The organism is Actinoplanes oblitus, from assembly GCF_030252345.1.
GTDB lineage: Bacteria > Actinomycetota > Actinomycetes > Mycobacteriales > Micromonosporaceae > Actinoplanes > Actinoplanes oblitus.
In genome coordinates, this window is sequence record NZ_CP126980.1 from 2,342,530 (window position 1) to 2,803,902 (window position 461,373).

Below are 461,373 nucleotides of genomic sequence, written 5' to 3' on the forward strand. Positions count from 1 at the left end.
GTCGTCGGCGACCACGCCGAGCGCGGTGAACGCCTGCAGCGGAGCCCCGTCGCGCAGGCTGGTCCGCGGGGAGTAATAGGCCAGCCAGTCGCCGGGCGCCAGCCGGGCGAGCCCGTCCCGCTTGCCGTGCCCGAGCTGGGCGATGCCGAGGCGGGTGCCGCGCTGAACGTGGTCGCGGCACACCACGCCGAGCCAGTGCCTCATGCCGTGACTCCCGCCGTGCGCGCGGCCGCCGCCAGCCGGCTGAGGTCGCCGTCGAGACCGCGCGCGATCCCCTTGCCGAGAACGGCGCTCCAGAAGAACGCGAGCGGCCCCTCGATGCTGACCCGCACGGCGACGGTGGTCCGGCCGCCGTCCTCGGTCACCAGGTGCTGGAACGTCAGCCGCGCGCCGAGCAGCAGGGAGACGTCGGTGAACTCGCGTCCGGGAACGAGCGACGTGACGACGAAACGGGTGACCGGGCCGCCCTTGGGCTTCAGCTGGCCGGTCGCGCCGGTGCGGAAGGGGCCGTCGAGGCGGACCCACTCGGTGTCGGTGTTCCACTCCGGCCAGGTGGCCATGTCGGCCCAGCGCTCGAAGAAGGCCTGGGCAGGGATGTCGGTGCTGATCTGAGCGGTGGCGATGGTCTTCATGGGAAATAGTATGCGCGCTTAGTATCTGGCCGTCAAGCGGCGGGTTCGCTTCGGCCTGCGGTCCACCCTCTTTCGGTACGCCTGCAGCGCTCCTCCTCTTGCCGCCTTCCTCGCGCCTTGGTGTGCCTGTCTTCTTGCGGTGGTCTTGGGGCCTGCCGTGTCTCTCTTCTTGTGGTGGTCTCGGGGCCTGCCGTGCCTCTCTTCTTGTGGCGGTCTCGGGCCTTGCCGGGCTGCGTCCCATGTCCTGCTTGTGTCGTTTGCCGCTCCTTGCCCCGTGTTTCGCTGTGTCTCGGGCCCTCCCTCAATCGCCTGAATCAACGCCCCCTTCTCTTGCGACGCGGACAACTGGCTCGTGCAATTGTGGAAAGTTGCTGTTGAGATTCCTTGGATTGGCATGATCGGGCACTGACGAGGGAGATTTGGGGGCGGAATAATGGACGCATGAGGCAGTTGTCGTTGTTCGGCAGGGTGGAACTCGCGACGATGCGGGACCGGACTGCGGCGCGCAATTATTCACCCGCGAAAGAGGAGTTTCGGCGCGAGCACGAGCGGCAGCGCGCATGGGGGCTGCGTCGTCGCCATGCCGAGAAACTGCGACGGCTCGGTTACGCCGATGCCGAAGGGCTAGCTGCCGCCATCCATGGGCCGGGGCCGACCGGGGTGCGGTCGGTCGGGCCGCAGGTTGCTGGGGTGCGGTTGGCTCGGCTACGGGCCACCGAGTCGCGGTCGGTCGGGCCGCAGGCCGCTGGGGTGCGGTTGGCTCGGCTACAGGCCACCGAGTCGCGGTCGGTCGGGCCGCAGGCCGCTGGGGTGCGGTTGGCTCGGCTACAGGCCACCGAGTCGCGGTCGGTCGGGCCGCAGGCCGCTGGGGTGCGGTTGGCTCGGCCGCAGAGCATTGCGCCACGGTGCGGTGCCGCCACGCGCGTTGCGCGGCACTGTGACGCGGACGTGGCTGGTGAGGGCACATGCGGTGGCATCACTCGGTCGATGCCACGGTTACCCATGTCCGCGCCGGCCGCGCCGCCCGTGCCCGTGCCGCTCGTGCCGCCCGTGTCTGCGCCGCCCGCGCCGCCCGTGCCCGTGCCGCCCGTGCCGCCCGTGCCGCCTGCGCCGCCCGCGCCGCCCGTGCCCGTGCCGCCCGTGCCGCCCGTGCCGCCTGCGCCGCCCGCGCCGCCCGCGCCGCCCGTGTCTGCGCCGCCCGCGCCGCTCGTGCCTGCGCCGCCCGCGCTGGTCGCGCCGCTCCCGTCCCGGCCGCTCGTGCCGCTCGTGCCGCTTGCGTCCGTGCCGCTCTTGCCGGCTGCGTCCGGGCGGTCGGTGGGTGGATGCGATTGCTGTTGGTCACGGATGGCTGCGGGCTCGGGTGGTTATGTGATGAATGAGGGTGGTCGCTGTGGGCGGGTGGGAAAGGTGACACGAAATGTATTCGGTGACTGCCGGGTTCGCGGTTCTCCCTGTCGTGTGGTCAGGGATGGAAAAATTGGTTCTTTGGCTTGGTTGGATAGGCTGTTTTGCGGCTATCCGGATGTTGATGCGCATTATGTAGGGTCGGTATGTAACCGTGCCCTGGAGGGGGCGCTTCGGGGAATCGGGTCGGTGCCGTCGGTGGTGATGGCTCCCGCCGCCCACGGGACTGGGTGGGCGGCGGGAGCTGTGTCGGTGGGGGAGAGGGCGGGGGTGTCAGGGGCGCATCTCGTAGGCGGCTACCAGGGAGAGGACCTGGTTCCAGACGGTGGTGGTCCGGGCTTCGCTGGGGACCGGGCGGCGGATGGTGGACAGGGCCCAGGTGGCCTGCTCCTCGGTGGTGGCGGATTTGCCGTGCAGGTCGGTGGCGTGGGCGGAGAAGTCACGGACCAGGACGGCGAAGATCTCGTCCAGCAGGTGAGTGTCGACGTTGGTGAGTTCGGCCTGCTCCAGGATCAGGTGGCCGTAGACGACCAGGGCGAACAGCTGACCCACCGAGAGCAAGAAGTCCAGGTCGGCGTGCTGCTCCTTGGCGACGTTCAGCCGGCACAGGGCGTCGGCCTGCTCGCGGAAGGCGGCCACGTTCGGCAGGTGGGCGAAGCGGTCGTAGGCGATCCGCCAGTCGTGGAAGCGGATGGCGCCGAGGCCGCGGGCCGGGCCCTGGCGGAACAGGAACTCGTCGTCGGCCGGGTCGACGCGGGTCGGCACCGGCTCGTAGGCGACCGGGTCGTGCAGGTAATTCGGCATGAACTTGAGGATCAGCGCCAGGTTGACGTGCACCGTGCCCTCGAGTTTCGGCAGGCCGCGGATGTCCATGGCGGCCTTGTCGAAATAGGTGTCCGCTTCGAAGCCCTTCGCCGCGATGACGTCCCACATCAGGTCGATGACCCGCTCGCCCTCGGTGGTGACCTTCATCTTGGTCATCGGGTTGAAGAGCAGATAGCGCCGGTCGTCCGGGCCGGCCGAGCGGAAGTAGTCGACGGCCCGGTCGCTGAACAGCTTCATGGCGACCAGCCGGACGTACGCGTCGGCCAGCTCGCGCCGCACGTGCGGGAAGTCGGTGACCGGCTTGCCGTACAGGATCCGCTGGTGGGCGTGGGTGACCGCCTCGTACATGGCGTGCTCGCAGATGCCGATGGCGGCGGTGCACAGGTTGAACTTGCCGACGTTCACCGTGTTCAGCGCGGCGTCGAAGGCGTCCTGCCCGGTGTGCAGGATGTCCTCCTCGCGCACCGGGTAATCGCGCAGCTCGAACGTGCTGACGTACATCTGCTTGTTCACGACGTTCTTGATCAGGTGGTAGTTCGGGTGGCGGCTGTCGGCCGTGAAGAAGACGTAGCCGTCCGGGGTCTTCCCGAACACCGACACCAGCCCGGCGACATTGCCGTTGCCGATGTAGTACTTCGTGCCATTGGCGACATATCCGGAATCGGTCGGCGTGAGGACCATGTCGGTGGAGTAGATGTCGGCGCCATGGGCCCGCTCGGACAGCCCGAAAGCCATCACGTGCCCCTGGTCGAGCAACTCGGCGGCGCGGGCGCGGGCCGCGGCGTTGGCGCTCTGCCAGACCGGGCCGAGACCCAGCACGGTGACCTGCCAGACATACCAGTAGTCCAGGCCGTAGAACCCGAGGATCTCGCTGAGCGCGGCGTTGCGGGCGGTGTCCCACCGCTTGTCACCGGAGCCGGAGCCGGAGGCGGAACTGGAACTGGAGGCGAGGCCGGAGCCGGAGCCGGCCGGCGTCATGAACGTGGCGAACAGCTTCTCCTTCGCGGCGAAGGCCAGGAAGTCGTCGTACCAGGACCGGTTGATGTACCTGTCGATCAGCGCCTTCTTGCCGCGCTCCTCGAAGAAGTCGACGGTGGCCCGCAGCAGTCGGCGGGTCTCCGCGTCGAACTGATCGAAGTCGGTCGTGTTCGGGTTGAACAGCACTGTTCAGGATTCCTTCCGCAGTTCGGTCAGGACTTCGTCCAGCCAGTCGAGCAGCATCCGCTCATAGGCGATGCCGCCGCGCAGCACGACGTGCTGAAGCCGCTGACCGGTGGTCAGTGATGAGATGTCGGGGAAGTCGCGCTTCTCCCCGGCGAGATAGCGGGCCAGCAGATCCTCGTGCTCGGTCCGGTAGCGCGTCACCTCGTCGATCAGCGCCGCCCGGCCGGCCGCGTCGTCGAAGGCGGCCCCGCGCACCTTCACGGCCAGGTCGTGCCGCACCGCCTCGGGCTGCACCGGCTCGTGCAGCCAGGCGGTGAGCACGTCCCGGCCGGTCGCCGAGACGGTGAAGTCGCGTTTGTCCGGCTTGCCCTCCTGGCCGATCTCGACGGCGGTGACCCAGCCGTCCGCCTCCATCCGCTTCAGCACCCGATAGATCTGCTGGTGGGTGGCGGTCCAGAAGCGGCCGATGGACCGCTCGAACCGGCGGGCCAGCTCATATCCGGATCCGGGCTGCTCCAGCAGGGAGACCAGGATCGCGTGCTCCAGCGCCATGTCTGGCATCCTGCTATGCAATTCGTTGCATAGCAAGGCGCGGGTCGCGGCGGGACGCGAGCGATCAGAACGTCGAGCCCTCCGCCGCCTTCGTGAGCAGCAGCGGAGGCGGGGTGAACCGATCGCCGTAACGCGCGGCCAGTTCCCGGGTCGGCGCACGGGAAGCAGAGGCCGGCGGACAGGATGCCGCGGTCGTTGGACGGGAAGCGGAGGCCGGCGGACAGGATGCCGCGGTCGTTGGACGGGAAACGGAGGTCGGCGGACGGGACGCCGCGGTCGTTGCACGGGAAGCGGAGGTCGGCGGACGGGATGCCGCGGGCATTGGACGGGACGCCGAGGTCGGCGGGCGGGGCGCCGGCACCCGTTCGGGAGAAGGCGGACGGGCCGGGCCAGAGTCCGGTGCGCTTGCCGTCGGCGTACTCGTAAAAACCCGCACCGGTCGAGCGGCCCCCGCGCCCGAACTCGTCGATCATCCGGTCCAGGGCCGGATCCGCGGGATGCGGCCGCTAGGCGTTGCCCAGCGCCGCGGCCGTCTCGTCGAGCCCGGCCCGCGCGCACACCTCGGCGATGCCGGCAGCCATCATCCCGGCGCCGGCGTCGTACACGTACGCCTTGGTGGATCCGGGCTTCCATCGATGTTGGCGTGTGATTTTCGATTAACTTGTTCATCGGTTTCCGGCTGCTGTCAAGGCTCTTCACACGGCGCGATCCGCGGAATACTGTGCCGACATGGAGGACGGTCTCTTTCCCGGCGACGCGGTGATCCGCCGGGTGGCGGGTGAGAGTCTGCTCCTGGCCGGCGGCGGCCGGGCGACGCTGCTGCAGGTCGCGCACCCCGCCGTCGCCCAGGGGGTGTACGAGCACAGCGACTTCGCCGAGCGCCCGCTGGACCGGTTGCGGATCACGCTGAGCTACGTCTACGGCGTCCTCTTCGGAACCCGGGACGAGGCCCGGGCGATCAGCCGGGCGGTCAGCGCCAGGCACCGCCGGGTCACCGGACCCGGATACGACGCCGCCGACCCCGATCTGCAGGTGTGGGTGAACGCCACGCTGTTCGACACCGCGACACTGCTCCACCAGCGTGTCTTCGGTCCGCTGTCACCGGCCGAGCTGGACGTCTGCTATCGGCAGTACAGCGTTCTGGCCACCTCGATCGGCTGTCCCGAGGACGCCTGGCCGGCCTGCCGGGCCGCATTCCGGCGCTACTGGGACCACATGATCGACACCATTGCGGTCGGTGAGCCGGCCCGGGAGATCGCCGCCGCGGTGCTCCGTCCGGCGCATCTGCCGGTCGCGCTGCGTCCCGGCATCCCGGTCAACCGGTTCGTCACCGTGGGCCTGCTGCCCGGGCCGATCCGGGACGGGTACGGCTTCACCTGGACGGCGCGGCAGCAGCGCCGGCTCGACCGCGTCCTGTCCGTCACGTCGGCCGTCTACCCACGTGTGCCGCGGCGCCTGCGACAGGTGCTCAAGGATCACTACCTCAGAGATCTTCGCCAACGACTGGCTCGTAGGAGGCAACCGAGATGGACTCCTCGCTCGCCCAGCGGTGCGCCGATACCGCCCGGGGCCTGACCGTTCCCGCTCTGCTGCACCGCAACGCCACCGAGTTCGGCGGCCTGCCGGCGCTCAGCACGCTGGGCGTACCGGGCACCCTGAGCTGGCGCGAGCTGCGTGACCGGGTCGCCGCGACCGCCGGTGGCCTGGCCGAGCTCGGTCTGCGCGCCGGCGACCGCATGCTGATCATGATGGCCGGCCGGGTCGAGCACTGGGTGGTCGACCTGGCCGCCGTGCACCTGGGAGCCATCCCGTCCACCGTCTACGCCACCCTCGCGCCGGCTCAGCTGCGCTACCTCGCCCAGCACAGCGGCGCCCGGATCCTGATCCTCGAGAACGAGGCCGACCTGGCCAGGTGGACCCCGCTGCCGCCGCACGTGGAACACGTCCTGGTGCTCGACCGGGACCTGCCGGGGCTCGCCGCGCGGCCGGCCGACCCGGAGACGTTCGTGAAGACCTGGCGTGCCGTCCGGTCCGACCAGCCGGTCACCCTGCTCTACACCTCGGGCACCACCGGCGATCCGAAGGGCGTGGTGCTCACCCACCACAACGTGATCTACCAGTCGGTGGTCCTGGAGGCGACGGTGCCGACGCCCGACCACGCGCGGTCGCTGGCGTACCTGCCGCTCGCGCACATCGCGGAACGGATGCTCGGCATCTACAACGCGATCTACCGCGCCGGGCACGTCACCATCTGCCCCGACCCGGCGCAGCTGCTCGCCGGGCTGGTCAGCGTCCGGCCGGTCGCGTTCTTCGGGGTGCCGCGGATCTGGGAGAAGTTCGTGGCCGGCATCCAGGCCCAGCTCGCCGCGGCCGAACCGGCCGTCCGCAACGCCGTGGAGACCGCCCGCGAGGTGGCGTTGCAGGCCTACAAGCTGCGCGAGGCCGGCCAGCCGTTGCCGCCGGAGCTGTCCACCCGGCTGAACCTGGTGGACACCCGGGTGCTGCGGCCGCTGCGGGCCCGGCTCGGCCTGGACAACGTGCTGTGGCCGGGCAGCGGCGCCGCGCCGATCCCGGTCGACGTGCTGCTCTATCTGGCCGGCATCGGCATCGACGTGCTCGAGGTGTGGGGGATGACCGAGACCACCGGGACCGCCACCCTCAACACCCCGGACGGCTTCCGCACCGGCACTGTCGGCCGGGTCAACCCGGGGATGGAGCTCAGGCTGGCCGAGGACGGCGAGATCCTGGTCCGCGGGCCGCTGGTCTGCGCCGGCTACCTGCGCCCGGACGGCGGCGTCGAACCGGTCACCGACGCGGACGGGTGGCTCGCCACCGGCGACGTCGGCACGATCGACGCCGACGGGTTCCTCACCATCACCGACCGCAAGAAGGAACTGATCATCAACTCGGCCGGCAAGAACATCGCCCCGGCTCAGATCGAGAACCTGCTGCGGGCCCACCCGCTGATCGCCCAGGCGGTGGCGATCGGCGACCGGCGTCCCTACGTGACGGCGCTGATCGTGCTCGACGAGGAGACCGTACCCGCGTGGGCCGCCCGGCAGGGCCTGACCGAGACGTCGCTCGCCGCGCTGGCGACGCATCCCGCCCTGCTCGCCGAGATCACCGCGGCGGTGGCCGCCGCCAACCACCGCCTGGCCCGGCCGGAGCAGGTGAAGCGCTTCCACGTGCTGCCCAACGGCTGGACGCCGGAGACCGGCGAACTGACCCCGACCCTCAAGCTGCGCCGCCGTGTCGTCCAGGATCGCTACGCGGACGCGATCGACGCGCTCTACGCGGCCTGAATCCGTCGCCGCGGTCCCGGCGTGCCGCAGCCCTGCCCAGCGCGAGCCAAACCCACGGCTGGCGCCCATGGTGGTGTCGCGGGCCCGGATACCACCGTCACGGCCAGCCGTGGGTTGTGGCTGGCGTCCATGGTGGTGTCGCGGGCCTGGATGCCACCGTCACGGCCAGCTGCGGGTTGGGCTGGACGGGCGGGGCGGTTGGCCGGGCGCGGGGTCAGGGGTGGCGCAGGTGCTCGGCCGGGAAGTCGGCGGCGGGCGGTGGGGCGCCGAGGTCGGCGGGCCGGTAACCGGTGGGGTAGCCCGGGTAGGTGCGGTTGCGCGGGGAGACGCCGAGCACCGAGGCCCGGCGGGGTGGGAAGAAGCGCAGGGCCAGGGCCCGGGCCCGCAGGCCGAGGTGGCCGAGGGCGCCGACCCAGCGCGGGGCGGGCTGGAAACCGAAGGCGCGCAGCATCGGCTCGTCGAGCATGCCGCGTACGGCCAGGCGGACCGCGGGGCGCAGGACGGCGGGGAACCACGCGGCGAACAGGCCGACCGTGTACTCGCCGACCTGACGGTTCGTCTCGGTGAAGACGAACCGCTCGCGCTCGTACCGCTGCTTGAACGCCCGGAACTCGGCGAAGCCGGCCGGGATGTCGCGGATGCCCATCCGGCGGCCCACCTCGCGGTAGTAGTGGAACGCGGCGAGCCGTTCGTGGTCGTGCGGCGGGCGCCAGCCGTACTTGTCGAGCCAGTCGAGCGGGTCGTAGATGAACGTGGACAGCACGTAGCGCATGTCGTCGTCGCTGATCGCGAACCGGCCGTGCGCGCGGTTGACGACCTTGAGGGCCTCCCGGCCGCGCGGCGAGTCGTACCCGTGCGCGGCGATCTCGGCCATCAGCAGGGACGTGTCGTCGTACCGCCGCTGTGGCCGGTCGCGGAACTCGCCGGTGGCCGCGAGCAGCGCCGAGATGCTCGGCACGCAGTACGTCCGGAACAGCGCGAACTCCAGCGCCCGGGTGTAGTCCCAGGGGAACTCCCGGCCCGCGGACAGCTGATAGATCTCCAGGTGGTCACGTTCCGGGTCCAGCCGGGCGATCCGGTCCCGCAACTCCCAGCGTCGGCGCGGCATCAGTCGATCATCTCCTTGACCCGGTACGGCGGGCGCGGCGGTCCTCGCGGACCGGCGTCAGTAGTTTGATATTCGACAATGTGACCGGATGCGGCCGCAACTGTCCGACGAGGTGGCCGCCGCGCTGCGCGGCCGGATCATGTCCGGTGAGCTGCGGCCCGGCGCCCGGGTGCGGCTCGAGGAGGTGGCCGCCCAGCTCGGCGTCAGCATCACCCCGGTCCGGGAGGCGCTGCTCCGGCTCGCCGCCGATCGCAGGACCAGCGAGATCGAACAGCTGGAGTACGCCTTCCCTCGCACCGTCAACCGGATGGCGCAGGCCCGGAAACTGAGCTGGTTCCCGCACGTGGCGACGCGGTACACGCCGGCTCGCTGCTATGCCGCCGACCCGGGGTGGCCGCGCTGGTGTCGGCGATCTACGGCGGGACCAGCGAGATCCAGCGGGACATCAGCGGCAAGACGTTCGGTCTCTGAGGGCCTCGCCGGCGCTCAGTTGCCGTACTCCTCGACGATCTGGGCCGCCGGGCCGGCGTTCCAGTACACCGTGATGACCGAGGCGTGCGACGGGCCGGTGAGCCGCGCGACGACGAGCGTGTTGCTGCGCCGGGTCACCGTCAGCACGTGATCCGGCAACGGGTCGGCGCCGACCACGTCGATCCGGGACGCGGAGTAGGCGACGATCACGTCACCGCCCTCCGCCTCCACCCGGTAGCGCGGGCGCTCGTCGGGCGCCGACGGCGACGGGCTCGCCGAGGGGCTGGCCGGCGCCGTGCGGGACGGCGACGGCCGTGGGGTCGCCGGTCGGGTGGTCGCCGGGCTGGACGGCTTGCGGTGCGGGCGGGCCGACGAGTGGCTGGGTCGCGGGGCGGCCGGCGAGGCCGACGGCAGGGCGTCGGCGACCCCGAACCGGACCTCGGTGTACCGGCGGTTGACGTCGATCGCCACGGGTGCCTCGTCGGTGAGCGCGGGCGCGACGCCGAGCTGGACACCGAGCCACGAGACGGTGACGGCGGCGGCCGCGGCGGACAGCCACGCGATGACGAATCGCCAGCTACGGCCCACGATGATGTCCCTTCTTGCCGGTCGATAGATTGAGCTCATGGCGTACGTGCTGGTGATCGAGGATGATCAGGACATCCGGGAGGCGATCGACCGGCTCCTGTCCATGGCGGGGCACGTCGTGCGGCTGTGCGGGACCGCGCTCGACGGGCTCCGCGAGCTGACCCGCCAGCGTCCCGACGTGGTGGTCCTGGACCTGAACCTGCCCGACCTCGACGGCGCTGCGGTGCTGCGCGGCATCCGGTCGACGTCCTCGGTGCCGGTGGTGGTCGCCACCGCCCGGGGCGCGGAGAGCGAGATGATCCGGCTGTTGCGCGCCGGCGCCGACGACTACGTGGTGAAGCCGTACTCCGCCGAGCAGCTGGAGGCGCGGATCGCCGCGGTGCTGCGGCGCGGTGGCGGGCCGGCCGGCACCACGCTGACGGTGGGCGGGCTGGAGCTCGACCCGGAGGGGCGTACCGCCTCGCTCGACGGCGCGCCGCTGCAGCTCTCCCGGCTGGAGTTCGACCTGCTGGCGTACCTGATGCGGCGGGCCGGCAAGGTGGTCACCCGGCGTCAGGTGCTCGACGACGTCTGGGGTCCGGAGGGCCGCTCGCCGGAGACCGTCGACGTCCACGTGACCTGGCTGCGCCGCAAGCTCGGCGAGCGGGCGGCCGCGCCACGGTACCTGCACACCGTGCGCGGGGTGGGCATCCGCCTGTCCGCACCGGAGGCCACCGCCTGAACTAGGCCGTGTTTCGGAGTCCGGCCACAGCCCCGGTCGGATTCCGAAACACCTAGCGGGCATGCGCGCCGCCGAGCCGTCGCCACAGTCCGGTGCGGGGTTCCTCGGCGGGCGCGTCGTCGCCGGCCACCCCCAGCGTCAGCACGACCCGGGCGCCGCCCAGCTCGCCGCGGCCGACGGTGAGCTCACCACCGGTGTCGGCGGCGAGCCGCCGGGCGATGTCCAGACCCAGCCCGGTGGAGTCGGCGCCGCTGGCGCCGCGGGACATGGCGGCCTCGGCGTCCCGGAAACCCGGGCCGGCGTCCTCGACGACGACCGACACCCGGTCCGGTCCGGGCTCCACCGACACCCGGCAGGCGGCGGTCTCCGGGGTGTGGTGGAAGACGTTGCCCAGCAGGACGTCGAGCGCCTCGGCGACCATCGAGAAGGCGGCCGGCACGGTGATCCCGGACGGTGGCGGCTGCGTCTGCCACGGCCGGCCCTGATCCTCGGCGAGCGCACCCCAGAACGCCGTCCGGTCGGTCACCACGGCGCCCAGGTCGCAGCGCAGCCGGGGCCGGGCCGCCAGCGGACGGGCGGCCTCGACGATCACGGCGTTGATCTCCTGTTCCAGCCGGTCGACCATCCGCGCCTGGCGATCGCGATCGGGTCCGGCGGGCAGCGTCTCGGTGTTCAGCCGCAGCGCTGTCAACGGCACCCGGAGCCGGTGGGACAGGTTGGCGGCGAGGGCTCGCTCGGTGGCCAGCAACTCGGTGAACCGGTCGGCGAGGACGTTCAGCGCGCCGCCGACGTCCTCGATCTCCCGGGGGCCGCTCGGCCGTACCCGGGCGTGCAGGCTGCCCGCCCCGAGCGCGGTGGCCGTCCGGGCCAGATCCCGGCTGGCCCGGACCACCCGGGCGGCGAGCCGGTCGGCCAGCAACGTCGAGACCCCGACCAGGACTAGCGCTTCGCCGATCAGCACCAGCCAGGCCAGGCCGACGCCGGCGCGCAGCGAGGCGGCCGGCACGTAGACCTCGATCACCGCGATCTGTCCCTCGGGCAGCGCCACCGGCCGCAGGTACACCCGGCCTCCGGTGACCTCCACGGTGGCGGTGAGCTGCTGCTGGCGTACGCGTACGACGACGGTCTGCGGCACGCGCGAGGTGCCCACCGTGCCGAGCGTGGGCAGGTGCGCCGCCAGCTGCCCGTGCTTGCCGGCCTCGGTACTCATGATCGAGTTGAGCACCAGGCCCCGGTCGGTGGCGACCACCAGTACCGCCGACAGCCCGAGGGCCTGCCGCTCCGCCTCCCGCATGGCGCGGTCCCGGACCGCGGTGCGCACCAGCATGGCGAGCGGGATGACGAACGCCAGCGCCACCAGTGTCGTCACCGCGAGGGCTACCCAAACGTAACTGCGTCTCATTCACCGACCACCGCTAATGGAAAGATCAGGTGCTGACCATAGCGGCCCGCGGCGATCACCGCGCGATTGTCACCGGCGGTACCTTAAGGGCACCGGAAGAACGGCTATCGGTGCGATCACGGACCGGCCCGCAGGTCTGCCCTGGTGACCGGTGACGACACCGGCACTTGTCGTCGATGTCCGGCCTCGGCTCGATAAAGCTTGGCGAAAGCCCTCCGTAAGACGCTGAACCCCAGCCTTATCGATGATTAAGCATTTCTTAAGCGAGTTGACGCGGCCATTCCGGTGGCCGAAAACTGGCTGCGCTCGGCAGACGAGCGCACTCCCCTCACTTCGCGACGGCGGGACGACCGGGCAACCCGGGCATCGGCGCCGCGATCACTCGCGCAAGGAGCACCGTTGAAGCACAAAGTCGCGCTGGCGACCGGGATAGCGGCGGTCACCGTCGCCGGATCCCTGGCCCTCACCATGCCGGACGGGAACGCCGCCACCTCGCCGGCGACCAAGGCCGCGGCCACCCCCGCCGACCCGGTCCCGACGGCTGTTGCCACCTCCCGGGCGACGTCCTCGGCGGCCGCGCTGGTGGCGAAGAAGCCGAAGCTGTTCTTCAAGAGCGGCCACGACGAACTGAAGCGGCGCCAGGTGGTCAGCCAGGCCGGCCTGCAGTACGTCTCCTACACCCGCTCCTACCAGGGCCTACCGGTCGAGGGCGGCGACGCGGTGGTGGTCACCGACGCCAGCGGCGCGGTGCTCGGCAACTACGTGGCCCAGGACCAGGCGCTGTCGGTCGGCACCAAGGCGAAGATCTCGGCCAAGGCGGCGACGCGTGCCGCCCGCAAGCAGCTCGCCAAGGTCGACTCGGTGGACGGCAACACGCTCAAGGTGATCGCCCGGGAGGCGGGTGTCCTGGCGTACGAGGTGGTCCTCTCCGGACGCAAGCGGGTCGAGGGCGAGCTGGTGCCCAGCCACCTGCATGTGTTCGTCGACGCGAGCACCGGCAAGGTCCTCGGCGACCTGACCCGCGACGACGTGGTGGACGCCACCGGGCACGGCGCGTACTACGGCAACGTGACGATCAGCACCACCGGCTCCGGCGGGCAGTTCACCATGAGTGACCCGACCCGTCCCGGGCTGGCGTGCGGCGGGCAGAACGGCACCCCGTTCACCAGCACCACCGACACCTGGGGCACCGGCAACGCCACCGACCAGGTCACCGGCTGCGTCGACGCGATGTACACCGTGTCGCAGGAATGGAACATGCTGCGGGACTGGCTGGGTCGCGACGGTATCGACGGCAACGGCCGCGCCTTCCCGATCCGGATGGGCCTGCAGGACGTCAACGCGTTCTGGAACGGCTCCCGGGTGGAGATCGGGCACTCCAGCGACAACCGGCGGCTGCTCACCGTCATGGACGTGCTGGGCCACGAGTTCGGGCACGCCATCAACCAGTTCACCCCGGGCGGCTCGAGCAGCGGCAACGAGGCCGGCGGCCTGAACGAGTCCACCGGCGACATCTTCGGCGCGCTGACCGAGTTCTTCGCCAACGACTCGCACGACTCCCCGGACTACACGGTGGGCGAGCTGGCCAACCTGACCGGCAACGGGCCGATCCGCAACATGGCCGACCCGTCGAAGCTGGGCGACCCGAACTGCTTCTCCAGCGCCATCCCGAGCACCGAGGTGCACGCCGCGGCGGGCCCGCAGAACCACTGGTTCTACCTGCTCGCCGAGGGCAGCCGGCCCACCGACGGGCAGCCGGCCAGCCCGACGTGCAACAACAGCACGGTGACCGGCCTCGGCATCCAGAAGGCCGGCAAGATCTACATGGCCACGCTGATGCGCAAGACCAGCGGCTGGACGCACGCGAAGGCCCGGGCCGCCTCGGTGGCCGCGGCGGCGCAGCTGTTCGGCAACGGCACCGAGTGCGCGACCGTCAAGGCGGCGTGGAACGCGGTGAGCGTTCCGGCAGCGGCGGGCGAGCCGACCTGTGCCGGTGGTCCCACCACCAGCCCCACTGCCACGCCGACCGCCACCAGCTCGCCGACCGGCGCCCCGACCGGTTCGCCGACCGCCGCGCCGTCCGGTGACTGCCAGACCGGCTTCTCCTCGCACGACAACGGCGCCATCGCGGCCGGTGCGACGGCGGTGACCGACACGTTCACCGCGGGCGGCGGGCGGCACACCGCCTGCCTGGCCGGTCCGTCCGGGACCGACTTCGACCTCTACCTGGACAAGAACGTCAGTGGACGGTGGACGAACGTGGCCCGTGCCACCGGTGAGACGGCGCGGGAGAATCTCACGTACACCGGCACCGCCGGCACCTATCGCTACCGGGTGGTTTCCTATGCCGGGGCCGGCAACGCCGTGCTCGGCTGGAACGCGCCCGCCTGACGCCGATCAACCAGGTCTGACCGGGGTGGCTTTCGCGCCACCCCGGTCAGGCCTGGCCGCACGATGAGGATGGAGGATGCCGAGGTGCGACAGACGCGCCTTTCCGTGGTCGTGGTGGCGCTGCTTCTCGGTGGCGTTGCCGGATGCGCGGACCGAGATCAGAGTTCCGCTTCGGCGTCGGCGCCTTCCGCGGCGGCCGCTTCCGCGCCGGTCTCCGCTGAGCCGGTCGTTTCGGCGCCGGCGTCCGCTGAGCCGGTCGCTTCGGCGCCGGCGTCGTCCGGGGGGACGGCGGCGGTGAAGGGGTTCCCGCTCACCGTGACGCGCCGGGGCGGCTTCGCCGGCGTCGACGACAGCGTCCGGATCGCTGCCGACGGTTCGGCGGTCGTGACACATCGGGGGCGGCCGCCGGTGCGGACCGCCGTGTCCGCGGCCACCATGGCGGAGCTGCGCCAACTGCTGGCCGGGCCGGCGTCCACCGGCCGGGGGACGTCGTCGGTGTCCCCCGCGGTGTGCGCCGACGGCTACGAGTACGAGATCGTCACCGGGTCGGCGACCACCGCGGTGCACGGCTGCGACACCGCACACGCGATCGCCCAGAACCCGGTGCTGACCCTGGTCGCGGGCCTGTTCGAAGGCTGAGGTCCGGGCAACGCCGTCGGCGGGCCACCGGTGCGCAACCGGTGGCCCGCCGACGTCCGTCAGCGTCCCCGGATCGCCTCGATGATCCGCGGCCGCAGCTCGGCCGCCTTGATCACCGCGTCCACCGAGCCGACCTCGACGGCCCGCTGGATGCTGTGCACCCTGTCGAACTCGGCAGCCACCTCACCGAGTTTCTCGGCCCGCACCGCCGAGCGCAGCTCGTCCAGCTCGGCCGCGAGCGCGCTCCGATCAGCGCCGGTGGCCGCCGAGACGCGGGCCTGCAGCGCGGTCACCCGCGGGTCGGCGGCGGTCCGGGCGTTCACGTCGCCGGTGAAGACGACAGCGGCGGCCGGGGCGCCACCCAGCACCGAGGCGAACGAGCCCTCCAGGGCCAGCACCGTCATGTTCGGGTTCAGCGCCTTGGAGAAGACGACGAACGCGCCACCGTGGTACCGGGAGATCACGGTGAACACGATCGGGCCCTGGAAGTTGACGATCGCCCGGCCGATCTCCGCGCCGTACTCCAGCTGGAGCTTGCGCATCGACTCGGGGGAGCCGTCGAAGCCGGACAGGTTGGCGAGCACCACCAGGGGCCGGTTGCCGCTGGCCGTGTTGATCGCCCGGGCCGCCTTCTTCGACGAGCGGGGGAACAGGGTGCCGGCCGTGTAGGTGTCCGGGCCGTCGGTGGGCGGGAAGCCGCGCCGGGGCACCGAGCGGGACTCGATGCCGAGCAGGCAGACCGGCATGCCGCCCAGGTGCGCGTCCTGCACCACGGCGGTCTCCGCGTCGGCCATCCCGGCCCAGCGCTCCAGCACCGGGTGGTCCTGGTCGGCGAGGGCGCGCATCACCGTCCGGATGTCGAACGGCTTCTTGCGGTCCGGGTTGGCGGTCGCCGAGAAGATCTCCCCGACCGTGGTGAAGTCGCTGCCGTCGATCACGTGCGGGAAGTCCGAGATGTCCCGGTCGATCGGGTCGGACGTGGGCACCGGCCGCGGCCCGGCCTCGCCCGGCACCACGTAGGTGTGGTCGTAGTGCGACATCAGCACGTCCCGGGCGGCCAGCAGGTTCGACGCCCAGTACTGCGCCTGCCCGTTCGGGCCCATCACCCGGTCGTAGCCGCCGATGCCGAAGTTGTCCTCGGCCGACACGCCGCCGGAGAAGTCCAGCGACTGCTTGCCGGTCAGCACCATCGCCGACTCCGGCGTCATGACCAGGATGCCCTTGGTGTGCATCAGCATCGTGGCCTCGGCGTTCCAGTACGGCTGGGCGCCCACGTTGATCCCCGCGACCACGATGTTGATCTCGCCGCCGGCCTGGGTGAACTCGACGATCCGCTTGAGCGCGGCGGCCACCCAGTCCATGTTCTCGGTGCCGGAGGTCATCGAGATCCGGGCGCCCGAGGAGAGCGCGTACCACTCCAGCGGCACCCGCAGCGACGTGGCGAGGTCGAGGGCGGCGATCACCCGGCGGCACTCCGGCTCGGAGAGCGCGCCGAGCGACTTGGTCGGGTCGCCCAGCAGCACCACCCGGGTGATGCCCTCCGGGTGCCGGGACGTGACGGTCCGGACCACGCCGGCGACCAGCGCTGACGTGTTCTTGCCCTTGGGCCGCTCGACCGGGACGAGCTGGTGCCGCTCGTCCAGGTCGTGCTCGGTGAACGAGCCGAGGAACTCGACCAGCTCGTACGGATAGACGGTGTTCCGGCTGCTGGCCCGCAGCACCTTCTGCCGGTAGCCGTCGAGCGGCTCGACCGGGTCGTTGCTCGGCTTGCCGAGGATCAGGTCGGTCCCGCCGGTGGCGCTGAACGTGATCCGCACGTTCACCTTGACCAGCTCGCCGGTGGCCTCGTCGCGGCGCCGGGCGATGAACAGGATCTCCTCCAGGCCGGCGCCGGCGGTGGTCGGCGACACCCGCCGGGCGATCATCTCCATCTCGGCGTGGGTGAGGCCCAGTTCCGGCCACACGTAGATGACGATCCGGTTGGTGTTGAACCGCTTGTCCGAGGGCCGCCGGGACTGCGCCCGCCGGATGCCGTCCAGGCAGGTGCTGATGGTGTCCTCGGTGGTCGGCAGGGCGACCAGCCGGCCGTCCTGCTCGCGCAGCTCGGTCAGGTCCCGGATCTGGGCGAACGCGACGAGCCGGTCGTCGGCCGGGTTCTCCCGGGCGACGCACTGGAAGAGGTAGATCTCCTCGTCGGCCGAGGGCAGCCGGGTCAGGTCGAACTTGCGCAGGCGTTCCAGCTGCATGCGCTGCGCGATGTACGGGTGCAGCCCCCGGATCAGCCGCTCCTCCTCCATCCCGGTGGTGGACGGCCGGAACGTGAAGTGATGGTGCATGACCGCGCCGCTGCGCCCGGCGACCGTGGCGGTCAGCCGGCGCACCTGGCCGGGCAGCGGATGCGCGCTGATCACCTCGTGCAGCGCGACGGCCATCTCCTCCGGGTCGGCCGGCTGGCCCTCCCAGGAGAGGTAGATGTCCGCGTCGACGGCACCGTCACCGGCGGCCAGCAGCGCCAGCCCGTCCAGGGCGCCGCCCAGTTTCTCGAAGCTCTCCGCCGCCGAGACCAGGCGGGAGTCCGCCCGCTCCGCGACGACGAAGGAGACGTTCCCCGACGTGACGGAACGGACCCCGCTGAGTCCCTTGTTGCCGTAGTAGCGCCGGGTGAGGACCTCCAGCAGGACGGAATTGTCCAGGTTGTGGCGGACCAGACGCTGGCCGAGGAGCCGGACCAGGGGCTCCGTGCTGCGCACCATCGACGCGATCCGGTCGGCGCGATCCGGCGACTGCGGGAACTCGTCCAGGTGCCGCAGGTGCTTGCGGATCTCCGCGTACACCCGGGCCCGGTTGCGGCGCAGCAGCGGCTGGCCGAACCACTTGAACACCACGCCCCGGGCCAGGTCGGCGACCGCCGGGAAACGCACCTGCGTCGCGGCGACCAGCCGCTCCAGGGCGAGACCGGCCGGCTCGTGCAGGGTGGCGTCCGGCGGCGGCTCCTGCAGCCAGGAACGCAGCAGCGCGGCGACCGCGGCGGCGTCGACGGTGGCGCGCTGCTGGGCCAGGAAGATCCGGAAGACCGCGGCCTCCAGGTCCGGGGTGCGCGAAAGGTCCGTGACGCCGTAGTGGCCGAGGGCCTTGGCCAGCTTGGTCTGGAACGACTGCGGCAGGCCGGCCCGCTCCACGTCCAGGCTCTGCAGGTAGGTGTGGAAGAACTCCCGGGCGCTGTGCACGTGGGTGTCGCCCGGCTCCTCGCCGGCCGGCCGGTTGCGGCTCAGCTCGGCCAGGTCGGCGAAGACCTCGATCAGTTCGATCTCGCGGTCCAGCGGCCGCGGGCCCGTCTCGATCGCGGCGGCGCGGGCGGTCAGGTAGTCGTCGAGGACCCGGCGCTCGTCGTGCGGGTCGACGTCGAAGCCGAGCAGCAGGCTGCGCAGGTCCTCCTGGCCGCGGGCGGCGCGCTGCCCGGCGGGCAGCCCGTCCGGCGCCACGGGCAGGTCGATCGGGGCGACGGTGGTGGCCGCCGCCTCCTGCGCGTCGTCGCCGCCGACCGGCTCCAGGCGCAGCAGCGCGGCCCCGGCGTCCACCTTGCTGCCGACCGCGACCAGCACCTCCTTGACCCGGGCCCGGAACGGCGCGCGCAGCACCGCCTCCATCTTCATGGCCTCCAGGACGAGCACCGGCGCACCGGCCTCGACCTCGGCGCCGGGCTCCAGGGGAGTGGCCACCACCAGGGCCGGCATCGGGGAGCGCAGCACGCCGCCCTCGTCCCGGCTGATCCGGTGGGTGACGCCGTCCACCTCGACCAGGGTGATCGCGCCGTGCGTGCCGGTGAGCAACCGGTGCCGCACGCCGTTGACCACGATCCGGCCGCTGTGCTCGTCGAAGCGCTCCAGGGTGACGTCGGCCAGGCGTACGTCCTCGCCGGCCTCGACGCCGACCCGGAACCGGTGCGCGCCGACCCGGGCCACCCGCACCCGGTACGTCGACCCGCGCAGCTTCAGGTCGAGCGGCGCCCCGCTCTCGTGCCGCACCTGCGGCCGCCCGCCGAACGCGGTGGAGAGCAGGCGCTGCTGCTCGACGTGCTCCTCGTCCTCGTACGCCTCGATCGCGGCCGCCGCGAGCGCGACGCCCGAGTGCCTGTCGGAGACCAGCCGGCCCTCGCCGCGCACCCGGTCGATCCAGCCGGTGTCGGCGCTGCCGTCGATCACCTCGGGCTGGTCGAGCAGGTCGAGCACGAAGCTCTTGTTGGTGGCGCCGCCCTGGATCACGACGGTGGTCTCGGACATGGCGCGGCGCAGCCGGCCGAGCGCCTCGTCCCGGTCCTTCCCGTACGCGATCACCTTGGCGATCATCGAGTCGAAGTCGCCGGGGATGCTGTCGCCCTCGCTCACCCCGGTGTCCACCCGGATGCCCGGGCCGGCCGGGAACTCCAGCCGGACGATCTTGCCGGGGGAGGGTGCGAAGTCGCGGTCCGGGTCCTCGGCGTTGAGCCGGGCCTCGATGGCGTGCCCGCGCTCGACCGGTCGCTCACCCTCCAGGCGGTTGCCCGCGGCGACGTGCAGCTGCAGCTTGACCAGGTCGGTCCCGGTCACGTACTCGGTGATCGGGTGCTCGACCTGCAGGCGGGTGTTCACCTCGAGGAAGGCCAGCAGGTCCTCGCCCGGGTGGTAGAGGAACTCGACGGTGGCGGCGCCGCGGTAGCCGACGGCGACGGCGAGCCGCTCGGCGGACGCCTTCAGCTCGGCCGCCCGCTCCGCCGGCATCACCGGGGACGCGGACTCCTCGATGACCTTCTGGTTGCGCCGCTGCACCGAGCAGTCGCGCACGCCGATCGCCCACGCGGTGCCCTGACCGTCCGCGATGACCTGCACCTCGACGTGCCGGGCGCCGGTGACCAGGCGCTCCAGGAACACGATGCCGCTGCCGAACGCCCGGGCCGCCTCCTGGCTGGTCCGCTCGTAGGCGTCGGCGAGCTCCTCGGCGGAGGCGACCTTGCGGATGCCGCGCCCGCCACCACCGGCGGTCGCCTTGAGCATCAGCGGGTAGCCGATCCGCTCGGCCGCCTCGAGCGCGGCCTCCAGGGTCTCCACCGGTCCGCGGCTCCACGCCGCGACCGGGACCCCGACCTCCTCGGCGATCAGCTTCGAGCCGATCTTGTCGCCGAGCTTGCGCATGGCGTCCGCGCCGGGACCGATGAACGTGATCCCGATCCGGTCGCACAGCTCGGCGAACGCCGGGTCCTCGGCGACGAAGCCCCAGCCGACCCAGGCGGCGTCCGCGCCGGTGGCGACCAGCGCGTGCTCCAGACCCTTCAGGTCCAGGTACGGCCGGGACGCGGCGGGACCCAGGTCGTACGCGATGTCTGCCTCGCGGACGAAGGTGGCGGTCCGGTCGACGTCGGTGTACAGCGCGACGGTCTCGATCCGCGCGCCGGTCTCCGCGGCGAGTTCCCGGACGGCGTGAATGAGCCGCATCGCGGCCTCACCACGGTTGACGATGGCGATTCGTTTGAACACCCGATCGAGCCCTTACCTCGGCAAAAACCTTCGCCAGGAGACTACAGGTGGTAAAGCCGGATGACGGGTAACCGCCCTGCTCCGAATGCGTCCCGGGGTTACTCGCGGGTATTACTGAACAGTAATTCGGCCTGGCCCGCCGGGTGCGGCGGACCAGGCCGGGAGATCAACGTGAGTAGATCTCCAACTCATATAGTGAGATGCCGTAATCGGTGGCCCGGGTCTGCCCGGTGAGCCGCACGTAGCGGGCGTCGGCCGGCGTCAGCACGGTGTTGTCCACGCCGCCGTTTCCTCCGGTCACGGCCGCTGCCTGGGTCCAGGTGGTGCCGTCGGCCGAGGTCTCGATCCGGTACGCCGACGGGTAGGCCGATTCCCACGAAGTGACCACCCGGGCAACCCGCGTGACGGCGCCCAGGTCCACCCGGATCCACTGGTTGTCCGACCACGAACTGGCCCACCGGCTGCCCGGTTTGCCGTCGATCGCGTTGCTCGCCGGAAATCCGAGTTGTGTGCTCGACGCGCTCGCACTCTTCCCGCTCGCCAGATTGCTCACCGGGTCGCCCCGCTTCGCGGGAAAGGACACCACTTGCTGGTACGTCGGCCGGTTCTGCCATCCGATCAGGTCGTGGGTGATCCCGCCGAGCGGCGATTGCAGGATCGCGTCGGCGCACCACTGATCGCCCGCCGAGCAGTGCTCGTCACCGGGGTAGGTGGTGGCCGCCGGCTCGGCCAGGGCCGCGCCGAGGCTGCTCAGCAGCGCGCTCCGGCAGGCGCCGACCGCCCCGCCGCCGCAGTACTTGGTGGACCAGTTCGGCACCGTGTCGCCGAGCACCGCGCGCAGGTCCTTGTCCACCCAGCTCCACCAGCCGTACTGGAAGGCCGATCCCTTGTGCGCCTGTGACTCGTTGGCCGACGTGGGCAGGCCGGAGACCGGGCCGGTCTGGCCACCGGACGGCGACTCGTTGATCTGCAGCGCGTCGACCAGGGCGTCGAACAGCCCACTGCCCAGCCCGGCGGAGAACTGCGCCTGCACCAGCTTCGGCCACCAGGCGTCGAAGATCCGGATGGCGTCCGCGTCGGCGTACGTCTTGCTGCCGGCCGCCGTCTCCTTGCGCAGCGCGCCGCCGGTGAGCCAGGCGCGCAGCTTGGCCACCGCGGCGGCCTGGGTCGCGTCGGTGACCGGTGCGGTGTCGATCACCCGGAGCAGCACCGGCAGCACCTGCTTGCCGCGCAGGTCGGTCAGCCCGGCCTGCTCGACCAGCTTGAGCAGCGACGCCCTGTCGTACTTGGTGCCGGCCGCTATCCCGGCCGCCAGTGGCGCGTCCAGCAGGTCGCCGCGGTGCACGGAGCCGAAGCTGAAGTTGCCGTCCGCCGCCGAGAAGTCCTTGGCCTGCTTGTTGTTCCAGCTGATGAAGTAGTCCTGGTTCACCGCCTGCGGATGGACCGGGTTGCCGTTCCAGCTGAGCCACTCGTTGGCCGCGTCACCCCAGGCCGGCAGGTTCGGGTCCACGGTGGCCGGCCGGGCCGGCTGGGCACCGGAGGTGTACATCGCGTTCTGCGTGGAGTTGACGTAGAACCAGTTGAACGCGAACGGGATGTGCGAGGCGGCGTCGGTGAACGCCGCCGCGGTGCCCATCTGCTCCGGCTCGTTGAACATCTGGAAGCCGATCGCCGAGTCGGCCTCGTGCCGGTACGTCGACCGCAGCCCGGTGAACGCCACCGGCACCCCGCCCACCGTGCCCCGCCAGGTCACCAGCCCGTACCTGGTGCGCTGCACGGTGAGCCGGTAGGAGCCGGCCGCCGTGGAGTCGGCGACGGTCGGCTTCCAGGCGTTGGTCCGGGTCAGGTTCTCCATCGCCGTGCACGTCCCGTGGTACAGGTACGACGTGGACGCCGTGGTCGGCGCGCTGCCGTCGGCGTTGCAGAGCCGCACCGCGTACGTGTCGGTGATGTCCTGGATGGAGGACGTGGCGCTCCACGCGTAGTCCGGCCCGCGGCCCAGCAGCGTGTAGAGGTTCAAGCCGCTGAACGCGACACCCCGGCTGCTGATCCCCGGGCCCTGCAGCTCCTGGAGCATCAGCAGCTGCGGGGCGAAGTAACCGGTCTGCGGGCCGAAGACGGCGACCGGGTGCCCGGTGGCCGAGTTCGCCGCCGACACCACGGCGGCGTTCGACATGCCCCGGCTGGCGCTGTCGATGGTCAGCGTGCCGAGCGACTTCGCGATCGCGCTGGTGCCGGACACGCCGGTGGAGGCGGAGCCGGTCCGGTCGAAGACGATCTCCTGCGGGACGGCGCTGCCGGCGTCCGGCATGGCGACGCCGGCCGCGTCCGGGTTCCCCGCGCCGTACGGGAAACTCTGCCCGTTGTGCAGGGTCAGCACCGTCTCCGGGTCGTTCTGCGACCGGAACTGCTGCCACACCCGGTCGCCGGCGGCGGTGCCGTACTTCGCCCGGGCCGCGACCCGGACCAGCGCGGACTGCATCTCGTTGCCGCCGCCCCCGCCGAACAGGCCACCGATCACGCCGGCCGTCGCGATCAGGTCGGTGGGCACGAAGTGCTCCGGGCCGCCGGCGTTGGTGATCGCGTCCAGGTGCCCGGTCAGCACGTACTCGCCGGGGCAGTCCCGGGCGCCCATGCAGTCGTCGATGTACTTGTTGATGCCGGCCAGGTACTGCAGGACGTCGTCGTAGAGCTGCGCGCCCCGGGTGCCGGCGCCGCGCAGCGCGTCGAGCTGCGCCTGCAGGTCGGCCTCGGTGTACGGCGAGTTGCGCCAGACGCTCTGCTCCAGCTCCCGGTTGCCCGCGGCGCCACCGGCGAACGAGGTGAGCGAGCCCCGCGCCACGTGCCGCATCAGGTCCATCAGGAACAGCCGGTCCTGCGCCCCGGCGTAACCGGCGCCGAACATCGTCCCGGCCCGGGTGGTGCCGGTGACGTGCGGAATGCCGAGCGACCTGTCCCGCACGATCGTCACGTCCGCGCGCGGCGAGACCGTGCTGGCCACGTTGTTCGAGGCCACCCCGTAGGAGGAGTCGTTGAAGAAGGAGTTGATCTGCGCGGGGGTCAGCCCGGTGTAGTTGTACGCCAGGTTCGCGTACGGGCGGAGCTGGTCGTCGGCGTGCGGCGGCATGGTGCCGAGCACCTGGTGCGCCAGGATCTGCGCGAGATCGGCGTCCCCGTTCTGCCCGGGCGGCAGGATGTCGGAGCACTCGCCGAGGCAGTAGTCGTTGGTCGCGAACGCCGCGGTTGCCGGCTGTTCGCTCACCTGGACCAGGACTGCCGTGGTCAGCAGGGAGACGGAGAGGGCAGCGGTGAGCTGCGAAAAGCGTCGGCGCATGGACGGTCCCTTCGGGGTCACGCTCGAACGCGAAAATCGTTCATAGATGTTAAAACGTCGATGGATGGCGGCGCCAGAGCGAACGGCACGAAGCAGTCCCCCAATCGGGGGCGTTACCCGCACGGGGTGTTGACCGGGCGTTGACGAACGCCAATCCTGGGCGGCGGTCACGGAACGGCTTCGAACCACCACCAGGGGGTACCGGCGATGCGGCGCACCACCCGGCGCGACCACACCATCCGCGGGCGCGTCGTACGCATGCTGGCCCTGCCGCTGGCGGCCATGCTCACGCTGCTCGCCGTCATCTACGGCAACGAGATCTCCCGCTACCGCGACGCGTCCGCCGCCGAACGCCGGATCACCCAGATCCTGGCGCTGCAGGGCCTGATCCAGGAGCTGCAGAGCGAGCGCGGCCTGACCGTGGCGGTACTCGGCGGGAACACCGCCTTCCGGGACCGGATCGCCCCGGCGCGGCAGCGGGTGGACGCCAAGCGCACCGAGCTGACCTCCGCGCTCGGCGGAGCCAGCGACCAGCTGGCCGGCCTCGCCCGGATCCGGGCCGCCGCCGACACCGGCGACGGCGAGCGGGACGACACCTTCGACTTCTACACCGGGGTGATCGAGCACCTGATGGACGACACCCGGCACCTGGAGATCGTCGACGACCTGGACCTGCGCCGCGGCGCCGAGTCGCTGGAGATGCTCACCGAGGTCAAGGAGTCGACAGCCCAGGAGTGGGTGTTCCTGGACGGCGTGATCACCGCCGGCGGCTTCCAGAGCGGCGAGTTCTCCGAGCTGCTCAACATCGTCGCGGCCCGGGATCTCTCGCTCGGCGAGTTCGACGAGTTCGCCGACCCGGCCGCGGCGGCCGCCAAGACCACGCTGATGAGCAGCGACGCGGCCACCCGGGCGCACGCCGTGGAACGGGCCGCGCTGCGCGCCGGCGACCGGCAGAGCCTGCTCGCCGACTCCGGCGCCTGGTGGACCGCGGTGGCCACGATGCTCGACGACATGACCGGGCTGGCCCAGCAGATCGGTACCCGCACCCTGGCCCGGGCACAGGACCTGCGCGACCGGGCCACCCTGCGGCTGGCGCTGCTCTCCGCGATCGTGCTGCTCTGCCTGGCCGGCTCCGCCTACCTGGCGATCGGCGCCACCCGCTCGCTCGCCGAGCCGCTCGCCGCGCTGGCCGGCGAGGCCGACCGGCTGGCCGGCACCCGGCTGCCGGAGGCGGTGCGCCGGGCCGCGGCCGGGGAGGAGACCGGGCCACCCGGCGAGGTGCCGGTGGCCCGCGGCGCGAGCGCCGAGGTGCGCCAGGTCGCCGCCGCCTTCGACCGGGTGCAGACCACCGCGTACGCCCTCGCCACCGAACAGGCGCGGCTGCGGCGCACCACCGCCGAGTCGCTGGCCGACCTGGGCCGCCGCAACCAGAACCTGCTGCGCCGCCAGCTCGGCTTCATCACCCGCCTGGAACGTGAGGAGTCCACCCCGGGCGGCCTGGCCAACCTGTTCGAGCTGGACCACCTGGCCACCCGGATGCGGCGCAACGCGGAGAGCCTGCTGGTCCTGGTCGGCGCGGCCAGTCCCCGGCAGTGGCCGGAGCCGCTGCCGCTGGCCGATGTGATCCGGGCCGCGGTGTCCGAGGTGGAGGAGTACCGGCGGGTGGTGCTGCGCCGGCTCGACGACGCCATGGTGCAGGGCGCCGTCGCCAGCGGCCTGGCCCACATGCTCGCCGAACTGATCGAGAACGGACTCACCTTCTCCCCGCCGGACCTGGAGGTGGAGATCCACGGGCGGCGGATCGGGGACGGCTACCTGATCGCCGTCTGCGACCAGGGCGTCGGGATGAGCGACGACGACCTGAACCGGGCCAACGAGCGACTGCGCGGCGAGGGCGACTTCATGGTCGGGCCGGCCCGGTTCCTCGGGCACTACGTGGTCGGCCGGCTGGCCGCCGAGATGCGGGCCGGGGTGCGGCTCACCCCGTCCCCGGTGACCGGGGTGACCGCCCGGATCAGCCTGCCCGCCGAGCTGCTGGCCGAACCGGCCGAGATGGCGACGGACCCGGACCCGGCCCTGGAGCCGGCGCCGCTGGAGCAGCCGCGCACGGCGGATCCGGTGCGGATCCGGCCGCGGGCGCTGGAGGTCGACTACGTGGTGGTCACCGAACGCCCGGCGATCACGGCGCTGGACGTCGACCGTACCGCGAATGGTCTGCGAAAACGCATCCCCCGGGCGCGCCGGGCGGACCGTGGGCCGGTGCCCGCCGCGCGTGCCTCGCACGCCTCCAACGGCTCGCATGCCCCCAACGGCTCGCACGGTTCCAACGGCTCGCACGGTTCCAACGGCTCGCACGGTTCGCAGGGCGCGCACGCCTCGCGCGCTTCGCAGGATGAGCCCGCTGTCGCGGTGAGCGACGCCCCCGGCGCGGTCCGGGACCGGCTCACCGCCCTGCGCGCCGGCATCGAGCGGGGCTCCCGCCCCGCCGCCGCCACCTCGTTCGGCGATCCCGCCCCGACCGCTCCCTCCTTCGGCGATCCCGCCCTGACCGCCCCCTCCGAGGAGACCAGATGACCGTGGAAGCACCCGCCGACCGGCACCAGTTCAACTGGATGCTCGGCAACTTCGTCCATCAGACCGACGGGGTGCGCGACGCCGTCGCCGTCTCCTCGGACGGGTTGCTGATCGCCGGCTCGGACGGGCTGAGCCGCGCCGAGGCGGACCAGCTGGCCGCGATCGTCTCCAGCATGGCCAGCCTGGCCCGCACCGCGTCGCGCCGCTACGACTTCGACGGCCTGAAGCTCGTCATGATCGAGATGCGGCGCGGCTTCCTGGTGATCTCGGTGATCCCGGGCGGCAGCTGCCTCGGCGTGGTGGCCGGCGGGGACAGCGACCTGGGCCTGGTCGGCTACGAGATCTCCCGGCTCGCCGAGCGGTTCGGTGACCTGCTCACGCCCGCGTTGATCGCCCAATCCCGGCAGACCCTGCCGCGATGAGCGAGCTCGCGAGCGGATCGGCCGACTCGGTCGTCGGTTCGGGGCGGCACCGGAGCGCGGCGGAGGTGGTGACATGAACCCCGAGGACGGCCCGATGGTCCGGCCCTTCATGGTCACCGGCGGCCGCACCGAGCCGATGCACGACGGCCTGCGGATCGAGACACAGCTCTACGCCACCCCGGCCGCGCTCTCCGCGCCGCTGCGCTTCGAGGCCCGGCGGATCGTCGAGAGGTGTCAGTCGCCGCGATCGACAGCGGACCTCGCGTCAGTGCTCGGCCTGCCGCTGGGTGTCGTCCGGGTGATCGTCGCCGACCTGATCACCGATGGCTTGGTGCTCGTGGACCAGACGCCGGGCGAGCTGTCCACCACACTGATCGAGAGGATCCGGGATCGTGTTCGGGCGCTCTGAAACGGTCGCCGCCGCGCCGCCGGTGGCCGTCAAAATCGTCATCAGCGGCGGCTTCGGTGTCGGCAAGACCACCTTCGTCGGCGCGGTCTCCGAGATCGAGCCGCTGGTCACCGAGGCCGAGCTGACCGAGAAGTCGATAGGCGTCGACGACACGTCGGCGGTGGCCCAGAAGACCACCACCACCGTCGCCCTCGACTTCGGCCGGATCACCCTCGACGAGGCGCTGCTGCTCTACCTGTTCGGCACCCCCGGCCAGGACCGCTTCGCCTTCCTCTGGGACGACCTGGTGGACGGCGCGCTCGGCGCCATCGTGCTGGTCGACACCCGGCGGATCGAGGACTGCTTCCCGGCCATCGACTACTTCGAGGACCACGACATCCCGTTCATCATCGGCGTCAACACCTTCGACGGCGCCCGCCGCTTCGACCACGCCGAGATCCGCGAGGCGCTGGGCCTGACCGCCGAGCTGCCGATGGTCGAATGCGACGCCCGCCGCCGGGAGTCCGTCAAGACGGTCCTGGTCACCCTGACCGAGCGGGTTCTGGCCCGCCGCCTGGAACGGGCCACCTCCGTCTGACGGCAGGCAGCGTCCGCCGTCGTCACGGCCCCGTTCCCGGACGGCAGCGGCTCCGCGCGGATGCGCTCAGGCGGTAATCTCGCACCCGATGCTGCCGCCGACCGTGCTCGCCGTGCTGGCCGAGCTGGCGCCGGCAGCGGCCGAGCGGACCCTGGACGTGACGCGCGGGTCGCAACCGCTGGTCTGGCTGGAGACCGCGGAGAAGGCGCCGCGGCAGGCCGCTGTCGACCGGCTCGCCGCGCTCGACGCGTTGCATCGGGACGAGCGGATCCTGCACCGCGGCTGGGGTTTCCTGGCCGGTCGGGCCGAGGTCGACGGCAAGCCCCGCAAGATCCGGGTGCCGCTGCTCAGCCAGCCGGTGCGGCTGGAGCGCTCGCTGCTGGCCTACCGGGTCGTCCCGGCCGGCGACGTCGAGGTGACCCCGCTGGTCGCGGACCGCGAGCTGGCCGCCGCGCTGGAGGACGCGCCGGGCCTGGCCGCACCCGGCTGGCTGGAGGCGCTCGGCAGCCGGGCCTGGTTGCGATCGGTCACCGATGCCACCGGTTTCACCGTCGACGCGGTGCTCGGCCCGTCCGCTCCGGGACCCCGGATCCCCGGCGACGGCCTGGTCCTGGTCGCCGCCGCGGCGCTGTTCGTGGTTCGCGACGTCTTCGGCGTCGGCCTCGCCGACAGCCTGCGCAGCTGGGCCGCCCGCGACCTGTCCGGCACCGCGTTGGCAGCGGTCTACGGCGGCACCGGGACCGGTCCGGCGACCGGCGATGCCGAGGCACCCGCGGGGTCCGGGGTGGACGACACCGAAACGGACACCGGCGCCGGCGACGACCCGGTCCTCTCGCCCCTGCCGCTGACCGCACCGCAGCGCCGGGTCGTCCGGCGCGCCCGCACCGCCCCGATCACCGTCGTCTCCGGCCCGCCCGGCAGCGGCAAGAGCCACACCGTCGTGGCCGCCGCCCTGGAGGTGGTCGACAGGGGCGGATCGGTGCTGGTGGCGACCCAGTCGCCGCACGCCGCCGAGGTGCTGGCCGGTCTGCTGGCCCGCTATCCGGGCCCGCCTCCGGTGCTGTTCGGCGACCCGGCGGGCCGCGCCGGCCTGGAGGCCGAGCTGACCGCCGGCGCCGATCGGGGTGTCCCGGCATCGCTGATCCGTTCCGGTCGCGCTCGCGTTCAGGCGGCAGCGCTTTCGGTACGCGCGCAGCGCACCGCCCTGACCCGGGCGCTGGACCTGGAGCAGCGTGCCGCCGCCCTCCCCGGCTACCAGCCCCTGCTGCCCGGGCTCGCCACCGCCGTCCCGGGCGCCTTCGACGACGGCGTGGACCTCGACGAGGTGCGCGCGCTGCTGGCTGCCGAGCCGGGTGACGGCTGGTGGGCCCGGCGCCGGGCGCGAGCCGCTCGGCGCCGGGCGTTCCGCCTGCTGCGAGCGGCTCCCGGCGTACCGGAAGCGCCTGATCCCGCAGTCGAGCGGACCGTGCGGGAAGCGCTCGCCGCGGCCACCGCGCAGTGGGCCGCCGCCCACCTCGCCGCGACCGGCGGCACCGACCTGGCCGCCGCCTGGTCCGCCCTGCACGACGCCGAGCGGGAGTTGCGCGAGGCGGTCGGCCGGGCGATGCACGACGCGGCGCGGGGCGCGGACCGCTGGGACCGGGATGCCCGGCGGGCGGCCGGCGCCCTGGCCGCCGCCCTGCGCGCCGGGCGCAACCGCCGCCGCGAGCTGCTCGCCCGGATGGCCGCCGCCCCGCTGGTCCGCGCGCTGCCGCTGTGGATCGGCACGGTCGCCGACGTCGAGGACCTGCTGCCGCCCGAGCCCGGCCTGTTCGACCTGGTGGTGATCGACGAGGCGTCGCATGTGGACCAGATCCGGGCGGCGCCGGTGCTGGCCCGCGCCCGCCGCGCGCTGATCGTCGGCGACCCGCGGCAGCTGCGGTTCGTGTCGTTCGTCAGCGACGTCGACGTCACCCAGGTGCTGGACCGGCACGGCGCCGACGAACGGCTCGACGTGCGCCGGATGAGCTGCTACGACCTGGCCGCCGGTGCCGCCCCGGTCACCTGGCTGGCCGAGCATCACCGCAGCGTGCCGCACCTGATCGACTTCCCGGCGCGGCGGTTCTACGGGGGCCGGGTGTCGGTGCTGACCCGCACCCCGCAGGCCGACGCGACAGACGCCGTCGACGTGCGGCACGTGGCGGCGGCCGCGCTGGTCAAGGGCGTCAACGAGGCCGAGGTGGCGGCCGCGCTGGCGGTGGTCGAGGAGCTGGCCGCGGCCGGGCACCGGGGGATCGGGGTGATCAGCCCGTTCCGCGCGCAGGCCGAGGCGCTGGAGGCCGCGCTGGTCACAGCGTTCCCGGCGGAACGGATCGAGGAGCTGCGGCTGCGCGTCGGCACGGTGCACGCCTTCCAGGGCAGCGAGGCCGACGCGGTGGTGGTCTCGCTGGGCCTGGTCGACGGCGACTCGCCGAGCCGGCGGCGGTTCGTCACCGATCCGCGCCTGTTCAACGTGATGGTCACCCGGGCCCGCCGGCGCCTGGTGGTGCTCACCTCGCTGACCGCACCGGGTGGCCTGATCGGCGACTACCTGGCCCACGCCGAGGGGCCGCGCGCCGCCGAACCGGGTCCCGAGCCGGCCGGCTGGGCCGCGGAGGTCGCCGCCGAGCTGGACCGGCTCGAGGTGCCGGTGCGGCCGGGCTACCGGGTCGGGCCGTGGACCATCGACCTGTGCGCCGGCCCGGTCGGCGTGTTCTGCGCGGTGCACCCGGACGGGCCGGCCGCGCACCTGGAGCGGCAGGGCGCGTTGCACCGCGCCGGCTGGCGGCTGATCGACGCTTTTCCGAGCCGCTGGCAGGGCGATCCGCGCCGGGCCGCCCTGGAGATCGCCGGTGTGGTGGCCGGTCGGATCTGGGACATCGGGTTCAGCGAGGCGGCGGGCGGCGGCACGATGTCGGGGAAGGCGCCGCGAGCCGATCGCGCCCGGCGCACACCAGGTACCTGACGCCCGTTCGGGCACACCCTTCATCGCGCTCATCGGCGCTCCGCTCGCGCGCTCATCGGCGCTTTGCACATCTGTCCGGGGAGGACCAGATGGCGAACATCTTCACGCAGAACACCAGTTCGTTGTCCAGCTTCATCCGTAGCGAGGTCGAGTTCGGCGGCCCGGTCGCGAACGGCGCCCGCGGCACCGCGGTGCGCCGCGTCCAGGAATGGCTCACGCTGCACGACCACGGCGTGGTGGTGGACGGGATCTTCGGCCCGGCGACCGGCCGGGCGGTCGCCGCGTTCCAGTCCGACCAGGGCCTGGCCGCCACCAGCACCGTCGACCAGCAGACCTTCGACAAGCTGGTGGCACCCATGGTCGGCGTGCTCAAGCAGCGGGTCACCCGGTCCGTACCGCTCGCCGAGGCCGTCGTCGAGTACGCCAGGGCCCACCTCGAACCGCACCCGCGCGAGGTCGGCGGCCCGAACAGCGGCCCGTGGGTGCGTCTCTACATGAGCGGCCGGGAGGGCGAGGCGTTCGCCTGGTGCGCCGGGTTCGTCACCTTCCTGCTCGACCAGGCCGCGCAGTCGCTGGGTGCCGGCAAGCCGATCACCGGCTCGGTGTCCTGCGACACCCTCGCGGCGCAGGCCTCCCAGGCCGGGGTGTTCCTGGCCGGCGGCGAGGCGGCCGGCAAGCTCACCCCGGGCAGCATCTTCCTGGTCCGCCGGGTGCCGGGCGACTGGACGCACACCGGCGTCGTCACCGAGGTGCACGACAACACCATCGACACGATCGAGGGCAACACCAACGACGCCGGTCAGCGGGAGGGCTACGAGGTCTGCGCCCGGACCCGGTCGTACGACGACAAAGACTTCATTCTGATCTGAGGGAGGCACACCATGCCGGACGTCTTCAAGATTCTGCGAGACCTGGAGATGAAGGCGGTCGGGGTCGACCCGCAGACGCAGGCGATGCAGGAGGGCTACTTCGTGGCGTTCCGCAACGTCGGTCTGCCGATCCGGACCGAGGACTACGAGAAGCCGTTCAGCCCGGTCGGCGTGAACCTGAACAAGCCGGTCGCGGAGAAGCCGCCGGCCAGCCCGGAGAACGCCGACACGACCGCCAGCGAGCAGGCCGACACCGACGCCGAGTTGCAGGGCATCAGCCGGGCGCAGCGCAACTACATCAACACCTTCCTGCTCACCGACAAGAAGCTGCGGATGAGCAACACCTACCAGGTGATGCCGGGTTCCAGCCGGCTCTCCGACACCTGGTGGGCGATCATGACGGGCGCCAACGGGATCCCTCCGAAGACCGACATCAAGCCGGAGCTCAAGGCCGCGTACGACAAGGCCCGCGCGTTCCTGATGGACGCCGACGACAACCCGACGGCGAAGTACCAGAAGTACATGGACTACCGGGACAAGTACCGGACCGCGGTGAAGGCGTACAACCGGGCGTACAGCGCCGCGCTGACCGACCCGAAGAAGCTGGCCCGGTTCCCGAACGAGGGCAAGATCTTCCAGGACGACGTGGACTCGGCCTTCGACGAGTGGCAGGGCTTCGGGGCCAAGAGCGAGGTCGAACGGGCCCTCGCCACGCTGGCCGCGCAGGGCACCGACCCGGCGATCGCGCTGATCGCCCGGTGCAAGCGCCGGTGGGAGAACAGCCTGCTCAACTTCCCGAACATCGGCAACATCCCGTGGACGATCATGAGCCCGGAGTCCTGGTACGACGCCACCGACGACTCCGGCTGGTACGACTACAGCAGCACCGACTTCCACACCGAGAGCCACTTCAAGTCGTCGAGCACCTCGATCAAGGCGTCCGGTGGCCTGAACCTGGGCCTGTGGAGCGTGGGTGGCCACTTCGGCAGCGACAAGAGCCAGAGCTCGCTCAACGTGCAGACCGACAACCTGGACATCCGGTTCAAGTACTCGGTGGTCGACGTGAACCGGGTCGGCATCGACACGTCGCTGCTGTTCCTGAAGAACTGGTTCCTGTTCGGCGACTACCCGAAGAACGCCATCTCCAAGGGCACCATGGCCCAGGAGCTGCCCCAGGCCGGGCAGGAGGTGTTCCTGCCGTCGATAGTGACCAGCCTGATCGTGGTCAAGGACTTCGAGATCGGCTGGAAGAACTGGAAGCAGGACTGGGCCAACCAGTCGTCGGCCATCTCGGCGGGCGCGTCGGTCGGCTACGCCTGCTTCGCCGTCGGCGGCTCGTACGAGCACCGCAGCCAGCAGCACGACTTCGAGGCCGACGACACCGGCGAGCGGCTGAAGAGCCCCGGCATCCAGGTCGTTGGGTACGTCTCGGAGATCCTGCCGGCCGCGCCGGCGCACGACTCCTCGGAGTTCATGCAGTAATCGACTACCGGGCCGCGGGACGACCTGCCCCGCGGTCCGGTCCCGGCCGGATAGGACATCGTCGTGGGCTTGCTAACCCAATCACTGCTCAAACCGGTGCAGGACTGGATCAGAACCGAGTTCGGTACGCCACCGGGAGCGTCGGTGGTGTTCCGCTTCGACAGGTTCGGGGTCACCCTGACCGACGAGGACTTCATGCTGCCCGGCCGTCCGGAGCTGGGGTTCTCCCCGGAGATGGCGATCGAGCGCTTCTCCGACCTGGTCAACCGGGTCCCGGTCGGGGTGGACGACGGGGACGAGGACGTCACGTTCTCCGAGATCGACGTGGACACCTCGTACTTCTTCCGGCTGGTCTCGCCGTCCGAGCCGTGCCTGCCGGCCGGCCTGCCCGGGCCGGCCAAGGAACGCCGGATCGGCGCCTTCAGCACGCTCAAGGCGGAGGCGCTGAAGCTCTGGGAGACGCAGGGTCTGGCGTCGGTGACCGGGCAGATCCGCGAGTTCCGGCCGTGCACCCCGGCGCCGATCAACTGGTACGACTCGCACAGCAGCACCGGCTGGCAGCCGCGCACGTTCACCGTCGCCGGTTCCGATCAGGCCCCGGCGGCGCAGACCCTCCAGTGGCGGATGACCCCGGACGACGCGCAGATCGGCAAGGCGGTCCAGCTGCCCGCCGACGAGGTGCGCAAGATGCCGGCGTCCGACGTGTTGCGCCGGGCGGCCCGCCTGCAACGCGGTGAGCCGGCCGTCGCGCCGCAGATCGCCGCCGCACCGAACGTGCTGATGAAACCGATCCTGAAGCCGCTGCCCAGCGACCTGATCAAGGTGCCGGTCGGCGATCGGATCCTGGCCAAACGCCGGCTGCTGGAGACCGCGCCGGTCCGGGCGGCCACCACCAGCTCGCAGACCACCGTCTCGTTCGACGCCTGCCTGGTCCGGATCGACCGGCCCTGGCTGTTCTGGCCGCTCCTGATGGATGCCACCTGGGACGTCCCGGGCATCGGCAAGGGCGGTGTCACCCAGCCCGGCGGGCTCGGCGCGCTGACCTGGTTGCCGATCGGGATGCTGGCGATCCGCAACCTGCGGATCGCCGCGAACTGGTCGCCGCAGGACATCGAGGCGTCGGCCACCGCCACCAACTTCGGGCCGTTCGCCATCTCCGAGAAGATCACCGACGGCGTGCTGACCGCGTCCGGCCTGCAGATCAGCGGCTGGCAGTTCCAGCAGCTGCCGGTCCTGCCGCCGAACGACGAGCCGCCGGCCACCCCGGCGCCCACCCCGAAGAAGCAGTACACCGTGGTCAAGGGCGACACCCTGTGGGGCATCGCCCGGATGATGTACGGCGACGGCAAGAAGTGGAAGAAGATCGCCGACGCCAACCACATCGCCGACGCCAACAAGATCAAGGTCGGGCAGCGGCTGATCATCCCGTGAGGGGGCGCACGTGTACGACCTCGACGACCTGATCGACCTGGACCGCCGCCTGACCGGCCTGCTGGGCCGGCCGGACGGCTGGGACGAGCGCCTGCGGGCGGCGGTCGGCTCCGGGTTCCTGCGCCGCTCGTGGGATGCGGGCACCGCACCGCAGAGCGTCGACGAACTGGTCGACGAGCTGGCCGCGGCGCCCGGCCACCCGGTCGAGATCACCGCGACGCACGGGTGGCTGCGCAACTCGCTCGGGGTGGTCACCACCACCTGCACCTGGGAGGCCCTCGGCGAGGACGAGGTGCAGGTGGTCCGGGTGTACCAGAACCGGTCCGGCTCCTGGCTCTGCGAGTACTGGCAGGAGACCCGCGCTCACCGCCCGGCCGAGTGAAGCCGCCGGTAGATCGGGGCCAGCCGCCGGTGCAGGCGCGTGTAGACGTCGTAGATCTCGTGGTACGCGGCCTGATCCGGGCCGGGCGTGAAGACGTCGCCGTCGCGCGCCAGGTCGGAGATGTCCGCGAAGGAGATCATCCCGGCGCCGACCGCCCCGATCCACCCGGCGCCCCGTGCGTTCACCGCGACCGGGTTGGCGTCCCGCCGGATCTCGATCCCCAGCACGTCGGCGAAGATCTGGCACCACGAGCTGGACCGGGCCGCCCCGCCGGTGATCACCATCGACGTCATCGGCGCGCCGAGGAACCGGTCCACCGCCTTCGCCATCCACCGGGTGTTCAGCGCGACACCCTCGAACACCGCCCGCAGCAGGTCCGACCGGGTCGTCTCCAGGGAGATGTTGAGGAAGCCGGCCCGCAGGTGCGGATCGTCGACGGGCGCCCGCTCGCCGTAGAGCCACGGCATGTAGAGCACCCCGTCCGCCCCGGCCGGCACGCTGGGAATGATCTTGTCGAAGGCGTCGAAGATGGTGCCCTCGTCCCGGCTGATGTGCCCGGCCGAGAGCAGCGGGTCGTCGTACTCCACGATCTTGTCGCGTAGCCAGGTCAGGTTCGCGCCGGCGGTGGCCTGCAGCGCGGTCATCAGGTAGCGGTCCGGCAGCGCGCACGGGATCGACGCGATCCCGCTGCCCACGTCGGTCTTCTTGGCCGGCACGTGCGCCGCGATCCACGACGACGTGCCCAGGTAGAGATGCGGCTCGTTGTCCCGCACCGTGCCGGCCCCGATCGCGGCGGCGGTGTTGTCGATCGCCCCGGCCACCACCTGGACCGAACGGGGGAGGCCGAGGTGATCGGCGGCGCTGGGGGCGAGCGTGCCGATCACCTCGGTGCATCTGACGATCGGCGGGAACTTGTCCCGGTCGATCCCGCTGGCGGCGACCAGCGACGGCGCGTACCTGATGTCCCCGGCCCGGCGGTTGTCGGTGACCCAGGAGGTGAGGATCGAGTCGACGGTGGCCACGGTGCGGCCGGTGAGCTTCAGGTTGATCCAGTCCAGCACGTTCAGGAACGTCTTGGTCCGCGCGTACACGGCCGGCATCTCGTCGCGCACCAGCAGCATGTGCGCTGCCGGATCCTTGCCGGTCACCGACGGCATCCCGCCGGTCAGCCGCAGCCACCGGGCGATCTTCAGGATCGAGATGCCACCGTACGACGGGAAGCCGCCGAACTGGCGACGCAGGTGGGCGGCGCCGCGCATGTCCAGCCAGCTGATGCACGGGGTGAGCGGCTCCCCGGCGGCGTCCACCGCGATCGTCCCCTCACCCTGGGTCGACGAGCAGATGGTGGTGACCGCGCGCAGGTGCTCCGGGAACTCCCGGCCCAGGTCGGCGACCACCTCGGCCAGGGCGGTCCACCAGGCGAGCGGGTCCTGCTCGGCGCCGCCGCCGGGGAGCACCCGCAGCGGCACCGGGCGTTCCGCCCAGCCGGTCACCGTGCCGTCCGCGGCGACCAGTGCCGCCTTCATCCCGGAGGTGCCCAGGTCGATCGCCAGCACCTGCCGCGCGATCGCCATCTAGACCCCCTCGACCAGCGCGAAGACCTGATCGAACCGGGCCAGCGCGTCGTCGATGACCTCGTCGGTGTCGGCCAGCGAGGTGTACATCCGGGAGCCGGCCAGGGTGATGATGCCGTGCGCCGCGTACGCCGCGCCCATCTGCTCCATCAGCGTCTTGCGTGCCTTGTTCTCCTTGAGCAGCTTGATCGGGCTGCGCATGTCGAGCAGCATCACGCCGCTGCACTCCAGGTGCACGATCGAGCCCTGGTTGTACGCCACGTACGGCAGCCCGTACTTGTCGATCAACCGCTGCAGCCCGCGGGTGAGCCGGTCACCGGCCCGCCCGGCCAGCACCGGCGCGTTGGTCCGGGCCATCTCCTGGATCGCGAAGTACCCGGCCGCGCAGGACAGCGGGTTCGCCGACAGGGTGCCGCCGACCTGGATGTGCGCGCCGCTCTTGCCGTCCAGGCCGGAGCCGAACACGCTCATGATGTCGGCCCGGCCGCCCACCCCGCCGGCCATCGGGTAACCGCCGGAGACGGCCTTGCCGAAGACGGTCAGGTCCGGGGTGACCCCGAAGTAGCCGGCCGCGCCGCCCATCCCGGTGCGGAACCCGGTGACCACCTCGTCGAAGATCAGCATCGCGCCGAACTCGGTGCACAGCTCGCGTACCGCGGCGTTGTAGTCGTGCGGGACCGGGCGGGTGCCGGACTCCGGCCCGAACGGCTCGACGATGACGGCGGCGGTGCCGCCGCGCAGCCGGTTCTCGATCAGCTTGCGCTTGAGGGCGCCCAGGTCGTGCGGGAACGCCTCGCGGGTGCGGCCGGTGGCGCCCCATGGGATGCCCTTGGCGTTCATCCGGAAGCTGCCCGGCACCCGCAGGCCGTAGACCACGGTGTCGGACCAGCCGTGGTACGCCCCGCCGACTTTGATCACCATCTTCTTGCCGGTCTTGGCCCGGGCCGCGCGGACCGCCGCCATCACGGCCTCGGTGCCGGAGCCCAGTGACCGATACATCTCGATGTGCGGCATGTACCGGTTGATGATCTCGGCGAGCTTCAGCTCGTACTCGTGGAACAGGCCGGTGACCGGCCCACTCTCCTTGATCACCGCGGCCACCCGCTCGTTCACCGGGCGGTAGTTGCTGCCCAGGATGGTCGGGCCGCCGGCCTGCAAGAAGTCGATGTAGACGTTGCCGTCCCGGTCGGTCAGGTGAGCGCCCTCCGCCTTGTCGACGGCGAGCGGGAACGGATAGTTGAACGCCAGGTTGTGCTGGACGCCGCCGGGGATCCGCCGCTTGGCCCGCTCGGTGATCTCCTTGCTGGCCGTGCACTTGGTCTCGAAGTAGTTCAGCACGTCCAGCAGCGCGTCGTGCCGGAGCCCGCGCACCGGCTGCGCCACCAGCGCCTTGAGCCGCCGCATGGTGTCCGGCACGTCGAGGTACTCGCTGATCATGTAGCCGTGCTGTTCTCCCGGCGCGACGTCCGGGACGTCGGACACGCTGGGCAGCTCCTCCTCCTCGGGAACCCGCACCGGCTCGACGGCGTCGACGATCTGCGAGGCGATCCGCTTCTCGTCCTTTCTGAGCTTGCTGAACGCGATCTCCCGGATCGTCGCCGGAATCGTGTAGACCTTGCCCGCCTCCGACGCCAGCGCCATCAGGTAGGCGATCGACACCTTCTCCAACAGCGCCATGTTGAACACGGCCCGGGACGGGTCGGTGCCCACCGCCACGACGCCGTGGTTGGCGATGATGAACGCGTTGTCGCCGCTCGCCACCTTCTTCTGCACGTTCTTGGCCAGGAACCCGGTGCCGGACGGCGCGTAGTCGATGATCGCGACCTCCTTGCCGAGGAAGCGCACCTGCTCGTCGGTGAGCGCCGGGATCGGCTTGCGCAGGAAGGCCAGGGCCGACGCGTACGGCTGGTGGGTGTGCACTATCGCGTTGACGTCCGGCCGCTCGCGGTAGATGTTCGCGTGCATCCCGCACTCGATCGACGGCACCAGACCGCCGGCGCCGCCCTCGTCCGGGACGTGCTTGCCCCGGAAGTCGACGATGCAGACGTCCTCGACGCGCATCTTGTCGTAGTCGTAGTTGCTCGGCGTGACGGCGTAGAGCTCGTGGCCCGGGACCCGGACCGAGACGTTGCCCTCGGTCGCCTTGAGGTATCCACGGTCGAGCATCGTCCGGCACATGTCGACGACGTGCTGGCGGGACAGTCGGTGTTTCACTGCGGGGTCCGATCCTGGTGCGTCGGGTGTGACCGGCACCATCGTCGCGCCGCGCCGATGATGAGGCACCGTGCCACGGCCAGCAATCTGCGCCCCCGTTGTTATCACCGGGTGACAAGATGCGGCGATGACGACACCGTGGCGGCGCGTGCCGACCGACCTGGCGACCGCCATGCGCCCCCGCCTGCCGGACGCCGTCCCCGCGATCGCCGACGCGGTCACTGCCGCCAACCCGGCCCTGGCCGACACCTCGAAGGCGAAGTTCGACAGCGATCTGCGTACCGCGGTGCAGGTCGCCATCGAGCGTTTCCTCGACCTGGCCGGCACCGACGAACCGGCCCTGCCACCCCGCATCCGCGAGGTGTTCGTTGCCCTGGGCGCCGCCGAGGCCCGCGAGAACCGGGGCCCGGAGCTGCTGCTCGGCGCCCTGCGGACGGCCGCCCGGCTGCTGCTGCGGACCGCCTCCCAGGCGCTCGCCGAGTCCCGCCCGGTCACCGTCGACGAGATCATCGACCTGTCCGACGCCACCAGCGCTTTCGTCGACGAACTCGCCTCGGCCTGCACCGACGGCCTGGCCCGGCAGCTGCGCGAGCAGGCCGGGGAGGGCGACCGGCGCCGCCGCCGGGCCGCCGACCTGTTGCTGCGCGGGGGAGCGCCGGCCGACGTGGCCCGCGAGGCGGTCATCGCGATCGGATGGCCGGTCCTGGACCGGGTGGTTCCGGTGCTGCTGCCACCCGAGCAGGCGCGCGACGCCCGGTTCCGGTTCGCCGCCGACGGCGTGGTCGCCGAGCGGGCCCGGGACGCCGTGCTGCTGCTGCGGTCCGGCCCGCGCGCCGAACGGCCCGCGCTGGCCGAGGCCCTGGACGGCCGGGGCGCCGTGATCGGCCCGGCACTGTCCTGGACCGAGGTCCCGGAGGCGGTCCGGCTCGCCGAACGCGCCGCCGAGCTGATCGGCACCGGTCCGGCGCCGGTCTTCGTCGAGGACCACTTCGCCGCCCTCGCGCTGCGCGGTGAACCCGGCGCGCTCGCCGCGCTCGCCGCCCGGCGGCTCGCCCCGCTCGACGGCCTGCGCCCCGCCCAGCGCGAGCAGCTGCTGACCACACTGGAGTCGTGGCTGCGGCACTGGGGTTCGCGGACCGCCGTCGCGGCCGAGCTCTACGTCCACCCGCAGACCGTCAGTTACCGCGTCAACCGGCTCCGCGACCTGCTCGGCCCGGCCCTGGACGACCCGGCCGCCCGGTTCGAGCTGCTGCTGGTGCTGAGCCAGCACTCATCCGCGACCGGGGCGCGGTAGCTCACCGGTCGTATGCCACCAGGGCGCTGTAGAGCAGCGCGGACACCGCGGCCAGCCCGAGCCCGGCGATCCACGGCCCGGCGGCCAGCAGGCGGGCCGGCTCGGTCCGCCCGAGCGCGTAACAGATCCAGGCCGCGATGATCGACACCGTGCTGAGCACCGGCAGCAGCGGCACCAGCCAGGCCACGTAGAGCCGCCACGGCGCCGGCGAGGGCACCTGGTCGCTGAGGAACATCCAGGCCACCAGCCCGGTACCGACCACCAGCACGGCGAGCCCGGCGAGACTGCTCAGCACCAACCAGCCGGCGCCGCCCGGCGGGCCGTCCAGCACCCCGCTCAGGCTGGGCAGGTCCACCCCGGCCCAGCGCAGGATCAGCCAGACCAGCGCGAGCGGCGCCGCGGTCAGCACCAGGATGACGACCCCGCACCCCAGGCCGGTCACGCCGCCGAGCACCTGCCGCCGCACGCTCAAGCGTGGCTCCCCTCCGGGCCGCCGGGCTCCGGCCCGCACGACGCCGACGCTACCAAGCTGCCGGCCGCCGCGGTGGTGGCGACAGCCGGGCAGGATGTCGGAATGATGGATACGGCCCGCCGCCACGAATTCCGCGTTCTCGCCGCCGCGCATCCGCGACTACCGGTGCTGCTGACCGCCGGGCGGCTGGCGCGCCGGCTGCGCCGGCTGCCGCGGATCGGGTGGGTGACCTCGGATCCGCTGATCGCGCGGCGGATTCTCAACGACGCCGAGCACTTCACGCTGCTCGGCGAGGGTGGCGTCGGGCATCTGTGGGCGCAGGTGCTCGGCGACTGGGTCTACGAGATCTTCGACGGACCGGGGCACCATCAGCTGCGGGCCCGGACGCGGGACCTGTTCACCGACGAGAGCGCCCGCCGGCTCACCGACCGGGTGATCGGGCCGCGGCTGGCCCGGGCCGGCGCGGAACTGCGGGCTGGCCGCAGCGTGGACGTCGCCGACCTGGCCCGGGTGCTGGTCGGCCGGATCGTCGCGGACCTGCTGGTGTTGCCCGTGGCGGATCGGGACGAGGCGTACCGGGAGATCTTCGCCACCGGCGAGGAACTCGCCGCCCTGGCCCTCGGCACCACCGCCTCCACCCACCTCCCGGCCGCGACGATCGGCCGGGCCAGGGAGATCGTCGGGCGGCTGACCGCCAACGTGGCCGGCTCGTGGCGCACGGCGCCGGCGGAGACGGTCCTCGGGCGCTGCCGGGACCTGGGGCTGGCGCAGCGGCAGGCGGAGGGGCTGGCCACCCTGCTGATGGTGGCCGGCACCGAGACCGCGGCCAGCGCGATGGCCCGGACCGTGGCGATCCTGCACGACACCGGCGCCCAGCACCGGCTGCGCGCCGAGCCGGAGCTGCTGGCCGACGCGGTCCGCGAGGGACTGCGGGTGACCACTCCGGCCCCGCTGATCGGCCGGGCGGTCGCCGCCGACGTCACCGTCGACGGCCGCCGGCTGCGCGCCGGCGAGCGGGTGCTGATGCTGACCTGGACCGCCAACAACGCCGCCGGCGGCTTCGACCTGGACCGCGGTTACCTGCCGGACCAGCGTCAGCTCTGGTTCGGCGCGGGCCGGCACCTGTGCCTGGGCGCCCCGGTCGCGCGCGCCGAGATCTCCGGCCTGCTGAGCACCCTGCTCGACACCGGCCGGCCGTGGCGGATCCGCAACCGCCGCTACCGCCGTGGCGTGCTGATCCCCTCGTACGCGTCGCTGCCGGTCAGCTGCGGGTAGCGGCGAGCGGGCGTCGCTCTCGGCGGCGGGGACCCGGGCAGCACAGCGGAAGGCCCGCCCCGCACCTCGCGGCGGGGCGGGCCTTCCGTCCGTGGTCAGCCGGCGGTGCAGGTCACCACCGGTGTGCTGGCCGTGCCGCTGCTGATCAGGCCGAACTCGGCCGTCGCGCCGGCGCCCAGGGCGCCGTTCCAGGAGACGTTGCGCACCGAAGCCGCGGATCCGCTCGTGGTCAGCGTCCCGTTCCACACCTGGCTGACGGCCTGCCCGCTGCCGAGCGTCCAGGACACCGTCCAGCCGCTGATCGCCCGGCCGGCGGTCACCGTGACGTTCGCCTGGAACCCGCCTGTCCACGTGCTGGTCACCTTGAACGCCGCGGTGCACCCGGCCCCGGACGGGATGGAGGACGACGCCGACGGCGAGGGTGACGAGGCGGACGGCGAGGGGGAGGCCGACGAGGACGACGGCGAGGCGGTCGGCGAGCTGGTCACCGGCGGGTTCGGTGCGCCGTTGGCCAGGCTGTAGGCGAGATCCGGCTGGAACGAGCCGGCCGCGTACTTGCAGCCGTCCGCCTCACCCGGCGGCTTCACCCAGAGGAACGCGTCGACGTTGCCGTCGTTGGTGGCGGTGGTCGGGTAGTTGCCGATCCGCCGGTCGGTGTTGTCGTCCCCGCACCAGTCGCCGGACGCCCCGCCGTTGCGGCTGGTGTCCACCACCTGGTGCTTGCCGGTGATGCCACGCCCGTTCAGCGCGCTGATCACCGACCTGCCGAACGCGGTCTCGGCCGAGGTCGAGTTGAAGTTCGACACGTTGCTGTAGAACCCGTCGGCGTTCGCCACCCCGGCCGCGGCCAGCCGTCCGGCCTGCTCGGACGCGCTGTTCCAGGCGGAGTGCCCGGCGTCCAGGTAGACCTTGGCGTTCGGGTTGGCCGCCTTGAGCGTCCGGGTGGCGGTGGCCAGCGCGGCGTCCCGGGCGTTGACCTCACTGGCGCTCAGGCAGGTCTGCAGCGCGAGCGAGTCCGGTTCCAGGAGCACGATCACGGTGCGGTTGCCCAGCGAGCCGGCGATCGCGGAGATCCAGTTCTGGTACTGGTTGAGGTCGGGCGCGCCACCGGCGCTGGCGCCGCCGCAGTCCCGGTTGGGGATGCCGTAAACGGTCAGCGCCGGGATCTGACCCGCCGCGTTGGCCGCGCCGACGTAACCGGCGACCTCGGAGCCGATGGTGCTGAGGTTGAAGTTGCTGAGCCAGTGCGACGCCGGCTGGCTGGCGATCTTGTCGCGGATCGCCGCGGTCCGGTAATCGTTGGGGTTGGCGGCCACCCACCGGGCGACGGCAGTGGTGTCCGCCTCCCGGTAGAGCGTGCCGCTTATCGTGCCGGCCTCGGCGGTACCGGCCGAGAACAGCACGGCGCCGGCGGCGACGGTGGCGCCGGCGGCTGCGGCCGCCAGCCATCTGTGGTGCGGGGAAACGGGGGACATGGCTTCCTTCCGAAGGGGAGAAGGCCTACTGGGAGCGCTCCCAACGTAACGGTACAGACATCGGTTAGCAATCTGTACGACTCGATGTCCGGAGCGCCGGTGTCGGGTGGCCGGGGCGCGGTAGCCGCTCGTGTGGCGGTCGTGACTAGGTCGGCAATTGCGTGACCAGCACTTTTAGGGCACCCTAAGCTAGGTAAGCCTAACCATCAGAGGTCGCCGCATGTACGTCTGCATCTGTTTCCACGTCCGTGAGCGTGAAGTCCGTTCCGCGATCCACTGCGGGGCCCGGACGGAGGAGTCGGTCGGTGACGCCTGCGGGGCCGGCACCGGTTGTGGCAGTTGCCTGGACCGGATCCGGGACCTGATCGAGGGGGAGGCGGGCGCCGACACGCTGCTACCGTCCGCTGCCTAGCCGTAACGGGCAGTACGCTTACCCCCGAATCGCCATATTACGGGGGTATTTGGCATGCAAGGTGACGCCCGTGTCATCGAGTTCCTCAACGAGCAGCTCACCGCGGAACTGACCGCGATCAACCAGTACTTCCTGCACGCGAAGATGCAGGACAACTGGGGTTACACCAAGCTGGCGAAGCACACCCGGGCCGAGTCGATCGACGAGATGCGGCACGCCGAGGTGCTCACCGACCGGATCCTGTTCCTCGACGGCCTGCCGAACTACCAGAAGCTGTTCGCGCTGCGGATCGGCGAGTCGGTGAAGGAACAGTTCGAGTGCGACATGAAGATCGAGGTGGAGGCGGTCGACCGGCTGCGTCGCGGCCTGGAGTACATGCGCTCGGTCGGTGACATCACGTCCGCCCGGGTCTTCGAGGACATCCTGGCCGACGAGGAGCACCACGTCGACTACCTGGAGACCCAGCTCAGCCTGATCGAGAAGCTGGGCGAGCCGTTGTACCTGCAGAACGTCACGGAGCACCCGGAAGCCGGCTGACCGCGGGTGGTGGGCCGCGGGGAGGCGGCCCACCGGAGCGCGCACCCGTCCGGCGCGTCGTTCGCGGGGATCTCGCCGGGCAGCTTTACGACCGTCCAGCGCGTCGTTCGCGGGGATCTCGCCGGGCAGCTTGACGACCATCCGGTCCGTCGTTCGCGGGGACCTCACCGGCCCGCCGCTGCTCCCGGGGCCTCACCGGACAGCTTCAGGGTCGGCCGGCCGGAACACGCGTCAGCGGAACCCCGTGGCGCTCAGCAGCGCGAACCCGGCGGCGGTCAGCGGCAGCGCGAAGATCAGGACCAGACCGGTGCGGCGCCAGGTGGGCGCGAGCCATCGGGTGATCCCCAGGCCGAGAATCACCAGTACGGCGACGGCGGCTCCCTGCCCACCGGCGGAGTAGTCCGGGTCGCCGATCCGGGCGGCCTGCAACCCGGCCTCGGCGAACAGCACCGCACCGGGCAGCGCCAGCGCCGCGTCCCGGAACGACTCGGGGATCCGGCCCCGGCCCCGCGCGCACGCGCCACCGGCCCCGAAGACCAGCCCGGCGACCACTCCGAAGGCCGCCCACATCAGGGCGTTGGCGTCGAACAGGTTCGCCCAGTCGTCGTGCTGGATCAGCGCGGCGGCCAGGTAGTAGCTCGGGACGGCGGTGACCAGCAGGACGACAGCGGCGAGCACGCTGACCGGCAGGGTCCAGCGGGCGCGGAAGCTGAGCAGGAAGGCGGCCACCGCCCAGACTGCCATCGAGTTGCCCAGGCCGCCGAGTGGCCCCGGCACGAACTTGATCCAGACGAAGTCCAGCGTGCCCAGCAGCACCCCGGCCAGCAGGGCCAGCAGGGAGGCGAAGCCGGCCCGGCGGCCCGGCGTGTCTCGTCGGGGGGCCGTGCGCTGGTCGATCGTCATGCCATCGAGCCTAGGGGCCGGGGTGGTCCGGCACATCGCACCACGGGCTGAGCCGAGGCGCCGGCACCTCTGCCGAACGGCCGATGGTCCACCCGGTCGTGGTCGGCTCGACCGGCCGATGGCCCGTCCGGTCGTGGTCGGCTCGACTGGCCGGTGGTTGGTCCGGTCGTGGTCGGCTTGACAGGCCGGTGGTCCTCCCCGGTCGTGGTCGGCTCGACTGGCGGGTGATTCGTCCGGTCGTGGTCGGCTCGACCGGGCGGTGCCGGATGCGGGCGCCGGTCAACCGGTGACGGTGAGTTCCACGCGGCGGTTCCGCGCCCGGTGGGCCGGGGTGTCGTCGGCCACCTCGGGGCGGGTCTCGCCGAAGCCGGCGACGGTCAGCCGGTCGGCGGCCACGCCTTCTGCCCGCAGCCCGGCGCGCACCGACTCGGCCCGCTGCCGGCTGAGCCGCAGGTTGGCGGCGCGCGAGCCGCGGGAGTCGGTGTGCCCGTCGAGCCGGATGGTGGCGCGCGGGTGGGCTTGCAGCAGCACGGCGATCCGGTGCAGCACTTCGCGGGACTCGGCGGTGAGCCCGGCGTCGTCGGAGCGGAAGGTGAGCGGCGGGAGTCCAGCCAATTGCGACCGCAGATCGGTCGACGGACCTCGGGTCGGGCCGGGTGGCGGAGTACGTGCCGGATCGGGTGGCGGAGTGCGTGCCGGGCCGGGTGGCGGAGTGCGTGCCGGGCCGGGTGGCGGAGTGCGTGCCGGGCCGGGTGGCGGAGTGCGTGCCGGGCCGGGTGGCGGAGTGCGTGCCGGGCCGGGTGGCGGAGTGCGTGCCGGGCCGGGTGGCGAACTCGGAAGGCCGCGGGACCGGTCGGTCGAGGGAGCCCGGGTAGGTGCTGTTGGCGGGGCTCGGGTCGGGTCGGTCGGCGGGGTGGGTGCGGGCCCGGTCGGCACGACCTCGGTGCGGACCGTGCGGACGCCGGTGACGCCGGCGACTATCTCGCGCGCGCGGTCGGCGTCGGCCGGGGAGCCGGCCACCACCACCCCGTCGCGGCCGGTGAAGGAGACCTCGGCGGGCGGCTGACCGGCGGCGATCAGGGCCTGCTCCGAACGACGGGTGAGGTCGTTCTCGATCCGGTGCCGGTTGGGGCCGAGTTGGACGGTGAGCAGCGCGGCCAGGCCGGCGAGGGGAAGCAGGACGGCGAGCTGCCGGCGGGTCCGCCCGGAGAGCCGCGGCCGGCGGCCGGTCCCCGGGGGGATCACCGCGATCATCGGCTCTCCGTGCTCATCGGATGGATTCCGCGTCGGTGCCGGTGGGAGCGTCGGTGGCGGCTTCGCCGCCGGTGGGAGTTCCGGTAGCCGTGGCGTCGGTGCCGGTGGGAGTTCCGGTAGCCGTGGCGGCGTCGGTGCCAGTGGGAGCGTCGGTGGCGGCGTCGGTGCCGGCGGGAGCCGGGCCCGCGAGGGACCGGCCGGGGGCCGGGCGCGGCGAGGGCCGGCGGCGTGGACCGGTTCCGGGTGGTGCGACTTGTCGTGTCCCATTGCTTTCCGGGACCGCGATTCGGACCGGCACCGGCGATTCCGCGGTTCTTTCGAAAATGTGGCGCGGAGGTTTCTCGGCACGCCGCGCGGAGAGCCTGCCGGTGACCAGTCCGAGAAGGAAGGCGAGTGCGATGAGCACCAGCGACTGGCCGACGAACCAGGTCACCACGACCTCCTGAAACGGCCCTGTGATGATCATGGTATCGACTCGTTTTGCGGTTCGCAAAAGGCGCGGTGAGTGCGGATTCGGCTACCCGGAGGGCAGGTATTGTCTCCGCATTTCCGCGGTTACACGCTGCGCAGGACCGAGACGACCTTCCCGAGGATGACCGCCTGGTCGCCGTCGATGTCGGCATAGGCCGGGTTCCGCGGCTCCAGGATCACGTGACCGCCGCGGCGGCGGAACACCTTGACGGTGGCCTCGTCGTCGATCATCGCGGCCACGATGTCGCCGTTGTACGCCTCCGGCTGCTGCTTCACCACGACCAGGTCGCCGTCGCAGATCGCCGCGTCGATCATCGAGTCGCCGCGGACCCGGAGCGCGAACAGCGTGCCCCGGCCGACCAGGTCGCGGGGCAGCGACAGCACCTCGTCGGCGGTCTCCTGCGCCGGGATCGGGGTACCGGCGGCGATCTCGCCGAGCACCGGGACGCCGATCGTGGCGGGTCGCTCGACGGCCCGTTCCCGGGGCAGGAACATCCGGATGTCCACCGGGCGGGTGGCCCGGCCCCGGCGCAGCAGCCCGAGGTCCTCGAGGACGCGCAGGTGGCGGGCCACGGCCGAGGTGGAGGCGAGGCCGACGGCGTCGGCGATCTCCCGGGTCGACGGGGAGTAGCCGTGCCGCTGGGCGTGCTCCCGGATGACGGTGAGGATCCGGCGCTGCCGGTCGGTCAGGATCGAGGTGTCGAAGTCGTCATCCGCAAGCACCCGACGATCTTCCCTGATCGCCCCGGCCGTCCGCGAACTGGCACGCCGTGGCGACGGGGGCCGGCTGGCTGGCGCGCCGTCCCTTCGCGCACGGGCACGCCGTCGCGGCGGTGACCGGCCGGTGAGTGCCGCGGCGGTCGGGCAGCTCCGGGCGTACCCCAGTAAGGGTTTGATCGGAAGCGGTCAGGCGGCGGCAGGATGGGGCTGGGCGAGCAGGGCGTCGATGGCCGCCGGCGGCAGCGGCCGGGCGAACAGGAAGCCCTGCGCCTGGCGGTAACCGAGCTCGAACAGGCGGCGCGCCTGCGCGGCGGTCTCCACCCCCTCGGCCACCGTGCGCAGGCCCATGGTCTCGGCGATCCCGGTCAGCGCGGTGGCGATCGCCTCCTGCTGCGGGGTGCCGCCGAGGCCGTCCACGAACGACTTGTCGACCTTGATGGCGTTCACCGGGCAGGTGCGCAGCAGGCCGAGCGAGGAGTGCCCGGTGCCGAAATCGTCCAGTGCGATGCTGACGCCGAGCTGTGCGAGAGCGGTCACGGTGGCGAGCGCCCGGCCGCCGCCGAAGACCGCCGTCTCGGTGATCTCGACGGTCAGGCGGTGGGCCGGGACCCGGTGCCGGGCGAGTGCCGCCGCGACGATCTCCGGTAGCGCCGGGTCGACGAGCTGGCGGGCGGAGACGTTGACGGCGATCGAGGTGAGCGCGTCCGGGCCGTGCTGCCGCTGCCAGGCGGCGGCCTGGGCGCAGACACTGTCGATGATCCAGGCGCCGAGCTCGACGATCAGGCCGGTGTCCTCGGCGACCGGGATGAAGTCGGCCGGCGAGACGATCTCGCCGTCCGGCCGGGTCCACCGGATCAGCGACTCGACGCCTGTCATCCGGCCGGACGGGAGTTCCACGATCGGCTGGTAGAGCAGGTGGAACTCGCCGGCGAGCAGGGCGCGGCGCAGATCGGCGGCGACGGTGGCGCGCTGGGTGAGCCGGCGCTCCAGCGAGGCGTCGTAGCGGATCACGCGGTGGCCGCCGCTGGCCGCCTCGCGCAGGGCGATCTCGGCCTGGCGGTACAGGTCGGCCTCGCCCTCGGCGACGCCGATCGACAGGTCGACCAGGACGTCGTGGCCGGCCGCGTGCAGCGGCTCGGCGTTCGCGGTGAGCAGCGGACCGGCCTGGCCGGTGCCGGGCAGCAGGACGCCGAACTCGTCACCGCCGAGCCGGGCCACCACCGCGTCGTCGGCGGCGAGCGCGGTGAGTCGCTTGCCGAACGCGATGAGCAGGGCATCCCCGGCGACCGGGCCGAGACTGTCGTTGATCTCGCGGAACTCCTTGAGGTCCAGCAGGACGACGGTGCGCGGGCCCTCGGCGGCGGCGACCGCGGCGGTGAACCAGCGGCGGCTGTACAGGCCGGTGAGCTCGTCGTGCATGGCCTGGCGGGCGACGGTGCGCAGCAGGGTGCCGTTCTCGGCGAGCGCGACCGCCTGCCGGGCGACCACCAGCAGGAGCAGCAGGGCGGTGCCGGTCACCTGGACGGTGCTGAGGTGACCGGTGCTCAGCCGCACCACGGTGAGCAGGGCGCTGGTCAGCACCGTGGCGACCAGCGGGATCGCGGTGCCCCGGCAGTGGGCCGACAGGTCGACGACCTGGTGCGGGCGGGCGCCGGCCACGTGCCGGTGCTGTGCGCGGGCGGCGAGCACCCCGCAGAGACCGACGAACGGCAGCACCGCGGCGCTGCCGTTGAGGTGCGGCCACGGCTTGAACAGCGTCATCAGCACGGTGGAGAGCGGGCCGGCGAGGCCGATCGGGGCCAGCCACCACAGGGCGCCCCGGGATACCGGGCTCTGCCGGGCCGACATGATCTTCACGACGACCACCACGCCGGCCACCGCGATGGCCATCATGGCGATGTTCAGCCACCAGGCCTGAGCGCTGACGCCGAACCGTTCGACGAACCAGTCGACGTACTGGGAGCCGGCGATGCCACCGGTCACCGCCACTACCGCCACGTCGAGGAGTGTGGTGGTCAGCCGTCGCCAGCTGCGGGCGCCGCCGGGCAACCGGAGCAGGGCGGTGACGGCGAGCGTGGCGCCGGCCACGTAGAGCAGCAGGGTGCGGGCACCGAGCGGCGGCAGACCGGTGCTCGGCATGGTCAGCACGTCGACGGTCTGGCTGATCGCCGCGACGAGGACCGCGCCCATGGCGACGGCCAGGCGGCGCCAGAAGGCGCGCAGCGCGCCCTCGGCGCCGGCCGCCGCGGCGCGGAACCCGGCGACTGTCGCGACCAGCCCGACGAGGGCCGGCACCCAGACCAGCCACACCGGTACCCGCACCACGGTGCCGAACAGAATCAGCAGCACCTCCGCCACCGCCATGCACAGGGCGATCGGGGTGTACCAGGCTCGCCAACGGGCCGCCGTCACACTCGCCTCCCTCGTCAGTGCATGCCACCGCACGTCGTGAGATCGGCGCGGGCACTGGCGAGTTGAGGTTCTGGCGCCGGTTTCGCATCACACCCGGCGGCTCGCCGGGCGGCCGGCACTCCGGTGGCGGCCCCCGGCACGGCGTGGGAGCGTTCCCCTGAGCGGCGAACCGGGCGACCGGATCATCCGATCGACTGCCGTCGATCGGCCCATTGACGCCGACTCATCGGCCTGCCTACGGTCCGACAAGCACTCGTGTAGGGACCGGTTCCGCGTCGGGCCGGTCGGCCCGGCCCCCGCTTTCCGGACGGCCGCCGGGCCCAGCAACCCGGGATCCGTCCGCCATGCGCATGGCGACGTGGCGGCTTGCCGAGGGGGAACGAGGCAAACCCATGACGAAAACCTTTTTCGTACGCTGGAGCACCATCCTGTCAGCGCTGCTCGTCGTCGGGCTGGTCGCCGCACCGGCGTCCCGGGCCGGCGGGAAGCCGACAGTCACCAAGGAGGCGTTCGGCAGCGTCGACGGCCGGGCCGTGGAGCGTTACACGCTGACCAACGGCCGGCTGCGCGTCAAGATCCTGACCTACGGCGGCATCCTGCAGAGCGTCGAGACCCCCGACCGCCACGGCCACGTCACCAACGTGACGCTCGGCTTCAAGGACCTCGCGGGGTACGTCGACAGCAAGAACGCCCCGTACTTCGGCGCCCTGATCGGCAGGTACGGCAACCGGATCGCCAACGGCCGGTTCACCCTGGACGGCGTCACCCATCAGCTGGCCGTCAACAACGCGCCCAACCACCTGCACGGCGGCAACGTCGGCTTCGACAAGCGGGTCTGGAGCGCCACCCCGGTCACCGGGCCGGACAGCGCCGGCCTGCGACTGACCTACGTCAGCCCGGACGGCGAGGAGAACTACCCCGGGACGCTGCGCACCACCGTCACCTACACGGTCACCGCCGAGCAGGGCATCCGGATCGACTATCGGGCCACCACCGACAAGCCGACCATCGTGAACCTGACCAACCACGCGTACTGGAACCTGGGCGGCGAGGGGACCGGCACGATCGAGGACCACCGGCTGCGGATCAACGCCGGCCGGTACACGCCGGTGGACAGCACGCTGATCCCGACCGGCGCGATCGACCGGGTGGCCGGCACGCCGATGGACTTCACCCGGGACACCGCTGTCGGGGCGCGCAACCGGGACGGGTTCCAGCAGCTGGTGTTCGGCCGGGGCTACGACCACAACTGGGTGCTCGACCGGCGCGACGACACGTACCGCAGGCTGGAGTTCGCTGCCCGGGCCACCGATCCGGCGAGCGGGCGGCGGATCAGCGTCTACACCACCGAGCCGGGGCTGCAGTTCTACGCCGGGAACTTCCTGGACGGCACGCTGTACGGCACGAGCGGCCACGCGTACCGGCAGGGCGACGGCTTCGCCCTGGAGACCCAGCACTTCCCGGACTCGCCGAACCACCCGAACTTCCCGTCCACGGTGCTGCGGCCGGGTCAGGTCTACCAGTCCACCACGATCTACCGATTCGGCGTGGAGGCCTAGATGTCCAGAATTCCACCCCGGGTCGAGGAGGCGGTCGCCACCCTCGACCTGAGCCCGGTCACCCGGCGCCGCCTGCTCTCCGGGACCGGCCTGGCCAGCGCGTCGCTGGCGGCCGGCGCCCTGCTGAGCGCCTGCGGCGGCGACGACAAGAAGTCCTCGGCCGCCGGGACGGCGGGCAACTTCCCGTCCACCCCGAAATGGAAGTTCACCTTCGTCAACCACGTGACGACCAACCCGTTCTTCACACCGACCCAGTACGGCATGGCGGACGCCGCCACCCTGCTCGGCATCGAGAAGCCGCAGTGGACCGGCTCGCAGAACTCGATAGTCGCCGAGATGGTGAACGCGACGAACACCGCGATCAGCGCCAAGGTGGACGGGATCGCCGTCGCGGTGGTCGACAAGAACGCCTTCCGGGCCCCGGTCGCGCAGGCGCTCGACGCCGGCATCCCGGTGGTCTCCTACAACGCGGACGGCGCCCGCGGCGACACCGGCACCGCCCGGCTCGCCTACGTCGGGCAGGGGCTGTACGAGTCCGGTTACGCGCTCGGCCAGCGCGCGCTGCGGCAGGTCGAGTCCGGTGAGGTGGCCGGCTTCATCGCCACCCCCGGCGCGCTCAACATCCAGCCGCGCATCGACGGGGCGCAGCAGGCGTTCAAGGACTCCGGCAAGCCGATCTCCTTCACCGCGGTGGCCACGAACGCCGACGTGACCAAGGGGTTGTCGATCATCGACGCGTACGCCCAGGGGCACCAGAACCTGGCCGGCATGCTCGCCGTGGACGCCGGCTCGACCTCCTCGGTCGGGCAGGTCGTCAAGAAGTACGACATGCGCTCCAAGGCGCTCAAGGTGGCCGGCGGCTTCGACCTGATCCCGGAGACGCTCACCGGCATCCAGGCGGGCAGCCTCGACTACACCATCGACCAGCAGCCGTACCTGCAGGGTTTCCTGCCGGTGCTGTACCTGTACCTCTACAAGATCGCCGGCGGGTTGCTGTATCCGAGTGACACGAACACCGGGCTGCTCTTCGTCACCAAGGACAACGTCGGCCCGTACCAGAGCACCAAGACCCGGTACCAGGGCTCCACCTCGGACCAGGCTCTCGTGCCGCGCAGCGGGCCGATCCCGCATGGGTGAGCCGACCACCGTGCCGCTCGACGCCGGCGAGGCACCACCCCGCCGGCGTCCGAGCCCCGGCCGCCGGGCCGTCGACGGGTTCCTGCGGCGCCGGGAGGCGAGTGTGCTGCTCGTCGCGATCGGCCTGATGGCCTATTTCCGGGCGGCCAGCGACGTCTTCCTCACCCGCGACAACCTGGTGAACATCGCCCAGGCCACCGCGCCGGTCGCCATCGTCGCCGTCGGTATCGTGCTGCTGCTGGTCAGCGGCGAGATCGATCTGTCGGTCGGGATCGTGGCGGCGCTCGCCCCGTTCCTGTTCCACTTCGCCATCGACTTTTACGGCCAGCCGGTAGTGGTCGGGCTGCTCGTGGCGCTGCTCATCGCGGCCGGCGTCGGGCTGGTCAACGGGCTGATCGTCACCCAGCTGAAGGTGCCGTCGTTCGTCACCACGCTGGGCACGTTCTTCGCCGTCCAGGGCATCCTGCTGATCACCTCGCACGCCTATCCGGTGGCCATCCCGGAGGCGGCGCGGGGCAGGTTCCAGAGCTGGCTCGGCGCCGGGCCGTGGGCCAGCATCACCTGGGCGCTGGTCCTCGTCGCGATCTTCCACGTGGTCCTCACCCGCACCCGGTGGGGCCTGCACACCATCTCGGTCGGCGGCAATCCGGTGGGCGCGACCGAGGCCGGCATCCGGGCCTCCCGGATCAAGATCGGAAACTTCATGATCACCAGTACGCTCGGCGGCCTGGCCGGCATCCTGGAGGCCTTCCGGATCAACACCATCGACCCGAACATCGGCGGCGGCACCACGCTGACCTTCTACGCCATCTCGGCGGCGGTGATCGGCGGCACCGCCCTGGCCGGCGGCTCCGGCACCGTCGTCGGCGCGTTCTTCGGCGCCCTGGTCCTGGCCGAGCTGCAGAACGGCTTCAACCTGATCGGATACAGCGCCAACACCATCTTCCTCATCCTGGGGCTGGCCATCCTCGCCTCGATGATCGCCAACCAGTACCTGTCCCGGCTGCGCCGAGCGGGCCGGACATGACGACGACATCGGACGCGCTGCAGGTGGTCGGCGTGGCCAAGCGGTTCGGCGCGCTCACCGCGCTGCGGGACGTCAACCTGCGGGTCGGCAAGGGCGAGGTGCTCGGGCTGATCGGCGACAACGGCGCCGGCAAGTCCACCCTCATGAAGATCATCTGCGGTTATCACCGGCCGGACGCCGGGCGCATCGTGGTCGACGGCACGGAGGTCGCGCTGCGCAGCGTCGACCACGCCCGCTCGCTCGGCATCGACACCGTCTACCAGGATCTCGCCCTGATCAACGAGCTGTCGGTCTACCACAACATGTTCCTCAACCGGGAGCTGGTGCGCTGGCCGCTGCTGAACAACCGGGCGATGCGCCGGCGCGCCGAGGAGCACCTGCGCGACATGGGGGTGGACCTGCCGGACGTCACCGTCGAGGTGGCCAAGCTCTCCGGGGGCCAGCGGCAGGCCATCGCGGTGGCCCGCTCGGTCTACTCGGACGCCCGGATCCTGCTGCTGGACGAGCCGCTGGCGGCGATGGGCGCGAAGGAGGGTGCCCTGATCCTCGACCTGATCCGCGACCTCAAGCAGCGCGGCGACGTCTCGGTGATCATCATCGCGCACAACTACGCGCAGGTGCTGGACGTGTGCGACCGGGTGAACCTGCTGCAGCACGGGCGGATCACCTTCGACAAGCGCGCCGCGGACACCTCGCTGGCGGAGCTGACCGAGCTGGTGGTCGCCGCATACCGCTCGTCGCGGCGGCGTCCTACTTGAGGGCGACCCCGCCGTACATGTAGACGTCGGCGTCGTCGACGGTGCGGTCCTCGGCGACCGGCCGCCAGTGGTGCACCGGAACCACGCCGGGCTCGATCAGCTCGAAACCGGCGAACAACGCCTCCACCATGGCCCGGGTCCGGGCCACCACCGGCACGCCGTTCTGGTTGTAGGTGCGCACCGTGCCGACGCCGGCCGGATCGTTCTCCACCGTCACCGCGGAGATCGCGAGGGCGCTGCCGGCCGGCAGCGGCGCCATCAGGCGGGTGATGATGTCCCGGGCCAGCTCGTCGTCGATCACGTGCTGCAGCACCGCGATCAGGCTGACCGCGACCGGCCTGCTCAGGTCGAAGCCCTCGGTGACGGCGTCCGCCCGCAGGATCGAGTCCGGCTCCCGCAGGTCGGCGTCGAGGTAGGCGACAGTCCCGGTGCCGACCGGCGTGAGCAGCGCCCGGGCGTGCGCGAGCACCAGCGGGTCGTTGTCCACGTAGACCACAGCGGCCTCCGGCGCGACACCCTGCACCACCTCGTGCAGGTTCGGCCGGGTCGGCAGGCCGGTGCCCACGTCGAGGAACTGCCGGATGCCGCGCTCGGCGAGGTGCCGCACCGCCTTGACCATGAACCGCCGGTTCGCGTTCATCGAGACCGCCAGTCTCGGGGTGTGCTGCAGCATCTCCTCGGCGGCCCGCCGGTCCGCCTCGAAGTTGTCCTTACCGCCCAGCAGGTAGTCGTAGATCCGGGCCGAGTGCGGGCGGTCCGTCTGCAGGTCACGCGGTGGCATGCGAGCTCCTAGAAACGTTCGGCGGGGCTTCAACGTGACACATCGGGCATCGGTTTGACCACCCCGCCGGCCGAATCGGTGCCGAGACGTACGCCCTGCGGGCCGGCCGGGACGCCGCCGGATCCGGTCGCAGTGCGGCGTGAGCGCCGTCCCGGCCTGCCTTTCCTCGATCGAAGCGGACTGGATCCGGCGAGGGGCAGTAGCCGGCGAGTGACCAGTCCGACTGACAACCGCCGGTTCCGGCCGAGCATTGTGTGCTAAGTTGGCCGAGTTGCAGTTTTGATTTCCGTAGACGTTTTTGGGCGCCTGGTGGGGTTATCTGAAACCCCGCAGGCGCTTTTCGTTTTTCGTGTCGTTTCGACGCGGGTGATCAACGCGGCGGCGTAAGGGTCCGCACCGTGCGGTCTCCACAAGCCTGCGAAGGAGCAGACATGACTACAGGTACCGTGAAGTGGTTCAACGCCGACAAGGGCTTCGGCTTCATCAGCCCGGACGACGGCGGCGCGGACGTCTTCGCTCACTTCTCGGCCATCTCGGCGAGCGGCTTCCGCAGCCTCGACGAGAACCAGAAGGTGGAGTTCGACATCACCCAGGGCCAGAAGGGCCCGCAGGCGGAGAACATCCGCCCGCTCTGATCCACAGCTTCGCACCGAACGGCGGCCCGACTGGTTCAGCGGGCCGCCGTTCGGCGTTTCCGGTGCCCGCCACGGCCGCGATGCGTACCCCCGGGCGCCGCGGATTCAGCTGCCCAGGTGCCGAGTGATCACAGCGGTAGCGGCGGCCAGCAGGGAGATGCCCTTGTCGGCGGCGTCGAGCCGAAGGTCGAGGTAGGCGTTGCTCGTGCCGCGGCCGGCCCGGGTGGCGACCAACTCGACAGCCAGCTGGATGGTGGCCCGTACCGACAGGGCCTCCGCGAACCCGGTCACCAGTTCGTGGCCGCCGTCATCGAGCGGCGCCAGATCGTCGATCTCGCTGGGCAACGGCAGATCCGGATCGTAGGCGGCGCAGATCCCCGCGGTCAGCGGCGCCATGGCAGCCGGATCGCGTCCGCACAGATCCAACGTGGCTCGCATGGTGCCGCTGCCGGTGAACAACGGCACCGACACGATCCCCATACCCATACCGGTCGCGGTTTCCCGGAAGCGTGGCCAGGCCAGCAGAACGGCCCTGTCCGGATCGCCCTGGCCGATCGCCACGTGACCCGGCGGTGAGACTCCGCCGCCGAGGGCCGCGACCGAGGCGTCCCCGACGGCTGCCGCGAAGTCTCGGCGGACGGCGACGGTGCTGGGCTCGTCCTCGGACCGCGAAGACACCGCCGCGTAGTCGATCGTGGTGATCCGGGTGGCCGCCAACTGGGCGACCATGCGCAGATCTTCGGTGATGCCGGGCACGTCGTCGGGGGTCTGCGCGAGCACGACGAGCGCGTCGGCCAGCGTCGGCCGTGTGCTGGTAGGAGCCTGCGTTGATGGCGGTGTCATCTCCCGCTCCTTCCAGGTGGGGTGCGTAGCGACAGTGCACTACCGGTACCCGAAGAGCCGCCTTTCAACCGATTCAGGTGATTGCCGACCTTGTTCATCCTCAGTACGGACGGATGCACGCACGCGGCGGCGGTATCCGCCAGCGGGCGGATCGGCCGGAGGACCGTGGTCGTCGCCGCGGCGCGGGACGCGCGTGGCGGACCCCGACCACGAGATCGGAGTCCGCGTCGTGCACGCACGGGGCGTGGCTGGTGCGTCTGGGGACCGGGCAGTTTCGTACCGGGAAAGGGTTTTCGGGGTCAGGCCTTGGCGAACTTCTGGGCGGCGGAGCCGTTGCAGTCCCAGATCTGCAGGCGGGCGCCGTTGGCGGTGCTGCCCGAGGGTGAGTCGACGCAGCGCCCGGACTGCGGGTTGCTGATCGTGCCGTTGGCGTTGACCACCCAGGTCTGCGCGGCGTTGCCGGTGCAGTCGTGCAGCTGGAGCAGGGTGCCGTTGGCGGTGCCGCCGCCCGCGATGTCCAGGCACCTGCCCAGCGTGGTCAGCGACTGGCCGGTCCACGCCCAGTGCTGGTCCCGGGCGGTGAGCTGGCAGTCCCAGAGCTGCACGGCGGCGCCGTCGCCACCGGTGTCGTCCCCGGCGACGTCGACGCACTTGCCGCCGGGGCCGGTGAGGTTGGTGGCGCCGTTGTTGTAGGCGAACTTCTGCGCGGCGGAGCCGTTGCAGTCCCAGATCTGCAGCCGGGTGCCGTTGGCGGTGGCCCCGGACGGCGCGTCGACGCACCGGCCGGACTGCGGGTTGCGCAGCGAGCCGTCGGCCTGGGTGACGAACTGCTGGCCGCCGACGCCGTTGCAGTCCCAGAGTTCCAGCTTGGCGCCGTTGGCGGTGCCGTTGCCGGTGACGTCCAGGCAGCGGCCCAGCGTCTGCAGGGTGCCGTTCCGCAGCGTCCAGTGCTGGTCCTTGGCGCCCGACTGGCAGTCCCACAGCTGGACCGCGGCGCCGTTGCCACCGGTGTCGTCGCCGGCGACGTCGACGCACTTGCCGCCCGGTCCGGCGACGGTGTAGCCGGTGGTCGAACCGCCGCCACCGCCGCCGCCGCCCACGAACGGCGACAGGGTGACCCCGGCGGAGCTGGGGTTGTTCGAGTAGACCAGGGACTCCTGGTTCTGCACGTCGTCGAAGGCGAACGCGTACGCCTTCCCGTCGGCCATGTTCGCGTGGATGATCCGCGCGTACTGGTTGGTGGGGTTGCTCTTGTAGAAGTCGGCCGCCGACCCGCCCGGCTGGGTGTCGATGGTGCCCAGGGTGCCCCGGTTCAGCGCCGCGCACAGGGTACGCGCGATCGGGCCGACGACCAGGTCGTTCGGCGCGGCCAGGTGGCCGTCGCAGCCCCAGACGTCGGCGCTCGGCGGCTTGGCGAACGACGCGACCTGGGCACCGGAGCTGTTGGTGAACGTCATGGTGGTGCCGGACGTCCGGCCGAAGTACTTGGTGTTGGGCTGGTCGCCGAACGGCACCACGGTGAGCGTCCTGCTCGTGTAGGCGTTCCACGCCGCGGTGATGTACGAGTCGAGGTACGTGCTGCTGAACAGCCCCGCGCCGGCGGCCTTGCCCGGCGACAGCACCCGCAGCACGGTGCCGTCCGAGCGGGTGACCACGGTGTTCGCCCAGCCGGACTGCGCCCGGATCTGGTCGATGACGTTCTGCCGGCCGTTGGCCACCACCGCGCCGGTGCTCTTGGTGCCGTCGCTGCCGGCGACCGTCACCACGTGCGGGATGGCGAACATGTCCACCTGCGAGCTGTTCAGCCACAGGCCGGAGTCGTTGTAGGTGAACTCGCTCCAGTCGAACAGGATGTCGTGGTTGGGGTCGCCCGACGCCCACGGCGCCGGCTGGACCAGGCCGTCCGGGGTGAGGAAGAACTTCAGCTTCTGGCCGAGGGACATGTAGAGCCGGCCGGAGAAGTTGCGCGGCAGCTGCACGGTGGTGCTGCCGCCGTTGCCTGGGCCGCCGATCGCTACGTCCGGGGCGGGTGACGGTGGCAGCGAGCCGGCCGGCCAGGCGGTGAAGGCGCCGCCGGCGGTGACGTAGCCGAGCCGGCCGGTGGTGAGGTTGACACCGATGACGTACAGGTAGGACGCGTCGCCGCGCCCGGTGCTGTTGGTGACGGTGAACGGCAACAGGGTGGGTCCGACCGCCTGAGCGGCCGGCGCGGCGGCGGCCACGCCGATGGGTATCGCCGTCACGAGAGCGGTCAGGGCGCTCAACAGCCTGGTTCGTGTGGACATGGGGACTCCCAGGTGGACTGGTGGGGGATGCGCCTCGACCGTCGGGTAGCGGCCTGAGAGAGCGCTCTCAGATAATGTCCTTTACAATTGTTAACTGTCAATGGCCGTTCACCCGTCGCGGATGACGGTCCGGTCCGGCCGGCGGATTAGCGTGACCACCATGGATGCCGCCGCGGTGGCCTCGGTCGCGCTGATCGTGTTCGGCTGGGGACTGTGTTCCGCGCGGCTCGGCCGGGCGGACCTCAGCGCGCCGATCGTCTTCGTCGCGGCCGGTCTGCTGCTCGCCGAGGGCCTGCACGTCGTCGAGGTCGACGTGCCGCCGGAGGCGGTCAAGCTGCTGGCCGAGATCACCCTGGTCTGGGTGCTCTTCGCGGACGCCTCCCGGGTCGGGCTCCGCGAGCTCCGGGCCGACCTGGGGCTGTATGCCCGCCTGCTCGGGGTCGGTCTGCCGCTCACCATGGTGGCCGGGACGCTGCTGGCGGTCTGGCTCTTCGACGGCCTCGGGTTCTGGCCGGCGCTGCTGGTCGGCGCCGCGCTGGCACCCACCGACGCGGCGCTGGGCGCCTCGGTGATGACCGACCCCCGGGTGCCGGACCGGGTCCGCCGGCTGCTGAACGTGGAGAGCGGGCTCAACGACGGCATCGCGACGCCGGTGGTGATGGTCGCGATCGCCGCCGAGGGCATCCAGCACCACGGCGTGAGCGCCGCGCTCGCCGCCCTGGGCATCGGCCTGGTGGCCGGGATCGTCGCCGGCGCCGTGGGCGGGAGCGCGCTGCGGATCGCCCGGCGCCGCGGCTGGGCGTCCGAGGACTTCGCCGGGCCGGCGGTGCTCGCGCTGACCCTGGTCGCCTATGCGGGGACGCTCTGGCTGTCCGGGAACGGGTTCGTCGCCGCGTTCGTGGCCGGGCTGGCGTACGGGCACGTCGCCCGGCGCGGCGGGGAGCGGGAGATCTACTACGTCGAGCAGACCGCCGGGCTGATGTCGCTGCTGACCTGGCTGGTCTTCGGCGCGGTAGCGGTACCGACAGTGCTGGCCGGCGCCGACTGGCGCTGCCTGGTCTACGCGGTGCTGAGCCTCACCGTCGTCCGGATGGTGCCGGTGGCGCTCGCCCTGATCGGCACCCGGCTGCCCGCGCTCACCGTGGCGTTCCTCGGCTGGTTCGGGCCGCGCGGGCTGGCCTCGGTGATCTTCGCGGTGATCGCGCTGGAGGAACTACCCGGCGAGCCCGGCCGGGCGGTCACTGTCATCGGGGTGACCGTGCTGCTCAGCGTCCTGGCGCACGGCCTCAGCGCGAAGCCGCTGGCCGGCCGGTATGCGGCGCGGGTGGACGGCGTCGCCCACCCGGGCCCGGCCCGGCCGTGGGCCGCACACCTGCCGGTGCGCGGCCTGCTGCCGCACCGCGCCGACCGGAACCCGGTCTAGAGAGCGACGAACTGGAGTCCGCGTGCCTTGAGGGCCGGGAGGACGACCCGGAGAGCCTGGTAGGTCTGCGACCGGTCGCCGCCGCCGTCGTGGCAGAGCAGGATCTGACCCGGGTGGGCGGCCAGCATGCGGTTCTCGATCTTGGGGACGCCCGGCCGGCTCCAGTCGCGCGGGTCGTTGCTCCAGTCCAGGGGCAGCAGCCCGGCCTGCGCGATGGTGTGCAGCAACTTCGGGGACCAGTCGCCGCCCGGTGAGCGGAACAGCTTGGGGACGTACCCCGTCGTTTTGTTGATCTTCGCTTGGGCCCGGTGGATCTCTTTCTGTACGAGCGCCGCCGGCTTGGTGCCGAGCTTGGTGGGATGGCTCCACGTGTGGTTGGCGAGCTGATGCCCGGCCCCGGTGACCTGCTGGGCGACCGTCTCGTGGCCGAGCACCTGATTGCCGATCATGCAGAACAGCGCGGGAACCTGGTACTTGTCCAGCAGTTGCAGGATCTTCGGCGTCCAGACCGGGTGCGGGCCGTCGTCGATGGTCAGCGCGATCGCGTCGCTGGGGAAGGCGGGGAGGCCGGCGGCCTTGGCGTACTCGGCCAGCGTGGAGATCGGCTTGTGCAGGGTGGCCACCGGGGGAGTGGTGACGGCGGTGCTCTCCGGTTCCCGGGACCTGACCACCGTGGACCGGCTCGGGATCGGTGTGGCGGCGCCCTTTCCGGCGTCGTTCGCCGACCGGGAGTGGGTGGCGACGGCGGCTACCGCGAGGGCCGTGCCGGCCGCTCCGGAGAGGCCGAGAAGCAGTCGCCGCCGGGTCAGGAAGCCGCCGGCGGGCGCCTCGGTCCGAGGTGGTGGTGCGTACTGCTGAGGTACCACCACCATGGTGGCCTCGGCCGGCGTCCTCTGGGCGGGCAGCGCCACTGTCATCTCGTCGGCGGCCGGCGCGGCGGCCGGCTTTTCGGCGGCCAGTGCGACGGTCAGGTCGGCGGCGGTCAGCGTGATGGTCTGCTCGTCATCCGGCGCCTTCGCGGCCGTCATCGCCACCGTCGCTTCTTCGGCGTCGGTGGCGGCCATCGTGACGGTTGCCTCTTCGGCGTCGGTGGTGGGCATGGCCACTGTCGCCTCTTCGGCGTCGGCCGCGGGCATCGTGACGGTCGCTTCTCCGGCGTCGGTGGCGGCCATCGTGACGGTTGCCTCTTCGGCGTCGGTGGCGGGCATGGCCACTGTCGCCTCTTCGGCGTCGGCCGCCGGCATCGCGACCGTCGCCTCTTCTGCCTCGTCCGGCGCGGTGTCGCCCGGTGGTGTCACCCTGGGCTCGTCGGACATCAGGTACCTCCGCATTGCCCGTCGTGGAATTGATCAGCTTTCCAGCGCGCGACGCTAGCATCCCCCGTCAATTTAGGCCGACTTGGTTGACATCGGTCGATTAATCCACCGAGCCGGGCGGTCGGGGTGCCGGAATGCCCTCTCCGCGCGAACTCCTGCCGCGATCGGCACCGGCCGCCTCGGGGGTCTCCTCCCGCGCCGTCGCCGACCGGCCCGGCGTCGCCTGAGACACGGGGCTCCACAGAGGACCGGCAACCGCTAGCGTCTAGGCATGCAGAGACACTGCTCTATGCCTTGGGAGGTCAGATGACCATACGCAGGCGGACAACAGCCGCTGCCGGCGCGCTGATCACGATAGCGGCTCTCGCGGTGGGCGCACCGGCGGCCGCCGCCACCGCGGCGCCGGGGGGCGTCACCCATGAGGAGAACCCTCGCGTACCGGAGGGTGCGGTGTGGACGGAGGCCTACTTCCCGTCCGCCGACCACAGCGGCGTCCAGCTCCACGCCGACGTCCTGCGGCCGGCGAACCTGCCGGCCGGTGCCCGGACGCCGGTGATCCTCTCGGTCGGGCCGTACTTCGCGCACGCGGGTCAGACCGGTCCCGAGGGGTACACCCGGACCGGCCCGTCCAGCCGGTTCGCGGACTTCACCAGTGGCACCGACCTGTTCGACCGCGGCTACACCTACGTGATGGTCGACCTGCGCGGCTTCGGCGGCAGCACCGGCTGCCTCGACTGGGTCGGCCCGGGCGAGCAGGCCGACGTCAAGGCCGCCGTCCAGTGGGCGGCCGGCCAGCCCTGGTCGACCGGCCGGGTCGGCATGTACGGCAAGTCGTACGACGCGGTGACCGGCCTGGTCGGCAACAACCTGCGCCTGCGGCAGCTGAAGGCGGTGGTGGCCCAGGAACCGGTCTGGGACATGTACAACTACCTGTTCAGCAACGGGGTGCCGCGGCCCAACGTGACCGCCACCCCGAACGCGTACAACAGCATCGCCACGATGGCGCCGCTGCCCGACGACACCGACCGCTACCGGGCCAACGCGGCCTACGAGGCGGCCCACCCCGAGTGCCTGTCGGACAACCTCACGAACAACGACAACCCCGACGCCGGCTCGCCGTACTGGCGGGCCCGCGACCTCGCGGCCAGGGCGAAGGGCAGCAGCACCCCGCTGTTCGTGACGCAGGGCTTCATCGAGAACAACACCAAGCCGGAGGACATGGACGAGTACCTCGCCAACCACCACGGCTTCGAACGCGGCTGGCTGGGGCAGTGGGAGCACGTGCGCGGCAACGACCGGAACAGCGCGGGACAGCTGCTCCAGGGCCGCGCCGGCTTCTTCGACGAGGTCATGCGCCTCTACGACTACTACCTCAAGGGCATCAAGCCGACGGTCCGCGATCCCCGCTTCGCCATCGAGGACAGCACCGGTGTGTGGCGTGCCCAGGCGACCTGGCCGACGCCGTCGTCGTTCACCACGGCCCGGCTGACCGACGGGCGGTACCTGGACGCCGACGTCGCCGCGCTGGCCGCACCGGCCGACGCCGGCCGGCAGTGGGACATGGAGCACGCCACCGATCCCGCTCCGCCCGCCGGTCTGCGGCTCGCCCCGGAGGCCGCCGACGCGTACAGCTACTTCAGCTGGTCCACGCCGACCACCTCCCGGCTGCGGATCACCGCCACCCCGCGGATCTCGCTGAACGCGAGCGCGGCGGGCAACGTCATGGTGCGGCTGTGGGACGTCGCCCCGGACGGGACCGGAGTGAGATTCGACGAGAACGTGGCGCTCATCGAACGGGCCGGCCGGGTCACGTTCGACCTCAAGTCCACCGACTGGACCTTCGAGGTGGGCCACCAGCTCGGTGTCCAGATCGGGACGATCAGCAGCGGCTGGCTGGACACGCCGAGCGGCAACACCATCGACGTGACCCGGGCCCGGCTGAGCCTGGCGTTGCAGGACCCGCGGTTCGACGTGCCGACCCAGGGTGACCGGTCGCCGTTCCTGGACACCTATCTGAGGCAGTACACCCGGCCGCTCGGCGACGTCGGGGCGGGGACGTTCCCGCTGGCGCTGCGCGGGCGGGGCTGACGGCGTACGAAAGCTGTCGTCCGCCTCCGGTCCCGAAGCGGACCGGGGGCGGACGACGGTCCTGCCGCGGTCTCTAGGCTGGGGGGATGAAGGTGCTGTCCATCCAGTCGGCGGTCGCGCACGGTCATGTCGGCAACTCCGCCGCCGTGTTCCCGCTGCAGCGCATCGGTGTCGACGTCGTGCCGGTGTACACGGTGAACTTCTCCAACCACACGGGCTACGGCGCTTGGCGCGGACCGCTCATCCCGCCGGCGGACGTCGCCGAGATCCTCCTCGGTGTGCAGGAGCGCGGCGTGTTCCCGCAGATCGACGCCGTGCTGTCCGGGTATCAGGGCGGGGTGGGCATCGGTGACGTCATCATCGACGCGGTGCGCCGGGTGAAGGAGGCGAACCCGGCGGCGCTCTACGCGTGCGACCCGGTGATGGGCAACGCCAAGTCGGGGTGTTTCGTCGCGCCGGAGATTCCGGAGCTGCTGCGGGACAGGGTCGTGCCGGTGGCCGACATCATCACGCCGAACCAGTTCGAGCTGGGCTTCCTGACCGGGACCGAACCGGCGAGCATCGAGTCGACCCTGGCCTCGGTCGACCTCGCCCGCGCGATGGGCCCCTCGGTGGTGCTGGTCACCAGCGTGGAGCGGCCGGACCGGGACGCTGGCGTGATCGAGATGCTGGCCGTGGACGACGCCGGGGCCTGGCTGGTCAGCACGCCGCATCTGCCGTTCAAGGCGAACGGGTCGGGGGACGTGACGGCGGCACTGTTCACCGCGCACTACGTCGAGACCCGGGACGCGGCGGTGGCGCTGGAGCGGACCGCGTCCAGCGTGTTCGATCTGATCGAGATGACCTATCGGTCGGGGGAGCGGGAGTTGCGGCTGGTGGCGGCGCAGGAGTTCTACGCCGCGCCGCGGATGCAATTCAGTGCCGAGCGGGTGCGCTGAGCCACTACCTCTGCGGCCGGCTTCGCGGGCTCGTCGCTGATCGGCCGGCCAGGGCGCCGATCAGCAGCGCCAGCCCGATGAGGCCGGTCCAGAGCGGCACGCCGGAGATCCGCGCGGCGTCGTACTGCGGATCGGTCCGCGCGAGGCTGGAGGCCTGGTCGCCGATGGCATAACCGTCGAGGGTGACCGGCCCGGTCGCGCCGGCGATGTCGTCGCCGTCGACCGAGATCTTGCCGGTCCGCTGCTTTCCGCCCACCGCCCAGGTGGCGCCGGCGCAGGTGGCCCTGCTGCCGCCGACACCCCGGCGGCCCTTGGTGAACTCACACTTGCCGGGCTCCGCGACGGTGGCGGTGACCTTGTCCCCGTAGAAGCCGCGGTAGTTGTCGCCGTCGAACAGCCGGGTCAGCAGACCGCCGAGAGCCAGCACCAGGACGATGCCGCCGAGCGCGGCCAGCAGCCGCCAGCCCGGCTTGCCGCCGGTCATCGCGGCGTAGACGAAAGCGCCGACACCCAGCGACACCAGGATGGGCGCGAGGATGCTGATCCGGTACGGGCAGCAGAGGAAGATGACGCCCAGCGGCACCGCGGCGACGGCCACCCAGAAGGTGACAGGTGTCGGGCCGTTGCCCAGTCCGGCCTCGGTCGTACCGTCCTGCGCCATGACGTCCCTCCCGGCAGCGATCGCGTACGCATCGAAGATCGTAATCGACGCTCGCCATCGGTCGGGGCGGTGCTCCGGGCGGCCGGTCGCCCCGGGGTCAGGCCACCGGCACCTTCACCGCGCCGCTGAGGATGCGGTAACGGGCCTTCTCCATGCCGGCCTGGTACGGGCCCAGCTGCTTGTTCGAGGTGGCATAGCCGACGCCGTCCACCTTCAGGTCGTAACGCTTCCGGCCGCCGGCCCGGTCGCCCTTGACGAATGCCTGGATCTCCTGGAAGACGCCGTTGTCGACGCGTTTGAGCATCGAGGTGAGGATGCGGGACCGCACCGACTCGTCAGCTGTGGCGTACTGGTCGGAGTCGACACCGATGGCCCAGGCCTTCCGGCCGGCCGCTACCGCCTCGAAGACGCCGGTGCCGGAACCGCCGGCCGCCGCGTAGACGACGTCGGCGCCGCCGGAGATCAGGCGGGCCGCGGCGGACTTGCCCTTGGCCGGCGCGCTGAACCCACCGAAGTCGGGTGGCTTGGTCAGGTAGCGCACGTCCACCCGGATGCCCCGGTCGACGCTGTGCACCCCGGCGGTGTATCCGGCCGCGAACTTGTGGATCAGGGGGACGTCGACGCCGCCGACGAAGCCCACCCGGTCGGTGCGGGTGGCCAGCGCGGCCGCCACCCCGACCAGGTAGGAGCCCTGCTCCTCGGAGAAGAGCAGCGACACCACGTTGTCGGCGGTCACCGAGTCGTCGTCGATGATCGCGAAGAGGGTGTCCGGGAACTCCTTGGCGACGGTACCGATCGCGGTGGCGTACAGGAAGCCGACGGCGATGACCGGGTTGCTGCCGCCGGCGGCGAGCCCGCGAAGCGCCTCGGCCCGGGCCTCGTCGGTCTCCGCCTGCGTCTTCGACTCCGACGCCTCGACCAGCAGCTCCTGCTTGGCCCGGTCGATGCCGGCGGCGGCCGCGTCGTTGAAGCTCTTGTCGCCGCGACCCGCGCTGTCGTAGGCGATGCCGACGTGCACCGTCTCGCGGCCCAGACCGGAGGAGTCGGTCGGCGAGACCGGCACCATCGCGGCCGAACACGCGGTCAGCAGTACCGTGAGGGCCGCGGCGAGCGCGCCGGCGCCGAAGCGTTTGATCATCGTCTCGTCCTCAGTACCGGAATTGCGCGACCGCGTCGCGCAACTGGGTCGACATGCGGCTCAGTTCGGCGGCCGCCTGCCGGGAGCGCGCCACCTCGGCCGAGGTGGCGGCGGACGCGGCGGCGACCGCCCGGATGTTCTCCGCGATGCTCGCCGTGCCACCGGCCGCCGCGGTGGCACCCCGGTTCATCTCGCCGGTGGTGGCGGTCTGCTCCTCCACCGCGCCGGCGATGCTGGTCTGGTAATCGCTGATCCGGCTCACCACCTCGCCGATCATCTCGATGGCGGTGACCGCCGCCGAGGTGTCCGACTGGATGGCCTGCACCAGCGAGTCGATCTCGTCGGCCGCGCGGGCGCTCTCCTGCGCCAGGTCCTTGACCTCGCCGGCGACGACAGCGAAGCCCTTGCCCATGTCACCGGCCCGCGCCGCCTCGATGGTGGCGTTGAGCGCCAGCAGGTTGGTCTGCGCGGCGATGCTGGTGATCAGCTTCACCGCGTCGCCGATCGCCGCCGACGAGGTGCCCAGGTTGCCGACCGTCTGGTTGGCCGAGTTCGCCGCGGCCACCGCCTCGGCGGCCACCGCGGCGGCCTCGGCGGCGTTGCGCGAGATCTCCTCGATCGAGGCGCCCATCTGCTGTGACCCGGCCGCCATCGTGTCGACGTTGCGGTTGACGTCCTCGGCGGCCCCGGCGACCAGGCCGGCCTGCTCACTGGTGTCCCCGACCGACTTCGCGAAGGCGCCGGACACCGCGTCGAGCTCCGCCGAGGTACGGGTGAGGATCTCCGCCTGCTGTGCCACGTCGGAGACGATCGTGCGTACGGCGATCACCGCCTGCCCGAGCGCTGCCGACATCTCGGCCACCTCGTCGCGGCCGTCGTCGGCCGGTGGCTCGACGGTCAGGTCGCGGTCCGCCATCCGCCGCAGCGCGTCGCGTGCCGAACCGACCGGGCGCACGATGCTGCGGGTCACCATGAACGCGGAGGCCGCGCCGAGCGCCAGGGCGAGCCCGGTGGCCACCATGATGATCAGCTCGGCCCGGGTGGCGTCGTCCGCGGACGAGCGCACCGCCGCCACGCTGCGGGCGTCGACCGAGGCGGCGAGCTTCTGCGCGGACACCATGATCCGGTAGTAGCTGTTCCAGCTGTCGTACAGGGCGATCTGATCGGCTTTCCAGAGCGCCTGCGCGGTGCCGGGACGGTAGGCCGCCACCACCTTGTCGTTCATCTCGACGTACGTCGAGAGCTCGCTGTTCAGGGTGCCGAAGACGGTGCGTTCGGCGTCCGTCATGCTGCCGGTGTCGACCTGCTTGAGGTAGGTCTGGAACGCGTCCCGCTCCTGCTGCCACGCCTTGTAGGCGACCGAGTCCCCGCCCAGCGCGCGAGCGGCCCCGAGCCGGTAGATGTCGTTGATGAAGCCGGCCTGCCAGCCGTTGAGCGTCGTCGCATGGGTCTTGATCTCGTCGGCCTGCCGGGTCAGCAGTTCCAGACGGCGTACGTCGGTGGCCGCGTCCCGCTGCGACACGATGGTCGCGTAGGCCACCACGGCGATGGCGAACAACAGGGCGAGTACGCCGGCAAACGCCCCGGACAGCCGGGTGCCGATACTGAAACGCCGCACCGCGTACCTCCGTCGACGGGTCCCCTGTTCCTCTTCGGCGGCCGGTGTCCCTTACTTAGCGGGAATGGGCAGGGAATGCGGCGGCTCCGCTTTTGGCCGCCGGCGCTCAGAGCAGCCGGCTCGTGCTCGCCCGAATCCGGCCACCGACAGGCCGCCGCTCCCGTTGTCACCGGCCGGCTGCGGCGCGCGAGACCCGGTCAGCCGCTCGGGGCCGTAGCCGCGTCGGGCCAACCGGTGCGCGCTATGGTGGGCGCCGTGATCGGCACAACGGCGGCAGCGATCGGGCGTCTCGCCCGCACGGTGCTGCTGCTGTGCACGGTGTTCGGCCTGGCGACCATGCACACTCTCGGCCACGCCGGTGTGCGTGGCGAGCACCCCGGCGCCCCGGCGATGAGCGCCGTTCAGGCGGCCGTCCCCTCGATCACGACCGGGTCCATGAGTTCCGCGTCGGCCGAGGCGTGCCCCGACGATCACTGCACCGGTCATCACCACCAGATGACCGTGTGGAGCGTGTGCCTGGCCGTCCTCGGCGGACTCGCGGTCGTCCTGCTGCTGGCGATGGCGCTGGTGGCCGCCGCCCGCCCGTATCCCGGACCGCGAGGCCACGAGCGGACCCGGCGGCGACCGACCCGGGCACCTCCCGGCACCCGGACCGGACTGACCCTCGCCTCGACAGCGGTGCTGCGCATATAGGAGCTCCCGTCCCCGGGCCGCGACGACTCGCCGGCCGGGGAGAGTTCGCGCACACATCCGTTCTGTCGAAAGGTCATGTCCACAAATGTTGCGTACCTCCATGCTGTCGTCGACCACCTGGCGCCGTGGCCTGCTGGCCGGCGCCGCCGTGACCGCCACGCTGGTGCTCTCGGCCTGCGGCGACGACACCTCGTCGGATCCCGGCATGAGCCACGGCGGCATGACGGCGACGGCTGCCGCCTCCGCGCCGGCGTCGACGACGTTCAACGACGCTGACGTCATGTTCGCCGGCATGATGATCCCGCACCACCGGCAGGCCGTGGAGATGGCGGCGCTGGCCGACGGCAGCGCCGCCAGCAGCGAGGTGAAGGACCTCGCTGCCAAGATCAAGGCCGCGCAGCAGCCCGAGATCGACACCATGAGCCAGTGGCTGGCAGCCTGGGGCCACCCGATGCCTGCCATGGGCGCCTCCGCCATGCCCGGCATGGGCGCTTCGGCGATGCCGGGCATGGACCACAGCGCGATGCCGGGTGTCATGTCGCAGGCCGACATGGACAAGCTGGCCAAGGCCAAGGGCGCCGCGTTCGACAAGCAGTTCCTGACCATGATGATCAGCCACCACGAAGGTGCCGTCACCATGGCCCAGCAGGAAGTCACGCAGGGTGGCAACCCGGACGCCAAGGAACTCGCCCAGAAGATCATCACCGATCAGCAGGCGGAGATCACCACGATGAAGGGCCTGCTCGCCAAGCGCTGATCCGCTCGTCCACGCCGAGGGACCGCACGCACCGGTCGGCCTGGCGGGTGCGTGCGGCCCTCGTCCTCGGTCCGCCCTCGGGGACCATCTCAGCTTCCGACCGCTTGAAAGGTTCGTTCGCGACACATGACGACTACCTCCGTTCGCCGGCGCCGTGGCCTGCTGGCCGGCGCCGCCGCCTGCGCCGTTCTGCTGGTCTCCGCCTGCGGCGACACCACGACGGCCGATCCCGCCGCCACGCTCACCGCCAGCCCGGCCGCGGCCGGTACCTCGGCGAGCACGGCGCACAACGACGCCGACGTCGCCTTCGCGCAGCAGATGATCCCGCATCACCAGTCGGCCATCGCCATGGCCAAGATGGCCACCGGCCACGTCGGCGATCCCCGGGTGGCCGAGCTCGCCGACAAGATCGAAGCGGCGCAGCAGCCCGAGATCAGCACCATGACCCGGTGGCTGACCGCCTGGAACACGCCCATGCCGAGCGCCGGCGGCGAGGCGATGGAGGGCATGGAGCACGGCGACATGGCCGGCATCGACGAACTCGACATGACGGCACTCATGAACGCCAAGGGCACCCCGTGGGACAAGGAGTTCCTCGCGGTGATGGTCAAGCACCACCAGGGTGCCGTCACGATGGCCCAACAGGAACTGGCCAACGGCACCAACAGCGAGGCCAAGAGCCTCGCCCAGAAGATCATCACCGATCAGCAGGCGCAGATCGCCGAGATGAAGCAGATCCGCGCCAGCCTGTGACGCACTCGGCAACTACTGGGTACCCTAGGGGGGTATAGGTACAGTGGTGCGGGTGGGCGATGTCCCGCCCGCACCAGCCCCTCTCGACCCGCGACCAGGAGGACACCGATGACGGTGAGGGTGGCCCCGAACCAGATCGAGTTGTCGATCGGTGGGATGACGTGTGCGTCGTGTGCGGCGCGGATCGAGAAGAAGCTCAACCGGCTGGACGGCGTCACCGCGACGGTCAATTACGCCACGGAGAAGGCGTCGGTCAGCTTCCCGGACGATGTCACGGCCGGTGATCTGATCGCGGTGGTGGAGAAGACCGGTTACACCGCCAGTGAGGTGCGGCCGGAGCCGGAGGAGGCGGCGCCGGTCGATGAGTTCCATGACGCTCGTACCCGGTTGTGGGTGTCGGTGGCGTTGAGCGTGCCGGTGGTGGTGTTGGCGATGGTGCCGGCGTGGCAGTTCACCTATTGGCAGTGGTTGTCGTTGACGTTGGCCGCGCCGGTGGTGGTGTATGGCGGTTGGCCGTTTCATCGGGCTGCTTGGACGAATCTGCGGCATGGTGCCGCGACGATGGACACGCTCGTGTCGCTCGGGACGGTGGCGGCGTTCGGCTGGTCGGTGTGGGCGTTGTTTTTCGGTACGGCCGGAACTCCCGGCATGACGCATCCGTTCGAGCTGGTGATCGGCCGTGGCGACGGTACCGGGGCGATCTATCTGGAGGCGGCCGCCGGGGTGACCACGTTCATCCTGGCCGGGCGTTACTTCGAGGCTCGCTCCAAGCGTCGTGCCGGCGCGGCCCTGCGCGTCCTGCTGGAGCTGGGCGCCAAGGATGTCACCGTGCTGCGCGGCGGTGTGGAGCAGCGCGTCCCGGTCGCGGCGCTGGTGGTGGGGGACCGGTTCGTGGTCCGGCCGGGGGAGAAGATCGCCACCGACGGTGTGGTGGAGGACGGGACGTCGGCGGTGGACGCCAGCATGCTCACCGGTGAGTCGGTGCCGGTCGAGGTGGCACCCGGCGACACCGTAGCCGGTGCGACAGTCAACGCCGGCGGCCGGCTGATCGTGCGGGCCAGCCGGGTCGGCGCGGATACCCAGCTCGCCCAGATGGCCCGGCTGGTGGAGCGGGCCCAGACCGGTAAGGCGCCGGTGCAGCGGCTCGCCGACCGGATCTCCGGGATCTTCGTGCCGGTCGTCATCGCCCTGGCGGCGGCGACGCTGGGCTGGTGGGTGGGTGCCGGTGCGGGGTGGACGGCGGCGTTCACCGCGGCGGTGGCTGTGTTGATCATCGCGTGTCCGTGTGCGCTGGGTTTGGCCACGCCGACGGCGTTGCTGGTCGGGACGGGCCGGGGTGCGCAGCTGGGGATTCTGATCAAGGGTCCGCAGGTGCTGGAGTCGACCCGGGCGGTGGACACGGTGGTGCTGGACAAGACCGGCACGGTGACGACCGGCCGGATGAGTCTGCTGGAGGTGAGCGCGGCGGCGGGTGAGGATCGTGACGAGGTGCTGCGGATGGCCGGGGCGGTGGAGGCGGCCTCGGAACACCCGATCGCCCAGGCTGTCGCGCGGGCCGCGGCCGAGCGGGGCGGGTTGCCGCCGGTGACCGGGTTCGCCGGCCTGCAGGGTGTGGGGGTGAGCGGCACGGTGGAGGGTCGTGCGGTGTTGGTCGGCCGGTTGGGGCTGCTGCGCGAGCGCGGCTATCTGGTGCCGGCCGGGGTGGAGCAGGCGTTGGGCGCGGCCCGCAAGGCCGGTCGTACGGCGGTGGTGGTCGGCTGGGATGCCCGGGTGCGGGGGGTGCTGGCGGTGGCTGATGTGGTGAGGCCGAGCAGTCGGGACGCGGTCGCGGCGTTGCGGCGGCTGGGGTTGCGGCCGGTGTTGCTGACCGGTGACAACGATGTGGTGGCGCGGGCGGTCGCCGCTGAGGTCGGTGTCGATGAGGTGTTCGCGGAGGTGTTGCCGGCCGGGAAGGTGGAGGTGGTCAAGGGTTTGCAGGAGCGGGGCCGGGTGGTGGCGATGGTCGGTGACGGGGTCAACGACGCGGCCGCGCTGGCGCAGGCCGATCTGGGTCTGGCGATGGGTACCGGGACCGACGCCGCGATCGAGGCCGCTGATCTGACCCTGGTCCGTGGTGATCTGAGTGTCGCGGCTGATGCGATCCGGTTGTCCCGGCGCACCCTGCGGGTCATCAAGAGCAATCTGTTCTGGGCTTTCGCCTACAACGTCGCCGCGCTGCCACTGGCCGCGGCCGGCCTGCTCAACCCGATGATCGCCGGCGCCGCGATGGCGTTCTCCTCGGTCTTCGTCGTCGCCAACAGCCTGCGACTACGCCGCTTCCACTGAACCGGCCACCGGTGTCCGCGTCAGGACTTCACGAGCCGCGCGACCGCCGCACTGGCTTCCTTGATCTTCGGTTCCACGTCGCCCTCGGTGGCGGCGTGCACCACGCAATGGCGCAGATGATCCTCCAGCAGACCGACCGCCACCGCGTGCAGCGCGCTCTTCGCCGCCGAGATCTGGGTCAGGATGTCGATGCAGTACGTGTCCTCGTCGACCATCCGCTGCAGCCCGCGGATCTGCCCCTCGACCCGCTTCAGCCGGGACATCAGCGCCTGCTTGTCCGCGGAATAGCCGTGCGGCCCGGCCGGTCTCGCCTCACTCATGCCCTGCAAGATACCCGGCACCGGTATGGGCGGGTGCTCGTCGGGCGCCGCCCGCGCAGTTATTACCGACTCCTTACCTGACCCGGGTGCGGCGATCCGGGACGTGTCCGGCTCGCGTATCGAGGGGCGACGTCGCCTGCCGCGGCGGTTGGTTCCACGATGAGGAGAAGCACGTGACAGCTCGCTACCGACGGCCTTCGCCGAAGAACCCGGTCCTGGTACGGGTCCTCGCGGCCGGCACCGCACTCGCCGCTGCCGGGGTCCTGACCGTCACCTTCGTCAGCGGTGGAGGCGACGGCAAGGCCGACGCCTCGACCAGCCTGAATCAGTACGTACCGATCGAGCGGGTCGCGGCCAACGTGGTGAACCCGCGGCCCGGCCGGGACGCGTCGCGCGGCCGCTTCACCGTGGACTGCGGCACGAACGGCAACGGCAAGTTCAGCCCGGACAACCCGGTGGCGCAGCCGGGCATCCGCAACGGCGCCGAGCACGTGCACGACTTCGTCGGCAACAAGGCGATCACCGCGTTCTCCTCCGACGCCGACCTGGACGCCTCCGGCACGACGTGCCGCAACGGCGACAAGTCGTCCTACTTCTGGCCGGTCGTGCGGATCGACAGGTCGGTTCGCCCGGACGGTGCGACGGTCCGGGAGGCGCTTTCCGGTACGTCCGGAGCGGTGGTGTGCCCAGCCGTACGTGATCGCCTCCCGGCCGTGCCGGACCGCGCCACCGCCTCGGTCGAGCGGCTGCTGTCCGATCTGGATCGGATGGAGGCCGCCGCGGACCGGCGGATCCTCGCCGTCAAGGGAGTGAACGCGGACCTCAACAACGAGGTTCTGCGAAAGCTGGGTGCCGACCGGACGGCCGCGCTGACCCGCATCGGTGACGCGATCCGCCGGGCCGGTGGCCGATGGCCGACCGGCATGGTGTCGATGGCCGACTGCGACATCAGCTACGACGGTGTCCACGCGGCCCTGCACACCGTGCACACCAAGGCCGGCCCGGTGGCGAACCCGCAGGTCCGGTGCCCGGGCGTACGCGACAAGCTCCCCGGCGTGCCGCAGCAGGCACTGGCCGAGGTCGACCGGAGCCTCGCCGAACTCGACCGGCAGATCTCGGAGGCCAACGAGCGACTGGTCGCCACCCGCGGGCAGGGCGGTGCCGCCTTCGTCGACAACGCGATCCTCGGCCCGCTGAAGGCCAAGCGGACCGCGGTCCTGGACCGCATCGCCATCGCCATCGGGCGTAACGCCGCCCGCCCCGAAGGCCTGGAGAAGCTGGCCGCCTGCACCCTCGACGGCCAGCAGAGCAGCGGGGGACAGGGCAACGGCCAGCCGTCGGCGTCCCCGTCCGCCGCCGCGCTGCCGGATCCGCAGGGCCCGAACCTGGAACTGCCGAACAACACCGGTGGCATCGTGCGCCCCGCCTCGGTGCTGATCGAGTACCGCGGCAATGCGGTGAGCAAGGTCGTCCCGATGCCGAAGTTCCTGCGCGCACTGACCGGTGACGCGAAGCCGACCAGCCGCGGCCCGGCGAACGCCCGAGCCACCTGGACCTGCTCCGGTTTCGGCGACCGGCTGTCCGACAAGTACCCGGTGTGCCCGGAGGGCAGCCAGGTCCAGCGGGTGCAGGACTTCCCGGGCTGCTGGGACGGCAAGAACACCGACAGCGCCAACCACCGCAACCACGTCGCCTTCGCCGATCGGAAGACCGGCGCCTGCCCCGCCGGGTTCGTGGCCATCCCGCAGCTGCGGATCACCCTGTCCTACAAGATCTCGCGGGACGTCCAGCTGAAGGGCCAGTACGCCCTGGACTCCTTCCCGGAGGAGAACCACAACCCGTTCTCCGACCACAACGACTTCGTCAACGTGAACTCGGCCCAGACCATGCAGCGCATCGCCACCTGTATCAACAAGGGCAAGAACTGTCGCTGACCGGCGGCGCCCGAACCGGCGAACCCGCCCCGGCGCCCGACCCGGCCGATGCCGACTCGGCCGGGTCCGCCTGGCAGCCGACCTGCTGGTTGAGCCCAGCCCGGGCACGGTTCGGCGGCTCGTGCGGCGATCAGGGCTGGCGACCACGGCCGGCGGCGTAGACTTGGCCCGCGTTTCGGTTGATCCGCGGCCGGTGCGGCCCGTGCGACGGTGACCTCGGCGGCGGAGGTGCGCTGATGGCGGCGGCAGAGGTTGCCCGGCTCGTCAGTGCAGACCGGGGCGGACCGCTGTGCCGATCTTTCCGGCCCGTGGTGCGTACCGAAAAGTTTTGGGCTTCTCCGGTTGCCAGCGGGCTCCGTGGCGCATAGGGAAGGTATGAACACGCAGGATCAGGCCACGAGCACGATGATTGAGCAGCCGGACAGTACTTCCCAGCCGATGACCGCGGCTGAGGCGTTGGAGTTCCTGACGCCTGACCTACAGGAGTTCCTGGTCGACCTGCACGGGTCACCGGAATCGATCGCGCAGGCGGCGGTGCAGCTGCTGCCGTTCGGATCACGCGCGGCGTTGCAGGCGACCGGCCTGGTGACGGCCGATGGCGCCAGATGTGGAACCGACACGGACACCAGCCTGCGGCTGACCGAGCTCGCCTTCGAGGCGATGGCTGTCGCGGCGGACCGGGCCGAGACCGAAGAACTCGATGAGTTGACCGCCAGGGCCGCGGCGATCATGGCCGAGCGGCACCCGAGGTGACCGCCACGGCTCCGGGAGGCCGTCGCAGGCTAGGGTGCCTGCTGCTGGTAGGCGGCGATGTAGGCACGGAGCCGGCGTAGCGCCTTGCCGACCCCCTCGTGACTGAGACCCAAGGCCTCGGCCGCGGTGCGGCTGCTCGCGCTGGCGCCGGTGCGCTGGATGTGATCCAGCAGATAGGTGGCGACCCGGACCGCTGTGGCGTCTCCGCGGTGATAGGCGTCTGCCATCGCCGCCTGGACGAGGTCCGCGGTGGCCGAGGCTTCCAGTCGCGCGGCGGTCTGGTCGTCGGTCAGACCCAGCAGGGCGGGATGGGTGTCGCCGACGGGGACGTTCCGGTGGATGCGCCGGATGGCCGTGCGCGCCTGGTTCGACGCGATGGCGAGCAGATAGCCGGCGGGACTGGCGGCCGGCGAGACCATTCCCCGGTGCACGCTTTCCACCAGCTGAGCGACCGCGTCGCCGGCGATTTCGTCGATGTCCGCGCCGCTCAACGCCTGACCGAACCGGCGGTACAGGTAGCCGCGCAATGCGGCGATGCCCCGTTGCAGCACCTCTCCCTTCAGTTGTCCGGGTTCGGTGGTCAGGGCACTCACCAGGTGCCGGATGGGGTCGGCGGTGGTCACCGGGTCGGGGCCGGACATGGCGGGCCTCCCTGCCCCTGCAGCAGGTGGTGAAAGCTGAGCAGTGCCTCATGCACGTCGTGCGGGGTCAGCGTCCGGCCACGTTCTCGCAAGCGGTGCAGGACCTGCTGGGCTGATGGGGCGCTACCGTTCGTCTCCGCCAGATCCAGATACTGGATCAGGATGAGGGTCTCGGTGACGCGCCGCTGACGCACCCAGGTGTCTATCCCGGCGCGGATCGCGGCCGCGTCGAAGCCACCGCCCAGGACGGTTTCCGCCAGCAGATCGTCGTACTCCTGTCCGCTGGCCCTGATCTCGCCGTGGTCCCTGAGCCAGGCCAGTGCGGCCCGGTGCGCATCGGCACGGAGACCGGCGACCACCAGGCCCTGCTCGTCACGCAGCGCGTACCGCCACCGGTTCACCACCTTGTTCACCACGGTGTGGATGATCAGAAAGTGCAGCCGGCCCGGGAGTCGCTGGCGCACATGCTGGCACAACTCCTCGATCACGAGTAAGACGTCAGCGCGGTCGTCATCAGCCGGCGGTATGCCGTGAGGCTCCTCATGACTCACTGATATCTCACGTTCGACGCCCGAGGCTTTAAGTGAATAAAACTCAATTAAAGTAGTTATGCGGCTTATGCTACGGGGGTCCCGCCTGCTGTCAGCCCCACATCCGGACCTCTGCGAGGAATCTCGTGAGCCTTGCCGTCGCGATCGGGGTGGCGGCGGTGTTCGCCGTCTTCGGGTTCCCGTTCACCTTCTACCAGTGCTGGTTCAGCTGGACCCGGGCCGGCGCACTCGGTGGCTTCCTGCTCTATCTGACGCTGGCCGGCGGCGGAGGTGGACTGCTCGGCTGGACCGCCGCATATCTGGCCGACGTGCCGCCCTTCTCCAACCCCGCTCTTGGCGGGTTGTTCTACGGCATCGCCGGCGCCTTCGCCGTCCGCGCGGACTTTCGCACCAGCACCACCACCAGCACCGGCCTCAGCAGCGCCGGCCGCGGCTCGCACGAACTCCGGACGGCCGCCTCGCTGCTGGGCAAGGGCATCGAATGGTCCACCGGGCTGCTCAACGCGGTGACTCGCCGCCAGGTCAAGAGCTGGCTGGCCGCCCTCACCGATGACCAGCTGCTGGGGTTCACCTATGACCTGGTCCACGAACTCCAGGAGAGTCCTGCCATCCCCGCCAACGGCCGGACCGCCATCGGCAAGAAGGCCGTGGACGCGATGGGGGCCCTCACCACTGCGGCAACACACGCCGAAGGGCGCTCTCAGCTCACCCACTTCTGCCTGCGCCAGGTGGTCGACCAGCACATCCCTAAACCCGGCAACCTGTAGCGCCGGGCTCCGGGACGTCAGCGGTTGTAGAACACTTCGCGCAACGTGCCGATGTCCGCGTCGGCCAGCTTGGTGAACTCGCCGGGCGGCGGCACCAGCAGCTGTGCCCGGTGCAGATCCACTGCCTGCCGCAGGGCGCCGAGCGCCTGAGCGAGCAGCTGTTCCTGCTGGTCGACCTGCTCGTTGAGCTTACGGATGCTGTCGATCATCGACTCGATCACCGCCTGGACGGTCGCGCCGGTGATCGAGAGGGTCTCCTCCTTCTTGTCCGGGACCGTGCCGAGGATGGCGCCCAGTGACTGGATGGTCTCCGCGGCGACGGCGGAGCCCGCGGGGAGAGTCTCAGGCGCGACGGCGACGACAACCACCGCGGCGATCGCGCCGACGACGGTCAGTGCGGTCTGCGTGCCTTTCTTGCGGTTCAGGCACCACTGGTCGAGCGAGTCGAGCACCTTGATGGTGGTCTCGCCGATGTTCCAGACATCGGTGAGCTGGCGGCGCCGCAGCTCCAGGTGGGCGTCCATCACTTCGGCGAGACTGGTCGCGAACTGGTGTTGCAGGTCGGCGGCGTCGGTCAGCGCGGCGCAGTACCCGGTGAACTTGTTGGCCGCGTCGCCGGTCCAGTACTTCATGTGCACGTTCGTGATGTGACCGACGAGCTGACTGACGGATTCGGCCTGCGCGTCACCGGCCAGGCTGTCGGCCGACAGTTGCCCGCCGGCTTTGCGGGTCAGTTTCAGGCTCGGGATCAGCGTGCCGGCAGTGCGGTAGAGCGGGCTGGTCAGCGACTCGTTGATGCTGTCCGGGTCGGGCACGGAGAACGCGGTGAAGTAGGTGGGAACGTCCGCGAGGGCCTGCCGCACGTACTCCTGCACGTTGCCGTTGTCCTCGGGGTTGCCCGAGCTCGGCGCGGAATAGTGCGGATTGCTGGTGGTCATGCCTGGCGTCTGCGACTTGGTGTAGTCGTCGATCGATCCCTGCTGGGCCTGGCTGTACGACTCGTCCTGCCACAGGACGACCTCGGCAGCTTTGTCGATCACCCGCTGGCCCAGGGCGTGCAGGTCGGCGAAGCTGCGGTACACGTATCCGTCGGCCATGGCCGTCTCCTCTCCTACCGCGTGAACCGGATCGCGGGCGGCTGCTCGACCGGAACATGTTCTCGGCCGGTGGTGCCGGGCGGTGTTCCGTCGACCCAGGACGCCTTGAGGATGGCCTTCCCGGACTCGGTGTCGGTCTGCTCGTACGCCTCCGCGATGTGGATCACCGTCTGCCCGGCGCTGAACAGGTTCTCGGCGCTGTGACCGAGTAGGTCCTGCAGGTCGTCGCGCAGGTTCTGCCACAGCGTGGTGATCTGACTCGGTGGCCCGCCCGCGGTGACTTCGAAGGCTGCCCGGTCGCTGTCGGCAGTCGCCGCGACCGCGTTGTTGACCCGGCCGTAGGTGATGCCGAGCGTCGGCAGGTCCATCCTGCCGATGATGTACAGGTCGTTGATGTCTGCGGTGAACTGGTCGGGCATGCTGATCTCCCCGTGTCGTGCGCGGTGGCAGCTCAGGCGGTGCAGGCGGCGGTCGCTACCGGATGGAGGGTGAGCGCCGGCCGGCCCTGCGCGATCGCCACCGTGATCTTGCCGCGGTCGGTGTTCTCGGGTACGGCGAGTTCGAAGGTGACCTGATCGTCGCGGATCTGCCCGGTCATCCCGTAGATGAGGGCTCCGCTCCTGTCGCGCAGGATCAGGCTGGCCGCGGGTGAGCACAGCGTGGCACCCGGCGGGTCGGTGACGATGCGCCCGGTCACGACGGAACGGCCATGACTGTCGGCAGCTCCCACTGTCACGTCAGTGACGCGAACCTCGCGGGGCCAGCCGTTGAACGCCTCTGCCGGTGCCGGAGTCGCGGCGACGAAGGTGGCCTCGACCTCGCTCACCTTGCTGCCCGCCTTGTCCAGGAAGAAGCTGCCGGCTCCGGCGAGTTCCTGGCCGGGCAGCAGAACCACCACGTCCGGAAGCTGTTCGTCACGGCCGGCGACGGGATCGCCCGACGGGTCGAGGACGCGCACCTTCACCGCGGCGTTGATGACAGCGTCCGGACAGTCGTTGCGGGTCATGACGGCGTACTGCACGGTCTGCCGGACGACGGAGAAGCCGGTTTCGGAGACAGTGGGCAGACACGCCGGCGCGCTGTGTGCCGGCCGCGCCGACGAACTCGCAGCGGGCGTCGGACCGTCTGCGGACGGCTCCTCGCCGGCGCTGTTCGTCACCGCGAACAGCACGCCGGCAGCGACCAGGACGACCGCGGCGGCCGCGATCCACCACCAACGACGACTGGGTGGGACGGTAGGCGAGGTCATCGGCGCTCCACAGGTCGGTTGTCGGCGCGACGCCAGGCGGGCAGGCCGGCCGACAGGTCGTAGTACTGATCGAGCAGCCGGGCCCGCGCGGACCGGTAGGCGCTGATGGTGGCCGTCGCCGCGGCCAGCGCCGCACCGATGAACTGCTGCTGGCTCAGTTGCCGCTGGGCGCCGGACCTGACGGTGACAGTCCACGACGCCAGCGCGCGGCTGTCGATCGAGATCCAGCCGTCCGGTGCGGCTCCGGTCACGGTCAGCTCGTCGGCCTCCTGTTCGAACCGTCGATCCGCCGGGTCGCGGTCGGGCTCGTGGCCGCCCAGATAGGCCGCTTCGACCTCGGTGTACTCCCGGTGATACCGGACCCAGGCGAGCGTCGCCAGACGACCCAGTTGGTGTCCCAGCGCGGATTCGTCGTAGCTGCCGTACGAACGTTGCCGGAACTCCAGGGACAGCTGAAGCCGTCCGCGCACTCCAGCGTGGAGGCGCCCGTCGGGTGAGGCGACGTCGACAGTGATCCGCTCGAGTCGCTCGGCTAGCTCTCCCACATGGATCGACCCCCGTAGATCGATGACTATCGTCCGGCAAGCTCGCCGGATAGTACACCGATCGTGACGTGTCGGGTTCAATGCGTGATCAACATGGGTGGCCGTGGGCGTTGCTCCGGCGCGGAATCGGCGTTACCCCGATCCGGTGACCCTGGCGGGATGTGCTCCGGGGGTGACACCGCGCTGATCGGGCGGGGTTCCGGGCGACGGACGACGCGCGGCGCGGCCCTCGAAGGAGAGCCGCGCCGGCGTCATGTGGCTATCTGATCGGCACGCCTACGGTGTAGATGTCCTGGTCGTTGGCGACCGAGGCGTTGGTCGCGCCGACACGGCACACGGCCGGGGGCGTGGTGGTGGTTCCGGTGCCGGGGCAGAGGAACAGATCGACCGGACGGGTGTCCGACCAGACCGGGTACGCGGTGTGGTTGGTGACCGCGACGGCCGCGTAGTCGCCGTAGAACGTACCGTTGAACTGCGTCGGCGGCGGCATGCTGGAGGTCGTGGCGCGGTCGTGCCGGAAGCCGGACGCGTTCCGGGACTGCGACACGGTGATGTCGGAGAAGCCGGTGTTGTTGTCCGAGCCGTACTGGCGGTCGTAGTAGCTGACCGCCAGCGCGCCGTTGGGCGTGTAGGCGGCGCCCTGGAAGAACTGGTCGCTGCGCGCCTGACCGCTGGCCGTGGTCACCACCGGCGCGGTGCGGGGCTCGGTGTTCGCGAAGCTCGCTCCGCCGTTGGTCGAGACCGACAGCACGATGTCGTTGTTGCAGGTCGTCTTGACGCCGGTGAACAGGTTGGTCCCGGCCGCCGAGAAGCCGGCCGGGGTGCACCCGGTCGTCTCGTTGGAATTGCGGTTGATGTACGAACCGTAGGTCACCACGACCCGGCTCGGGTGGGTGGGATCCACCGCGCCGATCGGGTAGTTGGTCGCCCGGAAGATCGAGTTGGCCGACGGGCCCTTCTCCGGGACGCAGGCGCGGCCGGGGTCGGCGCCGTTCTGGTAGGTCGCGCAATCGGGCAGGTCGTTGTAGTAGCCGACCCGCACCGGCGGCGAGAAGCTGGCCCCGCCGTCGGTGGACTTGGACAGCAGCATCTGGTTGCGGTTCTCCGGCGCGACGACCGCGTTGTTGAAGTTCGCGTACGTCACGTAGAGGGTGCCGTCCGGTGCGGTGAACGGCTGGGAGAACTGGTTCTCGTTACAGGTGCCCTGCGGCGTCGGCAGCCCGTACGTGTTGTCGCAGAGCGCGCTCGTGGAGCTGACCAGGACCGGCGCGCTGAAGCTCTCGCCGTAGTCGGCCGAGTGGGCCTCGTAGATGTAGCCGGTGCCGTCGGCGGCGAACGTCGTCCAGGTCACGTAGACACGGTCACGGAACCGGCTGGTCCGGCTGTTGTCGACGGTCAGCAGCTGCTTGTCCAGCAAGAAGTCGCCGGCGCCCACGACGTCGTTGTGCTCGGCCACCGGACGACCCGGGAAGTTGAAGGACGCGCCGTTGGTGCCCGTGGACCGGTAGACGTAGAACGCACTGGACTGGTCGGGGTTGGCCGAGGCGACGAGCCCGCGCATGAACACCTGGCAGGAGAGATACGCGTTGCCGCGGCTGTCCCAGGCGACCGACGTGTCGCCGCCGGACTGCCAGTACTGCCGGGCGCCGCCGAATGCGGTGCCGCGGGTGAAGCCGTTGGGCGTGGTGGAGTCGGCCCAGGTCTTGCCGGCATTCTGGGAGTACGACACCCCGCAGGTACCGTCGCCGCGCCGGTAGTCGTTGTAGCTGGCGATCACGTGGTTGGCGTTGTTCGGGTCGACCGCCGCCCAGGTCTCGTTCTGCGCCTGCGCCCGGCCCTGCAGATCGGGGTCGGTGATGTTCAGACAGTTCTGGTTGACCTTGACGTCGGCGCCGAAATGATCGGTGCAGGTCGCGGTGGCCGGCCTGAACGTCCCGGCCGGCGCCGCCTGCCGTGCCGCCGCCTGCGCTCCGCCCAGTTCGGAGGTGAGCAGCCCCGAGACGAGCCGCTTCTGGATGCTGTTGAGCTGCGCGTAGCCGAACGGCGCCGCGGCCGCGGTGGAGCCGGTCGCCACGTTCAGCGAGAGACCGACCAGCGACCCGGCCGCCAGGAAAGCGATGGTACGTCGCAATCGCGTCATGAGATTACGCCCCTTGCTCGAAGATGGCGATTCCTATCGACTCAGCGAGGCTAGGCCGCAAAACTCATTGATCAGCATCAACCTTTTGGTCGAGGATCGACAGAGGCGTTCCTCGGTCGGCTCTTTGTGCTCAAATCTTTGAGCCGGATCGGGGCCGAGCGGAACCCCGGCACCGTCACGGCGTCAAATGGGTATGAGCGAACGGTGGTATGCACGATCACGGGCCCGGCCCGCGGCGTACTTGATGATCGTTGTGCTGTGGGGAGCGCAGGCGTGCGCGACCGCCGGGCGGACGACCGGGCCGCCCCGCGCCGTCTCCAGTGAGGAGGCCACGGTCATGCCGCACCTTCGATCGGTCGGACCCGAGAGCCGGAACCGCGAGGTCGTGCTCCGCTTCGGCGACCGCCTCCACGTGACGCCACCGGACTTGCCGGGCGGCTGGCGGGTGACCGAGTACCCCGGTGACATCGTCCGGCTCGACGGCGTCGCCGCGGCGGCGCCCAGCCACGTCTTCGAGACCGTCGCGACCGGTGAAGGGAGGATCTCGCTGGCGCCGGCGGGGCCGTCCCACTCGGCGGCCGACGGCTACACCCTGCGGATCCGGGTGATGCGCGACAACGTGCAGCCACCGCGACCATAGGCGCGCCCGGCGATCCGGTCTGCGGTTACTAGTGACGGCGCAGATCGGGGACAATTGTTCCGGGCCGTTTACCGCCCTTCCCGTTCAGATGACGATTCCGCTGGTGTTTTCGTCAGGTGCGGCCAATTTCTCGATTTGTCACGTAGCAGCCCGGGCGGCTCGAACTCGCGCATCAACCGCTCGACCGCGCTCTCGCGGGCCCCGTAGGCGCCGTGGGTGCCGGCCCGGGCGTAAGCGGCTACGCCGCGACGACCCAGTTGCCCTTGCCGCGGTTCTTCGCCGCGTACATCGCCTCGTCGGCGGCGAGCAGCGCGGTGCGCCGGGAGTCGGGTGACGTGTGGGCATGCGCGGCGATGCCGATACTGACACCGACGGTGAGGTGCCGCCCGCCGAACTCGACCGGGCGCGCCACCTCCGCGACGATCCGCTGCGCCAGGTGTTCCCCGTACGCGATGTCCGCCCCGGTGCAGGCGATGACGAACTCGTCGCCGCCGAGCCGAGCCACCAGGTCGCTGCTGCGAACCGCCGCGCCGAGCCGCTGGCCGACCGCCTGGAGAACGGCGTCCCCGGCCTCGTGCCCGTCGCGGTCGTTGATCCCTTTGAACCCGTCGAGGTCGAGGTAGAGCAGCACTCCGGCGGTGTCCTGCTCGAGGTGCTCGGTGAAGGCGGCACGGTTCGCCAGGCCGGTCAGCGGGTCGTGCCGGGCCTGGTAGGCCAGCTGGGCCTGGGTGCGTTCGAGTCCGCGGACGGCTTGCAGGAAGCGGATCAGCACGCAGGCGATGCAGGCGAGGGTGGCGGTCATCAGGATGGTGCGGCCGCCGGGGCCGAGCCCGGTATGCGTGAGGGCGACGGTGGGCGCGGTGGCCAGGGCCGCCCCGAGGAAGACCACCCGGGCCGGGTGCAGCACCTCGACGGCTCGGCCCGGCTCGGTGAGCTCGCCGCCGCGGTGGTGCAGCCCCGCGCAGGCGAGCAGGCAGTTGCCGAGCAGGACGGCGGCGTCCAGGTCCCACGAGATGTCGCTGTGCACCACGTACAGGAGCACGTTGTTTGCCGAATCGGTGAGCAGATACAGCGTCGTGGAGACGAGCATCAGGTAGGTGGGTCCGCCGCGTCGCCCGGGGGAGAGGAACAGCATGAGTACGCCGGCGAGCAGGATGACGTCGCCCAGCGGGTACAGGGCCGGTGTCACGCTCTCCAGGGTGGTGAAGCCCTCCGCGATGATCGGCAGGCAGAAGTAGACGTAGGCGGCGATCGCGGCGGCGAACGTCAGCGTCAGCCCGTCGAGCACGACACCGCGGACGCGGCCGGCCGCCCGGTAGCGGGCCATCATCAGCAGGGCGGCCGCCATGGCGGGGTAGCCGGAAAGCCAGAGCACGTCCGAGAGTCCGACCGGCGGCACGTAGCCGGAGTAGTACTGCAGGGTCTGCACGGCGTCGCCGCTGAGCCACAGGACCAGTGCCAGGGCGATCAGGCACCACGGCACCCGGTCACGCTTCGCCGGCCGGCGCGCCGCGGTGATACAGACGGCGACGACCAGGGGCGCCGCCCATGCGAAGTAGATGATGTCCGAGGTCGGCGTTCCGCTCCGCCACCACATCGCGGCCGCCGCCAGCACCGTCGCGCCGAGCAGCGCCCAGACCACCTTGTTCTTCACGCCGCGCCATGTCGTCGCAGCACACCCGCCCTTGAGGTGATGTGGCGTACGGCACACCGCCGTAGCGGGTCCGACCAGCCTGGTGTCTCGAGCTCATGGGGTCCTGGTTCCGGCGCTGAACGGCCGGAACGCCCTGCTTTGCAGCGACCTGTATCGTGTCGTCCGGCCGTGCAGTGACGACGATGAATCAGAGGTGCTGATGGACGCCGCTGTGCTGGCAGTGCAGCAATGGGTCAACGCCACGTACGCCGGGGTCTCCGGATATGTCGCGATCGCCGAGGACGGCAGCGCCGGCCGCCAGACGATGGCCGCGCTGACCCGGGGACTGCAGCATGAGCTGGGGCTCACGGCGCTCTCGGACAACTTCGGCCCGGCGACGCTGGCGGCGCTGACCGCGCACGGCCCGATCGGTCCCGCCGAGACGAACCGGAACCTGGTCAAGATCGTTCAGGGCGGCCTGGTCTGCAAGGGCTACGCCGCCTTCGGCCTCGACGGCATCTACGGTACGGCCGTGGCCGCCGCCGTCGCGGCCCTGATGACCGACGCCGGGCTCGCCGCGCGGATCGACGGCACGGTCGTCCCGAAGGTGTGCAAGGCGCTGCTGTTCACCGACGGCTACCTGCTGGCGTCCGGCGCCTCCGCGCGACTGCGCGCCGCCCAGCAGTGGATGAACGACCGCTATCTGAACCGGTCGGCGTTCTTCGTGCTGGCCTGCGACGGCCGCCGGTCCCGCGAGTTCCTGACCGCGCTGATCTTCGCCGTGCAGTACGAGGGCGGCCTGACCGACGCGCAGGCCAACGGCAACTTCGGCCCGCTGACTCAGGCCGGGGTCAAGCGGAACGGCCTGATCAGGGCCGGTTCCTCCGGCCCGTGGGTGCGGTTGTTCTCGGCCGCGCTCACGCACTACCCGGCGGCGCAGGTCTTCACCGGCGACTTCGACGAGTCGCTGGCCGCCGCGGCCCGCGCGGTCCAGGAGTTCTGCGGGCTCACCGTGAACGGCGAGGGTGACTTCGCGACCTGGGCGTCGTTGCTGATCAGCACCGGGGATCCGGCCCGCCCGGGCACGGCGGCGGACACCGTCGACGAGGTGACCGCGGCCCGTGCCCAGGCCCTGGTGGCAGCCGGGTACCGCGTGATCGGCCGCTACCTGACGAACGTCGAGGGCAGCGGCTTCGACAAGAAGATCAAGCCCGGCGAGCTGGCCACCCTGGCCGCCAACGGCCTGCGCCTGTTCCCGATCTTCCAGACGTACGCGGACTCGGCCTCCTACTTCGGCTGGGCGCGGGGCTACGCGGACGCGCTGGCCGCGCACGACGCGGCGGCCGGGCACGGCATCGACGCCGGGGCGGTCGTCTACTTCGCCGTCGACTACGACGCGACCGACACCGAGGTGACGCAGCGGGTGATCCCGTACTTCCTCGGGGTCGACGCCGGGCTGCGGCAGCGTGGTGGCCGGTACTCGCACGGCGTCTATGGCGCTCGCAACGTGTGCAGCCGGCTCGCGGCCGAGGCGTTCCCGCGGTGGAGTTTCGTCAGCGGGATCACCTCGGGCTGGACCGGGAACGTGGCGTACCCGTTGCCCGCCAACTGGGCATTCGACCAGATCTCCACGATCGGCGTCGGCACCCTGGAGATCGACAAGTGCGTGCGGCGGGCGGGCACCGACGCGGGGGAGGGCGCCTTCGGCTCCGCCGCGACAGGACTGGCCGCCTATCTCGACTGGATCGACCGGCTGCACGAGCTCGCGGTCGCCTACGGCAACGGCGATCCGGGCGAGCGGGTGCTGGAATACCTGCGCGCGGGCCGCTACGACAACTGGCAGACCCGCGAGCTGGCCGGCGGCACGGACGCGGAATTCGTCAGCTACGTCGACCGCACCGGGCTGGCACGCGTCCGCACCTACCGCGACCCGGTCGCCGGGGTGGACGTGGACGTCAGCCGGTGGGGTGCGGCGGCGCTCGCCGAGCTGCGCGGACGCGGCGACGCCGGCGGCTGGGGCGGTGACCTGATGGCGTTCTACGGCGGATGGCGGTTCACGGCGCCGGCCACCGCGGCCCGTGACTACTGCGCGGCGTACCTGGCCACCAGCGAGAACCCGGGGGCGCTCGACCTCGCCGGGCTGGTCGCGGACGTGGACGCGTACCTGGCCGCGACGGCTCTGCGTGCGGGCGCCACGCTCGGCGCCCACCTGCGCGGAGCCGATCGCGGTCTCCGGTTCAGCCTGTTCTACCGTGGCCGGTTCGGCGGTGACCCGGCCGCGGCGGCGGCCGCGGCACAGAGCCTGCTCACCGGCACCGGCGACGACGTGGTGACGGCGTACCGCACGCTGCTGCTGCGCGGCCTGGCCACGACCCCGGTGACGGTGGACGACCAGCTGCGGCAGTTCTGCCGGGGCTTCGCGGACCGGCTGGTCGCGCTGACCGAGAACGAGCAGATCCAGATCCGTCGAGGAAAGGTGTCCTGATGCGGCGACGTACCCTGCTGGCGTCGGCGGGAGCAGGCGCGGGAGCGATGCTGGCCGGTCCCGGGCTGTCCGCTGCGCCGGCCGAGGCCGCTGGCACACCCACCTTGCGGACGTACGCCGTGCAGGGCACCGACATCGCGGTGGCGTTGCTGCCCGGTCCGGCGGCGACGGTCCTGCTCTACGCGGCCCGCCGCTTCCACTACGAGATCGACGCGCTGCGGCCGGGTGATCTCGTCACCGATGCCTCGGGCACCGTTCTCGACATCCGGCCGGGGTGGTATCCGGCGGGGGCGCGGGACGGATTCCTGCCGTACCAAAAAATCGTGGTCCATGACATCGTCGCGCAGTGCGACGGGCTGCTCGGCTGGGGCGGTGACGCGCGCACGCCGCGCGAGGGACGCTTCGAGATCGCGGTGGCGCCGGCCGACCACCGTCTGCGGGCATTGGCGCGGCGCCTGGACACCGATGCCGCATGGCCGAGCCGCCGGGTGGGCGCGGGCATCGCTCTGCCGTTCACCGCGGACCGGGTACGGCGGGCGCAGTCGATCCGTCGCGGCATGGCGCGGTAACGCTCGAACGGGCCGCGCTCCGAAGTCGCCGGCCGGCCGGCGCTGGAAACGCCGCCGGCCGGGAACTGACACGCGATGTCGCATTAAACCGATTGGACGGCTTGCTGGTATTTTGCCGACGTCGCGGACTTAACAATCGTTAATTAAATACAAATAGTTATTCCATAACTGTGACGTCATGCACATCGGTCCTGTTTGGAATGGTGATATGGTCTCGGCGCTCGGGAGGAAGAAATCCTCCGCTCCACCTGCGATGCCACGGGAAGATCCCCGGGTTATTTGCAAAGGAAATTAAAATGCGCAGAATCCATGCCACCGTTCTCGCCGCGACCGCGACCGCGGCCGCCCTGCTCGCCCCCGCCGCGGCCCAGGCCGCGCCCACCAGCACCACCGAGCTGCTGGGCACCTACGGGTTCGGGCGCGCCGCCGTCATCGGCGACGCCGGGGTGGCCGCCGGCGTGTGGCGCTCGCCGGCCGTGCACAGCCGTTTCGCGGGCGACGACCTGACCGTCACTTTCTCGCCGCGGACCAAGCCGCGGGCCAGTGAGCAGCTTGTCTACACGGCCGCGTTCAACGAGGTCGCCGACGCGCAGGCCGAGTGCCGCAAGGTCGGTGCGGACGGCGTGGCCCACCATGTCTGGATGTCCTTCCGATGCCAGACCGGCTTTGTGCCGAGCTACACCCTTTACGTGCGCTGACCTTTCTGCGATCCGGCTCGTATCGTGCCGTGCGCCATTCTCCGGCCACTCGCATGGCCATTTTCCAAGAAAACGACGAACAATGTGGAGCGCCGGTGCGAAAAGCCGCCCCCGGCGCCCTCGGCATGGTCCTCGGGCTGACCTCGCCGGCCGCCGCGGCGGACAACACCTTCGACCTTTGCCGCCGGCCATGCCACGGCCCGCGGCACCTGTGATCGGACGCTGAGCATCCCGCCGGCCCCGCGCTCGTGTGCCGGCACCACCGTCCGGCGCGCCGAGCAGAGGTGCCGCCGCGACGTCCGCACGCCTGCGGCGAACAGCTGATCGCGTCACCACCGAGGCCCGGCGGCCCGTTGCCGGCCTCGCCCCGCGTCCCGCTCCCGGGACGGCGGTCCACCCCATCGGAAGAGGTACGTACACCATGTCCACCCTGAGTCGTCGGGACGTCATCCGCTACGCGGCCGCGGCCACCGCTGTCGCCGGCGGCGTCGCCGGCGCGCAGGCCCTGTCCACCTCCGGCTCCTCCGCGCAGGTGCCGGCCGGCGCCGCGGCGCCGGCCGATCCGCGGGACTTCGAGCTGGAGTACCGCGGCAAGAAGATCAAGGGAGTGCACGGCGGTGGCGCCCACGGCGCTCAGCTGAGCGCGCGGGGCACCTCGCGGAGCCGGCAGCCGCACCAGGTCCACATCGACGGGCGCAAGCTGGCGGTCATGCAGATCGAGCTGCCGTCCCCCAGCGGCACCGGGGTGGTGCTCGGCTTCATCAGCGCCCTCAACCACTACGAGCCGGTCCTGATCGACGAGGACAAGAACCGGGACGGTTTGCTGAAGCTGGCCCGGCGAGCTGTCGACGTGCTGGGCAACAGCGAGCTCACCGCCCTGGCGGGCGCGGACCACAACCACGGGAACTGACCGCACCCTCCCCGTTCCGATTCATCGAAAGGCTCTTCCGTCATGGGCGTACGCAAGAACGCGCGCAACCTCACCAGCACCGAGAAGGCGGCGTTCGTCTCCGCCGTCAAGCGCCTCAAGGCGCAGACCACCGGTCGTAACTACGACTGGTACGTCACCACTCACCTGAACTACTTCGCCGCCGTCGGCGGCATCCGCTACGCCCACCAGTCGCCGTCCTTCCTGCCGTGGCACCGTCAGTACCTGATCGAGTTCGAGCGGGCGCTGCAGGTCTACGAGCCGTCGGTGACCCTGCCGTACTGGGACTGGACCGTGGACCGCACCACCACCGGTGCGCCGTTCACCGCCGACTTCATGGGCGGCAACGGATCCGGCGGCAACGGCCCGGTCACCACGGGCCCGTTCGCCGGGGCGACCAACTGGCGGATCAACGTCAGCAGCACCACCTCGACATCACTGCGGCGCGCCATGGGCAGCAACACGTTGCCCAGCGCCACCCAGGTCAGCTCGGTGCTCGGGGTCTCCACTTACGACGCGGCGCCGTGGAACAGCTCGGCCACCAGCGGCATGCGCAACCGGATGGAGGGCTGGACGACCCCCAACCTGCACAACGCGGTGCACGTGTGGGTGGGGGGTCACATGGGACAGCAGGACTCGCCGAACGACCCGGTGTTCTGGCTGCACCACTGCAACATCGACCGGCTGTGGTCGCAGTGGCAGACACGGTGGGGCTTCGACGCCGGGCACTACCTGCCGGCCGCCGGCACCAGCGGTGTCGTGGACCTCGACGAGACCCTGCAGCCGTGGCCGGGCGTGACCCCGGCCTCGGTGCTCGACCACAGCAGCGTCTACACCTACGCCTGATCCGGATCGTTCAGCGCGGGCAGTAGGCGGTCGGCTCGGCCGGTCGCAGCTCGGCGCCGGCCAGGCTGCGCACCGCGGCGCGGGTGGTCGCGCGAACCCCGACGGTGATCTCGTAGGCGTTGACGGTGCTGCTGTAGCGGTTGTCACCGTGGTCGACGAGCCCCAGGGACACGCCGTCGATGTAGGCGCACGGATGGGCGCCACCCCAGCCGTGGATCAGCCGGTCGCGGTAGTACTCGACGAAGACGCCGACGGGTGGGACGGAGTCCGACGTGGCCGGCCCGGCGGGCGCCTGTGCGCCCGCCGGCGCCGGGGCGGTGACGGTCAGCACGGCCGGCACCAGGGCCGCGGCCAGCACCACGTTGGCCACCTGTCGCTTCAGCATCGTTCCCCCAAAGGCAATCGACATCGATGTACGTCGATAACATAGCCGATCGTCACCGTTTTCTCCGGAGAACGCGGCCGGTGCGAACCTACTCGGCGATGCCTTCAACTCGAGCGCGGTCGTCGAGGTTATGCGCCACGCCGGCCGGTCTCGGGGCCCGCGGGTGCACCCCTATGTAGAGTTCGGATATAGTGCCGCGATGCGGATCACTGTAGCGACTGCCCGGCTGCTGGCCGCGCTGCTCGCCGAGCCGGCAGCCGACCGGTACGGCCTGGACCTGATGAGGGCGACCGGCCTGGCCAGCGGCAGCCTTTACCCGATCCTCCACCGGCTGCAGGACGCGGGCTGGCTGACCACGCGGTGGGAGGACATCGACCCGGCCGAGGCCGGACGACCGGCCCGCCGGTTCTATCGTCTGACGCCCGACGGGGTCAGTCAGGCCCGGTCGGCCCTCGCCGGGCTGCGGGCACAGACCGCGGTGCCCGGGATCGTGGGTCTCGCGACGCGGAGCCTGGCATGGTGAGCCGGCGGATCGCCGAGGCCCTGCTGGGGCTGGCCGCCCGGCGCTGGCCGGCCCGGCTGCGCGGCGAGATGCACCAGGAGTGGCTCGCCGAACTGCACGTGCTGGCCGCCGAGCGCCGTACCGCGGCAATGCTGCGGTACGCGGCGAGCCTCGCGGCCGCCCGGCCGGTGCGGGAACCGGTCGCCGGCGCGGAGCGAGCGGCAGCACTGTGGCGGGCCGTACGACTGTGCGTTGTGGCGCCGTTGGCCGCCGTCGTCGTGTTCGCTACCTGCCTGGCAGCCGCTCTGGCCGTCGTGGATCCACTGCTCGCCGCGTTGCCGTTCGGCGAACAGCCGCGGCAGTGGGTGGCGGCGCTGGCCACGGCCGCCGCTGCCGTCGTGCTCGCCCGGTCCGGCCGGTGGTGGACGGCCGAGGGCGCCGGGATGGCCGCGCTGCTGCTCGCGATCACGGTCCCCGGCTTCGTCCTCGCCAGCCTGGCCTACCTGCTGCCGGCCGGGATGTCCGGCGGATACGCCCTGCACTGGCCCGCATACGCGGTGTTCTTCGCCTGCCTCGCCGCGCTGCTCCACGCCGTCGACCGGCTGGCCGCCACCGGCCGGCGCGTCCTGGCCTGGTGGACCGGCGTGGCCGGCGCGCTGACGCTCACCGACCTCGCGGTCACCCTTCCGGTCCTGCTGTCCAGCGGCGACGATCCTCCCGTCGCGTCGGCACCGCTGTGGCTGTTCGCCGCGCTCAACGGCGGCGGCCTCGACGGGATCAGACTGCCCGGCATGACCGCCGACCAGATCTGGACCGTCGGCGACACCACCGACTTCGACGCCTACATCTTCCTGCTCTACGCCGGCCTGGCCCTCGGCGTGATCATGACCAGAGCATCGAGGGCTGCCACGACCTCGGTGCCCAGCACGCGGCCCGAGCTCACCTGAGCGGGCAACGGGTCCGGCGGACACCCGACAGAGCAGACCCGCGCCGCCTGTCCGCCTGGCCGACCACGGACACGACCGTGACCGGTGGCATGCTCGGGTAATGAGCGGAACTGACGCCACGGTGAGCACCCTGCGGCGCCCCGCCCCCGGGTGGGTCGCACCGCTGTTCGCGGTTCTGGGCGCGGCCACCATCCCGTGGACCGTCTACCTCTCGCTCACCCTGCCGCAGCGGACCCACACCGGCAACTACCGGGTGGCCTGGGTCGGTTTCGACGTGCTGCTGGTGGCCGGCCTGCTGGCCACCGCCTACCTGGCCTGGCGCGGCCGGCCGCGGGTCGGGCTGCTGGCCGGCGCCACCGCCACCCTGCTGGTGGTCGACGCCTGGTTCGACGTGACGCTGTCGACTCGATCCGAGCTGACCTCGGCGATCCTGTCCGCGGTGCTGATCGAGACTCCGCTGGCGGTGCTGTGCGGGTGGATCGCGCTGCACGTCGACCGGCTCGTCGAACACCGCCTGCACCGGCTGGCTCGGCAGACCATCCGGCTGCGCGCCCGGACCGCGGCCCTGACGCTGAACAGCCGGTCGCGTCTGCGCGGCGAGGCCCGGCTCCAGCAGATCCTGCGTGAGCAGGCGCGGCTGGGGCGGATCGGGGCGGCCGGCGGCGGTGGGGCGGAGGCCGCCAAGCGCGACCTCCGTTGACCGGGGCCGGTCCGGGCGGAGCTGGTGCTGGCGCGCCACCGGGGTCCCACGCCGGTCGCGCCGGGCCAGCCGCAGTCGTCGGTGTCGTCGCCACCGGTTCCCGGCCGATCGACACCACGGTCGAGCACCGCCGCTTATGACCGACACCCGCTTTCCGGTACGCCCACAGCGCTCACCCCGCCGCCGGTCGTGCTGGTGGCGTGAGCGCGCGGTGGCGCTCTGCAATGGACGTGGCGTCGGCTGCAGGCGGCACCTCGAACTCACGGCCCCCCGGGTCCGGCCGGCTCCGCGCTGCCGACCCTTTGGGTTCGATGGGGTGCTCTTTAAATGTTCCTTAGCGATGCGAGCGGCGGCTCGCCGGTCGAGCACAGTCGATCACGCCATCCGTCGCCGAACGTTGAGGAACACCGTGTCCACGCGCCACCGCAAGCCCACCCGGACCCGCAAACTCGTGCTCGCCACCGTCGCCGTGGGGGTGCTCGGAGCCGGCGCCGCGGGGATCGCCTCGGCGCAGACGACGCATACTCGGCCGCAGGCCACCGGAGGCAGCACGGTCCGCCTGGGTGACGCCACCCGGGTGACCGGAACCGCCGCCACCCGCCGGCCGCACCGGCCCCGGCCGAGCGCGACCCGGACCTCCGCGGCACCGGCCACCACCGCCCCGAGCACTACCGCTCCGAGCGCCACCGCCCCGAGCACCACCGACCCCACCAGCGCCGCCCCGACCACGGCGCCCACCAGCGCCGCCCCGACCGCGGCGCCGACGACGACGGCGCCCACGACCGCGCCGACCACCGCCCCGGCGCCGACCACGGCTCCGCCCGCCGACTCGGTGATCGACGCGGTGCTCACGCACATCAACGCGGCGCGCACGGCGAACGGCGTGGCCGCGCTGACCCTCAGCCCGCAGCTGTCCACCGCGTCCGAGGCGCACAACGCCCTGATGGCCGGCGGTTGCGGCCTGTCCCACCAGTGCGCCGGCGAGGCCGGCCTCGGCGAGCGGTTCACCGCGGCCGGCGTCTCCTGGACCGCGGCCGGCGAAAACATCGGCCAGGGCAACGCTGACAACACCGCGGCCTCGATCACACAGGCCGCGAACGGGCTGACCGACCTGATGCTCGCCGAGGTGGCGCCGAACGACGGCCACCGCAGGAACCTGCTCAACCCGGCCTTCAAGCGGATCGGCCTGGCGGTGACCCGGGGTAGCGACGGCCGGGTCTGGTTCACCCAGGATTTCGTCAACTGACCTCTTGGAGTAGCCGCCGACGCTCACCCCGCTCCGGCCGCACGCGCGCGGCGGCGGCCACGGAAAGACGTTGCTCGCCGACATCCGCAGGCACGGCTACGAGCGTTTCGAGTGGTGGGTGCTGGCCTGGAACGAGCCGGCGATCGGCTTCTACCGTGCGCTCGGCGCCGAGCTTCTGGACGACTGGACCGGTGTGCCGGCTCAGCGGTGGCGCCCTCAAGGATCTTGCCCGCCTGGGGTCCGCCGCCGCCGGACCGGGTCCCGGCACGACGGACGGCCGAGGAGACGGCGCGGTGCGAACGTCCTACCGCAGGCGCTCATCCGAGCGGCGTCGAAGTCGATGAAGAGCGTATGGGGCCTTGGGCGTGCCGTGGGTATGTAGCGGCCGGGCTGGTGCTCGCGCTGGGTTTCCTGCTCACCGGCCCGGTGTCGCAGAGCGTGCTGTACGGGGTAGCCGGCGCCGGCGCCTCGGCGGCGCTGCTGACCGGGCTGCGCCGGCAACGGCCCCGGCCGGCGCGGGCGTGGTGGCTGGTCTGGGCCTCGGTGCAGATCAACATGACCGGTGACGCCGTGCTGGGCCTGCGTGTATGGGTCTTCCCGGGCTCCGCTCCCCTGGTCTTGCTCGAGAGCGTCATCTACCTGGTGTCGTACCTGGCGCTGGCCGCCGGCCTGACCGTGATCGTGCAGAGCCGCTCAGCCGGCCGGGACCGGGGTGCGACCATCGACTCGGCCATCGTGGCGTGCTCCCTGGCGCTGCCCCTATGGTTGGTGGCCGTCACGCCGGTGCTCGACGAGCCGGCTCAGCCGGTGGCCATCCTGGTGTTCCGGCTCGCCTTCCCGATCGGCGACGCGGTGCTGCTCACCCTGCTGGCCCGCCTGTTGGTCAGCCGCAGCGGCCGCAGCATGTCGCTGTACCTGCTGCTGGCGGCGGTCTGCTGCTGGCTGGCCGGGGACGTGGCCAACGCGATGCTGGCCGAGCGCGGCACGCTGGCGAGCTACTGGGGCGGGGTACTGTACTGTCTCAGCTACACCGCCTTCGGCGCGGCGGCCCTGCACCCCTCGATGCCGGCCCTCGCGACGGCTGGCTCGGCGCCCGCGCCGCGGTTGACCACCGGCCGCCTGACGGTGTTGGCCGCGCTGTCGCTGCTCGCGCCGGCCCTGCTGCTCGGCCAGGCGTTCACCGGCCGGCAGGTGCAGGCCGTGCCGATCGGGGTGGCGTGCGTCGTGCTGTTCCTGCTCGTGGTCGCCCGCATGGTGGGCCTGACCCGCCAGGTCGAGCGGCAGGCACGGGAACTGTCGGACCTGGCGAGCCGGGACGCGCTGACCGGCGTCGGCAACCGCCGCTCCTGGGACGCGCGGCTGCACGACGCGGTCACCGCCGCGCACGGCGCCGGGGGAGCGCTGGTGATCGCCTTGCTCGATCTGGACCACTTCAAGCGCTACAACGACACTCATGGTCACCAGGCCGGCGACCGGCTGCTCAAGGGCGCCGCCGCGGCCTGGCTGGACGTGCTGCGCCGCGATGACGTGCTGTACCGCTACGGCGGCGAGGAGTTCGGCCTGATCCTGCCGGGCGCGTCGGCCGGTGACGCGGTGAAGCTGACCGAGCGGCTGCGGGAGGTGGTCCCGGACGGTCAGAGCTTCTCCGCCGGTGTCGCCGCGCTGCACGGCACGGAGACCGTTGAGGAGCTGGTCGCCCGGGCCGACACCGCGCTGTACGAGGCGAAGGCGCACGGACGCGGCCGGGCCCGGGTGGCGGCTGTCCCGCCGAGGGCCGCTTGACCGAGGCCTCCCGGGCGGCGAGCCGGTTGCGACGGCGGCCGTACGAAAGGATGGACGCCCCGCGGTAGCCCCGTCCCGGCCGACGCAGTCGATGCGGCCGGTCGGCATACCAGCGTGCCGCGACGCGGACCAGCACCGTCAGGGCTCGCGCCTGACCCGAGCCGTCCGCGCCCCGCATCGAGTCACCCAGGCCTCAGCGGAAGATCAATCCTGCCGATCTACCAGTTGGGCGGCCGGTTACCGCGCCGCGAGCCGGGAGGACGACAGCTGTGCACGGCATCCGAACGCGTCTGGTCGCGAGTGTGCTGGTCATCATCGCCGTGGCGCTGGGTGCCCTGGTGGCGATCACCACGGTCCGGACCACGAGGCTGAGCCTGGACCAGGCCGGCGATTACATCGAGGAGCTGGCACGCCGGGACGCCGGTGAGGTCGGTGCCCGGATCGACGACGCGATGTACGCGGCCCGGGAGCTCGCCGGGACGATGGCGACCCTCAAGATCGTCGGCTTCACCGACCGGACCACGGTCAGCCACCTGGTACGGAACACGCTCGCCCGCCACCCGGAGTTCGTCGGGATGTCCACCGGCTGGGAGCCGAACGCGTTCGACGGCCGGGACCGGGCATTCCGCGGGAAGGCTCCGAGCGACGCCACGGGACGGTTCATCCCGTACTGGTACCGCGACGGTGACGCGCTGAAGTCCGACCCGCTCGTCGACTACGAGACGCCGGGCGCCGGCGACTGGTACCTGGTGCCCCGCAAGACCGGCAAGGACATGGTGGTCGACCCGTACGTCTACCCGATCAACGGCAAGGACGTGGTGATGACCACCGCGACCGCGCCCATCATGGTGCGCGGCACGTTCGTCGGTGTGGTCACCGTGGACCTGGCCCTCGCCGAGCTGAGCGCCGAACTCAGCGCCAACCGGCCCTACGGAGCCGGCTATCTCTCCCTGGTGACGGCCGGTGGCGTGGTCGTGGCCCACCCCAAGGCCGACTTGATCGGCAAACCGCTGCCCGGCAAGGCCGCCAGTGCGGTGCCCATCGCCGTACGCGACGGGGTGGCGCACTGGACCGGCCCCGACGGGTACCTCGACGAGGACGCCACCGCGGTGGCGGCGCGCGTGGCGCTGGCCTCCGGTGACTCATGGGCATTGCTGGTCGTGGCGCCGGACGCCTCGATCACCGCGCCGGCCGTCGCCCTCCGCTCGACCCTGCTGATCGCGGCCGCGCTGGCCTTCCTCGTCGCCGGCGTCGTGGTGTGGGTGCTGGGCACCCGGCTGACCAAGCCCCTGCTGTCGCTGCGCGACCGGCTCGCCGAGATCGCCGACGGTGACAGCGACCTGAGCCAGCGGGTCGACGAGGCACGGCGTGACGAGATCGGTCAGCTGGGCGCCGCGTTCAACCGCTTCACCAGCAAGATCGCGGACGTCGTGCGGCGCATCGACGAGCAGGCCGAGCAGGTCTCCACGTCAGCGCAGTCGCTCAGCACGATCAGCGCCGAGCTGCGGTCCACCGCCGCACACACCGCCGAGCGCGCGGAGGTCGTGGCCCGGGCCGCCGAGCGGGTCTCCGGCAACATCCGCACCGTGACGGTGGGCGCGGGGGAGATGGACGCCTCGATCCGGGAGATCTCAGCCAGTGCCGTAGAGGCGGCTCAGGTAGGCGGCCGGGCCGGCGAGGCGGCCGTGGCGACCACCCGGACGGTGGCGAAGTTGGGGGAGTCGTCCGTGCGGATCGGCGAGGTGGTCCGGGCGATCACCGCCATCGCCGAACAGACGAACCTGCTGGCGCTCAACGCCACCATCGAGGCGGCCCGGGCGGGCGAGATGGGCAAGGGCTTCGCCGTGGTCGCCGGTGAGGTGAAGGATCTGGCTCAGGGCACCGCGCGGGCCACCGAGGACATCATCAACCGGGTCCAGGTGATCCAGGCGGACACCGAGTCGGCGGTCACGGCCATCGATGAGATCGTCCAGGTGGTGGGCCGGATCAACGAGCTGCAGACGACCATCGCCGGTGCCGTCGAGGAGCAGACCGCCACCACGCAGGAGATGAGCCGCAACGTCGACGAGGCGGCGTCGGGCGCCACGGACATCGCCGCGACGATCGAATCGGTGGCCAAGGCGGTGCAGTCCACCACCGCGGGCAGCGCCGACACCGGGCGCGCCGCCGAGGAGCTGGCCGGCCTGGCCGCCCAGCTCAAGACGCTGGTCGGCCAGTTCCGGGTGTGAGGCTCCGGCTACCGGCAAAGGACGTCCCCGGGTGCGCGGGAAATATAGTTGGGCAACGGCGCTCTGTGGGCGAACCGGAATGCTTTGCAACTCGACGCGCAGCTGTTCGCCTGAATGGTGCCGGCTGCTCACCAGGAGACAGCCGGCACCATTGCTCGTCAGGCGGTTTGTCCGTAGACCGCCAGCTCGGTGGAGTCCATGAACTTGCAGCCGTTCGCGGAGGCCGGCTGGTTGGCCGGGCAGAGCCCGGCATCCTGCGCCTGCGTGGTCAGCATCGTGTACCGGATGTACTCGATGGCGTCGCCGGTGCCCGCGGCCAGCGCGACCGGGGTGGGCGTGACGGTGCCGGCCGGGAACGTGCCGCTCGCGGCGACGGCCCACGTCTTGCCGTCCTTGGACGTCTCGATCCGGTAGCCGCCGGTGGAGGCCGTCGCGTCGTCACCACAGGTGGCCGACGGGTTGACGACCAGCTGTGCGACGTTGACGACGCCGGACAGGCGGATCACGGCGTTCTGGCCTTCGGCCGCGATGTCAGAACCCCAGCCGGCGATCTGCGACTGGTCGAGCAGCTGACCCGGGCCACAGCCGTACGCCGTGTAGTCCGGACCGGTGGCACTGACTATGCCCGCACCGCCGGAGGAAGCCGCCCAGTCGTGGCGGACCGCCCAGTTCTCCGCCTTGGTGCCCGAGTTGATCGACACCGTCTTGACGATCGGGTCGTAGCCCGCGCCCCGCGCGTACACCTTGGCGTACGTGCCCGGGATGATGCCGGAGATCTTGTAGGTGCCATCCGCGGCGGTGGTGGCGCGGTAGTCACCGGCGAAGCCGGAGGCGTGTCCGCCGAAGGCGATGGTGAGGCCGGACACCGGGGCCTTGGTGTCCTGGTCGGTCACCTTGCCGGTGAGCGTGCCGCGCGGGGTGCTCGCGGCCGGCGGCGTCGAGAAGTCCTCGACCGGCTGGGTGTCGTCGCCGTCGATGGCGGCGGCGAAGTAACCCATGCCCCGCTTGGCGAAGACCTTCCAGATGGTCTTGGCGTTCTTGCCCTTGCTGACCACCAGGTCGGCGGCGAGGATCGAGTTCCGCATGTCCAGGAACGACGGGTTGTCCGGAGACAGCTCCATGCCGCGGGTGATGATCGACTCGGCCTTCTTGCTGCCGATGGCGCGGCGCAGGTCCCACAGCGTCTGGGCCCAGATCTCACCGTCCGCGTGCACCTCAGGGCCGCTCGACGAGACCTTGCCGAAGTCACCGTACGTGTAACCGCCGGGGCCGGCTGCCGGGGTGCCGGGGCATGTCGGCGCGACGATGCCGACGGTGCAGTCGAGACCCTCGCTGCGGATCGTGCCGCCGGCCGACCAGTATTTGCCGATCAACACGTCACCGGGCTTCGCGGTGTCCTTCTCGAGCCCCGTGGCATGCAGGTAGTCCTCGGCGTACCAGTCGCTCCAAGCCTCGCCCATCGCGCCGCCCTGGATGTTGCTCAGGGTGGAGTTGCCCGCGGCGTCGATGACGAGCCGGTTCGACAGGCCGTGCGTGTACTCGTGGAACACGACGTCGGACTCGTCACCGGTGTTCGCGGCGACCGCCTCCGGGCCCGGGTTCAGCAGGTACATCTGCATGACCGGCGAGATGCCGTCCGGCGGGGTGTTCATGTTGGCGTTGTCGGTGTGGGCAGCGTCGGGCAGACCGTTCGCGGTGTTGGCGCCGTCCATGGCCTGGCCCTGCACCGCGTCGCCGTCCCGCGCCTCGAAGTTGCCCGCCGCCCGGGTGAAGCCGATCGGCGAGGACTTGAGGTGGTCATGGAAGGTGCCGAGGAAGGTGAAGAGCTGTACCGCGTTCTGCTTGCGGTTGGCCTGCCACGAATTCGCCGTCTTCGGGTCCCACGAGCAGGGGTACGCGTCCGAGCAGAGGCCGCCCACCGCGTTGTTGAAGTTGACGAACGGGTAGTTCCACCGGTGCACGCCGGCCGAGCTGACCTCCTCGGTCGGGTCGGCCTGGTTGTTGTCGTTGACGTCCGAGTAGACGTGCGCGACGTTGCCGGACAGTTGGCGCGCGTTGTCCGGCAGCCAGCCCTTGGCGGTCAGGTCGACCTTCTGCTGGACGCCGCCCTTGGGCGCGCCCGGATAGTTCTTCCACACCTCGGCGCTGTCGTTGGCGATCGTGCTGTGGCGGTAGAGCACCTCGCCGCTGGCCGCGTCGATGACGTGCACGTAGCCCTCGTCGACGACGATCGTCTGCCAGGCCAGGCGCGGGCCCGAGACGGTCTGGAACCAGACCTTCTTGGCCGTGCCGTTGTCGCTGAAGGTGGTCGTGCCGGCCGCCGTCTTGGTGACCTTGGCGGTGGACGTACCGAAGACGTCCTTGACCGCCGCGGCCCGGGCTCCCGTGGCGGTCACCTTGGCGGCGCCCGCCGTGGCGGGCAACGACTTGAGCGGCGAACCGTCCACCTGCACGAGGCGGCCGTCCTTGGTGACGTGCGCCTTCAGGCCGTTGCCGAACACCGGCACTCCGTCGGCGACCTGCACCCAGCTGAGGTGGTGGGTGCCCGCGACGTCGACATAGTCCCGGCGCAGCTCGAGCGTGGCGAGGTCGGCCGCGCTCAGACCGAAGACCTCGGGGTGGGCCTTGATGTAATCGAGCGCGATGGTGGTCGGCTTCTTGTGGCTCGGGCCGGTCAGGAAGCCGTCCAGCTTGGTGACCCGGCGCGGGGTGCCGGTAGCCCGATCGATGTCGACGATGCCCTGCACACCGAGCTTGTTGCGCATGGTCTGTACCGCCGAGGCCGACGGCGCGGCGGCGAAGGCGCGGCTCCGTGCGGAGTTCTTCGGTGCGGCCGCCGGCGCTTGTGCCTCGGCCGCGGCGGCCAGGTTCTCACGGGAGTCGTAATCGGCTCGCCGTTGGGAATTGCTGTCAGTGTCCGCGGTCACGGCGCCTGATAGCGGTGCGGCCTGTGCGTGCTGCGGCAGCAACGCCGCAAGCAGAACGACACCGGCAGCTGCCGCCCCGACCCGCCGGGTCGCGGACGGTACGGAAAACGGTCTCAATTCAGCCCCTCTCGACCGGGCTAAGATGCGAGCCCGGCCCCGGTGTGAACCTGGCGCCGGCCGCACCTCACTTGTGTGGCCCGTCGATGGGAGATGTTCTTGCTCATTGGCGTACATAACTAGAGCTGTATTTGGATCTTTACCGAGTCGAGATCACATCACGGCGTGAGTTGGCGACTCCATCGCACTTAGCGAGTCAGCATTATCTATGTCTCCACTGCCGGCACGCCCTTCACGAGTCCGATGTGGACAGAGGATGCGCATCGCCGGAAATCGATTGAAAAAAGGGGGGGTGCGGCCGTGTCCGCGCGCACGCTGGATCGGCCCTTCGCCCTGCTCTACCAGCTCCGACGACTCGCCGTGCGCGGGAGACGGCGACTCGACGTCCATGACGGCCTGGTCAGGCCCGCCCGCGTCCTGGTTGCCGGCGCCGAATGATCAACTGGATCGACCGGAGATTGTGATAGGAATCTTAACTGCCGATGATGACCATTCTGCATAGCGCGGTGCGCGAACTGTTGCGCGACGACGACGGCAGGCTGGTCCCGGCAGTCGCCCCGGGATCACCCGGCGTGTGGTTGCGGCACTCGGTGCTGGCTCGCCGCCTGGCTCGCCCGGGCGCACGCGGCCGGCACCTCGTCGGCCGGAACCGGTCGGCTCAGCGCAAAACCTTGGGCGAGATCGCAGCCCATCTCGCGGAGCACGGCCAGCGCCTCGAGTTCCTCGACGCCCTCGGCAACAACCGACAGGCCCAGGTTGTGACCCAGGTCGATGGCGCTGCGGACCAGCACCACGCCGTCGACGTCTCGGGCGAGGCCCTGCACGAACGACCGGTCGATCTTGAGTTCGTCCGCCGGTAGCTGGCGAAGCTGGGACAGCGAGCTGAAGCCGGTCCCGAAGTCGTCGACGGAGATCAGGATGCCCTCCTCACGGACCTGGCGCAGGACGGTCCGGGCACGTTCCGGTTCGAGCATTACGCTGCTTTCGGTCAGCTCCAGTTGCAGGGTGCCGTGGGGCAGGTCGACGTCGGTGACCGCGTCGCGGATCCGGGGCAGGAAATCGTCGTGCAGCAGGCACCGCGGCGAGATATTGACCGACACCGCCAGAGGGTTGCCAGCGGCCGCCCACCGGGCTGCCTGCGCGACCGCGACCTTCAGCAGGTGGTATGTCAGCGAGATCTCCAGACCGCGGGAGGCGGCCATGTCGAGGAACGCCGCGGGCAGCAGCAGTCCCCGGGTCGGATGGCGCCAGCGCACCAGCGCTTCGACGCCGGCCACCGATCCGTCGGCGATCCGGATCTGTGGCTGGAAGTACAACACCAGCTGGTTCTCCGGGTCGCCGGTGTCCAGCAGCGTGCGAAGCTCCCCGAACAGGCTCATCTCCTCGGGTGCCACGGCGTCCAGGAGCTGGTCGTAGACCGCGACGCCCCCGCCGGCTGCCTTCGCCCGGTACATCGCCGCGTCGGCCTGGCGCAGAAGCTCGTCGTCGGCGACACCGATCGTGCCGACGGCGAGACCGATGCTGGCACTGACCGAGGCCGCGCCGACGTCGAGCAGGAAGTCGTGCCGGATCTTGTCGGAGAGCCGTTCGGCTACCTCGACGGCGGTCGCCAGGTCGGCGACGCCCGACAGGAGCACCGCGAACTCGTCACCGCCCAGCCGAGCGGCCAGGTCGCCGTCGCGAATGCCGGCCCGCAGCCGGTGTCCGGCCTCCTGCAGAAGTTGATCGCCGGCCTGGTGACCGAGCGTGTCGTTGACGGCCTTGAAGCCGTCCAGGTCGATGATCATGACGGCCACTTGGTCATCTCGTCGGTCGGCCGACACCCGGATCGAATCGGTCAGGCGCTCGTGGAACATCCGCCGGTTCGGTAGCCCGGTCAGCGGATCGTGCAGGGACCGGTGCTCGCTGGCGTCGGCGTCCTGGACCAGGCGGCGCTGATAGCTCAGCACCATCCGCCAGATCACACCGACCAGGGTGAGCCCCACCCCGAAGCCGACCGAGGTGCCGATCAGCATGCGCACCTCGGCGCGTCGCATCGCGTCGGCCTGCCGTTGCGCGCTGGCGTGGTACGCCCGGCTGACGGTGTCCACATCCTGCTGCAAGGTGTAGTAGGACGGTGTGACGCTGAGACTGTCCAGGCTGAGGCTGTCCGGATCGCGGTCCGCCACCAGCGCGATGAGCTGCTCGGCGTTCGTCCGGTATTCCCGTTGCCGGTCCAGCAACCGGGTCGCCTCGCGGTCGGCGTCGGGCAGCCCGTGCTGGACCGCGAGGTGCAGCGCTACGTCCACCGAGTCGGCGGCCTGGCGGAAGCGGCTCAGCACCGCCGAGGACGGCTCCACCTGGTAGTGGCGCAGATTGACCTCTTCGAGCGTGATCGCCCCGCGGGCCTCGCTGAAGTCCGCGTCCACGTGCAGGGCCCGGCTGTGGTCGTGCACCGCCTGAGCGGTCAGCGCTGTCCCGATGATGGTGTAAGCGCCAAGTGCCATCAGCACGCTCGCCAGCGCGGCCGTGGTGTTCAGGCTGCGCCGCCGCCGTGCTCGGGAGCCGTCGCGAACGTACGACCGGCGTCCCACGAGTCCGTCGGGCATCCGCCACCGTTTCACGATGTCTCCCTTCGGACGTAACCGGTGAGGCCTCGCCGCTAACCATCGGCCGACCGATGCGGAACCTGAACCAAGCGCTCAGCAACTACCACTCGGACGCCGATGAGAGAAGGCGGCGAGCAGGTTCTGCGGGGAGGCACTGTCATGCGCATCGGCCCACGGTTCGGCACTTTGCTCACTGTCGTGGTCCTGGCCGGGGCCGCCGCGCTCGGGGGTTGTGGCGGCGGCGACGCGGGCACCTCCACTGCTGAAGTGCCGGCCGCCATCCGGCTGGGCGCCCTGGTGCCGCTGTCCGGCACGAATGCGCAGTCGGGCCGGGAGATGCGCGATGCGGCCCAGATGGCGGTCGACGAGGTCAACGCGGCCGGGGGAGTGCTCGGCCGGAAGGTGGAGTTGCTGGTCCTGGACGACGCCTGCGACCCGGGCACCGCCGTGGTGAAGGCCAACGATCTGGTGGCACAGGACATCACGGTCTCGGTCGGCGGCTATTGCAGCAGCGCCACGGTGCCCACCCTGAAGGTCTTCCGAGACGCTGGTGTGCCGATGGTGATCGCCCTGGCCACGTCCACCGACCTGCTGGTGCCGAAGTACGACAGCATCTTCCTGATCAGTGGCACGGTCACTGACGAAGGGGCCTTCGCGGTCGCCGCCATGCGCCGGATGGGCAGCAAGCGGCTGATCATCGTCAACGACGGCACCAGCTTTCCGGTCACCCTCGGCCGGACGACCGCCGAAGCGGCCGCCGAGCCCGGTACGGGTATCGAGACAGTCGCCACCCACGAACTCAGTCAGGGTGCGCCGTCGTACGCCCGGCTGGCCAAGCAGATCGTCGGCGAGAAAGTCGACACGGTGTACTTCACCGGCTATTACGGAGAGGCCAACCAGCTCATCAAGGATCTGCGGACCGCCGGGTTCGACGGCCGGATCATCGTCGGAGACGGCGCGACGGACGGCCCGCTGCTCACGGGTCTGACCGCCGCGCAGACCAAGAACGTGTTCGGGACCGCGCTGACGGTGCCGGCGCTCATGCCGTCGCTGGCCGCGTGGTCGAAGCGATTCGCGAAGGTCACCGGGCGGCAGCCCGGCGCGGGCGGACCGGAGTCCTACGACGCGGTCACGGTGGCCGTCGATGCGATCAAGCGAGCCGGTTCGACCGATCACGCCGCCGTGCGTGCCGCCATCGCCGCCACGCCGGACTTGCCGCTGCTGTCCGGGACGGCCAAGTTCAACGCCGACGGCACCCGGGCGAATCCGGTCTTCCTGCTGTTGGAGGTCCGGGACGGAAAGCTGGCGGAGGTTCCGGCGGGCTGACGAGGACATCCACGATGGACCGGGGCCGGCGGGGGACACCATCGTTCTTGGTCGTCAGACGCCGAGCCGCAACATGTATCGCTATAGAGCCTGCTCGACTCTGGTGATGGCAATGGTCGTTTCATGTACTCCTGGGGGCAATTTGCTTCGCGGGATCCCGGTGGCGTTGTTCACCACGACGGTGGCCCTAAGCGAAGGGCCTGGAGCCACGCGGTGAACGCGGCGGCCCGATCCAGCCGATGGCGCAGCCCGACGAGGCGGGTCAGGGCCGCGTTGCGGGCCCTTGGAACGGACTGGTGCAACAGGTCGGTGGAGACCGCGGGCACGGTGAGACGCGCGTTGGCGATCCCGTGCAGGACATCACTCCAGATCGTGGACCAGATTTCGGTGGTATCGGCGGCCACGTTCACCTCGATCACGGTTCGGTCATCGGCGGCCCGCACCTGCGTGGGCGGTTCGCCCTGCGGGGCCCAGGCCGGGAGCAGTTCCACCCGCAGTAAGCGGCCATCCGCGTCAAACAGCACGGTGTCCTGCTCCTCGAGGACCGCCCGGCGGATACCGAGCCGCCGCCACAGGGTCTTCCGGGGGTCGTCGGGCAGGACCGCGTCCGGGTTGACCAGGTGCTCCCGGATGGGGCTGAGCACGCTGTCTCGGGCGTGGCCCCACTCCGCGGACGCGGTGGCGTGCCGCTCGGCGACCAGATCGCCGGTGGTCGGGTCCTGCGCGAGCTGGGCGGCTATCTCCCCGAGTTGGTCGAAGAGGGCGTCCGCCGCCGCCCATGCCCAGGCCTCGGCGAGGCGCTCGGCGAGGACTGTGGCCGGTTGCGGCGGGACAGCTTGGTTCTGCTCGGCCGAAAGGAACGCCAGCCACTCGTGGAGCACGACGTCGGCGACGCTGGGACCGGGAACGGTGAGTACGGTCGCCGTCGACGTGTCCACGAGTGCGGGCTGCGACGATGCCACCGGGCGTAGGCCGGAGGGGGTCAGCTCCCAGGCTGGGCGGGGCCGGTGGTAGTCGTCGCGGGTGACGAACGGCTGCCGGTTCCCCCTCGTCGGGAATCGGGTATCCGCGCCGGCTCTGCTCCCCCCGGGGACGGCCGCCTGCAACTGCCGTACCACCGTGGCGATTGACTCCGCCGGCACCCGGCGCGACAGCGCTATTACCGTCTCGTTCGGGCGCACCAGGAGCACCTGCGCCGCGGCCGGGCCCGGAAGGGTCCCGGCCACGAACCAGACGCCAGTGGCGGGGGCACGACGCCTGCCGAACCGCCCCCGGCCGCTGCCGACCGGCAGCCACACGAACGGCTGCGGCGGGTCGGGCAGCGTGACGGGGCCGGGTTCCCAGATCCGCAGCGCGTCGGCGAGTACCTCGGCGGCTGGTCGCTCGGCCGGCTCCCGGCGGTCGCCGGACCACGACGCCGTCAGCAGTCCCTGCAAGCCGGCTACAAATCGCCCCAGCGCCCGCGCCAGTTCCACAGCGGAATCCGTCACCCGAGCCATCCTATCGACCAATATCCATAGTTGCGGCCGTGCGCCCGTCGGCTACCGAAGGTCGCGGGCCTCGGCAGGCAGTCGCGCCGGGCGGCGCCGGGACCTTCCAGCCGCCTCCCAACACGTTGCGCGACGTGCTCTCGGTAGCCACCGTCTTCAGCCTCGTCTTCATCGTCGGCTTCAGTGGGGGCATGGCTCCACACTTGCCTCAGGCCAGTTTCGGCGCCCGCTCGTACACGATCTGGGTCAGAGCGGTGGCGGCGGTGCGCGCCTCGTCCGCGGAGAACCCGTTGATCTTCGGCTCCATGTTGACGAACACCATAAGTTTGCCGCGTCGGCTCACCAGCGAGTAATAGCCCTGCTGAAGGGTCGAGGTACCGAAGGAGGCTTCGTCGGCACCGGGCACGCTGATCGCCTCAGCAGTCGTGTTCGCCAGGTTGCTCAGATCCTTCATCCCGGCCTTGGCCACGGCGACGTCCGGGAACACGCCGATGCTGACGTTGTCGAAGACGGCGAACTCGCACGTCACCCCGCGCGCTTTCGGATGCATACGGAAGGTCTGGACCTTCGTCTCGATGGTGGTCATCTGAAGCTTCTCGAAGTCTTCTTTGGTAAAAATGCCGCAGATGTCCTTGTCGGGCATGTCCTTGTCGAACACCGGGGCCTTGACGACTGCACTGCCCGTCGTGGGGTTTCCGACGCTGTTCGGGCTGCTTGTGCCGTCGTCATCGCTGCTGCAGCCGACCGCGACGAGCAGCAGGCCGACGGTGAGCGCGGTGAGCACATGGTGACGGTGACGGTTTCGCATCCGGCAGTGCCTCCTGGACGGCATTGATCTAATCCCCAATGTTGGTCGATGTCTGACTATTTCACAATGCCGCCCTCGTCTGCCGGGCGCCGCTCGGCGACAGCGCGGCGATACGCCTCACGCATCGCGCGTACTGCGGCCGCAGCGCAGTGGTGCAACGTCCCGTGGTACGTCGCCGCAGCGCTCTGCTACCGCCACCTGTTGACCACCGAGCAGTTCGCCGGGCGCACCGGGGCCTGGATGCGGCGTGATGGGACCACTACGCGCCGACGCCCGGCACTACTCGGCGCGCTGCCGAAAGCGGGAGTGGCGCGCCCGGCGGGCCGCTGCCACCAGCCGTGACCATGACGTGCAGCCGTCCCCGCGGAACGTCTGACGTCATGGTCAACAGGCTCGTGCTCAGCCCCAGAGCGAGTTGACGGCGAGTATCGCCGCCGTTGCCCCACGGCGGCGGCGACACGGACTGCAGTCGTGCTGCGCATAGGTGCTCCTCAGCTCGGGAGTGCGCGGGCGATGACGGCAGGCACCGAGCTGCGCCCGCCGTAGAGTTGGGCGGAAGCTGCGGCACGGACCGGACCCGCTGCGGTGAAGCGGTGCCCGACCAGGATGGGCAGTTGTCGCTTACCGCCCGCTTACCTCGCCCTGGCATCGGGAGCGAAGCCGGGCGTGGGTGGATCCGTCCCCGAGGTCGCCCGCCACCTCGACATGCACCCCGCCGACCTGGTCACCGGGCTCGACACCGTCCTGCACCGCCCCTGCCTGCGCGCCCGCCCCGAACCGGCCGACACCAACGACGCGGAGGACGTCGACGCGCTGACCGTGCCCACCGCGCTGGCCACCGCCACCGCACGGCTGACCATCGACCAGCTCGCCGACGTCCTGGACTGGACACTCGAGCGGCGTCGCCGCCGCTCTCGGTCGGGCGACCACCGTCCCGCAGCTGGCCGGTCCGGTCGCGCTGCGCCACGTCGCCGCGAACACCTACACCGTCACGCCCCGGCTCGACCTGCTCTCCAGCGACGAACGCGGCCGCATACACGAGGTCGCCCGCTGGAACCAGCCTCTCGCGGCAGTCCCGGCTGGGAAGGCGGTCCGGGCAACACGAGCAGTCAGCTCCGGAGCCTCACGCAGGTCCATCGGACGCAGCGACACCCCAACCTCCACCACGAACGCCCCGAACATGATCGGGAGAGATCGTGCCGGGGCGAGCGTCTAGTTCGGAATTCGCCAACAGAGTCCCTGAACGGGGGCCGGGCTGCTTTTGATCGGTCTCAGGTCACCACTTGGTCAGGCCCACCCGCCCGCATCACGTCCTGATCGGGACTGCTGGTCGCCGTGTTCGTCTGGGGGCCGACCAGAATGCGCCGGAAATCGGCAATGACCTGGGACCGCAGTTCCGGCTGTGATCATTCGGCTGATCCAATGACAAGCCGGGCTGCGGATACTTCCCTCATGGCCACCGTTGACCTCATCCCCGCACCCGCCGGCGACGCGGTGACATTCCGTCTGCACCGGTCGCGGCTGTGGCTGAGGATGGCACTGATCTTCATTCCCGTGTTTCTGCTGGTCCGCGGGACCGCGATCGGCCTCTTGCTGGACAGGTGGGACTTCACCGAAACGGTGATCTGGGTGCTGCTGACGGCGATCGGGGGAGCAACCGGGACCGTCCTCGGCGCCGGCCGCAATCTCGGCTGGATACGCGCCTCGGCCGCCGGCCTGGAGTTCGCGGCCACCCGCCGCAAACCGGTGTTCCTGCCGTGGTCGGCGGTTCAGTCGGTCCGGCTGCGCTTCACCGGCCATTTGACTGAACTGCTGATAACGCCCACCAGCCTGAACGCCGCTACCGTCGCCGCCGTTTCGGCGTGGGCGCCACGGGTACGTCGACGCTCGGGCGCCGCCGCCTTCGTCGTTGACGTCGGACTGATGACGCCCGGACCGTCGGCACTGCTCGCCGAGATGAATCGACGGCTTGTCGCCCATCGTTGAGGCAAGCCACCCTGGCGTGACCACTTCCGTGTTATCGGAGGTTCCAGACGCAGATCAACGTAAAGGGGCAGCTGGGTCATCTCAAGCTGGACCGGGTGGCAGGGTCCACGCCGACCAAAACACAAAGCCGCTGACCAATAATATGCCGGTCAGCGGCTATCTGGTATCGATCGCACATCGATGATATTGCGTGTCCGGAGGGGGACTCACACCCCCATACAACGCATCCGGCACGCAAACCCGCTCCCCGTAACAAAACACCGCATCGCCACGCGTCCACCGCACCGGTGCGTCGCCGGCTGCCGGCAGGTGATGGCCGATGGTGAGGACCGTCCCGCTGCCACCCTTGGTGCCGCGGCTGACGCTGCCGGACCGGGAAGGCCAGCGCCGAGAGCCTGGTCGTGGGCCGGTGCAGCGGCGGCCGCTGCCCCTGCCGAAAGTGCCGCAGTTCCCGACGCGTGACGTCGTCTTCGGGCTCGCCGCGCTCGATCGGGCCGGCCGGATCACCGACAAAGTCATCATGGGGTGCCTCGGCTGGAAGCCGGGCCTAAGACTGGAGTTCACGATCCGCGAAGGGCTGATCGTGGTCGCCGCCGACGAGACCGGCTGCCGAACCTTGGATGAGCGGTGGCAGGTCCGGCTACCGATGCGGGTGCGCCGGGCCTGCCGCATGGAAGGCCACCAGCGGGTGGTTCTGGCTGCCCTGCCGGACAAGCAGCGGCTGATCGTGCACCCGCCCGCACAACTGGGTCAGCTCACCCTGGCCGCGCACACCGCCGCGATCGGTGGTGGGCGGTGAGCGGCGGGGCGAAGCCGGAGGTGCTGCAGGCGGCGCGCACCCTGTTACAGCAGATGGGTATCACCCCGGCGGATCTACTCAACACCGCGGTGCCGGGCAGGTCGGCGCCGACGTTCGCCGAGTATCTGCCGATCGTGGCGGCGGCGGTCGCGCCGGGGTCGCAGCGCATGTATGGCACCTACTGGGCCAAGGCCCTCGAACGCTGGGCCGAGCGCCGTATCGATTCGGTCATCCCGTCGGAGATCGAAGTCGCGATGCGCGAGATCCAGGCGACCGCGTTGCGGCGCCGCAATAATCGCGGCGGCCGCAGCGCCGCGGAGCATTTCATCTCCGCGATGCGCTGCTTCTACAAGCGGGCGGTCGCTGACGGCTATATCGGCGAGGGCGACAATCCGGCCCGCAAGGTTCCGAAACCGGCCCGGCTGGCCTCCACCCGCTCGGCGTTGGCCGATGACCGGCTGGCCGAACTCACCGAAACGGCGGGCACCTCCGGCAACGACCCCGAGCTGGACACGTTGATCCTGCGCTTCCACATCGAGACCGCCTGTCGCCGCGGCGGCCTGCTCGCCCTGCGGCCGATGGACCTCGACGTCGAACAGTGCCTGGTCCTGCTACGCGAGAAAGGGGACACGTTCCGGTGGCAGCCGGTCTCGCCGACTCTGATGGCGTTCCTGCAACAACACGCCCAGGAACGCGGCTCACCGCAGCGCGGGTCACTGCTGCGCTACCGCAACGGTAAACCGGTCGGACGGCGCCGCTACGACTACCTATTCACCCGCGTCGGCGACCTCCTGCCCTGGGTCCGGGTGCAGATGATCTCCGCGCACTGGCTCCGCCATACGACGCTTACGTGGGTTGAGCGGGTCTACGGATATGCCGTCGCGCTCGCCTACGCTGGCCACGCCGAAACCCCGAACGACGCGGGCACCACTGCGCGGTATGTGAAAGCGACCTTGCAGGAGGTTGCGACGGCGTTGTCTGGACTGACTGGCGAGCCCCATCCCCTCGCGCTACCAGGCAATCTGCCGGTGCTCAACCTCGCGGGCGATGCTCTCGTCGGTGAATACGACTAAAGACCGAGGAGGGCTGGCGGCGCGACCTGGTCACGCCGCCAGCCCGGGCTGCTGAGGGTTGCGGCGCTTGTGCGAACTCGGCGATCGGTCTTTGCTGTCCGATGAGGCGGCCGCCAAGAGCGAAGGCGGACCGCCAGCCGCCGCGCCCGTCGCAGACGGATCCGGTGTTATGCCGGAGGGATCACTCGGGTCTGATCGAGGCGGCGGTGCACGAACGACAGCATGGAGAACAGATCGAGTGCGTCTGCTTCGGTCAGATTCCAGAGTCCGGTCGCGCGAGTGGTGTGTGCGGGCGGGTTGCGGAATGTACCGAAGATGCCTTTGATGAGGTTGGCAAAGCCGTTTTGTTCGCTGGTGTCGGAGACACTCTGATATCCGTTGATATGCATGAGTGTCGTTCCGTTCCTGGGCAGGAGACAGGCTTCGACAAGGGTGTTGCCGTCGGTGTTGAGGCCGCTCATCTGGCGCAATCGCTGGGCTACTCCTTTGGTGGCCTCGAACACGGCGTGGAACAGCGATTGGCGGATGAGTTCTTCGTCGCAGTAGCGGATGACTTCGGGATGGACGCCTCGGTGGTTCAGTTCGTAGCGGAGGCGGCCGGCGATGCGGGCGACGTCGTCGAGAGTGGTGGCGGTTTCGGTTGCTGGTCCGAGGCGCCCTTGGGCGGTGATCTCGAGGCCGACCAATGAGAGTGGCTCTGCCAAAGCTTTGCGTAGTTGTTCGAATCGGTCGCGGGCGCGGAGGTAGCGGGCTGGGGTCATCGCCGCGATTAGGAAGCGGCTGATGGCGGTGTTGGTGCCGTCGCGTTGCTGCTGTTGGAGCAGGGCGGTGGCCACGCGGGTGCGTTTGTTCGGCGCGTCGAGGACGTCGGGGATGCCGGCCGCGGCCAGCAGTTGCTCGATTTCCCTGTTGGCCAGCCCTGGAGATTCGGTGCTGCCCATTATCTCGGAGATCTCCTGGACGACGGCGGTCGGCCAGGGGCTGGTGTCGGGGGTTTCGTCGGTGGCGGTCATGGCTCCTGGTCGTCGAGTCCTTGTTCGTCGGCGGATAGGGTTGCGGCTTCCCAGACGGGAGCGGCGCGGTCGATGTGCGGGAGGGTTCGCGGGTCGATGCCTCGGCGGCGTAGCGCAGCCCAGAGCGGGCGCAGGGCGGCTTCGGGGTCGGTGAGGTAGTCACTGTGTTTGATCCGGACGAATTGCCAGCCTGCGCGTTGGAGTTCGCGGTCTCGCTGCAGCCTCTCGTGGATGTGTTCGGGGGTGGTGGGCCGGTCAGGAGTTTCGCATTCCACGGCGAGGCGACCGCTGTCACCGATGATGACGAGGTCGACGGTGGAGCCGCTGATCGGGTATTGGGCTCTGACGGCGTAGTTGCGTTCGCGCAGGTCGAGGAAGACGTGTTGCTGGAGCAGGGTTGCGAAGCCGCGGTGCAGTTCGTCGCGGCCGGCCTGATCGAGTTGCGGATCGGTGGTCATCAGGGTCGGTGGGTGTTGCATCCAGGTCAGCAGCGAGTGGCGCATGTCATCTGGTTTGAGCTGGGCGGCGTCGATGGAGGTAAATAACCAGAGTTGGTCGCGGGCGCGGGAGGCGGCGACGTTGAAACGGCGTTCGTTGACTCGTCCGACCTGTGGCCTGCGAGGCCGGGCGATCGTCATGGACAGCAGGATGACGTCGCGTTCGTCACCTTGGAAGTCGGGTGGCTGCCCGACCCTGATGTCATGACGCTGGATCTCGGCCGGGTCGATCGTGCTGCGGATCATTCCGTCGATGAGGGTCGCTTGCGCGCCGCTCTGCAGGACGACAACACCGATGGATTTGGTGAGGTAGTTGGAGTCGATCAACAGTTTCTGGATCTGGTCGACGACCGCTTCGGCTTCGGCCGGGTTCTTCGGGTTCGTGGAGGTGCCTTCTTCGACGGCGTTGGCGACGCGGACGACCTCTATGGGGTTGAGCCGGTCGGCGCCGAACTGCCGGAGCGGTATAAGGCTGTCGCGGTAGAACTGGCGGGATGACCATCCGATGATCTCGGGCATGCAGCGGAAGTGTTCTTTGAGCCGGATGACGCCGGGGAACCGTGCGGACAGAAGTTCGTAGAGGTTCGAGACGGGGTTGAAGCTTTCGCGGACGTGCTCGCGCAGGGCGTTCAGGTGATGGTCGATGGATTCGTGGACGGTGGCCAGCTCGGTACGCAGTCCGGGAGCGCATTGCCGGTCGTCGCCGACGATGATCACTCGTGGGGCGAGGCAGAGCAGGAACAGGGCGTCGATGCCGGCCTGGCTGGCCTCGTCGACGATGACTACGTCGAAGCTGTTGGGCTCGATGTCGATAGTTTCGATGACGTTGCTCAGCGGCATGATCCATGCCGGGACGGCGGCCTGGGCGTCGTGCATCGCGCTGCGTGCGGAGTTCAGGCGGCGTTCCGCGTGTTCGCTCTTTCCTCGGCCGTAGGAGCTCATGGCAGATCGATAGTCCTGCAGGGCTGCTCGCTGTTCCTCGGTGACGTTTGCTAGGCAGTGCAGCAGCGCCCGGCCGCCGGCGAGTTGCGCGGTGACGTCGGCCAGTTGGGTGTCGAGGTCGCGTAGGCGGCGTTCGGTGTCGTCACTATCGGCGGAGGCGATCAGCCGCTGGTAGCGGACGGCGGTGGCCCAGGACCAGGCGGCGCTGAGCCGGGCGAGTTGGGAGTCCCAGGCCGGATGATGCGGGTCTTGGGTCAGCCGGGCCGCGAGCGCGGGGTGCCGGGTGCGCAGTCGGCCGGTGAGTTCGGTGCAGTGGTGCTCGCGGGTGTGGTCGAGGGCGGCTTTGCCGACTTTGGCGCGCAGGGACGCGTAGCTGGTGATGTCGCGGTCGCGCAGTGCGGTTATTAGTTGCAGGACTTCGGGCGCGGCGTCCGGGTCGTAGCTGACCGTGGTGAGCCTGCCCTGGATGGCGTCGAGTTCGTCTTGTGCGGTGCGGGCGCGGGCGATCAGCGGTGCTGCCTGGATCGCGCGGGCGGTCCGGTCCCACTGTTGTGGTGTGCGGATCGGGAAGCGGACCCCGTGGCGGCGCAGGTGGTGTTCGATGTGGTCGCGGATGCCGGAGAGGGCGTCAATCGTGGCAGCGCTGCGTTCGATGTCGCGCAGCTGGGCCAGGCGGCCGCTGAGTCGTGGCGCGGGCGCTGCGTTCCCGGTTGGCCATGCCCGTAGGGCGGTGTCGACGGTTGTCGTGGCGTGCAGGTAGGTGATGGCTATCTCGAGCGCGTCGACGGTGTTCGGCGGCGCCTGGTCGACGGTGCATGCGGTCAGGAGTTCGGCCGCGTCGAGTTCGACGGGGTGGGCAGGCAGGTAACGGCGGATCCAGTGGCGTTGTTTCAGGTAGGCGCGCAGTCGCAGGGCCTGGCCGAGCAGCCGGACCGGGTCGGCGGCCGGATCCACGCTGACCCTGGTGTCGGCTGCCGCGGCGCGTACCGTGGAGTCGGTGGTGACGGCTCGCAGTTCAGCGCGCAGGGTGGCCCAGTATTCGGGGTTCTGCCGGGCGAGCCTGTCTCGGGCGGCGTGCAGCCGCCAATCGTCGCTGCCCCAGTGCGCGGTCAGTTCGGAGAGTCCGACTTCGGCGAGGCTGTCCGCGGCTTGTTGGATCAGCTGAACGACGTCGGTTAGCGGCTGCCGGTCGAGGTTCAGCAACGGCGCTACCTCGGTGCGGTCGGGGCCGAGGAGCTCGTCGACGCGGTTGAGGTGGGCGAAGGCGGTGTTGATCTCCAGCGGTTCTGGCAACGAATCGATGTCGGGCAGGCGTTGCCGGCCGCGGACCGCTCGTTCCGGGGTCGTGGTGCGCAGCAGGTCGAGCAACGCAACCGCCTCGCCGTCAGTCAAGGCCGGGGTGTCGGTGCCGGTCGGCGCGAGTTCGCCGATCCACTCGTACGCGGGCCGGTCGGCCTCGATCGCGCTGACGATGTCCACGAGGGTTCCGCTGTATCGACCGGCGCCAGGTCGGTGGATCGAGTACTGGTCCTCGCGGACGATCTGCAGATCCAGCAGAGCGGCCTTACGTCGCTGCAATAAGTCGTGCCGCCGGTCGGCGAGCCGGTCTACAGTCCGTGCCAGCTGTGCCGTGTCGGTGCCGGCCTGCAACTCGGACAGGGCGGTGATGCTGCGGTCGAGGGCGTCGTCGGCGCCGCGCCGCAGCCCGGTCGCGAGTACGCACAGGTCGCGTACGTCCGCCGGGATTTTGTCCTTCAAGACCCGTAACGCCTGGCCTTTCTCGCTGGTGACCAGCACCCGCTGCCCGTCGGCAAGCAGGGCGCAGATGAGGTTCGCGATTGTGTGGGTCTTGCCCGTGCCTGGCGGTCCCTGAATCACCGCGGCCGTGTCGGAGCGCAGCACCTCGAGGATGCGTCGCTGTTCGGCGTTGCTCGACAGGGGGAGTAGGGGATCCGCGTCGTCCAGCAGACTCGCCCGTATGGTCTGGGCAAGGTATTGCTGCTTCTGTTCACGCTCGAACGGGACGACGAGTTGAGCCAGGCCGAGCGGCGCCGCGGCACCGGATTGCTGCAGGTCGGCAGTGAGCTGGCCGTAGAACTCGATGAGCCGGCTGCGGGTGCGCGGCCGCAGCAGCAAAGCGGGCGAGAGGGTGAGCGCCGACTCGCCGGGTTCCTCGAGGGGTGTCCAGGTGTGTGGGTTGACCAGCAGCGGCTCGGGCCAGCAGCGCCGCTTCCATTCCACGAGCCAGCCGGCCACCTGCGGAGACAACGGCGTGAGATCGGCGGCCTGATCGGCCAGCATGGCGCTGATTTCTCGATCCGCTGTGAAACCGTCCTCGGCCCTCAGGAAATCGCGATCCTCCAGCCGGAAACCGGCTGTGAGCGATGGCAGCAGGCGCGCCGTTTCGGCAATGACGTCCACGGGCAACTCGACCGGGCAGGTCAGCAGGTGTCGCCGTACAGAGCGTTTGCCTGCCGGGATTGTCAGCAGCCCGATACCGAACAGCAGTTCGTGAGAGTCGCTCAGGTCGACGGCTCGACGGCCGAGGGCCTCGAGCCGGCGGTAACGGTCAACGACCGGCCCGGCATGCTGGGTAGACGGCGGGCAATGGATCTCCAACAGCTCGCCCGAGCCCTCGTCGGCGAAGTGCTCCTGGTAGTCGTCGAGCCAGATCGTGCCGTCCTTCGCAGTGTCTCGTACCTGCTCGGATGACTGCTCGACCAGCTCCTTGAGGTACGCGACCAGCCCGCTCGTGCGCTGCACCACGTACTCGTCGATCAACGAGAGCGAAGACAACACGCTTCACAGTTTGCATCCGTCGGGTTACGTTCAGCAACAGCGCTGCTGATGAATGAATGCCATTCTGCGACAGTCCGCCGGACGCCTGGGAGTTCCTACAGGTCTCTTCAAACAGCGAGAGTGAGCTTTTCTGCCGGTTTGCGATGGTGCGGGTGCGGGTGCGGGTGCATGACGTGCAGGACGTCAACGCGGTGGCGGGCAAGGCAGATGAGGGCGGCGTTGTGCCGCTTGCCTTCGGCCTGGATGCCCCCAGCGGCAAGGCTCAACGCGTGTTCTTATCGCTCTGCGGCAGGGCAATAGCCAGCTCCGGAGCCGCTGCAGCTGCGCGATCAGCGGTAGAAGAGTTCGCCGCTCTACCTCCCAAAATTTAATTGCTCAGCTGCAGCCCGCAGCTCTCGCGCTCGCTGAGCGAGGTTCAAGTTACCGAAGATTTCGGCAGCCTCCGACAGCCCTTTTGCCGTCGAGCCGAGGTTCATCGCCGAGTAGATCTCGGCAGCCTCACTTAGCGTTCGAGCTGATTCAGCCAGCCGGTATGAATCGGTCTCCTTTAGCATCGTGACGACCAAGCGCAATTCTTGAACGGTATCGCCGTTGATCTGCCCCGTTCTAGCCGCCTCTTTGGCAATGTCGTCCAGCCGTCCCACGAGGGTGGCCAGGCGCTCACTCGGATCTTCAAAGAACCGCGCCAGTAGTAACTCCAGCTGATCGAGAGTCACGGGCGGCATGCCAACGCCAAGTGCGGCTTCTCGGGCCGCCTTCCACTGCAGCAGCATTTCAGCGGGATAGTTATCTGCGCCTGTTTTCGGATCGTCGATGGCCCGATGATGCGCCTCACAGAGCAAGAGAAGGTGGCGCCAGTCGTCGCGCTCTTCGTCAGTGAGATCAGCGCGGAAGCGCGGAGCATTCGGCTTTACTCCGTAGATATGGGCAACCTCGACGTTGAGCCGCACGCCACCTAGCCCGGTATCGATGCAGGCCGGCTGCGCACATTCTGGCGCATAGCAGGTTCCGTTACTCATTGCGTATAGGGCACGTTTCACGGACTCTGAAATCGGGGCACGTTGACCGGTCCCGCGCGGCTTCTCGTTGTCAACGGCAGTCATAAAAGCCACTATCGCCAGATGTTAGCCGTCCTCATCCTGCATGTCGGATTACGGTCGAAGGCTTGCATGCGAAGGCTTGCATGTCGTATCCGTACCGTGCTCGCTGACCGGCGCTCGGCACGGTGGCGCAGCCCGGACATGGTCGGATCGCGGCAGATCCGTGCACTTGATCATGGGAACCGCAGAGGAAACCCGTTGCGGTCGGACACCCTCATGGCGGACGATCCGCTTGCGGCCAGCAAGCGGACGAGCCGAATCCTCTAAGCAAGATCGTGGTCGGCTACACACAACGAACAGGTGGAGTCACGCTATGCCGGATCTGAACCCGCAGACAACGCTAATCGCGTCCGGGACGATCGACGGCCTCCTGGAGCTCACCGACCCAATTCGGATGGCACCGCTGTACCTGGTCCCCGAAGCAGACCACGTCCGGTTCGACATAGAACTAGACGTGACCGACAAATCTCCCGCTGACTGTCGACAACTTTTGGACCGGATCCCTCTCGCTGTCCAGGCCGCCGTCGCTGCTGCCACCGGCACAGCCGTCCAGGCACATCTGACCGAATGGTCTTACCCGAACGGTGGGCTCCGTCAAATCGGAAATCAGATCCGCTCCGAATGGTCGATCCGCACCGGGTGGCCGGCGGAACCGGACAGAGCCGCGGCTGCTTGGGACGCGTTCGCCGCCGTTGCCGTCGGCGCCGATCGTCAGGTAGCCGACCTATACGAGGTATTCCTGCTCGGGGTTCAGGCGATGCAGACGATCGCTCCACTGGTGGGACTATGGGCGTTCTCCACCATCGTCGAGACAGCAGCACCTTTGCCGCCGCCAAGAACCAACATGGCGCATGTGCTTGAACTCGACGGCTATCTGCGGTCGGAGGGCTACGACTTGCCGCCGTCACCGACGCGCTCGCCGTCGCGTATCCGGGCCGCCGCCTTGCACCCGACAGACGAGTCGCCGCCCACCCCGGAGGAGGTGACGTGGTTCCGGCAGCTCGCCCGCGCCTACCTGCTGCACAGAACCGCTACAGGATTTACCACCATGCCAATTGTCGCCACTGATCGCGCGGCTCAACGAGGCCGTGGCCGCCGTCGAGATCGCCGCGATGAGGGCCTGACAGGCTTGGACGTCGCGGAGGTCTACGGCCGAGGACCGTAGGATCGAGATGCATCTTCGCTGTCTCGATCAGCCCTGACCGCAGCGAACAACACATCGCTGGCCTTCTCGTCTACTGCGGCGGCAGTCAGCTGACCAACGCGCGCGTTGTCTGTGTGAGATGCGGTCACACGATCTGGCGTTGTGATGCCGTCGAAAATCAGGGCTGGCGGCCGGGTAGAGTCATATTTCGGCAACCTAATATTAGTCGAGTCCCGAAAAGTCCAAGTCAACAATGATGTCCATCACCGAGGCGCCCTCTGCGTTGCAATAGTCTCTGATCACTTCCCAGATCGGTGTGGCGAATTCCCTATTCTCACGGAGCGATACCCTCGGTACATTATCTTCAGGCTCTTCTATGTCTAGGTCAACGAAGCCTTCTTCCTCAAGGAACTTGAGATGCGGGTACAGGCCACCGTAGCTAACCCCGGCTCGAGCCTCCAGGTTGTGAATTTGCATTCTGATTTCGGATCGACTCCATGATGGGCTTTTACCCTTCTCAAGAATAATGGCGAGAATTCCTCGATGCTCTCGGGGCAGATCCGCCAGATGGGCACCAAATGTTTGCATCTCCGCCACCAGAGCGGGGAGTTCGACCGAGCGATCCGGCAGATCGAGGAAGTCGGCGAGACGATGCAAAACAAAAGACCCATGGGCCTGCTGTTGCTTAGTTAAATCTTGAACCGCATCTGACAGCCGAGTAATGGCAGCTTCGCCGAATCTGGCCTCGTGATCATTCTTCAACTTCTGCATTCGTGCGACAGTGTATTCGGATCCGTCTGTAATTTTGTGATGCATGTAACAGAGGAAGAGAAGATTGTCCGCAGACCGCCTCTCTTCGTCGGTCTGCGATTCCCTGTAGCGTGGGCCGCCTCGTTCCGCCGCCTCAATATGGGCAAGCTGTGCTATATAGGTACCTGCGTCGTTGATTATTCGCGCAGAGCAGTCAGGGTAGGCGCATTCGTTACCCGAGTGGAGATAGAGAATTCGGAGCGTCTCTTGGGTCGGTTGTAGGCGTGCCATGCACGAATTATCTACTAGAGGAGTTCGCTGCGGTGTCGCCTGCCGCAACTGATCTTGCGTCATCCGGGTCTGCGCACTCATCTCGGCTACTTGTTTCATTGCCCTAGGACCGCGGCCCGGCCAGGCTTCGGTCTAGACGTCCGGGCTGTCGCTCTCATTTCGGCTGCCCACCTCGGTGTGGCTCTCATTTGGCCTGCGCAGTCCCGGGCGTCGCTTCAGGGCAGGGAGAGGCTCAAGAGAGGTTTGCACAGCTCAAAGTAGCGATGCCCTCCCAGCTCGACGAACCGTCGGATCGAGCACCGGAGGGATACATGAACCGGTCGCAGCGTGTGGTCATCGGCATGGACCCGCACAAGCGCTCTGCCACCATCGAGGTAATGACCAGCGACGAGACCATCCTGGGCACCGGCCGGTTCGGCACCGATCGAGACGGCTACAAGGACATGGTCACGTACGCCAAACAGTGGCCAGACCGGGTCTGGGCCATCGAGGGCTGCCAAGGAATCGGCCGGCACATCGCCAACCGGCTCCTGGCCGACGGCGAGCAGGTCGTCGACGTCCCACCGAAACTGTCCGCCCGCGCCCGGGTGTTCGCCACCGGTCAGGGCCGTAAGACAGACGCTACCGACGCGCACTCCATCGCGCTGGTCGGCACCCGGATGGCCGGGCTGCGTCCGCTGGTCAACGATGAACAACTGGCCGTGCTACGGATCCTGGCCGACCGGCGCCGCTCCCTCGGCGAGGACCACACCAGGATGGTGTCGCAGCTGCACCAACTGCTGCTGGAGCTGATCCCCGGTGGGGCGAAGAAGAGCCTGTCCGCCGCTCAGGCCAAAGTACTGCTGGCCACCGTCCGACCGCGGGACGCCGCCGGCAAAGCCCGCCGGCGGGTGGCTGCGGAGCTGATCGCTGACCTTGAGCGGATCTACCAGCGGTCCAAGCAGGCCGACAAGGAGCTCAAGGATCTGGTCGCCGCCACCGGCACCACGCTGATGGACCTGCACGGCATCGGCCCGTCCGGCGCAGCCCGGCTGCTGATCGAAGTCGGTGCGGTCATCCGTTTCCCGGACCGCGGGCACTTCGCCTCCTGGAACGGCACCGCACCCATCGACGCGTCCTCCGGCGACCAGGTCCGCCATCGGCTCTCCCGGGCGGGCAATCGGCAGATCAACCGAGTCCTGCACATCATGGCCACCGTCCAGCTACGCCGTCCGACCGAAGGCCGCGCCTACTTCGACCGCAAGAAAGCAGCGGGGAAGACGTCGATGGAAGCCATGCGGGCACTGAAACGGCGCCTGTCCGACATCGTCTACCGACAGATGATCAACGACGCCACCGCGGCGATGGCGACGGGTCCGGGAGGACACCGGGGAACGTCAGCGAACTCCAGCGTGACCGGCTCTCATCCCTACACCGGCTCTTCGGAGAAGTCACTTCCCGAACCCGCCGACAGCAATCTTAGAACCTCAATCCAGACCACGTCTTGACACAGAGAGGAGCCAGTTGAGTTAGATCGCCGGGTGTTTCCAAGGCGTGTTGAGGAGTAGGGGCTGCACCGGGCGGAAGCCCTCTGATGGTGGTTTGTTCCGGCCTGTGACGCGAGGCCGGCTACGCGGCCGAGGCTTCTGGATTGGGTGGCGGTGACGAGATGTGGTGGGGTGCAGAGAACAGCGAGTCCGGTGTGGTGTGGATGTCGTCGTCTGGTTGCATCAGGGTGGCGTAGATGTTGGTGCCTTCGACGCATTTGAACCGGGCGACGACGTCGACGCCTGAGCCTATGGCGGCGCGGAGTTCGTCGGTGTTGGTGAGGGTCACCTGGGTAGCGCGGATGGCAGCCCTGCCGATGTTGATCTGGTGCGACGCGCAGGTGATGTTGTAGTCGGCGTTCAGCATCGTCAGGTCACCGGGAACGCTGGCGAGGACGGCCTGAAGGAAGTCTTCGATGCAGTCGGCGTAGATCGTGAGTGTGACGGTGCTGCTGGGGACTCTGGCCGCTTTTCCGTCGAGCAGTCTGGCGGCGGCTAGTAGGTCCGCGCACTCATCGGCGGGTAGTTCTTCGGGGATGGTGAATGGCTCACCGGCGTGCGCCTGGACTCGTTCGAGCGCCGCAATGATCTCGGCGTCTTTTCGCAGGTGCTGCAGAGCGCCAGCCCGTTCGGCGGGGTCGCCGTCCAGGAGGTCACCGATGCATTGGTTGTTCAGTCGTAGTTCCAGCCGGTCGGTGGCCTCGGCCTGTAGGAACAGGTCCACCGAGGATCGGACTGCGTAGGGATAGTGGCCTGCGAAGTCGTTGGCGTTGACGTTGACGTGTATGACCTCGCCGGACTCGTTTCGAGCGGTTTGGAGGTGGGCGGTGAAGATGCCTGCTCCGTCGTGAAGGAGTATCCGGCCTCCGTGGTGGCCGCGGAACACGACTGCCGGATGCAGTTGGAGACGTTGTTTGACGGTTCCCGATGCGGAGACCACAGCCAGCTGGTAGTTGGTCCCGGGTGAGAGCTGTGTCTGGCCGACCGTAACCAGGACTTGATCGTCGGGCCCGTCGAGCCCGATCACGCCGGCCCATGAGGGTCCTATCCCGTCGGCTGGTTGGGCGAGATAGTGGCCGGCGACGGCGATCTCGCCACCGAAGTTGGCGAGGTCGGCGAGCCGTTGTTCGGCGTGTACTGCTTGAGGATCGGATTCGGGAAAGTCGAAGATGGGTGGCAGTGGCTCATTCGGCGGGGATTCCTGGGCGTCAGCTGGGGTGAATCGCACTGTGATGCCGCCGGGCATGGTCTGAAAGTCGTGGCGCCAGTTGCTGGACGTGGTTGCTTGACGGTCGGAGAGTTCCCGGATACGGGCTGCGATTTCGACCGGATTGGTGATCTGGCTGTCGGCTATGGCGGCGTCGGCTGATCGTTTCGTGTCTGCGCTGAATCGCAGGACCCGCCGGATGACGTTCGCCTTCTTGTCGGCGGCCTTGCTGAGTATGACTCCTACCAGCATGCTTCCGGGCTGCCGGTCAGACTTGGCGAGGTTGCACGGCCGGCAGATCGGAGCCAGATTGGCAGGGTTGTGGACGTCGAAGTCCGTCGCGAGGTCGTACATGGCGATGTACTCCTGGAGGCGATCGGATGTGACTGTTCGGGGAATGACGTGGTCAATCTCGATGTCGCGCAGTGCTTTCGGCGTGTCGCAGCAGTAGCAGCGGTTCTGCCATTCCGCGAGTAAAAGTCCCTAACACGATCTCTTAGTGGGTCCAGTTGATCAGGCGGCGCCAGCAGATCAGGACGCAGGCGAGGCTGACGAAGCCGTCGTGGATGTCGAGTCGGCGTTCCCAGCGCACGGCGAGCCGGCGGAACTGGTGGAGCAGGGCGAAGGTCTGCTCGACGACGTAGCGCAGTCTGCCCAGACCTTTGATCCCGGGGGTTTTGGGCCTCGGGATGATCGGCTCGGTGCCGCGTTCGCGGCAGGCCTGACGGAATGCCGCGCTGCTGTAGGCCTTGTCGGCCAGCAGGGTCGCGAAGCGCCGCCGAGGGCGGCCCGGGCGTCCGGCGATCGGCGGGTAGCAGTCGAGCAGGTCGAGGGCGCGTTTGATGTCGGGAACGTTCGCGCCGCTGGTCAGCACGTAGATCGGGGTGCCGTTGCCGTCACAGATCAGGTGGTGTTTCGAGCCGGGTTTGCCGCGGTTGACCGGCGACGGGCCTGTCCCGGCACCCCCTTTTTCGCGTCGATGTGACTGGCGTCCATCGCCGCTCTCGACCAGTCGATCCGGTTCGCTGCGTTCAGCTTGGCGAGCAGTATGCGGTGGACCTGGTCGAACACCCCGGCCTCAGTCCAGCGTTGCAGCCGTCGCCAGCAGGTCATTCCGGAGCCGAAGCCGAGTTCCTGCGGCAGGTCCTCCCAGCCGATCCCGGTGTGCAGCACGAACAGGATGCCTTGCAGGCACAGCCGGTCCGGGACCGGCCGCGGACCCGGCGACTTCGCCGGCCACGGCGGTAGTACCGGCTCGATCAGCTTCCACAACTCGTCACCGATGACCCACGCCTTGCTCACGACGACCGAACGAGAATGATCTTTACCTCGCAACGCTGATCAACATCGATTCAGCAGATCGTGTTAGGAGCTTTAAGGCCAGCTTGAGCAGGGCGTTGTCGCCAGAGCGGTACCTGACGTCCTGAGGTTTGCTGAAAGTGGTCACGATCCTTGCCGGACCTGTTCTGTGCGTCGGAAGGAGAAAGGGAGGCCGCACCGGGCCGGGCCGGTGCGGGTCGTGGGAGGCTTACTCTCTTTTCCAGCGAGTCGTGGTCAGTAGATTGGTTTTGTCGATGGGCGGAAGGCCGTCGTCGAGGCCGCGGAGGCGCTGGTAGACGTCTCGCATCTTGGCTTTGTCCGGCAGGTGCGGCGTCCCGGCGGCTTTCTCCAGGACGGTCAGGGTGCTTGCCAGCCTGATCGAGCCGATCGTGCTGTCGACGTTGCGCATGCGAGTAAGTCGTCGGATTTCGCTGGTGGCGGTTCGCGCTCCGGGGCCGTCGTCGATCAGGACAATGACGTCGGCACCGGCTTCTGCGGCGACCACGGCGTGGGCGATGACCATCGTTTCGCCCAGGTCCTTGGAGCGCTTGAGGCGCTCGGCCATCGGTTGCTGGGTGAGGCGGTGGACGACTCGTGCCAGCTCAGGGGTGTGGTCGTCGGGAAGGATCCGGATCCAATCCGGTGTCAGCTTTTTCCAGACGGTTCCTGCCGGCCGGAACCGCTGGTCTTGATCCGCTTTGCGGAGCACCTCGGTTTCCACTGCGGCCGGGGCGCTGAGCCGACCCAGTGTGGCGATGAGAAGCCGTTGCTGGTGAATCGACAGGAAGTTCAGGGCTGGCCCGGCGTCGATGATGGGTCGCTGCGTCATCCCGCATTCGGCTCCGTTGCCGTCTCGAGGGGGTCGTCTGTGCCGTTGAGTGCATCGTCCAGGGCGGTCAGATCAAGTTGCACGTCCGGAAGCTCGCCGGGGTCGGTCCAGGAGACCGGATGCTGAGCGGGGAAGATGCCGGCCTTGCCTAGCTCTTCCACGGCGTTGTCCGGGGGAATGCCTCGCAAGGTGGCGATCGTCTGTACGGAGACCACACCCTCGGCATAGCCCTGGATGGCCCGGGCCAGCAGCCGTTGCGGCGCGCGTCGCTGGGCCGAGTCCGTTTGCAGCGCCTCGTACTGGTCGCTCCACCCGAACCGAACAGCGAGCTGGGGTGCCATCACACTCATCCAGTCGCGTTTGGTGTCGGTGTCGATGCATCCCGCTTGTTCGAGGGCGATGGCGGCAATCTGTGGTGAGACCAGGAATCGCTGCACGACGGCCGAGAGCGTTGCCAGGTTGACCTCGGGGATGTCGGCGAGGAAAGCCTTCAGCCCTTCGAGGGGCAGCAGGAGATGCCGGGCGAAGGTGTTGGCGCGGCTTTCGACCGGGGTGGAGGCGCTCCAGTCGCAGGTGGTGTTGTCCGCCCAGTCGCCGAAGATGACGTGGGCGAGTTCGTGGGCAAGGGTGCTGCGTTGCCGCATCGGATGGCGGGTCCGCGCGACGCCGATGAACACGGTGTCGCGGTGCGGATCCCGCATCGTCAACCCGTGTTCATCGGGTCCTGCGTCGAGGACGGCCACGTCGATGCCGGCTGACTGCTCGATCAAGGCGACCAGGTCGCCCAGCGGCTGTAGCCCCAGCCGGTGTTCGTCGCGGAACCGCTCGGCGGCGGCACGCCCCTCAACCTCGGCGTTCACGGTTGTCACCGCCGTCACATCGTGGCCGGAATGGCCTGCTCGTCCAGGTAGTCGTCAAGTTCGAGGAAGTGCAGCAGCGCGTCGCGCATGGCCTGCATGTCGGAGCCGTTGGTGGCCCGGGCTGCGCACTGGACCCGGTCGGCGACGGTGCTGGTCCCGGTGAGCTGCGCGACAGTGAAGCCTGTTGCCCACGAGATCGCCACGATTTCCGGCAACTTCGCCACGCGGTCGCCGGAGATGATCCGCGACAGGGTGGGCTGGGAGATGCCGGTAGCGTCGGCGAGCGCGCGCTGGCTTAGTCCCGCGGTTGCCCGAGCCTTCTCTATCAGTGAGCCGATGTTGATGCTGGTCATGATTGCTGCCCCGGATCTGAATCATGATCGGATGTTGTGATTCAGTCTACGCGATTGTCCGCGCTGGCGCCATTTCCCGTATCGGCAGCTAAGGGCGCAAGGGTGTTGCCCGGCGTTCTAGCGCCACCACGGACGAGCCGGCGAAGCGACCAACTACGATCAACATGGGTCGGGTGCTGCGCTGAGCCCGGCGCTGGCCGGCAATCCGACGCTGCTGGGCTTCACGGCCGTCGCCGTGCTGCTCGCGATCATCGGCAACCTGTTGATGGGTGATATCGCGAGGATCAAGGAGGCGATCATAAAGGTGTGCGCTGGTTCTGCCTTCCAGGTTCTCTCCGGGTTGGCGACGAACCTCGCAGCAGCGGCGGGCTGAGCGCAGCGCCGACCCGTAGCGACTTGGTCCACTGATTCGTCCCGGGCCGGTAGGTGCCGTTCCCGCTGAGCTGCCCTGAGGGTCAACGGCACCCGAGTCGGTGATCCAGCGTCCTCGTATGAGTGAGATCCGTTCGCCTTTGCTGGTGAACTGTTGTCCGGGTGCTGGGCGTTGGTCGGTGTCGGCGGGTTCGGTGGAGTGAGGCGGGGGCCTGACTCGGAGTCGATGCTATGAAGAACATCAACCCAGGTGGATCATTGCGGCCGTGGCGCGAAGCCGACGTCTCTCCACGAGCCCGCGGCCGCCGTACCGTGAAGCCGGCCGGTCAGCTGAGGTTCGCGTTCTACGGGCGGTTCTCGACGAAGGAGCACCAGGACCCGGAGACCTCGCGCCGCTGGCAACTGGAGTGCGCCAACCAGGTGATCGCCGGGCTCGGCAACATTGTTGTCGAGTACGTCGATGTGGGTGTGTCCCGGCGCCGGTCGTGGAGGCGCAGGCCGCAGGCGGCTCTGCTGCTGGACGCGGTGAGCCGCGGGAAACCGGGTTTCGACGCGGTGGTGGTCGGCGAGTACGAGCGGGCATTTTGCGGCCGGCAGGCTTTCGAGATCGCCGAACTGTTCCAGCAGCACGATGTCGGGCTGTGGCTGCCGGAAACCCTCGGCGCGGTGGACCTGGCGGACCCGGCGCACCGGGCGGTGCTGATCGAGGTCGGTGCCCGGTCGCTGCGCGAGGTCCAGCGGGACCGGCACCGGGCGATTGAGGCGATGAGCGCTCAGGCTCAGTATCAGGGCCGCTATCTGGGTGGCCGGCCGCCGTACGGATACTGCCTGGTCGATGCCGGGCCGCACCCGAACGCCAGCCACGCCCGGTGGGGGCGGCAGCAACAGCGCTTGGCCCCGGACCTGGCGACGGCCCGCCATGTGCGGTGGATCTTCGCGCGCCGGCTGGCCGGTGGCTCGATGACCGGCATAGCGCGGGACCTCAACGACCGTGGTGTCCCGTGCCCGTCGGCGTATGACCGCGGCCGGAACCAGCATCGCAGCGGCGCGGGCTGGGCGGTCACGACGGTCGCGGCGATCCTGGCCAACCCTCGCTACACCGGCCGTCAGGTGTGGAACCGCCAAGCAGTCCAGCACCACGACACGGACGGCGTCTCCGGTGCAGACCAGCAGCGGACCCGAACGGCCCGGCGTGACTGGGTGATCTCCGACCGGGTCGTCCACGAGCCGCTGGTCAGCGAAGCCGACTTCATCGCCACACAAGCCGTCAACGCCCTCGACCGTCCCGCGGACGGCAGCACCCGTACCTATCAACTAGTCGGCGTGCTGCGGTGCGCGGCCTGTGACCGGCGTTTGGAATCGCACTGGTCGTATGACCGGGCTTGGTACCGCTGCCGGCACGGCTACAGCAGCGCATCAACCACCGGCGGCCGCGCCTGGACCGGGTCCGTCTATTGGCGAGAAGACCGCCTGCTCGAACAGATCCCGGCCCTGCTGCCGGCCGGGTGGCGGCAGCTGTCGCCGGAGATGGAGACGGTCGCCGGGTACCTGCGCAGCCACGGGCTTCTCGTCGTCTGCAGTCGGGACGCGGTGGCCCTTCAGCCGGATGCGGCGCTGTCGGCTCGCTGAGGCCAGCCTGCCGTCAGCCTGGGCCGAATCGGATGAATGAGTGGCTGGCATTTGCTGGCAACTCGGCGCAAATAGGCGTGGCTCGATGGTGCTGTCAGCTCGCAGTCCGCGAACTTGTCGTACTCCGCTCGTAGCATGACGTGGCGAGTCGGCAGCCCAACGTGAGGACGCGATGGAGATCGACGAGATTGACACGCTGCGCCGCAACAGCGCGGCCTGGCGACTGCTGCGAGCCGACAACGCCGCGCTGATCCTGTACTTCCTCGGCAAGGCATTCACCGAGCAGAACCTCCGCTCGATCGCAGCACCCGACCTGGCCAGTCAACTCGACGGCGAACTCGCTGCCATCAACGAGCGGGCCGGTGAAGTCCTGTATCCCCGGCCGGCGAAGGCCTATCTCGAGGACTGGGCCCGCCCGGACGCCGGATGGCTGCGCAAGTTCTACCCGCCCGGCTCGGACGAACCGCACTTCGATGCCACACCGGCGGTCGAGAAGGCCCTGACCTGGGTGCGGTCGCTGCCGAGCCGCAGTTTCGTGGGCACGGAGTCGCGGCTCAACATCGTGTTCGACCTGCTGCGCCAGCTCGCCTTTGGCACCGAGACCGACCCCGAGGCACGTCTTGAGGAGCTCTACCGGCGGCGTGCCGAGATCGACGCCGAGATCAGCCGAGTACTGGCCGGCGACATCCCGATCATGGATTCGGCCGCGCAACGCGACCGGTACCAGCAGCTGACGATCACCGCTCGCGGTCTGCTCGCCGACTTCCGCGAGGTGGAGGCGAACTTCCGAGCCCTTGACCGTGATCTGAGGGAGAAAGTGGCGCTCTGGCAGGGCTCCAAAGGCGCGCTGCTCGACGACGTGCTCGGCAGCCGCAGCGCCATCACCGACTCTGATCAGGGCCGCAGCTTTCACGCCTTCTACGACTTCCTGCTGTCCGCGCAACGGCAGAGCGAACTGGCCGAACTGCTGCAGCGGGTGCACCAGCTGGAGACCATTGACGACCCGGACCCGCGGCTGCGCCGCATCCACCATCACTGGCTGGACGCCGGCGAGCGCACCCAGGCCACCGTCCGGCTGCTCAGCGAACAACTGCGCAAGTTCCTCGACGACCAAGTGTGGCTGGAGAACCGCCGGGTCATGGACGTGCTGCACAGCATCGAAGCCCGGGCGCTGGCCCTGCGGGATTTGCCGGCCGACACGTTCGTCATGGAGATCGACGCGGCGGCACCGGTCATCAACCTGCCCATGGAACGGCCGCTGTACCGGCCCGGTAACCGGGCCGTCCTCGACAGCTCCGTACCGGAGGGCCCGGACGACGAGCAGGTCGACGTGTCTGCCCTCTTCGAACAGGTCTATGTCGATCCTGGCCGCCTGCGAGCGGCGGTTGTCCGGGCGTTGCGGCACGAGACCCATGTCGAACTGCCCGACGTCATCGCCGAGCAGCCGTTGGAGCAAGGACTCGCCGAACTGGTCACCTATCTGACCTTGACCGACCCCAGCTTCGACACCGTCTTCGATGAAGGCCACCAGCAGCACATCACCTGGCTCGACAACGACGGCCGCAGCCGGCGAGTTCACCTACCCCGAGTGATCTTCACCCGGGCCGCCGCCGGGCAGGTGAACGTCGCATGAGCACCCGCCCCGCTGACGAAGCACCCAACCTGTCCATCGCCGTCACCCACCTGCTCAAAGGCGTCGTCTACCGCGACACCCAGGAGGTCGCCTGGCGGCACCTGCTGCAGCTGCAATCCCAGGTCCGTGACCACTTCACAGTGATCGGCCTGGTCGCGGAGATCGACGAGACCGAGGGATATGCCTACCTGCGTTCCCGCCTCGACGACCCCGCCGAGGACTCACCGATCCCGCGGCTGATCGCTCGCCGGCAACTGTCCCTGCACGTCAGCGTTCTACTCGCCCTGCTCCGCAAGAGGCTGGCCGAGTTCGACGCCGCCGGGGCAGAAACCCGGCTGATCCTGACCCGTCAGCAGATCATCGACATGCTCACCCTCTTTCTTCCCCGCACCAGCACCGACGCCCGGCTCATCGACCAGATCGACACCCACATCACCAAAATCATCGACATGGGGTTCCTGCGCCGGGTCAACGACACCGAGACCAGCTTCGAGGTACGCCGCATCGTGAAAGCCTTCGTCGACGGGCAATGGCTCAGCGACCTCGACGCTCGGCTCGCCGACTACGCCGCCCAGTTCGCTGGGCCCGTCGCGGAGGACACCCTGTGACCGAGCAGCTGCCGGCAGGTCCCGGCTTCCGGCTCCAGCGCCTCGAAGTCCGCAACTGGGGTACCTTCCACGACCGGATCTGGACCTTCGACCTCGGCGGAGCCAACGCCCTGCTCACCGGCGACATCGGCTCCGGCAAGTCCACCCTGGTCGATGCCCTCACCACGCTGCTCATGCCGGCAAACAAGATCGCCTACAACCGCGCCGCCGGAGCCGAAGCCCGCGAACGGACGCTGCGCTCATACGTCCTGGGCTACCACAAGTCCGAACGCAACGAGGACACCGGCAGCTCACGCCCGGTCGCCCTACGCCGCGGCAGCTGCTACTCCGTCATCCTGGCCGTATTCACCAACACGGCCACCGGCGCCACCGTTAGTCTGGCCCAGGTGTTCTGGCTTCACGACGGCAACTCCGGGCCGCCGGAACGCTTCCACCTCGTCGCGGACCAGGCACTGTCGATCAGCGCTGACTTCTCCGACTTCGGCACGGAGATCAAAACCCTCAAACAGCGGCTTCGGGCAGCTGGTGCCAAGCCGCATGATCACTTCACCGACTACGGGAAAGACTTCCGCCGTCGCCTCGGCATCGCCTCTGAGCAGGCCATGGATCTGTTCCACCAGACCGTGTCGATGAAAGCCGTCGACAACCTCAACGACTTCGTCCGCAGTCACATGCTCGAACCATTCGACACCACCGAACTCATCCGCGGCCTCGTCACCCACTTCGACGACCTCACCAGCGCCCACGAGGCCGTCCTCACCGCCCGCGCACAGATCGAAGCACTCACCCCGCTACTCGCGCACTGCACCACTGCCGAGGAACAGCGGCGCACGATCAAACACCTTGGCAAGCTGCGAACAGCCCTGCCCTACTTCTGCGCCCATGGGAAGGCAACCGCGCTGCAACAGCGCATCACCGTCAACCAAGGACAACACCGGAAACTGAGCGACCAGCACAATCGGCTCGGCAACGAACTCTCCGATGCCCGCGAGCGCAAGTCGGCCCTGGAACTCGAACGAGCCGGGCACGGCGGCGATCGCATCACCGCGATCGAACGCGAGATCAACCAAACCCGCGAACAGCAGAACGAACGACGCCGTCGCGCCGACCAGTTCGCCGACCTTCTTACCCGAGCCGAGTTCGCGTCAGTGGGCGACCTGATGCAGTTCCAGACTCGACGCGCCGAGATCACGGCCAAGGCCGAGGACAGCGAACAGAAACGTGCCCGTTTGCAGGAAGAATTGGGCATCGCCCAATCAGCGGTGAGCGACCTCGGAACGAAGATCAAGGAACTCAACGACGACCTGCTCAGTCTCAAGGACCGGCGCAGCAACATCCCGAGGCCCAGCCTGCTGCTGCGTCAGCGCATGTGCGCCGAGCTGGACCTGGCCGAGGAAGATCTGCCGTTCGCCGGCGAACTCATCCAGGTACGCCAGGACGCCGCCGAATGGGAAGGCGCCGCCGAACGAGTACTGCATGGCTTCGCTGTATCCGTCCTCGTACCCCAGGACCACTATCAGGCAGTCTCCGACTGGATCAACGCCAACCATCTTGGCGGCCGGATCGTCTACTACCGGGTGCCACCACGCGACCTGGCACCTCCAGTCGTACGCCCGCAGACGCTGTTCGCCCGCTTGGAGGTCCGCGAAGGCCCTCTGCAAGCGTGGGTCGAAAACCAGCTCAGCCATCGCGCCGACCACGTATGCGTTGACACCATGGCCGACTTCCGGCGCCAGGAACGCGCCATCACCCGGGCCGGGCAGATCAAGGGCGGAGGCGGACGACACGAAAAAGACGACCGGCGTCGCATCGACGACCGGACTTCGTACGTCCTCGGGTGGAGCAACGAACTGAAGGTCCAGGCGATCATGACGCAGGCAGTCGCGTTGACGAAGACCTACACCGAGGCGCAAGGCAGCCGCAACCGGATCGCGCAGGACGCGAAGAAGAATTCCGACCTGGCACTCATCCTGTCTCAGCTGACTGTGTTCACCGACTACACCGACCTCGACTGGCAGCGCTGCGCGTCACGCATCGTCGACCTGACCAACGAACGCCGCAACCTGGAGAACTCCTCCGGCCAGCTGCAACGCATCGCCGCCGACCTCGAGTTGGTGGCGAAACTGATCAAAGGTCACGAAGAGCTCCAAGAGCAGCTGTCGCGAAAGATCGGAGGCTTCAACAACCAGATCGACACCGACAAGGGCCTACTGGCATCGGCGCAGGGCACGACGGCGGAACCACAATTCGCCGAGGCGCAGCAATACTTCACCGACATCAGCGAGTTGGTGGCTGGCGCGCCGGCCACCACACCAGAACAGTACGACCGGCTCGCGAGCAACACCGAGCGCCGCCTGAATGAGAAGCGCGAACAAGCCGACGATGCGCTCGGCAAGGCCCGGGAGCTAGCCGTACGCGCGATGACCAACTTTCGGCGCAGCTATCCCCAGCTCACCAAAGAGATGGACGACTCCCTCGAAGCCACATCCGAGTACCGCGCGTTACACCAGCGGCTGGCCGACGACGACCTTCCCCGCTTCGAGAACGAGTTCAAGCAGTACCTGAACACCAACACGATCCGCGAGATCGCCTCGTTCAACTCCCAGCTCAACCGGCAGAGCGAACTGATCCGCGACCGCATCGACACGATCAACCAATCTCTGGTCGACATCGACTACAACGACGGCCGCTACATCCGCCTCGAAGTGCATCCGACAGTGAGCACCGACATCCGTGACTTCCGGACCGAACTACGTGCCTGCACCGACGACTCGCTCAACCCTGACGACACCGACCAGTATTCGGAGCGCAAGTTCCTTCAGGTCAAGCAGCTCATCGAACGGTTCCGCGGCCGGGAAGGGCACACCGACGCCGACAAGAACTGGACCCGGCGCGTCACCGACGTCCGCAGCTGGTTCACGTTCTCGGCATCCGAACGATGGCGCGAGGACGACACCGAACACGAGACCTATACCGACTCCGGCGGCAAGTCAGGCGGGCAGAAGGAGAAACTCGCCTACACCATCCTGGCCGCCTCGCTGGCCTACCAATTCCGCCTCGACGACCCGGCCGGCGCCGACCACACCTTCCGCTTCGTCGTCATCGACGAAGCGTTCGGTCGCGGCTCCGCCGAATCCGCCGACTACGCTCTCAAACTGTTCCAGCGCCTGGGCCTGCAACTGCTCATCGTGACACCGTTGCAGAAGATCCACGTCATCGAACCATTCGTCAACGCCGTCGGCTACGTCGACAACCCGCGCGGCGACAACTCCCGCCTGCACTGCATGACCATCGAGGAATACCGGGTGCGGCAACTGGCCCACCTCCAGGGCAAACTCTCAGCCTTCGAGACTGAGCACGTCGCGTGAGCGCGACGAGATCGTGGTCGGAACCCGCCGACATCATCGGCCAGTTGCGGCGCCGCTGGGAACGCGGCGACTTCCTCACCAACCTCGCCACCGGCATCGCCTGGGCGCCGGTCGACGTCGCGATCCGCACGCCTACGGCCGGCGACGTCGCCCACCGATTCACCGACGTCCAGGAATGGGTCACCAGGTGGCGAGCAGCTGAGAACGGCAACCTGCGGCTCGACTTCAAAACGATCGGCGGCCGGATCGCCGGGAGCAACCGCCTGCCCTGCCGAGCCTGGATCGACACACCACAACAACTCTGGGCGCTGCTCGCCGTCACCGGCAAAGTACGACGGTTCATGGACCTGGTGGCCTACACCCAGGATGCCGCGCCGGCACTGTTAGAGCTGATCGCCACGCAGCCGATCAGAGTGCTGTCCTACGAGACGGACTGGATGCGGCTGGTCACCACAGCCCTCTGGATCGAAGCGCACGCGAACGCGGATACCTACCTGCGACAGGTGGACGTTCGCGGCGTCGACACCAAATACATCGAGCAGAACCGGGCCATACTCGCTGCCATCCTCGACCGGCTCCTGCCTGAGCAACGGATCGACCCGACGCAGCCGCCGGCCAACTTCGCTGCGCGCTACCGGATGCGCACCAAACCCGCCTACGTCAGGACGCGACTGCTCGACCCGCCCCCAGGGACCGCGTTCACCGAGCTGACCGTACGAGCCGACGAACTGGCCCTTCATCCACCAACCGCCAGAACAATCATCGTCGTCGAGAACGAAATTACGTTCCTCGCACTCCCATACGTGCCGAACACCGCGGCCATCCTCGGCGGCGGATACGCCGTACCCGTACTGAGGGCACTCCCGTGGCTGTTCGAGCGCAAACTGATCTATTGGGGGGACCTCGACACACACGGCTTCGCCATCCTCGATCGGCTTCGCCGTTCATTTCCGCATGTCCGGTCAATGCTGATGGACCGAGAAACGCTACTGGCCCACGAGGAGCACTGGGGCATCGAACCGACTCCAGCCGCTGCGAGCCTGCCCGACCTGGATGCCGACGAAGCGGCCCTCTACCGTGACCTCGTTCACCAAGTACTCGGCGAACGCGTGCGGCTGGAGCAGGAACGTATCGGATTCTCAGCCGTCACCCGGGCGCTCGCCTCGCTTGACGACATCGCCTGACGACGTAGCGTTGCCGAGGCTTGTTGGAGCTTGGACTCGCTGAGGAGGAGAGCACGCCCAGGCGCGACCTTTCGTCAAGCCCAACTCCCCTCCGCGCTCTGTCACCGATGTGTGATCGGCAGCTTCCTGTCGTCGGGGCACGGTAGCTCCCGATGTCCTGGCACCACGTTGCCGGCCCACCGTCTCCGGGCGGGTGTGATCTTCCGGATCCGTTGCCGACCTCATTCAGTGGTCGATCCCCAGGCGGAGCCCCACGGCGGACCGGCGCAATAGAGCAGATGACCGCTCAGCCAGTCCAGCACCTCCAGCGGCAGACCAGCGGGCCGATTCAGCAGGGCTGCAGCCAGGTCGCCCACCGATCCCACCACGGCGGGCATCGTCCGCAACGCCTCGTGGCCGTAGCCGTCGTGCCAGGCCGGATGAGCAGGATCGCTGAGTAGCACCTCGATTCGGCCCACGATCACCGGCCACCGCGGCATGCCCTTGTGGCTGTCCCCGTACGTCACCGCGGACGGGATCAAATACAGCTGAAGCGGATCAGGAACACAGGTATGCCGGTGGAGGCTGATGAGAACGTTGATCTTTTGCTTGACGTGCCGTCGGTACTGCCCCAGAAACCCATATCCGAGATCGCTGAGAGTCCGGCCGCCCGTTCCCGCCCACGGCCGTGACCGGTCGAGTAGATGATCCTCGAAGCCGAGCAGGCCAGCGCAACGATCGTCGCTGGCCAGTGCCGCCACCGCAGCCGAATGCAATTCGGTGGACTCGGCGAACATCGCAGCATCGCTCGGCCCACGTCGACCGGCGTGCATATCTTCAACCGGGCCGTTACGCCAGACATCGATGACCAGACCGACCGCCGCCGCGCTCAGCGTGGCCTCATCGCCGACGATGCCACCACGCTCACAGCACTCTGCGTGCATCTCGTCCAGCCGCGACAACCGTCCACAATTCTCGGCCAACCCACTGCACGTCGAACCGCTCGTCGCGCCACGAGCCATGTCCTGGTCCTGAACCGCCGCCATGCGCGAACGTTACCCGGCAGATGGTGTGCTGGAAGGTCCGGCAAGGAGCGTGGCCGCCGCAGCCTGTCAGATCAGCACCCGGCATCCAGCCAAGATCAATTGATGGTTAGAGTTCCGTCGCAACACGACGGACGGAAGGCGACAACCCCAACGTGGCCGCGGCACGGCTGAACAGCGAACTCGACCCCTGGCTGCACCAACGGCCCAGCGCCCGGTTGCGGGGTCCACGAAATAACCCGCCGAGACCGGCCGAACTCCGATTCGCGTTCTACGGGAGAGTCTCCACCGAAGACCGGCAAGAACCCGCCGCCTCCCGGCAATGGCAACGCGAAGTCGCCACCCAAACCATCGCCACCGCCGGCACCGTCGTCGCCGACTACTTCGACATCGGCTGCTCCCGCAGCATCCCCTGGCACAACCGGCCGCAAGCCGCAGCTCTGCTCGACGCGCTCGCCGACCCGAACCGGGGCTTCGACGCGATCATCGTCGGTGAGTCCGACCGTGCGTTCAGCGGCACCCAACTCCAGCAGATCCTGCCGATCCTGCACCGCCACGGCGTCGCCGTGTGGCTGCCGGAACTCGACGGACCGTTGGACCCGCACAACCCGGTCCATCAGGTTCTCGTGCTGATGCTCGGCCACGACGCCCGACAGGAAGTCCTGCGCGCCCGGCACCGCACCCTGACCGCCATGCGGGTGCTGGCCCGCGACGAAGGCCGCTACCTCGGCGGCCGCGCACCCTACGGCTACCGCCTCGTCGACGCCGGCCGACACCCCAACCCGCTGCACGCCCGCTGGGGCCGACGCCTGCGACGCCTGCACCCGGACCCGGCCACCGCCCGCCACGTCCGCTGGATCTTCAAACAGCGGCTGGCCGGCCACAGCCGCCCCGCGATCGCCGCCATGCTCACGGCGCGCGGCATCCCCTGCCCATCAGCGACCGATCCCGCCCGCAACCCGCACCGCACCGGCATCGAGTGGAGCCCGCGCGCGGTCGACACGATCCTGGCCAACCCGCGCTACACCGGCCGCCAGGTCTGGGACCGACAGAGCATCGTGCACCACGAGACCAGCCCCGGCGCCCGGCACACCGGCAAACCCCCGACCCGGCGGACCAACACCCGCGACCAGTGGGTAGTCTCCGGCGCCCGGGCGCACCCGGCACTGATCAGCGACGCGACGTTCGTGGCCGCGCAGCGGGTGTCGGCGATCGCGACGCCCGAAGACGGTCAGGAACACTGCTATCTGCTGGTGGGCCTGGTGTTCTGCGGGCTGTGCGGGCGCCGGGCGGAGCCGCAGTGGGCCAGCGGCCGGGCCGCGTACCGGTGCCGGCACGGGCGCCGCGGGAAACGCGCCGTGGACTCGCCGCTGCCGTTCTACGCCCGCGAGGACGCGCTTCTTGCGGCGGCGGCCGTCGAGCTCGACGCGTGGACCGGCGAGGGCCAGCAGCTGGGGGATCCCGACGCGGTCGCCGACTATCTCCGCGCCCAGGACCTCGCCCTGCGCTGCACCCGCGACGCTGTGGTGGTGGAGGGGGAGTTGCCCGACCAGCTGACGATCCCAGGCCTCTTCAGCGTCGATCCCGCGGATTGCATCGGCACTTTTGAGGACCGCGTTCCGCAACGATCACGGCCGCTGCAAAGATCGACTTCTGAGGTGTGCCTTGAACAAGAAGAAATCCCGCCACAAAATGACGGGATTGACTCCTGCTAAGACCCCAAGAAAACCTTAGGGGTTTACGTGTCCGGAGGGGGACTTGAACCCCCATGCCCTTGCGGGCACTAGCACCTCAAGCTAGCGCGTCTGCCATTCCGCCACCCGGACTTGCTCGCCTAAGCCTAGCGGCATCCCCGACCCGGGTTCCACCTGGGTCTTGGCTGCCTCGTCGGCCTGACAGGTGAGAACAGTACACGGTCCCCGGAGGACCTTGTGGGAGGGGGTGGGTGAGGGGACATTGCGGGGCATATTGGCGGTAACAGGGATCTGGCCTGGTGTCTCAGGGGAGGAGCGGGCAGCATGGCGGGGTGTCCCACCCCTCCCCGTTGACTCCGGCCCTGGAAAGGGCGCACTCGCTGGTCGCCGCTGGTGATCTCGCGGGGGCGTCCGAGCTGCTGGAACGTGCTATTGAAATCGGTCAGGCGACGCTTAGTCAGGACGATCCTGACGTGTTGGCGACGCAGCGGGAACTGGCGGCGGTGCACCATCAGCGGGGGGATGCGGCGGCGGCTCGCCAGGTGCTGGAGACGGCATATCAGGCGGGGCGGTTCAGCCTGGGTGACGACGATCCGCTGATGCTGCAGATCTCCTATGACCTCGGGGTGGTCGCGGAAGAACTGGGGCGGCGAGACGAGGCGCGGGAGGCGTTCGGCCGGGTGGCCGATCACGGGCCGATGATGCTCGGAGTGGGGCACTGGGCGGTGACTCGTGCACAGGCCTATCTCGGACAGGACCCGACCACGCCGTTCCGGGTGGAGCCGGCTCACCGGATGCCGCAGGGCGGCCTGTCCATCCCGACCGTGCCCGCGCAGCAGCCGCTGGTCACCCCACCCGACGCGCAGCCGACAGTCACCTGGCCGGCGCCGCCCGCCCCGGGCCACCCGTGGTCTTCACCACAGCCCGTGACGGACCAGCCTCCAACACCGGCTCCGGCCCACCCCCAGCAAATCCCGGCTCAGCCGACCCCGGCTCAGCCGATCCCAAGTCAGCCGATCCCGGAACGGCCTCAATCAGTCCCGGGCCAGCCGCGGCAAGAAACCGCCTGGGAACAGCAGCCGAGCCACGCTGACCAGCACCCTCGGACGCTTCCCGCGCCTGCTGAACTGCCGGCCTGGCTCCAGAAACCCGAGCAGCCGCACACCGTGACGCGATCGCCCGCGGACACCCAGCCGCCGGCCGCGCCCCAGCCACACCAAGCGATTCCGGCGCAGCGGCAGCCGGAAGCGGACCTGCGCAAACCGCCTACGCAGCCGAGCGACTCCGTGCTACCCCCGCCGCCCGCCACGCTTTTTCCCCCGGCGAATGCCAAACCGGAACACCCGGACACCACGGCACCTAACCAGCCGGAGGAGCAGTCACAAACCGGTCCGAACCGCCCGGAACCGTCGGTCACCCCGGCCCAGCCGGTGCACGACGCGCACATAACACCGAGCCAGTCGGAAGCAGCACAGAAGCCCGAAACCGCCTCGACCGATCGGGAGACGTTCCGGCCGGAGTCGCCGTGGGGCCCGGCGCCGCGAGTGGGCAAGGAGCCGACGGAGACGCCGTTCCAGCAGGTCAAGCCGGGGGTCTTCGGCATGCCTCAGGGCGCGGAGGCTGAGGCACCACCTGCGCTCTACCACCGTGGGTCCAACGACGCGGTGGTCGTCCAGCGCCCCGATCCGGTGATCATGCCGCTCCGCCCGGAGCCCGGGCCCCAGGCCCGACCCGATGCGGTAACCGGAGGCGATCCGGTTTCGGGTCAGAGCATTTTTCCCGTACGCCCTGAGCACCCTCCCGTGGCACGACCAGAATCGGTCACCCCGGGCGTGTCGGCCCCGAGCCACCCGGTCGCCCCGGTCACCCCGGAACCCATCAGCCCGACCGTCCCCGATCGAGTGATGGAGCCCGCGCCGACCGACTCCACAGCAGTCAGGCCCGCGCACCCAGATCCCACGGATGCCGAACCCGTGCACCCGGAGCCGGTCGAGCCTTTGCACCCGGAGCCCGCCCCGGGCCCATGGAGTGGTGAGCCCCACACCAGGCACCCGCAGCCGCCTCTGGACGCACCCACGGCGAAGCAGCACATCATCGAGCAGCCGCCTGCCGAGGAAGAGCCGGCCGCCGACAGGCCGGTTGCGGCGCAGCAGCCAGGCGTCTACGGAACCGGCGGAGGCTCGGACCGCCCGGTCAGCGGAACGAACGGCGACGCCCAGCACCCGATCAGCGGTGTGCCGGGCGTTTACCAGGGTGGCGACGTCCAGCACCCGATCAGCGGCGTGCCCGGCGTCTACCAGACCGACGCCCCGCAGCCCCCGATCAGCAGCCCGCCGGGTGTCTACCGCACCGGCGACATCCCGCACCAGACGAGCGCCCCCACCCACCCCGCTCCCTACCAACCAACCCAACCGGGCGTCTACCAGCAAGACCCCTCGCCGGCACCCCAGTACGGGCCGGCCGCCACCCACCCAGCGCACGGCGGCTACCAGCAGACCGACTCACCCGGCATCTACCAGCAGCAACCCCAGCAGGGCGCGCACCAGCCAGGCGTCTACCACCAGAGCTACGGCGGCGCCTGGCAGCACGGTCCCGCCGCCAGCCACACGCCCGCCGTGCCCACCGCGTACGAAAAGAGTGAGGAACCGGCGGCGACCCGGAAGCGGGGGATGGCTCTGTTCGCGGTGATCGCCGCGACCATCGCGGCGGTCGTCGCGGTGGTGGCGATGGTCTACACGCTGGCGCAGAACACCCGGACGGGTGAGGAAGGCGACACCGGCGGGGGCGCGCCGACGCTGGCCGGCGACCCGCCGACGGCAGTCAAGCTGGCCGACAACGGCACCACCATCGACGTCTCCTGGCACGATCCGGCGAACGCGACGGCGAGCTTCATGGTGACCATGGCGCACCCGGGTGAGCAGTTGAAACCGGTCAGCACGGTGGGGCCGGGGCAGACCTCGCGGCGGATCGAGGGGCTCAGCCCGAAGCTCGAGTACTGCTTCGCCGTGGTGGCCGTTTATGCGACAGACAAATTCGCCACTTCGCCGCAGGTTTGCACCGATCGCGGCAAAAAGTGATCTAGCTGGTTGTCCACAGGCGGGAACGGTGGGTATCGACGCCCGCCGCGATCCCCCTATGATGGCCTGCGTCCTGGACGCCGAAGCTTCGCCGAACGGGGGGACAACCTCAGTGAGCAGCGCAGACGCCGCGCCGATCGAGGCTCGCAAGCGCCGGTTACCCAGTCGTGGCTATCTCGTCACGATCGGTACCGTGCTGGCGCTCACCGCGGGCCTCGGCCTGACGGTGCTCGGGCTGGGCGCCGCCGACGAGGCGGTGGCCAGCTTCGACGCGGCCTCCTGGGTGTGGAGCCGGGGCAAGGGTGAGGTGTCCCGGGTCAACGGCGTGACCGCCAAGATCGACACCCGGGTGGACATCGGGCAGGCCCGCGGGCACAGCCTCGAGGTCAGCCAGAGCGACCGGTTCGTGATCCTGCGGGACGTCAACACCGGCGCGGTCGCCTCGATGGACCTGACCCAGCTGCAGGCGTTCTGGAACCAGCAGACCGCCCCGGGCGTCGGCGTGAGCGTGGCGCTGCACGACGACTCGGCGTTCGTCGTCGACTCGGTGCAGGGCAAGGTGCAGCAGGTCGACCCGGCCAGCCTGCAGGCGATCGGACAGCCGATCAGCTTCCCGCCGGGCATCACCGGCGGCGCCTTCGACGGCAAGGGCCGGCTCTGGATCGTGGTGCCCAGCGAGGGCACCGCGACCGCGATCACCCCCGCGCCGAAACCGTCCGAGGGCAACGGCGGGCAGGGCGGCAGCGCCACCGGCGAGCCGCGGCGGGTGCGCACCGAGTCGGTCGGCGGTGCCAGCCACGACTTCAAGATGACCACGCTGGACGACGGCATCGCGGTCCTCGACCGCACCACCAACGAGCTGTCCCGGGTCACCGACGCGCCCACCACGCGCACCACCCTGCCACTGACCGGGCCGGGCACGCTGCCGGCGCACACCGACGGCACCACCGTCACGGTCACCGTGCCGGACTCGCGCCAGGTCCTCGGTGTGGACCCGCAGGGCGCGCTGAAGGCGACCTTCACCGTGCCCGCCGGCCCGACCCGGTCCGACCTGCAGCCCGCGGTCTCCTGGGAGGGCTTCTACTACGTCGCCGACAACGACGGCGGCACGGTGCACGTCTTCGACCAGGCCGGTCAGGAGCAGAAACCGATCACCTTCGACCACCCGGGCGGCTCGCTGGAGCTCGAGGTCCGGGAGAACTATCTGTTCATCAACGCGCCCGGCTCGCCGGTCGCCCAGGTGGTGGACAACCAGCACGGCGTCCGGCCGGTCGACAAGTATGCCGACGACGTGCTGGGCGGTGACCCGCCGCCGGTCAAGACGCCGCCGGCCAAGACCGAGCCCAAGCACAAGCGAAAGCCGCAGAAACCGCAGGTCAGCAGGCCCGGCCCGCCGCGCAACGTGAAGGCCGCGGCCGGCAACGCCGAGGCCCGGGTGACCTGGCAGGCGGCCGCCGACAACGGCGCGCCGATCACGAAGTACGTGGTGGCCGGCGCCGGCAAGACGTTCCAGGTCGGCGCGGACCAGCGGTCGCTGGTGGTGACCGGGCTGACCAACGGCGAGACGTACCAGTTCGAGGTGCACGCGGTGAACGCCAAGGGCGACGGGCCGACCCGGTCCAGCAACCCGGTCAAACCGACGGCCGAGGTGCCGGATCCGCCGGGCACCCCGGTCGCCGAGGCCAAGCCGGACGGCTCGGTGACGGTGACCTGGCCGGCGGCGAACGGGCAGGGCCTGGCGATCGAGCGCTACACGGTGACAGCGGTCACCGAGGGCGGCACCGCGCCGATCGGCGACACGAAGGAGCCGTCGCTGACGATCCCGGCCGGCCAGCTGGAGTACGGCAAGCAGTACGCGTTCACCGTCGTCGCCGTCAACGAGCGTGGCGCCGGGTCGAAGGCGTCGGCGGTGAGCAACAGCGTCGTGCCGTTCACCAAGCCCGGCAAGCCGGAGAACGTCGAGGCGGCCACGGTCAGCGACAAGGCCGGCACCATCAAGGTCACCTGGGCGGCACCGGCCGACAACGGCCGCGCGATCAGCAAGTACGTGGTGAAGGCCGGTGACAAGAGCACCGACGTCACCGACGGGACCGCGGTGACCCTGGACGGCTTCGGGGCGGGCGAGAGCGTGACAGTCGACGTGGTCGCGGTGAACGAGGGTGGTGAGAGCGAGGCGGGGTCGGCGACGGCCAGCACGGTGGCCAAGCCGACGATCACCGTCACCGGGGTGGACACCACGTTCAACACGGCGACCGTCGGGCTCGCGGTGGACGCCGGTGGCGGCCAGGTCACCTGTGCGCTGACCGTGTCCGGCGGGACCGGCTCGGACGGCAGCTGCAACAGCCTCAAGGCCACCGGGCTCGCGCCGAGCACCAAGTACACGTTCACGGTGAAGGCGTCCAACGCGGCGGGCGAGGTGAGCAAGGCCGCGACCGGCACCACCGCGGATCTCTACGGCACCGCGACCTGCATCAACGGGTCCACCGGCGACCAGCGGACGTACTGCGACAAGGACGTCGACGGCCGCAACGGCAACGAGATCTTCGAGATCACCCAGCAGAAGAACGCCAGGCAGGCGGGCTGGGTGGAGAACGGGACGCGCCTGCTGGCCTACTGCAAGGCCAAGGGCGACGACGTGGATTCGTACGTCTACAACAACCACAAGCAGAGCACCTGGTGGGTGCAGGTGGCGTACAAGGGGAAGAACTACATCCCCTGGGCGTGGCTGAACCTGGACGGCGGCGACGACATCAACGTGCTGCCGACGTGCTAGTGAGGAACAACTGGTGACCCCCGAACCGCTGCCACCGTCGTACGTCTCCGGCTTCGCCCAGGTCGCCGGCCAGCTCGCCGATCGGATCGGCGCTGTCGTGCTGGGCAAGCCGGAGGTCGTCCGGCTGGCTCTGACGGCGCTCTTCGCGCAGGGCCACGTGCTGCTCGAGGACGTCCCCGGGGTCGGCAAGACGACGCTGGCACGCGCCCTGGCGGCGTCCATCCGCGGGCAGTGGCGACGCATCCAGTTCACCCCGGACCTGCTGCCCTCGGACGTCTCCGGCGTCACCATCTTCAACCAGAACAGCCGGGCGTTCGAGTTCCACCCCGGCCCGGTGTTCGCCAACATCGTCATCGCCGACGAGATCAACCGGGCCTCGCCGAAAACCCAGTCGGCGCTGCTCGAGGTGATGGAGGAGCGCCGGGTCACCGTCGACGGCGTGCCGCATCCGGTGCCGCAGCCGTTCCTCGTGGTCGCCACCCAGAACCCGGTCGAGATGGACGGCACCTACCGCCTGCCCGAGGCGCAGCTGGACCGCTTCCTGGTCAAGCTGTCGGTCGGCTACCCCGACGAGCAGGTGGAGATCGAGGTGCTGCGCGGCGCCGCGACCCGCTCGCCGGACACCCTGGAGCCGGTCACCGACACCAACACCATCGGCGAGATGGTCAAGATGGCGCTTCAGGTCCATGTCGCCGACCCGCTTTACGCGTACGCCGTCCGCCTGGCCGCCGCGACCCGCAACCACCCGCAGGTCCGCGTCGGCGTCAGTCCCCGCGGCGTGATCGCGCTGACCCGCGCGGCGTGCGCCTACGCGCTGATCAACGGCCGCGGTTACGTGCTGCCCGAGGACCTGAAAGCGCTGGTCGAGCCGGTCTTCGCGCACCGCGTGCTGCTGTCGCCGGACGCCCAGCTGCGTGGGGTCACCGCCACCGAGGTGCTCGCCGACGCGATCGGCGCGGTGCCGGTCCCGCTGCCGGCCGGCACGTGACCGCTCGCGGCATCGGCCTGCTGGTCGCCGCGGTCGCGCTGCTCGCCGCCGGCTTCACCTTCGGCTATCCCGATCTCGCCCTGCTCGGCGCGGCCGCCGTGGTGGCGGCCGGGTGCGCGGTGGCGTTCGCGTTCTGGCGGCCGCGGCTGGGCGTGCGGCGGGTCGCCGAGCCGGACCGGGTGGCCCGCGGCGAACCGGCCCGGATGCGGCTCACCGTGAGCAACACCAGCAGGCTGCGGGCGGCCAGCATGATCGCCACCGACCGCTGTGGCGGCACCGCCGTCCCGGTCCCGCTGCTGCGGCTGCGGCCCGGCAAGGACACCACAGTCGAGTACCCGGTGCCGACCAGCCGCCGTGGCATCGTCCCGATCGGCCCGCTGCGGGTGACCCGTGGCGACCCGCTCGGCCTGGTCACCCTCGCGCGCACCTACGGCGACGTGGCGACGGTCTGGGTGCACCCGCGGATCCACCTGCTGCGGGCCACACCGGCCGGGATGGCGCGCAGCCTGGACGGCCGGATCGACAAGGTGCCGCACGGCACCATCACGTTCGACGCGCTGCGCGAATACGTGGTCGGCGACGAGCTGCGCCGGGTGCACTGGCGCAGCTCGGCCAAGGTGGGCGAGCTGATGGTCCGGGAACAACTGGACACCTCGGAGCCGACGATCGTGGTGCTGCTCGACGACCGGGACACCGCCTATCCGGATCCGGAGGCGTTCGAGTCGGCGTGCGAGGCGGCCGCGTCGATCGTCGCGGCGGCGGTGCGCGAGGACCTGCCGGTCGGGCTGCACCTGGTCACGTCGGTGGCCACCGGCCCCTACCTGGACGTGCTCACCGAGGTCTCACTGGCCGGCGGCGACCTGGAGGCGACGTTGCGGCGGCTGCGGGCGCAGCGGCTCGGCGACACCCTGGTCTTCCTCACCGGGCCGGGCGGGCGTGCCGACCTGGGCACTGTCAGCTCGCTGCGCGGCACCTACCCGGTGGTGCTGGCCGGGCTGTTCGGTGACCGGGACGCCGCGCCGGTGGCCGGCGACCGGATGATCGTCATCGAGGCCGCTGACGGGTCCGAGTTCGCCGCCGCCTGGGACGGGGTGCGCGGATGGTGAGAGTTCTGCGCGCGGCGGTGGTCCCGGTCGCGCTGATCGGCATGCTGGCCCTGTCCGGGGTCGTGCTCGGCCGGATCTACGCCGACGACCTGCTGTTCCGGCTGGTCGCGGGTGCGGCGCTCGGCTCGATCGGCGCCGGGCTGGCGACCCGGCGGCTGCCGTCGTGGAGCGCGGCGCCGGTGTCGGCGGTGCTGCTCGCCGGGTACACGGCAATCGCCTTGACGATCGCGGCCGGGCACGCCGGGGTGACCACGCCGTTTCCGGCGATGGTGCGCGAGGCGCTGGAGAACGGCATCCCGCGGCTGCTGACCGCGATGATCCCGGTGGAGTCCACACCGGACACCGTGGTGGTCCCGGTGGTGGCCACCTGGCTGGCCGGCCTGGCGGCGGCCGAGGTCGGGGTGCGGGCCCGGCGGGTGTTGCTGGGTTCGCTCACGCCGGTGCTGCTCTACGGCGCCGCGCTCTACGTGGTGGGGCCGAACGCGGGCGCGGCTGTCGGGCCGACCCTCGGGTTCGCGGCGCTGGTGGTGATCGCGCTGGCCGTGTCGACGAAGCAGCCGGACCAGGCGTACCCGGAAATGTCTGGGAAAATGCGGGCCCGGTCACTGGTCGGCGCGGCAGGCGGGCTGGTCGCGGTGCTCGGCCTGGGAGCGGTCGTCGGGCCGTGGATCAGCGGCCAGGTCGGCGCCGATCCGGTCGACCCGCGCAAGTACGTCGAGCCGCCGCGGGTGGACAGCCTCGACGAGAGCCCGCTGAACCGGATCTCCGGCTGGATGCTCGCCCCGAAACAGCAGCTCTTCGCCTACCAGCCGGAGACCGCGCCGACCGGCAAGTCACCGACCGTGAAGGTGCGGCTCGCGGTGCTCTCCGACTACGACGGCGTGACCTGGAAGGTGGGCGCGGTCTACCGCAACGCCGGCCGGGTGCTGCCCGAGCAGGACGCGCCCACCGGCGCGGAGACAGCCGAGGTACGCCAGCGGATCACCGTGTCCGGGCTGACCGGGCGGCTGCTGCCCGCCGTGGCCACCCCGGCCGAGGTGTCCGGGGCGCGGGTCGCCTACGACGCCGGGACCGGGACGCTGATCCGGCCGGAGGGACTCACCAGCGGCCTGACCTACACGGTCACCTCCCGGGTGCCGACGCCCGACCTGAACATGCTGCCCACCGCGCAGTCCCCGTCGGGCGACGCGGTGGTCCGCTACCTGGCGCTCGGCACCGGCGTGCCGGAGTCCATCGAGCGGCTGGCCGAGCACCTCGCCGACGGCAACGGCGGCTCCTACGACCGTGCCGTCGCGATCGAGCAGTTCCTCGCCGAGCACTACCGGGAGACGCCCGACGCGCCCAGCGGGCACGCCTACCCGAACCTGCAGTACTTCCTGTTCGGGCCGCGCGGCCAGGGTGGCCAGGAAGGTACCTCCGAGCAGTTCGCGGCGTCGTTCGCGCTGCTCGCCCGGCTGACCGGCCTGCCCAGCCGGGTCGTCGTCGGGTTCGAGGCGCCGGCCCGGGGCGGCGAGGTGACCGGCGGCAACGCGGTCGCCTGGCCGGAGGTGCTCTTCGACGGGCTGGGCTGGGTGCCGTTCGACCCGATGCCGACCACCGACGACCCGACGCCTGTCGAGCAGGACTTCACCCCGAAACCGACAACGCCGCCGACCACCCCGCCGCAGACCAGGACGCCGTCGGCAGCGGCGTCCGCGTCGGCACCGGCGGCGATCGCGGTGACCACGAAGGACGGTGGCGTGCCGGCCGGCGTGGTGGCCGGCGGCGCCTCCGGGTCGGTGCTGGCGCTCCTCGGGATCGGGGCGCTGACGGTGATCCAGTTGCGGCGGGCGCAGCGCCGGCGGCGGCTCTACGACGGCAGCCCGGACGATCGGATCGCCGGGGCGTGGCTGGAGTTCACCGACGCGTTGCGGCTGGCCGGGCGGCCGGTGCCGGACCACCTGTCGGCGACCGAGATGGCCGGCTACGCGGCGGATCCGCCGGCACCCCGACGCGGCGGTCTGCTGCGACGGGCGGCTCCGGCGGTGCCATCGGAGGTCGCCGGTTCGGTGGCGACGGTGGAGAGGACCGCCCTGCCGCCGCTCGACGAGCTGGTCAGCGGGTTGAACACGGTCGGGTTCGCGCCGGGTGCCGCCGACTCCGGGCAGGCGGATCGTGCGGGGGCGCAGGCCTTGGCGTACGCGGCAGCCCTCCGCGAACAGCGCCCGTGGTGGCGCAAAGCGTGGTGGAGCGTGCATCCCGGCCCGTTGCGGTGGCATCGCTGACATTTGCCGGGAAATCGGTGTGGCCGAAATCAATGTCCGGCTTGTCCGCTCTGTCGGGTGACAGGGCGACAGTACGGTTCATGTTTCAGTAAGCTGCCCGTTGCCAATCGAACGCACGGGGAGCGTAGAAGGTGCCAGGCACTGACACCGGGGACATCACCAAGCAGGTCGGCATTCCCGCTCAGCGGACCCCCGAGACTGCCGCCGAAAGCAGCGTGCCGGTCGGAGAACCGGTCAGCGCCGCGGTGCCGTCGCGTCCCCGTTCGGGTGCCGGGATCCGGGCGGCCTGGCCCGCCCTCGTCCTCTACGCGACGCTACGGGCCACCGGCCTGATCACGTTCTGGCTGGTCGCCACCGACAAGCACCGCGACATCTGGGCGCAGCTCAGCCGCTGGGACGCCAGGTGGTACCTCGGTGTCGTCGCGCACGGCTACGACACCGCCTTCAAGTTCCGGCCGGACGGCACCCCGTTGCCGAGCAACCTGGCGTTCTTCCCGCTCTATCCCGGTCTCATCTGGGTGACCGACCACGTCCTGCCGGGCGACGCCGTGGTGGCCGGCCTCGTGGTGTCCTGGCTGGCCGCGATCGCGGCCGCCTGGGGACTCTTCGCCATCGGCACGGAGCTGCGTGACCGCCGGACCGGCGTGCTGCTCGCCGCTCTCTGGGCGGTCATCCCGCACGCCCTGATCGAGTCGATGGGCTACACCGAGACGCTGTTCACCGCCCTGTGCGCGTGGTCCCTCTTCGCGGTGCTGCGCCGCCGCTGGCTGCTCGCCGGTCTGCTGTGCTCGTTCGCCGGGCTGACCCGGCCGACCGGCGCCGCCCTGGTGGCCGCCGTCGGGCTGGCCGCGCTGGTCGCGGTGATCATGCGACGGGACGGCTGGCGTCCGTGGATCGGTGGCCTGCTGGCCCCGGCCGGTTTCCTGAGCTACGTCTTCTGGGTCGGCGACCGGCTCGGCGGTGGCATCAACGGTTACTTCCGCGTCCAGAGCGAGACTTGGAACATGGCGTACGACAACGGCGCCTACACGCTCTCCACCGCGGGCAAGCTGCTGACCGGCAAGAACGATCTCGCCATGGTGATGTGCACGATCGTCCTGCTGATCGCGATCATGCTGTTCGTGCCGCTCACCGCGGAGCGACGGGCCTGGCCGCTGGCGGTCTTCGCGCTGATCATCATCGCGATGGCGTTCTTCGGCGACGCCTACTACCACTCCAAGGGGCGCTTGCTGATCCCGGCGTTCCCGCTGCTGCTGCCGGCCGCGGCGGCCTTGGCGAAAGCGCATCTCCGCACCGTGATCGGCGTCCTGGTCGGACTCGGCACGATCTCCGCGGTCTATGGCGTCTACCTGCTGCTCTTCTGGGTCCACTCGCCGTAAGCGGAGCGGGCTTCGTCGGCACCGGCCGGTCGGTGATCTCGGGTGACGGCCGGTAAACGACTGGGGCTGCGTGGCATTCCGGCTGGTCACCCGGCGGGTGCGAAGGACTCCCCGAGCGGGTGTGTCGAAGATCCAACGCCGGCACTGTCGGGGCTGGACGGTGGATAGTGAACCCGCCCGGATGCTGATCATGGCGTCCACGGAGGGGGAGTGGACCACGCATGCGGAACACCGACTTGAACTCGCGCCGGATCGGGGCCGTGCTGAGCGCGGCGCTGCTGATGACCGTCGGCGGCTGCACCGGTGACGACGAGAAACCGTTCGCCGGTGAGCTGCAGCCGCCCGGCGCCAGCTGGGATCCGCTGACGCCCACCCAGCCGGACATCGCCGACGGGGGCGGCGCCGAGGCGCCGGACGCCACCGATCAGAACCAGCAGGACGCGGCGAGCGGCGGCGGGAACGAGCAGGCCGCTGACGGGTCGGGAGCCGCCGGCATCGGTACGGCGACAGCCGGCGCCCCGTCGACCACCGGCACCGGCGTCGGCGGGTACCAGTCCCGTGCCCTGGGCCCGGGCGGGACCGTGATCGCCACTCCCGGTACCGACCGCAAGGGCCTCGGCGTCGGTGGCACCGTGGTCGACAACCCGCGCGCGATCGTGCCGGGCGCCCCGGTCGTCGGGGGCGCCGGGCTGGGTGGTTCCGGGCTCGGCGCCGTACCGGGTGGATCCGGGATTCATGGCGGTGCGCAGGCCCCCGGCGGTCTGGCGGGGGCCGGTCCCGCAGCGGCCGGTGCCACGGCGGCCGGTTCGACGGCGGCCGGTGCGACAGGGACTGGTTCCACGGGGGCCGGTTCAGCAGGGGCCGGGTCCACAGCGGCCGGTGCCTCGGCGGCCGGTGCCTCGGCGGCCGGTGCCTCGGCGGCCGGCTCCACGGGGGCCGGCTCCGCGGCGGCCGGGTCCACAGTGACCGGGCCCGGGGCGGCCGGTTCGGTGGCGACCGATCCGGGAACGACCGCCCCCGCCTCCGGCCAGGAGCCCGCCCAGCCACCCACGATCGCCGAACCGATCGTCGCCCACAACCCGCCGGTCGTGGTCCCGCCGGCCGTCGTCACCCGCCCCGACCCGGCGGACCGCCCGTTCGGCGGCGAGCGCCCGGCCCGGCCCGCTCGTCCGGCCCGGCCCGCTCGTCCGGTCCGGAAGCCCGTCACGATCAAGCACCCGGCCACCGTCGACCGACCCACCCGGCAGCGCCCCGTCTGGGTCCGCGACCTGGACGGACCGATCTCCGCCGACCGGAACTGCGACACCTTCCACGGTGGGATCACCGACATCACGCTCACCAACGGCTGGCTGGACAGCTCCCAGCTGTGCTTCGACACCGACCGAGGTGACCTCGACTCGCAGGTCTACCTGCTCACCCACGCCGGCATGCCGATCGCGCTGCCCCGCTCCGATCGCTACGCCCGCTGGCGCCGCGCCGGCCACCTGCTGGCCCGGATCAACCGAGGCTCGTTCCCGTTCGCCGACGAGGACGGTTGGAGCGACGTGGCCGGTTGGAGCGGCGGGGCCGGTTGGAGCGACGGGGCCGGTTGGAGCGACGGGGCTGGCTGGAGCGACGGAGCCGGCTGGAGCGACGTGGCCGGTTGGAGCGATCGGGACAGTTGGAGCGGCACGGACAGCTGGAGCAACCGGCGCGGTGGGCGCAACCAGCGCGGCGGGGCCGACCGGCACGGCTGGAGCGGTGGTGACGGCGACTGGAGCGACGCGAGCGACCTCAACGGCGCGACCGACTGGAACGGCGCGAGCGACTGGAACGGCGACGAAGGTGACTGGACCGGCGGAGACCGCTGGAACGACGCCTTCGACAACCGGGATGCCGGTTTCGGACGCAAAGCCAGCCAAAAAGCCGATAAATCCGGCAAGGAGGCTAGCGCGACGAACGCCGCCACCACTGCGACGAACGCCACCACTGCGACGAACGCCGACACTGCGATGAACGCCGCCACTGCGACGAACGCCGCCGTCGAGAAGAGCGCCGCCGCCAGGAAAGAGCCGGACGCCGAAGTCGCGAAACAGGCGTACGCCGACCTCATGAACGAAGCCGACGTCAAGAACAACGCCGAGGACCCGGCCCTCGAACAGCAGCGATCCGAACCCGCATATCCCGAAGACTAGGCCAGCTTCGCGAGAACCAGGTCCATCGCCCGGTTCACCGCCCCTCGCGACTCCTCCGAGTCGTCGACGACGTCGAACGCGTGGTGCCCCTCCGGCACGTCGACGATCTCCAACTCGGCCTTGCCCGCCTCCGCCACGAACGCCTCCACCGTCCCGGCGACTCCGACGTCCTCCCGGCCGGCCCGGGTCAGCACGATGGGCAACGCCACAGCCCGCGCCGCCGCCCCGATCGGGTCGAACCGCCCCTCCACCCTCCAACCCGGCATCGGCGCCAGCAACGGATAGCTCAACGCCAGCACCCGCAGCCAGGAGGGCGGCTCGCGCAACCAGTCCGCGGCGAGCAGGCTGCCACCGGAGAAGAACCACAACGCCAGCCGGCCCTCGTCCACCCGCTCGTCGCTGCGCAGGCTCTCCAGCGCCGCCTCCACCCGAGCGGCGCCCACGGCGTACGCCAGCGGGGTGTGCAGTTGATGGTCGACCACCGCGCCCACCGCCCCGCGGCTCGCCGCCAGCGCGCCGTATCCCCGGTACACCGGCCAGTCGCGCTGCTCCGGACGGACCTGGGCGGGGGTGGGGCCGCCCGGCACGAAGAGGATGGCCGGGCGCGGGCCGGCGATGTCGTCGGGCGGGTAGATGTCGAGCGTCTCGTGGCGTTCGGGGGTGCGGGCTTCGACCGGAAGGACAAACGGCTTCAGGAAGTCCATCGACCGACTTTAACGCCCTCAGCTACCGGGCGGGACGGACGAACAGGAGAGGGTGGAATCGGAGCGGCTTGCCGCGCTGCACGAGTACCGCCTGCGGGACATGCCGCCGGACGCGGAACTTCAGGCAGTGCTGCGGATCGCCGCCCAGGTCGCCGGCGTGCCCTCGGCCAGCCTGAACCTGATCGACGAACACCGCCAGGTCCAGCTCACCACGCTCGACTCGCCGCCGACCGACTGCGACCGGGACGACTCGATGTGCGCCGTCTGTTTCCAGTCCGGCGCCGTCACGCACGTCCCGGACGCCCGGCTGGACTCCCGTTATCGGCACAACCCGTGGGTGACCGGGCGGCTGGGCCTGATCCGCTTCTACAGTGCGGCGCCGCTGATCACCCCGGCCGGGCACGCCCTCGGCACGCTCTGCGTCTTCGACACCGTGCCGCGCGAGCTGACCGAGACCCAGCTGGCGCAGCTCGGCGACCTGGCCCGGATCGTCGTGGCGTTCTTCGAACGGCGCCGGCAGGCCCGGCTCACCGCCGAGCTGGCCGCTGCCGCGCAGGCCAAGCGGCAGTGGATGGACACGCTGCTGGACACCGTCGACGCCGCGGTGATCGCCTGCGACGAGAACTACCGGGTGACCCTGTGGAACCGCGCGGCCCGGGAGATGCACGGGCAGGTGGGTGAGGGCAACCTGGCGCCCGTCGACGTGGCCGCGCGGTTCGGGCTGTTCGAGCCGGACGGGGAGACGGTGATCCCGGACGCCCGGCTGCCGCTGCGGGCCGCGGTACGCGACGGCGTCGCGGTCACCGGCCGGGAGCTGATGATCCGCCGTCCGGTCGGTGACCCGGTGATCGTGCGGGTCAACGCTCGCCCGCTGCGCGGCCCGGACGGGCAGGCGATCGGCGCCGTGATGGCCCAGGTCGACATCACCGCGGAGCGCACCCGCCGCGCCCTGATCGAACAGGCGCGGGAACGGCTCGCCGCCGCGAACGCCGAGCTGGAACGCTCGAACGCGGACCTGACCAACTTCGCCGCCGCTGTCGGTCACGACCTGATCGCCCCGCTCGCCGCGGTCGGCGGCTTCCTGGAGCTGCTGGCCCTCGAGGGGTACGAGCCGGCCGCCGCCGGATCGGCCCAGGTGGTCCGGATGCGTGACCTGATCGACGGCCTGCTGGCGGACGCGCTGGCGGCCCGTTCAGGAGTCGCCGCCGAGCGCCGATAGGAGAGAGGTGGTAAGTCTCGTCACGGGTCTGGCGGAGCGCGAGCGGGAGCGGCTGCGGCTGGCCGCGCTGCACGAGTACTGCCTGCTCGACTCGCCGGCCGGTGACGAGCTGGAGGCGGTCGTCCGGGTCGCCGCGACGGTGGCCGGGGTGCCCACCGCCACCCTGAACCTGATCGACGAGAACCGGCAGTGCCAGCTCACCACTGTCGGCTTCACGGGCGGTGTCTCGGCCCGGTCCGACTCGATGTGCGCGATCCGGTTCGAGACCGGCGAGTTCACCTACCTCCCGGATGCCAGCCTGGACCCGACCTACCGCCTCAACCCGTGGGTGACCGGGACGTACGCGAACGTCCGCTTCTACGCCTCCGCGCCGCTGATCACCCCGGACGGTTTCGCGCTCGGGTCGCTCTGCGTCTTCCACGACCGGCCCGGGACGCTCACCGACGAGCAGATCGCCCGGCTCAAGGACCTCGCCCAGGTGATCGTGGCGCTCTTCGAACGCCGCCGCCAGGCCCGCATCAACGGAGAACTCGCCGCTATCGCCGAGGCCCGGCAGCGCTGGACGGACACCCTGCTGGACACCATCGACGTGGCGGTGGTGGCCTGCGACAGGTCCGGCCGGGTCACCCTGTTCAACCGGGCCGCCCGGGACTGGCACGGCCTGGACGCCGACCCGGGCGTCGACCCGAGCCGCCTCGCCGACCGGTACGCGCTCTTCGACACCGACGGCGTGACCCCGCTGTCGCCGGACCGGGTGCCGCTGCTCCGCGCGCTGCGCGAGGGCACCGTCAACCACGTCGAAATGATCATCCGGCGGCGGGACGGCGACCCGATCCAGGTCAGTGTCAACGGCCGCGCGCTGATCACGCCGGACGGCACCCCGCTCGGCGCTGTCGTCGCGATGAACGACGTGACCCTCGACCGCGCCCAGCAGCGGGTGATCGAGCAGGCCCGCGCCGAGCTGGCCGCGGCCAACGAGGAGCTGCGCCGGTCGAACACCGATCTGACCAACTTCGCCGGCGCGGTCAGCCACGACCTGGTCGCCCCGCTCGGCGCCGTCGGCGGCTACCTGGAACTGCTCGAGGACGAGGTGGAGGGCGAGCCGCGCGCCTGGGTCGACGCCGCCTCCCGGGCGGTGACCCGGATGCGCGACCTGATCAGCTCGCTGCTCGGCTACGCCCGGGCCGGCAGCGCCCCGGTGCGCCGCGTGCCCGCCGACCTGGGCGAGGTCTTCGGCAGCGTGGTCGCCGATCTGGGCGCCGAGATCCGCGCCGCCGACGCCGAGGTGACGGCGCCGGACCCGTTGCCGTCCGTCTCCTGCGATCCGGTGCTGGCCCGCCAGCTGCTCCAGAACCTGATCGCCAACGCGATCAAATACCGACATCCGGACCGCCCGCCCCGCGTCCGGGTGACCGCCGGCCGCGACGGTCCCCGCTGGGCCATCACCGTCGCCGACAACGGCCGGGGCATCCCGCCGGAGCAGCGCAGCCGCGTCTTCGACATGTTCACCCGCCTGGACGGCACCAAGGTCGCCGGCCACGGCATCGGCCTCTCCAGCTGCCTGCGCATCGTCGACCGCCACGGCGGCACCATCCGCGTCGCCGACAACCCCGGCGGCGGCACCCAGGTGATCTTCACACTCCCGGATTGACCCTTTTCCGGTACGCCCGACGCCGGCTCCCGCCAAGCCACGCCAGGCCCAGCCCACCCCGGGCCGCGACGCCGCATCCGGGCTGAATCCCGGCTCCGGGCAGGGCGCCCACAGTACCGCTGCGAGGTCACCGGTCGGAAACCGGCGAACCGGCCGCGGCTGGTGGCCGGAACTCGCCTCCTGGAACGCGGTCATGGGCTGGTAAAGCCCTGGCGAGGCGCTGTTGTCGGCGCGTCAGCCCGGTAGGATGCCGGTGTGGGCGAGGTTTCCGAGAACGTCAATGCCGAGCGGCGCGAGCCGGCATCCCGGCCGCCCGCTGACTACCTTCCGTATGGTGATCGGAAGCCGTATGTCGTTGCCGAAACGCTCTCCGCGTTGCACGGACCAACTCGCGGTGTCATCGCGCTGCCACGTCACCTCGACTGGTCCGGCCACCCCGAGTATGACCTGAGCCGGCCCGCTCGCCTGGCCACCATGTACAAGGTGGTGCTCACCGAGGCGGGCTCAGTGGCGGATTTGAACGCGTGGCTCTCCGGCGAACTGCTCGTTCGGCTCTGGTCCTCCCTATGGCTGCCCCCACAGCTCCGTAAGCGCTGGGAGGAGCGCTTTCCCGAACTCGCCGTGACCCGTACCAGCGCCGCGTAGCAGGTGGATCCCTTTCACGAGCGGCTCGCTCGCACCGGGCTCTCGGCCGCTGGGCGATACGGATTCGCCCTTGCCGGCGGGTATGCGGTTCAGGCGGCTGGCCTTCTCGAACGGCCCAGCGAGGACGTCGACTTGTTCACCGCCTGGAATCGCCGAGACGAGTTCGGTGCGGCGGTTGCCGCTGTGGTCGAGGCGTACCGCGACGACGGCTTCACCGTGAATGTCGATCGACGGTATGACACGTTCGCCCGGTTAGCGGTGACCGATGGGAGTCAGGCATCGAAGGTGGAGTTGGGCGTGGATTGGCGGGCCAATGAGCCGATTTTGATGGCCGTGGGACCGGTGTTGCATCCCGATGACGCGGTCGCGAACAAGATGGGTGCGCTTTACGGGCGAGCGCTTGCCCGTGATTTCATTGACATCGATGCCACGCTGCAGTCCGGCAGATATACCCGCGAAGCAGTTCTCGGCCTCGTCGAAAGAGCCGATTCCGGCTTCGACCGTCGCATGTTCGCTGACGCGCTCGGCCAGGCCGATGTGCTGGACCCGGACGACTTCGCGCAGTACGGCCTCACTGGTGAGGCGCTTGACGACCTGAGGAAACGGTTTGCGTCATGGCGTCGTGAACTGCGTGGCGAGTCCCCGCCTGGCTAGGCAGATGTTGGGCCCCAACAGAACTTCCGTCGCGCCGGGTCGAGGCGTCCGCTCGCCGAGAAAGGACGAACCCGCCGGGCGGATCGGTGAGGCGCGGTCCCGGGAGGGCCGGGCCGTGGCGTGGAAAATGCGGCGAGGTGGGTGGCGGGTCGTGTCAGGATTCCGGGCGTGACCGGGCGGGCGTTGGGTTTCGGGGCGGTGGCGGGGGCCTACGAGCGGTTCCGGCCGGGGTATCCGGTGGAGCTGTTCGAGCTGGTGGCGGCGTATGCCGGGCGGCCGCTCCGGACGGCGCTGGAGATCGGGGCCGGTACCGGTAAGGCGACGCGGCTCTTCGCGGCGCACGGGGTGGCCGTGACCGCGACGGATCCGGACGCCGCGATGCTCGCCGAGCTGGGCCGGCACGTGGCGGTCCGGACGGTGCGGGCCGCGTTCGAGGAGCTGCCCGCCGGCGAGCGGTACGACCTGGTGTACGCGGCCGCCGCGCTGCACTGGACGGATCCGGCGGGCCGCTGGCAGCGGGTGGCCCGGCTGCTGCACCCGGGCGGTGTGTTCGCCTCGTTCGGCGGTCCGTTCCAGCTGGCCGACCCGGACGTCGACCGGGCGGTCACCGCGGCCCGCGCCCGGTTCCTGGAGCGCGACGACATCCCGTCGCCGGACGGTACCCCGCCGGACCACGCGATGCAGTGGCCGGGCACCGAACTGCTGGCCGGCGACCTGTTCACCGACGTCCAGCAGCACCACCTCGGGCGCCGCCTCACCCTGAGCGCCGCCGACTACCTGGGCCACCTCTCCACCGTCTCGGCCTACCTGGAGCTGCCGCCCGGCGTCCGGGACCGAGCCTTCGACGCCATCCTGCGTGTCCTGCCGGCGACCGTCGAGATCACCGCCGACCTCACCGTTCACCTCGCCCGCTCGCGCTGACCGGGCGGGCTCCAGGGCCGCTGTCAGGTTCGCTGGGCGCGTCGGAGACTGCGGATACCGCAAGATCAAGCTAGTTCGATGGGCCGACGAAAGGTCCGCCGCCCCGGTGATCATGTCGCTTTCCGTTCACTCAGCCGACATGAGGCGTTGGTTCGCCGGAGGGATGGTGTCCGGGAGGCTGAACGCGGTTGCCGGGTTCGGCCTCGGATGACGTCCGGGTCCGCCCGGGCGCGCTCAACGGCGAGTGGAACATCCGGCTCCGAAAGTGAGCGGAAAGCTGAACGCAACGGTAATGAAGGGCGACCCGATGCGTAGCTCGGTGCTGGAGGTCCGTACCGGCCCGGACGGCAGTGTGGTGATCCATCCGCACGGCTCGGTCGGTGCCGACAAGGCGGTGGAGTTGCGCCAGTTGCTGGTGCACACGGTCCGCCGGGTCCGGCCGTTGCGGCTGATCGTCGACCTGGCCGACGCTCCCGACCTCGACTCGATCAACCTCGGCTCGGTGGTGGCCGCCTGCGACCTGGGCGACGACCACCAGGTGGCGGTCTTCATCGACAACGCCACGGTGTCGCTGGCCGACAAGCTCACCGCCGCGGGCCTGCCCCGACAGCGCGTCCGCGGCGTCTGCTGACCCTCTCCGCACCTCCCGAAAGCCTTGTCGCGATGCTCGCCCCGGTTGCCGCTGGGGCGAGCGTGGTAGCCGCTGGGGCGAGCGCGGCAGCCGCTGGGGCGAGCGTGGTAGCTGCCGGGGCGAGCGTGGTAGCCGCTGGAGCGAGCGCGGCAGCCGCCGAGGCGAGCGCCATGTCGCCACGACGCGGACGGGGTCGGCCGTTCGTGCCGTTGTCGGCTCGCCGGCCTGCGGATTCAGGGCGTGCTCATGCTGAGTTCGGCTGTTGTTCACCATCCGGTGCCTACCATCCGCCCATGACGGCTCCCCGCCTGTTCCGCACCCCGCACCAGCCGTTCCGGCCGCGGGTGCCGCTCGCGCCCCGGTCCGTGGCCCTCGCTGTCGTCCCGCCGGTCGCGCCGGCCGGTCCGTTGACGGTCGCGGCGCGGGCGGTCGCCGAGTCGCTGATCGGTGACCTGGGCAACCGCTGGCTGCACACCAGGGGTGTCGCCGAGCGCGCCGCCGAGCTGGCCGGTCCGCTGGGGGTGGACGCCGACCTGCTCACCGCCGCCGCCTGGCTGCACGACATCGGCTACGCCGAGCCGACCGTGGTCACCGGCTTCCACCCGCTCGACGGCGCCGACCACCTGACCCGCAACGGCTGGCCGGTCCGTGTCGCCGGGCTGGTCGCCTACCACTCCGGCGCCCGCTTCGTGGCCGCCGCCCGCGGCCTCAGCGACCTCCTCGCCGCCTACCCCGACGAGCGGACCGTGCTCGCCGACGCCCTCACCTACGCCGACCAGACGATCGGTCCCTCGGGCCTGCGCGTCGATCCGGCCGCTCGCTACGCCGAGGTCCTGCTCCGGCATGGGCCCTGCTCGTGGAACGCCAGGGTGGATCCGGACCGCGGCCCCTACCTGCGCGCCATCGCCCACCGCATCGAGCACCTCCTGGCGCTTCCGGTCGCCGCCTGACCGCTGTCGCGCCGTGCCCACCGGATCAGCCCGGCGGACGCGTCGCGGTCCGGTGTGGAGGCCGCCTCGCGGTCACCGGCGGGACGGGATTGGTGCGGTTGGTGGGGGTGCGCTGGGCGTACGGAAAAGGAAGGTCTCCAGGGCGTCGTGGTAAGGGCGCAGCGAGCTGATCTCCAGGTATTCCCACGGGCCGTGCTGGCCGTCGCCGGTGGGACCGAAAATGACCGCGTCGATGCCGAGTGGGAAATAGAAGCGGCTGTCGGCCGCGCCGTGTTTGCGCAGCAGCTCGCCGGGATGGCCGACGGCCTGGACCGCCTCGCGCAGGGCGCGCACCCCGGCGCTTTCCGGATCGGCTCGGTGCGGGGCGCCGACCGCCTCCACCAGGACTTCCACGGTGGAGTCGGTGAGCCGGCGCAGGAACGCCTCGATCTCGGCGGGTGCCCGGCCGGTGAGGTCCGGATCCTCCGGTGGATAGCGGATGTCGAGCCAGGCGGTGGCATCGGCGGGCACCTGGTTGAACGCCTCGTTGGTGGTCTCGACGCGGGCCAGGTTGACCGTTGTGGCCCAGGCCTCCGAGGTGGGCGGGGGATAGCGGCGGAGCAGTTTCTCGACAGCGGCGATGAGCGTGAGAATGGCGTTGGAGCCCAGCCACGGATAGGCGGCGTGGGCCGCCTGACCGGGAGCGATCAGGCGGGCGCGGACCAGGCCCTTCGACTCGGTGACCACCCGCAGCCCGCTCTGCTCGCCGATGATGACGAAGTCGCCGCGGACGCCGGCCCGCACCTGGTGGCCGGTGCCGTCGAAACCGCCGATCTCCTCGTCGGTGACCAGTTGCAACGCGATCGGGTAGGTGAGCTCGCCGGCCAGCTCGCGAAAGATCGTGACCAGGACCAGGGCGGCCGCCTTCATGTCGTGCGTGCCGCGGCCGTAGAGCCGGTCGCCGTCGCGGTGCGGCCGGAACTGATCGGGCGTGCCGGGGACCACGTCGAGGTGGGCGTTGAGGATCACCCGGGGGCGGCCGGGGCGGTCCGGGTGGGTGACCAGGGCGCTCGGCTTGCCGCCGGACTCGAAGCGGCGGATGTCGAAACCGGGGCCGAGCAGGTCGAGCACCAGGCCGAGGGCCCGGTGCAGCTCACCGGGCCGGTCCGCGGTGGAATGGATGCCGATCAGCGCCTCGAGGGGCGCGAGCAGTTCCTCCATCCATGAAAACTAGCCGCTCAGCGGGGTAGTTGTTCGCCTGCTTCGACGGCGATGGGTAGCCGGTTCTCGGCCGGCGGCAGCGGGCAGGTGGCGAACTCGGTGTACGCGCACGGCAGGTTCGTCGCCCGGTTGAAGTCCACGACGACCGAGCCGTCCGGCGCCGGCGCGGCGATGCTCAGGCTGCGGTTCGCCGGATATGTGGTGATTCCCGAGGTGGCGTCGGTGAACAGCACGAACAGCGATCCGGGCGTGCCGCCGTTGAACGCGGTGAGCGACAGGTCCTCGCCGCCGACGGTGAACTCGATCCGGCCGGGCGACTCGTAGACGTCCTCCAGGCCCTCGACGACCGACCCGACGGTCACCGGGCGCGGTGCGTCGAAGGGGACGAAGCGGCCCGGCACGGCCCACTTCTCGTCCGGGGTATAGGCCGGCGTGCCGAGGTAACGCACCCGGGTCGCGTGGTGCGGGTCGCGGGGACGCAGCACGCCGTGACCGCCCCGCCAGGCCACCTCGAGTCGCAGGTCACCGTGCTCGACCATGGTGTCCTGCCCGGCCGGGAACCGTCGCTCACCGGACTCCAGGACGGCCACTACCGCGTCCGGTTCGGCGCGCCACTCGCCAGGCGCGTCCGGGAAGCGCTGCGGTGTCTCGGTCAGCCAGTGCAAGCCGGTGATCGCCAGGAAACCGTGCGGCGCGGCCCGCCGCCGCTCGTGCTCGTCGTGCCACGTCGCCCACTGCTGCGCAAAGCTGACCATGGGTGGCAACTCTAACCCCATGTGCTAGCTTCACTGCCAGGTCATGAGTGTCAGCGACAAGCCCCGGCTCGCTGACCGGCAACCCTTGCGTTCGCGATGGGGTGCCCCGGGTGAGGACCGGGCCGGCGTCGACCGACGACGGCAAGCGCGGGCCCGGTGGGGTCCCTGACCTCGGCGGAGGCATGCCATGTCGGCTCTCGACATCGTCGGCGACGACCTGAAGACCGAACTTCCCGGCGGCGAGACCGTCCGGTTCGCGCACCTCGACTACGCGGCGTCGGCGCCCTGCGTGGCAGCGGCCGCCGACGCGGTGGCCGAGCTGCTGCCCCGGTACGGCAGCGTGCACCGCGGGACCGGGGTCCGGTCGCAGACCTCGACGGTGGCGTACGAGGTGGCCCGCGACGTGGTGGCCGAGTTCGTCGGCGCCCGCCCCGGCGACCAGGTGATCTTCACGCGGAACACCACCGACGCGCTGAACCTGCTGGCCCGGGCGCTGCCGGCCGGGACCACCACGATCCTGTTCGACGGCGAGCACCACGCGAACCTGCTGCCCTGGCCCAACCCGCTGCGCCTGCCGACCCCGGCCTCGCCCTACTTCGCGGTGCACGCGCTGAAGGCCGCCCTGCGTGAGCTGCGGACCCCGGCGGTCCTGGCGATCACCGGAGCCAGCAACGTCACCGGCGAGATCTGGCCGGTCCGGGAGCTCGCCGACGTGGCGCACACCTACGGCGCCCGGGTGATCGTCGACGCCGCCCAGCTCGCCCCGCACGCCCCGGTCGACCTGGACGAGCTCGGCGCCGACTACCTCGCCTTCTCCGGCCACAAGCTGTACGCGCCGTTCGGGGCGGGTGTCCTGGCCGGCCGCTCGGACTGGCTGGACGCCGCCGACCCGTACCTGCGCGGTGGTGGCGCCAGCGCCACTGTCGGCTCCCTGCCGGGCGAGCTGACCTGGGCCGACGGGCCGGCCCGGCACGAGGGCGGCACCCCCAACCTGCTCGGGGCGGTGGCGCTGGCAGCGGTCTGCGGTGCCCTGCTGGTGGCGGATCGGGACGCCCTGCACCGGCACGAGCAGGAACTGCTGGGCCGCCTGCGGGACGGGCTGCGGGGCGTGCCGGGCGCCCGGGAGGTGAGCGTCTTCGGCCCGGATCATCAGCGGGTCGGTATCGTCTCGCTCGCGTTGCCCGGGCACGACCCGGCGGAGGTCGCGCATCGGCTGGGACGCGAGCACGGGATCGGGGTGCGGGCCGGTCAGTTCTGCGCGCATCCGCTGGTGCGGCGCCTGACCGGCACCGAGAAACCGGACAGCTGCGCGGCCGCCGGCACGGGCCTGCTGCGGGCCAGTTTCGGCCTGGGCAGCACGACCGAGGACGTGGACCGCTTCGTCGCCGCGCTGGATCTCGTCCTGCGCACCTGAGTAGCTACCGCGATCGTCCTGCACGCCGCGCGGAACCGGCCGATAAAGCGGGAGTGACCTGGCTGAGATGGCTGCCCGCCGGCGGCAAGCTACGCGACGAGGACTGGTCGGCACGCCACCGCCTGCTGACCATCATCCTCGCCGTGGCCGTGGTCGCGGTGACCGTCTTCGGTACCCTCCGCCCGGGCGGCGCCCTCACCCTGCTCTGGACCGATCTGCTGGTGCTGCCGTGCGTGGTCGCCGCCAGCCGGCTCCCGCACCGCCGCCTGCGCTCGGTCAGCGTCGCGATCGGTTTCACCGTCGCCTGCGCCGGTTTCGTCTCGCTCAGCAACGGCCTGACCGAGGCGCACTTCGCGTTCTTCGTCGCGGTCGCCGCGCTCGCCCTCTACCGCGACTGGGCGCCGTTCGGGGCGTTCCTGGTGGCCACCACGCTGCACCACGGTCTGTTCGGGGCGCTGGCCGGCACGCACACCTACGACCACAGCTCGGCCAAGGCGCACCCGCTGGTCTGGGCCGCGCTGCACGGTTTGGCGGTGCTGCTCGCGGCCGGCTTCCAGGTGGTCGCCTGGGGCCTGACCGAGACCGAGGAACGGCGCGCGCAGAACAACCTGGAGGAGAGCCAGGCCCAGCTCAGCGTCGCCTTCGACGAGACGCCGGTGCCGATGGCGATGTTCGCCCCGGACGGCGTGCTGCTGCGCAGCAACGCCGCGTACCGGGAGTGGTTGCGGCTGCCCGACGACCTGCCGGCCGGATTCACGGTACGCGACCTGCCGCTGATCCCGATCAACGAGGACTCCCGGGCGTTCGACAACGCTGTCGCGTCCCCGGACCCGCTCACCATGGTGCGGCAGTACCGGCGTACCGACGACGGCACGCTGATCTGGGTGCAGGTGCACAGCACCCCGCTCTACGACAAGAAGGGCCGGCTGCGGTTCGTCTTCGCGCACTGCATGGACATCACCAGCGCGCGCAACCACGAGGCCGAGCTGCGCCACCAGGTCCGGCACGACTCGCTCACCGGGCTGCTGTCCCGCAAGGCGTTCGAGCACGACCTGGCCGAGCTGCTCGCCGGCCGGCCCCCGGTCAGCGTCGTCTACCTGGACGTGGACCGGTTCAAGTCGGTGAACGACGGCTCCGGCCACGCGGCCGGCGACGACGTGCTGCGCTCGCTGGCCGCACGGCTGTCGTCGGTGGTGCCGGCCGGCGCGCTGCTGGCCCGGCTCGGCGGCGACGAGTTCGTCGCCGCGGTGGCCGGCCCGCCCGCCGCCGGGCTGCGCCTGGGCCAGGAGATCCTCGCCGCGATGAGCGAGCCGCTCGAGGTGACCGGCAGCCTGTTGCCGGTCTCGGTGAGCGTCGGCGTCGCCTGCGAGCACGGCAGCGAGCACGCCGACGACGTGGTGCTGGCCGCCGACACCGCGATGTACGCGGCCAAGCGGGCCGGCGGCAACCGGCTGGAGGTGTTCACCGAGGACATGCGGGTGTCGGTGCACGAGCGGCTGGCCGCCGAGGCCCGGCTGCGCCAGGCGCTCGCCGGTCACCTGCCGTGGACGCTGCCGCTCTGGTTCCAGCCGGTGGTCTCCACCGTCACCGGGCAGATCATCGGCGCCGAGGCGCTGGTCCGGATGCGCACGCCGGACGGGAAGATCCTCAGCCCGTACCACTTCATCGGCGCCGCCGAGGAGACCGGCATGATCGTGCCGCTCGGCCAGCATGTGCTGCGCTCCGCGATCGAGCATCTGATCTACTGGTCCGGCCACCTGGGCTACGTGTCGGTGAACGTCAGCCCGCGCCAGCTCGCCGAGCCGGACTTCGTGCCGGTGCTGGCCGAGCTGCTCGCCCAGCACCCGGAGCTGGACCCGGCCCGGCTGGTCCTGGAGATCACCGAGACCGCGTTGCTGGCCTCGACGGTCGACGTCACCGAGCGGCTGGCGACCGTCAAACGGCTCGGCGTACGCATCGCGCTGGACGACTTCGGCACCGGCTACAGCTCGCTGACCTGGCTCGAGTCGGTCCCGGCCGACGTGGTCAAACTGGACCGCTCGTTCGTCGCCGGCCTCGCCGAGGACCAGCGCAAGTCGTCGATCATCTCGGCGGTGCTGTGGCTGGCCCGGTCGCTGGGCATGTCGACGATCGCCGAGGGGGTCGAGGAGCCCGCCGACTGGACCGCGTTGCGGGCCGCCGGCTGCCCCGCCGTGCAGGGCTATTTCTTCAGCCCGCCGCGCCCGCCGGAGGAGTTCCAGGAGATGTTGATCAGCGGGGCGTGCGTCACCCCACTGGCGCAGTTCACCTGATCGAAACCACCGGACGGCTCGCGCCGGTTAGAGTCCCGCCATCCTGGACAACGTTGATCCCTTCATCGGCACCGCGGCGACCGACCTGCCCCGCGCACTCGGTCTGGCCGCCACCTGGTGGTGGCCCAAGCCGCAGGTGGGTAACACCCACCCGGGCGCGACCTCGCCGCTGGGCATGGTCTCGGCCTGCGCCTACTCGGGCGCCTACCCCACCGGTTACGGCCGGTACGCGAAGAACACCGAGGGCGTGCCCGAGGAGATGTTCGAGCGCACCCAGGCCTCCGGGTTCACCCACTTCCAGCAATCCGGAACCGGGGCAATCCGGAAATATTACAACTATGTCCGGGTCACCCCGATGGTCCAGCCGCTCGACGACCTCGGGCAGTCCTGGGCGCTGCACGACGAACGCGCCGAGCCCGGCTACTACGCCGCCAACCTGGACACCGGGGTGCGCAGCGAGATCACCGTGGGCGAGAAGGTCGCCGTGCACCGGTACACCTTCCCCGACCACCACAGCGCCCGGGTGGTCATCGACCTGAGCTGCGGCGGGCTGGCCATCGACCTGGGACGCACGGTGCCGCTGCGCGCCCAGGTGGAGAGCATGGGCCACGGCCGCGCGCAGGGCACCGTGGTGATGGAGGGCGTGCCGCTCTCGGTCTACCTGGAGGCGGACGCCCCCGGCTGGCGGCAGATGCTCTGGTACGACCGCCGCCTCATCCCGGGCGGCACCCGGCTCGACTTCGACAGCATCCGGCACACCACGCTGCGCCCGTTCGGCCTGCTGTTCATGGGCCCGGCCCGCGCCGGGCAGACCGTCGAGGTGCGGATGGGTTTCTCGCTGCGCGGCTGCGAGCAGGCCCGGGAGAACCTGCGCCGGGAGTGCGGCGCCACCGCGCCGGCCTTCGAGCAGGTGCGCGCCCGGACCCGGCACCGCTGGCGCGACCACCTCGACCGGGTGCGGGTCGACGGCGGCAGCCCGGCCCGGCGCACGGTGATGGCGACGGCGCTCTACCACTCGCTGATCAAGCCGTGCTTCGCCGACGACGAGAGCCCGTTCTGGCCCAGCTCCGGACCGTACGCGTTCGACATCTGCACCATGTGGGACATCTACAAGACGCAGCTCCCGCTGCTCCAGGCGATCGCCCCGGAGCGGGCCATGGAACTGCTCGAATCGCTGATCCGGGTGTGCGAGGAGGAGGGCAACTTCCCGATCGGCTATCGGATGGCCCGTGGCGCCGACCGGTTCTTCCGGCAGGCGTCGGCGCTGGCGCACACCGCCATCGCCGACGCGCACGCGCTCGGCCGCGGTGGTGTCGACTGGGGCTGGGCGCTCGTGCACATGGTCGACGACCTGCGCCGGATGTACGGCGAGGACTTCTTCGAGCACGGCGTCGTGCACCCGATCACGCACACGCTCGACCTCGCGTACGCCCACCACTGCACCGCCAAGCTGGCCCGCGCCCTCAACGACCACCGCCTCGCCGAGGACCTGGAACGCCGCGGCCGCCAGTGGGTGAACGCGTTCGACCCGGCCGGCGGACTGCTGCGCGACTCGGAGTTCTACGAGGGCGGCAAGTGGAACTACTCGTTCCGGCTGCTGCACGACATGGCCGCCCGGATCGAGCTGGCCGGCGGCGACAGCGGCTTCCTCAGCAAACTGGACAAATTCTTCGGGTACGGCGCCGAGCCGGTCACCCAGCCCGGCGTCCGCCCGCAGCCGGCCGAGATGGCCCTCGGTTACGCCCTCAACCGGTTCGAGGGGCTGAACAACGAGCCGGACATGGAGGCGCCGTGGGCGTACCACTACGCCGGTCGCCCGGACCGCACCGCCGAGGTGGTGCAGTCCGCGCTGACCTGGCAGTTCGGCACCGGCCCCGGTGGGCTGCCGGGCAACGACGACTCGGGCGGCCTGAGCTCCTGGTACGTCTGGGCGTCGCTGGGCCTGTTCCCGGTGGCCGGTCAGAGCCTGTTCCTGGTGAACGCGCCGGCGTTCGCCAGGGCCGCGCTGCGCGCCGGTGACGAGGAGTTCGTCATCGAGACCAGCGGGCACCGCGACATCCCGATCGGCGTGGACGGCGTCGGCGCCGACCCGCCCACCCAGTACGTCCAGTCCGCCACCCTGAACGGCAAACCGCTGCACGCGGCACATCTGTCCGCTGCCGACGTCCATCGCGGCGGCCGGCTGCACCTGCGGCTCGGCCCCGAACCATCGACGTGGGGACACGGGATCCGCCCGCCGTCCCACTCCCACCCCTGAGAGGGAATGACCATGAGCCGTCCTACCCGGAGACTCGTGATCGCGGTCCGCGCCGACCCCGTTGTCTGCGGACACTCGGGCGAGGCACGCAACCTCGCCGAAGTGGCCCTGACCCGGGGTTTCGACGACGTCCGCCTGCTCACCTGGCCGATCCCCGCGCTGCAGGCGGCCGGCCTGCCGCTGAAGCCGCTCGACCGGCTGTTGCCGTACAGCGCGGGCATCACCGTCGAACGGCCCGAGGCGGTCGGCGACTACCGGGTGCCGGACGGCCGTCACCTGGCCGGGCTCACCGGCCGGCTGGTCGAGCTGCTCAGCGACGGCGTGCCGACCGTGTGCCTGTCGATGTACCTGGTCCCGCACACCCAGGTGATCAACGACGCGGTCACCGCGGCCCGCGCCGCCGGTTTCCGGACCGACGTGCGCACCATCGCCAAGGCGGTCGGCTCGGACGTCACCAACGTGATCCGCTCCTGCCTGCGCGAGGGCCGCTTCGGTGCCGCGACGGTGCTGCTCACCACGTTCCTGGCCAGCGACCAGGTGGTGGCGGTCTCGGAGTACACCCGGGACGAGATCATCGCCGCGGCCGAGGAGGTGGACGCGCACTGCGGTACCGGCTTCGCCCAGCGGTGCCGGGAGCGGGTCACCGTCAGTTACCCGCCGATCGACTCGTCGGCGTTCCTCGGGCTCGGCGACGAGGCGATCGAGGAGGCCCTGGCGCGACGCGGCCTCAAGCGCGGCAAGTACCTGCTCTTCCTGTCCCGGGTGGCCCGGGCCAAGGGCATCTACGACCTGGTCATGGCGTACCGCCGGATGCGGGCCCGGACGGAGGTGCCGCTGGTCGTGGCCGGCACCGGGCCGGCCCTCGACCACGTCCGCGCGATGGCGAAGGAGGACGACCGGGTCGTCTTCCTCACCGACGTGGACGACGACGAGAAGCCGCTGCTGATGGCCGGCTGCGCCGCCTACGCGCTGCCCACCAAGCCCGAGCCGGACTTCGTCGAGACCTTCGGCATCGCGCTGGCCGAGAAGATGCTGGCCGGCGGCGGCCCGATCGTCACCACCCGGACCGGTGGCACCGGCGAGGCCGTCGGCGACACCGCCATCATCGTCGAGGCCGGCGACGTCGACGCCCTGGCCGACGCCCTCGACCACGCCATCCTCGACATGCCCGAGGCGGAGAGGCAGGCGATGGAGTCCCGGGCCCGGGCCCACGCCCTGTCCTTCGACCGCACCGCCGTCTTCGACGCCCTCTTCCTGCCCGGCTGACGCGCGCGCGGGGGCGACCGGCGCGGCCGCCCCCGCCCGGTGTCAGCGGCGCACCCGGTAGCCCAGGTGCAGCACCCGGTCGCCCTGGATCACCACGTGCGGATCCTCCAGCAGGTGCTGGGCGTCGACCGCGCCGAAGAAGCGCCTGCCCGACCCGAACACCACCGGCACCACGTCGATCGCCACCTCGTCGGCGAGGCCGGCGGCCAGGACCTGGCCGCCCACGTCGCCGGCGTTCACCGCCACGGTCCGCTCGCCGGCCAGCTCCTGGGCCTTGGCGATGGCCGCCGGCACGCCGGCGACGAAGTGGTACGACGCCTCCGGGTGCCAGCCCTCGGGCTTGGGCCGGTGGGACACCACGACCACGTGATCGCCGGCCGGCGGCCTGCCCTCCCAGCCGTTCGTCAGGTCGAACAGGCGACGCCCGATCACCGTCGCGCCGATCGACGCCCACATCGGCCGGACGTACGCCGCCGACGCGCGGGAGACCCGGAAGCGGCTGTCCCACCCGGAATCGCCGGTCACGATCGGGGTGTCCCCGTTGCGGTACCAGTCGTGCAGCGGCCCGACGCCGTCCTTCTCGTCGGCCAGGAAACCGTCCACCGACATCGCGCTGTGCAGGATCACGGTGCCCACGGTGGCTCCTTCCGGGTCAGAGGGCGCCCTTGGCGGCCAGGGCGTCGAGTTTGGCGTATCCCTCGTTCACGCCGGTCTCCATGCCGCTCCGGAGCCAGGCGTCGCGGCTCTCGAAGCTGTCCACCAGGGACTGCGCGTGCAGCCGGGTGCGGCCGTCGCCCAGGTCCTCGAAGGTCATCGTCTGCAGGGCGACACCGTCCGGGTCGCCCTCGAAGGTGAACGTCTGGACGATCCGGTCCGGGCGCACCTCGTGGAAGCAGCCGCGGAACCCGTACTCCTCGTCGCCGCGCACCGCCACGTAACGCCAGGCGCCGCCGGAGACGGCGTCCCAGCGCTCGACGCGGGTGGTCGTCGAGTCCGGTCCGCACCACTGGGCGAACAACTCCGGGTCGGTGTGCGCGCGGAACAGCTGCTCCGGCGTCGCCGTGAAGTCCCGGGTGATCCGGATGATCGGCAGGTCCTTGTCGGCTTCGATCCGTGCCTCGTGCATGGTCCTCATCCCTCCTGCTCGTTCATGGTCCGCAACACCGCGTCCAGGCGCTGGTAGCGCGCCTCGGCCCGGCGCCGGTACTGCTCGATCCAGCCACCGACCTCGTCGAAGACGTCCCGCTCCAGTCGCACCGACCGCGGTTGCGGCCCGGCCGGGCGGCTGACCAGGCCGGCCTCCTCCAGCACCTTGAGGTGCTTGTAGACCGCCTGCAGCGACATCCGGTACGGCTCGGCGAGCTGGTTGACAGTCGCGTCGCCGGTGGCCAGGCGCGCCACCATGTCGCGGCGCGTCGGGTCGGCCAGCGCGGCGAACACCCGCGACAGCTCGTCCGCCGGCATCGCCCACCTCGTTTCAACTAATCGGTTTAAAGACAAGCTAGCCGCCCGCCGGAAGGATGTCAACCAATGAGTTGAAAGGCCAGCTCATATCGCACGGGGAGATTGCTCAGTCGGTCGGGCGGTCCGGTGTGGAGGGCCGGTTGTTAGGGTGGCGGCCAGGTCATGAGCGCCAGCGCGAAGCCCCGGCTCGCTGGCCGGCAACCCTCCAACCGTGGGTGGGGTGCCCCGGGTGATGACCGGGTCCGGTGCGCGGTGTGCCGGACAAGCCGCGAAGGGAGCCCTGCCGTGCTGCTCAAGAACCTCGACGCCCCGGTCCTGGAGGGCCGCCTGGTCCGCCTCGAACCCCTGGACCGGCGGCACGCCGCGGACCTGGCGGTGGCGGCCGAGGAGGACCGTTCGTCGTACCGGTACACCTGGGTGCCGGCCGCGGCGGAGGTCGGCGACTACCTCGACGCCCAACTGGCGCGGGCCGCGGAGGGCGTGCTCAAGCCGTACGCTCAGGTGCTGACATCGACCGGCCGTGCCGTCGGAGCGACCGGTCTGTGGGATCCCCGCCCCTGGCCGGACCGGGCGGAACTCTGCGCCGTCGAGATCGGCTTCACCTGGCTGGGCGCTTCGGCGCAGCGTGCCGGGATCAACACGGAGGCGAAGTTCCTGCTGCTCCGGCATGCTTTCGAGCAGTGGAACGCGGTCCGGGTGGACCTCAAGACCGACGCCCGCAACGCCCGTTCGCGGGCCGCCATCGAACGGATCGGCGCCACCTTCGAGGGGGTGCTCCGGTGCTGGTCGAAATCGTGGGCGCCGGGGGAGGAGGGCCGCCTGCGCGACTCCGCGATGTACTCGATCATCGCCTCGGAGTGGCCGCACTGCCGGGCGCGCCTGCAGGCCCGGCTGGCGGGCCGCGCGGCGGTCCGATGAGGAGCTGCCGAGGGTGACGGACGGCGGGCGGCGGCGCCTGACATTTGTCATCGGCGATACCTGATATTCGACCGGGGTGACCGGGAGCCGGAAGCGGTGTAGTCGAGTCATGAGAAAGCGCATCGCTCCCGCAGTCGGGCTGTTCTTCCTGTCGCCGCTGGTCGCCGAGTTCCTGCTGGGTAATCTGCCGATCACCTTCCTGCCCGCGGTGCTCGCGCTGGCGCCGCTCTACGGCGGCGGGGCGCTGCTGATCCGCGAGCTCGTCCGGCGCCGCGGGCTGGGTTGGCCGAACATCCTGATCCTGGCGGTCGCCTACGGCGTGCTGGAGGAGGGGCTGACCACCCAGTCGCTGTTCAACCCGAACTACGCCGACCAGCACCTGCTGGTGGACGGCTTCGTTCCGGCTTTCGGGATCGCCGTCCCGTGGACCATGTACGTGATCGGCATCCACGTCTTCTGGAGCATCTGCGCGCCGATCATGATGATGGAGGTGATCTCCGGGGAGCGGCGGACCACGCCGTGGCTGGGCCGCGCCGGCCTGATCGTGACGGGGGTGCTGTTCCTGATCGGCATCGCGATCACCACGGCGATCAACATGTCGCAGTGGCCCTACACCGCGACGGCCGGCCAGTTCACCGCCACCGGGATCGTCCTGGCCCTGCTGATCGCGGCCGGGCTGCTGGTGCGGATCACCTTCCGGCCGCGCCCGGGCACCGCGCCGAGCGCCCTGGTCGTCCTGATCACCACGCTGGTCGCCGGTGCGGTCTTCCAGGGGCTGACCCTCGACGTGGTGCACGTGCCGACCTGGGTGGGCGTGGCGGTGTGGGCGGTGGACGTGGCCGTCTACCTCACCCTGCTGGCCCGCTGGTCGGCCCGGGCGGGCTGGACCGACCTGCACCGCCTGGCGATCGCCGCCGGCGCCCTGATCACCTACGCCTGGCACTCGTTCGCCGAGACCCCGGTCGGTGCCGCGGCGGTCGCCGTCGACCTGATCGGCAACGCCGTCTTCACGGCCGGCGCCGTGGCCCTCATCTGGTACGCCTACCGCAAGGTCACCGCCCGCGCCGCCCTGGTCGAGGCGTGACCGGGTGGACGGTCCAGCGCCCGGGAGCCCGGGTGATACCCAATCGGAACCGTCGCGCCCTCGGTAAAGATCGTTTTCTGGGTTAGCGTCCCGGCGTGAACGAGGAGATCCCCGGGCAGCCGCACCCGGCGCCCGGTCCGGCGCCGGTGCCCCCGCCGGCCGACCCGCTTGCCTTCGGTGCGCCCGCCGGTGACCCGCTGGCCGCGCCGCCCACCGCCCCGATGTACAGCGCCCCGCCGCAGCCCAGCTACGCGGCGACGCCCCCGCAGCAGTCGCCGCAGCCCTACGGCGGCTACCCGGGCCAGCCCTACCCGGGCCAGCCGGCCCCGAGCCAGCCCTATCCCGGCCAGCCCTATCCAGGTCAGCAGGCTCCGGGTCAGCCTTACCCCGGTCAGCCCTACCCACCGGCGGGCTTCCCGCCGCCCGGTTTCCCGCCGGCGCACCTGAACTACGGCCCGCCCAAGACCAATGGTGCCGCCATCGCCTCGCTGATCTTCGGCCTTCTCGGCGGCGTTCTGATCAGTGTCATCTGCGGTGTCATCGCCCTGTCCCAGATCAAGAAGCGCGGCGACCGCGGCAAGGGCATGGCGGTGGCCGGGCTGAGCCTGTCCGCCTTCTGGATCCTCGGCATCGTCACGATGGTCGCGGTCGGCTCCCTGACCGAGAGCGACAGGCCCGCCGGCGCCGGTCCCACGAACGGCGCCCGGCCGGCCGCGACGGCGACCACCGTCGGCACCGGACCGGCCGACGTCCGGACCGACGAGCTGCACCCCGGTGACTGCATCGCCACGATCTCCGACGACGAGACCGTCTACGACATGCCGGTGGTGTCCTGCTCGGTGCCGCACCAGGGCGAGGTGTACAGCGTCACCACCATGCCGGCCGGTGCCTTCCCCGGCGACAAGAAGGTGGAGGCCGAGGCGGAGAACCGCTGCGGTGACAAACTGGACGCCTACGCGATCGGCAAGTTCAAGGACGCCGAGTTCTACTACATCTTCCCGTCCCGCCGGTCCTGGACCGTGGACCGCAGCATCACCTGCATCGCGGTGGCCCCGGACAACAAGAAGTACACCGGCTCCATGGTCAAGTGACCGTGTGACCTGAGTCACGCCAGCTCACGACCGGCTCGTCCTGCCCCGTCTCGCGATAAACACCCGAGAGCGAAGGGGCAGGACGATGTCCACCAAAATCGTGGTGATCGGCGCCGGATACACGGGCATGCTCACGGCGGTCAGCCTGGCCGGCCGCACCCGCCGTCGCGGCGACGTCGAGATCACCGTGGTCAACGCCACCGAGCGTTTCACCGAGCGGCTCCGCCTGCACCAGACCGCTACCGGGCAGGACCTGCGGGACCTGAGCATCCGGGACCTGCTGGCCGGTAGCAACGCGCGCCTGGAGACCGGCTGGGTGACCGGGATCGACACCGCCGCCCGGACCGTCCGGATCGACGACGAGCGGGAGATCGGGTACGACACGCTGATCTACGCGCTGGGCGGCGCGGCCGACACCTCGGCGGTGCCGGGTGCGGCGGACCACGCGTACACCTTGGACTCGGCGAGCGAGGCGGACCTGTTCGCGCGCCGCCTGACCGAGCTGAGCGAAGCTCGCGTAAAGGATGCGGCGGAGCCGGGCCAGGGCCGGGCGCGGGATGCGGGCGGTCGTGAAGACGGGCCGGGCGAGGGCCGGGCGCGGGATGCGGGCGGTCGTGAAGACGGGCCGGGCGAGGGCCGGGCGCGGGATGCGGGCGGTCGTGAAGACGGGCCGGGCGAGGGCCGCGTCGTGGTCTGCGGCAGCGGGCTGACCGGGGTGGAGGCGGCCGCGGAGATCGCCGAGCGGTTTCCGCGCCTCACCGTCACCCTGCTGGGCCGGGCCGAGCCCGGCCAGAACCTCGGGCCCAGGGCCCGCGACCACCTGAGGACCGCGCTGGTCCGGCTGGGCGTCCAGGTCCGGACCGGCGAGATCATCAAGGTACGCCCGGACGGCGTCGACCTGGCCGGCGGCGAGACGGTGCCGGCCGGCGCGATCCTGTGGACCAGCGGCGTGCGTGTCTCGCCGCTCCCGGCCGCCGCCGGGCTGACCGTCGACGATCACGGCCGGATCGTTGTCGACGAGGCGTTGCGCTCGGTCTCGCACCCCCGGGTGTGGGCGATCGGTGACGCCGCCGCGATCACCCAGCGGTACGGCGTCATGCACGGCACCTGCCAGGGCGGGATGCCGACCGCCGCGCACACCGCCGCGCAGGTGGTTCGCGAGCTGGACGGCAAGCCGGTCAAGCCGTTCCGGTTCGGTTACTACCACGCCCCGATCAGCCTGGGCCGCCGCGACGCGGTGGTCCAGTTCACCCACGCCGACGACTCCCCGGCGCGGATGGCGCTCACCGGCCGGGCGGCGGTCTGGTACAAGGAGACCGTGACAGCCTCGCCGTGGCCCACCTTCCAGCGTGCCCGCAAGCACCCGGCCTCGGTGATGGTGTGGCGCCGGTGACCGTCTTCGATCAGTATCGGAGCCTGCTCTTCTCGGTGGCCTACCGGATCCTCGGCAGCGCCGCGGACGCCGAGGACGCGGTGCAGGACTCCTGGCTGAAGTGGTCGGCGGCCGACCGGTCCAAGGTCGCCGACCCGAAGGCCTACCTGGTGCGGATCGTGTCGAACACGGCGCTGGACCGGCTGCGGTCGGCCGGCGCCCGCCGCGAGACCTACGTCGGGCCGTGGCTGCCCGAGCCGATCCTGACCAGCGGCGAGGCCCCGGACGTGGCGCCCGCGCTGCTGCTGGTCCTGGAGAACCTGACCCCGCTGGAGCGGGCGGTGTTCGTGCTGAAGGAGGCGTTCGCCTTCAGCTACGAGGAGATCGCCGAGGTGGTCGAACGGAGCCCGGAGAGCGTGCGGCAGACGGCGCGTCGGGCGCGCGAGCACGTACGGGCGCATCGGCCCCGGTTCCCGGCGGACCCTGACCGGCAGCGCGCGGTGACCGAGCGCTTCTTCGCGGCCGCCTCCGGCGGCGACATCAACACCCTGATGGAGCTGCTCGCCCCGGACGTCACGCTGTGGACCGACGGCGGCGGCAAGGTACGCCAGGCGATGCGCCCGGTGCACGGCGCCGAGCGGGTCGCGGCGTGGCTGGCCGGCGTGGGCACCCGGCCCTACGAGGGCGTGCGCCCGGACCAGATGTCGGCCCGGCTGGTCGAGCTGAACGGCGGCGCCGGGGTGGTGATCACCGGGGCCGGCCGGGTGCTCGGCACGCTCACCCTCGACCTGGACGCCGACGGCCGGGTGGCGGCGATCCTCAACACCGCCAACCCCGACAAGCTGGCCGCGGTGCAGGGCGGCGTGGTGCACCGGGTGTGAGCCGTGAGCCCGGGGTCCCGGCCGGGACCCCGGAGCCATCCGGCCGGGCTCAGGCGGCTACCCGGGCCCGGGCCTTGCGGCGCTCGCCGATCTCCCAGGCGATGACGTACTGCCGGATCATCTGGGCGAGCGGGTCCATCGTCTTGAAGATCAGGACCACGTGGTGACCGGGCTCGTCGCCGGCCGGGCGGACCGCGTACACCTTGCCCTTGATCTCGGCCTCACCGTTGCCGAGCCAGACCAGGGCGCGCATGTAGTCGCCCTCGGAGAACATCTTCGCGTCCGGCACCCAGAACCGCAGGCCACCCTCGCTGATGTCGAGCATCTGGCCCTGCAGCCACTGGTCGCCCCACTCGCCGAAGAGGCGGATCGGGGCGCCGGCGCCGCCGCGGGCGTACTCCCGCCGGTTGCTGATCTCCGGCTCCGCCGTCGGGAACAGCGTCCAGCGGAACGGCGAGCTGTCGGTGACGCCCTTGAGCAGGACCGGCATCTTGATCCGGGTGCGCGGCGGCACCCAGAACACCTCGAACTCGTAGCCCGGCAGGAAGCCGTCCGGGCCGTTGGTCTCCAGCGGCGCCGCCACGCTGAACGTGCCGTCGTCCACCGATTCGAGGCGGGAACGGATGTTCACTCCGTCGCCGAGGGCCAGGAAAATCGGGGAGCCGATCTCAGGCAGGTCCATCAGAGCTGGCCTTTCGCGTCGCCGAGCCCGCACCGCGCGGGTCGCCTTGCATGTCGGCGCGGGGCTCGGCGACGTGAGGACTCGCGCGAGCGCTAACCCCTTAGCAACCCCGGAGCCCGGGCGCTAACCCATCGGCAACCGCGGAGCCCGGGCGCTAACCCCTCAGCAACCCGAGGACGGTGTCCATCGCCTTGAGCTTCTCGGCGCCGGAGCCGAGGAAGCCGTCCGGCACGATCAGCTCGTCCAGCCCGGCGGCGCGGTACTCGGCGATCGCGTCGGCCAGTTTCGCCGGGCTGCCGCCGATGGCCGGCACCGGCAGGCCCTCCGGCAGCGGGCCGTTCACCACGGTCAGCGCCTGGGCGGTGCGGGCGATGGACTTGGGGTCCCGGCCGCGCTCGGCGCAGAACCGGTCGAGGACCGCGGACTTGTGCGCGATCAGGTCCGGCAGGCCCCAGGTGTTCCACATGTCGGCGTACTCGGCGACCACGCCCAGCATGCGCTTCTCGCCCTTGGCGCCGATCATGATGGGCAGCGGGTCCTGCACCGGTTTCGGCTCGCAGACCGCGTCGGTGAGCTGGTAATACTCCCCGGTCAGGGTGGTCGTCGGCTGGCGCAGCAGGCCGTGGATGACCTGCAGCGCCTCGACGAAGCGGTCCAGCAGCTGCTTGGTCGGGGGCAGCTCGATGCCGTACTGCTCGTGCTCGTTGACCTGCCAGCCGGCGCCGACGCCGAGGGTGAACCGGCCACCGGTGACGTGGTCGACGGTGGCCGCCATGTTGGCCACCACCGCCGGGTGCCGGTAGGTGTTGCCGTAGACCAGGGTGCCGATCCGGACTCGCGGGATCGCCGCGCCGAGCGCGGCGACCAGCGAACCGGCCTCCAGGGTGGGGTGCCGGGTGTCCCGGCCGGGTCCGGCGTTCGGCATGAAGTGGTCGGCGACCCAGACGCCGTCCCAGCCGGTCTCTTCCGCGTGACGGGCGGTTTCCAGAATGTCGGACCAGGGCTGACCTGCACCCGGCCAGATCGAAATGCGCATACCGTAAGCCTATCGGCATGATCGACCTTGCCCGGTCCCATCAACAGGTGTCTATTAATCCAATGAGCACAGTCAGCAGACGTGAGCTTCTCGCCGGTGTCGCCGGCGCCACCGTCCTGGGCCCGGCGCTGGCCGGCGCCGCCTCTGCCGCGACCCGGCGCACCGGGCTGCGGCAGGGCACCGACCTGGCCGTCCGGCAGTCACCGGACGGCCGGCGGATCGCCATGGACCTGGCCGGCGTGCTGTGGGTGCTGCCCGCGCCGGGCGGGCCGGCCCGGCGGCTGACCGGTGATCTCTTCGACGTCGCCCAGCCGGACTGGGCCCCGGACGGCGAGAGCATCGCCGTGCAGTCGTACCGGACCGGGTCGTTCGACCTGTGGCTGATCCGCCCGGACGGCTCCGGGCTGCGCCGGCTCACCACCGGACCGTTCGACCACCGCGAGCCGCGGTTCGCGCCGGACGGCCGCCGGTTGGCGTTCTCCAGCGACCGGGACGGCAGTTACGGCATCCACCTGCTCGAGCTGGCCTCCGGCGCGATCACCGCGGTGCCCGGCGGCACCCCGGCCGAGGAGTACGAACCGGCCTGGTCCCCGGACGGCGCCCGGATCGCCTTCGTGGTCGCCGGCACCCGGATCGACGTGGTCGAGGTGGCGACCGGCGCCCGGACCACCCGGGTGACGGTACCCACCGGCCAGGTCCTGCACGGACCGGAGTGGACGCCGGACGGCTCCGGCCTCGTCTACCAGGTCACCCTGGACGGCCGCAGCGAGCTGTGGCGCGACGGAAGACCGGAGATCACCGGCGAGGAGGTCTTTCCCTTCCGGGTCTCCTTCGGTCCGGAGGGCGATTTCGTGTACGCCGCCGACGGCGCCCTGCGTCGCCGGGCGCTCGGCGCGGCCACCCGCTCGGAGATCGGCTTCTCCGCGCCGGTCACGCTGCGCACGCCGGAGTACCGCAAGCGGACCCGCGACTTCGAGTCGGTGCGGCCGCGTCCGGTGCTCGGCATCGGCAGCCCGGTGCTCTCCCCGGACGGCCGGTCGGTGGCCTTCCGGGCGCTCAACGACATCTGGACGATGCGGATCGGGCAGCCGCCCCGGCCGCTCACCCGGGACTCCTGGTGGAAGTCGGATCCGGCCTGGTCGCCGGACGGCCGGTTGCTGTCGTACTCCACCGACCGGGGCGGCAAGCTCGACATCTGGCTGCGGGACCTGGCGACCGGCGCGGACCGGCAGCTGACCGCGCTACCGAACGCGGCGGCGGTGTCCGGCAGTTGGTCGGCGGACGGCGCCCGGCTGGCGTTCCTGGACCAGACCGGTGCGCTCTACACGGTGGAGGTGGCCACCGGCACGATCCGCAAGCTGTTCACCGCGACGTTCGAGCCGGGCCGGCCGAGCTGGTCGGCCGACGGGCGCACCATCGCGCTGGCCGCGATCGTGCCGTACTCGGCTCGCTACCGGGAGGGGCTCAGCAAGATCCTGCTGGTGGACACCGCGACCGGCGCCGGCCGCTACGTCGACCCGCTGCCGCGGCGCTCGCTGCAGACCCGCGGCGACGACGGCCCGGTCTGGTCACCCGACGGCACCCGGCTCGCCTTCGTGGTGGCCAGCGTGCTCTGGGTCGTCGACGTGCACCCGGACGGCACCTACGCCGGGACGCCCCGGCAGCTCACCCACGAGGTCACCGACGCGCCGAGCTGGAGCGGCGACTCGACCCGGCTGCTCTACCTGAACAACGGGCGGCTGCGACTGATCGACGCGGCGGGCGGGCGGCCGCGTACCGTCGATCTGGCTCTGTCGTGGGCGAACACCGCGCCTCGCGGGCGGACCGTGATCCGGGCGGGCCGGTACTGGGACGGCGTCAGCCGGACTCTCAGCCGGGACGCCGACCTGGTGGTCGAGGGTCACCGGATCGTCGAGGTGGGACCGCACCGTGACGACCGGGACGGGCGGCTGATCGACGCGCGCGACGCGGTGGTCACGCCCGGCCTGATCGACATGCACCACCACCGCGAGATGCAGGGGTACTCCTACGGCGCGCGGCAGGGCCGGCTGTGGCTGTCCCTCGGCATCACCACCACCCGTTCGCCGGGCAGCCCCGCCTACCAGATGGTGGAGGAACGCGAGTCGGTGCAGTCCGGCGCCCGGATCGGGCCGCGATACTTCGCCACCGGTGAGGCGGTCGACGGGTCGCGGATCTTCTACAACTTCATGCGGCCCACCTTCGACGCGGCGCAGATGGCCCTGGAACTGGAGCGGGCCGGTGCTCTCGACTACGACCTGATGAAGTCCTACGTGCGGCTCGCCCCGGAACGGCAGCGGCAGGTGATCGCCTGGGCGCACCGGCACGGCGTGCACGCCACCTCGCACTATCACTACCCGGCGTTCGCGTTCGGCGGCGACGGGCAGGAGCACGTCGGCGCCACCAGCCGGTTCGGTTACTCGCGGACGGTCACCGCGCTCGGCTCGGCCTACTCGGACGTGGCGGACATCTTCATCGACAGCCGGGCCACCCTGACGCCGACGCTGTTCGGCGCGGTGACCCTGCTCGCCGACGACACCGGGCTGGTCGACGACGTGCGGGTGCGTACCCTCTACCCCAGCTGGGAGTACGCCACGCTGCGCGGCATCGCGGAGACCGCGCGGACCACCGACCAGACGGTGAACCGGCGGAACCTGGCCCGGCAGGTGGCGCACGTGGCCCGGGTGCTGCGCGGTGGCGGCCGGGTGATCACCGGCACCGACTCGCCGATCTCGCCGAACGCGGTCAGCACCCACCTCAATCTGCGGGCCATGGTCGCCTACGGGATGACGCCGTGGGAGGCGCTGAGCACCGCGACCCGGATCCCCGCCGACTTCCTCGCCGAGCCGCTGGGCCGGATCGCGCCCGGCCGCTACGCCGACCTGGCGATCCTGGGTGGCGACCCGCTGGCCGACATCGATCAGGCCGCGAACGTCCGTCAGGTGATCGCCGCCGGCGTCCCGCACACCGTCGACTCGCTGCTGGCGCCGTTCGCCGTCGCGACCCCCCTGCGGGAGAGCACCGTGCTCCCCGCCGTGGAGCATCCGGACAACGCGGCGTTCTGGTGGCATGATCCCGAGTACGTCGAGCACAGCCGGCACGCGTGCTGTTCGGAGGTCATGTGACGGTCGGAGCGTTCTACCTGCCGGTGGGCGAGCACGAGTTCGAGTCCACGCCCGCGACGGCCAGCCCGTGGGACTTCTCGCTCCAGCACGGCGGCCCGCCGGCCGCCCTGCTCGCCCGGGCCATGCAGCGCTGCGGCGCGGACCGCGCCACCCCGCTCGCCCGGGTCACCGTCGACTTCCTCGGCGGCATCCCGCAGGGACGGCTGCGCACCGAGGCCCGGGTGCTGCGGCCCGGCCGGCGGGTCGAACTGCTGGAGGCGGAGATGTGGGCCGACGGCAAGCTCGCCGTGCAGGCGAGCGCCTGGCGGATCCGGCAGCGGGACGGCGCCACCGCCGGGGTGGCCACCCCGGCGGTGCTCCCGCCGCCGGTCCCGCCGCCGTCGGCCGGCTGGTCGTTCGGCGGGATCAGCCCGGACTGGGGTTACGGCAACGCGATCGAGTGGCGGTTCGTCGCCGGCGGCTTCGCCGATCCGGGACCGGCGTCGGTCTGGACCCGGGTCCGGATCCCGCTGGTCGCCGGCGAGCAGACCACCCCGGAGCAGCGCGCGATGATCGTCGCCGACTCGGCCAACGGACTCTCCGGTGAGCTGCCGATGGCCGACTGGCTGTTCATCCCGCCCACGCTCACCGTCACCTTCCAGCGCGTGCCCGCGTCGGAGTGGATGTTCCTGGACGCGGCCAGCACCATCGGCCCGAACGGCACCGGCATCGCCCAGGGGACGATCTCCGACGAGCGCGGCCTGGTCTGCCGGATCAGCCAGCCGCTGCTGGTCGCGCCCCGCTGAGACCCGCCGCGACAGGTGCGACATCCGGGATGGGCCCCGCGTTCGCCGGCCCCGGATGCCGTGGCCTCGGCTGTGTCACCCACGGGGTCCAGCAGACCGTCAAGGCCGCGGACAAGACGGGTGTCGACATCAACCAGAGCGTGATCCACGCGGTGACGCCACACGACGACTCGCCCAAGAGCGACGAGCCCGATCGCGGCGACGAACCCGTGACTGTGGACACCACATCGCATTGGCGACACCCGGGCTCCGTCGATGACGGCAATGGTGATGCCGACGGTTTCCGATCCCGCGGCTCGGGCGTGTCGGTGCTGAGGTGGGGCACGGATGTCCCGGGCTGCCTCAGACCAGGCCGGCGGCGCGGTCGAGGAGGTCGTCGGCGGGGCAGCGGCCCCGGGTCACGTAGCGGTCGGTGAAGTCGGCCAGGGCGTCGCGCAGTTCCCGGGTGGCGCCGTGGCGGGCGAGGCTGGCGTAGGCGGCCAGGAAGCAGGCCCGGGCGGCGTCGGCCAGGACCGGGTCGGTGAGGGCGTCGCGGGCGGCCCGTTCCCACAGGCGCGGCTCGTCGACCAGGTGGATGGTGGCGGCGTACGCCTCCTCGGCGGCGCGCGGGTCGTCGAGCAGGGCGGTGATCACGGCGGCCGGGAGGCGCCAGCCGTTGCCGGGTTGCCGGTCGACGGCGTCGATCTCCAGGTGTCCCCGGGCGGCCACCGGTGGGCGCAGCGCGGCGAGGTGGCGGCCCAGGTCGTCGACGGCGATGCGGGCGCCTGATCGGAAGCGGTCGCGGAGGCTGCGGCCGGTGACGGTCGGCGCGTCCAGGACGGTGGCGGCCCAGGCCGTCCGGACATCGGCGGTGAACCGGGACCCACCGGCCTCCCGCGGGTTGTCGGGAATCCGCTGTCCCGGCACCGCCGGGCTGCCGGGCAGCACCGGCAGGTCCCGGCGGAGCGCCTGGCGCACGCTGCGCCAGCCGGTCGGGCGGCCGTGCCGCAGCGGCGCGTTGGCGAACGCGGCGGCGAGCACCGGGGTGAGCGTGTGCGCGAGGACCCAGCGGCGGCGCAGCCCGAGCGGCCCGGCGTCGTCGAGACCCGCCTCCAGGCCGATCCGGATCCCGGCGGTCGCGGTGCCGTACGCGTGCGGCGGCCCGTCCGGGTGCACGGTGCCGGTGGCGAACGGCAGCACGGTCAGCCCGTGCCGGTCCATCAGCCGGGTCGCGGCGGCCAGGTCGTCGGACATCCGGCGCAGCGCGGTCTCCAGGCCCGGCGACGGCGGGCCGCTGACCACCACCACCCGCGGCGACCGCGCGTCCAGGAAGCCGTGCCGTAGCGGCCGCCGCCCGGTGGGCGTGCGGGCCGGGTCGAGCAGCAGGTCGACCGTCACCCCGACGAACCCGGGCAACCCGGGGGCGAACGCCCGGGCGGCGAGGTGCTCAGCGGCGGCCTGCTCGGTCAGGGTGGTCACGCGATGCCTCCGCCGGCGTTCCGAAGTGTCGATGTCCGGGGGCCGAGGCCGGAGCGGTCGCGGCGCTCGTGGCGTCCCCGCTGCTCCCGGCGTCGGTCCCCGGTGCCGGCGAGCATAGCATTCCTATCTGCTCGATAGGAAAATTCCCAGGGTCATCCCTAGGGGTCGTCCGAGGGCCGGAATCAGGGCGGCCTCGGGGAATCCGCCGGTCCTGCGTGGGGCATCGACGGCCATAGCGTTCGTCGCATGGAATCGAACTCGGTCGTCCTCCGCCGGACCGCGCTGCTCGCGCCGGTGCTGCTGCTCACCTACGGCGTCCTGCGCTTCTTCGACGGCCTCGACGGCGACCGTGGCAACGGCCCGCTCTGGACCGTCGGCCACCTCGCGTTCTTCGCCGGCATGGCGCTGTTCGCCGTGCTCGCCGTCGCGGTGCGGAACACCTTCCCGGCCGGCCGGCGACGGGTCGCGACGATCGCCACCGGTGCGAGCCTGGCCGGCGTCGCCGCCTTCCTGTGGGTGATCGCCGGCGACCTCTCGGACGGCTTCCGGGAGGCGGCGCCGCTGCCCGACGCGCTGGAGAAGGCCGGCCCGATGCTCTTCCCGCTCGGCGTGCTGGTGCTGTTCGGCCTGATGGTGGCGGCCCGCCTGTTGCCGGTCTGGACGCCGCTGCTGTTCGGGCTGGGCATCGCCGGGATCACGGTGAACCTGAACCTGTTGCCGTTCGCCGCCCTGACCATCCTGGTCGCGCTGATGCCGCTGCGCCGCGGCACCGGACCGCGCCACCTGCGCCCCGGCCGCGCCACCCTGGTCCACTGACTCCGCGGCCGACCCGCCCCGCTCTAGAAGTTGATCTTTACGCCGGCGGTCTCACAGGCGCTCGTCAGGTTCTCGCTGAGCTCGCCGAACCCGGCGCCGGACGCGGCGCCGATCGGGTCCGCGGCCTGGGCGGCCTTGGCGATCTCGTCGGTGACCGCCCGCGCCGCGGTGCTCACCTCGGTGCTCCCGGCGAGCGCGAGCGCCTCGGCCGCCGCCTTGTGGAACCGGGTGAACGCCTCCCTGGCGTCCTTGGCGGCCACGCTGCCGTCCGGTTTCTGCGCGTCCGAGATGCCGCCCTTCATGGCGCTGGCCGCCTTGTTCAGCGTGGTGCACAGCTCCTTGTCGCCGACCGCGGCGCCAGCGGCCGGCGCCGGCGATCCGGCGGCCGGCGCGGCGCCGGTCGCCGGATCCGCGTCACCGTCGCAGCCGGCGAGGCCGGTCAGCAGGGCGAGGACCAGGGCGGCGGGAAGGATCCGGGAGCGCGTCACGGCCACGGACGGTAGCCGATTTTTCTGAGTGATCACCGGCCGGGTGCGACTCTCTATCCTGAGCGGATGACCGAGGGGGAGTTGCTGGCCGCCGAGCGGCGGTTGCAGGACGCGCAGCGTGCCGGCGACGTGGCCGAGCTGGACCGGCTGCTGGACGACCGGCTGGTCGCGATCGGCCCGGACGGCGGGCGCTATCGCAAGGACGACGACCTGGCGGCGTACCGGACGGGCAGCTCGGTGATCGAGTCGCTGACCGAGGTGAGCCTGGAGTCGCTGGTGGTGGCGGGCACCGGCGTCACGTTCGTGGTGTGTGACGTGGCGGGCTCGTTCGGCGGGGCGCCGTTCCGGGCCCGGCTGCGCTACACGCGGACCTGGGCGTACGCGGAAGGGGCCGGCTGGCGGGTGGTGGCGGCGCACATCGCCGTGGCCTGAGCCGGCCCGCCGCCGCTTGGTTGAAATGTTTCACTCGTGATGCGATGCTGACGTCCGTGGGTGGCGGCGCGGTACCTACAATGCGTTTCAATCCATCGTTCAAGCCAGGGGGCAACGGGTGGCTCAGCAGCCGCGCAACGGGCGCGCGCCGTCGGTCAAGGACGTCGCGGCGGCCGCCGGCGTCTCCCTCGGCACGGTGTCGAATGTGCTGAACCGGCCGGCGGTGGTCAGCTCCGCCACCCGGGAGCGGGTCGAGCGGGCGATGGCCGAGCTCGGCTTCATTCGCAACGAGTCGGCCCGCCAGCTGCGCGCCGGCACCAGCCGGGCGCTGGCGTACGTGATGCTCGACGGCGGCAACCCGTTCTTCCAGGACGTCGCCGAGGGCATCGAGCAGGCGGCCGACGCCGCCGACCTCTCGCTGTTCGTCTGCAACAGCGGCGGCCGGGCCGAGCGCGAGTCCAAGCACCTCGACCGGCTGATCCAGCAGCGCGTCCAGGGCATCCTGATCACCCCGGTCGACCCGGACGCCCCGCACCTGGCGGACATCGCCCGGCGCGGGATCCCGTTCGTGATGGTGGACCGGCTGAGCAGCGCCGGTGGGCACTGCTCGGTGGCCGTCGACGACGTCCTGGGCGGCCGGATCGCCGTCGAGCATCTGATCGATCGCGGCCATGAGCGGGTGGCGTTCGTCGGCGGGCCGTCGAGCATCGGCCAGGTCCGGGAGCGCTGTCAGGGCGCCCGGGAGGTGTGGGAGGAGTTCGGCCGGCCGGCCGACGACCTGATCCACCTGCCGACCGAGGCACTCACGGTGAGCGAGGGGCGGTCCGCGGGGGAGCGGCTGGCCGGGCTGCCGTCCCGGCGCCGGCCGACCGCCGCCTTCTGCGCCAACGACCTGCTCGCGCTGGGCCTGCTGCAGCACGCGGTGACGGCCGGGCTGCGCGTGCCCGACGATCTGGCCATCGTCGGGTTCGACGACATCGACTTCGCGGCGGCCGCGGCGGTGCCGCTGACCTCGGTACGCCAGCCGCGGCAGGAGCTGGGGCGGACGGCGGCCCGGCTGGTGCTGGACGAGGCCACCAACCCGGACCACCGGCACGAGCAGGCCACCTTCGTGCCGGCGCTGGTGGCCCGCGCGTCGACGGGTGCGCCCCGGCGCTGACCGGCCGGTGACGTCGATGCCGCCTCGGGTCGTGGTGGCGCGAGGGTGGCCCGCGCGCTGACCGGCCGGTGACGCCGGTGCGGGCCCGCAGCGGGCCGGGCCGTGGCGCGAGGGGCGGCCCGAGCCGAGGCGGACCCGCGCGAGGGGTGCGGACGGGGGCCGCGGTCGTACGAAAAAATGCGGTGGACCCGGATGGAGCCGGGGTTTCGCCTGCTGGCAAGCTGTCCGGCTGTGGAAGCTCTCCGGTTGATCCTGCTGTTCGTGCACCTCGTCGGCTTCGCCCTGCTGCTGGGCGGGTCGATCGCGCAGTTCCTGTCCGGGTCGTTCCGGATCACCCCGGCGATCCTCTGGGGGGCGATCATCCAGCTGGTCAGCGGGCTCGGGCTGGCCGCGCCGCTGCGGGGCGGCGGCGACCACGAGCCGGACCCGATCAAGCTCGGGGTCAAGCTGGTGATCGCCGTGATGATCTTCATCATGGTGTTCATCCCGCGCAAGCGGACGGCGGTCAACAAGGGACACTTCATCGGGATCATCACGTTGACGCTGGTCAACGCGGCGGTCGCGGTCTTCTGGCGCTGAGCGCGGCCCCCGGCGGGGTCAGCGCACCGAGCCGAGCTGCTTGACGTGCTTGAGCACCGGTGCCGACTCGATCCGCTCCACCCCGTCGAGGGTGCCCATCCGCTCGGTCAGATAGCGGTAGAACGCCGGCATGTCCGGGCAGATGGCGGTCGCCTGCAGGTTCGTCGGCCCGGTGGTGGCCGCCGCGAAGACGATCTCCTCGTGCTCGCGCAGCGCGGAGCCGACCTGCGCGACCCGCGACGGGGTGACCGACAGCCAGAGCATCACCGCGGCCCGGAAACCGAAGAGCTCCGGCTCGACCTCCACGTCGGTGTAGAGCGAGCCGGAGTCGAAAAGCTCCTGGACCCGGCGGCGCACCGTCGACTCCGGCCAGCCGGTCTGCGCGGCCAGCTCGGTGTAACTGAGCCGGCCGTCCCAGGCCAGCGCGTCGATCAGCGGCGCGTCCGCGGCGGTGAGGTGCGCCGGTGACTCCGGCGAGCGGGCCGGCGACAGGGCCGCGATCTGCTCGGCGGTGAGCGCGTCGTCGCGCAGGTCCGGGCCGACCGCCCCGCCGACGTAGTGGTGGATCACGCAGTGCGCGCTGACGGTGGCCAGCCGGGGCGTCCGGGGCAGCTGCTGGAGCAGCAGCTCCTTGCGGTCGGCCGAGGCCGGCACGTGCACGCTGCAGGAGATCTCGGTGCCGCCGGAGGTGACCGAGACCCAGGTGGTGTCCGAGCGGCGGGCCAGCGCGGACGCGATCGGCAGGGCGGCGTCCGGGGCGGCGCGCAGGCGGAGGGCCCACGTCTCGTACCCGAGTTCGATGGGGTTGGGCCGGCCGACCACCCGCAGGCCCGCCTCCTGCCGCAACCGGCGGTAGCGCCGGGCGACGGTCTGGTCGGAGACGCCGAGGACCGCGCCGATCTCCCGGTACCCGGCCCGGCCGTTGATCCGCAACGCGTGCGTCACCCGCCGGTCCAGTGTGTCGATTTCCACCATCGCAGCGTAACGCGTGTCGAGATCCGCAGCGACTGCCGATTTGGCTAACGAATCTCGTGCGAGCACGGGCATCCTGCTGTGCATGCGTAAATGGTCACCTCTGATCGCCGTCTGCCTCGGCACCTTCCTGCTGCTGGTGGACGTCACCATCGTCGTCGTCGCGTTGCCGTCGATCGCCGACAAGTTCGGCGCCGGCTACGCCGACCTGCAGTGGGTGCTCGACGGCTACGCGCTGGCCCTGGCCGCCCTGCTGCTCGGCGCCGGCTCGCTCGCCGACCGGTACGGCCGCCGCCGCACCTACCTGACCGGCATCGGCATCTTCGCGATCTCCTCCCTCCTCTGCGCCCTGGCCCCGAACGAGCAGGCACTGATCGCCGCCCGGGTGCTGCAGGGCGCCGGCGGCGCGGCCATGTTCGCCTGCACCGCGGCCCTGCTCAACGTCACCTACCAGGGCCGGGACCGGGGTGTCGCGTTCGGCGTCTGGGGCGCTGTGAACGGCGCCGCCGCCGCTGCCGGCCCGCTCGCCGGCGGCCTGCTCACCGAGCACCTCGGCTGGCGCTGGGTGTTCCTGGTCAACCTGCCGATCTGCCTGATCGCGGTCTGGTTCACGGTGCGCGGCGTGACCGAGTCGAAGGCGCCCTGGGGCGGCCGGTTCGACCTGCCCGGCACCCTCACCTTCACCGTGACGGCGGGCGCCGTCACGTACGGCCTGATCCGCGCCGGTGACGCCGGCTGGACCGACGGCGTGGCGCTGGCCGCGTTCGCGACCGGCGCCGTCGCCCTGGTCGCGTTCATCGTCGCCGAGCTGCGCTCCGACCACCCGATGCTGGATCTGGGCCTGTTCAAGCGGGTGCCGTTCGCCACGCTGATCGTCGCCGCGTTCCTCACCCAGGCCGCCGCCTTCGGCTACCTGCCGTTCAGCACCGTCTGGCTGCAGCAGGTGCTGCACAACGGCCCGGTCGACGCCGGCCTGCGGGGTGCCCTGCCGATGGCGGCCGCCTCGCTGGTCGTCGGCGCGGTCGCCGGGCGCTTCCTGCAGCGGGTGGCGCCGCGCTGGACGGTCGGCCTCGGCCTGCTGCTGATCGCGGCCGGCGACCTGCTGCAGGCCCGGCTCGGCGCGGACAGCACCGGCAGCGCGCTGATCCCCGGCCTGATCGTGGTCGGCGTCGGGGTCGGCTGCGTCCTGCCGTCGCTCGCCTCGGCGATCCTCGGCGAGGTACCGCGCGAGCGCAGCGGGATGGCCGGCGGGGCGCTGAACACGTTCCGGCAGCTCGGCTTCGCGCTCGGGGTGGCGGTGTTCGGCACGATCTTCGCGAACCACATCAGCGACGGGCACGGGCAGCCGGTGGCGTTCGCCGAGGGTCTCAACGCGACACTGCTGGTGGCGGGCGGGACCGCGGCCGCCGCCGCGGTGCTGGTGCTGCTGTTCGTCAGGCATCCCGCTCCGGCCCGGGACCTTCGGCCCGCCGAACCGGGTGATCTGACCCGGGTGTGAACTCCCGCGCGGGAGGAGTGTCAGGGGCAGAGAGAACGACTGAGGAGGAAGCGATGACCACCATCGCAGCGCACCGCCTCGAGCACGTCGAGGCACCGGGTTCGATGCTCACCACGTCTGCCGCCAAGGCACTCGCCGTCCTGCGGGCGGCGACCGGATTCGTCTTCCTCTGGGCCTTCCTGGACAAGACCTTCGGCTTCGGCTACGCGACCCCGTCCGCCAAGGCCTGGATCAACGGCGGCTCGCCGACCAAGGGCTTCCTGTCCAGCGTCGAAGCCGGCCCGCTCAAGGGCTTCTTCCACGACATCGCCGGCACCACGTTCGCCGACTGGGGCTTCATGATCGGCCTGCTCGGCATCGGGCTCGCCCTGGTCCTCGGCATCGGCCTGCGGGTCGCCGCGGTTGCGGGCACCCTGATGATGGCCCTGATGTGGCTGGCCGAATGGCCGGTGGCCAGCGGCTCCAGCAACCCGGTCGTCGACTACCACGTGATCTACGCGCTGGTCGGTATCGTGCTGGCGCTCACCTTCGCCGGACACACCTGGGGGCTGGGCCGCCGGTGGGCGCGTCTCCCGCTGGTCCAGAAGAACCACTGGCTGATCTGAAAGACCTCCGCCATCCGCCCGGGCCGCTGCCGGTCCGGGCGGATCTTTCGGTACGGCCGGGGAGCGCGCCGCACGTCCGCACGGCTACCGCGCGGAGCGGCTCACGACCGATTCCTCTTTGAACGTGGCCACCCGAATCGGTCCTGGCCATTTCCCCTTTGCCGGCGGCATCGGGAAGTGCCACCGAAGACGCGCTGCGCCTGCTGGCCTCGCCCGGTAGCGACGAGAAACCCACCAGGAACGGGCAGCGCGTTCCGGATTTGTCATGAGCCGTCTGCTCATCTGCCGCGAGTTTCGCGTGGCATGTCGACACAAGAAGTTTCGGATCGGCCGTCTGTCCGAGTTGAGGGCTGTCAAGCTGAACCCGTGACGGGGGCGGAGCGTTCACGAGACGCCGAACGGGGACTGGACAGACATCCCCTGTTGGTCATGACCGCCTGGTATGCGGTCATCCCGCTCGCCTACGTGATCTTTGCCCTGCTCCAACCGGTTCGGGATCCCCATAGCGGATGCGAGGGTATCGGCTGGGGCTGCACGCCATCTCCCCGCGGGATGGCCTGGTTGGTCGGAGCCGCCGTCGGGCTTCCGGGTGCGGCGATCGGCTATACGCTCTCATTCGCGATATATACAGTCCTCAAGGCCTCCGATCGCGTAAGGCGTCCTGCGGTGAGGGCGACCGTCGCCGCTCTCACCGGTCTGGTTGCTGGGATGCTTATCGCAATAGGTGGGGTTTACGCAGTGATTCTCCTTGTGAGCGCCGCATAGCGCTCTGTTCAGCTTTCGTATGCAGCGCGAATCGATGGCGGCGATCTTGCCCAGGTTCGATCACATCAGCTCGGTGATCCACTGGGACGGGGCGCGTACCTCTTCTTGCACTCCTCCACGTCCAGGCAGGTGAAGACGGGCCTGTCCACGCCGGGCAGCTTGCCGACCGCGCCCTCATCGCGGATCTTGCGGACCGCGGCGATGTCGGTCATCTTCACCTCGAAGCTCTCCGGCAGCGCATCCTTGCTCACTTCGGCCACGAATGTCGGATTCGCTGAGAACAGCTCGGTCATCCGCTGGTAGGCCGCGTCCTGGTTCTCGAAGCTGACCTCGGTGACCCCGGGCAGCGCCCGCAGCGCCGCCTCGACGTCCTTGCGCTGCGCCTCGGTGGCGTCATCGCGCAGGAACACGGTGAACTGAGCGTTCTCGTCGAGGATCTTCTGAATCTGCTCATCCTGCGTGGGGGCGCCGTCGCCGAAGAGGCTGCAACCGGCCAACCCGGCCACCGCCAGCAGCACGGCAACGACGATCTGCACAGTACGCACGAGCCGCGAGATTACCGTGCGCCAACTCGTCAACTCGCACGGGTCACGACCGACACTTTCCTGCCTTTCGGAGAGCGACCCATGTCGGACCGTTGTCAGGCGGAGGTGACCGTCGCTGCATCTACTGATGGAGCCTGATCTTGGGCAACAATTGAAATCTTGAATAACAGAATATTTAGATATTTGCGTCGGCGTACTAGAACGGGCCGCATGCGAAAAATCTTGGTCGCCGCGATCGCGGCGAGCACCCTGCTGCTGGGCGTGCCGATGCCCGCCTCGGCGGATCCGCCGAGCAGCACGGCCGACGCGCTGCCTCCCGGCTGGTCCCTGGAGCACCGGACGCTGACCTGGACGAGCGACCGGGCGATCCGCACCGGTGACGCCGCGGTCGAGTTCTGGGCCGCGGACCGGCTGCTCGGACGCGCCCGGGGCACCCGTGACCCGCACACCTTCACCCTGCCGGAAACCCTGCCCGGAACGCTGCCCGGCAAGCTGGACGACCTTCAGGTCCGGGTCAGCGGCAAACGGGTGGACAGGGCCGCGCCAGCCTCGCTGCAGCGGCGGGCGACGAGCCCGCCGGTCATCCCGCCGGCCCTGCCGGCGAACCCGGTCGACCCGGGCGTGCCCGGGCCCTACCGGACCACGACCGGTGAATACACGCTGCCGGGAGTGCACCTGTCGACCTATCGTGCCCCGGTCGAGATGCGGGCCGTCGTGGTGGCGCCGAAAGGCGCGCCCGGCAAGCGGCCGCTCGCGCTGTTCCTGCACGGCCGGCACTGGACCTGCTTCGCCGGCGCCGACGAGAACGCGATCAGCGCCGACTGGCCCTGTGCCGCAGGATCCGCGCCGGTGCCCAGCTACCGGGGCTACCTGCAGGCGCAGCAGCTGCTCGCCTCGCAGGGCTACGTCACCGTGTCGATCTCGGCTAACGGGATCAACGCGCAGGACGACGCGGACGACGACGGCGGCGCGCAGGCCCGTTCGGCGCTGATCCGGATGCACCTCGCGCACTGGGCGGACTGGGCCGGCAGCGGCCGTCGCGGTGCGCCCGCTGTCGTCCGGGCGGCGCCGCGAGCCGACCTGTCCCAGGTCCTGCTGATGGGACATTCCCGGGGTGGTGAGGGAGTCAGCCGGGCCGCGCTGGACAGCCTCAACCCGACGCCGGGCGCGCACGACGATTACCACGGCGCCGTGCGCTGGACGATCCGCGGCCTGCTGCTGATCGGGCCGACCGCGTTCGGGCAGAACCCGCAGCCCGACGTGCCGTCGGCGACGATCCTGCCCGGCTGCGACGGCGACGTCTCAGACCTGGAAGGTCAGATGTACGTGGACGCCACCCGGGGGCTCAGCTCCGGGCGGGCACTGCACAGCGCGCTCCACGTGACCGGCGCCAACCACAACTACTTCAACACCGAGTGGACGCCGGGGCAAGCGGCCGGACCGGCCTCCGATGACTTCTTCAGCGATGGTCCGGACCCGCTGTGCACGCCCGGCACCGCGGCGGCGCGGCTCACCCCGCGGCAGGAGCAAACCGTCGGTGCCACGTACATCGCCGCCGCGGCGCGGCTGTTCGTCGGTGGCGACGATCGGGTCCGCCCGCTGCTCGACGGTTCCGGGGTGCGGGCCCGGTCGGCCGATCCGGCCCGGGTGCTGAGCCACGCGATCGGCGCGAACCGCCGCCCGGTGATCGTCCCGGACTCGGCGCTCACCGTCCGTGGCGCCCGGCTCTGTGACGAGGTCGCCAGCGAACCCACGAAGGGCTGCCTGGACACCGACACAGCCGGCGGCGCCTCGCCGCACTTCGTGCCGTTCACCGTCCCGGAACCCGGCCGCTTCGCGGTCGCGCTCACCGGCGCCGGGACCGCCACGCTGCAGCCGGCCAAGCCGATGCCGGTGGCCGGCTCGCAGGCCCTGGCGCTGCGGCTCGTCGTGCCGCCGAACTCGCCGGCCACCTCGTTCGGCGTCGCGGTCACCGACGACCACGGACGGCGGACCGACCTCGGTACGGCCACGGTCGCCGGCGTGCCCGGCACCGCCGCGACAACGTCGTACTGGGCTCAGGAGATGCGGCTGCGGCTGCCGCGGACGGTGCGGACGGTGGCCCGGCTCGACATCACCTCGCGGGGCGACCGGCCGGCGTGGCTGATCGACGCCTGGGGCTGGCAGCCCGGCACTCCCGCGCCGCGACCGGCCGCGCTGGACCGGATCGACGTCGGTAACCTGACCGTCGGCGAGGGCAATTCCGGCACCCGGACCCACAGCGTGCCGGTGCGGGTGCACGGCCACCAGACGGCCGACGTCCGGCTGTTCCTGACCAGACCGGGCACGTCGGCGACGAAGTCCTGGGTGGCCCGGGTCAAGCCCGGCGCCACGCGGATCTCGGTGCCGATCCGGGTCACCGGCGACACGGTGTACGGCGGGGACCAGTGGTACACGCTGACCGCCAAGGCGGTCCGGAACACCGTGGTCGGCGGTTATGCCGGCGGGGTGCACGTGCGGGAGGACGACCCGATGCCCAAGGTCACGGTCACCCCGGCCTCGGCCAGCGCGGCCGAGGGCACGCCGCTGACCTGGACGGTGCACCTGTCGAAGCCGGCCGCCAGCGAGCTGTACATGGAGCTCGTGGCACAGGCGCCGCCGTCCGGGCCGGAGCTGTCCTCCACCGACGTCGACGCCCAGTGGTTCACCGACCAGACCGGTGAGGACCCGAAGCCGTCGAGGCCGCTGTCCGGCGTCGGCTTGCAGGCTTACCTGACGATCGCACCGGGGACCACGTCGGTCCAGGTGAAGGTGCCGACCGTCGCCGACGGGGTAGCCGAGGGCGCCGAGCACGTCCGGTTCCAGGCGCAGGTCTATCCGGCCGGCGCCGGCGACCCGATCACGGTCGGGGTGGTCGACGGCACGGTCACCGACTGATCCGTGGATGCCCGGGCGGACCGCCCGGGCATCCCGGCCGCCGGAATCCGCCGCGGTTCGGCGGGCCTCAGGGGCGGGGCTTCAGCAGGGTGATGCGATTGGCGCCCAGCTCGGTGACGTAGAGGTTGCCGTTGGCGAGGTCCTCGGTGACGTCCAGGGGCTGGCTGAAACCGGTCAGCCCGGTGATGCCGGTGACCCGGTTGCTGAGCGCACCGGAGGCGGCCACGTCGAAGGTCTCGATGTCCTGGCCGTCGGAATAGCGGACCACCAGCAGCTTGCCGTCGAGCGCGCCGCCCCGGTACTCGATCGCGCCGTCGGCCGAGGCGTGCAGGCCGGCGTCGTACATCCCGGCCAGGTCCAGGTTCGGGTCGGGTGCGACGCCCACCGGGTAGGCGGGCACCTGGAACGGGTCGGTGCCGCCGGTCGGGTTGCCGCCGGCCAGCACCCACTCGCAGCGGACCGGATCGGGGTGGCCGTAGTAGCGGCCCGGCCGCACGTCGAAGACGTAGTCGGTCTCCGCAGTCGGTACGTTGGTGAGCGCGGGCACCGCCGGGCCGGTGTAGCCGCGCCGGGCGCACGAGGCGGGCAGCGTGGCCGGGGTGGCCGGGGTGTTGCCGCCGGCGGCCGAGCCGTTGGTCGGCGTGTAGAGGTGGCCGTTGCGATGCCAGACCAGGTCGAACGCGTTGCGTACGCCGGTGGCGTAGAGGGTCAGCGGGGCGTTCGCCGCGTACGGGTCGTAGCTCCCGCCCTCCTCGGTCTTCGCGTTCAGCGGCAGGGTGGCCGGCAGCCGGGCCGGGTCGAGGCGCAGCACCGCCGCGCTGAGCAGGCGTTCCGGACGGTTGCCCCAGGTGGAGTCGGCGGCGCCCATGGCGTTGTTGGCGCCCTGGGTCAGATAGAGCTTGCCGTCCGGGCCGAAGGCGAGCGAGTTGGTCTCGTGGTCCTTGACCGAGCGCGGCAGCCCGGTCACCACCGAGGTGTAGGTGCCCAGGTCGGGGCCGGTCAGCCTGCCGATCCGGCCGGACCAGTCGGGGACGTCGAGGGGGCCGACGTACTCGTAGTTGTCGGTGATCCAGAGGATCGGCGCGGTGGCCGTGGACGCCGGGTCGAAGGCCATCCCGATGATGGTGCGGGCCGGCGCGCCGGGCAGCCCGAGCGCTGACGCGTTGGCCCGGACCGTTCCGATGATCGTCGCGGTGCCGAGCGTGCCGTCCGGGTTGATCGGGAAGCGGTGGATGTTCCCGTCCAGCGTGCCGGCGTAGAGCCGCCCGTCGGGACCCTTGACCACGGTGGTGAACGAGGCGCCGGTGGCCACGCCGACGGTCTTGTCGAAGGCGGCCGGTCCGCCCGGGCCGTCGCCGGCACCGGTGGTGAAGACGATCGAGTACGGCGCGAACGGCTTGCCCGTCACGTCGGTGACCCCGCTGGTCACGGTGAACCGGTACGCCGTGTTCGCCGCCAGGGGCCCGGTCGGCGACAGGTTGATCACGTCCCCGCCGCCGCTGGTGATCGTGGTGGCGGGCACCGCGGCGCCGTCGCTGAGCTGGGTCAGGGTGACGGTGGAGGCGGTCAGCGAGGCCGCCGCCACGCCGCCGTTGGGCAGCACCAGGTCCTCGACCACGCTGGTGGTGAGCGAGACGCCGGTCGCGCCGTTGGCCGGCGTGCTGGTCCGCACCATCGGCGTGGTGCCGGCCCCCGGGACGCTCACGATGTCGATGTAGTCGACCTTGGTGTTGGTGCCGCCGGCCGGGCTGAGGGTCAGCTTGCCGTCGGTGACCCGCACGGTCCGGGTGGCGGTGGCGAACTTGACGGCCGCGGTCGGCCGGAAGCCGGCTATCGCGTTCTGGCCCTCGACGTTCGCCCAGTGCACGCTGTCGACGGCGGTGCCCGCGTCACCGACCGCGACGGTCACCGCGTAGACGCCGTCCGGCACAGCCGCCTCCCAGGCGCCGGGGGTGGCCACGCCCGCCGACCCGGCCGGGAGCTGCGCGTGCATGAAGGTGGCCAGCCGGGGATCGCTCTGCCCGGCGGCCGGGTTCCGGTTGCGGCCGTTGCCGGTGAGGTCGACCGGGGTGCCCTCGCCCAGGTCGATCCAGCCGTAGCCGCGGGCCGCCGTGTACGCCCCGCCGGAGTCCCGCACGTACCCGTCGGCCGGCGCGGTCGCCGCGTCCGAGAAGTCGACCTTCAGGGAGAACGGCGGCGGGTCGGCCACCACCCGGCCGATCTCGACGTAGTTCAGCTTGGTGTTGGTGCCGCCGGTCGCGTCCACGGTCAGCCGGCCGTCGCTGACCGGCACGGTGACGGTGGCCTGGCGGTACTCGGCCGCCGCCGTGGAGACGAACCCGCTGATCGCGGTGACGCCCTCGACCCGGACGGTGTGGCTGCTGTCGTAGGCCGGCTGGTCACCCGCGGAGACGGTGACCTGGTAGGTGCCGGCGGGCACGGCGTACTCCCACGCGCCGGCGGTGGGCACGCCGTTGGTGCCGGTCACGTCGCCGTACTGGAGATGGATGAGCGTGTTGAGCCGCGGGTCGACGCCGGAGCGGGCCCGGTCGCGGGTGTTGCGGGTCAGGTCGAGCGGCACGTGCGTGGCGCCGAGGCTGTCCTGGCGCACCCAGCCCCGGGCGCCGTCGTAGGCGGCGCCGCTGTCGGCGGTGTAGCCGTCCGGCACCGCGGACGCGGCCGGCTGGAAGTTGACTTTCGCGATCGAGGTGACCGCGGCAGCCGCGGTCCGGGCGGCGATCGGGGTCACCGCGGCCCGGGCGGGCGCGGGAAGCGCGGCCACGAGGGCGACGCCGGCGACGGCGGCAATCCAGCGACGAGGATGCATGGCGCTGAACGTCGCACATCTCCGGGCGCTGCCGGCTGTCGGAAATCCGCCGTCGTGGATATCTCCGCCAGGGCGGGAATTGGGGAAGCGCGGACGATCATGTACGGATCCCGCGTATCCGGCGGCCTTGACCCGGGGGTCGGTGGGTGCGTAGCCTGTCGATAGTTCTGAAACGTTTCACAGCTGACGCCGAGGATCGCCATGACGAATGCCGCAGTCGCCGCGCTCATCGCTCGCTCGAACCGCCTCGGTGCGGATCCGCGCATCACCAACTACGCCGGGGGCAACACCTCCGCCAAGGGCGGCGGCACCGACCCGGTCACCGGGGAGCCGGTCGAGCTGCTCTGGGTCAAGGGCTCCGGCGGCGACCTCGGCACGCTCACCGAGGACGGGCTGGCGGTGCTGCGGCTGGACCGGCTGCGCGCCCTGACCGGCGTCTACCCGGGTGTCGAGCGCGAGGACGAGATGGTCGCCGCGTTCGACTACTGCCTGCACGGGCGGGGCGGGGCCGCGCCCAGCATCGACACCGCCATGCACGGCCTGGTCGACCTGCCGCACGTCGACCACCTGCACCCGGACGCCGGCATCGCGATCGCCACCGCCGCCGACGGGCCCGCGCTGACCAAGGAGATCTTCGGCGATCGGGTGCTCTGGGTGGACTGGCGCCGGCCCGGCTTCCAGCTCGGCCTGGACATCGCCGCCGTGCAGCGGGCCAACCCGCAGGCCATCGGCGTCATCCTGGGCGGGCACGGGATCACCGCGTGGGGCGCGACCAGCGACGAGTGCGAGGCCCACTCGCAGGAGATCATCGGCACCGCCGCGCGGTACCTCGCGGAGCACGGCCGGGACGCGCCGTTCGGTGCGGTGCGACACCCGGCGCTCGACGCCACGCGGCGAAGGCGCCGAGCCGCCGAGCTCTTCCCGGTCATCCGCGGGCTGGCCGCCACCGACCGCCCCCAGGTCGGCCACTTCACCGACACCGACGTCGTCCTCGACTTCGTCGGCAGCGAACGGCTCGCCGAGCTGGCCGCGCTGGGCACCAGCTGCCCGGACCACTTCCTGCGCACCAAGGTCAAGCCACTGGTGCTGGACACCGCCCCGGACGCGCCCCTCGACGAGGTCACGAGCCGGCTCACCGAGCTGCACGAGGCGTACCGGGCCGACTACCGCGCCTACTACGAGCGGCACGCCACTGCCGGCAGCCCGGCGATCCGCGGCGCGGACCCGGCCATCGTGCTGGTCCCCGGCGTCGGCATGTTCTCGTTCGGCGCCACCAAGCAGACCGCCCGGGTGGCCGGCGAGTTCTATGTCAACGCGATAAACGTGATGCGCGGCGCCGAGTCGATCTCCCGGTACGCCCCGATCAGCGAGGCGGAGAAGTTCCGGATCGAGTACTGGTCCCTGGAGGAGGCCAAACTCCAGCGGATGCCCCCGCCGAAACCCCTCGCCACCCGGGTCGCGTTCGTGACCGGCGGCGGCTCCGGCATCGGCCGGGCCATCGCGCTGCGCCTGGCCGCCGAGGGCGCGTGCGTGGTGGTCGCCGACCGGGACGCGACGACAGCGGAGGCCGTCGCCCGGGAGATCGGCGGCACCGACGCGGCCATCGCCGTCACCGCCGACGTGACCGACGCCGCCGCCGTCGAGGCCGCCCTGGACGCCGCGGTGCTCGCCTTCGGCGGCGTCGACCTGGTCGTCAACAACGCCGGCCTGTCGATCTCCAAGCCGCTGCTGGAGACCACCGAGCAGGACTGGGACGTGCAGCACGACGTGATGGCCAAGGGCTCGTTCCTGGTCGCCAGGGCCGCCGCGCGGATCCTGATCGCGCAGCGGATGGGCGGCGACGTCGTCTACATCTCCAGCAAGAACTCGCTGTTCGCCGGCCCGAACAACATCGCCTACGGCGCCGCCAAGGCCGACCAGGCGCACCAGGTCCGGTTGCTGGCCGCCGAGCTCGGCGCCCATGGCGTACGCGTGAACGGCGTCAACCCGGACGGCGTGGTCCGCGGCTCGGGCATCTTCGCCGGCGGCTGGGGCGCCCAGCGCGCCGCCGTCTACGGCGTGCCGGAGGAGGAGCTGGGCGAGTTCTACGCGCAACGCACCCTGCTCAAGCGCGAGGTGCTGCCGGAGCACGTGGCCGGTGCGGTCTTCGTGCTCACCGCCGGCGACCTGTCGCACACCACCGGCCTGCACGTTCCGGTCGACGCCGGCGTCGCGGCGGCGTTCCTGCGATGAGCCACCGTTTCGCGGCCGTCGACCTCGGCGCGTCCGGCGGGCGCGTCGTGGTCGGCACCTTCCGGGACGGCGGGCTGGACCTCGACGTCGTGCACCGCTTCCCGAACGAGCCGGTGCGGGTGGGCGGCACCCTGCACTGGGACATCCTCGGGCTGTACCGGGAGATGCTCGCCGGGCTGCGCGCGGCCGGTCCGGTGGACAGCATCGGGATCGACTCCTGGGCCGTCGACTACGGTCTGCTCGACGCGGACGGGGCGCTGCTCGGCAACCCGGTGCACTACCGGGACTCGCGGACCGACGGGATCGCCGCCGGGGTGCCCGACCTCTACCCGGTCAACGGGCTGCAGAAGCTGCCGTTCAACACGGTCTACCAGCTGCTCGCGGCGGCCGGCACCCGGCAGTACCAGGCCGCCGCGACACTGCTGCTGATCCCGGACCTGCTCGCCTACTGGCTGACCGGTGAGGTGGGCGCGGAGTACACCAACGCGTCGACCACGGGACTGCTCGACGTGCGTACCGGGAACTGGTCCTGGTCGTCGATGGCGGACCTGGGGTTGCGGGCGGACCTCTTCCCGGCGATCCGCCGCCCGGGCGACGTCATCGGACACTTCGCCGGCACGCCGGTGGTCGCGGTGGGCTCGCACGACACGGCTTCGGCGGTGGTGGCGGTCCCCGCGGATCACCACCGTTTCGGGTACGTCTCCAGCGGCACCTGGTCACTGGTGGGGCTGGAGCTGGCGCACCCGGTACTCGGTGACGCCTCGCGCGCGGCGAACTTCACCAACGAGGGCGGGGTGGACGGGACGATCCGCTACCTGCGCAACGTGATGGGGCTGTGGCCGCTCCAGGAGTGCCTGCGCGAGTGGGGCTCGCCGGACATCGCCGAGGTGCTCGGCGAGGCGGCGCGGGAGCCCGCGCTGCGCCACGTCGTCGACCTGGACGATCCGGTCTTCCTGCCGCCCGGCGACATGACCGGGCGCCTGCGGACGGCGGCGGGTCTCCCGGCCGGCGCCGCGCGGCCGGTCCTCACCCGCTGCGTCCTGGACAGCCTGGCACTCGCCCACCGGCGTGCGGTGCACCAGGCCCGCGAGCTGGCCGGCACCTCGCCGGAGGTGCTGCACCTGGTCGGCGGCGGCGCCCGCAACGCGTTGCTCTGCCAGCTGACAGCGGACGCCACCGGCCTGCCGGTGCTGGCCGGGCCGGTGGAGGCCACCGCGCTCGGCAACCTGCTGGTGCAGGCGCGCGCCGCGGGGGTGGTCGCGGGCTCGCTCGATGCGATGCGCGCGCTGGTGCGGCAGACTCAACAGATCGTGCGCTACGAGCCGCGCGGCGACGACGGCCCCTGGCGGGCCGCCGCCGAGCGGGTGAGGGGGTGACAGTGCGGATCGCGCTCTTCGCGACCTGCCTCGCCGACACCCTGTTCCCGGAGGCGGCCAAGGCCACCGTCCGGCTGCTGGAGCGACTCGGGCACGAGGTGGTCTTCCCCCTCGAACAGACCTGCTGCGGCCAGATGCACGTCAACACCGGCTACCAGCGGGACGCGCTGCCGCTGGTCAAGCGGTACGTGTCGGCCTTCTCGCGGTACGACGTCATCGTCGCGCCCTCCGGCTCGTGCGTCGGGTCGATCCGGCACCAGCACGCCATGGTCGCCGCCGGCCAGGGCGAGCGGGGACTCGCGGCCCGGGCCCACGACCTCGGGTCGCGCACCTACGAGCTGTCCGAGCTGCTCATCGACGTGCTGCGGGTGGAGGACGTCGGGGCGTACTACCCGCACCGGGTCACCTACCACCCGACCTGCCACAGCCTGCGGATGATCCGGGTCGGCGACAAGCCGCTGCGGCTGCTGCGCCGGGTGCGCGGGCTGGAGCTCGTCGAGCTGCCGGCCGCCGAGCAGTGCTGCGGGTTCGGCGGCACCTTCGCGATCAAGAACGCGGCGACGTCGGCGGCCATGCTCGCCGACAAGATGACCGCCATCGCGTCCACCGGCGCCGAGGTGTGCACGGCCGGTGACGCGTCCTGCCTGATGCACATCGGCGGTGGCCTGCGCCGGGCGTCCTCCGGCGTCCGCACGGTGCACCTGGCCGAGATCCTGGCCTCGGAGGCGTGATGACGACTTTCCTCGGGATGCCGGCGACCGCACCGCGCGGCGTCGGGCACCTGCGCGGTGACACGACGTTCCCGCGCGCGGCGCGGCAGGCGCTCGGCAACGAGCAGCTGCGGCGCAACCTGCGGCACGCCACCAGCACGATCCGCGGCAAGTCCAGCCGGGTGATCGCGGAACTGCCGGACTGGCAGGAGTTGCGCACCGCCGGGTCGGCGATCAAGGCCGACGTGATGTCCCGGCTGCCCGAGCTGCTGGAGCAACTGGAGGCACGGGTCACCGAGCGCGGCGGCGTGGTGCACTGGGCGGCGGACGCCAACGAGGCCAACCAGATCGTCACCGGACTGGTCCGGGCCACCGGGAGCGATCGGGTCATCAAGGTCAAGTCGATGGCCACCCAGGAGATCGGGCTCAACGAGGCGCTCGAAGCGGCCGGCATCCAGCCGGTGGAGACCGACCTGGCCGAGCTGATCGTGCAGCTCGGCAACGACCGGCCCAGCCACATCCTGGTGCCGGCCATCCACCGGAACCGCACCGAGATCCGGGACATCTTCCTCGCGGCGATGCCCGGCGTGGACCCGTCGCTGACCGACGACCCGCCGGTGCTGGCCGCGGCCGCCCGTAAGTACCTGCGCGAGACGTTCCTGTCCACCAGGGTGGCGGTCAGCGGGGCGAACTTCGGGATCGCCGAGACCGGCACCCTCGCCGTCGTCGAGTCGGAGGGCAACGGGCGGATGTGCCTGACCCTGCCGGACACCCTGATCACCGTGATGGGCATCGAGAAGGTCGTACCCACCTGGCGGGACCTCGAGGTGTTCCTGCAGTTGCTGCCGCGGGCGTCGACCGGGGAGCGGATGAACCCGTACACCACGATGTGGACCGGGGTGACACCCGGCGACGGGCCGCGGGAGTTCCACCTGGTGCTGCTCGACAACGGGCGTAGTGCGGTGCTGGCCGACGAGGTGGGGCGGCAGGCGCTGCACTGCATCAGGTGCTCGGCCTGCCTCAACGTGTGCCCGGTCTATGAGCGCACGGGCGGGCACGCGTACGGCTCGGTCTATCCCGGTCCCATCGGGGCGGTGCTGTCGCCCCAGCTCACCGGCGTCGAGGACAACGCCTCGCTGCCGTACGCGTCGTCGCTGTGCGGTGCGTGCTTCGACGCCTGCCCGGTGAAGATCGACATTCCGTCGATACTGGTGCACCTGCGCAACCGGGTGCCGCACCCACCGGCCGAACGTGCGGCGATGCGGGCCGCGGCGTACACGATGGACCGGCCGAGGCTGTACGCCCACGCGCAGCGGGCCGCGAAACTGGCGCGCATCGCCGGGCGGCGGGGGCGGGGCCTGCCGCCACCGCTGTCCTCCTGGACCGTCTCGCGGGATCTGCCGGCGCCGCCCGACCAGACCTTCCGGGACTGGTGGGCGTCGCGATGAGCTCGAAAGACGTGATCCTCGGGCGGGTACGCGCGGCGTTGCGGGACGCGCCGGCGCCGGGCGAGGTGCCCCGGGAGTACCGGCGGACGTTCCCCGGCGCCGACCTGGACCTGCTGGTGGACCGGCTGGTGGACTACCGGGCCTCGGTGCGCCGGGTCGCCGAGGACACGGTCGCGCCGACCGCCGCGGAGATCGCGGGCGGGACCATCGTCGTACCGCAGGGGTTGCCGCCGGCCTGGCGCCCGGCGGACGTCCTGGTCGACGACGGCCTGGCACCGGATCGCATCGCGGCGGCCGCCGCGGTCCTGACCGCCGCGGCGGTGGCGGTCGCGGAGACCGGGACCATCGTGCTGGACGCGTCGCCGGACCAGGGCCGGCGGATCATCACGCTGCTGCCGGACGTGCACATCGTCGTGCTGCGGCCCGGCCAGGTGGTGGCGTCGGTGCCGGAGGCGCTCGCCCGCCTCGACCCCGCCCGGCCGCTGACCTGGATCAGCGGACCGTCGGCGACCAGCGACATCGAGCTGAACCGGGTCGAGGGCGTGCACGGTCCCCGCCACCTGCACGTCCTGCTGCTCGACGGCTGACCGGCTCGCCGGCGCCGTGCCGCTGGCGCTCGGCTGCGATCATCTGGTCGTGGAACCCATCGACTTCGGTGCCTGTCCGCACTGTGGAAGCCTCGAGATCATCTGTGTGCCGAGCAGCAACGCGGACGGCTACCACCGCAGCGGCATGGCAGCCGGCACGTTCCGGATGATTCCGTTCTCCCGCGTGGTCTGCCTGCAGTGCGGTCTGGTCCGCGAGTGGATAACCAACCGCGCCCACCTGGACCACCTCCGCGAGAAGTACAAACCCCGGCGGTGAGCCGGCCGCCCGCGCGGTCGTGGTCGGGCGGGCGGCTTCCGGTGTACTCGGCGGGTCCTGTCACTCAGCCGGCCACGAGGCGGACGGGGTGAGCACGTCGCCCGGCGCGCCCGAGGGGGCCGGCTCGCGCAGGTCGGTGCCGTGCGGGGTGAAGTTGCTCGGGTCGGCGTCCGGGTAGAGCTCGGTGCCGCCACCGGACCCGGCCTGCGGCGCGCCGCAGTCGCCACCCGGTCCGCCGGAGGGCACGGCCATGCCGGACGGCTCGGCCATGCCGGACGGCGCGGTCATGCCGGAGGGGGCGGCCATGCCGGACGGCACGGCCATGCCGGACGGCACGGCCATGCCGGACGGGAGCCCCGCGCCGGCGCCACCGGGAGGCGGGCAGGCCGACGGTGACGGCGAGGTGCCGGTGCTCTCCCCGGGGGAGGACGAGGTGGCGGAGTCGCCGCACGCCGCCATCAGCAGGCCTGCGGCCAGGGCGGTCATGGCGACGGCGGCGCGGCGGGCGGGCGTGGTCTTCAGCAAGGGTGCTCCTGGGATTCGGGTCCGGCCGGGTACGTGAACAGCCACAATCTAGGATCATGAGCAGCCTGACGGGGCAAAACCGGTCTAAACGCCGCATTCGGTGGATAGGTGCTGCAATCGTCGCGGTCGGCGTGGTCGCCGGCGTGACCGTCGCGGTGCTCCACCGCCGGCCCGATGCTCAGGGACCCGCCCCGGTGGTCGCGGTCGCCGCGGCCAAGGGAGAGGTCACCCTCGACGTGGCCACGATCGGCACCGTCGAGCCGGCCACCACCCGGGAACTCGCCTTCGCGGTGACCGGCACCGTCGAGGCGATCGAGGTGCGGGCCGGCACCAAGGTCGCGGCCGGGCAGACCCTGGCCGCCGTCGACGACACCGGCGCGGCCGACGACGTGGACAGCGCCGAGGAGATCCTCAGCGACGCCAAGGGCCGGCTGACCGAGGCGGAGAACGCGGCCGCCTCGGTCACCGCGGCGGCGACCACGTGCGCCACACCCACCCTGGGGCATCTGACCGCCGTCAGCGCGGCGGCGACGGCCGCCCCCTCGGTGCCGGCGATCGCCGCCGCCTGCCCGACCCACGGGTACCCGGACGCCGGCAACGACCCGATCCTCAACGCGCGGCAGACGGTCAACCGGGCCGGCCGGGCGGTCGCCGAGGCTAGGGCGGCACTCGACGGCGCGGTGCTCAAGGCGCCGATCGCCGGGACCGTCGTCTCCGTCGCGGGCCGCGTCGGCGACACCGTGAGCAGCGGCCGGACGTTCATCACGCTGGCCGGTACGTCTGCCATGCAGGTGCGCGCGGACTTCCCGGAGGCGGACGCCGGCTCGCTGAAGGTGGGGCAGCGCGGCACTGTCACCCTGGCCGACCACGACGACACCCTGGACGTCACGGTGGTGCGGGTGGACCCGGTCGGCACCTCGGACGGCACCCTGGTCCGGTACGGCGCGGTGCTCGCCTTCGCCGCCCCGCCCACCGACCTGCTGGTCGGGCAGTCGGCTCAGGTGACGGTACGCGTCGGCGAGGCCACCGACGTGCTGCGCGTGCCGTCCACCGCGGTGCACGACATCTCCGGCGGCTCCGGCACCGTGCTGGTCCGCTCCGGCACCGGTGACGCCCAGCGCACGGTCACCGTGGGCCTGCGCGGCGACCAGTACACCGAGGTGACCGACGGGCTCACCGCGGGTGAGCCGGTCGTGCGTTCCTGGTGATCGGAATACCGGCGAACACGCCACCCCGAACCGGCCGTAGCGGACATGATGACATCGTGAAAGCCCTTCGCAGGCCCAGCACGGCGGTCAACGCCCTGCTGGCACTACTGATCGTCGGCGCCGCGATCTGGGGCGTCAACCTGATCCGCAGCACCTCGTCCGGGAACTCGGCGAACGCCACCGACGTCCGTACCGTCACCGTCTCGCAGGGCACGGTCACCAAGACGGTCAGCGCCGACGGCACGGTGCAGAGCGCCTCGACCGCCGCCGCCACGTTCACCACCGCCGGCACCGTCACCAGCATCAAGGTCCAGGTCGGCGACAAGGTCAGCAAGGGGCAGCAGCTGGCCGCCGTCGACGCCGCCGGCGCCGCGCGCGACCTGGCGCTGGCCAGGGCCAACCTGGACGCCGCGAACGACGCCCTGGACCGGGCGGCGACCGCCGGCACCGACACCACCGCCGCGGAGAACGAGGTCACCACGGCGAAGCTCGCGGTCGCCGACGCCGAGGCCGCGGTCGCCGGCACCACGCTGACCGCCCCGATGGCCGGCACTGTCACCGCGATCAACGGCTCGCTGGGCGGCTCGTCCTCGCCGACCGGATCCGCCTCGTCCGCCGGCACGGGCGGCACCGGCGGGTCGGCCGCGAGCACGTCCGCCGGCGGCTTCATCGACCTCGCCGACCTGAGCCGGCTGCAGATCACCGCGAACTTCGCCGAGGCCGACGCCACCTCGCTCGAGGCCGGCCAGTCCGCCACCGTCACCTGGAACGCCCTGGAGAACGCCGAGACCACCGGCAAGGTGCTGGCCGTGGACCCGACCGCCACCACCACCGGCAGCGTGGTCACCTACGGCGTGACGATCAGCCTGCCGGACCCGCCGGACGGCGCGAAGCCCGGCCAGACGGTGCGCGTCTCGGTGGTCACCGACAGCGTGGAGAACGCCACGATGGTCAACGCGGCGGCGGTCACGGTGAGTGGACGGCGGTCCACCGCCACCGTGCTCACCGGCGCCGGCCGGCAGGAGGTCCGGCAGCTGCGGGTGGGCCTGGAAGGCGACGACGCGTACCAGATCACCTCCGGCCTGACCGCCGGTGAGAAGGTGGTCGTCCCGACCGGCACGTCGAGCGGCAACAGCGGCTCCGGAACCCGCACCGGCGGCGGCCTCGGCACCGGCGGCGGCTTCAGCGGTGGCGGCGCCCCGCCCGGTGGTCGCTGAGCCATGGCCACGACCCGGCCGGTCCTGGACGTCCGCGACCTGACCAAGGTGTACGGCGAGGGCGAGACCGCGGTACGCGCCCTGGACGGCGTGTCACTGCGGGTGGCCCGCGGCGACTACCTGGCGATCATGGGCTCGTCCGGGTCCGGCAAGTCCACCCTGATGAACATCCTGGGCTGCCTGGACGTCCCGACCAGCGGGCGGTACCTGCTCGACGGGGTGGACGTCAGCCGGCTCTCCGACGGCCAGCTCGCCCTGGTACGGAACCGGCTGATCGGGTTCGTCTTCCAGGCGTTCAACCTGATCCCGCGTACGTCGGCGGTCGCCAACGTCGAGCTGCCGCTGGCGTACTCGGGGATGCGCGCGGCCGAGCGCCGGCGGCGGGCCATGTTCGCGCTCGACGTGGTCGGCCTGGCCGACCGGGCCGAGCACGAGCCGAACCAGCTCTCCGGCGGCCAGCAGCAGCGGGTCGCGGTGGCCCGCGCGCTGGTCACCGAGCCGGCCCTGCTGCTGGCCGACGAGCCCACCGGCAACCTGGACAGTCACGCCACCGAAGAGGTGCTGCAGGTGTTCGACGACCTCAACGCGGCCGGTCGCACGATCGTGCTGATCACCCACGAGGACGAGGTGGGCGCCCGCGCCGACCGGCTGATCAAGCTGTTCGACGGGCGGATCACCTCGGACGTCCGGCAGGACCACACCGCCAGGCACGCGGCATGAGCGCCGCCGAGACCGTGCGGTTCGCGCTGCGCGGGCTGTCCGCCGACAAGCTGCGCTCGGTGCTCACCATGCTGGGCATCCTGATCGGCGTGGCGGCGGTGATCCTGCTGGTAGCGGTCGGCAACGGCTCCGCCCGGGCGATCGCCGACCGGATCTCCGCGCTCGGCGCCGACACGCTCACCGTGCTGAGCACCAGCCGGGGGACCAGCACCGGCGGCGGCCTCACCGACAAGGTCGCCGACGCGCTCGACGACCCGGTGCTCGTCCCGCACGTGGCATCGGTGTCGCCGGTGGTCAGCACGTCCGCCACGATCACCTACGAGGGCGGCGACCACGATGTCAGCTCGTTCGTCGGCACCACGCCGGACTGGTTCGGCGCCTCGAACTCCTCGGTCGCGACCGGCGCGCCGTTCACCGCCGACGACGAGGCGCAGGCCCGCCGGGTGGTGGTGATCGGGCAGACCGTCGCCGAGGAGCTGTTCCCCGGCGTCGACCCGGTCGGCCGGCGGGTCACCGTGGGCGGGGCGCTGTTCACCGTCGCCGGGGTGCTGGACGAGAAGAGCTCCAGCGGCTTCGCCGACGCCAACGACACCGCTGTCGCGCCGATCTCCGCGGTCCGTCAGGTGCTCGCCGGGTACGGCACGCTCAGCTCGATCCTGGTCGAGGCCCGCGACGCCGATCAGGTGGACACCGCGGAGAGCGAGATCGCCGCCATCCTGGACCGGAAGATGCCGGCGAGCAGCGACGGGACCACCGCGTACCGGATCCAGAACGCCGCCCAGCTGCTGGCGACGCAGACCGAGACCGCCGGCACGTTCACCACCCTGCTCGGCGCGGTGGCCGCGATCAGCCTGCTGGTCGGCGGCATCGGCATCACCAACATCATGCTGGTCACGGTCACCGAGCGGACCCGGGAGATCGGCATCCGCAAGGCGCTCGGCGCACCCCGCCGGGTGGTGCTCGGCCAGTTCCTGACCGAGGCGACCCTGCTCAGCGTGCTCGGTGGCGGCCTCGGCGTGGCCGCCGCGCTGATCGGCAGCAGGTTCTCGATCGCCGGCGTGCGGCCGGTGATCGTACCCAGCTCGGTGGCGCTCGCCCTGGGCGTCTCCGTACTGATCGGACTCTTCTTCGGCGGCCTGCCGGCGGCCCGGGCGGCTCGGCTGCGGCCGATCGACGCGTTGCGCTACGAGTGAGGGCGCCCCGCCGGCGGGCGTCCCCGACAACCGAAGGAAGCTGATGAACGACGACACCGACGTCCTGCCGCGTACCCCGTCCGAGGCCGAGCACGAGGACCTGAACAGCGCCATCGCGCACGCCGCCCCGAAACGCTGGTGGAACCGGACGACGCTGGTGCTGGCCGGCCTGGTGTTGCTGGCCGTCGGCTTCCTCGGCGGCGTACGGGTGCACCAGCGGTGGGGCTCCTCGCCGGCGACGGCCACGCCGGCCGCACCCACCCCCGGCGCCGCCCTGCCCGGCGCGGCGGGCACTCCCAGCGGGGCCCTCGATCCGGGCCGGCCGGGCGGCGGCACCTCGGGGACGCTCACCAAGGTGGACGACGGCATCCTCTACGTGCGGACCGCGGCGGGGGAGACGATCACGGTACGCACGTCCGACGCCACCACGGTCAGCAAGATCATCGCTGCCACCGTGGCCGAGCTGACCACCGGTCTCCAGGTGACCGTCCAGGGCACCGCGGACAGCGAGGGCATCATCTCCGCCACCGCGATCACCACGAGCTAGCCGGCCAGCGCACGCCACGGCTCGGTCGCACCGGCGTCAGCTGTTGCGGCGGCGGATCAGCACGACAGCGACGGCGGCGGCGAACAGGTCCAGGACGATCAGCACACCCGCCCAGCCGAACAGCAGCATGACCAGCGGAACGAGGATGAACAGCAGCGCGCACAGCACCGGCACGGCCGGGAACGGGGGTGGGGCCGGGACGTCGGCCAGGCCGGCCATCCGGGCGGCGAAGTCGGAGTCACCCTTGAGGCTGCGTTCCAACTCGGCCAGGGCGCGGCGTTCGTGATCGTTCAGCATCGATTCACCCCCGGAGGTCCATCGGCCTCCCTGCGGTTACCCGTTCGCGGTCACCGCCAAACCGCCTGCGAAAACGTGCTAAAAGGACACACGCGCCGCTCAGGTGGACCGGTGCAGGCCGGTGATCAGGGCGGTGAGCAGTGCCGTCCGCTCCGCGACGCCGGCCGCCGACACCCACTCGGTGCGGGCGTGCGCGCCACCGCCGCGCGGTGCCAGCCCGTCCACCGTCGGCCGCCCGAGTGCTCCCGTCGTGTTGGTGTCCGCCGCCCCGTCCGCCGGCCGACCGGCGAGCGTCTGCCCGATGCCGGCCGCGACCGAGCCGATCCGGGCCAGCAGTTCGTCCCCGCCGGCGCCGGGCTGCCAGGTCGGCCGGTGCGAGAGCAGCCGCAGGGTCACCGTGGCCGATGACCGGACCGGCCGCAGCGCCGCCAGCTCCCCGAGCACCGCCCGCTCGTCCGCCGGATCCGCGAACCGTAGCCCCAGATCGGCGTGCGCCCGCCCGGCCACCACGTTGGTTCGTCCCCCGCCGGCGATGGTCCCGGTGTTGACCAGCACCGGCCGCCCGGCGCCGATCTCCCGGACCCGCAACAGCTGATCGACCAGCTCGTCGATGGCGTTCGCCCCGGCGTCCGGGTCGAGCGCGGCGTGCGCCTCCACCCCGGTCACCTCGATCCGGGCCCGGGTGCTGCCGCGCCGCCCGGTCTTCAGGTCGCCGCCCGGGTGCGGTGGCTCCATCCCGAGCACCGCCGACGCCCGCCGGCCCTCGGCCGTCACCAGGCCGGTCGCTGTCGGCGACCCGATCTCCTCGTCGGCGACCACTATCACCCGGATCTCCGGGTGCGGCGCTTCCGCCGCCGCGACCGCCGCGAGCAGCGCCGCGATGCCGGCCTTGGTGTCGTAGACGCCCGGCCCGCGGATCACGTCCCCGTCGACGGTCCACGGCATCCCGGCCAGCGTGCCCACCGGCCACACCGTGTCGTAGTGGGTGAGAAAGAGCAGGGGCGCACCCGGGACGCCGCGAGCGGGCAGAGTCCAGACCAGGTGATCGCCAGTGGGGTGCGGCTCGCGGGCGGTGCCGAAACCGGCCGCGGCGGCGTCCGACTCCAGCATCTCGGCCAGGGCGGCGAGCGCCCGCGGGTCACCGGTGGGCGACTCGGCAAGCGTGTAGCGGTGCAGCGCCGCAATGGCTGGTGACGGCATATGCGAACGCTAAGTCGCGTGGTACCCGTTGTCAACGAGCATGGATATCGTCAGGATGGCACTTATACGTTCGCTATCTTCGGCTTGCCGGTGACGCCGGGGGAGGGGCCCGATGGACGTGGTGGTGCGTGAGCTGGACGGGATCGCCGAGTGGACGGCGGCCGGCGCCCTCTACCGCGAGGTGTTCGGCTACACCGCGCCCGAGTGGGGGCTCAACCCCCGGCTGCTGGCCGCCCTGCGGGAGAACGGCGGGACGGTCATCGGGGCGCTGGCCGGCGACGACCTGGTCGGTTTCTGCTACGGCTTCCCCGGCGTCGAGGGCGGCGAGTTCTACCACTACTCGCAGGCCGCTGTGGTCGCGGCGGGCCTGCGGGGCACCGGCGTCGGCCGGCTGCTGAAGTACGCGCAGGCGGCCGCCGCCCGGCTGACCGGCGCCGGGACCATGCGGTGGGTCTTCGATCCGTACGCCCTGCGCAACGCGCACTTCAACTTCGCGGTGCTCGGGGCGACCGGGATCCGCTTCCTGCCGGACTTCTACGCCGAGCCGGGCACCGACCGGGTCCTGGTGAGCTGGGACCTGACCCGGGCCGTTCCGGACCGGGCCGATGCCGATCCGCTGCCCGGGGCGCCGGCCGGGCGTACCGGAAAGGGCTCGCGATCCGCCGTCGTGGTCGCGGCCGGTGACCGGTGGGCGGCGCCCGGCCCGGAGGATCGGGCCTGGTTGCGGCAGGAGTTACTGGCGCGGTTCGCGGACCGGGAAAGGCTTGTCGACGTGGTGCGGCCGGAGGGCGATCCGGGACGGGTGGCCTACCTGTTCGAGACCGGTGAGGAGGGGGCGTGACCTCCCGGGGAACTCCCGCCGAGCGCTTCGACCGCAACGTGCAGCGCCGCTCGGCGCAGGTGCTCAAGCAGCGGGTGCTCGAGCAGCAGCGGGCCGAGTTCGATCAGGCGCTGGAGCGGGCCGCGGAGCAGGACGCGATCGAGCGGGCCGCGGCGCTGATCGTCTCGGCGCGGCGCCGGTTCCTGATCGGTTACGGCAAGTCGCTGAGTTACGCGTCGCTGCTCGCCGCCGACCTGAGCGCCGGGCTCTCCGGGGTGCACCTGGTCGACGGCGCGCCGCCACGGGCGCTCGACGTGCTCAGCGACATCAGGCAGGGCGATCTGCTGGTCGCTGTCTCGCTGGAACGCTATCGGCGGGAGACGGTCGAGGTCGCCTCGGCTTACGTACGCCACGGGGGCGAGCTCGTCCTGATCACCGACGCCGAGGACGCTCCGCTGACCGCTGTCGCCACCACGCGCATCGTGGTCGGGACCGGCAGCGCGTCGTACGCCAACTCGCCCACCTCGATCGCGCTGGTCCTGCACCTGCTGGCGACCTTGACCATCGCCAGTTCCAAAGGCGCCGGCCGGCGCCTGCGCGAGCGTGACGCGCTCGCCGCGGAACTGCACCTCTACGTGGACGAAGCATGATCCGGATCCGGCACGTCGAACTGCGGCGGGTGCGCCTGCCCCTGGTGCACCGCTTCCAGACCAGCTCGCACGCCAAGCGGGAGCTGGAGCACATCCTTGTCAAGATCATCGATGGGTCGGGGGCGGTGGGCTGGGGTGAGATCGCCTCGCCGAGCGGGCCGTTCTACTCGGCGGAGACCGTGGAGAGTTGCTGGGCGGTGGCCCGGGACCACCTGAAGCCGCTGGTGCTGGGCGCGGCCTGGGAGCATCCGGCGGAGCTGGCGGCGGTGCTGGCGAAGGTGCGCGGGAACCACTTCGCTCGGGCCGGGTTCGACATGGCGGCCTGGGCGTTGTGGTCGGCTCGGCGGGGCGTCGCGCTGGCGGCGGCGCTCGGCGGCAGCCGGGAGCGGGTCGAGGCGGGGGTGTCGCTGGGCATCGAGCCGTCCGTCGACGAGCTGCTGGCGCAGGTGGAGTCGCGGGTCGCGGAGGGGTATCGCCGGGTCAAGCTCAAGATCGCGCCGGGGTGGGACGTCGGCCCGGTGCGTGCGGTGCGGTCGGCGTTCCCGGGCGTCCCTCTGCACGTCGACGCCAACGGCGCGTACCCTCCGGACGCCGCCGACGTCTTCCGCGAGCTGGACACCCTCGGGTTACGGATGATCGAGCAGCCCTTCGCTCCCCGCGCCTTCGTCGCCCACGCCGCCCTGCAGGAGATCCTGGACACCCCGGTCTGCCTGGACGAGTCGATCGAGGACGTCGAGGACCTGGTCACCGCGCTGCGGCTGAAGGCGGGCCGGATCCTCAACGTCAAGGTCTCCCGGATGGGCGGCCTCACCGCCGCGGTCCGCGCCCACGACCTGGCGTGGGACGCGGGGATGCCGGTCTGGTGCGGCGGGATGCACGAGTTCGGCATCGGCCGCGCCGCGAACGTGGCGCTCAGCTCGCTGCCCGGCTTCACGCTGCCGTCCGACGTCTCCGGCTCGGACAAGTACTACGCCCGGGACATCACCACGGCGCCGGTGGTGTGCGAGTCCGGTTTCGTCACGGTCCCGTCCGTCCCGGGGCTGGGCCGGGAGCCGGACCTCGACTTCCTCACGGAGCGTACGATCGCCCAGGTCTGAGGACCAGTGCCGGCTGATGTGATCCTCTTCGATACATTCGACCGGCGCCAGACAGGGGAGGAACACACGTGACGGGCACGGGGGCTCAATCCGGCGGCGAGACGACGCCGGAGCCGACTTCACCACCATCGAGCACGCCGTCGGCGGATCCGTTGTCAGCGGCGCCCGTCGCCGATCCGACAGCGCCACCCGCCCCCTCGCCGGGGTTGCCGCCGCCCTATCAGCCGCCGGCGTCGCCGGTCTCCGAGTGGGCCCGCCCGTCCGACGGTGACCCGACGCCGGCCGCGCCCAGTGCCTGGCCGGCTCCGCAGCCGTGGATCTCGCCGGCCAGTCAGCCGCCGTCGGACCCGTGGGCCGTGCCGACCGTGCCGGACAACACGACGGCGCAGCCTCCCGCGGGTCAGTCTCCGGCGGCCCAGCCTCCGGCGGGTCAGCCTCCAGCGGGTCAGCCGCCCGTGTCGGGGCAGCCCGGCGCGCCGGCTCCGTCGTTCCCGCAGCCGCCCCCGCCCTTCTCCGGGCAGCCCGCGACCGGTTATCCCGCGCCGCCGCCCGGGGCCTACCCGCCCGGTCCCTACCCGGCGCCGGGCACCTACCCGGCACCCGGCGGGTACCCCGCGCCCGGCGGGTACCCGGCGCCCGGCGGCTACGCCCCGCCGGGCTGGCCGCCGCCCCCGGCCTCGCCGGCCAGCCGCCGCCGGGGTGGCGCCGTCGCCGCCGGGATCATCGGCGGAGTGGTCGTCGTCGTCCTGCTCTGTCTCGGCGGGCTCGCCTTCATCGGCAACCGGATCGCCGACTCGGCCCGCGACAGCCAGCGCGACTTCCCGTACACCCTGCCCTCGGACTTCCCGACCTTCGACCCGTACACCCCGGGGCCGGGCGGCACCGAGCCGGGCGCGGGGGAGCCGACCACCGAGTCGACCGGCCCGGTGGCCAGCGAGGTCCCGGCCAAGGACATCTACGACCTGAACCAGGTCTGCGACGACAACACCTACTTCCCGGCCGCGCCGAAACGCTCCGGCAAGGCCCCGCACCCGGTGGTCCTGCTGACCAAGGACGGCCCGACCTCGGTGCGCTTCAAGAACCCCGTCTACTACTTCCGGGACGAGGGCACCTCGGACGCCGACAGGCGGACCTGGGCCAGCGACACCCCGAAGAACGTCCAGATGGTGGCCTGCCTGGACCGGGTCAGCACCGGCGCGAAGATCCGCAACTGCAAGTACGACGACCCGAAACCGGACACCGCCTTCCTCTACCACGCGAACTGGCGCCTGCGCGTCTACGAGGTGGCCACCCACCGCCAGCTGCTGGACAGGAAGCTCACCGGCAACGAGACCGCCTGCCCGTTCTCGGTACTGGTCGGCAAAGACAAGAAGATCTACGCCACCACCAGCGACCACTCGGTCGTTTCCGCGTTGCGGAAACTCGTCAAGCAGTAGCCGGGCCCGGCCCCGGTCCGTTGGTTCCACCGTGACGGGCGGCATACGGTGGCGAAGGTGGGCCGGGGCGGCCGGCGCGATACTCGGCCGGGCGCGCAAGCGCTCTTCCGAGCCGCCCGCTCCGGAGTCGTCCGCGCCCGCTCCGGAGCCGTCGGGCCCTTCCGAGTCGCCGTTAGCTGCCGGGTCGGCCTCCGCGCCGGCCTCCGCTCCCGCTTCCGGGTCGGGGGCCGCCGGCCGCCCTCGGTCCGCTTTTGAGGCGTCCGCTTCTGGGCCGTCCGCTTTCGAGGCGTCCGCTTTCGGGGCGTCCGCTTTCGGGGCGTCCGCTTTTGAGGCGTCCGCTTTTGAGGCGTCCGCTTTCCGGGCGGCGCCCGCGCCCCGGTCCGCCGCCGAGCCGGCCGGCGTACTCGTCGAGCGCACCAACCTGCAAGACCACCTTCGGGACCTGCTGCTCGGTGGCAACGACTTCATCGGCGTGCACGGTAGCGGCGGGTTCGGCAAGACCACGCTGGTCGGGCAGGTCGGCCGGCTCCCCGAGATCCGCGCCCGCTTCCCCGGAGGCCTGCTGTGGGCATCCGTCGGCCAGCGCCGCACCGGCCCGAGCCTCGCCGCGCTGATCGGTGACCTGGTCGTGCGACTCGGCGGCGAGCGACCCGCGGTGGTCGCGCCGATGCAGGCAGGCCGGAGCCTCGCGACCGTATTGGATCAGTACCCGCCGGTGCTGCTGGTGCTCGACGACGTGTGGACCGACGATCAGCTGGCCCCGTTCCTGGCCGGCCGCGCGGCGAACCCGCTGCTCGTCACGACCCGGGTGACCAGCCTGCTCGTGGCGGGGGTGCCGCGCGTCGAGGTAGGCCCGATGACGCGCGACGAAGCGACCGCCCTGCTCCTGCACGACCTCCCCGGCCTGCCCCTGCCGGATCTCACCGCCCTGCTCGCCCTGACCGGCCGCTGGCCGCTCCTGCTCGCCCTCGCCAACGGCATCCTCAGCGCCCGAGCCGTCCCACCGGCACGCACCTCTCCACCCCGACCGTCCCCTTCCTCCCTTTCATCCTCGCCGTCGCTTTCTTCCCCGCCCTCGCCCGCGCCCTCCTCCTCGCCCTCGCCCCCGCCCTCCTCGCCCTCGCCCTCGCCCGCGCCCTCCTCCTCGCCCTCGCCCCCTCCCTCCGCTTCGCCCTCGCCGTCGTTCCCGCTCTTCCCTTCGGCAGGTGATGCGGGCGGTTCGGGTAGGCCGGTGGACCTGCGCGGTGCGGCTCGCCTGCTGGTGGACCAGCTCAGCGCCGACGGAACGGCGCTGCTCGACCCCGCCGTGCCCAGCGAGCGACAGCGCGCCCTCGACCGGACCGTGCAAGCCGCCCTGGACCTGCTGCCCGAGCCGGACCAGCGGCGCTTTCTCGAACTGGCGATCTTCCCGGAGGGCGCGACGATCCCCGACCAGATCCTGGATCTGCTGTGGTCCGGGACGGGCGGTTTGTCACCCGCCGCTTCATCCGATTTGCGTACGGCACTCGCCCGCCTCAACCTCGTCGAGCACGCGAACGGGGTGATGCGGTTGCGTGAGGTGCTCCGGGCGTACGTCCGCCATCGCCTCCCGGACGCCGAACTGCCGCAAGTGCACCGCCGCCTGGTGGAAATGGCGCGGCCGCGCAGCGGCGGCCCGTGGTGGGCGCTGCCGGAAGCGGACCGCTACCTGTGGCGGCACCTTGCTCATCACCTGCGGGAGGCGCACTGGTGGGACGAGTTGTTCGCGGTGACCACCGATCTCCGGCGGCTCGCGATCGGGATTCCGATGCTCGGCGTGGCGGCCGCGGTCGCCGATCTGGATCGGTTGCCGGATGCGCGGGCCGGGGCGTTGCGGGCGCGGCTGTCGCAGGCGGCGCCGTTGCTGCGGCCGATCCGTCCGGCGGGCGCGTTCGCTGATGTGCTGCTGTCCCGGCTGGGCGGGTCGCCCGAGTTGGCGGCCGAGGTGGCCGCGTTCGCGGGGGAGCAGCGGTCGCGCGCCGGGCTGGTGGCCCGGTGGCCGCTGCCGGACGTCGGGCCGGACAGCCTGTGCCGGGTGATCGGGTCGGCGGTGGGCTGGCTCGACTGCGGGGCGGTATCGGCGGATGGATCTTGGTTCGCGGCCGCTGGGGTGAGTGGTGCGGTGACCCTCGTCGAACCCCGGTCCGGCGCGGTGCTGGGCCGGCTGACCGCGCCTGCCGGTGGGGTGAAGGCGCTGGTGGCGGCGGGGAACCGGCTGGTCACCGGTGGCGCCGACGGCACGGTGCGGGTGTGGGACGTGCGCCGCCGGGTCGTGGAGCGGACGCTGTGGACGGCCGGCGGAGAGATCCTCGGCGTCGCCGTGGCGCCGTCCGGTGAGCGGATCGCTGCGGTCGGCGGGCGCGGCGAGCTGGCGGTCTTCGACAGCGGTGGACGAGTCTTCGGCTGGTCCGGTGAGGAGCGGCTGGCCAGTTGCGTGTTCCTGAGTGCGGACCGGGTCCTGACGGCCAGCACGGCCGGCGCGGTCACCGAACACGACCTGCGAACCGGTCTCAGCGAGTTGTTGGTCGCTTCCGGCGCTGGGCTTCCGTCGGCTGCTTCGGGCTCTGGGCTTCCGTCGGCTGCTTCCGGCTCGGGCCTTTCGTCGTCCGCTTCCGGCGCTGGCCTTTCGTCGTCCGCTTCTGGCTCTCGGCTCCCGTCGGCTGCTTCCGGCTCGGGGCTTTCGTCGGCCGATTTCGGCGGGTCCGGCGTTTCGGCGGCTCCGGAGCCGCATCGCTCCTCTCGGGACGACGTGCTGGTCACCGCGATGGCGGTCGACCCGGCAGGTGAGTGGGTGGCACTGGGTCAGGCGGACGGGGAGATCCGGGTGCACGAGCTGCGCGGTGACAGCGAGCCGGTGGTGCTGCGCGGACATCAGGGTTGGGTGAGCGCGCTGGTCGTCTCCGGCGACCGGATCATCTCGGGTGGTGAGGACGGCACAGTCCGGGTCTGGGACCGCTACGGGCCGGAGATCGCCATGGTGCGCGCCCACGCCAGCTGGGTGACCTCGTCCGTGCTCGCCCCGGACCGGCGTACCCTGATCACCACCGGCAGCGACGCGACGATCCGGGTCTGGGATCTTCCCCGGCTGGTGCAGGAAACCGTGGCCGGACCGATCGACTGGGTGAACACCTGCGCACTGGACCCGTCCGGCACCGGCCTGGCCACCGGCGGCCGCGACGGCGTGGTCCGCCTGTGGCACCCCACCGACGCCACCAGCATTCCGCTGTGGTCCGCCAACGAGCCGGTGATCCGCTGCGCCTTCACCCCCGACGGCAACTGGATCGTCGCGGTCTGCGCCAGCCAGACGGCGATCCTCCGCGGCCCGGCCCCCGCACCCTCCCGCCGGCCCGCATCCTCCGCGGCGGCTCCTCTGTCCGACCGCCCTGCTGCCGCTTCCCAACCCGAAACCGGCGCGCCCGTCCCTCCGCCCAGAACCCGACCCGATACTTCGGCGCCTGTCCCTTCTTCCGGGTTCCGAGCTGATACTTCGGCGGCTGTCCCTCCTACTGGGTTCCGAGCTGACACCTCCGCGTCTGTCCCTTCGCCCGGGTTTCGAGCTGACACCTCCGCGGCCGTCTCTTCGCCCGGGTTCCGAGCTGACACCTCCGCGGCTGTCCCTCCTTCCGGATCCCGAGCCGATACCTCCGCGGCCGCTTCCGCGTTCGGATCTTCCGCGGCCGCCCCTCGGTCCGGTGGCGAAGTGTGGCAGGGAGCCACTGGCTGTGCCGTCGCGCCCGACCAGGACCTCGTCGCGCTGTGGGACGCGGGCGGAGGCTTGGAGATCCGGTCGGTCGCCGGTACCGCGTTCTTCCGCCGCGAGCACGGCCGCGCGATCCAGTCCGCCGCCTTCCTGCCCCGGCACCGCCTCATCGTCGCCGACGAGTCCGGAACCCTCACGGTCTGGCACTACCGCAGCGACCGAACCCGGTCCGTCCCGCTCCATCCCTCTCCCTCCGTCAGCACAGCCGACCCCCGAGTCCGCGCCATCCAGCTGATCGCGAACCGGATCGTGGTCGTCCACGCCCTCGGCGTCGCCGCCTTCGAAGCCCGAAGCCTCCACCCGATCACCGCGGCCGAGTTCGCCGGCGACCCGGTGACCCATGGCGCGATCTCACCGGACGGCCGCTGGCTGGCCACCACCTCGGACGCCGGCGAACTGCTGATCTGGCCCTCACCCGCATCCCCGGCCGCCCCCGAGCCGATCGCCGCGATGCGAGTGGACGGCGCCCTGTTCGAGTGCGCGTGGGCCCCGGACAGCCGGGACCTTTACGCCGTCGGCCAACGCGGCGTCTACGCCTTCACCTTCCGCCCGCCCCGAACAACCCCGCAGCCGTCCACTCCGCCTCGGAAGCGCCGGGGTCGCCGGTAAGGCCGGAAGGCGACCCGAGCACCGGACTCGGATCGCCGCCTGCCGAGGCCGACGCTGGCGGGGCGTACCGGAAAGCCGTGGCGTACCGGAAAGCCGTGGCGTACCGGAAAGCCGTGGCGTACCGGAAATCCGAGACGACCCGGACCGGCCTCGGTCCGGACCGGTGCCGCATCGCCGGGGATGCCGGGGTCAGGGGCGGGTCAGCTCGGTGAGGGCGGCGTCGAAGATCTCGTGGTGGCGGGCGACGTCGTCCAGCGTGGTCTCCGGGCACATCAGCGCCATGTTGTGGAACGGGGTCAGCAGCACCCCGCGATTGGCCAGGTAGACGTGCAGGAAGTCCTCCAGTTCAGCGTCGGCGCCGGCGGCTGACTCGGTGCCGTTGCGGGGCGCGGGGTCGGCGAACCGGTACTCCACCCGGGCGCCGAGACGACTCACGGACCAGGGCAGATCGTGTGCGGTCAGAATCTTCTGAAGGCCGTCGGCGAACGCCGTCGCAGTCGAGATCATCGTGGCGAACGCGCCCTCGGTGAGCACCTCCTCCAGCGTCGCGCGGGTCGCGGCCATCGACACCGGGTTGCCGGCGAGCGTGCCGCCCACCCCGCCCATGTCGACCAGATCGAGATCGCCGCGCCCGGTCAGCGCGTCGGCCAGCTCAGCGGACAGGCCGTAGGCACCCACCGGGACCCCGCCGCCGATGGCCTTGCCGATGGTCAGCACGTCCGGCCGCAGATCCCAGAACCGCGTGGCGCCACCCGGGCCGGCCGAGAACGTGTGCGTCTCATCGTTGATCAGATAGGTGCCGTATTTCCTGGTCAGCTCGCGGACACCGGCCAGATAGCCCGGCTCGGGCAGGACGATGCCGATGTTGGTCAGCGCGGGCTCCATCAGCACCGCCGCCACGTCGCCGTGCGCCAGCTCGCGCTCCAGCCCGGCCAGATCGTTGAACTCGGCGACCCTGCTGGTAGCGGTCACGTCAACGGGTGCGCCGACGTTTCCCTCCCGGCTGCGACCGTGCCCGTCCGGCCCGACCACGATCAGCGACTCGTCCACCGAGCCGTGGTAGCAGTAGCTGTTGACCAGGATCTTCGGCCGGCCGGTGACGGCACGCAGCAGGCGGATCGCCCACCGGTTCGCGTCGGTGGCGGTCAGCGCGAAACTCCAGAACGGCAATCCGAATCGGGCAGCCAGCTCGGCGCCGACCACCGCGGCGTCCTCGGTCGGCAACATCGTGGCGGCTCCGCCCAGCTCACCGAGTCGTCTGGTAACCGCAGCGACCACCGGCGCCGGTGAATGGCCGGCCATGGCGCCGGTGTCACCGAGGCAGAAATCGACGAACTCGTTGCCGTCGATATCGGTCAGCCGGTTGCCGCGGGCGGTCTTCAGATAGACCGGGAAGCCGGCCGCGGTCTTGTTCATCCACGTCATCGGAACGCGCCCGAAGAGATGGTCGGCGCGGCGGTAGGCGGCGGCGGACCGTGGATGCCGCTCCGCGAAAGCGGCGCGCTCGCGGTCCGTCAACTGCTGGAGAATGATGCGGTCAACCCCGGAATCCGTTGCCATGGGGCGAAGCTATCAGGGAATCCTTGGCGGTCCATCAGTCCACGGGCTGAATCCGAATTCATCCCGTGGTCTGATGTCGGCCGCCACGCCGTAGTGGTCGGATAGATACACGCGCCGCCCGCCGGGCAGGGTCACTTCGTCACACAGGACCAGATCGGCGTGCGCCGTGATGCCACCGCGGACCAGGAGGTGATCGAATGCGGGCGGATGAGGCCACTGCGGAGTGGGGCGATAGGTCGGCCGCCGGTCGCCGGCCATCGCGTCGGCGAGCCCGGCAGCGGTCCGGAAATCCGCGAGGGCTGACGCGTCCCGGGGCAGGTTCAGGTCACCGGTCACCACGAGCGGCCGATCCTTGTCGATGCCGGCCAGCAGCCGTGCCAGCACGTCGAGTTCAGCCCGCTCCACGAGGGCGTAACGGTTGTCCGGCGACCAGTCGTCGTCCCGGTTCGCCGACAGGTGCGTGTTGACGATGACCAGCTCATCGATCTCCGCGACCAGCGCGCCCTTGCGCATCAGGAACTCCGGCCGCACCGGCCCGGTCATCGGGAACCTGACGAACCGCCAGCGCTTGATCGGCCGGCGAGAGAGAAGGACCAACCCCCCTTTGAGTACGACGGAGCCCGCGCACGCCGAGTGGGCGAATCCTCGTCGCAGCAGGTTCGCATGCGAGCGGTACATGACTTCCTGCAGGCACACGACGTCGAAATCGGACTCCCGCAGGATCTCGGCGAGCGCCCGCAGCCGAGCCCGCACGTCACCCCTGATCAGCGCGTTGAAGGTCAGCAAGCGCACGTCGTCCTCCGATCGTCGCCGCGGGCGGCCTTCGGTGATCCCGGTCCGGCAGACTACCGCGACCGTCGCTACCCGGGTCGCCGCATCCGCCGGCCGGAGGTCGTCAGTCCTCGGCCGCCTTCAGCACGGTGACCGCGCCGTCGCGGCCGGCCGTGACGTAAAGCTTGCGGCCGTCCGGGGAGAGTGCGATCACCCGGGGGCTGTCGCCGACCTTGATCGTGGCGCTGACCTGCTTGTCCTCCAGGTTCAGCACCGAGACGGTGTCCGAGCCCTCGTTCACCACGTAGGCGTGCACGCCGTCCCCCGACACCAGCACGGCCTGCGGCAGCTTTCCGACCGTGTACCGCTTGATCAGTCTCAGCGTCGTGGTGTCGTAGGACTCCACCGTGTTCACGTCGTAGTTGGTGACCAGCACCGTCTTGCCGTCCGGGGTGACCGCCACGCTGTGCGGCGACCGGCCGACAGTGACGTTGTTCAGCACCCGCCCGGTCCTGGCGTCGATCACCGACATGCGGCTGGACTCGTGGTCCGAGGTGAAGGCCCGCGTGCCGTCCGGCAGGAAGTCCACCCAGTGCGGGTTCGGCGGCACGCTGATCTGCTGCACCCTGTCCAGCGTGGTGCCGTCGTAGATCTCCACCCGTGCGCCGTTGTGGATCGGCAGCCAGACCCGGCCGTCCGCCCCGACCGCCGGTTCGAACGGCCGCGGCCCGGTCTTCACCGACTTGATCAGGCTTCGCTTGGCGGTGTCGATGACGGCCAGCGCGTTCGCGCTGAAGTCGTTCTCGAACATCGACACGTAAAGCTTCGAGCCGTCCCTGGACAGCGCCAGGAACCGTGGCGTGTTCGGCACCGCGACCGAGGCGACCTTCTTGTCGCCCGCCCCGACGAAGAACACCTCCTTCGCACCCTGGTCGGCGACATAGACGAGGCGGTTGTCCGGCGAGACGACCACGCCTTCCGGCTCCCGCCCGGTCCCGTTGATGGTGTCGACGACGACCGGGACGGCCAGGCTCACCGGCGCCTTCTCGGTAGGCTCGGCGGGCTGGGTGGCCGCCGCGGACTGGCCGCCGCCGGGCTGCTGTTGCTGCTGGGTCGCGGTGGGCTGGGCGGTCGGTTCGCTCTTACGACCGGACACGTAGCGGATGCCGAGGTACGCGCCCGCCGCCAGCAGCAGCGAGAGGAGCAGCACGCCTACGACTCGCAGGTGCCGCCGGGACGATGGGGCACCTCCGGCGGGAGGTGCGCCGACGCCGTTCGGGGGTATCGGCCCGTCGCCGGGCTGCTGCCAGCTGGGCGAGTTCGGCCAGCCGGCGGGGGAGGTGGGCCAGGCGGGGTTCGTTCCCTGCTGCCAGCCGTTCCCGTCGGGCGTCCCGCCACCCCAGCCACCGGCAGCCGTGCCCTGCTGCCCGGCGGCGTTCACGCCCGGTTGTTGCCCCTGCCAGCCGGCCGGGCCGCCGGGAGCGCCCGGCGCACCGGCCAGCCCGCCGCTACGCGTCCAGTCGTCCGGGCCGTCCCAGCTCACCCGGCCGGACGGCGATCCGGCGATGCTGCCACCGGCTCCAGCTCCCGCGCCGCCTGGTCCGGTCGCGCCGCCGAACTGGCCGCCTGCTGCCGTCGCGCCGCCGAACTGGGCGCCTGGTGCGGTTGTGCCGTCGAAGCGGCCGCCTGGTGCCATGGTGCCGCCGAACTGGGCGCCTGGTGCCGCAGTGCCACCGGGTGCCGGCGTACCGGCCGGGCCGTGTTGTTCGGTGGGATCGTTTGCTCCCGGCCACCCGCTGCTCGCCGCCATCCCGGCGACTGTTGTCTCATCGGCCGCCGACTGCGGGCCGGCTCCGGCTGGTCCGGTCTCGCTCGGTCCGTGGGCGTCGGGGCGTGGCCAGCCGCCGGCCGCAGCCGCTGCGGAGCCCGCTTCCCACGGGAGTCGGGGCTGTCCTCCGCTCCGGTTCTGGCCGGCGGGCCAGCGGTCTCCGGGATCCGCGGCATTGATGTTGCCCGCAGCGCCCGAGTCGCTGGCGGCGGCAGGCATCGGCCATCCGGCGCCGGGCTGAGTCTGCTCGGTGGGGCTGTCGTCAGCGCGATCGCCGGGCCACGGACCGGCCGGAGTGCCCATGCCAGCCGGGGTCCCGGTGTCCGGCGGAGTTCCCGTGACCGGCGGTGCACCCGCGGGACTGCTGGGCGGCCAGCTTCCGGTCGGGCCGGGCGTGACCGGCTCCGTTTGCTGCCCCCACGATGGTTGCAGTATTTCGGGTTGCCGCTGCGGAGCCTCGGGCTGGCCCGGCACCGTCTCCGGCTCGAAGCGGGCCGCCCTCGGCTCCGCAGCGTTAGGAGTGACGCGGTCGTCCTCACTGCCGTGCCTATCGGGCGACGCTTGCGCGGCGAGCCAACTGCCCACGAACCCACCAGCTGCGGCATTTCCCACGGGGCTGGACTCTGCGGCGTTTCCCGGATGGTCGGGTGTTGCGGCGCCTCCCGGGCGGTCGGGTGTTGCGGCGTCGCCCGCGCGGGCGGGTTCTGCGGCGATTCCGGCCTGGGTGGGTTCTGCGCTGTTCCCGGCGTTGGCGGGCTCTGTGGCGCGGTTCTCTTCCGGCCTGTTGTTGTCCGTGCGCGAGTCGTCGCTGGGCGACCTGCTGTCGCTGGTGTGGGCGGCGTCGCCTTCGGGTTCATGAATCGGGGAGATGCCGGCGAGGCTGCCAGCGGCAGGCGGGTCACCAGGGCGGGTGCGCTGGTCGTCCGCATCTTCGGCGGGACTGGCCTGCCATGCCACGGTGTCGCCGCCGGAGTCCATCGGCACCGAGTCCCACCGCTCGGGTGCCGTCGTTTCGTCCGGATAGGCGACGACAGAGGGGGAGTCCGGCAGTGCTCCGGAAGCCTGCGAACCCTCGGCAGCACTCACCTGCCAGGCTTGCGTCGAGTTGCCGGTGCCCGCTGGCAACGCGTCGGCTTCCTTGTCACCGACCGGTCGTGGCTGCTCTCGCTCATCGCCGGCCGGTTGCCGTTCGTCGTGCCCGGCTCCGGGGTGTTGCCATTCAGCTTGGTCGGCCTCGGCCGGTCGCTGCGGGTCCGGTTCGGCGGCGGTCGTTGGCATCGCAGGGGCGCTGGGCCACGGCTCGGAGCTTTCCACGCTGATGGTGGGTTCGGCCGGCGACCCGGGCCAGATGTCCGCCGGCGAAGTCACTGCGGCCGACTCCGCTGGACTGACCGACGGCTCGGTACTCGTGGTGTCCGCCCCCGGCTCGCTCGCCGGCGAGGCTCCTGTTTCGCTCGGCAGATGTGGGACCGGCTCGCCGGGAACCGCTTGGTCGGACTCCTCCACGGCCACCGGGATGGGTGGGGTCGGTGGAGATTCGTCCAGTTCGTTTCGGCTGGTTTCGTCCGGCGCCTGGGTATCGGCGCTGGTGGCGCCATCCCAGGCGGGCACCGCCGGCTCGCGGTCGGCCTCGGGTTCGGCCTGAGGCGATTCGTCGGGCCACAGACCGCTCGGCTGGGTGGGCGGCAGCGCGGTGCCACCGGCGGAGGGGTTCGCCTGCCGAGGGATCGGGTTGATCGGCTCGGTCTGCTGGTGGTCGGCCGGTTCGGCAGGGATGCCGGAGACCGGCTGGGTGCGGTCCAAGTCAACAGTGGCGTCGCCCGAGTCGACGTCGCGCTGAGTGGGAGGCTCGCCGGATGGCCATGCCGGAGTGGGTGTCGGGTTCCGTCCGGAGCGTTGATCGGCTTCGGGGGGCTGGGCCCACCAGGTGCCGCTCGGCCGGGCGGTTTCCTCGGTGGCCCTGGCGGACCAACTGTTCGAAGCCGCGGCGGGGCGCTGGGGACGGCCCGACCACGGACCGCGAGAGGTCGACCTCGGATCCGCCTCGGCGTCCCGCTGGGGTGCGTCGCCCTGCACCGGCGCGACCGGTCGTGCGTCGCCCTGTACCGGGACGGCCGGTCGTGCGTCGGGTTGCGCCGGGGCAGCGGGTCGTGCGTCGGGTTGCGCCGGGGCAGCGGGTCGTGTGTCGGGTTGCGCCGGGGCAGCGGGTCGTGTGTCGGGCTGGGCCGGGGCAGCGGGTCGTGTGTCGGGCTGGGCCGGGGCAGCGGGTCGTGTGTCGGGCTGGGCCGGGGCAGCGGGTCGTGTGTCCTGATCGGCCGGGGTGGCCTGGACCGGCGGGATGAAGAGCTGGCCGGGCGGCGACGAGACCTGGTAAGGCGCGGGGGAGACCTGGTAAGGCGTGGGCGAGGCCGGATAGGGCAGAGGTGCCTGACCAGGCACGTTAGCGGGATGACCGGCGGACCGGCCGCTCGCATCCCAGGGTGCCGGTGGGTGCTGACCGGCAGCAGCCGCCCACGGATCCACCGGCTGGCCCGAAGTGGCCTGATGGAAGGAGGACGGAGCACCGGAGGAGGGAGCGCTCGAGGTCGGTGCGTCCGGCCACGGATCGACGGGAGTGCTCAGCGCCGGATGCCGGGGCGCTCCGGAAGTGGGCTGGTCCGGCGGCCCGGAGACCGGGCGCTGGATGCCGTTGTACCACTGCGGAGGCGGAGGTGGGAGAACGCGATGCGTGGACTGCTGAGGGGGCTGAGTCGCCGCCGAATCGCCCTGTGGCGGGCCAGCCGGAAAGCCATGCGCCGAAGCACCCGGGGAATCGCTGCCCGGCAAGGACGCCGCGGAAACGCCTGGCACGCCTTGCGCCGGCACGCCTGGCACGCCCTGCGCCGGCACGCCTGGCACGCCCTGCGCCGGCACGCCTGGCACGCCCTGCGCCGGCACGCCTGGCACGCCCTGCGCCGGCACGCCTGGCGCACCGTTCGCCAAACCACCCGGCACACCCTGCGGCGATGCCGACGGGCCAGACGCGCCGGACTCCTCACCCTCGGAGACCTCGCCGCGGACCGCGACCTGCGCCGACCCCGCCGGTCCGTCGATGGTCACCACCGCGTCGAGCTGGCCGACCGTCGGGAACCACGAGACCCGCAGCTGATCGCCCTCCAGCCGCGCGTGCAGCCCATCGGCCGAAACGGTCACCGTGGACGCCGCCACCAACGGCGGGCCGCTGACCGCCACGCGTACCGTCAATTGGCGCGTGCCCGGGGCGACGCGGCCGAAAGTGATCTCTCCCTCCGCGACCCGCAGCGAAGTGCGCCGCAACGCCGCGGAAGCGGCGGCCGCGACCCGGTCGTTACCGGTGGACATCCGGGTCAGCGTGGCCCGGGACTGCGCTGCCTGGTGCAGGTCGGGTCCGGCGGCCGCCGCGGCCAGCTCGGCGATCAGGGCCATCTGGTCGCTGCCCGGTTTGCGAACTCTGCCGACCCACGGCTGGCGGCCGGAACCGTAGACCCAGTGGCGCACGGTGGGGTCGCGTTCGCGCAGGTGGTCGAAGATCTCGTCGACGCCGATGTAACCGTCGCGGTCGCGGTCGGCGGCGCCGCCGCGGATGGCGTCGGCGAGCAGGCCGGCGAAGGTGGGTGGTTCGGGGCGGGCCGCCGCGGTGATCACCACGCGGCTGCGGGCCTCGGCGGCGCGGGCGGCCGGGAAGTAGGCGCCGGCGTCGACCGGGCCACCGGTGCGGCCGTCCAGCAGGATCATGATCTGGCCGGCCAGGCTGCGGTGCATCAGCGCGTCGATCCGGGTCACGTCGACGGCGGTGTCGGCCGGGCGCTGCATGACGGTGTCCGGGGTGGCCAGGTAGAGACCGCCGGCCGGGCCGGAGAGCAGGATGCCGCGGAAGTAGACCAGCAGGCAGTCGTCGCCGCTCCGGCCGTCGCAGAGCGCCTGCAACCGCTGATAGGTGTCCCAGGTCTCCGGGTCCTGGAGGAACTCGACGTCGAACCCGCCCAGACCGGGATCGCCCAGCACGGCGGCGAGGGATCGCACGTCCGCCGACGGCACCGCGTATCTGCGCAGGACCGGATCGTCGTGGTGTTCGACAGTCACCACAACCGCCAGTCGTCGCCCGCTCATCGCATCACCCTTGGTCCATGGTGCGACGTTCGGCGCCGAGCCGGAACCCCTGGAAGATTACGAAGTGTTCGTACCTGATGACCTTCTGTTGTTGATCTTTGTCGGGTTACGGGCGTTGTGCGACGATCTAGCAGGTCCGACGCGCTTCCGCGGGCATCGTCCGGGGAATCCGTCCCGGTGTGCCGATTTCACCGGATCGGTGTCGGAGATCCGTCACGGCCCGCTCCGGAGAGGACCGCGATCCGGAAGATCACCTCTAGACTCACGGTCCGAGGTGAGAGATCGAGATGCTTCACGTACGCGTCATCGCCCCGGCCCCGATGTCCGAGGAGGTCCAGCGCCTGCTCGCCGCCGACGAGGCCGTCACGCACCTGGTGGTGCTGCCCGGCGTCGCCGTGGCACCCCGCGGTGACCTGCTGGAGTTCGACGTGGTCCGGGAGGGTGCCAGCTCCCTGCTCGACCGGTTGCGTGACCTGGGCCTGGACCGGGACGGCTCGATAGTGGTGGAGCGGGTCGACGCCGCCCTGAGCGCGGCCGCCGACCGGGCCGCCCGGCGCACCCCCGGGCTCGGCGTCGACGCGGTGGTCTGGCACGAGCTGGAGCAGCAGACCGGCGAGGAGACCGAGCTGTCCGCCTCGTTCCTGGCCTTCATGATCATCGCGACCGTGATCGCCGCCCTGGGCGTGCTGCTCGACCAGCCCATCCTGATCGTCGGATCGATGGTGGTCGGACCCGAGTTCGGGCCGCTGGCGGCGCTCTGCGTCGGCCTGGTGCAGCGGGAGTACCGGTTGGTCCGGCGGTCGTTGCTGGCGCTGGGGGTGGGTTTCCCGGTCGGCATGGTGGTCACCATGATCGCGGTGTGGCTGCTGACCGCGGCCGGCCTGGTGGACCGGTCGATGCTGCTGGCGGACCGGCCGCTGACCGACTTCATCTGGCGGCCGGACGCGCTGTCCTGGGTGGTCGGCTTCCTCGGCGGTATCGCCGGGATGCTGTCGCTGACCTCGGCGAAAGCGGGCACCCTGGTCGGCGTGCTGATCTCGGTGACCACGGTGCCCGCGGCGGCGAACACGGCCGTGGCGCTGGCCTACGTGATCGGCAGCCGGGAGCCCGGCCGCCTGCTGTCCGAGGCGGGTGGCTCGGCCCTGCAGCTGGTCATCAACCTGAGCGCGATAGTGGTCGCCGGCGTGCTCACCCTGCTGGTGCAGCGGCACGCCTGGCGACGCCGCTGACCGCGGTCGGACCAGCTGCCGGGCCGGGTCCCCGGCAAGCCACCGATCGGCGGCCGACCGACCGCCGGTCAGACGGTGATGTCCAGCACGCGGCCGGCCGGCAGCTTGCGGGGCTGGTCGAGCGTCGCGGCCAGGCCCGCCTTGGTCGCCTCGACCCGCGCCACCTCGGCCGAGGCGGACGCGATGGTGGACCTGTCGACGGCGATCGTCTGCGGGCTCGCGTCCACCGCGTTGAGGTCCACGGCGATCTGCCGCCGGGCGCGCTGCAGGCGGCTCCAGGCGACGTGGCTGCTCCAGGTCGAGGTGGTGACAGCGGGGACGGTCATGGGGTGCTCCTCGGGGGGACGGCAACCGGACGGCTACCTTCATCGGCCGGAGCACTCCCGAGCTGCTACTTTTCCGAGTGGCCTGGGTAACAACCGCAGGTTTCGACGACAGCGGCCCGGCATCCGTGGATACCGGGCCGCAACGCGCGGGCTGGTCAGCCGACCAGGGCCTTGGCCTTCTCCGGCCAGGTGTTCAGGCTCGCCGAGCCACGCATCCCGGCGGCGGTGATCGCCCGCTTCAGCTCGGCCGGGTCGCTGGCGGCCAGCTTGGCGTAGGTGGTGATGCCGGCGGCGGCGAGGGCCATGGCGACCTTCGGGCCGATGCCGGCGATCTTGGTGAGGTCGTCCGGCTCGGTGACGGCGGCCGGCTCGATGATCGGCGACGCCTCCTCGGCAGCCTCGGAAACCGGCTCCTCGACGACGGCGACCGGCGCGGCGTCGGCGGCCGGCTCAGCGACCGCGACCGGCTCAGCGACAGTGGCGGGCGCGGCGTCAGCGATCGGCTCAGCGACAGTGGCCGGCGCGGCGTCAGCGATCGGCTCAGCGAAAGCGTCGGCGGCCGGCTCAGCGACAGCGATCGGCTCAGCGACAGTGGCGGCGGCCGGCTCAGCGACAGCGACGGCGATCGGCTCAGCGTCCGCGACAGCGACGGCTGCGGGGACAGCGGCAGGGGCGGAAGCGGGCTCGGAGTCGGCAACCGCGACGGTGATGGGCTCGGCCTCGACCGGCTCAGCGGCAGCGACCGGCTCCGGTGCGGCGACCGGCTCCGGAGCCGCCACCGGCTCCGCGGCGGCAACCGGCTCCGCGGCCTCGACCGGCTCAGCCACCCCGCCCGGCTCGGGCAGAGCGACGGTCTCAGCGGCCGGCCCAGCCTCCGCGGAAGCCTCGGGGAGAGCCACCGTCTCCTCCTCGACGACCGCGACCGGCTCGACCACAACGGTCTCCACCTCGGTCACCGGCGCGATCACCGCGGTCTCGGCGACAGCGTCGTCCTTGCCCTCCTCAACGGCCGCGACCTCAGCGGACTCAGCGACCACGAGAACCGCGGTCTCCTCGGAAGCGGCGGCAGCGGCACCATCGGCGACGGGACCGTCGGCGGCGGGACCGTCAGCGGCGGGACCATCGGCGGCGGAAGCGGCGGAAGCATCGGCAGCGGCAGGAGCGGCGGCGGGAACGGCAGCCGCCGGAGCGGCAACGGAAGCGGACTCGGTGGCCGAAGCCGGCGCGGCCGTCGCGGAAGCCGCCTGAGCAGCCCCGTCACGACGACCCCGAATGAACCAGCCGGCTATCAGGCCGATCACGAGCCCGGCCACAAGGGAGAGAAACGATGACATATCGGGCCTCCGGGGAGGAGATGAGGGTGCATGTGGTAGCGCGCAGCTTCCCACATCACCTTCCGTAGCCACGATCAGGGTGGTCACTCGACCAGATGGTGTGGCCGCTCAGGCCGGACGAGCCGGTCCACCATGCGGCAGCGCCGGGAGAAGAAACGCGGTGGTCACTCCCACGTGCGAGAGTGACCACCGCGTGTGATCAAAAGCAGAACCGCTTTACGGTACGGCCGGGTAGTCGTTCACGTAGACCGGCACACCGATCTTCGTGGTGTCGGCCGCCTCGCCCACGCCGTTGACCACGTGGTCGATCGTGCCGGCGCTCAGGTTGACGGTCATGATGTGGTGCAGCTTCACGCCCGGCGTCTGCGGCGCCTCGAAGCCGTTCTCGGTGTGGATCGACGGGTTGTTCTGGTTGAACACGTACACCCCGGCGCCGTACAGGTGGTGGGTCTTGACCTTGGCCCCGATCTTGTAACCGGCGTAGCCCTCGACCGAGCCGTTCATCCAGTCCGCCTGCGTCGGCGGGTCGTACGGCAGCTCGTTCTGGTACAGGATCGTGGTGCCGCCGTTGCCGTTCCAGACGGTGTTGTACTTCTGGAAGTGCTCGACGAACAGGCCGGTGGCGGTCACGTCGTCACCGTTGATCACCGCGCCGTACGTACCGATGTTGGTGTTCCACCGCTCGGTGTCGCCGCCGGTGAAGCCCTCGACGCCGTGGTCGGCGCGCCACACCCAGGTGTGGTCGATCAGCACGTGGTCACTGTTGACCTCGAGCGCCACGTCGGCCTTGCCGATGTGCGGGCCGCCCACCCGGAAGTAGACGTCCTGCAGCGAGGTGGGGTTCTTCGGGGTAGTGAGAAGGCCGAGGCTGCCCTTGCGGCCGACGCGCAGCAGCGCGGACGACTTCTGCGAGCCGGCGTCGATCGAGATACCCGCGACGGCCACGCCGGGGACGTCCTCGACCTGCAGCGGGGTGGCCCCCTTGACCGCGGTCAGCGTGGCGTGGCCGAGACCGAGCACCACGGTGTTCGGCCGGAGCACGTCGATGGTGCGGTCGATGTTGTAGATACCCGGCGTGAACAGCAGGTTCTTGCCCAGCGCCAGGGCCAGGTTGATCTTCGCGACCGAGTCGCCCGGCTTCGCCACGTAGAAGTCGCTCAGCGGGATGGTGCGGCCGGGGGAGTCCCAGGTGACGCCGGCGGTGTCGCGCTCCACGGCCGGCACCCGGACCTGGTACCTGCCGCCGGCGTCGACGAAGAGGTACGGCTTCTCCCGGCTGACCGGGGTCTGCGCCAGCGTGGTGTACGGCGGGTTCGGGAACGCCGCGTCGTCCGGGGCGCCGGTGACGCCGGCGAAGACCTGGTTCCACACGCCGTTCGACCAGCTGCCCACCTCGCTGTTGCGGGTCAGCCACTGCTGCTGCGACCCGTTCACGATGGTCTCCGCCTTGGCGTCGGCGATGTAGCCGCCGCTGCCGTACTGCGGGCCGGCGGTGCAGTAGTCCATCAGCGACAGGGTGCCCCCGGTGAACTGCACCCGGCGCAGCGAGACGGCCTGCGAGACGGCCCAGAAGTTCGCCGTCGACCGGCAGCCGTCCTGGCCCTTGGCGTTGATGTTGACGGTCAGGTTGGAGACGGTCCGCCAGAAGTTGACCAGCGCGAGGCAGTTGCTCGTGCCGCCGTTCTCCAGGCAGCGGTTGTACACCTCCACCTTGCCGTTGATCACCACGTCGCCCGGGTTGGCGCCCAGCCCGGAGATCTCGGTGTAGTAGCCGACCTTGACCTGCAGCGGCTGGTCGGCGGTGCCGTACGTGCCCGGCTTGAAGAGGAAGGCGTACCGGTCGGTGCCCATCTCGTTGTCGACCTGCTTGGCGTTCGCGGCGTCCAGGGTGGCCTGGATCTCGCTGACCGGCATGCTCGGGTCGAAGACGGTGACGTGGGCGCCCAGGTCCGGCGCGGAGGAGGGGTGCGCGGCGGCCGGCGCGGATTGCGCCGTGATCGCCGTGACGGCCAGGCCGAGCGCGAACGCACCCGCGCCGAGCCGGCGGATTCTCGTCATGCGGAGGAGCCCCTTCCGAAACAACATCGCAATGAACCTGGTCACGGAAGCAATCGGCGTAGCTCCATGTCAAGTGCCGGGAAAAGGCATACGGGCTGCAATCCGGGCAAGCCACCTAGGTTCCGGAACCTGAAGACTTCTCAGAGGTCGGAACCGGTCCCGGGAGCGCTCTCTTATGGGTCTTCACGGGAGTAACGACGCGAAAACCACAATGTTGGAGCGATAGCTGCGGCGGTCCCTGTCGAAGGACCCGCCGCAGGTGATCAGTCGCAGGCTTGGTCCGGGCGTGGTGCCGTAGACCTCGTCGCTCGGGAACGCCTTCTTGGGGTAACTGGCCACCTTGGTGACCGTGAAGCGCGCCACGGAGCGGTCGGTCCGGCGTACCGAAAGGCTGTCGCCCGCCTTGAGCTCCCGCAACCGGAAGAAGACGGCGGCCCCGTCCCGCGCGGTGTCCACATGGCCCACGATGATCGCCGGACCGGGCTCGCCCGGCGTCGGCGAACCGCGATACCAGCCGGCCGGCGCGTCCGAGCGCAGCGGCGGCACGTCGAGAGTGCCGTCGGCGCGCAGCCCGATCGCGCTGACCGGGGTGTGCACGCCGATCGCCGGGATGTCCAGGCGGTCCGGCGGCGAGGGCCGCAGCTGCTTCTGCTTCTGCTTCTGCCCCGGTTTCCTGCTCGTCGCGGAGGTCGGCAGCGGGCGAGGGGCGGGCACGCTCTCCCAGGCCAGCACCGGGGGCGGGAGGGCGTCGTCGGTCCGCAGACCGATCGCGGTGATCGTGGCGCCGAGCATCGCGAGCAGCAGCGAGAAGGCCGCGGCCCGGCGGTCCCGGATCTCCAGACGCGGTGCCGGCATCAGTCGCGCGCCGCGCGGCCGACCGCGAACCGTGCCGTGACCAGCGCCGCCATCAGCAGGAACACCCCGGCGACGAGCAGCGACGCGCGCCGCCCGTCGAGGCCGCTGCCGCCACCCGCGTCCACCCCGCCGCTCGGGGTCCGCTTGGTCGTCGCCGACGCCCTGGGCTTCTTCGACGGCGTGGCGACCGGCACCTCGGCCGGGTCGTCCCCGGTCGGCGTGGCGTTGCCCAGGGTGCCGCCGGTCTCCCTGGGCGAGAGCGTGCCGGGCGGCGCCGAGGCGGTCACCGGCGGCAGCGTCTCGGTGCTGGCCGACGCGGCCGGACCCGCCGAGTTCGACGTGGTGGCGTTGTCGCAGTTGGCCAGCGTCAGCGCCACCAGGATCAGCAGCAGGGCCGCGATGCCCAGGGCGACCAGCCAGTTCCGGCGTGCCGGGGAGTCGGCCATGATCGTGACCTCCGGGGGTCCGGCGGCCGGGCCGAGCGTGCGGATGAATCAGCGGTCGTCCCGGCCGCTTGCTTCGATGACAAGTCAACTACCCAGCCGGCATGGTTTTCCATGCCTGAACGGGTGGCATCGCGTGTTGTCCGGTCCCCGACACCCGTTGGTGCACCGCCTCCGGCTCAGCGGCACCGCTTCAGCGCACCGGTACCGGGCCCGCCCAGCGCAGCAGCGCGACGGCCACGAGCCCGGCCACCAGGACGGCCATCAGAGCGCCCAGCAGCAACGGGTGGGTGAGCAGCCCGGTCGCGTGCTGGGCGGCGGGCCGTGTGGCCGGATCACCGTCCGGCACCGGCGGCATCACCGGTCCGGCCGGCGCGAACAGGGCCGGTCCGTCGACCGGCGGCATGACGTAGGCGATCTGCTCGGCCGGCGGGGCCGGCAGTGCTCCGCCGGTCGGCGTGCCACCCGGCCGGGCCGCCGGGAAGGCCGCGCCGACCGCCCCGCTCGACTGGGTCGCGAAGATCTCCGCGCCCTCCGGATCGGCCGGCACCACCGTGTGCGCGCCCGGGACCAGCGGCCCGCTCGGCGCCGTGCCCGGGTAGTAGCCGCCCAGCCCGGCGGTCGGCGGCAGCACGGCCGGGCCCGGCTGCAGGTGTTCGGTCCACTGCTGCCCGTCCCACCAGCGGGTGGCGGGCAGGCCGCTCGGGTCGGCGTACCATCCGGCGGGCTGCGCGGGGATCGTCATCGGTGCGGCTCCTCGTTTCCGTTCCGGGGAACCCGCACCATCGGATGGTGTTGGGCCGCCTTGAGGTTCCGGCGGCCCGGCGCTACGCGCGATAGATCACACCGATTTCTGGTACGCCCGGAACGTGCGCGTGGAGAGCACCAGCATGATCACCGCGAGCCCGAGCAGCCAGGCGCCCCGGCTCAGCACGACGTCCCAGTCCGGCGCGTCCCGCATGGCCGCCCGGGCCGCGTCCAGCGACCAGTTCACCGGGTTGAACTTCGCGATCGTCCGCATCCACGAGGGCATCAGCGTGCCGGCCATGAACGCTGACGACAGGAACGTCAGCGGAGCAGCAGCAGGGTGTTGATCCCGATGATCGTCTCCCGTTGCCGGACCAGCATCCCGACGGTGTTCGACAGCGCGCTGAAGATCGTGCCGAGCAGCAGCGCCGAGACCACCAGCACGAGCAGCCCGGCCACCCCGCCCGGGTAGGACGCGCCGGCGAGCAGGCCGAGCAGGATGATCGCCACCACCTGCACGGCTGTCGACAGCGCCTGCTCCACGGTCAGCGCGTTCATGATCGCGCCACGCGACACCGGGGTGGTGAGCAGCCGGTTCATCGTGCCGCGCTAGATCTCCTCGAGGACGCCCATGCCGGACCACATGTTCGAGGAGACCGCCGTCATGGCGACCACCCCGGGCACGATGTAGTCGAGGTAGGAGCCGGCGCCGAAGCCGGGCAGCTCGACGATCCGGCGGAACAGGTTGCCGAACAGGAACAGCCAGATCGCCGGCTGCACGAGCAGGATGACCACGAAGGCCGGCTGCTTGATCAGCACCTTCAGCCGCCGGTTCGTCATCCAGTAGGTGTGCGTCACCAGCGTGGTCATGCGGTGCCTCCCTGGGCAGGCCCTCCCGGCCCTCGCCGGCGCGGCCGCCGCGCCGTCGTCGGCGCGGGCGCTCAGGGTGCGCCCGTCCAGGGCGACGTCACGCAGGCCGGCGACCCGCGAGATGGCCTGCCGCGCCTGCGGCTCGTCCGGTGGCTGCCGCAGTTCCAGGTGTACGGCGTCGACCGGTGACATCAGTGGTTCGTTAATCGTTCAGGAGCTTGCACCAGATTTTCGAGGCCAACGACGGGCTGGGAAAGACGCTGCGCGTCAGCGGCTGGATCCCGCCGCACACGCCGGTGCGGAGGCCGCGGGCGACCGGACGGCCTCGCCGACGCGACCGCGGCGGTCCCGATGCTGGTCAGTGTCGGGCGGCTCGAGCCTCGACCGCGTCCAGAGGCAGACCGAGCGTGGTCTCGGACCGGTCGTCCTCGTCGGCCGCGTCGAGCAGCGACCCGTTGTTGGTGACCGCCGGCTCGAACCTGGCGATCGCCGGATCCGGCGCGGCGTAGTCCTCGGTGAACCCGGGGCGCCGGTCCACATCACGCCGCGCCGCATTCCCGTACCTGCCTCGTGGTCACGCGCCATGATCGTAGACCGGTGTGACACCGATGGTCCGTGGCGCGTGACCCGAGGTGGGGCGGTCAGGCCTTGGTGATCTTCACGTTGTCCACGGCGGCTTCGACGAGCGAGGCCGTTCCCGCGTCGGCGGCTTCCACCCGCACGCGGATGGCCTGGCCGGCGTACGCCGAAAGGTTTGCCGAAGCGGTCGTCCAGGCCGCGGCCTTGTTGGTGGCGGCGGCGCTCAGCGTGAGCAGGGTGGTGGTGCCCGTGCCGGTGACCACCGAGACGCGCAGGTAGTCGGCGCTCGTCGCGTTGTTGAGGTAGGCGAGGTACCAGGACAGGTTCAGGGTCAGCGTGCCGGTGGGCAGGGTGATCTGCGGGGAGGTCAGGCTGGTGACGCCGCCGTCCACGTCGTTGGCGCCCGCGCTGGCACCCGCCGCCGCGCCGGTGACCAGGGCGTAGGTGCCGCCGGCCGCGGTGCCGAGCTGGGTGGTGACGCCGGAGCTGCTGGTCGACTCCGGATCGCCGCGCTCGAATCTGCCCAGGGTGGCGGTGTCGGCGGTGCCGGCGGTCCAGCCGGTCGCGGTCTCGAAGTCGTCGGACCACACGGTGGTGCCCGGCGGGGTGCTGCCGCCGTTGGCGAGTGTCCAGACCGCGTAGGCGATCGCGTCGGAGTTGCGGTCCAGCGCGGTGTCGTTGATGTTCGCCGAGGTGTCGCAGGAGGAGTGGTAGCAGGGGTCGAACGTGGTGGCGGTGCCACCCCAGAGCGCCACCTGCGCGGACGTCTTGCGGCCCTCGGCGCCGGTGAAGATGCCGCCCGCCGGGATGCCGGCCGCGATGAACGGGCCGTAGTCGCTGCGCCCGTCGAAGTCGGTGCCGCGGGTCGGCACGCCGATCGAGGTGAAGTAGTCGGCCAGGGTCTGCTCGATCTGCGCGGAGCCGGCCGGGCCCGGGCCGGAGCCGGTGTTGTCCGAGTTGTCGCCGTCGTAGAGGAAGTAGCCGGGGTTCGGCGAGGCGACCATGTCGAAGTTCAGGTAGCCGGTGATCGCGGCTTTCTGCGCGCTGGAGAGCGAGTTGACGTACGCGGTGGAGCCGCGCAGGCCCAGCTCCTCCGCGCCCCACCAGCCGAATCGCAGGTGCCGGGTGGGCTGGAAACCGGAGCGGGCCACCTGCAACGCGACCTCGAGGTTGGCCGCCGAGCCGGAACCGTTGTCGTTGATCCCCGGGCCGGCCGTGACGCTGTCCAGGTGCGCGCCGACCATCAGGGTGTCGTTGGTGTTGCCGCCCGGCCAGTCGGCGATGAGGTTGTACCCGGTCGCGCCGTTGTAGGTGAAGCTCTGCTGGGTGGTGGTGAACCCGGCCTGGTCGAGCAGGTTCTTCACGTAGGTGACCGAGGCGAGGTAGCCGGGGCGGCCGTGCGCCCGGTTGCCGCCGTTGGCGGTCGCGATGCTCTGCAGTTGGGCGAGGTGGGCCTTGACGTTGGCCACCGGGATGTCCGGTGTGGCGGCCGCGGCCTGGGCCGGGGCGGCGGCGAGGCCGGCGGTCAGCACGGCGGCGCCGATCAGGGGAAGTGCTCGCACGGGGGTGTCCCTTCCGGTCAAGTATCGACGAGCATGACAGTCACCCTCGGTCGGTGCCTCATATCAATAAGTACCTATCTTGGCTTCGGCCATCGCTTGATCCGGCCGGAAATTAGCCGGAACGGATGTGTCACATCTCCATGCCTCAATGACTAGTCTGCGAAAGATCGCCCGCGCCCACCACGTGCGGCGGGCGTCTCGACAACGGAAGGCAAGGGATGCGGAAAATCCTGGCGGCCACCGTCGCCGCCTCGGTCGGCCTGCTCATCGGCGCCGGAACGATCCCGGCCGCCGCGGCGGCCAAGGGTAGCCACGACGGCGGCTATACCCCACCACCCATCGACTGGGGCACCTGCGCCTCCGCCGGCCTGCAGGCCCGCGGCGCGCAGTGCGGTTTCCTGGTCGTGCCGCTGGACTACGCCAAGCCGGGCGGGACCAAGATCAAGGTCGCGGTCTCCCGGATCAAGCACAAGTCCAGCGACGCCCAGTACCAGGGCGTCATGATCACCAACCCGGGCGGCCCGGGCGGGTCCGGCCTGACCCTGTCGGTGCTCGGCGAGTACGTGCCCAACGGCGCCGGTGACTACTTCGACTGGATCGGCTTCGACCCGCGCGGCGTCGGCTCCAGCGTGCCGGCGCTCAGCTGCGATCCGAACTACTTCGGCTACAACCGGCCGTACTACGTGCCGGTCAACCGCCAGTTGGAGAAGACCTGGCTGGCCAAGGCCAAGGGGTACGCCAAGGCGTGCGACCGGGCCGGCGGCGCGCTGCTCGACCACGTGAAGACCACCGACACCGTGGCCGACGTGGACAGCCTGCGCAAGGCGCTCGGACAGAAGCAGATCAACTACTACGGCTTCTCGTACGGCACCTACCTCGGCCAGGTCTACGCCACGCTGCACCCGGACAAGGTGCGCAAGGCGGTCTTCGACGGCGTGGTCAACCCGGACCGTGTCTGGTACGACGCCAACCTGGACCAGGACATCCAGTTCGACAAGAACATGGACGTCTACTTCGCCTGGGTCGCCAAGTACGACTCGGTCTACCACCTGGGCACCACCACCAAGTCGGTGAAGGCCAAGTACTACGCGACGCTGCAGCAGCTGCGCCGGACCCCGGCGGCCGGCAAGATCGGCCCGGACGAGTGGAACGACATCTTCGTCTCGGCCGGCTACTACGTGTTCGGCTGGGAGGAGATCGCCAAGGCGTTCGCCGCCTGGGTGAACGACAAGAACGCCGACCCCCTGCTGGCGCTCTACGCGGAGCCGGGCGCGGCCGGTTCGGACAACAACTACGCCATGTACCTGGCCACCCAGTGCTCGGACGTGAAGTGGCCGCAGAACTGGTCCAAGTGGAAGCGGGACAACTGGAAGATCTACGCCAAGTACCCGTTCATCACCTGGAACAACGCCTGGTACAACGCGCCCTGCCTGAACTGGGGCGCCAAGCCGGGCAAGCCGGTGCACATCAACGGCAAGAAGGCGCCGTCGATCCTGCTGATCAGCGAGACCAAGGACGCCGCCACGCCGTTCGACGGCGCTCTGCGGGTGCGTCAGCTGTTCCCGAAGTCGGTCCTGATCGAGGGCGTCGGCGGCACCACGCACGCCGGTTCGCTCAACGGCGTCGCCTGCACCGACAACATCATCGCCGATTACCTGGCCAGCGGCTCGCTGCCGGCCCGAGTGCACGGCAACCGCTCGGACGTCAAGTGTGACCCGGTCCCGCAGCCGGACCCGACCGCACCGGCGGCCAAGGCCGTCGCCTCGGCCAGCGACGGCAGCTCGCGCGCCGCAGTGCGCCCGTCGGGTGCCCTCACCCTGCGCTAAGAGCAAGTAGGAGAAGTCCCCAAAGCGGCCCGGCCCACCAGGCGCCGGGCCGCTTTCGGCTGCCCCCACCCATCCCGTGGAAAATGCAGCACCAGGGGTAAGCGCCCACCCGACCCTGAGAGAATGCGGCAAGATAGGTAAACCCGAAAGACGCGAAACTGCCCCACACAAGAAGCTATGCGCTTCCATCAGGGCGCACAAAAATTCCGCTGCTCCCGCTTTTGCTACCCCAGCCACAGCCCGGTGACCCAGACGAGCCCGATCTTTCCAACGAACCCTGAGTGTCACCGTTACCAACAGCGCACAGAAACCACCCTCATTCAATAACAGCCCACCGCGTGCAGGCAGGATCCGCAGCCGTGCCGGGGTGATAGCGGAGTGGGCTCTCGGGTTGCGCGCCGCCTGCTGTGCAGCCGGTGCCGGTGAGGCTTGCGACGCCGGGACGGCGGCCGCCCGCAGCGCTGCCGTTGGCGCTGTCTGCGATGCCGGTGAGGCTTGCGACACCGGAACGACGGCGGCCCGCGAGGTGGCCGTTGGCGCTGTCTGCGGTGCGGATAGGGCTTGTGGTGCTGGGATGGCGGCCGCCCGCGGCGCGGCCGTTGGCGCTGCCCGCGGTACCGGTGGCGCGAGAGGCCTGGGCGCGGGCGCTGCCACCGGTGCCGCACCCCGTGACTCCGCCCGGGCCAGACGCAAGCGCATCAGCTTCCGCCCGTGGCGCTGCCGCAGACCCCAATCCCGGTGCACTTCATGCCGGCGCCGAAACTCGTCACGCTCGGCTGAATAATTACGTGATGCGGTCCGATCCCGCAGGCGGGCGACTTCCGCTCTCCCGAACAACGACATCTGACCCATACGTCAATTGTCTCGCCCCCACAACGCCAACTGTAAGAAGTCGATCGTGCCATCCTCCCGACTCCATTATTGTCAACACCAGCGTCGACGGAATGTCCGAGGAATGGACGCCGCGCCGACGAAGACACGAAATCGGCGGTTCACTGCGAACGGGACGCTGCCGCACCGGCGAGGAAACGGCGCGCTCCCCGCCGTACGAAAAGAAGAACAGTGTGGGAAAGCGGCCTCCCACCCGCCGCATGGTTTCCCAGCGCTGTTACCGCGCCGCCTTCTTGGCCAGCTGGATCTGCTCGTAGACCCGGGTCCGCAGCTCGATGAACCGCGGATCCGCCCGGGTGTGCAGTTGGTCCCGCTCGGCCGGCAGGTCGACCACCAGCTCGTCCTGCACCACTGTCGGCGACGAGGACAGCATCACCACCCGCCGGCCCAGATAGACCGCCTCGTCGATGTCGTGCGTCACGAACAGCACCGTCACCTCGAGCCGCTGCCACAGCGCCCGGACCAGGTCCTCCAGATCGGCCCGGGTCTGCGCGTCGACCGCCGCGAACGGCTCGTCCATCAGCAGCGTCTCCGGCTCGTAGGCGACCGCCCGGGCGATCGCCACCCGCTGCTGCATGCCACCGGAGAGCTGCCACGGGTACGCCCCGGCGGTGCCGCCCAGCCCCACCGCGTCGAGCGCCCCCTCGACCAGCTCCCGCCGGCGGGCCCGGTCCACGCCCTTCTGCTTGAGCGGCAGCTCCACGTTGTCCCGCACGCTCATCCAGGGGAACAGGCTGCGGCCGTACTCCTGGAAGACCACCGCCATGCCCGGCGGTGGCCCGGTGACCGGTTTGCCGCCCACCCGGACGTCGCCGGAGGTCGGCGCCAGCAGGCCGGAGACGCACCGCAGCAGCGTGGTCTTGCCGCAGCCGGACGGCCCGACCAGGCAGACCAGGTCGCCGCCCTCGACGGTGAACGTCAGGTCGCGAAGCGCTTCGACCTCGCGGCCGCCGCCACGGTAGACCTTCCGCAGGCCCTTCACTTCGAGCATCGTGGCCCTCCTAACCGGCCCGGCGCCGCGCCGCGCGCAGCCCCTCGTACCACCGCAGCGCCCGCCGTTCGGCGAGCCGGAACAGCAGCGACAGCGCGAAGCCGAGCAGGCCGAGCAGGATGATCCCGCTCCACATCTCCGGGATCGCGAAGCTGCGCTGGAACTGCACGATGGTGAAGCCGAGGCCGTTGCTGGCCGCGAACATCTCGCTGATCACCATCAGGATGATCGCGATGGAGAGCGCCTGGCGCAGTCCGGTCGCGATCTGTGGGGAGGCCGACGGCAGGATCACCCGGGTGATCCGGGCCGGCCCGGTCACGCCGTAGGCGCGGGCGGTGTCCAGCACCACGCCGTCCACCGCGCGGACGCCCTCCACCGTGTTGAGCAGGATCGGCCAGACACAGCCGAACACGATGACGATCACCTTCATGCCGTCGCCGATGCCGGCGAACAGCATGATCACCGGCACCAGCACCGGCGGCGGGATGGCGCGGAAGAATTCCAGGATCGGCTCCAGCACCGCGCGCAGCCGCCGGTTGAGGCCGATCGCCACGCCCAGGCCGATCCCGATCAGGGCGGCCAGCAGGTACCCGGCGAACAACCGCAGCAGGCTGGGCGCCACGTCGGCACGCAGCCGCTCCGGCTGCCAGGTGTCCTTGAAGGCCGTGAAGATGGTGCGCAGCGGCGGTGCGTAGAAGCTCTCGCTGTCGTCACTGAGCCAGAACCACCCGGCGAAGAGCACGATCGGCAAAACCACCGCAAACAAGATCTTTTTGAGTACGCCCATCAGATCGCCACCTCGCCCCGGACGGACTGGTGCCAGGCGAGCAGCCGGCGCTCCCCGGTACGGGTCAGCAGGTTGATCAGCACGCCGAGCGCGCCGGTCACCACGATCAGCGCGTACATGGTCGGCACCGCGTCGGAGTTCTGCGCCGTCGCGATCTCCTTGCCCAGCCCGGGCGCGCCGATCACCAACTCGGCGGTGATCGCCAGGACCAGGGCCACCGAGGCGGCCAGCCGGACACCGGTGAAGACGTAGGGGAGCGCGGTCGGCCAGAGCACGTACCGCACCCGGCCCCAGGTGGAGAAGCGGTAGCTGCGGGCGGTCTCCTCGGCGACCGGGTCGACGTCCGCCACGCCGTACAGCACCTGGACCAGCACCTGCCAGAACGCGGCGTAGCAGACCAGCAGCAGGGTGGAGCCCAGCCGGGTGCCGTAGAGGAGCACGGCGAGCGGGATCAGCGCCACCGAGGGGATCGGCCGCAGGAACTCCACCGTGGACGCGGTCAGCGCCCGCAGCACCGGCACCGAACCGATCACCAGGCCGGCGAGGACCCCGGCGGCCACCGCGATGAGCAGGCCGATCGCCCAGGCGTACAGGGTGTCGCCGAGCGCCCGCCAGAACGCGGCGGTGCCCGCCTCGTCGGCGAGCGCCGCCACGATCCGGCTGGCCGGCGGCAGGTACCGGTCCTTGACCAGGCCGAGCCGTGGCAACAGCTCCAGAATGACGAGCAACCCGGCCAGCCCGGCGAAGCCGAGCAGGACCGGGTTGCCACGGCGTGCTGAGGTCACGGCAGCAGCTTGTTCAGATCCGGAGCGCTGGCGAAGATCCCGTCCTTGGTGCCGAGCTCGGCGAGCGTCTGCGCGGACGTCTTGTTGATCTCGACGGGCCACTTCGGCAGGACCACCGCGGCGCGGGTCTTCTCGTCGATCTTGGTGTAGGTGCTCAGGACCTGGCGCACCTCGTCCGGGTGGCCGTCCGCGTAGGTCAGCGACTCGTTGACCGCCTCGGTGAAGCGCTTGGCCAGGTCGGCGTTCTCGCTGAGCAGCTTCTGCGAGGTGAAGTAGGCCGCGATGGTCAGGTTCGGCGCGGCGTCCACGAAGGTCGAGGCCACCTCGCGACCGCCGGCCGCCTTGATCGTGGAGAGCTGCGGCTCGACCACCCAGGCCGCGTCGATGTCGCCCTTCTCCAGGGCCGCCTGCATGTTCGGGAACGGCATCTCGACGAACTGGATGTTGCTCGGGTCGCCGCCGGCCTTGCGCACCGACTCGCGGGTCACGGTGTCACCGATGTTCTTCAGCGTGTTCACCGAGACCTTCTTGCCGGCCAGGTCCTTGGCGGTCTTGATCGGGCTGCCGGCCTTGACCACCACCGCGCCGAAGTCCTTGCCCTGCGCGTTCGTCGACGCGACACCGGCCGCGACCGCCTTGATCGGTACGTTCTTGGTCTGCGCGATCATCAGCGAGGTCAGGTTGGAGAAGCCGAACTGGAACTCGCCGCTGACCACACCGGGCACGATGGCCGCGCCGCCCTGGCCGGCCTCCATGGTGAGCTCGATGTTGCGGTTCTTGAAGAAGCCCTTCGACTGGCCCAGGTAGAGGGGGGCGACGTCGATGATCGGGATGACGCCGACCTTCACCTTGTCCACACCGCCGGACGAGCCGCCGGAGCCGCTCGAGTCCTTGTCGGACCCGCAGGCCGCCACCGTGCTGGCCACCACGGCCAGGGCCAGGCCTGCGATCAAACGCCGCCGCATATCTATTCCTCCGTAGAATCTGTGCGCAGAACGAACGGAAGTTCTCCAAGAGAACGCTAGGATGTGGCTCGTGTCACGTCAACGATTTGTGTCGATCATCCGATGACGCGGGAACCGTACTACGTTCAATCTTTGGAGCGTGGGCTGGCGGTGATCCGTGCATTTGACGCGGAACACCGCGAACTGACGCTCAGTGACGTCGCCCGCCAGTGTGGACTGACCCGGGCCGCGGCCCGCCGGTTCCTGCTGACCCTCGCCGACCTCGGCTACGTCCGCACCGACGGCCGGCTGTTCTCGCTGACCCCGCGCGTGCTGGAGCTGGGTTACGCGTTCCTCGGCGGACTGACCCTGCCCGAGGTCGCCGAGCCGCACATGGAGCGCCTGGTCGGTGAGGTGCGTGAGTCGTCGTCGCTGTCCGTGCTGGACGGTGACGACATCGTCTACGTCAGCCGGGTGCCGACCTCCCGGATCATGCGCGTGGCGATCAACGTCGGGACCCGCTTCCCGGCGTACGCCACCTCGATGGGCCGGGTGCTGCTGGCCGCGCTGCCCGGGGCGGAGCTGGACGGGTACCTGGCGCGGGTCGAGCTGGAGCCGCTCACCGACCGTACGATCAGCTCTCCCGAGGCGCTCCGGGCCGAGCTGGACCGGGTCCGGGAGAGCGGCCATGCCGTCGTCGACCAGGAACTCGAGGAGGGGCTGCGGGCGATCGCCGCGCCGATCCGGGACCGCGCCGGCAACGCCGCCGGTGCGCTCAACATCTCCGTGCACGCGGCCCGGGCCACCGTCGAGACGATCCGGGAGCGGCTGCTTCCGCCGCTGTTGGCGGCCACCGCGGCGATCGAGGCGGACCTCAGGATCGCGACGCCGCACCGGTAGATATTCACAGGTGTGGTTTTCGCCACCCTCGTCCGCACGGTGGGCTCCCGGCGACGTTTGACGCCGGGATTGTTGCGTTGTGGATCGAATGTGTTCGATGATGGGCGCCGGAGGGGAGGCGCCCGTCATGTCCCTGTTCGCCGTGCTCGACCACAAACACACTGTGGCGCCCGAGGGCTGGAACCGGTGGCTGATCCCGCCGGCCGCGCTCGCGGTGCACCTGTGCATCGGCCAGGTCTACGCCACCAGCGTCTACAAGAACTCGTTCATCGCGCACTTCGGCACCGGCCAGACCGCCATCGGCGTCATCTTCAGCATCGCGATCGTGATGCTCGGCCTCTCCGCCGCGCTCGGCGGCACCTGGGTCGAGGCGAACGGACCGCGCAAGGCGATGTTCGTCTCCGCCTGCTTCTGGTCCACCGGCTTCCTGGTCAGTGCGCTCGGCATCGGCACCCGCCAGCTCTGGCTGGTCTATCTCGGGTACGGCGTGCTCGGCGGCATCGGGCTGGGCATCGGCTACATCTCGCCGGTCTCCACCCTGATCAAATGGTTCCCGGACCGGCCCGGCCTGGCCACCGGCCTGGCCATCATGGGCTTCGGTGGCGGCGCGCTGATCGCCAGCCCCGCCTCCCGGCAGTTGCTCGCCCGCTACGACCCGGACTACGACCCCGGCGTGTCCGGCTCGGTCGCCGACGGCCGCGCGCTGGTCCTGCTCTTCCTGACCCTGGGCATCGGCTACTTCCTGATCATGATGTTCGGGGTGGCGAACATCCGGGTGCCCGCCCCCGGCTGGCGCCCGGCCGGCTGGGATCCGGCCACCGTCGCGGCCAAGCCGCTGGTCACCACCGCGCACGTGTCCGCCGCCAACGCGCTCAAGACCCGTTCGTTCTGGTTGCTCTGGATCGTGCTGTTCTGCAATGTGACAGCCGGCATCGGCATTCTGGAACAGGCCAGTCCGATGATTCAGGACTTCTTCCGTACGGGTGGGGTCTCCGCGGTCAGTGTGGCGGCGGCCGGCGGTTTCGTCGGTGTCCTGTCCCTGTTCAACATGGCGGGCCGGTTCGCCTGGTCGTTGGTCGGCGTCCTGGCCGTCGGGTTCGTGGCCAACCTCCTGATCCGCCCGGTCCCGTCCCGCCATCACGAATCGGCCGCCCCGGCGACCGCCGTCGCGGCCGCGCCCACCACCGTCGACAAGGAGGCCGCCGCATGACCGGCTCCGGTTCCGCCCTCCGCCTGGTGCTCTCCTGGGCGCTGGTGGCCGTTCTGCTCGGTTACGGCATAGTCCAGACCGTCCTGACCGCCGCCAAGCTATTCGCATGAAAATCGCAAAGTAACGAGCTGCCGACACACCGCGACCATTCGGTGACGAATTCCCTGCGGAATAGCGGCTGATTTGTACGAAACATCCGGCGACGGCTGGTGGATCGGCGCGACAACGCTCGGCGCGTCCGCCGATCATTGACACCGGACCATAGGTTGTGCCGCGTGAACATCAGGTTTCTATTGCACAACGCGTATGGGATCGGCGGCACCATCCGCACGGTCTTCAATCAGGCGAACGCGCTGTGCGCCACCCACGACGTCGAGATCGCCAGCGTGTACCGGCGCACCGAGCAGCCGGGGTTCCCGCTGGACCCGCGGGTGCGGCTGGTCTCGCTGACCGACCTGCGCGAGGACGGCTCGCGGTGGACCGACAAGCCGGGCACCAACTCCCGGTGGTGGCGCAAGACCCGCGCGGCGCGCAATCCGCTGCCGCACGGCCGGGACTTCCGGTACAACCGGTGGGACCCGCTGGTGGACCTCAAGCTGATCCGGTACATGCGCGCCCAGCGGGACGGCGTACTGATCACCACCCGTCCCGCGCTGAACCTGCTGTCCGCCTGGTTCGCGCCGCGCCGGCTGATCCGGATCGGCCAGGACCACATGAACTTCCGCAGCTACCGGCCCCGGCTGCAGTCCGCGATCCGGCACGCCTACCCCCGGCTGGACGCGGTGTCCGTGCTGACCCGCGCCGACCACGCCGCCTACCGCGAGGCGCTGGGTGACGCGGTGCGCCTGGAGCGCATCCCGAACGGCATCCCGCCCCGACCGGCGGCGCCCGTGCGGGGACGTACCCCGATCCTGGTCGCGGCCGGCCGGCTCACCCGGCAGAAGGGCTTCGACCTGCTCGTCCAGGCGTTCGAGCAGGTCCACGAGCGGCACCCGGACTGGCAGCTGCACATCTTCGGCGAGGGTCGGCAGCGCCGGCAGCTGACCGACCTGATCGCGGAGCGCGGTCTCGGCGACGCCGTCCGGCTCCGTGGCCTCAGCCGCACCCTGGACGCCGAACTCGCCAAGGCGTCCATCTTCGTGCTCAGCTCCCGCAAGGAGGGCCTGCCGATGGTCCTGCTGGAGGCGATGAGCACCGGCCTGCCGGTGGTCGCCTTCGACTGCCCGACCGGCCCGGCGGACGTTGTCGACGACGGCGCCAACGGCCTGCTGATCCCGGCCGAGGACGTCCCCGGCCTGGCCGCCGGCATGATCCGCCTGATCGAGAGTCCGGCCGAACGGGAGACCCTGGGCGCGGCCGCCCGGGCCACCGCCGCGCAGTACGAGTCGCCGGTCATCCTCGCCCGGTGGGAGGAGCTCTTCGCCGACCTGGCACGGCACCGGACCCACCCGGCCGCCGGCCCGGTCCTGGACGGCACCCCGGCCGCCTGACCGGATGCCCCGGCGTCGCCGGGTACCGCATCGCGATACCCGGCGACGCCGCCGCGATTTTGCGACGAATCTCATCGCCTTTGCTTGCAACATCACGAAACCGCTGGTCAGCATGCCGGTATTCGCAGTGATCACGTGGTGACGCAAAATTACAGTCAACATTTACCTGACTGAATTCCGTCTAGGCGGATGTGCAGGAAGAATCGACCGATCCCGAACCGGCCGCCAAGCGTCCCGCTCGCTGGCGCCGGGCCGTCACCACCGTCGCCGCAGTGCTGATGTTCTGGAGTGCCGCCGGTGCCGGCGCCGCCGAGGCGTACATCGAATCCGTGCCGGTGCCCGGCGCCGCGCCGCAGCCGCAGGCGTCGGTCCTGTACTACCGGGACGGGAAGACCATCCTGGCCCGGGTCGGCGCGACGGACCACAACGACGTGCCGCTGTCGGCGATCTCGCCGGCCCTGCGTCAGGCGGTGCTGCTCGCCGAGGACCGCGACTTCTACGACCACGCCGGGGTGTCGCTGCGCGGGGTGGCCCGCGCGATGGTGGCCGACGTGAGCGGCAAGCGCCAGGGCGCCTCGACGATCACCCAGCAGTACGCCCGGAACGCCTTCCTGAGCCAGCGCGTCACCGTGGACCGCAAGATGCAGGAGCTGGCGCTCGCGGTGAACCTGGAGCGGCAGTACGGCAAGGACGAGATCCTCGCCCGCTACCTCAACACGATCTATTACGGTCGCGGCGCGTACGGGATCGCCGCCGCCGCGAACGCCTACTTCGGGGTGACCCCGGACCGGCTCGACTTCGCCCAGAGCGCGGTGCTGGCCGCGGTCATCAAGGACCCCTGGACGTACGACCCGGACCACGACGCGACGGCCGCCCGGCGACGCTGGAACTGGATCTTCGCGACGGCCCGGGACGCCGGCCTGATCGACCCGGCGACGGTGACGTACCCGGACATCCGGCCGGCCGGATCGGCGATCGGCGGCCCGCTCGGCCTGGTCGTCGACCAGGTGGAGCGGGAGCTGGCCGGGCACGGCATCTCCTCCCGGCAGCTGCACACCCAGGGCCTGCGGGTGGTCACCACCCTCGAGCAGGCGGCCGAGCGGGCCGCTGTGGACTCGGTGCGGGCACACCTGCACGGGCAGCCGGCCGGGCTGCGGGCCGCCCTGGTCGCGCTCGACCCGGCGACCGGCGGGGTGCGTGCCTACTACGGCGGCGAGCACGGCAGTGGGTATTTCGACAACGCGTCGGCCCCGCACCCGGCCGCCTCGACGTTCAAGGCGATCGTGCTGGCGGCCGCGCTGGGCCGGGGCATCGCCTACCAGTCGCGCTGGGACGGCAGCTCGCCACGGCTGTTCCCGGACCGCGGCGTGCCGCTGCGCAACCACGACAACCTGCAGTGCGCCGAGTGCACGCTGCAGCACGCCATGGTCGACTCGCTGAACACCCCGTTCTACGCGGTGACCGCGCAGATCGGGCCGAACCGGGTGCGGGACATGGCCGTACGCCTGGGCATCCCGGAGAAATACGACGGCCGGAAATCGATGGTCGACGTGAAGGGCGACCCGGCGCCGGGGAAGACCCGCGGGGACATCGCGCTGGGCCGCTACCCGGTCGTCCCCGGTGACCTGGCGACCGTCTACGCCACCCTGGCCGGCAACGGGGTCCGTCACCAGCGCCACTTCGTGGAGTCGGTGACCGGCGCCGACGGCTCCGGATACACCACACCGGACACCCCGGCCACCGTGCTCGACCCGAAGATCGCCGCGGACGTCACCACCGTACTGACCTCGGTGGTGAAGGAGCACGGCATCACCCCGGGCCGCCCGGCGGCCGGCAAGACCGGCACCCAGCAGTACCGGGACACCCTGGACAACCAGGACGCCTGGATGGCCGGGTACACGCCCGAGCTGGCCAGTGTGGTCTGGATCGGCAAGGCGAAACCCGGGCCGCTGCGCGACGCGAGGAACAAGCGCATCGAGGGCGACACCATGCCGTCCTACCTGTGGCGCGACTTCACCCGGTCGGCGCTGCGGGGCACCCCGGTCAGCGCGCTGCCGCGGCCCGCGCACGTCGGGCGGACCGACGCCGGCGACTTCGGCAAGACCGGCCACGACGAGAAGAATCCGGACTCGGTCACCACGCTGCACGCCGCCGCGGCCGGTTACCAGCCGGTGGTGCGCACCGAACACGCCGGCAAGCGGCTCGCGCTCACCTTCGACGACGGCCCGGCCGAGGACACCCCGGCGGTCCTGGATCTGCTCGCGCAGTACCACGTCAAGGCCACGTTCTGCGTGGTCGGCGAGAACGCGACGTGGTACCCGCAGCTGGTGCGCCGGATCGTCGCCGACGGGCACCGGCTCTGCAACCACTCGATGCACCACGACGACCTGGGCATTCTCTCCGAGGCGAAGAGCCGCGCGGACATCGCCGAGGCGGACGCCGCGATCGCTGAGGCCGTGCCCGGTGCGACGGTGACCTACTACCGCGCGCCGTACGGCGACTTCGGTCCGTCGGCGAAGGCCGGCGGGAAGGCGGGGCACACGCCGCTCGGCTGGGTCGTCGACCCGGACGACTGGCTGCTGCCCGGCGCCGACGTGATCGCCGCGCGGATCAAGCAGCAGCTCACGCCGCGGGCGGTGGTGCTGGTGCACGACGGCGGTGGTGATCGGAAGCAGACGGTCGCGGCGTTGCGCAAGCTGATCCCGCAGTTGCTCGCGGACGGGTGGACGTTCGATCAGCCGGAGACGACGGTCGTCAGCAAGCCGCTGCCGGGACCGCGGGCCAGCGCCAGCAGTCCGGCACCGTCGGTGTCGCCGTCGGTCTCGTCGTCGCCCTCGCTCTCGCCGTCGGTGTCCGATTCCGCCTCGCCGTCGGTGTCGCCGTCGTCCTCGCCGTCCGATCCGGTCTCGTCCGGGCCGGCGCCGTCGGTCTCGGTGCCCACGCCGAGCGATTCGGCGAGCAGGGGCCGGCCGTCGCGGAACCGCTGACGCCGGCTCACTCTGCGTCGTCGCGGCGGTACGGTGTCGTCCCAACGTAGATTTCCGGGCTCGCAGCCCCTAGAGTGTGCGAACCCGATCGATGAGGAGGGCCCGTGACCGAGCTGCCACCGGAGCAACGACATCCGGCCGACCCGGCGCCACCCGCGGCATCGCAGCCAGTGCCGCAACTGCTGGTCATGCCACCGACCGATGCGATCCCGTCGATGGTCTGGCCGGGATCGGCGGGGGAGCCCGCCTGGGCGATCCCGGTGCGGATCCCGTCCGGCACGCGTGGTTACGCGCTGTTCGTGCCCATGGTGCCGGTGCAGGACGCCGGCTCGGCGCCGGCCACCGCCGCCGCGCCTGCCGCGCCGGTGCCGACCGCTGCCGCGACGCCGTCTGCCGCTGCGTCCGGTGCCGCTGACGCTGACGTCTCGCCGGCCACCGCTGCCGCGATGCCGTCTGCCGCTGCGTCCGGTGCCGCTGACACTGACGTCTCGCCGGCCACCGCTGCGCCGGCTAGCGCGGGGTCGGCTCCCGACTCGTCAGCCACGGCTGAATCCGACAAATCTGATAAGTCGGTAAAGGATGTAGCTGCTGATGAGGCGGCTCCCGGTTCGGCCGACGCGGGAGCGGCCGAGCGATCCGAGTCGTTCGCCCAGGCCCGCACCCCCGCTTCCGGGGTGCCCGCCGGTCCCGGGCCGCGCATCACTGCGGCTTCCGGAGCACCCGCCGGACCGGGGTCGGCCAACACGCCGCCTTCCGAGACTCCCGCCGGACCGGGGACGCGCAACACGCCGCCTTCCGAGACTCCCGCCGGACCGGGGTCGGGCAACACCTCGACCACCGGAGCGACGGCGCGCAGGACCCCGGCCACGGCGGTGCCCGCCGGGCAGGGAGCCCGCACCACCCCGGCAGCCCGGCCCGGGCCGCCGGCGGAGTGGCCGGCGCCCGCCTTCCCGCACGCCCCGCAAGCCCAGCGACCGCCCCAGCGGCCGGAGCCGCTCCGGCGGGTCGGTGCCTACCAGCCGCAGCAGACCCCGTGGCAGAAGTTCCGGGAGAAGCACTGGCCCGGCCCGGACGCCCGCCGTGGACGCGCCGTCCCGGCCGGGGTGCTGGCCGGCGCGCTCGGCATCGCCTGCTTCGTACCGCTGGACCGCACCGGCATCGGCTGGTTCCTCGGCTGGCTGATCCTGACCATCGGCGTGGTGGGCGCGGTCCGCCGGTCCGCGGACCTGTCGCACGCCGAGCGGTGGATCCGCTCCGGCTGGGCGGTGGCGGCGCTCGCCCTGCTCGCCATCCCGGCGTTCCGGAACGCGTGGTGGCTGGTGACCTTCAGCGTGCTCGGCGCGCTCGGCTGCGCGACACTGGCCATCGTCGGCGGCCGGCAGATCCGGTCCATCCTGTTCGGGCTGATCGCCGTACCGTACGCCGCCTTCCGCGGCCTGCCCTGGGTGCGCAGTCACCTGCAAGCGAGCCGCAACCCGGGGATGGCCCGGCGGATCGGCTTCTCGGTAGCGCTCACCGCGGTGGTCCTGCTCGTCTTCGGCGCCCTGCTCTCCTCGGCCGACGTCGTCTTCTCCGAGTCGCTCGGCAAGCTGGTGCCGGACCTCAACGTCGGCTCGGCGTTCCGCTGGATCTTCCTGGCCGTGGCCGGCGGCCTGCTCGCGGTGGCCGGCATCTACACGCTGTCCGCCCCGCCCGTCACGTCCGGCCTGGACACTCCCGGCCGGGGCCGGTTCGGCCTGGTCGAGTGGGCGCCCGCCGCGTCCGCGCTGGTGCTGCTCTTCGGTGGTTTCGTCTGGGTGCAGTTCAAGGTGCTCTTCGGCGGCGGCCGGCACGTGGTGGAGACCGCCGGGCTCAGCTACTCGCAGTACGCCCGCAGCGGGTTCTGGCAGCTCGTCGCCGTCACCCTGCTCTCGCTGGCCGTGCTCGCGGCCCTGGGCCGCTGGGCCCGGCGGGATCAGCTGATCGAGGTGGTCCTGCTGCGCGTCCTGCTCGGCCTGATCTGCGCGCTGAGCGTCGTCATCGTGGCGTCCGCGCTGTCGCGCATGTGGGAGTACCAGCGGGTCTACAGCTTCACCGGCGAGCGCATCTTCGTGATGTCCCTGGAGATCCTGCTCGGCACCGTCTTCGTGCTGATCGCGCTGGCCGGCATCCGCTGGCGTGGCCGGTGGATCCCGCGGGCCACCGTGGGTCTCGCCGTGCTCATGCTGCTCGGCCTCGGCGTGCTCGACCCGGAGGGCTACGCCGCCAGCCGCAACGCGCTGCGCTACGAGCACAGCGGCAAGATCGACGCCTGGTACCTGCGAGCCCTGTCCGCCGACGCCACCCCGGCGCTGACCCGGCTGCCCGATCCGGTCCGCCGCTGCACGCTGAGCTGGATCGCCGAGGACCTCAAGGAGCCCGATCCCTGGTACGCGTGGAACCTCGGCCGGCAGCGCGCCCGCGAGGCGCTCGACCGGCTGCCCCCGGGCGCGGTCGGCAACCACGCCGACTGCCGCCGCGCCGACCAGTTCGACCTGCCCAAGAAACGTCGCTGACGGACCCGTCGGCGCCCGTCACGAGCCCGGTACCGCTTCGGCGGGGCCGGGCTCGCGGCGTTATCGGATCGAGGACGGTTGCCTGGAAACGGGCCGGTCGCGGGGCGCTCAATCGAGGTGACCAGGGGAGGCACCGATGAGACTCGACGGCGTCGAGGTGAAGGTCAGTCTGGACAGCGACCAGACCGCCAAGGCGGTGCAGGCCCTGGAGCTGCCCGATCTGCCGCCCTGGCAGGTCTATTTCGTCGAGGACGTCACGGCCGGGCTCTGCTCGGCCACCCCGCTGCTGGACCAGCACCTGATCCTGCGGGCCCGCCGGCGGACCAGCGGCAAGGACGACGTGACCGTCAAGTACCGGCCCGGCCGCCGGTCCCAGCTGACCGACTCCTGGCTGGCCGTGACGAAGACCAAGGTGGACGGGCTGAAGTCCGAGTTCAAGATCGAGGAGGACTGGGCGGCCGACCGTCGTACGCTGGCTGTCTCGCTGACCGCGGAACTGCCGGCCGGAGTGGTGGCCGCGGTGGCGGGCGGTGAACGTACGATAAACGCGCTTTTGTCGGCGGACCAGAAGCGGCTGATCGAGGAGTGCGCGGGCTTCGCGGTCAACCTAGGCACCCTGACGATGCTGCCTGCCGTGTCCGCCGTGCGCTGGCCCGAGTTCGCCGTGCCGCGACCGGACGGTCCCGGCCTCGACGTCCGCGCCGAACGCTGGACCGTCGGCGACCTGGACTTCCTCGAACTCTCCATCGTCGACACGGTCCAGGGCGCACCGGCGGCGCAGGCGGCGCTGCTCGCCTTCGTCGAGGGCCGGGGACTGGTCCCGAGCAGTGCCGAGGCCAAGACCACCCAGGTGATGCGGGCCCTGGTCGCCCGGTCCGCCTGCGGATCGGGCGGGTGACCCGGCTCCGGGAAGTCCACGCGACGGTACCGGCCCGCCCGGTCCGCCACAGCTTCCGCAGCCGGATCATGGTGCGGGTCCGGCCGGTGGCCGTTCTCCGCACGGTGTGCCAAGCCGCCGTCGGATCATGCCAAAAAGGCAATCGGGCATCAAAAGCACCTCATATGGGAATACCATGGAATGTCGCACCCTTGATGGCCGAGTCACGTCGCCGAATGGGAGGGACTACGGCATGACCGCGGGACCTCGATGGGGATCAGACAGCGCCGTCACCGGTCCGGTGGACCAGCGCCTGCTTCTGGACGTCGGATGCGATGCGTCGGTCGATGGTGGTGAGCCGGGCCAGGACGGCACGCGATGAGGGCCGGAGCCGCCCGCGGCTATGCGGGCCACTTCCACGAGGCCGGCTTCTACGGCTGTGACGCCGAGTTCCTGCGGTTGACAGTGCCCTTCGTCGAGGAGGGGCTGGCCGCCGGCGAAGCGGTGATCATCGGGTACGACGACCGGAAATCCGACCTGCTCCGATCACGACTGGCCGACCCCTCCGCCGTGGAGTTCATCACCGACCGGGGGCTGTACGCGACACCCGCGCGCGCGATCGCCACCTACCGGCAGCTGTTCGAGTTCTACATCGCCATGGGCGTCGAGCAGATCCGGATCGCCGGCGACGTGCCGCACCCCGGCAACGGGCGACAGTTCGAGGGCTGGGACCGCTACGAGAGCGCGGTCAACTGCGTCTGGCAGGACTTCCCGGTGTGGGGCCGCTGCCTGTACGACGTGACAACGGTTTCCCCGGCGGTGCTCGATGTCGTCGAGCGCACGCATCCGCATCTGCTCACGTCGCCCGAGTGCCGCTGCACCAGCGAGCGCTTCGAGGAACCGGCGGAGTTCGCGCCGTTGCCGCCCCCGCCCGACCCACTCGAAGCCGGCGCGCCACTGGTCGAGCTGGTCGACCGCAGCCCCGCTGAGGCACGTCGCGCCCTCATCGAGATCGGCCGCGGGCGGGTCGGCGACAAGACGCTCAACGAGTTGGTCCACGGTGTCTCGGAGGCGGCCGGCAACGCCGTGTACCACGGCGAACCGCCGGTGACCGTCCGGATCTGGGCCACCTCGAACCGGATCGTGGCCAGCGTCCACGACTGTGGTCCCGGTCCCGCCGACCCGCTGGCCGGTCTCGTCCCGGCGACCCGGGACGCGCTGCTCCCCGGCTGGGGGCTCTGGTTCATCCACCAGCTCGACATCGACACGACTCTGATCCGCTCCGGCGACGGTTTCACCGTCCGCATGCGGGCCGAGGCACCCGCCACCGAGTCGTCGGTGATGCGCGGCTGACAGCTGGTGCGCTCGTCCGGTGTCGCCGGCGGGCTGGTGCGGTGGGCGCCTTGGTCGCGGCCGGCAGAATCTGTGCTACCGCAAGGCGGTGACGTACGGCTTCCACGCGCTGCTCGGCGAGCCCGGGATCGCCACCCGGCTCGAGTTCCGGGTCGGGCGAGCGCCGAGGAGACCGTCCGGCACATCGGGGAGGCCGCTGACACCCGAAAGCGCATCAGTACGGCATTCCGATCGTCCACCCCACCGCCTACCGAACGATGCTCGACGAGATGCTGCTGGCCACGACAGTGTGCGGATGAGCCGCACCCTAACGGTTCGAGCGGGTCAGACGCCGCCAGATCCAGCTCGACGGCACCCGATGGCCGTACCGGACGTATCGGCTCACCGCGTCGATGGTCAGCGTGTTCAGCAGCGCCCGCTGTTCCCACGGCTGCCCGGCGAGCAGAATCTGGTCGCCGGCCCGCAGCACGTCGTCGTCGGCGGGCCCGAGCGTCGCCCGCCCGTCCCGCAGGATCAGCAGCGGGACGATGCCGAGGCGCCGTTCCCGGTCGTCGGGATGGCGCAGGAGGTCGCCGAGTGTCGCCTGCCCGTCGCACAGCCAGCGGTGCAGCGCCGGGGTCTCGCTCGCGTCCAGCGTCGTGCGCCACAGCCCGGGTAGTCGGCGCCCGCAATGCTGCTGCAGGCGCTCGACCATGGCCCGGGCCCATTCGTCCCCGAGGGCCGGCATCTCCCGCAGGAAGCGCCACAGCAGTGGGGTGCTCAGCTGCGCGTAGATCTCGTGTGCGACCACCTCGGCCGGCACCAGCAGGGAGTCGATCCGCATGGCGGCGAACAGCGGCGCCGTCTCCGGCCGGTTCTGCCGGGACACCACGAACAGCTCGGGGTTGATGTGGCGGGCGGCGGCGACCAGCGACAGGTTGGTGGTGTCGTTGTCCGTGCCGGCTACGAAGCCGACCGCATGCGCCAGGTCGGCAGCGGCCATGACGTGCGGTTCGGACCCGTCGCCGACGATGACCCAGGGCTCGGTCCCGGCTTCCGCCCGGATGTCGACAGCGGTGACGGTGAGGCCCTCGGCCTGCAGGTCCTCGGTGAGCTCCCGGCCGAACCGGCCGTAGCCGCACAGCACCCAGCGGCCGGCCCGCGGCGGCTGGGACCGCTCCGGCAGTTCGGCGCCCGGCCCGCTTTCCAGCCACGCCATCAACTGGTACGACGCCGGGGCGCGCAGGGCGAGCCGTAGATGGTCCCCGTACCTGTCGAACGGGTTTATCACCGTGGGGGAACCGAACGCGGCCATCCGGTGCTCGACGGCCGGCGACACCGTGCGGGCGATCACCGGCAGCTCCGGGCGCACCAGAGCGGCCGTCATGGTGACCGCCAGATTCACCTCGTCGTCGTCGGTCAGGGCCAGCACCCCTTCGCAGTACGGGTGGCCGAGCCCGGCGTGCTCCAGCGTCCGCGGGTTGCGGGCGTCACCCGCCAGCCCCGGCACGTCGCAGCGGTAGGCGTCGATGTCGAGCGCGTCCACCCGCTCCGCGTCGGTGTCGATCACCACGAGCCGGCGACCGAGCGCGTCGAGCTCGCGGCCCAGCAGCCGGCCGGTCTGCCCGTACCCGGTGATCAACAGGAACGGCTCGCGAAGCCGGGCAACCGTACGCGTGAAGCGCTGCAGCGCGAGCGCCTGCCGGAACGCGCGGTCCTGCAGCAGCGTCAGCAACGAGCCGACCGCATAGGCCCAGCCGATGACGGTGAGGTAGATGGTCGCCGTCACCCAGAGCCGCTGGGCGCCGGTGAACGCGTGCGGGATCTCGCCGTACCCGATGGTCGTGGCCGTGTAGCTCATGAAGTAGAACGCGTCGAAGAAACCCATCCGGGCCGGCTGCCCGGCGTCGTCACGACCCGGGATCAGCGTCAGACCCAGCACGCTGACCGCGAAGATCGTGATCAGGACGATCAGAGGTGCCCGCATCCGGCGCAGGATCAGGAAGACCGTGGGCGGACCCTGTACGGCCACGGCGATCCGCGTCCAGCGGCGCGCCTCGCGGGGTCGCTGCTCGTCGCGGCCGGGTAGCCACCACCGTTTCGATCCGGGCACGGCTGCCGCTCAGCGCCGCTGGAAGGACACGGTCTCGATGACCAGCAGGACAACGGAGACGATGTTGGCCAGCAGGGCGCCGCCGGACAGCGACACCACGGCGGCCATCGACTCGCCGTTCAGGCCGTCCGCCGAGACCTGTGTCGCCCAGGTCCAGGCCAGGGTGGCCGCGATCAACTGCAGGTCGGCCACCAGGCTGGTGGCCAGGTGCACCGCGCCGATCTGCGTGCGGTCGCCGAACTTCAGCACGGTGGCGATCAGATTCACCACGACGGCGGCGAACAGTTCGTACTCGTTGTGCAGCCTCGGATCGGCGAGGTCACCGATGAAGAATCCGAAGTTCAGCGTCGCCGCGAGCAGCACGAAGAACCCGAATACCACCTTTTCCAGACTCATCAGCACCCCCGGCCGGCCGTCAGTGCCGCATTACCCCGATGGGCACCCGTCAAGCCTTGAACCGGGCGCTGGCGATCCTGACGTCCCGGGGCGCTGCCGGACATCCAAGAGTGGAGAGACCGGCACGAGCCGCTTGCGAACGCGACGCGGCGCCCGTCGCCGGGCGCCGCGCGCTCATCGCCGATCGGTTCCTATCGGGTGCCGCTGAGGGTCGACGGCAGTGGCGGACCGACCACCTGCGGCCGTTGCGCCGGCGCGGCCGGCGCCCGCAGCGCCGAGGCGCTCAGGGCCGAGTCGTCCGGCAGCGGCTCCAGGAACGGCTGGTACGCGCCCTGGCAAACCGTGCCCTTCGCGGGCAGGGTGCCCTTGAGCAGGTAGTTGTCGATCGCGGTGGTGGCGCAGTCGGACGTGCCGTACGACGTGTGCCCCCAGTTGGTGTTGGACAGCAGCCGGCTGTTGGGCAGTCGCCTGGACGCCGACACCGCGTCGTCGTAGTTGGTCGCCGGGTCCCACCGGGCGCCGACGATCAGCACCGGCGCGGCGGTCCGCCTCGTCCACGGGCCGGTGTACGCGTCCTCGTCCCGCACGGTCCACGTGTTGCGGGCGCACTGCACGGTGGCCCAGCCCCAGGCACGGCCGAAGTACGGCGCCCGCCGGTCGGCCTTCGCCATCAGCGCGGGCCACGAGTTCGCGTCCTTCGGGTGCAGCGCGTCGGTGCAGTCCACCCCCGAGAACGCCTCGAACCCGTTCTCGTACGGGAAGTCCCGGGCAGGCTTCCTGGCCCGCGCGTCCCTGATCCGCTTGGCCAGAGCCGTGCGCGCCGCCGCCTTGTCGGCGGCGCTGGACGAGGTGAGCAGCGTGTAGATGTACTGCGCGTCCTGGGTGACCCAGTCGCCGGCGGCGGTGTCGTACAGGTCACCGAGGATGCCGCCGACGAAGTCGGCGTACGTGACCGTGTAGCTTCCGAGCTCGTCGGTTATGACCAGCGGCTTCTTCCGCAGCTTCTGCGCGATCAGGTCGAAGTTGGCGACCGGGTCGCCGGCCGCGAACGCGCAGTACTTCTCGCCGGCGGCGTCGCATCGTCTGAGGATCTCCCGCAACGCCCGGTACGCTCCGTCCGCCGAGCGCAGCCGCTCGTCCTGCTCCTGGTTGGCGGTCGCCTTGGTACCGACCCAGCGCACCGGGTCGAGCACGCCGTCGACCACTATCGACCGGAACCGGTCCGGGAACATGTTCGCGTAGTACTGCCCGATCGCGGTGCCGTAGCTGAAGCCGAGATAGTTCAGCTTCTTGTCGCCGACGGCGCGCCGCAGGACGTCCATGTCGCGCACCACCTCGGCGGTCGACATCGAACCGGACAGCGGCTTCCCGGTGGTCGAGCACGCCTTGCCGAGTTGCTTGGCGGCCCCGACGTACGTCTTCTCCTCGGCCGCGCCCCACGGGAACGCCACATTCATCTTGTTGAGTACCGCGGCCTGGGCCTTGACGTTCTTGAAGCAGCGCACATTGTCGCTGCTCGCGATGCCGCGCGGGTCGAATCCGACGATGTCGAACCGGTCGAGCAGCGTCTTGCTCAGGAAGTACGGCGCGTTCAGTGCGATCGACGTACCCGATCCGCCCGGCCCGCCGGGGTTGAGGAACAAGCTGCCGATCTTGTGTTTCTGATCCTTGGCCTTGATCCGCAGGATCGCGATCTCGGTCTTCGGGCCCTTGGGCTTGTCGTAGTCGAGCGGGAGATGGGTCGTCGCGCACTGCGCGATCCGGTAGCAGTCGTACCAGCCGAGCTTCGGCGTGGGTACGCTGTCGACCCGCTTGCGCTCCTTCGCGGAGGTGTGGTCGGTGGTGGCACTGGTGGCGGCCGCGGCCGGCGCCGCGGCCCCGGAGACCAGCACTCCGGTGACCAGGGCGGCCACGATGACGGTTCTGCCGAGACGTGACATGCACGAATCCCTTCCGTCGGTCCGTGCGGCGTGATCGCCGCGGCAGGGATAGTAGGACGTCGATGCAACACATTCGGACGCGCCGATATGACGTCGTCGCTCGACGAGCGACCGGCCGGCAGCGGTGAGCGGGCGCTTGGAGCTGAGAACCTGGCGAACGGGGCGTGTCCGGCGCCATGGCAGCGCCGGACACGCCCGAGCGGTCAGCAGGTGGACTTGTTCCGGTCGCTACCGCTGCAGTGTGAGCACACCCGGCCGCCACGGCAGCAGGTTGTAGTCGCCTCCCGCGCCGGGGTCCTTGCCCTGGTACAGGAACTGGAGGTGGCACGGATCGATCGTCTTGGTCTGGTCGGGGTTGGTGCGGACCAGGTCACCGTGGCTGATGTCGTTGGTCCAGGTGGCGCCGCTGTTGGCTTTGCCGGCGAAGGGGTTGCTCTCGCTGGCGGCCTGCGGGGTCCACGAACCGCTGAGGCTGTTGGCGGTGAAGGAGCGGAAGTAGCGCCCCTGACTCCCGATCGCCTCGACGATCATCAGGTACTGGTTCTGACCCTGGACCTTGTAGACCTCGACCGCCTCGAACAGGTTGTTCGTCGCATCGCTCATGATCGTCGTGTAGTTCGAGCCGAAGCTGCCCGGGAAGTTCCCGAGCGGCATGCTCGACCGGTAGATCTTGCCGTTGTCCCCGGCGAAGAAGAGGTACATGTTCTGGTCGTCGCCGATGAGGGTCTGGTCGATCACGCCGTACGGGGCGTCGGGGAGACTGGCGGTGGAGAGCGTCTGTGCCGAGGACCAGCCGTTGGGGTTGGTCGGGTCGCTGGACGTCTTGTAGCTGAACGAGGTCGGTCCCCACTGGTACGCCAGCACCCAGATGTTCTTCGGGGCGAAGTACAGCAGCGTGGGCGCCACGGTGCCCTGGCTCATCCCGGTCTGGCCGGCCGAGGCCATGTCGGACCAGTTCGTGAACAGGCTGAAGTTCATCGAGCCGTACGAGCCGCTGCTGTTGACGTCGGACGCGTAGACCAGGTGCTTGCCGTTGTAGACCACGTTGGTGAAGTCCTTGAGCGAGACCCAACCGTTCTGCGGGTTCGCCAGCGCACCGGTCGACGACCAGCGGTAGGTCGACGGGAGCGCGCAGCCGTCCGGCGGCGGCGAGGTCGGGCCACTGCCGAAGTTCGTCCGCCACTGCTGGTTGGACTGCCCGTGGCAGTCGTAGAGCTGGATCTGCTGCCCGTTGGCCGTGCCCCACACGTCCAGGCACCGGCCGGACTGCACGCCGCTGATGGTGCCGTTGGAGTTGACGTTCCACTGCTGGTTCGGCTGGCCGTTGCAGTCCCAGATGATCACCGCGGTGCCGTTGGCGGTGGCCTGCCCGTTCGCGTCGAGGCACTTGCTGCCGTACACCTGCAGCTGCTTGCCGGCGGTGTAGGTCCACTGCTGGTTGGTCTGGCCGTGGCAGTCGTAGAGCTGTACTCGGGTGCCGTTGGTCTGCGACGCGTTCGGCACGTCGATGCACCGGCCGGACTGCACCCCGGCGATAGTGCCCGAGCCACCCGGGGTGCCCGGGTTCGGCGGTCCCGACGACGACGGGGTCGGGCCGGGGCCGTTGAGCGCGTTCAGTACCGCGGTGTACGCGGCCTTCTTGTTGCCGCCGCCGTCGAACAGCAGCGGGCTCTCGCTGGAGCGCCAGGAGTCGCTGTCGCGCACGCCCCACACCGTGATGCCGATGCAGCGAGCCACGTTGAGGCAGGCTTGGGTCAGCCCGGCGTACTGGGAGGTCGAAGCGTTGGTGACGTCGGCCTCGGTCAGGGCCACGTCGACGCCCAGGGCGGCGAAGCTCGACAGGGTGGTCTGGAAATTGCTGGGCAGCGAGCTGCCGCCGGTGAAGTGGGTCTGCAGGCCCACGCAGTCGATCGGCACGCCGCGGGACTTGAAGTCCTGGATCATGCGGTAGACGCCCTGCGTCTTGCCGTAGGACCAGTTCTCGATGTTGTAGTCGTTGTAGCACAGTTTGACCGAGGGATCCGCGTTGCGCGCGGTGCGGAACGCCACCTCGATCCAGTCGTTGCCGGTGCCCTGCAGGTTGGACTGCCGGCGGCTGCCGTCCTCGTTGAACGCCTCGTTGACGACGTCCCAAGCGGCGAGCTTGCCCTTGTAGTGGGTCATCACCCCGTTGATGTGATCGATCATCGCCTGGCGCAGGGTGCTGCCGGAGAGGCTCTGCATCCAGCCCGGCTGCTGTCCGTGCCATGCCAGGGTGTGCCCGCGCACCTTCATGCCACGCTGGGTCGCCCAGTCGTAGATGCGGTCGCCGGAGCTGAAGGTGAACTGACCTCGCTGCGGTTCCGTGGCGTCCGGCTTCATCTCGTTCTCGGCGGTCACCATCGTGAACTCGCGGCCGGCGATCGTGGTGTAGGTGGAGTCGCCGAGCCGGCCCGCGGCGATCGCGGTGCCGAAATACCGGCCGGACTGTGCCGCCGCGGCGCCCAGGGTGCTGGCCGCGGCGTTCGCTGCCGGCGCCACCGTCACGGCCGTGGCCACCGCCACGACGCCGACGGCAGCGACGGCCAGGGCTTTGCATTTTATCGATCTCATCCGTCTGATCTCGCCACGATGGACCGAGGGGCTCTCTGTCACCATGGCCTCCTTCCCTGGCCGGTGTCCGAGTCGTCCTGCCGGGCGACCGGACCGCACATGGAGACATTCGTAACTATCGATGCTGCCGGTGCCCCCGGCTGCTGGCAACAACTTCCGAGAAATTTCCGGTAGAAGGCTGGATAGGTTTGCACGGTATGGGCCAGCTTTGTCTGACCGGGCAGGATCCTGTGCCCCGGTATCGGGCTCCCGTCTTGCGGAAAAATCGGAAGTGTGTTCGGAAGTTTCGGTCTCCGTCATCAAGGGCTATAGTTCCGCTGATCAATCGATGTTGATCTATAGGCTTGGACAGGGGAGATCGTCACGTGGTGAAGACCAGTTCTGCGCCCCCGCGAGGGAAGGGGCACGGCAGGGGCTCCAGGAGTCCAGGGCGCGGGTTCTTGGCGTTCGGGCTGGCGTGGGCTGTGGCCGTGGGCTCGCTCGGCGGGTTCGTGCGGCCGACTTCGGCGTCCGCCGACGGAACGCCGGCGTACAAGAACACCTCGCTGCCGTTCAGTGTCCGTGCGGCGGACCTGGTCTCGCGTATGACGCTGGAGGAAAAGTACGATCAGCTCATCGCGATGCAACCGCATGCGACCTGGCGTCCGAAGCCGACGGCGATCGACCGGCTCGGCGTGAAGTCGTATGGCTACTGGGGAGAGGCGAATCACGGGATCTACTTCCCGACCGTCCCCGGCAACGACAACTACACGCAGTATCCGCAGAGCACCTCGATCGCATCGACGTGGGATCCAGCCATCACCCAGAAGATCGCCGGCGGTATCGCTGACGAGGCCCGCGTGACCTACAACACGTCCTGCCCGCCGGGTGTGGCGCATCCCGAACCCGTCGGTGGCGCCTGTCACGGCTTGACCTATTGGTCGCCGAACCAGAACCTCAACCGCGATCCCCGGTGGGGGCGAGCGGACGAGTCCTACACCGAGGATCCCTTCCTGGCAGGCCAGGTGGCCGGCGCCTTCGTGACAGGTTTGCAGGGCAACACCTCGTCGCGTCCCGACACGATTCCCACCGGGGCGCACGACTACGTTCAGGCGGTCGCCACGCCGAAGCACTACCTGGCGAACAACTCCGAGGCGAACCGGGACTTCGGTACGTCGAACTTCACCGAGCGTTCGATGCACGAGTACTTCCTGCCGCCCTTCGGGGCCTCGGCCGGCAAGGCGGGCGCGCGGTCGCTGATGGCCGCCTACAACGCCCTCTCCGTGGTGGAGGACTACACGAGGGACTACCCGTCCGCCTCGAGCTACCCGACCCTGTGGAGCCCGCGCGACAATGCCACCCCCGGCGGTACTCCCGGGACGCCGGCCGCCGCGAGCCGGTACTCCCTCGAGACCATGCTGCGCCGCTCGTACGGCTTCGACGGTTACGTCGTCTCCGACTGCGATGCGATCACCCGCGTGCATGGAACCGGAACGTCAGGGCACTCCTGGCACCCCGTCCAACTCGGCGGTCAGACACAGATCAGCAAGACCCTCGGCAACGCCTGGGCGCTCAAGGCCGGCACCGATCTTGACTGCTCGGGCGGTGACTACCCCACGGCGACCGGACTCCCGGCGGCTCAGAGCCAAGGCTTCATCAGCGAGGCCGACGTCGACATCGCGCTCGTCCGCGCCTTCACCGCGCGCTTCCAGCTGGGCGAGTTCGATCCCGTCGCCTCGGTCCCGTGGAACAGTGAGTCCTACTCGCTGTCGGCGGCCGGCGATCCTGACGTCAAGCTGGCTTCGCCGGCGCACCGCGCGGTGGCGCACGAATCTGCCCTCGAGGCGCCGGTGCTGCTGAAGAACGCCGGCCGGACGCTCCCGTTCGCGGGCGCGGCGACCGGCAAGACAGTCGCCCTGGGGCACGTGGACTCCCTCAACGGATTCCAGTCGGGCTCCTACTCCGGGCCCACGGCGGTCAACACCACCTTCGCCCAGGCGCTGGCCGAGCGGACGGGGTCATCCGCGTCGGCCGTGACCGCGGGCTCCACCACGCCGTTCCTCTCCAGCCACCTCGCGGTGTTCCCCGACGTCCTCGACGCCAAGGGCACCGCGATCACCACCTCCGTGTGCGCCAGCAGCCCCTGCGATCCCGTAGCGGACGCGGCGACCGCCGAATATCAGATCTCACAGGCTGACCATGTCGTGGTGGTCGTCGGTCACCGCAACGACGACGGCGGCGAGGGCACGGACCGCTCCACGGTCGTCATGCCACGTAAGCAGGCCGAGCTGATCCGGGACTCGATCGCCCCGCTCGCCCAGAGGTACGGCAAGAAGATCGTGGTGTGGATCCAGGCCAAGACCATGGTCGACGTCAGCGCGTTCAAGGACCTGCCAAGCGTAGGGGCGATCGTCTGGTCGTCCTTCAACGGCATGTACCAGGGCAAGGCGATGGCCGAGTTGCTGTTCGACGACGCGGTGACGCTCGAGGACGGGCGTGCCGCGGTGGCCAACTTCTCGGGCAAGCTGCCGCTGACCTGGTATTCCGACGTTGACGCACAACTCGGGCCGGCGGCCGCTCCGGACCGCGCGATCGAGGACTATCGGATGACCAAGGCGGAGGGCGCCAAGTGCGGCCGGACGTATCTCTACTACCAGGTCGGTCCCGGTTGCGTGGCTCCCCACTATGTGTTCGGTCAAGGTCTGTCGTACTCGCCGTTCGTCTACGGCACCCCGACGCTGTCCTCCTCGAAGATCACTCCCGACGACTCGGTGACGGTCTCGGTGCCCGTGTCGAATAGGTTCGCCAACCGCCCGGGCAAGGCTGTCGTCGAGGTCTACGCGAGAGCTCCGAAGGGGGCCGATGGGAACCAGCGTCCGCTCAAGCAGCTGAAGGGTTTCGTCAAGAGCGGCCTGATCGCCGGGACCTCGCAGCGGGTGAAGGTCACCATTGGCGCCGGTGACCTGTGGTTCTGGGACGACGTGAAGCACAGAAAGGTGTTCCCCACCGGAGAGTGGACCATCCTGGCTGGTCCGACTTCGGCCGACGCGGATCTGAAGCCGGTGAGCCTGCGGGTGACCGGACATCGCACGGCCGGCGTCGAGGTGGTCTCGGCCCAGCCGGACGCCACCGAGTTGAGCCTGGACACCCCCGACAACCGGATCAACGCCCAACTGTCGGTCACCAAGCACGACATGACGTTCTGGGATCTTTCCGATCGGGCGCTCAAGGTGAAGTACACCTCCTCCAACCCGGCGGTCGCGGCGGTCGACGCCAGCGGCTCCGTCAAGCCCGTGGCCACGGGCGCCGTCCTGATCACGGCCAAGGCCACCGCCAACCGGGAGAGCAAGTCGACTACTTTCCCGGTCGTGGTGACCTCCGGCGCACCGGACGCCACCGGCTCGGCGTTCCCGAACGCGCACACGTCACGGGTCGACTTCGGTGACCGAAGAGTGACGCTCGACCAGGCCTCCTCGGGGACGAAGCTGTCCGCGAGTGTGGTCCCGGCCGACCCGGCGACGACGTACCACTTCCAGATCGCCCCGATGGACACCAACACCGCCGGAGCGAGCGTGACCTCGGCGGGAGTCCTGACCGCGGCCAGGACCGGGCACGTACGGGTCACTGTCACAGCAACCGGTGCCGGCGTGGAAACGTCGGAGTCCGCCCTGGTCACGGTCACACCCAAGGTCCGGTTCGGCGGGGTGGGGTCACCGCCGGCCGGCGACGGCTCGCCCCGGGTGCCTACCAGTGGCAGATCGACTGGGGCAACGGCTCGGTTCACGCCATCGCCCTGACCCTCAGCTGATCCGGGTTCGCGGCCGGCCGCGAACCCGGATCAGCGCTGGACGCTTCGCGCCCGGTGGCAGATCTGCTCGATCGTCCGTATCTCCTTCACCTTCGGCGGCCCGGGCCCGCGCTCGGAAGCCCGGTCCATGGGCTGGCAAAATCGCCGCATGGACGCTCCCGACCTGGTCTTGGTGCTGCGCTACCGCAAGGCGGTGACGTACGGCTTCCACGCGCTGCTCGGTGCGCTCGGGGAACACGAGACCAGCACCAGCTTCGCGGTGCGGTTCGGTGACACCCCGGAGTCGACCGCCGATCACATCGGCGAAGCGGTCGGCGCCGGCTCGCGCGTACTCGTGTTGTGGTCGTTCTATTCGCCCGACGCGCAGGCGCTGGCCGCGGAGCTGGCCCACATTCGGACACTGGCCGACGCGCCCACGGTGACCCATGTCGCCGGTGGCGTGCACGCCACCGCGGAGCCGGTGCAGACGCTGGACGCGGGCTGGGACATGGCGGCGATCGGTGAGGGCGAGTCGACGCTGCTCAGCCTGGTCGACGCCAAGGGTGACCCGACCGGCATCACCGGCTTGGCCTACCGGGACGCGACCGGCAAGCTGATCAGGACCGGCAAGGCCAGGCAGCGGCCGCTCGACGACTTCCCGGGCTTCGCCCTCAAGTGGGACCGGTTCAACGCCCTGGAGATCACCCGCGGTTGCATCTACGCCTGCCGGTTCTGTCAGACGCCGTTCATGTTCTCCGCGAGGTTTCGGCATCGCAGCCTGGACAACGTCCGCTGGCACGTCGACCGGATGCGCGAGCGCGGCCTGCGCGACGTCCGGTTCATCACGCCGACGGCACTCAGTTACGGCACCCAGACCGACGAGCCGGACCTCGCGGCCGTGGAGGAACTGCTGGCGAGCTGCCGGGAGGGGATCGGGCCGAACGGGCGGGTCTTCTTCGGATCGTTCCCCAGCGAGATCCGGCCCGAGCACGTCAGCCGGGAGGCGCTGCGGCTGGTCAAGAAGTACTGCGACAACACCAACATCATCGTTGGCGCACAGTCCGGTTCGGACCGGGTGCTCGACGCGGCCAAGCGCGGGCACGGTGTCGAGGAGGTCAAGCGGGCGACCCGGCTCGGCATCGAGGAGGGGTTCCGGATCAACGTCGACATGATCTTCGGGATGCCGGGCGAGGACGCGGAGGACGTCGCCGACTCGTTGAAGCTGGCCCGGGAGCTGGCCGACCTGGGCGCGCGGATCCACGCGCACACCTTCATGCCGTTGCCGGGTACGCCGTGGCGGGACGCGCCGCCCGGCGACGTGGACCCGGAGACGATCCGGGAGGTGGACCGGCTCTCCCAGCGGGGGGCGCTCTACGGTCACTGGCAGAAGCAGCGGGATCACGCCGCGCGGCTGGCGGCGGCCGCCGAGCGGTATCCGCGGCCCGGCCGCAGCCGCACCCTGCTGCCCACCGTCGCGCCCCGCTCGGCCGCCGGGGACGACTGCGCCACCTGCTGAGCGCCGAGCGATCATGATCTGGGCCACGTTCGGCGCCGTGATGCAACCGTGATCACGCCGAGACCGTCTAGGAATCGTGGGGGAAACTCGATCACGACATCGACATCGCCGGGGACGGCGGCGCGCGCCGCGCGGCAGCCGGAGGTCCGGCTGGCCGATGCTGATCGCCGCCCTCCTGCTGGCCGGCTGCGGTACCGCGGTGCTCGCCCAGGTGCCACAGGAGCGGGCGACGCAGGCCGGGCTTCCGCGGGCACCCGCCCCGCGCCGGAGCGCCGAGTCCGGCGGGGCGGCGCGGGCGCCGGCGGGCAGGCCGAGGCCGCCGGCCCGGATCACCTATCCGGCCGCCGGCGACGGGAAGTTCGCGGTCGCCCCGGGGGAGACCGCGCCACCGGCCGGCCGCAAGGGCGAGCTGCTGCGCTACCAGGTCGCCGTCGAGCGGAGCATCCACGGCATCACCGCCGACGAGTTCGCCGGCACGGTGACCGCGACGCTGCGTGACCCGCGCAGCTGGACCGCCGGCGGCGAGTGGCGGCTCGAACGGGTCGGTCCCGGCGCGCGCGCCGACTTCGTGGTGCGCCTGGTGACGCCGAAGACCCGCGACGCGCTCTGCGCCGGTGCCCGGGACGGCTACACGTCGTGCCGCAACGAGGAGAAAGTGGTGGTGAACGTGGCCCGCTGGGTCAAAGGTGTGCCCGGCTACGGCGCGAGCCTGGACGCCTACCGTCAATATGTGATCAACCACGAGGTCGGTCACCGCCTGCACCAGGCCCACGAGCTGTGCCCGGCCGCGGGCGAGCCGGCCCCGGTCATGCAGCAGCAGACGCTCGGGATGCACGGTTGCACCGCCAACGCCTGGCCGTTCGTCAACCGGGAGCGCTACCGCGGCCGGATCGGCGCCTACGACGACAAGGTCCCACCCCGCGACAAGGGCAACCTCTGACCCCCATTTCCGGTACGCCCGGAGCACCCCGCCGCACCCGGCCGCCAGTCCGCACCCCTCCGCGACGCCCCGGCCCACCCGCGCTCCTGCCCCGGCTGGTCCTGACGGTGGTGTCCGGGGCCGTGAGACCACCGTGGACGCCAGCCGGTTGCTGTGAGCTGGTCGTGGTGGTGGTGTCCGGGGCCGTGAGGCGACCGTGGGTGCCAGCCGGTTGCTGTGAGCTGGTCGTGGTGGTGGTGTCCGGGGCTGTGAGGCGACCGTGGGTGCCAGCCGGTTGCTGTGGGCTGGTCGTGGTGGTGGTGTCCGGGGGCGGGAGGCCACCGTGGACGCCAGCCGACCACCGGTCAGGCGGCGGTGGCCGCCAGCTCGGGAGTGGGCTTGGCGGGGACGGCCGGGGCCGGGGTGGGGCGGGCGGACCAGATGGCGGCGTTCAGGGCTGCCCAGGCCGCGCCGAGCAGGATCGCCGCGATGGTTTCGCTGAGGCGGCCCCAGCCCAGGTAGACCCAGGAGCCGGCGGCGGTCACGATCAGCACGCAGCTCGCGGTCCAGACGGTGACCTGCCACTTCCACGGCAGGCCGCGGGAGACGAGCCAGGCCAGCAGGCCGAGGGCGGCGGCGGTCTGCACGGTGGCTCCGGCGGACATGCCGGCCAATGCTTTCGCGGCGGCGTCCAGCGGCACCGGCCCGTTGAACTCCAGACGGGACGGGAAGCTCAGATGGTCGGCGGCCCGCCAGCCGGGGTCCGGGACCAGGGCGAGCGCGGTCGCCAGCACCACGGCCGGCAGCACCGGCCCGAAAGCCTCCAGCAGGCCACCGCGTCGCGCGGCCAAGGAAGCACCGCTTCGCGCGGCCGAGAGGCCGCCGCTTCGGGCAGCCGGGAGGGCACCGCTTCGGGCGGACCGGAGGGCACCGCGACGCGTGGCCAGCAGGGCACTGTGGCGCGCGGCTCGGAGGGCGATAAAGAGGGTCGCCGGGCGGCGGGGCCACCACCAGCGGAGCAGGGTCACCGCTACGGCCAGGAACAGCGGGACCGTCGGGGACAGGGATGTGGCGGTGGACAGGGCGAACAGGTAACCGTCGGAGGTCCACTGGGAACGGGACCAGTCGGCGATCGCGTCGTCGGCGGCGGCCAGGCCGCTGAAGCGGACGACCGGCGGGATCACCTCGATCAGGACCAGGGCGACGAGGGTGAGCAGGGCCAGGCTGAGAGCCGCCGGGACGGCCGGGTGCCACCGGGACACGACGCTCCGGAGCGGGGCGGGGCGGTGCGGTGGGCGTACCGGGAAGGGGTGACCTCCGCACCAGCGGCCCGCGAGAATCAGACCGGCAATGATCAGCGTCAGCGCGGCCAGTGCGCCTGTCGCGCGTCCGGCGCGGGCCGCGAGGACCTGGTAGCTCGCTCCGGTGAGATAGCTGGCACCGACCATCCACAGAGCCCAGAGCGTCGCGGACGGGGTGTGCCAGGCGGCGAAGCGGCGGTACGGCACGCCGTTGCGGCCGGCCAACCGTGGCATCAGGGTGCGGGCGCCGACCACCCATTGTCCGAGGAAGATCGCGCGGCCGCCGTGCCTGAGGAAGAGCCGCTCGGCCCGCGCCCAGTGCTTCGCGAGCCGGCCGGAGGCGCGCGGGGCGGAGACCGTGGCGCGAGCGGCGCGATGGTAGGCGACGGTGCCGCCCAGCACCGCGGCGGCGACGGCCACCAGCAGGGCCGGCACCACGTCGACCACGCCGGCGTTGGCCAGCAGGCCCATCGCGATCAGACCGGTCGCCGACGGCAGCACCACGCCGGCGACGATCGCGGCCTCGCCGGCGACGAGGGCCGCGACCACCGCGTACACGAACACCGGCGGGAGGCCGCCGAGCCATCCGCCGAGCCAGCCCACCGATGTTCCCCCGTTCGTCGCGCTGTGCACCAGCGACGCTAGGGCTTGGGCGGGCAGCGGAAATCCGTGATGCTCCTTAGGGATCCACGGATTTCTACCGGAGGGGACCCGCATGCATCCGACGCTGCAACGCCTGGACGAGCTCGCCGCGCACCTGGCCACCCGGGACGACACCGTCGCGGTGCTCGGGCTGGGCTCGGCGGGCGCTCAGCGGGGGCGCCTCGACGAGCACTCCGACCTGGACTTCTTCCTGATCGTCGAGGAGGGGGCGACGAGCCGTTACGCGGCCGGGACGGACTGGCTGGCGGCGCCCTGCCCGGTGGTCTACAGCTTCGCGAACGACCGGCGGGGACGCAAGGCGCTCTACGCCGACGGCATCTTCGTGGAGTACGCCGTGTTCACCGTCGCCGAGCTGCGGCGGGTCCCGTTCCGCGGTGCCCGGGTGGTGTGGCGCCGGGCGGACGCCCCGCCCGGCCTGACCGAGTCGGACGTCCCGGAGCCGCGGCCGCCCTACGACACCGTCGAGTTCCACCTCAACGAGGCGCTCACCAACCTGTACGTCGGCCTGCACCGCGAGCTGCGCGGCGAGCATCTGAGCGCGGCCCGGTTCATCCAGGGGCACGCCGTCGACCGGGTGATCGCGCTGCTGCGCCTGAGTGAGGGCGAACCGCCGTACCGTGACGTCTTCGATCCGAGCCGGCGCGTCGAGCGGACCTATCCGCCGCAGCTCCTGCCGTTGGCGGAGATGGTCCCGGGCTATCGCGGCAACGCCGCGGCGGCCCGGGCCATCCTGGGCTGGCTCGGTGCCCGCTTCGCGATCCCGGGGCCGATCAACCGGGCGATCGAGGAGCTGCTCAGAAGTTGATCGGCAGGCCGGCGTAGTTCTCGGCGAGGCCGGTGGCGCCGGCCCGGCTGGACGCCACCCAGCGCAGCTGGGAGAGCTGGAGCTCGGCGTCGAACGGGTCACCGGAGGCGTGCAGCATCGTGGTCATCCACCAGGAGAAGTGGGTGCACCGCCAGACCCGGCGCTGGGCGGCGTCCGAGTACGCGTCGACCAGCGCCGAGTCGTGCTCGCGCACCGAGGCGATCAGCGCCTTGCCGAGCAGGGCCACGTCGGCGATCGCCAGGTTCAGGCCCTTGGCGCCGGTCGGCGGGACGATGTGCGCGGCGTCGCCGGCCAGGAACAGGTTGCCGTGCCGCATCGGGGTCTGCACGTAGCTGCGCATCGGCAGCACGCTCTTGTCGGTGATCGGGCCGGGGGTGAGTTTCCAGCCGTTCTGCCCGTGGCCGAGGCGGGTGGCCAGCGCGTCCCAGATCCGGTCGTCGGACCAGGAGGCCGGGTCGGTGCCGTTGGGAACCTGCAGGTAGAGGCGGCTGACCGTGGCCGAGCGCATTGAGTGCAGGGCGAAGCCGTCCGGGTGCCAGGCGTAGATCAGCTCGTCGGTGGACGGCGCGACGTCGGCGAGGATGCCGAGCCAGGAGTAGGGATAGATCTTTTCGTACGTCGTGGCGGCGGGGACGGCGGCGCGGGACGGGCCGAAGGAGCCGTCGCACCCGGCGATCGCGGCGGCGTCCAGTCGCTGAGTATTTCCGGACTTATCGGAATAGGTGACGTAAGGCCGGTCGGACGCGACGTCGTGCAGCGCCACGTCGCTGACCTCGTAGTGGATCTCCTGGCCGGCGGCGCGGCGCGCGGCGATCAAGTCCTTCTGCACCTCGGTCTGGCCGTAGACCCAGACCGACCGGCCGGTCAGGTTCACGAAGTCGAGGTGGTGCCGCTCGTGCGGCCACTGCAGGTGGATGCCCCGGTGCTCGTCCCCCTCGGCGCGCAGCCGGGTGCCCAGCCCGACCGACTCGAGCAGCTCCACGCTGGAGTGCTCCAGGATGCCGGCCCGGATCCGGGCCGCTACGTACTCCTCGGAGCGGGTCTCCAGGACCACGGAGTCGACGCCGCCCTGGGCGAGCAGATGGGAGAGAAGCAGGCCCGCCGGGCCCGCGCCGATGATGGCGACCTGGGTACGCATGCACCCACCTTCAGCGGCGGACGGCCCCCGGGCAAGGGCCTATTTCCACTGGACGGAAGCCAGCGTACGGCCGATCCCGCGCGCCGCCACCTGCAACGCGGACACCATCCGGGGCAACTGCCGGCGCAGGTCCGGGACCACCATGCCGAGCGCGGCCACCACGTCGTCCCCGTTGCGTACCGGCACCGCCACCGAGCAGGCGCCCAGGCTCATCTCCTCGCCGGTGGTGGCGTACCCCTCGGCCCGCACCCGGCGCAGCTGCTCCAGCAGGCGGGCCGGCTGGGTCACCGTGTACGCGGTCACCCGGGTCAGCCGCTGCAGCGCGGCACCCAGCACGTCGTCCGGCGCGTACGCCAGCAGCACCTTGCCCACGCCGGTCGCGTGCAGCGGCAACCGTGACCCGATCTTGCTGACCACCGGCACCGACACGTGGCCGCCCAGCCGGTCGACGTAGAGCACCTCCAGGCCGTCGCGGACCGCCAGGTGCACGGTGGCGAGCGTGGCGCCGTACAGGTCGTGCAGGAACGGGCTGGCCGCGGTGCGCAGCTCGCTCTGCACCGGGGCGAGCAGGCCGAGCTGCCAGATCCGGCGGCCGATCACGTACTCGCCGGTCGGCTCGCGGGACAGCGCACCCCACCGCTGCAGCTCGCCGACCAGCCGGTGCGCGGTGGCCAGCGGGGTGCCGGAGCGCCGGGCCAGATCGCTGAGCGTGAGGCTGCGATGATCCGCGTCGAACGCACCGAGCAGTTCCAGGGCGCGGGCGGTCACGCTCTTCGTCATCGGCCCTCCTTCCGCTCAGTGGAAGTCGAGTATCGCCGGGAGGGCCCGCGACCGCCTAGCGTCCGGGTGGTGAACACCCAGGCTGACATCGACCAGGAAATCGCGGCGGCGGCCCAGCAACCGGGCGGTCCGCAGCCGAGGATCGACTATCCGCCGTACCGCAGCAGCGTGCTGCGGCACCCCAAGCAGCCACTCCAGCTGATCGACCCGGAGTCGGTGGAGCTGTGGGCACCCGCCTTCGGGCACCGGGACGTGGCCGACGACGAGGCCGACCTGACCATCCAGCACGCCGGGACCCCGCTCGGCGAGCGCATCGTGGTGACCGGCCGGGTGCTCGACGGCGACGGCCGCCCGGTGGCGCACCAGCTCGTCGAGGTGTGGCAGGCCAACGCGGCGGGACGGTACCGCCACCAGCGGGACCAGCACCCGGCGCCGCACGACCCGAACTTCACCGGGGTCGGCCGGTGCCTCACCGACGCGGACGGGAACTACCGGTTCCAGACCATCAAGCCGGGCCCGTACCCGTGGCGCAACCACCTCAACGCGTGGCGCCCCGCGCACATCCACTTCTCGATCTTCGGGACCGATTTCACCCAGCGCCTGGTCACCCAGATGTACTTCCCGGGCGACCCCCTATTCAGGTACGACCCGATCTACCAGTCGATCACCGACCCGAAGTCCCGGGACCTGCTGATCGCCCAGTACGACCACGACCTCACCACCCCGGAGTGGAACACCGGATACCGTTGGGACATCGTGCTCACCGGCAGCCACCGCACTCCGCTCGACACCGAGGATGACAACGCATGAGCGCCGCGGTCCCCGGCCAGACGGTCGGCCCCTTCTTCCACCTCGGGCTCGAGTACCCGCAGATGAACGAGCTGGTCCCGCCCGCCCACCCGCGTGCCGTCCGGCTGCACGGCCGGGTCACCGACGGCGCCGGCGCACCGGTGCCGGACGCGGTGATCGAGATCTGGCAGGCCGACCGGCGCGGGCACGTGGTGCGCCAGCCGGGCTCGCTGCGCCGCGACGGCTGGACCTTCACCGGGTGGGGGCGGGCCGCCACCGACCCGGACGGGAACTACCAGTTCGCGACGGTGGAGCCGGGCGCCACCGAGCCGGGGCGGGCGCCGTTCTTCGCGGTGACCGTCTTCGCCCGCGGGCTGCTGGACCGGCTGTTCACCCGGGCGTACCTGCCGGACGACGCGGCGGCGCTGGCCGCCGACCCGCTGCTGTCGGCGGTCGGCGCGCAGCGGCGGGGGACGCTGATCACCCGGCGGGCCGATCGGGGACTGGTCTTCGACATCCGCCTGCAGGGCCCGGACGAGACGGTCTTCCTGACCTATCCCCGCCTGCGGGACGCCTGGGCGTGAGCGACCTGCTCTGGCCCGGCGACCACCGCGCCGGCGACCTGTTCACCGACGCGGCGGTGGTGGCGGCCATGGTCCGCGTCGAGTCGGCCTGGCTCGCCGCCCTGGTCGACCTGGGCATCGCCGACATCGAGCTGCCCGACCTGGCCCCGCTGGCCGGGCCGGCGGATCTCGAGCACCTGGCGGTGGCCGCGGAGTCCGGCGGCAACCCGCTGATCCCGTTGCTGAATCGGCTCAAGTGCCGCCTCCGGGGCCGCAACACGGCCGCCGCCGGCTGGCTGCACAAGGGTCTGACCAGCCAGGACGTCATCGACACGGCGATCGTGCTGTGCCTGCGCGACACGGTCGCCCGGGTGCGCGCCGACCTGCTCACCCAGATCGGCACGCTGACCCGGCTCGCCGACGAGCACCGGGAGACCCGGATGGCCGGCCGGACCCTGACCCAGCACGCCATCCCGATCACCTTCGGGCTGAAGGCGGCCGGCTGGCTGACCGGCGTGCTGGACGCCCGGGAGCACCTGGCCGCCGCCGGGAGCCTGCCGATCCAGGTCGGCGGGGCGGCCGGCAGCCTGGCCGCGCCGACCGCCGTCGCCGGGGATCCGGCCCGCGCCCGGGAGCTGGTGGCGGCTGCCGCCGAGCGGCTCGGGCTGCCGGTCCGGGAGCCGTGGCACACCAGCCGCGCCCCGCTCACCCGGGTCGCCGACGCGTTCGTGACCTGCACCGACGCCTGGGGCAAGATCGCCAACGACGTGCTTGTCGGCTCCCGTCCCGAGGTGCACGAGCTGATCGAGGGGGCGGCCGAGGGCAAGGGCGGCTCGTCGGCCATGCCGAACAAGCGGAATCCGGTGCACGCCGTGCTGATCAAACGGGCCGCGCTCGCCGGCCCGCCGCTCGCCGCCCTGGTGCACGCCGGCGCGGCGGCCGCCGTCGACGAGCGGCCGGACGGCGGGTGGCACGTCGAGTGGCCCACCCTGCGCACCCTGGCCCGGCGCACGGTGGTGGCCGGCGCGCAGACCGCGGAACTGCTCGCCGGGCTGCGGGTGGACACCGGCAAGATGCTGGCCACCCTGCACGAGGCGCGGCCCGGCATCGACGCCGAACAGCAGTCGGTCACGCCGGGGGCGGCGCCCGACCAGCCCTACCTGGGCGCGACCGACGAGATCATCGACGCGGTCCTGGCCCGGGCTCTGACGTCGAAAGGACTCTCGTGCTGACCGCGACCGTCTTCACCGACGCGCCGGACCGTCCGCTGCTGCTGCTCGGCTCGTCCGTCGGCACCTCGGCCGAGAGCCTGTGGGCGCGGTGCGCCGAGCGGCTCCACGGCCGCTACCACGTGGTCGGCTTCGACCTGCCCGGCCACGGCCGCAGCGCCCCGGCCGCCGGCCCGTTCACCGTCGCCGACCTGGCCCGCGCAGTCGTCGACCTGGCCGACGGCCTGCGGCCGGGGGAGAGTTTCCGGTACGCCGGCGACTCGATCGGCGGCGCCATCGGCCTGCAGCTGCTGCTCGACGCCCCGGAACGGGTCACCGCGGCGGCGGTCCTCTGCACCGGCGCCAAGATCGGCGAACCGGACATGTGGCACGAGCGGGCCGCGCTGGTCCGCGCCAAGGGCACCGAGGCCGTCGTCCCCGGCTCGATCGAGCGCTGGTTCGGCGCCGGCTTCCCGGCGGCCGGCCGGGAACCGCTGCTCGACGCGCTGCGCGCGACCGACGACGAGAGCTACGCCCGCTGCTGCGAGGCGCTCGCCGGGTTCGACGTCCGGGACCGGCTCGCCGAGATCGCCACGCCGCTGCTCGCGGTCGCCGGCGGCCAGGACCGGCCCACCCCGCCGGACGGGCTGCGCCTGATCGCCGAGACCGCGCTCAACGGCCGGCTGGTGGTCCTCGACGACGTCGCGCACCTGGCCCCGGCCGAGTCACCGGAGGTGGTGGCGTTCCTGCTGGACCAGCACTTCGAGGAGGTGCGCGCGGCCGGCATCCGGGTCCGCCGGGAGGTCCTCGGCGCCGCACACGTGGACCTGGCGACCGCCGGGACCACCCCGTTCACCCGGGACTTCCAGGACCTGATCACGCGCTACGCCTGGGGCGAGATCTGGACCCGGCCCGGCCTGGACCGCCGCAGCCGCTCGATGGTGACGCTGACCGCGCTGGTCGCCCTCGGCCACCACGAGGAGCTGGCCATGCACGTCCGCGCGGCGCGTACCAACGGCCTGACCCCCGACGAGATCAAGGAGGTGCTGTTGCAGACCGCGATCTACTGCGGGGTCCCGGCCGCGAACACCGCCTTCCGCATCGCCCAGCAGGTCCTCGCCGCCGAGCGGTGAGCGCTACGCGGCAGTGCCGGCCGGGTTCAGCACGGCGAAGCGCCAGCCTCCGTCGAGGGTCTGGCGCACCACGTTCGTCGTGGTGCCGGCGAGCTGTGCCCGGCCGTCCGGTGTGTCCACCTCCAGCGTCCAGTCGATCAGCATCAGGGCGACGTCGCCGCTGACCAGGGTGTGCCGTGGCGTGTTCACCAGGTGCGGGTTGCCGGCCAGCAGGCCGGCCAGGTCGGCCCGGATCCGGTCCGGGTCGGTGAGCACCTCGCCGCCCACCGTGCGGCTCACCGCGCCCGGCCCGAACAGGTCGAGCAGACCGTCCAGATCCCTACCGTTCACCAGCTCCTGGAACGCCGCCGACATGTCAAAAGCCGTCGTGACCGTCATGTTCCCACTCCTTGTCGATGCTCCGTTGTTGCCCCTCCGACGGTAGTTTTCAGACGTCCGTACGGCCTCGGCGAAAGGCGACAGCTACTTGTGACAATCGGACACGAGATCTGGCAGGTCCGGTACGTCGCCGGCGTTCCGGCCGCGGTCGAGGTGCTCAGCTTCGCCGCGCTGCGCCGGATGGACCGGACCGGTCGGCGCCGCGGCTGGCAACGCCCGGAGTTCCACGTCCTGGCCCTGGTCGAGTCCGGCGCCGGCCGGCACCGCGCCGACTTCGCCGACTTTCCGCTGGTCCCGGGCACTGTCGTCTGGATCCGGCCCGGCGTTGTCCACCGCTGGTCCGACGTGGACGCCGTCGACGGCCCGCTGATCCTCTGCACCCCGCAGGCGGTGACCGTCGAGCCGCCCGCCCCACTCACCTGGCTCGCCCCGGCGGCCTCCCGGCCCCTGCTGCGGGCCGCCGCCGCGCACCTGGCCGCCGAGCAGTCCGCCCAGCTGGCCGACCCCGCCCTGCACGCGCCCGAGGTGCTGGCCGCGCTGCTGGCCGCGCTGCTGCACCGCGCCGTCCGCACGGCCCCGGCACCGGCCGTGGCCGACGGTGCGGCGCACGAGATCTTCCGGAGCTTCCGGGCCGCCGTGGAGGCCGGGTTCACCACGCATCACCGGGTCGACTGGTACGCCCGGCAGCTCGGTTACGCCCCGCGCACGCTGACCCGGGCCACCCGGGCCGCCGCCGGGGTGCCCGCCAAACGGTTCCTGGACGAGCGGATCCTGCTCGAGGCCAAGCGGTTGCTCGCCCACACCGGCCTGCCGGTGACCGCGTGCGCCCGCCGGCTCGGCTTTCCCGACCCGCCCAGCTTCACCACGTTCTTCCGCCACCACACCGGCGTCGCGCCGACCCGGTGGCGGCAGGCCGCCGATCCGGCCGCGTGATCCCCGGGGAGTGCGCTCGGCCGGCGGCCGCCCGCCGGTGTCATGGCTCGTAGTCGTTCCATCCGGTGTGGTAGACCGGCTTGCTCTCCGGGTCGGCGTCGTGGCCGAGCCAGATCCGCACCCGCCAGTCCGCGCCGTCGGCGATCCAGTGGTCCTCCACCACCGCGTCACCCAGGGTGGCGGGGTCGCGGTCGTCGGTCACGTGCGGGGATCGGCTGACGACCTGCCAGTCGTAGTCGTAGTCCGACGATTCGATCTGGATGGTGTAATCGGGCGCCATCCATTCATGCTGCCCGATGCCCATCGGTCCGGCCAGGTCCTCGGTGGTGCGGGACCGCTCAGGCGGGCTGGACGACCGGGTGGCGCAGGCCTGGGTGGCCGGCCGGCAGGGTGCGCTGGATGACCCACCAGCTGGCCGCCAGGCAGGCGGCGACCAGTGGCCAGCTCAGCGCGATTCGCGCGGCGGCCAGCGCGCCCGGCTGCTCCGCGGCGTAGAGCGGCAGGAAGACCGCGACCCGGACGACGTACTGCAGCACCCACACCCAGCTCGCCCGGGAGTACGCCCGGAGCAGCTCCGGGTCGCGGCGCCACCGGGTGCGCTGGCCGAGGACGGCGCCGACCACCACGCCGAGCAGGGGCCACCGGATCACGATGCTGATCGCCCAGACCAGCACGCTGGCGCCGTTGCTCAGCAGCTGCAGCAGGAAGAAGTCCTCGGCCTTGCCGGTGCGCAGGGCGATCAGCGCGGCCACGCAGACGCCGAGCAGGCCGATCAGCACGGCGCGGGGCTTGTCGCCGCGACGCAGCCGCCAGCCGACCACGCCGAGGGCGGCGAGCAGGGCGCCGGCCGTGCCGGCCCCGATGGTGTGGAAGATCAGCCAGCCGCCCAGGAAGCCGACGGCCGGCCACGACGCGTCGATGGCGGCGCGCCGCCCGTTGAGCAATTCCGACAGCGATTCCGGCTGCGCCATCTCCACCCGCCTGTTAGAGGTTAGGGCAGCCTAACCCAGGCGGTGGGCAAAGGGTGGGACGGGGAGCGAGGTGGGGCTGCCTCGTTCCCCGTCCATGGTGTAGCAGCACTGCGTGAGATCACGCGGGGGATTGCTGCGCCTCCATTCGAATCCAAACGGCCCTGGGAGCGCTCCCAGTTCATCGCACTGTAGCAAGTGTCGCGCGCCCCGGGGAGGGGGTCAGACCGCCGAGCAGCTGACGGCTGGGGTGGCCGGGGTGCCGGTCGCGATGAAGCCGAACGTCGCCGAACCGCCGGCCGCCAGCGCGCCGTTGTAGGTGGCGTTCGACGCCTGAATCTGATTGCCGCTGGTCAGCACCGTCGCGTTCCACGACTGCTGCACGGTCTGCGCGGCGCCGTAGGTGAGCGTCACCGCCCAGCCCTTGACCGCCGCGTTGCCCGCGGTCACCGTCACGGTCGCCTGGTAGGCGCCCGACCACTGCGAGGCGACGGAGATCGCCGCGCGGCATCCGCCCGCCGGCACCGGCGTGGACGGTGAGGGCGAGCTGGGGGACGGCGAGCTCGGCGACGGCGAGGAGGGCGACGGCGAGGACGGCGACGGCGAGGACGGCGACGGCGAGGACGGCGAGGTCGTACCGCTGAAGTTCACGTCACTGCAGAAGTAGTACGACTGGTCCAGGTGGCTCGCCTGCCAGATGGTGTAGACCATGGCGCGCCCGGACCGCCCGGACAGGTCCACCGGGATGTCCATCTGCACGCCGTTGCTGAGCTGCTCGGTCCACTGCGCCGCCGGCGTGTTCGGCACCTCCTTCACCAGATCCAGGTCGGACCACTTCAGCGCGGTGGTGACCGGGTTGTAGGACGGTTTGGTGACATAGACCCGGATGTAGTCGGCGCCGTGCCGCGCCCCGTCGAAGAGCCGCACCGTGAACGAGTTGGCGATCGTCGTCGCCTTCCAGTCGCCGATCGCGTCCATCGCGGCGTACCGGCCGTTCTGCGTCCGGCCGGCGCTGCACAACTGCCCGTCCGGGATGGCCGCCTGATGGTTGCCGGCCACGCCCTCGCGGAACAGGCCGTTCCAGTTCCACATCGCCTGCGGATCGGCCTGCCAGGCCTGGTAGCACATCGGATCCTCGGTCGCCATCTCCGGCGCCTGGAACCTGTCGCCCCACCGTTCGTAGCAACCGTAGTTGCGCGAGGCGGGACCGATGACGTTGCCGTGCGCCGCGGCGGGCGAGGCCGGCGCGACCAGCACGGCGAGAGCGGCGGCCAGGGCCGCCACCAGGGCGGAGATCAAGAACTTCTTGGGTACGACGTGAGTCATGCGAACTCAGCACTCCTGAGCTCAGGGCCGCCGTGGGTAGCGACGGCCGGGCTGCGGGGGGGATGTCGGAAGCTGCCCGGGCTTCCGCGGTACCCGCGTGCGTCTCTCGTCGAGTGCTGTGCCGCCCAGCGTGCCCGCTTGATCGAGAGTTGTCAATCGGCCCGCGATGCTCCGGCGGGTTCCCGGCGACGATGCGGAAAATCGGGTGCCGGCCGGCCCCGGAGTTCCTAGGTTGTCGGGATGTCCGCCGAAGCCGCCCGTGCCGCCGAACTGCTCACCCAGCTGTCCAACCCCGCCCGCCTGCGCGCCTTCGCCGAGCTGGTCCGCCGGGGTGGCGAGGGATCGTCCCTCGCCGAGCTGGCGTTCCACCTGGACGTCGGCAAGCCGCAGGCGGGGGAGGCGCTGGGCCGGCTGGCCGCGCTCGGGCTGGCCACCGGCAGCGGCGACGGGTATTACCGGGCCCGGCCGGAGGCGCTGCGCGAGGCGGCGCAGGCGTTGTCGGCGAGCCTGCCGATCGCGCCGTTGCTCGGGGAGTATCCACAGCTCAGGAGCTTTTTCGCGTACGGCCGGCTGACCGCCCTGCCGCCGACGCTGAGCGAGCGGTACCAGCAGATCGCGGAGCTGCTGGCACGTTTCGTGGCGGTCCAGGACCTGCTCACCGAGGACGAGGTGAACGCCCGGATCGCGGTGGTGGCCGACGACGTGGCGGCGGTCCGCCGGATGCTCGTCGACACCGGCTGGCTGGAGCGCGACCGGGCCGGCACCGTCTACGGCGCCGGCCGGATCTACACCCCCGCGAATTGATGCCGGACGGCCCGATCGGCCGGCCGCGACGGCTGTCCGCAGGCTTCGGACCAGGGGAGTCGAGCGGTACCTTCCGGACCGCCCGCAGCGCCGCGATGTCCCGCCAGGGCACGCGCATCCTCCACTAGCGGTTCTGAGCCCGCCGGTCGCGCTCCCTGATCGCGGTCTCCACGAGGGCTCGGGCGGCCCACGTCATGGCCTCCCGCTCGGCTTCCGCGTCGAGGCCGCGGACGTCTCGCAGGGCTATCTGCGCCTCCCAGCCGACCACCATGGTCAGCGCGGAGATGAGGCGCTCGTAGGCCGGCTCGCCCAGGCTGTCACGCAACGGCTCGCAGGCCTTGTCCAGCCACTCGATCCGGCGCTGGCTGCGGCGTGGGCCGGTCGCCTCGGCGGCGCCGCCGGCGGCCGGGTCGACGGTCAGACGGATCATGCGGCGCCCCAGGGGTAGCGACTGCGGCGAGTAGTCCAGCAGCGTCCGGATGAGGGCGTCGACCCGCCCCGCCGGATCGTCGGCGAGCGCGGGATCCGCGAGCGCCGCCTCCACCGGCGGCTCGTTGAGCGCGCCGGCCGTCGCGTCGAGGAGCAGCTCGTCCAGCGCCGGGAAGTACATGTAGACGGTGCGTCGCGACACGTCGGCGGCGGCCGCGATCTCGTCGATGGACGGCGTTGATCCGAGCGTGCTCAGGCGTACCGCCGCATCGACGATCGCCTTCCGGGTGCGGCGCCGCTGCGCCTCCCGGCCACCGCTGCGCACCGGTTTCTCCATAGTCATCGGCGATGCCACCCACCTCGAAGCCTGTGATCACGACCGCCTTGACGGCCATCGGAGCCGAGTATACCGTCATGCATTAATTGCACTTGAGTGCAATGATTGCACAAGGCGGCAGAGTCTGCCCGCGCGGCCCGGCTCCGGCCTGCCATGCGCGGATGCCCGCAGGTGAGAACGGGAGAATCAGGAGGCGACCATGAGAGTGCTGGTAGCAGGCGCGACCGGAGCGATGGGCAAGCAGCTCGTGCCGCGCTTGGTGAGCGCCGGTCACGAGGTCTTCGCCATGACGCGCAACGAGTCGAGCAAGGCGGCCCTGTCGGAACTCGGCGCGGTGCCGACCGTCGCGGACGCGCTCAACCGCGCCCAGGTCGAGGCGGCGGTCCGCGAGGCCAAGCCCGACGTGATCATCCACCAGCTGACCGCCATCGGGCACATCGACACACGCCACTTCGAGCGCAGCTTCGCCGCCACCGACCGGCTGCGCATCGAGGGCACCGACAACCTTCTGGCCGCGGGGCGCGCGGCGGGAGTGCGGCGGTTCGTGGCGCAGAGCAACGGCGCGTTCACCTACGCCCGGACGGGTGGGCCGGTGAAGACCGAGCAGGACCCGCTCGACCCGTCGCCGGTCAGCCAGATGGCTCCGATGGTCGCCGCGATCCGGCACCTGGAAAGCGCCGTGCTGGGCGCCGAGGGGATCGACGGGATCGTGCTGCGCTACGGCGCGTTCTACGGACCCGGCACCTCGATGGCCCCGGGTTCCGCGCAGCTGGAGGCGATCCGCAAGGGCAAGTTCCCGATCGTCGGCGACGGCGGCGGCGTATGGTCGTTCGTCCACGTCGCCGATGCGGCGGAGGCGACGGCCGCGGCGGTCGACAAGGGCGCCCCCGGTGTCTACAACATCGTCGACGACGATCCCGCACCGGTCGCCGAGTGGTTGCCGGAACTGGCCCGCAAGCTGGGTGCCCGGAAGCCGATGCGGGTGCCACGGTTCGTCGGGCGGCTGGCCGCCGGGGAGCCCGGCGTCGTGCTGATGACCGAACTCCGCGGCGCTTCGAACGCCAAGGCCAAGCGCGAGCTGGGCTGGCGGCCGGCGCACCCGTCCTGGCGTCAAGGCCTCCAGGTGTCCTGACTGCCGCGGATCCAGCCCGCGCGGGGACAGGGTGGGGCCGCTGTGGCCGCCCGGCCGCTCAGCGAACTTCGCCGTCCGGGATGTGGCCGGTGCTCATCGGACCGTCGCCGCCCTGGCCACCGCGGGGGCCGTCACGGCTGCCGGCACCGCGTCGGGCAGGGTGGCGGTCCACAGCCGGTAGACGAGCACCGGGCCGATGACCCAGTAGCCGAGGGCGGTGTAGAAGCCGGGGAAGCTGAGGTCGCCGGCGATCAGGTCGTAGACGATGTGGCCGATGGCGTTGCCCATCGCGCCCATCACCGCGAAGAACCAGGCGATCAGCAGCGGGACCCGCCAGCCGCGGTAGATGGCGAGAGCGCCGATGGCGAAGGCGGCGTAGGAGATCATGTTGATCCAGACGAACTTGTTCAAGGTCATGGCCTGCGCGCCGAACACCTCGGTCGGCCAGCGGCGGTTGAATCCGTTGGTGAACTCCTCGGCGAAGTGCAGGAACTGCCACGCCATGCCGACCAGATAGATCGGCAACACCTTCGCCGGATCCGGCCGGCGCCGGTTGGTGGTCATCAGGTGTGCGGCGTACGCGATCACCATGGCCGGGATGAACGTCCACCACAGCGCTGAGCCCGGCGAGAGCCAGGCGAACAACGAGATCAGGGCGGCGGCTACGCCACCGGCCGCGAGCGCGGTCTTTCGGGTCTGGGACACAGGGGTCTCCTCGGAGAGCCGGACAGCTGCCGGGACGGCGCGGACAGCTTTGCCAACAGCTGTTTGTCAACGCCCGTTGGCGACTCAGCCTAGGTTGCCAACGGCCGTTGGCCAACAGTTGTTGCGCTATGCTCCAGTCGTGGCATTTACGGAGAGATCGGCCAAGGCTCGCACCGCGATCCTGGCGGCAGCGGCCCGCCGGTTCGCGGCGGACGGCTACGACCGCACCACCATCCGCGCCATCGCCCAGGACGCCGGGGTGGACCCGTCCATGGTCATCCGATACTTCACCAGCAAGGCGGACCTCTTTTACGCCGCCTCCTGGACCGCCTCGCCGACGAGCATCGACGCCGCCCCGGGCAGCGACTTCGCCGAGCGGTACGCCACGGTCTTCATCGACGTCTGGGAGCGCGACCAGTCGGCGCTGGCCGCGCTGCTTCGTGCCGCGCCGACGCATCCGGAGGCGGTCGAGCAGCTCCAGGGAGTGCTCGACCGCCAATTCCTGCCGGTGTTCAAGGAGGCGTTCCCGGAGCGCGCCGACGTCGAACAGCGGGCGGCGCTGATCGTCAGCCAGACGATCGGGCTGGCCTACTGCCGATACCTGCTACGGCTGGAGCCGCTGGCCTCGATGAGCAGAGACCGACTCCACCACGCCCTCGCCGGCACCATCCGCCGCTACCTCGACGAGCCGATCGGCCCGGCCCCACAAGACGGCTGAAGTCCCCGGCCCTCCCGTGCGCCGCGGGACTCGAGTGAGACGGCCCGCCCGGGACAGTGCGGTGTGCTCCCTGGTGAAGGCGTGCCTCAGTCGGTGGTGACGTTCAGCGCGGCCGCGTCGCGCGGGACGATCAGGGGCATCGCCGCGGCCAGGACCGCGGTCAGGGCGCCGAGGACACCGAGTGCCGGGCGCAGGCCGCCGACGGCCGCCGCCAGGCCGTTGATCAGTACCGGGGAGAGGAACTCGCCGACGAACAGGGTGCCGGTCCACAGGCCGGTGCCCCGGCCGCGTTCCTCGAAGCCGAGCCGGTTGGTGGCCCAGGTGAGCAGGGTGGGCAGCAGCAGGCCGGTGCCGGCACCGGTGAGCACCGCGCCGATGGTGATCACCGGCGCCGAGGCGGTGGCCGCGATGACCAGGAAGCCGAGGGCGGCCAGCCCGAAGGCGAACGGCAGCAGCCGGCGCGGGGTGCGCGCGGAGAGCTTGGCGAACGAGCCGGCCGCGACGGCCGTGGCGAGCGACATCAGGGCGCTGAGCGCGCCGATGGTGGCGGTCTCGGTGACGCCCACCTCGTCCAGCACGAAGGACAGCTCCACGATCAGGGCGTAGAAGACGACCCCGCCGGCCAGGGTGACCAGGCACGGGGTGCGCAGCCGGCGCCAGGGCAGCGGCGGGAGCCGGCGGGGCTCGGCGAGCGCGCCGGTGGGCCGGGGCGCCGCCGCGGGCTGCCAGATCAGCAGGACCATCGGGACGGCCAGGACCAGCGCGACGGTGTAGAGCCAGAACGGGGCTCGCCAGCCGGACCCCCCGACGGCACCGCCCAGGCCCAGGAAGACGGTGGCGGACACCGCGGCGAGCAACGTCTGCAGGCCCAGGTAACGGCTGCGCCGGGGACCGGACCAGTAGTCGGCGATCAGGGTGGTGCAGCAGGTCATGATGGCGGCTTCGCAGAGTCCGACCAGGACCCGGGAGCCGATGATGGCCGGCAGCGTGGTCAGGTAGAGCGGCGCGGTGCCGCAGATGGCGTAGCCGACCATCGCGGCGATCAGCAGCCGCTTGCGGTCCAGGGCGTCCACGACGAAACCGGCGAACGGCGCGGTCAGGCCGATCACCAGGGCGGGCACGGTGAGGACGACGGGTACCAGCACGTCGGCGCCGGCCACCCCGGCGAAGTGGTCGGTCATCTGCGGCAGGACCGGTGCGATCAGCACCGCGCCGAGGACCGACAGGCAGCTGCCGGCCAGCAGCAGCACCAGCTGGCCGGCGCCGGCGCGGCGCTGGGTGACGGCTTCGGGCATGGCGGGGCCTTCCGGAGGAGGAGAAGCCGGTGGTCCAGGTCACATCCGGCGGTGCTGACTATGGTCAGGCCGCGCCCCATCACGGAAGCCCGGTTCCGCTGATGCCCGGTATCGGTCCCGCTGATGGTGTGCCGGGACGGCGCTTGTCACTGAGCGGCCGGCCGGCGGCGAAGTGACGCGGCGGCGTTCACGATCAGGTCCCGGAACCAGGTGTGCGCGGGATCGGTGCGGTACATCGGGTTCCACCAGAACGCCTCGGCGACCGGGACCACCTCGAACGGGCAGTCGAACACGCGCACCCCGGCCACCGGGGCCAGCAGCCGGGCCAGCCGCTCCTGGATCAGGGCGACCCGCCGGGTCCCCGCCACCAGGAACGGCATCTGCACGAAACCGTCCACCGCGGCGTCCACCCGCGCCTCGATGCCCAGCATCCGCAGCTGGCGGGCGGCCGGGGCGAACGCCGTCGGCCGGTCCACATACATCACCCAGGGCAGGTCCGCGAGGTGCTCCAGCGTCAGGGCGTCGCCCACCTCGGGGTGGTCGTCGGACACGATGCACACCCAGCGGTCCTCGAAGAGGTCCAGATAGGGCAGATCGGTGACGAAGCCGTGCGGCACGATCAGGCCGTCGGCGGCGCGCAGGGTCGCCTCGGCGTGGTCCACGGCGTACGGCGTGGTCTGCTCCAGCCGCAACCGGACGCCGGGCGCGAGCCGGGCGATCTCCCGGGTCACCAGCGGTCCGAGGATCGTCGCCGCGTAGTCGGAGATCACCAGGGTGAACTCGCGGTCCAGCCGGGACGGGTCGAACTCGGCCGTCGCGTCGAAGACCCGTCGCACCCCGGCCAGCGCGGGACCGGTGAGCACCGCGACCCGCGCCGCGAGGGGGGTCAGCTCGTAACGGTTGCCGGCCCGGGTGAGCAGCGGGTCGCCGAAGTGCCGGCGCAGCCGGGCCAGGGCGCCGCTGACCGCCGGCTGGCTGACCCCCAGATGCTCGGCCGTGCGGGTCACGTTCCGCTCGCGCAGCAGGGCGTCGAGCGTCACCAGCAGATTGAGATCGAGATTGGCCAGCACCCGGTCGACAGCCATGGCGCAACTATAAGCCAGGGCGATGACCGACATCACCAAGTCGAGCTTCCGTAATAACCCCGGCTCACGCGACAGTGGTCCCAGTCACACGAAACGGGAGGGAAACCGCCGTGCCAGCAGTTCGTAACGTTCTGGTCGTCGGTGGCGGCGCGGCCGGCGCCGCCGCGGCGATCCTGCTAGCGGAGGGCGGTGTCGCCGTCGACCTGGTCGACCTCAAGCCCGACGTCTCCGCCCTCGGCTCCGGGATCACCCTGCAGGGCAACGCGCTGCGCGTCCTGCGCCGGCTGGGCGTCTGGGACCGGGTCCGGGCCGAGGGCTACGCGTTCGACACCCTCGGGCTGCGTGCCCCGGACCCGGCCGGCACGCTGATCGCCGAACTCACCGACATCCGCACCGGCGGACCCGACCTGCCGGCCACGCTCGGCATGTACCGGCCGGCCCTCGCGAAGATCCTGCTCGAGCGGGCCGGGGAGGCCGGGGCGCGGGTCCGGTTCGGTACCCGCCCGACCGCGCTGGACCAGGACGGCGACGCCGTCACGGTGACTTTCGATCACCACAGGACTGACCGGTACGACCTGGTCGTCGGCGCCGACGGCCTGCGTTCCTGGACCCGTCGCGCGGTCGGCATCGACGCCGAGCCGCAGCCGGTCGGGATGGGGATCTGGCGCACGTTCACCGCCCGCCCGGCGTCGGTCACCCGGACCGACCTGTTCTACGGCGGTCCCGCCTACATCGCCGGGTACTGCCCGACCGGACCGGACAGCATCTACGCCTACCTGGTCGAGGCCGTGCAGGACCGGTTCCGCCTGGGCCCCGGCGAGGCGCTCGCGACGATGCGGGAGCTGTCCCAGGCCTACCACGGCCCGTGGGACGAGATCCGCGCGACGCTGACCGACCCGAGCCGGGTCAACTACACGGCGTTCGAGAGCCACGTGCTGGAGGGGCCGTGGCACCGGGGCCGGGTGGTGGTGATCGGCGACGCCGCGCACAGCTGCCCGCCCACCCTGGCGCAGGGCGCCGCGCAGGCCCTCGAGGACGCGTCGGTGCTGGCCGAGCTGCTGCTCCGGCACTCGGCGCCGGCCGAGGACCTGTGGACCGAGTTCACCGCGCGGCGCCTGCCGCGCGCCAAGGAGGTCGTCGAGGCCTCCCTGCAACTGTGCCGCTGGCTGCTCGCCCACGAGCGCGGCGACGTCCCGGGCCTGATGGCCCGGATCTCGCACCTGGTAGCCGAGCCCGCCTGATTCCGGAGAAGGACATGACCGACGAACGACTGATCACCCACCTGCGGCACGTGGACCTGGCCGTGCCCGACTACGACAAGCAGCTCGAGTTCTACACCACCATGTGGGGACTGGACGCGGAGACCACCGACGAGGGGATCGCGTTCCTGGCCGCGGCCGGCTCGCCGGAGCAGTACTCGGTGCGGCTGCGCAAGGCCGCCGAGAAGCGGCTCGACCTGATCGCCTTCGGCGCGGCCGGCCGGGCCGACGTGAACGCGCTCGCCGAACGGCTCGGCCGGGCCGGGGTCACGCTGGTCACCGAGCCGGACACGCTGCGGACCCCGGGCGGCGGGTACGGCTTCCGCTTCTTCGACCTGGACGGTCGTACCGTCGAAGTGTCCTGTGATGTCGAGGTCCGCCGGCATCGCAAGCTCGAAGAGGGTGAATCGGTCCCGGTCAAGCTCTCGCACGTGGTGATCAACTCGCCGAACCCGGAGGCGACCGTCGCCTTCTACGACGAGCACCTCAACTTCGCGCTCTCGGACACCCTGACGCACCCGCGGATGGGCTCGATGATGTGGTTCCTGCGCACCAACAAGTGGCACCACAGCCTGGCCGTCGCCCGCGGCCCGCACGTCTCGCTGCACCACGCGTCGTTCGAGATGCGCGGCATCGACGAGTACATGCGCGGCACCGGCCGGCTGCTGCGCGGCGGCGTCGAGAAGGTGTGGGGGCCGGGCCGGCACATGGCCGGCAACAACACCTTCAGCTACTTCCTCGACCCGCACGGGAACACCGTCGAGTACACCACCGAGCTGGAGGAGCTCGACGAGGACACCTGGCACCCGCACCTGTACGACTTCTCCGACCCGGCGGTCAGCGACCAGTGGGGTACGGCGAACCCGATGACCGAGTTCGTCGCGAAGCAGTCGTTCAACGACGTGGACCGCGGCATCTTCGTCGCGCCGCCGGTCTGAGCATGCGGATCGTTACCTACCGCCACGCCGGCGTGGAGAGGTCGGGTGTCGTCCGGGACGGGACGGTGTTCCCGTTCCTCGACGGCCGCGACGTCGTGCAGGTGATCGAGAACGGCCGTCCGGAGGTCGCCGAGGCCGGTGTCCCGCTGGCCGACGTACGCCTGCTGGCCCCGCTGAAGCCCCGCTCGGTGCGCGACTTCGTCACGTTCGAGGAGCACGTCGAGGGGGTCCGGCGCAGCGTGGACGGCGCGGCCGGGGTGCCCGAGGCCTGGTACGACGCGCCGACGTTCTACTTCACCAACCCGCACACGATCTACGGGCCGGGCGACGAGATCCCGTTCCCGGCCGCGTCGGCGGCCCGCGACTTCGAACTGGAGGTCGCCGCCATCGCCGGGCCCGGCCAGACGATCTTCGGCTACACGATCCTCAACGACTTCTCGGCACGTGACCTGCAGAGCCGGGAGATGAGGATCGGCCTCGGACCGGCCAAGGGCAAGGACTTCGCGAGCAGCCTGGGTCCGTGGATCGTCACGGCGGACGAGCTGGCGCCGTACGAAAAAGACGGTTTTCTCGATCTCTGGTGTGTTGCCGCGGTCAACGGCGTCGAGATCGGGCGTGACCTGCTCAGCAACATGGGCTGGACGTTCCCGGCGATGGTCGCCTACGCCGGCCGGGACAGCGTCGTGCGGGCCGGTGACGTGCTCGGGTCGGGGACCGTGGGCAACGGCGGCTGCCTGGCCGAGCTGTGGGGCCGCAACGGGACCCAGGAACCGCCGCCGCTGCGGGACGGCGACGAGGTGACGTTGACCGTCGAGGGCATCGGCACCCTGACAAATCGGATTGTTTCCTCCTCCACCGGCGCGGCGCTGCCGCCGGTCCGCCGCCGTGACCAGGCGAGAGCGCGAAGCGAAAGGCAAGACTGATGTTCGAGTACTTCCCCGGCAACTACGTCTGGAACCTGGGCGTGGTCGCCACCCTGAACAGCGGGGGCCTGATCGACGAGGTCGACCGTGCCTGCCGCCCGATCCGCGAGCTGGGCGCACACGGCGCCGACGTCGGCACCAGGGAGTTCATGGCGTCCTGGGCCGCCGTCGCCGAGGACCTGGCCACCCAGGCGGCCGCCGACGAGGCGGCCGGGCACCGGCGCACCGCGGGGCAGAAGTACCTGCGCGCCACCAACTACCTGGCGCAGGCCGAGCGGATGCAGAGCGCCAAGAAGCCGGACCGCGACGTCTTCTACCGCCGCTGCCTGGAACTGCAGCAGAAGGCGTTCGACCTGATCGACCCGGCGACCACCCGGGTGGCGATCCCGTTCGAGGGGGCGATGCTGCCCGCGTACTTCACCAGGGCCTCGGCGAAAGCACCGGTGATCATCATGTTCAACGGGCTGGACTCGACCAAGGAGCACATGTACGCCTCCGGGTTCCCGCGGGAGATGGCCGCCCGCGGCATCTCCACACTGATGGTCGACACACCGGGCAGCGGCGAGGCGCTGCGGCTGCTCGGCCTGACCAGCCGGGTGGAGAGCGAGGACTGGGCCACCGCCTGCGTCGACTACCTGCTCACCCGGGACGACGTGGTGACCGGCAAGATCGGCCTGGTCGGCTGGTCGCTCGGCGGCTACTACGCGCCGCGCGCCGCGGCGTTCGAGAAGCGGCTCGCGCTCTGCGTGGCCTGGGGCGCCAACCACGACTGGGGTGCCGTGCAGAAGCGCCGGCTCGACCGGGAGGGCGAGAACCCGGTCCCGCACTACTGGGACCACGTGCTCTGGGTGTGGGGCGAGACCGACCTGGACACCTTCATGGCGAAGGCCGCCCGGGTGCACCTCGACGGCGTGGTGGAGAAGATCACCGTGCCGTTCCTGATCGTGCACGGCGAGAACGACAGGCAGATCCCTCTCGAGTACGCCCACCGCTCCTACCAGCAGGCGGTCAACGCGCCGCGGCGGGACCTGCGGATCTTCACGCGGGCGGAGGGCGGCGCCGAGCACATCGGGCTCGACCACTTCGCGCACGTGCAGACGTACATCGCCGACTGGATCGTGGACGTGCTCGGATGATCGACCGTACCGACCCCGAGGGTGCGATCGCCGCGGCCGCGCGCAGGTGCTCCAACTGGGGACGCTGGGGTGCCGGCGACGTACGGGGAACCATGAACTTCTTGACCGAGGCGCGCCGTGCGCACGCGGCGAGCCTGGTGCGCCGCGGTGTCTCCTTCTCGCTCGCGCAGTCCTTCGACGCGAACGGGCCGCAGAAGGGCTGGCGGCGGCGCACCAACCCGGTGCACACCATGCTGGACACCGGTACCGACGCGGTCGCCGGGGTGCAGGGCTTCCCGCACGGCATCGGCGGTGCCGACGACGTGATCGCCATGCCGCTGCAGTGCTCCACCCAGTGGGACGGGCTCGGCCACATCTTCGACCACGGCCGAGCCTGGAACGGCCGCCCGGCGGACAAGGTGGTGACCAGCCTCGGCGACGGCGTCACCGGCATCGAGACGGTCGCCTCGGTGATCGCCGGGCGCGGTGTGCTGCTCGACGTCGGGCGGGCGCTCGGCAGCGGCGGCGAACTGCCCGATGGCTTCGCCATCACCGAGGAACACCTGGTGGCGACGATCGCCGCGCAGGGCGCGACGTCGGCTGTCGGTCCGGGCGACATCGTGCTGGTACGCACCGGGCAGTTGTCCCGGGTACGCCGGGACGGGTGGGGCGACTACGCCGGCGGGGCGGCCCCGGGGCTGTCGTTCACCACCGCCGACTGGCTGCACCGCACGGAGATCGCCGCGATCGCCACCGACACCTGGGGCTTCGAGGTCCGGCCGAACGAGTTCGACGACGCGTTCCAGCCGCTGCACCAGGTGGCGATCCCGCACATCGGGCTGTTCCTGGGCGAGATGTGGGACCCGGACGCGCTCGCCGCGGACTGCGCCGCGGACGGCGTCTACGAGTTCTGGCTGACCGCCGCGCCGTTGCCGATCACCGGCGCGGTCGGCAGCCCGGTCAATCCGATAGCGGTGAAGTAGCCCGGGGAGGGGCCGCCCGGCCCCCTCCCCGGGCGCGCTCGGAGATCAACCTGTCGGGCGCGGTCGTCACCGGCCGGCGCGCCGGATCCCGAGGGCCGGGGTCAGGCGGGCACCGGCTCCCCGGCCGGGCGGCGCCTGGTCACCCAGCGCTCGAAGATCAGCGTGGTGAGCGGCGGGATCGAGGCGGCCAGGGCGAAGCCGGTGCGCCAGAGCGACCAGCGCTCGGCGCGGGCCGCCCACAGGGCGGTGGCCAGGTACGCCACGAACAGCGCGCCGTGGATCCGGCCGAACAGCCACACACCCGCGTCAGTGGTGTGTGACACGTGTTTGAGGTACATCCCGACCAGCAGCCCGGTCCAGGAGAACGCCTCGGCGACAGCTGTCACGCGGAACGCCCGGAACGCTCGCACCCGCCACCCCTTCCTCGAAGATCAAGATGTCGGACGCTATCCCGCCGAAGTTGAGTGTTTCCTGGCAGACGGGGTATCTCCGGCTCGCAGTAGCGACTATCGAGGAGGTCCCGTGCCGGACATCGTGGAGATCATCAAGGAGCAGCACCAGAAGGTGGACCAGCTGCTGGAGCAGGCCGCGTCGTCGGAGAACGACCAGCTGGCGCTGTTGCAGGAGGTGGCCCGGATGCTGCTTCCGCACTCCGAGGCGGAGGAGGACTTCGTCTACCCCGCCATCCGCGCCAAGGCCGCGGAGACCGGCGACGAGGTGCGCGACGGGGTCGAGGAGCACCACCAGATCGAGGAGATGCTGCAGAACCTGCTGAAGGGCAGCCCGGACGACCCCGGCTGGGACGGCACCCTCGCGGCGATCACCGGGGAGCTGCGCCACCACGTCGAGGAGGAGGAGCAGGACCTGCTGCCGGTCCTCGCCGACAAGCTCAGCGACGCCGAGCGCGAGGAGATGGGCCGCCGGTTCGTCGAGGCCACCACCGGCGCGCTCCCGCACGAGGCGCACGCCGCCCACGAGGAGACCCGCAAGGAGCTCTACGAGAAGGCCAAGGAGCAGGACATCGCCGGCCGCTCCAGGATGACCAAGGATGAACTCGCGAAGGCGGTCAGCGAGGGGTGACGGCCTGCGTGCCGCCGCCGGTCCACCGATACTGGTGGGGTGTCTGACCTGACTCCGGCGCGGATGCGGCCGTGCCGCCGCTGCGGTCACCCGACCCGGGTGGACCGGATGGTGCAGGGGTACGGCCGCAACTGCGCCGCCGCACTCGGCCTGATCGGTGGCACGGTGGACACCGGCCACCGCGGCCCGGACCTGTTCGACCTGATGGAGCTGGAGCCCGAGGACGAGTGCGACGGCGGGGACCGCCCGGCCGACAGCGACCTCAGTCCCGGGCGAGCCCGACGCCGGCCAGGGTGAGGAACCCGGCCGGGTCGTGGACCGCCGCGTCCGCCGGGTCCGGATGCCACTGCGGGCTGTAGACCACGCCCGGCTCCACCAGGTCCCAGCCGTCGAAGAGCGCCGCGACCTGGTCCCGGTCGCGCAGCACCAGCGGCGTCCCGGTGCGGTTGTAGAGGTCGGCGACCCGGTCCACGGCGGCCGGGTCGGCGCCGCTGCTGGTGGCGTGCGAGATCGCCAGCAGGCTGCCCGGCGCGACCGCCGCCCGGTACCCGCGCAGCGCGGCGGCCAGCCGGGGACTGTCCGGGGTGAAGTGCAGCACCGCGACCATCAGCACGGCGATCGGCCGGGACAGGTCCAGCAGGTCCCGGAGCGCGTGCCCGCCCAGCACCGACTCGGGTTCCTGCAGGTCAGCGCGGATCACCACGGCGTGCGGATTCGCCGCGAGCAGGTCCTGCGCGTAGAGCACCGCGGTCGGGTCGATGTCGACGTAGGCGATCCGGGCGGCCGGGTCGATCTCCTGGGCCACCTCGTGCACGTTGCCCTCGGTGGGGATGCCGGAGCCCAGGTCGAGGAACTGATCGACGCCGCGGGCCAGCGCGTAACGGACCGAGCGGCGCAGGAACGCCCGGTTGGCCCGCACGATCTCCGGCAGGCCGGGCACCAGTTCGACGGCCCGGCCGGCCACCACCCGGTCGGCGGCGAAGTTGTGCTTGCCGCCGAGGAAGGCGTCGTAGATACGCGCCGCGCTGGGCTTGTTCGGATCGATTCCCATAGTGCGCTTTTTACCCGCCGAAAACGGAAATATGTGACCATCGTAGTTTGGGGGTGGAGGTTCGTGGTCGAGTCACGCGACACGCTGCCCGGGCTCTTGATCGAAACCGCCCCGGACGCGGTCATCGTCAGTCACTCGGACGGCACCGTCACGATGGCCAACCGGCGGGCCCACGAGATGTTCGGTTATCCGCCCGGCGACCTGATCGGACGCGCCGTCGACGACCTGGTGCCCGCGGAGGTCCGCGACAGGCATCCCGGCCACCGCGCCCAGTACCTCTCCGGCGAGCACCCGCCGCTGCGCCGGTTGCCGCTGCGCGGGCTGCGCCGGGACGGGACGGTCTTCGCCGTGGAGATCTCGCTCTCCGCGGTGCAGGCGCAGGACGGGCAGACGTACGTCACCTCGGTCCTGCGCGACGACACCGCGCAGCGCGAGGCGGCCCGCACCCGGGCCCTCCTCGCGTCAGTGGTCCAGTCCTCGCACGACGCGATAGTCACCACCGACCTGAGCGGCCGGGTGCTGTCCTGGAACCACGGCGCCGAGCTGCTCTACGGCTTCAGCGCCGCCGACATGGTCGGCCAGTCGGTCGACAAGATCATCCCGGCCGACCGGCGGGCCGACGAGGAGCAGATCCGCACGCTGATCCGGCTCGGTGGCCGGGTGGACCGCTACCGGGCCGCCCGGCTCACCGCCGGCGGCCAGGTCATCGTGGTGAACACGCTGATCTCCCCGCTGGTCGACGAGCGCGGCATGCTGTTCGGCACCACCACCACGAGCCGGGACATCACCGAGCGGGAACGCAGCGAGGCCCGGGTGCAGGCGATCCTGGACGCCGCACCGGACGCGCTGCTCGGCGTCGACGAGGCCGGCTCGGTGGTGCTGGTCAACGCCGAGGCGGAGCGGCTTTTCGGGCATCCCCGGCACGACCTGATCCAGACCGCGGTGTCCCGGCTGCTGCCGGACGGGCTGCCGCCGGTCTCCGCGGTGCTGCGCACCGGCGGCGACTCCACACCCCTGGACACCGAGCGCGCCGACGTCGGCGAGCAGCGCTGGACCAAGCGGCGGGCGATCCGCAGCGACGGCGCCGAACTCCCCGTCGACATCGCGTGCAGCGCGCTGCACACCGAGACCGGCGTGGTCATCGTGGCAGCGGTCCGGGACATCGCCGACCGGCTGGCCGCCGAGGCCGAGCGGCGCCGGCTGCGCGAGGAGACCGACCGGCAGAAACTCGAGGCGCGGATGCAGCAGACCCAGCGCCTGGAGAGCCTGGGGCAGCTGGCCGGCGGCATCGCGCACGACTTCAACAACCTGCTCGCGGTGATCCTCAACTACGCGGCGTTCATCATCGAGGACGCGGCCGGCAGCGCGCCGGCCGCCGACGCCGAGCAGATCGCCCGGGCCGCCCGGCGCGGCAGCGACCTCACCCACCAGCTGCTTGCCTTCGCCCGGCGGGAGGTGATCCGGCCACGGCCGCTGGACGTCAACGTGGTGGTCACCGAGGTGCACCAGATGCTGGAACGCTCGCTCGGCGAGCACATCACCCTCACGGTACGCACCGCCGACCCGCTGCCCGCCGTGATGGCCGACCCGGGACAGCTGGAGCAGGTGCTGGTGAACCTGGCGGTCAACGCGCGGGACGCGATGCCGACCGGTGGCCAGCTCACCATCGACACCGCGGAGGTCCGGGTCGACGAGGAGCACTCGGCCGCCCGGGCCGGCCTGAGCCCCGGCCGCTACCTGCGGCTGCGGGTCTCCGACACCGGCACCGGGATGCCCAAGGAGGTGATCGACAAGGCGTTCGAACCGTTCTTCACCACCAAGCCGAGCGGCCAGGGCACCGGCCTCGGGCTGGCCACCGTCTACGGGATCATCACGCAGGCCGGCGGGACCGTGCAGATCTACTCCGAGCCGGGGCTCGGGACCACGTTCACCATCCTGCTGCCGGTCACCGACGTGCGGGCGCAGGAGATCACCGCGGAGGAGTCGGCGGCGGGGCTCACCGGGCACGGGGCGACGGTGCTGGTGGCCGAGGACGAGGACGCGCTGCGCGAGGTGACCTGCCGGATCCTGCGGCGCGGCGGGTACACCGTGCTGGCCGCCGGCGGGGGCGAGGAGGCGTTGCGGCTGGCCGCCGCGAACGACGTCGACGTGCTGCTCACCGACGTGATCATGCCGGGCATGCTGGGCAAGGACCTGGCGGACGCGATCACCTCCCGCTACCCGCGGACCAAGGTGCTGTTCATGTCCGGTTATGCCCAGCCGGTGCTGACCAACCACGGCACCCTGGCGGCCGACGTGCACCTGCTGGAGAAGCCGTTCACCAGCGCCGAGCTGATGCGCGCTTTGCACGATGAGCTGCAAGCGAAACCCTGACGGTTCATCGACGCTCATGAGGGTAAGGGCGGGCGCATGGCGTACCGGAAAATCGGCCACGGCCTGGTCGCGGCCCTCCTCGCGTTACCACAGCTCACCCCCGCCGCCGGAAGCGAAGCGCCCGGCGTGCCCGGGCAGTATCCGCCCGGCGACAAGACCGGCCTGGTCACCGCGGCCGGCACCGCCAGCAAGGTGTGGGCGACGGTGCAGCGCACCGGTGGCCTCGGCGAGATCTTCTATCCCGACCTCGGGTCGCCGAGCACACGGGCGCTGGACTTCGTGGTCACCGGCCCGGACGGCCGGGCGACCCGGGCCGCCTCCGCCACCACCTCGCTGACCGATCCGCGCAGCCTGCGCTTCGCGCAGCGGTTGTCCGGGCCGGCCGGCCGGTGGCAGGTCCTTCTCCGGTACGCGACCGACCCGCACCGGCCGACGGTCCTGGTCGACGTGGAGTTCCGCGCCCCGAAGGGCTACCGGCTCACGGCGGTCTACGACCCGGCGCTCGGCAACAGCCGGGGCGGTGACAGCGGCCGCACCGAGGGCGACGCGCTGCTGGCCGTCGACGGCGACGTGGCCAGCGCCTTCGTCGCCCAGCCCGGGTTCGTGAGCACGTCCAGCGACGACGGCTCCGACGATCTGGTGCAGACCGGGCAGCTCCGCGGCCGGCACAGCACGCTGGCGCTCGGCTTCGGCGCCTCCACCGGTGCCGCCCTGACCGGCGCGCGGGCCGGCCTGCGCACCGGCTTCGCGGCGACCGACAGGTCCTACGCGGCCGGCTGGCACCACTACCTGACCGGGCTGCGCCGGCCGCCCGCGGTCGCCGACCGCACGCTCTGGCAGGTGTCCGCGATGGTCCTGGCGGCCAGCGAGGACAAGACGCACCGGGGCGCCTACGTGGCGGCGCCGGCCGCGCCGTGGGCGTTCGGCCGGGACGACCCGTCCGGGCCGTACCACCTGGTCTGGGCGCGTGACCTCTACCAGATCGCGACCGGGCTGCTGGCGGCCGGCGACCGGGCCGGGGCGCAGCGGGCCCTGGACTACCTGTTCACCACGCAGCAGAAGCCGGACGGCTCGTTCCCGCAGAACTCGCGCCTCGACGGCACCCCGGTCTGGGGCGGTCTGCAGCTCGACGAGGTGGGGCTGCCCATCGTGCTCGCCTACCAGCTGGGCCGCACCGACGCGGCGACCTGGGCGCACGTGCGGCGGGCGGCGGACTTCCTGGTCGGGTTCGAGCAGGACGGCAACCGGGCGCCGTGGAGCCCGCAGGACCGGTGGGAGAACCAGTCCGGGTACTCCCCGGCCACCATCGCGGCGGAGATCGCCGGGCTGGTCTGCGCCGCGTCGATCGCCCGGGCCAACGGGGACGCCGCGGCGGCGGGCCGCTACCTCGCGGTGGCCGACCGGTGGCGGGCCGAGGTGAAGAACTGGACGGTGACCAGCACCGGGCCGTACTCGGCGAAGCCGTACTTCCTGCGGCTCACCAAGGACGGCAAGCCGGACGTGGGCACCACGTACGACATCGGGGACAGCGGGCCGTCCGGGGTCGACCAGCGCCGGGTGGTCGACCCCGGCTTCCTGGAGCTGGCCCGGCTCGGCGTGCTGCCGGCCGCGGACCCGGTCTTCGCGAACTCGCTGCGGGTGGTCGACGACCAGCTGGCCGCCGGGCCGTTCTGGCACCGGGCCTCGTTCGACGGGTACGGCGAGAAGGCCGACGGCAGCCAATGGGACTACCCGCTGCCGGCCGACTCGCTGATCACCCGGGGCCGGGCCTGGCCGCTGCTCAACGGTGAGCGCGGCGAGTACCTGCTGGCCGGCGGCTCATCGCGCGCGGCCCGCACCCAGCTGGCCGTGCTGGCGAGCGCGGCCGGGCCCAGCCGGATGCTGCCCGAGCAGGTGTGGGACCAGTATCCGCCGTACCGGCCGCTGGGCACGCCGAGCACCTCGGCGACGCCGCTGGCCTGGACCCACGCGCAGTACCTGCGGCTCGCCGCCGACCTGGCCGCCGGCCGGGTGGTGGAGCAGCCGGCGGTGGTGGCCGAGCGTTACTCGTCGTCCTAGGCGCGGTCCATCGCCATATCGGGCCGGCCCTCGGGATCGCGCCGAGGGCCGGCGACCGGGCAGCCGGCGGAGGTGGACCGCCGCCGTCGTGGGGTCGGCTCACCGGCGCGGGGTGCCGCCGGCGTTTCCGGTCGCCGGGCGGGGCTACCGGGCGTACCGGAAATCGGGTGCCGGCGGCCCGGAGTGGGCCGCAGCCGTGGGCCTGTCGTCCTGCGCGGCCGAGCTGAGCAGGCCGGCGCAGCCGCAGACGGCCAGCACCGCGGCGACGATCAGCAGCAGCACGGTCAGCACCAGGCCGGGATACTTCTGCGGCGGCGGGCCGAGCGCGCCGTGCAGGAAGGCCAGCAGGGGAGCGCGGTACTCCAGCTCGGCGGTCTTGCCGGGCAGCGCGAGCACCGTGGTCTCGGCGGCGCCCAGCCGGGACGGCAGCAGATAGGGGATGTGCACGTGCACGTGGTGCTCGCCGAGCGCGACGGGCGTGGTCACCCGCCCCCAGCCGGCCGGCACGTTACGCCCGTCGATCTCCAGGATCGGGGTGAAGAGTCCGAGCAGGAAGGCGAGCGGCGCGTATCGCAGGGTGACCGCGATGGTCGCGCCGCCGTCGCCGCGCGCCGGGTCGAGCGGCGGGAAGCCGGGGGAGAAGGGCCGATAGGGCGGCGCCAGAATGGCCACGCTGCACCTTTCCGTAGTCCGCCGAAGCAGGATATGCCCGCGAGGCCGAACCCGAAAACCATCGATGTCCACAGTGGAAGTGCCGGGTGGCTAGGATGGCCGGGTGAACAGTGATCAGGTGGATCCGCACACCGTGTCACCGGCCCGCCGCTGGAACTACTGGCTCGGCGGCAAGGACCACTTCCAGGTCGACCGGGACTCCGGCGACCTGGTCGCGAAGATCTACCCCGGGATCTGGACCGTGGCCCGGGAGGGCCGGGCGTTCCACAAGCGCGCGGTCCGGCACCTGGCCGCCGACGGCGGGATCCGGCAGTTCCTCGACATCGGCACCGGCCTGCCCGCTCCGGACAACACCCACGAGGTGGCCCAGGCGGTCGCGCCGGACGCCAAGGTGGTCTATGTCGACAACGATCCGATGGTCCTGACGCACGCCCGGGCGCTGATGATCGGCGGCGTCACCACGTACGTCGACGCCGACCTGCGGCGGCCGGAGACGATCCTGGAGGCCGCCGAGCTGCGGGCGACCATCGACCTGTCCCGGCCGGTCGGCATCCTGCTGATCAACGTGCTGCACTTCATCGCCGGCGACGAGCAGGCCCGTGCCGTGGTCCGGCGGCTGCTGGACGCCGTGGTGCCGGGCAGCTACCTGGTCGCCACCAACGCCACCACCGACTTCGTGCCGGCCGAGACCGCGGCGGGGTACGCGTCCAGCCGGGACGGCGGCGAGGCCGACGTCTGGCCACGGGACCGGGCCACCTTCACCTGTTTCTTCGACGGTCTGCGGCTGCTCGAGCCGGGTGTGGTCGCGGCGAGCGAGTGGCGGCCGGACCGGGTGGACCGGCCGGCACCGGCCGAGGTGTCCACCTACGCGGCGGTGGGCCGGAAGTAACGCGTGAGGTCACATCCATCGGCATCCGCGTCATCGTCGCGTAACGCGAGGGATAGAGTCCGGATCGGGTGCCGAAATGCCTCAACCTCGGGAGACAAAACTCATGACTAAGACACCGGTCACCGTCACCGTGACGGGCGCAGCCGGCCAGATCGGCTACGCGCTGCTGTTCCGCATCGCCTCCGGTCACCTGCTCGGCGCGGACGTACCGGTCCGCCTGCGCCTGCTGGAGATCCCGGCCGCCACCAAGGCCGCTCAGGGCACCGCGATGGAGCTCGACGACTGCGCGTTCCCGCTGCTCGCCGGCGTCGACGTGTTCGACGACCCGAAGGCGGCCTTCGACGGCGTCAACGTGGCGCTGCTGGTCGGCGCCCGCCCGCGGACCAAGGGCATGGAGCGTGGCGACCTGCTCGAGGCGAACGGTGGCATCTTCGGCCCGCAGGGCGCCGCGATCAACGCGGGTGCCGCCTCCGACGTGCGCGTCCTGGTCGTCGGCAACCCGGCGAACACCAACGCGCTGATCGCCCAGCAGCACGCGCCGGACGTCCCGGCCGACCGCTTCACCGCGATGACCCGCCTCGACCACAACCGCGCGCTCGCCCAGCTCGCGGCCAAGCTGCAGGTCCCGGTCGCCGAGCTGCGCAAGGTCACCATCTGGGGCAACCACTCCGCCACCCAGTACCCGGACGTCTTCCACGCCGAGGCCGCCGGCCGGCCGGTCAAGGACCTGGTCGACCAGGGCTGGCTCGCCGACGAGTTCATCCCGCGGGTCGCCAAGCGCGGCGCCGAGATCATCGAGGTCCGGGGCGCGTCCTCGGCCGCCTCGGCCGCCTCGGCCGCGATCGACCACGTGCACACCTGGGTGAACGGCACCGCCGAGGGCGACTGGACCTCCGCCGCCATCGTCTCCGACGGCTCCTACGGCGTGCCGGCCGGCCTGATCTCGTCGTTCCCGGTCGTCTCCAAGGGCGGCAAGTGGGAGATCGTCCAGGGTCTGGAGATCAGCGAGTTCTCCCGCGCCCGGATCGACGCCTCGGTCGCCGAGCTGCAGGAGGAGCGGACCGCGGTCCAGGGTCTCGGCCTGATCAAGTGAGGTAGTTCCGGCGGGCGGCCCTGCTCAGGAAGGGCCGCCCGTTATGTACAGCTTCCGCAGCGGCTCGGTCACGGTCCAGACGGTCTTCGTGCCCTCGGCCAGGCGTACCACGTCGCCCCGCTGGACGGTGACGCTGCTCGCGCCGGTCTCGATCGTCGCGCGCCCGGACAGGACGAGGAACGCCTCCTCCGCCTCCACGTCGCGGACCGCGCCGGTGCTCATCTCCCAGACACCGATCTCGACCCCCAGCCCGTCCAGGGTGGTGACGGTGACCGCCCCGGTGGTCGGCTCCCCGGCGACCACCTCGTCCGGGTGACTCGGCTCGTGATCGACGGTGACATCGGCGAGGCGGTAGACCGCTACTGGCTCCATGAGCTTGCACGATAGTCGTACGCTTCGCGGCAAGATCGGCTGGTGGGGGCGCTTTCCCAGGCTCCGTTCAGACGGCATTGTTAGGTTTCCCAGGAAACCGGCTGAGCACAGGAGAGATCGTGGTCTTCAAGAAGTTGCTGGGTGCCATGGGGGTGGGTGGCCCGAGCGTCGACACCGTGCTGGCCAACCCGAGCACCTATCCGGGAGCCCCACTGACCGGTCAGGTCAACCTGACCGGCGGCACGCAGGAAGCGGACATCGAGCACATCACGCTCGCCCTGGTCACCCGGATGGAGGTGGAGGGCGGCGGCGGTGACTACTCGACCACCGGCGACTTCTACCGGCTCACCGTGGCCGGCCCGACCCGGCTCTACCCGGGGCAGCAGCTGTCCATCCCGTTCCGCATCGACATGCCGTGGGAGACCCCGGTGACCACGGCGTACGGGCAGCAGCTGCGCGGCATGGTGATGGGCGTGCGCACCGAGGTGTCCATCGCCCGGGCCCTGGACAAGGGTGACCTCGACCCGGTCTACGTGCACCCGCTGCCGATCCAGCAGAAGATCCTCGACGCCTTCGGCCAGCTCGGCTTCCGCTTCAAGTCCGCCGACCTGGAGTACGGCCAGATCTACGGCGTCCACCAGACCCTCCCGTTCTACCAGGAGATCGAGTACTGGCCCGCCCCGCAGTACGCGCACGCGGTCAACGAGGTGGAGCTGACCTTCGTGACCAGCCCGCACCAGGTCGAGGTGGTGCTGGAGTTCGACAAGCGCGGTGGCCTGCTGCACAGCGGCCACGACACCTACGGGCGGTACACCGTCTCGCACCACGACGCGGAGACCACCGACTGGCGGTCGGTCGTCGACGGCTGGGTCCGCCAGGCGGTCGACCGGCACCGGTCCCGCCCGGGTTACGGCGCTCCCGGTCACGGCGCCTACGGCGCGCCCGGTTACCCGCCGCCCCCGCCGCCCGGTTACGGGCACGGCTACGGCCACGGTCCCTCGCACCACGGGCACTACCGGCACGGCCACCACGGCGGCGGCCTGGGCGGCGCCGCCCTGGGCGCGGTCGGTGGCCTGGCGGCCGGCTACTTCGTCGGCGAGGCGATCGAGGAGGTCTTCGAGGACTTCGGCGGAGACGACTGACCTGCGGTTTCTCTGAAGAGGGCGGGAGTGCGCGACGCGCTTCCGCCCTTTCTTCACCGTAAATCCCACTCACCCTATGGGAAATGTATGTGCTCTGGGTCACAAAGGTGCTGACGGGGCCTCACCCGCCGTTTACGTTCCTGGTGAGCGCGCCCCTCTTCTTCCGTGGTGCATCCATCGCTTCGTCCTGGAAAGGGTTCCTCCGTGAGCATCGAGATTCAGCGCATCGGCGGCCGGATCGGCGCCGCCGTCACCGGCGTCGACCTCAAGCATCCGATCGCCGCGGACGTGGCCGAGAAGATCCGTGACGCCCTGGTCGAGCACAAGGTGCTGGTCTTCCGCGGCCAGCACCTCGACGACGAGCAGCACCAGCGCTTCGCCTCGATCTTCGGCGAGCTGACCCTGGCGCACCCGACCGTCCCGTCCGTCGACGGCCAGGCCAACGTGCTCGAGGTGGCCGGTGGCGAGGGCGCCCGGGCGAACGCCTGGCACACCGACGTCACCTTCGTGGCCGCCCCGCCGAAGGCCACCACCCTGCGCAGCCTGGTCGTCCCGCCCTACGGCGGCGACACCCTGTTCGCCAACACCGCCGCCGCGTACGACGACCTGCCGGAGCACCTGCGCCTGCTGGCCGACCGGGCCTGGGCCGAACACTCCAACGAGTACGACTACGCCGAGCACCCGCAGTTCCGCTCGGCCGAGGTCGAGGAGTACCACAAGGTCTTCGTCTCCACCCGGTACCGGACCGCGCACCCGGTGGTCCGGGTCAACCCCGACTCCGGCCGGCCCAACCTGTTCATCGGCAACTTCGTCACCGGCATCCTCGGACTCTCCAAGACCGAGTCGCGGGACATCCTGCGCCTGCTCCAGCACTACGTCACCCGCCCGGAGAACACCCTGCGGCACAAGTGGCAGGTCGGCGACCTCGTCGTCTGGGACAACCGCAGCACCCAGCACTACGCCGCCGACGACTACGGCGACCTGCCCCGCAAGCTGCACCGCGTCACCGTCGCCGGCGATGTCCCGGTGAGCGTGGACGGCGTCAAGAGCTACGTCATCGAGGGCGAGTTCAGCGATGTCCGTTGAGCGAACGCTGCACCTGAACGCCTTCGTGATGAGCGTCGGGCACCACGAGGCAGCCTGGCGACTGCCGGAGAGCGACCCGTACGCCGACCTCGACGTCGAGCACTTCAAGAACATCGCCCGGATCGCCGAGCGGGGTAAACTCGACTCGCTCTTCCTGGCCGACGGCCCGGTGCTGTGGAACCAGGTCGCGCGGCGCCCCTCCGGCGTTCTCGAACCGACCGTCCTGCTCACCGCGCTGGCCGGCGCCACCTCGCGGATCGGCCTGATCGCCACCGCCTCGACCACCTACAACGAGCCGTACAACCTGGCCCGCCGGTTCGCCTCGCTGGACATCATCAGCGGCGGCCGGGCCGGCTGGAACATCGTCACCACCGCCGGGCTGGACGCGGCCCGCAACTTCAACCTCGACGAGCTGCCCGCCCACAAGGAGCGTTACGAGCGTGCCGCCGAGTTCGTCGACGTCTCGCTCAAGCTCTGGGACTCGTGGGCCGACGACGTGGTGCTCGCCGACAAGGAGAACGGCGTCTGGGGGGACGACGGCAAGATCTACCCGCCGGCGCACGAGGGGCGGTTCTACAAGGTCGCGGGCGCGCTGAACGTACCGCGGTCCGCGCAGGGGCACCCGGTCCTGGTGCAGGCCGGCTCCTCGGAGAACGGGCGCGACTTCGCGGCGCGCTACGCGGAAGCCGTGTTCACGGCACACCAGACCCTCGCCGACGCGCAGGAGTTCTACGACGACCTGAAACGGCGCGCGGTGGAACACGGCCGCGACCCGGAGCACATCAAGATCCTGCCGGGGATCGTGCCGATCATCGGCGCGTCGGAAGCCGAGGCGCGGGCGAAGGAGGCCGAGCTCAACGGGCTGATCCGCCCCGAGTTCGCGCTGCCCCAGCTGGCCGACCTTCTCGGTATCGACGCCGGGGAACTGCGCCTGGACGCGCCGCTTCCGGCGTCGCTGCCCGACGAGGACGCCATCGAGGGCGCCAAGAGCCGGCGCACGCTGGTGGTCAACCTCGGCCGCCGGGAGAACCTGACGGTCCGGGAGATCATCGCCAGGCTCGGCGGTGGCCGCGGGCACCTCACCTTCGCCGGGACGCCGGCGCAGGTCGCGGACGCGATCGAGCGGTGGTTCACGTCCGGCGCGGCCGACGGCTTCAACATCATGCCGCCGGTGCTGCCGTCCGGCCTGACCGCCTTCGTCGACCAGGTGGTGCCGATCCTCCAGGAGCGTGGTCTCTTCCGCACCGAGTACACCGGACGGACGCTGCGGGAGCACTACGGCCTGCCGCGCCCGGCCAACCGCAACGTCCTGGTCTAGCTCAGGGGGCCGTCGTCTGGTGACCCGGTTGCCGGACGGCGGCCTCGTCCGTGTGCTTGCGCGCCTCCCGCACGCCGTCCATCAGCTCGTCCCACCGGGGATCGTCGCGGAAGCGGGCCATCCGCACCTGTCCCGCCGAGCGTGCCGACGTGTACTCCCACCAGGCCGCCACCCGCACCGGCCAGAGCCCGACCCGGACGGCGCCGGCCAGGAAGCAGCGGTGCGCGGTCAGCGTGGCGGCGAGCATCGTCGGCGCCAGGTCGATCTTCGGGTCGTCGATCGCCTTGCCCAGCGCCCGGACATCCCGGTGCATCTCCGAATAACCGATCAGGCTGGGCATGGCCGGCACCAGCAGCTCGTCCGCCGGGTCGATCACGTCGTCCGCGTAGGCCGGGGTGAACACGACGTCGTCAACGGTGACGATCAGGGGCAGCGACTGGCGCTTGCGCTTCAGGTCGATCTGCACCGCCGGAGCGCCGGTCGGCACGTGCACCCAGTCGGCGTCCAGCACGTCCCGGAACGCGATCCGCACGGTGTCTCCGATCGCGGGGATGTGCACAGTGACCAGACCAGGGCCGGCGGTCACCTCGGTGCCCGGCACCTCCCGCAGCATGTCCGCCAGCTCCTGAGTGCGCATGCTGCTGGTTATACGCCGTGCGCGCACGTCTCGCGGTCCGCCAGTTGAGGATTTAGCCGGACATTGTGGTGTGACGGCCGTCTCAGCCGTGGGATTTGATGTCGCGGTGGCTGGGGAGTAATGTTTTCCGAGCCGCCAGGGAGACGGGCGAGCGAGCGAGACCCGCGAGGGGCTCGGAGCGGCCGTCCTGACGGAAACCCTACCAAGATCGCACGGTCTACGGTCGTGCGAATTCTCGGTGTCGGTTGAATTCGGGTTGCGAAACGCGGATTTGACGAACTGGGAATGGCGGGTAAAGTAGAGCGAGTGCCCCGGAGGGCGGGCCGCGAAAGCGGCGCGGACGATGGTGTGCGGTTGTTCTTTGAGAACTCAACAGGGTGCTTGAAAAGCCAGTGCCAATTATGGCAATACCCCGGCCTGTCTTCGGACAGGTGGGAGATTCCTTTGGCAACATTTTTGTTGCCAGGAGCGCTTTACAACAGATTTTGTTGGAGAGTTTGATCCTGGCTCAGGACGAACGCTGGCGGCGTGCTTAACACATGCAAGTCGAGCGGAAAGGCCCTTCGGGGTACTCGAGCGGCGAACGGGTGAGTAACACGTGAGTAACCTGCCCCAGACTTTGGGATAACCCTCGGAAACGGGGGCTAATACCGAATATGACCTAGCTTCGCATGGAGCGTGGTGGAAAGTTTTTCGGTTTGGGATGGACTCGCGGCCTATCAGCTTGTTGGTGGGGTAATGGCCTACCAAGGCGACGACGGGTAGCCGGCCTGAGAGGGCGACCGGCCACACTGGGACTGAGACACGGCCCAGACTCCTACGGGAGGCAGCAGTGGGGAATATTGCACAATGGGCGGAAGCCTGATGCAGCGACGCCGCGTGAGGGATGACGGCCTTCGGGTTGTAAACCTCTTTCAGCAGGGACGAAGCGCAAGTGACGGTACCTGCAGAAGAAGCGCCGGCCAACTACGTGCCAGCAGCCGCGGTAAGACGTAGGGCGCGAGCGTTGTCCGGATTTATTGGGCGTAAAGAGCTCGTAGGCGGCTTGTCGCGTCGAATGTGAAAACCCGAGGCTCAACTTCGGGCTTGCATTCGATACGGGCAGGCTAGAGTTCGGTAGGGGAGACTGGAATTCCTGGTGTAGCGGTGAAATGCGCAGATATCAGGAGGAACACCGGTGGCGAAGGCGGGTCTCTGGGCCGATACTGACGCTGAGGAGCGAAAGCGTGGGGAGCGAACAGGATTAGATACCCTGGTAGTCCACGCTGTAAACGTTGGGCGCTAGGTGTGGGGGACCTCTCCGGTTCTCTGCGCCGCAGCTAACGCATTAAGCGCCCCGCCTGGGGAGTACGGCCGCAAGGCTAAAACTCAAAGGAATTGACGGGGGCCCGCACAAGCGGCGGAGCATGCGGATTAATTCGATGCAACGCGAAGAACCTTACCTGGGTTTGACATGTACGGAAATCCTGCAGAGATGTAGGGTCCTTCGGGGCCGTTCACAGGTGGTGCATGGCTGTCGTCAGCTCGTGTCGTGAGATGTTGGGTTAAGTCCCGCAACGAGCGCAACCCTCGTCCCATGTTGCCAGCATTTAGTTGGGGACTCATGGGAGACTGCCGGGGTCAACTCGGAGGAAGGTGGGGATGACGTCAAGTCATCATGCCCCTTATGTCCAGGGCTTCACGCATGCTACAATGGCCGGTACAAAGGGCTGCGAAATCGTAAGGTGGAGCGAATCCCAAAAAGCCGGTCTCAGTTCGGATCGGGGTCTGCAACTCGACCCCGTGAAGTCGGAGTCGCTAGTAATCGCAGATCAGCAACGCTGCGGTGAATACGTTCCCGGGCCTTGTACACACCGCCCGTCACGTCACGAAAGTCGGCAACACCCGAAGCCGGTGGCCTAACCCCTTGTGGGAGGGAGCCGTCGAAGGTGGGGCTGGCGATTGGGACGAAGTCGTAACAAGGTAGCCGTACCGGAAGGTGCGGCTGGATCACCTCCTTTCTAAGGAGCATTCTTCCGTCGAAAGATGGACAGAAATCCTGCACCAGCCGAATGTGTTGGTGAGGAGCTCACAGGCGGAGACACTGGCTAGTTTTAACCGGCAACGGTTTTGTGGTTAGTACAGCTCTTCGGAGCGTGGAATCCCACGGAATGCGGCTGGTAAGAGCGATGAGCACCCTGTTGGGTATCTGAAAGAACAACCATGCCGGCTGAGGTCGGTGAGCCCCGCGAGTCGGGGTGGTTGTTTTTCAATGCCAGGCATGACCTGGCAGCCCATACCGGCCGCGGATTGCGGTGCTGGTGAGCTGCTGTTGGGGTTGTGGGTTGGTCGTTGGTTGAGAATTGCACAGTGGACGCGAGCATCTTGTTTTCTGTGGTTAAGTTGTCAAGGGCGAACGGTGGATGCCTTGGCACCAGGAGCCGATGAAGGACGTGGGAGGCCGCGATAGGCCTGGGGGAGCTGTCAACCTAGCTGTGATCCCAGGGTGTCCGAATGGGGAAACCTGGCACGAGTCATGTCGTGTCATCCATGCCTGAATTCATAGGGCATGTGAGGGGAACGCGGGGAAGTGAAACATCTCAGTACCCGTAGGAAGAGAAAACAACCGTGATTCCGTGAGTAGTGGCGAGCGAAAGCGGATCTAGCCTAAACCTTGCGTGTGTGATACCTGTCAGGGGTTGCACGTGGGGGGTCGTGGGACCTGCTTGAGGTTACTGACATGGCCTCGAAGAGTTACAAAGTTTGGTGTTAGTCGAATGGTGTGGGAAAGCCAGCCGTAGACGGTGAGAGCCCGGTAGACGAAAATTCCAAGCCTCTTTGCAGTGTTCCCGAGTAGCAGCGGACTCCTAGAATCTGCTGTGAATTTGCCAGGACCACCTGGTAAGGCTGAATACTTCCTGGTGACCGATAGCGGACAAGTACCGTGAGGGAATGGTGAAAAGTACCCCGGGAGGGGAGTGAAATAGTACCTGAAACCGTTCGCCTACAATCCGTCAGAGCCTTTCGGGGTGATGGCGTGCCTTTTGAAGAATGAGCCTGCGAGTTAGTGGCATGTGGCGAGGTTAACCCGTGTGGGGTAGCCGTAGCGAAAGCGAGTCTGAATAGGGCGTTTTTAGTCGCATGTTCTAGACCCGAAGCGGGGTGATCTAGCCATGGGCAGGTTGAAGCGTGGGTAAGACTGCGTGGAGGACCGAACCCACCAACGTTGAAAAGTTGGGGGATGACCTGTGGTTAGGGGTGAAAGGCCAATCAAACTCCGTGATAGCTGGTTCTCCCCGAAATGCATTTAGGTGCAGCGTCGTGTGTTTCTTGCCGGAGGTAGAGCACTGGATGGTCTAGGGGGCCCACAAGCTTACTGAAATCAGCCAAACTCCGAATGCCGGTAAGTGAGAGCGCGGCAGTGAGACTGCGGGGGATAAGCTTCGTAGTCGAGAGGGAAACAGCCCAGATCGCCAGCTAAGGCCCCTAAGCGTGTGCTAAGTGGAAAAGGATGTGGGATCGCATGGACAACCAGGAGGTTGGCTTAGAAGCAGCCACCCTTTAAAGAGTGCGTAATAGCTCACTGGTCAAGTGGTTCCGCGCCGACAATGTAGCGGGGCTCAAGCACACCGCCGAAGCTGTGGCATTCACGACTAGTTCGTGGATGGGTAGGGGAGCGTCGTGCAGCGGGTGAAGCGGCGGAGTGATCCAGCCGTGGACGCTGTACGAGTGAGAATGCAGGCATGAGTAGCGAATGAAGGGTGAGAACCCCTTCCGCCGGATGACCAAGGGTTCCAGGGCCAGGCTAATCCGCCCTGGGTGAGTCGGGGCCTAAGGCGAGGCCGAGAGGCGTAGTCGATGGATAACGGGTTGATATTCCCGTACCCGCAAAGAAACGCCCAAGACGAACCTCACTGTACTAACTACTTGAAGTGCCGGCGGTCTTCGGACCTAGGGCATGGAGACTAGGACCTTGGTGGGTAGTAGTTTAGTGATGGGGTGACGCAGGAAGGTAGATGATCCCGGCCGGTGGTTGTGCCGGGGTAAGCGTGTAGGCCGTACCGTAGGCAAATCCGCGGTGCATGTAGGCTGAGACGTGATGCCGAGCCGTTCTGGTGAAGTCATTGATCCTATGCTGCCGAGAAAAGCCTCTAGCGATGTTTCGAGCGGCCCGTACCCTAAACCGACACAGGTGGTCAGGTAGAGAATACCGAGGCGACGGGTGAACTGTGGTTAAGGAACTCGGCAAATTGCCCCCGTAACTTAGGGAGAAGGGGGGCCGGACGCGTGAAGCCCCTTGCGGGTGGAGCGTGGTATGGCCGCAGAGAGCAGGGGGAAGCGACTGTTTACTAAAAACACAGGTCCATGCCAAGTCGTAAGACGATGTATATGGACTGACGCCTGCCCGGTGCTGGAACGTTAAGGGGACCTGTTAGCTCTTTGGGGCGAAGCGGAGAACTTAAGCGCCAGTAAACGGCGGTGGTAACTATAACCATCCTAAGGTAGCGAAATTCCTTGTCGGGTAAGTTCCGACCTGCACGAATGGCGTAACGACTTCCCCACTGTCTCAACCACAGGCCCGGCGAAATTGCAGTACGAGTAAAGATGCTCGTTACGCGCGGCAGGACGGAAAGACCCCGGGACCTTTACTATAGCTTGACATTGGTATCTGAATTCGATTGTGTAGGATAGGTGGGAGCCGGTGAAGCTCGGACGCCAGTTCGGGTGGAGGCGTTGTTGAAATACCACTCTGTTGGGTTTGGGTATCTAACTTGCGGCCCTGATCGGGTCGAGGGACAGTGTCTGGTGGGTAGTTTAACTGGGGCGGTTGCCTCCTAAAGGGTAACGGAGGCGCCCAAAGGTTCCCTCAGCCTGGTTGGCAATCAGGTGTTGAGTGTAAGTGCACAAGGGAGCTTGACTGTGAGACTGACGGGTCGAGCAGGGACGAAAGTCGGGACTAGTGATCCGGCACTTGCGTGTGGAAGCGGTGTCGCTCAACGGATAAAAGGTACCCCGGGGATAACAGGCTGATCTTCCCCAAGAGTCCATATCGACGGGATGGTTTGGCACCTCGATGTCGGCTCGTCGCATCCTGGGGCTGTAGCAGGTCCCAAGGGTTGGGCTGTTCGCCCATTAAAGCGGTACGCGAGCTGGGTTTAGAACGTCGTGAGACAGTTCGGTCCCTATCCGCCGTGCGCGTTGGATACTTGAGAAGGGCTGTCCCTAGTACGAGAGGACCGGGACGGACGAACCTCTGGTGTGCCAGTTGTTCCGCCAGGAGCATGGCTGGTTGGCTACGTTCGGAAGGGATAACCGCTGAAAGCATCTAAGCGGGAAGCTCGCTTCGAGATGAGGTATCCCACCACCTTGAGTGGGTAAGGCCCCCAAGAGACTATTGGGTTGATAGGCCGGAGATGTAAGCACGGTAACGTGTTGAGTTGACCGGTACTAATAGGCCGAGGGCTTAACCACCCTAAATTTTCTGCTTGCGTCCACTGTGTGATTCACAGCAAACGAACAACCACCCCGTGAACATGGTTTACGGGTTGCTGGTTGGTTCTGCTGATGGCTGTTTCGGTGGTCATAGCGGAGGGGAAACGCCCGGTTACATTCCGAACCCGGTAGCTAAGCCCTCCAGCGCCGATGGTACTGCACTCGGGAGGGTGTGGGAGAGTAGGACGCCGCCGGACTCAACGTATGGAAACGCCCACCCTTCGGGGTGGGCGTTTCTTTTTTGCTGCCCAAAAACAATTGCGGGCGAATGGGCTCGTGCCTACCCACCGCGACTGCCGCGTTCCCAGGGAGGGGTGCGGGTGGGCGTGGCGGCTGTGTCCGTGACTGCCGCGTTCCCAGGGTGGGCGTGGCGGCTGGGACCGTGGCTGCCGCCGCTTCCAGGGAGGGTGCGTGCGGGCTTGGCGGCTGCGACGCGACTGCCGCGCTCCCATGGAGAGGTGCAGGCGGCCTGGCGCCTGCGCGTGATGCTCCAAGGCCTCGACGCGCTTTGACTCACTGGGCTGGTGGTCGCAGGGCGAGAGCAGCCTTGAGGCGGATGATGTCGGCGGCATCCTTTGGGCGGCGCTTCAGGGATGGGTTCCAGATGGGGAGCATGCGCTTCAGTTCGATCTGGGATTCGGGACTGATGATGTGGCAGGTGATGCCGGCCAGGGTGGCGGTGGAACCGTTGAGCATCGTTGTGGGCCAGGGTGAGCCGGCGAACGGGCCGGCTGGGACCACCGGGTGACCGGCTTCGTCGCGGGCCAGCAGGGTGAGGCTCTGCTCGACGTTCTCCTTCACCAGATCTATCTGGCGGTCGTGGGGTGGTTCGGGGAGTGGCGTCCAGCCGCGGGCGGTCAGTGCGCTGGATAGCCGGCCGGCATCTTCCTGCCACACGAACCAGTCGACATCCACATGCGGGCGGGTCACCTCACCGAGGAAGAAGTCCATCGCCCATCCGCCGCGCAACCAGACCGGGATCCCAAGCTCTCGCGCAACCCTGGCGACCTCCTCGATCGCTGCCAGCTGCGCCCTAGCCAGCGACGACTGTGTCCCCGAAACGCGAAGCCCCTCGGAGGCCGGCGGTGTCTCGGCTACCGGTCGCGCCTCGGAGGCCGGCGGTGTCTTGGCCACCGGTCGCGCCTCGGAGGCCGGTGGTGTCTCGGCCGTCGGTCGTGCCTCGGAGGCCGGCTGAGGCTCAGATCCTCGCTGGGTCGCTGCGATCGGCTGCGGGCCCGGGGTGGGCCGTGCCGCTGGACTCGAGTGAGTCTTTGCCGTTGATCGCGACGCGGCGGGTTGATGGCTCACGGACGGACGCTAGCGCGGCGGGGCTGGCGCGCCTACCGAATTCCGGTCGTCCCGCCGTATTCCAGGTTGTCCAGTCGGACTTGGGCTGGTCAGCGGGCCCGTGCTCGCTTGGCGGCCGGGTGTGTGCCTGGTCCTGGGGACGGGTTGCGGCCGGAGGTGGCGAGGAATGAGTGGGTTGTCTGTCGGGTCATGGACAACGCGAGGGTGACTCTCCGACTAACTTCAGTCACGGTGCGGGGTTGGAACGGCGGTGGCAAGGGGCATAAAGCACGGCATAGCACGCATCCCCCGTTGAGGAGAGGTTGAGCGATGACCACGAATGCACCGGAGCAGCTTCTTGGTACCAGCACTACGGCCGAGACTTCGCCGTCGCGGCTTCGTAAGGCGGTGACCACTGTTCGCGACTCTCGTCCCGCTCAGACGGTCGCCACTCACCGCAAACCCGTCGCCGCCGGCGTGATCGCGTTGGCCGGGGCAGTGACTGCCGCGCTGCTTGCTCTCCGCAAACGTAGGGCCAAGCCCGCGCGCAGCGCCTGGCGCCCCACCCTCCGCCGCCACTGACCGTACGCCCCGCCCCGGCACCGCCGCCCATCCGAGCGGCGGTGCCGTCATTGCGCCTGTGGTGGCGCTGCTCCCCGGTGGACGATGGTTGCCGGCGGGCGGTGCCTCGCGCGAATGGCTGTGCGCTGGTTCACCTGGTCGGGAATACACCGCGGCGGGCATACCCACGAGCGTGTGGCCGCGGGTCAAGCGCTGTGTCGGCCCTGCGATCCGCCGTCCTGGGTACTCCCTGACGCGAGGGCGGCAGAGTGACCGGAAGCGGCGGATCGCAGGGCAACGGGGTAGCGGTCTTGCTGGCACCTCGCGCGACGGGGCATCACCCCGGGCGGGGAGGCTGACGTCTGGGCCGGGTGCGGGGTGGCGCCATGTGGCCTGGCCGGGGGCGGGGGATCAGGTGCGGTCGCCGGTGATGTAGTCGGCCAGGGTGGAGCGTTCGGTTTCGAGCTCGTCGATGCGGTTCTTGACCACGTCGCCGATGCTGACGACGCCGGCCAGGTGGCCGTTGACGACCACCGGGACGTGGCGGAAGCGATGCTCGGTCATTAGTCGCTCCACGTCTTCCAGGAGGGCGTCCGGGGAGACGGTCCGGACCTGGGTGGTCTGGATGGTGCTCACCGGTTCCCTCAGCAGTGCCGAACCCCGCGTGGCCAGAGCTCGCACCACGTCTCGCTCACTGACGATGCCCTCGACTGTCGTGCCGTCCCGAGACACCACCGCGGCACCGATGCGGTGCTGGGCCAAGGCGTTGACCAGGCCCTCCACTGACATGTCCGGTGCCACGGTCACCACTTCGTTGCCTTTGACGCGAAGGATGTCGCTGATCCGCATTGATCCTCCTGTACCGGTCGGCCCCCGTGCCCCTTGCGATCCCTTCCTGCCTTCATGCCGAAAAGCAACCGGCAAGTCAAGAGCCTTCGGGATACGTCGAACCATCTCGCCGGGGAATGACCCCCGGAGCGGGCGGTCGCGGACGTGCTGCGCGCACCGCGGAGTGTCGGCCGGGGAATGACCCCCGGAGCGGGTGGTCGCGGACGTGCTGCGTGCACCGCGGAGTGTCGGCCGGCGGTTGATCAGGCCGCTGCCGGGCGGCTATCGGTGCGTTACCGGGAGCAGGTGCGGCAGGAGCCGGGGCGGCGGCGGGCGGAGAGGGCAGCTGGGGGCGGTCAGCGGACGACGGTGAGGTGCCCGCCGCCGCGGGAGCCGGGAGTGCGAGGCGACGCCGGCCTGCCGGGAGAGGCGGGGGAGCGGCGCATCGTTCGGGCGGCGAGGGTGAGCAGGAGGATGGCGGCGGCGTCGCGGAAGGTGGTGAGGAGGGTGGCGTACCGGAAAGTGTCCTGAATCAGCACCGCCTGCAACAGCCCTGAGGTGGCGGCGGTCAGTGCCGCCGCGGCGGCGAGCCGGGACAGGCGGTTGTGCAGTGAACGGAATCGGTTGCCGTGGCCCTGCCACCAACCGGGCGCCCAGCGCTCGGTCAGCACCGCGAAGAGGAGCGCCGGCAGCGTGCCGGTGGCGGCCAGGACGAGCGAGAGGAGCGGGCCGGCGCCGTTCAGGGTGGCGGCGACCGCTGCCGTCGTGGCGAGCGCGATGACGTCGAAGCGGCGGCGGCCGGACGGGGTCTGTGCCAGGAGCCAGAGGGCGGCGACCGGCAGGGCGGAGAGGAAGAGGAATCCGCCGGCCCAGAAGGTGAGCAGGTAGGCGGCCGCGAACGCGGCGGTCCGGGTGGCGTGGCGGGCGACCGTCATGAGCCGACCATCGGCGGCCGCCGACCGCGGTTGACAGTTCCGGCCGGCTGTCGTGCGACGCATCCTGGCGGGAGGCCGGTCAGGCGACGCCTACCTCGCGGAAGGCGGCGCGGATGGTTTGCGGGGCGTTGCGGCTCACCTTGCCGTCGCGGGCCAGGAGGCGGGCCTGTTCGGCGCAGAGGTAGGCGCAGTCGGTGAACAACGCGTGCGGCCAGAGGCTCTGCAGCGCGGCGTAGAAGATCTTGGCGGCCGGGTATGAACCGAGATCGATCGCGGACAGATAGAAGGCGCGGTTGATGATGCCGCTGTTGATGTGCGGGTCGCCGTCCGGTACGTACTGCGACATGTGCCCGGCCTGGGGGTCCTTGCCGAGCACCGGGTTGTCGTAGGCCGTCCCGGGGTGGGCCATCGAGCGGATCGCCTCGCCGTACATCGGCGCCGCCATCACCTCCTCGCCGATCAGCCAGTTGTGCTCGCCGGCGTCCACCTTCTGCACGAACTGGTCGACGCACGCCGCGAAGATGTCGGAGAAGGCCTCGTTCATCGCGCCGGGCTGGTCCGTGTAGATCAAACCGGCGGTGTGCTGGGTGATGCCGTGGGTGAGCTCGTGCGCGCAGACGTCGACGTCCCGGGTGAAATCCTGGAAGATCTGTTCGTCGCCGTTCCCGAAGACCATCCGGGTGCCGTCCCAGAAAGCGTTGTCGTACTTGTCGCCGTAGTTGACGTCGCCCAGCAGCGTCATCCCGGCATTGTCGATCGAGTCCCGCCCGAGTACCTCGCGAAAGAATTCCCGGGTGGCGCCCAGGCTGTCGTATGCCGCGTTCACGTTCGCCGGGGCCGCCGGGCCGTCGTCCTCGCCGCGGACCAGTTTGCCGCCGGTCTCGAATCGCTGCTGATCGTCGAAGATCTGCCTGTCGCCCTGGCCGGGCCGCGGTGTCGTCAGGGCGTCCATACTGGTCGTGGCCAGGGTCTGACGCTGTTGCCGGATGGCCGCCGAGGCCACCGCGGTGCGCTGGGCGGCGTCCGCGTCCAGTCCCGCCCGGCGGGCATTCCGTGCGATGTGATCGATGATGTGCGACGGCACGTAGAAGCAGATCGGCCCGGCCATGATGTCCCCCTCATCGTGGGCCGGCTGACGCGGCCCCGCGCCGACATTGGCACCGTCCCGACATGGTCTCTGTCGGCTCCCGAGCAGAGCGGCGTCAGTTCTTGAGCAGAGGTTACTGCCGGCCCCGAGCCGCGGGAATCACACGATCGCGGCAACGCGTCCCGGTCGGCAGCACTGTCGGAAATGGTGACCGGCGGTGCCACGCCGGGCAGGGGCGCGGATCGGGTCGTCGACGTAAGGGGCGGTGAGGGGAAGGGGCGAAGCGTGGTCGCGAGGCGTGCCGGCGGCTGCCGGGTGTCAGCACTCCGCCTTGCCGAGGCGCCAGTAACCCATGAACGCGACAGCGCGGCGGTCGACCCCGCAAGTGCCGACCAGGTGGCGGCGCAGGGTCTTGATGACCGCGGCCTCGCCGGCCAGCCAGGCGTAGAAGCCGTCGGTGGCGGCGGTGCCGTCCGGGACCTCCCAGAGCAGGCCCTCGTCGACATCCACGTCCTCGAGGTTGGCGCGGGTGGCGCCGGTGGCGTCGCCGAGCAGGTGGGCGGCGGCGGTCTGGACGGCCGGGACCAGCTTGGCACCGTGCGGGACGCCGTCGCGGGGGAGCCAGGTGACCCGGACGCCGGAGGGGGCGTCGACCAGCAGCTGGTCGCCGGACTCGGGGACCTCGAGCAGGACCTCGCCGCGCATGTCGGCGGGCAGGCCGGCGAGGATCGAGGCGATCGCCGGGACCGCTGTCTCGTCGCCGACGAGCAGGAGACGGTTGGTGCCGGCCGGCGGGTGGAAGTCGATGCCGCCGTGCGCGCCGGAGAAGTCCGCGTTGGGGCCGAGCAGGCAGGCGATCGAGCCGGGGCCGGCCGAGACCGCCCATCGGGACGCCGGACCACTGACGCCGTGCAGGACCATGTCGACGTCCACCTCGCGCAGATGCGGGCGGACCGCGCGGACCGTGTAGGTGCGGATCGGGTTCTGCCGGTCGGCGGGCAGGACGCGCCAGCGGGAGAACCAGTCGTCGCCCATCGGCAGGTGGTCGATGCCGCTGCCGGCCAGCGGCGGGATCAGCTTGCAGCGCTGGTCGAAGCCGTTGGCGGCGAACCGGTCCAGGTCGTCGCCGGTGAACGTGACGCGCAGGAAGCTCGGGCTCAGCCGGGTGACCCGGACCACCTCCACCGGGAAGAACCGGAACGGGACCGCCTCGGTCGACGGCACAACGGTCTGGGTCACGGAATCCTCCCCGCATTGGTTTAGGTAACCCTAACCTAAGCTACCGGGGGCGCCGCAACCCGACCGCAACGGCGGAATGTCTGGGAAGGGCCGGGCGCCGGACGATCTCAGGGGTCCCAACGCAGAAGGAGCCGGAGATGCCGCAAACCTCGACCACGTCCTTGACGTTCAGTGACGCCGGGGCGCTGGACGACTGGGCGGCCGCGCTGGAGCCGCCGACCGTGCTGATCGCCGACGACGACGAAGACGTGCGTGACCTGGTCGGCACGAAGTTGCGGGCGGCCGGGTACCGGACCCTGATGGCCGCGGACGGGCGGACCGCGATGGCGCTCGCCGTGGGGGAGCGGCCGCAGCTGGTGCTGCTCGACATGCGGATGCCCGGACTGGACGGGCTGGGTTTCTGCTACGAGCTGCACTCGTCGCCGCAGACCGCGGACATCCCGGTGATCTTCATCAGCGGGCGGGCCGAGCCGGCCGACATGGACCTCGGGCGGATGGTCGGCGCCGAGGACTACCTGGCCAAGCCGATCGACCCGGCGGAGCTGCTGCGCCGGGTCGAGCGCCTGCTGGGGCACTGACCCGCCGGGGCCGTCCCCGGCAGCGTTCCCGGTGCCGGCCCGGATCGCCCGCACCGGCCGGCCGGTCGTCTCCTCAGCGGTATTGCCCGAGACGTCCGGCGAGGGCCCGCCGACTGCGCCAGGCGGGCCGGACCACCCGGTAGGCCAGGACGCCGCCGACGCTCAGGAGGTAGAGACCCCACCAGTACGCGTGAGCCACCGCCGGCCCCAGATCGCTCCCGGCCCAGAGCTGGTGTGGCAGGGCCAGCGTGACGCCGAAACACGCGTACAGGTCAAGGGCGTGCCGGCGGACCGTGCGCAGGGCGGTCACCGAGACGGCGGCCAGCACCCCGGCGCCGCCCAGCGCGAAGAGCATCTCCGGACCGGCCGGCCAGCCGCGCTCGGCCAGCGCGAGGGCCACGTGCGCGGCGAGCAGCCCGAGCGACCGGGTCGCCGCCCAGCGCCGCCAGACCGGCACCTGGCCGGCGCCGAACGCCCGGACCACCACCGGGATCCGGGCCAGCAGCAGCGTCTGCACCAGCAGCAGGTCGGCCGACCAGAGACCGGCGAGCCGGCCGGCCGCGTGCACGGCGGTCCAGCCGCCCGCGGCGCTGTGGTGCACGCCGCCGTCGTGCACCCAGAACGCCGTCACCACCAGCAGGCTCAGCCCGACCAGGAAGCCACCGGCCTCGGTGAACCGGCGCGGCACCGGGGCGCGGGGGGACGTCATGGGCCGGATGATGGCCGATCGGGTTGAGTTCGCGGTTAGTCCCGGCTGTGAGTTGGCTGAGGCCGTGGCCGGGAGTGCTCATCGCGTACCGGAAAGCGGTGGTGGCGGCCGGAACCCGCGGCGGCGGTGACGTGCGGGCGGACCGCTCGCCGGTAGGCTGCGAAGATGGCCGACGAGGACGTGGTCCGGGAGTTGCTCGCCGCTGTTCCCGCCGGTTGCACCTGGCTGGTACCGATCAGTGGCGACGACGGCCGGACCGTCGATTTCCGGGTGGCCGCCACCAGCGATCAGGCCCGCGACCTCCACGATCGCGGCACGCGGCGGGTCGACAGCCGGCTCAGCGAGCTCTATCCGTCCATGGTGGACGGCCCGCTGTGGCGGCTCTACCTGGAGGTACTGGCCAGCGGCGAGCCGGCCAGCATGGACGAGTTCCGGTACGAGGAGTCCCGCCCCGGCGTGGTCGCCGAGTCCCGCTTCGAGATCAGCGTGCACCGGGTGCTGGGTGGCCTGCTGGTCTGGTGGACCCGGGTCGACGAGCACCGCCGCCGGCTGGAGAGCACCGAGCTGCTGGGCAGCCTCGGCTGGACCGAGTACGAGCTGGCCACCGGCCGCGCCGAGTGGTCCCCGGGGATGTACCGGATCTTCGAGCGCGACCCGGCCGACGGCCCGCTGCCGCGCACCGCGCAGGCCGCCGCGATGCTGCCCGAGGACCGGGGGATCGCCGAGGCCTCCTGGCAGACCATGGACCTGGGTGCCACCTCCGACGTGACCGTCCGGTTCCGGATCGGCGACGGGGTCAAGCACCTGCGGATCCTCTCCGACCTGGCCCGGGACGCCGACGGCCGGCCGGTGAAGATCTACGCGGTGGTGCAGGACGTGACCGCCCGGGTGGCCACCCGCACCGAGATCGAACGACTCAGCGACCAGATCCGGGATCGGGAACTGAGCGCGCTGGCCGAGCATCGGGTGGCCCGCCAGCTGCAGCAGATGATCCAGCCGGTGCCGGACGGGTCGTTCCAGCTGGACGGCCTGGAGGCGATGGTCAGCTACCTGCCGGCGGAGAGCGCGGTCCAGGTCGGCGGCGACTGGTACCACGCGCAGACCCTGCCGGACGGCCGGGTCGCGCTGGCCGTCGGCGACGTGGCCGGGCACGGCATGGAGGCCGCCAGCGGCATGGCCCACCTGCGGTTCGCCCTGGTCGCCTGGCTCTCGGTGGGCATCCGCGACCCCGGGTTGCTGCTGCGCCACCTGAACCGGCTCTGCGCCCAGCTGGGCATCACCGGCACCGCTGTGGTCGGCGTCTACGACCCGGACACCCGGCTGCTGCCCTGGGCGCGGGCCGGGCACATGGCGCCGCTGCTCGGCCGGGAGGGGCGCAGCGTCGACCTGGACCGGCCGCCCGGGCTGCTGCTCGGCGCCGAGAGCGAGGCCGACTTCCCGGTCGCCAGCACCCGGCTGGAGCCCGACGACCTGGTGCTGTTCTACACCGACGGGCTGGTCGAGCGCCGCGGCGACTCGTCCCGGCGGGTGGCCGAGGTGCGCGACCACCTGAGCGCCGTCTCGGCGGCGCCGGGGGCGGACCCGCTGCCCCGGATCCACCGGCTGCTGCACGCGCCCAGCCCGGACGACGACACCTGCACGCTGGCCGTGCGGGTCAGAGGTTGAGGCAGATCCGCACCAGGGTGCCGCCCGGCACATCGGTGGTGGAAACCGAGTCGCAGACCCGCTCGACGATCGCCAGGCCGCGCCCGCGGATCGCCTCGGCCGACGGCATGGTCCGGCCGAACGGGCGGGGACCGCCGCCGTCGACCACGTCGCAGATCAGCGTCCCGTTCTCCGCCCAGACCCGGATGTGCCCGCCGCCGCCGGTGTGCTGCAAGGTGTTGGTGGTCAGCTCGCTGACCGCCAGGGTGAGCAGGTCGACGCGAGCCGCGGCCAGGCCCAGCGCGCGGGCCCGCTCGGCGACGAAGACCCGGACGACGCGCAGGTCGTCCGGCTCGGTGTAGGACATGCCGTCGGTGTCTGTGGGCTCCTCAGGCATGACGGCCCTTCTCGGTGCTCTGCTCGGCGGGCGCTCGCAGCAGCGCGTCCAGCCCGGTGAGCTCCAGCACCGCGGCGACAGCGCCGGCGGCGCCCGTGACGTAGAGCCGGCCGCCTCGCCCCTGGGCCGCGTGATAGGCGGTGACCAGGGAGTGCACGCCGGTGGAGTCGAGAAAGCCGACCTGGGCGACGTCGGCGAAGACCACGTCGCAACGACTGACCGCGTCCAGGAGCACCGCGGTGAGCCGCTCGCGGGCGGTGAGATCGCAGTCGCCGGCCAGGAACACGGTGATGCGGTCTGGCTGCGTGGCCGTTCTCGCCTCGAAGCTTGCCATCGACCGCCGTACCTTTCCCTGCCGGGGAACAGCCTGCCCGGCCCATCATGACACCCGGCGGCTCGCGGCGCGTCCACCGGATCGGAGAAACAACGACGCGCGGGCGCCGCTTGGCCGGCGCCCGCGCGTGAGATCGTTTCCGGTCAGCCCTGGGCCAGAGCCTCGCAGCAGGTGTCGATCAGCAGGCGGGTGACCACGTACGGGTCGACGTTCGCGTTCGGGCGGCGGTCCTCGATGTAACCCTTGCCGTCCTTCTCCACCTGCCACGGGATGCGCACCGACGCGCCCCGGTCGGAGACGCCGTAGCTGTACTCGGTCCACGGGGCGGTCTCGTGCAGGCCGGTCAGGCGCTGCTCGATGCCGGCGCCGTAGCCGTCCACGTGCTCCTGGCGCTTCTTGCCGAGCGCCTCGGCCGCCGCGATGATCGCGTCGTAGTTGTCGCGCATCGCGTTGGTGGAGAAGTTGGTGTGCGCGCCGGCGCCGTTCCAGTCGCCCTTGACCGGCTTCGGGTCCAGGGTGGCGGAGATGCCGTAGTCCTCGGCGATGCGGTAGAGCAGCCAGCGGGCCACCCACAGCTCGTCGGCCACCTGCGGCGCGCCGACCGGGCCGATCTGGAACTCCCACTGACCCGGCATCACCTCGGCGTTGATGCCGGACAGGTGCAGGCCGGCGTCGAGGCAGGCGTCCATGTGCTTCTCGACGATCTCGCGGCCGAAGACCTCGTCCGCGCCGACGCCGCAGTAGTAGCCACCCTGCGGGGCCGGGTAGCCGCCACCGGCCGGGAAGCCGAGCGGGCGGCCGTCCTGGAAGAAGGTGTACTCCTGCTCGATGCCGAAGATCGACTCCTGGTCGGCGTACTTCTCGGCGGAGGTGCGGCAGGCGGCGCGGGTGTTGGTCGGGTGCGGGGTGCCGTCGATCAGCTCGACCTCGCACAGCACGATGATGTTGTCGCCGCCGCGGATCGGGTCCGGACAGGTGAAGACCGGCCGCAGCACGCAGTCCGACTTGTCGCCGGGCGCCTGGTTGGTGCTGGAGCCGTCGAAGCCCCACAGGGGCGGCTGCTCGCCGTTGGCCAGGATCTTGGTCTTCGAACGGAGCTTCGCGGTGGGCTGGGTTCCGTCGATCCACAGGTACTCGGCCTTGACAGCCATGAAATCTCCTCAAGTCAAAACGGCGCCATGCTGGCAGTGCCGGACAACCCTGGCGCGGCGCGAGGACCCTAACGGCCGAAGATCAAATCTATGTTTCCGATCCCGATCAGCGGACGAGTGATCCCGGTTACGTTCCGGTGACCAGCCTTCGCTCCCGGTCCGCTTCCGGTCGCCGTCGCGGATTTCCGGTACGCCATGAGCCGCGTCCCGCGATCCGTCCCGGCGGCACGGGCCCAACGTCCCTGTCCACAGAGAATCCCGAGGTCCATAATGTGACCGGGCCCACAGTCTTGCCGGGGGCGGGCCGACCAACCATGGTGGGAAGCAGCGCAGAGGAGGCGGCCGCGGTGCACACCCAGAGGATCGTCGTCGGCTACGACGGCTCGGCGGAGGCGCGCAAGGCGGCCCGCTGGGCGTTCGACGAGGCCGAGCGCGGCGACGTGCCGGTCGAGCTGGTCTACGCGTACGAGTGGCCCACCTATGTCCCGGCCGCCGCGATGATGCCGGCCGCCGCCGTCTACCCGGACGTCGACACCGATCTCGCGGTCGCCGACATGCTCGGCCGGGCGGTCGACGCCGCGATGAGCAGCCACCCCGGCGTACGCGTCACGGCCCGGGTCGAGCACTCCACCGCCGCCGTCGCGTTGATCCAGCGGGCCGGCGACGCGTCGCTGGTGGTGCTGGGCGGGCGCCGCCCGGGCGGGATGCGCGCCTGGCTCGGCTCGACCAGCGGCTCGGTCAGCGCGCACGCCCGCTGCCCGGTGGTGGTGGTCCGCGGCGAGCCGCGGGCCACCGACCCGGTGGTGGCCGGGGTGGACGAGTCGGAGGCGGCCGGGTTGGTGCTGGGCTTCGCGTTCGAGCAGGCGGCGGTGCGCGGGGTCGCGGTGCGGGCGGTGCACGGCTGGTCGCCGCCGGACGGGCGGGACCTGCTCTGCGAGACGAACCTGCGGGCGATCGGCGAGGAGCGCGGCAAGCTCGAGGCGATGGTCGGCTGCTGGCGGCGGCGATACCCGGGGATCCCGGTCAGCGCCGAGGTGCTGGTCGGGTCGCCGGGGGAGGTGCTGGCCCAGGCGGCGGCGGGTGCGCAGCTGGTGGTGGCCGGCGCCCGGACCCGTGGCACGCTGCGTGCCGTGCTGCGCCCGTCGGTGGGCCGGCACCTGTTGCACCGGGCCCGGTGCAGCGTCGCGCTGGTGACCCGGACCCGGGCGGCCATCCGGTTCTGAGGAGCGGCCTCGGTCTTTCCGGGTGGCGCTTCGTGCCGCGGCTCGGTCTCTCCGGGCGGCGCTTCGTGCCGCGGTCTCAGCCTTCCCGGGCGGCCAGGTACTCGGTGGCGTTGCGTTTCCACTGCTCGGCCTCCTCGGCGAAATCCGGCACGTCGGCCGGGTCGAAATCGCCGTCGAAGAACTCCTTGATCGCGGCGTTCGCGCCGGCCGCGATCGGGCCGGAGCGCTCCAGCATCCGCCGCTCGTAGCGGAGCACCGCCTCGTCCGGGGACGGACCGGCGGCGATCTCGCGGGCCAGCTCGGCGCCGTCGAGCAGCGCCAGGTTCACCCCCTCGCCGCCGAACGGTGACATCAGGTGCGCGGCGTCGCCGAGCAGCGTCGCCCCCGGCCGGTGCGGCCAGGTCAGCGGCGCGGGCAGCGCGAAGATCGGCCGGTGCAGCAGGTCGCCCTCGCTGTCCGTGATCACCCGGCGCAGCTCCGGGGCGAAGTGGGCGTACCGTTCCAGCAGCTCGGAGCGGGACCCCCGCCAGTCCGCGTCGACCTTCAGGCCGAGGTAGCCGCGCACGTGGCCGCCGCTGTTGCGCTGCAGGATGATGTTCTGCCCGTCGCCGTTGGCCCACATGTGCCCGGCACCGACCAGCGCGGCGATCGCCGGGTGCCGCTCGTCCACGTCGGTGAACCGCACCTCGACGAAGCTGATCCCGGTGTACTCCGGGGTGGCCGGCGTCAGCAGTGGCCGGACCCTGGACCAGGCGCCGTCCGCGCCGATCACCAGGCCGGCGGTGACCGACCCGCCGCCGGCGAACCGGATCTCGCCGCCGTCGCGTACCTCGGTGACCTTGTGACCCCAGCGGACGGTGCCCGGTCGCAGCGAGGCGGCCAGCATCTCGCGCAGCTGGCGGCGGTCGATCTCCGGGGCGGCGGTCTCGTCGTCGTCGGCCAGGTGCTCCATGACCAGGGCGCCGGACGGGTCGAGCATCCGCTTGGACTGTGACTCGGGCCGGGCCAGCGCGGCGAACTCGGCGGTCAGCCGCGCGTCGGCGAGGGCGATCTGTCCGGTGTCGGCGTGGATGTCCAGGGTGCCGCCCTGGTCGCGGGCGGTGACCGAGGCGTCGGCGTCGTAGACGGTGACGTCGATGCCGTGCAGCTGCAGGACGCGGGCGCAGGCAAGACCGCCGGGGCCGGCGCCGATGATGGCGATTGTCATGACGAGTCCTTTGTGTCGAGTTTGCCGAACGACCGTTCGTTAGGCAGTTCCGACGGTAGGCTGCCGAACGAACGTTCGTCAAGTAGGGTGGGGACCATGAGCACGACACGACGGGCCGGCAGCGAGACCCGGACGGAGATCCTCCGGGTGGCCCTGGAGCTGTTCACCGAGCGTGGCTTCGAGGGCACCTCGATCCGGGACCTCGCCGAGGCGCTGGGCATGACCAAGTCGTCGCTCTACTACCACTTCGCCGGCAAGGAGGCGATCATCCAGGCGCTGCTGGCGAGCCGGCGGGCCGAGGTCGAGGACCTGCTGGAGTGGCTCGGCACCCAGGAGCCCGGGCCGGACCTGCTGCGCCGCGCGGCCCTGCGCTGGATCGACTCGACCGGCCCGGAGCGCATCCTCGGCATGCGGTTCGCGCACGCCAACGGGCCGACGATGAGCCGCCTCGCCGCGCAGGGCGGCAACATCCGCGGCTGGTTCGACGAGGTGGTCGGGCGGATCCTCGGGCCGGACGCGCCGATGCCGTCCCGGCTGCGCGCCAGGATGGCCTTCGACACGGTCAGCGCCGCGCTGTTCGCCGCGCAGGGCCAGCCCGCCAGCGAGGCGGACATCCTGGCCGCGGCCCGCGCCGCGACCATCGCCCTGACCGCGTAGGCGGCCGGCCGCGGCGCCCCGAAGGTGGGATGGGGAGGGCCCTGTCCCAGGTCGGCGCGGATGTCCGGAACCGGACATCCTGGCCTCTTGAATATCTATGGACGACCAATATGGTCGATCGATGGACCGACCCGAGACGCCGCTGAGCATGCCGGCCTACACGCCGGCCGAGCTGTACAGCGACACCACTAGGGGACTGGCGAGCGCGGCCTACGTCGACATCGAGTACGCGAACGCCGTGATCGGCGAGGTTGTCGAGTCCGAGCGCAAGGCGGTGCCGCCGTCGTTCGGATTCGACCTCGACCCGGTGGTCCGGCACTGTCTTCGCGGCCGCCGGTTGCTGATCATCAGGTACGCCCTGGTCACCGCGATTCTCCTGGTCGGCATGTGTCTCGGCAGCTGGTGGACGTTCTGGTGGCTGGCGCTGTGCGCGGTGATCATGACGGTCCGGGCCGGGCGCGGGAGCCGGCTGCGTACCCTGCGGTTCGCCTTTTTCACGCTGGCCGGCCTCGGCTTCACCGGCCTGGTCCTGCTGACCATCCTTGTGCTCATTCTCGGTCAGCTGATGAGCGCCATGCCGGACTGGCTGGGTGATCGCCTGCTGGCGATCGCCGCGTCGCCGACCACGTTGGACATGATCGAGCAGCTGATCTCCGGCGTCGCCGGCGTCTCGCTGCTGGTGCCGATCGCGCTGATCGCCGCGATGGCCGGGACGCTCTTCGTCTCTCGCTGGTTCGCCTACAACATCATGTTCACCGAGCTGGCACCGCAGAACCGGGCGGTCGCTCCGCGTTCCGGCAACGACCGGGTGGAGCGGCGGATCGCCACCGTCGCGCGGATGCAGCGCGGCAACATCGCGGTGCACGACACCAACCCGTTCGCCGGCGCCGGCGACGTCGAGCACGGCTGGTCGTTCGCGATCACCCTGAAGAAGCGGGAGGACGAGAACGAGCGGGTGTCCTTGGACCAGCACGAGCTCAACCGCCGGGTGAACGCGGCGATCCTCGGGATGCGCGACACCAGGCTGCGCGACGGCGAGCGGATCCCGAACATCTACACGGTGGCGTACGTCGCGGCCGACGGCTCACGGCGCGGCGACGACCCGCTGATCGATCGGCAGACCCGCGTGCCGCTCACCCTGGCCTCGGCCGGGACGATCGCCGCGATCGAAGCCTGCCCGCAGGGCGGTCTGCGGCACTACCTGCGCGTCGTCGTTCCGGCCAACGGCAAGCGGATCACCGGCCCGGACGGCAGCCCGATCCTTCCCGCGCAGGACTCCGGCATCTCGGTGACCGCGTTCGTGCACCTCGCGGTCGAGGGTGGTCTGCTCTACGCCGAGTTCGTGGCGCACGTGCTGCTTCCGCTGCGCGACGAGTACCGGATCGCCGACAACCTGCGCGCCGACCGGATACTGTCCCGTTCCTGGTCGGACATGATGCGCTACTACGTCGAGGACAACCTGCGCGGCCCGTGGTATCTGCTCAGCGTCGGCTGGGACGCGTTGATGCTGTCGGCGCGGATGGCCCGGTCGAGCCGCAACGCCGACGAGTACCGCTTCTACGACTACGGCGCGCGGTTCAGCGTGCGGGACATCGCGGCGCAGACGAAGGTGCGCTTCCGCGAGGGCGACCGGTCCGTGCTGCGGATCCGCAAGTCGATGCAGCAGCTGGACGCCACGAAGTACATCAAGCTCGTCGACCGGACGGTCACCGAGGCGGTCATCAGTTACCTGCGGGAGCAGGGCGTCGACACCAGCGAGTTCGAGGCGAACGTGCAGAACTTCACCTTCGGCAGCCTGGTCCTCAACGGCGGTCAGGCCATCATCGGGACCGGCAACGTCGTGAACCAGACCAACCACACCAAAGGTGGCGCCTGATATGCCTGAGTCCCAGTTCAACTTCGGCGACATGAACTTCAACGGCGGACAACAGATCTTCGGCAACGAGAACACGGTCAGCCAGACCAACTACATCGAGCTGTCCCCGCGCGAGCAGGTCGAGAGCCGGCTGACCACGATCCGCAGCGAACACCCCGACCCGGCGCTGGCCGAGCGCCAGATCGCGGAGATCGAACAGGGCCTGAACGATCCGACACCGGAGAACCGCACCCGCCTGGAGCGCGCCCTGACCCGCCTGGCCGAGACCACCGGCGACGCGCGCACGGCGGCCGAGGCGATCGCCGCGATCAGCGTGATCGTCGCCGCGAACTGGCCGTTCTAAATGTCGAGGTTCGTGCGCGTCCGGTAGCCGTACGATTCGGCGACCGGGTTCCACGCGGCCAGGAACTGCTTCTTCGCGGCCTGCGCCAGCTTCGACGACGACTGGCCGCGTTCCCAGGCGGCGCCGCGGCTCGCCACGTCACCGCAGTCGCCGGCCGCCGCCGGCTGCGCCCAGCTGATGAAGTGCTGGTCGGCGTCGAGCGAGTGCCCGAGCGCGGTGCTGAGCGACGACCGCAGGGTCTCGCCGTTGCCGAGCGCCGACAGGTCCGCGGCGTTGATCTCGCTGATCTGTTCGGTGCGCTCGACCCCGACCTCCCGCATGTCGGCGAGCGCACCACTGACGCCGGTGCAGCGGCGGACCCTGTCGATCGCGCCGTTCAGCTTCTTCCGGCTCGCGACGCTGCGGGTCAGCAGGGCGTCGACGGCAGCCGCCTGCTCCCGCGCGGAGGTGGCCGGACTGGTGGCCCGCGTCGTGGCCGGGGCGGTGGCCGCGCTGGTCGTCGCGGTGGTCGTCGCGGTGGTCTCGGCCGGCGTCGTCGTGGCCGGCTCAGCCACCGTGCCGTCCCGATCCCGGTCGTGGCCGGCCAGCACGATCCCGGCCACGACCATCAGCAGCAGAACGACCGCACCGGCGGCGATCAGCGGCAGCGGCGAGACCCGGCGCTGCCCGGGCTGCGGGATCGGGTACGCCGGGCCGCCCACCGGCGGCGGCTCGAGGACGGGGGTCGGCTCCACCCGGGCCGGGGACCGGAGAACGCTGGTCGGCTCCTCGGCCGGCGGCTGCAGCAGGGGTGCCGTCTCGTCGGCGACCGGCACCGCCCACGGATCGCTGGGCTGAGCCAGGTGCGGCGCCGGATGGACCTCCGGCGCACGTTTCGCCAGTGTCGCGTTGCAGCGGGCGCAGAACTCGGCGGACGGGTCGTTGTCGAGGCCACACGACGCGCACAGCATCGGGCAAGAATATCGATGGACCATCGGGCCCGGGACCCTCCGGTCGTGTGACTGACGATCAAACAGCGGCACTGATCAGCATCGCCGTCGTTCCTGGGCGGTTGGTGGCGAGCGGTCGAAAATTGTTGGACTTGATCACGCACGCCCGGTGCCCCTGGACGCCACTACCTTGTGAGCGTGGTGCACGGGCCGGCGGCATCGAGCTCACCCGATCAAGATCGAGTGAAGGAGCTATACGATGTCGTCTTCGCCGTCATCCCCGAGTCCGTTGCCGTTGCGGTGGGCGTTGATCCTTTTAGCCGCTGGTGTAGTCGCGCTGCTGGTGGGTGTGCTTACCTTCGCCCAGATGGGCAGCTGGCCGGCGACGCTGTTGGCCGCCCTCGCCTCATCGGGAGCCGCGACCAGCGGACTACATCAGATCCTGGGTAAGTAGCCGGGGCCGGGCAGGGCTCACTTCAGCGGTAGGAGCAGGGTCATGGAAGACAACCGCAGCGACGCGGGCTCCGGTAACGCAGGCTCCGGCCACTCGGCTGGTGCCGGTGGCCCCCAAGCCAACCCTCATCTGCAAGCCGACGAGGTGCTGGTCGATCCCGCCATCGAGCAGGCCGCCATAGATGGGGAGTTCGAGCTGTTCTATCTGGCGGAGACGCCCAAATTGATCGGGTTTCTCATGGTCAGGGGATCGGAGGCGGGGCTGGCGGCGGACATCGCCCAGGAGACCATGCTTGAGGCCTATCGGCGGTGGAATGACATCGAGGCACCACGCGCGTGGATCCGTAGAGTGGCGCGCCGCCGGTGGGCGAAGCTCACCGAGAAACGGCATCGCGAAGAACCGGCCGAACAGGTGCCGGAGCCGAGTGGGCTGCTGTCACCCGACGAAGCGGACTTGCTCGGCCAGCGACACGACATCATCGCCGTGCTGGCCGCCCTTCCTGACGCACAGCGGGAGGTCATGGCCTTCAGCTATGACGGCTACCAGCCGAACGAGATCGCCGGTTTGCTGGGCAAGCCCGCGGCTACGGTCCGCTCCCTGCTTCGGCAGGCGCGCGCCACGCTGCGGGACAGTAAGGAGGGGACCGGATGACCGTCTCGCCGGAGCAGCCGCCTGAGCCTTCGGACGTCCAAGCGCACGCCGCATTGGTTGCCGACCTCGCCGTCACTCTCGACCTGCAGACGGGTCTGGAGCGGATCGTCGGGTCCCGCATCCGTCGCGGTGACGGTGTGTCCGCGCCGGACGACTCATCGCTGACCGGATTTTCCCCGGGACAGATTGATTACGACGCGCTCGTCGCCGATCTGACCACCACCCTGCGTCTACCGACCGGTGTGGCCGAGGTCGTGGACATCGCTGGCGCGCACGCGGGCCTACTGGGCGACCTGACCGCCACCGTGAACCTCATGGCCGGGTTGGCTCGTATCCGAGCGTCGGGGTCCACTCCCACCTCGGAGTCGGACAAGCCCGAGCCGGCCCCCACGACGCCGGCACCACCCGCCGTACCGGTGTCGCTGTCGGCCCTGCCACCGACGACCGCCGACCGGCTTGCCGTCCTGCGTGCGCTGCCCGACAGCCATCGGCTTGCGCTGCGGACCGGCGGCGTCGACCACGAACTCTCCCGAACGATCCAGGTCCTCGAACACCTCGACAGCTTCCTGGCCGCGCTGCCCCGCGGAGCCGACCGCCGCGCCGCGGAGCTGTACCAGAGGCTGCAACAGCAGCAGCACCACCTCGGTGCCACGATCGATGTACTGGCCACCGCTGCGGCCAACGCCATCGATCCTGAGCCGAGAGCGCTGTACCGAGGCTCCGACTTTCAATTCAACGGTCGCACCGGCGCGGTGCAGTCGGTGGCGATCGCGCCGGATGGGACCTGGCTGGCCACTGCCGGTGATGAGGGGGTGGTGCGGTTGTGGGATGCCGCGACCGGGCGGCTGCGCACCGAGCTGCCCGACCACCGCGGCGCGGTGCGGTCGGTGGCGATCGCGCCGGATGGGACCTGGCTGGCCACCGGCGGCGAGGGGGTGGTGCGGTTGTGGGATGCCGGGACCGGGCGGCTGCGCACCGAGCTGACCGGCCATACCGGCGCGGTGCGGTCGGTGGCGATCGCGCCGGATGGGACCTGGCTGGCCACCGGCGGCGACGGGGTGGTGCGGTTGTGGGATACCGCGACCGGACGGCTGCGCACCGAGCTGCCCGACCACCGCGGCGCGGTGCGGTCGGTGGCGATCGCGCCGGATGGGACCTGGCTGGCCACCGCCGGCGGCGGGGTGGTGCGGTTGTGGGATGCCGCGACCGGGCGGCTGCGCACCGAGCTGACCGGCCACCGTAGCGCGGTGCGGTCGGTGGCGATCGCGGCGGATGGGACGTGGCTGGCCACCGGCGATGAGGGGGTGGTGCGGTTGTGGGATGCCGCGACCGGGCGGCTGCGTACCGCGCTGACTGGCCATACCGGCGCGGTGTGGTCGGTGGCGATCGCGGCGGATGGGACGTGGCTGGCCACCGCCGGTGATGAGGGCGTGGTGCGGTTGTGGGATGCCGCGACCGGGCGGCTGCGCACCGAGCTGACTGGCCACCACGGTTCGGTGCTGTCGGTGGCGATCGCGGCGGAGGGGACGTGGCTGGCCACCGGCGGCGGCGACGCGGTGGTGCGGTTGTGGGACGCCGGGACCGGGCAGCAGCTCGTTGTTCAGCTGACCGGCCACACCGGCCCGGTGCGGTCGGTGGCGGTCGCGGCGGACGGGACGTGGCTGGCCACCGCCGGCGGCGACGGTGTGGTGCGGTTGTGGGACGCCGGGACCGGGCGGCTGCGCACCGAGCTGACCGGCCACCGTAGCGCGGTGCTGTCGGTGGCGATTGCGGCGGATGGGACGTGGTTGGCCACCGCCGGCCGCGACGCGGTGGTGCGGTTGTGGGACGCCGCGACCGGGCGGCTGCGCACCGAGCTGACCGGCCACACCGGCGCGGTGCGGTCGGTGGCGGTCGCGGCGGACGGGACGTGGCTGGCCACCGGCGGCGACGGGGTGGTGCGGTTGTGGGATACCGCGACCGGGCGGCTGCGCACCATGCTGACCGGCCATACCGGCGCGGTGCAGTCGGTGGCGATTGCGGCGGATGGGACGTGGCTGGCCACCGCCAGCGGCGACGGGGTGGTGCGGTTGTGGGATGCCGCGACCGGGCGGCTGCGCACCGAGCTGACCGGCCATACCGGCGCGGTGTGGTCGGTGGCGATCGCGGCGGACGGGACGTGGCTGGCCACCGCCGGTGATGAGGGCGTGGTGCGGTTGTGGGATGCCGCGACCGGGCGGCTGCGCACCGAGCTGACCGGCCATACCGGCGCGGTGTGGTCGGTGGCGATCGCGGCGGACGGGACGTGGCTGGCCACTGCCAGCGGCGACGTGGTGCGGTTGTGGGATGCCGCGACCGGGCGGCTGCGCACCGAGCTGACCGGCCACACCGGCGCGGTGTGGTCGGTGGCGATCGCGGCCGATGGGACGTGGCTGGCCACCGGCGATACCAATGGTGCTGTGCTGATGTGGCCTTGGGCTGCGTTGTCCGGTGCCGCCGCCGATGTTGCCCGTGTCATTCCGGCCGATCTGACCCTGCGTATTCGCCAACTCGCCGAGGGTCTGCGTCGATCGGCTGGCCACCTTCTGCTGAGCGAGGCAGCCGCCATCGATCCCGCCCTGCGGGCTAGTTGCCGTCAGCTCGTCGCCGGGATTTCGGACCAACTCGAGCACCTGTGGGAGACGCTGTCGCAATTTTCCGGGGCCGATCTACGTCCCGCCACGACTGCCCGCTTGGACGACCTCGACGGTGTGATGTGGTCCGACTCCACCGCAGTCACCGGTCCGACCCGCTGGCCGGATCACCTGGGTCACAGCGTGCTGGACCACTCGATCGAAACGGAGCCAGGTAGGTACGTCGTTCGACTCGGCATTGCTGTGGGAGCGGGCCTCACGGCGTACCCGGATTGACCGCGTCAGGCGGGGACCTGAACCGGTTGGGCTGCCGAGGTCTCGGCTGCCGACCTCGATCCGGGACGCAGCCGAACGGTCACGCCCGGCTACGGCAAGTCCGGCAACTGGGCCGTCACCTTCGGCGGCTCGGTAAGGACGGGCAGCGCCGGATGCGGGCGATGACCGCGGCGATCAGCGGCACCGGCGATCCCGGCCCGCCCCGGGAGCTGGAACAGGGTGATGCCGGGCCACCCGGCCGATGCCGGGAGATCGTCTAGATGGTGCCCGCGTCGAGTTCGTTGAGGATCCGGGCGAGGAATTTCGGGGTCATGGCCGGCGGCTCCGCCTCGATGAACAGCCGCCCGATCGCCGCCGCGTAATTGTCCACGTCGTCGCGCCGGTCGAGGTAGAGAGCGCTGGTCAGGTGCTCGATGTAGACCACGTCGGGCAGCTCCTCGTGCGGGAACCGCAGGATGCTGAACGCGCCGCCGGTCGCGGCGTGCCCGCCCGAGTCGAACGGCATGATCTGCAACCGCACGTTCGGCGACTCGCAGACGTCGATCAGCGTGGCGATCTGCTCGCGCAGCACGGCCCGGCCGCCGATCGGCCGGCGCAGCACCGCCTCGTCCAGCACCGCCCAGAGCCGCGGCGCGTCCGGGCGGTCCAGCACCTTCTTGCGCTCCATCCGCAGGCAGGCCCGCAGGTCGATCTCCTCGGGGCGGGCGTTGACGTGGCCGAGGCTGATCACGGCGCGGGCGTACGCGTCGGTCTGCAGCAGACCCGGCACGAACTGCACCTCGTACGTCCTGATCAGCTCGGCGGCCTGCTCCAGGTCCAGGTAGTTCTGGAACCAGGTGTCGAGCACGTCGCCGTACGCCTGCCACCAGCTCGGCGCGTTCGCCTCCCGGGCCAGCGCGACGAGCCGGTCGTGCTCGGACTGGTCCACCACGCCGTACAGCTTGAGCAGGTCGACGATGTCGCGCTCCTTGAAGCCGACCCGGCCCAGCTCCATCCTGCTGATCTTGGACTCGGACGCGCGGATCACGTATCCGGCCTGTTCGCGGCTCAGCCCGCAGGCCAGGCGCAGGGCGCGCAGGTGTGCGCCGACCTGGAGCCGGCGAACCGTCGAGCCGCCTGTGTCGTGCTCCTCCGCCAAGGAAACACCTCCTCGCCTACGGTTTGCGGCCCATCGCGCAGTACTGGCTGATCTCGGCGGCGCCCTCGGCCGCCGGGTCGGGCCGCCACCGCGTCACCGAAGTCACGCCGGGCTCGACCAGCTCCAGGCCGTCGAAGAGGGCGGCGATCCGCTCCGGGCTGCGCAGGTGGTATTTCGGCTCGGCGGACAGGTTCCAGATCCGGGCGGCCTCCCGGACCTCGGGGTCGGTGTCGCTGCCGTCGTACATCGCGAAGTAGCTGCCGGACGGGAAGGCGGCCATCAGCGTGTCGATGATCTGTTTCGCCTCGGCGTCGTCCTCGATGTGCCCGAGGATGCCCATCAGCATCAGCGCGACCGGCTCGGCGTAGTCGAGGGTCTCCGCCGCCCGCTTCAGGATCTCGGCCGGAGCGCGCAGGTCGGCGTCGATGTACGCGGTCGCCCCCTGCTCGGTGCTGGTCAGCAGCGCCCGCGCGTGCGCCAGCACCAGGGGATCGTTGTCCACGTAGACGATCCGGGCGGCCGGGTTGGTGGCCTGCGCGACCTCGTGCGTGTTGTCGGCCGTCGGCAGCCCGGTGCCGATGTCCAGGAACTGGGTGATCCCCGCCTCGCCGGCCAGGTGGCGCACCGCGCGCACGAGATACTCCCGGGAGAGCCGGGCGTGCGTCCCGAAGTGCGGCATCGACGCGATGATCTGATCCCCGACAGCGCGGTCGACCACGAAGTTGTCCTTGCCGCCGAGCAGATAGTTCCAGATCCGGGCGGTCTGCGGCACGCTCGTGTCGAGTTTCGGGACGTCGGTCGGGTCGTCGCTCACGCGCACATCCTCGTGGCCGGGCGGACCCGGCGTCCTTTGTGGATCCGCAGCGGTCGGTCAGCGCCAGCATACCCACCGGCTAGTCACGTGTGGAGAGGACGATCCGTCACCCGAGGGAGTGCGCTACCCGCCGGAGGAACTCGGCGTTGGTCGCCGTGGTGCGCAGCTGGGTGAGCAACTGCTGCATGCCGTCGCGGCGGTCCTGGCCGGACAACGCCTTGCGCACCTGACCCACCACTGCCAGCTCGGCCGGGGAGAGCAGCAACTCGTCGTGCCGGGTGCCGGTGGTGGACAGGTCGATGGCCGGGAAGACGCGGGCCTCGGCCAGCGAGCGGTCCAGTTTGAGCTCGGCGTTCCCGGTGCTCTTGTACTCCTCGAAGATCAGGTTGTCGAGGGCCGACCCGTTCTCCACCAGGGCGGTCGCGATGACCGTCAGGGAGCCGCCGTTCTCCAGGTTGCGGGCCGCGCCGAGCAGGCGTTTCGGTGGCTGCAACGCGGTGCTGTCCAGGCCGCCGGAGAGGGTGCGGCCGCGGCCGGCCGGCGCGATCAGGTTGTACGCGCGCCCCAGCCGGGTGATCGAGTCGAGCAGCACGACCACGTCCTCGCCCAGCTCGGCCAGGCGCTTCGCCCGCTCGATGGCCAGCTCGGCGACGGCGGTGTGCTCCTGCGGCGGCCGGTCGAAGGTGGCCGCCACGATCTCCGCCTTGACCGTGCGCCGCATGTCGGTGACCTCTTCGGGCCGCTCGTCGACGAGCACCACCATCAGGTGGCACTCCGGGTTGTTGCGGGCTATCGCGTTGGCCGTCTGTTGCAGGATGGTGGTCTTGCCGGCCTTCGGCGGGGCCACGATCAGCGCGCGCTGCCCCTTGCCGATCGGCATCAGCAGGTCGATGACCCGGGTGGTGAGCACGTCGCGCTCGGTCTCCAGGCGCAGCCGCTCCTGCGGATAGAGCGCGGTCATCCGGTAGAAGTCCGGGCGGGTGCCGGGCGGCTGCCCGTTGACCGCGGTGACCTGCGGGTGCACCGGCTTGCCGGGCCGGCTGATCCGGGCGAACCCGGTCACCCGGTCGCCGCGGCGCAGGCCCAGCCGGCGGACCTCGGCGAGCGCGACCGGCAGATCGGCGGGGCCCGGCAGGTAGCCGTCGGCGCGCAGCCAGGCGCGGTCGTCGACGATGTCGAGGAGGGCGTCGACGGCGACGGTCTCCTCGGCTTGCGGTGGATTGTGGGTACGGGTGATCGTCATGGGGAACGCTCCAAGCCGAGCCGCCAGGGGGCTCGCGGGATGGGAACGACGGCGAGTCAGGCACGTCGTGGTGAGAAGAAGTCCCGGGCGGGGAATGCCACCGGCATCCGGGATGCGCCCAAGGTAGCACTTTCCCGCGACGAGGCCCAGTAGGGCAGGATGGGTGTCACAGCTCTCGGGGGAGGGGACAGGGATGCTTCTGTTGCGCCGGGTCATCGGATCGGTGCTGCGCCGGGTGCGCCAGCATCAGGGCCGCACGTTGAAGGAGGTCGCGGCCGCCGCGGGCGTCTCACTGCCCTATCTGTCCGAGGTCGAGCGCGGCACCAAGGAGGCGTCCTCGGAGGTCCTCGCCGCGATCTGCCGGGCCCTCGGCCTGCCGATGACCGACCTGCTCGACCTGGTCCGCCAGGAGATGATGCGCCAGCCGGCCCACCCGGTGCGCCCCGCGGGGCGGTACACCCTGGCGTCGTCGCCGGCCCCGGTCGCCCGGGCGCCGCACAGCGGACCGACCTGCTCGGTCACCGGCCGCCGCCCGGCCCGCCTACCGGCCGGCCGCCGTGCGGGCCGCGGGCACGCCGGCACCCGCCCGCGCACCGTCCTGGCCGGGATCGCGGCCAGGCTTTACGTGACCTGCTGAGCCGTGGCGGGGCCGGTCAGGCCAGGATGGTGATCGTGGTGCCGGCCGGGATCTCCGCGACCAGCTTCTTCTGCGCCGGGCCCGGCATCCGGATGCAGCCGTTCGACACGCTGTGCCCGAACACGCTGTCCTTGTACCACGCGTGGATGCCGGTGTGCGCCAGCTGGAACGCGGACGCCATCTTCTCCGGCTCCTCCGGGATCGAGCCCAGCACCAGCGCCCGGATGCCCAGGTAGATGTCGCCCCTCATCGGCGTCGTGCCCATCACGAACGTCCGGCCGATCGGGGTGGGTGTCTGCTTCGCCCCGGTCGCTACGGTCCACCGTTTCTGCTCCTGGCCGTCACGCAGCCAGCTCAGCGTGTGCTGGGACACCTGGACGATCAGCTGGTCGCGCAGCGTCTCGGTCTGGTAGTCGCCGGGCGGCACCCAGCCGATCCGCCGGTTCACCGACGGGACCAGCACGGCCACCCAGCCACGGTCCTCGGCCACCACCGGGACCACGGTGCGCAGGCCGCTGATCTCCGGCGGCAGGAAGGCGCGCGGCTTGCCGCCCGGCGCGTCGTAGAGCGCCACCTTCTTTGTCGGGTGCAGGCCCTGGGTCGGGGCGACCGTCGAATTCTGCTCCGGGTCGGCGGGCAGGCCGGTCGGCCCGTCCGAATACTTGATCACCGGCAGGCCGGCCGGCGCCTTCACGGCGACCGGCACCTTCGCGGCGACGCTCGGCGAGGCCGGGAGCGAGGCGGCGGCCGAGGGGGCCACCCACTGGCCGGCGGAATCCGGGTCACGGCCGTGGGCGAAACCGACGGCGGCGCCGACGGCCAGCACCGCGGCGGCGGCCGTCGCGGTCAGGTACACGCGGGTCCGGGGGCTGGACATCCGGACAGCGTAACGACCCGGCGGCGAAGATGAAGGATCTTGTAAACAACGAGTGGTTCACATCTCGGCGATAAGGTGTGACCCATGCTGCGGAGGCTGGGCTTTCTCACCATCGGCCTGTTCGACGAGGCGGAACCGCGCCGCGGGCACGAGGCCACCCTGGAGATCATCGAGCTGGGTGAGCGGCTCGGCTTCGACAGTGCCTGGGTGCGCCACCGGCACCTGCAGTTCGGCATCTCCTCGCCGATCGCCGTGCTGGCCGCCGCCACCCAGCGCACCAGCCGGATCGAGCTGGGCACCGCGGTCATCCCGCTCGGCTGGGAGAACCCGCTGCGGCTGGCCGAGGACCTGGCCACCGTCGACCTGCTCTCCGGCGGCCGGCTCAACCCCGGCGTCAGCGTCGGCCCGCCGATGCACTTCGACAGCGTCAAGGACGCGATCTATCCCGACACGGCGCAGGCGGAGGACTTCGGCTACGCCCGGGCTGAGCGACTGCTCGCTTGCGTACGCGGTGAGCAGGTCACCGACTTCCGCGGGACGGTCGGGTTCGAGCAGTTCTCCGATCGCGTGCAGCCGCACTCGCCGGGCTTGGCGTCCCGCCTGTGGTACGGCGGGGGCAGCCTGCGCTCGGCCACCTGGGCCGGTGAGCACGGCATGAACTTCCTGACCAGCAGTGTGGTGAAAGCGGAGGAGGCGGAGGACTTCGACGCGATCCAGCTCTCGCACATCCGGGCCTTCCGCGCCGCACACCCGGATGGCGACAGCGCCCGGGTCTCCCAGGGACTCGTGGTGATCCCGACCGATTCGGCGACGGCGGCGCAGCGGGCGAAGTACTTCGCGTATGCCGAGCAGCGCTTACCGCGTACCAGAACTCCTCAGGGACCGGCGCGGATGATGTTCGCGCCGGACGTCGTCGGCACCGCGGCGGAGATCGCGGAGCAGCTCGCGGAGCGAGCCGCCTTCCGGGAGGTGGACGAGGTCGCGTTCGCGTTGCCGTTCACCTTCGAGCACGAGGACTACGTGCAGATCCTCACCGACATGGCGCAGCACGTCGGCCCCGCCCTGGGCTGGAAACCGGCCCTGGCGTAGACCGTTACGGCGTCGGGGTCCGGCACGTCGCGACCATCGGCGGACGTCGCCCTTGCGGGCCGGGCGTTCTGGACGCGCCAGCGGCCTGCCCGGCCCGGAAGGGTCCCTGGCGGGAGCGACGATCAGTGATCAGCGCGGGCCCGAGTCAGGAAGAATTTGATCTTGATTTGTTGCGGACATCCAGGCGCGGGTGCCGAACGAGGCACAGGACCGCGTGGCGACCGCGGCGGCCTCGTCGAGGGCCTCGGCGAACGTCGCGCCGGTCAGCGGCCAGCGGCGCGCGACAGCCAGGGTGAGCGCGCCGTGCAGCACGTCGCCGGCGCCCAGCGTGTCGACCACCGTGGTGCGTGGCACCGGCTGTTCCGTGAAACCGGCGCCGGTCCAGCGCAGCAGCGGCTCGGCGCCGCGGCTGACGGCGATCCAGCGGACCCCGTGGCCGGCCAGCAGATCCGCGACGCCGATGTCCCGCGGCGGACGGAAGTCGGCGGAGCACACCACCACGTCCACCAGCGGCAGCAGGGCCGGGGTGACCGCTTTCCAGCTGCCCGCGTCGAGCAGCGTGGGGATGCCCCGGCGGCGGGCCTCGGTCAGCACCGCGACGGCCAGCTCCGGGTGGTGACCGTCCACCTGGACCGCCCGGACGTCCCCGGAGATCGGCAGGACGCCGGGTGGCACGACGGTGCGGGCCGCGCCGTTGGTGGACACGACGGCCCGGTTCCCGGTGCCGGCGCTGACCACGATGCTCGACACGGCCGGCGGGCCCGGGTCGTCGGCGGCCAGGTCGATCAGGCGGACTCCGAGATCCGCCAGGTCGGCGTGGATGCCGGCGGCGAGCGGATGCCTGCCGACTGCGGTCAGCAGGGTCGCGGTGCCGCCCAGATGGGCCACCGTGGCGGCGGCGTTGGTCGCCGGGCCGCCCGCCGCGACGGTCTGGGTGAGCGCGGTGACCTTCTCGTTGTCCGCCGGGTACCTCTCGACGAGCTGCAGGACGTCCAGCGTGCACAGTCCGGCCAGCAGGACCTCGGTCACCCGCCGGCCGCCGCGCGGTCGAGCCGGGCGGCCAGCCCGTCGACGAAGGTGAGCAGGGCGAACTCGAAGCTGTCCCGGTCCACCGCGTCGGCGTGCTCGCGCAGCCGGTGGGCGTCGCCGAGCGCCGGGTACCGATCCAGGTAGACCTGCACGTCGTCGACGAAGCCGCGCGAGAACGAGCCCATCGCGGCACCGATGACCAGGTACTTCGTGGAGGCGCCGATCATCGTGGCGTCCCGGGCCGGCCAGCCGGCGGCGACCAGCCCGCCGTGCACGGCGTCGGCCCGGCGCAGCGAGGCGTCGCGCTGGCCGGGGCCGTGGGCCAGGAACGGCACGATGTTCGGATGCTCGGCCAGCGCGGCGCGGTACGAGCGGGCCCAGCCGAGCAAGCCCTCCCGCCAGCCGTCGGCGAACGCGCTGACGTCGACCTTCTCCATGATCTCGCCGGCCACGTCGTCGAGCAGCTGCTCCTTGGTGGGGTAGTGGAAGTAGAGGGCGGGTGCGCTCACGGTCAGGGCGGTGGCGAGCTTCCGCATGCTCAGGCCCTCCAGGCCGGCCCGGTCGATGATCTCCAGCGCGGCCGCCCGGATGCCGGGCTTGCTGAGCAGCGGGGTCGTCGGCCGCGGCATGGAGGCGTCTCCTGACTGTTGTTTCACCTAACAGCGTTAAGTTAACATGAGACCGGAAACCTGACAGCGTTCAGTTTAGGAGCCGGCCGTGGACCTCACCCTCTCGGAGGAACAGCTTCAGCTGCGTGACCTCGCCCGGGACTGGGTGGAGCGCGAGGTCGTGCCGCACGCCACCGAGTGGGATCGGGCCGAGCAGGTCGACCCGAAGATCGTCGGCAAGCTGGCCGAGCTGGGGTTCCTGGGCCTGGGGATCGCCGAGGAGTTCGGCGGCTCGGGCGGCGACTTCGTGGACTACGCGCTGGTGATGGAGGAGCTCGGCCGCGGCGACACCTCGGTGCGCGGCATCGTCTCGGTCACCCTCGGCCTGGTCGCCAAGACCATCCAGGCGTACGGCACCGAGGAGCAGAAAAGGCAGTGGCTGCCCCGGTTCTGCTCCGGCGAGACGATCGGCTGCTTCGGGCTGACCGAGCCGGGCACCGGCTCCGACGCCGGCAACCTGGCCACCCGCGCCGTCCGGGACGGCGACGACTGGCTGATCAGCGGCGAGAAGATCTTCATCACCAACGGGACGTGGGCCGGCCTGGCGCTGGTCTTCGCCCGCACCGGCGGTCCCGGCCCGCGCGGCGTCACCGCCTTCCTGGTCCCCACCGACCGGCCCGGCTTCGGCCGCCGCGAGATCAAGGGCAAGCTCGGCCTGCGCGGGCAGGCCACCGCCGAGCTGACCCTCGACGAGGTGCGCGTCTCCGACGCGGAGCGGCTCGGCGACCTCGGGGCCGGCTTCAAGATCGCGATGGCCGCGCTGGACAAGGGCCGGATCGCTGTCGCTTCCGGTTGTGTGGGCCTGGCGCGAGGCTGCCTCGAGGCGGCTGTCGCGTACGCCGGGGAGCGCACCCAGTTCGGCAAGCCGATCGCCGCGTACCAGCTCGTGCAGGAGATGATCGCCGACATGGCGGTGGAGACCGACGCGGCCCGGCTGCTCGTCTGGCGCGCCGCCGATCTGGTCGACCGCGGGCAGCCGTTCGGCACCGCCGCGTCGATGGCCAAGCTGTTCGCCAGCGAGGCCGCCGTCAAAGCCGCCAACCAGGCGATCCAGGTGTTCGGTGGATATGGATACGTCGACGAGTTCCCGGTCGGCAAGTTCATGCGCGACGCCCGCGTCCAGACCCTCTACGAGGGCACCAGCCAGATCCAGAAGTTGCTCATCGGCCGTGCGCTGACCGGGATCAGCGCTTTCTAGGAACAAGGGAGTTCTCTGTATGAGCCGGGTAGCCATCGTCACCGGGGCCGCGCGCGGCATCGGCGCGGCCACCGCACTTCAGTTCGCGTCCGAGGGCGCGGCCGTCGCCGTGCTCGACCTGAACGAGGCCGACTGCGCCGACGTGGTCGGCCGCATCCAGGCCGCCGGCGGCACCGCTGTCGCGCTGGGCTGCGACGTCGCCGACGAGGCCCAGGTCGACGCGGCGATCGACAAGGTCGCGGCCGAGCTGGGCAGCGTCGACGTGCTGGTCAACAACGCCGGCGTCACGCGGGACAACCTGCTGCACAAGATGCCCGCGTCGGACTGGGACCTGGTGATGAACGTGCACCTGCGCGGCGCGTTCCTGTGCAGCCGGGCGGCGCAGCGGCACATGGTCCCGCGGCGCTCCGGCAAGATCGTCAACACCTCCAGCGTCTCCGCGCTGGGCAACCGCGGGCAGGCTAACTACGCCGCGGCCAAGGCCGGCATCCAGGGCCTGACCCGGACCCTCGCCATGGAGCTGGGGCCGTTCGGCATCAACGTCAACGCTGTCGCGCCCGGCTTCATCGTCACCGAGATGACCGACGCCACCGCGGCTCGGATCGGCATCTCGGCTGCCGATATGCAAGCCAAGGCTGCCGAGATAACCCCGTTGCGGCGGGTCGGCCAGCCCGAGGACATCGCCAAGGTCGTCGCGTTCCTGGCCAGCGACGCCGCGTCGTTCGTCACCGGCCAGACCCTGTACGTCGACGGCGGACGCCGTCTCTAGTCATCGCTGAGGAACTCTGATGCGTCGCACGATTTTCAATGAGGACCACGAAGCCTTCCGGGCCACCCTGCGGGACTTTTTGCAGTCCGAGGTCGTCCCACACTACGACGACTGGCTGCACGAGGGCGAGGTGCCGCGCGAGTTCTACAAGAAGCTCGCCGAGCTCGGCCTGTTCGGCATCGAGGTGCCGGAGGAGTACGGCGGCGCCGGCATCGACTCGTTCAAGTTCGCCGCCGTGCAGTACGAGGAGACCGCCCGGGCCGGCGTCTCGTTCGGCGGCTCCGGGGTGCACGTCGCGCTCTGCCTGCCGTACCTGCTGAACCTCGCCACCGAGGAGCAGAAGCAGCGCTGGCTGCCGTCGTTCGTCAGCGGCGACATGATGTTCGCGATCGCGATGACCGAGCCGGGCACCGGGTCCGACCTGGCCGGCATGAGCACCACCGCCAAGCTGTCCGAGGACGGCAAGCACTACGTGCTGAACGGCGCGAAGACCTTCATCACCGGTGGCGTGCTGGCCGACCGGGTGATCGTCTGCGCCCGCACGTCGCCGCCGAAGCCGGACGACCGGCGCTTCGGGATCTCGCTGCTGGTGGTGGACACCAAGCTGCCCGGGTACTCGGTCGGGCGCAAGCTGGACAAGCTGGGTCTGAAGACGTCGGACACGGCGGAGCTGGCGTTCCAGGACGTGCTCGTGCCGGTCGAGGACCTGCTCGGCGAGGAGAACAAGGGCTTCTCGTACCTCGGGCAGAACCTGCCGCAGGAGCGTCTCGGGATCGCCTACGGGGCGTACGCGCAAGCCGCGGCGGCGGTCGAGTTCGCGAAGCGGTACACCCAGGAGCGGAAGGTGTTCGGGCAGACCGTCGCCTCGTTCCAGAACACCAAGTTCGAGCTGGCGGCCTGCCAGGCCGAGGTGGACGCGGCGCAGGCGGTGGCGGACCGGGCCCTCGAGGCGCTGGACGCCGGGGAGCTGACGGCGGCGGAGGCGGCCTCGGCCAAGCTGTTCTGCACCGAGGTGGCGCACCGGGTGATCGACCGGTGCCTGCAACTGCACGGTGGGTACGGGTTCATCAACGAGTACCCGATCGCTCGGCTCTACGCCGACAACCGGGTCAACCGGATCTACGGCGGGACGTCCGAGGTGATGAAGATGATCATCGCGAAGGACATGGGTTTGTAGGTCCGCTGGTTACGCGAGGTTCGTGGGTTTCCGGGCGGGGGCCCTCTTCGAAGCCGGTCAGGCTTGATGTCTTCGAAGAGGGCCCCCGCCCGGAGGTCGTTCGGTCACCGGGGTGCGTTGTCGGTCAGGGGACGTAGTCCTCCAGGCGGGCGGGGGTCAGGCCGGCTTTGTGGATGGCTTTGAGGACGGCCAGGAAGTCGTCGACGAAGCGAGGGCGGAAGTGCATGAGGATGATGTCGCCGGGCTGCACGACGTGCGGGTCCCGCTGGTAGAAGACCTTGCCGTGGTCGGTGGTCTCGGTCCAGGTGAAGACGGCTTTCATGCCGCAGTCGTGTGCGGCCCGCAGGGTGGTGGAGTTGTAGGAGCCGCCCGGGGGACGGAACAGGGTGGGCCGGGTGCCGTAGTACTTCGCCAGCCGGTCGGCGCCCTCGCAGATCTGGCGTTTCTGGCCGTCGTACCCCAGGCGGGTCATCGTGGGGTGGCTGATCGTGTGGTTCTGGATGGTGGCGCCGGCGGCCTGCAGGGGCTTGAAGTAGTCCGGGTCCGGGTCGACCGCGTTGAGCTCCAGGAAGAGGGTGATCGGCACGTTCGCCGCCTGGAAGAGCTTGGCGGCCATCGGATCTTTCTGCCAGCCGTCGTCGATGGTGATGAAGGCGATCTTCTCGGTGGTGGGGATCCGTTTGAAGAGGCCGGCCTTGCCGTCCGTGGGCAGGGTGAGCTTGGTCGGGGCGGGCGGCGGCGGGAACTGCGGGACGCGGCGGCGCAGGGTCTCCGGGAGGGCGGCCAGGGCGGCGGTGACCGCTTCCGGGGTGCCGGCCTGGGTGGCCGGGACCGACGCGGACGGGTCGAGGGCCGGAACGGCTGTGCTGGTCGTCGGCGACGGCGCCGGGCCGGTGGCGGAGTGATCACCGGCGGCGCCGCACCCGGCTATCAGTGACACCAGCGCGCCGGTGGCCACTGCGCGAAACAACCTGCTCGTCCCCATGCTTTGCGTCCTCGCGGTAGGTGAGTCCTCAGACCTGAGACGCTGAGGAACCCGTGCCATGTTCACTTGGACGTGCAAATGTGCCGTTCCTCATGCCTGGCAACCCGGGCCGGCCACCGCCCTTCCCGCACGTGCGACCCCGTGCCCGCCCAGCACTCCGGCCGGCCTGCCGCGCGGTGGCTCGGGTGACGGGGTTCCGCGGCCGGCGGGCGGCAACTGGGTCGAGCAGCGGTGTGGCCTGACCTTAGGGTGTGCGGCATGGCGTTGCTGCACAAGGCGGACATCCGCCCCACGAAACTGGAGTTGCTCAGCGGCTGGCTGCCGGCGCAGAGCTGGTATGCCGGGCCGCCGGCACCCGAGGTGAGCCGGGTCTCGGCCGGCCGGTTCGACGATCCGGCCGGGGCGGTGGGGATCGAGATCATGCTGGTTCGGGTCGGTGACGGACCGATTCTGCACACCCCGCTGACCTATCGGGACGCGCCGCTCGACGGCGCCGGGGAGTTCCTGATCGGCACCACCGAGCACAGCGTGCTCGGCACGCGGTGGGTCTACGACGCGTGTGGCGACCCGGTCTTCGCGGCGGTGCTGGCCGAGGTGATCCGGACCGGCGGGACGCAGGCTGTCGAGGAGGTGCACGGCGACGGGCAGGTGGTGGTCCGCGAGCCGGTGCTGCTGCTGCGCGGCAGCGGCTCCGCCGCTTCGCCGGCCGGCGAGATCGTCCAGGTCCGCTCCGGCGAGGTCACTTCGATCCCGATGGCCGCCGGCACTCTGCACATCTTCCGTACGCCCACCGCCCCGCCCGCCTCGGCCGACGCCGCCCTGACCGCCCAGTGGTCCGAAGTGGACAGCCCCGTCGTGCTGGCCCGCCTGACCGCCTGAAAGCCCACCCGGCTGGCGCCGGCGGTGGTGTCCCCGCCCCGGATGCCACCGTGTGGCCCAGCCGGGGTTGGCGGCTGGTGCTGGTGGTGGTGTCCCGGCCTCGGATACCACCGTCCGGCCCAGCCCGGGTTCGCGGCTGGTGTTGGTGGTGGTGTCCCGGGCTCGGATACCACCGTCCGGCCCAGCCCGGGTTCGCGGCTGGTGTTGGTGGTGGTGTCCCGGGCTCGGATGCCACCGTCATGCCCAGCCGGGATCTGGCGGCTGGTGTTGGTGGTGGTGTCGTCGGCTCGGATGCCACCATCATGCCCAGCCGGGATCTGGCGGCTGGTGCTGGTGGTGGTGTCGTCGGCTCGGATGCCACCGTGTGGCCCAGCCGGGTTGGTGGCTGGCGCGGGTCAGAACGGGGCTGGGGTCAGGTGGCGGTTCAGGGTTTCGAGGGCGGCCAGGGTTTCGGTCAGGGCGGCCGGGGTCGGCTCGGCGAGGGCGGCGGTCAGGGCCGGGGCGATGTCCGCGGCGGCCACCTCCCGGCGGCGGGCGGTCAGCTCCGGGTTGCGGTGCAGCAGCTGGCGGCGCCGGTCGGCCGGGTCGGGGGAGGCCAGCACCGAGCCCGCCGTGCGCAGGCGGGCGACAGCGCCGGAGACCGCGCTCTGCGGGAGGCCGGTGCGGCGGGCGACCTCGGTGACCGTGGTGCCGTCGTGGGCGTAGATGTCGCTCATCACGACGACCACGGCGCGCTCGCCGCCGGTGCGGCCGCCCGCCGGCTCGGGCAGGGCCTGCTCACCGATCTTGAGAAGGGCGCGGCCGAGAAGGATCAGTTCGACGGGTGTCACGGCAGCCACTTTACATCAGTCTTGATGCATCAGAAGTGATGGATTACGGTCGGGGCATGACGCAGACACGGAACGCGAGTGTGCGGGTGCCCGGTGCCCGGATCCACTACCAGGTCGACGGGAGCGGGCCGGTGCTGGTGGTTGGGCAGAGCGGGGACGGGGACGCGGATCGCAGCCGTGACCTGGTCGCCGGGCTGACCGGCCGGTTCACCGTGGTGACCTGGGATCGGCGGGGGCTGTCGCGCAGTGTCTGCGACGACCCGGCGGCCCCGGTCACCATGCGCGAGCACGCCGGCGACCTGATGGCGGTGCTGGACGAGGTGACCGATCGACCGGTGCTGATGCTCGGGCTCAGCGTCGGTGCCGTGCTCGGCATGCACGTGCTCCGGGCGTACCCCGAGCGGGTCGCCTGCCTGGTGGCGCACGAACCGATCGCGTTGCGCCTCCTGGAGCCGGCGGCCGAGGCGCGAGCGCGCCGTGACCTGACGGCGGTCCTGGAGACGCATCGGCGTGCCGGATGGCGCGCGGCGGCCGGGCGGGTCGCGGCGGTGCTCGGGATCGATCCGCGCGGGCAGGAGACCGAGCCGGGGATCAGCGCGTTCCCGTTCGACGAGCGGCGGGCGGCGAATTTCGAGTACTTCCTGGGCCGCGACCTGGACGCGGCGCTGACCGACGACCTTCGGGCGAGCGACCTGCCGGCCGGCGCGCCGATCGTCCCGGCGGTGGGGGAGCGGAGCCCGGCGGACGGGTTCGATCATCGGGCCGCGCTGGCGCTCGCCGGGCATCTCGGCGTGCCGGCGGAGCGGTTCCCGGGCGGGCACAACGGCAATCTGACCCATCCGCGCGCGTTCGCCGCCCGTCTGCTGGATGTCCTCGGCGCTCGATCACTGATAGTGGCCGGGTGACGACAGGTCCACATTGGTCACGGGAAGGTCACGAACCGTATCGACCGTAGTGACTTCCACTCCGATCGATCGGAGGATCCCCGGAGAAGCGCCTGATCATCCCTTCCGGCGCCCTTCTCCCGGAGGACCCACACGTGAGACAACCATCCCGCTGGGGCCGACGAACCTTCACCTCTGTCCTGGCGATCGGCTTGGCGGCCGGCGTGACGACGGTGAGCGGTTCCCTGCCGGCCGCGGCCGCGCCGGCGCCCGTCGCCGACGACACCGCGCCGGCCACCGAGGGGGTCACCCCGAAGGAGTCACCGGCCGACACCCTCGGCTCGCACGACGCCGGCCTGCTCTCCGAGGCGGTCGCCGAGCACCGCCCGAGCGTCACCCTCATCATCGCCACCGACCAGGGCAAGGCCGCCGACGTGGCGTCCCGGGTGAAGGGGCTGGGCGGCGTCGTCGCCCAGCGGTTCGACCAGGTCGGCTACCTGCTCGCCGCGGTGCCCACCGGCAAGGTGCTGAACGCCGCGAAGCTGCCCGGCGTCGCCGCCGTCGACCTGGACGAGACCGTCCGGGTGCCGCAACCCGACCTCGCCGGCGACCCGAAGGCGGCCAAGCAGGCCGACGTGCCCAGCGGGCCGGACGCGAGCACGCCCGCCGACAACCCGTACCTGCCGGTCGGCGAGACCGGGTCGGTGGACTTCAAGCGCCGGCACCCGAGTTACGACGGGCGCGGCGTGACCATCGGCGTCATGGACACCGGTGTCGACCTGGCCCACCCGGCGCTGCAGACGACCACCACCGGGGAACGGAAGATCGTCGACTGGGTCACCGCCACCGACCCGCTGGTGGAGAACGACGCCACCTGGCGGGCGATGCTGACCGAGGTGACCGGCCCGAGCTTCGCCTACCAGGGCGCGACCTGGACCGCCCCGCCCGGCACCTGGCGGATCAACCGCTTCAGCGAGGCGATCACCAAGGCGTCCGAGCCGGCCGGTGACGTGAACCGGGACGGTGACACCACCGACGTCTGGGGCATCCTCTACGACCCGGTGAGCCACGACATCCGGGTCGACGTGAACCAGAACCTGGACTTCACCGACGACGCCGTGATGCGGCCGTACCGGGAGAAGTTCGACGTCAACTACTTCGGCGTGGACAACCCCGCCACCGAGGTCGCCGAGCGGATGCCGTTCGTCGTCGAGTACCGCGAGGACGTCGACCTCACCCCGGCCGGGCTGCCCGGTCAGGTCGCCGACTTCGTCAACATCGGCATCCCGGAGGGCCTGCACGCCAGCCACGTGGCGGGCATCGCGGCCGGCAACGACCTGTTCGGCAACCGCGACTTCGACGGCCAGGCGCCGGGTGCGAAGATCGTCTCCGCGCGGGCCTGCTCGTGGGGTGGCGGCTGCACCGCTGCCGCGCTCACCACCGGCATGGTCGACCTGGTGGTCAACCGGCACGTCGACGTGGTGAACCTGTCGATCGGCGGCCTGCCCGCGCTCAACGACGGCTCCAGTGCCCAGTCGCAGCTGTACCAGGAGCTGATCACCAAGTACGGCGTGCAGCTGTTCATCTCGGCCGGCAACTCCGGCTCCGGCGTCAACACCGTCGGCGACCCGTCGGTCGCCACCGACGCGGTCAGCGTCGCGGCCAGCGTGACCAGGCAGACCTGGCTGGCCAACTACGGCTCGGTGACCCGCAAGCGGCAGCAGCTGTTCCCGTTCTCGTCGCGGGGCCCGCGCGAGGACGGCGGTTTCAAGCCGAACCTCGCCGCGCCCGGCTCGGCCATCTCCGCGGTGCCGACCTGGGAGCCGGTGGCCGGCCTGGACACCGTCGGCTACCACCTGCCGATCGGTTACGCCATGGAGAACGGCACCTCGATGGCCGCACCGCAGGCCACCGGTGGCGCGGCCCTGCTGCTCTCGGCCGCCAAGCAGAACAAGATCAAGGCGACGCCGGCCCAGCTGCGCCGGGCGTTGTACTCGACGGCCGACCCGATCCCCGGCGAGCAGGCCTACGAGCAGGGTTACGGCCAGATGGACGTGCCGGCCTCGTGGAAGCTGCTCACCCGGATCTCCGACGTGCGGTCCTACACCGCCTCGGCGCCGGTCTGCACCCCGCTCGCGCAGTACCTGAGCACGCCGAACGTCGGCACCGGCATCTACAACCGGTGCGCGGCGTCGGAGGGCGGCTTCACCGCCGGGCAGAGCAAGTGGGTGTCGCTGTCGCTGACCCGCACCAGCGGCCCGGACCGGACCGTGCCGCACCGGATCTCGGTGCTCGGTGACCGCGGCGCGTTCCTGACGACACCGCTGGTCGGGCTGCCGCTGAACAAGACCGTCAAGATCCCGGTACGGGTCACCGCCCGCCAGGGCGTCACCAGCGCCCTGCTGAAGGTGGACGACCCGGCCACCCCGGCGGTCGACTTCGAGGTGCTGAACACCGTGGTCACCGGGGTGCGGGCGACGGCGCCGTCGTACGCCGGCACCTTCTCCGGCGCCGTCGACCGCAACTCCACCACCTCGTACTTCGTCACCGTGCCGGCCGGCGCCACCTCGCTGCAGGTGGACCTGGGCGGTCTGGCGGCCGGTTCGCAGACCCGGTGGATCGCGATCAACCCGTACGGCGTCCCGGTCGAGCCGACCTCCAGCCTGGGCTGTTACACCAACTTCTCCGACCCGGCGGCCTGCAAGCCGGAGGAGCGCTCCTACGACAACCCGATGCCCGGTGTCTGGGAGCTGGAGGTCGAGTCCCGCCGCACGTCGCCGCTGCTCAGCAACCCGTTCACGCTGACCGCCAAGGTGCAGGGCGTGACAGTGACGCCGGAGACGGTCACCCTGCCGACCGCGCGGGTGGGCACCCCGGCCCCGGTGAGCTGGACGGTCACCAACCGGTTCGGCCCGCTGACCGTCACCCCGCAGGGCGGCCCGCTGGGCAGCTCGCTGGCCCAGCGGCCGACCATCGCCGAGGGCGCGGTGCAGGACTACACCGTCACCGTGCCGGACGGCGCGACCCGGCTCAGCGTCGCCATCGGCAAGACCGCCGACCCCGCCGCCGACCTGGACCTGTACCTCTACGACGCCAACCACGTCGAGAAGGGCCGATCCGCCGACGGCGACTCGGAGGAGGCGGTGACGCTGAACGCGCCGGCCGCCGGTACGTACACCGTGGAGGTCCGGGGGTACTCGGTGCCCAGCGGCTCCACCGAGTACGACTACCGCGACACGTACTACAGCGCGGCGCTCGGCACCGTGAGCGCGCCGGGCACCCCTGTCGCGCTGGCGGTCGGGGCGAGCGCCACGATCACCGGCACGGTCACCGTGGCCGCGGTCCCGCCGGCCGGGCGGCGCCTCTCCGGTGAGGTGGCGTTCGTGACCGACGAGGGCGCCGTGGTCGGCCACGGCGCCGTCACCATCGAGAACGTCACCGAATAAACGGTTTGGTGACCACTTCCTCCGCCTTGCGCGCCGCGATCAGGATCGGATCCCAGACCGGCGCGTAAGGCGGGGCATAACCCAGGTCCAACCCGGTCATCTCGCTGACCGTCATCCCGTTCCACACCGCCACCGCGAACGCGTCGATCCGCTTGGCCGCCTCGGCCCGGCCGACGATCTGGGCGCCGAGCAGCACCCCGGTGTCCCGCTCGGCGATCACCTTGACCGTCATCGGGACCGCGCCGGGGAAGTAGCCGGCCCGGTTGGTCGACTCGACGGTGGCGGTGACCGCGGCGAACCCGGCCTGCGCCGCCTCCCGCGAGCTCAGGCCGGTGCGGGCCACCTCCAGGTCGCAGAGCTTGGTCACCGCGGTGCCGATCACGCCGGGGAAGGTGGCGTACCCGCCGCCGATGTTGATCCCGGCGACCCGGCCCTGCTTGTTGGCGTGCGTGCCGAGCGGCACGTGCACCGGGCGCCTGCTGATCCGATGGTGTACCTCGGTGCAGTCGCCGGCCGCCCACACCCCCTCGGCCACCCGCTGCCGCAGGTCGGTGCGGAGGCCGCCGGTCGGCCCGAGCGGCAGGCCGGCCGCCTCGGCGAGCGCGGTGTTGGGGCGGACGCCCAGACCGATCACCACGACGCCGGCCGGTATCGTCCCGGCGTCGGTGACCACCGCGCCGATCCTGCCGTTCGCGGTCTCCAGGCCCTCGACCGTGACGCCGGTGCGCAGGTCGATGCCGAGGCCCCGGATCGACGCGGCGACCAGCGCGCCCATGTCCTCGTCGACGGTGCCCATCGGCTGCTCGGACTTCTCCACCAGCGTGACCCGGAGTCCGCGATTGATCATCGCCTCGGCCATCTCGACGCCGATGTAGCCGCCGCCGATCACCACGGCGTCCGCCGGTTTCTCCCGATCCAGCCAGTCGCGCAGGGCGCTGCCGTCCTCCAGCGTCTGCACCCCGAACACGCCGCCCGCCTCGGTCGCCGCCCACGGCGGGCGGACCGGGGACGCGCCGGTCGCGTAGACCAGGTGGTCGAAGCCCTCGGCGTAGGACCGCCCGGCCTCGCGATCGCGCACGGTCACCGTGCGCGCGTCCAGGTCGATGCCGGTCACCTCGTGCCGGGTGCGCACCTCGATCCCGGCGGTGCGGAACGCCGCCGGGGTCCGGGCGATCAGCGCGTCCGGGCCGTCGACCTGGCCGCCGATCCAGTACGGGATGCCGCACGCCGAATATGACACGAACCGGCCCATCTCGAAGGCCAGGATCGCCAAGTCGTCCGGGCCACGCCGGCGCCGGGCCTGAGCCGCCGCCGACATGCCCGCCGCGTCGCCGCCGATCACGATCAGTCGCACCCGCCCATTGTGCCCGGTTCCGGCCCCCGGTTTCCGGCGGATTTCCGCGAGGTTATTGCTTCCCGCATCGGCCTGAATCTATGGTGAGCCGCAGTCGTCGAAGCGCTTCGATTAGCCACCGTCCGGTCATCGAGGGAGATCACCCATGCGCGGAAGACGCGGCCTGGCCCTGCTGGCGGCCGCTCTGCTCACCGTCCCGCTGACATCCACCCCGGCGCATGCCGCCGAGTCCTTGCCGTTCCGCGACCCGGCCCTGCCGCTGCCGGCCCGGATCGACGACCTGGTCGGCCGGCTCACTCTCACCGAGAAACTGTCCCTGCTGCACCAGTACCAACCGGCCATCCCGCGCCTCGGGCTCGCCGTCTTCAAGTCCGGCACCGAGGCCCTGCACGGCGTGGCCTGGTCCAACGACTACGCCGCCGGCGGCGCCAAGGTCGACGCGACGGCGACGGTCTTCCCGCAGGCCGTCGGCCTGGCCAGCACCTGGGACCCGGAGCTGATCCGGCGGGTCGGCGCGGCCGTCGGCGACGAGGCGCGCGGGCTGCACGCGGGCAACCCGACGGTGTGGGGCCTGAACCTGTGGGCGCCGGTGGTCAACCCGCTGCGCGACCCGCGCTGGGGGCGCAACGAGGAGGGTTACTCCGAGGACCCGCTCCTGACCGGGGCGATCGCCACCGCGTACGGGCAGGGGTTGCAGGGCGACGATCCGGCGCACCTGAAGACGGCGCCGACGCTCAAGCACTACGCGGCGTACAACAACGAGACCAAGCGCGACCAGACCTCGTCGAACGTGCCGCAGCGGGTGCTCAACGAGTACGACCGCAAGCCGTTCGAGATCCCGCTGCGCCACCACGCGGCGACCGGCGTGATGTCCTCCTACAACCTGATCAACGGCCGGCCGGCCACCGTCGACCCGGATCTCGCCGGCCTGGTCCGGAGCTGGAGCGACCAGCGGCTCTACAACGTCACCGACGCCTGGGCGCCGACCAACCTGACCGGCTCGCAGGCCTACTTCGCCACCCAGGCCGAGGCCGACGCCGCGGTGGTCAAGGCCGGGCTGGACAGCTTCACTGTCAACGACACCAACGGCGAGCCCACCGTCACCGCGCTCCAGCAGGCCCTCGACCAGGGGTTGCTCACCGAGAAGCAGGTGGACACGGCGGTCGGTGACGCCCTGAGCATCCGGTTCCGGCTCGGCGAGTTCGACCCGGACGGCGGTCCGTACGCCACGATCCCGGCCTCGGTGGTGGACAGCCCGCAGCACCGCAAGCTCGCCCGGGAGGCGGCCGCCGACGCGATGGTGCTGCTGAAGAACGCGTCCGGCATTCTGCCGATCAAGGCGGGCGGCTCGGTCGCGGTGGTCGGCCCGCTCGCGGACACGCTCTACACCGATTGGTACGGCGGACAGCTCCCGTACGCGGTGACGGCGCTCGACGGGATCACCGAGCGTGCCTCCGCCACGGTCGGCGCGACCGGCGCCGACCGGATCGCGCTGAAGGACGTCACCACGGGCCGCTACGTGACCGCCGCCGACCCGGACGCGGTCACCGCCACCGCCACCTCGACCGGCGGCGCCGCCCAGTTCGACACGGTGGACTGGGGCGACGGGGTGTCCACGTTGCGCAACGCCGCGAACGGCAAGTACCTCGCCTACAACTGGGGGCCGTTCGTCACCCACGACACCGCGCCTACCGGGTGGTTCGTCCAGCAGCAGTTCAAGGTGGAGGACCAGGGCGACGGGACCGTGGTGCTGCACTACGCCGGCTACGAGACGCAGGAGAGCTGGTTCGGCGCGAACACCTACGTGACGGTGGGCGCCGACGGCAAGCTCGGTCTCGGCTCGGCGACAGCCGCCGGTGCCGCCCACTTCGCCAAGGAGGTGCTGGTCGACGGGGTGCGGGCGGCCGCCGACGCGGCGCGCACCCGGCAGACCGCCGTCGTGGTGGTCGGGACCAACCCGTTCGTGGCCGGGCGCGAGGCGCACGACCGTACCGGGCTGAGCCTGGGCGCGCGGCAGGAGGCCCTGATCACGGCGGTGCGGGCGGCCAACCCGCGGACCGTGGTGGTGCTGCAGAGCAGCTACCCGATCAGCCTCGCGGCCCGGGGCGTCCCGGGCGTGGTATGGACGACGCACGCCGGCGCGGAGACCGGCCACGCGCTGGCCGACGTGCTCTACGGCGACGTCGACCCGGCCGGCCGGCTGACGTCGACCTGGCCGATGTCGGCCGCCGACCTGCCCGCCGACCTGAACCAGTACGACATCATCAAGTCCCGGCAGACCTACCAGTACGCCGGCACGAAGCCGCTCTACCCGTTCGGCCACGGGCTGTCGTACACGTCGTTCCGGTACTCCGGGCTCAAGGCCGGCGGCGGCGAGGTCAGCGTGACGGTCACCAACACCGGCAAACGGGCCGGCGACGAGGTGGTCCAGCTCTACACCCACCAGCGCACCTCCCGGGACGTCACGGCGGTGAAGACGTTGCGTGGCTTCCAGAAGGTGCACCTCGCGGCCGGCCGGAGCAGGACCGTGACGTTCACGCTGACACCGCGCGACCTGGCCCACTGGGACGTCACCCGGCAACGCTGGGTGACCGAGACCTCGGTCTACGACATCCTGGTCGGCGCGTCGTCGAGCGACATCCGGCAACGGGCCGCCCTGCCGGTGCGCGGCGAGACCATCCCGGCCCGCGACCTGTCCGCGATGACCAGGGCCGAGACGTTCGACGACTACTCCGGGGCCCGGCTGCTCGACGAGAGCAAGGCGGGCGGGACGGTGGTCGGGGCGGTCGCCGCCGGTGACTGGATCGTCTTCCGCGACGCGGCGCTGCGCGGCGGCAAGAGCTTCACGGTACGGGCGGCGGGCGCCGGGTCGGTGCAGCTGCGGCTGGGCTCCCCGGCCGGGCGCCTGCTCGGGACGGCCACCGTCGCCGGCACCGGGGGCGTGTACTCGTACGCCGAAGTGTCCGCCCCGGTGGCGGCCGTGCGCGGCCGGCAGGACGTCTATCTGGTGCTCAGTCCGGGATTGCGGGTGGCGTCCTTCCGGATCCGATGAGACTCGCGGCGGGGAATCGGATGGGAGCGGGTTCCCCGCCGCGACCGGCGTGTGGAGTCCGGGTGTCCCAACACACCCGGACTCCACACGCCACCCCGCACCCCGCGCACCGAGCCGTCCGGGCGCCGGGTCGTGGTGGGACGGCCCCCTCGCGTGTGCGGTGCGTGATCACGCAGGTGGTTAGGATCGGCGAGGGGAGCGCGGTCGTGGGCCGGGACCGGGAGACATGGGGAGGCGCAGTGCCGACGATCAACGACGTCGCCCGGGCGGCAGGTGTGTCGCCCAGCACGGTGTCGTACGTGTTGAGCGGCCGCCGCCCGATCTCCGCGGAGACCCGGGCCCGGGTCCAGGCCGCCATCGCCGAGCTGGGCTTCCACCCGCACGCCGGCGCCCGCGCCCTGGCCAGCAGCAAGACGAACGTGCTGGCCCTGGTCGCGCCGCTGCGGGTGGACGTCAACGTGCCGGTCATCATGCAGTTCGCCACCGCGGTGGTCACCGCGGCCCGCACCCACAACCACGACGTGCTGCTGCTGACCAAGGACGAGGGCACCGCCGGCCTGGAGCGGGTGGCGCACAGCACCATGGTCGACGCGCTGATCCTGATGGACATCGAACGCGACGACGTGCGCCTGCCGGCCATCCGCCGGCTCAAGCAGCCGTCGGTGCTGATCGGCCTGCCCGCCGACCATGCCGGCATCGCCTGCGTGGACCTGGACTTCGAGGCCGCGGCGGCGCTCGCGCTGCGGCATCTGGCCGGGCACGGGCACCGGCGGATCGGGCTGGTCGGCCCGTCCCCGGCGGTCTACCAGCGCCAGACGACCTATGCGGACCGGTTCCTGACCGGTTTCCTGCGCGCCTCGGCCGACCTGGGCCTGCGCACCGCCACCCACCCGACCGAGCCGGGTACCGACGGTGTCCGGGCCGCCCTGGCCGACCTCGACACCGAACTGCCCGGGCTGACCGCCCTGGTGGTGCACAACGAGGAGGCGCTGCGGCCGCTCCTCGACCTGCTGCGGGCCGCCGGCCGGCGGGTGCCGGAGGACGTCGCGATCGTGGCGATCTGCCCGCGCGACGTGGCGACGAGCATGCCGGTCAATCTGACCTCGATCGACATCCCGGCGCACGACGTCGGGACGCTCGCCGTGGAGACGGCGATGCGGCTGCTGGACCACCGCCGGGTCGAGTTCACCCGGTTGCTCGAGCCGAGCCTGGCCGAGCGGGACAGCTGCCGGGAAATCCCGCCGTCACACCGTTGACATCTCCGTCGCCGGTTTCATAGCGTCTGCGCAAGGCGGTTGTCGAAGCGCTTCGACAGAGGCTGTCGATTCGTCGAAGCGTTTCGACTGCGGCTCGCCCCCACTCCTCAGCCAGTCCCCCTGGGAGGACATCCACATGATCACTTCGCGGCGTGGCCTGCTGGCCGGCGCTTTCCTGATGACCACGGCGCTCGCCCTCGGCGCCTGTGGCGGCGGCGACTCCGCCGACGAGGGCGCCGACGCCAAGACGCTCACCCTCTGGCACTACGAGGGCCCGACCAGCGCGATGGGCGTCGCCTGGAACAAGGCGATCGAGATCTTCAAGACCAAGCACCCCGGTGTCGAGGTCAAGTTCGAGGAGAAGAGCTTCGAACAGATCCAGCAGAACGCCCAGATGATCCTGAACTCGGACAGCGCGCCGGACATCTTGGAGTACAACAAGGGCAACGCGACCGCCGGCCTGCTCTCCAAGCAGGGACTGCTCACCGACCTCTCCGACGAGGTGAGCAAGCGCGGCTGGGACGCCAAGCTGAGCGGCAGCCTGCAGACCACCGCGAAGTACGACGACGACGGCATCATGGGCAGCGGCAAGTTCTACGGCGTGCCCAACTACGGCGAATACGTCATGGTTTATTACAACAAGGCGATGTTCGACAAGTACAAGATCGCCGTGCCGACGTCGCTCGCCGAGTTCACCGCCGCGATGGACACCTTCGTCAAGAACAAGGTCACCCCGCTCGCGGTCGGCGGCGCCGAGTACCCGGCCCAGCAGATCTTCTACGAGCTGGCCCTCGCCAAGGCCGACCGGGCGTTCATCGACGACTACCAGCTCTACAAGCACAAGGTGGACTTCAACGGCCCGGTGCTCAGCTACGGCGCCAGCACCTTCGCCGACTGGGTGAAGAAGGGCTACCTCAGCAAGGACTCGGCCGGCATCAAGGCCGAGGACATGGGTGTCTCCTGGGAGCAGGGCAAGTTCCCGATGCTGGTCTCGGGCAGCTGGTGGTACGGCCGCTTCGCCAGCGAGGTGAAGAACTTCGACTGGGGCACCTTCCTGTTCCCCGGCAACAGCCTGCACCCCGGCTCCAGCGGCAACCTCTGGGTGGTCCCGGCGAAGAGCAAGGCCAAGAGCCTGGCGTACGACTTCATCGACATCACCATGTCGCCCGAGGTGCAGAACCTGCTCGGCAACAGCGGCGGTGTCCCGGTGGCGGCGGACCCGGCGGCGATCACCGACGCCAAGAACAAGGAGCTGATCGCCAACTTCAACAAGCTCACCTCCTCGGACGGGCTCGCGTTCTACCCGGACTGGCCGGCCCCCGGCTACTACGACGTGCTGGTCGCCGGCACCCAGGGCCTGATCAACGGCTCGAAGACGCCGCAGGCGTTCCTCGACGAGATCGCCAAGCCGTACACCGAGAACCTGGCCGACCTAGGTAAGTGAGCGGGGTCGTGGGCGGCTTCGAAGGGGCCGCCCACGACGAAGAAAGGTTCCGGTCGTGAAGAATCGCGGATACGCCGTCTATCTCATCCCCGGCATCGTCGCCTCCACCGCGGTGATCATCGTCCCGCTGGTGATGACGATCTACATCAGCTTCACCAAGTGGACCGGGATCGGCAGCCCTCGCTGGGTCGGTGTCGAGAACTACACCCGGCTCTTCGAGGACGCCAACTTCTGGGCGTCGTTCGGGCACATCCTGCTGCTGATCATCGCGATGGCGGTGGTGCCCACCTTCCTCGGCTTGGTCCTGGCCGCGGTCCTGTTCGACTACGTGGCCAAACGGTTCTCCGACCGGTGGGCCTCGGCGCTGCGGTCCGGCTACTACCTGCCGCAGGTGCTGCCGGTCGCGGTCACCGGCATCATCTGGGGCTGGATCCTGCACCCGAGTTACGGCGCGCTGAACCGGATCCTGGCGGCGGCTGGGCTCGGCTCGCTGGCCCGCAACTGGCTCGGTGACCCGAAGTACGCCCTGTACAGCGTGATGGCCGTGATGATCTGGTTCCAGCTCGGCTATCCGATCGTCATGTTCATGTCCGGGCTGCAGCGCATCGACCCGGAGCTCTACGAGGCGGCCGACCTGGACGGCGCGACCTGGTGGCAGCGGTTCCGGAAGATCACCATCGCGATGATCCGGCCCGAGCTGTACGTGGTCCTGGTGACCACCACCATCGCCTCGCTCAAGATCTTCGGGCAGATCTTCGTGCTGACCCGCGGCGGCCCGAGCAACGCGACGCTGGTGCCGTCCTACTTCGCCTACAAGAACTTCTTCGAGAAGGCCCAGGTCGGGTACGGCTCGGCGATCTCCACGGTGCTCACCGTGCTGATCGTCGTGCTGGCCTTCGTCTTCCTGCGCCTGCAGAACCGTGCCGAGCGGAGCTGATGACCGATGACTGTCACCGCCACCCGGGCGCCGGAACGTCGTACCGAAACCCCACAACCGTCGCGGGAGCGGCGGCCGGGCCGCTTCCTCATCCTGGCCGGCCTGCTCGTCCTGCTGCTGCTGATGGTCGCGCCGCTGCTGGTGGTCGCGGTCAACGCGGTCAAGAGCCCGGCCGACTACGCGTCGCACGGGCCGCTGTCGGTGCCCGATCATCTGTACTGGACGGGCATCGTCGACTTCTGGAACCGGGTCGACTTCGGACTCAAGCTCTGGAACAGCTTCCTCACCAGCCTGGTGGTGGCGGTGCTGGCGGTGATCCTGTCGGTGTTCAACGCGTACGCGCTGGGCATCGGCCGGGTCAAGGGCCGGATCTGGTTCCTGGTCTTCTTCCTGGTCGCCAACCTGTTGCCGCAGGAGGTGCTGGTCTACCCGCTCTACTACCTGGCCAAGCAGCTCGGCCTCTACGACAGCCTGTTCTCGATCATCATCATCTTCACCGTCGTCCAGAGCGCCTTCGGCACCTACCTGCTCACCTCGGTCTACACCGAGTTCCCCAAGGAACTGCTGGAGGCGGCGGCGATCGACGGCGCCGGCCGGTGGCGGGCCCTCTGGCGGGTGGTGGTGCCGGTCAGCCGCCCGACCCTCGCGGTGCTGTTCACGTTCTTCTTCATCTGGACGTGGAACGAGTTCTTCCTGCCGCTGATCTTCCTGATCTCCAACGACAACCAGACCGTCCCGGTGGCCCTGGGTGTGCTCCAGGGCGACCGGATGATGGACGCCACGACCACCAGCGCCTCCGCGCTGATCGGCATCGTCCCGGCGATGGTCTTCTTCCTGATCTTCCAGCGGACCCTCACGCGCGGCATCGCCGCCGGCGCCATCAAGTGATCTTTAGAAAAGGACACACATGAAGTTCACCGACGGTTACTGGCGTAAGCGCGACGGCCTCACTGTTCTGCATCCCGCCCACCATCTGGACAGCGTCCCGGGACCGGACTCGCTCACCGTGTACGCCGCCACCAAGCGTATTCAGGACCGGGGGGACACCCTCGACGCTCCGCTGATCACGGTCACCCTGTCCGCGCCGATGGACGACGTCATCCGGGTCACCATCGAGCACTTCCAGGGTGGCGTACCGAAGAGTCCGGTCTTCCCGATCACGGCCGCGGCGGCCGACGTCGCGGTCTCCGAGACCGAGTTCACCTCCGGCGCGCTGACCGCCCGGGTGAACACCGGCGACCACTGGGGGCTGGATTTCCTGGCCGGCGGCAAGCGGATCACCGGGAGCGGCTGGAAGGGGATGGGCGTCGTCTCCGGTGCCGCCGGTGACTTCGTGCACGAGCAGCTCGATCTGGGGGTCGGCGAGGTCGTCTACGGCCTCGGTGAGCGCTTCGGGCCGCTGATCAAGAACGGCCAGAGCATCGACATCTGGAACGAGGACGGCGGCACCAGCAGCGAGCAGTCCTACAAGAACGTCCCGTTCTACCTCACCAACGCCGGCTACGGCGTCCTGGTCGACCACCCCGGCAAGGTCTCCTTCGAGGTGGCCTCCGAGATGGTCACCCGCACCCAGTTCAGCGTGGCCGGGCAGGCGCTGTCCTACCTGGTGATCCACGGCCCGACGCCGGCCGACGTGATCCGCAGGTACACCGCGCTGACCGGGCGGCCCGCGCTGCCGCCGGCCTGGTCCTTCGGACTCTGGCTGACCACCTCGTTCACCACCTCCTACGACGAGGAGACGGTGAACAAGTTCGTCGACGGCATGGCCGACAGGGACCTGCCACTATCGGTCTTCCACTTCGACACGTTCTGGATGCGCGAATTCAACTGGTGTGACTTCGAGTGGGACACCCGGATCTTCCCGGACCCGGCCGGCATGTTGAAGCGCCTCGCCGGCAAGGGCCTCAAGGTCTGCCTCTGGATCAACCCCTACATCGCGCAACGCTCACCGCTGTTCGCCGAGGGGAAGGCGAACGGCTTCCTGGTCCGCACGACGAACGGTGACGTGTGGCAATGGGACCGGTGGCAGGCCGGGATGGCCCTGGTCGACTTCACCAATCCGGCGGCGCGGGAATGGTACGCGTCGAAGCTGCGCGCGCTCGTCGAGATGGGCGTCGACGCGTTCAAGTCGGACTTCGGCGAGCGCATCCCGGTCGACGGCATCGTGTGGCACGACGGGTCCGACCCGGAGCGGATGCACAACTACTACACGCAGATCTACAACCAGGTGGTCTTCGACGTGCTGCGGGAGGCCAAGGGGGAGGGCGAGGCGGTGCTCTTCGCCCGCTCGGCGACTGTCGGCGGCCAGCAGTTCCCGGTGCACTGGGGTGGCGACAACACCGGCTCGTTCGAGTCGATGGCGGAGAGCCTGCGCGGCGGGCTGTCGCTGATGTCGTCCGGGTTCGGGTTCTGGAGTCACGACATCGGCGGGTTCGAGGGGCTGCCCGACCCGGCGGTGTTCAAGCGGTGGGTGGCGTTCGGGCTGCTCTCCTCGCACAGCCGGTTGCACGGGTCGAAGTCGTACCGGGTGCCGTGGAACTTCGACGAGGAGGCGGTCGACGTGCTCCGCTCGTTCACCCACCTCAAGTACCGGCTGATGCCGTACCTGTTCGGCGCGGCCCGCGAGGCGCACCTGACCGGCCTGCCGGTGATGCGGCCGATGGTCCTCGGGTTCCCGGACGACCCGGCGGTCACCTACCTGGACCGGCAGTACCTGCTCGGCGGGGACCTGCTGGTGGCACCGGTGTTCAGCGCCTCGGGGGAGGTGTCGTACTACGTGCCGGCCGGGCGGTGGACCCACTACCTGACCGGCGAGGTCGTCGAGGGGCCGGGCTGGGTGCGCGAGACGCACGGCTTCGACAGCGTGCCGCTGCTGGTCCGGCCGGGCGCGGTGATCCCGGTGGGCGCCCGCCAGGACCGGCCGGACTACGACTACCGGGACGGGGTGACCCTGCGACTGTTCGATCCGTCCTTCGACCGCACCGCCGTCGTCGTCCCCGGCCCGGCCGGCGCCGACACGGTGTTCACCGTGGTCCGCGCGGGTGACGAGGTTCGGGTGGGGCGCAGCGGCGAGGCCCTGCCGTGGCGGGTCCGGCTGGGTGACGAGGTCACCGAGCTGGCCGCCGATCAGGACGGCTGCACCCTGACCCTGGGCTAGCTGTGACCGGCGGGGCCCATCGGGCTCCGCCGGTCACTCCGGTCCGCCGGGAATCCGGCCCACCGTCTCGATGATCTCCGGATCGTCCCGGAACCGGGTGAGCATCCAGCTCGCCGCCTTCGACAGCGGCTCGCGCACCCGCGGCCGGTCCACTCGCGCAAGGCGCCTCGCCACCTCGGCGGCCAGTGTCGCGGTGATCTGGTCGTCGGCACGGAGCCGGTGCAGAACCAGCGACCCGTATCGGATGTAGTCGTCGTCACCCCACGGCGGGAAGTCGGAGGCGGCGATCTCGGCGCAGCGGCGGTAGCCCTCCGCTGTCGGGCGCAGCCACAGATCCAGCAGAGCGTGCGCGGCGGCCACCGAGCTGTCCCCGGACATCCGCACGAAGGTGTTGACGGCGACGTCCAACGAGCCGGCCAGCGGCTCCACCGCGTGGTTGAGCACGTCCGCCTCCGGGTCGCAGAGCAGATTGGCGCGGCGGCGCATCATCTCCGGACCGAGGTTGTAGTACGTGGAGGCGCGATAGGGACTGTCGCGCAACACCCCGAACGTCCAGTCCGGGTCGATGGGCGGGGCGCCCGGTCCCGCGGAGAGGCGGAGCCGCAGGTCGCGCCGGTCGCCGTCCCAGAACCGCTCGGCGTCGATCGTGTCGACCAGGCCGGTCCAGCCGTCCGGGCCGAGCTGGGAACACCACAGCATCGCCTGCGCGCGCCAGGGGAGAGCCATGTCCCCGTGCTCGGGGTAGAGCCGGCTGACCAGGATCGGGCCGTCGACGCAGAGCAGGAGCAGCAGCAGGTTCGCGGAGTAGGCGGCATACCGCGCGGGCTCGCCCGGGGACAGCGGGCGGTAGCCGGCGAACAGACTTCCCGGCGGGGTGTGGTTGACGTTGCGGTAGAGCCGGGTCAGCACCGCGGCGAGCACCTGCCGCTCCGCCTGGTCGACCGGCTGCGCCATCAGCTCCAGGAACTCGATGATCGCACCCCGGACGCTGAGCGGCTGGAACGACAGCAGCGCGCGCAGCAGGTCGTCGTCGGCCGGGGCGGAGCCGAACGCCATCGTCGAGGCGGCCTCCCGGGCGGCCATGTCGCGCAGCACCTGCCAGGTGAGACGGGCCACCAGGAACTCGCCGAAGGTGGCGTGCAGGAACTCGTACGTCGCCAGGCGGGCGCCGTCCCGCGCGGCCCGCGCCCGGTGGATGAAGAAGAACCGGCCGAGGGTCAGCTCGGCGCCGCCCAGCGGGGTGCGCAGGTCGGCGCCGGCCGGCGGACGGCCCGGCCCGAGCAGCGCCAGCAGGTCCCGCTCCAGGTCGCTCTCGGTCACCCAGAGCGCCGCCCGGTTCACCATGGCGAACGCCACCACCGACAGCCGCCGCAGCTCGCTCTCGACGGCGGCCGGCACCGCCGGCTCGGGAAGACCGGGCCGTTGCTTGGCGATCTCCCGGCCGGCGAAGGTGCGCAGCAACCGCTCGTAGAGCTGGTCGGCGCGCAGGTCGGCGCCGAGCCGCTGCAGCGCGTTGCCGTCCGCGTCGTAGAGCGCGAGCATCAGCAACAGCAGCGGCTGCCCGGCGAGGTCCCGGTGGGCGAGCACCGCCTCGGCGGCGAGCGGCGCCAAGCCCCTCGACGCGAAGTTCCGCGCGTTGACGGTGTTCCAGATGTCCAGCCAGGCGGTGATCCGTTCGTCGTCGAAGGGCTCCAGACGCAGGGCCACGGACTCCTGCGGCGCCCGCGCCCGGTCGGCGACCGCGAGCCGGCTGGTCACGATCACCGCGACCGGGCGGCCCTGCCCCGCCTCCCGCTCCTGGAAGCGCGCCACCCGCACCAGGTAGTCGGTCTGGCTCACACCGGCCGCCTGCAGCAACTCGTCGAAGCCGTCGAGCAGGACGACCGGCATCGCATCGCCCGCCGAACGCGCCAGAGCCGGCCACTCGACGCGCTCGCCGGTGGCCGCGCGGATCGCGTACTCGATCTGGTCCTGCACGCTCTCGGCGGCCGGGACGTCGCGCAGGACGACCCGGACCGGCAGGAAGTCGGCGGCCGGCAGGCGGGCCGCGAGGATCCGGGTGAGCACCGACTTGCCGGAGCCCGGCTGCCCGAGCACCAGCAGCGGTGCGCGGACCGCCCGCGGCGAGGTCAGGTGCCCGATCAGGAACTCCTGCAGGTCGTCGCGGACCGGGAAGCCGGCCCACCAGGACTCCTCGCTCAACGGGCCGGCGGAGGTGACCGCGGCGACCCGGAACCGGGGCGGCACGTAGCCCGCGCCGAGCTCCGGCACTCCGATACCGTCCGGCACGTCACCCGACTCGACGATCTGCTTGCCCAGCTCGGCGCGGTACGCGCGGGCCAGGCCGGCCCGGCGCTGGTCCGGCGCCCGGCCGGTGGAGATGGCCAGCAGCGTCTCCTCGAGCCCGGCCAGGGCCGCCCGGGTGGCCCGGTGCTCCCGCTGACCGGCCCAGAAGGCGACCTCGGGGAAGTCCGCCGCCAGCCGCCGGAACGACTCCTCGTAACGCCGGCAGGCTCGCTCGGGCAGCTGGGCCAGCGCGTCGGCGAACTGCTTGCGCTGGGCGTGGGTGAGACGCTCGCCGACGGCGAGACCGTCGACGAACCGGCTGACCGCCTGGGCCATGTATCGATAGTGGTCGTGCAGCTCCGGCAGGTAGTCCTCGGGCGCCTCCGCCGGCGAGGGGAGCATGATGTCGGCCTCGTTCAGGCGGTCCCGGAAGTCGAGCGCGTCGCCGCCGCTGAGGCGCAGACGGTCCGCGTCGGTCAGTCCGAGATCCCGGAACGGGACGGGCAGGTCGGCGTCGGCAAGGGCCGCGAAGAAGGCGGTGACCACGATGACCGTGTGGGCGGCCTCGAGCCGCCGGGTCCGGCTGTGGCGGGACAGGCCGCCGCGGCGCTCGGCGAACGCGCGGACCAGGTCGTGGCCCAGCCGGACCAGCTCCGCCTTGGCGTCGAAGAGCCCGAGCAGCGCCGGCACCGCCGGGGTCGCGGCCAGCAGCACCCCACCGACGATGTCGTCGAGGGCGGCGACGACCTTGCTGTCCTGGCCGCCGAGCAGCCGGACCGCGTCCGCGTAGCTGAGGGAGCGAGCCATGCCGTCCATCATGGTCCGGCCGAGGGCCCGCGCGCCTTTCGAACGAGGGTCATTGCAGCCGTCGGTGGATGCCTTTCACCCCGCGGCCGGCCCACTCGGCGATCATCTGTTGGGCGCGGTCGTCACCGGTCAGCGGTTCGGACTCCGCCAGCTGCCGGACGATCTCTCCGGCCGCCTCCGGCGGGATCGCCCGGAGCCCGGTCAGCAGCGTGGACAGCAGGTAGCGACAGGCCTCCTCGGACCAGGGCAGCCCGGCGGCCAGCAGGTCGGCCGTACGCCGGCAGGTCTCCGCCGACGGGTTCGCCCAGAGATCGACCAGGACGCGGGCGGCCGAGATCGTCCCGTCCCCGCCGCGGACGAAGGAGTTGATCAGCGGGACGGGCACCTCGTCGAGCGGCGCCACGGCGTGGTGGACCATGTCCTCGAGGATGCTGCACTGGAAGTAGGCCTTCCGGCGGATCTGGTCGAAGTTCAGGTCGTCCAGCCGGAACGTGTCCGGTCGCGCGTCCGGGAACAGGTTGAAGGTCCACTCCGGCTCGAACGTGGGATCGGTGTGACCGTGCAGGGCGAGCCGGAGGTCGCGGTGTCCGTCCACCAGGACCCGGCTCAGCCGGATGCGGTCCACCAGCCCGGTCCAGCCGTCGGAGCTGAGCAGGGCCCGCCACAGCAGGGTCTGCCCGTGCCAGGCGTCCACCGGGTCCGGCGGCTGCGGGTACAACTCGCTGCCGGACAGGACGTGGTCGCAGCAGAGCGCGAGCAGGAGCAGGTTCGCCGCGTAGACCGCGTAGCGGGCGGGCTCGCTCGGCGCCTGCGGGCGGTAGTCGGTGTAGCGCAGCCCGGGCGGCGTGTGGTTGACCGCGCGGTAGAGGCGCACCAGCAGGTCCCGCAGCGACCGCCGCCGGTCGGGGTCGGCGGCGTCGGCCATCTGGCCGAGGAAGTCGAGGATCGGGCCCCGGGCGCTGAGCGGCTGGAACGACAGCAGCGCCCGCAGCAGGTCGTCCTCGGCGGGACCCGCGCCGAACGACATCGAGGACGCGGCGTCCCGGGCGCCCAGGTCGTTGAGCACCTGCCAGGTCAGACGGGCGACGAGGTACTCGCCGAAGGTGGCGTGCAGGAACTCGTACGTCTGGAAGGCGGTCTCGTCCGGCAGGGCCCGCGCGCGGTGGATGAAGAAGAAGCGGCCGAGCGTCAGCTCGGCCTCGGGCAGCGGCGCCCGCAGGCCGGCGGCGGTGGCCGTGCTCACCGGCCCGCAGATCTGCAGGGCGGCGAGGTCGCGGTCCAGGTCGGCCTCGGTGACCCACTGGACGGAGCGGTTGAACATCGCGAACGCCACCACCGACAGCCGGCGCAGCTCGTTCTCCACGGCGGCCCGCAGCTCCCGGTCGGGCAGGCCCTCCCGGTGCTTGCCGATCTCCCGGAGCGCGAAGCTGCGCAACAGCTGCTCGTAGAGCTCGTGGGCGCGCAGGTCGGCACCGGCGCGCTGCAGCGCGTTCCGGTCGGCGTCGTAGAGCGCGAGCATCAGCAGCAGCAGCGGCTGCCCGGTCAGGCCGCGGTGCTGGAGCACGGTCTCCGGCCGGAGCGGCTGAAGCCCGGCAGCGGCGAAGTTCGCGGCGTTGGTCCGGTTCCAGATGTCCAGCCAGGCGGTCACCCGCTCGTCGTCGAACGGCTCCAGGCGCAGGGCCACGGTCTCCTCGGGCGCGCGGGCCCGGTCGGCCACCGCGGTCCGGCTGGTGACGATGACCGCGACCGGGCGGCCCTGGTCGATCTCGCGGCGCTGGAACCTGGCGACCTTCATCAGGTAGTCGGTCTGGCTGACGCCGACGGCCTGCAGCAGCTCGTCGAAGCCGTCGAGCAGGACGACCGGCATCGCGTCGCCGGCCGAGCGGGCCAGGGCCGGCCACTCGACGCGCTCGCCGGTGGCCTGGCGGATGGCGTACTCGATCTGGTCCTGCACCTCGTCGAGGACCGGGGTGTCGCGCAGGATGACGCGGATCGGCAGGAAGTCGGCGGCCGGCAGGCGGGCCGCGAGGATCCGGGTGAGCACCGACTTGCCGGAGCCGGGCTGCCCGAGCACCAGCAGGGGAGCGCGGACCGCCCGCGGCGAGGTCAGGTGCCCGATCAGGAACTCCTGCAGGTCGTCGCGGACCGGGGAACCGGCCCACCAGGACTCCTCGCTCACCCGGGCGGCGGCATGGACGTCGCCGGCCCGGAACCGGGGCGGCACGTAGCCCTCGCCGAGCTCCGGGACGCGGATGCCGTCCGGCACGTCACCCGACTCGACGATGCGCTTGCCCAGCTCGGCGCGGTACGCGCGGGCCAGGCCGGCCCGGCGCTGGTCCGGCGCCCGGCCGGTGGAGATGGCCAGCAGCGTCTCCTCGAGCCCGGCCAGCGCGGCGCGGGTGGCCCGGTGCTCCCGCTGGTTCGCCCAGCAGGCCACCTCGGGAAAGTCGACGATCAGCCGGCGGAGCGTCTCCTCGTAACGCGCCACCGCCCGGTCCGGGACGGCGGCCGTCGCGCCGGCGACCCGGTCCCGCTCGCCGGCGCTCAGCCGGTCCCAGACGTGCAGCCCGGTGCAGAACGCCAGGAAGACCTGTGCCAGCCCCTGGTAGTAGTTCCGCAGGTCGGCCGCGACGGCCTCGGGTGCCCGCACCGGTGAGCGGTCGAGCAGGGCCGCCGCGTCGAGACGGCCCGGGAAGGTGAGGAGTTCGGCGCGGCCGGCGAGCGATTCCTGCTCCTGGCCGGTCATCTCCAGCTCGTCGAACCGGAACGGCAGGCCGGCGTCCGCCATCGCCTCGAAGAACGCCGTCACGACGATGACCGTGTGCGCCGCCTGCAGCCGCTGGGTGCGGCTGAACCGGGACAGGCCGCTGCGCCGCTCGGCGAATCCGCGGACCAGGTCGTGGCCGAGCCGGACCAGCTCCGCCTTGGCGTCGAAGAGCCCGAGCAGCGCCGGCACCGCCGGCGTCGCGGCCAGCAGCACGCCACCGGTGATCTTCTCGATGGCGGCGACGACCTTGCTGTCCTGGCCGCCGAGCAGCCGGACCGCATCCGAGTATCCGAGGGAGCGAGCCATGCCGTCCATCATGGTCGGTCCCCGCCGCGCGGTTGACCCGCCCCGGCCGGGTGCGCCAAGATAGCGAAGTTACCTGCGGGTAACATCAGCGACAAGGGAGGCCGCATGCCCACGCTCGACCGTCAGGACGATGTCTTCATCCTCGACCTCGGGGACACCGAGAACCGGTTCCACCCCGACTGGCTCGCCGCCGTCGGCACCGCCCTCGACGAGGTGGAGAAGGCGGACAGCCCGAAGGCCCTGGTCACCACCGCGACCGGCAAGTTCTACTCGAACGGGCTGGACCTCGACTGGCTGGGCGCCAACGGCGGCGAGTTCCAGGACTACGCGATCGCGGTGCACGCCCTGTTCGCCAGGGTCCTCGCCCTGCCGCTGCCCACCGTCGCGGCGCTGCAGGGGCACACCTTCGCGGCCGGTGCGATGCTCTCGCTGGCGCACGACTTCCGGGTGATGCGCTCCGACCGCGGCTTCTGGTGCCTGCCCGAGGTGGCCATCAGCATCCCGTTCACCAGGGCGATGTCCGCGCTGATCCAGAGCCGGCTGACGCCGAGGGCGGCGCACGAGTCGATGACCACCGGCCGCCGGTACGGCGGCGAGGAGGCGCTCGCCGCCGGGATCGTCGACCACGCGGTCGCCGAGGACGCGGTGCTGCCCACCGCTGTCAAGATCGCCTCGACGCTGGCGGCCAACGCCGGCGACACGCTCGGCACGATCAAGGCCCGGATGTACGCGCCGGCCCTCACCCTGCTGCGCGACGGCGAGAACCCGCTGGGCTGAGCGTCAGGCGGGTTGCGCGACCAGTGCCGACACCTCGGCGTGCAGGCCCGGTACGTCGCCGCGCACGCCGCCCAGGAGCCACTGGCACATCCGCACCGAGGCGTCGACCACCGTCCGCACCCGTTCCAGCCGGCGGGCGGTGAACTCCTTCCACAGCGTGTCGTCGACCGTCGGCGCGGCGAGCAGCAGCTCGCCGAGCACGCCGGCGTCCTCCAGCGACATCGCCGCGCCCTGCGCCAGGGTCGGGGGAGCGGCGTGCGCCGCGTCGCCGATCACCACCACCCGGCCCCGGTGCCACGGCCCGTCCAGCAGGTGTGTCCGGAACGTGGTGAAGTTGATCAGGGCCGGGTCGGTGAACTCGATCTCGTCCCACGGGCCGTGCAACCGGGCGGCGAGGGAGCGCACCACCGCCAGCGACTCCGCCGGGGTCAGCGGGCCGCGGCGCTGGGGTGCCTCGGCCAGGTAGGCGTACATCGAGTCGGGGCCGGTGGGGCAGTAGCCGGCGATGTGCACCGGGCCGCCGAGGATCAGCTCGGTCCGGTCCACCGACGGCGGCCGGGTGGTGACCACCCGCCAGATGTCGATCCCGAGGTCCCGGGTGACCAGGTCGATGCCGATCTCCCGGCGCACCGCCGAGCGCACCCCGTCGGCGCCGATCACCAGGTCGTAGCGCTCGGTGCGGTGATCGGTGCGGGTCACGTCGACGCCGTCGCCGGCCGGCCGGATCGCCGTGAAGCTGGTGCCGAACCGGACCCGGGCACCGGCCTGCGCCGCCCGCGCCAGCAGCAGCCGGGCGAGGACGGGACGATACGTGCCGAAGGCGGCGGGCAGGTCGGGCCCACCCGTACGGAAATCGGTCACCTCGGCCAGCAGCGTGCCGTGCGCGTCGGGGGCCCTGATCCCGAGCGAGTCGAAACCGTGACCGCGCGCCCGCAACCGGTCCCAGACGCCCAGCTCGCGCAGCACGCGCAGGGCGTTGCCCTGCAGCGTGATGCCGGATCCGGCGGCCCCGGCGTCGGGCAGCGCGTCGATCAGGTCGACGGCGACACCGCCGGTGGCGAGCCGGATGGCCGCCGCCGTCCCGGCGATGCCGGCGCCGACGACGAGAACCTTGCGGACTGCGGGCACCGGTGCTCCCTGGGCTTGGTCACTGAACCGCTCTCACTCTCCACCGGGTCCACCGTGGACGGAAGGGAGACCTGGCTCACTTCGGCGCTCCGCATGTCAAGGGACCTGTGTCCCGGTAACGTCCCGGACGGACGGGACGGAGGTCCCTGGCGGACCGGGTCCCGGCGGAGGAACAGTAAGGATCGACGAAGCCTTCCGGGAAGGAAAGATCGTGACCGCTGTGCTCGACCAGCTCGCCCAACCCGACGACGCCGAGGTGGCCGGTCTCGACGCCTGGTGGCGCGCGAGCAACTACCTCACCGTCGGCCAGATCTACCTGCAGGGCAACCCGCTGCTGCGGGAGCCGCTGACCGCCGAGCACATCAAGCCGCGGCTGCTCGGTCACTGGGGCACCAGTCCCGGCCTGTCGTTCGTCTACGCGCACGTCTCCCGGCTCATCAGGCTCACCGGCCAGCAGGCCATCTACCTGGCCGGTCCCGGTCACGGCGGTCCCGCCCTGGTCGCCGCGGGCTATCTGGAGGGCACCTACTCGGAGATCTATCCGAAGGTGAGCCAGGACGAGCCCGGCATGCTGCGGCTGTTCCGCCAGTTCTCCAGCCCGGGCGGCATCCCCAGCCACGTGTCGGTGACCACCCCCGGCTCCATCCACGAGGGCGGCGAGCTGGGTTACGTGCTGGTCCACGCGTTCGGCTCGGTGATGGACAACCCCGACCTGCTGACCATCGCGGTGGTCGGCGACGGAGAGGCGGAGACCGGCCCGCTGGAGGGCTCGTGGAAGGGCATCTCCTTCATCAACCCGGAGCACGACGGCGCGGTCCTGCCGATCCTGCACCTCAACGGCGCCAAGATCGCCGGCCCGACCGTGCTGGCCCGTAAGGATCCGGCCGAGGTCCGCCGGCTCCTGGAGGGCCACGGCTACGAGATCATCGAGGTGGGCGGCGACGAGCTGCCCGGCATGCACCACCGGTTCGCCGAGGCGCTCGCGTCCGCCTGGGGCAAGATCCGGGCGATCCAGACCGCGGCGCGCGAGGGCGGCTGGGACGGTCGCCGGCCGCGCTGGCCATTGATCATTTTGCGTACGCCCAAGGGCTGGACCGGTCCGCAGACGGTCGACGGCGTGACGGTCGGCGGGACGTGGCGGGCGCACCAGGTGCCGCTCTCCGGCGTCCGGGACAACGCGGACCACCTGCGGATGCTGGAGGAGTGGCTGCGGTCGTACCGGCCGGAGGAGCTCTTCGACGCCACCGGCGCACCGACCGCCCTGGTCCGTGACCTGGCCCCGGCCGGCGACCTGCGGATGAGCGCCAGCCCGCACGCCAACGGCGGCCGGCTCACCCGCGACCTCGACCTGCCCGACTTCCGGGACTACGCGGTCGAGGTGAAGCGCCCGGCGAGCGGCCGGGCCGAGTCCACCCGCCGGCTCGGCGAGCTGATGCGCGACATCTACACCCGCAACCCGGACCGGTTCCGGCTGTTCTGCCCGGACGAGACGAACTCGAACCGGCTGGGCGCGGTCTTCGAGGTCTCCGACCGGGCGTTCATGGAGACGGTCGGGCCGGACGACGTGAAACTCAGCCGCGCCGGCCGGGTGATGGAGGTGCTCTCCGAGCACAACTGTCACGGCTGGCTGGAGGGGTACACGCTGACCGGGCGGCACGGCATGTTCGCCACCTACGAGGCGTTCGCCATGGTCAGCGCGTCGCAGACGATCCAGCACGGCAAGTGGCTGCAGGAGGCGTCGCACCTGCCCTGGCGGGCCAAGGTGCCGAGCCTGAACATCCTGCTCACCTCGACCGCCTGGCGCAACGACCACAACGGGTTCTCCCACCAGGGCCCGGGCCTGATCCAGAACGTGCTGACCCAGCGTGGCGACGTGGCCCGGGTCTACCTGCCACCGGACGCGAACACCCTGCTCTCGGTCGCCGACCACTGCTTCCGGTCGCGGTCGTACATCAATCTGATCGTCATCGACAAGCAGCCGCAGCTGCAGTTCCTGGACATGGACCAGGCGATCGAGCACTGCGCCCGGGGCGCCGGCGTCTGGGAGTGGGCCGGCACCGACGACGGCACCGGTGACCCGGACATCGTCCTGGCCTGCGCCGGCGACGTGGTCACCATGGAGACGGTGGCGGCCGCCCGGATCCTGATGGAGAGACTGCCGGCGATGCGGACCCGGGTGGTCAACGTGGTCGACCTGATGACCCTGCCGCGGCCCAAGGACCACCCGCACGGGATGAGCGAGACGCTGTTCCGCGAGCTGTTCACCGACAACGTGGACGTGGTGTTCGCCTTCCACGGCTACCCGGGTGCCATCCACCAGCTGGTGCACGGCCGTCCGGACGCCGACCGGTTCCGGGTGCGCGGCTTCATCGAGCAGGGGACCACCACGACGCCGTTCGACATGACCGTACGGAACCGCGCGTCGCGCTACCACCTGGTGATGGACGCGATCAACAACGCGAGGCGGCTGCCGAGCGGCGCGACCGAGCTCAAGGCGTGGTGCGAGGCCCAGCTCGTCAAGCACGAGAGCTACGTGGTGGAGCACCTGGAGGACATGCCCGAGGTGCGGGATTGGTCACTCGGGGACTGGGCGCAGAGTTGATCTAGACAGGTTTGGGGGTCTCTCCGCCTAAGAAAGTGTGGGCGGAGAGATACTTCACCCTTTCTTTCGACGCCGGTTGAGGCGAAGGTGAAGGGCATACGCCTACTCGACGATGAGGAAGGGGACCCCGGATGGCCGGTACGCTCAGCCCTTGGCCGACGACCCGACAGGGTTCGACGCAACACCCCGTGCCCACCCTGCAGTACCTCCTGCAGGCCCACGGTCACACGGTCACGGTGGACGGCGTCTTCGGCGCCCAGACCGGCGACGCGGTACGCGCCTACCAGCGCGCGAAGGGTATCCCGGACAACGGTATCGTCTGCGCCGAGACGTGGCAGGCCCTGATCGTCGACGTACGCCCCGGCGCCCGGGGCAGCGCGGTGCGCGGGGTGCAGCACGAGTTCTGCCAGCGGCGCGGCTCCACCACCGACCCGGACGGGGTCTACGGCCCGGTCACCGAGTCGGCGGTGCGCGCCTTCCAGTCCGACGCCGGCCTCATCGTCGACGGCGTCGTCGGGCCGGAGACCTGGCGGGCCCTGATCGGCGGCAGTCGCGGCGGATCGCTGCAACAGGCCGCCTGAACCGACAAGGTGGAGGGCGTCGCGGCAGCCGCGACGTCCTCCACCGTTTCCTGGGAGTGTTGACATGCTGGACGGCTGGGACCCCGCCGTGGTGCTGCTGATCAAGACGTTGGGCTGGCTGGCCCTGACCGGGGTGATCCTGGCCGTCGTCTACCGGGTGGTCCGGGCCGCGGTGCGGGACGGCATCACGGCGGCTATCGACGCCGATCGTCTGCGGTCACGCCGCGGCCACGAGAGCGGCTGACCGCCGACGGGTCGAAGCCGAACGGCAGCTCCAGCCGGTGACCGCGCATCAGTTCGCGGTCGGCCAGCAACGCGCCGGTCGCGCCGTCCGCCACGATCCGCCCGGCGTCCAGGATCACCGAGCGCGGGCACAGCTCCAGGGCATAGGGCAGGTCGTGGGTGACCATCAGCAGCGTCACCGGCAGCGCGTCCAGGATCTCGGCCAGCTCCCGGCGGCTCGCCGGGTCGAGGTTCGACGACGGCTCGTCGAGGACCAGGATCTCCGGGCGCATCGCGAGCACCGTCGCCACCGCCACCCGCCGCCGCTGGCCGAACGACAGGTGATGCGGCACGTGGTCGCGGTGCTCGGCCATGCCGACGGCCCGCAACGCCTCGTCCACCCGCGCGTCCAGCTCGGCGCCGCGCAGCCCCAGGTTGGCCGGGCCGAACGCGACGTCCTCGGCCACCGTCGGCATGAACAGCTGGTCGTCCGGGTCCTGGAAGACGATGCCGACCCGGCGGCGGATCTCGCCGATCGCGGCCCGGTCACCCGCCCGGACCGCCAGCCCGGCCACCTCGACCGTCCCGCCACCGCCGTGCAGGATGCCGTTGAGGTGCAGCACCAGCGTGGTCTTGCCGGCGCCGTTCGGCCCGAGCAGGGCGACCCGTTCACCGGGGGCGAGGGTCAGGTCGACGCCGCGGAGCGCGGCCCGGCCGTCCGGATAGGCGTAGTGCAGCCCGGCGACCTGCAGAGCGGGAGTCGTCACGTCGATCATGCTAGAACCGCGATCCCCAGCGAGATGAGCGGCAGCGTGGCGGCCGCCGCCCACTCACCGGCGGGTGCGCGCCGGTCGTTCGGCGAGGGCAGCCGGCCGGTGTAGCCACGGGACACCATGGCCAGGTAGACGCGCTCGCCCCGTTCGTACGATCGCAGGAACAGCGACCCGACGCCCACCGCGAACGCCTTCACCTGCCACAGGAACCGCGGGTCGTAGCCGCGGCTCAGCCGCGCGATCCGCATCCGCCGCGCGTCGTCGGCGAGCACGTCGAGGTAGCGCAGCATGAACGTGGCGATCTGGGTGAACACCGCCGGCACCCGCAGCCGGTCCAGGCCGAGCAGCAGGTCGCGCATCGTGGTGGTGGCCGCCAGCAGCAGCGATGCCAGCACGCCGAGCGTCCCCTTGGCGAAGATGTTCCAGGCGCCGTGCAGGCCGTCGACCGACAGCGACATGCCCAGCCACTGCACCCGCTCCCCGTGCCCGACGATCGGCAGGGCGATCGCGAGCAGCACGAACGGCAGCTCGATGGTGGCCCGCTTGAGCAGCCAGAGCGCCGGCACCCGCGCGACGACCGCCAGCGCCGCGACCAGAACGAAATAGCCGGCGAAAGCCGGGTACGACGTCGGCGGGGTCAGCACCACCACGATCGTGAACAGCAGCACCGCCATGATCTTGACCTCGGGGGCCAGCCGGTGCACCCGGCCGCCCCGGTCCAGGTAGAGCGGGTGGGCGTGCCCGGCACCCACCTCAGGCCGCCTTCCGCTCGCGGCGGCGGGCCAGCCAGAACCCGCCCGCGCCGATGCCGAAGGTGAGCAGCACGCCGGCCACCCCGGCCAGGCCGGTGGAGAGATACGGGTTGTCGACGCCCCTGATGCCGTAGCCGGCGAGCGGGCTGTCCTTCATCTGATGGCCCTGCTCCCGCTGCGCCATGCAGGTGCCGCCGGTGATCCGGCCGTCGGCGTCGAAGGTGCAGCCCTTCCGGGCTGTCGCGTCCAGGCCGTCCGGGCTGCCGGAGGCGAAGTTGCTCACCACTCCGGCCAGGAGCAGGGCGACCAGCAGGCCGCCGGCGACGAACCAGCCGAGCTTGCGGCTCATGCGGCGGCCTCCGTCTCGGGCGCGGGGGTGACCGGCGTGCGGCTCATGCGGCGGCCTCCATCTCGGGCGCCGGGGTGACCGGCTTGCGGAACTTGCGGAGCGCGTAGACCAGGTCGGGCCGGACCCGGGCCACGGTCGTCACGGTGGTGGCGGCGATGACGCCCTCGCCGATGCCGATCAGCACGTGCACCCCGGCCATGGTCAGCGAGATCCCGACCAGCGACAGCTCGGTGGTGCCGCCCAGCGCGTACTCCAGGACGAAACCCTGCGAGGCGACGGTGACCGAGACGATCGAGGCGATCAGCGCCGTCGTGCCGAGCCCGCCAGGCGTTTTCGGCAGGACCTTCACAAGCGCCACCACCAGCAGGTATCCGGCGGCGGTGCCGAGGATCGCCATGTTGGTGATGTTCAGCCCGATGGCGGTCAGGCCGCCGTCCGCGAACAGCAGGCACTGCACCATCAGCACGGTGGCGATGCAGAGCGCGCCCACCCACGGCCCGACCAGGATCACCGCGAGGGTGCCGCCGAGCAGGTGCCCCGAGACGCCCGGCAGCACCTGGAAGTTCAGCATCTGCACGGCGAAGATGAACGCCGCGACCAGCCCGGCCATCGGCGCGAGCCGGTCGTCCAGGTCGGCACGCGCCTTCACCACGCAGACCGCCAGCGCGGCGACCGCGAAGACCACGAACAGCGCGGACACCGGACCGTTGACGATCCCGTTCGCGATGTGCATCGCTTGCGGATCCATGGTGCCTCCCTCGCGGGGCCCGGAAGTCCCCGCCAGGCGTCAGCATATTAGGCAGGTGTGGTTGTTGCACATCCTTGGCAACTAGGGAGTGCGTGATCGTTTTCACCAAGATCAAATTCAGGGTCAGGAGATCGATGACTCGGATCCGCGCTGATCACTGATCGTCGCTCCCGCCAGGGACCCTTCCGGGCCGGGCAGGACGCTGGCGCGTCCAGAACGCCCACCCCTCCAGGGCGACGTCCGCGGGTGGCCCCGACCCCCCAACCCCACCCCAAGGTCCCCCCCCACCCCCAGCCGCCGTGCCTAGTCGTGGCGGTGGTGTCCGGTCACGCGACACCACCGTGAGCGCCAGCCGCAGCCGTCGTGGCTGGTCGTGGTGGTGGTGTCCGGTCGTGGGATGCCACCGTGGCTGCCAGCCGCAGCGGGCGTGGCTGGTCGTGGTGGTGGTGTCCGGTTGCGGGATACCACCCTGAGTGCCAGCCCCAGCCAGCGTGGCTGGTCGTGGCTGTGGTGTCGGGAAGCGGGATACCACCGTGAGCGCCAGCTCCAGCCGTCGTGGCTGGTTGTCACGGTGGTGTCCGGTCACGGGATGCCACCGTGGCTGCCAGCCCCAGCCCCAGCCGCAGCGGGCGTGGCTGGTCGTGGTGGTGGTGTCCGGTCGCGGGATGCCACCGTGGCTGCCAGCCGCAGCCGCAGCCGCAGCGGGCGTGGCTGGTCGTGGTGGTGGTGTCCGGTCGTGGGATGCCACCGTGAGTGCCAGCCGCAGCCGTCGTGGCTGGTTGTCACGGTGGTGTCCGGTCACGGCATGCCACCGTGAGCGCCAGCCGCAGCCGCAGCGGGCGTGGCTGGTCGTGGCGGTGGTGCCCGGTCGTGGGATGCCGCCGTGGGTGCCAGCCGCAGCGGCCGTGGCTGGTCGTGGTGGTGGTGTCGGGAAGCGGGATGCCACCGTGGGTGCCAGCCGCAGCCACCGTGGCTGGTTGTCACGGTGGTGTCCGGTCGTGGGATACCACCGTGAGCGCCAGCTGCAGGTGCCGTGGCTGGTTATCACGGTGGTGTCCCGGGGGTGGGATACCACCGTGAGGACCAGCTGACGGGGTGTGCGTTGGGTGGTTGGTGGAGTGCCGCGATGGGGGAGGGGCGGTGGCTGGGCGGGGTGGGTCAGGGGTTGAGGACGTCGGTGATGGGGCGGCGGGGGGACTGGCGGCCCGGGCGGCCGTAGCCGACGCGCAGGGCTATCTGGGGGAAGCCGGTGCGGCCCAGGGAACGGCGGAGCTGGTCGCGGGCGGCCGGCACCTCGATCGGCTGGGAGATCATCGAGCTGGCCAGGCCGGCGTCGGTGACGGTGAGCAGGACGCGTTGCAGGGCCTGGCCGGCCTGGATCTGGTCGAGCCGGGTGTCGCCGGCCGTGCCCAGGATGGCGACCAGCGGCTCCGGCTCGTAGTCCCGGCCCGGCGCGCGCCGCCGATCGGTGAACGCGCGCTGCGGGATCAGGTCCTGGTGCTCGCCGATCACCGCGCCCGCGTAGGCCGGCATGCCGTCCGTCGCGCTCGCGGTGTCGGTCCAGGTGATCAGCTCGGCCTGGTATCGCTGGTCGCGGCGCAGCACCCGGTCGGCGCTGTGCGCGATCTCCGAGAACCCGGTCAGCGCGGTCATCCCGACGAGCAGGTCCAGCCAGGCGTTCTCGGCGCGAGCCGCCTCGATCAGCCGGATCCGGGCGTCCGGCGGCACCGGGTCGGGCCAGAACGGCTCCCGGTTGCTGTGCCGGCGTTCGATAGCGGCGTGCAGGTCACGTTCGAGATAGGTGGGTGGGCGGTGCCGGCCCGGGGCGAGCCGGGCGATCAGGTCGGGCTGCCCGGTGTCGGGCAGCAGGGTGACCTCGGCCGGGGTCCCGGCCCAGGCCAGCGCCAGCCGGGCGTTCATGGTGGCGGCGCCACAGGCCAGGCGCAGGGCCCAGCCGCTCTGGTCGGCGACGCTGAGCTGGCGGGCCGGGTCGGCCATCACCTCGATGACACCGTCGCGGAGCCGGAAGGTCCACGGCTGGGTGTTGTGCATCGAGGGCGCCTGGATCCCGGCCGCTGCCGCGCGCCGCAGGTCTGACTCGTCGTAGCCGTTCACATCCTCCAAGGTGCCCCGCGTCCGGAGCCGCGGGCAGGGCCAAAAGTCCCGGCTCGCCGGAACGACAGGCGGTCCGGACGCGCAAGGGCGGCGGCCGGGCCAACGATCCCGGCGGTCCCGGACCGTCGGCAGGGCGGGCAGTCCCGGCGGGCCCGGGACCGCGGCAGGGCGGGCAGTCCCGGCGGGCCCGGGCGCCGAGTGCCCGGTTACGCCGGCTCGGAGGTGAGGGGCACGTGCCACGTGAGGAGGGTGCCGGAGCCGTCCGGGGCCGGGCCGATCTCGAACGCGCCGCCCAGGTCGCTGGCGCGCTCGCCCATGTTCACCACGCCGCCGCGGGCCAGGGCCGGGTCGATGCCGACGCCGTCGTCGCGTACCTGAAGGAACAGCTCGCCGCCGGCCACCCGGACCGACACCCGGGCGCTCTGCGCCCGCGCGTGGCGCGCGACGTTCGCCAGGGCCTCGCGCAGGACGGCCAGCAGTTCCGGTACGACGTCGTCCGGCACCGCGCTGTCCACCGGCCCGGACGTCTCCAGCTCCGGCCGGAACCCGAGGGCCGCCTCGGCGGCCGCCACCGCCTCGAGCAGCTCGCCGCGCAGCGACGGCCCGACCGGCGCCCGCAGCTCGAAGATCGACCGGCGGATGTCGCGGATGGTGGCGTCCAGGTCGTCGACCGCGCTGTTGATCCGTTTCGCCACCTCGGGCCGGGCCGCCGGGGCGATCGCGCCCTGCAGCTGCATGCCGGTGGCGAAGAGCCGCTGGATGACCACGTCGTGCAGGTCCCGGGCGATCCGCTCGCGGTCCTCCAGCACCGCCAGCAGCTCCCGCTCCTCCTGGGCGCGGGCCCGTTCCAGGGCCAGCGCGGCCTGCCCGGCGAAGGTGGACAGCAGCACCGCGTCGTCGGTGCCGAGCGCCGCCTGGGTGGCCGACTGGGAGACGATCAGCACGCCGCGCTCCACCCCGGTCAGCGGCGCGGCCAGCGCCGGCCCGGCCGGGACCGGCCCCGGCCACTCGGCGGCGGCCCGCAGGTCGTCCAGCAGCCGGTGGCGTTCCGCGCCGAAGTCCCGGACGACGGCGCTGTCGGCGGGCAGCACCTTGCCGGTCAGGCCGGCCTGCTCCGGCTCGGCCACCTCGATCCGGTAGCGCGCGTGCTCCTCCTCGTGCAGCAGCACCAGGACCAGCTCGGCACCGGCCACCTCGCGGGCCCGCCGGGCGATCAGCCGCAGCGCCTCGGTGCGGTGCACGGTGCCCAGCAGCACGCCGGTGATCTCCGCGGCGGCGGCCAGCCAGCGCTCCCGCCGCTGGGCCAGCTCGTAGAGCCGGGCGTTGTCGATCGCCACGCCGGCCGCGGCGGCCAGGGCCACCACGATCTCCTCGTCGTCCTCGCTGAACTCGGCGGCGCCCTGTTTCTCGGCCAGGTAGAGGTTGCCGAAGACGTGGTCGCGGGTGCGCACCGGCACACCCAGGAAGCTGTGCATCGGCGGGTGGTGCGGCGGGAAGCCGAACGAGTGCGGATGCTTGCGGATGTCCGGCAGCCGTACCGGCTTGGGCTCGGTGATCAGCAGGCCGAGCACGCCGCGGCCGTGCGGCAGGTCGCCGATCGTGGCGTGCGTGGCCGGGTCGATCCCGTGCGTGATGAAGTCGGACAGGCTGCGATGGTCGGGCGCGAGCACGCCGAGCGCGCCGTATTTGGCGCCGACCAGGGCGCACGCCGCCTCGACGATCCGCTGCAGGGTGCTGCGCAGGTCGAGGTCGGAGCCGATGCCGACCACCGCGTCGAGCAGGGCGCGCAGCCGCTCCCGGCTGTTCACCACGTCGCCGACCCGGTCGAGCATCTCCTGGAGCAGCTCGTCGAGACGGACCCGGGACAGCGGGCTCAGGCCCAGCGAGGGGGTAGATGCTTCGGCCACGGCCCCGAGGGTATCCGGTGCCGGTCCCCGCTGGCTCGGGACCTTCGACCCTGTGTGCCCGGGTCGGCAGGGGGAAAGATGGGCCACATGATCCGAGTCTTTCTCCTCGACGACCACGAGGTCGTCCGCCGCGGCCTGATCGATCTGCTCCAGTCCGGCGGCGACATCGAGGTGGTCGGCGAGTCCGGTTCCGCGCGCGAGGCGGCGGCGCGCATCCCGGCGTTGCGGCCGGACGTGGCGGTGCTGGACGCCCGCCTGCCCGACGGCAACGGCATCGACGTCTGCCGGGACGTGCGGGCCGTGGACTCGACGATCAAGGGATTGATCCTGACGTCGTACGAGGACGACGAGGCGCTGTTCGCCGCGATCATGGCGGGCGCCTCGGGATACGTGCTGAAGCAGATCCGCGGCACCGACCTGGTCGACGCGGTCCGCCGGGTGGCCGGTGGCCAGTCGCTGCTCGACCCGGCGGTCACCCAGCGGGTCCTGGAGCGCATCCGCAACGGTGTCGAGCAGCCCCGTGAGCTGGCCGGCCTGACCGACCAGGAGCGGCGGATCCTGGAGTTCGTGGCCGAGGGCCTGACCAACCGGGAGATCGCGGCCCGGATGTTCCTCGCCGAGAAGACGGTGAAGAACTACGTGTCCAGCCTGCTCGCCAAGCTGGGCCTGGAGCGCCGTACCCAGGCGGCGGTGCTCGCCACCAAGCTCCTCGGCCACGGCTGAGGCGTCTCCCGGCGCGGGTGCCCGGCGACCTTAGGACTCGGCGGCGCGCGGCAGGCGGACGGTGGCGACGGTGCCGCCCGCCTCGCCGGCGGTCAGGGTGATCGTGCCGCGGTGCAGCTCGACGATGGCGCGGCTCAGGGCCAGGCCGAGGCCGGCTCCCGGGATGCCGCTGTGCCGGGCGTTGGTGGCGCGGTAGAGGCGGGCGAAGAGCCGGTTGCGTTCGTCGTCCGGGATGCCCATGCCGGTGTCGGTGACGGTGAGCACGGCGGTGTCGTCGTCAGCGGTGAGGGTGACGGTGACGGTGCCGTCGGGTGGGCTGTACTTCACCGCGTTGCCGATCAGATTCTCCGCCACCTGCCGCAGCCGGGCCCGGTCGCCGGGGATCGCCAGGCGGTCCGGCAGCTCGGCGGCCACCCGCGGATGCGGTTCGCCGGCCTCGGCGAGGACCGTGGCGACCGCCGAGCGCAGCAGCTCGGACAGGTCGACGGTGCCGATGGTCAGGCCGGCGTGCCCGGACTCCAGCGCGGACAGGTCGAGCAGCCGTTCGACCAGCGAGCGCAACCGGGCGTTGTTCCGCTCGATCACCGCGAGCAGGTCCCGGACCTCGCCGATGGTGGTGTCGTCGCCGGACTCGGCGATCAGGTCGGTGTAGGTGGCGATCGAGGTGAGCGGGGTCCGCAGCTCGTGGCCGACCAGCGCGATGTACTCGCCGATGCTGGCCGCCAGCTGATGGGCCAGCTCGTCCGAGCGGCGCCGCTCCAGATAGGCGCCGAGCAGCCCGGCGATGCCGGTGAGCAGCACCGCGAGGGCCGGTTCCGGGTCCTGCCGCTCCGGGGTGAAGAAGGTGACCACCCCGACCACCTGCTCCGCGCTGAGCACCGGCACCGCGCCGGCCGCCCGGTAGCCGGTCCCGGCCGCCACCTTGGGCAGCACCGGCGAGTCGGCGGCGTGGATGTCCGGCACCCAGATCAGCTCGCCGCGTTCCCAGCAGAGCCCGGCCAGTCCCTGGCCGCGTTCGATGGCGGACGGCAGCGGGGCACCACCGGCGCCCGGCACGGCGTGCGTGACGATCGGCCGCAGCCGCCCGGAGACCTCGTCGATCAGCCACAACCGCAGGTACGGCCAGTCCAGGCAGTCGGAGACGCTGCGGAGTACGGCCGCCCCGGCGTGCTTGACGTCGGGCGCGTGCACCAGCGCCTGCAGCACCTCGGCCTTGCACTTCTCGTACTGGATCTGGTGGTGGCCGGCGGTCACGTCGTGCACCGCGGCGACCGCGCCGAGCACCGCCCCGTCCGCGTCCCGGACCGGCCGGGCGTTGATCGAGAACCAGCGCAGCCGGTGCTGCCGGTCGCAGGCGCGCAGGTCGGCGTGGTGCACCACGTCACCGCGCAGTGCCCGGTCGAGGGCCAGTTCGCCGGGACGCAGCGGGGTGCCGTCGTGGTGGCGCAGCTGGAACCGGTGCGGCCAGTCCCGGAGCGGCACGGTGGCGCAGTCGTCGCCGAAGAACTCGCGGACCGCCCGGTTCGCGAAGACCATGCGGCCCTGCCGGTCGCAGGCCACCGCCCCGGTGTCCAGGCTGTGCATCAGCTCGGTCAGGAACGGCGCCTCCGGCGGTGCCGGCAGACACCGGCGCAGCGTCTCGTTCAGGCCATGGACGCTGAACGGCTTGGACACCACGGCGGCCGCGCCGGCGTCGGCGAGCAGGTCGTCGCCGGGCGGCAGGTAGCCGGTGATCAGCACGACCGGCACGTCCGTGGTGCGGGGGTCGGCGCGCAGCGCCCGACACATCCGGACCCCGTCCAGGTGCGGCATGTCGACGTCGGCGACGATCAGGTCGAACCGGCCGGCCAGCGCGGTGGCCAGTCCGTCGCGGCCGTCGTCGGCGACGGTGACCCGGTGGCCGAGCCGCCGGACGATCTCGGCGAGCACCGCCTGATGTTCCGGGTTGTCCTCGACGACCAGCACCGCTGCCACCACCGTACTGTAGAGCGACATAAAGCCTGTAAACGTTTATAAGAGGCAATTGGCGCGCGCAGGTTTCGCGAACCGCTCGGCGCGGGTACTCTGCGCCCGCATACCGGCGACTCGGAAAGTCCGGCGGCTCGCCGTCGGGGGAAGCACTGCATGAGCGCGTTGACCGCCTACCTGGACGTTCCACTGCACCACGGCGCTCCCGGCGCGGCCCGCCGGGCGGTGGTCGCCGTCCTAGCGGGGTGGGGATTCGCCGATCAGGACTGGCTCGACGGGGCCGCCGTGGTGGTCAGCGAGCTGGTCACCAACGCGGTCCGGCACGGTGGCGGCTGCCTCGCGCTGCAGGTCGAGGCGCACGACGGTCAGGTGATGATCTCGGTCGCCGACGGTTCCTCGGTGGTGCCCCGGCGCCGCGACCCGGACGACGAGGGCGGCCGGGGACTCGCGCTGATCGAGGCGCTCGCCGCGGCCTGGTCGGTGCACAACCACGAGGGCGGCAAGCAGGTGCGGGTGACGTTGTTGCCCAGCCCGCCGCCCGTACCGTGAAGCGGTCTCAGATCTGGAACCGCTGGACGGCGGACCGCAACTGCTCGGCGAGCGTCTCCACGTCCTGCGCGGTGCGGGCCGCCTGGCTCACCGCGGCTCGGCTGGCCGCCGTGCTGTGCGCGACGCTGGCGATGTTGCCGGCGATGTCGGTGGCGCCGGCCGCCGCCTCGCTGACCCCGCGGTTCATCTCGGCGGTGGTGGCGCTCTGCTGCTCGACCGCCGAGGCGATGGTGGTCTGGTAGTCGCTGATCTGCTCGATGATCCGGCTGATCTCGTCGATGGCGGTCACCGCCTGGCCGGTGTCGTTCTGGATCGCGGCGATCTGCTGGGAGATCTGCTCGGTGGCCCGGGCGGTCTCCTGGGCCAGGTCCTTCACCTCGCTGGCGACCACGGCGAAGCCCTTGCCCGACTCACCGGCCCGGGCCGCCTCGATCGTGGCGTTCAGGGCGAGCAGGTTGGTCTGCGCGGCGATCGTGGTGATTACGTTGATCACGTCACCGATCTGGGCGGACGAGTCACCGAGCCGGTTGATGGTGGCGCTGGTGGCGCGGGCCGCGGCGACCGCGTCCGAGGCGACCTGCGCGGCGTCGCCGGCGTTGCGGGAGATCTCGCTGATCGCCGAGCCCATCTCGTCGGTGCCGGCGGCGACGGTGTGCACGTTGCCGGAGACCCCGGAGGCGCTCGCGGCGGCCAGCCCGGCCTGCTGATCGGCTTCGGCCACGGCACTGTCGATCTCGGCGCTGACCCGGCGCATCGTCTCGGAGGCGTCCCGCAGCCTGGAGCCGTTCTCGGCGATCTCCGCCACGGTGCCGCGGATCCCGGCGACCGCCTCGTCGACGGCCCGGCCCATCACCGCGATCTCGTCCTGGCCGGCGGTGTCCGCGCGGACCGTGAGATCGCCGCGGGCCATCGCCTGCAGCGCCTGCACCAGCCGGCCGATCGGCCGGGTCATGCTGCGGGTGACCAGCACGGTGAGCAGCACCGCCGCCGCGACGGAGAGCAGGAAGACCACGATCATCGTGTTCCGCGCGGTGGCCGCCTGCCGGCGGGCCGTGGTGGTGGCCTCGGCGGCCCGCTCGGTGACCGAGGCGACCAGTTTGTCGGTGCCCTCCACGATCACGAAGTACAGCTCGTAGCCGGGGCCCAGGATGACCTTGTCGCCGCCCTTGAGGTCGCCCTTGGCGTAGAGCGCGGCCGCCTGCAGGTCGGCCTGGAAGTACTTGTCCCAGTTGCTCGACAGGTCGGCGAACATCTTCCGCTCGTCGGCCGACATGGCCCCGGTGTCGGTGGACTTGAGCAGTTCGACCAGCTTCTGCTGGTCGGCCAGGAAACCGGCCCGGTTATCGCTCGCCGGATCGACCGCCTGCGGGCCGCCGAGCCGGTAGGCGTCCCAGACGTAGGCCACCTGCCACCCGGAGATGTCCGCGTCGTAGTACTTCTGCTCGTCCACCTGGTGCAGCAGCCGCTGCAGGGACTGCACCTTCGCGGCGGTGTCGGACTGCCGGTTCAGGCCGACCGCGCCGACCGCGACCGCGACACCGAGCAGGACCAGGACGATCGCGAAGGCCACCGCGAGTCGGCCGGCCAGACGCAGACGACGCAACAATGCCATGCGATCAGCAGACCACGGACAACCTCGCGGTGGTGCCCATTCCGGAACCGTCCGACAACACGGTCAGTGTGCCGTCGTGCGCCTTCATGATCCGCTGGGCGATGCTCAGGCCCAGACCGACCCCGGGCACCGCCTGCTCCCGGGCGAACCGGCCGCGGTAGAACCGCTCGACCACGTGCGGCAGCTCGTCGGCCGGGATGCCGGCACCCTCGTCGACGACGTCCAGGCCGGTCTCGTCGATCCGGATCCGCACCACCGAGCCGGCCGGGCTGAACAGCACCGCGTTGCGCACCAGGTGCTCGGCGGCCTGGCTGAGCCGGGTGAAGTCGCCAGGCACCCCGACCGGCTCCGCGGGACCCTCCAGCAGCAGCGTCACCTCGCGCTGCGCGGCCTGCGACCGGCACGCGGCGATCGCCGCGCCGGCGACCGTGACCAGGTCGGTCTGCGCCCGCAGCAGCGGCAGCGGGGTGCCCGGCGGGCGGGTGCCGGCGAGCAGGTGGTCGACCATCCGGACCAGGCGCTCGCCGTTGCGCTGGATCGGTTCGATCATTTTCCGGTACGGCTCCAGCTCCTCGTTGTCCACCAGCAGCTCCAGGTACCCCTGGATGGTGGTGACCGGGGTGCGCAGCTCGTGCGACACGGTGGCGACGAAGTCCTCCTCCCGGCTGATCGCCCGGGACAGCTCGTCGCCGATCTCGGCCAGCAGCAGCCGGTTCCGGATCGCGGAGAGGTGCCCGGCGGCCTGCCCGGCCATCGTGCGCAGTAGGTCGACCTGCTTGTCCCCGGTCTCCCGGGGCCGGTCGTCGAGCACGCACATGGTGCCGAGCACGTGCCCGTCCTCGTCGATCAGCGGGACACCGGCGTAGTACCTGATGTGCGGCGCGCCGACCACGTTCGCCCAGGCCGAGTAGACCGGGTGGGTCAGCGCGTCACGCACGACGAGCGGCATCCGGCTGTCCACCACGTGCCCGCAGAACGAGCTGCTCAGCGGTCCGCCGCTGCCCGGCATGCCGGTGCTGCCGGCGAACCACTGCCGGTCACCGGCGACCAGCGTCACGGTGGACATCGGGGTCTCGAAGACCGAGCTGGCCAGCCGGGTCAGCTCGTCGAGGACGACCGGGCGCGGCGCGTCGAGCAGCTGATAGCTGTGCACCGCGGCCACCCGGGCCGCGTCGCCGACTGTGCTCATCTGGCTCCGTCTCACGAGGGTGAGATTCGGCGACCGCCCCGGCCGACTTGAGAAGTTCGGCCGAACGCTCATTCGCCGGGACGCGGGGTCGATAGGTGACGCCGGCACATCACGGAGGAGGAGCCCATGCGGACCGAGCTGTACAAGTCGGCCGGAGCCGACGACAAGAAGCCCCTGGTACTGGTCGTCGACGACGAGGAGACGGTGCTCGAGACGCTCGCCCTGCAACTCGGCCGGGAGAACCGGGTGCTCACCGCCACGGACGGCGAGCAGGCGCTCCAGGTGCTGGCCGAGCACGGACCGGCCGCCGCCGTGGTCAGCGACATGCGGATGCCCGGCATGAACGGCATCGAGCTGCTGCGCCGGGTGCAGATGGAGTACCCGGACACCACCCGGGTGCTGCACACCGGGTACGGCGATATGGCCACCGCGGTGGCCGCCATCAACTCCGGCGGCGTGTACCGCTACCTGCCGAAGCCGGCCGAGACCGACGCCCTGCGCGCGGCCATCCGCGAGTCGGTGGCCAAGCACAACCAGGCGATGGCCGAGCGGGACCTGCTCGACCGGACGCTGCGCACCGGCGTGCAGGCGCTGTTCGGGGTGCTGGAGCTGTCCAACCCGCCCGCCTACCAGCGGGCCGGCCGGATCAGCACGCTGGTCGGCGAACTCTGCGGGGTGCTCCAGCTGGCCGGCCTGTGGGAGATCGAGGTCGCCGCGATGGCCTCCCAGCTGGGCGCGATCACGGTGCCCGCCTCGACGCTCGCGAAGGTGGAGCGGGGCCTGCCGCTGAGCGCCGACGAGCAGGCGTCGGTCGACGCCATGCCGCGGATCGCGCTGCGGCTGCTCGGTGACATCCCGATGATGCAGGACGTGCTCGCCATCGTGAGCGGGTTGTCCGGCGGCCCGGCCGGGCCGGAGGGCCGGTCCGCGCTGGTCGAGGACGGGATCGCGGTGCTGCGGACGGCCATCGCGTTCGAGGCGCTGCGGTTCCGCGGCTGCACCGACGTCAACGCGATCACCGCGATCGAGGAGCGGGACGACCACCACCCGCACGTGGTGGCGGCGCTGCGCCGGCTCAAGGGGGTGCGCGCGGTCGAGGACACCGTGCGCAGCGTCCGGGTGCGCGAGCTGGAGGTCGGCATGCGGCTGATCGAGGACGTGGTGGCGACCAACGGGCTGGTCCTGATCGGCAAGGACACCGTGCTGACCGAGCTGATGCTGGACCGGCTGACCAACTTCGCGCGGGCGGTGGAGCTGGTCGAGGAGGTGCTGGCGGCGGTCCCGTACCGGGCCGGCGTCAAGCCGACCGCCTACGCCGGCCACCGCTGATCGCTCGCGGCCGCGTCGCCGGCGACCGGCGCGGTCACTGACGGCTCGCGGCCGCCTCGTATTCCTCGGCCAGCGCTGTCACCGCCCGCAGCGCTCCGGCGGCCTCGGCTCGGATCCGACCGGCCATGCTCACCGGGTCGGTGAGCTTCCCGGCGCGCGCCTGATCCTCCACCGTCGCGCAGAGCGTGGCCAGGGCGGCCGCGCCGATGTTGCCGGCCGAGCCCTTCAGCGCGTGCGCCTGGTCGCGCAGCACCCCGAGGTCGGCCGCGTTCTCCAGGGAGGCGGTGACCTGGTCGACGGCGTCCGGGGTCCGGGCCGCGAAGTTCCGCAGCAGCCGCAGCACTAGGGCCCGCTCGGCCGGCGTCGGATCCGGGTCGGTGATCGTCTCGATCCGGTCCCGGACCGCCGCCAGCCGCTCCTCGAACATTTGCTCATCCTGCGCTGATCAATCGGTCTTCGGCCGGGAAACGCGGGAAAGCGCAAGATCAAATTCACGGTCTTCATATTCGCACGTCCGCTGGGGTACGGATCGCATGCTCCCGCGCGGGCCGAGGGCGGCGATCTGGCCGCTGCGCGTCCAAAACGATCGCCGCCCTCTTCATTGCCCGTGGCTGGTCACCAAGACCAAGACCCTGGTCAGGCGCCCCAGCTAGCTTGTGTTCCGCCGACGCGCTCGGCGGCGACCTTCGACGCGTATCCCGAGGCTTTGAACGCCGCCACCGGGTCGCGCGGCAGCCCCCGCGCCTCCCGGCGGTCGGCCAGCGCGCCCCGGACATCCGTCTCGTAGGCGTCCATCAGGATCGCGTTGGCGGCCAGGACGTCGCCGTCGCGCTGCGCGGCGGCGAGCGCTTCCTGGTCGATGAGCAGCGCCTTGGCCAGGGCCTGCTCGACGTTGAGGACCGAGCGGATCTGGCCCGGGATCTTCTCCTCGATGTTGTGACACTGGTCGAGCATGAAGTTCACCCCGGAGGACGGCCGGTGCGCGCCGGCCGCCACGATCTCCGACATGATCCGGAAGAGCTGGAACGGGTCGGCGGACCCGACGATCAGGTCGTCGTCGGCGTAGAAGCGCGAGTTGAAGTCGAACGCGCCCAGCCGGCCCTGGCGCAGCAGCTGCATCACGATGAACTCGATGTTGGTGCCCGGCGCGTGGTGCCCGGTGTCCAGCACCACCGTCGCCTTCTCGCCCAGGGCCAGGCAGTGCAGCAGCGAGGTGCCCCAGTCCGGGATGTCCATGCTGTAGAAGTACGGCTCGAAGAACTTGTACTCCAGCAGGATCCGCTGGTCGTCGCCGAGCGCGTCGTAGATCCGCCGCAGCGACTCGGCGAGCCGGTCCTGCCGGCCGCGCAGCGAGTCCTGCCCGGGGTAGTTCAGCCCGTCCGGCAGCCAGATCTTCAGGTCGGTCGAGCCGGTCTCCCGCATGATCTCGATGCACCGCAGGTGGTGCCGGACCGCGTGCTCGCGGATCGCCGGGTCGGGGTGGCAGAGCGAGCCGAGCTTGTAGTCGTCCTCCTGGAACAGGTTCGAGTTGATCGCGCCGAGCCGGACGCCCCGCTTCGCCGCGTGGTCGCGCAGGCCGGACCAGTCGTCGACGGTGTCCCACGGGATGTGCAGCGAGACCCGGGGGGCGAGGCCGGTGAGGCGGTGCACCTGGGCCGCGTCGGAGATCTTCTCGTACGGGTCGCGCGGCACCCCGGGCTGGCCGAACACCTTGAACCGGGTGCCCGAGTTCCCGTACGCCCAACTGGGCACCTCGACGGTGAAGCCGTCCAATCCGTCCAGGTTCATGATGTTCCTCCGTAACGGCGGTTGGTGAGTCCGTTGAGCAGGGCCGCGAAGATCAGTACGGCGCCGAGCGCGAGCAACTGGTACTGCGCGCCCTCGTTGCCGACGAACGCGAGCAGGATCCCGGCGTTCAGCCAGACGATCAGCAGCGTGGCGAGCACGACGCCGGCCACCCGGCCGATGCCGCCGGTGATCGCCACGCCGCCCAGGACCGCGATGGTGATCGCCGGCAGCGCCATCCCGTTGCCGGAGACCCCGGCGTCCGGGCGGGCCGAGGCGAACTGGCCGACGGTGACGACGGCGACCAGCCCGGAGAGCAGGCCGGCGTAGACGTACGCCGTGAACCGGGTGTCCCGCACCGGCAGACCGGACCAGCGGGCCGCCACGTCGTTGGTGCCGATCGCGTAGAGCCGCCGGCCGTACGCGGTCCGGGCCAGCAGCACCCAGACCGCCACCACGGTGGGCACCAGGAACGTGAAGATGCCCAGCGGCACGTCCGGGACGTACTGGCCGAACAGCGGCAACTCCACCGACTCGCTGATCGAGAAGAGCTGCTGGATCGGCTTGGTGCTGATCGGCTGCTGGTCGTTGATCACGATGGCCAGGGACTTGTACGCGTAGTAGGTGGCCAGCGTGGCGATCAACGCGGGGAACCCGATGTACGACACCAGGAAGCCGTTGAGCGCGCCGCACAGCGCCCCGAACAGGGCGGTGAGGATGATCGCCGCCCAGAGGGGCCAGCCCCACTCGCCGTACGCGAAGCCGAAGGTCATGCCGGCCAGCGAGACGATCGCGCCCACCGAGAGGTCGATGCCGCCGCGCCCGGACAGGATCACCAGCAGTTCGGCGAGGCCGAGCATGGCCAGCGGGACGGCGTTGATCAGCGCCGCCGACATGTAGTCGAAGTCGTAGGGCGCGGTCAGGTAGCCGCCGGCGTCCTGGATGAAGAAGGTGCTCACGACGGCGACGATCAGCAGCCCGAGCAGCGCGATCCGCTGGGTGAGCAGGACGCGCAGGAGTCGCGCGCCGAAACTCTCGGTCATCGGTTCCTCCGGGCGCGAGCGCGGGCGCGCAGCAGGTCGGCGCCGACCGCCACGATGATGAAGACGCCGACGAACAGGTCGGACAGCTGCGAGCGCCAGCCCAGCTGGGTGACGCCGGAGGCGACCGACTGCACGAGCAGCGCGCCGAGGAACGTGCCGAGCACCGACCCGCGGCCGCCCATGATGGACGTGCCGCCGATCACCACGGCCGCGATCACCGCCAGTTCCTTGCCGGAACCGACCGACTGGTCCAGCGTCGAGGTGCCCTGCGCGATGACGAAGCACGAGGCCAGGCCGACGAGCAGCCCGGTGGTCAGGTACGCCAGCAGCACCCGCCGCCGCACCCGTACCCCGGCCAGCCGCGCCGCCTGCGCGTCCCCGCCGATCGCGAAGAAGTGCCGGCCACCGGCGGTGTGCCGCAGGTACCACCACGCGGCCACGGTGAGCAGCGCGGTGATCAGGAAGGCGTGCGGGACGCCGAGCGTACGGCCGGCCGTGCCGCGCCCGAAGAAGGCGAGGGTGCCGGGGATCCCGTTCACCGTCCCGGACCCGAAGATCCGCAGGCCGAGGAAGAGGAACAGGTTCGCGGTGCCGAACGTGATGATGATGGCGTGCACCCGGCCGTACGCGATCAGCACGCCGTTGACCAGCCCGAGCACCCCGCCCGCCGCGACCGCGAGCAGCACCGCGACGCCGAGCCCGGCCTCCGCCTCGACCAGTGCCTTCGCGGTCAGCACCGAGCAGACCATGATCGCCCCGCCGACCGACACGTCGATGCCGCCCGTGACGATCACGATGGTCATGCCGATCCCGACCAGGGCGACCGGCGCGGTGGCCACCAGCAGCGGCTGGATCGAGCCGGCGGTCAGGAAGGCCGGCGTGCTGACCGCCAGCGCCGTCCAGAGCACCGCGATCACCCCGAGCAGCACCACCTCCTGGCCGGTCACCGGCGCCGGCAGGACCCGGGGCTTGCCGTTCACTCGGCACCGCCGGCGGCCGCGGCCAGCAGATCCACCTGGCTGGCGTCCGGGCCGAACGACGCCGTCGTGGTCCCGCCCCGGACCACCTGGATCCGGTCCGCGATCCGCAGCGCCTCCGGCAGATCGGAGGTGACCACCAGGACCGCAGTGCCGCTCTCGGCCAGTTCGGTGATGATCCGGTGGATCTCCTCCTTGGCGCCGACGTCAACGCCCTGGGTCGGCTCGGCCAGGATCAGCACCCGCGGCCGTTCCACCAGTTGCCGGGCGAGCACCACCTTCTGCGCGTTGCCGCCGGACATGGCGCTGATCGGCTGGCGCTCGCTGGGCGTCTTCACCGCGAGCCGGCGGATCAGGTCGACGGCGACGGCCTTCTCCCGGGCCCGGTCCAGCCAGACGCCGAAGCGGGAGAGCAGCCGCAGGTGGCCGGCCGAGATGTTGAAGGCGATCGACTGGAAGCCGAACATGCCCTCCGCCTTGCGGTTGGCCGGCAGCAGCGCGACGCCCAGGTTCTGTGCCTCGCGGGGTGAGCGCGGACGGACCGTCGTACCCCCGATCCGCAGCTCGCCGGAGGTGGCGCTGTCGATGCCGTAGACGCAGGCGGCGATCTCCGAGACGCCGGAGCCGACCAGACCGTAGAGGGCGACGATCTCGCCCTCGCGGACCGTGACGTCGACGTCGTGGAACCGGCCGGCCCGGCCGAAGCCGCGCAGTTCCAGGACGGGCGGTCCGGTCGGGATGGCGCGGTGGGGACGTTCGTCGGAGAGGATGCCGCCGACCATCAACTCCGCGATGCGGCGCACGGAGAGGGAAGCGATCGGGTAGGTGCCGATGGTCCGGCCGTCGCGCATCACCGTCACCTCGTCGGCGATCCGGAACAGCTCGTCCAGCCGGTGCGAGATGTAGATGACCGCCACGCCGTCCGCCGTCAGCCGCCGGACCAGGTCGAAGAGCACGTCGATCTCCGCGTCGGTGAGGATCGCCGAGGGCTCGTCGAGGATCAGCACGCTCGCCTTCGCGGCGAGCGCCTTGGCGATCGACACCTGCTGCTGCTCGGCCACCGAGAGCGTGTTGACGGTGGCGGTGGCGTAGCGGGCCGGGAGGCCGAGCCGCTCCAGCAGCTCGACCACCCGCCTGTTCTGCTCCGCCCAGTCGACCCGCCCGGCCTTCTTGACCTCACGGCCCAGGAAGATGTTCTCCGCGACGGTGAGCTCGGCGAAGAGCTGCGGCTCCTGGTAGACGGTGGCGATCCCGAGCGCTATCGCGTCGGTGGTGTGCGCGATCCGGACCGGCTCGCCGTCGAACTCGACGGTGCCCGCGTCGGCGGTCTCCGCCCCGGACACGATCTTGATCAGCGTGGACTTGCCGGCGCCGTTCTCACCGACGAGCGCGTGCACGCGGCCCGCCCGTACGGTGAAATCGGCGTGCTGGATCGCGCGGACCGCGCCGAACCGCTTCGCCGTCCCGGCCAGGCGCAGCCTGGGTTTCTCGTCGATCATCAGTAGTTGAACTGGTCGACGTTCTCGGAGGTGATCGCGAGGGCCGGCCCGAGCAGCAGCATCTTGCTCGCCGCGTCGTAGGTGACCGCCGGCAGCTTGTCGCTGACGTCGTTGGTGGCCTGGAACTGCTTGCCCTCGGCGATCCGCGTGCCGGCCCAGGCGGTCAGGTAGCCCAGGTTCTGCACGTCCCAGAGGATCGCGGCGGACGACGACTTGTCGGTCAGGTAGGGCTTCATCGACTGCGGGGTGCCGAGGCCGACGGTGAAGACCTTGCCGATCTTGCCGGCGTCCTTGACCGCCTGCGCGACGCCCGGCGCTGACGACGTGCACTCGCCGACCAGGCCGGTCAGGTCCGGGTGCGCGTTCATCAGGTCGGTGGCCATCTGGGTCGCCTTGGCCTGGTCCTCACCGGCGTAGACGACGTCGACGATGGTGGTGTCCGGGTACTTCGTCTTGGTGTACGCCTGCTGCACCTTGATCCATGAGTTGAGGTTCTCGGCGGTCTGGCCGCAGGAGACGATCGCGTACTTGCCCTTGCCGCCCATGGCCTTGAGCAGGGCGTCCGTCAGACCCTGGCCGATGCCCTCGGCGGTGGCCTGGTTGACGAAGACCTCCCGCACGCTGGTCGGCGCGTCGGTGTCGGCGGTCGCCACGTGGATGCCGGCGTCCTTGGCCTGCTGCAGCAGCGGGGCCATCGAGTCCGGGTCGTTCGGGGCGACGATCAGGGTGTCGACCTTCTGCTGGATGTAGGAGCGGACGATGTCGGCCTGCGCGGCGGCGTCGGCCTGGGTCGGCCCCTGGTAGAGCCACTCGACGTTGCCGAGGGCGGTGGCGGCGGCCTTGCCGCCGGCGTTCATCGCCTCGAAGTAGGGGACACCCTGCAGTTTCGGGACGAAGGCGACCTTGTACGTCTTCTTGCCGTCGGCGCTGCCGGTGGCGGTGTCGTTGTCGTTCTTCTTGGTGCAGCCGGCGAGGGCGACGGCGGCGGTGGTGGTGATCGCGATGGCAAGGGAGAGTCGGGAACGCATGGATGCCTCCAGCGACTTGAAACGTTCTAGTCGGAATGTGGCCCAGGTTACGGTGGGGTTATGAGGCGGTCAAGGGCCTAGTTCAGACGCGGTCGATATGCCGATGAGACGTTTCAAGCCGGTCCGGTCGCGGTCCGCTGTCGCTCCCGATCCGTTTTCGGTACGCGACCAGCCCCCGCCCCGGGTATCCGCCTGAGGGCCGCCCGTCTTCTCGCGGCGTCCCGCGGCCCGGCGCCGCCTCCCGTGCCGGACTCGCTTCCTCCGGCCCGCTTTCGCCGGCCTCCGCCTTCGCTTCCTCGCCGTCCCGAGCGTCGGCCGGTCCGCGGGCCGGTCAGGCCGGGTGACGGGGTGATTAGGTGGGGTTGGGACGGGTACGTGAAGTCTTCGGAAGCTGCACAGGACGGAGGGGACGATGGCGCACACGGACACGCCGAGCGAACAGGCGTCTACCGCGGAACTGGTCAGCCGGCTCAGTGAGCAGGTCTCGACACTGGTCCGGGACGAGTTGACGCTCGCCCGCATGGAGATGGTGGAGAAAGGCAAACGCGCCGGGAAGGGCGCCGGCATGCTGGGCGCCGCCGGCGTCATCGCGATGTACGGACTCGGTGCCCTTTTCGTCACCGCCGGGTCCGCGTTGGCGCTGGTCATGCCGGTATGGCTGGCCGCCCTGATCGTGACTGCCGCGCTGTTCCTCACCGCCGGCGTGACAGCGCTGGCGGGCCGGCAGGAGGTCCACCGGGCGGTGCCGCCGACCCCGGAGGCCGCCATGGAGAGCGGCCGTGAGGACGTCGACGCCTTCATGAACGCGGCCCGCAGCGGGAGGAACCTGTGACCGACGACGCCACCAGCGGCGGCAACGCCGGCTCCGGTCGCACCTCGGAAGGCACCACCCGGACCAGCGCTCCGAGCCCCGGCCCGGCCAAGGCCTCATCGGCCGGCGGCCCGGGCGCGTCGCCGGGCAGCGGCGGGCCGGCCGGCGCTTCCCCGGGCAGCGGTGGCCCGGCCGGGAAGGCCCCGGTCACCACCGGCCGCGGCACTACCTCGCCGGGTGCCGCCCGGACCGGCAAAACCTCCGCCGGCACCGCCCCGAAGAACAACCCCAGCCCGAGGCCGACCCCGTCCCAGGCGCCGAAGCCGGAGCCGTCCCAGGCCGCCACCCCTGCCGGGTCGCCGCAGGCAGCGACCCCGAAGCCGGGCCCGCCGCGGGCGACCGCTCCGAAGCCGGGCCCGCCGGAGGCGACCATTCCCAAGCCCGGCCCGCCGGAGGCGACCATTCCCAAGCCCGGCCCGCCGCAGGCAGCGACCCCGAAGCCCGGGCCGCCGCAGGCGACCACCCCCAAGCCGGGGCCGCCCCAGACCGGCGGTCCCAAGCCGTCCGCCGCAGAAGTTCACGCTCCGAAGCCCGGGCCGTCGCCCGCGGATGCCCGCAAGCCCGCTCCACATCCTCCGGTGGCGGAGGCGAAGCCCGCGCCTTCACCGCATCCTCCGGTGGCGGAGGCGAAGCCCGCGCCTTCACCGCATCCGCCGACTGCGGCCACGTCTGCCAAGTCGGTGCCGTCGAGTAGCGCGAAGCCCGCGCCCTCACCGCATCCGCCGGTTCCGGCCGCGTCCCCCAAACCGGAGGCGTCGAGTGCGGCGGGAAAGCCCGGGTCGCCGGGTGCCGCGGGCAAGCAGGGCCCGGCCGGCGGGCAGAACGGGCCGAAGGCGACAGCCGCGAATCCGGGATCGGCTTCCGCGAAGACGGAGCCGCCCGGTCCGGTCAAGATCCCCGCGTCCGTCGAGGCTGCCGCCGAGAAGGCCGAGACGGTGACGTCGGTCCCGGCGCGAGCCGCGACGGAGCCGGTCGGCGGGAAGGCGAGGACGGAATCGCCGGACCGTTCGCACGGCGTCGGCGCCAAGCCGGGGCGGCCGGATGTGGGGGAGCCGTTGAAGCCGGATGCGCCGGTTGCGGGGCAATCGATGAAGCCGGAGACGCCGAAGGGGAGTTCGTCCATGTCTGTTCAGTCGAAGCCGGAGACCACCGGCCCGGGCTCGCATCAGCCGCGTGACCCCGAGGAGTTGCGTGAGGAGATCGAGCGAACCCGTGCCGAGATGGGGGAGACCGTAGAGGCGCTGGTCGCCAAGGCCGACCTCCCCGCCCGGGTGAAGCATTCCGCAGCGGAGAAGACCGCGCAGCTCAAGGATTCCGCCGCCGGTCTCAAGGACACGGCTGCCGCTCTCAAGGACACGGCTGCCGAAAAGGCCACCGGTTTCAAGGACGTGGCTGCCGAGAAGGCCGGCGGCCTCAAGGACGCGGCCGCCGACAAGACGGCCCAGCTCAAAGACGTGGCTGCCGAGAAGGCGGCCGGTTTCAAGGATGCTGCCGAGAAGGCGGCCGGGTTCAAGGATGCGGCTGCGGACAAGGCGGCCGGGCTCAAGGATGCGGCTGCCGACAAGGCAGCGGGGTTGACGGACGCGGCTGCCGGGAAGACCGCGGCGCTGAAGGAAGCGGTCGGTGACAAAGCCGCCGCGATGAAGGGCACGGACGCGGACCGGAAGACCTCGCCGGGCGCCGCGGACGGCCGTGCGGCAGGCCTGCGGGAGACGGCCACGGACAAGATGGCAGGTCTCAAGGAGACAACGGCGGCCATGGGAGCGCACGCCAGGGAGGCGATGACCCCGAGCGGCACCGGTACCGGGCACATCACCGAGGCGACCGCGCAGGCCGGGACCCGGATGGCCACGTCGGCCGCGGATGCCGCCGAACGCGCCACGGCCGCGTTCGGTTCGGCGCGACGCCGATTCGCCGCGCACCCGAAGGAGTACGCCATGCTCGGCGCCGCTCTGGCCGCCGCCGGAGCGGCCGTAGCCCTGATCCGCCGCTCCCGCTGACCTACGCCACCGGCCTTCTCGGCCGCCCTAGGTGTCGCTGTCAGTGAGATGGCGGGGCGGTCGGGAGGGTCAGGCCGCGCTGGGTGTTGCTGGGCGTGAGATGGCGGTGCTCCGGGGCGGCCGGAGGGTCAGGCCGCGCGGATCAGGGTGAGCAGCGCGGCGTGGGTGTCGGCGTCGGCCGCGGCCAGCAAGCCGGCTCCGGACCGCCAGGGGGCGCCGTCGGTCCCGGTGACCACGCATCCCGCGGCCTCACAGATCGCGATCCCGGCGGCGAAGTGCACGCTGTCCCGGACATCGCCGTATGTCAGGTAGGCCGCCCGGCGCCCGTCCGCGACCCAGAGCAGCGCGAGGGTGGTCGACATGACCCGGGGGCGGAAACGCTCCCGGAAGCCCGGCACGGCGATCACCCGGGCCGGCTCGACGGGGAACGGCGGGTCCAGGTTGATGTCGACCAGCGCCGAGCCGGGGGCCGGGACCAGCGGCGCGTCGGTGCCGTCCGGGCGGCGGACCCGCGCGACCGTGCCGTCCGTCCAGTACGTCTCGCCGGTGAACGGATCGGCGGAAGCGGCCGCCGTCACCCGGTCACCGTCCCGCAGGGCGACGTTGGCCGCGACGAGCGGGGTGCGTACCGCGTAGTTCAGCGTGCCGCAGAGCGGATCGACCAGCCAGCGCCGCCGGGCGTCGGCCGGCCCGGAGGCGCCGGTCTCCTCGCCGGTGATCGCGTCGTCCGGGCAGGCGCCGCGCAGCACGTCGTGAACGGCCCGCTCGGCGGCGAGATCCGCGCTGGTGGCGAAGTCGCCGCCGCCCTTGTCGACCCGGTCCAGGGCGTGCCCGTAATGGTTCCGGATGACGTCGGCGGCGGCCAGCGCGGCAGCGATGGCGGTCTCATGATCCATGAATCGGACCGTAGTGCAGGCGTGCGAGGATGATCCGGCGCCGCCTCCCTCCGGCGCAGGACGGCAGGCTCGGTCACCGATGAACCCCCCGGCAGATCCCGCGCGCCCGGCCCCGGACGCCGAGGCCGACGCCGGTGCGACCCCGGAAGCCGCCGGACCGAAGGCTCCACCATCGAGTGCGACCGCCACAAAAGCCCCGGAAGAGATCGCGGCAGGTGAGGAAGCCCCGGGCGAACCGGCTGCGGATCTGACGGCGGTGGGCGCGCAAACCCCGGGCGAACCGGCTGCGGATCTGACGGCGGTGGGCGCGGAAGCCTCGGAAGAGCCGGTCGAGGGGCCGAAGGCGGCGACCGGCGAAGCGGCCCGGAAAAGCGCTGACGACAGCGAGGCAGCCGCACCGGACAAGGCCCCCGCCGGCGCCGTGGTAAACACCGCTTCTCCGGGTATATCGAAGGGCATGCCGGACACCCCCACCCTGCTCGCCGGCCGCTACCGGCTCGGTGACGAGCTGGGCCGCGGTGGCATGGGCCAGGTCTGGCTGGCACACGACGAGATCCTCGAGCGCGAGGTCGCCATCAAGCAGATCGACCTGCCCGAGGAGCTGGCCGGCGGAGACGCCGCGGTCCGGCGGACGCTGCGCGAGGCCCGCGCCGCGGCCCGGCTCAGCCACCCCAACGTGGTGCAGGTGTACGACGTCCTCTCCCTGGACGACCGCACCTGGATCGTGATGGAGTACGTCCCGTCCCGCTCGCTGCGCCAGGTGATCACCGACGACGGCCCGCTCGACGTGTACCGGACCGCCCGGATCGGCCTGGACCTGCTGGCCGCGCTGCGGGCCGCGCACCGGGCCGGCGTCCAGCACCGCGACGTGAAACCGGCGAACGTGCTGCTCGCCGACGACGGCCGGGTGCTGCTCACCGACTTCGGCATCGCCGCGCTCGACGACGACAGCCTGACCAGCAAGTCGGACGTGCTGCTCGGCTCGCCGCTCTACATGGCCCCGGAGCGTGCCCGGTTCGGGATCGGCGGCCCACCCGCCGACCTGTGGGGGCTGGGCGCGACCCTGTACGCCGCGCTGGAGGGGCACTCGCCGTTCGAGCGCTCGTCGACGATGGCCACGCTGTCCGCGCTCGCCACCGAGGAGCCGGCGCCGGCCCAGCACGCCGGTCCGCTCGCGCCGTTGCTGGCCGGACTGCTGCGCAAGGACCCGGCCGAGCGGATGGTCGCCGAGGAGGCCGAGCAGCTGCTGCGCGAGGCGGTCGCGGCGACGGAGGGGACCGCGTCCGTGCCGGTGGGCCCGGTGATCCCGAAGCCACGGGTGCCGGCGGACGACGTGGCGGCTCCGGCCGTACCGGAAGCCGTACCGGAAAAGGTCCTGCCGAAGCACAACCGGAAGCTGATCGCTCTCGTCGCGGCCGCCGTGGTTCTGATCGCCGGTCTGGCGATCTTCCTGGCGAACCTGCCGTCATCGTCGTCGTCGACGACCGCCGGCGATCCGCCGGCGACGGCCCGGCCGACCGAGGCGACGACCGCGACGGCGGCGCCGAGCACTGCCGCGACCGGCGCGGCGCCGAGTGCGGCGCCGAGCACGGCCGTCAGCGTGACCCCGAGTAAGACCCAGGGAAGCGGCCGGCCGGCGCTGCCCGCCGGGTGGCAGGTCTGGAATGACGAGACAGGCTTTTCGGTGTACGTCCCCAAGGGCTGGACGTCGTCGAAGAAGCCGGGTGCCACCATGCGGTATTTCCGGGATGGTCACGGGCATGTCCTCGGCATCGACCAGACCGATCAGCCGAAATCGAACCCGGTGGCGGACTGGCGATCGCAGCGGGACGTCCGGCTCCGGGGCGGCGATTTCCCGGGCTACAAGGAAATCAAAATCGCTCCGGTCGCGTATTTCAAGAAGGCCGCGGACTGGGAGTTCACGTTCGACAAGGGCGGCGCCCAGCACGTGAACAACCGCGGCGTGGTGACGTCGGCCCACCAGGCTTACGGCTTCTGGTTCCAGACGCCGGCCGCTGACTGGAGCACATACCGCAAGGACGTGCTGGACGTGGTCTTCGCCAGTTTCGTCCCGGTCAAGGACTGATTAGAAGTCGAGCAGGTCGTCGGTGCTGATCGAAAGCGGGAACGGCAGCTCCGAGGTCAGCGTCTCGCCCTGTTTCGCCGTGGCGTGCTCGACGTAGCCCTTGTCCACCAGCCGGAAGAGGCGCACCGTCACTGATTCGTAGTCGAGAAAGTCGGGCTCGACGAGCAAGTACCACGGAATGTGGGCTTCAGCGTAGAACGACCTTTTCTGCAGGCGATCGGTGGCCGCGTTGCTCGGCGAGGTGATTTCGCAAACCAGCAGCACATCGGTGGCTTCGCCGACTGTGGCGACCCTGGGGCCGCCGCCGACGACGATGTCGGGGATGACGATCCGCCCTGGGGCCAGTCGAAGGTTGATGGTCGGCAATGCCCGCAGGCCGGCGTCGCGGGCGGGCCGGTGGAGGCGAAAGATGAGTTGGTTGGAGATGGCCTGGTGCGGGACGTTCGGTGCCGGGCTCACCCAGAGGCTCCCGTCGATCAGCTCGATGCGACTGTGCGTTTCGCCGAGCGCGAGGTATTCCTCCTCGGACCACGGCTCCATGCGATCGGCGAAGGCGTCCCGACTCATGGGCAAAGTCTCGCATGCGCTCATGCCGAAATCATCGCACGCCTAGTTGTCGCGGAGCAAGATGTCATCCGTCAGGGTGGTTCAGCGGGGAATCGCCGGTGCCAAGGTGTGCGCGGCCCGCGCGAGGTGGGTGGCGACCTCGGCGTGGTCGGCGGTGACCAGCCCGACGGTCACCCGCAGGTGCGGGGTGCCGGAGCCGACGGTGAAGGCGGTGCCGGCCGCGGCGCCGATGCCGGCGCTGGCCAGGCTCAGCAAGGCGGCCTGCTCGTCGGCGACCGGCAGCCAGATGTTGATCCCCTCGCCGTCCGGCAGGTCGACGCCGGCCGACCGCAGGCCGTCGCTGATCAGCCGGCGGCGGCGCGCGTACTCGTCCCGGGCGGCCCGCACCGCGGCCACCGACGCCGGGTCGGTGAGCAGCGAGAACAGCAGTCGCTGCAGCAGCCGGCTGGTCCACCCCTGGCCCAGCAGCCGCCGCTCCAGGATCGGGTCGAGCACTGTCGCCGGGCCGCTCACCGCGGCCAGCCGCAGGTCCGGCCCGTGCGACTTGGAGAAGCTGCGCACGTGCACCACCTGCCGGGGCAGGTAGTAGCCCACCGAACAGGCCTCGCCGAAGGCCAGGTCGCCCGCGGAGTCGTCCTCCACCACGTACACCTCGGGGTGCTCCGCGAGCACGGCGGCCAGGGCCGCGGCCCGCGACGGTGACCACGACGCACCCGTCGGGTTCAGTGCCCGCGGCTGGAGGAAGACGGCGGCGGGGCGCCTGGTCAGCGCGGCCGCCAGCTGCTCGGGGAGCATGCCGGCGGCGTCGGTGCCCACCCCGGCCACCGGCACGCCCAGCACCTCGAGCAGGTCCAGCAGCGGCGGGAAGCACGGGTTCTCCACCACCGCCAGGTCACCGAGCCGCAGCAGCGCCGTCGCCACCTGGTCGATGGCGTCCATCGCCCCGTCGAAGACCGCCAGTCGCTCCGCCGGGTACGGCCACCGCTCCCGCAGCAGCGCCGCGAGCGAGGGCAGCACCGGCTCGTCGAGGTAACTGGTCGGCGTGGGGGAGAGCCCGTGCAGCGCCGGGATCGGCGGCAGCAGCGCCGGGTCGGGCACCCCGGTGGACAGGTCGAGCCCGAATCCGCTGGTCCGGCGCAGCGCCGCCCGGTAGCGCCCGGGCCCGCCGCCGCGCGGGGTGGCGACGACAGTGCCGCGGCGTCCGTCCGTCCGGATGGTGCCGGCCCGGCGCAGCAGCTGCCAGGCTGCGTTGACCGTGCTGGGCGACAGGCGCAGCTCGGTGGCGACCGTGCGGACCGGCGGCAGCTTGGCGCCGGCCTCGATGGCGCCCTCGCCGATCGCCCGGCTGACCGCCTCGGCCAAGCCGCGGGCGCTGGGGTCGCTCAGTCGCGTCACTATCGCCTCGAACATTTTTGTTACAGTACATTTCCTCCATTGTTCGGTCCATGGTCGTCACATAATCTCGGCGCATGATTCACATTGCGCACTGGATCGGCGGCGCGGAGCGTGCCGGCGTGTCCGGCCGGGTCGGTCCGGTCTTCAACCCCGCCACCGGCGAGCAGACCGCCGAGGTCGACCTGGCCTCGGCCGCCGAGGTCGCCGAGGCCGTCGCCGTGGCCAAGGAGGCGGCGAGGAGCTGGCGCGCGGCATCGCTGTCCAAGCGCTCGGCGGTCCTCTTCAAGTTCCGCGAGCTGCTCGCCGAGCGGACCGGCGAGATCGCCGCCATCGTCACCGCCGAGCACGGCAAGGTGCTCGCCGACGCGGCCGGCGAGGTGGCCCGCGGCCTGGAGAACGTGGAGTTCGCCACCGGCATCCCGCACCTGATGAAGGGCTCGTTCTCCGAGCAGGCCGCGACCGGCGTCGACGTGTACTCGATCCGTCAGCCGCTCGGCGTGGTCGCCGGCATCACCCCGTTCAACTTCCCGGTGATGGTGCCGCTCTGGATGTGTGCCACGGCGATCGCCGCGGGCAACGCGTTCGTGCTCAAGCCGAGCGAGAAGGACCCGTCCGCGGCGCTCTGGCTGGCCCGGCTCTGGGCCGAGGCGGGCCTGCCGGAGGGCGTGTTCACCGTGCTGAACGGTGACAAGGAGGCGGTCGACGCGCTGCTGCTGCACCCGGACGTCGCGGCGATCAGCTTCGTCGGTTCGACCCCGATCGCCAAGTACATCTACGAGACCGGCACCGCACAGGGCAAGCGGGTGCAGGCGCTCGGCGGCGCGAAGAACCACATGATCGTCCTGCCGGACGCCGAGCTGGACGCGGCCGCCGACGCGGCGATCAACGCGGGGTACGGCGCGGCGGGGGAGCGCTGCATGGCGATCTCGGTGGTGGTCGCCGTCGGTGACATCGCGGACCCGCTGGTCGAGGCGATCGCCGCCCGCCTGCCGAAGATCAAGATCGGTGACGGGGCCGACCCGGGCGTCGACATGGGGCCGCTGATCAGCGCGCAGCATCGTGACAAGGTCGCCGGGTACATCGAGGCCGGAGCGACGCAGGGCGCCACGGTGATCGCCGACGGCCGCACGTCCGAGATCGCGGAGAAGCCCGGGTACTTCCTCGGGGCCACGCTGCTCGACAACGTCACGCCGGAGATGACCGTCTACACCGACGAGATCTTCGGCCCGGTGCTGTCGGTGGTCCGGGTGGACACCTACGCCGAGGCGGTCAAGCTGGTCAACGAGAACGAGTACGGCAACGGCGTCGCGATCTTCACCCGCGACGGCGGGGCGGCCCGGCAGTTCCAGTTCGACGTCGAGGCCGGCATGGTCGGCGTCAACGTGCCGATCCCGGTCCCGGTCGCCTACTACTCGTTCGGCGGCTGGAAGGCGTCGCTGTTCGGCGACAGCCACATGTACGGCCCGGACGGCATCCACTTCTTCACCCGCGGCAAGGTCGTCACCTCCCGCTGGCCGGATCCCGGAACCTCGGCGATCGACCTCGGCTTCCCGCAGACCCGGTAAGGATGTCTTCCGTGACCTCTGAAGAGCAGGTGCGCGCGGACGACCGCGCCCACGTTTTCCACTCCTGGTCCGCCCAGGGCCTGATCAACCCGCTGCCGATCGAGAAGGCCGAGGGCAGCTACTTCTGGGACTACTCGGGCAAGAAGTACCTCGACTTCTCGTCCCAGCTGGTCAACATCAACATCGGCCACCAGCATCCGCGCCTGATCGCGGCGATCCAGGAGCAGGCGGCGAGGCTCTGCACCATCCAGCCGGCCTTCGCCAACGACAAGCGCGGCGAGGCGGCCCGGATGATCGCCGAGGTCGCCCCGGAGGGCCTGAACAAGGTCTTCTTCACCAACGGCGGCGCCGAGGCCAACGAGAACGCGATCCGGATGGCCCGGCTGCACACCGGCCGGCACAAGGTGCTCTCCACGTACCGCAGCTACCACGGCTCGACCGCCACCGCGATCACCGCGACCGGCGACCCGCGGCGCTGGCCGAACGAGCCGGTGGCGGTCGGCGTCGTGCACTTCTGGGGGCCCTACCCGTACCGGTCGCCGTTCTTCGCCGAGGACGAGAGCCAGGAGTCCGAGCGCGCCCTGCGGCACCTGCGCGACACCATCGTCTTCGAGGGTCCCGGCACCATCGCCGCGATCCTGCTGGAGACCGTGGTGGGCACCAACGGCATCCTGGTCCCGCCGCCCGGCTACCTGGCCGGCGTCCGGGCGATCTGCGACGAGTTCGGCATCGTGTTCATCGCCGACGAGGTGATGGCCGGCTTCGGCAGGTGCGGCGAGTGGTTCGCCATCGACAAGTGGGGTGTCACGCCCGACCTGATCACCTTCGCCAAGGGGGTCAACTCCGGCTACCTCCCGCTCGGCGGCGTGGTGATCTCCGACGAGATCGCCGCGACGTTCGACGAGCGGCCGTTCCCGGGTGGGCTGACCTATTCCGGTCACCCGCTCGCGTGCGCCTCCGCTGTCGCCTCCATGCAGATCTTCAAGGAGGAGGGGATCATCGAGCACGCCCGCGCCCTCGGCGAGGACGTGATCGGCCCCGGGCTGGCCCGCCTGAAGGAGAAGCACCCGAGCGTGGGCGAGGTCCGCGGGCTGGGCGTGTTCTGGGCGATCGAGCTGGTCCGGGACGCCGCGAGGACCCCGCTGGTGCCGTTCAACGCGGCCGGTGCGGCGGCCGGGCCGATGAACGAGGTGGCGAACGCCTGCAAGGAACGGGGCCTCTGGCCGTTCACCCACTTCAACCGGGTGCACGTGGTCCCGCCCTGCACGACGAGCGCCGACGAGGTCCGCGACGGTCTCACGATCTTGGACGAGGCCTTGACGGTTGCCGACGGTTTCTACACGTCCTGAGCGTCTCAGCTTCTGAATTCTGTTTCCAGCTTGGAAATTACTTCGGATTCCCTTGTCACGTCCCTCCGGGGTGTGACAAGGTTCCCCCACTTCTGGTGAGCACCACCACACCGATCGGAAGGCGCCACCCCCGTGAGCACCGCATTTCCCGTGCTGCGCAACTTCGTCAACGGGTCCTTCACCGACACCGAGGAGGGGCGGACCTCGCCGGTCGTCGACCCCAGCACCGGGGAGACCTACGCGTACGCGCCGGTCTCCTCGGCGCGGGACGTCGAGGCCGCTGTGGACGCCGCGACCGCCGGGTTCGAGATCTGGCGGGACACCACCCCGGCCGAGCGGCAGCGGGCGCTGCTGCGCATCGCCGACGCCGTGGAGGCGCGGGCCGAGGAGCTGATCGAGGCCGAGTGCCGCAACACCGGCAAGCCGGTCGCGGCGACCCGGACCGAGGAGATCGGCCCGGTGCTGGACGAGCTGCGCTTCTTCGCCGGCGCCGCCCGGATGCTGGAGGGCAAGGCCGCCGGCGAGTACCTGCGCGACCACACCTCTTATGTACGCCGCGAGCCGATCGGCGTCTGCGCCCAGATCACCCCGTGGAACTACCCGCTGGTGATGGCGATCTGGAAGCTCGCCCCGGCGATCGCGGCCGGCAACTCGGTGGTGCTCAAGCCGTCCGACACCACCCCGGTGAGCACCCTGCTGCTCGCCGAGATCGCCGCCGAGTTCCTGCCGGCCGGCGTGCTCAACGTCGTCTGCGGCGACCGGGACACCGGCCGCGCGCTGGTCGTGCACCCCGCGCCGCAGCTGGTCTCGATCACCGGGTCCACCCGGGCCGGGATGGAGGTCGCCGCGGCGGCCGCCCCCGACCTCAAGAAGGTGCACCTGGAGCTGGGCGGCAAGGCCCCGGTCGTGGTCTTCGACGACGTGGACGTCGCGGCCACCGCCGAGGCGATCGCCGGCGCGGGGTTCTTCAACGCCGGTCAGGACTGCACGGCGGCCACCCGGGTCCTGGTGCACGAGCGGATCGCCGCCGACTTCACCGCCGCGCTGGCGGCCGCGGCCAGGAACACCAGGGTCGGCGCGCCGTCCGACACCGACGCGTTCTTCGGCCCGGTCAACAACGTCAACCAGCTGGATCGGATCACCGGCTTCCTGGACCGCACCCCGGCGCACGCCGAGGTGGTGGCCGGCGGCCACCGGATCGGCGAGCGCGGCTTCTTCTTCGAGCCGACGGTGGTGGCCGGTCTGCGGCAGCGCGACGAGATGGTCCAGGACGAGGTGTTCGGGCCGGTCGTCACGGTGCAGCGGTTCGCTGACGAGGCCGAGGCGATCCGGTACGCCAACGACGTCCGGTACGGCCTGAGCGCCAGCGTCTGGACCCAGAACCACGGCCGGGCGATGCGCGTCTCCCGCCGCCTCGACTTCGGCGCGGTCTGGATCAACACGCACCTGCCGTTCGTCTCGGAGATGCCGCACGGCGGCTACGGCCACTCCGGTTACGGCAAGGACCTTTCCATGTACGGCTTCGAGGAGTACACCCGGATCAAACACGTGATGAGTTTTCACGGCTGATCCGGCCCCGCAGAAATCACCACCCCCGCCTCCGAGGTGAAGATATGACCACGTCTCCCCCGCACCAGGCCGTGACGGCGCCGTCCGCCACCGGCGAGCGGACCGGGCATCCGGCGATCGAGTTCGTCGGCGTGCGCAAGGAATACCTGTCGCACGGTGAGGCGGTGCCCGCCGTCAAGAGCCTCGACCTGACGATCGGCCAGGGGGAGTTCTTCTCGCTGCTCGGCCCGTCCGGCTGCGGCAAGACCACCACGATGCGGATGATCGCCGGTTTCGAGGAGCCGACCACCGGCCAGGTGTTCCTGGACGGCAAGGACGTCACCGGGGTCGCCGCCAACAAGCGCGACGTCAACATGGTGTTCCAGTCGTACGCGCTGTTTCCGCACCTCAACGTCCTGCAGAACGTCTCGTTCGGGCTGGAGCGCAAGCGGGTCGCCAAGTCGGAGATCAAGCGCCGGGTGGGCGAGATCCTCGAGATCGTGTCGCTGACCGGCATGGAGAAGCGGCACCCCAAGGAGATGTCCGGCGGCCAGCAGCAGCGGGTCGCGCTGGCCCGCGCCCTGGTCAACCACCCGCGGGCGCTGCTGCTCGACGAGCCGCTCGGCGCGCTCGACCTGAAGCTGCGGCAGCAGATGCAGATCGAGCTCAAGCGGATCCAGCGCGAGGTCGGCATCACCTTCGTCTACGTCACCCACGACCAGGGTGAGGCGCTGACCATGTCGGACCGGATCGCGGTGATGAACGACGGACTGATCGAGCAGCTCGGCACGCCGCGGGAGATCTACGAGAAGCCCGCCAGCCGGTTCGTGGCCGGCTTCATCGGCACCTCGAACCTGCTCGACGGGCAGGTGAGCCGGGTGGAGGACGGGTACGCCGTCCTGGACCTCGGCTCGGAGGGCCGGATCGTGGTCGCGGTTCCCGGCTCGGTGCGGGCCGGCGAGCCCATCGAGGTGTCGGTGCGGCCGGAGAAGATCGATCTGCACCGCGCGACGCCGCCGCAGGTCGCCGGCAGTGTGCTGGCCGGCACGGTGACCGAGGTCGTGTACCACGGGACGTCGACCAACTACACGGTGGCGACCTCCGCGGGCACCGACTTCGTGGTGTTCGACCAGAACGCGCAGGACGCCGAGGACGTCGCGTCTCGTGGCGAGCGCGTCTTCCTCACCTGGGCCCCGCAGCACTCGTACCCGATCGGAGTCTGATGTTCCCGACCAATCAGCCGGATCCCTCCGTCCTCCGCGGCATGACGCAGCGACGGTTCGGCCGTCGCGACGCGCTGCGCCTCGGCGGTACGTCGGCTCTTGGTGCCTTCCTCGCGGCCTGTGGCGTAGCGGGCAAGGGCAAGCCGGAGGCCAGCGTCGCACCCGACGCCGTGCAGAAGTTCTGGAGCGGCAAGGTCAAGAACGGCAAGGTGGACTTCGCCAACTGGCCGCTCTACATGGACCCGAAGAAGCCGGAACTCAAGAAGTTCACCGCGAAGACCGGCATCCAGGTCAACTACCAGGAGGTCATCCAGGAGATGGGTCCCTGGTTCGCCAAGGTGCAGCCCCAGCTCTCGGCCGGCCAGTCGATCGGCTTCGACCTCATGGTGATCACCAACTCGCTGCAGTTCGGACAGTTCCGCAACAGCGGCTTCCTGGCGCCGCTGGACCACTCGAAGCTGCCCACCTACACCGCGAACGCCGCCAAGAAGTACTCCCAGGAGTCGTTCGACCCGGGCAACGTCTTCAGCATCCCGTGGGCGTCCGGCATCACCGGCATCGCCTACGACCCGAAGAAGACCGGCCGGGAGATCACCAAGCTCGCCGACCTGTGGGACCCGGCGTTCAAGGGCAAGGTCGGCATGTTCGCCGACACCCAGGAACTGGCCAACTTCGGCCTGCTCGCGGCCGGCCTCAAGCCGGGCGACTCGGGCGAGGGCGAGTGGAAGAGGGCCGCCGCCAAGCTCAAGGAGCAGAAGGACGCGGGCCTGGTCCGCAACTACTACGACCAGAGCTACGTCGACGCCCTCGGCAAGGGTGAGGTCTGGCTGACCCAGGCCTGGTCCGGCGACATCTTCCAGAAGAACGTCTCGGACGGGACGAACTTCAAGTTCGTCATCCCGGAGGAGGGCGGCACGATCTGGACGGACAACTTCGCCATCCCGGTCACCGCCGCCAACCCGGTCGACGCGATCATGCTGATGGACTTCTTCTACGAGGTCGAGAACGCCGCGTCGCTGGCCGAGTACATCAACTACGTCTGCCCGGTGCCGGCCGCACAGGCGCAGATCACGAAGGACGCGGCCGCCGCCTCGGGCGAGGACAAGGCGCTGCTCACCGAGGTCGCCGGCAGCCCGCTGGTGTTCCCGGGCGACGCGGACTACGCCAAGCTGCACTACTACGTCGATTTCGACACGGCGGAAGAGCAGCAGACCTTCGCCGGCATTTTCGAACCGATCACGTTGAGCTGAGTCGCCGATGAACCGGGTAAAACGTACACTCGCGCCCTACCTGCTCGTGCTTCCCGGCGGGTTGTGGCTGCTGCTGTTCTTCGTGGTGCCGATGGTCACCATGTTCTCGCTCTCCCTGCAGCAGGGCGACATCGTCAACGGGTACGTCTTCACGGGTCACTGGCAGACCTACGTCGACGCGATCACGAACTACCAGACCCAGTTGATCCGCTCACTGGTGTACGGGCTCATCACGACGGTCGCCCTGGTGGTGATGAGCTTCCCGGTCGCGTACTGGATCGCCTTCTACGGCGGCAAGCGCAAGTCGACCTACCTGTTCCTGATCCTGCTGCCGTTCTTCGTGTCGTTCGTGCTGCGGACGATCTCCTGGCGGCAGATCCTCACCGACGACGGCATGCTGTTGCACCCGCTGAAGGAGGCCGGGCTGCTCTCGCCCGGCTTCCACATCCTGGGTACCTCGTACGCGGTCATCTTCGGCCTGGTCTACAACTTCCTGCCGTTCATGGTGCTGCCGATCTACGTGGCCCTGGAGCGGATCGACCCGCGCGTGGTCGAGGCGGCCCGCGACCTGTACGCCAAGCCGCTCACCGTCTTCCGCAAGGTGGTCTTCCCGCTCGCCCTGCCCGGTGTCTTCGCCGGCGTGCTGATGACGTTCGTCCCGGCCAGCTCGGACTACGTCAACTCGGGCGTGCTGGGCAGCTCGTCGACCACCATGATCGGTCAGGTCGTGCAGGCCCAGGCGCTGGCCAACTCCAACTACCCGATGGCCTCGGCCCTCTCGTTCTTCCTGATGGCGGTCCTGCTGACCGGCGTCTTCAGCTATGCCCGGGTCCTCGGCACCGAGGACGTCATGAATGCGGCGGCCCGATGACGACCCAGACCCTCACCCCGCCCGCGACGGCGGCGACCCCGGCCCCGCGCCGGCGGTTCCGGCTCACCGGCGAGCGGGCGATGTTCGCCTACACCTGGCTGATCATCGCCTGGCTCGTGGTGCCGATCCTGATCATGATCGCGTTCGGGTTCAACAACCCGAAGGGCCGGTACAACCAGACCTGGCAGGGCTTCACGCTCAAGTGGTACAAGGACGTCTTCGCGATCAGCGACCTCACGTCGGCCCTGGTCATCTCGCTGGGGATCGCCGTGATCAGCTCGCTGCTGGCCGGCGCCCTGGGTACCGGCATCGGGTACGCGCTCGGCCGCTACCGGTTCCGCGGTGCTGACGGCCTCAACCTGATCATGTTCGCCACCATGTCCTCGCCCGAGCTGATCATGGGTATCTCGCTGCTCACCCTCTTCGTCTCGGCGGGCATCGGGCTCGGCGCGGTGACCATCACCATCGCGCACGTGATGTTCTCCATCTCGTTCGTCTCCACCGTGGTCCGGGCCCGGGTGATCACCCTGGACCGGTCCATCGAAGAGGCCGCCGCCGACCTCGGCGCCAGCCCGTGGACGACGTTCTGGAAGGTCACCTTCCCGATCATCCTGCCGGCCGTCTTCTCCGGCGTGATGCTCGCCTTCGCCCTCTCCATCGACGACTTCGTGGTCACCAACTTCACCGCGGGCACCACCGTGACGTTCCCGCTGTGGATCTGGGGCGCCACCCGCGTCGGCCTGCCCCCGCAGGTCAACGTGATGGGCACGCTGATCTTCGCGGCCGGCATCCTGATCGCCGTCGTCACCAGCCTGCGCTCCCGGTCCAAGGCCAAGCGGGACTGATACCGCGGCGCGGACCACCGTCCCAGCAGCCGCCGCCGACGTGCTCTCCGGTCGGCGGCGGAGCGGCTCGAGGCCGCCCCGCCGGCCGTGCCGGCGGGGCGGCCTCATTGTCGTGTGCCCTGGCCGTGTCGGTCCGGGAGCGGGAACGCGCTCCGCCGGGCCTTGGTCGCCCACTCAGAAACAATGCGGAAATAGTTGCGCGAGGGGTTGTGTGCGACGGAATCCGTAGGCAGGATCGAGAGCGACAACAGGAACTAGTGGTAAGTGGAGAAATCGTGACCGACCGACAGCCCGATGACGTGGACGCACTCTCCGCGACCGCCCGTGACCACCTGTGGATGCACTTCACCCGGCTCTCCGCGTACCAGGACGCTCCGGTACCGGTGATCACCCGCGGCGACGGCTGCTACGTGTGGGACTCCACCGGCCGGCGTTACCTGGACGGGCTCTCCGCCCTGTTCGTGGTGCAGACCGGCCACGGCCGGCAGGAGCTCGCCGAGGCCGCCGCCAAGCAGGCCGGCGAGCTGGCGTACTTCCCGATCTGGTCGTACGCGCACCCCAAGGCGATCGAGCTGGCCGGCCGGCTGGCCGACATGGCCCCCGGCGACCTGAACCGGGTCTTCTTCACCACCGGCGGCTCCGAGGCCGTCGAGTCGGCGTGGAAACTGGCCCGGTCGTACTTCAAGCGGGTCGGCAAGCCGATGAAGCACAAGGTCATCTCGCGTGCCGTGGCGTACCACGGCAGCTCGATGGGCGCCCTGTCGATCACCGGCATCCCGCCGTTCAAACAGGACTTCGAGCCGCTGATCCCGAGCACCATGCGGGTGCCGAACACGAACTACTACCGCCGCCCCGACCCGGACATGACGCCGGAGCAGTTCGGGATCTGGGCCGCCGACCGGATCGCCGAGATGATCGAGTTCGAGGGCCCGGACACCGTCGCCGCGGTCTACCTCGAGCCGGTGCAGAACGCCGGTGGCTGCTTCCCGCCGCCGCCCGGCTACTTCCAGCGGGTCCGGGAGATCTGCGACCGTTACGACGTGCTGCTGGTCTCCGACGAGGTGATCTGCGCGTTCGGCCGTCTCGGCGAGTTCTTCGGCGCCGACAAGTACGGTTACCAGCCCGACATCATCACCGTCGCCAAGGGTCTGACCTCGGGCTACGTGCCGCTGGGCGCGATGATCGCGTCCGAGCGCCTGGCCGAGCCGTTCCGCAAGGGCGAGAACATGTTCGCCCACGGCATCACCTACGGTGGCCACCCGGTCGGTGCCGCCGTGGCGCTCGCCAACATCGACATCATGGAGCGCGAGCAGCTCAACCAGCACGTCACCCGGAACAGCCCGGTCTTCCGGTCGTACCTGGAGCGCCTGCTCGACCTGCCGATCGTCGGCGACGTCCGCGGTGACGGCTACTTCTTCGGCATCGAGATGGTCAAGGACAAGGCGACGAAGGAGACCTTCAACGCCGAGGAGTCCGAGCGCCTGCTGCGCGGCTTCCTCTCCACCGCCCTCTTCGACGCCGGTCTCTACTGCCGCGCCGACGACCGGGGCGACCCGGTGATCCAGCTCGCGCCGCCGCTGACCGCGACCGAGACGCAGTTCGCGGAGATCGAGCAGATCCTCCGCTCGGTCCTGACCGAGGCGTGGAACCGCCTCTGACAGCCCGGGAGAATGCCCGCCTTCCTCGCGAAAGGCGGGCATTTTCGCATTACCCAACCACCCCATTCCGGTACGCCCGGAGCGCTCCCGCCGCGACACGAGCGCCGAGCGGGTGCCGCCCCGGGCGGTGCGGCCGGCCGCCGTCAGCGGCGGGTGCGCAGGCCGTAGCCGTACCGGAAAAGGGGTTGGTAGTTCTTGTCGCCGATGTTGATCGGCACCTGATCGGCCGAGCGCGGCCAGGTCACCGGCAGCCTCCCGGTGAACGGCTCGCGGCCGAACAGGACGTCGGCGACCCCGGCCCCCTCACTGCCGGGCAGCCAGGAGGCGACCACGGCGTCCATCTCGCCGAGCCGGTCGGTGATCAGCTGCGGCCGGCCGGAGACGATCAGCACGACGCACTTGGCGGCCGCCGCGCAGACCTTGTCGACCACCGCCTGATCGCCCGGTTGCAGGCTGAGCGACTTGGGCTCGTGCTGCGGCTCGGTGCACCAGGAGCAGACCGGCCCGCCGACGTCGCCGAAGCCCTCCGCGTACGGGGTCTCGCCGACCACCACCACGCCGATGTCGTCCTTGCCGATCGGCGCCGACGCGTCCTTGCTGTAGGTGATCGTCGCTCGCGGGGCGACCTGCCGGATCCGCCCAGGACGGTGGTGCCCGGGATGGCGTCGCCGGACCGGCCCTGCCAGTCGATGGTCCAGCCGCCGGCCTGGTTGCCGATGTCGTCGGCGTTGCGCCCGGCCACGTAGAGCTTGGCGTCGCGCCTCAGCGGCAGCAGATCGCCGCGGTTCTTGAGCAGCACCTGCGACTCGGCCACGGCCTGCCGGGCGAGCGCCCGGTGCGCGGCGCTGCCGACCTCGCCGAGGTGCGCGGTGGAGGCGTACGGATGCTCGAAGAGTCCGATCTGGAACTTGACCCGCAGGATCCGGCGGACCGCGTCGTCGATCCGGCTCATCGGCACCCGCCCGGCCCGCACCTCGGCGGTGAGCAACTCCTCGAAGCGGGCCGCGGTGTTCGGCTCCATGAACATGTCGATCCCGGCGTTGACCCCGTCCCGGACCTGCTTGGCGGTCGGCCGCGGCTCGGTGGCCGGCACCGTCTCGTCGGGCAGCTGGTGGATGCCCTCCCAGTCACTGATCACGAAGCCGGAAAAGTCCAGCCGGCCCTTTAGCGTGCCGGTGATCAGCTCCCGGCTGGCGTGCATCTTGGTGGGGTTGCCGACGCCGTCCTCGGTCCAGTCGACGCTGGAGAACGACGGCATGACGGTGTACACGCCACGCAGGTTCTTGTAGGGCGCCAGGTCGATCCGGTCGAAGTCCGCCCGGCTGGTGACGGTGATGCCCTGGTCGATGGTGTAGTCGCCGTTGCCGGTGCCGTACTCGGTGTCGCCGTCGCCGGCGTAGTGCTTGACCGTGGGCAGTACGCCGCCGCGTTGCAGGCCGTCCACAGCGGTACGCATCCGGACGACGAGACCGGGGTCCTCGCCGAAGCTCTCGTAGGAGCGGCCCCACCGTTCGTCGCGGCTGACGCAGACGCACGGCGCGAAGTCCCACGGGATGCCGGTCGCCCGGACCTCCGCCGCGGTGGCCCGGTACACCCGCTCGACCAGGCGCGGGTCGCGGGTGGCGCCGAGGCCCACGTTGTGCGGGAAGACGGTGGCGCCGTACACGTTGCCGTGCCCGTGCACCGCGTCGATTCCGTAGATCATCGGGATGCCCAGCGGGGTGGCCAGCGCCGCCCGCTGGAACTCGTTGACCATCGCGACCCAGCTCTCCGGGGTGTTCGGGGTGGGTACCGACCCGCCGCCGGAGAGTACCGAGCCGAGCCGCCACCGGGTGACCAGCGACGGGTCGGTGGCGACCGCGCCGCGCTCGGCCTGGGTCATCTGGCCGATCTTGTCGGCCAGGCTCATCCGGCCCAGCAGGTCGGTGACGCGTTTCTCCACCGGCTGCCGGGCGTCTCGATAGAGTGGCGTGGTGGCCGCCGTGGCGGCGCCCGGCAGCAGCGCGACGGCAAGCGCGCACATGGTGACGCCGGCGAGGGTCCGTCTGTTCATGTCGCCCTCCTCAGGTATCGGTCACTCTCGATACTCGGTTTCGGCACGTCTTGTTTCCAGCTCGGCATTTCCAGGTGATAGCGGCAAGCGACATTGCTGAAAAAGGTCACGCCGCGCTCATTGCCGGGCGCATGCTGACGGAATGGCCGTGTTGCTGATCGCCGAGGACGACGAGGACATCGCCGCCGTCCTGACCCGGGTGGCCAAGCGAGCCGGTGTCACCGTGCTCCGCGCGCCGGACGGGCAGGCCGCCCTCGAGATGATCGAGCAGCAGAAGCCGGACGCGCTGCTCACCGACCTGGGCATGCCGCGGATGGACGGCTGGGCGCTGATCGAGCGGATCCGCGCGGATCCGGAGACCCGGGACCTGCCGGTGGCCATTCTGAGTGGGCAGCTCACCCCCGGTGACCCCCGCGCCGCCGAGCTGGCCTGCGCGGTGCTGCTCAAGCCCTGTCCGAACGACCGCCTGATAGCGGCGATCCACGAGCTGCTCAGTCACGAACACGACCAGAGCTGTTTGGGCTGAATCGTACATATCGGTGTATAAAGGGCGTGGGTCCGCAACGGCGCGGGCCCTCGTTGAGAAGTGAGCCGAACATGGTGATGCTGGGCGCTGTGGTCACGCCGGACAGCGACGCGTTCCTCGGTGTCCTGTTGCAGAGCCTGTCGGTCGGGGTGGTGGCCTGCGACGCCAGGGGCCGGCTGGTCTTCGTCAACCGGGCGATGCGCGAGATCCGTGGCCTGCCCCTGGACGGCCCGGTGCCGGAGGACTACGCCGAGGTGTCCGAGGCGGTGATGACCACGCCGGACATGCGCCCGCTGCGCTGGGAGCAAACGCCGGTGATGCGGGCGCTGCGCGGCGAACGGGTGGTCGCCGAGGACGTCTGCATCCGGCTGCCGGGTCACCCGGTGCGCTGTTTCGCCTGCACCGCTCATCCGATCTTCGACGCCGAGAACCAGCTGCTGGGCGCCGTCTCGGTGGCGCACGAGGTGACAGCGCTGCGCCGCGCCGAACGGTTCCGGGCCTGCCACCTCGCCGTCGAGCACGTGCTCAAGCAGTCCGTCACGGTGCAGGCCGCCGCGCCCGAGGTGCTCCGCGCGGTAGCCGTCACGCTCGGCTGGCCGTGCGCCGAACTGTTCCTGATCGACGACTCGGCGGGCGGCGCACTGCGCTCGGTCGGGCACTGGGACACCGCCGGCGCGACGACGCCGGATGAGTTCTTCGGGCACCGGCCGCGGCGCGGGGAGGGGATAACCGGGCGGGTCTGGGAGACCGGGCAGGCCATCTGGCTGCCGGACATCGGGGCCGACCTCGAGCTTCGCACCGCCCACGAGCGGGAACGGGCGCGGATCTGCATCGAGCGGGGGATCCGTACCGTGCTGGCCGTGCCGGTCAAGGACGGCAACACCCTGCTCGGCGTGCTGACGTGTTATGCCGGTGCCCAGGAGCGCCACGAGGATCTGCTCACCGTGCTGGTGGACGGGGTGGCCGCGCAGATCGGGGTGTTCGTGGCGCTGCGCCGGGCCGAGGAGCTGGCCCGGCAGCTGGCCCGGGCGCAGAACGACTTCGTCGACCTGATCGGGCACGAGATGCGTACCCCGCTCACCTCGATCACCGCGAACGCCACCATCCTCGCCGAGGACGCGGCCGGCCTGGACCACGACGGCCGGCAGATGGCCCGGACCATCGCCCGCAACGCGGCGGTGCTGCAGCGGATCGCCGAGTCCCTGCTCGACCTGGCCGGCCTCGACGGCGGGCACCTGGGCCTGGAGAAACGCCGGGTCGACCTGGCCGCCCTGGTCGCCGAGGCGGTGACCGCCGCCCGCTCCACGATCATCACCGAGCTGCCCGGCGAGCTGCTCCTGCCCGCCGACGCCGACCGTCTCCGCCAGGTGCTCGACGACCTGCTCGCCAACGCCGTGAAGTACAGCCCACCCGGCGCGCCGATCCGGGTGACGCTGCGCAGCGCCGACGGGTGGGCGGAGCTGCGCATCGCGGACACCGGCATCGGCACCCCGGAGTCCGAGCGCGACCGGGTGTTCGACCGCTTCTTCCGCGGCAGCAACGTCCGGCACCAGGGCACCCACGGCAGCGGGCTGGGGCTGAGCCTGGCCCGCGCGATCGTCCGGTTGCACGGCGGCACCATCCGGCTGGGCGCCAACCACCCGACCGGCACCGTGGTCGGCGTCCGCCTCCCGCTCCACGGGTGAGCCGCCGCGCGGGGGCGGGCCCGTAGCTGTTCCCGTCCGCCCGCGCCGGCCGGCTGGTCGTGGTGGTGGTGTCCGGGTGGGGGATGGGGCCGTGCGTGCCAGCCCGAGCGCTGGGGCTGGTCGTGGTGGTGGTGTCCGGGTGGGGGATGGGGCCGTGCGTGCCAGCCCGAGCGCTGGGGCTGGTCGTGGTGGTGGTGTCCGGGTGGGGGATGGGGCCGTGCGTGCCAGCCCGAGCGCTGGGGCTGGTCGTGGTGGTGGTGTCCGGGTGGGGGATAGGGCCGTGCGTGCCAGCCCGAGAGCCGGGCGGGCCGAGGACCGGGCTATGGGGACCGGCAAGGGGCGGGGCTTGTGCGACGGGTGCGGCGGCGAGGGGCGGAGCCGTAGCCGTACCGGGAAATGGCGGAGCGCAGGGGAAGCGGACAGTGATCCCGGGCAGCGGTCCGCTTCTGATCGTCAGCGGTCGAGGGCGTCGAGCAGGGCCGTGCCGTGCAGGCCGCCGTTGATGCCGAGCCAGCGGAGTGGTTCCGGTTCCCAGCGGCGCGAGCGATGGCCTACCCAGGGGAGCCGGGTGAGGTCGGTGTCGTGGCCCAGGATCAGGTCGGTGAGGGTACGGCCGGCCAGGTTGGACGCCGCGACGCCGTCGCCGACGTAGCCGCCGGCCCAGGCCACGCCGTCGCGCAGGCCGACGCTCGGCATCCAGTCGCGGGGGATGCCGAGCGGGCCGCCCCAGCGGTGGGCGACCGGCACCTCGATGCCGAACAGCTCCTGGACGGTGTGCCGCAGCCTGCCGAAGACGGCCGGGACCCGGTCGTACTCGGGGCGGACCCGGGAGCCGAAGTGGTACGGCGCGCCGCGGCCGCCGAACGCCAGGCGATCATCGGCGGTCCGCTGGCCGTAAATAATCAGGCGGCGCTCGTCGGTGAACGTCTCCCGGCGGCGAAGGCCGATCCGGTCCCACACCGAGGGCGGCAGCGGCTCGGTGGCGATCATCAGGGAATAGATCGGGGCCAGGTCGCGGCGGTGCCCGGGCAGCTCGGCGGTGTAGCCCTCCAGGGCGCGGACCACGACATCGGCCCGGACCGTGCCGCGGTCGGTGACCACCTCGCCGGTCGTCACGGTCAGCGCCCGGGTGTCCTCGTGGATGGTGACCCCGAGCCGCTCGGCCGCCTCGGCCAGTCCGCGGACCAGCTTGGCGGGGTGCAGGGCGGCGCAGTGTTCACTGTAGACGCCGCCGAGCACGCCGGTGGCGTCACAGATCGCCCGGGTCGCGGCGGCGTCGAGCCGGTCGGCGGGCGCCCGGCGCAGCTGGCCGGGGGTGCGGATGAGCGAGATGACGCCGCCCTTGGCGTAGTCGCACTCGATGCCGGTCCGCCCGATCTCGTCGACCGCGTCGGCCAGCGCGGCGTGCATCGCCTTGGCCGCGTCGGCGCCGCACCGGCGGGTCAGCGTGGCCTCGGAGACCGGGAACAGGCCGGACGCCCAGCCGCCGTTGCGGCCGGACGCGCCGAATCCGCAGAACTCCGCCTCCAGGACGACGATCCGCAGGTCGGGCCGCGCCCGGGCGAGGTAGTACGCGGTCCACAGCCCGGTGTAGCCGCCGCCGACGACGGCCACGTCGGCGTCCCGGTCGCCGGGCAGGGCGGAGCGTCGCTCGACCGGGCCGAGCGACTCAAGCCAGAAGCTCATGTGTCATCTGGTTCCCCAGGCGTAGGTCTGTTTGGCGAGCTTGAGGTACATGAAGGTGTCCACCGCGGCGACACCCTGGATCGTCCGGACCTTCTCGTTGAGCAGGTCCAGCAGGTGCTCGTCGTCGGTGCAGACCAGCTCGACCAGCAGGTCGTAGCGGCCGGCGCAGATCACCACGTAGTCCACCTCGGGGATGGACGCCAGCTCGTCGGCGATCTCCCGGAGGTCGCCGTTCACCCGCAGGCCGACCATCGCCTGCCGGGCGAAGCCCAGGGTGAGCGGGTCGGTCACGGCGACGATCTGCATCAGGCCGTTGTCCAGGAGCCGCTGTACGCGTTGGCGCACAGCGGCCTCCGAGAGACCTATCGTCTTGGCGAGCGTGGCGTACGACATCCGCCCGTCCCGCTGCAGGTGGTCGATGATCCGCTTGTTGATGTCGTCCAGCCCCGTCTCGCTCACGGCGCGATTCTTCCCTGTGAGCGTGCTCCCGGGCTAGTTCCGCAGGGCGTCACGCAGAATGTCCAGCCCACGGTGGAGGTCCTGGTCGGAGATCACCAGGGGTGGCAGGAAGCGCAGCACGTTGCCGTAGGTGCCGCAGGTGAGGGTCAGCAGGCCGGCGTCGTGGCAGGCCTTCGACACCGCCGCGGTCCGGGCCGGATCCGGCTCCAGGCTCCCCGACTTGTTGATCTCCACGGCGATCATCGCACCGCGCCCCCGCACCTCGGCGATGCCCGGGACATCGGACAGGGCCGTCGTGATCGCCACCTCGATGCGCCGCGCCGCGGCGGCGAGATCCAGCTCCCGCATGGTCTCGATCGCGGCGAGCGCGGCGGCACACGCCACCGGGTTACCGCCGTAGGTCCCGCCGAGCCCGCCGGCGTGCACCGCGTCCATCAGGTCGGCCCGCCCGACCACGCCGGCGATCGGCAGTCCGCCGCCCATCCCCTTGGCCGTGGTGATCAGATCCGGCTCCAGGCCCTCGTGCTCGGCGGCGAACCACTGCCCGGTCCGGCAGAACCCGGTCTGGATCTCGTCGGCGATGAACACCGCACCGGCCTCGGCCGCCCAGGCCGCCAGGGCCGGCAGGAAGCCCGGCGCCGGGACGACGAAGCCGCCCTCGCCCTGGATCGGCTCGATCAGCACGGCCGCCACGTTGCCGGCGCCGACCTGCTTCTCGATCACGTCGATCGCCCGGCGGGCCGCCTCGGCGCCGTCCAGCCCGCCGTCGCGCAGCGGGTAGGACATCGGCGCCCGGTAGACCTCGGGCGCGAACGGGCCGAACCGGTGCTTGTACGGCATGTTCTTCGCGGTCAGCGCCATGGTCAGGTTGGTCCGGCCGTGGTACGCGTGGTCGAACACCACCACCGCCTGCCGGCCGGTCGCGTGCCGGGCGATCTTGACCGCGTTCTCCACCGCCTCGGCGCCGGAGTTGAACAGCGCGGCCCGCTTCTCGAACGTGCCCGGAGTCAGCTCGATCAACTGCTCGCAGACCGCGACGTACGACTCGTAGGGCGCGACCATGAAGCAGGTGTGGGTGAACCGTTCCACCTGCGCCCGGACCGCCTCGACCACCTTGGGCGCGGCGTTGCCGACGTTGGTGACGGCGATGCCGGACGCGAAGTCGATCCACTCCCGGCCGTCGACGTCGGTGAGCGTGCCGCCGCCGGCGCTCGCGACGTAGGACGAGATGGTCGAGCCGACGCCGCGGGCGACCGCCGCGACCCGCCGCTTGTGCAGCGCCTCGGACGATGACGACGTCATCACGCCCCCACGTGGTGCATGACGTGCTTGATGCGGGTGTAGTCCTCCAGGCCGTACACCGAGAGGTCCTTGCCGTGCCCGGAGTGCTTGAAGCCGCCGTGCGGCATCTCGGCCACCAGCGGGATGTGGCAGTTGACCCAGACGCAGCCGAAGTCGAGCCGCTGGGTCATCCGCATCGCCCGGCCGTGGTCCCTGGTCCAGACGCTGGAGGCGAGGGCGTAGTCGACACCGTTGGCCAGCCGGACCGCGTCGTCCTCGTCGGTGAACTGCTGCACGGTGATGACCGGGCCGAACACCTCGTTCTGGATGATCTCGTCGTCCTGGCGCAGGCCGGCCACCACGGTGGGCGACCAGAAGAAGCCGCGGTCGCCGACCCGGGTACCGCCGGCCTCGATCGAGGCGTGGTCGGGCAGCCGGTCGATGAACCCGTTGACCCGGGCCAGCTGGCCGGCGTTGTTGACCGGGCCGTAGAGCACGTCCTCGTCGTCGGGTGCGCCGGTCTTCGTCGCCTTGGCCTGCTCGGCGAGCGCGGCGACGAAGTCCCGGTAGACCGCCGGGGCGACCAGCACCCGGGTGGCCGCGGTGCAGTCCTGACCGGCGTTGAAGTACCCGCCGACCGCGATGTCCGCGGCGGCCGCCGCGATGTCGGCGTCCTCGAAGACCACGACCGGGGCCTTGCCGCCCAGCTCCAGGTGGGTGCGCTTGAGGTCGGCGGCGGCCGAGCCGGCCACCTCCATGCCGGCCCGCACCGAACCGGTGATCGACACCATCTGCGGGGTCCGGTGCTCGACCAGGGCACGGCCGGTGTCCCGGTCGCCGAGCACCACGTTGAAGGCGCCGGCCGGCAGGAACTCGGCGGCGATCTCGGCCAGCATGACGGTGGTGACCGGGGTGGTGTCGGACGGCTTGAGCACCACCGTGTTGCCCGCTGCCAGGGCCGGCGCGATCTTCCAGACCGCCATCATCAGCGGGTAGTTCCACGGGGTGACCTGGGCGCAGACGCCGACCGGCTCGCGGCGCACGTAGCTCTCGAAACCGTTCAGGTACTGCCCGGCGGAGCGGCCCTCGAGCAGCCGGGCGGCGCCGGCGAAGAACCGGATCTGGTCGACGGCCGGCGGCAGCTCCTCGCTGGCGGTCAGGCCGAGCGGCTTGCCGGTGTTCTGCGACTCGGCGGCGACCAGCTCGTCGGCCCGCGCCTCGACCGCGTCGGCGAACTTGAGCAGCGCCTTCTGCCGGTCGCCGGGCGTGGTGTTGCGCCACTGGTCGAACGCGGACGCGGCGGCCGACATGGCGCGGTCGACGTCCTCCTTGCCGGAGACCGGGGCGGCGGCGAAGACCTCGCCGGTGGTCGGGTCGACGAGGTCCGCATACCTGCCGTCGGCGGGCGCGACGGCGGCGCCGGCGACGAAATTGTGCAGTACCTTCTTGGCGGTCATCCGGCCTCCAGCTTCGGGATCAGTGCATGCCGCCCCATCTTTTCCGCTGAATCCGTAGCGAACAAGGGGTCACAGGCATTTTTCCGTGTTCAGGGATGGCGCCGGACGGTGAGCACCGCGACGTCGTCCCCGGGTTGCTCGGTGCCCGCCGCGCTCATCACCGCGGTGCACACCGTCTCCGCATTCTCCGCCCGGACCAGCCCGGTGAGGCGCTCCAATCCGGTATCGATCACCTGGTCCCGGCGTTCCACCAGGCCGTCGGTGTAGCAGAGCAGCACGGCGCCGGGCGGGAAGTCGAGGCTGGTGCTGCGCCGGCCGGAGATGCGCGGGCCGACGCCGAGCGGCGGGTCGATCACGATCCCGGCCAGCGCCGCCGGTGTGTCCGGGCAGGCCAGCACCGGGGGCAGGTGCCCGGCCGAGGAGATCACGATCCGCCCGCGGTCCGGGCTGATCATCGCGTACAGGGCGGTGGTCAGGCTGCCCGCCTCGAAGTGGTGCACCTTGCGGTTCAGCAGGGTGAGCGCCTCGGCCGGGTCGGCGCAGATCAGCGCGTACGACCGCAGCGCGCTGCGGATCCGGCCCATCACCACCGCCGATGCCAGGCCGTGACCGGAGACGTCGCCGATCACCACGCCGAGGTGGCCGGTGGGCAGGGCGAAGACGTCGTACCAGTCGCCACCGATGCCGAAGGCGTGCCCGGGGACGTAGCGCGCGGCCATCTCCACGCCGGGGATCTCCGGCAGCCGGGCCGGCAGCAGGCTGCGCTGCAGGGCCAGGGCGGCGGCCTGGTCCAGCCTGTCCGACTGGATCCGGCCGGCCATCCCGGCCCGGTCCGCGACTAGCTCCAGCAGGCGTACGTCGTCCGCCCCGAACCGCCGCGGCGTCAGCGTCCCGACGTGCAGCACCCCGACCAGGTCGGTGCCGACCAGGATGGGCACGCCGAGCAGCGACCGGATCCCCTTGCGCACCAGGATCGGGTTGACCACGTCGGCGGGCGTGACGTCGGCGATCCGCACCGGTCGCCGCCCGGCCGCCACCCGCCCGGCGAAACCGCGCCCGACGGCGACCCGGAAACCGGCGCGGACCTCCTCCTCCAGCCCTTTGGCGGCGGTGGCGACCAACTGCTGGGCGTGCTCGTCCAGCAGCAGGATCGCCGCGGTGTCCACGTCGAGCAGGTCGCGGATCCGATCCAGCAACTCGTCCATCAGGTCGGAGACGTCGAGGCGCGACAGTGCCGCATCGGTGACCGCCTCGAACCGCCGCAGCCGCTCGTCGTCATTGATGCGTCGGGGCACGGTGTCAGCCTAGTGTCCGCTCACCTGGGCGGACGGCGATGAGCGGTTACGATTCGAGCGGCCGGACCTCCACCGGGGTCACCAGCCGGCGGTCGGCGCCGGCCGGCCGGACCGGGCCGGTGAGCCGGACGGTCGCCGCGCAGGGCAGGTCACCGGCCGAGGTGCCGACGAGAACCCGCAGGTCACCGGGCTCGACGACGCGCCGCAGGTCACGACCGGCGAACGCGGTGCGGTCGGTGTGCACCCGGAAGGTCACGTCGGCGCCCGCGCCGGCCGCCAGCTCGACGCGATGGAAACCGGACAGTTGGCGTACCGGACGGGTGACCTGGGCGACCGGGTCGGCGAGGTAGAGCTGGACCACCTCGGCGCCGTCGCGCTCGCCGGTGTTGCGGACCCGGACGGTGACGGCGAACTCGCCGTCGGTCGGCACCGACTCGGCGCTGAGCCGCAGCTCGTCGACGGCGAAGGTGGTGTAGGAGCCGCCGAAGCCGAACGGGTAGAGCGGTGTCGGGTCGAGGTTGCTGACCCCGCTGTGCGTGGCGCCCAGGATCGGCTGCAGGTACGTGCCCGGCTGCCCGCCCGGGTGCCGCGGGATCTGCACCGGCAGCTTGCCGGTCGGCTGGATCCGGCCGCTGAGCACCCCGGCGATGGCGTGCCCGCCGGCCTGTCCCGGCATGAACGCCTGGACCAGACCGGCCACCCGGCCGTCCAGGTCGCCCAGGGCGTACGGCCGGCCGGAGACCACCACCACGACCAGCGGGGTGCCGGTGGCCAGCAGCTCCGCCAGCAGCTCCGGCTGGACGCCGGGCAGCCGCAGGTCCTCGGCGTCGCAGCCCTCGCCCGAGGTGCCCTTGCCGAACAGGCCGGCCAGGTCGCCGACGAACGCCACCGCGAGGTCGGCGCCGCGGGCCGCCTCGACCGCCTCGGCGAAGCCGCCCCGGTCGTCGCCGGACACCTCGCACCCGCGGGCGTAGGTGATCTCGCCGGCGCCGAACTCGGCGCGCAGGCCGTCCAATGCGGTGGGGATGTCCAGGCCCAGGCCGAGCTGCGGGTACCGGGGGAGTACGTGGTTGGGGAAGGCGTAGCAGCCCAGGAAGGTCCGCGCGTCGTCGGCGCACGGGCCGATCGCGGCGATCCGGAGCGGCCGGGTGATCGGCAGCGCGCTGCCCGCGTCGAGCAGCACTATCGACCGCTCGGCCAGCTCGGCGGCGAGCGCCTGGTTGGCCGGCGCGTTCAGGTCGGTGACCGGCGCGGCCAGCACCGAGTCCTCCGGCGTCCAGCCCGGGTCGAGCAGGCCGAGCCGCGCCTTCTGGGTGAGCAGGCGGCGGGCGGCGCGGTCGACCAGCTCCTCCGGCACCTCGCCGCGGCGGACCTTGGCGACCAGCTCGGCGCCGTACCCGATGGTGTCCGGCAGCTCGACGTCGATGCCGGCGGCCAGCGCCTGCGCGCCGGCGTCGGCGTTGCCGCCGGCGATGCCGTGCATGGTGGCCAGGAACGGGATCGCCCAGTAGTCGGAGACGACGGTGCCGGTGAAGTCCCACTCGTCCCGCAGCACCTCGGTGAGCAGCCACGGATCGGCGCCGGCCGGTACACCGTCGACGTCGGAGTAGGAGTTCATCACCGAGCCCGCGCCGCCGATCCGCACGGCGGTCTCGAACGGGGGCAGGATCAGGTCGATCAGCTCGCGGCGGCCCATCGGCACCGGGCCGTGGTTGCGGGCGCCGCGGGAGGCGGAGTATCCGGCGAAGTGCTTGAGCGTGGCGATCACCCCGGCGCTCTGCAGCCCCCGGACATAGGCCGAGCCGACCATCGAGACCAGGTACGGGTCCTCGCCGATGGTCTCCTCGACCCGGCCCCACCGGTAGTCGCGGACCACGTCGAGCACCGGCGACAGTCCCTGGTGCACGCCGAGCGCGGCCATGTCCCGGCCGATCGCCGCGGACATCCGCTCGATCAGGTCCGGGTCGAAGGTGGCGCCCCAGGCGAGCGCCGCCGGATAGACGGTGGCGCCGAACGCGGTGAACCCGGTCAGGCACTCCTCGTGCACGAGCGCCGGGATGCCGAGCCGGCCGGCCATCACGACGCGCTGCTGGCGGACCAGCTCGGCGGCGCCCTCGGCGGGGGAGAGCGGGACGCTGCCGTACACCCGGGTCAGGTGGCCGAGGCCGTGCCGGGCCGCGGCCTCCAGCGGGACCGAGCCGCCGGCCGCGAAGACGTCCTGCATCGGCGCGACGTTGTGCTGCTCCTCCGGGTCGTAGCCGTCCTCCTGCGCGGAGTCACCCATGTCGTTGCCGACCCAGCGGCTACCCAGCTGCGCGACCTTCTCCTCGAGGGTCATCTCGGCGAGCAGCGCCTCGACGCGGTCGGCGACGGGGAGCGCCGGGTCGCGCCAGGGCTGGGTCACCTGTTCTGTGGTCAACGTTTCCTCCGAACGGTTCCCGAAAGTTTCGGGGGCCTTGACGAGCGCGCCGGCATAACGAAAGTGCCTGCCGACGGTGCCTACTCTGGCGCTCAGGGCACGGTTAGGGCAAGGGCCTTGACACCCGTCACAGCGAAACCCTACGTTAACGAAACCTCGCGTTAATTTGCGGCTGTCACTCGAAAGTTCCGGAACTCAGTGACCGCCGTCGCCATCGCTTTATCACCTCCCGCGGCTCGCCGCGGCTTGCTTCGACTACGGAGAACAGCGTGAAGCGCAGGAACTTTCTGAGTCTCACCGCGGGTGCCGCCGCGGCCACCGGTCTCGCCGCGTGCGGCAGCTCCGGCCCGTCCGACACCGGCAGCGGCAGTGGCTCCGGCAGCGCCGACGCCGCCAGCTACTGGTTCCTCAGCGGCCCGCCCGGCGAGCCGATCCGGCAGGGCGCGGTGGACCGGTTCAACAAGACCGGCCAGGGCCAGATCAAGGTCACCACGTTCCAGAACGACACCTACAAGGACAAGCTGAAGACCGCGCTCGGCGCGGGCCAGGCCCCGAGCATCATCTGGGGCTGGGGCGGCGGCGGCCTCAAGAGCTACGTCGAGGCCGGCCAGGTCGACGACCTGACCGACTGGTTCGCTCAGAACGCCGCGGTCAAGGACCGGCTGTTCAAGTCGTCGTTCGGCCCGGCCACCGTGGACGGCAAGATCTACGCGATGCCGGCCGAGACCGTGCAGCCGATCATCATGCTGTACAACAAGGAGGCCTTCGAGAAGGCCGGCGTGCAGAACCCGCCGCAGACCTGGGGCGAGCTCATGTCGCTGGTCCCGAAGTTCAACGCCAAGGGCATCGCGCCGTTCTCGCTGGCCGGCCAGTCCCGCTGGACCAACATGATGTGGCTGGAGTTCCTCTTCGACCGGATCGGCGGCCCGGAGGTCTTCGGCAACGCCTACAACGGCCAGAAGGACGCCTGGAGCAACCCGGCCGCGATCGACGGCCTGACCAAGATCCAGGACCTGATCAAGGCGAACGGCTTCATCAAGGGCTTCGCGTCGGTCACCGCCGACTCGAACGCCGACCAGGCCCTGCTCTACCGCGGCAAGGCCGCCATGGAGCTGCACGGCTCCTGGTCGTACGGCATCATCAAGGCCGATGGCGGCAACTTCATCAAGGACGGCAAGTTGGGCTTCTTCAACTTCCCGGCGGTCGAGGGCGGCAAGGGCGACCCGACGAACACCGTCGGCAACGCCGGCCAGTACCTCTCGATCTACTCGAAGGCCTCCGACAAGCAGAAGGAAGCCGCGAAGAACTTCTTCAAGACCCTGCTCGACGACACCGAGCAGCAGGGCTGGATCGAGAGCGGCGGCGTCCCGATCGTCCAGGGCTCGAACGCCAAGCTGGCGAGCTCCCCGGACAAGGACTTCCTCAACTTCATCTACGACGTGGCCAGCAAGGCCGGCAACTTCGCCCAGTCCTGGGACCAGGCGCTGAGCCCGACCGCCGCCGAGACGCTGCTGGAGAACATCGCCAAGCTGTTCCAGCTGAAGATCTCGCCGCAGGAGTTCGCCACCAACATGAACGCGGTCATCGGCAAATGACGATCGCACCCCCGGTAGTGCGGACCGCTCCCCCCACCGCTTCGCGCGGTGGGGGGAGCGGTTCCGTCTCCTGGATGGCCTGGCCCGCGCTGATCGCCTTCACCATCTTCGGGGTCATCCCGCTCATCGGCGTGCTCTACCTGAGCTTCACGTCCTGGAACGGCCTCACCGAGGAGATCCCGTTCGCCGGGCTGGACAGCTGGAAGTCCGTGCTGACCGACCCCGGCCTGCCGCACGCCCTCTGGGTCACCTTCCTGATCATGGCGCTCTCCTGGATCGCGCAGACGCCGATCTCGATCCTGCTCGGCGTCTTCATCGCCGCGCACTCGCGCTACCGCGGCGTCCTCGCGGTGCTCTTCTTCATCCCGCTGCTGCTCAGCCAGGCGGCCATCGCGATCACCTACAAGATGCTGCTGGACCCGAACTTCGGTCTCGGCGCCGGTCTCGGCCTGGAGTTCCTGCAGCAGGACTGGCTGGGCGACAGCACGCTGGCGGTCGGCGTGGTCATCTTCGTGGTGTCCTGGCAGTGGATCCCGTTCCACTCGCTGATCTACCAGGGCGGCGTCCGGCAGATCCCGGCCTCGATGTACGAGGCGGCGGAGATCGACGGCGCCGGCCGGGTCCGCAAGTTCTTCAGCATCACGCTGCCGCAGCTGAAGTACACGATCATCACATCGTCGACGCTGATGGTGGTCGGCTCACTGACCTTCTTCGACCTGATCTGGGTGCTCACCGCCGGCGGTCCCGGCGACGCCACCCGGGCGCTCGCGGTCGACATGTACCAGCGTGGCTTCAAGGCCGCCCTGATGGGCCCGGCCAGCGTCATCGCCGTCATCCTGGTGCTGCTCGGCCTCGGTCTGGCCCTGCTGCTGCGCCGGCTCGGTGGCCGCGACGCCACCGAGAGCCAGCTGGAAGGAGCCTGACATGACGACCATGCTCGACAGCCGGCAGTCCGGGAAGGCGGCCCACACGGCGCCCCCGTCGACCGGCCGGCGCTCCAAGCTGTCGCAGTACAACTGGCTCGGCGGTCTGGCCGGCTGGCTCTGGCTGGGCGTGGTGATCGTTCCGATCTACTGGATCGTGATCACCAGCTTCAAGCTGCAGGCCGACTACTTCTCCACCAACCCGCTGGCCCCGCCGTCCGACCCCACGCTGGAGAACTACCGGTTCGTCCTGGAGCACGACTTCGTCAGGTACTTCTTCAACAGCGTGGCCGTCACGCTGGGCGCGGTGGTCCCGGCCATCGTGGTGTCGTTCATGGCGGCGTACGCGATCGTGCGGGGCAGCTCGGCGAGCCGGTTCCTGCGTTCGGTGAACGCGGTGTTCCTGATGGGTCTCGCCGTCCCGCTGCAGGCGGTGATCATCCCGGTCTACCTGATCATCATCAAGCTCAAGATGTACGACACGCTGGGTGCGATCATCCTGCCCTCGATCGCCTTCGCCATCCCGCTCTCGGTGCTGGTGCTCTCGAACTTCATCCGGGACATCCCCAAGGAGCTCTTCGAGTCGATGCGGATCGACGGCGCCACCGAGTGGGGCACGCTGTGGCGGCTGGCGCTGCCGCTGACCCGCCCGGCGCTGGTGACCGTCACCATCTACCAGGGGCTGCAGGTGTGGAACGGATTCCTCCTGCCGCTGATCCTGACCCAGAGCCCGGACCGGCGGGTCCTGCCGCTGGCGCTCACCGCGTTCCAGGGGCAGTACAACATCAACATCCCTGCCGTGCTGGCCTCCGTCGTGCTGACCACGCTGCCGATCCTGACGCTGTACGTCATCGGCCGCCGTCAGCTACTCAGTGGCCTGACCGCGGGTTTCGGCAAGTGACTTCGTGCTCTCCCGCACGATCAGCTTGGTGACCAGTTCCACCCGGGGAGTCTCGATCGTCTCGCCGCGCGACAGTCGCAGGACTGTCCGCGCGGCGAGCGCTCCCATTTCCGCCAGCGGCTGACGGATCGTGGTCAGCGGCGGCGAGGACCAGCAGGCGTCCGGCAGGTCGTCGAAACCGATCACGCTCAGGTCATCCGGCACGCGCAGGCCCCGGCGGCGGGCCGCCTCGTAGACCCCGAGCGCCATCTGGTCGCTGGACGCGAAGATCGCGGTCGGCCGGTCCGGTCGCTCCAGCAGCCGCCCGCCGGCCTGGAAACCCGACTCGTTACGGAAGTCGCCCTGCTCCATCAGGCTCGGGTCGACGGGCACGCCGGCCGCCTCCATGGCCGCCCGGAACCCGTCGAGGCGGGCGCGACTGCACAGCAGGTCCTTCGGCCCGGCGATGAACCCGATGCGCCGGTGACCGAGGCTGATCAGGTGATCGGTGGCCGTGCGGCCGCCCGACCAGTTGGTCGCCCCGATCGTCGGCACGTCGGTCGCGGCGCCGCCGGCCGGATCGATGATCACCACGGGCACCCGCAGCCGGTGCAACTCGGTGTGCACCGGCTCGGCAACGTCCGAGGTCACGAAGACCACCCCGTCGGAGGCGCGGGCACGCAGGTTCTGCAGCCACTGCCGGGTCGCCGTGGTCCGCCGGTGCACCTGGGACACCACGGTGCCGACGCCGGCCGCGTGGGTCACGTCCTCCACGCCGCGGACCAGCTCCAGCGCCCACGGGCTGTCCAGGTCGTTGAAGACCAGGTCGATCAGCCGGGCCCGGCCGGAATGCCGAGAGTTACGGGGACGGTAGTCGTGCTCGCGGAGCAGCCGCTCGATGAGCTCACGGGTCTGCGGCGAGACGTCGGAGCGTCCGTTGAGCACCCGGGAGACGGTCGGCACGGAGACGCCCGCGGCGTCCGCGATGGCCGCGATGGTGACGCGTTGCTTGCCGGCAACCATGGGGGCGCGCTCCTTACCCGCCGGGGTGCAGCGTTGGCCGCCTGCGATGTCTGCAACTTCCGGACCCGGCCCCGAAATCATGCCATGCCCGGGCATCACTTCAACACGCTGGAAACCACCCGTTTTGAGTTAACCGGTTAAGCTTCAGCAGCGGTTTTCCCGTGGGAGCGCTTCCGGCGAAAGCCCCGAAACTTCCGGAGAGCGCTTCCACGAACACGTCAGTGGACGACACTGCCCAGGTCAACGCCGGGTTGGGGGTTGCAGCGCTGCAGCGAAGCACGGCAAAAGCCGCCATGTCCGTTCAGCGAACAGGCGGTGACGCACGTCATGATCATTTGTGGGTGGGGAGCCGGAGCTCCCCACGCCGTCAGGAGAACCGGGGGATGACCTCTTCGGCGAACGCGAGCAGCGGCTCGTGGTCGTACGCCACCCGCGGAATGTAGGTGATCACGTAGTCCGCGCCGGCCTCGGCGACCTGCTCCACCCGCGCGCGGATCGACGCGGTGGACTCACCCGGCTCCAGGTGCAGGCTGGTCGACTTGATGATCCGGTCGTAGTCGGTGCCCTGCTGGTCACAGTGCCCGCGCAGCACGTCCAGCTTCTGTTTGATCACCGCCGGGTCGCCACCCCCGACGTTGCAGGCGTCAGCGTACTTCGCCACCAGCTTCAGCGTCACCTTCTCGCCGCCGCCGCCCAGCCACAGGTCCGGCTTGCGCTGCCCGGCGCCCTTCGGCTGGTTGATCGGCCCGTCGATCCGGTAGTGCTCGCCGTGGAAGACCGGCGCCTCCTCGGTCCACATCCGGTGCACGATCTCCACGGCCTCCCGGAACGCGCGCATCCGCTCCGGGACGTCGGCCCACTCGTACCCGTAGGCCTTCCACTCGTGCTCGTACCAGCCGGCGCCCAGCCCGGCGTACAGCCGTCCGTGGCTCGCCACGTCCACCGTCGAGGCGATCTTCGCGAACAGCGACGGATGCCGGTACCCGTTGCACCCCACCATCTGCCCGATCCGCACCCGGCTGGTGTCCCGGGCCAGCGTCGAACTCACCGTCCACGCCTCGAACGTCGTGTTGACCGTCGGCTCCGGCACGGTGTGGAAGTGGTCGTACACCCACACCGAGTCCCACGGGCCCGCGTCCGCCAGCTTGGCCACGGCGGTCATCGCCTCGTACTGCTCGACCGGATCGTCGATCTCCACGAGGTCCATCCGCCAGCCCTGCGGCACGAAAACCCCAAACTTCATGCTCATGCAAACAACCTACCGAGCGGCACCTCTCCGGGCTCGGGGAAGCCGCCCACCGCCGGCCCGGAGCAAACCCCTTTCCGGTACGGCCGCGGCGCCCGCCGCGGCTTGCCGTCTCGGGTGTCACACCAATTCCCGTCCGGTGCGCCGGCGGCCTCGGCGGCAGTGCCGGCGGGCCATGGCGGCCGCCGCGTGGCGAGTCGCGAGGCCGGTATCAGCGGAGGCGGCGGCGCAGCGCGTCGATGGGCCCGCGCGGTGCTGGCTCCGGGAGCAGCGCGCGCAGTTCGGCGTCGGTGGCCGGCCGGACGTTCCGGGCCGCCTCGCGCAGGCGGTCGCGGTCGACGGCCAGCCCGCCGGTGACGTGGATCAGGTAGGGGAGGCGCTGGAGCAGGTAGCCCTGCTGGTCCGTCGAGCGTTCGTAGGTCAGCCCGCCCGGCTCCGCGGCGCAGGTGTATTCCAGCGAGCAGGTGACCGGGCCGGTCGGCTTCGCCACCCGCAGGTCGATCATGGCGTCCTCGATGCCGTTGATGCCGTCCGAGGGTTCGTACTCGGTGCCGCCGGAACCGAAGTAGAGCAGGCGATAACCGGGAGCCGGGGCGACGAAGTACTCGCGCTCGCCGGTGGCCTGGCGCGCCGCCAGTTCGGCGCTGGTGGCCGGTCGCGCGGCGCGGACCGCCGCGCGCAGCGCGGGACGACTGACCGTGTCGGTGCCCTCCACGGTGATCAGCGTCCCGCCGGCGCGGCGCAGGTAGGCGTGGCTGGTGCCGCTCGCCGACGTGACGTGGAGCAGGCCGCCGGACTCCGTCTCGCACTTGCCGATGTCGCTGCCGAACGCGCCGGAGCGGGTCGCGTACAGCAGGTGGGCGGCGCAGGTCTCGGGATGCCTGCCGATTTCGAACGGCTGGGTGTGGACGGTGTAGAAGCGGGCCTGCGGGATCAGCGCCGGGTCGACCGGTTCGAAGCGGTCGCCGCCGAACTCCGGGCCGTATCGCAGGGCGCCGACCGGACGGTATCCGGGTACGCGGAGCGCCCAGAAGTCGTCCCGCTGCTTGCCGGCGTGGGCCAGCCGCTCGGTCAGGTCGTCCGGGGCGGACGCGCGCAAGCCCTGAAGTCCGACGCCGGCCACCACGGCCAGCAGCACCGCGGAGACGACCGGTACCGGCCAGGGTTTCGCCAGCAGACCGGCGACCAGGACGAACGCCAGACCACCGAAGAACAGGATGCCGGTGTTGCCGTGCGACAGGCCGAACCCGGCGGCGTCGCTGACACCCCAGCCCAGGCCCCACAGCGCGCCGCCCAGCCCGGCCACGAGCACCGCCCACAGCAGTCGCCGGCCGGCGGTCGCGCCCAGCCAGGTCGCCTCCCGGGTGAGCCGGACCACCAGGAACAGCACCGCCACGTCGGCGGCCAGCACCACCGGCACGAGGAGCTGGCCGGCCGCGCCGCCACCCCAGATCGCGGCGAGCAGGAACCCGCCGCTCACCAGCGGCGCGACGGCCCCGAACAGCCAGACAGCGAACAGTTGCGCGGTGACACGCACCGCCGGGCCGGCCACCGGATCGTCGTCCATTCCCGACATCCTGGCAGCCGCGCGCACCCGGCGGCGCGACGGCGGGCGCGGGTCAGGTGTGCCGGCGTAGCCAGCTGCGGGCGTGTTCGGGGAAGCCGGTGCCGGGGGCCTCGGGAAGGCTGGCGAGGAGTTCGGCCTCGCTTGCCGGGCGGGCGTTGTCCAGGGCGGTGACCAGCAGCCTCCCGTCGACCGCGCGATCGGCGGCCAGCTCGAGGTAGACCGCGCCGTGGCGGACCACGGCGGTCGGCCCGGCGCCGCCGGAAGCGAGGCGCGGGCGGCCGGTGTCCGCCGGCTCCTCGCACCGGGACGGCGGGCACGACCCGTCCACCGGGGAGGCGATCAGGTGGATCCGGCGGCCGGAGCCGGCCGCGGTGTACTCGTCGCCGCCCTCGCCCAGGCCGAAGGTCTGCCGTTGGCGCCGATAGCCGGGGACGTCGACCACCCACGCCTCGACCGGGAGCGCGTTGAACCGGGCCACCCGCAGGTCGCCGTCGCTCGGGCCGTTGTCGCGGAACGCCAGCAGCCCGGCCCCGGCCAGCGCCACCAGCACCAGCGCCGCCGGGGTGCGCAACCACCAGCCGCGGGCCAGCACCGCCGCGACCGGGATGATCAGTGCGCCGCCGAGGAAGACGGTGAGCCGCCCGTCGTGCCTGAAGGCGAGTCCGTGCGCGTCGGCCACCGCCCGCCCGGCCAGCCAGGTGAGCGCGCCGACCGAGGCCACCAGCAGCGCCCAGAGCAGCCGCCGGGCCGGCGTTGACCCCAGCGGGGTGACCACCGGCGTGGCCCGGACCAGCAGGACCAGCAGGCCGAGGAAGACCAGTACGGCCACCGTGAGCAGCGCCGCGGTCGCCACCGTGGTGCCGGTGCCGCCCAGCTTGAAGCCGCGGGCCATGCCGGTCAGCACCAGGGGGACGCAGCCGCCCAGGATCCACAGCGAGATGAACTGCCAGACCGTCTGCCCGGGCCGGGACGCCGCGGGATCACGCCACCGGGGCGGGTCGTCCGCCGGGGGAGCGGTGCGGACGCGGGGCCGTGCGCTGTGCCGGGGTGCGGACATCGACACAGGGTGGCACCGGCGTCGCCGCCCGTGGTGCCCCGCGCGGTGTCCCGAATTGGCACCTGGGAGGAACGCGTGACCGATGGCGGCCGCCGGCCAGGCCATTTGAGGAAGTTCTCCTATTGGGATGAAAGAGAAATCGGCCGCCGACTCCCGGGCGTTCGGGTCCGCCACCGGCTTACCCGCCACCACCGAGCGGTACGGCCGGTCCGCCGTCTGCCACCCGGCGGTCACCGGCCCGGACCGGATCGCCGGCGCGCCGTCCATATCAGAGGGATAACGGTCTGACCCTTGGGGCATGCGCCGGAGCCGCCCGGGCGCGAGGCTGGCTCCCAGGGGGTGAGACGGGGCATGTTCACGATCCTCTGGGCCGCGGTGCGTTCCCGTGCCGCGCAGACGTTCACGCTGCTCGTTCTCACCGCGCTGCCGGCCGCCGCGGCCGCCGCCGCGCCGTGGTACGCGCTGTCCACGGCCGGCCGGGACGCCGCGGCGACGACCGCGACCGTGCCGGCTGCCGAGCGCACCGTGATCGTGCACTGGGACAGCGACACCGGCGTCGACCCGGAGGCCGCGCTCGACGCCTTCGGCGACAAGGTCGCGCAGACCCTGCCGATGCCCGGCGCCGACGGGGCGCTCGGCCTGAGCCGGGCGATGACAGTGGTCGACCCCGGTGGCGCCGCCGACCACATCAACGTCGACTACCTGGCCGGCTTCTGCGACCGGGTCCGGCTCACCGGCGACTGCCCGGCCCGGGCCGGCGACGCCGCGATCACCAAGGCCGTCGCCGAGCGGCTCGGCGTGCGGCCGGGTGCCACGCTCGTCGTGCGGGGCAGCGTGGACGCCGAGGCCAGGCGCATCCCGATGCGGGTCACCGCGCTCTACGAGATCACCGATCCGGCCGCCGGCCACTGGGCCGACTCGCTGTTCAAGGTGGACAGCGGCCTCGACCCGATCTTCACGGTGCCGCGCACCTTCACCGGCAGCCCGCTCAGCGAGCCGGTCTTCACCTGGTCCGCCGAGGTCCCGGTGCCGCTGCTGCGCGGCGACGACGGATACGACCTGGGCGAGCTGGTCGCCCAGTCCGGTGCGATCGGCAAGGTCACCGACCCGACTGGCCCGCTCCGCGCCGAGCTGGCCAACGCGGGCGTGCGGCTGCTGCGCGCGGTGCTGCTCGCCGCGCTCCCGGTGCTGCTGCTCGGCTGGTACGCGATCGCCCTGGCCGGCCGGTACACGGCCCGGGACCGGCGGCGCGACGCGGCCCTGCTCAAGATGCGTGGCGGCAGCCGGAAACGCCTGCTGCTGCTCCTCTCCGGGCAGCACGTCGCCCCGCTGCTGGCCGGCGGGCTGGTCGGCACCGCCGCCGGGATCGCGGCCGGCCGGATCCTCGCCGGGGGCGGCTCGCCGGCCGCGGCCGGGTGGTCGCTCGCGGCGGTCGCCGGTGTGCTGCTCGGCGCGTTCGTGATCCTGGTGGTGGCCGACCTGCTGCTGATCCGCACCCCGGTGGCGGTGCTGCAGCGCGAGCTGCCCGCCGCCCGGGCCGGCCGGGCCGCGCTGCTCGCCGACGTCCTGCTGATCGCGCTCGCGGTGGCCGCCGCCTACCAGGCCCGGTCCGGCAGCCCGGACACCGGCGTCGGCGCGATCGCCCCGCTCGCCGTCAGCGTCGCCGCCGTGGTGCTGCTGGCCCGGCTGCTGATCCGGGCCGCCGACCGCGGTGGCGGCGCCGCACTGCGGGCCGGGCAGCTGCGGTTCGGCCTGACCGCGGTCCGGATGTCCCGGCTGGCCGGCCTGGACCGGGTGTTCGCGCTGCTCGCCGTCGCGGTCGCGATGCTGGTCACGGCGACCGGCGCGGCCGCCGCCGACCGGGCCGCGCACACCGCCCGGGCCGAGGCCGAGCTGGGCGCCGACCGGGTGCTCACGGTCCGCGCGGCGAACTGGACCGCGCTGCGGCACGCCGTCGCCGTCGCCGACCCGGACGGGCGGTACGCCATGGCCGCCGCGGTCGACGCCCGGTCCAGCCCGCCGGTCCTGGCCGTGGACACCGGCCGGCTGGCCGCCGCCGGCGCCTGGCGTGCCGAGTTCGGGCCGCTCCCGGCCCTCGCCGACGAACCCGACCCGGTCCCGCCGATCACCGGGCACGCCCTGGTGCTGCGGGTCCGCAACGATCGGGCGGCCCCCGCCGACGTCGACGCGGTCCTGCAGAACGAGACGACCGGCGCCAAGGTCTCGGTGAGCTTCGGCCCGGTGCCGCCGGGCGAGCACACCGTCACCGCCGAGCTGACCGGCTGCGCCGAGGGCTGCCGGCTGGCCCGCTGGGAGCTGCCCGCCCGGCTCGGCCCGGACGGCGTCCCGGTCCCGCAGCCGGTCACCCTGCACTCGCTGGCGCAACGCGGCCCGGACGCCGGCCTGCTCGGCGCGGACCTGCTCGCCGACGCCACCCGGTGGCGGACCGGCAGCAACGACGTCGGCCTGAGCCTGGCCGGCGGCCCGGACGGACTCACCGTCGCGGCCGGCGCGGGCGCCGCCAAACCCGGCGCCGACCGGGTGTTCCCGGTCGACACCCCACTACCGCTGCCGCTGTTGCAGGCCGGTCCGGTCCCGGTGCCGTGGCGGCTCGGCGAGCCCACCCTCAACGTGAGCGGCGCCCTGGTCCCGGCCCGGGTGACGGCTACCGTCCCGGCACTGCCGGTGCTCGGCGCGAGCGGCGTGCTCGCCGACTTCGACGCGCTGCGCCGGGTGGCCGCCGAGGCCGGCGCGCCGGGCGTCACCCAGGTCTGGCTGACCGCCGACGCGCCGGCCGCGGTGGTCGACCGGCTGAAGGAGGCCGGGGTGCTGGTGCTCACCGACGAGACCGCCGCCGCCCGGGCCGGCCGCACGGCCGGCCGGGGCACCGCGCCGGCCGGCTCGTTCGCGCTGCTCTGCGCGGTGCTGGCGGTGCTCACCGCGGCCGCCGTCGGCGCGGTCGCCGCCTCTGTCGACAGGGGGCCGCAGCGCGCCTCGACGACCGCGCTGCGGGTGCAGGGCCTGCCCGCTGCCACCGCCGCCGCGAGCCGCTACCTCGGCCCGTTCGTCCTGGTCGTGGGCGGCGTGGCCGGCGGGGTGCTGGCCGCGGTGCTGGCCCGGCGGCTGACCGGCGAACCGGGCTCCTACTTCGAGGACGGCTGGCGGCTGCTGCCACCACCCGAGGTGCTCGGCTGGCCGCCACTGCTCGTCTCCGCCCTGCTCACCATGCTCTTCCTGACCGGGCTGGCCGCGGTGTCCGCCATGGCCGCCGGCGAAGGCGGGCCGAAGTGATCGCGTTGGTGTTCACCATGGTCTGGGCCCGGCGGGGGCCGGCCGTCGTGCTCGCCGTGCTCGCCGCGTTCGCGGTGGCACCGGCCGTGGCCGCCCCGGCCTACCTGCGCGCCGCCGACCGGGTGGTGGCCGCCGGGCAGGTCGCCGGGGCCGACCCGGCCGAGCGGGCGATCAGCCTGCACGCCGTCGACCACGACCGGCGCGGCGGCGGCGGCAGCGGGGCCGGCGGGGTCGACCTGACCGCCGTCGGCTCCACCCTGGGCGAGTTGCCCGGCTTCCGATACGTGTACGCCGCCGAGTACCCGGTGATCGGCCTGGAGTCCGACGACCGGTACCGCACCCGGCTGGCTCACCGGCAGGACGCCTGCGCGCACCTGACCATGGTGACCGGGCGCTGCCTGCTCGGCGAGGGCGACCTGGTGGTGGGCGAGCGGACCGCGCAACGGCAGCATCTGCGTGCCGGGCAGTCGGTGAGCCTGACGTTCGCCCGCTTCAACGCCGACCCGGACACCATGATGTACGAGGCGGACGGCGTACCGAAGAAGTTCTTCGTCGCGGGGACCTATCGGGTGCCCGATCCGGGCGGGCCCTACTGGGGTGCGCACAGCTACTTCGCGCCGGAGGAGTCGGCCGACGGCAGCCGCCCGGGCGAGCCGGCCTTCACCGGCCTGTCCACACTCGACCTGATGGACCACGGCGACGTCGAGATCGGCGTCGACGGCTACGCCGGACCGGGTGCCCTGGACGTGGATCACCTGCCCGCCCTGCGCGACGCCCTGGTCCACCTGGAGGCCAGCGTCGCCGACCTGGGCGCCGCCGGTGGCGTCGGGGCCGGTGGCGCGCTCCAGCTGGAGACGTCGATGCCGGCGCTGATGGCCCGGATCGACGAGGGGCACACCGCCGCCCGCCGGATCGTCCCGGTCCCCGCCGTCGCCCTGATCGTGCTCGCCTGCCTGGCCATCCTGCTCGCGGTCGGGGCCGGCGCGGAGGCCCGCCGCCCGGAGACCGCGGTGATCGCGCTGCGCGGTGTCCGGCTGCCCTACCGCTGGTGGCTGGCGGCCGGCGAAAATCTGGTAGCGGTGCTGGCCGGGGCGATCGCCGGGGTGCTGGCCGGGCAGTGGCTGGTCGACGCGGTCGTCGCGGTCCGCTGGCCGGGCGTCGGCGCCGACCCCGACCCGGCCTCGCTCGAGTACGCCCCGCTCGCGGCCGCCGCGGTGATCGTGGCCGTGCTCGTCGCCCAGGGCGGCCCGATGCTGCGCCCGGTCGCCGAGCTGCTGCGCCGCGCCCCGATGCCCGGCCGCTACGCCGGTCTCGCCGTCGACATCCTGGTGGCCGCGCTCGCGGTGGCCGCCGCCGCCCAGCTCGCCCTCGGCGGCGGTGACCTGGCCGGGATCGACTCGGCCGCCCCGGCCCTGGTGATGCTGGCCGCCGCGCTGCTGGTGGCCCGTGCGGTGCGCCCGCTCGCGGCCCGCTCCGGGCACCGGGCCCTGGAGCGCGGCCGGCTCGGCCGCGGCCTCACCGGGCTGCTGCTGTCCCGCCGCCGGGCCACCGGACGGGTCCTGGCGCTGCTGATCGCCGCGGTCGCGGTGAGCGGCTACATGGTCGCCGCCTCCCAGGTGGCCGCCCGCGGCCGGCAGGTCGAGGCCGATCTGGGCGCCGGCGCCGACCGGGTGCTCTCGGCCGGCTCGATCAGCCGCAGCCAGCTGATCGCCGCGGTCCGCGCGGTCGACCCGGACCAGCGGTTCGCGATGGCCGCGGTCCGGATCCCGCAGCAGGCCGGGCAACCGCCGCTGCTGGCCGTCGACACCGGCGACAGCCGGCTGGCCACGGTGGCGAACTGGCCCGGCGGCGCGGCCGACCCGCGGCGGATCGCCCGCGCGCTGCACCCGGCCCCGGCGCGGCCGCTGGTCGTGGCCGGCCCGGAGGTGACCCTCGACCTGACCGCCGCGGAGTTCGAGGCGGGTAAGGCGGTCAGCCTGGACGTGACGGTCGCCCCGGCCGACGGCCGCGGCCCGGACCAGGTGGTCCCGATGGGCGTGGTCCAGCCCGGACGGCACACCTACCGCTATCGCGTCGCCCAGTGCGCCGGCGGCTGCCGGGTGAACGCGCTGCGGATCTCCGGCAGCCAGTCGCTCGGCACCCACGGCGTGATCACCGTGCACCACCTCGGCGACGCCGACCCGGCCCGCTGGCGGATCTCCGGTGGTGGCCGGCTCGGCGCCGCGCCGGACGGGCTGCGCGTCGAGGTGACCAGCCTGGACGGCCGGCCGGAGGGGATCTACGTGCAGCCGGTGTCCACCCCGTGGCCGTTGCCCATGGTGGCGACCGGGACGTTCGTTCCGGGCACCGTGTCCGGTCTCGACTACCGCCCGGTCCCGGTCACGGTGGCCGGTCGGCTGCCCGCCGTACCGGCCGTCGGCACGCCGGCCATGCTGATCGACCTGGAGTACGCCGATCTCGTCTCCACCGACGGCGCGCCGATCCAGGGCGGCCAGATCTGGCTCTCCCGCAACGCGCCCGCCGACGCGCGGGAACGCTTCGCCGCGAAAGGCGTGGAGATCGTCGGTGACCTGCGGGCGGCGCAGATCGCCACCCGGCTGGACCGGCAGGGCCCGGCCGTCGCGCTCGGCTACGCCGGGCTGGTCGGCGTCCTGGTGGTGGTGCTGGCCGCCGGGGTGCTGGTGCTGACCGCGGCGGCGGGCCGGGACCGGCAGGCCGAGGACCTGGCCGCGCTGCGGGCGCAGGGGCTGAGCCGGGCCGAGGTGCGGCGGGCGGCGCTGTGGGCGTACCCGATGCTGGTCGCGGCGGCGGTACCGGCCGGGCTGGCGATCGCGCTCGGCGGCTGGGCGGCCACCGGGTGGGCGCTGCCGCTGGCGGGGGTGGATCCGTCGCCGCTGCCACGCCCGGGGTGGCCGGGAGTGATCAGTGTGGTGCTGACCGGGGTGGTGTTGCTGGTCGTGCTCGGCGGCACCGCCCTGCTGGCCGGTCGCCGCACCCTGCGCCGGATCCGCTGATGCGGGTACGCCCGGGGCACCGGTTCTAGGCTGGTCCGGTGCAGCTTCTCTCCGCCCACGCCGGGAACTGGACCGGCGACGGCACCGGCGTCACCGTCATCCTGCCGCCACCGGGCACCGTCGGTTCCGGCGAGGTTCGCGGCGGCGCCCCGGCCACCCGGGAGTTCGACCTGCTCCACCCGTCCCGGACGGTCGGCCGGGTGGACGCGGTGGTGCTCTCCGGCGGTTCCGCGTTCGGCCTGGCCGCCGCCGACGGCGTGATGGCCGTGCTCCGCGAGCGCGGCCTGGGCTACCCGACCCCGCTCGGGCCGGTCCCGATCGTCGTCGGCATGTCCATCTTCGACGGTTCGGTCGCCACCGAGCCGCCCGGTGCCGCGGCCGGCCGGCACGCCGCGCTGGCCGCCCTGGCCGGCACGGAGTTCGGCCTCGGCCGGGCCGGCGCCGGCGCCGGCGCGACCACCGGCAAGTGGCGCGGCCGCCTCGACCCGGGCGGCCTGGGCCGCGCCGACGGGCACGCCGGCCCGGCCCGGGTGACCGTCCTGGCCGTGGTCAACGCCTGGGGCGACGTCCTGACCCCGGCCGGCGAGCCGGTCTTCGGCGGCGACGAGACCTACCGGCCGGCCGCGCCGTTCGGCCGGGACAACACCACGATCGCCGTGGTCCTCACCGACGCCGCGCTCGGCAAGGCGGACTGTCACCTGCTCGCGCAGAGCGGGCACACCGGGTTCGCCCGGGCCCTGCACCCGGCGCACTCGCGCTACGACGGCGACGCCGTGGTGGCCCTGGCCACCGGCGAGGTCACCGAGGGCGTCGACCTGGATCTGCTGCGCGCGGTCACCGCCGAGGTGATGGCCTCGGCGATCCGCGCCGCCGTCACCCCCGGTCCGGGGGCGGACGGCCACCCCTGAGGATCATCCGGATCGTGCTGGTGTTATCACTGTGTGATGCTGGTTGACTTCAGCGCGCCCGTCGCCGCGTCCCCCGCCGAGGCGGAAGCCGCCGCCGTGTCGGCGGAACAGGTCGGTTACGACGGCTTCGCCGCGGCCGAGACCAAGCACGACGTCTTCACCACGCTCGCCCTGGTCGCCCGGGCCACCGAGCGGATCTCGCTGCAGTCCGGCATCGCGGTGGCGTTCGCCCGCAACCCGATGACCGTGGCGGTGCTCGCCAACGACCTGCGGCTGATCTCCGAGGGCCGGTTCCGGCTCGGCCTCGGCTCGCAGGTCAAGCCGCACATCGAGCGCCGGTTCGCGATGCCGTGGAGCCGGCCGGCGGCGCGGATGGAGGAGTTCGTCGCCGCGCTCCGGGCCATCTGGCACGCCTGGGCCACCGGCGAGCGGCTGGCGTTCCGTGGCGAGTTCTACAAGCACACCCTGATGACCGAGTTCTTCGATCCGGGGCCGAACCCGCACGGCAACCCGCCGGTGGAGCTGGCCGCGGTGGGGGAGCGGATGACGGCGGTGGCCGGCCGGGTCGCCGACGGCCTGCTGGTGCACCCGTTGACCAGCGTCACCTACCTGACCGAGCGGATCGTGCCCGGCCTGCGCGAGGCCCGCGGCGGTGACCTCGACGACTTCACCCTGGGCCTGAGCGCCATGGTGGTGCTCGGCGCCGACGACAAGCAGCGGGCCAGGGCCGAGCGGGCGGTGCGTGGCCAGATCGCGTTCTACGCCTCCACCCCGGCGTACCGCGCGGTGCTCGACCTGCACGGCTGGGGCGAGCTGGCCGACCGGCTCAACGTGATGTCGCGCCGGCAGGACTGGGCGGCGATGGCCGCCGAGATCCCCGACGACGTGCTCGACACGTTCGCCGTCGCGGGCGACCCGGCCACCGTCGCGGCCGGTCTGCGGGCCCGCTTCGGTACGACCATCGACCGCATCTCGCTGTACACCCCGTACGAGGCGGACCGCTACCAGCTGGCAGCGGTCCGCAGCGCCTTGCGTACCGGCTAGCCGATCTTGATCTCGTCGACCCGGTCCGGATAGAACGCGACGTGGTCCTTGATCTGCGCGACCGCGTCGTAGGGTGCCTGATATTCCCAGATCGCGTCGACGGACCGCTCGCCGCCGGCCGTGATCGAGTAGTAGCTGGCCTCGCCCTTGTACGGGCAGTAGGTCCGCGTGCCGGTGCGCTCCAGCAGCGTCTGGTCGACGTCGGCGAGCGGCACGTACTGCACCGCCGGGTACGTCGCCTCGCGCAGGCTCAGCGCGTCCCCGGTGTCCGCCACCACCTTGCCGGCGACGGTCACCACGACCCGTTTCCCGGTCGGGGTGATGGTGATCGGGTGGTCGGGACCGGGCTGTTTCCTCGGCCGGTCTGTCATCGAAGATCCCCTCCTGCCTTGGACGCTTACGAAACTACTACGGTGATCCGGTGACCACCGCCGCGATCGCCGCCGTGACCGAGTCCGGGATCAGCCACGAGGTGGTCCGGCACGGCCCGGTCGGCAGCGTCGCCGAGGCCGCCGCCACCCAGGGCGTCGAACTCCGCGACCTGGTGAAGACCCTGGTCGTCCGCCGCGGCCCGGACGACTACCTGTTCGTCCTGGTGCCCGGCGACCGGTCGATCTCCTGGCCCAAGCTGCGCGCCCTGCTCGGCGTCAGCCGCCTGTCGATGCCGGACGCGGACACCGCCCGGGCGGCCACCGGGTACGAACGCGGCACCATCACCCCGTTCGGCGCGACGACCGCCTGGCCGGTCATCGCCGACGCGAGCGTCGAGGGCCGGACGATCAGCCTCGGCGCGGGGGAGCGGGGCGTGGCCCTGCGGGTCCCGGCCGATGCCGCGGTCGCGGCGCTGGGCGGCACCTTCGCCGACGTCACCGAGCGGGCCGTTCTCGCCCGGTGACCCTCCGTCCTGGGTTTCCTTCGGACATCGGCCGCCGGTCACGGCCCGCTCGCGCCACGGGGTTCGTGGTCGCCGTTTGCGGTCCGTGGTCGGTTGTTGCCTGCGCGCGCTACGGGGTTCGTGGTCGCCGTTTGCGGTCCGCGGTTGGTCGCGGCTTGCTCGCGCTATGGGGTTCGTGGTCACTGTTGCGGCCGCCGCGTGCGGTCCGCGGTCGGTCGCGGCCTGGCCGCCAGGCCACGGGGTTCCTGGTCACCGTCCCGGCCGCCGGTCGCCGTCCGCGGATGGCCGGGTCAGATCCGGTGTGCGATGGGTTGCGGTCCGCGATCCGCTTCCTGTCCGCCCTCCGACATTCCCGGTACGCCCCGCGCTCCGGCACCGCCCCGCCTCGACCGGCTGGTTGTGGTGGTGGTGTCCGGGGCTGGGATAGGGCCGTGAGTGCCAGCCGGTGGTGCTGGGCTGGTTGTGGTGGTGGTGTCCGGGGCCGGGATAGGGCCGTGAGTGCCAGCCGGTGGTGCTGGGCTGGTTGTAGTGGTGGTGTCCGGGGCCGGGATAGGGCCGTGAGTGCCAGCCGGTGGTGCCGGGCTGGTTGTGGTGGTGGTGTCGGAGCCCGGGATAGGGCCGTGGGTGCCAGCCGGTGGTGCTGGGCTGGTTGTGGTGGTGGTGTCCGGGCCCGGGACAGGGCCACCAGGACCAGCCCGGGTCTCGGCTGCGGCGGGTCCCTGGCCGGCCGGGAGAGCGTCCCCGCCGGGCAAGCCGGGACCCGATCGCGCGGCGTGACCGGCCGGTGTCAGGCCTTGAGGGCGTCGGCGACCGCGTCCGCGAGCGGCGTCGTCGGGCGGCCGATCAGGTCGCGCAGGTCGCTGCCCGGGTTGTCCAGGACACCGTTGTCGCGCACGTGCACGTCGGTGTCGGCCAGGATGGCGGCGAAGCCCTGCGGCACGCCGGCCCCACTGAGGATCTCGACGAGCTGCTCCGCCGGCACGTCGGTGTAGCCGATCTCGGTGCCTAGCTGCCGGCTCACCTCGGCCGCCAGCTCCGCCATCGTGAACGGGGAGTCGCCGCCCAGCTCGTACACCGGCTTGGGGGTGGCGGCGGTCAGCACCGCGGCGGCCGCTTCGGCGTAGTCCTGCCGGGCCGCCGCGGCGATGCGCCCGTCACCGGCGCTGCCGAGGAACGCACCGGTCGCCCGTACGGTAGGCAGTTGCGCGGTGTAGTTCTCGAAGTACCACCCGTTGCGCAGGAACGAGTGGGCCAGCCCGGACGCGGCGAGGGCCTCCTCGGTCGCCTTGTGGTCGGCGGCCAGCAGGATCGGGGTGGTGTCGGCGCGCAGCACGCTGGTGTACGCCACGAAGCCGACGCCGGCCGCCTTGGCCGCCTCGATCGCCGCGACGTGCTGCTCCACCCGGTTGCCGACCGCGTTGGTGGAGACCAGCAGCAGCCGGTCGACACCGGCGAACGCGGTGGCCAGGCTCTCCGGCCGGTCGAAGTCGGCCTCGCGCACCTGCACGCCGCGGGCGAGCAGGCCGGCCGCCTTCGCCGGGGTGCGCACCGCGGCGACGATCGAGCCCGGCTCGACGCCCCGGCTGATCAGGGCCTCGACGACGAGACGGCCGAGGTGCCCGGTGGCGCCGGTGACAGCGATGGTGGTCATGGCGAACTCCTAGAGGTTCGTTGGTGAGTGCTGCATCAGAGAATGCACTAACTTTTCGAAAGTGCCAACCCTGGGGAGGTACTCTGTGACGCATGACTGATCCCGCCGACGAGCTGATCCCCAGCGTCTTCGCCCGGGACTGCACCTCCCGGCACGTGATGGCGGACGTCACCGGCAAGTGGGGCGGTCTCGCGCTGGCCGCGCTGCACGACGGCAGCTACCGGTTCAACGCGCTGCGCCGGCGCGTCGACGGCGTCAGCGAGAAGATGCTGGCCCAGACCCTGCAGGCGCTGGAGCGGGACGGTCTGGTGGTGCGCGAGGTGCAGGCCGCCATCCCACCCCGGGTGGAGTACAGCCTGACCCCGCTCGGCACCCGGGTGGCCGGCAAGCTCAAGGAGCTGATCGATCTGCTGGAGAGTGAGATCGGTCAAGTTCGGGTCGCGCAGGCGGCGTACGACGATAGGTTCCACCCGTGAGCGCGTCGATTCAGCCCGATGTCCCGCCGTCCGGCACCGGTTGCGTGGAGTGTCTGGAATCCGGCGGCTGGTGGGTCCACCTGCGGCGGTGTGCGCAGTGCGGGCACGTCGGCTGCTGTGACACCTCCCCGGCGCAGCACGCCACCGCGCACTTCCGCGAGTCCGGTCACCCGGTGATCCAGTCCTTCGAGCCGGGCGAGGACTGGTTCTGGGACTACACCACCGAGGCGGCGCTGGCCGGCCCCGAGCTGGCCGCCCCGACGAGCCGCCCGGCCGACCAGCCCACCCCCGGCCCGGCCGGCGCGGTCCCCGCCGACTGGCGCTTCAAAATCAACAGATAAACGCCAACCGCTTTCCGGTACGCGGTCAGCCCGTTCCGCCGGGCGGCCCCGGCCGTCACGAGCAGCCGGGCGGTAAAGATCTGACACAAGCGGGCGCAACCAGAAAGAAACCCGGCAAACCGCCCACGCTTCCGCACCTCCCTCAGTTGACGAAGGTCACCGCCGAATTGGTGGTCAGTCAGCCAACAGTGGGGGGAAGATGCTCGGCCTCGAGAACATCGGCACAGCCAAGCGGCTGGGCGTCATCGTCGCCACCGGAGCGGTAGCGCTCGGCGGGATGGCGACCATCACGCTCGTCGGCCAGGAGCGCCTGGCGGACAAGAGCCTGCGGGTCAGCGAGTTGCAGTGCGGTCAGGCCGCCCTCAACCACCTGAACAACCGGCAGAGCGAGCTGAAGGTGGACGCCTACCGGGCCGCCCTCGGCCACGACGTCCTGCAGGATGTCAAGGACGACGTGCAGTCGTCGGTCGAGGCCGCCGACGCGGTGCACTCCTGCGGCCTGCCGGCCGCGATCACCGACCAGTTCAAGAGCTACGCCCCGGACTTCGAGGACTTCAACAAGTTCATCTCGGACTTCGTGGCCGCCGGTGTGGCCGACCCGAAATCGGTGGTCGACAAGACCGATGACATCGGCCCGGCGAACGACAAGACCGACGACGAGCTGGACACCCTCACCGAGATGGTGGAGAAGCAGGTCGCCGAGCAGAAGGCCGCGATGGCCGACACGGTGACGTCGACCCGCTGGACCTCGATCGTGGTGGCAGCGCTCGGCCTGATCCTGCTGATCGGCATGGCGGTTCCGATGGTCCGTTCGATCCTCGGCCCGATCCGGCGGATCGGCAAGGTGATCGACGCCCTGGACCAGGGTGACCTCACCGAGCGCAGCAACATCACCACCACCGACGAACTGGGCACCATGGCGCAGAGCCTGGACCGCACCCTCGACAAGCTGCGCCAGTCGATGGTCACCATCGCCAAGGACTCGGACGCCCTGGCAACCGCCTCCACCCAGCTGGCCGCCGTCTCCGGGGAGATCGCCGCGGCCGTCGACAACACCGACCGGCAGAGCAGCTCGGCCGCCACCGCGGCGGACGAGATCTCGCGCAACGTGCAGAGCGTCGCGGCCGGCTCCGAGGAGATGGGCCTGTCGATCCGGGAGATCTCCCGCAACGCGGCGGACGCCGCCCAGGTCGCCTCGGTCGCCGTGGCCGAGGCCGCGATGGCCACCGAGACCATCCGCAAGCTCGGCGAGTCGTCCGCCGAGATCGGCAACGTGATCAAGCTGATCACCAGCATCGCCGAGCAGACCAACCTGCTCGCCCTGAACGCCACCATCGAGGCGGCCCGGGCCGGCGACGCCGGCAAGGGCTTCGCCGTGGTCGCCAGCGAGGTCAAGGACCTGGCCCAGGAGACCGCCCGCGCCACCGAGGACATCGGCGCCCGGGTCACCGCCATCCAGCAGGACACCAGCGGCGCGGTCGACGTGATCAACCGGATCTCCGACGTGATCGCGCAGATCAACGACTTCCAGACCACCATCGCCTCGGCGGTCGAGGAGCAGACCGCCACCACCGGCGAGATGAGCCGCAGCATCGGCGAGGTGGCCGCCGGATCCGGCCGGATCGCCGCGAACATCAACGACGTCTCGTCGGCCAGCCAGGCCACCGTCAGCGGCGTCAACCAAACCCGTCAGGCGAGCGAGGAGGTCTCCCGGACCGCCGAGGAGCTGCGCGCACTGGTGGCCGGCTTCACGTTCTGAGCGGTACCGAGAAGGGCACGACGAGGGCCGGTCGCCGAGCGCGACCGGCCCTCTTCTCATGTCCGGGCCCACGCTGCCGATGAAGCTCACATGCGTGTCGCGTCGGATCAGTCCCTGCTGACGCGCCGCCGGACCGTCGAGGCCTCCGCCCTGGTCAGCCGGGGACTCGGCTGGCTGTCCACGGTCGTCTACCTGGTGCAGCTCAAGGCCGCGGGGCCGGTGCCGGCGGCGTTGGAGCGCAGCCTGTGGGCCGGGATCGTCGCGATGGCGGCCGCCAACCTGCTCGCCTTCGCGGGCTGGCGCCGTCCCGGCAGCCGCTGGTACAGCGCGCAGAGCGCCGGTCAGGTGGCCCTCGACAGCGCGGTGATCGCCGGTCTGGTGGCCTTCTCCGACGGCTACACCGGGCAGGTGACCTGGCCGATCATGGCGGTTCCGGTGGTGGTCGCCGCCATCCGGCACCGGCTGGGCGGGGCGCTGACGGTGTGGGCGTTCACCTCGATCTGGTTCGGGCTGGTCGTCGCGATCTCACCGGGCCCGGCGCAACCGCGCGACGCGGTCTTCTCCGCCCTGATCAACCTGTTGATCGCACTGGTCACCGGAACGCAGGCGACCGCGTTCGCCCGCCAGCTGGCCACCCTGCAGCAGGTGCGCAGCGAGCTGCAGCACCAGGCCACCCACGACCCGCTGACCGGCCTGCCGAACCGGGCCCGGCTCGCCGAGCGAGCCGCGGCCTGCACCGGCCGGCTCGGCGTGCTGCTGCTCGACCTCAACGGGTTCAAGCAGGTCAACGACACCTACGGGCATGCGTCAGGTGACGAGCTGCTGCATCAGGTGGCGCTGCGGCTGAGCGCGATCATCGGCTCCGGCGACCTGGTCGGCCGGCTCGGCGGCGACGAGTTCCTGGTGCTGCTGCCGGACGCCGACCCGGAGCGGGCCGCGCGGGTGGCGGACCGGATCCGTGAGGTGATCCGGCGGCCGATCCAGATCGGCGACGGCCGCGAGGTGACCGTCGGGGTCAGCGTCGGCCTGGCGGTCCGCCCGGCCGACGGCACGGCCGCGCTGGACACGCTGACCGCCGAGGCCGACGCCGCCATGTACCGCGAGAAGCACACCCGGCGGGCGGCATGATGCACCATCTGATGATCCGCCGTCGTGGCGCTACCTATCGCCCACGCACGCGTTGATCCATCCGCGCGCTCAAGACGCCGCCCAGCCGGGTCGGTCCGGCAAACGGTCCGGCTGGGCGGCCCCGCGCCCTCAGCTCCAGGATTCCAAGATCTCCGGTACGGTCGCGGCCCTGCTCGGCTCGGGCACGCTTGCCGGCGTACGCCCGAATCGCGGCGCCGGGGCGGGCTGAAGCTGCCCGCCCACCTCGACGAAGGCGGACCTCGCCCGGTTGTGCGGGTGCCCGGGCGCCTCGGCGGGCGTCAGCACCGGGCTGACGCAGGCGTCCAGCCCGTCGAAGACCTCGGCCCACTCGTCCCGGCTCCGGCTCCCGAACCGCTCGGTGAGGATCCGCCTCAGCTCCGGCCACCCCCGCCTGTCGAACTGAGCCGGCAGGTCCGGGTCGTCGTCCAGCCCGAGCCCTTTGAGCAGTGCCGCGTAGAACTGCGGTTCGAGCGCGCCCACGGCGACGTAGCCGCCGTCGGCGGTCCGGTACGTGTCGTAGAACGGCGCCCCGCCGTCGAGCAGGTTCTCGCCGCGCCCGCCGCGCCACTGACCGGCCCCGATCATCCCGTGCAGGAACGTGGTCAGCAGCGCCGACCCGTCGACCATGGCGGCGTCGACCACCTGACCCCGGCCGGAGCGCTCGCGTTCCAGCAGCGCCGCCAGGATCCCGACGGCGAGCAGCATGCCGCCGCCGGCGAAGTCGGCGAGCAGGTTGATCGGCGCGTGCGGTCGCTCACCGGCGCGGCCCAGCGGTTCCAGGGCGCCGGCGATCGCCAGGTAGTCGATGTCGTGCCCGGCCGTCGCGGCGAGCGGGCCGTCCTGTCCCCAGCCGGTCATCCGGGCGTAGACCAGCCGCGGATTGAGCTCCGCGCACCGCTGCGGGCCGAAGCCCAGACGCTCGGCGACCCCCGGCCGATAGCCCTCGACCAGCACGTCCGCCTTCTCGATCAGGCGGAGCAGGTCGTCCCGGCCCGCCTCGGACTTGAGGTCGAGGGTCACCGTGCGGCGGCCGCGCTGCAACGGGCCGGCCTGCGGAACGAGCGGTCCCGTGCCGCCGGGCCGGTCCACCAGCACCACGTCCGCGCCCAGGTCGGCGAGGACCATGCAGCCGAACGGGCCGGGCGCCAGCCCGGCCAGCTCGACGACGCGGATCCCGGTCAGCGCGGTCATCGTTGCTCCTGTCTGGTGGTGGTCGAGGTTGTCCACAGCGGGGCGATGTCCACAGGGTGCCCGCCGAGTCGCCCGGCCCGCTGTCAGACTGGCTGCAGGGGTGCCCCCCAGGGAGGGCGGGGGCCTGGGCGACTCGGCGTGATCATGACCCCTAAGCCGGCGCGAACCGCTCCCCGTAGCGAGCCGCCAGCTCCGCCGCCCGCCCCTTGAAGTCGGCGTGCTGCTCCACGTACCGCAGCACCCCACCGGTCCACGGCGGGAAGCCGATCCCGAGGATCGAGCCGATGTTGCCGTCCGCGTCGGTCCGCAGCACCCCCTCGGCCCGGCAGCGCAGCGCGTCCAGCGCCTCGCTGAACAGCAGCCGCTCCTGCAGGTCGGCGAAGGGCACCGCACGACCCTCGTCGGTGGCCAGTTCGGCGAGGCCGTCCCAGAGCCGGGTGCGGCGGCCGTTCTCGTACGCGTAGAAACCGCGACCTGACGACCTGCCGGGCCGGTCGTGGGTCTCCAGCATCGTCGCGACCAGCGCGTGCGCCTTGTCGTAGCCGGCGTTCACGCCGGCCGCCAGGTACGCCTTGTGGATCTTCGCCATCAGCGTGAGCGTCACCTCGTCGGCCAGCGCCAGCGGACCGGTCGGGTAGCCGGCCTGCAGCGCGGCCTGCTCGACCGAGGCGGCCGGCACCCCCTCGGCGACCATGGTGACCGCCTCGTTGATGAACTGGCCGATCACCCGGCTGGTGAAGAAGCCGCGGCCGTCGTTGACCACGATCGGCGTCTTGCCGATCGTGCGGCCCAGGTCGAACGCCCGGGCGATCGCCTCGTCGCTGGTCTGCTTGCCGACCACGATCTCCAGCAGCGGCATCTTGCCGACCGGGGAGAAGAAGTGCATGCCGATGAAATCGGCCGGTCGGTCGACGCCCTGGGCCAGGCCGGTGATCGGCAGCGTGGAGGTGTTCGAGGCGAGCAGCGCGCCGGGCGCGAGCACCGGGGCCACCTCGGCGAACACCTGCTTCTTCAGCGCCGGATCCTCGAAGACCGCCTCGATCACCACGTCGCAGCCGCGCAGGTCCTCGACGTCGGCGGTCGGCGTGATCCGGGCCAGCACCGCCGGGTCGCCGTCGGCCACGGCACGCCGGGCCGCCTCGGGTGAGACGTCCTTGACCACGACCTCCAGGCCGGCCCGGGCACAGGCGTAGGCGATGCCGGCGCCCATCATCCCGGCGCCGAGCACCGCGACCTTGGTGGCCGGCGGGACGGAGACCGCCGGCCGGGCCGCGCCGCCGTTGACCGCCTTCATGTCGAAGAAGAACGCGCCGATCATGTTCTTCGCGATCCGGCCGGTGAGCAGCGTGATCAGCTTGCGGGTCTCGATGACGAACGCGGTCTCGATGTCGACCTGAGCGCCCTCGACGGCGGTCTCCAGGATCGCCTCGGGCGCCGGCATCCGGTTGCCCTTGAGCTGCTTGCGCAGCGTGGCCGGGAAGGCCGGCAGCTGTACGGCGAGCTTCGGGGTCGACGGCGAGCCGCCGGGGATCCGGTAGCCGGGCCGGTCCCAGGGCTGGGCCGCGTCCGGGTTGGCGGCGATCCACTCCTTCGCCCGGGTGATCAGCTCCGCCGGGGCGGAGACCACCTCGTCGATCATCCCGGCCTCCCGGGCGGCGGCCGGCTTGAACCGCTTGCCGGTGAGCAGCCAGGTCATCAGGGCCGGGGCGATGCCCAGCATCCGCACGGTCCGGGTGACGCCACCGGCGCCGGGCAGCAGCCCGAGCGTCACCTCCGGGAAGCCGAGCCGGGTGCCGGGCGCGTCCAGCGCGATCCGGTGGTGGCAGGCCAGCGCGATCTCGAAGCCGCCACCGAGCGCGGCGCCGTTGATCGCCGCTACCACCGGCCGGCCGTACGTCTCCAGCCGGCGCAGGTCCCGCTTGATCGTGCCGAGCAGCTCGAACAGCGCCGGCGCGTCCTCCGGCCGGGCCTTGCTCATCGTCGGCAGGTCCCCGCCGGCGAAGAAGGTGTTCTTGGCGCTCGCCACGATCACGCCGGTGACCTGGTCCTTCTCGGCCTCCAGGCGGTCCAGGGCGGCGGACATCGCGGCCACGTAGGTGGCATTCATCGTGTTGGCCGATTGGTCCGGGTCATCCATCGTCAGCGTGACGATCCCGGCGTCGTCCTTCTCGAAAGAGATCACTTGGCGAACTCCGTAACGCGCTCGATGACTGTCGCGACGCCCATGCCGCCGCCGATGCAGAGGGTGACCACGGCCCGGTGCAGGTCGCGCCGCTCCAGTTCGTCGACCACGGTGCCGACCAGCATCGCGCCGGTCGCGCCGAGCGGGTGGCCGAGGGCGATCGCGCCGCCGTTGACGTTCACCTTCTCCGGGTCGAGGCCGAGGTCGCGGATGTATTTGAGGACCACCGCGGCGAACGCCTCGTTGATCTCGAACAGGTCGATGTCCGCGGTGGTGAGGCCGGCCGTGGAAAGCGCCTTCTCCGTCGCGGGGGTCGGCCCGGTCAGCATCAGCGTCGGGTCGGCGCCGCTCACCGCGGCCCCGACGATCCGCGCCCGGGGCGTCAGGCCGAGCTCGCGTCCGGCGTCGGCCGAGCCGATCATGACCAGCGCCGCGCCGTCCACGATCCCGGACGAGTTGCCGGCGTGGTGGACGTGGTCGATCGCCTCCAGCCAGTGGTACTTCTGCAGCGCCACCGCGTCGAACCCGGCCTGCTCGCCGATCCCGGCGAAGGACGGCCGCAGCTTGCCCAGCCCGGCCCGGGTGGTGTCCGGCCGCGGATGCTCGTCGACGGTGAGGACGTCCAGGCCGTTCGGGTCGCGGACCGGCACTATCGAGCGGGTGAACGCGCCACCGGCGATCGCCTTGGCGGCCCGCTCCTGCGACTGGATCGCGTAGCCGTCGACGTCGTCGCGGGTGAAGCCCTCCAGGGTGGCGATCAGGTCGGCGCTGATCCCCTGCGGCACGAAGCTGGTGGCCAGCGCGGTCTCCGGGTCGAGGAACCAGGCGCCGCCGTCCGAGCCCATCGGGTTGCGCGACATCGACTCGACGCCGCCGGCCAGGATCAGGTGTTCCCACCCGGAACGGATCCGGGACGCGGCCTGGTTGACCGCCTCCAGGCCGGACGCGCAGAACCGGTTGAGCTGCACCCCGCCGGTGGTGTCCGGCAGGCCGGCCACCAGCGCGGCGGCGCGGGCCAGATCGCCGCCCTGCTCACCGATCGGCGTGACGATGCCCAGCACGACGTCTTCGACCCGCTGCGGGTCGAGACCGGGATTCCTTTCCCGTACGGCGTCGATCAGTCCCGTGACCAGGCTGATCGGCTTGGTGCCGTGCAGCGCTCCGTTCTCCTTGCCGCGCCCGCGCGGGGTGCGTACCGCGTCGTAGATATAAGCCTCAGAGGGCACGGGCGATCAGCTCCTTCATGATCTCGTTGGTGCCGCCGTAGATCTTCTGGACCCGGGCGTCGGCGTACATCCGGGCGATCGGGTACTCGGTGGTGTAGCCGTAGCCGCCGAAGATCTGCAGGCAGCGGTCGACGACCTCGCACTGGCCCTCGGTCAGGTAGAGCTTGGCCATCGCGGCGGTCGCCACGTCCAGTTCACCGCGCTGGTGCCGGACGATGCAGTCGTCCAGGAAAACTCGTGACGCGCGCGTGCGGGTGGCGCACTCGGCGAGCACCATGCGGGTGTTCTGGTGGCCGACCAGCGGTTTGCCGAAGGCGGTGCGTTCCTTCGCGTACGCGGTGGCCAGCGCGAGGGCCCGCTGCATGGCGGCGACCGCTCCCACGCCGATCACCAGGCGCTCCTGCGGCAGCTGCCGCATCAGCTGGTAGAAGCCGGTGTTCTCGGCCTCCGGCCCGCCCAGCACGTCGGCGGCCGGCACCCGGAAGTCGTCGAAGAACAGCTCCGCGGTGTCGTTCGCGTGCAGCCCGATCTTCTCCAGGTTGCGGCCCCGCCGGAAGCCGGGTGCGTCCTCGTCCAGCTCGCAGACCAGCAACGACATACCGTGCGCCTTGGCGGACTGATCGGTCTTCACGGCCAGGACCAATAGGTCCGCCAAATACCCGTTGGTGATGAAGGTCTTGGAGCCGCTCACCAGGTAGTCGTCGCCGTCGCGGACCGCACGGGTCCGGATCGCCTGCAGATCCGAGCCGCCGTCCGGCTCGGTCATCGCGATGGCGCCGATCAGCTCGCCGCCGCACAGCCGGGGCAGCCAGCGCCGCTTCTGCTCCTCGGTGCCGTAGGCGGCCAGATAGCCGGTCACGATGCCGCTGTGCACGGCCAGGCCGAGGCTGCCCTCGCCGGCGAGCGTCTGCTCGTGCAGCAGCACCGCCTCGTGGGTGAAGTCACCGCCCCCGCCGCCGTACTGCTCCGGCACCGAGAGGCCGAGCAGGCCCAGCTCGCCGGCTCGCAGGTAGTGCGCGCGGTCGGGATGACCCTGCTGTTCGAGGCGGGCGGCGTGCGGCACCACCTCGTTGAGGAAGAAGGACCGGACCATCTCGGCCAGGTCGTCGTGTTCCGGCTTGCGCCACGGCTCGGCGTAGCCCTCCAGTCCGGGTGTTGGCATCGATACACCCTCGATCACTATTGGCGCTGTGTCAACAAGACTGTGATGAATTGGCGTCATCCATCTGACCCGGCGCTGAAAACATCGACGGAACACCGATCTCGGAATCCGATGAATCGACGTGCCGTAAGGTCACCGCTGTGTCGTCACCAGCCAGCCCACCGGCCCCGGCCGCGCACCGCCGCCGGCGGCTGGAGCCGGACGCCCGGCGCGAGCAGATCATGTCGGTGGCGGTGCGGCTGTTCGGCGAACGCCCGTACGCGGAGGTCTCCACCACCGACGTGGCCCGGGACGCCGGCGTGGCCCGCGGCCTGGTCAACCACTACTTCGGGACGAAGAAGGAGCTCTACCTGGAGGTCGTCCGGGTGATGCTGACGGTCCCCGAGGTGGCCCTGGAGCGCCTGCCGAGCGGCGATCCGCCGGAACGGGTGGACGCCATCGTCACGTGGTTCCTCGACGTGGTCTCCCGGCACAGCACGTCCTGGCTGGCCGCGATCACCGCCGGTGGGATGGCCGGCGACACCGACGTCGACCAGGTCATCGCCGAAGCCATCGACGTCGCGGCGGACAGCGTCCTGGCCGCTGTCGGCGTCACCGCACGCTCCGGCGAGGCCCTGCGCGGCATGGCCCGGGCCTACGTCGGCATGTGCACCTACACCGCCCGGGAGTGGCTGCAGCGTGGCGCGCTGACCCGCGACCAGGTGCACACCCTGCTCACCACCACCCTGCTCGCCATGGTCGAGAAGGTCTTCCCGCAGGCCACCGGCTAGCTCGGACCGGTCAGCGCGCCGGGACGAGCCGGATCCGGACCTCGTCGTCGTAGGGGACGACCAGGGGACGGCCCTGCCCGGTCCACCGGGCCGGGACCAGGAAGAGCCGGCCGCGATGTCGTGCGGCCGACCGATCCGGCCCCACTGTCGGCAATCAGTGGCAGGCATCCACCGCGGCGGTCACACCCGTTTCCGGTACGACCTCGGCGCTCCCGCCGCGGGCGCGCAGCCGGCCAGTGATCCATCGGCCGGCGAGCACCGTGAGTGCCGCGAGCACGGCCAGGAACAGCCGGTCGGTCCACGAGTCGGCGTTGCCGATCAGCCCGAAGACGGTGTGGCCGGCGGTCGCGCCGATCGCCGCGGCGAGCAGGTGCACCGGCGTCCAGGCGGGGTGGGCGTGCCAGCGGCGCAGCGTGACACCGGTGCCGAGGACCAGCAGGGCGGCCGCCGCCATCGGCACCAGGGACCAGGCACCGTGGGTGAAGAACGGCTGGTCCGCGCCGGCGAAGGGGAAGATCAGCGCGAGGAAGGCGAGGGCGGCGGCCCCGGCCGCGAGCCCGGTCGTGGCCGGGGCGGGCAGGGCACGCGGCGGGTTCGCGGGGCGGAGGTGCTTGTCGCGTACGGTAAAAGCGGCGGCCGTCACCAGCAGCGCGACAGTGACGATGACCGCGGCCGCGACCGGCGCGAGGGTGTAGCCCGGGTCCTCCACCGGCGGGATGCCGACCCGCAGCAGCAGCGCGCCGAGCGCCGCGACCACGCCGGTGGTGATCAGACCGCCGCGGCGCAGGTAGGGCCGGTGCCCGTGCCCGGGGAAGAGCAACTCCACCAGGACGATCGGGATGGTGATGCTGAAGACCGGGTGGTAGACCAGGTTCAGCTCGGCGTAGGCGGTGTTCAGGCCGACCAGCCGGGGTGCCCAGTCGGCCGCGCCGTAGAGGTGCGGGCTGGTCAGCCCCTGCAGCACCAGACCCTCCTCGACCAGGCCGTAGGCGACACCGAGCAGCAGCAGACTGGGGAACCCGCCGCCGAAGCGGCGGACGGTCTCCCGGATCAGCAGTGCCCCGGCGCCGTACAGCGGCACGAAGAGCAAGAACACGTAAGCCACCCGCAGCGGCATGAGCCCCAGCGAGAGCTCGGCGACCACCGGCGCGAGCAGCACCAGGGTCCAGGCGGCTCCGCGGTGGCGCGGGCGCGGGTCGGCCGGGGCCGCGGCGTCGAAGGCGGACCGCACGGTCCGCAGGTTCGTGGTGACCGCCAGCGCGGCCAGCAGCAGCACCTGCACCGCCTCGACCACCCGCAGCCACGCCGGGTACTCCGCGCTGACCAGCAGCCAGCCGAGCCCGCCCAGCCCGAGCAGCGCGACGATCCGGACCCGGCGCAGCGCCCGCGCGGTGCCGGCCCGCAGCTGCCGGACGATCCGGACGTAGAGCAGGGCGACGCAGAAGACGGTGACCGGGCGGGACCACAGGGTCCGGGCCAGGGCGGCCGGGTCGGCGCCCGGGTGGTGCCGCTGCTGGTAGGCCAGCACGGTGTCGTGGCCGGCCAGGGTCAGCACGGCGAACAGCAGGCTGACGGCGAGGTTCGCGATGACCAGTGTGACAACGGCTCTGGTCGCCGCGGTGCGGGTCGTCGGGGTCATACCGGAAACGCTAGGAATTCCGGCCGGCCCGATCCTCCGGCCGGGGACGGGTCTCCCGCCTACGACTTCAGGATGAGGGCCGCGGCCGGACCACGCCGAGATCGTAGGCCAGGACCACCGCCTGCACCCGGTCGCGGACGTCCAGCTTGCGCAGGACGGCCGAGACATGGGTCTTCACCGTGGCCTCGGTGACCGTCATCCGGGTGGCGATCTCGGCGTTCGACGCGCCGCGGGCGAGCAGCTCCAGGACCTCGCGCTCCCGGCCGGTGAGCCGGTCCAGGCGGGCGTCGGCGCCGGGCGGGCGCAGGTCGGCGGCGACGAAGTGGTCGAGCAGCCGGCGGGTCGCGGTCGGGGCCAGCAGCGCCTCGCCGCGGGCCACCACCCGGATCGCCTCGGCCAGGTCGCCCGGGCGGACGTCCTTGAGCAGGAAGCCGCTGGCCCCGGCGCGCAGCGCGGAGTACAGCGACTCGTCCAGGTCGTAGGTGGTCAGCATGATCACGCGGGGCGCCGGCACGCCGGCGGTCAGCCGCGCGGTCGCGGTCAGGCCGTCCATCCCGGGCATCCGGACATCCATCAGTACGACGTCCGGCCGGGTCTGCGCCGCGAGCCGGAGCGCCTGCTCGCCGTCGCCCGCCTCACCCACCACCTCGAGGTCCTCGCGCGCCTCGATGATCATCCGGAACCCGACCCGGACCAGCGCCTGGTCGTCGACGATCAGCACCCGGATGCTCACGCCGCGCCCGGTCCGGACTGCCGGGTCCGGCGCCGCGTGGCGCCCTGCCAGGGCAGCCGCGCCCGGACCAGGAAGCCGCCGTCCGGGCCCGGTCCGGCGGTCAGCTCGCCGCCGACCGTGGCGGCTCGCTCCCGCATGCCCCGGATACCGTTGCCGGCCCCGTCACCGGTGCCGCCGTGACCGTCGTCGCGCACTTCGAGCTCCACCTCCGCGTCGGTGACCCGGACCAGCACCTCGGCCCGTCCGGCGCCGGAGTGCCGGAGTGTATTGGTCAGCGCCTCCTGCACGATCCGGTAGGCGCACAACTGCACCCCGGCCGGCGGCTCGGCCGCACCCTCCCGGCGCAGCGTCACCGTCAGCCCGGCCCCGGTCATCGTCTCGGCGAGCCGCCCGACATCCCCGAGCGCCGGCAGCGGTGGCTCGTCCGGCGCACCGCCCTGGTCGCCGTCCCGCACGACACGCAGGAAGGACCGCAACTCGGCGAGGGCCTCGCGCCCGGCCGTCTCGGTGCGCCGGATCGCGTCCCGGGCCTGCCCCGGGTTGATCTCGAAGACGTCGTCGGCGGCCGCGGCCTGCACCACCATCACCGACACCGTGTGGGACAGCACGTCATGCAACTCCCGGGCGATCCGGCCACGCTCCTCCAGCACCGCCTGCCGCCGTTCCGCCTCCCGCCGGGCGGCACGGGCCCGGCCCAGCGCGCCCCAGCTCCAGGCCAGCAGCGAAGCGGCCAGCCACATCCCGGCCGCCGCCCACCGTTGCTGCGCCGCGGCCGGGCCGCACACCGCGAGGACGGTACCGGCCAGCGCCCACAGGCTCTCGCCGGCCGGCCGCGCCCACGCGTAGGTGCACAGCACCACGAAGACCAGTCCCGGCCCGAGCGAGGGCACCACCAGTTGCAGGGCCGCACCGGTCACCAGGATCAGCGCGATCACCAGCCGGCGCGGCGTCCGGTCCTGATCACCGTCGTGCTCGCCCGTCACGTGGGCCAGCCGGCGCAGCGTCCGGTCCTGACCATCGTCGTGCTCGCCGGTCACGTGGGCCAGCTGGCGCGGCGCCTGGTCCTGATCACCGTCGTGCTCGCCCATCACGTGGGCCAGCCGGCGCAGCGCCACCACCTGTGCCACGGCCAGCCCGACCGCTAGGCCGCGCCCGGCGACCGGCGGCAGCGCCTCGGTGGTCACCAGCCAGAGCGCGGGGGAGACCAGCACCGCGGCGAGCACCAGCAGCGCCCGCCGCCACTTCGGCAGCAACCGTGCCTCGTAACGGTCCCCCATCCCCCGACCCTAGCGGCGCCCACCCCGCAGTCGCCGCCCCACCATCGTGACCTCCAGCCAAGCGGCCGTGGGCTGGTCGTAGCGGTGGTCTCAGCCCGCGCGAGACCACCGTGAGTGCCAGCCCGCGGTGGTGGCTGGTCGTGGCGGTGGTCTCAGTCCGTCCGAGACCACCCTGAGTGCCAGCCGTGTGGCCGTGGCTGGTCGTGGTGGTGGTGTCCGGGCTTGCGACACCACTGTGGGTGCCAGCCGTCGGTTCGCGGCTGGTCGTGGTGGTGGTGTCCGGGGTGTTGAGACCACCGTGGGTGCCAGCCGTCGGTTCGCGGCTGGTTGTGGTGGTGGTGTCCGGGGTGTTGAGACCACCGTGGGTGCCAGCCGTCGGTTCGCGGCTGGTTGTGGTGGTGCCAGGGGTGGCGAGACCAGGACTCAGCCCGTGGGAGGCCACCGTGGGTGCCAGCTGGCGGTGGTGGCTGGTCGTGGTGGTGGTCTGGGCCCGTGGGAGACCACCGTGAGTGCCAGCCGCGCGCCTGCGGCTGGCAAGGAGGGTGGTTTCCCGGGCTCGGACACCACCCTCACGGCCAGCCGCGAGGGTGGGGCGGGGGTGGAACTCCGGCGGCGCTCAACCAGGGCACGGCGGCGAGGGGGATTCGCCTAGCCTCCTAGGATGCGCTAGCGGATGTGCCGGAACTTCCGGGGAGTGAACGGGGGTGGACAAGCGGAGACGGCGGCGGCAGCGTCAGATCATGGCTGACTACCGGCAGACCTACCAGCGCAGCATCAGCGACCCCGACGGCTTCTGGCGGGAGGCCGCGGCCGCGATCTCCTGGCACGTCGCGCCGACGCGGATCCTCGACGACAGTGAGGCGCCGATCTTCCGGTGGTTTCCCGACGCGGAGCTGAACACCTGCTACAACGCGCTGGACCGGCACGTCGAGGAGGGGCACGGCGAGCGGGCCGCGCTGGTCTACGACAGTCCGGTGACCGGGGTGACCAGGACGTACTCGTATCGGCGGCTGCGCGACGAGGTGGCGGTGTTCGCCGGGGCGCTGCGGCGGCTCGGGGTGGGGCGCGGGGACCGCGTGGTGATCTACATGGCGATGGTGCCGGAGACGGTGATCGCCATGCTGGCCTGCGCCCGGCTCGGCGCGGTGCACTCGGTGGTCTTCGGCGGGTTCGGGGCGCGGGAACTGGCGGCCCGCATCGACGACGCCAGGCCGAAAGTGATCGTCGCGACCTCGTGCGGGGTGGAGGGCGGCCGGGTGGTGCCGTACCAGCCGATGCTGGACGCGGCGCTGCGGCAGGCGGCGCACCGGCCGGACCGCTGCGTGATCCTGCAACGCCCCGAGCAACCCCTCGGGATGCTCGGCGAGCGCGACCTGACCTGGGCGGAAGCGGTCGCCGATGTGGAACCGGCGGAGTGCGTGGCGGTGCGAGCGACCGACCCGCTGTACATTTTGTACACGTCGGGGACGACCGGCCGGCCGAAGGGCGTGGTCCGGGACAACGGCGGGCACGCTGTCGCGCTGCGCTGGTCGATGGAGCACATCTTCGGGGTACGCCCAGGCGAGGTGTTCTGGGCGGCGTCCGACGTCGGATGGGTGGTCGGGCACTCGTACATCGTGTACGCGCCGCTGCTGACCGGCGCGACCACGATCCTCTACGAGGGCAAGCCGGTCGGCACCCCGGACGCCGGGGCGTTCTGGCGGGTGGCCGCGCAACACCGGGTGACCAGCATGTTCACCGCGCCGACAGCACTGCGCGCGATCCGCAAGGAGGATCCGGAGGGCAAACACCTCTTCGGGTACGACCTGAGCGCCCTGCGCCTGCTCTTCCTCGCCGGGGAGCGGCTGGACCCGCAGACCTACCGGTGGGCGGGTGACCTGCTCGGCGTGCCGGTGATCGACAACTGGTGGCAGACCGAGACCGGCTGGCCGATCGCGGCGAGTCCACGGGGGATCGAGGAGTTGCCGACCAAGCCGGGCTCGCCCTCGCTGCCGATGCCCGGTTACCGCGTGCGGGTCGTCGACGAGTCCGGTAATGATCTGCCGCCGGGCGCTGAGGGGGCGATCGTCATCGGTCTGCCGCTGCCGCCCGGTTGCCTACCGACGCTGTGGCAGGACGACGAGCGGTACGTGCGGTCGTACCTCACCGCGTTCCAGGGCAACTATCTGACCGGCGACGGCGGGCGCTTCGACGAGGACGGCTACCTGTACGTGCTGGGCCGCACCGACGACGTGATCAACGTGGCCGGGCACCGCCTGTCCACCGGTGCGATGGAGGAGGTGCTGGCCGGGCATCCGGCGGTCGCCGAGTGCGCGGTGATCGGCGTGCACGACGAGCTGAAGGGTCAGGCGCCCCGGGCGTTCGTGGTGCTCAAGGCCGGCGCCGAGGCGAACGGCGTGGCGGCCGAACTGATCGCCCGGGTCCGTGACCAGATCGGCCCGGTCGCCGCGCTGCGCCGCGTCGACGTGGTCGCCGCACTCCCCAAGACCCGGTCCGGCAAGATCCTCCGAGGCACCATGCGCGGGATCGCCGACACGGGCGATGCCCCGGTCCCGTCCACGATCGAGGATCCGGCGGTCCTCGACGCCCTACGCCCCGTCCTCCACCCCTGACCGAGCCGGCCCCGTCCGTCCCGCCGACGCGGCGCGGGTCCCGTCCGTCCCGCCGACACGGTGCGAGTTCCGTCTGTCCCGGCGAGGCGGTGCGCTCGCCCTGCCGGGCTGGTGCTCACGGTGGTTTCCGGTGCGCGGAGACCACCGTGAGCACCAGCCGCGGGGTGCGGTGCTTGGCGGGAGCTGGGCTGCGGGGGTGAGTTGCGGACCGGCTCGCGGTGCTGGCCAGCTTGCGTGCCGGCCGGGTGGTGGCCGACGGCCCGGACAGCGGGGGTTGGCGGTCCTGGCACCAGTGGGGCGCACGGTGAGGTGGTGGGAGATCGGCGGGTGGTGAGCACCAGCCGGGGGGCGGGGCTGAGGTGCTCGGGGGTCGGCGGGTCGTGAGTACCGGCCGGGGCGCGGGCTGAGGTGCTTGGGGCCGGCGGGTGGTGAGCACCGGTCGGGGGCGGGGTTGAGGTGTTGGGTTTGGCGGTCGTGGCCACCCACGGGCGTCGCCCTTGCGGGCTGAGCGTCCTGGACGCGCAGCGGCCAGCTCAGCCCGCAAGGGTCCCTGGCGGGAGCGACGATCGGTGATCAGCGCGAATCCGAGTCATCAAGCATTTGATCTTGATGGGTCACCGGGAGCCTTCGCCCAGCGGATGGTCACCGCCTTCGCTCAAGAGATGGTCGCCGGCTTCGCTCAAAAGTTGGTCGCCGGCTTCGGGGGATGGTCAGTGGGAGCCTTCGCTCATGGCGGTCAGGAATCGGTCGCGGAAGGTGTTCATCGGCCAGACCGGGGCGTCGGTGGCCGGTTTGATGCCGTCGGTCCAGTTCCACGACGCGATCCGGTCGATGACCGCCGGATCCTTCGCGACGATCGTGATGGGCACGTCGTGGCTGGCGTTGTCGCCGGTCACCACCGGGGACGGCTGGTGGTCGCCGAGGAAGACCATGACCAGGTTGTCGTTGCCGTACTTGGTGATCCAGTCGACGAGGGTGGTGACCGTGTACTGGATCGACTTGCCGTACTCCTTGCGGACCTTGGCGGAGGCGGTCCAGATCTCGGCCTTCGTCGGCTGGTTGGCGACGATGCCGTTGTAGACGGAGCCGTCGCCGACCTGGTCCCAGTCGAGGAACTCGGGGATCGGCGCCCACGGGGTGTGGCTGGAGACCAGCGGCATCTCGACGAAGAGCGGCTTGCGGCCGGCCTTGGTGTACTCCACCTCGGAGAACTTCTTGAGCGTGTACTGGTCGGGCATCGGCGCCCAGCTGAACTTGGGGCCGGTGTAACCGAGGTTGCGGGAGTCCCAGACCCGGTTGAAGCCGTAGAAGTTGCCCTCCGGCCAGGCCCGGGTGGCGCCGGGCATGACGCTGACGGTGTCCCAGCCGGCCGACCGGAACAGGCTGGGCAGGGTGAGCCGGGTGCTGGCGGTCAGGTTGCGGTACCGGCTCTGGTTGTTGATCCACAGGCCGGACATGGTGGTGGAGTGGGCCAGCCAGCTGCCGCCGCCGAAGGTGGGTGAGGTGAGCCAGCCGCTGCGGGAGGTGAAGCCGGCCGCCTTGAGCTTGGCGGTGCCGGCCTGCAGGACCGGGTCGACGCCGGGGGCCAGGTTGGGTGCCTCGACGGCGTTGCGGCCGTAGCTCTCGACGAAGGTGAGCATGACGTCCTTGCCGGTCAGGCCGGTGAGGAGCTGGGTCGGCGGGACGTTCTGGAAGGCGTCGACCTTGACCTCGCGGGCGAACGCGGCCTCGTTCCTGATGCCGTCGCGGGCCTGGCTGGCGCGGTCCCACGCGTAGCTGAGCGTGGTGCGCGCGGCGAGCGGGACGTGCGGCAGCACGGTGGGGATGCCGAACGCCAGGGACAGCGCCCAGGCGGTCGCGATGCCGCCGGCGGTGAACGCGGACTTGCGCCGGTCCTCGCCGAGCAGGGTGGTGACCCGCAGCGTCGCCCAGGTGGTGATGCCGAGCACCACGGTGACCAGCAGGACGATCGCGGCGACCGCGCCGAACGCGCCGGCCGGTCCGTAGGACTCGTGCACGAAGTCGTAGGCGTCGTCGAAGAGCACCCAGTCCAGCACCGGGTCGAACGGCCGGTTCAACACCTGGAAGAAGCCCATGTCCAGGCACTTCTCCAGGACCACCCAGCCGAGCACGACGCCGCCGAGCGCGGCGGTGACCCGCCGGGGGCGGCGGGGGAGCGCGATCAGGACGGCGATGCCGATCGCCGCCTCGACCGGGATCCGGGTGAAGCTGCCCGGGGTGAGGCGCTTGAGCACGTTCGGATAGAGCAGGGCGGCGAAGACGATCAGGCAGGCCAGCACGGTGAGGCCGCGGCTGATCCAGCGGTGCCGGAGAAATCTTCGTACGCGGCCGGGCTGCTTCGGTCCGGGAGCGTCGAGCCGCTCGGCCGCCGGGTCCGCGGTGTTCTCGGTGATCCCGGTGTCCGGGGCGTCGGTGGTGCCCTCCGTGATCTCCGGGGTCGGGCTCTGCTCGTCCGAGACCTCCGTGATCTCCGGTTCCGGGCTCTGCTCGTCGGCGAGGTCAGTTTGTGGCACGTCTGAGGGAACGCATGCCCGGCGCGGATGGTTCAACATCGTGACCGTCCCGTACGGTGTTGATCGTTTTAGCAGGTCAGCACAGGGGTGAGCAGGTTGACAGACCGGACGACTCTCGTCATTCCCGCCGAGCGGGTCGGTGATCTGGACATTCCGCCCGTGGCGCTGGACACCGGCGCCGCGGATCCGGAGTGGGTGGACTGGCCGCTGGATCGGTGGGGGCGGCGTACTCCGGCACTGCGCCTGCCGATGAGCCCGCGGGCGGCCCGGCGGGCCCGCTGGCGGATCCGGATCCAGCCGTACGTCGCGGCCGTCCAGTGGCTCGGCCTGGCCGGACTGATGGTGCTGCTGTTCTGGGCGCCCCGGGGCTGGGATGCGCTCCGGTTCGCCTCGGTCGGTGTCTCGATGCTGGCGGTCTGGCTGCAGCCCGGCCCCGGGGTGCTGCCGCAGATGCCGTGCCCGCAGCGGGGTGGTGGGTTGCGGCTCAACCACGTTCCGGCCGACGTGGTCGAGCGCTGGCGCGCCGCCAACCCGGGGCTGACCGATACGCGTGAGCCCGCGCCCCGCTGGTACTCCCGGCGTTTCTATGCCCTGACCGGTTCCGGGCTGATCCTGGCGTCGATCCTGCTCGGCGTGCTGCTGACGCACGACGGCCGCGCGACACCGGTCTGGCTGGCCACGATGGTGCTGTTGCTGTTCCCCGCCGGGATTGCGGTGGCAATGAAGGTGCTGCCGCCCGGCTACATCCGCTTCGACCGTTCCTGATCGCGGCGGAGAACAGCAGCGGCGCCTCGGGCACCCACGGACCGGAACCGGGTCGCTCGACCCCTTGCCAAATACCTATCGAGCCGATAGGAAAAGAGGGCAGGAGGGAGGCCGACCGTGCCGAAGCAGATCATCCTGGCCGCGCACTTCCCCGGGGTGAACAACACGACGGTGTGGAGCGACCCGGCCGCGGGCAGTCAGATCGCGTTCGCGTCGTTCGAGCATCTGGCCCGG

General features: G+C 71.2%; 368 protein-coding genes, 1 tRNA gene, 3 rRNA genes, 3 pseudogenes and 2 riboswitches (2 of these 377 cut by a window edge). Of the genes and pseudogenes, 206 read left to right on the plus strand and 169 right to left on the minus strand.

Going from position 1 to position 461,373, the window contains the following annotated elements:
* The 4 genes from Actob_RS10725 to Actob_RS10740 form a co-directional block, all read right to left on the minus strand.
* Positions 1-204 carry the start of an EVE domain-containing protein gene (locus Actob_RS10725; RefSeq protein ID WP_284919925.1) on the minus strand. It extends 213 nt beyond the left edge of the window, so 204 of the gene's 417 nt are visible here — the first part of the coding sequence; the start codon lies at positions 202-204; its stop codon lies beyond the left edge, outside the window.
* On the minus strand, positions 201-632 hold the full coding sequence (locus Actob_RS10730) for an SRPBCC family protein (protein WP_284919926.1): 432 nt from the start codon (positions 630-632) through the stop codon (positions 201-203). The genes Actob_RS10725 and Actob_RS10730 overlap by 4 nt, the downstream gene beginning before the upstream one ends.
* Before the next feature lie 1,677 nt (positions 633-2,309).
* Entirely contained in the window at positions 2,310-4,025 is a 1,716-nt protein-coding gene (locus Actob_RS10735; RefSeq protein ID WP_284919927.1) for an acyl-CoA dehydrogenase, read from the minus strand.
* Between the two features lie 3 nt (positions 4,026-4,028).
* Positions 4,029-4,577, minus strand: a complete 549-nt coding sequence (locus tag Actob_RS10740) for a PadR family transcriptional regulator (protein ID WP_284919928.1) — start codon at positions 4,575-4,577, stop codon at positions 4,029-4,031.
* 729 nt (positions 4,578-5,306) lie between these two features.
* Here Actob_RS10740 and Actob_RS10745 point away from each other — a divergent pair.
* Positions 5,307-6,152, plus strand: coding sequence for an oxygenase MpaB family protein (locus tag Actob_RS10745; RefSeq protein WP_284919929.1), 846 nt, complete (start codon positions 5,307-5,309; stop codon positions 6,150-6,152).
* Positions 6,104-7,879: an AMP-dependent synthetase/ligase gene (locus Actob_RS10750; RefSeq protein ID WP_284919930.1), complete on the plus strand. Its 1,776-nt coding sequence runs from the start codon at positions 6,104-6,106 to the stop codon at positions 7,877-7,879. Before Actob_RS10745 ends, Actob_RS10750 begins: the two co-directional genes overlap by 49 nt.
* Before the next feature lie 214 nt (positions 7,880-8,093).
* Here the strand turns inward: Actob_RS10750 and Actob_RS10755 are convergent, their stop codons facing one another.
* Complete coding sequence (locus tag Actob_RS10755) at positions 8,094-8,987, minus strand: oxygenase MpaB family protein (RefSeq protein ID WP_284919931.1); 894 nt, start codon at positions 8,985-8,987, stop codon at positions 8,094-8,096.
* 88 nt (positions 8,988-9,075) lie between these two features.
* Here Actob_RS10755 and Actob_RS10760 point away from each other — a divergent pair, with 88 nt between their 5' ends.
* A complete protein-coding gene (locus tag Actob_RS10760; RefSeq protein ID WP_284919932.1) occupies positions 9,076-9,609 on the plus strand; it encodes a GntR family transcriptional regulator in 534 nt (177 codons plus the stop codon).
* Positions 9,610-10,092: 483 nt separating this feature from the next.
* Positions 10,093-10,767 (plus strand): response regulator transcription factor, encoded by a 675-nt coding sequence (locus Actob_RS10765; protein WP_284922290.1) that lies wholly within the window; start codon positions 10,093-10,095, stop codon positions 10,765-10,767.
* A gap of 52 nt (positions 10,768-10,819) precedes the next feature.
* On the opposite strand, the gene Actob_RS10770 is transcribed toward Actob_RS10765, so the two are convergent.
* Positions 10,820-12,136, minus strand: coding sequence for a HAMP domain-containing sensor histidine kinase (locus tag Actob_RS10770; RefSeq protein ID WP_284919933.1), 1,317 nt, complete (start codon positions 12,134-12,136; stop codon positions 10,820-10,822).
* A 432-nt stretch (positions 12,137-12,568) separates the two neighbouring features.
* Between Actob_RS10770 and Actob_RS10775 the strand changes: the two genes are divergently transcribed.
* On the plus strand, positions 12,569-14,560 hold the full coding sequence (locus tag Actob_RS10775; RefSeq protein WP_284919934.1) for a M4 family metallopeptidase: 1,992 nt from the start codon (positions 12,569-12,571) through the stop codon (positions 14,558-14,560).
* Between the two features lie 294 nt (positions 14,561-14,854).
* On the plus strand, positions 14,855-15,199 hold the full coding sequence (locus Actob_RS10780; RefSeq protein ID WP_284919935.1) for a hypothetical protein: 345 nt from the start codon (positions 14,855-14,857) through the stop codon (positions 15,197-15,199).
* Between the two features lie 59 nt (positions 15,200-15,258).
* On the opposite strand, the gene Actob_RS10785 is transcribed toward Actob_RS10780, so the two are convergent.
* A complete protein-coding gene (locus Actob_RS10785; protein ID WP_284919936.1) occupies positions 15,259-20,709 on the minus strand; it encodes an ATP-binding protein in 5,451 nt (1,816 codons plus the stop codon).
* 166 nt (positions 20,710-20,875) lie between these two features.
* Positions 20,876-24,043 carry a penicillin acylase family protein gene (locus Actob_RS10790; protein WP_284919937.1) on the minus strand — a complete coding sequence of 1,056 codons (3,168 nt, stop codon included), beginning with the start codon at positions 24,041-24,043 and terminating at the stop codon, positions 20,876-20,878.
* Between the two features lie 207 nt (positions 24,044-24,250).
* Here Actob_RS10790 and Actob_RS10795 point away from each other — a divergent pair, with 207 nt between their 5' ends.
* The 9 genes from Actob_RS10795 to Actob_RS10835 all read left to right on the plus strand — a co-directional run bounded on the left by Actob_RS10795 (position 24,251) and on the right by Actob_RS10835 (position 35,172).
* Positions 24,251-26,617: a nitrate- and nitrite sensing domain-containing protein gene (locus tag Actob_RS10795; protein ID WP_284919938.1), complete on the plus strand. Its 2,367-nt coding sequence runs from the start codon at positions 24,251-24,253 to the stop codon at positions 26,615-26,617.
* On the plus strand, positions 26,614-27,039 hold the full coding sequence (locus tag Actob_RS10800) for a roadblock/LC7 domain-containing protein (RefSeq protein ID WP_284919939.1): 426 nt from the start codon (positions 26,614-26,616) through the stop codon (positions 27,037-27,039). The genes Actob_RS10795 and Actob_RS10800 overlap by 4 nt, the downstream gene beginning before the upstream one ends.
* 73 nt (positions 27,040-27,112) lie before the next feature.
* Positions 27,113-27,448, plus strand: coding sequence for a DUF742 domain-containing protein (locus tag Actob_RS10805; RefSeq protein ID WP_284919940.1), 336 nt, complete (start codon positions 27,113-27,115; stop codon positions 27,446-27,448).
* On the plus strand, positions 27,429-28,025 hold the full coding sequence (locus Actob_RS10810; RefSeq protein WP_284922291.1) for a GTP-binding protein: 597 nt from the start codon (positions 27,429-27,431) through the stop codon (positions 28,023-28,025). The genes Actob_RS10805 and Actob_RS10810 overlap by 20 nt, the downstream gene beginning before the upstream one ends.
* An 88-nt stretch (positions 28,026-28,113) precedes the next feature.
* Positions 28,114-31,008 (plus strand): AAA domain-containing protein, encoded by a 2,895-nt coding sequence (locus Actob_RS10815; RefSeq protein WP_284919941.1) that lies wholly within the window; start codon positions 28,114-28,116, stop codon positions 31,006-31,008.
* Positions 31,009-31,097: 89 nt separating this feature from the next.
* On the plus strand, positions 31,098-31,877 hold the full coding sequence (locus Actob_RS10820; protein ID WP_284919942.1) for a peptidoglycan-binding protein: 780 nt from the start codon (positions 31,098-31,100) through the stop codon (positions 31,875-31,877).
* Positions 31,878-31,889: 12 nt separating this feature from the next.
* A complete protein-coding gene (locus tag Actob_RS10825) occupies positions 31,890-33,359 on the plus strand; it encodes a hypothetical protein (RefSeq protein WP_284919943.1) in 1,470 nt (489 codons plus the stop codon).
* Positions 33,360-33,428: 69 nt separating this feature from the next.
* Complete coding sequence (locus tag Actob_RS10830; protein ID WP_284919944.1) at positions 33,429-34,790, plus strand: LysM peptidoglycan-binding domain-containing protein; 1,362 nt, start codon at positions 33,429-33,431, stop codon at positions 34,788-34,790.
* A gap of 10 nt (positions 34,791-34,800) precedes the next feature.
* Positions 34,801-35,172 (plus strand): hypothetical protein, encoded by a 372-nt coding sequence (locus Actob_RS10835; RefSeq protein ID WP_284919945.1) that lies wholly within the window; start codon positions 34,801-34,803, stop codon positions 35,170-35,172.
* Here the strand turns inward: Actob_RS10835 and Actob_RS10840 are convergent.
* On the minus strand, positions 35,154-36,746 hold the full coding sequence (locus Actob_RS10840; protein WP_284919946.1) for a xylulokinase: 1,593 nt from the start codon (positions 36,744-36,746) through the stop codon (positions 35,154-35,156). The genes Actob_RS10835 and Actob_RS10840 overlap by 19 nt on opposite strands.
* Positions 36,747-38,960 carry an aminotransferase class III-fold pyridoxal phosphate-dependent enzyme gene (locus Actob_RS10845; protein WP_284919947.1) on the minus strand — a complete coding sequence of 738 codons (2,214 nt, stop codon included), beginning with the start codon at positions 38,958-38,960 and terminating at the stop codon, positions 36,747-36,749.
* Positions 38,961-39,087: 127 nt separating this feature from the next.
* Here Actob_RS10845 and Actob_RS10850 point away from each other — a divergent pair, with 127 nt between their 5' ends.
* The gene (locus Actob_RS10850) at positions 39,088-40,254 is read left to right on the plus strand and encodes a PucR family transcriptional regulator (protein WP_284919948.1); all 1,167 of its coding nucleotides are present in this window, start codon (positions 39,088-39,090) and stop codon (positions 40,252-40,254) included.
* A 1-nt stretch (position 40,255) separates the two neighbouring features.
* Here the strand turns inward: Actob_RS10850 and Actob_RS10855 are convergent, their stop codons facing one another.
* A complete protein-coding gene (locus Actob_RS10855) occupies positions 40,256-40,726 on the minus strand; it encodes a hypothetical protein (RefSeq protein ID WP_284919949.1) in 471 nt (156 codons plus the stop codon).
* Positions 40,727-40,828: 102 nt separating this feature from the next.
* On the opposite strand from Actob_RS10855, the gene Actob_RS10860 reads away from it, so the two are divergent.
* Positions 40,829-42,001, plus strand: a complete 1,173-nt coding sequence (locus Actob_RS10860) for a cytochrome P450 (protein WP_284919950.1) — start codon at positions 40,829-40,831, stop codon at positions 41,999-42,001.
* A 95-nt stretch (positions 42,002-42,096) separates the two neighbouring features.
* Here the strand turns inward: Actob_RS10860 and Actob_RS10865 are convergent, their stop codons facing one another.
* Positions 42,097-43,476 carry a glycoside hydrolase family 6 protein gene (locus tag Actob_RS10865; protein WP_284919951.1) on the minus strand — a complete coding sequence of 460 codons (1,380 nt, stop codon included), beginning with the start codon at positions 43,474-43,476 and terminating at the stop codon, positions 42,097-42,099.
* Between the two features lie 220 nt (positions 43,477-43,696).
* Here Actob_RS10865 and Actob_RS10870 point away from each other — a divergent pair, with 220 nt between their 5' ends.
* Positions 43,697-43,888 (plus strand): (2Fe-2S)-binding protein, encoded by a 192-nt coding sequence (locus Actob_RS10870; protein ID WP_284919952.1) that lies wholly within the window; start codon positions 43,697-43,699, stop codon positions 43,886-43,888.
* Positions 43,889-43,942: 54 nt separating this feature from the next.
* Positions 43,943-44,425, plus strand: a complete 483-nt coding sequence (gene bfr / locus Actob_RS10875; RefSeq protein ID WP_284919953.1) for a bacterioferritin — start codon at positions 43,943-43,945, stop codon at positions 44,423-44,425.
* Between the two features lie 231 nt (positions 44,426-44,656).
* Here bfr and Actob_RS10880 read toward each other — a convergent pair whose 3' ends face one another.
* From Actob_RS10880 to Actob_RS10895, 4 genes are all read right to left on the minus strand, one after another.
* Complete coding sequence (locus Actob_RS10880; protein ID WP_284919954.1) at positions 44,657-45,328, minus strand: DUF6518 family protein; 672 nt, start codon at positions 45,326-45,328, stop codon at positions 44,657-44,659.
* 279 nt (positions 45,329-45,607) lie between these two features.
* Positions 45,608-46,582 (minus strand): OmpA family protein, encoded by a 975-nt coding sequence (locus Actob_RS10885; RefSeq protein ID WP_284919955.1) that lies wholly within the window; start codon positions 46,580-46,582, stop codon positions 45,608-45,610.
* 555 nt (positions 46,583-47,137) lie between these two features.
* Positions 47,138-47,938, minus strand: a complete 801-nt coding sequence (gene lexA, locus Actob_RS10890; RefSeq protein ID WP_407653699.1) for a transcriptional repressor LexA — start codon at positions 47,936-47,938, stop codon at positions 47,138-47,140.
* A 21-nt stretch (positions 47,939-47,959) separates the two neighbouring features.
* Positions 47,960-50,185 carry a putative bifunctional diguanylate cyclase/phosphodiesterase gene (locus Actob_RS10895; protein ID WP_284919957.1) on the minus strand — a complete coding sequence of 742 codons (2,226 nt, stop codon included), beginning with the start codon at positions 50,183-50,185 and terminating at the stop codon, positions 47,960-47,962.
* Positions 50,186-50,577: 392 nt separating this feature from the next.
* Here Actob_RS10895 and Actob_RS10900 point away from each other — a divergent pair, with 392 nt between their 5' ends.
* The 4 genes from Actob_RS10900 to Actob_RS10915 are packed head-to-tail and all read left to right on the plus strand — an operon-like array spanning position 50,578 to position 54,666.
* On the plus strand, positions 50,578-51,744 hold the full coding sequence (locus tag Actob_RS10900; protein WP_284919958.1) for an aldose epimerase family protein: 1,167 nt from the start codon (positions 50,578-50,580) through the stop codon (positions 51,742-51,744).
* Positions 51,745-52,881, plus strand: a complete 1,137-nt coding sequence (locus tag Actob_RS10905) for a sugar ABC transporter substrate-binding protein (RefSeq protein WP_284919959.1) — start codon at positions 51,745-51,747, stop codon at positions 52,879-52,881.
* The gene (locus Actob_RS10910; RefSeq protein WP_284919960.1) at positions 52,874-53,908 is read left to right on the plus strand and encodes an ABC transporter permease; all 1,035 of its coding nucleotides are present in this window, start codon (positions 52,874-52,876) and stop codon (positions 53,906-53,908) included. Before Actob_RS10905 ends, Actob_RS10910 begins: the two co-directional genes overlap by 8 nt.
* Positions 53,905-54,666, plus strand: coding sequence for an ATP-binding cassette domain-containing protein (locus Actob_RS10915; protein WP_284919961.1), 762 nt, complete (start codon positions 53,905-53,907; stop codon positions 54,664-54,666). The genes Actob_RS10910 and Actob_RS10915 overlap by 4 nt, the downstream gene beginning before the upstream one ends.
* Here the strand turns inward: Actob_RS10915 and Actob_RS10920 are convergent.
* On the minus strand, positions 54,659-55,447 hold the full coding sequence (locus tag Actob_RS10920) for an SAM-dependent methyltransferase (RefSeq protein ID WP_284919962.1): 789 nt from the start codon (positions 55,445-55,447) through the stop codon (positions 54,659-54,661). The two genes, Actob_RS10915 and Actob_RS10920, sit on opposite strands and share 8 nt — an antisense overlap.
* Positions 55,448-55,878: 431 nt before the next feature.
* On the opposite strand from Actob_RS10920, the gene cspE reads away from it, so the two are divergent.
* Positions 55,879-56,082 (plus strand): transcription antiterminator/RNA stability regulator CspE, encoded by a 204-nt coding sequence (gene cspE / locus Actob_RS10925; protein WP_013283833.1) that lies wholly within the window; start codon positions 55,879-55,881, stop codon positions 56,080-56,082.
* A gap of 105 nt (positions 56,083-56,187) precedes the next feature.
* Here cspE and Actob_RS10930 read toward each other — a convergent pair whose 3' ends face one another.
* Both Actob_RS10930 and Actob_RS10935 read right to left on the minus strand, forming a co-directional pair.
* Positions 56,188-56,925, minus strand: coding sequence for a hypothetical protein (locus tag Actob_RS10930; RefSeq protein ID WP_284919963.1), 738 nt, complete (start codon positions 56,923-56,925; stop codon positions 56,188-56,190).
* Positions 56,926-57,224: 299 nt separating this feature from the next.
* Positions 57,225-59,210 carry a beta-1,3-glucanase family protein gene (locus Actob_RS10935; RefSeq protein ID WP_284919964.1) on the minus strand — a complete coding sequence of 662 codons (1,986 nt, stop codon included), beginning with the start codon at positions 59,208-59,210 and terminating at the stop codon, positions 57,225-57,227.
* 160 nt (positions 59,211-59,370) lie between these two features.
* On the opposite strand from Actob_RS10935, the gene Actob_RS10940 reads away from it, so the two are divergent.
* Entirely contained in the window at positions 59,371-60,633 is a 1,263-nt protein-coding gene (locus Actob_RS10940; RefSeq protein WP_284919965.1) for a cation:proton antiporter, read from the plus strand.
* Here the strand turns inward: Actob_RS10940 and Actob_RS10945 are convergent.
* Positions 60,630-61,949 (minus strand): polysaccharide deacetylase family protein, encoded by a 1,320-nt coding sequence (locus Actob_RS10945; protein ID WP_284919966.1) that lies wholly within the window; start codon positions 61,947-61,949, stop codon positions 60,630-60,632. The genes Actob_RS10940 and Actob_RS10945 overlap by 4 nt on opposite strands.
* A gap of 306 nt (positions 61,950-62,255) precedes the next feature.
* Between Actob_RS10945 and Actob_RS10950 the strand changes: the two genes are divergently transcribed.
* Positions 62,256-64,037, plus strand: a complete 1,782-nt coding sequence (locus Actob_RS10950) for a CocE/NonD family hydrolase (protein WP_284919967.1) — start codon at positions 62,256-62,258, stop codon at positions 64,035-64,037.
* Positions 64,038-64,123: 86 nt separating this feature from the next.
* Positions 64,124-64,975: a pyridoxal kinase PdxY gene (pdxY, locus tag Actob_RS10955; RefSeq protein ID WP_284919968.1), complete on the plus strand. Its 852-nt coding sequence runs from the start codon at positions 64,124-64,126 to the stop codon at positions 64,973-64,975.
* A 4-nt stretch (positions 64,976-64,979) separates the two neighbouring features.
* On the opposite strand, the gene Actob_RS10960 is transcribed toward pdxY, so the two are convergent.
* The 3 genes from Actob_RS10960 to Actob_RS10970 all read right to left on the minus strand — a co-directional run bounded on the left by Actob_RS10960 (position 64,980) and on the right by Actob_RS10970 (position 68,392).
* On the minus strand, positions 64,980-65,636 hold the full coding sequence (locus tag Actob_RS10960) for a hypothetical protein (RefSeq protein WP_284919969.1): 657 nt from the start codon (positions 65,634-65,636) through the stop codon (positions 64,980-64,982).
* 97 nt (positions 65,637-65,733) lie between these two features.
* Positions 65,734-66,774: a BMP family lipoprotein gene (locus tag Actob_RS10965; protein ID WP_284919970.1), complete on the minus strand. Its 1,041-nt coding sequence runs from the start codon at positions 66,772-66,774 to the stop codon at positions 65,734-65,736.
* Between the two features lie 10 nt (positions 66,775-66,784).
* Entirely contained in the window at positions 66,785-68,392 is a 1,608-nt protein-coding gene (locus Actob_RS10970; protein ID WP_284919971.1) for a methyl-accepting chemotaxis protein, read from the minus strand.
* 255 nt (positions 68,393-68,647) lie between these two features.
* Between Actob_RS10970 and Actob_RS10975 the strand changes: the two genes are divergently transcribed.
* From Actob_RS10975 to Actob_RS10990, 4 genes are all read left to right on the plus strand, one after another.
* Complete coding sequence (locus tag Actob_RS10975; RefSeq protein WP_284919972.1) at positions 68,648-69,085, plus strand: DUF6153 family protein; 438 nt, start codon at positions 68,648-68,650, stop codon at positions 69,083-69,085.
* Between the two features lie 85 nt (positions 69,086-69,170).
* On the plus strand, positions 69,171-69,842 hold the full coding sequence (locus tag Actob_RS10980) for a DUF305 domain-containing protein (protein ID WP_284919973.1): 672 nt from the start codon (positions 69,171-69,173) through the stop codon (positions 69,840-69,842).
* Between the two features lie 126 nt (positions 69,843-69,968).
* Positions 69,969-70,595, plus strand: a complete 627-nt coding sequence (locus tag Actob_RS10985) for a DUF305 domain-containing protein (RefSeq protein WP_284919974.1) — start codon at positions 69,969-69,971, stop codon at positions 70,593-70,595.
* 108 nt (positions 70,596-70,703) lie between these two features.
* Positions 70,704-72,920 (plus strand): heavy metal translocating P-type ATPase, encoded by a 2,217-nt coding sequence (locus Actob_RS10990; protein WP_284919975.1) that lies wholly within the window; start codon positions 70,704-70,706, stop codon positions 72,918-72,920.
* A gap of 20 nt (positions 72,921-72,940) precedes the next feature.
* On the opposite strand, the gene Actob_RS10995 is transcribed toward Actob_RS10990, so the two are convergent.
* Entirely contained in the window at positions 72,941-73,240 is a 300-nt protein-coding gene (locus tag Actob_RS10995; protein ID WP_284919976.1) for a metal-sensitive transcriptional regulator, read from the minus strand.
* Between the two features lie 173 nt (positions 73,241-73,413).
* Between Actob_RS10995 and Actob_RS11000 the strand changes: the two genes are divergently transcribed.
* Together Actob_RS11000 and Actob_RS11005 are read left to right on the plus strand one after the other, a co-directional pair.
* A complete protein-coding gene (locus Actob_RS11000) occupies positions 73,414-75,174 on the plus strand; it encodes a DUF1996 domain-containing protein (protein ID WP_284919977.1) in 1,761 nt (586 codons plus the stop codon).
* A gap of 375 nt (positions 75,175-75,549) precedes the next feature.
* Positions 75,550-75,927, plus strand: a complete 378-nt coding sequence (locus tag Actob_RS11005) for a hypothetical protein (protein WP_284919978.1) — start codon at positions 75,550-75,552, stop codon at positions 75,925-75,927.
* A 29-nt stretch (positions 75,928-75,956) separates the two neighbouring features.
* On the opposite strand, the gene Actob_RS11010 is transcribed toward Actob_RS11005, so the two are convergent.
* Positions 75,957-76,568, minus strand: a complete 612-nt coding sequence (locus tag Actob_RS11010) for an RNA polymerase sigma factor (protein ID WP_284919979.1) — start codon at positions 76,566-76,568, stop codon at positions 75,957-75,959.
* Positions 76,547-77,056 (minus strand): hypothetical protein, encoded by a 510-nt coding sequence (locus Actob_RS11015; protein WP_284919980.1) that lies wholly within the window; start codon positions 77,054-77,056, stop codon positions 76,547-76,549. The genes Actob_RS11010 and Actob_RS11015 overlap by 22 nt, the downstream gene beginning before the upstream one ends.
* 188 nt (positions 77,057-77,244) lie before the next feature.
* Between Actob_RS11015 and Actob_RS11020 the strand changes: the two genes are divergently transcribed.
* Positions 77,245-77,886 carry a hypothetical protein gene (locus Actob_RS11020; RefSeq protein ID WP_284919981.1) on the plus strand — a complete coding sequence of 214 codons (642 nt, stop codon included), beginning with the start codon at positions 77,245-77,247 and terminating at the stop codon, positions 77,884-77,886.
* Between the two features lie 17 nt (positions 77,887-77,903).
* On the opposite strand, the gene Actob_RS11025 is transcribed toward Actob_RS11020, so the two are convergent.
* The 5 genes from Actob_RS11025 to Actob_RS11045 all read right to left on the minus strand — a co-directional run bounded on the left by Actob_RS11025 (position 77,904) and on the right by Actob_RS11045 (position 82,908).
* Complete coding sequence (locus Actob_RS11025; RefSeq protein ID WP_284919982.1) at positions 77,904-78,983, minus strand: magnesium transporter CorA family protein; 1,080 nt, start codon at positions 78,981-78,983, stop codon at positions 77,904-77,906.
* A 14-nt stretch (positions 78,984-78,997) separates the two neighbouring features.
* Complete coding sequence (locus Actob_RS11030) at positions 78,998-79,402, minus strand: hypothetical protein (protein ID WP_284919983.1); 405 nt, start codon at positions 79,400-79,402, stop codon at positions 78,998-79,000.
* Positions 79,403-79,434: 32 nt separating this feature from the next.
* Positions 79,435-80,232 (minus strand): hypothetical protein, encoded by a 798-nt coding sequence (locus Actob_RS11035; protein ID WP_284919984.1) that lies wholly within the window; start codon positions 80,230-80,232, stop codon positions 79,435-79,437.
* Positions 80,229-80,702: a hypothetical protein gene (locus Actob_RS11040; protein WP_284919985.1), complete on the minus strand. Its 474-nt coding sequence runs from the start codon at positions 80,700-80,702 to the stop codon at positions 80,229-80,231. Before Actob_RS11040 ends, Actob_RS11035 begins: the two co-directional genes overlap by 4 nt.
* Before the next feature lie 334 nt (positions 80,703-81,036).
* The gene (locus tag Actob_RS11045) at positions 81,037-82,908 is read right to left on the minus strand and encodes a sialidase family protein (RefSeq protein WP_284919986.1); all 1,872 of its coding nucleotides are present in this window, start codon (positions 82,906-82,908) and stop codon (positions 81,037-81,039) included.
* Between the two features lie 253 nt (positions 82,909-83,161).
* On the opposite strand from Actob_RS11045, the gene Actob_RS11050 reads away from it, so the two are divergent.
* Positions 83,162-83,557, plus strand: coding sequence for a hypothetical protein (locus Actob_RS11050; protein WP_284919987.1), 396 nt, complete (start codon positions 83,162-83,164; stop codon positions 83,555-83,557).
* Between the two features lie 238 nt (positions 83,558-83,795).
* Here the strand turns inward: Actob_RS11050 and Actob_RS11055 are convergent, their stop codons facing one another.
* Positions 83,796-85,211: a GGDEF domain-containing protein gene (locus Actob_RS11055; protein ID WP_284919988.1), complete on the minus strand. Its 1,416-nt coding sequence runs from the start codon at positions 85,209-85,211 to the stop codon at positions 83,796-83,798.
* A 199-nt stretch (positions 85,212-85,410) separates the two neighbouring features.
* Here Actob_RS11055 and Actob_RS11060 point away from each other — a divergent pair, with 199 nt between their 5' ends.
* The 5 genes from Actob_RS11060 to Actob_RS11080 all read left to right on the plus strand — a co-directional run bounded on the left by Actob_RS11060 (position 85,411) and on the right by Actob_RS11080 (position 90,716).
* The gene (locus tag Actob_RS11060; RefSeq protein ID WP_284919989.1) at positions 85,411-87,675 is read left to right on the plus strand and encodes a glycoside hydrolase domain-containing protein; all 2,265 of its coding nucleotides are present in this window, start codon (positions 85,411-85,413) and stop codon (positions 87,673-87,675) included.
* Complete coding sequence (locus tag Actob_RS11065) at positions 87,675-88,244, plus strand: hypothetical protein (RefSeq protein WP_284919990.1); 570 nt, start codon at positions 87,675-87,677, stop codon at positions 88,242-88,244. Before Actob_RS11060 ends, Actob_RS11065 begins: the two co-directional genes overlap by 1 nt.
* A 296-nt stretch (positions 88,245-88,540) precedes the next feature.
* Complete coding sequence (locus Actob_RS11070) at positions 88,541-88,942, plus strand: hypothetical protein (protein ID WP_284919991.1); 402 nt, start codon at positions 88,541-88,543, stop codon at positions 88,940-88,942.
* Positions 88,943-89,363: 421 nt separating this feature from the next.
* Positions 89,364-89,852 carry a tyrosinase family oxidase copper chaperone gene (locus Actob_RS11075; protein ID WP_284919992.1) on the plus strand — a complete coding sequence of 163 codons (489 nt, stop codon included), beginning with the start codon at positions 89,364-89,366 and terminating at the stop codon, positions 89,850-89,852.
* A 42-nt stretch (positions 89,853-89,894) separates the two neighbouring features.
* Positions 89,895-90,716, plus strand: coding sequence for a tyrosinase family protein (locus Actob_RS11080; RefSeq protein WP_284919993.1), 822 nt, complete (start codon positions 89,895-89,897; stop codon positions 90,714-90,716).
* A gap of 10 nt (positions 90,717-90,726) precedes the next feature.
* Here Actob_RS11080 and Actob_RS11085 read toward each other — a convergent pair whose 3' ends face one another.
* Positions 90,727-91,101 (minus strand): tyrosinase family oxidase copper chaperone, encoded by a 375-nt coding sequence (locus Actob_RS11085; RefSeq protein ID WP_284919994.1) that lies wholly within the window; start codon positions 91,099-91,101, stop codon positions 90,727-90,729.
* A gap of 199 nt (positions 91,102-91,300) precedes the next feature.
* On the opposite strand from Actob_RS11085, the gene Actob_RS11090 reads away from it, so the two are divergent.
* The 7 genes from Actob_RS11090 (at position 91,301) to Actob_RS11115 (ending at position 98,506) form a co-directional block, all read left to right on the plus strand.
* Entirely contained in the window at positions 91,301-91,624 is a 324-nt protein-coding gene (locus Actob_RS11090) for a PadR family transcriptional regulator (protein ID WP_284919995.1), read from the plus strand.
* Entirely contained in the window at positions 91,618-92,550 is a 933-nt protein-coding gene (locus Actob_RS11095; protein ID WP_284919996.1) for a hypothetical protein, read from the plus strand. Before Actob_RS11090 ends, Actob_RS11095 begins: the two co-directional genes overlap by 7 nt.
* Positions 92,551-92,650: 100 nt before the next feature.
* Positions 92,651-93,250 (plus strand): hypothetical protein, encoded by a 600-nt coding sequence (locus Actob_RS11100; RefSeq protein WP_284919997.1) that lies wholly within the window; start codon positions 92,651-92,653, stop codon positions 93,248-93,250.
* 409 nt (positions 93,251-93,659) lie between these two features.
* A complete protein-coding gene (locus tag Actob_RS11105; protein ID WP_284919998.1) occupies positions 93,660-94,496 on the plus strand; it encodes a CAP domain-containing protein in 837 nt (278 codons plus the stop codon).
* A gap of 70 nt (positions 94,497-94,566) precedes the next feature.
* Positions 94,567-94,878 (plus strand): GNAT family N-acetyltransferase, encoded by a 312-nt coding sequence (locus Actob_RS43875; protein WP_328518424.1) that lies wholly within the window; start codon positions 94,567-94,569, stop codon positions 94,876-94,878.
* Positions 94,848-96,278, plus strand: a complete 1,431-nt coding sequence (locus tag Actob_RS11110; protein WP_284919999.1) for a GGDEF domain-containing protein — start codon at positions 94,848-94,850, stop codon at positions 96,276-96,278. Before Actob_RS43875 ends, Actob_RS11110 begins: the two co-directional genes overlap by 31 nt.
* A 269-nt stretch (positions 96,279-96,547) precedes the next feature.
* On the plus strand, positions 96,548-98,506 hold the full coding sequence (locus tag Actob_RS11115; RefSeq protein WP_284920000.1) for a methyl-accepting chemotaxis protein: 1,959 nt from the start codon (positions 96,548-96,550) through the stop codon (positions 98,504-98,506).
* 158 nt (positions 98,507-98,664) lie between these two features.
* On the opposite strand, the gene Actob_RS11120 is transcribed toward Actob_RS11115, so the two are convergent.
* Positions 98,665-101,433, minus strand: coding sequence for a M36 family metallopeptidase (locus Actob_RS11120; RefSeq protein ID WP_284920001.1), 2,769 nt, complete (start codon positions 101,431-101,433; stop codon positions 98,665-98,667).
* A 680-nt stretch (positions 101,434-102,113) separates the two neighbouring features.
* Positions 102,114-104,138, minus strand: a complete 2,025-nt coding sequence (locus tag Actob_RS11125) for a putative bifunctional diguanylate cyclase/phosphodiesterase (RefSeq protein ID WP_284920002.1) — start codon at positions 104,136-104,138, stop codon at positions 102,114-102,116.
* 159 nt (positions 104,139-104,297) lie between these two features.
* On the opposite strand from Actob_RS11125, the gene Actob_RS11130 reads away from it, so the two are divergent.
* Positions 104,298-105,464, plus strand: coding sequence for a branched-chain amino acid ABC transporter substrate-binding protein (locus Actob_RS11130; RefSeq protein WP_284920003.1), 1,167 nt, complete (start codon positions 104,298-104,300; stop codon positions 105,462-105,464).
* A 170-nt stretch (positions 105,465-105,634) separates the two neighbouring features.
* On the opposite strand, the gene Actob_RS11135 is transcribed toward Actob_RS11130, so the two are convergent.
* Both Actob_RS11135 and Actob_RS11140 read right to left on the minus strand, forming a co-directional pair.
* Entirely contained in the window at positions 105,635-106,954 is a 1,320-nt protein-coding gene (locus tag Actob_RS11135; RefSeq protein WP_284920004.1) for a serine/threonine-protein kinase, read from the minus strand.
* Positions 106,955-107,162: 208 nt separating this feature from the next.
* Positions 107,163-107,738 (minus strand): DUF3558 domain-containing protein, encoded by a 576-nt coding sequence (locus tag Actob_RS11140; RefSeq protein WP_284920005.1) that lies wholly within the window; start codon positions 107,736-107,738, stop codon positions 107,163-107,165.
* Between the two features lie 1,476 nt (positions 107,739-109,214).
* Here Actob_RS11140 and Actob_RS11145 point away from each other — a divergent pair.
* From Actob_RS11145 to Actob_RS11155, 3 genes are all read left to right on the plus strand, one after another.
* Entirely contained in the window at positions 109,215-109,748 is a 534-nt protein-coding gene (locus tag Actob_RS11145; protein ID WP_284920006.1) for a hypothetical protein, read from the plus strand.
* A 346-nt stretch (positions 109,749-110,094) separates the two neighbouring features.
* The gene (locus Actob_RS11150; RefSeq protein ID WP_284920007.1) at positions 110,095-110,547 is read left to right on the plus strand and encodes a hypothetical protein; all 453 of its coding nucleotides are present in this window, start codon (positions 110,095-110,097) and stop codon (positions 110,545-110,547) included.
* Entirely contained in the window at positions 110,544-111,620 is a 1,077-nt protein-coding gene (locus Actob_RS11155) for a tyrosine-type recombinase/integrase (protein ID WP_284920008.1), read from the plus strand. Before Actob_RS11150 ends, Actob_RS11155 begins: the two co-directional genes overlap by 4 nt.
* A 167-nt stretch (positions 111,621-111,787) precedes the next feature.
* Here the strand turns inward: Actob_RS11155 and Actob_RS11160 are convergent, their stop codons facing one another.
* Together Actob_RS11160 and Actob_RS11165 are read right to left on the minus strand one after the other, a co-directional pair.
* On the minus strand, positions 111,788-112,633 hold the full coding sequence (locus tag Actob_RS11160) for a TIGR02391 family protein (protein WP_284920009.1): 846 nt from the start codon (positions 112,631-112,633) through the stop codon (positions 111,788-111,790).
* On the minus strand, positions 112,630-116,871 hold the full coding sequence (locus Actob_RS11165; protein ID WP_284920010.1) for an AAA domain-containing protein: 4,242 nt from the start codon (positions 116,869-116,871) through the stop codon (positions 112,630-112,632). Before Actob_RS11165 ends, Actob_RS11160 begins: the two co-directional genes overlap by 4 nt.
* A gap of 56 nt (positions 116,872-116,927) precedes the next feature.
* Here Actob_RS11165 and Actob_RS11170 point away from each other — a divergent pair, with 56 nt between their 5' ends.
* Positions 116,928-117,242, plus strand: coding sequence for a hypothetical protein (locus tag Actob_RS11170; RefSeq protein WP_284920011.1), 315 nt, complete (start codon positions 116,928-116,930; stop codon positions 117,240-117,242).
* On the opposite strand, the gene Actob_RS11175 is transcribed toward Actob_RS11170, so the two are convergent.
* A complete protein-coding gene (locus Actob_RS11175; protein WP_284920012.1) occupies positions 117,225-117,974 on the minus strand; it encodes an HNH endonuclease family protein in 750 nt (249 codons plus the stop codon). The genes Actob_RS11170 and Actob_RS11175 overlap by 18 nt on opposite strands.
* A gap of 310 nt (positions 117,975-118,284) precedes the next feature.
* On the opposite strand from Actob_RS11175, the gene Actob_RS11180 reads away from it, so the two are divergent.
* On the plus strand, positions 118,285-119,136 hold the full coding sequence (locus tag Actob_RS11180) for a hypothetical protein (RefSeq protein ID WP_284920013.1): 852 nt from the start codon (positions 118,285-118,287) through the stop codon (positions 119,134-119,136).
* Positions 119,137-119,337: 201 nt separating this feature from the next.
* Here Actob_RS11180 and Actob_RS11185 read toward each other — a convergent pair whose 3' ends face one another.
* The gene (locus tag Actob_RS11185) at positions 119,338-120,237 is read right to left on the minus strand and encodes a hypothetical protein (RefSeq protein WP_284920014.1); all 900 of its coding nucleotides are present in this window, start codon (positions 120,235-120,237) and stop codon (positions 119,338-119,340) included.
* A gap of 296 nt (positions 120,238-120,533) precedes the next feature.
* Here Actob_RS11185 and Actob_RS11190 point away from each other — a divergent pair, with 296 nt between their 5' ends.
* Entirely contained in the window at positions 120,534-121,643 is a 1,110-nt protein-coding gene (locus Actob_RS11190) for an IS110 family RNA-guided transposase (RefSeq protein WP_284920015.1), read from the plus strand.
* Between the two features lie 121 nt (positions 121,644-121,764).
* Here Actob_RS11190 and Actob_RS11195 read toward each other — a convergent pair whose 3' ends face one another.
* The 5 genes from Actob_RS11195 to Actob_RS11215 form a co-directional block, all read right to left on the minus strand.
* Positions 121,765-123,243: a hypothetical protein gene (locus tag Actob_RS11195; protein ID WP_284920016.1), complete on the minus strand. Its 1,479-nt coding sequence runs from the start codon at positions 123,241-123,243 to the stop codon at positions 121,765-121,767.
* A gap of 142 nt (positions 123,244-123,385) precedes the next feature.
* Positions 123,386-124,191, minus strand: a protein-coding gene (locus tag Actob_RS11200) for an IS5 family transposase (protein ID WP_284920017.1) whose coding sequence is annotated in 2 segments (ribosomal slippage) — positions 123,386-123,861 and positions 123,861-124,191 — 807 coding nt in all. Because the reading frame shifts where the segments join, the coding sequence is not laid out codon by codon here.
* Positions 124,192-124,417: 226 nt separating this feature from the next.
* Complete coding sequence (locus Actob_RS11205) at positions 124,418-125,038, minus strand: PIN domain-containing protein (RefSeq protein WP_284920018.1); 621 nt, start codon at positions 125,036-125,038, stop codon at positions 124,418-124,420.
* Positions 125,035-125,898: an ImmA/IrrE family metallo-endopeptidase gene (locus tag Actob_RS11210; RefSeq protein ID WP_284920019.1), complete on the minus strand. Its 864-nt coding sequence runs from the start codon at positions 125,896-125,898 to the stop codon at positions 125,035-125,037. The genes Actob_RS11205 and Actob_RS11210 overlap by 4 nt, the downstream gene beginning before the upstream one ends.
* 14 nt (positions 125,899-125,912) lie before the next feature.
* Positions 125,913-126,251 carry a helix-turn-helix domain-containing protein gene (locus Actob_RS11215; protein WP_284920020.1) on the minus strand — a complete coding sequence of 113 codons (339 nt, stop codon included), beginning with the start codon at positions 126,249-126,251 and terminating at the stop codon, positions 125,913-125,915.
* A gap of 235 nt (positions 126,252-126,486) precedes the next feature.
* On the opposite strand from Actob_RS11215, the gene Actob_RS11220 reads away from it, so the two are divergent.
* From Actob_RS11220 to Actob_RS11245, 6 genes are all read left to right on the plus strand, one after another.
* Positions 126,487-126,624 carry a hypothetical protein gene (locus Actob_RS11220; protein WP_284920021.1) on the plus strand — a complete coding sequence of 46 codons (138 nt, stop codon included), beginning with the start codon at positions 126,487-126,489 and terminating at the stop codon, positions 126,622-126,624.
* A gap of 230 nt (positions 126,625-126,854) precedes the next feature.
* Positions 126,855-128,252: a recombinase family protein gene (locus Actob_RS11225; RefSeq protein ID WP_284920022.1), complete on the plus strand. Its 1,398-nt coding sequence runs from the start codon at positions 126,855-126,857 to the stop codon at positions 128,250-128,252.
* A 172-nt stretch (positions 128,253-128,424) separates the two neighbouring features.
* A complete protein-coding gene (locus tag Actob_RS11230) occupies positions 128,425-129,885 on the plus strand; it encodes a DUF3375 domain-containing protein (protein WP_284920023.1) in 1,461 nt (486 codons plus the stop codon).
* On the plus strand, positions 129,882-130,493 hold the full coding sequence (locus Actob_RS11235) for a DUF4194 domain-containing protein (protein ID WP_284920024.1): 612 nt from the start codon (positions 129,882-129,884) through the stop codon (positions 130,491-130,493). Before Actob_RS11230 ends, Actob_RS11235 begins: the two co-directional genes overlap by 4 nt.
* On the plus strand, positions 130,490-133,861 hold the full coding sequence (locus Actob_RS11240) for an ATP-binding protein (protein WP_284920025.1): 3,372 nt from the start codon (positions 130,490-130,492) through the stop codon (positions 133,859-133,861). The genes Actob_RS11235 and Actob_RS11240 overlap by 4 nt, the downstream gene beginning before the upstream one ends.
* Positions 133,858-135,045 (plus strand): Wadjet anti-phage system protein JetD domain-containing protein, encoded by a 1,188-nt coding sequence (locus Actob_RS11245; protein ID WP_284920026.1) that lies wholly within the window; start codon positions 133,858-133,860, stop codon positions 135,043-135,045. The genes Actob_RS11240 and Actob_RS11245 overlap by 4 nt, the downstream gene beginning before the upstream one ends.
* Positions 135,046-135,266: 221 nt before the next feature.
* Here Actob_RS11245 and Actob_RS11250 read toward each other — a convergent pair whose 3' ends face one another.
* Positions 135,267-136,070: a hypothetical protein gene (locus Actob_RS11250; protein ID WP_284920027.1), complete on the minus strand. Its 804-nt coding sequence runs from the start codon at positions 136,068-136,070 to the stop codon at positions 135,267-135,269.
* Positions 136,071-136,222: 152 nt separating this feature from the next.
* Between Actob_RS11250 and Actob_RS11255 the strand changes: the two genes are divergently transcribed.
* Positions 136,223-137,782, plus strand: a complete 1,560-nt coding sequence (locus Actob_RS11255) for a recombinase family protein (protein ID WP_284920028.1) — start codon at positions 136,223-136,225, stop codon at positions 137,780-137,782.
* A 28-nt stretch (positions 137,783-137,810) separates the two neighbouring features.
* Here Actob_RS11255 and Actob_RS11260 read toward each other — a convergent pair.
* Positions 137,811-137,893, minus strand: a tRNA-Leu gene (locus tag Actob_RS11260).
* A gap of 218 nt (positions 137,894-138,111) precedes the next feature.
* On the opposite strand from Actob_RS11260, the gene Actob_RS11265 reads away from it, so the two are divergent.
* From Actob_RS11265 to Actob_RS11295, 7 genes are all read left to right on the plus strand, one after another.
* Entirely contained in the window at positions 138,112-140,838 is a 2,727-nt protein-coding gene (locus tag Actob_RS11265) for a tetratricopeptide repeat protein (protein ID WP_284920029.1), read from the plus strand.
* Positions 140,839-140,899: 61 nt separating this feature from the next.
* Positions 140,900-143,611 carry a fibronectin type III domain-containing protein gene (locus tag Actob_RS11270; RefSeq protein WP_407653700.1) on the plus strand — a complete coding sequence of 904 codons (2,712 nt, stop codon included), beginning with the start codon at positions 140,900-140,902 and terminating at the stop codon, positions 143,609-143,611.
* A gap of 10 nt (positions 143,612-143,621) precedes the next feature.
* Positions 143,622-144,599 carry an AAA family ATPase gene (locus tag Actob_RS11275; RefSeq protein WP_284922292.1) on the plus strand — a complete coding sequence of 326 codons (978 nt, stop codon included), beginning with the start codon at positions 143,622-143,624 and terminating at the stop codon, positions 144,597-144,599.
* Positions 144,596-145,705, plus strand: coding sequence for a DUF58 domain-containing protein (locus tag Actob_RS11280; RefSeq protein WP_284920031.1), 1,110 nt, complete (start codon positions 144,596-144,598; stop codon positions 145,703-145,705). Before Actob_RS11275 ends, Actob_RS11280 begins: the two co-directional genes overlap by 4 nt.
* Entirely contained in the window at positions 145,699-147,969 is a 2,271-nt protein-coding gene (locus Actob_RS11285) for a DUF3488 and transglutaminase-like domain-containing protein (RefSeq protein ID WP_284920032.1), read from the plus strand. Before Actob_RS11280 ends, Actob_RS11285 begins: the two co-directional genes overlap by 7 nt.
* 131 nt (positions 147,970-148,100) lie before the next feature.
* Complete coding sequence (locus Actob_RS11290) at positions 148,101-149,348, plus strand: hypothetical protein (protein WP_284920033.1); 1,248 nt, start codon at positions 148,101-148,103, stop codon at positions 149,346-149,348.
* Positions 149,349-149,569: 221 nt separating this feature from the next.
* Entirely contained in the window at positions 149,570-151,522 is a 1,953-nt protein-coding gene (locus Actob_RS11295) for a hypothetical protein (RefSeq protein ID WP_284920034.1), read from the plus strand.
* On the opposite strand, the gene Actob_RS11300 is transcribed toward Actob_RS11295, so the two are convergent.
* Positions 151,519-152,226: a dienelactone hydrolase family protein gene (locus Actob_RS11300; RefSeq protein WP_284920035.1), complete on the minus strand. Its 708-nt coding sequence runs from the start codon at positions 152,224-152,226 to the stop codon at positions 151,519-151,521. The two genes, Actob_RS11295 and Actob_RS11300, sit on opposite strands and share 4 nt — an antisense overlap.
* Positions 152,227-152,278: 52 nt before the next feature.
* Here Actob_RS11300 and Actob_RS11305 point away from each other — a divergent pair, with 52 nt between their 5' ends.
* The 7 genes from Actob_RS11305 (at position 152,279) to Actob_RS11335 (ending at position 158,897) form a co-directional block, all read left to right on the plus strand.
* A complete protein-coding gene (locus Actob_RS11305) occupies positions 152,279-153,445 on the plus strand; it encodes a GAF domain-containing protein (protein ID WP_284920036.1) in 1,167 nt (388 codons plus the stop codon).
* Between the two features lie 7 nt (positions 153,446-153,452).
* A complete protein-coding gene (locus Actob_RS11310) occupies positions 153,453-155,096 on the plus strand; it encodes a sensor histidine kinase (RefSeq protein ID WP_284920037.1) in 1,644 nt (547 codons plus the stop codon).
* Positions 155,097-155,351: 255 nt separating this feature from the next.
* The gene (locus Actob_RS11315) at positions 155,352-155,741 is read left to right on the plus strand and encodes a hypothetical protein (RefSeq protein WP_284920038.1); all 390 of its coding nucleotides are present in this window, start codon (positions 155,352-155,354) and stop codon (positions 155,739-155,741) included.
* A 3-nt stretch (positions 155,742-155,744) separates the two neighbouring features.
* On the plus strand, positions 155,745-156,395 hold the full coding sequence (locus Actob_RS11320; RefSeq protein WP_284920039.1) for a nucleotidyl transferase AbiEii/AbiGii toxin family protein: 651 nt from the start codon (positions 155,745-155,747) through the stop codon (positions 156,393-156,395).
* Positions 156,396-156,563: 168 nt separating this feature from the next.
* Positions 156,564-157,316, plus strand: coding sequence for a class I SAM-dependent methyltransferase (locus Actob_RS11325; RefSeq protein WP_284920040.1), 753 nt, complete (start codon positions 156,564-156,566; stop codon positions 157,314-157,316).
* 307 nt (positions 157,317-157,623) lie between these two features.
* On the plus strand, positions 157,624-157,947 hold the full coding sequence (locus Actob_RS11330; RefSeq protein WP_284920041.1) for an STAS domain-containing protein: 324 nt from the start codon (positions 157,624-157,626) through the stop codon (positions 157,945-157,947).
* 293 nt (positions 157,948-158,240) lie between these two features.
* Positions 158,241-158,897, plus strand: a complete 657-nt coding sequence (locus tag Actob_RS11335) for an HD domain-containing protein (protein ID WP_284920042.1) — start codon at positions 158,241-158,243, stop codon at positions 158,895-158,897.
* A gap of 72 nt (positions 158,898-158,969) precedes the next feature.
* Here the strand turns inward: Actob_RS11335 and Actob_RS11340 are convergent, their stop codons facing one another.
* Positions 158,970-160,097, minus strand: a complete 1,128-nt coding sequence (locus Actob_RS11340; protein ID WP_284920043.1) for a M20 family metallopeptidase — start codon at positions 160,095-160,097, stop codon at positions 158,970-158,972.
* Between the two features lie 17 nt (positions 160,098-160,114).
* Positions 160,115-160,852, minus strand: coding sequence for a DUF1684 domain-containing protein (locus tag Actob_RS11345; RefSeq protein ID WP_284920044.1), 738 nt, complete (start codon positions 160,850-160,852; stop codon positions 160,115-160,117).
* A gap of 39 nt (positions 160,853-160,891) precedes the next feature.
* Positions 160,892-161,006, plus strand: a riboswitch (SAM riboswitch).
* Between the two features lie 33 nt (positions 161,007-161,039).
* Here Actob_RS11345 and Actob_RS11350 point away from each other — a divergent pair.
* The 4 genes from Actob_RS11350 to Actob_RS11365 all read left to right on the plus strand — a co-directional run bounded on the left by Actob_RS11350 (position 161,040) and on the right by Actob_RS11365 (position 168,080).
* Positions 161,040-162,266: an aminotransferase class V-fold PLP-dependent enzyme gene (locus Actob_RS11350; RefSeq protein WP_284920045.1), complete on the plus strand. Its 1,227-nt coding sequence runs from the start codon at positions 161,040-161,042 to the stop codon at positions 162,264-162,266.
* A 53-nt stretch (positions 162,267-162,319) separates the two neighbouring features.
* A complete protein-coding gene (locus Actob_RS11355) occupies positions 162,320-164,557 on the plus strand; it encodes a putative bifunctional diguanylate cyclase/phosphodiesterase (protein ID WP_284920046.1) in 2,238 nt (745 codons plus the stop codon).
* Between the two features lie 103 nt (positions 164,558-164,660).
* Positions 164,661-166,814, plus strand: coding sequence for a GH92 family glycosyl hydrolase (locus Actob_RS11360; protein WP_284922293.1), 2,154 nt, complete (start codon positions 164,661-164,663; stop codon positions 166,812-166,814).
* Positions 166,815-166,826: 12 nt separating this feature from the next.
* On the plus strand, positions 166,827-168,080 hold the full coding sequence (locus tag Actob_RS11365; RefSeq protein WP_284920047.1) for a glycosyltransferase: 1,254 nt from the start codon (positions 166,827-166,829) through the stop codon (positions 168,078-168,080).
* Positions 168,081-168,122: 42 nt separating this feature from the next.
* Here Actob_RS11365 and Actob_RS11370 read toward each other — a convergent pair whose 3' ends face one another.
* The 3 genes from Actob_RS11370 to Actob_RS11380 are packed head-to-tail and all read right to left on the minus strand — an operon-like array spanning position 168,123 to position 169,544.
* On the minus strand, positions 168,123-168,716 hold the full coding sequence (locus Actob_RS11370; RefSeq protein ID WP_284920048.1) for a dihydrofolate reductase family protein: 594 nt from the start codon (positions 168,714-168,716) through the stop codon (positions 168,123-168,125).
* 16 nt (positions 168,717-168,732) lie between these two features.
* The gene (locus Actob_RS11375; protein WP_284920049.1) at positions 168,733-169,206 is read right to left on the minus strand and encodes an SRPBCC family protein; all 474 of its coding nucleotides are present in this window, start codon (positions 169,204-169,206) and stop codon (positions 168,733-168,735) included.
* A 5-nt stretch (positions 169,207-169,211) separates the two neighbouring features.
* Positions 169,212-169,544 (minus strand): ArsR/SmtB family transcription factor, encoded by a 333-nt coding sequence (locus tag Actob_RS11380; protein WP_284920050.1) that lies wholly within the window; start codon positions 169,542-169,544, stop codon positions 169,212-169,214.
* Between the two features lie 158 nt (positions 169,545-169,702).
* Positions 169,703-169,818, plus strand: a riboswitch (SAM riboswitch).
* 11 nt (positions 169,819-169,829) lie between these two features.
* On the opposite strand from Actob_RS11380, the gene Actob_RS11385 reads away from it, so the two are divergent.
* The 5 genes from Actob_RS11385 to sigJ all read left to right on the plus strand — a co-directional run bounded on the left by Actob_RS11385 (position 169,830) and on the right by sigJ (position 174,890).
* Entirely contained in the window at positions 169,830-170,462 is a 633-nt protein-coding gene (locus tag Actob_RS11385; RefSeq protein WP_284920051.1) for a GNAT family N-acetyltransferase, read from the plus strand.
* Positions 170,463-170,571: 109 nt separating this feature from the next.
* A complete protein-coding gene (locus tag Actob_RS11390) occupies positions 170,572-171,546 on the plus strand; it encodes a hypothetical protein (RefSeq protein ID WP_284920052.1) in 975 nt (324 codons plus the stop codon).
* A 95-nt stretch (positions 171,547-171,641) separates the two neighbouring features.
* Positions 171,642-172,637, plus strand: coding sequence for a DUF4190 domain-containing protein (locus tag Actob_RS11395; RefSeq protein ID WP_284920053.1), 996 nt, complete (start codon positions 171,642-171,644; stop codon positions 172,635-172,637).
* An 85-nt stretch (positions 172,638-172,722) separates the two neighbouring features.
* The gene (locus tag Actob_RS11400) at positions 172,723-174,030 is read left to right on the plus strand and encodes an NAD(P)/FAD-dependent oxidoreductase (RefSeq protein WP_284920054.1); all 1,308 of its coding nucleotides are present in this window, start codon (positions 172,723-172,725) and stop codon (positions 174,028-174,030) included.
* Positions 174,027-174,890 (plus strand): RNA polymerase sigma factor SigJ, encoded by an 864-nt coding sequence (sigJ, locus tag Actob_RS11405; protein WP_284920055.1) that lies wholly within the window; start codon positions 174,027-174,029, stop codon positions 174,888-174,890. Before Actob_RS11400 ends, sigJ begins: the two co-directional genes overlap by 4 nt.
* Before the next feature lie 49 nt (positions 174,891-174,939).
* Here the strand turns inward: sigJ and Actob_RS11410 are convergent, their stop codons facing one another.
* Together Actob_RS11410 and Actob_RS11415 are read right to left on the minus strand one after the other, a co-directional pair.
* Positions 174,940-175,572: a PilZ domain-containing protein gene (locus Actob_RS11410; RefSeq protein ID WP_284920056.1), complete on the minus strand. Its 633-nt coding sequence runs from the start codon at positions 175,570-175,572 to the stop codon at positions 174,940-174,942.
* 154 nt (positions 175,573-175,726) lie between these two features.
* Positions 175,727-176,608, minus strand: coding sequence for an LLM class flavin-dependent oxidoreductase (locus tag Actob_RS11415; RefSeq protein ID WP_284920057.1), 882 nt, complete (start codon positions 176,606-176,608; stop codon positions 175,727-175,729).
* Positions 176,609-176,670: 62 nt separating this feature from the next.
* On the opposite strand from Actob_RS11415, the gene Actob_RS11420 reads away from it, so the two are divergent.
* Both Actob_RS11420 and Actob_RS11425 read left to right on the plus strand, forming a co-directional pair.
* Positions 176,671-179,751: an amidohydrolase family protein gene (locus Actob_RS11420; RefSeq protein WP_284920058.1), complete on the plus strand. Its 3,081-nt coding sequence runs from the start codon at positions 176,671-176,673 to the stop codon at positions 179,749-179,751.
* Positions 179,748-180,536: a thioesterase family protein gene (locus Actob_RS11425; protein ID WP_284920059.1), complete on the plus strand. Its 789-nt coding sequence runs from the start codon at positions 179,748-179,750 to the stop codon at positions 180,534-180,536. The genes Actob_RS11420 and Actob_RS11425 overlap by 4 nt, the downstream gene beginning before the upstream one ends.
* Positions 180,537-180,878: 342 nt before the next feature.
* Here the strand turns inward: Actob_RS11425 and Actob_RS11430 are convergent, their stop codons facing one another.
* Complete coding sequence (locus tag Actob_RS11430) at positions 180,879-181,994, minus strand: glutamate-cysteine ligase family protein (protein ID WP_284920060.1); 1,116 nt, start codon at positions 181,992-181,994, stop codon at positions 180,879-180,881.
* A 246-nt stretch (positions 181,995-182,240) separates the two neighbouring features.
* On the opposite strand from Actob_RS11430, the gene Actob_RS11435 reads away from it, so the two are divergent.
* Positions 182,241-182,810: a hypothetical protein gene (locus Actob_RS11435; protein WP_284920061.1), complete on the plus strand. Its 570-nt coding sequence runs from the start codon at positions 182,241-182,243 to the stop codon at positions 182,808-182,810.
* Positions 182,811-182,833: 23 nt separating this feature from the next.
* Here the strand turns inward: Actob_RS11435 and Actob_RS11440 are convergent, their stop codons facing one another.
* Positions 182,834-183,298 carry a hypothetical protein gene (locus tag Actob_RS11440; protein WP_284920062.1) on the minus strand — a complete coding sequence of 155 codons (465 nt, stop codon included), beginning with the start codon at positions 183,296-183,298 and terminating at the stop codon, positions 182,834-182,836.
* Between the two features lie 66 nt (positions 183,299-183,364).
* Between Actob_RS11440 and Actob_RS11445 the strand changes: the two genes are divergently transcribed.
* The 3 genes from Actob_RS11445 (at position 183,365) to Actob_RS11455 (ending at position 185,468) form a co-directional block, all read left to right on the plus strand.
* Positions 183,365-183,730: a nuclear transport factor 2 family protein gene (locus Actob_RS11445; RefSeq protein ID WP_284920063.1), complete on the plus strand. Its 366-nt coding sequence runs from the start codon at positions 183,365-183,367 to the stop codon at positions 183,728-183,730.
* A gap of 118 nt (positions 183,731-183,848) precedes the next feature.
* Positions 183,849-184,889: a LacI family DNA-binding transcriptional regulator gene (locus Actob_RS11450; RefSeq protein WP_284920064.1), complete on the plus strand. Its 1,041-nt coding sequence runs from the start codon at positions 183,849-183,851 to the stop codon at positions 184,887-184,889.
* 231 nt (positions 184,890-185,120) lie between these two features.
* Positions 185,121-185,468: a hypothetical protein gene (locus Actob_RS11455; protein WP_284920065.1), complete on the plus strand. Its 348-nt coding sequence runs from the start codon at positions 185,121-185,123 to the stop codon at positions 185,466-185,468.
* 18 nt (positions 185,469-185,486) lie between these two features.
* Here the strand turns inward: Actob_RS11455 and Actob_RS11460 are convergent, their stop codons facing one another.
* Entirely contained in the window at positions 185,487-186,440 is a 954-nt protein-coding gene (locus Actob_RS11460) for an Lrp/AsnC family transcriptional regulator (protein ID WP_284920066.1), read from the minus strand.
* Positions 186,441-186,525: 85 nt separating this feature from the next.
* On the opposite strand from Actob_RS11460, the gene Actob_RS11465 reads away from it, so the two are divergent.
* Together Actob_RS11465 and Actob_RS11470 are read left to right on the plus strand one after the other, a co-directional pair.
* Positions 186,526-187,938: an MFS transporter gene (locus Actob_RS11465; protein ID WP_284920067.1), complete on the plus strand. Its 1,413-nt coding sequence runs from the start codon at positions 186,526-186,528 to the stop codon at positions 187,936-187,938.
* A 104-nt stretch (positions 187,939-188,042) separates the two neighbouring features.
* Positions 188,043-188,543 (plus strand): DoxX family membrane protein, encoded by a 501-nt coding sequence (locus tag Actob_RS11470; RefSeq protein WP_284922294.1) that lies wholly within the window; start codon positions 188,043-188,045, stop codon positions 188,541-188,543.
* 830 nt (positions 188,544-189,373) lie between these two features.
* Here Actob_RS11470 and Actob_RS11475 read toward each other — a convergent pair.
* Positions 189,374-189,853, minus strand: coding sequence for a permease-like cell division protein FtsX (locus tag Actob_RS11475; RefSeq protein ID WP_284920068.1), 480 nt, complete (start codon positions 189,851-189,853; stop codon positions 189,374-189,376).
* Positions 189,854-190,063: 210 nt separating this feature from the next.
* On the opposite strand from Actob_RS11475, the gene Actob_RS11480 reads away from it, so the two are divergent.
* Positions 190,064-192,769 (plus strand): hypothetical protein, encoded by a 2,706-nt coding sequence (locus tag Actob_RS11480; RefSeq protein ID WP_284920069.1) that lies wholly within the window; start codon positions 190,064-190,066, stop codon positions 192,767-192,769.
* Between the two features lie 67 nt (positions 192,770-192,836).
* On the opposite strand, the gene Actob_RS11485 is transcribed toward Actob_RS11480, so the two are convergent.
* Positions 192,837-195,596: an Ig-like domain-containing protein gene (locus Actob_RS11485; protein WP_284920070.1), complete on the minus strand. Its 2,760-nt coding sequence runs from the start codon at positions 195,594-195,596 to the stop codon at positions 192,837-192,839.
* A gap of 201 nt (positions 195,597-195,797) precedes the next feature.
* Here Actob_RS11485 and Actob_RS11490 point away from each other — a divergent pair, with 201 nt between their 5' ends.
* From Actob_RS11490 to Actob_RS11515, 6 genes are read left to right on the plus strand one after another with little or no spacing between them, the layout of a single operon-like run.
* Positions 195,798-197,828, plus strand: coding sequence for a bifunctional aldolase/short-chain dehydrogenase (locus Actob_RS11490; protein WP_284920071.1), 2,031 nt, complete (start codon positions 195,798-195,800; stop codon positions 197,826-197,828).
* Entirely contained in the window at positions 197,825-199,204 is a 1,380-nt protein-coding gene (locus tag Actob_RS11495; protein ID WP_284920072.1) for a rhamnulokinase, read from the plus strand. The genes Actob_RS11490 and Actob_RS11495 overlap by 4 nt, the downstream gene beginning before the upstream one ends.
* A gap of 2 nt (positions 199,205-199,206) precedes the next feature.
* Positions 199,207-199,935 carry a (Fe-S)-binding protein gene (locus Actob_RS11500; protein ID WP_284922295.1) on the plus strand — a complete coding sequence of 243 codons (729 nt, stop codon included), beginning with the start codon at positions 199,207-199,209 and terminating at the stop codon, positions 199,933-199,935.
* A complete protein-coding gene (locus Actob_RS11505) occupies positions 199,935-201,362 on the plus strand; it encodes a LutB/LldF family L-lactate oxidation iron-sulfur protein (protein ID WP_284920073.1) in 1,428 nt (475 codons plus the stop codon). Before Actob_RS11500 ends, Actob_RS11505 begins: the two co-directional genes overlap by 1 nt.
* Positions 201,359-201,949: a LutC/YkgG family protein gene (locus Actob_RS11510; RefSeq protein WP_284920074.1), complete on the plus strand. Its 591-nt coding sequence runs from the start codon at positions 201,359-201,361 to the stop codon at positions 201,947-201,949. The genes Actob_RS11505 and Actob_RS11510 overlap by 4 nt, the downstream gene beginning before the upstream one ends.
* A gap of 49 nt (positions 201,950-201,998) precedes the next feature.
* On the plus strand, positions 201,999-202,226 hold the full coding sequence (locus Actob_RS11515) for a hypothetical protein (RefSeq protein WP_284920075.1): 228 nt from the start codon (positions 201,999-202,001) through the stop codon (positions 202,224-202,226).
* Between the two features lie 60 nt (positions 202,227-202,286).
* On the opposite strand, the gene Actob_RS11520 is transcribed toward Actob_RS11515, so the two are convergent.
* Positions 202,287-202,751 (minus strand): hypothetical protein, encoded by a 465-nt coding sequence (locus Actob_RS11520; RefSeq protein ID WP_284920076.1) that lies wholly within the window; start codon positions 202,749-202,751, stop codon positions 202,287-202,289.
* 131 nt (positions 202,752-202,882) lie between these two features.
* Between Actob_RS11520 and Actob_RS11525 the strand changes: the two genes are divergently transcribed.
* From Actob_RS11525 to Actob_RS11545, 5 genes are read left to right on the plus strand one after another with little or no spacing between them, the layout of a single operon-like run.
* Positions 202,883-203,959, plus strand: coding sequence for an efflux RND transporter periplasmic adaptor subunit (locus Actob_RS11525; RefSeq protein WP_284920077.1), 1,077 nt, complete (start codon positions 202,883-202,885; stop codon positions 203,957-203,959).
* 56 nt (positions 203,960-204,015) lie between these two features.
* Positions 204,016-205,176 (plus strand): efflux RND transporter periplasmic adaptor subunit, encoded by a 1,161-nt coding sequence (locus Actob_RS11530; protein WP_284920078.1) that lies wholly within the window; start codon positions 204,016-204,018, stop codon positions 205,174-205,176.
* Between the two features lie 3 nt (positions 205,177-205,179).
* Positions 205,180-205,896 (plus strand): ABC transporter ATP-binding protein, encoded by a 717-nt coding sequence (locus tag Actob_RS11535; RefSeq protein WP_284920079.1) that lies wholly within the window; start codon positions 205,180-205,182, stop codon positions 205,894-205,896.
* Positions 205,893-207,089 (plus strand): ABC transporter permease, encoded by a 1,197-nt coding sequence (locus Actob_RS11540; RefSeq protein ID WP_284920080.1) that lies wholly within the window; start codon positions 205,893-205,895, stop codon positions 207,087-207,089. Before Actob_RS11535 ends, Actob_RS11540 begins: the two co-directional genes overlap by 4 nt.
* Positions 207,090-207,132: 43 nt before the next feature.
* Positions 207,133-207,636, plus strand: coding sequence for a hypothetical protein (locus Actob_RS11545; RefSeq protein WP_284920081.1), 504 nt, complete (start codon positions 207,133-207,135; stop codon positions 207,634-207,636).
* 36 nt (positions 207,637-207,672) lie between these two features.
* Here the strand turns inward: Actob_RS11545 and Actob_RS11550 are convergent, their stop codons facing one another.
* Together Actob_RS11550 and Actob_RS11555 are read right to left on the minus strand one after the other, a co-directional pair.
* Positions 207,673-207,933, minus strand: a complete 261-nt coding sequence (locus tag Actob_RS11550) for a DUF3040 domain-containing protein (protein WP_284920082.1) — start codon at positions 207,931-207,933, stop codon at positions 207,673-207,675.
* A gap of 99 nt (positions 207,934-208,032) precedes the next feature.
* Positions 208,033-209,133 (minus strand): M20/M25/M40 family metallo-hydrolase, encoded by a 1,101-nt coding sequence (locus Actob_RS11555; RefSeq protein WP_284920083.1) that lies wholly within the window; start codon positions 209,131-209,133, stop codon positions 208,033-208,035.
* A 112-nt stretch (positions 209,134-209,245) separates the two neighbouring features.
* On the opposite strand from Actob_RS11555, the gene Actob_RS11560 reads away from it, so the two are divergent.
* From Actob_RS11560 to Actob_RS11580, 5 genes are all read left to right on the plus strand, one after another.
* On the plus strand, positions 209,246-209,974 hold the full coding sequence (locus Actob_RS11560) for a GNAT family N-acetyltransferase (RefSeq protein WP_284920084.1): 729 nt from the start codon (positions 209,246-209,248) through the stop codon (positions 209,972-209,974).
* Positions 209,971-210,603: a MurR/RpiR family transcriptional regulator gene (locus Actob_RS11565; protein ID WP_284920085.1), complete on the plus strand. Its 633-nt coding sequence runs from the start codon at positions 209,971-209,973 to the stop codon at positions 210,601-210,603. The genes Actob_RS11560 and Actob_RS11565 overlap by 4 nt, the downstream gene beginning before the upstream one ends.
* Positions 210,600-211,700 carry an o-succinylbenzoate synthase gene (menC, locus tag Actob_RS11570; protein WP_284920086.1) on the plus strand — a complete coding sequence of 367 codons (1,101 nt, stop codon included), beginning with the start codon at positions 210,600-210,602 and terminating at the stop codon, positions 211,698-211,700. The genes Actob_RS11565 and menC overlap by 4 nt, the downstream gene beginning before the upstream one ends.
* A 455-nt stretch (positions 211,701-212,155) precedes the next feature.
* Entirely contained in the window at positions 212,156-213,136 is a 981-nt protein-coding gene (locus tag Actob_RS11575) for a hypothetical protein (RefSeq protein WP_284920087.1), read from the plus strand.
* Positions 213,137-213,608: 472 nt separating this feature from the next.
* Positions 213,609-217,523, plus strand: coding sequence for an NB-ARC domain-containing protein (locus Actob_RS11580; RefSeq protein WP_284920088.1), 3,915 nt, complete (start codon positions 213,609-213,611; stop codon positions 217,521-217,523).
* Between the two features lie 189 nt (positions 217,524-217,712).
* Here Actob_RS11580 and Actob_RS11585 read toward each other — a convergent pair whose 3' ends face one another.
* The 3 genes from Actob_RS11585 to Actob_RS11595 form a co-directional block, all read right to left on the minus strand.
* The gene (locus Actob_RS11585) at positions 217,713-219,083 is read right to left on the minus strand and encodes a transaminase (protein ID WP_284920089.1); all 1,371 of its coding nucleotides are present in this window, start codon (positions 219,081-219,083) and stop codon (positions 217,713-217,715) included.
* Positions 219,084-219,095: 12 nt separating this feature from the next.
* Positions 219,096-219,875 (minus strand): endonuclease/exonuclease/phosphatase family protein, encoded by a 780-nt coding sequence (locus tag Actob_RS11590; RefSeq protein WP_284920090.1) that lies wholly within the window; start codon positions 219,873-219,875, stop codon positions 219,096-219,098.
* Positions 219,876-219,978: 103 nt separating this feature from the next.
* A complete protein-coding gene (locus Actob_RS11595) occupies positions 219,979-225,348 on the minus strand; it encodes a YVTN family beta-propeller repeat protein (protein ID WP_284920091.1) in 5,370 nt (1,789 codons plus the stop codon).
* Positions 225,349-226,097: 749 nt separating this feature from the next.
* Here Actob_RS11595 and Actob_RS11600 point away from each other — a divergent pair.
* Positions 226,098-227,039, plus strand: coding sequence for a DUF389 domain-containing protein (locus Actob_RS11600; RefSeq protein ID WP_284920092.1), 942 nt, complete (start codon positions 226,098-226,100; stop codon positions 227,037-227,039).
* 68 nt (positions 227,040-227,107) lie between these two features.
* Here the strand turns inward: Actob_RS11600 and Actob_RS11605 are convergent, their stop codons facing one another.
* From Actob_RS11605 to Actob_RS11655, 11 genes are all read right to left on the minus strand, one after another.
* Positions 227,108-227,365, minus strand: a complete 258-nt coding sequence (locus Actob_RS11605; RefSeq protein ID WP_284920093.1) for a hypothetical protein — start codon at positions 227,363-227,365, stop codon at positions 227,108-227,110.
* Positions 227,366-227,520: 155 nt separating this feature from the next.
* Positions 227,521-228,402 (minus strand): helix-hairpin-helix domain-containing protein, encoded by an 882-nt coding sequence (locus Actob_RS11610; protein WP_284920094.1) that lies wholly within the window; start codon positions 228,400-228,402, stop codon positions 227,521-227,523.
* Positions 228,403-228,915: 513 nt separating this feature from the next.
* Entirely contained in the window at positions 228,916-230,757 is a 1,842-nt protein-coding gene (locus Actob_RS11615) for an adenylyl cyclase (RefSeq protein WP_284920095.1), read from the minus strand.
* Between the two features lie 183 nt (positions 230,758-230,940).
* Positions 230,941-231,612 carry a class F sortase gene (locus Actob_RS11620; protein ID WP_284920096.1) on the minus strand — a complete coding sequence of 224 codons (672 nt, stop codon included), beginning with the start codon at positions 231,610-231,612 and terminating at the stop codon, positions 230,941-230,943.
* The gene (locus tag Actob_RS11625) at positions 231,612-232,058 is read right to left on the minus strand and encodes a hypothetical protein (RefSeq protein ID WP_284920097.1); all 447 of its coding nucleotides are present in this window, start codon (positions 232,056-232,058) and stop codon (positions 231,612-231,614) included. Before Actob_RS11625 ends, Actob_RS11620 begins: the two co-directional genes overlap by 1 nt.
* 190 nt (positions 232,059-232,248) lie before the next feature.
* The gene (locus tag Actob_RS11630; RefSeq protein WP_284920098.1) at positions 232,249-232,800 is read right to left on the minus strand and encodes a DUF2510 domain-containing protein; all 552 of its coding nucleotides are present in this window, start codon (positions 232,798-232,800) and stop codon (positions 232,249-232,251) included.
* Between the two features lie 96 nt (positions 232,801-232,896).
* Positions 232,897-233,103, minus strand: coding sequence for a hypothetical protein (locus Actob_RS11635; protein WP_284920099.1), 207 nt, complete (start codon positions 233,101-233,103; stop codon positions 232,897-232,899).
* A gap of 20 nt (positions 233,104-233,123) precedes the next feature.
* A complete protein-coding gene (locus tag Actob_RS11640; protein WP_284920100.1) occupies positions 233,124-233,402 on the minus strand; it encodes a hypothetical protein in 279 nt (92 codons plus the stop codon).
* A gap of 9 nt (positions 233,403-233,411) precedes the next feature.
* Positions 233,412-233,864, minus strand: a complete 453-nt coding sequence (locus Actob_RS11645; RefSeq protein ID WP_284920101.1) for a hypothetical protein — start codon at positions 233,862-233,864, stop codon at positions 233,412-233,414.
* 166 nt (positions 233,865-234,030) lie between these two features.
* Positions 234,031-234,210, minus strand: a complete 180-nt coding sequence (locus Actob_RS11650; protein WP_284920102.1) for a hypothetical protein — start codon at positions 234,208-234,210, stop codon at positions 234,031-234,033.
* Positions 234,211-234,313: 103 nt separating this feature from the next.
* Positions 234,314-235,813, minus strand: coding sequence for a M28 family metallopeptidase (locus Actob_RS11655; RefSeq protein WP_284920103.1), 1,500 nt, complete (start codon positions 235,811-235,813; stop codon positions 234,314-234,316).
* A gap of 218 nt (positions 235,814-236,031) precedes the next feature.
* Here Actob_RS11655 and Actob_RS11660 point away from each other — a divergent pair, with 218 nt between their 5' ends.
* Positions 236,032-237,639, plus strand: coding sequence for an alpha/beta hydrolase (locus Actob_RS11660; RefSeq protein ID WP_284920105.1), 1,608 nt, complete (start codon positions 236,032-236,034; stop codon positions 237,637-237,639).
* Positions 237,640-238,747: 1,108 nt separating this feature from the next.
* On the opposite strand, the gene Actob_RS11665 is transcribed toward Actob_RS11660, so the two are convergent.
* The 4 genes from Actob_RS11665 to Actob_RS11680 are packed head-to-tail and all read right to left on the minus strand — an operon-like array spanning position 238,748 to position 242,058.
* On the minus strand, positions 238,748-239,521 hold the full coding sequence (locus Actob_RS11665; protein WP_284920106.1) for an ABC transporter ATP-binding protein: 774 nt from the start codon (positions 239,519-239,521) through the stop codon (positions 238,748-238,750).
* 10 nt (positions 239,522-239,531) lie between these two features.
* A complete protein-coding gene (locus tag Actob_RS11670) occupies positions 239,532-240,278 on the minus strand; it encodes an ABC transporter permease (RefSeq protein WP_284920107.1) in 747 nt (248 codons plus the stop codon).
* Positions 240,279-240,307: 29 nt separating this feature from the next.
* A complete protein-coding gene (locus Actob_RS11675) occupies positions 240,308-241,093 on the minus strand; it encodes an ABC transporter permease (protein ID WP_284920108.1) in 786 nt (261 codons plus the stop codon).
* On the minus strand, positions 241,090-242,058 hold the full coding sequence (locus Actob_RS11680; RefSeq protein WP_284920109.1) for an ABC transporter substrate-binding protein: 969 nt from the start codon (positions 242,056-242,058) through the stop codon (positions 241,090-241,092). The genes Actob_RS11675 and Actob_RS11680 overlap by 4 nt, the downstream gene beginning before the upstream one ends.
* 102 nt (positions 242,059-242,160) lie before the next feature.
* Between Actob_RS11680 and Actob_RS11685 the strand changes: the two genes are divergently transcribed.
* The 4 genes and pseudogenes from Actob_RS11685 (at position 242,161) to Actob_RS11700 (ending at position 248,624) form a co-directional block, all read left to right on the plus strand.
* Positions 242,161-242,937 carry an IclR family transcriptional regulator domain-containing protein gene (locus Actob_RS11685; RefSeq protein WP_284920110.1) on the plus strand — a complete coding sequence of 259 codons (777 nt, stop codon included), beginning with the start codon at positions 242,161-242,163 and terminating at the stop codon, positions 242,935-242,937.
* Positions 242,938-243,064: 127 nt separating this feature from the next.
* Positions 243,065-244,257, plus strand: a pseudogene (locus tag Actob_RS11690) (MFS transporter).
* A gap of 165 nt (positions 244,258-244,422) precedes the next feature.
* A complete protein-coding gene (locus Actob_RS11695; RefSeq protein ID WP_284920113.1) occupies positions 244,423-245,637 on the plus strand; it encodes a glycosyltransferase family 4 protein in 1,215 nt (404 codons plus the stop codon).
* 191 nt (positions 245,638-245,828) lie between these two features.
* The gene (locus Actob_RS11700) at positions 245,829-248,624 is read left to right on the plus strand and encodes a transglycosylase domain-containing protein (protein ID WP_284920114.1); all 2,796 of its coding nucleotides are present in this window, start codon (positions 245,829-245,831) and stop codon (positions 248,622-248,624) included.
* Positions 248,625-248,910: 286 nt separating this feature from the next.
* On the opposite strand, the gene Actob_RS43880 is transcribed toward Actob_RS11700, so the two are convergent.
* Positions 248,911-249,168, minus strand: coding sequence for a hypothetical protein (locus Actob_RS43880; protein WP_328518425.1), 258 nt, complete (start codon positions 249,166-249,168; stop codon positions 248,911-248,913).
* 328 nt (positions 249,169-249,496) lie between these two features.
* Here Actob_RS43880 and Actob_RS11705 point away from each other — a divergent pair, with 328 nt between their 5' ends.
* From Actob_RS11705 to Actob_RS11715, 3 genes are all read left to right on the plus strand, one after another.
* Positions 249,497-251,158, plus strand: a complete 1,662-nt coding sequence (locus tag Actob_RS11705) for a DUF4153 domain-containing protein (RefSeq protein WP_328518426.1) — start codon at positions 249,497-249,499, stop codon at positions 251,156-251,158.
* A 136-nt stretch (positions 251,159-251,294) separates the two neighbouring features.
* The gene (locus tag Actob_RS11710) at positions 251,295-252,056 is read left to right on the plus strand and encodes a hypothetical protein (protein WP_284920115.1); all 762 of its coding nucleotides are present in this window, start codon (positions 251,295-251,297) and stop codon (positions 252,054-252,056) included.
* Between the two features lie 357 nt (positions 252,057-252,413).
* Positions 252,414-253,388, plus strand: a complete 975-nt coding sequence (locus tag Actob_RS11715) for a sensor histidine kinase (protein ID WP_284920116.1) — start codon at positions 252,414-252,416, stop codon at positions 253,386-253,388.
* Between the two features lie 307 nt (positions 253,389-253,695).
* On the opposite strand, the gene Actob_RS11720 is transcribed toward Actob_RS11715, so the two are convergent.
* The 4 genes from Actob_RS11720 to Actob_RS11735 all read right to left on the minus strand — a co-directional run bounded on the left by Actob_RS11720 (position 253,696) and on the right by Actob_RS11735 (position 260,450).
* Complete coding sequence (locus tag Actob_RS11720) at positions 253,696-255,480, minus strand: potassium channel family protein (RefSeq protein WP_284920117.1); 1,785 nt, start codon at positions 255,478-255,480, stop codon at positions 253,696-253,698.
* Between the two features lie 9 nt (positions 255,481-255,489).
* Positions 255,490-255,876 carry a DUF6394 family protein gene (locus Actob_RS11725; RefSeq protein WP_284920118.1) on the minus strand — a complete coding sequence of 129 codons (387 nt, stop codon included), beginning with the start codon at positions 255,874-255,876 and terminating at the stop codon, positions 255,490-255,492.
* A 191-nt stretch (positions 255,877-256,067) separates the two neighbouring features.
* Positions 256,068-257,816: an alpha/beta hydrolase gene (locus tag Actob_RS11730; protein ID WP_284920120.1), complete on the minus strand. Its 1,749-nt coding sequence runs from the start codon at positions 257,814-257,816 to the stop codon at positions 256,068-256,070.
* Positions 257,817-258,044: 228 nt separating this feature from the next.
* Positions 258,045-260,450, minus strand: coding sequence for a non-reducing end alpha-L-arabinofuranosidase family hydrolase (locus Actob_RS11735; protein ID WP_284920121.1), 2,406 nt, complete (start codon positions 260,448-260,450; stop codon positions 258,045-258,047).
* 398 nt (positions 260,451-260,848) lie between these two features.
* Here Actob_RS11735 and Actob_RS11740 point away from each other — a divergent pair, with 398 nt between their 5' ends.
* The 3 genes from Actob_RS11740 (at position 260,849) to Actob_RS11750 (ending at position 266,630) form a co-directional block, all read left to right on the plus strand.
* Positions 260,849-264,184: a glycoside hydrolase family 3 C-terminal domain-containing protein gene (locus Actob_RS11740; RefSeq protein ID WP_284920122.1), complete on the plus strand. Its 3,336-nt coding sequence runs from the start codon at positions 260,849-260,851 to the stop codon at positions 264,182-264,184.
* A 159-nt stretch (positions 264,185-264,343) separates the two neighbouring features.
* Positions 264,344-265,690, plus strand: a complete 1,347-nt coding sequence (locus tag Actob_RS11745; RefSeq protein WP_284920123.1) for a TIGR04013 family B12-binding domain/radical SAM domain-containing protein — start codon at positions 264,344-264,346, stop codon at positions 265,688-265,690.
* 157 nt (positions 265,691-265,847) lie between these two features.
* Positions 265,848-266,630, plus strand: a complete 783-nt coding sequence (locus Actob_RS11750; RefSeq protein WP_284920125.1) for a DUF3152 domain-containing protein — start codon at positions 265,848-265,850, stop codon at positions 266,628-266,630.
* A 344-nt stretch (positions 266,631-266,974) separates the two neighbouring features.
* Here Actob_RS11750 and Actob_RS11755 read toward each other — a convergent pair whose 3' ends face one another.
* Positions 266,975-268,513 (minus strand): DedA family protein, encoded by a 1,539-nt coding sequence (locus tag Actob_RS11755; RefSeq protein WP_284920126.1) that lies wholly within the window; start codon positions 268,511-268,513, stop codon positions 266,975-266,977.
* Positions 268,514-268,625: 112 nt separating this feature from the next.
* On the opposite strand from Actob_RS11755, the gene Actob_RS11760 reads away from it, so the two are divergent.
* On the plus strand, positions 268,626-269,378 hold the full coding sequence (locus Actob_RS11760; RefSeq protein WP_284920128.1) for a hypothetical protein: 753 nt from the start codon (positions 268,626-268,628) through the stop codon (positions 269,376-269,378).
* Here Actob_RS11760 and Actob_RS11765 read toward each other — a convergent pair.
* Positions 269,368-270,537: a 4-hydroxybenzoate 3-monooxygenase gene (locus tag Actob_RS11765; RefSeq protein WP_284920129.1), complete on the minus strand. Its 1,170-nt coding sequence runs from the start codon at positions 270,535-270,537 to the stop codon at positions 269,368-269,370. The two genes, Actob_RS11760 and Actob_RS11765, sit on opposite strands and share 11 nt — an antisense overlap.
* Positions 270,538-270,576: 39 nt before the next feature.
* The gene (locus Actob_RS11770; protein WP_284920130.1) at positions 270,577-271,317 is read right to left on the minus strand and encodes an IclR family transcriptional regulator; all 741 of its coding nucleotides are present in this window, start codon (positions 271,315-271,317) and stop codon (positions 270,577-270,579) included.
* 69 nt (positions 271,318-271,386) lie between these two features.
* On the opposite strand from Actob_RS11770, the gene pcaH reads away from it, so the two are divergent.
* Genes pcaH through pcaDC form a run of 4 tightly spaced genes read left to right on the plus strand, consistent with a single transcriptional unit; the run spans position 271,387 to position 275,010 of the window.
* Positions 271,387-272,127, plus strand: a complete 741-nt coding sequence (gene pcaH / locus Actob_RS11775) for a protocatechuate 3,4-dioxygenase subunit beta (RefSeq protein ID WP_284920132.1) — start codon at positions 271,387-271,389, stop codon at positions 272,125-272,127.
* Positions 272,124-272,690: a protocatechuate 3,4-dioxygenase subunit alpha gene (gene pcaG, locus Actob_RS11780; protein WP_284920133.1), complete on the plus strand. Its 567-nt coding sequence runs from the start codon at positions 272,124-272,126 to the stop codon at positions 272,688-272,690. Before pcaH ends, pcaG begins: the two co-directional genes overlap by 4 nt.
* Positions 272,687-273,901, plus strand: a complete 1,215-nt coding sequence (locus Actob_RS11785; protein ID WP_284920135.1) for a lyase family protein — start codon at positions 272,687-272,689, stop codon at positions 273,899-273,901. Before pcaG ends, Actob_RS11785 begins: the two co-directional genes overlap by 4 nt.
* Positions 273,895-275,010 carry a bifunctional 3-oxoadipate enol-lactonase/4-carboxymuconolactone decarboxylase PcaDC gene (gene pcaDC / locus Actob_RS44200; RefSeq protein ID WP_284920136.1) on the plus strand — a complete coding sequence of 372 codons (1,116 nt, stop codon included), beginning with the start codon at positions 273,895-273,897 and terminating at the stop codon, positions 275,008-275,010. Before Actob_RS11785 ends, pcaDC begins: the two co-directional genes overlap by 7 nt.
* A 3-nt stretch (positions 275,011-275,013) precedes the next feature.
* Here pcaDC and Actob_RS11795 read toward each other — a convergent pair whose 3' ends face one another.
* On the minus strand, positions 275,014-275,388 hold the full coding sequence (locus Actob_RS11795) for a YybH family protein (protein ID WP_284920137.1): 375 nt from the start codon (positions 275,386-275,388) through the stop codon (positions 275,014-275,016).
* Positions 275,389-275,478: 90 nt separating this feature from the next.
* Between Actob_RS11795 and Actob_RS11800 the strand changes: the two genes are divergently transcribed.
* Positions 275,479-276,321 (plus strand): helix-turn-helix domain-containing protein, encoded by an 843-nt coding sequence (locus tag Actob_RS11800; protein WP_284920138.1) that lies wholly within the window; start codon positions 275,479-275,481, stop codon positions 276,319-276,321.
* 40 nt (positions 276,322-276,361) lie between these two features.
* On the opposite strand, the gene Actob_RS11805 is transcribed toward Actob_RS11800, so the two are convergent.
* From Actob_RS11805 to Actob_RS11815, 3 genes are all read right to left on the minus strand, one after another.
* A complete protein-coding gene (locus Actob_RS11805) occupies positions 276,362-276,601 on the minus strand; it encodes a hypothetical protein (RefSeq protein WP_284920139.1) in 240 nt (79 codons plus the stop codon).
* A gap of 58 nt (positions 276,602-276,659) precedes the next feature.
* A complete protein-coding gene (locus Actob_RS11810) occupies positions 276,660-277,292 on the minus strand; it encodes a DUF3159 domain-containing protein (protein ID WP_284920140.1) in 633 nt (210 codons plus the stop codon).
* A gap of 219 nt (positions 277,293-277,511) precedes the next feature.
* Positions 277,512-278,615 (minus strand): lytic polysaccharide monooxygenase auxiliary activity family 9 protein, encoded by a 1,104-nt coding sequence (locus Actob_RS11815; RefSeq protein ID WP_284920141.1) that lies wholly within the window; start codon positions 278,613-278,615, stop codon positions 277,512-277,514.
* A 240-nt stretch (positions 278,616-278,855) separates the two neighbouring features.
* Between Actob_RS11815 and Actob_RS11820 the strand changes: the two genes are divergently transcribed.
* Complete coding sequence (locus Actob_RS11820) at positions 278,856-279,419, plus strand: DUF2087 domain-containing protein (protein ID WP_284920143.1); 564 nt, start codon at positions 278,856-278,858, stop codon at positions 279,417-279,419.
* Positions 279,420-279,543: 124 nt separating this feature from the next.
* Here the strand turns inward: Actob_RS11820 and Actob_RS11825 are convergent, their stop codons facing one another.
* Positions 279,544-280,191, minus strand: coding sequence for a TetR/AcrR family transcriptional regulator (locus tag Actob_RS11825; RefSeq protein WP_284920144.1), 648 nt, complete (start codon positions 280,189-280,191; stop codon positions 279,544-279,546).
* Between the two features lie 193 nt (positions 280,192-280,384).
* Between Actob_RS11825 and Actob_RS11830 the strand changes: the two genes are divergently transcribed.
* Entirely contained in the window at positions 280,385-281,317 is a 933-nt protein-coding gene (locus Actob_RS11830; protein ID WP_284920145.1) for an NAD-dependent epimerase/dehydratase family protein, read from the plus strand.
* A gap of 93 nt (positions 281,318-281,410) precedes the next feature.
* Here Actob_RS11830 and Actob_RS11835 read toward each other — a convergent pair whose 3' ends face one another.
* Positions 281,411-282,022: a hypothetical protein gene (locus Actob_RS11835; RefSeq protein WP_284920146.1), complete on the minus strand. Its 612-nt coding sequence runs from the start codon at positions 282,020-282,022 to the stop codon at positions 281,411-281,413.
* Positions 282,023-282,161: 139 nt separating this feature from the next.
* On the opposite strand from Actob_RS11835, the gene Actob_RS11840 reads away from it, so the two are divergent.
* Positions 282,162-282,740 (plus strand): TetR/AcrR family transcriptional regulator, encoded by a 579-nt coding sequence (locus Actob_RS11840; RefSeq protein ID WP_284920147.1) that lies wholly within the window; start codon positions 282,162-282,164, stop codon positions 282,738-282,740.
* Positions 282,741-282,826: 86 nt separating this feature from the next.
* On the opposite strand, the gene Actob_RS11845 is transcribed toward Actob_RS11840, so the two are convergent.
* Positions 282,827-284,035 carry an MFS transporter gene (locus Actob_RS11845; RefSeq protein WP_284920148.1) on the minus strand — a complete coding sequence of 403 codons (1,209 nt, stop codon included), beginning with the start codon at positions 284,033-284,035 and terminating at the stop codon, positions 282,827-282,829.
* A 146-nt stretch (positions 284,036-284,181) separates the two neighbouring features.
* Positions 284,182-285,120, minus strand: a complete 939-nt coding sequence (locus Actob_RS11850; protein WP_284920150.1) for a LysR family transcriptional regulator — start codon at positions 285,118-285,120, stop codon at positions 284,182-284,184.
* A gap of 110 nt (positions 285,121-285,230) precedes the next feature.
* Between Actob_RS11850 and Actob_RS11855 the strand changes: the two genes are divergently transcribed.
* Genes Actob_RS11855 through Actob_RS11875 form a run of 5 tightly spaced genes read left to right on the plus strand, consistent with a single transcriptional unit; the run spans position 285,231 to position 290,338 of the window.
* Complete coding sequence (locus Actob_RS11855; protein WP_284920151.1) at positions 285,231-286,361, plus strand: FAD-dependent monooxygenase; 1,131 nt, start codon at positions 285,231-285,233, stop codon at positions 286,359-286,361.
* 14 nt (positions 286,362-286,375) lie between these two features.
* Entirely contained in the window at positions 286,376-287,317 is a 942-nt protein-coding gene (locus Actob_RS11860; RefSeq protein ID WP_284920152.1) for a VOC family protein, read from the plus strand.
* 2 nt (positions 287,318-287,319) lie between these two features.
* Entirely contained in the window at positions 287,320-288,240 is a 921-nt protein-coding gene (locus Actob_RS11865) for a fumarylacetoacetate hydrolase family protein (RefSeq protein WP_284920153.1), read from the plus strand.
* Positions 288,240-289,376 carry an alpha/beta hydrolase family protein gene (locus tag Actob_RS11870; RefSeq protein ID WP_284920154.1) on the plus strand — a complete coding sequence of 379 codons (1,137 nt, stop codon included), beginning with the start codon at positions 288,240-288,242 and terminating at the stop codon, positions 289,374-289,376. The genes Actob_RS11865 and Actob_RS11870 overlap by 1 nt, the downstream gene beginning before the upstream one ends.
* Positions 289,373-290,338 (plus strand): cyclase family protein, encoded by a 966-nt coding sequence (locus tag Actob_RS11875; RefSeq protein ID WP_284920156.1) that lies wholly within the window; start codon positions 289,373-289,375, stop codon positions 290,336-290,338. The genes Actob_RS11870 and Actob_RS11875 overlap by 4 nt, the downstream gene beginning before the upstream one ends.
* A gap of 101 nt (positions 290,339-290,439) precedes the next feature.
* Here Actob_RS11875 and Actob_RS11880 read toward each other — a convergent pair whose 3' ends face one another.
* Entirely contained in the window at positions 290,440-290,748 is a 309-nt protein-coding gene (locus tag Actob_RS11880; protein ID WP_284920157.1) for a DUF3817 domain-containing protein, read from the minus strand.
* A gap of 112 nt (positions 290,749-290,860) precedes the next feature.
* Between Actob_RS11880 and Actob_RS11885 the strand changes: the two genes are divergently transcribed.
* Positions 290,861-291,418, plus strand: coding sequence for a hemerythrin domain-containing protein (locus Actob_RS11885; RefSeq protein WP_284920158.1), 558 nt, complete (start codon positions 290,861-290,863; stop codon positions 291,416-291,418).
* Positions 291,419-291,457: 39 nt separating this feature from the next.
* The gene (locus Actob_RS11890; protein WP_284920159.1) at positions 291,458-291,715 is read left to right on the plus strand and encodes a hypothetical protein; all 258 of its coding nucleotides are present in this window, start codon (positions 291,458-291,460) and stop codon (positions 291,713-291,715) included.
* Here the strand turns inward: Actob_RS11890 and Actob_RS11895 are convergent.
* Positions 291,681-292,469 (minus strand): SAM-dependent methyltransferase, encoded by a 789-nt coding sequence (locus Actob_RS11895; protein WP_284920161.1) that lies wholly within the window; start codon positions 292,467-292,469, stop codon positions 291,681-291,683. The two genes, Actob_RS11890 and Actob_RS11895, sit on opposite strands and share 35 nt — an antisense overlap.
* Before the next feature lie 63 nt (positions 292,470-292,532).
* Here Actob_RS11895 and Actob_RS11900 point away from each other — a divergent pair, with 63 nt between their 5' ends.
* Together Actob_RS11900 and Actob_RS11905 are read left to right on the plus strand one after the other, a co-directional pair.
* Positions 292,533-294,842: a PAS domain-containing hybrid sensor histidine kinase/response regulator gene (locus tag Actob_RS11900; RefSeq protein ID WP_284920162.1), complete on the plus strand. Its 2,310-nt coding sequence runs from the start codon at positions 292,533-292,535 to the stop codon at positions 294,840-294,842.
* A gap of 36 nt (positions 294,843-294,878) precedes the next feature.
* Entirely contained in the window at positions 294,879-296,900 is a 2,022-nt protein-coding gene (locus Actob_RS11905) for a glycoside hydrolase family 15 protein (protein ID WP_284920164.1), read from the plus strand.
* Positions 296,901-297,044: 144 nt separating this feature from the next.
* Here the strand turns inward: Actob_RS11905 and Actob_RS11910 are convergent, their stop codons facing one another.
* Positions 297,045-297,572 (minus strand): hypothetical protein, encoded by a 528-nt coding sequence (locus Actob_RS11910; protein WP_284920166.1) that lies wholly within the window; start codon positions 297,570-297,572, stop codon positions 297,045-297,047.
* 103 nt (positions 297,573-297,675) lie between these two features.
* Here Actob_RS11910 and Actob_RS11915 point away from each other — a divergent pair, with 103 nt between their 5' ends.
* Complete coding sequence (locus Actob_RS11915) at positions 297,676-298,461, plus strand: SAM-dependent methyltransferase (RefSeq protein WP_284920168.1); 786 nt, start codon at positions 297,676-297,678, stop codon at positions 298,459-298,461.
* A gap of 103 nt (positions 298,462-298,564) precedes the next feature.
* Positions 298,565-299,554: a malate dehydrogenase gene (locus tag Actob_RS11920; protein WP_284920169.1), complete on the plus strand. Its 990-nt coding sequence runs from the start codon at positions 298,565-298,567 to the stop codon at positions 299,552-299,554.
* Between the two features lie 24 nt (positions 299,555-299,578).
* On the opposite strand, the gene Actob_RS11925 is transcribed toward Actob_RS11920, so the two are convergent.
* Positions 299,579-299,926 (minus strand): cupin domain-containing protein, encoded by a 348-nt coding sequence (locus Actob_RS11925; RefSeq protein WP_284920170.1) that lies wholly within the window; start codon positions 299,924-299,926, stop codon positions 299,579-299,581.
* 119 nt (positions 299,927-300,045) lie between these two features.
* Between Actob_RS11925 and Actob_RS11930 the strand changes: the two genes are divergently transcribed.
* The 3 genes from Actob_RS11930 to Actob_RS11940 all read left to right on the plus strand — a co-directional run bounded on the left by Actob_RS11930 (position 300,046) and on the right by Actob_RS11940 (position 303,472).
* Complete coding sequence (locus tag Actob_RS11930) at positions 300,046-301,068, plus strand: sporulation protein (RefSeq protein ID WP_284920171.1); 1,023 nt, start codon at positions 300,046-300,048, stop codon at positions 301,066-301,068.
* 204 nt (positions 301,069-301,272) lie between these two features.
* Positions 301,273-302,154, plus strand: a complete 882-nt coding sequence (locus tag Actob_RS11935) for a TauD/TfdA dioxygenase family protein (RefSeq protein WP_284920173.1) — start codon at positions 301,273-301,275, stop codon at positions 302,152-302,154.
* Positions 302,144-303,472: an LLM class flavin-dependent oxidoreductase gene (locus Actob_RS11940; protein ID WP_284920174.1), complete on the plus strand. Its 1,329-nt coding sequence runs from the start codon at positions 302,144-302,146 to the stop codon at positions 303,470-303,472. The genes Actob_RS11935 and Actob_RS11940 overlap by 11 nt, the downstream gene beginning before the upstream one ends.
* Before the next feature lies 1 nt (position 303,473).
* Here the strand turns inward: Actob_RS11940 and Actob_RS11945 are convergent, their stop codons facing one another.
* The gene (locus Actob_RS11945; RefSeq protein WP_284920176.1) at positions 303,474-304,109 is read right to left on the minus strand and encodes a hypothetical protein; all 636 of its coding nucleotides are present in this window, start codon (positions 304,107-304,109) and stop codon (positions 303,474-303,476) included.
* Positions 304,110-304,594: 485 nt separating this feature from the next.
* On the opposite strand from Actob_RS11945, the gene Actob_RS11950 reads away from it, so the two are divergent.
* From Actob_RS11950 to rrf, 3 genes are all read left to right on the plus strand, one after another.
* A 16S ribosomal RNA gene (locus Actob_RS11950) occupies positions 304,595-306,109 on the plus strand.
* Positions 306,110-306,484: 375 nt separating this feature from the next.
* A 23S ribosomal RNA gene (locus tag Actob_RS11955) occupies positions 306,485-309,560 on the plus strand.
* A 101-nt stretch (positions 309,561-309,661) separates the two neighbouring features.
* Positions 309,662-309,778, plus strand: a 5S ribosomal RNA gene (gene rrf, locus Actob_RS11960).
* The 16S, 23S and 5S rRNA genes sit together here, the layout of an rRNA operon.
* A gap of 316 nt (positions 309,779-310,094) precedes the next feature.
* On the opposite strand, the gene Actob_RS11965 is transcribed toward rrf, so the two are convergent.
* From Actob_RS11965 to Actob_RS11985, 5 genes are all read right to left on the minus strand, one after another.
* Complete coding sequence (locus Actob_RS11965) at positions 310,095-310,622, minus strand: nucleotidyltransferase domain-containing protein (RefSeq protein WP_284922297.1); 528 nt, start codon at positions 310,620-310,622, stop codon at positions 310,095-310,097.
* 1,218 nt (positions 310,623-311,840) lie between these two features.
* A complete protein-coding gene (locus Actob_RS11970) occupies positions 311,841-312,278 on the minus strand; it encodes a CBS domain-containing protein (RefSeq protein ID WP_284920177.1) in 438 nt (145 codons plus the stop codon).
* Between the two features lie 335 nt (positions 312,279-312,613).
* A complete protein-coding gene (locus tag Actob_RS11975; RefSeq protein ID WP_284920179.1) occupies positions 312,614-313,192 on the minus strand; it encodes a hypothetical protein in 579 nt (192 codons plus the stop codon).
* Positions 313,193-313,271: 79 nt separating this feature from the next.
* Positions 313,272-314,300, minus strand: a complete 1,029-nt coding sequence (locus Actob_RS11980; RefSeq protein ID WP_284920180.1) for a M4 family metallopeptidase — start codon at positions 314,298-314,300, stop codon at positions 313,272-313,274.
* A gap of 297 nt (positions 314,301-314,597) precedes the next feature.
* Complete coding sequence (locus Actob_RS11985; RefSeq protein WP_284920182.1) at positions 314,598-315,518, minus strand: siderophore-interacting protein; 921 nt, start codon at positions 315,516-315,518, stop codon at positions 314,598-314,600.
* A gap of 137 nt (positions 315,519-315,655) precedes the next feature.
* Here Actob_RS11985 and Actob_RS11990 point away from each other — a divergent pair, with 137 nt between their 5' ends.
* Complete coding sequence (locus tag Actob_RS11990) at positions 315,656-316,096, plus strand: response regulator (RefSeq protein WP_284920183.1); 441 nt, start codon at positions 315,656-315,658, stop codon at positions 316,094-316,096.
* A gap of 73 nt (positions 316,097-316,169) precedes the next feature.
* Here the strand turns inward: Actob_RS11990 and Actob_RS11995 are convergent, their stop codons facing one another.
* Positions 316,170-316,805, minus strand: a complete 636-nt coding sequence (locus tag Actob_RS11995; RefSeq protein ID WP_284920184.1) for a hypothetical protein — start codon at positions 316,803-316,805, stop codon at positions 316,170-316,172.
* A 165-nt stretch (positions 316,806-316,970) separates the two neighbouring features.
* Here Actob_RS11995 and Actob_RS12000 point away from each other — a divergent pair, with 165 nt between their 5' ends.
* Positions 316,971-318,470, plus strand: a complete 1,500-nt coding sequence (locus tag Actob_RS12000) for a PP2C family protein-serine/threonine phosphatase (RefSeq protein ID WP_284920185.1) — start codon at positions 316,971-316,973, stop codon at positions 318,468-318,470.
* Here Actob_RS12000 and Actob_RS12005 read toward each other — a convergent pair.
* The 3 genes from Actob_RS12005 to glnII all read right to left on the minus strand — a co-directional run bounded on the left by Actob_RS12005 (position 318,460) and on the right by glnII (position 320,331).
* The gene (locus tag Actob_RS12005; protein ID WP_284920187.1) at positions 318,460-318,846 is read right to left on the minus strand and encodes an ATP-binding protein; all 387 of its coding nucleotides are present in this window, start codon (positions 318,844-318,846) and stop codon (positions 318,460-318,462) included. The two genes, Actob_RS12000 and Actob_RS12005, sit on opposite strands and share 11 nt — an antisense overlap.
* The gene (locus Actob_RS12010) at positions 318,839-319,180 is read right to left on the minus strand and encodes an STAS domain-containing protein (protein WP_284920189.1); all 342 of its coding nucleotides are present in this window, start codon (positions 319,178-319,180) and stop codon (positions 318,839-318,841) included. Before Actob_RS12010 ends, Actob_RS12005 begins: the two co-directional genes overlap by 8 nt.
* Before the next feature lie 143 nt (positions 319,181-319,323).
* Positions 319,324-320,331: a glutamine synthetase gene (glnII, locus tag Actob_RS12015; protein WP_284920190.1), complete on the minus strand. Its 1,008-nt coding sequence runs from the start codon at positions 320,329-320,331 to the stop codon at positions 319,324-319,326.
* Between the two features lie 347 nt (positions 320,332-320,678).
* Here glnII and Actob_RS12020 point away from each other — a divergent pair, with 347 nt between their 5' ends.
* On the plus strand, positions 320,679-321,554 hold the full coding sequence (locus Actob_RS12020) for a universal stress protein (RefSeq protein WP_284920191.1): 876 nt from the start codon (positions 320,679-320,681) through the stop codon (positions 321,552-321,554).
* 76 nt (positions 321,555-321,630) lie between these two features.
* Here Actob_RS12020 and Actob_RS12025 read toward each other — a convergent pair whose 3' ends face one another.
* Complete coding sequence (locus Actob_RS12025) at positions 321,631-322,761, minus strand: FAD-dependent oxidoreductase (RefSeq protein ID WP_284920192.1); 1,131 nt, start codon at positions 322,759-322,761, stop codon at positions 321,631-321,633.
* Positions 322,762-322,857: 96 nt separating this feature from the next.
* On the opposite strand from Actob_RS12025, the gene Actob_RS12030 reads away from it, so the two are divergent.
* The 3 genes from Actob_RS12030 to Actob_RS12040 all read left to right on the plus strand — a co-directional run bounded on the left by Actob_RS12030 (position 322,858) and on the right by Actob_RS12040 (position 325,637).
* Positions 322,858-323,418 carry a TetR/AcrR family transcriptional regulator gene (locus Actob_RS12030; RefSeq protein WP_284920193.1) on the plus strand — a complete coding sequence of 187 codons (561 nt, stop codon included), beginning with the start codon at positions 322,858-322,860 and terminating at the stop codon, positions 323,416-323,418.
* A 121-nt stretch (positions 323,419-323,539) separates the two neighbouring features.
* Positions 323,540-325,294 (plus strand): hypothetical protein, encoded by a 1,755-nt coding sequence (locus Actob_RS12035; protein WP_284920194.1) that lies wholly within the window; start codon positions 323,540-323,542, stop codon positions 325,292-325,294.
* A gap of 1 nt (position 325,295) precedes the next feature.
* Positions 325,296-325,637 (plus strand): hypothetical protein, encoded by a 342-nt coding sequence (locus tag Actob_RS12040; protein ID WP_284920195.1) that lies wholly within the window; start codon positions 325,296-325,298, stop codon positions 325,635-325,637.
* Here Actob_RS12040 and Actob_RS12045 read toward each other — a convergent pair.
* Entirely contained in the window at positions 325,634-326,587 is a 954-nt protein-coding gene (locus Actob_RS12045; RefSeq protein WP_284920196.1) for a hypothetical protein, read from the minus strand. The genes Actob_RS12040 and Actob_RS12045 overlap by 4 nt on opposite strands.
* Positions 326,588-327,062: 475 nt before the next feature.
* On the opposite strand from Actob_RS12045, the gene Actob_RS12050 reads away from it, so the two are divergent.
* Both Actob_RS12050 and Actob_RS12055 read left to right on the plus strand, forming a co-directional pair.
* On the plus strand, positions 327,063-327,671 hold the full coding sequence (locus tag Actob_RS12050) for an RNA polymerase sigma factor (RefSeq protein ID WP_284920197.1): 609 nt from the start codon (positions 327,063-327,065) through the stop codon (positions 327,669-327,671).
* Positions 327,668-330,559 carry a WD40 repeat domain-containing protein gene (locus tag Actob_RS12055; RefSeq protein ID WP_284920198.1) on the plus strand — a complete coding sequence of 964 codons (2,892 nt, stop codon included), beginning with the start codon at positions 327,668-327,670 and terminating at the stop codon, positions 330,557-330,559. Before Actob_RS12050 ends, Actob_RS12055 begins: the two co-directional genes overlap by 4 nt.
* A 256-nt stretch (positions 330,560-330,815) precedes the next feature.
* Here Actob_RS12055 and Actob_RS12060 read toward each other — a convergent pair whose 3' ends face one another.
* From Actob_RS12060 to rho, 3 genes and pseudogenes are all read right to left on the minus strand, one after another.
* Positions 330,816-331,697, minus strand: coding sequence for a helix-turn-helix domain-containing protein (locus tag Actob_RS12060; RefSeq protein ID WP_284920199.1), 882 nt, complete (start codon positions 331,695-331,697; stop codon positions 330,816-330,818).
* A 16-nt stretch (positions 331,698-331,713) separates the two neighbouring features.
* A complete protein-coding gene (locus tag Actob_RS12065) occupies positions 331,714-332,511 on the minus strand; it encodes an SAM-dependent methyltransferase (RefSeq protein WP_407653616.1) in 798 nt (265 codons plus the stop codon).
* A gap of 106 nt (positions 332,512-332,617) precedes the next feature.
* Positions 332,618-333,727: pseudogene (gene rho / locus Actob_RS12070) on the minus strand (transcription termination factor Rho); the annotation flags it as partial.
* Positions 333,728-333,947: 220 nt separating this feature from the next.
* Here rho and Actob_RS43985 point away from each other — a divergent pair.
* Entirely contained in the window at positions 333,948-334,391 is a 444-nt protein-coding gene (locus tag Actob_RS43985) for a helix-turn-helix domain-containing protein (protein WP_407653618.1), read from the plus strand.
* Positions 334,392-334,407: 16 nt separating this feature from the next.
* On the opposite strand, the gene Actob_RS12080 is transcribed toward Actob_RS43985, so the two are convergent.
* Positions 334,408-335,268: a L,D-transpeptidase gene (locus Actob_RS12080; RefSeq protein WP_284920203.1), complete on the minus strand. Its 861-nt coding sequence runs from the start codon at positions 335,266-335,268 to the stop codon at positions 334,408-334,410.
* Between the two features lie 84 nt (positions 335,269-335,352).
* Here Actob_RS12080 and Actob_RS12085 point away from each other — a divergent pair, with 84 nt between their 5' ends.
* Positions 335,353-336,357, plus strand: a complete 1,005-nt coding sequence (locus Actob_RS12085; RefSeq protein WP_284920204.1) for an LLM class flavin-dependent oxidoreductase — start codon at positions 335,353-335,355, stop codon at positions 336,355-336,357.
* A 129-nt stretch (positions 336,358-336,486) separates the two neighbouring features.
* Here Actob_RS12085 and Actob_RS12090 read toward each other — a convergent pair whose 3' ends face one another.
* Together Actob_RS12090 and Actob_RS12095 are read right to left on the minus strand one after the other, a co-directional pair.
* Complete coding sequence (locus tag Actob_RS12090) at positions 336,487-337,386, minus strand: PfkB family carbohydrate kinase (protein WP_284920205.1); 900 nt, start codon at positions 337,384-337,386, stop codon at positions 336,487-336,489.
* On the minus strand, positions 337,383-338,015 hold the full coding sequence (locus Actob_RS12095; RefSeq protein ID WP_284920206.1) for a TetR/AcrR family transcriptional regulator: 633 nt from the start codon (positions 338,013-338,015) through the stop codon (positions 337,383-337,385). The genes Actob_RS12090 and Actob_RS12095 overlap by 4 nt, the downstream gene beginning before the upstream one ends.
* 88 nt (positions 338,016-338,103) lie before the next feature.
* Here Actob_RS12095 and Actob_RS12100 point away from each other — a divergent pair, with 88 nt between their 5' ends.
* The 3 genes from Actob_RS12100 to Actob_RS12110 are packed head-to-tail and all read left to right on the plus strand — an operon-like array spanning position 338,104 to position 341,198.
* On the plus strand, positions 338,104-339,252 hold the full coding sequence (locus Actob_RS12100; RefSeq protein WP_284920207.1) for an acyl-CoA dehydrogenase family protein: 1,149 nt from the start codon (positions 338,104-338,106) through the stop codon (positions 339,250-339,252).
* Positions 339,253-339,271: 19 nt separating this feature from the next.
* Positions 339,272-340,021: a 3-oxoacyl-ACP reductase FabG gene (gene fabG, locus Actob_RS12105; protein ID WP_284920209.1), complete on the plus strand. Its 750-nt coding sequence runs from the start codon at positions 339,272-339,274 to the stop codon at positions 340,019-340,021.
* Positions 340,022-340,040: 19 nt separating this feature from the next.
* Positions 340,041-341,198, plus strand: a complete 1,158-nt coding sequence (locus Actob_RS12110; RefSeq protein ID WP_284920210.1) for an acyl-CoA dehydrogenase family protein — start codon at positions 340,041-340,043, stop codon at positions 341,196-341,198.
* A 124-nt stretch (positions 341,199-341,322) separates the two neighbouring features.
* Here the strand turns inward: Actob_RS12110 and Actob_RS12115 are convergent, their stop codons facing one another.
* Positions 341,323-342,168 carry a polysaccharide deacetylase family protein gene (locus Actob_RS12115; protein WP_284920211.1) on the minus strand — a complete coding sequence of 282 codons (846 nt, stop codon included), beginning with the start codon at positions 342,166-342,168 and terminating at the stop codon, positions 341,323-341,325.
* 273 nt (positions 342,169-342,441) lie between these two features.
* Between Actob_RS12115 and Actob_RS12120 the strand changes: the two genes are divergently transcribed.
* Entirely contained in the window at positions 342,442-343,062 is a 621-nt protein-coding gene (locus Actob_RS12120) for a CG0192-related protein (protein ID WP_284920212.1), read from the plus strand.
* Between the two features lie 395 nt (positions 343,063-343,457).
* Here Actob_RS12120 and Actob_RS12125 read toward each other — a convergent pair whose 3' ends face one another.
* The gene (locus Actob_RS12125; RefSeq protein WP_284920214.1) at positions 343,458-343,892 is read right to left on the minus strand and encodes a MarR family winged helix-turn-helix transcriptional regulator; all 435 of its coding nucleotides are present in this window, start codon (positions 343,890-343,892) and stop codon (positions 343,458-343,460) included.
* Between the two features lie 56 nt (positions 343,893-343,948).
* Between Actob_RS12125 and Actob_RS12130 the strand changes: the two genes are divergently transcribed.
* On the plus strand, positions 343,949-344,797 hold the full coding sequence (locus Actob_RS12130; protein ID WP_284920216.1) for an alpha/beta fold hydrolase: 849 nt from the start codon (positions 343,949-343,951) through the stop codon (positions 344,795-344,797).
* A gap of 134 nt (positions 344,798-344,931) precedes the next feature.
* Positions 344,932-348,222 carry a S8 family serine peptidase gene (locus Actob_RS12135; protein ID WP_284920218.1) on the plus strand — a complete coding sequence of 1,097 codons (3,291 nt, stop codon included), beginning with the start codon at positions 344,932-344,934 and terminating at the stop codon, positions 348,220-348,222.
* On the opposite strand, the gene Actob_RS12140 is transcribed toward Actob_RS12135, so the two are convergent.
* Positions 348,212-349,540, minus strand: coding sequence for an FAD-dependent oxidoreductase (locus tag Actob_RS12140; protein ID WP_284922298.1), 1,329 nt, complete (start codon positions 349,538-349,540; stop codon positions 348,212-348,214). The two genes, Actob_RS12135 and Actob_RS12140, sit on opposite strands and share 11 nt — an antisense overlap.
* 181 nt (positions 349,541-349,721) lie before the next feature.
* Here Actob_RS12140 and Actob_RS12145 point away from each other — a divergent pair, with 181 nt between their 5' ends.
* From Actob_RS12145 to yicI, 6 genes are all read left to right on the plus strand, one after another.
* Positions 349,722-352,628, plus strand: coding sequence for a glycoside hydrolase family 3 protein (locus tag Actob_RS12145; protein ID WP_284920219.1), 2,907 nt, complete (start codon positions 349,722-349,724; stop codon positions 352,626-352,628).
* Positions 352,629-352,867: 239 nt separating this feature from the next.
* Positions 352,868-353,884: a LacI family DNA-binding transcriptional regulator gene (locus Actob_RS12150; RefSeq protein WP_284920220.1), complete on the plus strand. Its 1,017-nt coding sequence runs from the start codon at positions 352,868-352,870 to the stop codon at positions 353,882-353,884.
* Between the two features lie 136 nt (positions 353,885-354,020).
* Positions 354,021-355,328 (plus strand): ABC transporter substrate-binding protein, encoded by a 1,308-nt coding sequence (locus Actob_RS12155; RefSeq protein ID WP_284920221.1) that lies wholly within the window; start codon positions 354,021-354,023, stop codon positions 355,326-355,328.
* Between the two features lie 55 nt (positions 355,329-355,383).
* The gene (locus tag Actob_RS12160; RefSeq protein WP_284920222.1) at positions 355,384-356,265 is read left to right on the plus strand and encodes a carbohydrate ABC transporter permease; all 882 of its coding nucleotides are present in this window, start codon (positions 355,384-355,386) and stop codon (positions 356,263-356,265) included.
* Positions 356,266-356,271: 6 nt separating this feature from the next.
* Positions 356,272-357,153 carry a carbohydrate ABC transporter permease gene (locus Actob_RS12165; RefSeq protein ID WP_284920223.1) on the plus strand — a complete coding sequence of 294 codons (882 nt, stop codon included), beginning with the start codon at positions 356,272-356,274 and terminating at the stop codon, positions 357,151-357,153.
* 19 nt (positions 357,154-357,172) lie between these two features.
* On the plus strand, positions 357,173-359,422 hold the full coding sequence (gene yicI / locus Actob_RS12170; protein WP_284920224.1) for an alpha-xylosidase: 2,250 nt from the start codon (positions 357,173-357,175) through the stop codon (positions 359,420-359,422).
* Positions 359,423-359,455: 33 nt separating this feature from the next.
* On the opposite strand, the gene Actob_RS12175 is transcribed toward yicI, so the two are convergent.
* Both Actob_RS12175 and Actob_RS12180 read right to left on the minus strand, forming a co-directional pair.
* The gene (locus tag Actob_RS12175; protein WP_284920226.1) at positions 359,456-362,515 is read right to left on the minus strand and encodes an NACHT domain-containing protein; all 3,060 of its coding nucleotides are present in this window, start codon (positions 362,513-362,515) and stop codon (positions 359,456-359,458) included.
* 49 nt (positions 362,516-362,564) lie between these two features.
* On the minus strand, positions 362,565-365,588 hold the full coding sequence (locus tag Actob_RS12180) for an NACHT domain-containing protein (RefSeq protein ID WP_284920227.1): 3,024 nt from the start codon (positions 365,586-365,588) through the stop codon (positions 362,565-362,567).
* A 105-nt stretch (positions 365,589-365,693) separates the two neighbouring features.
* Between Actob_RS12180 and Actob_RS12185 the strand changes: the two genes are divergently transcribed.
* Positions 365,694-366,365: an enoyl-CoA hydratase-related protein gene (locus tag Actob_RS12185; protein WP_284920228.1), complete on the plus strand. Its 672-nt coding sequence runs from the start codon at positions 365,694-365,696 to the stop codon at positions 366,363-366,365.
* A 3-nt stretch (positions 366,366-366,368) separates the two neighbouring features.
* Here Actob_RS12185 and Actob_RS12190 read toward each other — a convergent pair whose 3' ends face one another.
* Positions 366,369-367,493, minus strand: coding sequence for an FAD-dependent monooxygenase (locus Actob_RS12190; RefSeq protein WP_284920229.1), 1,125 nt, complete (start codon positions 367,491-367,493; stop codon positions 366,369-366,371).
* Positions 367,494-367,704: 211 nt separating this feature from the next.
* Between Actob_RS12190 and Actob_RS12195 the strand changes: the two genes are divergently transcribed.
* The 3 genes from Actob_RS12195 to Actob_RS12205 all read left to right on the plus strand — a co-directional run bounded on the left by Actob_RS12195 (position 367,705) and on the right by Actob_RS12205 (position 370,920).
* Complete coding sequence (locus Actob_RS12195) at positions 367,705-370,095, plus strand: phosphoketolase family protein (RefSeq protein WP_284920230.1); 2,391 nt, start codon at positions 367,705-367,707, stop codon at positions 370,093-370,095.
* A gap of 188 nt (positions 370,096-370,283) precedes the next feature.
* Entirely contained in the window at positions 370,284-370,676 is a 393-nt protein-coding gene (locus Actob_RS12200; RefSeq protein WP_284920231.1) for a peptidoglycan-binding domain-containing protein, read from the plus strand.
* 64 nt (positions 370,677-370,740) lie between these two features.
* On the plus strand, positions 370,741-370,920 hold the full coding sequence (locus Actob_RS12205) for a hypothetical protein (RefSeq protein ID WP_284920232.1): 180 nt from the start codon (positions 370,741-370,743) through the stop codon (positions 370,918-370,920).
* On the opposite strand, the gene Actob_RS12210 is transcribed toward Actob_RS12205, so the two are convergent.
* The 6 genes from Actob_RS12210 to Actob_RS12235 form a co-directional block, all read right to left on the minus strand.
* Positions 370,871-371,674 carry an energy-coupling factor ABC transporter ATP-binding protein gene (locus Actob_RS12210; protein WP_284920233.1) on the minus strand — a complete coding sequence of 268 codons (804 nt, stop codon included), beginning with the start codon at positions 371,672-371,674 and terminating at the stop codon, positions 370,871-370,873. The genes Actob_RS12205 and Actob_RS12210 overlap by 50 nt on opposite strands.
* A complete protein-coding gene (gene cbiQ, locus Actob_RS12215; RefSeq protein WP_284920234.1) occupies positions 371,671-372,423 on the minus strand; it encodes a cobalt ECF transporter T component CbiQ in 753 nt (250 codons plus the stop codon). The genes Actob_RS12210 and cbiQ overlap by 4 nt, the downstream gene beginning before the upstream one ends.
* Position 372,424: 1 nt before the next feature.
* Entirely contained in the window at positions 372,425-372,772 is a 348-nt protein-coding gene (locus tag Actob_RS12220) for a PDGLE domain-containing protein (protein WP_284920236.1), read from the minus strand.
* 43 nt (positions 372,773-372,815) lie between these two features.
* Positions 372,816-373,520 carry an energy-coupling factor ABC transporter permease gene (locus Actob_RS12225; protein WP_284920238.1) on the minus strand — a complete coding sequence of 235 codons (705 nt, stop codon included), beginning with the start codon at positions 373,518-373,520 and terminating at the stop codon, positions 372,816-372,818.
* 1,158 nt (positions 373,521-374,678) lie between these two features.
* On the minus strand, positions 374,679-375,635 hold the full coding sequence (locus Actob_RS12230) for an Acg family FMN-binding oxidoreductase (protein ID WP_284920239.1): 957 nt from the start codon (positions 375,633-375,635) through the stop codon (positions 374,679-374,681).
* Between the two features lie 206 nt (positions 375,636-375,841).
* A complete protein-coding gene (locus Actob_RS12235) occupies positions 375,842-377,542 on the minus strand; it encodes a GAF domain-containing sensor histidine kinase (RefSeq protein WP_407653619.1) in 1,701 nt (566 codons plus the stop codon).
* A gap of 87 nt (positions 377,543-377,629) precedes the next feature.
* On the opposite strand from Actob_RS12235, the gene Actob_RS12240 reads away from it, so the two are divergent.
* Entirely contained in the window at positions 377,630-378,265 is a 636-nt protein-coding gene (locus Actob_RS12240; protein WP_284920241.1) for a response regulator, read from the plus strand.
* 30 nt (positions 378,266-378,295) lie between these two features.
* Here Actob_RS12240 and Actob_RS12245 read toward each other — a convergent pair whose 3' ends face one another.
* Positions 378,296-380,239: a hybrid sensor histidine kinase/response regulator gene (locus Actob_RS12245; RefSeq protein ID WP_284920242.1), complete on the minus strand. Its 1,944-nt coding sequence runs from the start codon at positions 380,237-380,239 to the stop codon at positions 378,296-378,298.
* A 150-nt stretch (positions 380,240-380,389) separates the two neighbouring features.
* On the opposite strand from Actob_RS12245, the gene Actob_RS12250 reads away from it, so the two are divergent.
* Positions 380,390-380,782 (plus strand): ATP-binding protein, encoded by a 393-nt coding sequence (locus Actob_RS12250; RefSeq protein WP_284920243.1) that lies wholly within the window; start codon positions 380,390-380,392, stop codon positions 380,780-380,782.
* 7 nt (positions 380,783-380,789) lie between these two features.
* Here the strand turns inward: Actob_RS12250 and Actob_RS12255 are convergent, their stop codons facing one another.
* Complete coding sequence (locus Actob_RS12255; protein WP_284920244.1) at positions 380,790-382,394, minus strand: methyl-accepting chemotaxis protein; 1,605 nt, start codon at positions 382,392-382,394, stop codon at positions 380,790-380,792.
* A gap of 4 nt (positions 382,395-382,398) precedes the next feature.
* Entirely contained in the window at positions 382,399-383,583 is a 1,185-nt protein-coding gene (locus tag Actob_RS12260) for a GAF domain-containing sensor histidine kinase (protein ID WP_284920249.1), read from the minus strand.
* 126 nt (positions 383,584-383,709) lie between these two features.
* On the opposite strand from Actob_RS12260, the gene Actob_RS12265 reads away from it, so the two are divergent.
* Complete coding sequence (locus tag Actob_RS12265; protein WP_284920250.1) at positions 383,710-384,912, plus strand: response regulator; 1,203 nt, start codon at positions 383,710-383,712, stop codon at positions 384,910-384,912.
* A gap of 34 nt (positions 384,913-384,946) precedes the next feature.
* On the opposite strand, the gene Actob_RS12270 is transcribed toward Actob_RS12265, so the two are convergent.
* The 6 genes from Actob_RS12270 to Actob_RS12295 all read right to left on the minus strand — a co-directional run bounded on the left by Actob_RS12270 (position 384,947) and on the right by Actob_RS12295 (position 391,244).
* Entirely contained in the window at positions 384,947-385,339 is a 393-nt protein-coding gene (locus Actob_RS12270; protein WP_284920251.1) for an Hpt domain-containing protein, read from the minus strand.
* Positions 385,340-385,548: 209 nt separating this feature from the next.
* Positions 385,549-386,700, minus strand: coding sequence for an L-rhamnose isomerase (gene rhaI, locus Actob_RS12275; RefSeq protein ID WP_284920252.1), 1,152 nt, complete (start codon positions 386,698-386,700; stop codon positions 385,549-385,551).
* Positions 386,697-387,740 (minus strand): ABC transporter permease, encoded by a 1,044-nt coding sequence (locus Actob_RS12280; protein WP_284920253.1) that lies wholly within the window; start codon positions 387,738-387,740, stop codon positions 386,697-386,699. Before Actob_RS12280 ends, rhaI begins: the two co-directional genes overlap by 4 nt.
* Positions 387,737-388,720 carry an ABC transporter permease gene (locus Actob_RS12285; RefSeq protein WP_284920254.1) on the minus strand — a complete coding sequence of 328 codons (984 nt, stop codon included), beginning with the start codon at positions 388,718-388,720 and terminating at the stop codon, positions 387,737-387,739. Before Actob_RS12285 ends, Actob_RS12280 begins: the two co-directional genes overlap by 4 nt.
* Positions 388,717-390,216 carry a sugar ABC transporter ATP-binding protein gene (locus Actob_RS12290; RefSeq protein ID WP_284920255.1) on the minus strand — a complete coding sequence of 500 codons (1,500 nt, stop codon included), beginning with the start codon at positions 390,214-390,216 and terminating at the stop codon, positions 388,717-388,719. The genes Actob_RS12285 and Actob_RS12290 overlap by 4 nt, the downstream gene beginning before the upstream one ends.
* On the minus strand, positions 390,216-391,244 hold the full coding sequence (locus tag Actob_RS12295) for an autoinducer 2 ABC transporter substrate-binding protein (RefSeq protein ID WP_284920257.1): 1,029 nt from the start codon (positions 391,242-391,244) through the stop codon (positions 390,216-390,218). Before Actob_RS12295 ends, Actob_RS12290 begins: the two co-directional genes overlap by 1 nt.
* Positions 391,245-391,656: 412 nt before the next feature.
* Between Actob_RS12295 and Actob_RS12300 the strand changes: the two genes are divergently transcribed.
* Positions 391,657-392,076: a phage holin family protein gene (locus Actob_RS12300; protein ID WP_284920259.1), complete on the plus strand. Its 420-nt coding sequence runs from the start codon at positions 391,657-391,659 to the stop codon at positions 392,074-392,076.
* On the opposite strand, the gene Actob_RS12305 is transcribed toward Actob_RS12300, so the two are convergent.
* Complete coding sequence (locus tag Actob_RS12305; RefSeq protein WP_284920260.1) at positions 392,042-392,488, minus strand: hypothetical protein; 447 nt, start codon at positions 392,486-392,488, stop codon at positions 392,042-392,044. The genes Actob_RS12300 and Actob_RS12305 overlap by 35 nt on opposite strands.
* Positions 392,489-392,632: 144 nt before the next feature.
* The gene (locus tag Actob_RS12310) at positions 392,633-393,238 is read right to left on the minus strand and encodes a hypothetical protein (protein WP_284920261.1); all 606 of its coding nucleotides are present in this window, start codon (positions 393,236-393,238) and stop codon (positions 392,633-392,635) included.
* Here Actob_RS12310 and Actob_RS12315 point away from each other — a divergent pair.
* A complete protein-coding gene (locus Actob_RS12315) occupies positions 393,204-394,115 on the plus strand; it encodes a DUF3618 domain-containing protein (RefSeq protein ID WP_284920263.1) in 912 nt (303 codons plus the stop codon). The two genes, Actob_RS12310 and Actob_RS12315, sit on opposite strands and share 35 nt — an antisense overlap.
* A 128-nt stretch (positions 394,116-394,243) precedes the next feature.
* On the opposite strand, the gene Actob_RS12320 is transcribed toward Actob_RS12315, so the two are convergent.
* The gene (locus tag Actob_RS12320) at positions 394,244-395,011 is read right to left on the minus strand and encodes an inositol monophosphatase family protein (RefSeq protein ID WP_284920264.1); all 768 of its coding nucleotides are present in this window, start codon (positions 395,009-395,011) and stop codon (positions 394,244-394,246) included.
* A gap of 457 nt (positions 395,012-395,468) precedes the next feature.
* Between Actob_RS12320 and Actob_RS12325 the strand changes: the two genes are divergently transcribed.
* Positions 395,469-397,097, plus strand: coding sequence for a serine/threonine-protein kinase (locus Actob_RS12325; RefSeq protein ID WP_284920266.1), 1,629 nt, complete (start codon positions 395,469-395,471; stop codon positions 397,095-397,097).
* On the opposite strand, the gene Actob_RS12330 is transcribed toward Actob_RS12325, so the two are convergent.
* Positions 397,098-397,664, minus strand: a complete 567-nt coding sequence (locus tag Actob_RS12330; RefSeq protein WP_284920267.1) for a Uma2 family endonuclease — start codon at positions 397,662-397,664, stop codon at positions 397,098-397,100.
* An 81-nt stretch (positions 397,665-397,745) separates the two neighbouring features.
* The gene (locus Actob_RS12335; protein ID WP_284920269.1) at positions 397,746-399,074 is read right to left on the minus strand and encodes an aminotransferase class I/II-fold pyridoxal phosphate-dependent enzyme; all 1,329 of its coding nucleotides are present in this window, start codon (positions 399,072-399,074) and stop codon (positions 397,746-397,748) included.
* A gap of 59 nt (positions 399,075-399,133) precedes the next feature.
* Here Actob_RS12335 and Actob_RS12340 point away from each other — a divergent pair, with 59 nt between their 5' ends.
* The 8 genes from Actob_RS12340 to Actob_RS12375 all read left to right on the plus strand — a co-directional run bounded on the left by Actob_RS12340 (position 399,134) and on the right by Actob_RS12375 (position 409,368).
* On the plus strand, positions 399,134-400,624 hold the full coding sequence (locus tag Actob_RS12340) for a CoA-acylating methylmalonate-semialdehyde dehydrogenase (protein WP_284920270.1): 1,491 nt from the start codon (positions 399,134-399,136) through the stop codon (positions 400,622-400,624).
* Positions 400,625-400,635: 11 nt separating this feature from the next.
* On the plus strand, positions 400,636-401,973 hold the full coding sequence (locus tag Actob_RS12345) for an aspartate aminotransferase family protein (protein WP_407653621.1): 1,338 nt from the start codon (positions 400,636-400,638) through the stop codon (positions 401,971-401,973).
* Positions 401,974-402,105: 132 nt separating this feature from the next.
* Positions 402,106-403,542, plus strand: coding sequence for an aminobutyraldehyde dehydrogenase (locus tag Actob_RS12350; RefSeq protein ID WP_284920272.1), 1,437 nt, complete (start codon positions 402,106-402,108; stop codon positions 403,540-403,542).
* A gap of 44 nt (positions 403,543-403,586) precedes the next feature.
* Positions 403,587-404,744 (plus strand): ABC transporter ATP-binding protein, encoded by a 1,158-nt coding sequence (locus tag Actob_RS12355; RefSeq protein ID WP_284920273.1) that lies wholly within the window; start codon positions 403,587-403,589, stop codon positions 404,742-404,744.
* A gap of 41 nt (positions 404,745-404,785) precedes the next feature.
* Entirely contained in the window at positions 404,786-405,994 is a 1,209-nt protein-coding gene (locus Actob_RS12360) for a polyamine ABC transporter substrate-binding protein (RefSeq protein WP_284920274.1), read from the plus strand.
* A 7-nt stretch (positions 405,995-406,001) separates the two neighbouring features.
* Entirely contained in the window at positions 406,002-406,865 is an 864-nt protein-coding gene (locus Actob_RS12365) for an ABC transporter permease (protein ID WP_284920275.1), read from the plus strand.
* Positions 406,862-407,710 (plus strand): ABC transporter permease, encoded by an 849-nt coding sequence (locus Actob_RS12370; RefSeq protein ID WP_284920277.1) that lies wholly within the window; start codon positions 406,862-406,864, stop codon positions 407,708-407,710. The genes Actob_RS12365 and Actob_RS12370 overlap by 4 nt, the downstream gene beginning before the upstream one ends.
* 275 nt (positions 407,711-407,985) lie before the next feature.
* On the plus strand, positions 407,986-409,368 hold the full coding sequence (locus tag Actob_RS12375) for an aspartate aminotransferase family protein (protein ID WP_284920278.1): 1,383 nt from the start codon (positions 407,986-407,988) through the stop codon (positions 409,366-409,368).
* 143 nt (positions 409,369-409,511) lie between these two features.
* Here the strand turns inward: Actob_RS12375 and Actob_RS43885 are convergent, their stop codons facing one another.
* A complete protein-coding gene (locus tag Actob_RS43885; RefSeq protein WP_328518441.1) occupies positions 409,512-410,066 on the minus strand; it encodes a glycoside hydrolase family 3 protein in 555 nt (184 codons plus the stop codon).
* A gap of 272 nt (positions 410,067-410,338) precedes the next feature.
* Positions 410,339-411,421: pseudogene (locus tag Actob_RS43890) on the minus strand (glycoside hydrolase family 3 protein); the annotation flags it as partial.
* 142 nt (positions 411,422-411,563) lie between these two features.
* Between Actob_RS43890 and Actob_RS12385 the strand changes: the two are divergent.
* Complete coding sequence (locus tag Actob_RS12385; protein ID WP_284920280.1) at positions 411,564-411,947, plus strand: response regulator; 384 nt, start codon at positions 411,564-411,566, stop codon at positions 411,945-411,947.
* A 71-nt stretch (positions 411,948-412,018) separates the two neighbouring features.
* Positions 412,019-413,632 (plus strand): sensor histidine kinase, encoded by a 1,614-nt coding sequence (locus Actob_RS12390; RefSeq protein ID WP_284920281.1) that lies wholly within the window; start codon positions 412,019-412,021, stop codon positions 413,630-413,632.
* A 453-nt stretch (positions 413,633-414,085) separates the two neighbouring features.
* Here the strand turns inward: Actob_RS12390 and Actob_RS12395 are convergent, their stop codons facing one another.
* The 6 genes from Actob_RS12395 to Actob_RS12420 all read right to left on the minus strand — a co-directional run bounded on the left by Actob_RS12395 (position 414,086) and on the right by Actob_RS12420 (position 422,229).
* Entirely contained in the window at positions 414,086-415,318 is a 1,233-nt protein-coding gene (locus Actob_RS12395) for an NAD(P)/FAD-dependent oxidoreductase (RefSeq protein WP_284920282.1), read from the minus strand.
* A gap of 3 nt (positions 415,319-415,321) precedes the next feature.
* Positions 415,322-415,777, minus strand: a complete 456-nt coding sequence (locus Actob_RS12400) for an Lrp/AsnC family transcriptional regulator (RefSeq protein ID WP_284920283.1) — start codon at positions 415,775-415,777, stop codon at positions 415,322-415,324.
* A 33-nt stretch (positions 415,778-415,810) separates the two neighbouring features.
* Entirely contained in the window at positions 415,811-417,079 is a 1,269-nt protein-coding gene (gene gabT, locus Actob_RS12405) for a 4-aminobutyrate--2-oxoglutarate transaminase (protein WP_284920284.1), read from the minus strand.
* Positions 417,079-418,515: a gamma-aminobutyraldehyde dehydrogenase gene (locus tag Actob_RS12410; protein ID WP_284920285.1), complete on the minus strand. Its 1,437-nt coding sequence runs from the start codon at positions 418,513-418,515 to the stop codon at positions 417,079-417,081. Before Actob_RS12410 ends, gabT begins: the two co-directional genes overlap by 1 nt.
* Positions 418,516-418,604: 89 nt before the next feature.
* A complete protein-coding gene (locus tag Actob_RS12415) occupies positions 418,605-419,810 on the minus strand; it encodes a PP2C family protein-serine/threonine phosphatase (RefSeq protein WP_284920286.1) in 1,206 nt (401 codons plus the stop codon).
* A 46-nt stretch (positions 419,811-419,856) separates the two neighbouring features.
* Complete coding sequence (locus Actob_RS12420) at positions 419,857-422,229, minus strand: glycoside hydrolase family 3 N-terminal domain-containing protein (protein WP_328518427.1); 2,373 nt, start codon at positions 422,227-422,229, stop codon at positions 419,857-419,859.
* A gap of 269 nt (positions 422,230-422,498) precedes the next feature.
* Between Actob_RS12420 and Actob_RS12425 the strand changes: the two genes are divergently transcribed.
* The 3 genes from Actob_RS12425 to Actob_RS12435 all read left to right on the plus strand — a co-directional run bounded on the left by Actob_RS12425 (position 422,499) and on the right by Actob_RS12435 (position 425,648).
* Positions 422,499-423,824 carry an extracellular solute-binding protein gene (locus Actob_RS12425; protein WP_284920287.1) on the plus strand — a complete coding sequence of 442 codons (1,326 nt, stop codon included), beginning with the start codon at positions 422,499-422,501 and terminating at the stop codon, positions 423,822-423,824.
* 74 nt (positions 423,825-423,898) lie between these two features.
* Positions 423,899-424,747 carry a carbohydrate ABC transporter permease gene (locus tag Actob_RS12430; RefSeq protein WP_284920288.1) on the plus strand — a complete coding sequence of 283 codons (849 nt, stop codon included), beginning with the start codon at positions 423,899-423,901 and terminating at the stop codon, positions 424,745-424,747.
* A gap of 1 nt (position 424,748) precedes the next feature.
* A complete protein-coding gene (locus Actob_RS12435; protein WP_284920289.1) occupies positions 424,749-425,648 on the plus strand; it encodes a carbohydrate ABC transporter permease in 900 nt (299 codons plus the stop codon).
* Here Actob_RS12435 and Actob_RS12440 read toward each other — a convergent pair.
* The 4 genes from Actob_RS12440 to Actob_RS12455 all read right to left on the minus strand — a co-directional run bounded on the left by Actob_RS12440 (position 425,613) and on the right by Actob_RS12455 (position 430,520).
* Positions 425,613-426,650 carry a LacI family DNA-binding transcriptional regulator gene (locus Actob_RS12440; protein WP_284920291.1) on the minus strand — a complete coding sequence of 346 codons (1,038 nt, stop codon included), beginning with the start codon at positions 426,648-426,650 and terminating at the stop codon, positions 425,613-425,615. The two genes, Actob_RS12435 and Actob_RS12440, sit on opposite strands and share 36 nt — an antisense overlap.
* Before the next feature lie 367 nt (positions 426,651-427,017).
* Positions 427,018-427,899 carry an LLM class F420-dependent oxidoreductase gene (locus Actob_RS12445; RefSeq protein ID WP_284920292.1) on the minus strand — a complete coding sequence of 294 codons (882 nt, stop codon included), beginning with the start codon at positions 427,897-427,899 and terminating at the stop codon, positions 427,018-427,020.
* 208 nt (positions 427,900-428,107) lie between these two features.
* Complete coding sequence (locus Actob_RS12450) at positions 428,108-429,463, minus strand: hypothetical protein (RefSeq protein WP_284920293.1); 1,356 nt, start codon at positions 429,461-429,463, stop codon at positions 428,108-428,110.
* A 52-nt stretch (positions 429,464-429,515) separates the two neighbouring features.
* On the minus strand, positions 429,516-430,520 hold the full coding sequence (locus Actob_RS12455; protein WP_284920294.1) for a hypothetical protein: 1,005 nt from the start codon (positions 430,518-430,520) through the stop codon (positions 429,516-429,518).
* A 127-nt stretch (positions 430,521-430,647) separates the two neighbouring features.
* Here Actob_RS12455 and Actob_RS12460 point away from each other — a divergent pair, with 127 nt between their 5' ends.
* The 5 genes from Actob_RS12460 to Actob_RS12480 all read left to right on the plus strand — a co-directional run bounded on the left by Actob_RS12460 (position 430,648) and on the right by Actob_RS12480 (position 438,777).
* Positions 430,648-430,800 carry a hypothetical protein gene (locus Actob_RS12460; protein ID WP_284920295.1) on the plus strand — a complete coding sequence of 51 codons (153 nt, stop codon included), beginning with the start codon at positions 430,648-430,650 and terminating at the stop codon, positions 430,798-430,800.
* 71 nt (positions 430,801-430,871) lie between these two features.
* Entirely contained in the window at positions 430,872-433,811 is a 2,940-nt protein-coding gene (locus Actob_RS12465; RefSeq protein ID WP_284920296.1) for an FtsX-like permease family protein, read from the plus strand.
* The gene (locus Actob_RS12470; protein WP_284920297.1) at positions 433,808-436,825 is read left to right on the plus strand and encodes an ABC transporter permease; all 3,018 of its coding nucleotides are present in this window, start codon (positions 433,808-433,810) and stop codon (positions 436,823-436,825) included. The genes Actob_RS12465 and Actob_RS12470 overlap by 4 nt, the downstream gene beginning before the upstream one ends.
* Positions 436,826-436,863: 38 nt before the next feature.
* Complete coding sequence (locus Actob_RS12475) at positions 436,864-437,733, plus strand: P1 family peptidase (RefSeq protein WP_284920298.1); 870 nt, start codon at positions 436,864-436,866, stop codon at positions 437,731-437,733.
* 36 nt (positions 437,734-437,769) lie between these two features.
* Positions 437,770-438,777 carry a TIGR03617 family F420-dependent LLM class oxidoreductase gene (locus Actob_RS12480; protein ID WP_284920299.1) on the plus strand — a complete coding sequence of 336 codons (1,008 nt, stop codon included), beginning with the start codon at positions 437,770-437,772 and terminating at the stop codon, positions 438,775-438,777.
* Here Actob_RS12480 and Actob_RS12485 read toward each other — a convergent pair.
* Positions 438,774-439,148: a DUF427 domain-containing protein gene (locus tag Actob_RS12485; RefSeq protein ID WP_284920300.1), complete on the minus strand. Its 375-nt coding sequence runs from the start codon at positions 439,146-439,148 to the stop codon at positions 438,774-438,776. The genes Actob_RS12480 and Actob_RS12485 overlap by 4 nt on opposite strands.
* A gap of 50 nt (positions 439,149-439,198) precedes the next feature.
* Here Actob_RS12485 and Actob_RS12490 point away from each other — a divergent pair, with 50 nt between their 5' ends.
* On the plus strand, positions 439,199-439,672 hold the full coding sequence (locus tag Actob_RS12490; protein WP_284920301.1) for an aminoacyl-tRNA deacylase: 474 nt from the start codon (positions 439,199-439,201) through the stop codon (positions 439,670-439,672).
* A gap of 787 nt (positions 439,673-440,459) precedes the next feature.
* On the opposite strand, the gene Actob_RS12495 is transcribed toward Actob_RS12490, so the two are convergent.
* Positions 440,460-441,323: an SDR family oxidoreductase gene (locus Actob_RS12495; protein WP_284920303.1), complete on the minus strand. Its 864-nt coding sequence runs from the start codon at positions 441,321-441,323 to the stop codon at positions 440,460-440,462.
* A gap of 92 nt (positions 441,324-441,415) precedes the next feature.
* Between Actob_RS12495 and Actob_RS12500 the strand changes: the two genes are divergently transcribed.
* From Actob_RS12500 to Actob_RS12515, 4 genes are all read left to right on the plus strand, one after another.
* On the plus strand, positions 441,416-441,799 hold the full coding sequence (locus tag Actob_RS12500) for a winged helix-turn-helix transcriptional regulator (RefSeq protein WP_284920304.1): 384 nt from the start codon (positions 441,416-441,418) through the stop codon (positions 441,797-441,799).
* Positions 441,796-442,140, plus strand: a complete 345-nt coding sequence (locus Actob_RS12505; protein ID WP_284920305.1) for a UBP-type zinc finger domain-containing protein — start codon at positions 441,796-441,798, stop codon at positions 442,138-442,140. Before Actob_RS12500 ends, Actob_RS12505 begins: the two co-directional genes overlap by 4 nt.
* Before the next feature lie 199 nt (positions 442,141-442,339).
* A complete protein-coding gene (locus Actob_RS12510; protein ID WP_284920306.1) occupies positions 442,340-443,899 on the plus strand; it encodes a methyl-accepting chemotaxis protein in 1,560 nt (519 codons plus the stop codon).
* Between the two features lie 90 nt (positions 443,900-443,989).
* Positions 443,990-445,027: a GGDEF domain-containing protein gene (locus Actob_RS12515; RefSeq protein ID WP_284920307.1), complete on the plus strand. Its 1,038-nt coding sequence runs from the start codon at positions 443,990-443,992 to the stop codon at positions 445,025-445,027.
* 129 nt (positions 445,028-445,156) lie between these two features.
* Here the strand turns inward: Actob_RS12515 and Actob_RS12520 are convergent, their stop codons facing one another.
* The 4 genes from Actob_RS12520 to Actob_RS12535 all read right to left on the minus strand — a co-directional run bounded on the left by Actob_RS12520 (position 445,157) and on the right by Actob_RS12535 (position 450,809).
* On the minus strand, positions 445,157-446,239 hold the full coding sequence (locus Actob_RS12520; protein ID WP_284920309.1) for a CaiB/BaiF CoA transferase family protein: 1,083 nt from the start codon (positions 446,237-446,239) through the stop codon (positions 445,157-445,159).
* A 151-nt stretch (positions 446,240-446,390) separates the two neighbouring features.
* Entirely contained in the window at positions 446,391-448,376 is a 1,986-nt protein-coding gene (locus tag Actob_RS12525) for a 3-hydroxyacyl-CoA dehydrogenase NAD-binding domain-containing protein (RefSeq protein ID WP_407653702.1), read from the minus strand.
* Positions 448,377-448,417: 41 nt separating this feature from the next.
* Positions 448,418-449,647, minus strand: a complete 1,230-nt coding sequence (locus Actob_RS12530; RefSeq protein ID WP_284920312.1) for an acetyl-CoA C-acetyltransferase — start codon at positions 449,645-449,647, stop codon at positions 448,418-448,420.
* The gene (locus tag Actob_RS12535) at positions 449,637-450,809 is read right to left on the minus strand and encodes an acyl-CoA dehydrogenase family protein (protein WP_284920313.1); all 1,173 of its coding nucleotides are present in this window, start codon (positions 450,807-450,809) and stop codon (positions 449,637-449,639) included. The genes Actob_RS12530 and Actob_RS12535 overlap by 11 nt, the downstream gene beginning before the upstream one ends.
* A gap of 140 nt (positions 450,810-450,949) precedes the next feature.
* Here Actob_RS12535 and Actob_RS12540 point away from each other — a divergent pair, with 140 nt between their 5' ends.
* Positions 450,950-451,579 (plus strand): TetR/AcrR family transcriptional regulator, encoded by a 630-nt coding sequence (locus Actob_RS12540; protein ID WP_284920315.1) that lies wholly within the window; start codon positions 450,950-450,952, stop codon positions 451,577-451,579.
* Between the two features lie 10 nt (positions 451,580-451,589).
* Here Actob_RS12540 and Actob_RS12545 read toward each other — a convergent pair whose 3' ends face one another.
* The 4 genes from Actob_RS12545 to Actob_RS12560 form a co-directional block, all read right to left on the minus strand.
* Positions 451,590-451,724, minus strand: a complete 135-nt coding sequence (locus tag Actob_RS12545; protein ID WP_284920317.1) for a hypothetical protein — start codon at positions 451,722-451,724, stop codon at positions 451,590-451,592.
* A gap of 9 nt (positions 451,725-451,733) precedes the next feature.
* Positions 451,734-453,218, minus strand: coding sequence for a hypothetical protein (locus tag Actob_RS12550; RefSeq protein ID WP_284920318.1), 1,485 nt, complete (start codon positions 453,216-453,218; stop codon positions 451,734-451,736).
* A 67-nt stretch (positions 453,219-453,285) separates the two neighbouring features.
* Positions 453,286-453,951, minus strand: coding sequence for a response regulator (locus Actob_RS12555; RefSeq protein WP_284920320.1), 666 nt, complete (start codon positions 453,949-453,951; stop codon positions 453,286-453,288).
* The gene (locus tag Actob_RS12560) at positions 453,948-455,228 is read right to left on the minus strand and encodes a sensor histidine kinase (protein WP_284920321.1); all 1,281 of its coding nucleotides are present in this window, start codon (positions 455,226-455,228) and stop codon (positions 453,948-453,950) included. Before Actob_RS12560 ends, Actob_RS12555 begins: the two co-directional genes overlap by 4 nt.
* Before the next feature lie 740 nt (positions 455,229-455,968).
* Between Actob_RS12560 and Actob_RS12565 the strand changes: the two genes are divergently transcribed.
* Positions 455,969-457,840 carry a propionyl-CoA synthetase gene (locus tag Actob_RS12565; protein WP_284920322.1) on the plus strand — a complete coding sequence of 624 codons (1,872 nt, stop codon included), beginning with the start codon at positions 455,969-455,971 and terminating at the stop codon, positions 457,838-457,840.
* Between the two features lie 710 nt (positions 457,841-458,550).
* On the opposite strand, the gene Actob_RS12570 is transcribed toward Actob_RS12565, so the two are convergent.
* Positions 458,551-460,374, minus strand: coding sequence for a sulfatase-like hydrolase/transferase (locus Actob_RS12570; RefSeq protein ID WP_328518428.1), 1,824 nt, complete (start codon positions 460,372-460,374; stop codon positions 458,551-458,553).
* A 96-nt stretch (positions 460,375-460,470) separates the two neighbouring features.
* Between Actob_RS12570 and Actob_RS12575 the strand changes: the two genes are divergently transcribed.
* Together Actob_RS12575 and Actob_RS12580 are read left to right on the plus strand one after the other, a co-directional pair.
* Positions 460,471-461,139: a hypothetical protein gene (locus Actob_RS12575; protein WP_284920323.1), complete on the plus strand. Its 669-nt coding sequence runs from the start codon at positions 460,471-460,473 to the stop codon at positions 461,137-461,139.
* Positions 461,140-461,256: 117 nt separating this feature from the next.
* Positions 461,257-461,373: the 5' portion of an NtaA/DmoA family FMN-dependent monooxygenase gene (locus tag Actob_RS12580; protein WP_284920324.1), read on the plus strand. Its footprint extends 1,158 nt past the window's final position; the window shows 117 of its 1,275 coding nt (coding positions 1-117); its start codon is at positions 461,257-461,259; its stop codon lies off the right edge, out of view.

Bases quoted from the DNA above. Each gene is read 5' to 3' on its own strand.
- Actob_RS11080 (WP_284919993.1), top strand. From the start codon at position 89,895: ATGGGCGTACGCAAGAACGCGCGCAACCTCACCAGCACCGAGAAGGCG.
- Actob_RS10815 (WP_284919941.1), top strand. From the start codon at position 28,114: ATGCTGCCGCCGACCGTGCTCGCCGTGCTGGCCGAGCTGGCGCCGGCA.
- Actob_RS10885 (WP_284919955.1), bottom strand. From the start codon at position 46,582: ATGATCGCGGTGATCCCCCCGGGGACCGGCCGCCGGCCGCGGCTCTCC.
- Actob_RS10900 (WP_284919958.1), top strand. From the start codon at position 50,578: ATGACGAAAACCTTTTTCGTACGCTGGAGCACCATCCTGTCAGCGCTG.
- Actob_RS12305 (WP_284920260.1), bottom strand. From the start codon at position 392,488: ATGGTCGCCTCCGGCGGGCCCGGCTTCGGAGCGGTCGCCCGCGGCGGG.
- Actob_RS11345 (WP_284920044.1), bottom strand. From the start codon at position 160,852: ATGGTCAGCTTTGCGCAGCAGTGGGCGACGTGGCACGACGAGCACGAG.
- Actob_RS11225 (WP_284920022.1), top strand. From the start codon at position 126,855: ATGAAGAACATCAACCCAGGTGGATCATTGCGGCCGTGGCGCGAAGCC.
- gabT (WP_284920284.1), bottom strand. From the start codon at position 417,079: ATGACGTCGTCATCGTCCGAGGCGCTGCACAAGCGGCGGGTCGCGGCG.
- Actob_RS11010 (WP_284919979.1), bottom strand. From the start codon at position 76,568: ATGTCCGGCCCCGACCCGGTGACCACCGCCGACCCCATCCGGCACCTG.
- Actob_RS11865 (WP_284920153.1), top strand. From the start codon at position 287,320: ATGCGGATCGTTACCTACCGCCACGCCGGCGTGGAGAGGTCGGGTGTC.
- Actob_RS11975 (WP_284920179.1), bottom strand. From the start codon at position 313,192: ATGACGGTCGCCCGCCACGCCACCCGGACCGCCGCGTTCGCGGCCGCC.
- Actob_RS11995 (WP_284920184.1), bottom strand. From the start codon at position 316,805: ATGACGTCCCCCCGCGCCCCGGTGCCGCGCCGGTTCACCGAGGCCGGT.
- Actob_RS11940 (WP_284920174.1), top strand. From the start codon at position 302,144: ATGTCCGTTGAGCGAACGCTGCACCTGAACGCCTTCGTGATGAGCGTC.
- Actob_RS12265 (WP_284920250.1), top strand. From the start codon at position 383,710: ATGCGGACCGAGCTGTACAAGTCGGCCGGAGCCGACGACAAGAAGCCC.
- Actob_RS11025 (WP_284919982.1), bottom strand. From the start codon at position 78,983: ATGGCCGACGGATACGTGTACCGCAGCTTCGCCGACCTGCACGCCCTG.
- Actob_RS11550 (WP_284920082.1), bottom strand. From the start codon at position 207,933: ATGCTGAACGATCACGAACGCCGCGCCCTGGCCGAGTTGGAACGCAGC.
- Actob_RS11730 (WP_284920120.1), bottom strand. From the start codon at position 257,816: ATGTCACGTCTCGGCAGAACCGTCATCGTGGCCGCCCTGGTCACCGGA.
- Actob_RS11130 (WP_284920003.1), top strand. From the start codon at position 104,298: ATGCGCATCGGCCCACGGTTCGGCACTTTGCTCACTGTCGTGGTCCTG.
- Actob_RS10745 (WP_284919929.1), top strand. From the start codon at position 5,307: ATGGAGGACGGTCTCTTTCCCGGCGACGCGGTGATCCGCCGGGTGGCG.
- Actob_RS11375 (WP_284920049.1), bottom strand. From the start codon at position 169,206: ATGCACGAGGCACGGATCGAAGCCGACAAGGACCTGCCGATCATCCGG.
- Actob_RS10965 (WP_284919970.1), bottom strand. From the start codon at position 66,774: ATGATCAAACGCTTCGGCGCCGGCGCGCTCGCCGCGGCCCTCACGGTA.
- Actob_RS10960 (WP_284919969.1), bottom strand. From the start codon at position 65,636: ATGGCGCAGGACGGTACGACCGAGGCCGGACTGGGCAACGGCCCGACA.
- Actob_RS12360 (WP_284920274.1), top strand. From the start codon at position 404,786: ATGACGCAGCGACGGTTCGGCCGTCGCGACGCGCTGCGCCTCGGCGGT.
- Actob_RS11365 (WP_284920047.1), top strand. From the start codon at position 166,827: ATGAGCCGTCCTACCCGGAGACTCGTGATCGCGGTCCGCGCCGACCCC.
- Actob_RS12295 (WP_284920257.1), bottom strand. From the start codon at position 391,244: ATGCGTTCCCGACTCTCCCTTGCCATCGCGATCACCACCACCGCCGCC.
- Actob_RS12025 (WP_284920192.1), bottom strand. From the start codon at position 322,761: ATGACAATCGCCATCATCGGCGCCGGCCCCGGCGGTCTTGCCTGCGCC.
- Actob_RS11125 (WP_284920002.1), bottom strand. From the start codon at position 104,138: ATGCCCGACGGACTCGTGGGACGCCGGTCGTACGTTCGCGACGGCTCC.
- Actob_RS11630 (WP_284920098.1), bottom strand. From the start codon at position 232,800: ATGACGATCCCCGCGCAGCCCGCCGGATGGTACGCCGACCCGAGCGGC.
- Actob_RS11870 (WP_284920154.1), top strand. From the start codon at position 288,240: ATGTTCGAGTACTTCCCCGGCAACTACGTCTGGAACCTGGGCGTGGTC.
- rhaI (WP_284920252.1), bottom strand. From the start codon at position 386,700: ATGAACCTGGACGGATTGGACGGCTTCACCGTCGAGGTGCCCAGTTGG.
- Actob_RS11945 (WP_284920176.1), bottom strand. From the start codon at position 304,109: ATGCGCACTCAGGAGCTGGCGGACATGCTGCGGGAGGTGCCGGGCACC.
- Actob_RS11495 (WP_284920072.1), top strand. From the start codon at position 197,825: ATGAGCCACCGTTTCGCGGCCGTCGACCTCGGCGCGTCCGGCGGGCGC.
- Actob_RS12180 (WP_284920227.1), bottom strand. From the start codon at position 365,588: ATGGCTCGCTCCCTCGGATACTCGGATGCGGTCCGGCTGCTCGGCGGC.
- Actob_RS11270 (WP_407653700.1), top strand. From the start codon at position 140,900: ATGGCCTGCGTCCTGGACGCCGAAGCTTCGCCGAACGGGGGGACAACC.
- Actob_RS11600 (WP_284920092.1), top strand. From the start codon at position 226,098: ATGCTTCACGTACGCGTCATCGCCCCGGCCCCGATGTCCGAGGAGGTC.
- Actob_RS11390 (WP_284920052.1), top strand. From the start codon at position 170,572: ATGAGAAAGCGCATCGCTCCCGCAGTCGGGCTGTTCTTCCTGTCGCCG.
- Actob_RS11585 (WP_284920089.1), bottom strand. From the start codon at position 219,083: ATGGCAACGGATTCCGGGGTTGACCGCATCATTCTCCAGCAGTTGACG.
- Actob_RS11820 (WP_284920143.1), top strand. From the start codon at position 278,856: ATGTCCGCCGAAGCCGCCCGTGCCGCCGAACTGCTCACCCAGCTGTCC.
- Actob_RS10870 (WP_284919952.1), top strand. From the start codon at position 43,697: ATGTACGTCTGCATCTGTTTCCACGTCCGTGAGCGTGAAGTCCGTTCC.
- Actob_RS11410 (WP_284920056.1), bottom strand. From the start codon at position 175,572: ATGGACCTGCCTGAGATCGGCTCCCCGATTTTCCTGGCCCTCGGCGAC.
- Actob_RS11095 (WP_284919996.1), top strand. From the start codon at position 91,618: ATGGTGAGCCGGCGGATCGCCGAGGCCCTGCTGGGGCTGGCCGCCCGG.
- Actob_RS12370 (WP_284920277.1), top strand. From the start codon at position 406,862: ATGACGACCCAGACCCTCACCCCGCCCGCGACGGCGGCGACCCCGGCC.
- Actob_RS11350 (WP_284920045.1), top strand. From the start codon at position 161,040: ATGTCGGCTCTCGACATCGTCGGCGACGACCTGAAGACCGAACTTCCC.
- Actob_RS10865 (WP_284919951.1), bottom strand. From the start codon at position 43,476: ATGTCCCCCGTTTCCCCGCACCACAGATGGCTGGCGGCCGCAGCCGCC.
- Actob_RS10935 (WP_284919964.1), bottom strand. From the start codon at position 59,210: ATGTCCACACGAACCAGGCTGTTGAGCGCCCTGACCGCTCTCGTGACG.
- Actob_RS11340 (WP_284920043.1), bottom strand. From the start codon at position 160,097: ATGGAGGAACTGCTCGCGCCCCTCGAGGCGCTGATCGGCATCCATTCC.
- Actob_RS11335 (WP_284920042.1), top strand. From the start codon at position 158,241: ATGACGGCTCCCCGCCTGTTCCGCACCCCGCACCAGCCGTTCCGGCCG.
- Actob_RS11505 (WP_284920073.1), top strand. From the start codon at position 199,935: ATGACGACTTTCCTCGGGATGCCGGCGACCGCACCGCGCGGCGTCGGG.
- Actob_RS12410 (WP_284920285.1), bottom strand. From the start codon at position 418,515: ATGACCGCCAAGAAGGTACTGCACAATTTCGTCGCCGGCGCCGCCGTC.
- Actob_RS12220 (WP_284920236.1), bottom strand. From the start codon at position 372,772: ATGAGCCGCAAGCTCGGCTGGTTCGTCGCCGGCGGCCTGCTGGTCGCC.
- Actob_RS10920 (WP_284919962.1), bottom strand. From the start codon at position 55,447: ATGCCACCGCGTGACCTGCAGACGGACCGCCCGCACTCGGCCCGGATC.
- Actob_RS12185 (WP_284920228.1), top strand. From the start codon at position 365,694: ATGCCCACGCTCGACCGTCAGGACGATGTCTTCATCCTCGACCTCGGG.
- Actob_RS11480 (WP_284920069.1), top strand. From the start codon at position 190,064: ATGCGAAAAATCTTGGTCGCCGCGATCGCGGCGAGCACCCTGCTGCTG.
- Actob_RS12525 (WP_407653702.1), bottom strand. From the start codon at position 448,376: ATGGATGACCCGGACCAATCGGCCAACACGATGAATGCCACCTACGTG.
- Actob_RS12320 (WP_284920264.1), bottom strand. From the start codon at position 395,011: ATGGATCATGAGACCGCCATCGCTGCCGCGCTGGCCGCCGCCGACGTC.
- Actob_RS11635 (WP_284920099.1), bottom strand. From the start codon at position 233,103: ATGGCCGGCACGCTGATGCCCTCGTGGATGCGGACGATCGCGAAGTTC.
- Actob_RS11250 (WP_284920027.1), bottom strand. From the start codon at position 136,070: ATGGCGGCGGTTCAGGACCAGGACATGGCTCGTGGCGCGACGAGCGGT.
- Actob_RS12550 (WP_284920318.1), bottom strand. From the start codon at position 453,218: ATGACCCCGACGACCCGCACCGCGGCGACCAGAGCCGTTGTCACACTG.
- pcaG (WP_284920133.1), top strand. From the start codon at position 272,124: ATGAGCGCCGCGGTCCCCGGCCAGACGGTCGGCCCCTTCTTCCACCTC.
- Actob_RS10860 (WP_284919950.1), top strand. From the start codon at position 40,829: ATGATGGATACGGCCCGCCGCCACGAATTCCGCGTTCTCGCCGCCGCG.
- Actob_RS12395 (WP_284920282.1), bottom strand. From the start codon at position 415,318: ATGAGCTTCTGGCTTGAGTCGCTCGGCCCGGTCGAGCGACGCTCCGCC.
- Actob_RS11990 (WP_284920183.1), top strand. From the start codon at position 315,656: ATGCCGCAAACCTCGACCACGTCCTTGACGTTCAGTGACGCCGGGGCG.
- Actob_RS12465 (WP_284920296.1), top strand. From the start codon at position 430,872: ATGTTCACGATCCTCTGGGCCGCGGTGCGTTCCCGTGCCGCGCAGACG.
- Actob_RS12210 (WP_284920233.1), bottom strand. From the start codon at position 371,674: ATGATCGACGTGACGACTCCCGCTCTGCAGGTCGCCGGGCTGCACTAC.
- glnII (WP_284920190.1), bottom strand. From the start codon at position 320,331: ATGGCTGTCAAGGCCGAGTACCTGTGGATCGACGGAACCCAGCCCACC.
- Actob_RS11605 (WP_284920093.1), bottom strand. From the start codon at position 227,365: ATGACCGTCCCCGCTGTCACCACCTCGACCTGGAGCAGCCACGTCGCC.
- Actob_RS12300 (WP_284920259.1), top strand. From the start codon at position 391,657: ATGGCGCACACGGACACGCCGAGCGAACAGGCGTCTACCGCGGAACTG.
- Actob_RS12260 (WP_284920249.1), bottom strand. From the start codon at position 383,583: ATGAGCACAGTCGGCGACGCGGCCCGGGTGGCCGCGGTGCACAGCTAT.
- Actob_RS11625 (WP_284920097.1), bottom strand. From the start codon at position 232,058: ATGGCCGACTCCCCGGCACGCCGGAACTGGCTGGTCGCCCTGGGCATC.
- Actob_RS12040 (WP_284920195.1), top strand. From the start codon at position 325,296: ATGCCTGAGTCCCAGTTCAACTTCGGCGACATGAACTTCAACGGCGGA.
- Actob_RS11415 (WP_284920057.1), bottom strand. From the start codon at position 176,608: ATGCGCATTTCGATCTGGCCGGGTGCAGGTCAGCCCTGGTCCGACATT.
- Actob_RS12290 (WP_284920255.1), bottom strand. From the start codon at position 390,216: ATGATCGACGAGAAACCCAGGCTGCGCCTGGCCGGGACGGCGAAGCGG.
- Actob_RS12430 (WP_284920288.1), top strand. From the start codon at position 423,899: ATGGCCTGGCCCGCGCTGATCGCCTTCACCATCTTCGGGGTCATCCCG.
- Actob_RS12330 (WP_284920267.1), bottom strand. From the start codon at position 397,664: ATGAGTCGGGACGCCTTCGCCGATCGCATGGAGCCGTGGTCCGAGGAG.
- Actob_RS11750 (WP_284920125.1), top strand. From the start codon at position 265,848: ATGCTGATCGCCGCCCTCCTGCTGGCCGGCTGCGGTACCGCGGTGCTC.
- Actob_RS12520 (WP_284920309.1), bottom strand. From the start codon at position 446,239: ATGACCGCGCTGACCGGGATCCGCGTCGTCGAGCTGGCCGGGCTGGCG.
- yicI (WP_284920224.1), top strand. From the start codon at position 357,173: ATGAAGTTCACCGACGGTTACTGGCGTAAGCGCGACGGCCTCACTGTT.
- Actob_RS11145 (WP_284920006.1), top strand. From the start codon at position 109,215: ATGGCCACCGTTGACCTCATCCCCGCACCCGCCGGCGACGCGGTGACA.
- Actob_RS12140 (WP_284922298.1), bottom strand. From the start codon at position 349,540: ATGTCGGCGGCGGCTCAGGCCCGGCGCCGGCGTGGCCCGGACGACTTG.
- Actob_RS11185 (WP_284920014.1), bottom strand. From the start codon at position 120,237: ATGAGTGCGCAGACCCGGATGACGCAAGATCAGTTGCGGCAGGCGACA.
- Actob_RS10840 (WP_284919946.1), bottom strand. From the start codon at position 36,746: ATGGCGATCGCGCGGCAGGTGCTGGCGATCGACCTGGGCACCTCCGGG.
- Actob_RS11825 (WP_284920144.1), bottom strand. From the start codon at position 280,191: ATGACTATGGAGAAACCGGTGCGCAGCGGTGGCCGGGAGGCGCAGCGG.
- Actob_RS12240 (WP_284920241.1), top strand. From the start codon at position 377,630: ATGATCCGAGTCTTTCTCCTCGACGACCACGAGGTCGTCCGCCGCGGC.
- Actob_RS12000 (WP_284920185.1), top strand. From the start codon at position 316,971: ATGGCCGACGAGGACGTGGTCCGGGAGTTGCTCGCCGCTGTTCCCGCC.
- Actob_RS10910 (WP_284919960.1), top strand. From the start codon at position 52,874: ATGGGTGAGCCGACCACCGTGCCGCTCGACGCCGGCGAGGCACCACCC.
- Actob_RS11195 (WP_284920016.1), bottom strand. From the start codon at position 123,243: ATGTACGACCTCGCGACGGACTTCGACGTCCACAACCCTGCCAATCTG.
- Actob_RS10730 (WP_284919926.1), bottom strand. From the start codon at position 632: ATGAAGACCATCGCCACCGCTCAGATCAGCACCGACATCCCTGCCCAG.
- Actob_RS12335 (WP_284920269.1), bottom strand. From the start codon at position 399,074: ATGTTCGAGGCGATAGTGACGCGACTGAGCGACCCCAGCGCCCGCGGC.
- Actob_RS11905 (WP_284920164.1), top strand. From the start codon at position 294,879: ATGGCGTACCGGAAAATCGGCCACGGCCTGGTCGCGGCCCTCCTCGCG.
- Actob_RS11330 (WP_284920041.1), top strand. From the start codon at position 157,624: ATGCGTAGCTCGGTGCTGGAGGTCCGTACCGGCCCGGACGGCAGTGTG.
- Actob_RS12035 (WP_284920194.1), top strand. From the start codon at position 323,540: ATGGACCGACCCGAGACGCCGCTGAGCATGCCGGCCTACACGCCGGCC.
- Actob_RS12440 (WP_284920291.1), bottom strand. From the start codon at position 426,650: ATGGTTGCCGGCAAGCAACGCGTCACCATCGCGGCCATCGCGGACGCC.
- Actob_RS11540 (WP_284920080.1), top strand. From the start codon at position 205,893: ATGAGCGCCGCCGAGACCGTGCGGTTCGCGCTGCGCGGGCTGTCCGCC.
- Actob_RS10820 (WP_284919942.1), top strand. From the start codon at position 31,098: ATGGCGAACATCTTCACGCAGAACACCAGTTCGTTGTCCAGCTTCATC.
- Actob_RS11555 (WP_284920083.1), bottom strand. From the start codon at position 209,133: ATGCCGTCACCAGCCATTGCGGCGCTGCACCGCTACACGCTTGCCGAG.
- Actob_RS10950 (WP_284919967.1), top strand. From the start codon at position 62,256: ATGACCATACGCAGGCGGACAACAGCCGCTGCCGGCGCGCTGATCACG.
- Actob_RS11300 (WP_284920035.1), bottom strand. From the start codon at position 152,226: ATGGACTTCCTGAAGCCGTTTGTCCTTCCGGTCGAAGCCCGCACCCCC.
- Actob_RS10850 (WP_284919948.1), top strand. From the start codon at position 39,088: ATGACGACACCGTGGCGGCGCGTGCCGACCGACCTGGCGACCGCCATG.
- Actob_RS43985 (WP_407653618.1), top strand. From the start codon at position 333,948: ATGCTTCTGTTGCGCCGGGTCATCGGATCGGTGCTGCGCCGGGTGCGC.
- Actob_RS10790 (WP_284919937.1), bottom strand. From the start codon at position 24,043: ATGCGCCGACGCTTTTCGCAGCTCACCGCTGCCCTCTCCGTCTCCCTG.
- Actob_RS12030 (WP_284920193.1), top strand. From the start codon at position 322,858: ATGAGCACGACACGACGGGCCGGCAGCGAGACCCGGACGGAGATCCTC.
- Actob_RS11615 (WP_284920095.1), bottom strand. From the start codon at position 230,757: ATGACGAGAATCCGCCGGCTCGGCGCGGGTGCGTTCGCGCTCGGCCTG.
- Actob_RS12155 (WP_284920221.1), top strand. From the start codon at position 354,021: ATGATCACTTCGCGGCGTGGCCTGCTGGCCGGCGCTTTCCTGATGACC.
- fabG (WP_284920209.1), top strand. From the start codon at position 339,272: ATGAGCCGGGTAGCCATCGTCACCGGGGCCGCGCGCGGCATCGGCGCG.
- Actob_RS11765 (WP_284920129.1), bottom strand. From the start codon at position 270,537: ATGCGTACCCAGGTCGCCATCATCGGCGCGGGCCCGGCGGGCCTGCTT.
- Actob_RS11710 (WP_284920115.1), top strand. From the start codon at position 251,295: ATGAGACTCGACGGCGTCGAGGTGAAGGTCAGTCTGGACAGCGACCAG.
- Actob_RS11895 (WP_284920161.1), bottom strand. From the start codon at position 292,469: ATGGGAATCGATCCGAACAAGCCCAGCGCGGCGCGTATCTACGACGCC.
- Actob_RS12565 (WP_284920322.1), top strand. From the start codon at position 455,969: ATGGCTGACTACCGGCAGACCTACCAGCGCAGCATCAGCGACCCCGAC.
- Actob_RS12435 (WP_284920289.1), top strand. From the start codon at position 424,749: ATGACGACCATGCTCGACAGCCGGCAGTCCGGGAAGGCGGCCCACACG.
- Actob_RS11620 (WP_284920096.1), bottom strand. From the start codon at position 231,612: ATGCCGGCACCGCGTCTGGAGATCCGGGACCGCCGGGCCGCGGCCTTC.
- Actob_RS12310 (WP_284920261.1), bottom strand. From the start codon at position 393,238: ATGGACGAACTCCCCTTCGGCGTCTCCGGCTTCATCGATTGCCCCGCA.
- Actob_RS11845 (WP_284920148.1), bottom strand. From the start codon at position 284,035: ATGCCCGAAGCCGTCACCCAGCGCCGCGCCGGCGCCGGCCAGCTGGTG.
- Actob_RS12355 (WP_284920273.1), top strand. From the start codon at position 403,587: ATGACCACGTCTCCCCCGCACCAGGCCGTGACGGCGCCGTCCGCCACC.
- Actob_RS11875 (WP_284920156.1), top strand. From the start codon at position 289,373: ATGATCGACCGTACCGACCCCGAGGGTGCGATCGCCGCGGCCGCGCGC.
- Actob_RS10795 (WP_284919938.1), top strand. From the start codon at position 24,251: ATGCGGCGCACCACCCGGCGCGACCACACCATCCGCGGGCGCGTCGTA.
- Actob_RS11680 (WP_284920109.1), bottom strand. From the start codon at position 242,058: ATGCGGCGGCGTTTGATCGCAGGCCTGGCCCTGGCCGTGGTGGCCAGC.
- Actob_RS11295 (WP_284920034.1), top strand. From the start codon at position 149,570: ATGCGGAACACCGACTTGAACTCGCGCCGGATCGGGGCCGTGCTGAGC.
- Actob_RS11660 (WP_284920105.1), top strand. From the start codon at position 236,032: ATGCGGAAAATCCTGGCGGCCACCGTCGCCGCCTCGGTCGGCCTGCTC.
- Actob_RS11435 (WP_284920061.1), top strand. From the start codon at position 182,241: ATGGAATCGAACTCGGTCGTCCTCCGCCGGACCGCGCTGCTCGCGCCG.
- Actob_RS10755 (WP_284919931.1), bottom strand. From the start codon at position 8,987: ATGCCGCGCCGACGCTGGGAGTTGCGGGACCGGATCGCCCGGCTGGAC.
- Actob_RS11180 (WP_284920013.1), top strand. From the start codon at position 118,285: ATGCCGGATCTGAACCCGCAGACAACGCTAATCGCGTCCGGGACGATC.
- Actob_RS10915 (WP_284919961.1), top strand. From the start codon at position 53,905: ATGACGACGACATCGGACGCGCTGCAGGTGGTCGGCGTGGCCAAGCGG.
- Actob_RS11420 (WP_284920058.1), top strand. From the start codon at position 176,671: ATGAGCACAGTCAGCAGACGTGAGCTTCTCGCCGGTGTCGCCGGCGCC.
- Actob_RS11760 (WP_284920128.1), top strand. From the start codon at position 268,626: ATGCATCCGACGCTGCAACGCCTGGACGAGCTCGCCGCGCACCTGGCC.
- Actob_RS12175 (WP_284920226.1), bottom strand. From the start codon at position 362,515: ATGGCTCGCTCCCTCAGCTACGCGGACGCGGTCCGGCTGCTCGGCGGC.
- Actob_RS11060 (WP_284919989.1), top strand. From the start codon at position 85,411: ATGGACGCCGCTGTGCTGGCAGTGCAGCAATGGGTCAACGCCACGTAC.
- Actob_RS10880 (WP_284919954.1), bottom strand. From the start codon at position 45,328: ATGACGATCGACCAGCGCACGGCCCCCCGACGAGACACGCCGGGCCGC.
- Actob_RS11215 (WP_284920020.1), bottom strand. From the start codon at position 126,251: ATGACCAGCATCAACATCGGCTCACTGATAGAGAAGGCTCGGGCAACC.
- Actob_RS12110 (WP_284920210.1), top strand. From the start codon at position 340,041: ATGCGTCGCACGATTTTCAATGAGGACCACGAAGCCTTCCGGGCCACC.
- Actob_RS12145 (WP_284920219.1), top strand. From the start codon at position 349,722: ATGCGCGGAAGACGCGGCCTGGCCCTGCTGGCGGCCGCTCTGCTCACC.
- Actob_RS12460 (WP_284920295.1), top strand. From the start codon at position 430,648: ATGAAAGAGAAATCGGCCGCCGACTCCCGGGCGTTCGGGTCCGCCACC.
- Actob_RS12515 (WP_284920307.1), top strand. From the start codon at position 443,990: ATGCGTGTCGCGTCGGATCAGTCCCTGCTGACGCGCCGCCGGACCGTC.
- cspE (WP_013283833.1), top strand. From the start codon at position 55,879: ATGACTACAGGTACCGTGAAGTGGTTCAACGCCGACAAGGGCTTCGGC.
- Actob_RS11285 (WP_284920032.1), top strand. From the start codon at position 145,699: ATGGTGAGAGTTCTGCGCGCGGCGGTGGTCCCGGTCGCGCTGATCGGC.
- Actob_RS12560 (WP_284920321.1), bottom strand. From the start codon at position 455,228: ATGGGGGACCGTTACGAGGCACGGTTGCTGCCGAAGTGGCGGCGGGCG.
- Actob_RS12120 (WP_284920212.1), top strand. From the start codon at position 342,442: ATGGCGTTGCTGCACAAGGCGGACATCCGCCCCACGAAACTGGAGTTG.
- Actob_RS12390 (WP_284920281.1), top strand. From the start codon at position 412,019: ATGGTGATGCTGGGCGCTGTGGTCACGCCGGACAGCGACGCGTTCCTC.
- Actob_RS11925 (WP_284920170.1), bottom strand. From the start codon at position 299,926: ATGGAGCCAGTAGCGGTCTACCGCCTCGCCGATGTCACCGTCGATCAC.
- Actob_RS11920 (WP_284920169.1), top strand. From the start codon at position 298,565: ATGACTAAGACACCGGTCACCGTCACCGTGACGGGCGCAGCCGGCCAG.
- Actob_RS12010 (WP_284920189.1), bottom strand. From the start codon at position 319,180: ATGGCAAGCTTCGAGGCGAGAACGGCCACGCAGCCAGACCGCATCACC.
- Actob_RS11110 (WP_284919999.1), top strand. From the start codon at position 94,848: ATGGGGCCTTGGGCGTGCCGTGGGTATGTAGCGGCCGGGCTGGTGCTC.
- Actob_RS11470 (WP_284922294.1), top strand. From the start codon at position 188,043: ATGCTCACCACGTCTGCCGCCAAGGCACTCGCCGTCCTGCGGGCGGCG.
- Actob_RS11235 (WP_284920024.1), top strand. From the start codon at position 129,882: ATGAGCACCCGCCCCGCTGACGAAGCACCCAACCTGTCCATCGCCGTC.
- Actob_RS11725 (WP_284920118.1), bottom strand. From the start codon at position 255,876: ATGAGTCTGGAAAAGGTGGTATTCGGGTTCTTCGTGCTGCTCGCGGCG.
- Actob_RS11665 (WP_284920106.1), bottom strand. From the start codon at position 239,521: ATGCTCGAAGTGAAGGGCCTGCGGAAGGTCTACCGTGGCGGCGGCCGC.
- Actob_RS11160 (WP_284920009.1), bottom strand. From the start codon at position 112,633: ATGACCGCCACCGACGAAACCCCCGACACCAGCCCCTGGCCGACCGCC.
- Actob_RS12510 (WP_284920306.1), top strand. From the start codon at position 442,340: ATGCTCGGCCTCGAGAACATCGGCACAGCCAAGCGGCTGGGCGTCATC.
- Actob_RS11070 (WP_284919991.1), top strand. From the start codon at position 88,541: ATGCGCAGAATCCATGCCACCGTTCTCGCCGCGACCGCGACCGCGGCC.
- Actob_RS11075 (WP_284919992.1), top strand. From the start codon at position 89,364: ATGTCCACCCTGAGTCGTCGGGACGTCATCCGCTACGCGGCCGCGGCC.
- Actob_RS11745 (WP_284920123.1), top strand. From the start codon at position 264,344: ATGGACGCTCCCGACCTGGTCTTGGTGCTGCGCTACCGCAAGGCGGTG.
- Actob_RS11485 (WP_284920070.1), bottom strand. From the start codon at position 195,596: ATGCATCCTCGTCGCTGGATTGCCGCCGTCGCCGGCGTCGCCCTCGTG.
- Actob_RS11830 (WP_284920145.1), top strand. From the start codon at position 280,385: ATGAGAGTGCTGGTAGCAGGCGCGACCGGAGCGATGGGCAAGCAGCTC.
- Actob_RS12315 (WP_284920263.1), top strand. From the start codon at position 393,204: ATGAAGCCGGAGACGCCGAAGGGGAGTTCGTCCATGTCTGTTCAGTCG.
- Actob_RS10980 (WP_284919973.1), top strand. From the start codon at position 69,171: ATGTTGCGTACCTCCATGCTGTCGTCGACCACCTGGCGCCGTGGCCTG.
- Actob_RS12225 (WP_284920238.1), bottom strand. From the start codon at position 373,520: ATGGATCCGCAAGCGATGCACATCGCGAACGGGATCGTCAACGGTCCG.
- Actob_RS10940 (WP_284919965.1), top strand. From the start codon at position 59,371: ATGGATGCCGCCGCGGTGGCCTCGGTCGCGCTGATCGTGTTCGGCTGG.
- Actob_RS11490 (WP_284920071.1), top strand. From the start codon at position 195,798: ATGACGAATGCCGCAGTCGCCGCGCTCATCGCTCGCTCGAACCGCCTC.
- Actob_RS12535 (WP_284920313.1), bottom strand. From the start codon at position 450,809: ATGCCAACACCCGGACTGGAGGGCTACGCCGAGCCGTGGCGCAAGCCG.
- Actob_RS10985 (WP_284919974.1), top strand. From the start codon at position 69,969: ATGACGACTACCTCCGTTCGCCGGCGCCGTGGCCTGCTGGCCGGCGCC.
- Actob_RS11645 (WP_284920101.1), bottom strand. From the start codon at position 233,864: ATGTCACCGGTCGACGCCGTACACCTGGAACTGCGGCAGCCACCGGAC.
- Actob_RS11380 (WP_284920050.1), bottom strand. From the start codon at position 169,544: ATGCCGGCGGACGAGCTGTCGCGGGTGTTCGCCGCGCTGGCCGACCCG.
- Actob_RS12480 (WP_284920299.1), top strand. From the start codon at position 437,770: ATGCTGGTTGACTTCAGCGCGCCCGTCGCCGCGTCCCCCGCCGAGGCG.
- Actob_RS11715 (WP_284920116.1), top strand. From the start codon at position 252,414: ATGAGGGCCGGAGCCGCCCGCGGCTATGCGGGCCACTTCCACGAGGCC.
- Actob_RS12050 (WP_284920197.1), top strand. From the start codon at position 327,063: ATGGAAGACAACCGCAGCGACGCGGGCTCCGGTAACGCAGGCTCCGGC.
- Actob_RS11640 (WP_284920100.1), bottom strand. From the start codon at position 233,402: ATGAACCGGCTGCTCACCACCCCGGTGTCGCGTGGCGCGATCATGAAC.
- Actob_RS10945 (WP_284919966.1), bottom strand. From the start codon at position 61,949: ATGTCCGACGAGCCCAGGGTGACACCACCGGGCGACACCGCGCCGGAC.
- Actob_RS12255 (WP_284920244.1), bottom strand. From the start codon at position 382,394: ATGGCATTGTTGCGTCGTCTGCGTCTGGCCGGCCGACTCGCGGTGGCC.
- Actob_RS11030 (WP_284919983.1), bottom strand. From the start codon at position 79,402: ATGCCCGACCAGTTCACCGCAGACATCAACGACCTGTACATCATCGGC.
- Actob_RS12130 (WP_284920216.1), top strand. From the start codon at position 343,949: ATGACGCAGACACGGAACGCGAGTGTGCGGGTGCCCGGTGCCCGGATC.
- Actob_RS12500 (WP_284920304.1), top strand. From the start codon at position 441,416: ATGACTGATCCCGCCGACGAGCTGATCCCCAGCGTCTTCGCCCGGGAC.
- Actob_RS12165 (WP_284920223.1), top strand. From the start codon at position 356,272: ATGACTGTCACCGCCACCCGGGCGCCGGAACGTCGTACCGAAACCCCA.
- Actob_RS10740 (WP_284919928.1), bottom strand. From the start codon at position 4,577: ATGGCGCTGGAGCACGCGATCCTGGTCTCCCTGCTGGAGCAGCCCGGA.
- Actob_RS11205 (WP_284920018.1), bottom strand. From the start codon at position 125,038: ATGACGCAGCGACCCATCATCGACGCCGGGCCAGCCCTGAACTTCCTG.
- Actob_RS10905 (WP_284919959.1), top strand. From the start codon at position 51,745: ATGTCCAGAATTCCACCCCGGGTCGAGGAGGCGGTCGCCACCCTCGAC.
- Actob_RS11170 (WP_284920011.1), top strand. From the start codon at position 116,928: ATGCCATTCTGCGACAGTCCGCCGGACGCCTGGGAGTTCCTACAGGTC.
- Actob_RS12340 (WP_284920270.1), top strand. From the start codon at position 399,134: ATGATTCACATTGCGCACTGGATCGGCGGCGCGGAGCGTGCCGGCGTG.
- Actob_RS12485 (WP_284920300.1), bottom strand. From the start codon at position 439,148: ATGACAGACCGGCCGAGGAAACAGCCCGGTCCCGACCACCCGATCACC.
- Actob_RS11850 (WP_284920150.1), bottom strand. From the start codon at position 285,120: ATGGCTGTCGACCGGGTGCTGGCCAATCTCGATCTCAATCTGCTGGTG.
- Actob_RS11795 (WP_284920137.1), bottom strand. From the start codon at position 275,388: ATGACGGTCACGACGGCTTTTGACATGTCGGCGGCGTTCCAGGAGCTG.
- Actob_RS11065 (WP_284919990.1), top strand. From the start codon at position 87,675: ATGCGGCGACGTACCCTGCTGGCGTCGGCGGGAGCAGGCGCGGGAGCG.
- Actob_RS11035 (WP_284919984.1), bottom strand. From the start codon at position 80,232: ATGACCTCGCCTACCGTCCCACCCAGTCGTCGTTGGTGGTGGATCGCG.
- Actob_RS12385 (WP_284920280.1), top strand. From the start codon at position 411,564: ATGGCCGTGTTGCTGATCGCCGAGGACGACGAGGACATCGCCGCCGTC.
- Actob_RS12325 (WP_284920266.1), top strand. From the start codon at position 395,469: ATGCCGGACACCCCCACCCTGCTCGCCGGCCGCTACCGGCTCGGTGAC.
- Actob_RS11970 (WP_284920177.1), bottom strand. From the start codon at position 312,278: ATGCGGATCAGCGACATCCTTCGCGTCAAAGGCAACGAAGTGGTGACC.
- Actob_RS10760 (WP_284919932.1), top strand. From the start codon at position 9,076: ATGCGGCCGCAACTGTCCGACGAGGTGGCCGCCGCGCTGCGCGGCCGG.
- Actob_RS12055 (WP_284920198.1), top strand. From the start codon at position 327,668: ATGACCGTCTCGCCGGAGCAGCCGCCTGAGCCTTCGGACGTCCAAGCG.
- Actob_RS10995 (WP_284919976.1), bottom strand. From the start codon at position 73,240: ATGAGTGAGGCGAGACCGGCCGGGCCGCACGGCTATTCCGCGGACAAG.
- Actob_RS11545 (WP_284920081.1), top strand. From the start codon at position 207,133: ATGAACGACGACACCGACGTCCTGCCGCGTACCCCGTCCGAGGCCGAG.
- Actob_RS12450 (WP_284920293.1), bottom strand. From the start codon at position 429,463: ATGGACGACGATCCGGTGGCCGGCCCGGCGGTGCGTGTCACCGCGCAA.
- Actob_RS12045 (WP_284920196.1), bottom strand. From the start codon at position 326,587: ATGCTGTGCGCGTCGTGTGGCCTCGACAACGACCCGTCCGCCGAGTTC.
- Actob_RS11685 (WP_284920110.1), top strand. From the start codon at position 242,161: ATGACGCGGGAACCGTACTACGTTCAATCTTTGGAGCGTGGGCTGGCG.
- Actob_RS11400 (WP_284920054.1), top strand. From the start codon at position 172,723: ATGTCCACCAAAATCGTGGTGATCGGCGCCGGATACACGGGCATGCTC.
- Actob_RS12365 (WP_284920275.1), top strand. From the start codon at position 406,002: ATGAACCGGGTAAAACGTACACTCGCGCCCTACCTGCTCGTGCTTCCC.
- Actob_RS10990 (WP_284919975.1), top strand. From the start codon at position 70,704: ATGACGGTGAGGGTGGCCCCGAACCAGATCGAGTTGTCGATCGGTGGG.
- Actob_RS11535 (WP_284920079.1), top strand. From the start codon at position 205,180: ATGGCCACGACCCGGCCGGTCCTGGACGTCCGCGACCTGACCAAGGTG.
- Actob_RS11810 (WP_284920140.1), bottom strand. From the start codon at position 277,292: ATGGCGCAGCCGGAATCGCTGTCGGAATTGCTCAACGGGCGGCGCGCC.
- Actob_RS12445 (WP_284920292.1), bottom strand. From the start codon at position 427,899: ATGAGCATGAAGTTTGGGGTTTTCGTGCCGCAGGGCTGGCGGATGGAC.
- Actob_RS12080 (WP_284920203.1), bottom strand. From the start codon at position 335,268: ATGTCCAGCCCCCGGACCCGCGTGTACCTGACCGCGACGGCCGCCGCC.
- Actob_RS12085 (WP_284920204.1), top strand. From the start codon at position 335,353: ATGCTGCGGAGGCTGGGCTTTCTCACCATCGGCCTGTTCGACGAGGCG.
- Actob_RS10825 (WP_284919943.1), top strand. From the start codon at position 31,890: ATGCCGGACGTCTTCAAGATTCTGCGAGACCTGGAGATGAAGGCGGTC.
- Actob_RS11085 (WP_284919994.1), bottom strand. From the start codon at position 91,101: ATGCTGAAGCGACAGGTGGCCAACGTGGTGCTGGCCGCGGCCCTGGTG.
- Actob_RS11175 (WP_284920012.1), bottom strand. From the start codon at position 117,974: ATGACTGCCGTTGACAACGAGAAGCCGCGCGGGACCGGTCAACGTGCC.
- Actob_RS11230 (WP_284920023.1), top strand. From the start codon at position 128,425: ATGGAGATCGACGAGATTGACACGCTGCGCCGCAACAGCGCGGCCTGG.
- Actob_RS11005 (WP_284919978.1), top strand. From the start codon at position 75,550: ATGAACACGCAGGATCAGGCCACGAGCACGATGATTGAGCAGCCGGAC.
- Actob_RS11190 (WP_284920015.1), top strand. From the start codon at position 120,534: ATGACCAGCGACGAGACCATCCTGGGCACCGGCCGGTTCGGCACCGAT.
- Actob_RS12250 (WP_284920243.1), top strand. From the start codon at position 380,390: ATGAGCGCGTTGACCGCCTACCTGGACGTTCCACTGCACCACGGCGCT.
- Actob_RS10750 (WP_284919930.1), top strand. From the start codon at position 6,104: ATGGACTCCTCGCTCGCCCAGCGGTGCGCCGATACCGCCCGGGGCCTG.
- Actob_RS11770 (WP_284920130.1), bottom strand. From the start codon at position 271,317: ATGACGAAGAGCGTGACCGCCCGCGCCCTGGAACTGCTCGGTGCGTTC.
- Actob_RS11980 (WP_284920180.1), bottom strand. From the start codon at position 314,300: ATGGCCGGGCCGATCTGCTTCTACGTGCCGTCGCACATCATCGATCAC.
- Actob_RS12270 (WP_284920251.1), bottom strand. From the start codon at position 385,339: ATGTTCGAGGAGCGGCTGGCGGCGGTCCGGGACCGGATCGAGACGATC.
- pdxY (WP_284919968.1), top strand. From the start codon at position 64,124: ATGAAGGTGCTGTCCATCCAGTCGGCGGTCGCGCACGGTCATGTCGGC.
- Actob_RS11860 (WP_284920152.1), top strand. From the start codon at position 286,376: ATGACCGACGAACGACTGATCACCCACCTGCGGCACGTGGACCTGGCC.
- Actob_RS12095 (WP_284920206.1), bottom strand. From the start codon at position 338,015: ATGCCGCGGCCGACGACCCCGCTGCTCAGCAAGCCCGGCATCCGGGCG.
- Actob_RS10800 (WP_284919939.1), top strand. From the start codon at position 26,614: ATGACCGTGGAAGCACCCGCCGACCGGCACCAGTTCAACTGGATGCTC.
- Actob_RS11445 (WP_284920063.1), top strand. From the start codon at position 183,365: ATGACCGAGGGGGAGTTGCTGGCCGCCGAGCGGCGGTTGCAGGACGCG.
- Actob_RS10930 (WP_284919963.1), bottom strand. From the start codon at position 56,925: ATGACACCGCCATCAACGCAGGCTCCTACCAGCACACGGCCGACGCTG.
- Actob_RS12455 (WP_284920294.1), bottom strand. From the start codon at position 430,520: ATGTCCGCACCCCGGCACAGCGCACGGCCCCGCGTCCGCACCGCTCCC.
- Actob_RS12205 (WP_284920232.1), top strand. From the start codon at position 370,741: ATGCTGGACGGCTGGGACCCCGCCGTGGTGCTGCTGATCAAGACGTTG.
- Actob_RS11815 (WP_284920141.1), bottom strand. From the start codon at position 278,615: ATGACTCACGTCGTACCCAAGAAGTTCTTGATCTCCGCCCTGGTGGCG.
- Actob_RS11090 (WP_284919995.1), top strand. From the start codon at position 91,301: ATGCGGATCACTGTAGCGACTGCCCGGCTGCTGGCCGCGCTGCTCGCC.
- menC (WP_284920086.1), top strand. From the start codon at position 210,600: ATGATCCGGATCCGGCACGTCGAACTGCGGCGGGTGCGCCTGCCCCTG.
- Actob_RS11100 (WP_284919997.1), top strand. From the start codon at position 92,651: ATGAGCGGAACTGACGCCACGGTGAGCACCCTGCGGCGCCCCGCCCCC.
- Actob_RS10805 (WP_284919940.1), top strand. From the start codon at position 27,113: ATGAACCCCGAGGACGGCCCGATGGTCCGGCCCTTCATGGTCACCGGC.
- Actob_RS12280 (WP_284920253.1), bottom strand. From the start codon at position 387,740: ATGACCGAGAGTTTCGGCGCGCGACTCCTGCGCGTCCTGCTCACCCAG.
- Actob_RS11805 (WP_284920139.1), bottom strand. From the start codon at position 276,601: ATGGCGCCCGATTACACCATCCAGATCGAATCGTCGGACTACGACTAC.
- Actob_RS11465 (WP_284920067.1), top strand. From the start codon at position 186,526: ATGCGTAAATGGTCACCTCTGATCGCCGTCTGCCTCGGCACCTTCCTG.
- Actob_RS12495 (WP_284920303.1), bottom strand. From the start codon at position 441,323: ATGACCACCATCGCTGTCACCGGCGCCACCGGGCACCTCGGCCGTCTC.
- Actob_RS11050 (WP_284919987.1), top strand. From the start codon at position 83,162: ATGATCGTTGTGCTGTGGGGAGCGCAGGCGTGCGCGACCGCCGGGCGG.
- Actob_RS11510 (WP_284920074.1), top strand. From the start codon at position 201,359: ATGAGCTCGAAAGACGTGATCCTCGGGCGGGTACGCGCGGCGTTGCGG.
- Actob_RS12005 (WP_284920187.1), bottom strand. From the start codon at position 318,846: ATGCCTGAGGAGCCCACAGACACCGACGGCATGTCCTACACCGAGCCG.
- bfr (WP_284919953.1), top strand. From the start codon at position 43,943: ATGCAAGGTGACGCCCGTGTCATCGAGTTCCTCAACGAGCAGCTCACC.
- Actob_RS11560 (WP_284920084.1), top strand. From the start codon at position 209,246: ATGGACGTGGTGGTGCGTGAGCTGGACGGGATCGCCGAGTGGACGGCG.